Origin of the sequence: Bacillus sp. NTK074B (genome assembly GCF_017303375.1) — a bacterium.
Taxonomy (GTDB): Bacteria; Bacillota; Bacilli; order Bacillales; family Bacillaceae_B; genus Rossellomorea.
In genome coordinates this window covers 1-331395 of the sequence record NZ_JAFKOH010000004.1, presented here as the reverse complement: position 1 = coordinate 331395, position 331395 = coordinate 1, and the positions used below count along the sequence as shown (strand labels likewise).

314 protein-coding genes, 2 pseudogenes, 3 riboswitches and 4 other annotated features are annotated in these 331395 nt (G+C 45.6%); of the genes and pseudogenes, 225 read left to right on the top strand and 91 right to left on the bottom strand.

From position 1 onward, the window contains the following. Nucleotides 1–322: 322 nt before the first annotated feature. From JI667_RS09590 to JI667_RS09520, 15 genes are all read left to right on the top strand, one after another. Nucleotides 323–1009 carry a heptaprenylglyceryl phosphate synthase gene (locus tag JI667_RS09590; RefSeq protein ID WP_206852466.1) on the top strand — a complete coding sequence of 229 codons (687 nt, stop codon included), beginning with the start codon at nt 323–325 and terminating at the stop codon, nt 1007–1009. Nucleotides 1010–1092: 83 nt separating this feature from the next. Next, entirely contained in the window at nt 1093–3318 is a 2226-nt protein-coding gene (gene pcrA / locus JI667_RS09585; RefSeq protein WP_206852464.1) for a DNA helicase PcrA, read from the top strand. A 63-nt stretch (nt 3319–3381) separates the two neighbouring features. After that, nucleotides 3382–5388: an NAD-dependent DNA ligase LigA gene (ligA, locus tag JI667_RS09580; protein ID WP_206852462.1), complete on the top strand. Its 2007-nt coding sequence runs from the start codon at nt 3382–3384 to the stop codon at nt 5386–5388. A 15-nt stretch (nt 5389–5403) separates the two neighbouring features. Next, nucleotides 5404–6555, top strand: coding sequence for a CamS family sex pheromone protein (locus tag JI667_RS09575; RefSeq protein WP_206852460.1), 1152 nt, complete (start codon nt 5404–5406; stop codon nt 6553–6555). A gap of 129 nt (nt 6556–6684) precedes the next feature. Continuing rightward, nucleotides 6685–6951 (top strand): DUF3949 domain-containing protein, encoded by a 267-nt coding sequence (locus JI667_RS09570; RefSeq protein WP_206852458.1) that lies wholly within the window; start codon nt 6685–6687, stop codon nt 6949–6951. Nucleotides 6952–7302: 351 nt separating this feature from the next. Then, nucleotides 7303–8892: a malate synthase A gene (gene aceB / locus JI667_RS09565; protein ID WP_206852457.1), complete on the top strand. Its 1590-nt coding sequence runs from the start codon at nt 7303–7305 to the stop codon at nt 8890–8892. 97 nt (nt 8893–8989) lie between these two features. Then, nucleotides 8990–10270 carry an isocitrate lyase gene (aceA, locus tag JI667_RS09560; protein ID WP_206852456.1) on the top strand — a complete coding sequence of 427 codons (1281 nt, stop codon included), beginning with the start codon at nt 8990–8992 and terminating at the stop codon, nt 10268–10270. Between the two features lie 200 nt (nt 10271–10470). Continuing rightward, nucleotides 10471–11505, top strand: a complete 1035-nt coding sequence (argC, locus tag JI667_RS09555) for an N-acetyl-gamma-glutamyl-phosphate reductase (protein ID WP_206852455.1) — start codon at nt 10471–10473, stop codon at nt 11503–11505. A gap of 14 nt (nt 11506–11519) precedes the next feature. Next, nucleotides 11520–12749: a bifunctional ornithine acetyltransferase/N-acetylglutamate synthase gene (gene argJ, locus JI667_RS09550; protein WP_280515481.1), complete on the top strand. Its 1230-nt coding sequence runs from the start codon at nt 11520–11522 to the stop codon at nt 12747–12749. Further along, a complete protein-coding gene (gene argB / locus JI667_RS09545) occupies nt 12712–13518 on the top strand; it encodes an acetylglutamate kinase (protein WP_244668271.1) in 807 nt (268 codons plus the stop codon). Before argJ ends, argB begins: the two co-directional genes overlap by 38 nt. Next, nucleotides 13515–14675 carry an acetylornithine transaminase gene (locus JI667_RS09540; protein ID WP_206852454.1) on the top strand — a complete coding sequence of 387 codons (1161 nt, stop codon included), beginning with the start codon at nt 13515–13517 and terminating at the stop codon, nt 14673–14675. The genes argB and JI667_RS09540 overlap by 4 nt, the downstream gene beginning before the upstream one ends. Nucleotides 14676–14743: 68 nt before the next feature. Next, entirely contained in the window at nt 14744–15808 is a 1065-nt protein-coding gene (locus JI667_RS09535) for a carbamoyl phosphate synthase small subunit (RefSeq protein ID WP_206852453.1), read from the top strand. Next, entirely contained in the window at nt 15801–18878 is a 3078-nt protein-coding gene (locus tag JI667_RS09530) for a carbamoyl phosphate synthase large subunit (RefSeq protein WP_206852450.1), read from the top strand. The genes JI667_RS09535 and JI667_RS09530 overlap by 8 nt, the downstream gene beginning before the upstream one ends. After that, nucleotides 18878–19828 carry an ornithine carbamoyltransferase gene (gene argF, locus JI667_RS09525; RefSeq protein ID WP_206852449.1) on the top strand — a complete coding sequence of 317 codons (951 nt, stop codon included), beginning with the start codon at nt 18878–18880 and terminating at the stop codon, nt 19826–19828. The genes JI667_RS09530 and argF overlap by 1 nt, the downstream gene beginning before the upstream one ends. A gap of 148 nt (nt 19829–19976) precedes the next feature. Next, nucleotides 19977–20423 (top strand): YueI family protein, encoded by a 447-nt coding sequence (locus tag JI667_RS09520; protein ID WP_206852448.1) that lies wholly within the window; start codon nt 19977–19979, stop codon nt 20421–20423. On the opposite strand, the gene JI667_RS09515 is transcribed toward JI667_RS09520, so the two are convergent. Both JI667_RS09515 and JI667_RS09510 read right to left on the bottom strand, forming a co-directional pair. Next, nucleotides 20420–21487 (bottom strand): AbrB family transcriptional regulator, encoded by a 1068-nt coding sequence (locus tag JI667_RS09515; RefSeq protein ID WP_244668270.1) that lies wholly within the window; start codon nt 21485–21487, stop codon nt 20420–20422. The two genes, JI667_RS09520 and JI667_RS09515, sit on opposite strands and share 4 nt — an antisense overlap. Beyond that, complete coding sequence (locus tag JI667_RS09510; RefSeq protein WP_206852444.1) at nt 21484–21864, bottom strand: cupin domain-containing protein; 381 nt, start codon at nt 21862–21864, stop codon at nt 21484–21486. Before JI667_RS09510 ends, JI667_RS09515 begins: the two co-directional genes overlap by 4 nt. Nucleotides 21865–22544: 680 nt before the next feature. Here JI667_RS09510 and gatC point away from each other — a divergent pair. The 4 genes from gatC to JI667_RS09490 all read left to right on the top strand — a co-directional run bounded on the left by gatC (nt 22545) and on the right by JI667_RS09490 (nt 27687). Further along, complete coding sequence (gene gatC / locus JI667_RS09505; RefSeq protein ID WP_206852442.1) at nt 22545–22835, top strand: Asp-tRNA(Asn)/Glu-tRNA(Gln) amidotransferase subunit GatC; 291 nt, start codon at nt 22545–22547, stop codon at nt 22833–22835. A gap of 12 nt (nt 22836–22847) precedes the next feature. Continuing rightward, nucleotides 22848–24308, top strand: a complete 1461-nt coding sequence (gatA, locus tag JI667_RS09500) for an Asp-tRNA(Asn)/Glu-tRNA(Gln) amidotransferase subunit GatA (RefSeq protein WP_206852440.1) — start codon at nt 22848–22850, stop codon at nt 24306–24308. Nucleotides 24309–24320: 12 nt separating this feature from the next. Next, nucleotides 24321–25751, top strand: a complete 1431-nt coding sequence (gatB, locus tag JI667_RS09495) for an Asp-tRNA(Asn)/Glu-tRNA(Gln) amidotransferase subunit GatB (RefSeq protein WP_206852438.1) — start codon at nt 24321–24323, stop codon at nt 25749–25751. A 307-nt stretch (nt 25752–26058) separates the two neighbouring features. Then, a complete protein-coding gene (locus JI667_RS09490) occupies nt 26059–27687 on the top strand; it encodes a M4 family metallopeptidase (RefSeq protein ID WP_206852505.1) in 1629 nt (542 codons plus the stop codon). Between the two features lie 66 nt (nt 27688–27753). Here the strand turns inward: JI667_RS09490 and JI667_RS09485 are convergent, their stop codons facing one another. After that, nucleotides 27754–27909, bottom strand: a complete 156-nt coding sequence (locus tag JI667_RS09485) for a hypothetical protein (protein ID WP_206852436.1) — start codon at nt 27907–27909, stop codon at nt 27754–27756. A 101-nt stretch (nt 27910–28010) separates the two neighbouring features. Here JI667_RS09485 and JI667_RS09480 point away from each other — a divergent pair, with 101 nt between their 5' ends. The 7 genes from JI667_RS09480 to JI667_RS09450 all read left to right on the top strand — a co-directional run bounded on the left by JI667_RS09480 (nt 28011) and on the right by JI667_RS09450 (nt 33356). Next, entirely contained in the window at nt 28011–28439 is a 429-nt protein-coding gene (locus JI667_RS09480; protein ID WP_206852434.1) for a DUF4257 domain-containing protein, read from the top strand. Next, on the top strand, nt 28405–28569 hold the full coding sequence (locus JI667_RS09475) for a hypothetical protein (RefSeq protein ID WP_179884839.1): 165 nt from the start codon (nt 28405–28407) through the stop codon (nt 28567–28569). Before JI667_RS09480 ends, JI667_RS09475 begins: the two co-directional genes overlap by 35 nt. 408 nt (nt 28570–28977) lie before the next feature. Then, on the top strand, nt 28978–29544 hold the full coding sequence (locus JI667_RS09470) for a thioredoxin family protein (RefSeq protein ID WP_206852433.1): 567 nt from the start codon (nt 28978–28980) through the stop codon (nt 29542–29544). Nucleotides 29545–29726: 182 nt separating this feature from the next. Further along, nucleotides 29727–30107 carry a helix-turn-helix domain-containing protein gene (locus JI667_RS09465; protein ID WP_206852432.1) on the top strand — a complete coding sequence of 127 codons (381 nt, stop codon included), beginning with the start codon at nt 29727–29729 and terminating at the stop codon, nt 30105–30107. 376 nt (nt 30108–30483) lie between these two features. Then, entirely contained in the window at nt 30484–31263 is a 780-nt protein-coding gene (locus JI667_RS09460) for a class I SAM-dependent methyltransferase (protein ID WP_206852430.1), read from the top strand. 50 nt (nt 31264–31313) lie between these two features. Continuing rightward, the gene (locus tag JI667_RS09455; RefSeq protein ID WP_206852504.1) at nt 31314–32075 is read left to right on the top strand and encodes an arylamine N-acetyltransferase; all 762 of its coding nucleotides are present in this window, start codon (nt 31314–31316) and stop codon (nt 32073–32075) included. Nucleotides 32076–32441: 366 nt separating this feature from the next. After that, entirely contained in the window at nt 32442–33356 is a 915-nt protein-coding gene (locus JI667_RS09450; protein WP_206852428.1) for a diacylglycerol kinase, read from the top strand. Nucleotides 33357–33415: 59 nt separating this feature from the next. On the opposite strand, the gene JI667_RS09445 is transcribed toward JI667_RS09450, so the two are convergent. Next, complete coding sequence (locus JI667_RS09445) at nt 33416–33766, bottom strand: hypothetical protein (protein WP_206852426.1); 351 nt, start codon at nt 33764–33766, stop codon at nt 33416–33418. Nucleotides 33767–34023: 257 nt separating this feature from the next. Between JI667_RS09445 and JI667_RS09440 the strand changes: the two genes are divergently transcribed. The 6 genes from JI667_RS09440 to JI667_RS09415 all read left to right on the top strand — a co-directional run bounded on the left by JI667_RS09440 (nt 34024) and on the right by JI667_RS09415 (nt 37074). Further along, the gene (locus JI667_RS09440) at nt 34024–34329 is read left to right on the top strand and encodes an antibiotic biosynthesis monooxygenase family protein (protein WP_206852424.1); all 306 of its coding nucleotides are present in this window, start codon (nt 34024–34026) and stop codon (nt 34327–34329) included. Further along, on the top strand, nt 34329–34694 hold the full coding sequence (locus JI667_RS09435; protein ID WP_206852423.1) for a hypothetical protein: 366 nt from the start codon (nt 34329–34331) through the stop codon (nt 34692–34694). Before JI667_RS09440 ends, JI667_RS09435 begins: the two co-directional genes overlap by 1 nt. Nucleotides 34695–34837: 143 nt before the next feature. After that, nucleotides 34838–36211, top strand: a complete 1374-nt coding sequence (rlmD, locus tag JI667_RS09430; RefSeq protein WP_206852421.1) for a 23S rRNA (uracil(1939)-C(5))-methyltransferase RlmD — start codon at nt 34838–34840, stop codon at nt 36209–36211. 19 nt (nt 36212–36230) lie between these two features. Next, complete coding sequence (locus JI667_RS09425) at nt 36231–36461, top strand: excisionase family DNA-binding protein (protein ID WP_206852420.1); 231 nt, start codon at nt 36231–36233, stop codon at nt 36459–36461. A gap of 44 nt (nt 36462–36505) precedes the next feature. Beyond that, the gene (locus tag JI667_RS09420) at nt 36506–36703 is read left to right on the top strand and encodes a YwbE family protein (protein ID WP_206852419.1); all 198 of its coding nucleotides are present in this window, start codon (nt 36506–36508) and stop codon (nt 36701–36703) included. A 164-nt stretch (nt 36704–36867) separates the two neighbouring features. Continuing rightward, nucleotides 36868–37074, top strand: a complete 207-nt coding sequence (locus tag JI667_RS09415; protein WP_206852418.1) for a hypothetical protein — start codon at nt 36868–36870, stop codon at nt 37072–37074. A gap of 45 nt (nt 37075–37119) precedes the next feature. Here the strand turns inward: JI667_RS09415 and JI667_RS09410 are convergent, their stop codons facing one another. The 3 genes from JI667_RS09410 to pxpB form a co-directional block, all read right to left on the bottom strand. Then, complete coding sequence (locus tag JI667_RS09410; RefSeq protein ID WP_206852500.1) at nt 37120–38262, bottom strand: NRAMP family divalent metal transporter; 1143 nt, start codon at nt 38260–38262, stop codon at nt 37120–37122. Between the two features lie 78 nt (nt 38263–38340). Next, nucleotides 38341–39345 carry a biotin-dependent carboxyltransferase family protein gene (locus tag JI667_RS09405; RefSeq protein ID WP_211201257.1) on the bottom strand — a complete coding sequence of 335 codons (1005 nt, stop codon included), beginning with the start codon at nt 39343–39345 and terminating at the stop codon, nt 38341–38343. Then, nucleotides 39342–40061 carry a 5-oxoprolinase subunit PxpB gene (gene pxpB / locus JI667_RS09400; RefSeq protein WP_206852417.1) on the bottom strand — a complete coding sequence of 240 codons (720 nt, stop codon included), beginning with the start codon at nt 40059–40061 and terminating at the stop codon, nt 39342–39344. The genes JI667_RS09405 and pxpB overlap by 4 nt, the downstream gene beginning before the upstream one ends. 485 nt (nt 40062–40546) lie before the next feature. Here pxpB and JI667_RS09395 point away from each other — a divergent pair, with 485 nt between their 5' ends. Both JI667_RS09395 and JI667_RS09390 read left to right on the top strand, forming a co-directional pair. Then, nucleotides 40547–41737, top strand: coding sequence for an MFS transporter (locus JI667_RS09395; RefSeq protein WP_206852413.1), 1191 nt, complete (start codon nt 40547–40549; stop codon nt 41735–41737). 247 nt (nt 41738–41984) lie between these two features. Beyond that, nucleotides 41985–44732 (top strand): GTP-binding protein, encoded by a 2748-nt coding sequence (locus JI667_RS09390; RefSeq protein ID WP_206852412.1) that lies wholly within the window; start codon nt 41985–41987, stop codon nt 44730–44732. 60 nt (nt 44733–44792) lie between these two features. Here the strand turns inward: JI667_RS09390 and JI667_RS09385 are convergent, their stop codons facing one another. The 5 genes from JI667_RS09385 to JI667_RS09365 all read right to left on the bottom strand — a co-directional run bounded on the left by JI667_RS09385 (nt 44793) and on the right by JI667_RS09365 (nt 49920). Beyond that, complete coding sequence (locus JI667_RS09385; RefSeq protein ID WP_244668268.1) at nt 44793–45677, bottom strand: STAS domain-containing protein; 885 nt, start codon at nt 45675–45677, stop codon at nt 44793–44795. A gap of 477 nt (nt 45678–46154) precedes the next feature. Beyond that, complete coding sequence (locus JI667_RS09380; RefSeq protein WP_206852411.1) at nt 46155–46685, bottom strand: RNA polymerase sigma factor; 531 nt, start codon at nt 46683–46685, stop codon at nt 46155–46157. A gap of 17 nt (nt 46686–46702) precedes the next feature. After that, the gene (locus JI667_RS09375) at nt 46703–48664 is read right to left on the bottom strand and encodes a DUF6449 domain-containing protein (protein ID WP_206852410.1); all 1962 of its coding nucleotides are present in this window, start codon (nt 48662–48664) and stop codon (nt 46703–46705) included. Then, on the bottom strand, nt 48636–49538 hold the full coding sequence (locus tag JI667_RS09370; RefSeq protein ID WP_206852408.1) for an ABC transporter ATP-binding protein: 903 nt from the start codon (nt 49536–49538) through the stop codon (nt 48636–48638). The genes JI667_RS09375 and JI667_RS09370 overlap by 29 nt, the downstream gene beginning before the upstream one ends. Next, nucleotides 49525–49920 carry a GntR family transcriptional regulator gene (locus JI667_RS09365; RefSeq protein WP_206852405.1) on the bottom strand — a complete coding sequence of 132 codons (396 nt, stop codon included), beginning with the start codon at nt 49918–49920 and terminating at the stop codon, nt 49525–49527. The genes JI667_RS09370 and JI667_RS09365 overlap by 14 nt, the downstream gene beginning before the upstream one ends. 342 nt (nt 49921–50262) lie before the next feature. Between JI667_RS09365 and JI667_RS09360 the strand changes: the two genes are divergently transcribed. The 12 genes from JI667_RS09360 (at nt 50263) to JI667_RS09305 (ending at nt 60637) form a co-directional block, all read left to right on the top strand. Beyond that, nucleotides 50263–51078: a ZIP family metal transporter gene (locus JI667_RS09360; RefSeq protein WP_206852401.1), complete on the top strand. Its 816-nt coding sequence runs from the start codon at nt 50263–50265 to the stop codon at nt 51076–51078. A gap of 79 nt (nt 51079–51157) precedes the next feature. Beyond that, the gene (locus JI667_RS09355; protein ID WP_206852400.1) at nt 51158–51700 is read left to right on the top strand and encodes a histidine phosphatase family protein; all 543 of its coding nucleotides are present in this window, start codon (nt 51158–51160) and stop codon (nt 51698–51700) included. A gap of 32 nt (nt 51701–51732) precedes the next feature. After that, a complete protein-coding gene (locus tag JI667_RS09350) occupies nt 51733–52059 on the top strand; it encodes a thioredoxin family protein (protein ID WP_206852398.1) in 327 nt (108 codons plus the stop codon). Between the two features lie 213 nt (nt 52060–52272). Further along, nucleotides 52273–52815 carry an RNA polymerase sigma factor gene (locus JI667_RS09345; RefSeq protein ID WP_211201255.1) on the top strand — a complete coding sequence of 181 codons (543 nt, stop codon included), beginning with the start codon at nt 52273–52275 and terminating at the stop codon, nt 52813–52815. Continuing rightward, nucleotides 52796–53956 carry a DL-endopeptidase inhibitor IseA family protein gene (locus JI667_RS09340; protein WP_206852396.1) on the top strand — a complete coding sequence of 387 codons (1161 nt, stop codon included), beginning with the start codon at nt 52796–52798 and terminating at the stop codon, nt 53954–53956. The genes JI667_RS09345 and JI667_RS09340 overlap by 20 nt, the downstream gene beginning before the upstream one ends. A 187-nt stretch (nt 53957–54143) precedes the next feature. After that, nucleotides 54144–54443: a hypothetical protein gene (locus JI667_RS09335; protein ID WP_206852394.1), complete on the top strand. Its 300-nt coding sequence runs from the start codon at nt 54144–54146 to the stop codon at nt 54441–54443. 68 nt (nt 54444–54511) lie between these two features. After that, nucleotides 54512–54610, top strand: a riboswitch (TPP riboswitch). A gap of 72 nt (nt 54611–54682) precedes the next feature. Next, a complete protein-coding gene (gene thiT, locus JI667_RS09330; protein WP_206852392.1) occupies nt 54683–55279 on the top strand; it encodes an energy-coupled thiamine transporter ThiT in 597 nt (198 codons plus the stop codon). Nucleotides 55280–55427: 148 nt separating this feature from the next. After that, a complete protein-coding gene (locus JI667_RS09325; protein ID WP_206852384.1) occupies nt 55428–56189 on the top strand; it encodes a threonine/serine exporter family protein in 762 nt (253 codons plus the stop codon). A 36-nt stretch (nt 56190–56225) separates the two neighbouring features. Then, nucleotides 56226–56681 carry a threonine/serine exporter family protein gene (locus tag JI667_RS09320; RefSeq protein ID WP_098351258.1) on the top strand — a complete coding sequence of 152 codons (456 nt, stop codon included), beginning with the start codon at nt 56226–56228 and terminating at the stop codon, nt 56679–56681. Nucleotides 56682–56715: 34 nt separating this feature from the next. Then, nucleotides 56716–56979, top strand: coding sequence for a beta-propeller domain-containing protein (locus JI667_RS09315; protein WP_206852381.1), 264 nt, complete (start codon nt 56716–56718; stop codon nt 56977–56979). Between the two features lie 195 nt (nt 56980–57174). Next, a complete protein-coding gene (locus JI667_RS09310; protein ID WP_244668279.1) occupies nt 57175–58863 on the top strand; it encodes an ABC transporter ATP-binding protein in 1689 nt (562 codons plus the stop codon). Continuing rightward, the gene (locus JI667_RS09305; protein WP_206852377.1) at nt 58856–60637 is read left to right on the top strand and encodes an ABC transporter ATP-binding protein; all 1782 of its coding nucleotides are present in this window, start codon (nt 58856–58858) and stop codon (nt 60635–60637) included. Before JI667_RS09310 ends, JI667_RS09305 begins: the two co-directional genes overlap by 8 nt. A 532-nt stretch (nt 60638–61169) precedes the next feature. On the opposite strand, the gene JI667_RS09300 is transcribed toward JI667_RS09305, so the two are convergent. Continuing rightward, nucleotides 61170–61601, bottom strand: a complete 432-nt coding sequence (locus JI667_RS09300) for a pyridoxamine 5'-phosphate oxidase family protein (RefSeq protein ID WP_211201254.1) — start codon at nt 61599–61601, stop codon at nt 61170–61172. A gap of 121 nt (nt 61602–61722) precedes the next feature. Here JI667_RS09300 and JI667_RS09295 point away from each other — a divergent pair, with 121 nt between their 5' ends. Together JI667_RS09295 and JI667_RS09290 are read left to right on the top strand one after the other, a co-directional pair. Next, complete coding sequence (locus tag JI667_RS09295; protein ID WP_414635228.1) at nt 61723–62361, top strand: uracil-DNA glycosylase; 639 nt, start codon at nt 61723–61725, stop codon at nt 62359–62361. A 74-nt stretch (nt 62362–62435) separates the two neighbouring features. Then, nucleotides 62436–62951, top strand: coding sequence for a DUF421 domain-containing protein (locus tag JI667_RS09290; RefSeq protein ID WP_206852373.1), 516 nt, complete (start codon nt 62436–62438; stop codon nt 62949–62951). A gap of 65 nt (nt 62952–63016) precedes the next feature. On the opposite strand, the gene JI667_RS09285 is transcribed toward JI667_RS09290, so the two are convergent. Further along, a complete protein-coding gene (locus JI667_RS09285) occupies nt 63017–63265 on the bottom strand; it encodes a small, acid-soluble spore protein, alpha/beta type (RefSeq protein WP_206852372.1) in 249 nt (82 codons plus the stop codon). 228 nt (nt 63266–63493) lie between these two features. Between JI667_RS09285 and JI667_RS09280 the strand changes: the two genes are divergently transcribed. Then, entirely contained in the window at nt 63494–64903 is a 1410-nt protein-coding gene (locus tag JI667_RS09280) for an alanine/glycine:cation symporter family protein (protein ID WP_211201268.1), read from the top strand. Nucleotides 64904–64955: 52 nt separating this feature from the next. Here the strand turns inward: JI667_RS09280 and JI667_RS09275 are convergent, their stop codons facing one another. Next, nucleotides 64956–65474, bottom strand: a complete 519-nt coding sequence (locus tag JI667_RS09275; RefSeq protein WP_206852368.1) for a hypothetical protein — start codon at nt 65472–65474, stop codon at nt 64956–64958. A 181-nt stretch (nt 65475–65655) separates the two neighbouring features. Here JI667_RS09275 and JI667_RS09270 point away from each other — a divergent pair, with 181 nt between their 5' ends. Next, the gene (locus tag JI667_RS09270; protein ID WP_368077893.1) at nt 65656–66816 is read left to right on the top strand and encodes an acyl-CoA dehydrogenase family protein; all 1161 of its coding nucleotides are present in this window, start codon (nt 65656–65658) and stop codon (nt 66814–66816) included. A gap of 55 nt (nt 66817–66871) precedes the next feature. Here JI667_RS09270 and JI667_RS09265 read toward each other — a convergent pair whose 3' ends face one another. From JI667_RS09265 to JI667_RS09255, 3 genes are all read right to left on the bottom strand, one after another. Then, nucleotides 66872–67945 carry an aromatic acid exporter family protein gene (locus JI667_RS09265; RefSeq protein ID WP_206852365.1) on the bottom strand — a complete coding sequence of 358 codons (1074 nt, stop codon included), beginning with the start codon at nt 67943–67945 and terminating at the stop codon, nt 66872–66874. Between the two features lie 119 nt (nt 67946–68064). Beyond that, nucleotides 68065–68391 carry a cyclic-phosphate processing receiver domain-containing protein gene (locus JI667_RS09260; protein ID WP_206852363.1) on the bottom strand — a complete coding sequence of 109 codons (327 nt, stop codon included), beginning with the start codon at nt 68389–68391 and terminating at the stop codon, nt 68065–68067. 299 nt (nt 68392–68690) lie between these two features. Then, a complete protein-coding gene (locus tag JI667_RS09255; RefSeq protein ID WP_206852361.1) occupies nt 68691–69632 on the bottom strand; it encodes a glycerophosphodiester phosphodiesterase in 942 nt (313 codons plus the stop codon). Nucleotides 69633–69857: 225 nt separating this feature from the next. Here JI667_RS09255 and JI667_RS09250 point away from each other — a divergent pair, with 225 nt between their 5' ends. After that, nucleotides 69858–70907 (top strand): hypothetical protein, encoded by a 1050-nt coding sequence (locus JI667_RS09250; RefSeq protein ID WP_206852359.1) that lies wholly within the window; start codon nt 69858–69860, stop codon nt 70905–70907. 386 nt (nt 70908–71293) lie between these two features. Then, nucleotides 71294–72604: an ATP-binding protein gene (locus JI667_RS09245; protein ID WP_206852357.1), complete on the top strand. Its 1311-nt coding sequence runs from the start codon at nt 71294–71296 to the stop codon at nt 72602–72604. A 37-nt stretch (nt 72605–72641) separates the two neighbouring features. Here JI667_RS09245 and JI667_RS09240 read toward each other — a convergent pair whose 3' ends face one another. Further along, nucleotides 72642–73241, bottom strand: a complete 600-nt coding sequence (locus JI667_RS09240) for a YczE/YyaS/YitT family protein (RefSeq protein WP_206852347.1) — start codon at nt 73239–73241, stop codon at nt 72642–72644. A gap of 100 nt (nt 73242–73341) precedes the next feature. Here JI667_RS09240 and JI667_RS09235 point away from each other — a divergent pair, with 100 nt between their 5' ends. Next, complete coding sequence (locus JI667_RS09235) at nt 73342–75615, top strand: helicase C-terminal domain-containing protein (protein WP_206852344.1); 2274 nt, start codon at nt 73342–73344, stop codon at nt 75613–75615. Between the two features lie 32 nt (nt 75616–75647). On the opposite strand, the gene JI667_RS09230 is transcribed toward JI667_RS09235, so the two are convergent. Further along, nucleotides 75648–76085 (bottom strand): ferritin-like domain-containing protein, encoded by a 438-nt coding sequence (locus JI667_RS09230; protein ID WP_206852343.1) that lies wholly within the window; start codon nt 76083–76085, stop codon nt 75648–75650. 149 nt (nt 76086–76234) lie between these two features. On the opposite strand from JI667_RS09230, the gene JI667_RS09225 reads away from it, so the two are divergent. Together JI667_RS09225 and JI667_RS09220 are read left to right on the top strand one after the other, a co-directional pair. Continuing rightward, entirely contained in the window at nt 76235–76390 is a 156-nt protein-coding gene (locus tag JI667_RS09225; RefSeq protein WP_206852340.1) for a hypothetical protein, read from the top strand. A gap of 61 nt (nt 76391–76451) precedes the next feature. Beyond that, nucleotides 76452–76691 carry a YkuS family protein gene (locus tag JI667_RS09220; RefSeq protein ID WP_206852339.1) on the top strand — a complete coding sequence of 80 codons (240 nt, stop codon included), beginning with the start codon at nt 76452–76454 and terminating at the stop codon, nt 76689–76691. A 155-nt stretch (nt 76692–76846) separates the two neighbouring features. Here JI667_RS09220 and JI667_RS09215 read toward each other — a convergent pair whose 3' ends face one another. Further along, complete coding sequence (locus JI667_RS09215; protein ID WP_206852336.1) at nt 76847–77809, bottom strand: S8 family peptidase; 963 nt, start codon at nt 77807–77809, stop codon at nt 76847–76849. Between the two features lie 371 nt (nt 77810–78180). On the opposite strand from JI667_RS09215, the gene JI667_RS09210 reads away from it, so the two are divergent. Then, complete coding sequence (locus tag JI667_RS09210) at nt 78181–78699, top strand: superoxide dismutase family protein (protein WP_206852335.1); 519 nt, start codon at nt 78181–78183, stop codon at nt 78697–78699. Nucleotides 78700–78764: 65 nt separating this feature from the next. On the opposite strand, the gene JI667_RS09205 is transcribed toward JI667_RS09210, so the two are convergent. Further along, complete coding sequence (locus tag JI667_RS09205; RefSeq protein WP_206852333.1) at nt 78765–80108, bottom strand: sodium-dependent transporter; 1344 nt, start codon at nt 80106–80108, stop codon at nt 78765–78767. A 75-nt stretch (nt 80109–80183) separates the two neighbouring features. Beyond that, nucleotides 80184–80393: a binding site (T-box leader), on the bottom strand. Between the two features lie 76 nt (nt 80394–80469). On the opposite strand from JI667_RS09205, the gene JI667_RS09200 reads away from it, so the two are divergent. The 3 genes from JI667_RS09200 (at nt 80470) to JI667_RS09190 (ending at nt 83407) form a co-directional block, all read left to right on the top strand. Continuing rightward, the gene (locus JI667_RS09200; protein ID WP_206852331.1) at nt 80470–80607 is read left to right on the top strand and encodes a hypothetical protein; all 138 of its coding nucleotides are present in this window, start codon (nt 80470–80472) and stop codon (nt 80605–80607) included. Between the two features lie 33 nt (nt 80608–80640). Next, nucleotides 80641–81756: an NAD(P)/FAD-dependent oxidoreductase gene (locus JI667_RS09195; RefSeq protein ID WP_206852330.1), complete on the top strand. Its 1116-nt coding sequence runs from the start codon at nt 80641–80643 to the stop codon at nt 81754–81756. 94 nt (nt 81757–81850) lie between these two features. Next, entirely contained in the window at nt 81851–83407 is a 1557-nt protein-coding gene (locus tag JI667_RS09190) for an ABC-F family ATP-binding cassette domain-containing protein (RefSeq protein ID WP_206852329.1), read from the top strand. Between the two features lie 482 nt (nt 83408–83889). On the opposite strand, the gene JI667_RS09185 is transcribed toward JI667_RS09190, so the two are convergent. Together JI667_RS09185 and JI667_RS09180 are read right to left on the bottom strand one after the other, a co-directional pair. Beyond that, nucleotides 83890–84579: a GntR family transcriptional regulator gene (locus JI667_RS09185; protein ID WP_206852328.1), complete on the bottom strand. Its 690-nt coding sequence runs from the start codon at nt 84577–84579 to the stop codon at nt 83890–83892. 111 nt (nt 84580–84690) lie between these two features. Beyond that, a complete protein-coding gene (locus JI667_RS09180; RefSeq protein ID WP_244668266.1) occupies nt 84691–85533 on the bottom strand; it encodes a YitT family protein in 843 nt (280 codons plus the stop codon). Between the two features lie 249 nt (nt 85534–85782). Here JI667_RS09180 and JI667_RS09175 point away from each other — a divergent pair, with 249 nt between their 5' ends. Together JI667_RS09175 and JI667_RS09170 are read left to right on the top strand one after the other, a co-directional pair. Next, nucleotides 85783–86238 (top strand): MarR family winged helix-turn-helix transcriptional regulator, encoded by a 456-nt coding sequence (locus JI667_RS09175; RefSeq protein WP_244668265.1) that lies wholly within the window; start codon nt 85783–85785, stop codon nt 86236–86238. A gap of 12 nt (nt 86239–86250) precedes the next feature. Further along, the gene (locus JI667_RS09170; protein ID WP_206852327.1) at nt 86251–87849 is read left to right on the top strand and encodes an MDR family MFS transporter; all 1599 of its coding nucleotides are present in this window, start codon (nt 86251–86253) and stop codon (nt 87847–87849) included. 45 nt (nt 87850–87894) lie between these two features. On the opposite strand, the gene JI667_RS09165 is transcribed toward JI667_RS09170, so the two are convergent. Further along, nucleotides 87895–88803, bottom strand: coding sequence for a DUF899 family protein (locus tag JI667_RS09165; RefSeq protein WP_206852326.1), 909 nt, complete (start codon nt 88801–88803; stop codon nt 87895–87897). 312 nt (nt 88804–89115) lie between these two features. On the opposite strand from JI667_RS09165, the gene JI667_RS09160 reads away from it, so the two are divergent. From JI667_RS09160 to JI667_RS09105, 12 genes are all read left to right on the top strand, one after another. Beyond that, nucleotides 89116–90441 (top strand): phenylacetate--CoA ligase family protein, encoded by a 1326-nt coding sequence (locus JI667_RS09160; protein WP_206852325.1) that lies wholly within the window; start codon nt 89116–89118, stop codon nt 90439–90441. A 73-nt stretch (nt 90442–90514) separates the two neighbouring features. Next, nucleotides 90515–91483 carry a 1,2-phenylacetyl-CoA epoxidase subunit PaaA gene (gene paaA / locus JI667_RS09155; protein WP_206852321.1) on the top strand — a complete coding sequence of 323 codons (969 nt, stop codon included), beginning with the start codon at nt 90515–90517 and terminating at the stop codon, nt 91481–91483. 16 nt (nt 91484–91499) lie between these two features. Next, the gene (paaB, locus tag JI667_RS09150) at nt 91500–91856 is read left to right on the top strand and encodes a 1,2-phenylacetyl-CoA epoxidase subunit PaaB (protein ID WP_206852320.1); all 357 of its coding nucleotides are present in this window, start codon (nt 91500–91502) and stop codon (nt 91854–91856) included. Then, the gene (gene paaC, locus JI667_RS09145) at nt 91853–92671 is read left to right on the top strand and encodes a 1,2-phenylacetyl-CoA epoxidase subunit PaaC (RefSeq protein WP_206852319.1); all 819 of its coding nucleotides are present in this window, start codon (nt 91853–91855) and stop codon (nt 92669–92671) included. The genes paaB and paaC overlap by 4 nt, the downstream gene beginning before the upstream one ends. Before the next feature lie 13 nt (nt 92672–92684). Next, on the top strand, nt 92685–93164 hold the full coding sequence (gene paaD / locus JI667_RS09140; RefSeq protein WP_206852315.1) for a 1,2-phenylacetyl-CoA epoxidase subunit PaaD: 480 nt from the start codon (nt 92685–92687) through the stop codon (nt 93162–93164). A 41-nt stretch (nt 93165–93205) separates the two neighbouring features. Next, on the top strand, nt 93206–93514 hold the full coding sequence (locus JI667_RS09135) for an EthD family reductase (RefSeq protein WP_034760972.1): 309 nt from the start codon (nt 93206–93208) through the stop codon (nt 93512–93514). Beyond that, nucleotides 93507–94286, top strand: a complete 780-nt coding sequence (locus JI667_RS09130; RefSeq protein WP_206852310.1) for an enoyl-CoA hydratase/isomerase family protein — start codon at nt 93507–93509, stop codon at nt 94284–94286. The genes JI667_RS09135 and JI667_RS09130 overlap by 8 nt, the downstream gene beginning before the upstream one ends. A 12-nt stretch (nt 94287–94298) precedes the next feature. Next, nucleotides 94299–95072 carry an enoyl-CoA hydratase-related protein gene (locus JI667_RS09125; RefSeq protein ID WP_206852308.1) on the top strand — a complete coding sequence of 258 codons (774 nt, stop codon included), beginning with the start codon at nt 94299–94301 and terminating at the stop codon, nt 95070–95072. A 24-nt stretch (nt 95073–95096) separates the two neighbouring features. Further along, nucleotides 95097–96614 carry an aldehyde dehydrogenase family protein gene (locus JI667_RS09120; RefSeq protein WP_206852306.1) on the top strand — a complete coding sequence of 506 codons (1518 nt, stop codon included), beginning with the start codon at nt 95097–95099 and terminating at the stop codon, nt 96612–96614. A 70-nt stretch (nt 96615–96684) separates the two neighbouring features. Next, the gene (locus JI667_RS09115; RefSeq protein WP_206852304.1) at nt 96685–97560 is read left to right on the top strand and encodes a 3-hydroxyacyl-CoA dehydrogenase; all 876 of its coding nucleotides are present in this window, start codon (nt 96685–96687) and stop codon (nt 97558–97560) included. After that, nucleotides 97557–98762 carry a thiolase family protein gene (locus JI667_RS09110; protein WP_206852303.1) on the top strand — a complete coding sequence of 402 codons (1206 nt, stop codon included), beginning with the start codon at nt 97557–97559 and terminating at the stop codon, nt 98760–98762. The genes JI667_RS09115 and JI667_RS09110 overlap by 4 nt, the downstream gene beginning before the upstream one ends. A gap of 74 nt (nt 98763–98836) precedes the next feature. Then, nucleotides 98837–99058, top strand: coding sequence for a hypothetical protein (locus tag JI667_RS09105; RefSeq protein ID WP_206852301.1), 222 nt, complete (start codon nt 98837–98839; stop codon nt 99056–99058). 51 nt (nt 99059–99109) lie between these two features. Here JI667_RS09105 and JI667_RS09100 read toward each other — a convergent pair whose 3' ends face one another. After that, nucleotides 99110–100018 (bottom strand): hypothetical protein, encoded by a 909-nt coding sequence (locus JI667_RS09100; protein ID WP_206852299.1) that lies wholly within the window; start codon nt 100016–100018, stop codon nt 99110–99112. A 172-nt stretch (nt 100019–100190) separates the two neighbouring features. Between JI667_RS09100 and paaX the strand changes: the two genes are divergently transcribed. The 30 genes from paaX (at nt 100191) to thrB (ending at nt 134597) form a co-directional block, all read left to right on the top strand. Beyond that, entirely contained in the window at nt 100191–101066 is an 876-nt protein-coding gene (paaX, locus tag JI667_RS09095; protein WP_206852297.1) for a phenylacetic acid degradation operon negative regulatory protein PaaX, read from the top strand. Nucleotides 101067–101745: 679 nt separating this feature from the next. Next, a complete protein-coding gene (locus tag JI667_RS09090) occupies nt 101746–102702 on the top strand; it encodes an NAD(P)H-dependent flavin oxidoreductase (RefSeq protein ID WP_206852294.1) in 957 nt (318 codons plus the stop codon). A 552-nt stretch (nt 102703–103254) separates the two neighbouring features. Then, complete coding sequence (locus tag JI667_RS09085) at nt 103255–104226, top strand: ABC transporter substrate-binding protein (RefSeq protein WP_206852489.1); 972 nt, start codon at nt 103255–103257, stop codon at nt 104224–104226. 16 nt (nt 104227–104242) lie between these two features. Further along, nucleotides 104243–105271 (top strand): ABC transporter permease, encoded by a 1029-nt coding sequence (locus tag JI667_RS09080; protein WP_206852292.1) that lies wholly within the window; start codon nt 104243–104245, stop codon nt 105269–105271. Next, the gene (locus JI667_RS09075; protein WP_206852290.1) at nt 105246–106040 is read left to right on the top strand and encodes an ABC transporter ATP-binding protein; all 795 of its coding nucleotides are present in this window, start codon (nt 105246–105248) and stop codon (nt 106038–106040) included. The genes JI667_RS09080 and JI667_RS09075 overlap by 26 nt, the downstream gene beginning before the upstream one ends. 248 nt (nt 106041–106288) lie before the next feature. Continuing rightward, nucleotides 106289–106687, top strand: a complete 399-nt coding sequence (locus tag JI667_RS09070) for a thioesterase family protein (RefSeq protein ID WP_206852288.1) — start codon at nt 106289–106291, stop codon at nt 106685–106687. A 100-nt stretch (nt 106688–106787) separates the two neighbouring features. Then, complete coding sequence (locus JI667_RS09065; protein ID WP_206852488.1) at nt 106788–107894, top strand: Leu/Phe/Val dehydrogenase; 1107 nt, start codon at nt 106788–106790, stop codon at nt 107892–107894. Nucleotides 107895–107918: 24 nt separating this feature from the next. Beyond that, on the top strand, nt 107919–108044 hold the full coding sequence (locus tag JI667_RS22905) for a hypothetical protein (RefSeq protein ID WP_280515480.1): 126 nt from the start codon (nt 107919–107921) through the stop codon (nt 108042–108044). 123 nt (nt 108045–108167) lie between these two features. Beyond that, nucleotides 108168–109232 (top strand): pyruvate dehydrogenase (acetyl-transferring) E1 component subunit alpha, encoded by a 1065-nt coding sequence (gene pdhA / locus JI667_RS09060; protein WP_206852286.1) that lies wholly within the window; start codon nt 108168–108170, stop codon nt 109230–109232. A 1-nt stretch (nt 109233) separates the two neighbouring features. Continuing rightward, the gene (locus JI667_RS09055) at nt 109234–110229 is read left to right on the top strand and encodes an alpha-ketoacid dehydrogenase subunit beta (RefSeq protein WP_280515479.1); all 996 of its coding nucleotides are present in this window, start codon (nt 109234–109236) and stop codon (nt 110227–110229) included. Nucleotides 110230–110244: 15 nt separating this feature from the next. Then, nucleotides 110245–111429: a dihydrolipoamide acetyltransferase family protein gene (locus JI667_RS09050; protein ID WP_206852284.1), complete on the top strand. Its 1185-nt coding sequence runs from the start codon at nt 110245–110247 to the stop codon at nt 111427–111429. Next, on the top strand, nt 111430–112857 hold the full coding sequence (locus tag JI667_RS09045; RefSeq protein ID WP_206852281.1) for a dihydrolipoyl dehydrogenase family protein: 1428 nt from the start codon (nt 111430–111432) through the stop codon (nt 112855–112857). 119 nt (nt 112858–112976) lie between these two features. Further along, on the top strand, nt 112977–114092 hold the full coding sequence (hppD, locus tag JI667_RS09040; RefSeq protein ID WP_206852276.1) for a 4-hydroxyphenylpyruvate dioxygenase: 1116 nt from the start codon (nt 112977–112979) through the stop codon (nt 114090–114092). A gap of 65 nt (nt 114093–114157) precedes the next feature. Continuing rightward, the gene (hisC, locus tag JI667_RS09035) at nt 114158–115390 is read left to right on the top strand and encodes a histidinol-phosphate transaminase (protein ID WP_306465450.1); all 1233 of its coding nucleotides are present in this window, start codon (nt 114158–114160) and stop codon (nt 115388–115390) included. Continuing rightward, the gene (locus JI667_RS09030) at nt 115391–116002 is read left to right on the top strand and encodes a flavin reductase family protein (protein WP_206852274.1); all 612 of its coding nucleotides are present in this window, start codon (nt 115391–115393) and stop codon (nt 116000–116002) included. It abuts the gene before it with no gap. A gap of 6 nt (nt 116003–116008) precedes the next feature. After that, nucleotides 116009–116974 (top strand): fumarylacetoacetate hydrolase family protein, encoded by a 966-nt coding sequence (locus JI667_RS09025; RefSeq protein ID WP_206852272.1) that lies wholly within the window; start codon nt 116009–116011, stop codon nt 116972–116974. After that, nucleotides 116940–118085, top strand: coding sequence for a homogentisate 1,2-dioxygenase (locus JI667_RS09020; protein WP_206852270.1), 1146 nt, complete (start codon nt 116940–116942; stop codon nt 118083–118085). The genes JI667_RS09025 and JI667_RS09020 overlap by 35 nt, the downstream gene beginning before the upstream one ends. Nucleotides 118086–118772: 687 nt before the next feature. Next, nucleotides 118773–119672, top strand: a complete 900-nt coding sequence (gene ilvE / locus JI667_RS09015; protein WP_206852267.1) for a branched-chain-amino-acid transaminase — start codon at nt 118773–118775, stop codon at nt 119670–119672. A gap of 15 nt (nt 119673–119687) precedes the next feature. After that, complete coding sequence (ilvD, locus tag JI667_RS09010) at nt 119688–121355, top strand: dihydroxy-acid dehydratase (protein ID WP_206852266.1); 1668 nt, start codon at nt 119688–119690, stop codon at nt 121353–121355. After that, nucleotides 121356–121614 (top strand) — a binding site (T-box leader). A 116-nt stretch (nt 121615–121730) separates the two neighbouring features. Further along, nucleotides 121731–123452: an acetolactate synthase large subunit gene (gene ilvB, locus JI667_RS09005; RefSeq protein WP_206852263.1), complete on the top strand. Its 1722-nt coding sequence runs from the start codon at nt 121731–121733 to the stop codon at nt 123450–123452. Continuing rightward, nucleotides 123449–123973, top strand: a complete 525-nt coding sequence (ilvN, locus tag JI667_RS09000) for an acetolactate synthase small subunit (RefSeq protein ID WP_044339131.1) — start codon at nt 123449–123451, stop codon at nt 123971–123973. Before ilvB ends, ilvN begins: the two co-directional genes overlap by 4 nt. Nucleotides 123974–124027: 54 nt before the next feature. Next, on the top strand, nt 124028–125059 hold the full coding sequence (ilvC, locus tag JI667_RS08995) for a ketol-acid reductoisomerase (RefSeq protein WP_206852260.1): 1032 nt from the start codon (nt 124028–124030) through the stop codon (nt 125057–125059). Next, nucleotides 125046–126593: a 2-isopropylmalate synthase gene (locus JI667_RS08990; protein WP_206852258.1), complete on the top strand. Its 1548-nt coding sequence runs from the start codon at nt 125046–125048 to the stop codon at nt 126591–126593. Before ilvC ends, JI667_RS08990 begins: the two co-directional genes overlap by 14 nt. A 54-nt stretch (nt 126594–126647) precedes the next feature. Continuing rightward, nucleotides 126648–127760, top strand: a complete 1113-nt coding sequence (leuB, locus tag JI667_RS08985) for a 3-isopropylmalate dehydrogenase (RefSeq protein WP_206852257.1) — start codon at nt 126648–126650, stop codon at nt 127758–127760. Nucleotides 127761–127861: 101 nt separating this feature from the next. After that, nucleotides 127862–129277 carry a 3-isopropylmalate dehydratase large subunit gene (gene leuC / locus JI667_RS08980; protein ID WP_206852255.1) on the top strand — a complete coding sequence of 472 codons (1416 nt, stop codon included), beginning with the start codon at nt 127862–127864 and terminating at the stop codon, nt 129275–129277. 12 nt (nt 129278–129289) lie between these two features. Further along, complete coding sequence (gene leuD / locus JI667_RS08975) at nt 129290–129895, top strand: 3-isopropylmalate dehydratase small subunit (RefSeq protein ID WP_206852253.1); 606 nt, start codon at nt 129290–129292, stop codon at nt 129893–129895. Further along, complete coding sequence (gene ilvA, locus JI667_RS08970; RefSeq protein ID WP_244668264.1) at nt 129895–130878, top strand: threonine ammonia-lyase; 984 nt, start codon at nt 129895–129897, stop codon at nt 130876–130878. Before leuD ends, ilvA begins: the two co-directional genes overlap by 1 nt. 436 nt (nt 130879–131314) lie before the next feature. Then, nucleotides 131315–132613 (top strand): homoserine dehydrogenase, encoded by a 1299-nt coding sequence (locus JI667_RS08965; RefSeq protein ID WP_206852252.1) that lies wholly within the window; start codon nt 131315–131317, stop codon nt 132611–132613. Beyond that, on the top strand, nt 132610–133671 hold the full coding sequence (thrC, locus tag JI667_RS08960) for a threonine synthase (protein ID WP_206852249.1): 1062 nt from the start codon (nt 132610–132612) through the stop codon (nt 133669–133671). The genes JI667_RS08965 and thrC overlap by 4 nt, the downstream gene beginning before the upstream one ends. Beyond that, nucleotides 133668–134597: a homoserine kinase gene (gene thrB / locus JI667_RS08955; RefSeq protein WP_206852248.1), complete on the top strand. Its 930-nt coding sequence runs from the start codon at nt 133668–133670 to the stop codon at nt 134595–134597. The genes thrC and thrB overlap by 4 nt, the downstream gene beginning before the upstream one ends. Nucleotides 134598–134694: 97 nt before the next feature. Here the strand turns inward: thrB and JI667_RS08950 are convergent, their stop codons facing one another. After that, a complete protein-coding gene (locus JI667_RS08950; RefSeq protein ID WP_244668263.1) occupies nt 134695–135000 on the bottom strand; it encodes an AbrB/MazE/SpoVT family DNA-binding domain-containing protein in 306 nt (101 codons plus the stop codon). Nucleotides 135001–135179: 179 nt separating this feature from the next. On the opposite strand from JI667_RS08950, the gene JI667_RS08945 reads away from it, so the two are divergent. From JI667_RS08945 to JI667_RS08935, 3 genes are all read left to right on the top strand, one after another. Continuing rightward, complete coding sequence (locus tag JI667_RS08945) at nt 135180–136352, top strand: cation:proton antiporter (RefSeq protein WP_206852246.1); 1173 nt, start codon at nt 135180–135182, stop codon at nt 136350–136352. 64 nt (nt 136353–136416) lie between these two features. Continuing rightward, a complete protein-coding gene (locus tag JI667_RS08940; RefSeq protein ID WP_206852244.1) occupies nt 136417–137739 on the top strand; it encodes an ATP-binding protein in 1323 nt (440 codons plus the stop codon). A gap of 14 nt (nt 137740–137753) precedes the next feature. Beyond that, nucleotides 137754–138887, top strand: a complete 1134-nt coding sequence (locus tag JI667_RS08935) for a DEAD/DEAH box helicase (RefSeq protein ID WP_206852242.1) — start codon at nt 137754–137756, stop codon at nt 138885–138887. A 58-nt stretch (nt 138888–138945) separates the two neighbouring features. On the opposite strand, the gene JI667_RS08930 is transcribed toward JI667_RS08935, so the two are convergent. Continuing rightward, nucleotides 138946–140553, bottom strand: a complete 1608-nt coding sequence (locus JI667_RS08930) for an amidohydrolase (RefSeq protein WP_244668262.1) — start codon at nt 140551–140553, stop codon at nt 138946–138948. 155 nt (nt 140554–140708) lie between these two features. Here JI667_RS08930 and JI667_RS08925 point away from each other — a divergent pair, with 155 nt between their 5' ends. Next, nucleotides 140709–141254, top strand: a complete 546-nt coding sequence (locus JI667_RS08925; RefSeq protein WP_206852238.1) for a GNAT family N-acetyltransferase — start codon at nt 140709–140711, stop codon at nt 141252–141254. Between the two features lie 1119 nt (nt 141255–142373). Here JI667_RS08925 and JI667_RS08920 read toward each other — a convergent pair. Continuing rightward, nucleotides 142374–142607: a hypothetical protein gene (locus JI667_RS08920; RefSeq protein WP_206852236.1), complete on the bottom strand. Its 234-nt coding sequence runs from the start codon at nt 142605–142607 to the stop codon at nt 142374–142376. A 258-nt stretch (nt 142608–142865) separates the two neighbouring features. Between JI667_RS08920 and JI667_RS08915 the strand changes: the two genes are divergently transcribed. Beyond that, nucleotides 142866–145118: a UvrD-helicase domain-containing protein gene (locus tag JI667_RS08915; RefSeq protein WP_244668261.1), complete on the top strand. Its 2253-nt coding sequence runs from the start codon at nt 142866–142868 to the stop codon at nt 145116–145118. A 73-nt stretch (nt 145119–145191) separates the two neighbouring features. Here the strand turns inward: JI667_RS08915 and JI667_RS08910 are convergent, their stop codons facing one another. The 3 genes from JI667_RS08910 to kynU form a co-directional block, all read right to left on the bottom strand. Further along, the gene (locus tag JI667_RS08910; protein ID WP_206852233.1) at nt 145192–145329 is read right to left on the bottom strand and encodes a hypothetical protein; all 138 of its coding nucleotides are present in this window, start codon (nt 145327–145329) and stop codon (nt 145192–145194) included. Between the two features lie 109 nt (nt 145330–145438). Further along, nucleotides 145439–146062 carry an arylformamidase gene (gene kynB / locus JI667_RS08905; protein WP_206852232.1) on the bottom strand — a complete coding sequence of 208 codons (624 nt, stop codon included), beginning with the start codon at nt 146060–146062 and terminating at the stop codon, nt 145439–145441. Nucleotides 146063–146083: 21 nt separating this feature from the next. Further along, nucleotides 146084–147367 (bottom strand): kynureninase, encoded by a 1284-nt coding sequence (kynU, locus tag JI667_RS08900; RefSeq protein ID WP_206852229.1) that lies wholly within the window; start codon nt 147365–147367, stop codon nt 146084–146086. 213 nt (nt 147368–147580) lie between these two features. Between kynU and JI667_RS08895 the strand changes: the two genes are divergently transcribed. From JI667_RS08895 to JI667_RS08885, 3 genes are all read left to right on the top strand, one after another. Beyond that, nucleotides 147581–148960 (top strand): sigma-54 interaction domain-containing protein, encoded by a 1380-nt coding sequence (locus JI667_RS08895; protein ID WP_206852228.1) that lies wholly within the window; start codon nt 147581–147583, stop codon nt 148958–148960. Between the two features lie 116 nt (nt 148961–149076). Continuing rightward, on the top strand, nt 149077–150459 hold the full coding sequence (locus tag JI667_RS08890) for a YjiH family protein (RefSeq protein WP_206852224.1): 1383 nt from the start codon (nt 149077–149079) through the stop codon (nt 150457–150459). A gap of 43 nt (nt 150460–150502) precedes the next feature. Next, nucleotides 150503–151825, top strand: a complete 1323-nt coding sequence (locus tag JI667_RS08885; protein ID WP_206852223.1) for an aspartate aminotransferase family protein — start codon at nt 150503–150505, stop codon at nt 151823–151825. A 41-nt stretch (nt 151826–151866) separates the two neighbouring features. Here JI667_RS08885 and JI667_RS08880 read toward each other — a convergent pair whose 3' ends face one another. Then, entirely contained in the window at nt 151867–152718 is an 852-nt protein-coding gene (locus tag JI667_RS08880) for a MurR/RpiR family transcriptional regulator (protein WP_206852221.1), read from the bottom strand. Between the two features lie 301 nt (nt 152719–153019). Between JI667_RS08880 and JI667_RS08875 the strand changes: the two genes are divergently transcribed. The 9 genes from JI667_RS08875 (at nt 153020) to JI667_RS08835 (ending at nt 162216) form a co-directional block, all read left to right on the top strand. After that, entirely contained in the window at nt 153020–154363 is a 1344-nt protein-coding gene (locus JI667_RS08875) for a GntP family permease (RefSeq protein ID WP_206852220.1), read from the top strand. A gap of 90 nt (nt 154364–154453) precedes the next feature. Then, entirely contained in the window at nt 154454–155965 is a 1512-nt protein-coding gene (gntK, locus tag JI667_RS08870) for a gluconokinase (protein WP_206852476.1), read from the top strand. A gap of 403 nt (nt 155966–156368) precedes the next feature. Further along, nucleotides 156369–157088 carry a YebC/PmpR family DNA-binding transcriptional regulator gene (locus JI667_RS08865; protein ID WP_206852216.1) on the top strand — a complete coding sequence of 240 codons (720 nt, stop codon included), beginning with the start codon at nt 156369–156371 and terminating at the stop codon, nt 157086–157088. A 126-nt stretch (nt 157089–157214) separates the two neighbouring features. Beyond that, nucleotides 157215–157802, top strand: coding sequence for a hypothetical protein (locus JI667_RS08860; protein ID WP_206852215.1), 588 nt, complete (start codon nt 157215–157217; stop codon nt 157800–157802). A 461-nt stretch (nt 157803–158263) separates the two neighbouring features. Next, nucleotides 158264–159529 carry an ATP-grasp domain-containing protein gene (locus JI667_RS08855; protein WP_206852214.1) on the top strand — a complete coding sequence of 422 codons (1266 nt, stop codon included), beginning with the start codon at nt 158264–158266 and terminating at the stop codon, nt 159527–159529. A 65-nt stretch (nt 159530–159594) separates the two neighbouring features. Next, nucleotides 159595–161559, top strand: a complete 1965-nt coding sequence (locus JI667_RS08850) for a hypothetical protein (RefSeq protein ID WP_206852213.1) — start codon at nt 159595–159597, stop codon at nt 161557–161559. Nucleotides 161560–161654: 95 nt separating this feature from the next. Next, nucleotides 161655–161840, top strand: coding sequence for a hypothetical protein (locus tag JI667_RS08845; protein WP_206852212.1), 186 nt, complete (start codon nt 161655–161657; stop codon nt 161838–161840). Nucleotides 161841–161867: 27 nt separating this feature from the next. Then, the gene (locus JI667_RS08840) at nt 161868–162023 is read left to right on the top strand and encodes a hypothetical protein (RefSeq protein WP_206852210.1); all 156 of its coding nucleotides are present in this window, start codon (nt 161868–161870) and stop codon (nt 162021–162023) included. Continuing rightward, nucleotides 162016–162216: a hypothetical protein gene (locus tag JI667_RS08835; protein ID WP_206852209.1), complete on the top strand. Its 201-nt coding sequence runs from the start codon at nt 162016–162018 to the stop codon at nt 162214–162216. The genes JI667_RS08840 and JI667_RS08835 overlap by 8 nt, the downstream gene beginning before the upstream one ends. Before the next feature lie 50 nt (nt 162217–162266). Here the strand turns inward: JI667_RS08835 and JI667_RS08830 are convergent, their stop codons facing one another. Beyond that, complete coding sequence (locus JI667_RS08830) at nt 162267–163793, bottom strand: BCCT family transporter (protein ID WP_206852200.1); 1527 nt, start codon at nt 163791–163793, stop codon at nt 162267–162269. Between the two features lie 187 nt (nt 163794–163980). Beyond that, nucleotides 163981–164062, top strand: a riboswitch (cyclic di-GMP riboswitch). Nucleotides 164063–164104: 42 nt separating this feature from the next. Between JI667_RS08830 and JI667_RS08825 the strand changes: the two genes are divergently transcribed. Both JI667_RS08825 and JI667_RS08820 read left to right on the top strand, forming a co-directional pair. Next, the gene (locus JI667_RS08825) at nt 164105–164992 is read left to right on the top strand and encodes an amidase (RefSeq protein ID WP_206852199.1); all 888 of its coding nucleotides are present in this window, start codon (nt 164105–164107) and stop codon (nt 164990–164992) included. A gap of 22 nt (nt 164993–165014) precedes the next feature. After that, nucleotides 165015–165668 carry an NAD-dependent epimerase/dehydratase family protein gene (locus JI667_RS08820; protein WP_206852198.1) on the top strand — a complete coding sequence of 218 codons (654 nt, stop codon included), beginning with the start codon at nt 165015–165017 and terminating at the stop codon, nt 165666–165668. A gap of 47 nt (nt 165669–165715) precedes the next feature. Here JI667_RS08820 and JI667_RS08815 read toward each other — a convergent pair whose 3' ends face one another. Next, entirely contained in the window at nt 165716–166573 is an 858-nt protein-coding gene (locus JI667_RS08815) for a TetR/AcrR family transcriptional regulator (protein ID WP_206852196.1), read from the bottom strand. Between the two features lie 163 nt (nt 166574–166736). Between JI667_RS08815 and JI667_RS08810 the strand changes: the two genes are divergently transcribed. Beyond that, the gene (locus JI667_RS08810; protein ID WP_206852193.1) at nt 166737–169883 is read left to right on the top strand and encodes an efflux RND transporter permease subunit; all 3147 of its coding nucleotides are present in this window, start codon (nt 166737–166739) and stop codon (nt 169881–169883) included. A gap of 94 nt (nt 169884–169977) precedes the next feature. On the opposite strand, the gene JI667_RS08805 is transcribed toward JI667_RS08810, so the two are convergent. Next, nucleotides 169978–170133, bottom strand: coding sequence for a hypothetical protein (locus JI667_RS08805; protein WP_206852191.1), 156 nt, complete (start codon nt 170131–170133; stop codon nt 169978–169980). A gap of 122 nt (nt 170134–170255) precedes the next feature. On the opposite strand from JI667_RS08805, the gene JI667_RS08800 reads away from it, so the two are divergent. From JI667_RS08800 to JI667_RS08765, 8 genes are all read left to right on the top strand, one after another. Further along, nucleotides 170256–171281 carry a LacI family DNA-binding transcriptional regulator gene (locus JI667_RS08800; RefSeq protein ID WP_206852189.1) on the top strand — a complete coding sequence of 342 codons (1026 nt, stop codon included), beginning with the start codon at nt 170256–170258 and terminating at the stop codon, nt 171279–171281. A gap of 105 nt (nt 171282–171386) precedes the next feature. Further along, complete coding sequence (locus JI667_RS08795) at nt 171387–172703, top strand: ABC transporter substrate-binding protein (RefSeq protein WP_206852187.1); 1317 nt, start codon at nt 171387–171389, stop codon at nt 172701–172703. Nucleotides 172704–172784: 81 nt separating this feature from the next. Beyond that, nucleotides 172785–173684, top strand: coding sequence for a carbohydrate ABC transporter permease (locus JI667_RS08790; protein WP_206852185.1), 900 nt, complete (start codon nt 172785–172787; stop codon nt 173682–173684). 144 nt (nt 173685–173828) lie between these two features. Then, the gene (locus JI667_RS08785; protein WP_244668276.1) at nt 173829–174605 is read left to right on the top strand and encodes a carbohydrate ABC transporter permease; all 777 of its coding nucleotides are present in this window, start codon (nt 173829–173831) and stop codon (nt 174603–174605) included. A 15-nt stretch (nt 174606–174620) separates the two neighbouring features. Next, nucleotides 174621–175988 (top strand): GH1 family beta-glucosidase, encoded by a 1368-nt coding sequence (locus tag JI667_RS08780; protein WP_206852180.1) that lies wholly within the window; start codon nt 174621–174623, stop codon nt 175986–175988. After that, nucleotides 175985–177313, top strand: a complete 1329-nt coding sequence (locus JI667_RS08775; RefSeq protein WP_206852177.1) for a glycoside hydrolase family 30 protein — start codon at nt 175985–175987, stop codon at nt 177311–177313. The genes JI667_RS08780 and JI667_RS08775 overlap by 4 nt, the downstream gene beginning before the upstream one ends. A 206-nt stretch (nt 177314–177519) precedes the next feature. Then, nucleotides 177520–178836: an oligosaccharide flippase family protein gene (locus tag JI667_RS08770; protein ID WP_206852175.1), complete on the top strand. Its 1317-nt coding sequence runs from the start codon at nt 177520–177522 to the stop codon at nt 178834–178836. A 141-nt stretch (nt 178837–178977) separates the two neighbouring features. Then, nucleotides 178978–180870 carry a cation:proton antiporter gene (locus JI667_RS08765; RefSeq protein ID WP_206852166.1) on the top strand — a complete coding sequence of 631 codons (1893 nt, stop codon included), beginning with the start codon at nt 178978–178980 and terminating at the stop codon, nt 180868–180870. Nucleotides 180871–180884: 14 nt separating this feature from the next. Here JI667_RS08765 and JI667_RS22900 read toward each other — a convergent pair whose 3' ends face one another. Continuing rightward, nucleotides 180885–181019, bottom strand: coding sequence for a hypothetical protein (locus JI667_RS22900; protein WP_280515478.1), 135 nt, complete (start codon nt 181017–181019; stop codon nt 180885–180887). Between the two features lie 92 nt (nt 181020–181111). After that, nucleotides 181112–181831: a TspO/MBR family protein gene (locus tag JI667_RS08760; protein ID WP_206852164.1), complete on the bottom strand. Its 720-nt coding sequence runs from the start codon at nt 181829–181831 to the stop codon at nt 181112–181114. Nucleotides 181832–182020: 189 nt separating this feature from the next. On the opposite strand from JI667_RS08760, the gene JI667_RS08755 reads away from it, so the two are divergent. The 11 genes from JI667_RS08755 (at nt 182021) to JI667_RS08705 (ending at nt 192873) form a co-directional block, all read left to right on the top strand. Next, nucleotides 182021–183808 (top strand): M3 family oligoendopeptidase, encoded by a 1788-nt coding sequence (locus JI667_RS08755; RefSeq protein WP_206852162.1) that lies wholly within the window; start codon nt 182021–182023, stop codon nt 183806–183808. Nucleotides 183809–184053: 245 nt separating this feature from the next. Further along, nucleotides 184054–184398 (top strand): flagellar basal body rod protein, encoded by a 345-nt coding sequence (locus JI667_RS08750; protein WP_206852160.1) that lies wholly within the window; start codon nt 184054–184056, stop codon nt 184396–184398. Nucleotides 184399–184413: 15 nt separating this feature from the next. Then, nucleotides 184414–185067: a PspA/IM30 family protein gene (locus tag JI667_RS08745; RefSeq protein WP_206852158.1), complete on the top strand. Its 654-nt coding sequence runs from the start codon at nt 184414–184416 to the stop codon at nt 185065–185067. 146 nt (nt 185068–185213) lie between these two features. Continuing rightward, on the top strand, nt 185214–185945 hold the full coding sequence (liaF, locus tag JI667_RS08740) for a cell wall-active antibiotics response protein LiaF (protein ID WP_206852156.1): 732 nt from the start codon (nt 185214–185216) through the stop codon (nt 185943–185945). Next, the gene (locus JI667_RS08735) at nt 185942–186991 is read left to right on the top strand and encodes a sensor histidine kinase (RefSeq protein ID WP_206852153.1); all 1050 of its coding nucleotides are present in this window, start codon (nt 185942–185944) and stop codon (nt 186989–186991) included. Before liaF ends, JI667_RS08735 begins: the two co-directional genes overlap by 4 nt. Then, the gene (locus JI667_RS08730; RefSeq protein WP_206852151.1) at nt 186984–187616 is read left to right on the top strand and encodes a response regulator; all 633 of its coding nucleotides are present in this window, start codon (nt 186984–186986) and stop codon (nt 187614–187616) included. The genes JI667_RS08735 and JI667_RS08730 overlap by 8 nt, the downstream gene beginning before the upstream one ends. A 235-nt stretch (nt 187617–187851) precedes the next feature. Continuing rightward, nucleotides 187852–188778, top strand: coding sequence for a hypothetical protein (locus JI667_RS08725; RefSeq protein ID WP_206852149.1), 927 nt, complete (start codon nt 187852–187854; stop codon nt 188776–188778). A gap of 66 nt (nt 188779–188844) precedes the next feature. Then, complete coding sequence (locus JI667_RS08720; RefSeq protein WP_244668260.1) at nt 188845–189471, top strand: DUF4129 domain-containing protein; 627 nt, start codon at nt 188845–188847, stop codon at nt 189469–189471. A 36-nt stretch (nt 189472–189507) separates the two neighbouring features. Beyond that, nucleotides 189508–190638, top strand: a complete 1131-nt coding sequence (locus JI667_RS08715) for a DUF4350 domain-containing protein (RefSeq protein WP_206852145.1) — start codon at nt 189508–189510, stop codon at nt 190636–190638. Continuing rightward, nucleotides 190635–191564, top strand: coding sequence for an AAA family ATPase (locus JI667_RS08710; protein ID WP_206852142.1), 930 nt, complete (start codon nt 190635–190637; stop codon nt 191562–191564). Before JI667_RS08715 ends, JI667_RS08710 begins: the two co-directional genes overlap by 4 nt. Further along, nucleotides 191515–192873 (top strand): DUF58 domain-containing protein, encoded by a 1359-nt coding sequence (locus tag JI667_RS08705; protein WP_244668259.1) that lies wholly within the window; start codon nt 191515–191517, stop codon nt 192871–192873. Before JI667_RS08710 ends, JI667_RS08705 begins: the two co-directional genes overlap by 50 nt. On the opposite strand, the gene JI667_RS08700 is transcribed toward JI667_RS08705, so the two are convergent. Continuing rightward, nucleotides 192865–193827, bottom strand: a complete 963-nt coding sequence (locus JI667_RS08700) for a stage II sporulation protein M (protein WP_206852140.1) — start codon at nt 193825–193827, stop codon at nt 192865–192867. The two genes, JI667_RS08705 and JI667_RS08700, sit on opposite strands and share 9 nt — an antisense overlap. A 103-nt stretch (nt 193828–193930) precedes the next feature. Here JI667_RS08700 and JI667_RS08695 point away from each other — a divergent pair, with 103 nt between their 5' ends. Together JI667_RS08695 and JI667_RS08690 are read left to right on the top strand one after the other, a co-directional pair. Continuing rightward, a complete protein-coding gene (locus JI667_RS08695) occupies nt 193931–194740 on the top strand; it encodes an RDD family protein (protein WP_206852138.1) in 810 nt (269 codons plus the stop codon). A 283-nt stretch (nt 194741–195023) separates the two neighbouring features. Next, nucleotides 195024–196985 (top strand): phospholipase D-like domain-containing protein, encoded by a 1962-nt coding sequence (locus tag JI667_RS08690; protein WP_244668258.1) that lies wholly within the window; start codon nt 195024–195026, stop codon nt 196983–196985. Nucleotides 196986–197034: 49 nt separating this feature from the next. On the opposite strand, the gene JI667_RS08685 is transcribed toward JI667_RS08690, so the two are convergent. Then, nucleotides 197035–197322 carry a hypothetical protein gene (locus JI667_RS08685; RefSeq protein ID WP_206852136.1) on the bottom strand — a complete coding sequence of 96 codons (288 nt, stop codon included), beginning with the start codon at nt 197320–197322 and terminating at the stop codon, nt 197035–197037. A 243-nt stretch (nt 197323–197565) separates the two neighbouring features. Next, complete coding sequence (locus tag JI667_RS08680; RefSeq protein WP_206852134.1) at nt 197566–198366, bottom strand: VLRF1 family aeRF1-type release factor; 801 nt, start codon at nt 198364–198366, stop codon at nt 197566–197568. 133 nt (nt 198367–198499) lie between these two features. Here JI667_RS08680 and JI667_RS08675 point away from each other — a divergent pair, with 133 nt between their 5' ends. After that, nucleotides 198500–198916: a GNAT family N-acetyltransferase gene (locus tag JI667_RS08675; RefSeq protein WP_206852132.1), complete on the top strand. Its 417-nt coding sequence runs from the start codon at nt 198500–198502 to the stop codon at nt 198914–198916. A gap of 24 nt (nt 198917–198940) precedes the next feature. On the opposite strand, the gene JI667_RS08670 is transcribed toward JI667_RS08675, so the two are convergent. Further along, nucleotides 198941–199375: an RDD family protein gene (locus tag JI667_RS08670; RefSeq protein WP_206852131.1), complete on the bottom strand. Its 435-nt coding sequence runs from the start codon at nt 199373–199375 to the stop codon at nt 198941–198943. A gap of 156 nt (nt 199376–199531) precedes the next feature. Between JI667_RS08670 and JI667_RS08665 the strand changes: the two genes are divergently transcribed. Further along, nucleotides 199532–199768 carry a hypothetical protein gene (locus tag JI667_RS08665; protein ID WP_206852129.1) on the top strand — a complete coding sequence of 79 codons (237 nt, stop codon included), beginning with the start codon at nt 199532–199534 and terminating at the stop codon, nt 199766–199768. Beyond that, nucleotides 199762–199884, top strand: coding sequence for a hypothetical protein (locus tag JI667_RS22895; protein ID WP_280515477.1), 123 nt, complete (start codon nt 199762–199764; stop codon nt 199882–199884). The genes JI667_RS08665 and JI667_RS22895 overlap by 7 nt, the downstream gene beginning before the upstream one ends. An 88-nt stretch (nt 199885–199972) precedes the next feature. Here JI667_RS22895 and aldA read toward each other — a convergent pair whose 3' ends face one another. Both aldA and JI667_RS08655 read right to left on the bottom strand, forming a co-directional pair. Next, nucleotides 199973–201421 (bottom strand): aldehyde dehydrogenase, encoded by a 1449-nt coding sequence (aldA, locus tag JI667_RS08660; RefSeq protein WP_206852127.1) that lies wholly within the window; start codon nt 201419–201421, stop codon nt 199973–199975. A gap of 173 nt (nt 201422–201594) precedes the next feature. Beyond that, complete coding sequence (locus tag JI667_RS08655) at nt 201595–202617, bottom strand: NADP-dependent oxidoreductase (protein ID WP_206852125.1); 1023 nt, start codon at nt 202615–202617, stop codon at nt 201595–201597. Between the two features lie 110 nt (nt 202618–202727). Here JI667_RS08655 and JI667_RS08650 point away from each other — a divergent pair, with 110 nt between their 5' ends. After that, complete coding sequence (locus JI667_RS08650; protein WP_206852122.1) at nt 202728–203639, top strand: phosphotransferase; 912 nt, start codon at nt 202728–202730, stop codon at nt 203637–203639. 43 nt (nt 203640–203682) lie between these two features. Here JI667_RS08650 and JI667_RS08645 read toward each other — a convergent pair whose 3' ends face one another. Further along, nucleotides 203683–204186: a peroxiredoxin family protein gene (locus tag JI667_RS08645; protein WP_206852114.1), complete on the bottom strand. Its 504-nt coding sequence runs from the start codon at nt 204184–204186 to the stop codon at nt 203683–203685. Between the two features lie 172 nt (nt 204187–204358). Here JI667_RS08645 and JI667_RS22675 point away from each other — a divergent pair, with 172 nt between their 5' ends. Then, nucleotides 204359–204673: a phospholipase gene (locus JI667_RS22675; protein WP_244668257.1), complete on the top strand. Its 315-nt coding sequence runs from the start codon at nt 204359–204361 to the stop codon at nt 204671–204673. 38 nt (nt 204674–204711) lie between these two features. Here JI667_RS22675 and JI667_RS08640 read toward each other — a convergent pair whose 3' ends face one another. Beyond that, a complete protein-coding gene (locus JI667_RS08640; RefSeq protein ID WP_206852113.1) occupies nt 204712–205155 on the bottom strand; it encodes a GNAT family N-acetyltransferase in 444 nt (147 codons plus the stop codon). Nucleotides 205156–205447: 292 nt separating this feature from the next. On the opposite strand from JI667_RS08640, the gene JI667_RS08635 reads away from it, so the two are divergent. Then, entirely contained in the window at nt 205448–206170 is a 723-nt protein-coding gene (locus tag JI667_RS08635) for a 5-formyltetrahydrofolate cyclo-ligase (RefSeq protein WP_206852111.1), read from the top strand. Nucleotides 206171–206634: 464 nt separating this feature from the next. On the opposite strand, the gene JI667_RS08630 is transcribed toward JI667_RS08635, so the two are convergent. The 3 genes from JI667_RS08630 to JI667_RS08620 all read right to left on the bottom strand — a co-directional run bounded on the left by JI667_RS08630 (nt 206635) and on the right by JI667_RS08620 (nt 208486). Beyond that, nucleotides 206635–207192 carry a beta-class carbonic anhydrase gene (locus JI667_RS08630; RefSeq protein ID WP_206852109.1) on the bottom strand — a complete coding sequence of 186 codons (558 nt, stop codon included), beginning with the start codon at nt 207190–207192 and terminating at the stop codon, nt 206635–206637. Between the two features lie 23 nt (nt 207193–207215). Further along, nucleotides 207216–207602, bottom strand: coding sequence for a hypothetical protein (locus tag JI667_RS08625; protein ID WP_206852107.1), 387 nt, complete (start codon nt 207600–207602; stop codon nt 207216–207218). A gap of 233 nt (nt 207603–207835) precedes the next feature. Continuing rightward, the gene (locus JI667_RS08620; protein ID WP_206852099.1) at nt 207836–208486 is read right to left on the bottom strand and encodes a cobalamin B12-binding domain-containing protein; all 651 of its coding nucleotides are present in this window, start codon (nt 208484–208486) and stop codon (nt 207836–207838) included. 332 nt (nt 208487–208818) lie between these two features. Here JI667_RS08620 and queF point away from each other — a divergent pair, with 332 nt between their 5' ends. The 8 genes from queF (at nt 208819) to JI667_RS08585 (ending at nt 217524) form a co-directional block, all read left to right on the top strand. Next, the gene (gene queF, locus JI667_RS08615; RefSeq protein WP_206852090.1) at nt 208819–209316 is read left to right on the top strand and encodes a preQ(1) synthase; all 498 of its coding nucleotides are present in this window, start codon (nt 208819–208821) and stop codon (nt 209314–209316) included. A gap of 458 nt (nt 209317–209774) precedes the next feature. Next, entirely contained in the window at nt 209775–210623 is an 849-nt protein-coding gene (locus tag JI667_RS08610; RefSeq protein WP_206852087.1) for a YitT family protein, read from the top strand. A gap of 124 nt (nt 210624–210747) precedes the next feature. After that, nucleotides 210748–212388: a DUF2339 domain-containing protein gene (locus tag JI667_RS08605; protein ID WP_206852085.1), complete on the top strand. Its 1641-nt coding sequence runs from the start codon at nt 210748–210750 to the stop codon at nt 212386–212388. An 80-nt stretch (nt 212389–212468) separates the two neighbouring features. Beyond that, entirely contained in the window at nt 212469–212582 is a 114-nt protein-coding gene (locus JI667_RS22890) for an RAxF-45 family protein (protein WP_280515476.1), read from the top strand. A gap of 228 nt (nt 212583–212810) precedes the next feature. After that, a complete protein-coding gene (abc-f, locus tag JI667_RS08600; RefSeq protein ID WP_206852082.1) occupies nt 212811–214691 on the top strand; it encodes a ribosomal protection-like ABC-F family protein in 1881 nt (626 codons plus the stop codon). Nucleotides 214692–214778: 87 nt separating this feature from the next. Continuing rightward, a complete protein-coding gene (locus tag JI667_RS08595) occupies nt 214779–215744 on the top strand; it encodes an NAD(P)/FAD-dependent oxidoreductase (protein ID WP_206852081.1) in 966 nt (321 codons plus the stop codon). Between the two features lie 79 nt (nt 215745–215823). Next, nucleotides 215824–216342, top strand: coding sequence for a GNAT family N-acetyltransferase (locus JI667_RS08590; protein WP_206852072.1), 519 nt, complete (start codon nt 215824–215826; stop codon nt 216340–216342). Between the two features lie 114 nt (nt 216343–216456). Further along, nucleotides 216457–217524, top strand: coding sequence for a nitric oxide synthase oxygenase (locus JI667_RS08585; protein WP_206852471.1), 1068 nt, complete (start codon nt 216457–216459; stop codon nt 217522–217524). Between the two features lie 50 nt (nt 217525–217574). Here the strand turns inward: JI667_RS08585 and JI667_RS08580 are convergent, their stop codons facing one another. From JI667_RS08580 to JI667_RS08535, 10 genes are all read right to left on the bottom strand, one after another. Continuing rightward, nucleotides 217575–217802 carry a hypothetical protein gene (locus JI667_RS08580; protein ID WP_206852070.1) on the bottom strand — a complete coding sequence of 76 codons (228 nt, stop codon included), beginning with the start codon at nt 217800–217802 and terminating at the stop codon, nt 217575–217577. Between the two features lie 88 nt (nt 217803–217890). Further along, nucleotides 217891–218529: a class F sortase gene (locus JI667_RS08575; RefSeq protein WP_206852068.1), complete on the bottom strand. Its 639-nt coding sequence runs from the start codon at nt 218527–218529 to the stop codon at nt 217891–217893. A 74-nt stretch (nt 218530–218603) separates the two neighbouring features. Continuing rightward, a complete protein-coding gene (locus tag JI667_RS08570) occupies nt 218604–219956 on the bottom strand; it encodes a copper amine oxidase (protein WP_206852066.1) in 1353 nt (450 codons plus the stop codon). A 562-nt stretch (nt 219957–220518) separates the two neighbouring features. Then, nucleotides 220519–221235 carry an anti-sigma factor gene (locus JI667_RS08565; RefSeq protein WP_206852064.1) on the bottom strand — a complete coding sequence of 239 codons (717 nt, stop codon included), beginning with the start codon at nt 221233–221235 and terminating at the stop codon, nt 220519–220521. Next, nucleotides 221232–221795 (bottom strand): RNA polymerase sigma factor, encoded by a 564-nt coding sequence (locus JI667_RS08560; protein ID WP_206852062.1) that lies wholly within the window; start codon nt 221793–221795, stop codon nt 221232–221234. Before JI667_RS08560 ends, JI667_RS08565 begins: the two co-directional genes overlap by 4 nt. Nucleotides 221796–221988: 193 nt before the next feature. Further along, nucleotides 221989–222993: a rod-share determining protein MreBH gene (gene mreBH, locus JI667_RS08555; protein WP_206852060.1), complete on the bottom strand. Its 1005-nt coding sequence runs from the start codon at nt 222991–222993 to the stop codon at nt 221989–221991. A 499-nt stretch (nt 222994–223492) separates the two neighbouring features. Next, nucleotides 223493–225151: a methyl-accepting chemotaxis protein gene (locus tag JI667_RS08550; RefSeq protein WP_206852059.1), complete on the bottom strand. Its 1659-nt coding sequence runs from the start codon at nt 225149–225151 to the stop codon at nt 223493–223495. Between the two features lie 25 nt (nt 225152–225176). Next, nucleotides 225177–226154 (bottom strand): BMP family lipoprotein, encoded by a 978-nt coding sequence (locus JI667_RS08545; RefSeq protein ID WP_206852057.1) that lies wholly within the window; start codon nt 226152–226154, stop codon nt 225177–225179. Between the two features lie 387 nt (nt 226155–226541). Beyond that, nucleotides 226542–227045, bottom strand: coding sequence for an acyl-CoA thioesterase (locus JI667_RS08540; protein ID WP_206852055.1), 504 nt, complete (start codon nt 227043–227045; stop codon nt 226542–226544). A gap of 92 nt (nt 227046–227137) precedes the next feature. After that, nucleotides 227138–228331 carry a NupC/NupG family nucleoside CNT transporter gene (locus JI667_RS08535; protein ID WP_206852053.1) on the bottom strand — a complete coding sequence of 398 codons (1194 nt, stop codon included), beginning with the start codon at nt 228329–228331 and terminating at the stop codon, nt 227138–227140. Between the two features lie 142 nt (nt 228332–228473). Continuing rightward, a riboswitch (purine riboswitch) is annotated at nt 228474–228575 on the bottom strand. Between the two features lie 191 nt (nt 228576–228766). On the opposite strand from JI667_RS08535, the gene JI667_RS08530 reads away from it, so the two are divergent. Further along, the gene (locus tag JI667_RS08530) at nt 228767–230593 is read left to right on the top strand and encodes a solute:sodium symporter family transporter (RefSeq protein WP_206852051.1); all 1827 of its coding nucleotides are present in this window, start codon (nt 228767–228769) and stop codon (nt 230591–230593) included. A gap of 64 nt (nt 230594–230657) precedes the next feature. Here the strand turns inward: JI667_RS08530 and JI667_RS08525 are convergent, their stop codons facing one another. Both JI667_RS08525 and JI667_RS08520 read right to left on the bottom strand, forming a co-directional pair. Continuing rightward, nucleotides 230658–230786 (bottom strand): YflJ family protein, encoded by a 129-nt coding sequence (locus JI667_RS08525; RefSeq protein WP_082386245.1) that lies wholly within the window; start codon nt 230784–230786, stop codon nt 230658–230660. A gap of 526 nt (nt 230787–231312) precedes the next feature. Next, on the bottom strand, nt 231313–232602 hold the full coding sequence (locus JI667_RS08520; RefSeq protein ID WP_206852048.1) for an MDR family MFS transporter: 1290 nt from the start codon (nt 232600–232602) through the stop codon (nt 231313–231315). A gap of 186 nt (nt 232603–232788) precedes the next feature. On the opposite strand from JI667_RS08520, the gene JI667_RS08515 reads away from it, so the two are divergent. Beyond that, nucleotides 232789–233370 (top strand): DUF6944 family repetitive protein, encoded by a 582-nt coding sequence (locus JI667_RS08515; RefSeq protein WP_206852047.1) that lies wholly within the window; start codon nt 232789–232791, stop codon nt 233368–233370. A gap of 279 nt (nt 233371–233649) precedes the next feature. Here JI667_RS08515 and JI667_RS08510 read toward each other — a convergent pair whose 3' ends face one another. Beyond that, entirely contained in the window at nt 233650–234882 is a 1233-nt protein-coding gene (locus tag JI667_RS08510) for an aminopeptidase (protein ID WP_206852045.1), read from the bottom strand. A gap of 237 nt (nt 234883–235119) precedes the next feature. Between JI667_RS08510 and JI667_RS08505 the strand changes: the two genes are divergently transcribed. Continuing rightward, nucleotides 235120–235512, top strand: a complete 393-nt coding sequence (locus tag JI667_RS08505) for a hypothetical protein (protein ID WP_206852043.1) — start codon at nt 235120–235122, stop codon at nt 235510–235512. A gap of 109 nt (nt 235513–235621) precedes the next feature. Here JI667_RS08505 and JI667_RS08500 read toward each other — a convergent pair whose 3' ends face one another. Beyond that, entirely contained in the window at nt 235622–236080 is a 459-nt protein-coding gene (locus tag JI667_RS08500; protein WP_206852041.1) for an RrF2 family transcriptional regulator, read from the bottom strand. Between the two features lie 162 nt (nt 236081–236242). Between JI667_RS08500 and hmpA the strand changes: the two are divergent. Continuing rightward, a pseudogene (gene hmpA / locus JI667_RS08495) lies at nt 236243–237435 on the top strand (NO-inducible flavohemoprotein). Nucleotides 237436–237538: 103 nt separating this feature from the next. Here the strand turns inward: hmpA and JI667_RS08490 are convergent. Continuing rightward, on the bottom strand, nt 237539–237706 hold the full coding sequence (locus JI667_RS08490) for a hypothetical protein (RefSeq protein ID WP_206852040.1): 168 nt from the start codon (nt 237704–237706) through the stop codon (nt 237539–237541). A gap of 185 nt (nt 237707–237891) precedes the next feature. Between JI667_RS08490 and JI667_RS08485 the strand changes: the two genes are divergently transcribed. Then, nucleotides 237892–238269 carry a DUF1992 domain-containing protein gene (locus tag JI667_RS08485; RefSeq protein WP_206852039.1) on the top strand — a complete coding sequence of 126 codons (378 nt, stop codon included), beginning with the start codon at nt 237892–237894 and terminating at the stop codon, nt 238267–238269. 37 nt (nt 238270–238306) lie between these two features. On the opposite strand, the gene JI667_RS08480 is transcribed toward JI667_RS08485, so the two are convergent. After that, nucleotides 238307–238492 carry a histidine kinase gene (locus tag JI667_RS08480; protein ID WP_244668256.1) on the bottom strand — a complete coding sequence of 62 codons (186 nt, stop codon included), beginning with the start codon at nt 238490–238492 and terminating at the stop codon, nt 238307–238309. Between the two features lie 44 nt (nt 238493–238536). Next, complete coding sequence (locus JI667_RS24020; RefSeq protein ID WP_414635229.1) at nt 238537–239175, bottom strand: methyl-accepting chemotaxis protein; 639 nt, start codon at nt 239173–239175, stop codon at nt 238537–238539. Nucleotides 239176–240194: 1019 nt separating this feature from the next. On the opposite strand from JI667_RS24020, the gene motA reads away from it, so the two are divergent. The 10 genes from motA (at nt 240195) to JI667_RS08425 (ending at nt 252856) form a co-directional block, all read left to right on the top strand. Continuing rightward, nucleotides 240195–240986: a flagellar motor stator protein MotA gene (gene motA / locus JI667_RS08470; protein WP_206852037.1), complete on the top strand. Its 792-nt coding sequence runs from the start codon at nt 240195–240197 to the stop codon at nt 240984–240986. Further along, complete coding sequence (gene motB / locus JI667_RS08465; protein WP_206852036.1) at nt 240973–241764, top strand: flagellar motor protein MotB; 792 nt, start codon at nt 240973–240975, stop codon at nt 241762–241764. The genes motA and motB overlap by 14 nt, the downstream gene beginning before the upstream one ends. 306 nt (nt 241765–242070) lie before the next feature. After that, complete coding sequence (locus JI667_RS08460; RefSeq protein WP_206852031.1) at nt 242071–243462, top strand: alanine/glycine:cation symporter family protein; 1392 nt, start codon at nt 242071–242073, stop codon at nt 243460–243462. Nucleotides 243463–243592: 130 nt separating this feature from the next. After that, the gene (locus JI667_RS08455; RefSeq protein ID WP_206852029.1) at nt 243593–244687 is read left to right on the top strand and encodes a carbohydrate kinase; all 1095 of its coding nucleotides are present in this window, start codon (nt 243593–243595) and stop codon (nt 244685–244687) included. Nucleotides 244688–244700: 13 nt separating this feature from the next. Continuing rightward, nucleotides 244701–245636 (top strand): pseudouridine-5'-phosphate glycosidase, encoded by a 936-nt coding sequence (locus JI667_RS08450; protein WP_368077892.1) that lies wholly within the window; start codon nt 244701–244703, stop codon nt 245634–245636. Between the two features lie 96 nt (nt 245637–245732). Beyond that, entirely contained in the window at nt 245733–248195 is a 2463-nt protein-coding gene (locus JI667_RS08445) for a PAS domain-containing protein (RefSeq protein ID WP_206852025.1), read from the top strand. A gap of 262 nt (nt 248196–248457) precedes the next feature. Then, a complete protein-coding gene (locus tag JI667_RS08440; RefSeq protein WP_206852023.1) occupies nt 248458–249774 on the top strand; it encodes an FAD-dependent oxidoreductase in 1317 nt (438 codons plus the stop codon). Then, on the top strand, nt 249771–250760 hold the full coding sequence (locus JI667_RS08435; protein ID WP_206852021.1) for a class I SAM-dependent methyltransferase: 990 nt from the start codon (nt 249771–249773) through the stop codon (nt 250758–250760). The genes JI667_RS08440 and JI667_RS08435 overlap by 4 nt, the downstream gene beginning before the upstream one ends. A 195-nt stretch (nt 250761–250955) precedes the next feature. After that, nucleotides 250956–252260: a lysine N(6)-hydroxylase/L-ornithine N(5)-oxygenase family protein gene (locus JI667_RS08430; protein WP_306465448.1), complete on the top strand. Its 1305-nt coding sequence runs from the start codon at nt 250956–250958 to the stop codon at nt 252258–252260. 80 nt (nt 252261–252340) lie between these two features. Then, nucleotides 252341–252856, top strand: a complete 516-nt coding sequence (locus tag JI667_RS08425) for a type 1 glutamine amidotransferase domain-containing protein (RefSeq protein WP_206852019.1) — start codon at nt 252341–252343, stop codon at nt 252854–252856. A gap of 81 nt (nt 252857–252937) precedes the next feature. On the opposite strand, the gene JI667_RS08420 is transcribed toward JI667_RS08425, so the two are convergent. Beyond that, nucleotides 252938–253165 (bottom strand): DUF1128 domain-containing protein, encoded by a 228-nt coding sequence (locus JI667_RS08420; RefSeq protein WP_206852017.1) that lies wholly within the window; start codon nt 253163–253165, stop codon nt 252938–252940. A gap of 178 nt (nt 253166–253343) precedes the next feature. Between JI667_RS08420 and JI667_RS08415 the strand changes: the two genes are divergently transcribed. The 14 genes from JI667_RS08415 (at nt 253344) to JI667_RS08350 (ending at nt 266619) form a co-directional block, all read left to right on the top strand. Further along, nucleotides 253344–253835 carry a low molecular weight protein-tyrosine-phosphatase gene (locus JI667_RS08415; protein WP_206852015.1) on the top strand — a complete coding sequence of 164 codons (492 nt, stop codon included), beginning with the start codon at nt 253344–253346 and terminating at the stop codon, nt 253833–253835. Further along, on the top strand, nt 253825–254244 hold the full coding sequence (locus JI667_RS08410; protein ID WP_206852013.1) for a hypothetical protein: 420 nt from the start codon (nt 253825–253827) through the stop codon (nt 254242–254244). The genes JI667_RS08415 and JI667_RS08410 overlap by 11 nt, the downstream gene beginning before the upstream one ends. A gap of 17 nt (nt 254245–254261) precedes the next feature. Then, nucleotides 254262–255104 carry a YihY/virulence factor BrkB family protein gene (locus JI667_RS08405; RefSeq protein WP_206852011.1) on the top strand — a complete coding sequence of 281 codons (843 nt, stop codon included), beginning with the start codon at nt 254262–254264 and terminating at the stop codon, nt 255102–255104. Nucleotides 255105–255216: 112 nt separating this feature from the next. After that, on the top strand, nt 255217–256956 hold the full coding sequence (locus JI667_RS08400; protein ID WP_206852009.1) for a LytS/YhcK type 5TM receptor domain-containing protein: 1740 nt from the start codon (nt 255217–255219) through the stop codon (nt 256954–256956). After that, on the top strand, nt 256953–257672 hold the full coding sequence (locus tag JI667_RS08395; RefSeq protein ID WP_206852006.1) for a LytR/AlgR family response regulator transcription factor: 720 nt from the start codon (nt 256953–256955) through the stop codon (nt 257670–257672). The genes JI667_RS08400 and JI667_RS08395 overlap by 4 nt, the downstream gene beginning before the upstream one ends. Before the next feature lie 249 nt (nt 257673–257921). After that, entirely contained in the window at nt 257922–259370 is a 1449-nt protein-coding gene (locus JI667_RS08390) for a carbon starvation CstA family protein (protein ID WP_206852004.1), read from the top strand. A gap of 322 nt (nt 259371–259692) precedes the next feature. Continuing rightward, entirely contained in the window at nt 259693–259893 is a 201-nt protein-coding gene (locus JI667_RS08385; RefSeq protein ID WP_206852003.1) for a hypothetical protein, read from the top strand. Nucleotides 259894–260070: 177 nt separating this feature from the next. After that, nucleotides 260071–260322: a binding site (T-box leader), on the top strand. A gap of 62 nt (nt 260323–260384) precedes the next feature. Next, complete coding sequence (locus JI667_RS08380) at nt 260385–261707, top strand: MFS transporter (protein WP_206852001.1); 1323 nt, start codon at nt 260385–260387, stop codon at nt 261705–261707. Then, nucleotides 261637–262662 carry a hypothetical protein gene (locus tag JI667_RS08375; protein ID WP_206851999.1) on the top strand — a complete coding sequence of 342 codons (1026 nt, stop codon included), beginning with the start codon at nt 261637–261639 and terminating at the stop codon, nt 262660–262662. The genes JI667_RS08380 and JI667_RS08375 overlap by 71 nt, the downstream gene beginning before the upstream one ends. A 19-nt stretch (nt 262663–262681) precedes the next feature. After that, a complete protein-coding gene (locus tag JI667_RS08370; protein WP_206851998.1) occupies nt 262682–263173 on the top strand; it encodes a hypothetical protein in 492 nt (163 codons plus the stop codon). 47 nt (nt 263174–263220) lie between these two features. Further along, nucleotides 263221–263425: a binding site (T-box leader), on the top strand. Nucleotides 263426–263578: 153 nt separating this feature from the next. Next, nucleotides 263579–265009, top strand: a complete 1431-nt coding sequence (proS, locus tag JI667_RS08365; RefSeq protein ID WP_206851997.1) for a proline--tRNA ligase — start codon at nt 263579–263581, stop codon at nt 265007–265009. A 108-nt stretch (nt 265010–265117) separates the two neighbouring features. Further along, on the top strand, nt 265118–265291 hold the full coding sequence (locus JI667_RS08360; protein WP_206851996.1) for a hypothetical protein: 174 nt from the start codon (nt 265118–265120) through the stop codon (nt 265289–265291). Between the two features lie 113 nt (nt 265292–265404). Then, entirely contained in the window at nt 265405–265962 is a 558-nt protein-coding gene (locus tag JI667_RS08355) for a GNAT family N-acetyltransferase (RefSeq protein WP_206851995.1), read from the top strand. A 93-nt stretch (nt 265963–266055) separates the two neighbouring features. Further along, the gene (locus tag JI667_RS08350) at nt 266056–266619 is read left to right on the top strand and encodes a glutathione peroxidase (protein ID WP_206851994.1); all 564 of its coding nucleotides are present in this window, start codon (nt 266056–266058) and stop codon (nt 266617–266619) included. Nucleotides 266620–266657: 38 nt separating this feature from the next. On the opposite strand, the gene JI667_RS08345 is transcribed toward JI667_RS08350, so the two are convergent. The 7 genes from JI667_RS08345 to JI667_RS08315 form a co-directional block, all read right to left on the bottom strand. Continuing rightward, nucleotides 266658–268343, bottom strand: coding sequence for a hypothetical protein (locus tag JI667_RS08345; RefSeq protein ID WP_206851991.1), 1686 nt, complete (start codon nt 268341–268343; stop codon nt 266658–266660). 220 nt (nt 268344–268563) lie between these two features. Further along, complete coding sequence (locus JI667_RS08340) at nt 268564–270144, bottom strand: FMN-binding glutamate synthase family protein (protein WP_206851990.1); 1581 nt, start codon at nt 270142–270144, stop codon at nt 268564–268566. Between the two features lie 52 nt (nt 270145–270196). Next, nucleotides 270197–271918 carry a pyruvate oxidase gene (locus tag JI667_RS08335; RefSeq protein ID WP_206851988.1) on the bottom strand — a complete coding sequence of 574 codons (1722 nt, stop codon included), beginning with the start codon at nt 271916–271918 and terminating at the stop codon, nt 270197–270199. Between the two features lie 208 nt (nt 271919–272126). Next, nucleotides 272127–272924, bottom strand: coding sequence for an endonuclease/exonuclease/phosphatase family protein (locus JI667_RS08330; RefSeq protein ID WP_206851986.1), 798 nt, complete (start codon nt 272922–272924; stop codon nt 272127–272129). Nucleotides 272925–272927: 3 nt separating this feature from the next. Beyond that, entirely contained in the window at nt 272928–274562 is a 1635-nt protein-coding gene (locus tag JI667_RS08325; RefSeq protein WP_206851983.1) for a PTS transporter subunit IIBC, read from the bottom strand. A 453-nt stretch (nt 274563–275015) separates the two neighbouring features. Continuing rightward, nucleotides 275016–276932, bottom strand: coding sequence for a heavy metal translocating P-type ATPase (locus JI667_RS08320; RefSeq protein WP_206851982.1), 1917 nt, complete (start codon nt 276930–276932; stop codon nt 275016–275018). 213 nt (nt 276933–277145) lie between these two features. Continuing rightward, on the bottom strand, nt 277146–278330 hold the full coding sequence (locus JI667_RS08315; RefSeq protein ID WP_206851980.1) for an MFS transporter: 1185 nt from the start codon (nt 278328–278330) through the stop codon (nt 277146–277148). Nucleotides 278331–278459: 129 nt separating this feature from the next. Between JI667_RS08315 and JI667_RS08310 the strand changes: the two genes are divergently transcribed. Further along, a complete protein-coding gene (locus tag JI667_RS08310) occupies nt 278460–278843 on the top strand; it encodes an OsmC family protein (RefSeq protein WP_206851978.1) in 384 nt (127 codons plus the stop codon). A gap of 227 nt (nt 278844–279070) precedes the next feature. On the opposite strand, the gene JI667_RS08305 is transcribed toward JI667_RS08310, so the two are convergent. Next, the gene (locus JI667_RS08305; protein WP_206851976.1) at nt 279071–279484 is read right to left on the bottom strand and encodes a pyridoxamine 5'-phosphate oxidase family protein; all 414 of its coding nucleotides are present in this window, start codon (nt 279482–279484) and stop codon (nt 279071–279073) included. Between the two features lie 87 nt (nt 279485–279571). Between JI667_RS08305 and cax the strand changes: the two genes are divergently transcribed. The 4 genes from cax (at nt 279572) to JI667_RS08290 (ending at nt 282216) form a co-directional block, all read left to right on the top strand. Continuing rightward, a complete protein-coding gene (gene cax / locus JI667_RS08300) occupies nt 279572–280627 on the top strand; it encodes a calcium/proton exchanger (RefSeq protein ID WP_206851975.1) in 1056 nt (351 codons plus the stop codon). A gap of 118 nt (nt 280628–280745) precedes the next feature. Then, the gene (locus tag JI667_RS22885) at nt 280746–280877 is read left to right on the top strand and encodes a hypothetical protein (protein ID WP_280515474.1); all 132 of its coding nucleotides are present in this window, start codon (nt 280746–280748) and stop codon (nt 280875–280877) included. A 218-nt stretch (nt 280878–281095) separates the two neighbouring features. Next, nucleotides 281096–281938 (top strand): YfkD famly protein, encoded by an 843-nt coding sequence (locus tag JI667_RS08295; RefSeq protein ID WP_206851972.1) that lies wholly within the window; start codon nt 281096–281098, stop codon nt 281936–281938. A 104-nt stretch (nt 281939–282042) separates the two neighbouring features. Continuing rightward, a complete protein-coding gene (locus tag JI667_RS08290; RefSeq protein WP_206851970.1) occupies nt 282043–282216 on the top strand; it encodes a hypothetical protein in 174 nt (57 codons plus the stop codon). Nucleotides 282217–282510: 294 nt separating this feature from the next. Here the strand turns inward: JI667_RS08290 and yfkAB are convergent, their stop codons facing one another. Continuing rightward, nucleotides 282511–283638, bottom strand: coding sequence for a radical SAM/CxCxxxxC motif protein YfkAB (yfkAB, locus tag JI667_RS08285; protein WP_244668255.1), 1128 nt, complete (start codon nt 283636–283638; stop codon nt 282511–282513). A 115-nt stretch (nt 283639–283753) separates the two neighbouring features. Here yfkAB and JI667_RS08280 point away from each other — a divergent pair, with 115 nt between their 5' ends. The 7 genes from JI667_RS08280 (at nt 283754) to rlmD (JI667_RS08250) (ending at nt 290409) form a co-directional block, all read left to right on the top strand. Then, nucleotides 283754–283936, top strand: a complete 183-nt coding sequence (locus tag JI667_RS08280) for an SE1561 family protein (protein WP_034761313.1) — start codon at nt 283754–283756, stop codon at nt 283934–283936. 219 nt (nt 283937–284155) lie between these two features. Further along, on the top strand, nt 284156–284602 hold the full coding sequence (locus JI667_RS08275) for a GNAT family N-acetyltransferase (protein WP_206851966.1): 447 nt from the start codon (nt 284156–284158) through the stop codon (nt 284600–284602). An 84-nt stretch (nt 284603–284686) separates the two neighbouring features. Beyond that, the gene (locus tag JI667_RS08270; protein ID WP_206851964.1) at nt 284687–286243 is read left to right on the top strand and encodes a fumarate hydratase; all 1557 of its coding nucleotides are present in this window, start codon (nt 284687–284689) and stop codon (nt 286241–286243) included. A gap of 133 nt (nt 286244–286376) precedes the next feature. Then, nucleotides 286377–286949, top strand: coding sequence for a DUF4825 domain-containing protein (locus JI667_RS08265; RefSeq protein WP_206851962.1), 573 nt, complete (start codon nt 286377–286379; stop codon nt 286947–286949). A 234-nt stretch (nt 286950–287183) separates the two neighbouring features. Next, complete coding sequence (pdaA, locus tag JI667_RS08260) at nt 287184–287957, top strand: delta-lactam-biosynthetic de-N-acetylase (protein ID WP_206851960.1); 774 nt, start codon at nt 287184–287186, stop codon at nt 287955–287957. Nucleotides 287958–288123: 166 nt separating this feature from the next. After that, the gene (locus tag JI667_RS08255) at nt 288124–288993 is read left to right on the top strand and encodes a DNA-3-methyladenine glycosylase family protein (protein WP_206851958.1); all 870 of its coding nucleotides are present in this window, start codon (nt 288124–288126) and stop codon (nt 288991–288993) included. A 15-nt stretch (nt 288994–289008) separates the two neighbouring features. Beyond that, nucleotides 289009–290409 (top strand): 23S rRNA (uracil(1939)-C(5))-methyltransferase RlmD, encoded by a 1401-nt coding sequence (gene rlmD, locus JI667_RS08250; protein ID WP_206851956.1) that lies wholly within the window; start codon nt 289009–289011, stop codon nt 290407–290409. Between the two features lie 370 nt (nt 290410–290779). On the opposite strand, the gene JI667_RS08245 is transcribed toward rlmD (JI667_RS08250), so the two are convergent. Continuing rightward, nucleotides 290780–292630, bottom strand: coding sequence for a cation:proton antiporter (locus JI667_RS08245; RefSeq protein WP_206851954.1), 1851 nt, complete (start codon nt 292628–292630; stop codon nt 290780–290782). A gap of 323 nt (nt 292631–292953) precedes the next feature. Between JI667_RS08245 and JI667_RS08240 the strand changes: the two genes are divergently transcribed. Beyond that, the gene (locus tag JI667_RS08240; protein ID WP_206851953.1) at nt 292954–294075 is read left to right on the top strand and encodes an NADH-dependent flavin oxidoreductase; all 1122 of its coding nucleotides are present in this window, start codon (nt 292954–292956) and stop codon (nt 294073–294075) included. A 45-nt stretch (nt 294076–294120) separates the two neighbouring features. Here JI667_RS08240 and JI667_RS08235 read toward each other — a convergent pair whose 3' ends face one another. Next, nucleotides 294121–294894, bottom strand: coding sequence for a TerC family protein (locus tag JI667_RS08235; RefSeq protein ID WP_206851952.1), 774 nt, complete (start codon nt 294892–294894; stop codon nt 294121–294123). A gap of 364 nt (nt 294895–295258) precedes the next feature. On the opposite strand from JI667_RS08235, the gene abc-f (JI667_RS08230) reads away from it, so the two are divergent. The 6 genes from abc-f (JI667_RS08230) to JI667_RS08205 all read left to right on the top strand — a co-directional run bounded on the left by abc-f (JI667_RS08230) (nt 295259) and on the right by JI667_RS08205 (nt 302188). Continuing rightward, a complete protein-coding gene (gene abc-f / locus JI667_RS08230) occupies nt 295259–296890 on the top strand; it encodes a ribosomal protection-like ABC-F family protein (RefSeq protein ID WP_206851951.1) in 1632 nt (543 codons plus the stop codon). A gap of 138 nt (nt 296891–297028) precedes the next feature. Further along, nucleotides 297029–297472 (top strand): hypothetical protein, encoded by a 444-nt coding sequence (locus tag JI667_RS08225; RefSeq protein ID WP_206851950.1) that lies wholly within the window; start codon nt 297029–297031, stop codon nt 297470–297472. A 515-nt stretch (nt 297473–297987) separates the two neighbouring features. Then, entirely contained in the window at nt 297988–299550 is a 1563-nt protein-coding gene (locus JI667_RS23060; protein ID WP_306465452.1) for a methyl-accepting chemotaxis protein, read from the top strand. 134 nt (nt 299551–299684) lie between these two features. Then, the gene (locus JI667_RS08215) at nt 299685–300113 is read left to right on the top strand and encodes a DUF6526 family protein (protein ID WP_206851948.1); all 429 of its coding nucleotides are present in this window, start codon (nt 299685–299687) and stop codon (nt 300111–300113) included. A gap of 60 nt (nt 300114–300173) precedes the next feature. After that, nucleotides 300174–301100, top strand: coding sequence for an ABC transporter ATP-binding protein (locus tag JI667_RS08210; RefSeq protein ID WP_206851947.1), 927 nt, complete (start codon nt 300174–300176; stop codon nt 301098–301100). Next, the gene (locus tag JI667_RS08205; RefSeq protein WP_206851945.1) at nt 301097–302188 is read left to right on the top strand and encodes an ABC transporter permease; all 1092 of its coding nucleotides are present in this window, start codon (nt 301097–301099) and stop codon (nt 302186–302188) included. The genes JI667_RS08210 and JI667_RS08205 overlap by 4 nt, the downstream gene beginning before the upstream one ends. A 42-nt stretch (nt 302189–302230) precedes the next feature. On the opposite strand, the gene JI667_RS08200 is transcribed toward JI667_RS08205, so the two are convergent. Both JI667_RS08200 and JI667_RS08195 read right to left on the bottom strand, forming a co-directional pair. Further along, entirely contained in the window at nt 302231–302848 is a 618-nt protein-coding gene (locus JI667_RS08200) for a sterol desaturase family protein (protein WP_206851944.1), read from the bottom strand. Further along, a complete protein-coding gene (locus JI667_RS08195; protein ID WP_206851935.1) occupies nt 302845–303537 on the bottom strand; it encodes a GntR family transcriptional regulator in 693 nt (230 codons plus the stop codon). The genes JI667_RS08200 and JI667_RS08195 overlap by 4 nt, the downstream gene beginning before the upstream one ends. Before the next feature lie 320 nt (nt 303538–303857). Between JI667_RS08195 and JI667_RS08190 the strand changes: the two genes are divergently transcribed. From JI667_RS08190 to JI667_RS08155, 8 genes are all read left to right on the top strand, one after another. Beyond that, nucleotides 303858–304016 (top strand): hypothetical protein, encoded by a 159-nt coding sequence (locus tag JI667_RS08190; protein ID WP_206851933.1) that lies wholly within the window; start codon nt 303858–303860, stop codon nt 304014–304016. Between the two features lie 136 nt (nt 304017–304152). Next, entirely contained in the window at nt 304153–304605 is a 453-nt protein-coding gene (locus JI667_RS08185; protein ID WP_206851931.1) for a MarR family winged helix-turn-helix transcriptional regulator, read from the top strand. Further along, complete coding sequence (locus tag JI667_RS08180; protein ID WP_206851929.1) at nt 304602–307010, top strand: MMPL family transporter; 2409 nt, start codon at nt 304602–304604, stop codon at nt 307008–307010. The genes JI667_RS08185 and JI667_RS08180 overlap by 4 nt, the downstream gene beginning before the upstream one ends. Before the next feature lie 451 nt (nt 307011–307461). Beyond that, the gene (locus tag JI667_RS08175; RefSeq protein WP_206851927.1) at nt 307462–308961 is read left to right on the top strand and encodes a malate:quinone oxidoreductase; all 1500 of its coding nucleotides are present in this window, start codon (nt 307462–307464) and stop codon (nt 308959–308961) included. Between the two features lie 64 nt (nt 308962–309025). Continuing rightward, the gene (locus tag JI667_RS08170) at nt 309026–309877 is read left to right on the top strand and encodes a hypothetical protein (RefSeq protein WP_206851926.1); all 852 of its coding nucleotides are present in this window, start codon (nt 309026–309028) and stop codon (nt 309875–309877) included. Then, nucleotides 309859–310035: a hypothetical protein gene (locus JI667_RS08165; protein ID WP_206851925.1), complete on the top strand. Its 177-nt coding sequence runs from the start codon at nt 309859–309861 to the stop codon at nt 310033–310035. The genes JI667_RS08170 and JI667_RS08165 overlap by 19 nt, the downstream gene beginning before the upstream one ends. Before the next feature lie 55 nt (nt 310036–310090). Then, nucleotides 310091–310822 (top strand): DUF5694 domain-containing protein, encoded by a 732-nt coding sequence (locus tag JI667_RS08160; RefSeq protein ID WP_206851924.1) that lies wholly within the window; start codon nt 310091–310093, stop codon nt 310820–310822. A 57-nt stretch (nt 310823–310879) separates the two neighbouring features. Beyond that, nucleotides 310880–311632, top strand: a complete 753-nt coding sequence (locus JI667_RS08155) for an alpha/beta fold hydrolase (RefSeq protein WP_206851923.1) — start codon at nt 310880–310882, stop codon at nt 311630–311632. A gap of 24 nt (nt 311633–311656) precedes the next feature. Here JI667_RS08155 and amyS read toward each other — a convergent pair whose 3' ends face one another. Continuing rightward, nucleotides 311657–313195 carry an alpha-amylase gene (gene amyS, locus JI667_RS08150; protein WP_206851922.1) on the bottom strand — a complete coding sequence of 513 codons (1539 nt, stop codon included), beginning with the start codon at nt 313193–313195 and terminating at the stop codon, nt 311657–311659. Nucleotides 313196–313361: 166 nt separating this feature from the next. Between amyS and JI667_RS08145 the strand changes: the two genes are divergently transcribed. Further along, a complete protein-coding gene (locus JI667_RS08145; RefSeq protein WP_206851921.1) occupies nt 313362–313547 on the top strand; it encodes a DUF4177 domain-containing protein in 186 nt (61 codons plus the stop codon). Nucleotides 313548–313594: 47 nt separating this feature from the next. On the opposite strand, the gene nagZ is transcribed toward JI667_RS08145, so the two are convergent. The 3 genes from nagZ to JI667_RS08130 form a co-directional block, all read right to left on the bottom strand. Continuing rightward, a complete protein-coding gene (nagZ, locus tag JI667_RS08140; RefSeq protein WP_206851919.1) occupies nt 313595–314791 on the bottom strand; it encodes a beta-N-acetylhexosaminidase in 1197 nt (398 codons plus the stop codon). Nucleotides 314792–315051: 260 nt separating this feature from the next. Beyond that, nucleotides 315052–315744, bottom strand: a complete 693-nt coding sequence (locus JI667_RS08135) for an LrgB family protein (RefSeq protein ID WP_206851917.1) — start codon at nt 315742–315744, stop codon at nt 315052–315054. After that, a complete protein-coding gene (locus JI667_RS08130) occupies nt 315729–316112 on the bottom strand; it encodes a CidA/LrgA family holin-like protein (protein ID WP_206851916.1) in 384 nt (127 codons plus the stop codon). Before JI667_RS08130 ends, JI667_RS08135 begins: the two co-directional genes overlap by 16 nt. Nucleotides 316113–316257: 145 nt before the next feature. Here JI667_RS08130 and JI667_RS08125 point away from each other — a divergent pair, with 145 nt between their 5' ends. The 3 genes from JI667_RS08125 (at nt 316258) to JI667_RS08115 (ending at nt 318701) form a co-directional block, all read left to right on the top strand. Further along, nucleotides 316258–316683 carry a MarR family winged helix-turn-helix transcriptional regulator gene (locus JI667_RS08125; protein WP_206851915.1) on the top strand — a complete coding sequence of 142 codons (426 nt, stop codon included), beginning with the start codon at nt 316258–316260 and terminating at the stop codon, nt 316681–316683. A 138-nt stretch (nt 316684–316821) separates the two neighbouring features. Beyond that, nucleotides 316822–317430, top strand: a complete 609-nt coding sequence (locus JI667_RS08120) for a TetR/AcrR family transcriptional regulator (protein ID WP_206851914.1) — start codon at nt 316822–316824, stop codon at nt 317428–317430. After that, nucleotides 317427–318701: an MFS transporter gene (locus JI667_RS08115; protein WP_206851913.1), complete on the top strand. Its 1275-nt coding sequence runs from the start codon at nt 317427–317429 to the stop codon at nt 318699–318701. The genes JI667_RS08120 and JI667_RS08115 overlap by 4 nt, the downstream gene beginning before the upstream one ends. A gap of 33 nt (nt 318702–318734) precedes the next feature. Here the strand turns inward: JI667_RS08115 and JI667_RS08110 are convergent, their stop codons facing one another. The 4 genes from JI667_RS08110 to JI667_RS08095 all read right to left on the bottom strand — a co-directional run bounded on the left by JI667_RS08110 (nt 318735) and on the right by JI667_RS08095 (nt 321995). Continuing rightward, nucleotides 318735–319496, bottom strand: a complete 762-nt coding sequence (locus JI667_RS08110; protein ID WP_206851912.1) for a DUF3891 family protein — start codon at nt 319494–319496, stop codon at nt 318735–318737. Nucleotides 319497–319596: 100 nt separating this feature from the next. Next, the gene (locus tag JI667_RS08105; protein ID WP_206851911.1) at nt 319597–320061 is read right to left on the bottom strand and encodes a FixH family protein; all 465 of its coding nucleotides are present in this window, start codon (nt 320059–320061) and stop codon (nt 319597–319599) included. 16 nt (nt 320062–320077) lie between these two features. Continuing rightward, complete coding sequence (locus JI667_RS08100; RefSeq protein ID WP_206851910.1) at nt 320078–321409, bottom strand: PepSY-associated TM helix domain-containing protein; 1332 nt, start codon at nt 321407–321409, stop codon at nt 320078–320080. A gap of 16 nt (nt 321410–321425) precedes the next feature. Further along, complete coding sequence (locus tag JI667_RS08095; protein ID WP_206851909.1) at nt 321426–321995, bottom strand: DeoR family transcriptional regulator; 570 nt, start codon at nt 321993–321995, stop codon at nt 321426–321428. Nucleotides 321996–322357: 362 nt separating this feature from the next. Here JI667_RS08095 and JI667_RS08090 point away from each other — a divergent pair, with 362 nt between their 5' ends. The 5 genes from JI667_RS08090 to JI667_RS08070 all read left to right on the top strand — a co-directional run bounded on the left by JI667_RS08090 (nt 322358) and on the right by JI667_RS08070 (nt 326607). After that, entirely contained in the window at nt 322358–323125 is a 768-nt protein-coding gene (locus tag JI667_RS08090; protein ID WP_206851907.1) for a 3-hydroxyacyl-CoA dehydrogenase, read from the top strand. A gap of 293 nt (nt 323126–323418) precedes the next feature. Further along, on the top strand, nt 323419–324564 hold the full coding sequence (locus JI667_RS08085; RefSeq protein ID WP_206851904.1) for an acyl-CoA dehydrogenase family protein: 1146 nt from the start codon (nt 323419–323421) through the stop codon (nt 324562–324564). 30 nt (nt 324565–324594) lie between these two features. Further along, nucleotides 324595–325749 carry a thiolase family protein gene (locus JI667_RS08080; protein WP_206851903.1) on the top strand — a complete coding sequence of 385 codons (1155 nt, stop codon included), beginning with the start codon at nt 324595–324597 and terminating at the stop codon, nt 325747–325749. A gap of 152 nt (nt 325750–325901) precedes the next feature. Further along, nucleotides 325902–326297 (top strand): VOC family protein, encoded by a 396-nt coding sequence (locus JI667_RS08075; protein ID WP_206851901.1) that lies wholly within the window; start codon nt 325902–325904, stop codon nt 326295–326297. A gap of 76 nt (nt 326298–326373) precedes the next feature. Continuing rightward, nucleotides 326374–326607: a DUF3953 domain-containing protein gene (locus JI667_RS08070; RefSeq protein ID WP_206851900.1), complete on the top strand. Its 234-nt coding sequence runs from the start codon at nt 326374–326376 to the stop codon at nt 326605–326607. Nucleotides 326608–326645: 38 nt separating this feature from the next. Here JI667_RS08070 and JI667_RS08065 read toward each other — a convergent pair whose 3' ends face one another. Together JI667_RS08065 and JI667_RS08060 are read right to left on the bottom strand one after the other, a co-directional pair. Next, the gene (locus JI667_RS08065) at nt 326646–327581 is read right to left on the bottom strand and encodes a nucleoside hydrolase (RefSeq protein ID WP_206851895.1); all 936 of its coding nucleotides are present in this window, start codon (nt 327579–327581) and stop codon (nt 326646–326648) included. A 53-nt stretch (nt 327582–327634) separates the two neighbouring features. Further along, nucleotides 327635–328603 (bottom strand): annotated as a pseudogene (locus tag JI667_RS08060) (helix-turn-helix transcriptional regulator). Between the two features lie 110 nt (nt 328604–328713). On the opposite strand from JI667_RS08060, the gene JI667_RS08055 reads away from it, so the two are divergent. Together JI667_RS08055 and JI667_RS08050 are read left to right on the top strand one after the other, a co-directional pair. Further along, on the top strand, nt 328714–329547 hold the full coding sequence (locus JI667_RS08055; RefSeq protein ID WP_206851894.1) for an SDR family NAD(P)-dependent oxidoreductase: 834 nt from the start codon (nt 328714–328716) through the stop codon (nt 329545–329547). A 162-nt stretch (nt 329548–329709) separates the two neighbouring features. Then, nucleotides 329710–330150, top strand: coding sequence for a hypothetical protein (locus JI667_RS08050; RefSeq protein ID WP_206851893.1), 441 nt, complete (start codon nt 329710–329712; stop codon nt 330148–330150). Nucleotides 330151–330190: 40 nt separating this feature from the next. Here JI667_RS08050 and JI667_RS08045 read toward each other — a convergent pair whose 3' ends face one another. Continuing rightward, nucleotides 330191–330652, bottom strand: a complete 462-nt coding sequence (locus tag JI667_RS08045) for a GNAT family N-acetyltransferase (protein ID WP_206851892.1) — start codon at nt 330650–330652, stop codon at nt 330191–330193. Nucleotides 330653–331395: the final 743 nt, after the last annotated feature.

Sequence of the window (331395 nt, the reverse complement as noted above, 5' to 3'; positions counted from 1 at the left end):
GGTGTCATCCAGCTCCGGCGGCTAGAGGCTCGAGGTCATAAGCTAAACCTGCCAAAAAGGCAAAGAACGCCTTTCCGGCAGGTCCATCTTATGCTTGTCGCCTCTGGGCGAGCCGCCTCCGCTTTTGGTGTCATCCAGCTCCGGCGGCTAGAGGCTCGAGGTCATAAGCTAAACCTGCCAAAAAGGCAAAGAACGCCTTTCCGGCAGGTCCATCTTATGCTTGTCGCCTCTGGGCGAGCCGCCTCCGCTTTTGTAGGTGATGCGACTCCCACCCACAAATGATATAATACGTTAGATGGATGTATGAATGGAGGAACAGTGCATGTATGATGTCCAAGAGTGGCGCCATGTGTTTAAACTAGATCCGAATAAGACAATAGATGATGAAGATTTAGAAGCAGTATGTGAATCAGGAACAGACGCGATCATCGTAGGGGGAACGGACGGTGTAACCCTTGAAAAGGTTCTTGATTTGATGGCACGAGTGAGACGATATACGGTTCCTTGTATTCTGGAAGTATCAAATCTGGAGTCGATCACTCCGGGGTTCGATCTGTATTTTATACCAATGGTGATGAATAGCTCGGATATGAACTGGGTGACGGGTTTGCATCACCAGGCGGTCAAGGAATATGGAGAAATTATGAATTGGGATGAAATCCTTGTAGAAGGATATTGTATATTGAACCGTGACTGCAAAGCAGCCCAGGTAACGAAAGCAAACACAGATATTTCAAGTGAAGACGCGGCAGCTTATGCCATGATGGCCGAAAGGATGTTCAACCTGCCGATTTTTTACCTTGAGTACAGTGGTACATATGGGGACGTCGAAACAGTTAAAGAAGTGAAAGATTCGTTGGAAAACACGACCTTATTCTATGGTGGGGGCATCAAATCCGCACAGCAGGCGAAGGAGATGGCCGAGGTTTCAGATGTGGTTGTCGTTGGGAATGCTGTGTATGAGAATATGAAAGAGGCGTTAAAAACGGTAAAAGCAGTAAAGGGGTAAAGATCCTACTGGAGGTCGGTCCCTGAATAAGATATAATGGAAACACAAAATAGAACAAATGTTCGTTATGGTGGTGAGAGAGTATGCAATTTTTGACTGATCGATTGTTGAATGGAATGAATCCCGAGCAGGCGGAAGCTGTGAAGGCAACGGAGGGACCTTTGCTGATCATGGCAGGGGCAGGCTCAGGGAAGACGAGAGTATTGACGCACCGGATTGCGTATTTAATGGTGGAAAAAGGGGTCAATCCTTACAATGTTTTAGCAATTACCTTTACAAATAAAGCGGCGAGAGAAATGAAAGATCGTATCCATAACATCCTTGGCGGAGCATCTGACAACATCTGGATCTCAACCTTCCACAGCATGTGCGTAAGGATCCTCCGCCGTGATATCGACCGGATCGGAATGAACCGGAATTTCACGATCCTGGATTCGACGGACCAGCAGTCTGTCATCAAATCCATTTTAAAAGAAAAAAATATTGATCCGAAGAAATTTGATCCACGTTCCCTTCTTGGATCCATCAGTTCTGCGAAGAATGAGCTGACCACACCTGAAGAATTATCCAAACAGGTAGGGGGATATTACGACCAGGTCGTTTCGGATATTTACAGTGAATATCAAAAGCGGTTACGAAAGAATCAGGCCCTGGATTTCGATGACCTGATCATGACGACGATTCAATTGTTTCAACGTGTACCTGAAGTGCTGGAATTCTATCAGCGTAAGTTCCAGTATATTCATGTGGATGAGTATCAGGATACGAATAGGGCGCAGTATATGCTCGTGAAACTGCTCGCATCCCGCTTCCAGAACCTATGTGTCGTAGGGGATTCGGATCAGTCGATATACAAATGGCGCGGTGCGGACATTGCCAATATCCTTTCTTTCGAGAAGGATTACCCAAGAGCTACCGTCATTTTCCTTGAACAGAATTATCGTTCAACGAAGAGGATCCTCCAAGCGGCGAATGAAGTCATCCAAAAGAATTCCAATCGTAAACCGAAGAATCTGTGGACGGAAAATCATGACGGGGAGAAGATCTCCTATTTCAGGGCGGATACCGAGCAGACCGAAGCCCAATTCGTCACGGGTAAAATTAAAGAAATGATGGAGGGCGGCAAGAGAAAGTATTCTGATTTTGCCATCCTGTACCGTACAAATGCCCAGTCCCGTGTCATGGAGGAAGTTCTGCTTAAATCGAATATCGAATACTCCATCGTCGGCGGCATCAAGTTCTACGACCGTAAAGAGATCAAGGATATTTTAGCCTACTTAAGGCTTATTTCAAATCCGGACGATGACATCAGCCTGCAGCGTGTCATCAATGTGCCCAAAAGGGGTGTCGGGGCGACATCGATTGATAAGATCGCCCGTTACGCACAGGATCATGATATTTCCATGTTCAAGGCCCTCGCAGAAGCCGATTTCATCGGGCTCAGCCCTAAAATCACCAAGGCTGTGATTGAATTCATGGAAATGGTGAAAGGCTATACGAACATGCAGGAGTATCTGTCTGTCACGGAACTGGTAGAAGAAATCCTCGAGAAATCAGGGTATACCGATATGCTGAAAGCGGAAAAGTCCATTGAATCCCAATCTAGACTGGAGAACTTGGACGAGTTCCTCTCTGTAACGAAGAGCTTCGAGCAATCCAACGACGATAAGAGCCTCGTGGCATTCCTGACAGACCTTGCCCTGGTTGCCGACATCGATAAGCTTGATGAAGATGACCAGCCGAAAGATACCGTCATCTTAATGACCCTGCACGCAGCCAAAGGTCTTGAATTTCCTGTCGTATTCCTTATGGGGATGGAGGAAGGGGTATTCCCTCACAGCCGTTCCCTGATGGAAGAGGATGAAATGGAAGAAGAGCGCCGTTTGGCGTACGTGGGGATCACCCGTGCAGAAGAGCAACTCTTCCTGACCAATGCCCAGATGAGGACGCTCTTCGGGCAAACGAAGATGAATCCTGTTTCCCGATTCATTAATGAAATTCCTGCAGACTTGTTGGATGATGTGATGGCTGAGAAGAAGAGTGCCTTCACGCCTTTCGGGAAATCAGCGGCGAAGTCACCGGCACGTCCCGCCCCCCGTAAGCCGGTTGCACGTCCAGTCCAGACCACTACGGGCGGAGAATCCGTTGCCTGGCAGGTTGGGGATAAAGCCCAGCATAAGAAGTGGGGGACGGGAACGGTTGTCAGTGTGAAAGGATCCGGAGACAGTGTCGAACTCGATATTGCCTTCCCTAGTCCAATGGGAATCAAGCGTCTCCTGGCTAAATTTGCCCCAATCGAAAAAGCATGACGTATCGGGAAGGGGAGTCCCTTCCGAACTGACTGAATATCTAAGCAAGAAAGGGTTGTGGAAATGGATCGACAATCAGCCGAAAAGCGTATCAATGAACTGCACGAACTGTTAAATCAATATAACTATGAATACCATGTTCTCGACAAGCCTTCTGTACCGGATTCGGAGTATGATCAGCTTCTTCGGGAACTGATTGAACTCGAAGACCAATTTCCGGAATTGAAATCTGCGGATTCTCCCTCCCAACGCGTAGGGGGCACCATTCTCGAGTCCTTTAATAAAGTAGAGCATAGAACTCCGATGTTGAGTCTTGGAAATGCCTTCAATGAAGAAGATCTTCGTGACTTTGATCGCCGTGTCCGTCAAGCAGTAGGGGATGAGTTTTCCTATGTTTGCGAGCTGAAGATTGATGGATTGGCCGTCTCCCTCAGATATGAAGATGGGGCGTTCGTCCAGGGGGCAACAAGGGGGGATGGTGAAATAGGTGAAGATATCACGTCGAATCTGAAGACGATCCGTTCCATTCCGTTAAAAATCTCAGAAAAGATGTCCTTCGAGGTACGGGGGGAAGCCTTCATGCCGAAAGGATCCTTCGAAGCACTGAATAGAATCAAAGAAGAAAAAGCAGAAGAGCCCTTTGCCAATCCGCGTAATGCGGCTGCGGGTTCACTGCGTCAGCTTGATCCGAAGATTGCAGCATCAAGGAACCTTGATATTTTCCTATATGCGTTAGCTGATATAGGAGACACAGGGATTCACTCTCATAGTGAGGGACTGGATACGTTGGACAAACTCGGTTTTAAAACGAATCCTGAGCGTAAACGTTGTGAGACGATCGAAGAAGTCCTTGATTTTGTCGGGAATTGGACGGAAGAACGCCCCAACCTATCATATGACATAGACGGTATCGTCATAAAAGTCGACTCCCTTGATCAGCAAGAGGAACTGGGAACGACAGCCAAAAGCCCGAGGTGGGCCATTGCCTTCAAGTTCCCGGCGGAAGAAGTAGTCACGGTTCTTAAGGAAATTGAATTGAGTGTAGGTCGTACAGGCGTCGTCACGCCAACGGCCATTCTGGAACCGGTTCGAGTAGCAGGAACGACCGTACAACGCGCCTCCCTTCACAATGAGGACCTTATACGTGAAAAAGACATCAAAATCGGTGACCATGTCGTCATCAAAAAAGCGGGAGACATCATCCCTGAAGTGGTCAACGTACTGGAAGATAAGAGAACCGGTGACGAACAGGAATTCCTGATGCCGACCCATTGTCCGGAATGTGAAAGTGAGCTTGTGAGACTCGAAGGGGAAGTGGCCCTTCGCTGTATCAACCCGAAATGTCCTGCGCAAATCCGGGAAGGCCTCATACACTTTGTATCCAGGAATGCCATGAACATCGATGGACTTGGTGAAAAAGTGATCAGCCAGTTATTCAGGGAGAAACTGATCCAAGATGTTGCCGACTTATACAGACTAGAGCGGGATCAGCTTCTTCAGCTGGAACGGATGGGTGAGAAATCCGTTGATAACCTTCTGGAAGCCATTCAAACGTCGAAAGCGAATTCCTTGGAGAAACTGTTATTCGGTCTCGGTATCCGTCACGTCGGAGCCAAAGCGGCGAAGACCCTCGCACAGGAATTCGGAACCATGGACAAGCTGATGGAACTGGGGAAAGAAGAGCTGACGAACGTCAATGAGATCGGGGATAAAATGGCCGATGCCATCGTAGCTTACTTTGAAAATGATGAAGTGAAGGAACTCATTCAAGAACTGAAGGACGCCGGTGTGAACCTTGAATATAAAGGACCGAAGCCTGTAGCTGCTAGTGACGTCGACTCGTATTTTGCGGGAAAGACCATTGTCCTTACAGGGAAAATCGAACGCCTGAGCCGGAATGAAGCGAAAGAAAAGATTGAGATGCTCGGCGGGAAAGTAACAGGCAGTGTCAGTAAGAAGACCGATCTTGTCATCGCAGGGGAAGAGGCAGGTTCGAAGCTTGTGAAAGCTAACGAGTTAAATATAGAAGTCTGGGATGAGGATAAGCTGATGGAAGAACTTAACCGATAAGAGGTGTAACGAGGAATGAAAAAAGGGATTTCGGTCGCTCTCTCCGCATTGTTGTTATTAGGAGGCTGTGCTCCGACATTTGAGAAACAGGATCAGGTCGTTCAGGAAAATCAGGATAGCGAAGCAAAGAAAGCCATCATACCAAGCTTCCAAATATCGAAAGAATACTACAAGACGATGCTTCCGTATGAAACGAGCGATACCCGGGGGGTCGTCGTGAATGATCTGGGATCAAGATACGATATCAATGAAATCGAAAAGGGTTTATTAAGAGTGGCTCAAAATCGGTTTTCAACCGAAGATTATTTCTTCAAAGAAGGACAATTTTTAAACAAGAAAACGGTGGACAGCTGGCTGCAACGAAAGTATACAAGCGAACAGCTGAAAGAAAAAGGCCTTCAGGAGTCTCAGAATGTGGGTCTGAATCCCGTGCAGTCAAGTGGTGAAAATGCACCGATTTACTTGGCCCATGTGATTGAACATAATTACTTGATGAAGAAAGAAGACAACAAAGTGCGCCTGGGTGGAGTGGCCATCGCCCTATCCCTGAATTCTGTTCAGTATGAAACCAATATGTCGAATGGGACAAGAACAGTAAAGAAGATCAGCAATGAGGTGTTGAAAGAACAAGGAGCTAAAATTGCCGGTGAAGTCTTGAACCGTCTGCGCCAGAAAAAAGAACTCCAAAACGTTCCGATTATGATCTCCCTTTATAAACAGGCTCCGAAAGATCAAGTCGTGCCTGGGCACTTCTTTGCCTATACGACGGTGGAGCCTGACGAGAACGGCATTCAGGACTGGAAAGGAATCAATGAAGAGTATTATCTATTCCCTTCCCCTGAAGCCCAGGAGAACCATCCGAACGATTATAAAGTCTTTAATGAATTAAAAACAGATATCGAAAAGTATTTCCCAGTCTACACAGGACTGACAGGACAGGCACTCTATCAAGATCAGAAACTGTCCAAAATGGAATTCGAAGTGGCCCTTTCCTTCCAGGGAAAAGCCGAAACCATCGGGTTCGCCCAGCATCTTACCAACATGATCGGGAACCAGGCCCCGGAAAGCTGGGACGTAGAACTCCTCGTCTCCTCTTCCTACGGTCCCGAAGCCCTGATCGTGAAGAAAAAGGGCAGTAAAGAAACCTACTTACACATCTACGAATAAACAGGAAAGAACTAATCCGCACAGGGGTTAGTTCTTTTTTTGAGGGACGGACCTTCCTTTTCCAGAAAAATGAAACCATCAGGCTGATCCATACGTAGAACAGGTAAAGACCAATTGAGGTGAAACGGTATGAACGGATTTTATCTATTTGGACTCATCGTTGCTCTTGTTTTATTCGTTGTCACGCTCATCATGATCCCGATACAGTATCGGTATATTAAAGCGATGGATGAGGAAAGAAGAAAGAATGTGTCCCAGGGGAAGATGTTTGAAGATATGCCTGTCCAGGAACAGGTGTTGCATCACAATGCCCAGTCCAATCCTCTCATCATCCCTGCCAACATCATCGCTCATATCCTATACAAAATGAGAAACAAGGGAGATGGAAAAGGATGATGAGCTTTATTGCCCTTATCGTGGCTGGAACGTCCCTGACCTTTGCTGCCTTAGTCCTTGAACAGAACAAAAAGTTAGAGAAAAGAATCAGCGAATTGGAGCACAAACGTTAACCGACTCTGGTTCCATTATTAAATTAAAGGTCCGTCCCTCACCGCTTTAACGCGATGAGGGACGGACCTTCGTTTTTTATTTAGGGAGCGGTTTAGGGGATTTGCGAAAATTGTCGAATGAAAATTCTGAAAAAAGTGTTCCAAAACAGGTCCATCTGTTATACAATACAAACATGTTAAATAATCTGTATTATAACAATAAGATTTGTTTAATACACATAAGGAGTGAATAGGTTCTATGTCTACTCAGATGGTTGGTATCAAGGTAACCGGGGAAATCAGACCGGGCTTTGCTGACATTTTATCTCCGGAAGCTTTACAGTTTTTAGAGCAGTTGGAACGGAGATTCGGCGACAAACGCAAGGAGCTGTTACACAACCGGGACGAAAAGCAGGAACGGATCAACGGCGGAGAGCTTCCCCGTTTCTTACCAGAAACGGAGTCGATTCGACAAAGTGATTGGAAGGTACGCCCGATACCAAAAGCTTTACAGGATCGAAGGGTGGAAATCACAGGCCCTGTCGATCGAAAGATGGTCATCAATGCTCTGAACTCCGGAGCTAAATGTTTCATGGCATGTTTTGAAGATGCCACTTCACCTACATGGACGAACCTCATAGATGGACAGATTAACCTCAGAGATGCTGTACACCACACGATAGACTTCGAGACAAACGGGAAACGTTATGAATTAAAAGAAGAACATGCCGTACTCATCGTGCGACCAAGGGGGCTTCATCTGGAAGAGAAACATATCGAACTGGATGGAAAACCATTATCGGGAAGCCTTGTGGACTTTGGCTTATTCTTTTTCCATAATGCCACTCATTTAACTTCTGCAGATAAAGGCCCTTATTTTTACTTACCTAAATTAGAATGTCACCAGGAAGCACGGTTTTGGAATGATGTATTCGTCTTTGCACAAGAGTATGTCGGGATCCCAAAAGGGACGATCAAAGCGACGGTACTAATTGAAACGATTACGGCTGCGTTTGAAATGGATGAAATCCTTTATGAGTTAAAAGACCATTCAGCTGGATTGAATTGCGGGAGATGGGATTATATTTTCAGTTATATTAAAAAGCTGCGTGAACAGGATGATGTAATTCTTCCGGATCGTTCGTCGGTCACGATGACAGCGCCATTCATGAGAGCGTATTCACTGCTCACGATCAAGACGTGTCACAGAAGGGGAGCCCCTGCGATAGGCGGGATGGCGGCACAGATTCCTGTAAAGAACGATCCTGTAAAGAATGAAGAAGCGTTCAATAAAGTGAAAACAGACAAAGAAAGAGAAGCGCGTGATGGTCATGACGGGACATGGGTCGCGCATCCCGGATTAGTCCCGGTTGCCATGGACGTATTCAATCATGAAATGAAAATGTCCAATCAGATTGATGTGAAAACATTGGATAGTCTTGAAGTGTCGGAACGGGATCTCCTTGAAGTTCCTCAAGGAGTGATAACGGAAGAGGGTGTCCGCTTGAACATCAATGTGGGCATTCAATATATTTCCTCCTGGCTGAGCGGCCAGGGAGCGGCTCCGATCCACAACCTGATGGAAGATGTGGCAACAGCAGAAATCTCCCGTGCCCAGCTGTGGCAGTGGATCCGCCATCCGAAGGGGATCCTTGATGATGGCCGGAATATCACCATGGAACTCTATGATGGGTTGAAACAGGAAGAACTGACAAAACTCAAAAGCCAACTGGGTGAAGAGCGATACAAAGAACGTCGATTCGTGGAAGCCGTGGAACTATTCGACCAGCTCATCCAAAACGACCAGTTCACAGATTTCCTCACCATCCCGGGCTACGAAATCCTATAAAAAAATATTCAGAGGGACGGACCTCAAGCACATAACCCAAGGCAATAATTGATCGAACATATGAAAATTCAAAAACCAAAAAAGGGAGAGATTTAACATGGTAAAAGCGAATAACGAACGTGTAACGTCACTACAGGAAAACTGGGAAATGGATCAACGCTGGAAGGGTATTGAGCGCCCGTACTCAGCTGAAGACGTTATTCGTCTAAGAGGGTCCATCGACATTGAGCACACTCTGGCCCGCAGGGGTTCTGAAAAGCTGTGGAATCTCCTTCACGAAGAAGCCTATATCAATGCCCTTGGCGCATTGACTGGAAACCAGGCCGTCCAACAGGTAAGAGCCGGTCTGAAAGCCATTTATCTAAGCGGATGGCAGGTCGCAGCGGATGCTAACCTTTCAGGACATATGTATCCCGATCAAAGTCTGTACCCGGCTAACTCCGTCCCATCTGTCGTAAAGCGGATCAACCAGGCCCTGCAACGTGCCGATCAGGTTCATTATGTGGAAGGGGACGAATCCATTGATTGGTTCGTGCCGATCGTGGCCGATGCCGAAGCTGGATTCGGAGGCCAGTTGAACGTGTTCGAATTAATGAAGGGGATGATTGAAGCAGGGGCTTCTGCCGTCCACTTCGAAGACCAGCTTTCTTCTGAGAAGAAGTGCGGTCATTTAGGAGGGAAAGTACTTCTTCCTACCCAAACGGCAGTTAAGAACCTTATCTCTGCCCGTCTTGCTTCGGATGTAATGGGCGTACCGACATTGATCGTTGCACGTACGGATGCGAATGCGGCGGATTTGATCACGAGTGATGTAGATCCGTATGATGCGCCGTTCATTTCGGGCGACCGCACGCCGGAAGGGTTTTTCCGCACAAATGCCGGACTTGACCAGGCAATCGCAAGAGGGCTTGCATATGCTCCTTATGCTGATCTTGTATGGTGTGAAACGTCTGAACCGAATCTTGAAGAAGCACGACGATTTGCTGAGGCGATCCATGCTGAACATCCAGGTAAATTACTGGCATATAACTGTTCGCCATCCTTTAACTGGAAGAAAAAATTGGATGATGAAACAATCGCCAAATTCCAAGTGGAGCTTGGAAAAATGGGCTATAAATTCCAGTTCGTCACACTTGCAGGTTTCCACGCATTGAACCACAGTATGTTCGAGCTTGCAAGAGGGTACAAAGATCGCGGTATGGCTGCTTATTCACAGCTTCAGGAAGCAGAATTTGCAAGCGAGAAGCACGGATATTCCGCTACTAGACATCAGCGTGAAGTCGGAACAGGTTATTTTGACGAAGTATCCATGGTGATTTCAGGCGGCACTTCCTCCACAACCGCTCTGAAAGGTTCGACGGAGGCAGCACAATTCTAAAACAGTATTAAAATACTCATAAAGGTCCGTCCCTCACCAGCGAGGGACGGACCTTTATTTGTGTTTGCATGTAGTACGATCGAAGTGATTGTGTGAATAGAGTAACTTTGATGAAAAATTTATAAATATACTATTGATTTTATTAATATACACTCATATAATTAGACCTAATTTAAATTTATTGTCTGGAGTGATTGGTATTGAATGTTGGTATTGTTGGCAGTACTGGGTACGGAGGTGTGGAATTGTATCGTCTTTTATCAAATCACCCGGATGTGAATGAATGCATTTTGTATTCATCATCGTTAGATGGGACTTCCTATGCGGAGGAGTATCCGCATTTATCTGGGCTATCCCGGGAAAAGGTGAAGCCGATCGTGACGGAGGAGATGCACCAGCTTGATTTCGTTTTTCTCGCGGCCCCTTCTGGCGTTTCAAAGACGCTTACTCAGAAACTCATCGGGAAAAAGGCCAAAGTGATCGATCTTTCAGGAGACCTTCGATTGAAGGACCCCGGTGAATATGAAAAATGGTATAAAGGTGAATCGGCACCGAAACACATCCTGGACAAAGCCGTTTACGGACTGACTGAACTCAATCGCGAAGCCATCAGGGACGCAGTTCTGATTGCGAACCCCGGGTGCTTTCCGACGGCAACACTGTTAGGTCTTGCCCCACTATTTCATCACAATCCCATAAAGCCCAACTCCCTGATTATCGATGCGAAAACGGGATTATCCGGAGCGGGGAGAAAAGCGACTCAGTCCAGCCACTTCTCGGAGACACAGGAAAATCTACGAATCTATAAAGTCCATGAGCACCAGCATACTCCGGAAATCGAACAGCAGTTAAAGATATGGGACAGTGAAACGGGACCGATCACGTTCTCCACCCATCTTATTCCCATGACCAGGGGGATCATGGTGACGATGTACGCAGAATTAAAGGACACCTCTATCACAGGGGAGTTACACAGCCTCTATCACAGCTTTTTTGAAAGGAGTCCTTTCATCCGGGTGCGCCAGATAGGTCAGTTCCCAAGTACAAAAGAAGTGTTCGGTACCAACTTCTGTGATGTATCCATCAAAGCCGATCCACGGACAAACCGGGTAACGATTGTGTCAGCGATTGATAACCTGGTCAAGGGGGCGGCAGGTCAAGCGGTGCAGAATATGAATGTGATGCTCGGAATAGACGAAACGACGGGACTTCATCATTATCCAATTTATCCATAAGAGGGGGAGAATCCATGAAACTGGTTAAAGAAAAGGGTGTTCGACGGATTGAGGGAGGAACGATTCTGTCGCCACTTGGGTATAAGGCGGGCGGAATCCACGCGGGACTTCGATATTCAAAAAAGGATTTCGGGGTCATTTACAGCGAGAAACCCGCTCACTGCGGAGCGGTCTATACCCAAAGTCACTTTCAAGCGGCACCCCTTAAAGTCACACAGGAAAGCATCTCTCAATCTCATAAACTGCAGGCGATCGTCGTGAACAGTGCGATTGCCAATGCATGTACAGGTGAACAAGGGCTGAAAGATGCGTATCAAACAAGGGAATGGATTGCCGGGCGGTTCCAAATTCCTGAAGAGTATGTGGCTGTGGCATCAACCGGGGTCATCGGCGAATGGCTTCCGATGGAAAAGATGAAAAGGGGCTGCATGGAAATCCGGGTCGCCGGGAGTTTGGAAGATGCCCGGTCGTTCCAGAAGGCGATCCTCACCACGGATACCATCGAGAAAACGTCCTGCTGTCAGGTACTGATCGGCGGGGAAACGGTGACCATAGGAGGGTGTGCGAAAGGTTCGGGAATGATCCATCCGAATATGGCGACGATGCTCGGTTTCATCACAACGGATGCCAACATCCCATCGGACGTGTTACAAACCGCCCTCAAAACCGCCATCGACCAATCCTTTAATCAAATTACCGTAGACGGGGAAACGTCCACCAATGACATGGTCATCAGCATGGCAAACGGGATGGTAGAACATGATGTCCTGGGGGAAACTCATCCTGATTGGCATCACTTTCAAGCAGGATTGAACACGGTATGTGAAGATCTGGCCAAACAAATCGCGAGGGACGGGGAAGGAGCAACCAAACTGGTGGAAGTGGGTGTCACAGGGGCGAACTCCCATCAAGAGGCCAATATCATAGCAAAGAAGATTGTCGGATCCAACTTAGTGAAGACGGCCATCTTCGGCGGGGATCCCAACTGGGGAAGGATCGTTGGAGCCATGGGACACAGCGGAGTAGCTCTCAACCCTCATCAATGTGATATCTCGATCGGGGACATCCTCGTATTTTCAGATGGAACGCCTCAACCATTCAATGAGGAAGAAGTGAGCCGGTATATGCAGGCTGAACAAGTGAGGATTAGCGTCTTCCTGTACGGCGGCGAAGGACAAGGAAAAGCGTGGGGGTGCGATCTTACGTATGATTACGTCAAAATCAATGCAAGTTACCGAACATAAGAACGTTTTGGTGGTGAAGCTGGGTGGCAGCATCCTTTCCAAGGTTTCAGCCTCTTTCTATCAAAGTATAAGAGACCTGCAGCGGAGCCATCATGTCATCATCGTTCACGGTGGGGGGCCGGACATCACGGCTACACTCGGGGTGCTTGGAATACAGTCCACATTCATTGACGGGCAGCGAAAGACCACGGATGATGTTTTCGCCATTGCTGAACAAGTTTTAAAAGGCAAGGTGAATAGCGAACTCGTCCATCGACTCAACCATGCAGGAGTCAATGCCATTGGATTGAGCGGGTACGATGCCCAGTTGTTAAAGGCGAGTTTCATAGATGAAGAGTCTCTCGGATATGTCGGAAAAATAGAAGAGGTGAACCTCACACTGCTTCACAACTTACTGTCATTGAACTATTTGCCCGTCATTGCCCCCCTTGCATCAACCGCCGGAGGGCAACGGGTGAATATCAATGCAGACCTGGCCGCTTCAGCTGTCGCCAAGGCTCTGAATGCAGAAAAAATGGTGTTTGTCACGGATGTTCCGGGTATTCTGAAAGATGGTGAACTTGTTTCACGTGTAACAATGGAGGACATTAATCAGTATATCGACTCCGGGGTGATCTATGGAGGGATGATCCCAAAGGTACAGGCCGCTTTATCCGTTCTGCATGAAAACATACACGAGGTGATGATTGTCGGTTGTCAGGACTCTATCATTCAGGACGGAAAAATGATTGGAACACAGATAACGGGTGGAAAAGAGGTAGTAGTATGAGTTATGTATTTCCTACGTATAATCGGTTAGACATAGAATTGGTATCGGGCAACGGCACAAAGGTGCAGGACCGGAATGGGAAAACGTATTTGGATTTCATTTCGGGGATCGCGGTTTGTAATTTGGGTCATTCTCCTTCAGGTGTCAAAGAGGCGGTGAAAAAACAGATGGATGAACTTTGGCATGTGTCGAACCTGTTTCCGATCTCGATGCAGGAAGAGGCAGCTGCGCTTCTCGCTTCTGCAAGCGGTCTGGATGCCGTTTTCTTCTGTAACAGCGGGGCGGAAGCCAATGAAGCGGCTATCAAATTGGCGAAAAAGCATACGGGCAAAACGAAGATCCTCACCTTCAAGCAGTCCTTCCACGGCCGCACCTTTGCGACAATGAGCGCAACAGGACAAGAAAAGATTCATAGAGGCTTCGGGCCGTTACTACCGACATTTGAGTATCTTCCATATAACGATGAAGAGGCACTGTCGGATGTGGAGGATGGGGATGTAGCGGCCATCATGCTGGAAGTGATTCAAGGAGAAGGGGGAGTCAATCCGGGTACCACATCATTTTTGCAGGCGGTAGAAGCCAAGTGCAGGGAACTGGATGCATTACTAATCATCGATGAAGTCCAGACAGGTGCAGGACGGACGGGTAAACCATTTGCGTATCAGCATTATTCCCTGGATCCGGATATCGTCACGGTTGCAAAAGGGATCGGAAGCGGATTCCCTGTTGGAGCTATGATCGGGAAGGAAGCACTCATTTCATCCTTTTCACCAGGCACTCACGGATCGACTTTCGGAGGAAATCCGTTAGCTATGGCAGCAGCGAAGTCGACAATGGAAACGATCTTTCATGAGGCCTTTTTGCAGGATGTTCAGCGTAAGTCTGAATACTTTATGAATGAACTGAACGACCAGCTGAATGAGTGTACCATTGTAAAAGAGGTGAAGGGAATCGGTTTTATGATGGGGATTTCATTCCATCATGAGGTGAAAGACATCATCACGGAACTGCGGAAAAATGGGTTATTGACTCTTCCTGCCGGCACACAGGTCATCAGGCTTTTGCCACCGTTGACAGTTACTTATAAGGAACTCGATCGGGCTATTCATATTTTAGTCAGTACGATCAAACAGCATCAATCAGCCGGAGTATACTAATTTTTTTAACTATTAATGTATAAAAATACTTAATTATAAATATTTATTCATATTGAGGAGTGCATCTCATGACAGGTTATTTATGTTTGGAAAACGGAAGCATCTTTAAAGGGGAAATCATCATGGATGAGATTGACCCCGTTCAGGGTGAAATTGTCTTTTTTACGGGGATGACCGGCTATCAGGAAGTGTTGACGGACCCTTCGTACAAAGATCAGATCGTCGTCTTCACTTATCCTCTCATCGGCCAGTACGGAGTGAATGAGGATGATTTCGAAAGCGGAGAGCCCCAGGTCAAAGGGGTCATCATGCTCAATTCGCCAGACGCCTACTCCCACTATTATGCCACTTCTTCATTGAAGGACTATCTCGTGAAGTGGAAAATTCCGTTCATGACAGGGGTGGACACAAGAGAGGTTGTCAAGACGATCCGTGATGGAGGGAGTCAAAATGCCTGTATTGCGTATACGGAAATACTCCCGGGGAAGGAAAGGCTGACAGGTCAAATCGAAAAAGTAGCGCTCACGGAGATTCGTCAGGTGGGAAGTGGGAGCAAGCATATTGCCGTCGTCGATTTCGGCGTGAAGAAATCGATTGTAAGCAGTTTGCTCAAAATGGACTGTCTCGTTACGGTCATCCCGTTTCACCAATTGGAGTTGTTGGACCAGTTGAGCATCGATGGCCTGGTGTTATCCAACGGCCCCGGGGACCCGAAGGAAATGATAGCATTCCTGCCCCGACTGAAAGAGAACATCATGGGGACCCCGACCCTTGGCATCTGCCTGGGCCATCAATTGATCGCCCTTGCCCTTGGAGGGGACACGGAACGATTATTGTTTGGGCACAGAGGAGCGAATCATCCCGTCATGGATCATCAAACGGGTGAGGTTTTCATCACCTCGCAAAATCATAATTATGTGGTGAACAAGGAAAGCCTGGTCGGTACCGGCCTTGAGCCACGTTTTATCAACGTGAATGATGGTTCAATTGAAGGACTTCAGCATAAGGATAAACCGATCCTGTCCGCTCAATTCCATCCTGAAGCGCGTCCGGGACCTGAAGATGCGTCGTGGATATTCCATCAATTCTATCAATCGATTAAACAACCAGGGAGAGAGAAATTATATGCCTAAAGATTCCAGTATACAGAAAATCCTGATCATCGGGTCGGGCCCCATCATCATCGGGCAGGCCGCTGAATTTGATTACTCCGGTACACAGGGGTGCCTTGCCCTGAAGGAAGAGGGCTATGAGGTGATCCTTGTAAACCATAATCCCGCCACCATCATGACGGATACGGCTTACGCCGATAAAGTGTATTGTGAGCCCCTTTCCATCAAGTCTGTGACGGCCATCATCGAAAAAGAACGACCCCATGGATTGGTGGCAGGCCTCGGCGGGCAGACCGCCTTGAATCTTGCCGTCAAACTGGATGAGAAAAGGATTCTTGCCAAGTACGGCGTAAAGCTTCTCGGTACCTCCGTAGATTCCATTCAAAAGGGGGAGGATCGAGAGAAGTTCCGTTCGTTAATGGAGGAGCTTGGCCATCCGACGGCTGAAAGCAGCATCGTTCATGACTTGGAAGGTGCGCTGACTTTCTCTGGAACGATCGCATTCCCGATCATCGTTCGTCCTGCTTATACGTTAGGGGGAAGAGGCGGCGGGATCGCTTCTACGATGGAGGAATACAGAAAGCTCATTTTATCGGGAATGAAGGCGAGTCCCATCCATCAAGTCCTCGTGGAAAAGAGCATCGCCGGCTTCAAAGAGATCGAGTATGAAGTGATGAGAGATTCGAAAGGAAATTGTATATCGGTCTGTAATATGGAAAACTTTGATCCGGTTGGGGTCCATACAGGGGATTCTATCGTGGTCGCTCCGTCCCAGACCCTGACAGATCAAGAATTCCAAATGCTCCGTACAGCGGCATTTGAAATTATCAGTGCCCTTAAGGTAGTGGGAGGATGCAATATCCAATTTGCTTTAGACCCTAACAGCAAACAGTACTATGTAATAGAAGTGAACCCCCGTGTGAGCAGATCTTCTGCCCTTGCATCAAAGGCAACGGGCTATCCCATTGCCAAGATCGCGGTGAAGCTTGCTGTTGGTTACGCATTGAATGAAATCATCAATCCGCTGACGAGGACGACCTATGCAAGCTTTGAGCCTGCCCTTGACTATACGGTGGTGAAGTTTCCGAGATGGCCGTTCGACAAGTTTCCTGAAGCGAACCGGGTTCTTGGGACAAAGATGAAGGCAACGGGTGAAGTGATGGCGATTGAGCGCTCACTTGAGGCCGCTTTTCAAAAGGCCATCCAATCATTGGATATGTCTGTAGAGAACATCTATAGAGGACTGACGGGTGTGTCGGCTCAAGACTTGAAAGAAAAGATTGAGGTGCCTACGGATACACGATTCTTTGAACTGATGGAGCTGTTAAGAAGAGGCCATGCGGTTGCCGATCTTCATGAGAAGACTGGAATCGATGAGCTGTTCCTGTCGGTTATGAGGAATCTGGTGTCTATGGAAAAAAAGCTTCAGAGCATGCCGCTTACCCCGAAACTTTTGAAAAAAGCAAAAGAATTCAGATTTGAGGATAAAATCATTGCCGGATTCACGGGGAAATCAGAAGCGGATATCACCACGATAAGAGTGGAGGACGGGCTCGTCCCTGCGTTCAAAATGGTGGATACATGCGCCGGAGAATTTGAAGCCATCACGAACTATGCGTATTCCACCTACTATGGTTCAAATGAGATAAAGCCCTTGGCGGGTGAGAAGAAAGTGATGATCATCGGGGCGGGACCGATCCGGATCGGTCAGGGTGTCGAATTCGATTACAGTGCCGTCAAGGCGATCCAGCGCCTGAAAGAGCATGGATACACCACGATCATGGTGAACAATAATCCCGAGACCGTCAGCACCGATTATGAGACGGCGGACCGATTATATTTTGAACCGATTACGATGGAATCTGTCCTTTCGATCATTGATCATGAAAAAGTGGATTCGGTCCTTGTCCAATTTGGCGGACAGACGGCGTTGAATCTGGCCGGGAAACTGGAAGAAGCGGGTGTGAAGTTACTTGGGACGTCTAACGATTCGATCGATCGGGTGGAAAACCGGGAACGATTTTATCAGTTATTGGATGACGAAGGGATTGCACGGGTGAATGGAGAGATCTGTCATAACAGGGAAGAGGCATTGCAGGTGGCGCGTCATTTAGCTTTCCCACTTCTTTGCCGCCCTTCCTACGTCATTGGCGGCAAAGGCATGGTGAAGGTGAAGACACCGGAAGAAATGCAATGTTTCATTCAGGAAGCAGAGAAAGAGTATTTCCCTATTTTAGTAGATGAATTCAAGGAGGGACAGGAAGTGGAAATCGATCTTGTAGGGGACGGTACCCACGCATATGTGCCAGGAGTGATGGAGCATATTGAACGGGCAGGCGTCCACTCGGGAGACAGCATGTCCATCTTCCCTTCTGAGTCCCTCTCTGAGGAAATAATAGAGACCATCGAAGGCTATGCATGTAAGATAGTCACCACCCTTCAGTATGAAGGACTCATGAATATTCAATTCCTGCTGAAGGATCAACAGGTATACGTGCTGGAAGTGAACCCACGGGCCAGCCGTACCGTCCCGATTGTCAGTAAGATCCTTGGCTTTTCATTGATGGATATGGCCATCGATTTAATATGCGGGGAGGACCTGACGATCGATGCTTTTGATACTCCTTCCCAGGTGGATGGGGTCGGAGTGAAGTATCCTGTATTTTCATCCCACGCCCTGCCGGAAATCGATCAAACGCTGGGTGCAAATATGAAGTCGACGGGAGAAGGGTTGTGTCTCGGTGAAACCGTCGAAGAAGCTTTGTATAAAGTGTTTGAAGAGATACATGCGGGAGTGGAAGCCGGCGGGACGATTTACGTCGACAGCCCACACCCGGAAATAAGTCAGTATCAGACAGCCCCGGAGGATATATTCAGTGATTGGATCGAAACAGACACTGCCTGTATCTATTACAGTGATGAGGAATCGGAAGCAATGAAGAAGAGAAGGATCGCTGCTTTAGAGGCAGGAATCACCGTCATGACCGAGGCGGAAACCTTGTACGCCTTCATTCGGAGTAAGAGCGCACTCAATGTGAAACCGAAGCCTTTAGTCCATTCGAAAATCTTGCAGGGAGTGAACGGAGTATAATGAAATCAACCATCGCATCGATACCATATAAGCTGTCTTTAAAAGGAAGAGATCTTGTCACTTGGCTGGATTACACGGACGAAGAAGTACATGAGCTTTTGAATGTTGCACAGTACTTGAAGAAGTACCCACGATCCAAGAGTCTGGAAGGGAAGATCCTCGGAATGATCTTTGAGAAGTCATCTACGAGAACTCGAGTGTCATTTGAAGCGGGGATGCTCCAACTGGGAGGGCATGCCATCTATCTGAACTCCCGTGACATCCAGCTGGGAAGAGGGGAATCGATTGAGGATACGGCACGTGTCCTGTCTTCCTATGTGGATGGAATCATGATCCGGACGTTCGGGACCGGGAAGGTCACACAGCTGGCCGAATACGCCGGCGTTCCCGTTATCAACGGTCTTTGCGATACGTATCATCCCTGTCAGGCATTGGCGGATGTCCTGACGATCCTTGAAATTAAAGGAACATTAAAAGGCCTGAAGGTGGTATACATCGGGGACGGGAACAATGTGGCGCACTCCTTCATGATCCTGTGTGCAAAGCTTGGGATGGACGTTGTCGTTTCTTGCCCGGAAGGTTACGAACCGAAAGAGGAGATCATCGAAAAGACGATGGATCTGGCTTTGGATAGCGGAGGGAGTTTTGCGCTTACGTATGACCCGATAGAGGCGGTAACTGCCGCTGACGTTGTTTACACCGACGTCTGGGCAAGTATGGGACAAGAAGAAGAAGCACTCATGCGTCTTGAAGACTTTAAAGGGTATCAAGTCAATGAAGGGTTGCTTGCACACGCTGCACCTGACGTGACGTTCCTCCATTGCCTTCCTGCCCATCGTGAAGAAGAAGTGACGGCGGCCGTCATCGACGGACCGCATTCAGCAGTGTTTCAACAGGCGGAGAATCGACTGCATGTCCAGAAAGCGATCTTGCAATCTCTATTTTTATAAAAACAAAGGGTTCGCTCACTTTGAAGAGCGGACCCTTTTAGTTGCCTGAACTATCCCCTTAAGAGAAAATGGGACAGAACCAAATGGACACATGTAAACATATAGTGTAGGGGAAACTGTAATAAGACGTTTTGGAGGTGCAGTGTTTTTGAGTAAACCAAGTATAGATGATTATTTGGAAAACGGAATGTACGGTCAAAAGCAAACCAAGCCTGATGAAAGAAGGAAGTTTCTCGGAAGCCTCAGGGAGCGGATCGTCATCGCTCTGACCCAAAGTCAGGTGAGGGAAGAGGGAGTATATAAAGAAGTTCAGGATCGAATGAAGAAACATCCTGATGCAAAGCTTTTATTGAACGGAAACATGAGCTACACCTTTTTATCAAAATACATCAAGCTTGCCGATGCACATCATATTAAGTTTTCCATGGTGACCAATAAGGATATCGAAACGGAAATCGGCCTTGTTCTCGCCTATGATCATGCCATCGATCTAGAAGAAATCTATGTGCAGAAGCAAAGTGAAAAAGTCGGTGAACCCAAGCCGAAACAAAAGAAAAGCCTATTTTCAACGATAAAAAATAAGCTTTTCTACTAATGTCTGCCCTTTTGGAAAATGGAAAAGTTGAATAGCACTTTCAACAAGACCGGGATGACGAAAAGAATGAACAGGATACGGAACAAATGATAACCCGTAATGATGGAAAGGTCGGCATCGACTGCTTGTCCCACCAGTGCCATCTCGGCCATGCCTCCGGGGGCCAGGCTGATAAAGGCGGTCAGGAAGGTGATGTCATGCCAGCGGCTTAATAGAACGCTGAGACCTGTGCAACATAAAAGCAGGCAAAGGGAAGTAAATAACGACCATATGATAAACTTGCCCATCCCTTCCGATGATGAGAAATTCATCATGAAGCTAAAGTATATGCCTAAAGATAGCTGTGCCAGAATAATGAGAAGACCTGGCATATGGGGAACCGGCCATTCAGCTACCATGAAGCCGCCGATCACTAAGATCGGTCCAAGTAGGCCAGGGGTGGGCAAGTGGATTTTTTCAGCTAAAAAGCCTGCTGTGATCGCGATCGTGAAAAAAAGGACAAACCCCCATTGAATGCCGGGCAGCTCAAGAGACTGTGCGGCCACTCCCGAATCCGTTCTTTCACCGGCTAAAAGGGGACTGAAAACAAGGAACGGAACCACAAAGATAACGGATAAAAGCCGGATGACTTGAAGGATCGTGACGACCGTCAAGTCGATAGTCTTCATCTCCTCCCCAAGAGCCACCATTTGTGAAAGTCCGCCGGGAATGCTTCCTGTAATGGTTGAAGGCAGACCAATCCCTGTCATTTCAGATGTAATATAAGCAAGTATCATGCTGAAAACGATAAGAGTGACCGTTGTCGTCAGCATGGACGGAAGCTGAGTGAAGATTTCAATCATGGTCTTTCGACTGAACGATTGCCCAATCGTATAGCCGACGATGATTAAGCCGAGATCCCGGAGATAGGACGGCCAGGCGAGCTCAAAATTCGTCCATTTATTGATGAGAAAGACCGAAACCATGGAACAGAGCAGCCATGAAAGAGGAAGATGGAGGAGAGTGAAGACCCCACCTCCGATGATCCCTGCTATAAAGGCTACTAGAATAGGATATCCTCTCAATTTATGTACAGACGGGATGCTGAGTCGATCTTGAGATACCGCTCTGGATCGAGCCTGCTTCCCTCTGCGACAATCGCCGTCATGCCTTCCTCTGAGCCGGATTCATGCATCTCACCCTCCTGCCAAAAGACGGCCATGCCCGCTGCGACCAGAATTTTCTCTTCTCCTTCGATCCTAACCCATCCAGTTCCCGACGTAATCATCAGAAGCTGATCGCACATGGCAGGATGCATTCCGAGTACGCTGTTGGCTTCTAGATATAAGTATCCAACCTGAAACGGCTCGTCAGGCTTTAATAAAGGATGGATGGTCACGTTTTGACTGTTGAATCGTTGAATGGATTTTCCGGTATTTTGATTGAAGCTATATATCTTCATTGGAATCACCTCTTTAGTATAGGTTCGATATGAGATTGGGAAATCCTTTAAATGTGGAGGAGAGAAGGCTGGCTTTTCTATTTTATGGTAAAAGGCGCGATTATTGAGATAATGACGCAATTAAGGGTGAAAATGACGCAATAAATAAAAAAACGACGCAATTATCCTGAAAATGACGCAATCACGGCCTGAAATGACGCAATCCTCCGGGTACAGCCCCAAATTGACAGACTGTCCTCCATCATATTTCGCTCCTCATAAGAGATTTGATACAAAAAACACCGGAGTAACCAAAAGATACGCATCACCCTGATGCTTTAGTCCGTAGTTTAGCAATAAATGCATACCTTTTTATAAGAAAATCTGATATCCCGTGTGATTTCACCACGAAAAGGTTCCGAATCACGGGACCAGCCCATCTAAATCGACTGATCATGAGTTTGTACGTAGAAAAGGCCCCTTCAAGCGTGTCCGGCCAACGCATCTCATCCACTATATCTTAAAACCAATTCAGATACTTCCCACTCAAGGTCCGTCCCTCACAAAATCACACCCGTCACCGATTTCGTGGTAAAATGGAGGGAAGTATGGACAACCAGTATCATAGTTGCTTTAATGAAGCGAATTTTGGTATTATCAATAGTATTGTGAGTGTTCGAACATATTCGGAGGTGAAGAAGATGTCTAGAATTTCTGAAGATCAGGTGAAGCACGTTGCGCACCTTGCACGACTAGCCATCACAGAGGATGAAGCAAAGAAGTTTACGACTCAGCTGGATGCGATTATCGGGTTTGCCGAGCAGCTGAATGAATTGGATACATCAAATGTGGAAGCGACCAGTCATGTACTGGATATGAAGAACGTGATGCGTGAAGATAAGCCTGTTGAAGGACTGCCACGTGAAGAAGTGTTGAAGAACGCACCAGACAAACAAGATGGACAAGTTCGCGTTCCATCGATCTTGGACTAAGGAGGGGATCTCATGTCATTATTTGACCATAAATTATCAGAGCTTCATGAGCTTTTACATAAGAAAGAAGTTTCTGTGACAGATTTGGTAGACGAGTCGTACAAACGAATCGATGCCGTTGAAGATAAAGTGAAGGCATTTTTAACACTGGATGAAGAGAATGCCCGGAGCAAAGCGAAGGAAATGGATGCAAAGCTCGGGACGGATGAAAGTAAAGGTCTTCTGTTCGGAATGCCGATCGGAATCAAAGATAATATCGTTACAAAAGGTCTTCGTACAACCTGTGCAAGTAAAATCCTTGAAAACTTCAATCCGATTTATGATGCGACGGTGATCAATAAATTACATAGTGCCGATACAATTACGATTGGTAAATTGAATATGGATGAGTTTGCAATGGGTTCTTCTACTGAAAATTCCGGTTTCCAGAAGACAAGCAACCCATGGAATTTTGAAACGGTCCCAGGTGGTTCTTCAGGTGGATCGGCAGCTTCCGTTGCAGCTGGAGAAGTACCTTTCTCTCTAGGCTCAGATACAGGCGGTTCCATCCGTCAACCGGCAGCATTCACGGGTACTGTCGGATTAAAGCCGACATACGGACGTGTATCCCGTTTCGGTCTTGTGGCATTTGCTTCATCTCTTGACCAAATCGGACCGATTACTCGTAACGTTGAGGATAACGCGTACTTGCTGCAAGCCATCGCTGGACTTGATCCGAATGATTCAACGTCTGCCAACGTGGAGGTTCCAAATTATGCAGAAGCTCTTACTGGCGAAGTAAAAGGGCTTAAGATTGCTGTGCCGAAAGAATACTTAGGTGAAGGTGTCGGGGAAGAAGCCCGTCAAGCTGTGCTTGCTTCACTGAAAGTGTTGGAAGGCATGGGAGCGACATGGGAAGAAGTTTCTCTTCCTCACTCTAAATTCGGTGTGTCAACGTACTACTTGTTAGCTTCTTCTGAGGCTTCTGCCAACCTTGCCCGTTTCGATGGTGTTCGTTACGGCTACCGTACTCCGAACGCAGAGAACCTTCTTGATCTATACAAGAAGACACGTGCAGAAGGTTTCGGGGACGAAGTGAAGCGTCGGATCATGCTTGGAACGTTTGCCTTAAGTTCCGGTTACTATGATGCTTACTATAAGAAAGCCCAGCAGGCCCGTACATTGATCAAGAAAGATTTTGAAGATGTATTTGCGAAATACGACGTCATCATCGGACCGACGACACCGACTCCTGCATTTAAAATCGGTGAAAAAATCGATGATCCATTAACGATGTATGCAAACGATATTTTAACGATTCCAGTAAACCTTGCAGGTGTACCGGGAATTTCTGTTCCATGTGGGTTCTCTTCAACAGGACTTCCCCTTGGACTGCAAATCATCGGAAAGCATTTTGACGAAAGCACGATTTATCGCGTAGCTCATGCATTTGAGCAAGCGACAGATTTCCATACAAAAAGACCACAACTGTAAGGGGTGAAATCAATGAACTTTGAACCAGTAATCGGACTAGAAGTCCACGTAGAATTAAAAACGGACAGTAAGATGTTCTCTCCTGCACCGAACCATTTCGGAGCAGAGCCGAATACAAATACGAACGTGATCGACCTTGGATACCCTGGTGTTCTTCCGGTCGTAAACAAACGTGCCATTGAGTTCGGGATGAAAGCGGCCATCGCATTGAATTGCGAAATAGCAACGGATACGAAGTTTGACCGTAAAAACTATTTCTATCCGGATAATCCGAAAGCGTACCAAATTTCTCAATTCGACAAGCCGATCGGTGAGAATGGCTGGATCGAGATCGAAGTGAATGGTGAGAAGAAACGCATCGGGATCACTCGTCTTCACTTAGAAGAAGATGCAGGGAAACTGACTCACTCAGGTGACGGCTATTCCCTTGTCGACTATAACCGTCAGGGAACACCTCTGATTGAGATCGTATCTGAGCCGGACATCCGTACGCCGGAAGAGGCGTATGCGTATCTTGAAAAGTTGAAATCCATCATTCAATATACAGGTGTTTCCGACTGTAAGATGGAAGAAGGGTCGCTTCGCTGCGACGCAAATATTTCCCTCCGTCCAATCGGCCAGGAGAAATTTGGAACAAAAGCCGAACTGAAGAACCTGAACTCCTTTAACTTTGTGAAAAAAGGGTTGGAGTATGAAATTGTGCGTCAGGAGAAAGTCCTTTTATCTGGAGGATTGATTCAACAGGAAACCCTTCGTTTCGATGAGTCAACGGGGAAAACGATCCTTATGCGTGTTAAAGAAGGATCGGATGACTACCGTTACTTCCCTGAACCGGATTTGTTGCATCTTCACATCGACCAAGAATGGATGGATCGCATTCGTGCTGAGATCCCTGAGCTTCCGGATGAGCGTAAAAAACGCTATGTTGAAGAGATGGGATTACCTGCATATGATGCCATGGTTCTGACGTTGACGAAGGAAATGTCTGATTTCTTCGAAGAAACGGTAGGAGCAGGTGCAGATTCGAAGCTTGCGTCCAACTGGCTGATGGGTGAGGTTTCTGCTTACTTAAATGCACAGCAGAAGGAGCTTGAAGAGGTTAAGCTGACACCTCAAGGGTTAGCCGGAATGATCAAGCTGATTGAAAAAGGCACGATTTCTTCCAAGATCGCGAAGAAAGTGTTCAAAGAATTGGTGGAAAACGGTGGAGATCCGGAACAAATCGTGAAAGATAAAGGTCTTGTTCAAATCTCTGATGAAGGTGCATTATTGAAGATCGTGACGGAAACTTTGGATGCCAATCCTCAATCCATCGAAGACTTCAAGAATGGGAAAGACCGTGCCATCGGATTCCTTGTCGGTCAAATCATGAAAGCGACAAAAGGACAGGCCAACCCGCCTCTTGTCAATAAACTATTGCTTCAAGAAATTCAAAAGCGTTAATGTTGAATAGCAAAGCCCTCTGAGAACCATGTGCTCTCGGGGGGCTTTTTTTAGGGACGGACCTTGAAATTTTCAAGGTCCGTCCCTCTTTTTGTTCAAGTTTTCCTAATTTGAGTGATTTTTGCCGGTTTTGTATAGGACGTTTAGCATGAGGTTGAAGAATGGATAGGGTAGGTCTTTAGGCTCGTTCGCAATGAGGGAGGCATATATTATAGTATGTTTAATGTTTAAATAGTTAGAAAATTCTTATAAAGAGGTGTTGTAATTGAAGAAAAAAGTCGTTGCATTAGGATTAACAGCAGGATTAATGATGAGTCCGGTATTAGGGCAAGAAGCATTTGGCGCTTCGGGTGTCAGTGAGAAAGTGAATTTCAATTCACAGATGGGGACTCCTCAATTTATTTCGGGTCAATTAACAAAGGCGTCTTCAAAGGCTCCTGAAACGGTTGTATTTGATTACTTAACAGAAAAGCAAAAGACGTTTAAGTTTAAAGGGAATTCAACATTATCTTTCAAAGTAATAGATAAGCAGAAAGATGATGTAGGATTTACATACCTTCGTATCCAGCAGGTGTATAAGGGAACTCCGGTTTATGGATCTGTTCTGACTGCCCACGTAAATGAAGAAGGAGTTCTCACAGCATTATCGGGAGCACCTGCAGCGAACCTGGATGAGAAACAAAACCTGAAACAAACGAAGAAACTATCAAAAAAAGAAGCTGTTTCAACAGCTGAAAAGGATTTGATTAAGGCAGTAGGCAGTAAGCCTGATTATGAATATGCTCCTAAATCTGATTCAGTGATCTATGTGAAAGACGGGGAAGCTCATTATGCCTATCTCGTAAACTATAATTTCCTTGCACCCGAGCCAGGAAACTGGAACTATTTCGTGGATGCTGTCACAGGAGATATCCTTGGCAAAGTGAATGAAATCCATGAAGCCAACAACGGAGCCGGTAAGCCGGGCGGCGGTGGGGGAGCCGTCGGAGGGACGGACACTGTCGGTTCGGGTAAGGGAGTGCTGGGAGATACGAAATCCCTCAATACGTACCTTTCTTCTTCCACCTATTATTTACAGGATCGCACAAGAGGGAATGGCATCTTCACGTATGACGCGTCAAACCGCACTCGTCTTCCAGGTTCACTGTGGGCAGACAGCGATAATGTGTTCAACGCAAGCTACGACGCAGCAGCTGTCGATGCACATTATTATGCCGGAACCACGTACGATTATTATAAGAATACCCATAATCGAAATAGCTATGACGGAAATGGTGCAGCGTTGAAGTCGACTGTCCATTATGGAAGAAACTATAATAACGCATTTTGGAACGGGCAGCAGATGGTATACGGTGATGGAGATGGATCTACATTCGTATCATTATCAGGTGGACTTGATGTCATTGCCCATGAGCTGACCCATGCGGTAACCGATACGACGGCCGATCTGATTTATCAAAATGAGTCAGGTGCCATCAATGAATCCATGTCCGATATTTTTGGGACATTGGTAGAATTCGATGCTAATAATAATCCTGATTGGGAAATCGGAGAAGACATCTATACCCCGAATAAAAGTGGAGATGCGCTTCGCTCCATGTCTGATCCGGCGAAATACGGAGATCCGGACCACTATTCTGTTAGATACACAGGAACACAGGATAACGGGGGAGTTCACATCAACAGCGGAATCGGGAATAAGGCCGCTTATCTGTTAAGTCAAGGTGGCACACATTACGGTGTGAAGGTGACGGGAATCGGAACGGATAAGACAGGGAAGATTTATTACCGTGCCCTGACTCAATATTTAACACCATCATCAAACTTCAGCCAGCTTCGTTCGGCGGCAGTGCAAGCGGCTACAGATTTATATGGAGCGGGAAGTGCCGAGGTGGCAAGCGTGAATGCTGCATATAGTGCGGTAGGTGTCAACTAAATATAGCGGGACGAAGAAGAGCTGCAAGGGCTCTTCTTTTTCTATGCATAAATCTAGATCCCGATGTCACACTTGCTTCCTTTTTGCCTTCTCCAGGATCTGTTTCGCTAATCGATAATACGTATCGGCTTCAACTTTTGATTCAGCCCTTTTTAACTGCATCATATAATTTTGGAATCGAAGTTTGTCGACTGACGAGACTTTCATCACAATTTTTCTCATAATGGCGCTCCTTTAGTGGACAAAATTGCGTCCAATTATCTATTCTGAATTTTCTGTAAATAATATATAATATTAGTAAATGATTCCAGAGGGTGGATAGAATGTCCTTATTCGAAGTGATCTTGTTGCCAATGTTGATGGGTGGTATTGGAGGCTTAGGACATATTCTGGTTTTCAAAAATGGTCATTTCACTTTTCCAAGAAAATTTATCGACGATCAGGGTGAAAAGCATTATCTTTTTGGCTCAACGAAGGATATTATCATAGGGGTCCTGGCAGGGTATCTGTCCGTGTTACCGGTAGTTGATTCAGTACCGATCTGGTATGTGATCTACATTAGTTTATTATCAGGAATCGGGGGAAGTTCCGTTATCACAAGAAAAATCGAACAGAATTTAGCAAGTACCAAAGCATCCTATATTCAAGAGCTATCTCATTATCAGCTCGAACCGACCTCTAAGGGAGGATCTACAAACCATAATGAGGTGAAACCTGTTGGCGAAGTGGAAGAAAAAAAGAATCAAGGTTGAACTGCCACCAGAAGACTATGAAAAAGCGAACCACTATCTAAAGAGACTGAAGGAGGCAGATAGCCTAGTTGAGCTGAACTACTACTACAATAAAGTGGCAAAAATAATTGAGAAATCACAGGATGTCTAAGATGGTTCAATGGAAAGAGTCGTCCTATATCCATTTAATGTAACCACAAAATGAGAGGATGAAACTGACAATTGAGTCAGCTTTTTTTCTGTCAAAAAAAGATGTATAAAAGATATATCTCTTATTCATACTTACCTATTTCCGCCCCCTCTGGAATATAGGTGTAGGAGTAGCGTAACGCAGCTATTCCTTTTTTCTTGGAGGAGTTTCGTCAGGGAGCAGTTCATTGGCACCTGTTCACAGAGTTCCTTTTCTTATATTATATTCCTACAGGCATAATCGTACAATTGAAATTTTAAGCGAATTTCACTTGTGTATTAAAAGAAATATGAATATGCTGGAAAGAGAATTTCCGAGAATAGTGGACAGGGATTCACCGTTATGTGAACCTCTGGAGGAGGAAGAAGAATGAATTTGGAACAATGGTTCGAAAAAGGTATGACAACAAGTGAATACATAAATAATATGAATATGCATAAGGAAAATACAGAGACCATCCGGAAGGGATTTAAAATTCCCGAAGAGGATGTAGAAGTGTTGAATCGACTCGGAGGGCACTCATTGCGTGTCATTGTGATAACAGAGGATTGGTGTGGTGATGCCATGGTGAATATTCCGATCCTGCTTAATATGGCTGAGGCTGCAAATCTGGACGTTCGAATGGTTTTGCGGGACGAAAATCTCGAATTGATGGATCAGTATTTGACCAACGGAACATCCAGGGCGATTCCGATCTTCATTTTTATCGATCAAGAAGGAAATGAAAAGCTTGTATGGGGACCGAGAGCGCCCATGGTGAAGAAAATTGTCGATGATGAGCGGGCAAAGCTTCCACCGAAGGATCATGAGCTTTTCCCAGAAAAGCAGAAAGAAATGATTCAACGCCTGACATCCCAATACTGTAAGGATAGAGGGGTATGGCAGGAAGTGTACGATAGTTTGAAGACGAGTCTGGTTCAAAGCGTGTTGATGTAAAGCGTTTGAAGTAAAGGAAGGCTGCGGAAGTTTCCGCGCCTTCTTTTTTTTCAGGAAGAAGGTGTTTCATTTCTGTACTCAAAATGAAATGGTAATAAATACCCGTTAGCATGGTATTTATTGCCGGTTCACGAATGACTATATTCACGTTACTATGGTATAGGATGAGGAGTTGAAGCATCATGATACACCAAAAGACAAATACGATAGTAATAGAAGCGCTAAGTAAATTCCCACATAAAATCCACATTAAATTGGGAGAGATCCTGCGCGAAAGAGGATTGACTCAAGGCGATCTCCATCGCTTAACCGGATTAAGGGTAGCGACGATCAATGAGCTAGTGAATTTCAAGAAGAAATCCTTAACGGTCGCTCATCTTGTATCGATCATGATCGCCCTTAGAATTACAGACATTCGTGATCTTATTGAAATAGAATTTGACCAGGAAGTACAAGACTACTTCAATGAAGAAAATCAGCGGATGAAAAACGGATTCACTCCAGACCTGACCAAAACCGCCGAACAAAACGTAAAGCGGATCGCCGCAGGCTCAAACAACTAAAGCACACCACATACCAAACGGTCATCTCAAACGGTCATCAGAGATGACCGTTTTTTTTTAGGGACGGACCTCTGTTTCACAGCTTTTCCCCCGGATTAAATGATCGAAATATAATATCCAACAAGGTTTACTACCGTGCGAAATAGGATAATTTCATATAGTAAACGCTAATTTAATAGAAGCAATATTATGACGATATAAAGAGCATCAAGGTCCGTCCCTCCCCTCTGTTCAGGAATTTCTCACTGGGATACAGAATGTAGTAGGTATGCATGGCAATGAGACCGCTGTGTGGCAGGCGGGGTTGTGATGGAGTTGACATGAAATCGTAACGTTCAGTAGAGTGAAAATCAATTATGATAGGGGAAGAGAGTGAATGGAAGTGAATTTTGGTAATGTGACCTCCCGTTACGCTGCGTCTTGTGATGATATTCCACACCGTTTCTTTGATACGTTGAAGGTAAGGGGAATTGTGTGGGAAGGTAGGAAAGTGGCTGAAATCGGTTCGGGTACCGGCAGCCTGACCAGAAAGCTTCATAAGCGTGGAGCAGAGGTGATAGGTGTCGAACCTTCGATTGAAATGAGGGAAGCAGCCAAGACGTTGGAAAGCAAACTTTACTTGGAAATTCCTTATCTGACGGGGACGGCAGAATCGACAAATTTGCCGGACCACTATTATGATATCACGATGGCCCACAGAAGCTGGGATTTATTCGATCGCCCGAAAGCAATCAATGAAATCAAGCGGATTTTGAAAGAGAAAGGGACGTTCATTGTAAGCGATTCAAGTTTCCGTATGACCCATGAAGTCGTGCAGGACACGATGACGTTTTTAAATGAAAATATCGATAGGACACTCCCGGATGCAAAAGCGGATCCTGCGGGTCAGGTGAATGGATTTCCCGTGGAGTGGTTGTTAGAATGGCAGCAGGCTGACCTTACGATTAAGGATTTTTATACCTTTAACTATATGGTCGGTTTCACCCTGAAGTCCTGGTGCGATCGCGTGGGATGCCTTTCCCGGCTTTCTCACTTGGATGATACGGAGAAAGAAGGATTACTGCCATCATTACATACCTTCTTGTCCAGGCGTTACGATTCCCTCCAGGAGTTTACTCTTCAGCACCAGTTTACAGTCTGCATGATGAAAAAGTAGAAAGAGTGATCGGATTGGAAGCAGTAAAGAAATATGTAGATTACTTAAATATGGACATTGAGACCCCCAGTTTAAACTATTTGCAGCGGCTGATCCAACAGCATTTAATACGGATTCCCTATGAAACGTTCAGTAAGTTTTATTATTTTTCCCAGGGGGAACCCTACGTGCCCTCGTTAGAGACATTCGCCGACAATCTCCACCTCAAAGGATGGGGGGGCACGTGCTTTACGTTAAACATCAACTTCGGCAGGCTGTTGAAAGAGTTAGGCTTTCACTGTCAATTTGTCAGAGTGAGTCCTGGTCATCTGGGATTGATGATATCGATTGATAACCGGAAGCTGTATGTGGATGTGGGATATGGTTCTCCCATTATGAAGCCTGTCGAGCTTGAAACAAGGCAGAGGCATCTTCTTCACGGGTTTGGGGAGGAGATCATTTTCACCCAGAAGGATATCCGGGAATTTGAAGTCGATCGCCGTTCAAACGGCAAGACGTTTGTAAAAAAGACCATCGAGTGGGTTCCGCTGGAGGAAGACGAATTGGAATCGGATATTCAAGCTTCTTATATGGATTCAGATGATAATATCACCATGAGAAGGATCACCGCCGTCCGTTTTCAGGGCAATCAGTGCTACTTTCTGCGCAACCAGACGTTAAAGGTGATGACATACCGGAATATCCGGGAATATCACATGAAGGATATAGAGAAGTGGAAGGATGTCATCGGGGAAGTCTATCATTTTGATATGCGTTCTCTAGAGGAATCCATCCAGTTTTTACAAAAGCGGAATATTAAGCTATTTCCATAGCCGTACAGAATATCTGGATGATATTCTGTACGGCTTTTTGGTTGTGGACATGTTTGAGGCGATAGAATGACTCTATTTAAGGTTTCCTGAATATAAAAGGGTAACCACCACGGGAATATCGCCCTGTTTTCATTTATGTATTCTTTCTGACAATCATCTGAGAAAAGTCCATTATCTGGTTGGGGAATTTCATATTTCATTAGATTTTTCCACTGAAAAGAGGTATGATATTGACCGGTGGACGATTTAAAAAATCCTGCCTTTACAACACACTTTGCATGAATAATTTCATTTGGTATATGATGATAAAAGATGGTATATAAATGGACGAGTTTTTCTGAATTAATACAGATTAGGATGATGGGTATGAAACGAGCACGAATTATATACAATCCTACTTCGGGGCGGGAGCTTTTCAAAAAGCATCTGGCTGAAGTATTAATCAAGCTGGAGCAGGCAGGTTATGAAACCTCCGTACACGCGACCATATGTGAAGGGGATGCGACCGAAGCGGCACGAATAGCTGTTGAACGCCAATATGATATCGTCGTGGCTGCCGGTGGGGACGGTACGTTAAATGAAGTCGTCAACGGATTGGCTGAACAAGACTACCGACCGAAGCTCGGAATCGTTCCGATGGGGACAACCAATGACTTCGCCCGGGCCCTGCACATCCCAAAGGATATCAGCGCTGCCATAGACGTGATCACTAAAGGTGAGACGATCCCTGTCGATATCGGACGGATGAATGAACGTTATTTCATCAATATCGCCGGTGGTGGAAGAATCACGGAATTGACCTATGAAGTGCCGAGTAAGCTGAAGACGATGATGGGACAGCTTGCTTATTACTTAAAAGGGATTGAGATGCTGCCTTCCATTAAACCGACCGACGTATCAATTGAATATGACGGAAAACTGTTTGAAGGAGAAGCCATGCTTTTCCTCATCGGCCTGACGAACTCGGTGGGAGGGTTCGAGAAACTGGCTCCTGATGCCTCGATCAATGACGGCTTATTTTCTCTCCTGATTCTGAAGAAGACGAATCTGGCAGAATTTATCCGCATCGCGTCCCTGGCAGTACGCGGCGAACACGTAAATGATCCCAACGTCATTTACACCCAGGCCAACCGAATCAAAATCAAGGCGAAAGAAAAGGTACAGCTCAATGTAGATGGTGAGCTTGGTGGAGTCCTCCCTGCAGAATTCGAGAACCTCTATCGTCATCTTCAAGTATTCGTTCCACTTGATAAGATCCGCCCGGAAGATAAAGCTGAATAATGATGAAAAAGGAATGCCATGGTGGCATTCCTTTTATTATGTGTATTGAGTTTTAGTTTCTAGTGGATTAACAAAAACACGAAAAAGGTCAAAGGGAATCCAATCAAAAAGCCCCATCCAATTTGCTGCTTATGACGGAAAGGAACCTTCCTGACAACCCAAGATAAGATGTGGGCGATGATCACAAAGGCAAAGGCCCAAATCAATTGCCCCACTACAAATACGAATAAATAAGCTAGAATCGATTCTTTATTAAGCAAAAGGGATAGTCCGAATCCAAAAGTCAAAGTCAAAAAGGTGAGTCCAATTAATATATAGGGAAGCCACCATCTTCTCGACTTGAGAGCAAATAAAACTCCAAGGAAGACATTTCCCACGAGGATCAGGTTCACTAGGATGTCTGGGTTCATATTTATCTACCTTCTCTTTCTGGAATTGTTGCACATACCATTGTACCCTTTGTAGATCGGATGAAACGCGGTAAGTTTTAACATCCTATCTAGTAAAATGAAAAATTACATGAATCTGTTTAATCCCTGAATCCATTGTCTTATAAAGGGAGAATCAGCAGAATCCTGTTAAATTTTGTATTCACTGGCACGGAAGGATTATGTTAAAGTGAATAAAAAACATAGCGGACAATGTGCCACTAAGAAGGGTGAATTCAATGTATATCGTGCACTCAACATTTGTAGTTCCCGATGAAAAGGCGGAAGAAGTGATTTCAATCTATCATTCCCGTTCAGGTCTGGTAGATGAGGCAGAAGGATTTCAGAGATTCCTGCTCCTGCAAAATGAAAAAAAACCGGGAGAGATCACGGTCCATATGGAATGGGATGTGAAGGAGCACTTTATGGCCTGGATGAAGAGTGAAGACTATAAACGCATTCATGATCTTGAAAAGAATTACCCTGATCAGGAACTGGCATCTATTATTCCATCGATTGATCGTTACAAGGTGGTGGCGTACTGATGGACAATAAGTATAATAGTGTCATAGATCAAGCAGTTGAAAAGTTGTACGAACGCTATCCTGAATTGGACGAAAAGTTCGGGGAAGCCGGAAGAAAGAAGTGCTACGAGGATAATGTCCATCACTTCAATTATCTGGAGTCCGCTGCTGATGTAGGGGACTCGAAGGTATTTTCCGATTATGCCCTTTGGCTGAACAGCATATTGGTCAGCAGAGGGATGAAATCAGATCACCTCATTGATAATTTCAACTGTATCATGGAAGCCCTCGACGGGAAAGGTGTTGAAAAGGGAGAAACCTTCGAGCTTTATCTGAAACAGGCCATCGAATCCATACGTACTGCAGACAGAGAAAATCTCCTTTAAACATGAAACCGGAAGCATCGGACCCCTGTGTTCGATGCTTTTTTTTCACAGAGAGGGACGGACCTCCAACCATTTCATTCTCCTTCCCCATTTATGGTACAATCAGTAGAGTCTTAAAAAGGAATTCGTAAAGGAAGATATACGTGAGTAAAAAAGCACCCGTTCAAAAAAATGATTATATAGATGAAGCCATATTTGAAGATCTGACCCACGACGGGAATGGTGTGACGAAGGTGGATGGTTATCCGTTATTCGTTCCAAATGCCCTTCCAGGGGAAGAAGGTCAGGTCAAGGTCGTGAAAACGAGTAAAGGATATGGATTCGGGAGACTGACAGAACGAACGAAGGAAAGTCCGTTTCGTCAAGACCCCCCATGTCCGATATACAATGAATGCGGAGGATGCCAGATCCAGCATATGACCTATGAAGGCCAACTGAAAGCGAAGGAAAAGAGTGTCCGTGACGTCATGCAGCGTATAGGGAAACTTCATGTCAGCGTGCATCCGGTCCTTGGAATGGAGGATCCGTGGCGCTACCGTAACAAAGCCCAGGTCCCTGTAGGAGAAAAGGACGGGCGGTTTATAGCCGGATTCTATCAAAAGCGCAGTCATGAAATCATCGATATGGATAAGTGCCTCATTCAATATGAAAAAAACGATGAAGTGATTCAGCATGTGAAGGATATTTGCGAGAAGCTCGAGGTCCGTCCCTATGATGAAAAGGGCCATAAAGGGACGCTTCGTCATATTATGACCCGGACGGCGTACACGACGGGTGAAGTCATGGTGGTATTGGTCACGCGAACGCCTGAGCTTCCCCATAAGAAGGCCATCATTGAAGCTCTTATTCAAAATATTGATGGATTGAAATCAATCGTTCATAATGTGAATCCTAAAAGGACCAACGTGATCATGGGAGACAGCACCACTGTTCTATGGGGAGAAGACGTGATCCACGATTATATCGGGGATGTTAAGTTTGCGATCTCCGCAAGGTCTTTCTATCAGGTGAATCCGGAACAAACGAAGGTGCTATATGATAAAGCGTTGGAGTACGCTGATTTACAAGGAGAAGAAACGGTCATCGATGCGTATTGCGGAATAGGGACGATCTCCTTATTCCTTGCTCAAAAGGCCAAGAAGGTGTACGGGGTCGAAATTGTCCCTCAGGCGATAGAAGATGCGAAGCAAAATGCTGTGTTGAATGATATGACGAATGTGGAATTCAAAGCGGGTCCTGCGGAAGTGGTGATCCCCGACTGGTATAAAGAAGGGATTAGAGCGGACGTCCTTGTCGTGGATCCTCCACGAAAGGGCTGTGATGAAGCACTTCTGAATACAATCCTTGCCATGAAGCCGAAGCGCGTAGTGTATGTATCCTGTAACCCTGCCACCCTTGCCCGTGATCTTAGAATCCTTGAAGATGGGGGATATAAAACAACAGAGGTTCAACCTGTTGATATGTTCCCACAGACGATGCACTGTGAAGCCGTTGCGAAGATCGAGTTAGTCGAATAACAAAGTGAGGAATCAGACAATGTATCTCACCATTAAAGAAACAGCCGAATATTTGTCCCTGCCAGAATCGTATATTGAATACCTTGTGCAGCAAAGGAAAATCCGGGCCGTCCATGATGGGGAACAATATTTACTATACCGGGATCAATTCAACCAGCATCTCGAGCAAGTGGAAAAAATGAAGCGGCAGCTCGCAGAATATCTAAGTGAACCGATCCCTGAAGATATCGATGTGAAGGATGAAGATTAAACCAGAGCGATTCAAGAAATCAACTGAAGAAATGGAGAATCCAAATGAGCGGACAACAGCGTTCCAATATTAAACCGGGTCTTGAAGTGGACATCGTCCTCAAGAAAGACCAGCGAACAGATAAACTGACACGTGGGATTGTGAAAGATATTTTAACCAATTCACCGAATCATCCACACGGGATCAAAGTCCGATTAACAGATGGACAGGTTGGCCGTGTGAAACATATTATCCAGAAATAAGAGGCCTTTGGGGTCTCTTTTTTTCTCTGTAATGTCCGATTTAATAAAGGAAGAAAAAATGTAACGTGTACAAGAAAACACACTCCAATGTTTTATCATTACTCGAAAGGGAAATAAACCCATTGAAGAACGATCGGAGAACTTATTTCAAGGAGGAGATTAAAGTGGCACAATTCTATGTGAACCAAAACCAACAGTCAGGCGGGGAACATGAAGTTCATATGGAGGGCTGTGATTTCATGCCCTTTGAAAAAAACCTGTTGGAGCTTGGAGGTCATTCAAGCTGCTCAAGCGCAATTGAAAAGGCAAAGGAAACCTACGATCATGTCAATGGATGCAGACATTGTACGCCGGATTGTCATACTAGCTGACCAGCAATAAGACCTCGATCCCGAAACAGGGATCGAGGTCTTTTTTTAACTGAATAACTTTGGAATACCTTGAATCAACGAGTACACACCCATGTAGGACATGGCTACGACAATCAATACACCGAATATAGTCATCCAAATGGGATGCTTGTAGTCACCGACGATTTTCGTTTTATGAGCGGCAATCAACATGACGCCAAGGGCGATCGGCAGGATCAAACCATTAAGAGAACCGACCAGGATCAAGATGGCGACCGGTTTACCAACCACCACGAACACAAGGGTAGATATTGTGATGAACCCGACAATCAACCATTTATGGTACTTTTCCAAAAGAGGACTGAATGTCCTGATAAAGGATACCGATGTATAGGCTGCGCCTACGACGGAAGAAACAGCGGCAGACCACATGACTATTCCGAACATTTTGTACCCTATATCTCCTGCGGCCAGCTGGAATACAGAAGCAGGAGGATTGGATGGATCCAATGTGAATCCTTGTGCCACGATTCCCAGTGCGGCAAGGAATAGGAAGATCCGCATGATGGAAGCAATTCCGATAGCTGAAACGGAGCTTTTCGTGATTTCAGGAAGTGCTTGTTTCCCCGTTATCCCCGCCTCTAATAATCGATGTCCCCCTGCGAATGTAATATATCCCCCAACGGTCCCGCCGACCAGTGTGATAATGGCAAGAAAATCAATGGTATCGGGAGCAAATGTTTTCGTTACCGCCTCTCCGACAGGTGGATTCGCAGTGAACATAACGTATACCGTAAGAATGATCATCAAGAATCCAAGGATCTGGGCAAAACGATCCATCAATTTGCCAGCTTCCTTCACAAGGAAGATCCCGACAGCGACGATTCCACTGAACAATGCACCCATTTCAGGAGAAATGCCAAACAGGACGTTCGTGCCGAGGCCCGCCCCCGCAATATTTCCGATGTTGAAAGCCAAGCCGCCGGCGACAATGAGAATGGCAAGGAAGTAGCCTAATCCCGGCAGAACATCATTGGCGATATCCTGTGCCCTTTTTTCAGAAATGGCAATGATGCGCCAAATATTCAGCTGAGCACCGATATCTATGAGAATGGATACTAAGATGACAAAGCCGAAGCTTGCGGCAAGTTGTTCGGTAAAAACGGTTGTTTGAGTCAGGAAACCCGGCCCGATGGCGGATGTTGCCATGAGGAAGGCTGCTCCTAATAAAAGACTGAAATTCGATTTTTTCTTCAATTGATTCGCTCCTTTGCTGTCTGGGTCCTATTAAGAGTTGAATTTCAAAGCGATACCTTGCTTTAAATGGCTTAATTGGCGTTCGCGATCTATGTACAGTTCCTGAGCCTCTTCATGGGATACCATTGTGAAGGTGATCTCTTCCCCAGGCTTTGTTTGAGCAATGAGGGGAAGGTCCACCGAAGCAATATACCCGATTCTCGGATAACCGCCTGTCGTTTGACGATCCGCCAACAGAATGATCGGCTTCCCATCCGACGGAACCTGGATCGTCCCAAAGACCACCGCTTCCGATATGACATCGAATTCCTCTTGAAGCTTTAGGGACGGACCTTCCAGACGGTATCCCATACGGTCTGATTGAGAAGAAACCTTAAAGGGTTCGTTGTAAAAGCGTTCGCGGCTTTCCTCTGAAAACAAATCATATTCCGTTCCCGGGATCACTCGAATGACTTTTTTCTGCTGATAGGACGAGATGAATTCAGATGAAATCGACCAATCGATCTCTGTGAAGCCACTGTGTTTTAAATAAGGAAGTAAATAGTCGATTATATTGACGGATTCTTTGGTAAGGGTTCCTGCTTCCAGGGTATCGCCTGCCTGAAGGGAACGACCATTTAACCCTCCGATCCCGGCTCTTATATAGGTGGATTTGCTGTTCATGACGGTGTCAACGTTAAAGCCGCCTGCTACCGCCAGGTAACTGCGGCATCCATTTGTACATGCCCCGAACTTGAGGACACTGCCAGCTTTGATCAACAGTGATTTCCTTAAGGGAACGGGTTTCCCATCAATGGTCGGAGTAAGATCTCCTCCACAGATTGAAATCAGTGTGGTTTCTTCGAATTCAAGGACTGGGCCCATCAGTGTAATTTCAAGGACCGCTTCGTCCACTTCATTGCCCACAAGAAGATTCGAGATTTTTTGAGCAAGTGGATCCATGCTTCCGCTTACGATGACACCATATTTTTGATAGCCGAACCTTCCCGAGTCCTGGATGGTGGATAGGAGGCCGGGTTTGATGACTTGAATCATTGTTCCTCCTCCAATGCTTTATATTCTTCAAGTGAGATTGGCTTGAAACGGATCCGGTCTCCCGCATTGAGTAGGCTTGGGGAGTCGTCATGATCAGGTCTGAATAGGTTTAAGGGTGTACGTCCGATCAGCTGCCATCCACCAGGTGTTTCAATGGGATATACCCCGGTTTGTTCCCCTGCGATTCCCACTGAGCCAGCCGGTATATTCAGGCGTGGTGATTTCTTTCGTGGGGTGGCGATTTCTTGTGACATGCCACCGATATAAGGGAAGCCTGGAGCGAAGCCGATCATGTAGACAAGATAGTCACCGTGACTGTGTTTTTCAATGACTTCCTCAACAGATATATGGTGGTGGTTGGCTACTTCTTCAAGGTCCGGTCCAAAGTCTCCACCATAACAGACAGGAATGTCGATGATTTGGGCATCAACTTGTTCTGCCGGCGTCAAGTGAGAAAGCATGTGTTCGATTTTTGAGCAGACGACTGTATAGGGTGGAGTATTCTGAAAGGGTTTTTGAGATTCAACGATTTTTATCGGGTCATAATAGAGTGTGACAGTCGTAAAGGCAGGGACGTATTCCACAAGCCAGTCGGGTGTTTGGTTTTCGAATAGGTTTGTTAACGCCTTCACTTGTTCGTGAGTTTCCTGCTGTATTGAGCTTCCTAATTGGATCACGACTGCGTGGTCGCCTAATGGCCGTATTGTATAATTCAAAGGACTACCTCCATTCTGTTTTGTATGATTATTAATGATTGGAAATAATTATGTATGAACGGCCGAGTAAATAAGATTATTCAGAAATTTTGGCCATGTTGTTATTATAGTATAATTCTTGGTGTTTTCAATAATGGGTTGGGAAATAGCAGATGGATTGGATGGAATTTAAGACTTTAAACCTAATGTGACTGTAGTCGTTTTTTGGCTCATTCGTGTAAAACATATGTTTTACACGCCTTTCAGCTTAAGCTGAAAGGACGGGGAGAGAAGCCAAAAAACGGTTAAGAATAAATTTCCTGATAAGTAGTGATATTAATCGGATTGATTCTAAGAAAATAGCTTCTCGATTTTTGTCAGAAACTTACATCATTCCGTTGTTTTAAATCGTATCGCAAATGTGTTTTGTGTGCTATTATTTAGTAATCCGAAATAATAACTTCATTAAATAATGTTATGTGATAGATAGGAAGGGAGGTTTTTTCATGAAGGTGAAGGATCCTTTATGGACGAGGTCTTTTATTATGTTGATGGTGGGGAATTTGTTTGTGTTTATGTCGTTTCAGATGTTGATTCCGACGCTCCCGCCTTATATTAAGTCGATTGGGGCTTCGGGGCTTGAGATTGGACTTGTGACGACGCTGTTTTCGATCGGTGCTGTGCTAAGCCGGCCGTTTATCGGTTTTATGTTGGAATACAGGGACAGGAAGCCCCTCGTATTAATTGGGGTTATTTCCTTATTGGCGATCACTGTGATCTATCCATTATCCAGTGTGGTTGTTATCTTCCTGTTATTCAGGTTCGTCCACGGACTTGCCTGGGGATGGTCGACAACGGTCAATGGAACGGCAGCGGTGGATGTAGTGCCTAAATCCCGTTTGGGTGAAGGAATGGGGTATTATGGCTTGTCGATTACGATCGGGATGATCATTGCTCCCAGTCTCGGAATCTATTTATTCCAGGTTACGACCTTTACGAATTTGATCATCACTTCCAGTGTGCTTGGAGTCATTGCCATCATTTTGCTGGGCATTGTGCATTACCAGACACCTCAAATGGTCAAAGAAACGAAAAAGGAAGACTTGAAATTTTCTTATCTCGGTTCATTAGTCGAAAAATCAAGCTGGTTTCCGGCATTCATTACCATCATGGTGACGTTTGGGTATGGGTCGATCGTGACCTTCATCGTCATCTTTGGGGAAGAGCGCGGCATTCAGCATATCTTCTTGTTCTATTTGTGTAACGCAATCATGGCCTCCTTATCAAGGCCGATTGCCGGAAAATGGTTTGATGAACGTGGACCTATGGGGCTTGTACTATTCTGCATTGCAGTAACTTTCATGGGGATGTGGGCGCTATCCTATGCTCATTCTGATTTCCTGATCGTCGTATCCGGCACTTTGTTTGGGGTTGGATTCGGTTCATTGATTCCCACTCTTCAATCGTGGACATTATCCATGACCCCCGATCATAGACGAGGGGTCGCCAACGGAATGTTTTTCTCTGCCATCGATCTTGGTATCGGATTGAGCGGATTAGTATTCGGTGTCTTGGCTCAGTATGTCGAGACTGGCGTATTATTCCAAATTTCAAGCTTTTTCTTACTGATTGCCATGGCAGTGGCCATACTCGAAGGGCGTAAACACAAAAAGTTCTCTCACCAGACCTCCTCTTAGTTTGAGTGCGCCTGAAAGGTGGTAAGTATAAAGGACTATCTGTTTTGAATGGGCAGCAAAGCCTTTCGTAATGGATGGTCCTTTCTTCTGTAATGGAAGTGATTCTATTGAATCACAGTAGAAAGTAACAATCGGAATTTGAAAAGGAAATGAAATTTTATCCACGTGAATTTCTGTTAGAATGATAGCAATAGACAAGTCTGTGAGGTTTCTGGAAATGAAGGACCCACATATAACGGAGGCCATTATGACAGAAGAAAAATTACTGATGGAGAAGTCATTTTATCGAACTTTCTTAGTAGATGAGAATACGAACCGTCACCCAATTGAAGTACTTGGAGGAGCATTTGTAGAAGAACAGCAAAATGAACCATATGATTTAACGTTCATCCGCTATGCACAAGGGGAGGTTTACTTTCACAGCAGGGACTATGAAGCGGCCATCTTCAAATGGGAAAGCATCCTGAATGAATTGGAGCCATGGGCGAAGAAGAACATTGCGGATTCATACTATGAGCTGGGAATGCTGTCTTCAGCTGAGGATGTTTATATTGCCATTCAAGGGGAAAGTACCATTCTGACGATGGAGGTTTCCCTTCAACTGTTTTCCTTGTACATTGAGCGGAACAAGATAGAATCCGCGTATCGTACAATTGAAAAAGCCTTATCGATCGAACCGGATTATCCGAACGTCACTGAACTTGCCAGGGCTTTTTATGAAGATCAGCAGGATTGGAATAAAGCAGTGGAGCTGGCGGTTCAGGAATCCATCCGCACCCAGGAGCCTCTATGGTACATGATTTTGAAGGAATATGGGGATCTCCGCTATACGAATTCATTTGCCCCTACTTATTTCTACGATTTGATGATAGCGGTGTATGAAAAGGACCGTAAACAATTCAAGGATTTAATAGCAGCCCTGTGGTCAAGTTATAGGAGCCAATCTGCTGCACAACTGATTGAATGGATGCAGACAGTCAACAGAATCTTTGAATATGTGGAAGTCCTTCCGAACGAATCATGGCAGGACATCCTTACCCAGTTCCAGGAGACTTACATCGGGTTCCTGGAAGACGATTACCTGGTGAAAGATCTGGAAGGGTTTATGCCAAATATGCTGACCAATTGGCTTAAAATAAGCCGTGACCATCAGCCTCTATTCCCTGCAGCCGCCGTTTTAGCCTGGGACGACGTCTTCTCTTACAGCATGGAACCGACGGTGAAGGAAGAAGCCGAAATGCTTCTGTTAGAAGGTGAATCCTATCAGGCGCGCTTCGAAGATATCATCCTGTTTCTGAATAAAATCATCCAGTGGTCCGGACGAAACGAGTCGCCGGTTGGTTACAAAACCCAATGGATTGCAGAACAATTGATGGATCTAAGTGACCATCATCTATTAATTACCGGAAGCGGCTCAAGCGGGAAATCTTCCTTCGTCCAATCCGTCCTGGGTGAGAGTGTGGGAGAAGCCGAAGATTCAACGATCATTTACAGCTATCATGATCAGCAGGTAGAAGTGAAGGAGATTCACGATCAAGGCGTTCATCAAGTCGAAAGCATCGCTGATTTTGAAGAATTGATGCAAAGGGAAGCATTTGTCGAGTATAAGCTTCCGTCTGAATTTCTTAAAAAGAATGGAACGTCCATCATTGATGTTCAAACAGGTAAGAGAAAGCTGGATGATCTGACGGCCTTTTATCCTGCAGCCGATGGCCTTCTCTATGTGCTGAATGCAGATGCCCCATTTAATGCAGAAGACCGTCAAACCTTACGGAAATTAACGGAAATCGGCCAGCCTGTGAACGTTCATTTCCTGCTGAATAAAATGGATAAAGTATCCCACACAGAACGCACAGAGGAAATCATTGAATCGGCAAGGGAAAAAGCCCGAGAGTGGTTTCCGGATGCAGAGGTCTTGCCATATTCATCCCTGGAAGCTGTCCATCTGCAGCGAAAAGATGTAGAAACATTCATCAAGGAGCAGTATAAGGTGAGCAGCAGTGCCCTTAAAAACGAACGGGGGAGCAAACTGTTCTATTTAGTGAGAAAAACGTTAAGGGATTTATATTCCAATCGAAAGAATCGAGAAAAAGAATTAAAAGAGAACATAGAGAAGAATGAAGATATTCTTACACGTCTGAACGGATTTGAGAACTATTTGGGAGATATACAAAGCGAAAAAGTGTCTATCATCAAGGATTCTTTCCATAAAAAGAAGGAAGCGATGAAGAAGGAAGTCTATGAGAAAATCCCATCCATCCTTAGCGGCTGTTCAGAATTGATCAGCGAAGAGAGTGACTTCAAACAGATTCATATGGAATTAAACGATGCGATGAATACAAGGATACAAGAGTATATCCAAGAGGACCTCATGCCTCGTTATGTCACATCCCTAGAGGACTGGCTTCTGTTCTCCAAGCAGGAGCTGCAAGACAGTCAGAACTATCTGGTCGAAATGAGTGAAACGTTTAACGGACTATTCGGGAAAGACAAAGTCGTTTTAGAATGTGATTTCCAGGTGATCGATGACTGGAGACGGGATGTCAACAGGATGGGGACAAGGGCACAAATCGATAAGGAAAACATCCTTATGCGGTTTAAACCAGCTCAATTCCTGTTGAAAAGCGCTGGAAAGCTTCTCGGTGTCCTGCCCCAGAATAAGACATTATTATTCAATCAGTACAAACGTTATTTAGAGAACGAAGACTATCAGGATATTACCGAATCCGTCGTGAATAAGTTCTTCCTTCAGTTTGATTTGTTTGAGAAATCACTGCAACAGGACGTTCATTCATTCTTCCAGGAGCCATTCGCGCAATTGGAAGTAACTATTAAAGATACAGAAATCGAGATTGCTGCCGACCAGGATTCATTGGCGAAAATGAAAGCAAACCCGGAACAATACTTCGATCCAATCACCTTATTCGAAGTGAAACTGCTTCAGCATGAATATATGGCGAAAGCAAGCTATAAAGCATCACATCATTATTCATAAGGAAAAAGACTGATTCTTGGGGAACGATCTCCCTTTAGAATCAGTCTTTTTTTAGATTGCTTACACGTTCATGGTTACTGTGTTTTCCTGAATGACTCTTGCAATGATCCGCTCCAGGGAATTTTCCGTTTGAATCTTTGAAAAATCCAGTCCCAGATGGATGGCCGTTTGGGCCACTTCTGGACGGATTCCGGTGATGACGGATTTCACCCCCAATAAGTTCAAGGCATCGATCAGTCGGAAGATTTGCTGAGCCACCATGGTGTCCACCAGGATCACCCCCGACAGGTCGATGATCAGCATGGATAAATGGGAGTCGGCGCTTTGCTGTAATGTAGTTTCTACGATCAATCGTGCCCTGTCCGTATCGATATCCCCAATGATTGGAAGCAATCCCACATCAGAAGTTAAAGAAATGACGGGTGCGCTTAATTCCTTGATCAAAGTAGACTGGGCCTGCAGCCTGTTCATGAGGATGGAAAGAAACCTGGATGTAAATGTCTCCAGTATATAATCCAATGCGAAGTTAATCTTCCGTTCCCAATCGAACACCTCTCTCAATTGAATGTTCAACTCGGTTTTTTCTTCTGTGAACTTTTCTACATAAGACCAATAAACCCTACGAAACACACCTCCATTGCGAACCACCTCATCCAATGTTGTGCTTGATTTACTTCGGTCGATAGCGGTTTCCTTCGTCCACTTGTAGATCATTTCCATTGAATCCTCTTTCGAAAGCAACAGACACTGTGCAATGATCTTCACATAATTGGAATTTTGCTCTTTGATTTTGTTCAAGACCTCAGGTGGAGAATCAGGAGAATAATGCGATCCCGTTTTAATATCCTGTAACTTGAGCCAGTCTTCTGTAAATTCTTTAGCATGGTCAACTAAGTATTCATATAAATGAGACGAATGAGTATTCATAAACGCTCCCTTTGTCATTGGCTTATTCTTCTATTTTGTAACCTTTATGGGAGAGTGTCAATAATTATAGTGAGAAAGGATGGCTTGGCTTTGGACCTTATCAGCTGAAATACGAGTAAAAACGGGGTTGATTGAGAAGTGAAAATCTACCAAAATCCAATTTCTATAAGAAAAGAGGATGGGACAAAAGGGTTTAGGCTAAAGAAAAATCCGAACGAGTGATTGGATAAAAATCAAACTCATTCGGATTTTTAATTATTTGTGCTAAAGCTTAATCCATGTATTAAGCAGGTTCTAGCTGTTAATTGGAGTGTAAGACGAAGACTCCCTCGAAAAAAGGGACAGGTGAGACCCCGCAGGAGCGAAAGCTGTGAGGAGGCTTGCCTTCCGCCCGCGGAAAGCGAAGTCTTGCACGGAAATCATCAGCGGTGGAATACGTGATCTCATTGTTCATCTTTAGAGTGTGTAGATTTAGTTATGTCCCAGCCCACTTTCTTATGCAGATTCTTTAGTATAAATAACTGAATACAATTGCTTCCTTCCGCGGTGAAAGCGAGTTTTGACTGTGGAAGCGGGCAGATTCAGTTTGCTCGCAATTTCACTGTCACTCAGGTCTTCTGTCACTTTCAACGCCATCACCTCCTGCTGGGTCGAGGGCAGGCTTTTAATGCTATCCTGTATAACGCTCTTGAGGAAACGAACTTCGATCTCACTCTCGAGAGACTGGTGATCCTCTAATGAATGGAGTACTTCATGCTCTTCCATAAGGATTTCATGGCATTTAACCCGTTTCCGTAAGAAATCGATCGCCGTACACCTTGCAATCGATGTGAGCCATGACTTCGTTTTGGTCACATCGAGTAATGTATCTATCTTTAAATATGCTTTCAGGAAGGTTTCCTGGACGATATCCTGGGATAAATGGATGTCCTTCGTTACGTTGTAAGCAATGTGATAGATCAGCTTATGGAATTGTTCATACATCTCTTCATAGGTGAGAGGAGATGGTGATGCTAACGTATTCATATGGTCACCCCGTTTTTCTATTCTTCAAATTTTTCTTTGATGAAGGAAGGTGCCTCTTCCTTCGATAAGCCATATGTCTCGATTCTTCCTTCGTTTTGAAACTTGATCAAGACGGTGTAAGTACTCGAATCATATACGACCTGATTCATAATGGATTCGGCAACTTCAGCATCTTTGACTTCAATGCCATTGCTTTCTTCTTTGAACGTTGCTATGGTTTGTTCCATATTCAGACCAGATCCGTCATCGTATGGATTTTGATCTGTTACAAGCATCCATTCCATATCGGCTTCCGTCACTTTCAATTCCTCAAAATACCCTTTTTTCTTGAGCCAGGATATGAACTTTTTGTTTTGAGGGTTCATATCCGCATGTGCCCACCGATCATCAGACAGAAGAAGCTCAACGTTATAAAGGTTGACACGGCGACGGTCTTCAAATGACTCATCGTAGGTTTCTTCTTTCAGGATGCCAATGGCTTCATGGATTTCATCCGGATTAGAAAGGGTGATGCTTTGGTTAGGGACCATTTCGTTATAAATAGTCAAACGATTAACCTCACTTGGGTCAACACCGAGAATTTGTTCATTTATTTCCTTATAACTCTTCATGTTGTAAAGAGCAGCATAATATGGTTCTACATCTTCTGCATTCACCCAGTAATTTCGCACAATCTTCCTTCCGTTTTCCAGTTTATAATATAGAAAGATCTGAATCCTCTTGTCTGGCATGGTCGTTTTATAGTGAATTTGATGGTTCAGTATTTCTTCATGAAGGTTCAAAGCAGCCCTAATCGTTTTTGGATCATTTGTAAATGAATTCTGGATGAGGTTTTCAGGATTATCTGTAAGGGAGTAGTAAGTATCACTTACGTGGACACTTTCTACATCCGCCGCGTCAGGGACCCTCTTTTCATAGTTTAGAAGATCGAACTGTATGACAACCCCAAGAAGAACCATACATAAGAAAAACCCTGCATATCCCCTCCAGTGTCGGAAGACTCTCCAGTGCTTCTCTAATATCATTTGTCCTATATAGTAACCGACAAGTGATCCGAAGAAATATCCGAAGAAGGTCCATCCCTGTGAATGGTACACTCCATCAAAGTACATCCCCCCTAAGAGAGTGAAGCAGAATGCGACACCGTACTTGAACAATGGCCTGAGGATGGGATGAACGATTGCCTGAGAAGCAACCTCCACTTTCCTTGATCGGTAGAGAAGGTAGGATAAGCCATAGAATACGAGGGTCATCAATGTGAACAATAAAACGTCTTTACGGGAAAGTAAATCGCTATTCAAAAATACAGCCTTAATAAGGGGCGAATATTCCCCAATTTGGATATTGAAGAAATAGTCTTCAGGAAATCCAAATAAAAAGTTTCTTAAGCTGTAGCATATGAGTACAAACATCCCCGCCGGCAATAACAACAGGATGTAAGATAGGGCACCTTGAACGGCAGTCAGTCCCGTGATCATGGCGACAAGGGTAGAGAACGTGAATAGCAGCAAGTTCACGAGGAGAGTCGTGCCGCACCAGATGAATATATCATTGACCTCAATGTATTGATTAAGGTCTGTGAGTGAATAAAGCGAGAGCAAGATGCCCGTGTTAAACAGAATAGGAATGATCAATAGACCGAATCCAGTACCTGTAAAATGAGAAAATAGCTTTCTGCGATGAAGCGGGAGGCTGTGGATGAAATCCCCGGCTTGTTTCACATGCAGGTAGCGGAATAAGAATAAAGACAGAATAATAGGAATAAACAGCATCAAACCTATTTGTATCGGATATTGGATAGTAAATAGATTGTCACTGATTGTAACGGGATAGGATGGTTCGTCATTGGACAACCTCCCGATGATAGCGACCGGTAACGAAAAAAGTAGTCCAATGAAATAGACAATCCCCACCCAACCTGCATTCCTTAAACTTAATGTGATGACTTCCTTATTGATCCATGATGTTTTGGATGGCATATCCGACGTCCTCCATTTCATAAACAAAGATTTCTTCCAACGTCAGCGGCAGCATATCGAAGATGACCGGGTGATAAGGCTGAATGATGCCTCTCACTTGATCTTCTCCGCCGCGGACGATGCAGAGGGTAACACTTCCTCGGGTCTCTGAATGCAAGAGCTCGAGCTTATTGAAGAAATTCTCCGGGATTTCCCCTTTGAATGCCAGCTGCACTTTATGAATGCCGGACTTCAAGTCATCGAGTTCCTTCTCCAATATGAATTCCCCTTGATGCAAGATCCCGATATGATCACAAATGTCCTCCACTTCCCGTAGATTGTGAGAAGAAATCATGATGGTCATTTCCCTGTTTGCTACTTCCGATATCAGCACGTTCTTGACTTTCTTTCTTACAACTGGGTCAAGGCCGTCCATGGGTTCATCTAGAATCAGTACGTCCGGCTGAGTGGCTAAGCCGAGAATGAAGGCCGCCTGCCGCTGAACCCCTTTGGAGAATTTATGAAGTTTTTTATGGGGATCAATCCGGAAGACGCTGCTTAAAGAATTGTATTGATCCTCATTCCATCTGGAATAGGTGTTTTGATAAAAGCGGGCCATTTGATCCAGCGTATAATGAGCTAAGAAAAACGGTTGATCCGGTATGAAAAACAGCGTTTCTTTCGTCGGGATATTTTCATAAACAGGCTGCGAATCAATCAATATCTCTCCGCTATCGGGCTTAAGTACTCCTGATATGGTCTTCAGTAACGTGGTTTTTCCAGCACCATTGGATCCCAGCAGGCCATAAATCGAGCCCTTTTGAATAGTGAAAGAAGTGTCATGGATGATTTTCGTGCCTTCAAAAGCTTTCTTTACGGACTTAATTTCTATCATCAGGACCATTCCCCCCTACTGATGACTCAATTTCTGCAATCATCTCCTTTAAATCTTCAGATGTGATCCCTAAATAAAGGGCTTCAGACAAAAGTTTCGACAACTCTTCTTTTACTTTCATGATTTTCTCCGCGTTTTGAATGTGACTTGAAGGATTAACAAAGCTACCCCGTCCTTTCACCGAATAGATAAACCCTTGGGTTTCCAGTTCCCTGTAGGCTTTTTGGATTGTGTTTGGATTTATGGTCAGCTGCTGCGCCAGGGCACGAACGGAAGGTAATTGTTCGTCAGGCTTCAGCACTTCATTGATGATGAATTCTTTCAGCTTCTCCACTAATTGTTCATATATAGGCTTACGGCTTCTTAAATCAAGCTCAAACATATCCACCCTCCCGACTGTATATAGTGTACTAGGCGTCTTAATACAGTTAAAGTATATAACAAGTTCTGCCAGTTTGGAAAGGGGTAAATGAAAAAATTATAAAATCCTTACAATCTGCGAATATTCCATGTGCTACTGACCATAAAATGGGATTTGTTGGTATACACTTTGTGGAAGTATGGAAGAATAACGATACAAACACATTTTGAATCGGATGACATATATATAGAAAAATAATGGCCCATGGTAAATAGGTCGTATAGCATTTCCTTTGACAAAGAAAGTTTCCTTGATGCAAGATGAATAGTATTCAACCTGTTTAATCGGAGGAGAGTGGTTCATATGTTCATAGATTGGTTAAGTGGATTTAATCCCACTGTACAGGCGCTATTCGGGGGTCTTGTCACATGGGGATTGACTGCACTTGGAGCTGCCACGGTTTTTTTCTTCACTAAAATTGAGAAGCATACGTTGAATATGATGCTCGGGTTTGCTGCAGGTGTCATGATTGCTGCGTCATTTTGGTCCCTGTTGGCCCCTTCGATAGAGTTCAGTGAACAGAACGGTCAGATTCCATGGCTGGCACCTGCCATTGGATTTTTACTAGGCGGCTTTTTTATTAGACTTTTAGACTTTGTAGTACCGCATTTGCATTTGGGGAATGAATCGGAAAATGCCGAAGGACCTCCAACCAAATTTAAGAAGTCGACTTTGTTATTCCTTGCGATCACGCTTCATAACATTCCCGAGGGTCTTGCCATCGGAGTTGCTTTTGGGGCCGCATCCCTTGGCCTTGGAGATGCGACGTTAGTGGGAGCCATCGGGCTTGCGATCGGTATCGGCATTCAGAACATGCCTGAAGGTGCCGCTCTTTCAATACCGCTCAGGGGAGAAGGGATGTCCCGTCTGAAATCATTCCATTATGGCCAGCTTTCAGCCATTGTCGAACCGATAGCAGCCGTCATTGGAGCTGCAGCCGTCTTGATGGTGCAGCCGCTACTGCCTTATGCACTTGCATTCGCAGCCGGTGCCATGATATTTGTGGTCGTGGAAGAGTTGATCCCGGAGTCCCAATCTTCAGGAAGTACGGACCTGGCTACGCTAGGATTAATGCTTGGTTTCGTCGTGATGATGATTCTGGATGTTTCTTTAGGTTAATATGATAGCTGTAAGCATGCGCACTAAACGCATGCTTATTCTTTTCCTAAAACTTGTATAATGAATGTGGGGGATGTGTATGAAGGTTGGTCTCATAAGGCATTTTAAAGTAACGAGGGGATATCCGGCTTCGTTTGTCACAAGTGAAGAGCTGATGAAGTGGGTGGAGGAATATGATGCGTCAGATGTGGAAGAGAACCTTATTGATCTTCATGACATTGTTTGGAAGGGCTGTTATTCCAGCGATTTATCAAGAGCGCGGGTTACAGCTGAAGCAGTATATGGTGAAGATATCTCCTATCTTGAGGAGCTGAGGGAAATCAGGTTATCTCCGCTCTTCAAGTCTAAGAGGAGGCTTCCACTTTTTCTACATTTGACATTCATCCGGTTAGCCTGGTGGTTCAATCATCGTTCCCAGCCGGAAAGTAAAAGGGAAGTCAAGGAGAGAATCAGTGGCGTGGTCGATCGGATCATTCGTGAAGGAGAAGATGTACTCATTGTGGGTCATGGGGGAATCATGATGTATATGAGAAAAGAATTGCGTAAACGTGGATTTACCGGACCGTCCTTCAGAAAACCTTCTAACGGAACGTTGTATGTGTACCAAGACAGGACAGGATGATCCATTTATACACAAAGAAAGGAGAGAGGAAAGTGGAAGATATCCATTCTTTAGAAGCCATCAAGAGAGTGCTGGAATCTGAAAAGCTTGTATTGCTATACATATCAAGACCGAATTGCTCGGTCTGTCATGCACTCCTCCCGCAGGTTGAAAGGGTGTTGGAGGATTTTAAATCGGTGGTATCCATTCATGCCGATGCAGAAGAAATCCCGGAAATCGCAGGAGAATTCTCCATCTTCACCGTACCCGTCCTGATTATGTTTGTAGAGGGGAAAGAAATGTTCAGAAAAGCACGCTTCGTGCCAATCGACGAACTCCAAAGCCAAATGTCCCGTCTCACGAAGATGTTAGACAACTAAACAAACGTTTGATTAAGAGAGGAAAGGATTGAATTGACAGGCGTAAAAGGGCTAAACGGTCGTTTAATAATCAAAAAAATAATACATTATTTAAAGTAAGAGCCGAAGTAATCATGAGGGCTCTTTTTCTTTTTGAGTACAGATTTTTAGAAGTTATTGAAACCATTTAAGCACCAGTAACGACTAATAGATACAGTAAAGGGGGGACGCCCATTGAAAGAAGATCACGATCAACTGGAAGAGTTATATGAAACATATTTCCATGATGTATACCAGTACTTATTTTATTTCACGAACAATTCATCCGAAGCAGAGGATTTAACCCAGGATACATTTATGAGAGTCTTCAAAAGTTATCACAGCTTCAAGCATCAATCTTCAAAGAAAACTTGGATCATCTCCATTGCACGAAGAACAGCCATTGATCATTACCGAAAGAGGAAGCTTATCTCCCTTCTTCCCGACGTCCTTTTGAATTTACGGAAAAGTGAGGAGGGCCTGCCGGAAGAAGAGATGGAGAAGAATGAAGAGTGGGAAATGGTTCAGGCTGCCCTTTCAAAGCTGAAGCCTGATTATCGAAATGTGGTCATTTTAAGGGGGTTAAGAGAATACCCCGTCAAAGAAACAGCTAAAATCCTCGATTGCAAGCCTTCTAAAGTAAAAGTAGATTATCACAGGGGTATGAATCTGTTGAAAAAATTAGTGGGAAATTCCAATGAAAAGGCGGTGCTGGTAAATGAACGAAAAATTCAATGATGATTTATTACATTCTTTGAAAAACCGACCAGGTCTTTCGCCGCGGGAAGAGTTTAAGAGAGAATTGAAAACGAAATTATTCGAGGAAACAAACAGTCAAAAAAAGAGTAGAAGGAAGATGGGGAGGCTGGTTCCCAATGTATTGGCGGCCATTTTTATTTTGGCAGGGGTATTTCTGACCTTTGAACTGATTGGGGTCGGAGGGGATGATCAAAACGCTTCACTGGAGCAAGAAAGCATTAGACAGGTAGATCCAATTTCACAGGATCAGGAACAGACTGAGCTGGATGCACCCGAAAAATTGATTGGAAAAGCGTTCACTCGATATGATCACATCATTAATGATGAAGGGACGGGCGAACCCTTTATATATGAAGGGGAATCCTACCGATATATGAGTGAAGGATTGGATTCAAAAGAAAAAGTGATCCGCTACTTATCACAAAGCTTTACGCGAGATGGAGCTGAGAAGATGATCGGGAACCATCCCTTCATTGTTTTCAAAGGGAAATTGGCGCAACCGGATGTATCGTATGAAGCTGATTATCTATGGACCGACACTACGGTTATTAAAGTGAGGACTTCAGAGATGATGAGTGATGTAACATATGAAATACCGGTTTCAGTAGGTTCACGTAGGGCAAATATTCTAAGTTTCAGGCTGGTTTACGAGGATGGATGGAAGTTCAGTGTGGTCATGCCATTCTCATTCAGTAAAGTAGAGGAAGAGCGCAAAGAGTGGAATTTCTCTTTGACACCAGAAGAAGAGATTGTCTACCGTGAATTTTCCAAAGACCCGACGGAAGAACATCTTCACGGGTTATCCCCCATCAGCATAGCAAAGTTGTATGTCCAGGCATCACTGGACGAACGACACGACCTTGTCTATGAAATGTACACAGACAGACCGGATTATATTCGGTGGACAAAGGAAGAGGACGAGAAGTTTTCCCGAGCGGACAGGGTGACGAAGGAAAGTATATTACGTGTCTTTAAAGGAATCGATAACGGTAAATTTATTCAAACAAGCGATATGGATGGATATATTAAGTATGATAATGGTGGTGAGGGAGGTATGGGCTTTCAGATGGTGAAGGATGAAGATGGATATTGGAGTGTAGCATTCATGCCAACTCAGTAGATATTTCAAGAGGACTCCTTCTTGAAAGAAAAAGAAAAAAGGAAATAATAAAAATAGAGCTACTGAAAATGGGTATTTTGACACATGCCTATTAGAGTAGCTCTTTTGTCATGGTTCAGTGAATAGGTATATAATAGAGAGTATGCGAGTATAGTAGTTAAGAAGAAATAAAAGGGGGCTAGAATGAATGATCAGATTGTCCAGTACAAAGAAAGTCATGTTACTCGGTATCGCAATCATCCTCATAATAGTAGCCAACCGGATATCCACTGTACAGCACTTGACCGCAAGAATCGCCACCAAATTATATGTGAGCCTTAAATATCAGGATCTTGATCTTGAATACCAAGACGTCGAATTCTCACCCCAATTTGGAGATTATTCTGTAGCGTATAAGGACAAGGATGGAAAAATTTACGGATTCATGGTCACCCCTAAGTCAATGCCTGTCATTATCCTTCATGATCCTCTCAGAGAGACACCTTAAAGAAAAGAATCTTTCATACTTTCTTTCTATCAATCTTCATGTATAATGAATCGTAACAACTTTATAAACGTTACCACAAGGGGAGCGAAAGCTGAGAGTGAACAATCTGTTCTGACCCTCTGAACCTGTTAGTTAGGACTAGCGTAGGGATGTGGATAATAAGCCTGGATATGCTTATTTCAATTCATGTATTCACCCTCCTTATGGTTTCGTTTCATTACCTGAGGGGGATTTTTTTTATGAAACACACTCGACTTATTGTATTGCTCGAAGCGTCATTGATGGCGGCTTTCGCCGTCATTCTTGATATGCTGCCTTCTATTAAGCTGTCACCGAGTATCTCTATTTCAATTGCCATGGTTCCAATCTTTCTCTTATCCTACCGACGTGGATGGAGAGCAGGACTGATGGGGGGGTTTCTATGGGGAATATTGCAGATTGCCCTTGGAGATGCCTGGATTGCGACACCGGTTCAAATGGTGATTGAGTACTTCATCGCCTTTGCCTTCATTGGTTTTGCCGGTGTTTTTGCAGGGAAGATACAGGAAGCATTAGGAAACAGCAAACGATCCAAAGCAATTGTTTGGGTAGTGATTGCGACATTTATGGGAAGCCTCGCCCGCTATATCTGGCATTTCATCGCAGGGTTTGTGTTCTTTGCCGAATATGCCCCTGATGATATGTCGCCGCTGCTTTTCTCTTTCATAGCGAACGGCATCACGATGCTGGGATCGGCTGTATTGTGTTCCATTGTATTGGTGATCATGGCCAACATGGCGCCAAGACTGATCAAAGTACGGACGCCCCAGCAGGCAATCAGCCGAAAGGCATCATAACATTTTACTAGGACCGGTCCTATACATGGCCGGTCTTCTTTCTGCCCTTCAGATTAAATCTACGTAAAATCCTCCTCTTACGCATTGCTTACCCAACTGCTTTCCTATACACTAGACCTATTCAAAAAAGCACGTGTGGAGAGATCGTATGGAAGCAAAAATGATAAGAAGATATGACATTATGGAGGTCAGCCTGCTGGCGGGTAAGATCATGTTGCAAAGCGGGGCGGAGACGTACCGGGTGGAAGATACGATGATGCGGATCGCTGCTTCGTATGGGATATCAGAGTCCCACAGCTACGTGACGCCTACGGGGATCATCTTCTCGATTGAAACCTCAGAACCGACGAAAACAAAGCTGATCCGGATTAATGAGAGGTCAACGGATCTTGAGAAAGTGACTCTCGTCAACAGCATCTCGAGGCAGATCAGTCAAGGTCATCTGACCCTTGAAGAAGCCTACAATGCCCTTGAGAAGTTGGATCAGTCCGATCTATCTTATTCTTTCCTGATTCAAGTGTTGGCAGCCTCAATCGCCAGTGGATGCTTTCTCATCATGTTCCAGGGGATGTGGGAGGATTTCATTCCTGCTTTGATCACTGGCGGTGTCGGCTTTTCGAGTGTGATCTATTTACATCGCCTCGTACCGATCAAGTTCTTCGCCGAGTTTCTTGCCTCCTTCATCATTGGTATGGTGTCCTTCGGGTTTGTCCATCTCGGTGTGGGACAGGAGTTGGACAAAATCATCATTGGATCCGTCATGCCCCTTGTTCCCGGCCTCCTGATCACCAACGCCGTCAGGGATCTAATGGCAGGTCATTTGGTGTCGGGGTTGTCAAAGGGAGCGGAAGCCTTTTTAACGGCGTTTGCCATCGGGACGGGCATTGCCGTTGTGTTTACTTTAACGTAACGTGACTGGCTTATAAAATCGATAGGGGGGAAAGGGATGCTCATCATCGAACAATTAGTGACCAGCTTCATTTCAGCCGCTGCATTCGGGATCATCTTCAATGCTCCGAAGCAGTCCCTTTTCAAATGCGGAATAGTCGGAATGCTGGGCTGGATCATTTATATACTTATGAGTTTAAATGAAGCAGACACCGTACTTGCCACGTTACTTGCCTCCTTTGTCGTGGCGGTGGTCAGTCAGGTGTTTGCCAAAATGTACAAAACCCCGGTCATCATCTTCTCTGTTGCCGGGATCATCCCGCTCGTACCAGGGGGACTCGCATACGATGCCATGAGAAACTTCGTGCAAAACGATTACAATGCCGCTATCAATCTGGCCGCCAAAGCCTTCATGATCTCAGGCTCCATCGCCATTGGACTCATCTTCTCCGAAGTCATCAACCAGGTCATCCGGAACGCACGCCTGAACGCCAGTGCGAGACGGATGAGATAGAGGGACGGACCTTGCTTTTGTAAGGTCTTTTTTTATGCCTGTAACCATTCAGAACCATGAACTGGACTTCGACTATCAAGGTGCCCTTCTTTATGAAATGACCCCTGAAAAAGGGATCGTGTTGAAATCGAAACTCCCGGATGAAGCAAGCAAAGACAAAGAATACTATGAACAGGGGGAAGATCAGATTCAAAGACTGATCTATATTGATGATCTGGTCTATGCCGTTTCGAATCTCTCTATTACTTCTTACTCTTTGGAAGATTTTAAAAAGACCGACTCCGTAGATCTCAACTAAAGCATTGTTAGAGGAGACCTCGAAATTTCGTGGTCTCCTCTTTGGATACATGGTTTCAGAGTGGGACGGAGGGCACTTCCAACTACCACCCAGAATAAAAAAGCGATATGATGATACATATAAATAATGGCAGATAAAGTTAAGAGGGGTGTTCGTTTGAAGGTCATACGTTTCTTAAAGCCTTACCGGGCTGCCATGGCCCTGGCATGGAGTTTAATGCTGGTAGAGCTTGCCGTAGAGTTATTGAATCCGTTGTTTATGGCACGGATCATTGATGAAGGGATCCTGAATAAAGATTTGGACGTCGTGTTGAAGTGGGGCTTCATTATGGTAGGGATGTCCCTCTTGGCCTTTGTTGCAGGTGTGACGAATTCCTTTTTTGCCGCACATACGAGTCAGGGATTCGGTTATGACGTGCGGGAAAGCTTGTATAAAAAGGTCCAGTCGTTTTCATTTGCAAGTTTCAGTGAGCTTCCCGCATCTTCTCTCATCACGAGGATGACGAATGATGTAAGGCAGCTGCAAAACACCATCTTCATGAGTCTCCGGATCATGCTCAGGGCTCCACTGCTTGTCGTGGGATCAACCATTATGGCACTGATTGTCGATGTCCGGCTTGCTCTTGTTTTAGTCTTCGTCATTCCCGTGTTGTGGCTATTCCTGATATGGGTTCTGAAACGGGGATGGAACCTGTTTGAACGAGTCCAGTCAAGGCTCGATAAGGTGAATGAGGTCATGAAGGAAAACCTTTCGGGAATGAGATTGATTAAAGCGTATACGAGAAGCAAATATGAAGAAAGTCGTTTTCATGGTGCGAATGAGGATTTGAAGGATCGAACGGCCGCTGCCCTTCGGGTCATGGAAATCATCATGCCTCTGTTGATGCTTGTGATGAACCTTGCCCTTCTCTCTGTTTTATGGTTTGGAAGCATTGATGTTGCCTCGGGCGGGGCGAAGGTCGGGGAAGTCGTGGCCATCGTCACGTATGTAACAAGAATCTCTTCTGTTTTCTCCATTTTCTCCTTTATCATCACCAGTTTCTCAAGAGCGAGGGCTTCTGCTGAGCGGGTAGAGGAAGTGCTTGCAACGGAAGTCGATTTGAAGGATGGAGAGGAAGTAAATCACAACAACAAAGTGACCGGTGGGGAGATCATGTTTCAAGATGTCTCGTTCCACTATCCATCCACAAGTGAAAAGGTGCTCCAACATCTATCCTTTCATGTGGTGGCGGGCCAAACCGTTTCCTTGCTGGGAGCTACGGGATCGGGTAAAACCTCTCTGTTTCAGCTCATTCCCCGTCTTTACGATGCAACGGAAGGGACAGTGGAACTGGACGGACACCCCATCAGGTTGATTCCTCTCGATGAAATCAGACAAAATATCGGATACGTGCCTCAGGAGGTCATTCTGTTTTCCGGGTCGGTTGCTGAAAATCTCCTCTGGGGGAAGGAAGATGCCACGAGGGAAGAAATGATCCAGGCGGCCAAAGATGCCCAAATCCATGAATCGATCCTGAAGCTTTCAGATGGATATGACACGGTCCTCGGTCAAAAGGGGGTCAACCTTTCAGGAGGTCAGAAGCAACGGCTTTCCATTGCCAGGGCTCTTATTCGGAGACCGAAGATCCTGCTTTTGGATGACAGTACAAGTGCCCTGGATTTGAAAACAGAATCAAAACTCCTTCAAGCCTTGAAGCGATATGAGTGCACAACCATGATCATCACTCAAAAAGTCAGTACGGCGATGGAATCCCATCGTATCTTGCTATTAGAAGATGGGGTATTGATCGGCCAGGGCACCCATCAGTCCTTATTGGAAGATTCCAGCCTTTATCAACACATCTACCAATCCCAATTCGGAGAGGGGGAAATCCACCATGTCTAGGCATGTACGAAAGAAGTTGGGGAAAAGCGACAAGGCGAAAGATGCAAAAGGAACGTTGAGCCGCCTCTGGAGCTATCTTTCTGAAATAAAGATGATATTGTATCTCGTTATTTTAATGGTATTCATCAGTTCCGCCGCAGCCCTTCTTGGGCCGTTCCTTGTCGGAAAGGCAATCGATGAGTATATCGTAACAAAGGAAGCGTCAGGATTGGGTGGCTTGGTCATGGGCCTGATAGCCATCTATATCCTCCATTCCCTGTCCATATGGTTTCAGAATTATTGGATGATCGGTGTAGCCCAGGATACGGTCTATCGTCTGCGGAAAGACCTCTTCCATCAATTGCACCAGCTCTCCATCCCTTTCTTCGACAAGCGGAAGCACGGGGAGCTGATGAGCAGGGTGACCAATGATATTGATAACGTGAGTGCGACGTTGAATAGTTCATTCATTCAAATCATCTCAAGTGTCCTTACCTTGGTGGGGACGGTCTCGATCATGCTTTGGCTGAGCCCACTCCTTACTCTCATCACCCTGATCATTGTTCCCCTCATGGTCTTCGGCATGAAGTGGATCACCAAACGGACAGGTCGATTGTTTAAAGAGTATCAGCAGAATATCGGTGAATTAAACGGCTATATAGAGGAGACGATCTCTGGCCACAGTATCATTAAGACCTTTTCACGTGAAGAAACGGCGATCAAGGATTTTGGTGAAAAAAATCAGAGGCTGAGAACGGCTGCGTATTGGGCGGATACCTACTCGGGATTCATTCCGAAGCTTATGAATGTATTGAATAATCTCAGCTTTGCCGTCATTGCCGGGGTCGGAGGGATTTTTGCCCTTAATGGAATGATTACGATCGGTGTCATCGTCATTTTCGCTGAGTATGCAAGGCAGTTTACACGTCCGTTGAATGAACTTGCCAATCAATATAATACGCTTCTGTCAGCGATTGCGGGTGCTGAGCGTGTGTTTCAAATCCTGGATGAAGAGGAGGAAGCGAAGGATGAAGGAGGTGCTGTGGAAATCGCTTCGGTAAAGGGGAAGGTCGAGTTTCAACATGTTTCGTTTTCATATGGAAAAGGAGAGCGAACGCTTGAGGATGTATCCTTTTCCATCCAGCCGGGTGAGACGGTTGCTCTGGTTGGACCGACAGGAGCGGGGAAAACGACGATCACCAATCTCCTCTCCCGTTTTTATGAGCTGAACGAAGGCAGTATTGAGATCGACGGCCGTGATATCCGCACCATTAAGCGGCAAAGTTTACGGCAACAAATGGGCTTTGTTCTGCAGGATAGCTTCCTGTTCCAGGGGACGATTGCAGACAACATCCGCTACGGAAGGCTTGATGCCGGAAATGAAGAGGTAAAGAATGCGGCGAAACTCGCCAATGCCCATTCCTTCATCGAAAAGATGCCCGAGGGCTATGATACTATGCTGAGGGCTGATGGAAACGGGATCAGCCAGGGGCAAAAGCAGTTATTGTCCATTGCCAGGGCAATCCTTTCCGATCCTTCCATCCTGATACTTGATGAAGCGACGAGCAGCATCGATACGATTACGGAACTAAGGATTCAAGAAGCCCTCAAGCGGTTGATGGAGGGACGGACGAGCGTAGTGGTGGCTCACCGTCTTAACACCATCCGCCAGGCGGATCAGATCCTGGTCCTGGATCAGGGCAGGATCATTGAACGGGGATCTCACGATGAACTTCTTAAGCAGAAAGGGTTTTATCATGGATTGTATCACAGTCAGTTGAGGGAAAGTATTTGAAGTGGATTGGGGAGATTGGTGATGTGAATGTAAATGCGGGGAAATAAAGATTTTGAAAATAAAAGTCCGCGATTTTGAAAATAAAATGGACAATGACCGTGTAAACGGCAGCTGAATAGGAGCTAATCCATCCAGGACATAAAAAAACACCTCAACAGTCATTCCTTTTGAGGTGTTTTCCTATTTAAAGGGGCTAATCATCCCGTTAGCAATCCCTTTGGTGTTGCCCTAATCGGATAAAGGCAACTCTGTAACTTGCAACATCACAAGTAATATATTTATATCTTGAACGTTGTTTGCAGATAATAAACAGCCGCGGGCAATTCCTTTGTGTCGTTTGATATACCTAAACGACGTAAGCCCTACCTCTCTTACATCCTAACGGCTCCGAAGCCGATCCAGTGTGAATAAGTTGTTAAATCAAAACAGAATAGAATTACGAATTATCTTTTCTATCGTTTCAATGTATGTTACAAGATTACAATAACTAAATATACCACTTATCTTATAACTTGTCAAGGAAACGTCTCAATTATAATTCAAGCGACTGTGGCGAATCTTCTTCATCGTTCATCAGACGAATGGCTGTAGGCTGGATTTTCAAGACGATATAATTTGGATCGTCAGGGCCTTCAAACCATCTCTTCATATGGTCATTCCATAATTTTTCTTTATAGTGGGCGGAGTCTTCAATGGAAGCGCGTCCTTCCACTTCGACGAAAGTATCCCCGTAGCCTTCCCCTTCATAGCCAAGAAGGATATGAACATTGGGGTTATCCTCTATTTCATCCGTTTTATGCGTCTCACTGCTCGTCGGTGTGTATAGCGTCAAGTCGTCGTGGAAGTACGTCATATAACGGGAATGGGGCTTGTTCCTTTTCACGGTGGCCAATGTACCCACCTTACTTTCATCAAGAACCTTTTGTATTTGTTTCTTCAATTCAGCTTGTGACACACAATCCATCTCCTTTGTTGATTCTTTTATCCATACTATTCCTTTTCTAAGGACGAAATAAACATGGGGATGTGTAATTCATGGGTTCATCGGGAATAACGACATTAAGAATGAACGAAGGATGATGAGTATGATACCGGAAACACTGGTTGATCTTTGCAAGAAGAGGATGGAACCCTATAACTGTGAGGGATTTGTTTATGGAAGGGGACCGATGACCCCTGAAATCATGATTGTGGGAGAGGCCCCCGGGGAGACGGAGATTCATAATGGCATGCCTTTTAGCGGAAGAGCGGGAAAGGTGTTGGATGAGTTCTTCAATTATATAGGCGTACCAAGGGAAGATATTTACTTCACCTCTGCAGTCAGAAGCAGACCTTTCAAAATCGTGCATAAGAAATCCATGGGGGATGAAATGATTGTAAAGAAATACAACAGAGCGCCGACAATGAAAGAACAGCTGGCTCATGCACCCATCCTTGATTATGAATTGAAGCATGTAAAACCGAAACAACTTGTAACCCTAGGGAATATAGGGTTGCAGCGACTGGTGGGGAAGGACTACAAAATCTCAGAAGTGCATGGGGAATTGATCCACTCTCGGGTCAGGCAACTAAGGAACCAAGAGACAAATGAATGGATCTGGAGTAAGGAGCCATATCGTATCTTTCCAACCTTTCACCCTGCCTCCATCTTCTACAACCGTTCACTGGAAAAAGAGATTTACAAAGACCTTGATAAGCTGAAAGAACTTCTTGGAAAAAAATAAGGGGCCGTGGCATGTTTTAGTTGCTATTTGAATGGGAAACGTAAGAAAAAAGCGTAAACAAAGGTGTGAAACAGATGTTTTTTGGAACGTGGTATGGAATCTACCGAATAATAATAGTAGGGATCCTTGCCTATTTATCCCTCATCATCCTATTGAGGGTATCTGGGAAAAGGACTCTATCCAAGATGAACGCCTTTGACTTGATTGTGACTGTTGGGATCGGTTCGGTACTTGGTATCATTCTGCTGAATAAGAAGGTGCCACTCATGGAAGGGATTACTGCCTATCTGGTCCTGGTCGGAATGCAATATGTGGTTGCCTGGCTCTCGGTTCGATCGCATACGATCGATCAGTTGGTGAAATCCTCACCGACCCTTTTGTATTATCGAAATCAATTTGTAGAGGAAAGAATGAAGAAGGAACGAATCGCTGAGATGGATGTGTTTCAAGCTGTCAGGGATAAAGGATTTGGGTCATTGAAAGACGTGAATATGGTCATTCTTGAAGCGGATGGAGGTTTTTCGGTCATAGGGAAGTCGAAAGAGGCAGATGAGGAGGTCATGAAGCATGTCAGAGGTTATGTTGAATGAAAAGGGATGGCATTCTGGAGGAATGCCATCTTTTTTTTGAGTTCACTCCTATTGATGAGTGGAACCTATTGTTTTGTTAAATTCTCCTGAGCCATCCTTACAAGCTCCTTCACCATATTCCCGCCGATCGCACCGCCGACTTTTCCTGCTTGTTCAGATGTTAATTTTCCATTATATCCACGCTGCAGAGGGATACCTTGTTCCCTTGCCACTTCATATTTTGCTTCCTTTGGATCATGAGTACCGGACACGCTCGCCTTCAATTGATCCAGAGCTCTTCGTGATTCAGGTACAAGTAGTTTCCTTTTCGACATATTTTTCACCCCTTTCACTAGGATACCCCAAAATTTTTTTGTCACGATGAAGACTTGTCATATAAGGCTTTCTCAACGTTTAGGAAAAAATCGTCATAAAAAAAGATTGTCTATATTGTGTCAAATAAAATATAATTCTTAATAGTTAGAAAATTTTATACAGAAAAAGGGGGAAATGCCGTGGAAGAATTCGTTGGCAAGTTGGTGGGGATCCTTTGGTCTCCTGTCATGATTTACTTTTGTTTAGGCGTAGGCTTACTATTTTCTATTTTAACGAAGTTTTTACAGGTACGGTTGATTAAAGATATGGTGGTTCAAATGTTCAAAGGTGGAAGCTCCAGTGCTGGGGTATCTTCATTCCAAGCTTTGGCTCTTTCATTATCGGGACGTGTCGGAACGGGTAATATCGCCGGTACGGCTACGGCGATTGCTTTCGGTGGTCCGGGAGCCGTATTCTGGATGTGGACGATTGCCTTCATCGGTGCAAGCAGTGCCTTTATTGAATCGACGCTTGCCCAGATTTATAAAGTGAAGCAGGACGGGGAATACCGTGGAGGTCCTGCGTATTACATCGAAAAGGGGATCGGCTGGAAGTGGTATGCCGTATTGTTCTCATTTGCGACATTATTGGCGATGAGTATATTAATGCCAGGCATTCAGTCGAATTCGATTGCGTTGGGACTTGAGAATGCATTTGGCCTTAATACGACGGTTACGGGAATTGGTCTTGTCGTGCTAATCGGGGTCATCATCTTCGGCGGGGTTAAACGTATTGCCGGAGTGGCTTCGTACGTAGTACCTTTCATGGCTATCGCATATATTCTTCTATCACTTATCATTGTCGGAATGAACATTGCTGAAATCCCGGCAGTCTTTGCCCTTATTTTCAAAAGTGCCTTCGGTGCCGATTCTGTATTCGGTGGAATCATCGGTATGGCTGTATCATGGGGAGTGAAACGCGGAATCTATTCCAACGAAGCCGGTCAAGGTACAGGGCCCCATGCCGCAGCTGCTGCAGAGGTTTCACATCCAGCTAAGCAGGGATTGGTTCAGGCGTTTTCAGTGTATATCGATACCCTTCTTGTATGTACGGCAACGGCATTCATGATCCTGTTTACGGGCTCCTTCAATACAGAAGCACCAGACGGGTCGATGCTTGCGAACAATTTAAATGGAATCGAAGCGGGACCTGGTTATACCCAGGCTGCCATTGAGTCTGTCATCCCCGGATTTGGAGCGTCATTCGTTGCCATCGCTCTGTTCTTCTTTGCTTTCACAACCATCATGGCTTACTATTACATGGCAGAAACAAATGTAGCATATTTACTGAGAGGCAAGAACTCAAAGATAGCGATGGTGGTTCTGAAGGTGGTCCTTCTTGGTGCCACATTCTACGGTGCAGTGAGGGAAGCGGCACTGGCCTGGGCCCTTGGAGATATCGGTCTTGGCCTCATGGTTTGGCTGAACCTGATTGCAATCCTGATTCTCGCTAAGCCTGCCCTTAAAGCATTGAAAGACTATGAGGAACAGAAGAAGCAGGGGCTGGATCCAGTCTTTAACTCTAAAAAACTCGGCATTAAAAATGCAGAGTTCTGGGAGCAGGAATATAAAGTGGAAGACAAGGAAAATGCATCCTAATCTGTAAAAAAGTAAACCTGTTGCCGTAGTGGCAGCAGGTTTTTTTACTTTCTTAATATGTAGCAGGGGATCCCTTTGTCTTCAGCGGTTGAGTTTTTGAAGACAGCTTGGAATAGATCCGGTCCCCGATATATTTTTGAAAAGCATACATAAGCAAAGATTTAACGAAAAACAGAGCGGATAACTGATATTGCTTCAAATGAGCCAATCTCCACACACCGAACTTTTTGAACAGGGAATAAAAGGGGTATGTAAAGAAAGTATCAACGAGAATATTGACGAATACATAAAGGTATATATTTTTGTATGTGAATTTCAGGATCCATACTGAACCTGTCAGAAAAACTCCGAGGACAAAGGGCATGATGCCATTCACATGGGAGAAGATCTTTGTAGAAATGGTCCACCATTTGATCCTTTCTGCCAGCACATTTTCACAATAAACAAGTAAGGACATGAACATGGAAGCGGGTAGGTATTTTTTTAACGTTTCTTTTCCTGCCAATAAGAGAAATACCCATGAAAGGAGCATCAATATCAAAATGAATCGTTTACTTCTTTTTGGGCTCAAGGCTTATTTCCCCCTTAATGAATGATCTTATTTATAGAATGGTTCATGAAAAAATAATTATACAGCTAAAGGTAATATTGTAATCCGATCAGAATAGTAAACAATATCTTTGAGTCGGACGTCAGAATTGATTATGATAAACGAAGGAGATAGTCTTTCAATTATGGGAGGTGCTGTTGGAGTGGATTTATATAAACCGTATGTTCAAAATGAACGCCAAAGAAGGTTGGTTGATGCAGCGGGGGAACTCGCTGATGCATTTTCTGAGCGAGGAGAGAAATATGACAGGGAAGATCAATTCCCGTACCAGAATTTTGAAGAACTCAAACAAAGTGGATATGGTTCTCTTACCCTACCTAAGGAGTATGGGGGAGATGAGATCACCCTGTATGAACTGGTGATGATTCAGGAGAGGCTCGCTACCGGTGATGCCGCAACGGCTTTATCCATCGGCTGGCATCTGGGAGGGTTGATGGAGCTTACGGAGACACGGGCTTGGGAGGAACATATCTTCAAAGATCTTTGCAGAAAGATCGTGGATGAGAAAGCCCTGATCAATCGTGCAGCTACAGAGCCCGCAACCGGGAGTCCCACGCGTGGAGGGCTTCCTCAGACCAAGGCCGTCAAGAAAGAAGGGGGCTTTAGCTTAACGGGCAGGAAATCCTTTACGTCCATGGCGAAAGTCCTCGACTATTCCTTAGTATCGGCAACGATCGATGATACAGACGAGAAAGGTTTCTTTCTTGTGGATCATGACCTTAAAGGAGTAAGCATCGAAGAGACGTGGGATACGATTTCGATGAAGGGAACGGGAAGTGACGATCTCGTCCTTACGGATGTCCGTTTGCCGGCCTCTTCGCTTGTTGAAAGGGATAGCAAAGCGGTGGGGAATGACATCCCGAAAGCTTGGCTGCTTCATATCCCGGCCTGCTATATCGGAGTGGCAATTGCAGCACGCAATTATGCCATCCAATTTGCGAAGGACTATTCCCCAACCAGTCTGCCCGGTCCAATCAAGGATGTTCCTGAAGTGAAGAGGAAAATCGGTGAAATGGAGTTGGAGCTGTTTAAGGCGAGACAGATATTATATTCAGTGGCGGATAAGTGGGTGAAGGAACCGTCCAAAAGGATAGACATGGCTTCTGAACTTGGTTCAGTCAAGCATGTGGTGACGAACAGCGCCTTTCAAATTGTCGATACGGCCATGAGGATTGTGGGTGCCAGGGGACTTTTCCGAAGTAATCCCATGCAGAGGTTTTATCGTGATGTGCGAGCGGGGCTTCATAATCCGCCGATGGATGATATGGTCATTGGGATGCTGGCGAAGAGAGCATTGGAATGAAAAGGGAGAAGGTACAGACTTTGATTGTCTGTACCTTTATTTGTGTATGAAATCCTCATTGAGGATGTAATGTCTTTTCTAATACATTTTGATGCTGTGTCTCCAGTATATGGACTTCATTCAATTCTTCTATAAGATCGTGAATGGATAATAATTCATAAAGCATGACGGTTTCACATGAAAAGTGATGCTTCATGGATTGAAAAGGCTTCATATGATGCCCTTCGTTATCTTCCCAGAATTCTTCCAATAGATTTTTCATAAGGGTGAAATGGTGATCCGGTATATGGAACGATGGATGATGCATGATTCCTTTTAAGCTTAGGGTGGCGTCCATGATCCGTTCCTTTTCATCTTCATTGAATGCAGATTGAACCGGTAAATAAATCAGGTTTCCGACATGGAAAAGGATTTGCCTTAATAGGTTCAGCTTTTTATATTCATAATTAAAGCACCGCATTTCCTGGCGGTTGGAGCGATGAAGCTTCCACTCTTCTTTCTGGTACTCGCAAAGGGTATCCGTCGTTTCAATTTCTCTTAGAATATCATTGAATATCAGCTTCGTCTCCCTGTGGAGTGAGTGATTCTGAAGGACTTCTGATCCCCGTTTCTCTAATAAGTTCCCCGTTTTGAAATAGAGGTTATGGATATTGGTTGAGATCGTGTTGGCGTACTTTGGAGGAAGTATCCACAGATTCACTAATGTTGATACAATCAAGCCGATGGTAGTCGTGCCCAGGCGTATGAAAAATGTCGCTACATAATGGTCGTGTATCGTCGGAATCATGGCTATTCCGGTCAATGTTGCAACCAAGATCCCGGCGCCGAGATGAAGTTTATGGCAGGTAACGATCGTCAGGAGTGCGACCAGTGCATACGTAATGGCGTGGTCTCCTAAGGTATGGGTGATGATCACGGCAAATAATGCTCCGATGGCCGAAGCTGGAAAACGGATGAATGCTTTTTTTATTGAATTTGCAGCAGTCGGTTCTATCGTCACAATGGCTGTAATGACAGCGAAGGTCGCCGGCCAGTTCATCAATTCACATACAAAGGCAGTAAGGAAAACGGCAAGTCCCGTTTTAGCAATTCTTCCCCCGACAAATTGAAACTTTTTCAAAAAATCCATAGTTTAAAACCTCTTTAATCAAATTCTCTATTCTCCATTATAAAGTAAGAAAAAACCAAATTAAATAAATTGACAAAAAAAGAACTGTTCAGGGAACAGTTCTTTATATATATGATAACTCATCTTAGAGGTAAGGGCCGCAAAAGAATTTGAATTGAACGAGGCATCTTTTGGTCATCCTGAGCCTCTTTCAAATACTTGTACATTCTTTTTCCGGCAACAGAGTTTGCGGAGTGAATCGTGATTCTCTCGGCAAATAACTGTTTTTCCACCATGTAGTGGACGAGCATTAAGCCATTACGAGTCTTACTCTCTAAGTCGTGATCCAATGAAAGGTGAGCGATAGAAAAATTAAGAAGCAGGTCAATACATTCATCGATGTCTTTCGCGAGAATGTACCCTTGGGGACAGTGTCGATAATCATCTAAAAATACATTTACTGTCATATTTATTCTTCTTTCGTCATTTGACTTAATTTAAGCCTAACAGAGATTGACAAATAGATATATAGGTCAATAGTATGAACTTTACAAATATATTTGTAATTTTTTTGTAGGTTTTTGGTGAGTAATCTTTATAAACTGCTTCTTTCTTAGAGAAAAAAGTAATGGTTGAATCAAGCCACAGGGTGACCCCATCAAACCTATACCGTTTCTTTCCTCTCCAGGGACTCTCTATATTTATAGCAAAAGAATAGTCTTTAAAGTATGTCATAGATTTTGTTGATATTATACTGATCATATTCTTATTTTCTCTCCAGTATGTTCAGTAATAAATCGGGTCTGTCTGTAATGATTCCGTCTGCCCCTAAATTTATGAGTCTTTCCATGGTTTCCGGGTCGTTAATGGTCCAATAATGGACATGCAGTCCGATGCGATGGGCTCCGGAGATCAAAACAGGCTGTGTCAGGTCAATATTTCCCTCCTGGATTGGCAGTTGAAAGGCATCGACATTGGATTTATACAGATTCCTTAAGAGCAACTTGTGAAGGATGACGAATTTTTTTGCTTCCTGCTTCCCGCCTTGAGTGGCAACCCTCCCGTTTGAATAGGACTCGAACAAATCAATGATGGTTTGATCAAATGAAGCGATGAGGACCTTATCCTCCATATCGTATTCGTCAATCAGTTCCATTAATTTCTGCACGATTTCCTCTGTCCGCTCTTCGGGATTGTCGTCTTTCACTTCAATGTTAATCCTCATGTCTGGAAAACGCTGAAATACTTCTTCAAGGGTTGGGACATAAACATGTTTTCCCCGAAAGGAGTAATGCCCTTCAAGGTCTTGAAAATAGTATGCCGCATCAAATCGCTGAAGTTCTTTCAACGTAAAGTCCTTTACAAATCCGCTTCCATTCGTTGTTGCGTCCACCGTAGGATCATGAATGGTGACCAACTGGCCGTCTTTGGTGATATGTATGTCCGTTTCGATCACGTCTGCTCCGATATCGACGGCGTGTTGGAAGGCTTCAATTGTGTTCCCGGGTGCAAGATGCTTACCACCCTGATGAGCGATGACAAGGGGGCGTTCATTTTCTTTCTGTAAAAATGGTGGTGGGGAGGCTTTTTTTATAGGCATCCAGTAGACGATAATGGAAAACGAGACAAAGAAAGCAATCATCGCTGCCAAAATAATTAAGCGCTGCTTTTTAGAAGGTTCAGGTATTTTGAGATTCGTATTTTTCATCCACTTTCATCCTTTTAACAATAGATTCTTATCTTTTATTATAAGTACGACCTTGTGAATTTAGGACAATAAAATAGGATGATTTTACATGAATCTAAAAAGAGGAGCGATGAAAGTTTTGGTTGGATTTACTATTTGAAGTAAAAAAATTACGTTTTAATAAAAAATAATTGCTTTTTGAACGTAATATGATTTACCTTATAAAGTAAGGAGGGGGTATATTCCATGAAAGATCATTTGAAGCTGAATGTTTCATTATTGCGTAAACGTGTGCCGAATCTGACAACGGCAGCTAAATCGGTGGGATTGAGGCCGGCGACGGTTTCAAACTTATGTACAGGTAAGATATCGGTCGGTCGTGCAGAAGTAAAAACAATCGTCACCCTTGCAAATCTGGCTAATTGCACGTTGGATGAACTGATTATTCAGGGAGGAAAACGAAGGATGATTGAAACGGGAATTAAAACACTTGATGTATTCGCACCAATTGTTCAGGGAGGTACCAACGGATTCGTCGCGAGAGCTCAGGTTGGCCAATTTGTCGTACTGGCTGAATTGACGCAAGCGTTGAAGAAGAAAGGGTACCACGCCATACTCTTGACACCTGATAAACCATACCCCGGTTTAAGTGATCTTGAAGGGTTTGTTCATGCTAAATGCCATAGTATAGAGGATGCTTTTGCAGAAGTTTCCATGGTCGAAGACAAAGAAAGCATTCTCATGTATGTGGATCGCTCGTATATTGTGTCGGGAGCATTGTATGAATTAAGGGAGCGCTTCGAAACAGAAAATTATACTGATCTCACGACACTATTGTTTGATCCGAGTGGGGAAGCAGTCGATGAAGACGACCCATTTGGTCCACTTGATTCACTCTGTTATTTCGATATTGATTTGGCAACCCGTGGGATCTATCCTGCCATTCACCCCGTTCAGTCCACGTCTGTTCTCTTAGAAGATGAAACGGTGGATTCCAGCCACTCGTCGACACACAAAAAGGCAAAAAAATTATTAAGACGTTATAAAGAAATCCGCGTCCTGATGAACACGATCGGGAAGGAGAAAATTCCAGAAGCAGACCTCGGGATTTTTCAAATAGGCGAAAGACTTGAAGCATATTTAAGCCAGCCCTTCTTTGTTGCAGAGGAATTCACAAAAGTTCAAGGCCAAATCGTACAGGTCCAGCAAACCATCACAGATATCCAAAAAATACTCAAAGGCGACTGTAACCACCTTGATCCTAAAGACCTTACCTATAAAGGGCAACTGAGCTGACTTTTGAGGGACGGATCTAGGGTGTTGGTTTCATCCAGCTCCGGCGGCTAGCCCCTCGAGGTCATAAGCTAAATGGCCCAAGAAGGCAAAAGAACGCCTTCTCAGCCCATTCATCTTATGCTTGTCGGGGCTGGGCGAGCCGCCTCCGCTTTTGGTTTCATCCAGCTCCGGCGGCTAGAGGCTCGAGGTCATAAGTCAAACAGGCCAAAAAGGCAAAGGACGCCTTTTCAGCCTGTTCGTCTTATGCTTGTCGCCTCTGGGCGAGCCGCCTCCGCTTTTGGTTTCATCTATGACTTTTTTCGTGATTTTATGGCAGGTGAAAGAGGATTTAACAGAATTTTGTCGTATGTGTAATGTAATACTTTTTTATACTGGGAGACATTCCGATGCTGATTGAGAAATTATTATTACATGTACTGATTATTTTGGCTCCTGTCCTCATCCAAACCTCGCTTCTTGAAAACCACAGGTTGGGGAAATCGCCTGTTTTCATAGGGGTTTTACATGGAATCGCAGCGTTCACGTGTTTGATTTTTGCTTATGAAAGCTTTGGACTATACTGGGATTTCAGGTATATTCCATTGGTTCTTTCCATGTTATATGGTGGGAGAAAGGCTGGGGTTATCGTATTTGTTTTCATTCTGTCGGCACGGATCATCAATGGAGGTGATGCGATTGCTTTCGGATTCATCAGTGCGTTCTTAGCCGGCCTTCTTCCATTTTTGATTTCCAACCGATTCTGGTCATTTTCTCCAAAGAAGAGAGTGACATTTGCTGTGCTCCTTGGTTTTTGGCCGGCGCTGGTCATGCTCGGCATTCTGCTATCCTTTGCTTTTATAACGGGCGTACCTGTATCAGGAAACCGGGAAATGGGGATGTATGTTCTCATATTCGGTGGAATCCAGGTACTTGGGGTGGGACTTGCAGCTCAACTAAATGAATGGATGATCGAAAAGAAGTTACTGCGTGAAGAAATCATGAAATCCGAGAAGCTGAATACACTTGGTGAACTGGCAGCTTCCATCGCTCATGAGGTACGAAACCCCCTCACTGTAGTGAAGGGATTCCTTCAGTTGATGAAGAAGCAGGTGACCGGAGATCACGATGAATACCTGAAGATTGTATTGAGTGAGTTGGGGAGGGCAGAGGAAATCATCAATGATTATCTTAGTTTTGCCAAGCCTGAGTTTGAAAAGGTCGAGAAGATCAACGTCAGGGAAGTTCTTTCAGATGTCACTGTACTCCTCAACGCCTATGCCCTGAAAGAAGGGGTTTTCCTTGAAGCTCATTTACAAGAAAATGCCCATCTGTTAACGGACCGGAATAAATTGAAACAAGCTTTCGTGAATATTATAAAAAATGCGATAGAAGCGACTCCGCCCCAGGGCAACGTCACCGTGAATCTTGAGGTCACCCATACCCATGCGGTCATTACGGTCACCGATACAGGTAAGGGGATGACCAAGGAACAGGTTGCAAGGATAGGGACGTTATTCTTTACTACAAAAGACCAGGGGACGGGCCTTGGTACATCGGTGTCCATGCGCATCATTGGGGCCATGGGGGGGCATGTTCATTATTCAAGCACAGTGAATAAGGGGACAGCCGCTACGATAAGCCTTCCGTTGAACAGTGAAAGGCAAGGTAAATACGAAGCAAATCCATCCAATACATATAGGAACAATTTAAACGCTTAGGAGAAGAACTAAGTGTTTTTTTATTCTGGTAAATGCCTTAACTCCATTTCCCGTACATACGTTCCATGATAGGATAGAAGATATGAATGATGAAGCCTAAAGTGCAGGCGACCATGACGGTTCCGATTCCCACTGCACCATGAAACAGCATGGCAAGCGTAATGGCAATGGCTTCATTTAATAAACGTGAATTGCGTAAGTTCAATCCGAAACGCCTGTGAATGGCCACCATAAATGTATCCATCGGACTTGAAGGGAGTTTGGCCTGAAGGTATATCGAAATGCCAATCCCGAGGAGCAGGATGCCTGCAGTGACCAGGGAGACCTGCTGAGGAAATCCCACAGGTTCCAGAAAGGTAAGACCCGTCGAAATCCAGTAATCAACCATCATCCCAATGATGAATATCGATAAGGCCGCTAACCATTGAATGCCTTCTTTCAGTAATAGGGCATTTATACAAATGAGAATGCATCCATTCATGAAGATGCATGTCCCGATTGAGAGATGAAAGAGGTTGGATTCCCCCACGGCCAGCGCATCCCAGGGAGCAGCCCCCAGCTCTCCTTTTATAATGAGAGAAACACCTAATGAAAGAGCGAGTAAACCAATACAATAAAAGCCGAATCTTGCCTTCATTCCCCGAATCCTCCGTTCCAAAATGCTTGTCTAATGTATATGTTCATTGAGAAACGGATAGAATCAACATTTTCTTATGAAAGATTGAGGTGAACCGTCCGTGAAGAAAACGATTAAAATATCCATCAGAGAATTGGTGGAGTTTGTCTATAAAGAAGGAAGCATCGATCTCAGGTTCCAGGCACGCTCCTCCATGACCATCGGTACAAGGCTTCATCAAAAGGTGCAAAGAGCATATAAAGAAGGCGATGAGAAGGAAGTCTTCCTGAAGGGGGAACTGGCATATGAGGATATACTTTATCAATTGGAGGGGCGCTGTGACGGGATTCACTATGATGAAGGTAAAGTCACCATTGAAGAAATCAAGTCGACGGCGAAACGGTTAGATTTGATTGAAGAAGGGTCCCGAGTCCACTGGGCTCAGGGAGAATGTTACGCCTATTTATTGGCAAAGGAGAAACAACTTTCCGGGATTGATGTTCAACTAACCTACATCGAGGTAGAATCTGAACAAACGAAGTCCTTCCATCACACCTATTCCACTGAAGAGCTTGAAAAGATCGTAACCGATATCCTGGTGGCCTATACCCCTTTTGCCATTTTGTTATTGAACAATGAAGTAAATAAAATGGGAAGTATAGAAAACCTCAGCTTTCCATTTCCTTCATACAGGAGGGGTCAAAAGAAACTGGCGGGTGCCGTATACAAAACCGTTGCCGAGTCAAAATCCCTGTATGCAAATGCACCTACAGGGACAGGTAAAACCATTTCCACTTTATTTCCCGCTATAAAAGCCATGGGCAAGGAAAATTCTAAATGGATTTATGTAACGGCCAAAACCATCACCCGTACTGTGGCGGAAGAGGCGTTGCATCTTCTTGAAGGAGAGGGATTGTCCCATAGGACTGTTACGATCACGGCGAGGGATAAAATCTGCTTTAAGGAAGAAACCATATGTCAAAAAGAGTATTGTGAGTTCGCCAATGGGTATTATGACCGTGTAAATGGGGCACTGACCGATATCTTGACAAATGAGACGATCATTACCCGGCCGATCATTGAAACATACGCCAGAGATCATAAAGTCTGTCCCTTTGAGTTCTCAATTGACCTTTCCTATTTGGTGGACGGAGTCATATGCGACTATAACTACATCTTCGATCCGAAGGTTTCCTTTAAAAGAATGAGCGATGATGGCAAGAAAAAGACGACTCTGTTAGTGGATGAAGCTCATAATCTTGTCGGCAGGGGAAGGGAAATGTATACAGCCTCACTGAAGAAATCGGATTTTTCTCGGATCAAAAATCTGTATCCCGGGCACGAAGAGTTGAGTCAGGGTTTAACGACTGTAAATAAGCAATTCCTCCGCCTGAAAAAAGAAGAAAGCTCTGATATTCGGAATGAGCTGGACGTTGAATTTATAGAGTCCGTTATGGGTTTCATCGAGATAGCTGAAAAGAGTCTGGGGGAAGCGGGCAAAGAGTGGTCAGAAGATTTCATGCAATTGTACTTTGATTCGTTAAGTTTTGTTCGGATTTCCAACCTATTCTCGAAGGAACATCGTTTTGTGATTGGTCGGAGCTCAGAAGACTTAGAAGTGAAGCTCTTTTGCATCGATCCATCTAAACTCATCAAGCAGGTTGCAAAACCCTTTCATTCCTCCATCTTTTTCTCTGCCACCCTCCACCCGTTTTCTTACTATTTTCAACAATTGGGTGGCGGGGAAGATGATTATCGTTTCTTGATGCCTTCCCCGTTTCAACAAGAACAATGGCAGGTTGGGATTCATCCTATCTCGACCAGGTTCAAGGACAGGGAACGAACGCTTCCCGCCATTACGAAGTCTATTGAAGAAACCTTCAATCAATATAAAGGAAATTATCTCATTTTCTTTTCATCCTATGCGTATATGGAGGAAGCATATGAAAGGTTGAACAAAGAATCGATGGTGAAGGCGGATACCATCATACAGGAACCAAATATGAATGAAGGGGAAAGAGAAGCGTTTCTCCAGCAGTTTCACAGTGATAGGGAGAATCCTGTTATCGGTTTTGCCGTCCTTGGAGGGATATTCTCAGAAGGGATCGACCTGAAAGGAGATCGGTTGAAAGGTGTGATCGTGGTTGGTGTCGGGCTACCACAGCCGTCGGTGGAACAGGAGATCATCAAAGATCATTTCAATTCCTTGGGGATGAACGGGTACGATTATGCCTATGTATACCCCGGACTGAACAAAGTGTTTCAATCAGGGGGGAGACTCATTCGTTCAGAGGAGGACAGTGGCGTCCTGAAGCTGGTCGATGACCGCTATTTGACTCCTGAATACCGGTCCTTATTGCTTGAGGAATGGAGGGATTACCGAGTCATAACGTAATAAAAGACCGCTGGGTAGCGGTCTTTTGTGTATTAATTGAAAGAAGGATCCTTTAATAGGCGATCGAACTCTTCAAGATGATGGGTTTCATCAGCGATCATATCATCGAGCTTGATGCTAAGTTCGACAAGACCTAATTCGTCAGCCTGTTCTTTACGTTTCTTGTAACGCTCGATTGTATCTGCTTCGGCTTTTCGTCCTTCTTCAAGCATTTCCTTCACATTATCCGTTTGCTTTACGGCTGCAGGCGTCGTTGTCGGATCTCCACCCAATGTTTTAATCTTTTCAGCCAGGTACAATGCGTGGCCCTGCTCATCTGGAATTTCCTCTTCGAAGAAAGGCTTTAAAATTTGACGATATAGGCCGCTCACAACAGCAGCGTAGTTTGTGTACAGAATAACTGCAGCATATTCATTTGCCAAATCTTCATTTAATCCATCAATTAATTCATTTAACTTTTCTTGATCCATGTAAATACCACCCTTTTTTATTTGTTGTATATAAACTATTTACCCGGGTTAGTGAAGAAATAAACATACCCGTTGGAATTGCATGCCCTTCAAATATTTTGTCTTGAAATGGGGATTCTAATTCTATAAAAGTCAGAGGAGGGATGAAAATGTCTAAACAGGGAAAGAAAAGTATGGACCAACCATCAGAACAATTGGCGAAGCAAAAAGCGAAGAATGACGTAGAATTTGCCTCTGATACCCAGATGGGAAATAGTGAGAGTCAAAGTCAGAAAAAAAGCGGTACACAAGTAAATAAAAAATAAATGACGAATATCTTTTTCATTGTAAGAAAATCCTATATGTAGAAACAGGAGGTGTAAAGGCATGAGAATTGGTGTTGAACAATCCTTAACAAACGTTGTAGAAGCCTTACGTGCACAGGGCCATGAGGTAGTGGAGCTGAAGCAGGAGTCAGATGCAAACGGATGTGACTGCTGTGTCGTAACAGGAATGGATACGGATGTAATGGGAATCCAGAATGTAGCGACTCAAGGTCCCGTCATCGAAGCAAGCGGACTGAGTGCAGATCAAATCTGTCAGGAAGTACAAAGCAGACTTCAATAGTTTACAGTAAAAAAACAGTCAGGGATGGCTGTTTTTTTACTGTAAACTATATAGTATGCGATTTTTGGCTCATTTTCAGCAAAGCTGAAAGGCGATTGAAACATACATTCAATCGAATGAGCCAAAAATCAACTAGATAAGGATTCGAAAAACGATCATCCAATCTGTGCAAGTGGCTGATTTCTCAAGTGCTCCCGCAGAAGGTCAGGAGCCGTTAAAAAGATCAGTCCATTCCCTTCCAGTGTTTTCGGAAAGCCGAGTGGGACCGTACGCTTAATGAGCTGGGCATATACTTCACATTCAGACAGCTTGCGGTCAAAGGAGACTTGTTCGAACTCTTTGATCAGGGCCAGGGCTCCTGAGACGTGTGGCGCAGACATGGAGGTGCCGCTGAGCTTAGCGTATTTCTCACCAGGAATGGTGGATAAGATTTGTTCACCGGGTGCCACTAAGTCAACTTCATTGTTGGAATTGGTGAAGTAGGAAGACTTTCTCTGGAGATCAATGGCTCCAACCGAAATGACTTCGTTGTAACAGGCAGGGTATGAGAATTCATCGGTACTGCTATTTGAGTCGCCCTCGTTGCCGGCAGCACAGACCACCAGGATATTGGAATCCACCGCTTTTTGAATCGCTTTATGAAGAGGCTCATAGTCAGTAGGACCACCCAAAGACATGGAAATGATGTCCACCTTTTGCTCAATCGCATACAGAATACCGTTTACGATCCAATCGTACTTTCCGCTTCCACGGCTGCCGGCAAGAACTTTAATAACCATCAGGTCAGCCTGTGGAGCCACTCCGATGACACCATCCCCGTTTTCACTTGCAGCAATCGTTCCCGCCACATGGGTACCGTGCCCGCTGTAATCCGTCACGTTATCTTCTGCGCCGTCATCATCGTCGGTGAAATTCCGGAATTTTTTCACCTTCCCCGCAAGATCCGGGTGGTTCATATCGCAACCTGTATCGAGGATGGCGATGGTTACACCTTTCCCTTTATAGCCATTCTTCCACATGCTAGGAGCTTGGATTAAATCAACGCCTTTAGGAATTTCATTTGCATCAACAATCATTTCTTCCATGAAATATGGAATTAACCTAATTTCACCTTGCATATCAATCCCTCCTAAAATAGTGTTGCATTGTAGAACGGAAATCAGAAGTTTCTGAAAATATAACATTTCTGGGACGAATTGAAAAGGGATAATAGTAATAGGAAAATAAAACCAATCATATCTTCTTACTCCAATGCATATAGGGATCTGGGAGAGAACAACTATAGGAATGATCCAAGGAAAGATCAGGGACGGTTTCAATCTGAAGGGATAAAAAATTTAAACAAACGTTTGATTAGTGGCTCGAACCCTTGATGAGAAAAGGGTTTCCCAGGTTAAACAAACGCTTGGTTAAAAAGGATGCTCCGGTTTTTTCATCATGTCATCGCCGGTTCCTTCATAAAATTGAATGAAGGAAGGGGGATGACGAGATGAATTATTATCAGTACGGCTATCCGGCTTATTCCTATTATCGAAATGCTCCCAATATGGCATATGCTCAAATCCAGGGAGGCCCGCTTGCTCCGGGGCTGCAAGGGTATGTTTTTTTTCGGGAAGTTCAAAATGGAGTGGAAGTATTTGCAGAGGTGACAGGTTTACCGTCCTATAAAAAAGGAAAAGGCGATCAAAAACCCATCGGACCCCACGGATTTCACCTCCATGAGAAGGGAGTCTGTGAAATAGGGGATCCGAAAGAACCTTTCACTTCTGCAGGGGGACATTGGAATCCAAACAACCAGCCTCACGGCAATCATGCAGGAGATTTTCCTGTTTTGTTTTCCAATGATGGATATGCCAAAATGTCCTTCTTTACGAATAAATTCAAAGTGGGTGACGTGATCGGTAAGGGAGTCATTATCCATCAGAATCCGGATGACTTCAGATCACAGCCTTCAGGTGATGCAGGTAAGAGGCTTGCGTGCGGAGTGATCATGGGGTATGGAATATAACAAAGAAAAGGGTTGACCCATAAATCGGGTCAACCCTTTTATAGAAGAGGTCTTAAAATAAGGTCTTAAAATACACCCAAGACATCCAGCATTACAAAAAGAATCAATACGGGCGCTACAAAACGGATCAAGAAGAACCATGTTTCAAATAATCCTCGCTTCAACCCGCTTCCTTGCTTCAACTCTTCATAAAGTGACGTTTTCTTCATTTTCATAGGGACGAAGAGTGCGATGAGCAATGACCCGATTGGAAGCAATACATTACTGACGGCAAAATCAGCCAGGTCGAAGATGGTTTTGTCGAACAGCGTGATGTCCCCTAGAATTCCAAAAGACAATGCCGATGGAATGCCGCAAACGAAAATGGCAAGTCCGATGATCCACGACCACTTTTTCCGCTTTACAAGGTCTCCCTTTGAAATGACGGATACGATGATTTCAAGCATCGAAAAGGCAGAAGTCAAGGCTGCGAATAAGAACAGCACTAGGAATGCGATGAAGAAGAGCATCCCGAAAGGAAGCTGACTGAACACGGTAGGCAGTACATTGAACAGCAGCACAGGACCGGCACCCGGTTCTAAATCAAAAGCAAAGACTGCAGGGAAAATCGCAAGTCCGGCCAGCAATACGATGAAGATATTCATCGCCACAATCGAAATGGCCGAACGTGGCAGACTCTGGTTTTTTGGGAGGTATGAGCTGTACGTCACCATGACCGATACTCCGACACTTAATGTAAAGAACGATTGCCCCATTGCTTCTAAAATCGTCTGAGACGTCACTTTAGAAAAGTCCGGCTGAAGCAGGAATGTAATTCCTTCACCCGCCCCGTCAAGGGTTACCGCGCGGATCACAAGCAAAATGAAAAGAATAAATAATGCCGGCATCATAATTTTACTTGCCAGCTCAATTCCTTTTTCAATCCCTTTAGCTACGACGATGATGGTCATCAATATGAAAAGAAATTGGACAAATACACTGGTTAAGGGATTTGAAATCGTCGTCCCGAATACTTCGGCATATTGATCTGAAGAAAGTCCATTTAATTGTCCAGTAACGGCTTTGAATAAATAAACGACGATCCAACCACCGATCACACTGTAGAAAGAAAGCAGAATGAAGGAGGTAATCATCCCGAGAATACCGACCCAGTGCCATTTAGTCCCGGGAGCGATCTTTCGGTATGAGTCCACGGCATTGCTCCCGGATGTTCGTCCAATCGAGAATTCTGCTAATAGTAATGGAAGACCGAGTAGTAAAGTAAATAGAATAAAGATCAGGAAGAATGCTCCGCCTCCATTTTCACCGGCGATATAAGGGAATTTCCATATGGCCCCCAATCCGATGGCAGACCCTGCTGCCGCTAAGATAAAGCCGATTTTTGATGACCATTGTTCACGCTGACTCATTCTCATTCTCCTTTCTGTTTTTATTGAGGTGAGGAAGGGGATTATCGCCCAAATAAAAAAATCGCCCCTACATATCGTAGGGACGATTTGGATATCGCGGTACCACCCTAGTTATGAGAAATATCTTCTCATCACTCTTCACACATAACGGCCATAGCCGTCTTTTGATCTCCTCAAAAGAAGCTCCGGAATCGAAATTCGCATAATTTTTGTACCGGTTCACACCAACCACCGGCTCTCTTTAACAGGGAAATGTCCGCTACTTGTTTCCTTCAAAGCTTTTTCAATATTAGGTTATACAATTTTTATCATGAATCAAAACGACTTGTCAATCTATTTCGGGAAAAGGAGTGAGATTGGGATGGGGTCGGTGGTGATGCGGAATGGTGCCCGGCACCGAACACTTGAAGAGTACCAGGCACCGAAAGTACCAATTGTACCTGGCACACACGCCATCCAGAAGCCTGCTTCCATTGAGTTCATCCTTCCACTGAAGTAAAATGAAAGAAAAATAGGTGAAAAGGTGTTTTGCATGAAATCATATATTATCGTTGGTGCCGGCATTCTGGGTGCTTCAACTGCGTATCATCTTGCGAAGGCAGGAGCGGATGTCACCATTGTAGACCGCAAAGAGACCGGGCAGGCAACCGATGCAGCAGCAGGGATCGTCTGTCCATGGCTCTCTCAGCGGAGGAATAAAGTGTGGTATCGTCTGGCAAAGAGTGGAGCCGGATATTATCCGAGCATCATAAAACAGCTTGAAGCTGATGGGGAAAGAGACACAGGCTATAAACGCGTAGGTGCCATCAGTCTCCATACGGATGACCAGAAGCTGCATAAGATGGTGGAAAGAGCGGAGAAGCGAAGGGAAGATGCACCGGAAATAGGTGAACTCACCGTGCTGACGGCAGAAGAAACAAGGCAGCGTTTCCCGCTACTTTCTGAGGAGTATCAGTCTGTTCATGTCAGTGGCGCAGCCAGGGTGGATGGAAGAGCGATGAGGAATGCCCTTTTAAATGGGGCTGAAAAGCACGGAGCCACACGACGAGAAGGGGATGCCACGTTGTTAAACGAAGACAATCGGATCATTGGTGTCAAAATAGGGGACGAAGTACTTTGCGCGGACGGAGTGATCGTGACGGCCGGGGCCTGGGCGAACGAGCTTTTCCACCCTCTTGGGATCAACTTTCTTGTATCCTCCCAAAAAGCGCAGATTCTCCATCTGCAAGCAGGGGGGCAGGAGACCGACGGATGGCCGGTCGTTATGCCGCCAAATGATCAATACCTTCTAGCCTTTCCGGAGGGAAGAGTTGTGGCAGGAGCCACACACGAAAATGAGGCCGGTTTTGATCAACGGGTAACCGCTCTTGGACTGCACGAAATTCTTCATAAAGCATTGGACATTGCACCGGGAATTGGTGACAGTGCACTCCTTGAGACGAGAGTGGGATTTCGCCCGTTCACACCTGGTTTCCTTCCCGTTTATGGTGCCATGCCGGGATTGGATGGTGTCTGGGTGGCCAATGGACTTGGGGCATCGGGCTTAACGGTGGGGCCATATCTTGGTTCGGAGCTTGCAAAACTTGCTCTCGGTGAACCGACAGAACTTGATCCCGATGACTATGATGTAGCGGGGGCCATCGAGTAAAAGAAGAAAAAAGCACTCCCCCTATCTTCTATAGGGAATGACCCTTATAATAGAGGGAGCGAAATTTAGTTTAGGAAGAAAAGGTGTTTACGATATGAGTTTATTGACAGTCAAAAACTTAACACATGGTTTCGGTGACCGTGCGATTTTTAACGATGTATCTTTCCGTTTGTTGAAGGGTGAACATATCGGCTTGATCGGTGCCAACGGAGAAGGAAAGTCTACGTTTATGAATATCATTACAGGAAAGCTTGAGCCTGATGAAGGGAAAGTGGAATGGGCAAAGCGGATCCGTATCGGGTACCTGGATCAGCATGCGAAGCTTAAGCAGGGTATGACAATCCGGGACGTATTGAAGACAGCCTTCCAATACCTGTTTGATATGGAAACAGAAATGAATGAGCTTTTTGCCAAGATGGGGGAAGCCACTCCTGAAGAATTGGAAGAATTACTGGAGGAAACCGGTACCCTTCAGGATGCGTTGACGAATAATGATTTCTATATCATTGATGCCAAAGTGGAAGAAATCGGCCGCGGCCTTGGGTTGGATGATATCGGATTGGATAAAGATGTCCACGATCTGAGCGGGGGACAGCGGACGAAAGTTCTGCTCGCCAAGCTATTACTCGAAAAACCGGACATTCTGTTACTCGATGAGCCTACCAACTATCTTGATGAGCAGCATATCAACTGGTTGAGACGCTATCTGCAGGAATATGAAAATGCATTCATCCTGATCTCACATGATATCCCATTTTTAAACAGTGTCATTAATTTGATCTATCATATGGAAAATCAAGAGCTGAATCGGTATGCAGGAGATTACCATGAATTCAAGCGAGTTCATGAAATGAAGAAACAGCAGCTGGAGTCAGCATTCAAGAGGCAGCAGCAGGAAATCTCGGAGCTGAAGGACTTCGTGGCCCGCAATAAGGCACGGGTATCCACCCGGAACATGGCCATGTCCCGTCAGAAGAAGCTCGATAAGATGGATATGATTGAACTCGCTGCAGAAAAGCCGAAGCCGGAATTCAACTTTAAACTAGCGAGAACCGCCGGCAGGGTCATCTTTGAAACGAAGGATCTTGTGATCGGCTATGATGAACCGTTATCAAAGCCTCTCAATCTCAAGATGGAGCGTGGTCAGAAGATTGCTCTATCAGGAGCCAACGGCATCGGGAAGACGACTCTATTGCGGAGCATCTTAGGTGAAATCAAACCGATTTCCGGTTCGGTGGATCTGGGTGATTATCTTCATATCGGATATTTTGAACAGGAAATCAAATCAAAAAACCATAACACGTGCATCGAAGAGGTGTGGAATGAGTTTCCTTCCATGAACCAGGCAGAAGTGCGATCAGCCCTTGCTAAATGCGGTTTGACGACGAAGCATATCGAAAGCAAGGTGGAAGTGCTGAGCGGTGGGGAGAAAGCCAAGGTACGCCTATGCAAGCTGATGAACAAAGAATCGAATGTCCTTGTATTCGATGAACCGACGAACCACTTGGACGTCGAGGCGAAAGAAGAATTGAAGCGGGCATTGAAGGAATATAAAGGTACCGTGCTTTTGATCAGTCACGAACCTGATTTCTATCAGGATGTAGCGACAGAGGTATGGAACTGTGAAGATTGGACAACGAAATTGTTTTAATAAAAAGCTGATTCCCTCAAATAATAAAAAGAGTAGAACTCGCCGTAGTAATGTTGGCGAGTTTCTATATTAGGAATACAAAAACTTCAAGTAAATAATTGTGATGCAATTCTATGTCTTGTTATTTTTGTAGAAAAATCAAGAAAAGTAAAATAAGCGGAGATTTTCCGGTTACGTTCAGAATGGAACTTGTTTTTTGAGTAAATAGGCGGAATTTTTCCGCTTATGCACAGAAAAATCACCCATATTGGTATGTTTTGAGTAAATAGGCGGAATCTTTCCGTCTATTTCAGCGTTAATATATATTCATTACTACTTAGGCGGAATTTTTCCGCCTATTTACCAGCTCTGGTGCTTTACCTGATCTCCTAACCGTTATGTGGAGTTTTGTCCCACCCAGTCCTGTTTCTATGAAGAACTACACCTGAAAGCGGCCCCCTTTACCCTTTATCAAATAACGGGATTCTCCTTTTTGTATGTTATTAAAATGATTCTTCCAATACGGACTCCAACGAAGAATACCCATTCTCCTCTAACCGGAGATCATCGAAGCTGTGCTTCATATGAAGGTCGATCAGTTCAAGGAGTGTCTGCTGATCCTTGTTTTCAATGGCCTTCACCATTTCCTCATGTTCACGGAAACGGACGTTTTCTCCCGGCTCTACATGATAAAACACATCAAATAAAAACAAATATACATTGGATTGGGTAAGCATTTCATCCATATAGCGAATCAGGAATTTATTCCCGCTTATTTCTGCCAGGAACAAATGAAATTGCTTATTAAGCTCGACGTATTTTAACAGGTCCTTTTGTGTATACGTTTCCTGTTCCTCTTCAAGAAACGAATAAAGCTTGGACATATCGGATTTTCTAACTTTAGGCAAGCCGTACTTTACAGTTAGACATTCGATTTCTTTCCTTAGTTCAAAAAAAGAAATGATCTCTTCCCTGGTAGGGTGGACGACGAATGCGCCTCGGTTTGGGATGAGCTGAACCAGGCCTTCTGCTTCCAGCCGTTTCAACGCATGGCGGATAGGGGTCCTGCTTACAGCCATCTTCTGAGAGATGATTTGCTCCACCAGCTGTGTGCCGGGTGCGATTTTCCTCGCCAATAATGCGTCCTTCAGATGGCTATACACTTTTAGTTCTGTGGTCTGTCTTTTCTTCACGGTCATCATCCATTCAATCGAATATTTCCTTTTCCTATCATATATGAAAAAGAGACCGAACCAAAATCAGGTGCCTTCTATCCAAAGACACCTGACTTACGAACCAGCCATTTAAGCGAATGATTTAAAGTTATTTCCCCAGATTTCGTTCATGCTGTGAACCGTAATGAAAGCTTTCTCATCGGTCGATTGGATATATGATTTCAACTTGGAGAAGTCCTTGCGTCCTACAATGGTCGTGATGACTTCTTTCTGGTCATCGGAAAAGGCTCCCTTGGCTGAATGTACGGTGGCTCCCCTTTCCAAATCTCCAACGATAAACCCCTTGATATCTTCACTATGTTCGCTGATGATGACGACTTCTTTGCTTTCATTGAAAAATTGAAGGGTCCGGTCTATCATCATTCCCTTGAGCAACAAACCAAAGAATGCATAAAGTCCGACCTGCAGTCCGAAAAACCAGGCAGACGCAAGGACAATCAGAACATCCGAAGCAAGAACGGCACGTCCCAGTTCAAGTCCGGTAAATTTGTGGATGATTTTTGCCAGTACTCCTGTACCTCCGGCGGAAGCACCCTGATTAAATATCATGGCGACTCCGATAGCTCCGATCAGGGTCCCTATGACAATTTGGATCAGGATGTCATGTCCGATCGGGTTCTGAAGAGGATGGAATACCTCTAATCCCCAAACCATTCCACTGAGGGAAAGACTGGCGAAAACCGATTTCAGTCCAAAACCCGGACCGATCAATATCAAGCCGAGAATGAATAATAACATATCCAGTGTAAACATGATGACGCCGACAGGCAGGTCCACAAATTGAGCAAGCACGATGCCGGCTCCACTCGTCCCGCCTGTCCCCACTTTATTGGGGGAAAGGAAAAAGTGTATATTCAATGCGATTAAAAACGCACCAAGAGATAGGTTCAATAAAGATTGAACTTGTTTCATAATGGAGCACGCTCCTTTTAAGTAACGGTAATTTGAAAAACAATCAACCCGATTATAAAGAGTGTATAACCCCATGTAAATGATAAATTCTTATGTAAGCATTTACGCATAAAAGTTTTTATAATGCCTGTTTTCTGACATTTTCAGTCTCGAAAATAGGGGAGAAAAATTGATTGACTTTTTTACATAAGGTGATTAATATTTAAATAGGTTAAATATTAAATGGATGAATAGAAATGGAGGGTGAACTTGTACCCGGACCAAATCCAGCAATCATATATAGATCGTTTGTTAACAGCATTTCACGTAGCGAATCGTCATATTCAGCAGGAAATGTCACTTGCATTGAAAGAGATGAATTTAACAGGTCCTCAGTTTTTCATCCTGTATCTTTTGTCGACTTCAGAAGATATGAAATCCACAGAACTTGCGGAGAAGTTAGATGTTAAGCCCAGTGCGATCACGGTCATGATCGATCGATTGCTGAAGAACGATTTTGTATCGAGGCATAGAGACGAAAACGACCGCCGGATTGTAAAGTTACAGCTTACGACAGGCGGGCGAGAGGTTTTCGAGATGGCGAAAAAGGTAAGGAGGGGAATCTTCTCCCAATACCTGTCCTATCTTGAAGAAGAAGATGTGGAACAACTTGTCACCATCTATGAAAAGTTGGCTGCAGCCGTTGAGAATGATACAGAAGAATAAGGAGAGAAACATATGTCAGTACAACCAGGGATAAATAAACGATTAGTTTTGACCGGTCTGATCATCGGGATGTTCTTTAGTGCCCTTGAACAAACGGTGGTCGGGACCGCGATGCCGACGATCATCGCCGAACTGAACGGCTTTTCCATCTTTGCGTGGGTAACCACGGCTTATCTGATCACTTCCACAACGGTGACACCGATCGTTGGAAAGTTATCGGATTTATACGGCCGAAGATTATTATATTTAATCGGGGTCATCATCTTTATCATCGGGTCAGGCTTATGTGCCACGGCCACTTCCATGGAGCAACTTGTGTTATACCGTGGTCTTCAAGGAATTGGTGGAGGGATGATCATGCCATTATCCCAAACCATCATCGGAGATATCTTCACGGCTGAACAACGGGCGAAATGGCAGGGAGTATTTGGTGCTTTATTCGGTCTGAGCTCTGTGATCGGTCCATTCATCGGAGGCTTCATCGTCGATACGATCAGCTGGCACTGGATATTCTTGATTAACGTACCGTTTGGCTTATTATCAGCCCTTCTATTATTCGTCGGCCTGAAATATGAGAATGTCGGTCGCCCGACGGATAAGGTAAGCATTGATTACCTGGGAATCATTACCCTGATCCCTGCATTGGTCCTCTTATTGCTTGGACTGAATTTCGGTGGGGATAAATTCGAGTGGGTGTCAGGAACGAGCTTCATGCTCTTTGGCGGATCCATCGTCTTGCTTCTGGTCTTTGGATTCATTGAAAACAAAGCGAAGGAACCGATCCTTGATTTAAGCCTGTTTAAAAATCGGGTGTTTGCCACCACAAATGCCCTTGGATTTCTTCTCGGATTAGGAATGTTCGGAGCGATCATGTTTGTACCGATGTTCATGCAGGGGATCCTCGGGGTCACACCGACTCAAGCAGGGTCCACCATGACACCGATGATGATCGCGTTGATCGCGGCAAGTATCATCGGCGGTAGATTATTATTAAGGCTGCGATACCGTACCGTGCTGACGGCCGGTATGCTGATCACCGTGGTTGGCTTCTTCTTGATGAGCACGATGGGTCCTGAATCGAAGGAATATACAGCGTATATGTACATGATCGTGATGGGATTCGGAATGGGGCTTGTCATGCCGACCCTTATGATCGCAGTTCAAAACGAATTTCCTAAATCGAGACTGGGAGCCGTCACATCCTCCGCAACGTTCTTCCGTTCCATCGGGGGGACGATTGGGATCACGGTACTAAATGCTGTGATGAATCAATCTCTTCAGGAGAACATGAAAGATGTAGGGGCACAGCAGGATAATCCTGCTGCCAGTCAGATTCTTAGCGGGTTAAGCGAAAAAACGGATGCACTATTCGGACTCCTCGTGACCCCGGGATTACTGGAAGTACCGAAAGAAATCGGAAGCATCGTGATTGCTTCAATTGAAACCGCCTGGTCCGATGCATTCACCACCGTCTTCTTAACAGGCCTGATTTTCATTGCCATCGGCGTGGGAGTGGCCCTGTCGGTTGGGAACGGGAAGATTAAACGGGATAAAGAATTACAGGAACAAGCGGAAAAGGAAGAGACAATCCTTAAACCGGCTACTGAATAATAGGGAAAGAGCCTGCCTTGGAGAAATTCATGGCAGGCTTTTTATTTAATTGGTTTTACGGATCTCATACAAATGAAACTTCAATGCAAACGGATCAGATATCATTTCACTTTTCGAATGATAGACGTGATTCACCCTGCAACCGCTGTCCAGGAGCTTTTGCTTACTTCTTTCAAAATCATCCACAGCGAACTCGAAATGCACGGAGTTATGATCACTATCTTCAATGAAGAAATTCCGACCATTCATCGAGAACTTTGTTTCCTTTTGTCCCTGCCTTTCAACCTTCATTCCAATGATATTCGTGTAAAATTGGATTGCTTCATTGTAATGCTTCACTCCAACTGCAACATTATGGGTGAGCTGAAAGGGCGAACGATAATGATGCTTCAACTGAGGGACAAAATCTTCTGATGGAGCATGTAATAAATCCAGTAAAGAATAAATGACGCAATATTCGTCTCCGGGCCCGAAGTAAGCAGAGCTGCAATGATAAATCATCCCTTCTTCACTTTTTTTGAAAGTGGATACGCCAGGCATGGAGGTTTTCTCGTTTTTAAACCCGAGATCTTGTGAAAAAGTGTTTTCTTTCGATGATACAAGTGGAAAGGACCACCCTTTTGAAGCTGCAAAGTCTTCTTGAACGTCCGGGTCGTCTGGAGAGGATAGAACAAGTTCACAACGGCTTAACAAATGATGATACACCCCATTAAAGCCATCCCCCCACATGGAACAATAGCGACAATTCCTCCCCATATTATGGATGATGATAAGCTCATCCTTGTCCTTGAAAAGCTCCTCCAGTGTAACGGTTTGTTGATCTGTTGTTAAAAAGAAGTAGTTTTCAACCTTTTGTGGCGCTTGTTCTTTGCGTAGCTGTGCAAGCTGCCTTTTCTTTTCCATGATTTCCAACTCTAATGCCTTAATTTCCTTTGTTCCTTCAAATGTGGTCATTTTATGGCCTCCCTTTAGAACTTGTCCTATGTAAGATTTCTGTATTGGTGTGAGATGTCCTTCTTTTTAAAAATGGGGAGGAGAATTGCGGCTGTTCATGATGTTGCACTCCAGCTCTGAATTTCTCCATTACTACTACAGTCGGGTCCCTTATGACATAAAAGATACTTTAATTAAATTTTCTGAAAATATATTGACAATCTTCAGCAGACACGTTATCTTTTGAGTAGTTCAATATAACACATATTTAAGTAAACGAATTATTAACGTTATATAAATATATTTTTAAATCATGACAGGGAGGCCGATACATTGATTTTGCATGAGATTGAAACTGCCAGTCGATCGCAAATGGAGCGCCTTCAACTTGAGAGACTGCAACATGTTGCTTCAGTCGTTTATGAGAAAGTTCCCTTTTACCGGGAGCAGTTTGAGAGAAGGGGCATCAAGCCTGAAGATATAAAGTCTTTGGCAGACTTAAAAATGTTACCGCTTACAATTAAGAAAGACCTTCGTGATCATTACCCGTTCGGACTGTTTGCCGTAGAGCGTGAGGAAATGGTAAGGGTCCATGCTTCAAGCGGTACGAGCGGGAAACCTACAGTCGTAGGCTATACCCAGAATGATATTGAGATGTGGGGCGGAATTGTGGCACGGGCAATCAGCATGGCAGGCGGGAAACCGGGGGATGTCCTGCATAACGCATATGGATATGGTTTATTTACCGGCGGACTGGGCCTTCATTATGGAAGTGAGAAGCTCGGGATGATCACGGTTCCGGTGTCAGGAGGGAACATGTCCAGGCAGATCACATTATTGGAAGACTTCAAGCCGTCCATCATCTGCGGTACGCCTTCTTACGTTCTCAATCTAGCCGAATCAATGGAGGCACAAGGAAAGGATCCGGCTTCCCTTTCTGTAAAATATGGAATCTTCGGGGCTGAGCCATGGTCGGATTCAATGAGGAAGACGCTGGAGCGGAAGATGGATATTAAAGCATGCGACATTTACGGGTTAAGTGAAGTCATCGGACCCGGGGTTGCCATGGAATGTCATGAAGCAAGGGACGGACTTCATATTGCAGAGGATCATTTCCTCGTTGAAGTCATTAACCCTGATACATTAGAGACCCTGCCGGAAGGGGAAATCGGGGAGCTTGTGTTTACGAGCTTAACGAAGGAAGCCTTTCCGATCATCCGGTATAGAACCGGGGATATCGCTTCAATTCAGCATGGAACATGCTCATGTGGACGAACAACGGTGAAGATGTCCAGGGTGAAAGGAAGAGTCGATGATATGCTCATCATCAGGGGCGTGAACGTGTTTCCATCCGAAATGGAGCACTTTCTGCTTCAGATTAATGAACTCGCACCACATTATCAAGTTCACTTAAAGAAAAAAGGGGCACTGGATTTGGTGGAGCTGCAGGTCGAGGTGACGGATGAATGTTTTAATGGGGTGTCGAACGACTTACACCATAACCGTCTAAGTGAACTGGAAAGAAAAGTGAAGAGCCTGATGAAAGATCGTTGCTATGTTTCCATGGATGTCAAAGTGAGAGCTCCCAGGGAAATACCCCGCTCGAAAGGTAAAGCCATCCGGATTGTCGATCTTAGGGGAGAAGCTATGCTTCAATAAATTTTTTTGATGAAAATATCTATCACACGATTTCAGTATAACGTGGTAATGGTGTGATGAAGGAGGGCCTGCAATGAGTGACGTATTGACAAATCAACCATTGACGGAAGATGAGCGTATGGCTCATTTTATGAAAAAGATCGAAAATGACGAAAAGATAGAGGCCGATGATTGGATGCCGGATGAATACCGGAATGCGCTGATCAAGCTGATATCCATGCACGGGATCAGTGAAATCATGGGGGCACTTCCTGAGAAGGAGTGGGTCCCGAAAGCACCGACCCTCAGAAGGAAACTGGGGATCATGGCAAAGGTACAGGATGAGATGGGCCACGGACAGCTGCTACTTCGTGTAGCGGAAGATCTGATGAAGCCTTATGGGAAAACGAGAGAGCATATCATGAGGGATTTATTTTCCGGAGATTTGAAGTTTCATAACGTCTTTCATATGGAGGCACCGACCTGGGGAGACGCGGGATTGATTGGCTGGCTTGTGGATGGCGCAGCGATCATTACACAAACGAATATGCTTCATGCTTCGTATGGGCCATATGCGCGTGCCTTGAAACGGATTTGCGCGGAAGAAGTATTCCACGCTCAGCATGGCGAGGCGATCATCATGGCCCTCGCAGAAGGAACCCCGGACCAGCAGGCATTGGTCCAGGACGCGGTGGATCGCTGGTGGGAGTCGCTCCTCATGTTCTTTGGACCGGGTGATGCGAAGACGACTGGTTCTTCAAAGCAGGATATCACCATCAAATACAACATCCGGACGAAAACAAATGAACAGTTGCGGCAGGACTTCTTCACGAAATATGTTCCGAGAATGCTTTCGTTGGGGCTCACCCTTCCGGATGAAACGATGTACTTCGATGAAGAAAAGGATGTATGGATCTACAAGCAGCCCGACTGGAGCCGCTTCAAGGAAATCATCCGCAATAACGGGCCAAAATCGAAGGACCGCCTCCGTTTGAGGGAGTTATCCTATGATAACAATGCATGGGTCCGGGAAGCATTAAGCCCTGGTGACCAAGTAAGTTAGAAGGGAATGAGACAGGATGTCAGATAAGGGGCAGAATTTTTATCAGGAATTTGAAGTGTTTAGTAAAAGGACGGACGGGGCCCAGATGCAGCATCAGTTCAGTCTGCTTGCGCCCAATCATGAACTAGCCATGGTCATGGCCCAGGAGAATTTCATGCGAAGAGAGCCTGTTTCGGATATATGGGTAGTGAAACGGTCGGATGTCCGGATGATGACGCCCGAAGAAAGAGAGAGCGTCTCCCGTCTTGATAATAAAGATTACCGTAACGCCAAGGGCTACGGCTATTTGAAAAAGAAGTGGAGACAGTACGAACAGGAAATGCTTGATGAGAAAGAAATCATGTCATGGGGAGAGTTGGTGAAGAAGAAATGAACGTGAAACGTCCACAGGACATTCCGAATGCAGACTACAAGGAAGCCCTTTTGAGGTTACTTTATCAGCTGGCTGATGACGATTTTATCCTCGCATACCGGGGATCTGAATGGCTGGGGCTCGCTCCCCATATCGAGGAAGATGTTGCGTTTTCTTCCATCAACCAGGACACAATGGGGCATGCGACCATGTTTTATCAGCTTCTTGAAGAGTTGGGAGAAGGCGATCAGGACCATCTCGCCCATGGTCGGACAGCGGCAGAAAGAAGAAATGCCATTCTCCTTGAAGAAGTGAACGGACCAGGAAACTACATGGAGGAACCACGCTATGATTGGGCCTTTGCTGTGGTAAGGCATTATTTTTACAGTGTAGCGAAAAAAGTGCGGATCGATGCGCTTAAGAATTCTTCCTATGAACCACTTGCCGAGATGGCCGTCAAGATTAATACAGAATTGTACTATCACCTGCTTCACTGGAAAACCTGGTTCATTCAGTTGATGAATGCAGGCGGGGAAGCAAGGGAGCGTATGAATATGGCAATGGAAAGAGTGCTGGAAGAATTCGCGGGAGTCCTGACCCTGGGGCCAAGAGGGAAAGAAATGTCCCAAATGGCTTTGATCGAAGGGGAAGAAAGTTTAACAAAACGTTGGGAGATAGCGCTCGAGCCGGTCTTCCAGTCCTGTCAACTTTCCTTTCCACCGATGGCAGGCATGAAAAAGGGGAATGGACGCTTAGGTGAACACACCCCTGAACTGGACTCGGCACTGTCGACCTTAAGCGAAGTCTATCAAACAAACCCGGCTGCAAGCTGGTAAAGGATGAAGGAAAATGACTGCAACCGTTTTAGATGTTCTTCAAACAGTGAAAGATCCTGAAATCGATTCCATCAGCATTGTTGATCTCGGAATGGTCAATCGCGTCGATCAACAGGAAGGAAATCTTGTGATCGAGCTTCTTCCGACTTTTGTAGGCTGTCCTGCACTGGACATCATTAAAGGCAATGTGGAGAGGGCGTGCAGGGAACAACTGGACGTCCGATCCGTACAGGTGGAGTTCGTCTATTCTCCGCCATGGACGTCGGACCGACTGACGGTGAATGGACGGGAGCGGCTGAAGGAATTCGGCATTGCGCCGCCGCCAGAACATTTTACAGGGGAAGAAGATTGGGAGATTCACTGCCCTTACTGTGATTCCCCCTATACATCCATGGAGAACCTGTTCGGGCCCACCGCCTGCAGGAGCATCCTCTACTGCAAACAGTGCCGGAACCCGTTCGAAGCCATGAAACCTATATCCACGATGATGTGAAAAACTATTAAACTACTGAAAATCAAAGGAGAGATTCCATTATGGTAAAACTGATTGCATTATACAAACACCCTGAAAACAAAGAGAAATTTGATGAGCATTACTTCAATACACACGGTCCGATCACGGCGAAGATCCCTGGACTGAAGAAGATGGATGTCACACGAATCGTCGGTTCACCTATGGGCGGTGAAGGCAAATATTATTTAATGTGTGAAATGTATTACGAGAGCCATGAAGCACTGAAGGCAGCCATGAAATCCGATGAAGGAAAAGCTTCCGGGAAGGACCTTATGGGCTTTGCCGCAGATCTTGTCACCCTCATGATCGGCGAAGAAGTGAATGAGTAAAGAGTACGAATATATTGTGGTGAGCGAGAGGGACGGACTTGGCTTCATTGAATTGAACAGACCGAATGTCCTGAACGCCATCAATCGTCCCATGGTATCTGAGATCGTTCATGCTATCGAGGCATTTGACCGGAATGACCGTGTGAAAGTGATGGTGTTATCCGGTAAAGGAAGAGCGTTTGCTGCAGGGGCTGACATCGACGAGATGGCAGAGGACGGAGCAATCGATTTGGAGTTATTGAATCAGTTCACCGAATGGGACCGCCTTGCCTGGATCAAGAAACCGATCATCGGTGCGGTACAGGGGTTTGCCCTTGGCGGGGGATTCGAGCTTGCTCTTTGCTGTGATTTATTATTTGCTGCTGAGGATGCGAGTTTCGGTTTTCCGGAAGTGAATCTCGGGGTCATGCCCGGAGCAGGGGGAACACAGAGGCTGACGAAGCTGATGGGGAAATCCCGTGCCATGGAATGGCTATTATCAGGAGACATGTTCACAGCGACTCAAGCACTCCAATGGGGAATCATCAACCGGACGGTTCCGAAAGAATTATTAATAGAAGAAACCGAGAGATTTGCGAGGAAATTAGCTGCAAAACCACCACTTTCCCTTCGCCTGATCAAGGAGTCTGTCCATAAAGCCGTGGATTCCTCAATTTATGAAGGAATGCAATATGAGCGTAAGAATTTTTATCTTCTTTTTGCCTCTGAAGATCAGAAAGAAGGCATGAAGGCTTTCGTGGAAAAACGCAAACCTGATTTCAAAGGAAAATAAGGAGGCTGCAGCATGTTCGAAACGATTAAGTATGAAGTGAAAAATAACGTAGCCTGGATTACCCTGAATCGTCCCGATAAGCTGAACGCATTCATCCGTCAACTGAATCACGAAATTCATAAGGCGGTAAAAGAGTCTTCGCGAAATGAAGAGGTTCGGGCCATCGTCATCACGGGGGAAGGCAGGGCCTTTTGCTCGGGACAGGATCTGAGTGAAGTGGATGAAAGCATGGATCACGGTGAAGTACTCCGAAATAACTACGGACCGATGGTGAAAGAAATTGAGCAATGCGAGAAACCGGTGATCGCCGCGGTCAATGGAGTTGCGGCAGGCGCGGGATTCAGTCTGGCACTGGCTTGTGATTTCAGGTTGATATCAGAGAGAGCAAGTTTCGTGCAGGCATTTGTCCATGTGGGATTGGTCCCTGATTCAGGGAATCTGTATTACTTATCTCAAATAGTTGGATACGCAAAGGCATTGGAGCTGGCCGTGTTTGGAGAAAAAATAAAAGCGGATGAAGCAGAAAGATTGGGCCTTGTCACGAAAATCATCTCACTTGACGAGTGGCAGGAAGAGACGGCAGCCTTTGCCGAAAGGATCGCCTCCATGCCGACCAAGGCAATCGGTTTGATGAAGCGCTTATTAAAGGGAAGCAGAGATCTCCCCTTCAATGAATACTTAGAAAAAGAAGCCTGTGCCCAGCGGGTCGCAGGCCTGACAGAGGATCATCGCGAAGGTGTGACAGCCTTTATGGAGAAGAGAAGACCAGCCTTTCACGGAAAATAATTCAATCAAAAAGGAGATGGAGTTATGTCTACAGTAAAAGAGCAAAGCTTTGAAGTCCTTGAAATGAAAAGAGAGCATTATTCATTGGTGATCAATGGTCAACGTATGGAAAGCACGTCGGGAGATACGTTCACGACGTACAACCCGGCAACAGGTGAAGCCATTGCCACCGTTTCTCTTGCATCAGTGGAAGATGCTGAAAAAGCCGTTGAATCAGCCAGAAATGCATTCGATCATGGTAAGTGGAAGAAGTTCCCGATCAATAAGCGTTCACGGGTCCTTAACAAAATTGCAGGCATTATGAGATCCCGTTTCAATGAGCTTGTTTCCCTTGAAATCATGGACAGCGGAAAATCGCTATCCGCGGCACAGGGTCAAGTCATGCAGGCAATCGAAGACTTTGAATTCTATGCAGGTGCAATCGTAGGTCACCGTGGGACGGTCAATAACGTACCGGGTCAATTCACGAATGTTGCAGAGAAAGAACCAGTCGGAGTATGTGCCCAGATCATCCCGTGGAATTATCCACTTATGATGGCAGCGTGGAAGATAGCTCCAGCGATTGCAGCAGGATGTTCGGTTGTGGTAAAGCCAGCAACCCTTACACCACTTACAGCTATTGTATTAGGTGAAATCTGCATTGAAGCCGGAGTCCCTGAAGGGGTCGTCAACATTATCCCGGGTGCAGGTTCTTCTGTCGGTAATTACTTAGTGGAGCATGAAAAGGTGGATAAGGTGGCCTTCACTGGTTCCACTCCTATTGGTAAAAACATTATGGAAAAAGCGTCTCAAACGTTAAAAAGAGTCACACTCGAATTAGGGGGGAAATCTCCTAATATCGTATTTGATGATGCTGATGTGGATGCAGCTGTGGATGGATCCCTATTCGGAATCTTTTATAATACGGGTCAATCCTGTGAAGCCCGTTCAAGGTTATATGTGCATGAAGATATTTACGACGAGTTCATGGAAAAGTTCGTTGAGAAGACGAAGAAGCTGAAACTTGCCGACCCACATGATAAAGGCACTCACATCGGGGCCATCATCAACCAGGGTCAGCTGGATACGATCGATGGATATGTTCAATCTGCCAAAGAAGAAGGAGCAACGATCTTAGCCGGAGGAAGTCCTGCCAAAGTGGAAGGATTCGAAAATGGCTACTGGTATGAGCCAACCATCATCACCGATGTAAATCATGATATGAAGGTTGTGAAAGAAGAGATCTTCGGACCGGTCGTGGTCGTAATGAAGTTCAAAGATGAAAAAGAAGCAATCAAACTGGCAAACGACAGCGAATATGGACTGGGATCTGCCGTTTGGACTCAAAACCATGGACGTGCAACAAGAGTATCGAAAGCGATCCAGGCTGGAATCGTCATGGTGAACTGTCCGTTCTCTGCTTTCCCTGGTACTCCGTTCGGGGGCTACAAGCAATCCGGATTCGGCCGGGAGCTCTGCGTGGAGACGCTGGATCTGTATACAGAAACGAAGAGTATCATTTCGTACTTCGGAAACCGTCCGTTAAATCCATTTGGCGTGTAAGAAATCATCATCAAGCAAGGGGTTGCCCAATCAGGGTCAACCCCTTATTGCGAGAAAGGGGAAACCAGACATGACACAGCATATCGTGGTAGTAGGCTCCGGTGTAATGGGAAGAGGGATCGCCTATGTAAGTGCTACAGGAGGCTTCCGTACGACACTGGTTGATATCAAACAAGAACAGTTGGATCATGCGGGAAATGAGATTGAGCTCATTTTCCAAAAAGGAGTCGAACGGAACAAGCTCAGTCAGCAGGAGTATGTAGAAGCAAAAGAGTTGATGAGCTATTCAACGAATCTGTCCATTGCCGTAAGGGATGCCGATGTGGTCATCGAAGCCGTTCCGGAAAAAACAGACATCAAGCGTGGCGTATTCGAGGTGCTGGATGCTCATGCCCCGGAACATTGCTATTTGGCTACGAATACTTCTACCATGAGTCCGACTGAAATCGGCTCCTTTACAAAACGACCAGACAAAGTGATTGCCATGCACTTTTTCAATCCTGTACATAAGATGCCCCTTGTTGAAATCGTGAAAGGATTGGAAACAAGCGATGAAACGACGGAGGTCATCGAGGGGGTAGCCCGCATGATGGGGAAAGAAACGGTGGTCATTAATGAATTCCCGGGTTTTGTCACGAGCAGAATATCGGCCCTCGTTGGGAATGAAGCCTTCTATATGCTCCAGGAAGGACTAGGATCTCCTGAAGAAATCGATAAAGCCATCAAGCTCGGCCTGAACTATCCAATGGGCCCGTTTGAACTCGGTGATCTAGTCGGCTTGGATACACGATTGAATAATTTAAAGTATCTTCACGAAAAGCTCGGGGAGAAATATCGTCCTGCCCCACTGTTAGAGAAATACGTAAAAGCCGGACGCCTGGGAAGAAAATCAGGCAAAGGGGTCTATGATTATTCAGAAACGAAGGAAAAGGAGCATCAATCATGAGAGAGGTTGTCATTGTCGATGCCGTCCGGACTCCGATCGGAAGATATAAAGGGTCATTAAAGGAAGTGCGTCCAGATGACCTGGGTGCTCATGTCATAAAAGCCCTGGTGGAACGAAATCCTCTCGTCCCGGTAGATACCATTGAAGAAGTAGTCCTTGGAAATGCAAACGGTGCGGGGGAGGATAACCGCAATGTCGCACGGATGTCGACTCTCCTTGCGGGTCTTCCTGTCGAAGTCGGTGCGACGACCATCAATCGTCTGTGCGGCTCGGGACTGGACGCTGTAAACTATGCAGCAAGGGCCATTTTAGCAGGAGAAGGAGAGGTCTTCATTGCAGGTGGAACCGAAAGCATGACGCGTGCACCGTACGTCATGGCGAAGCCTTCAAAGGATTTCCCAAGAGGAAATATGGAAATGTTCGATACGACGATTGGCTGGCGCTTCGTCAATTCCCGTCTGAAGGATAAATACGGGACCGACTCCATGCCGGAAACGGCTGAAAATGTGGCGAAACAGTTCCGCATATCACGGGAAGAGCAGGATCATTTTGCTTATTGGAGCCAAATGAAAGCGAAACGTGCCATGGATGAAGAGCGTTTTAAAGAAGAGATCGTCCCGGTGGAATTGAAGGATCGTAAAGGCAATGTCTCTACCTTTATGATGGATGAACACCCAAGGCCAGAAACCAATAGTGAAAAGCTGCAAAAATTAAAGCCATTATTTCAAGGGGGAACCGTCACAGCGGGTAATGCTTCAGGCGTCAATGACGGAGCAGCGGCCCTGTTACTTATGAGCAGGGAGAAAGCGGAAGAACTAGGCGTCACCGCCCTTGCCCGCTATGTGACGTCTGCCACTGCCGGCCTTGAACCATCTGTCATGGGACTGGGTCCGATTTATGCTACACAGAAGGTCCTGAAACGTTCAGGCCTCGCACTTGATCAGATCGGCTTAGTCGAATTGAACGAAGCCTTTGCTGCACAATCTCTTGCCTGTATCCGTGAGCTTGGGATGAACGAAGAAATCGTCAACGTCAATGGAGGGGCCATCGCTTTCGGTCATCCACTCGGAGCCAGCGGAGCCCGCATCCTTACCACCCTTCTCTATGAAATGAAGAAAAGGAAAGTTCGCTACGGTCTCTCTACCATGTGTATCGGAGTGGGCCAGGGGATTGCGACACTGGTTGAAAACATAGAATCGTAAATGCCCTGTTATTGCAGGGCTTTTTGTGATTAAGACGTTTCTTTTTTAGAAAGGATAGACGTGAGGTGATAAAGATGGAATTTGAAATCAGGACAGTCGAAAGTGAGATCCCGTGTCTTGTCGTCGCAGATGAGGATAACGGCCGATTTATGATCAGAAAAGCCGACACAAGCGGGGAAGTATTCAATAGCCAGGAGGAGCTTGTGAATTGGATCGAGGCGAACTGGTCCAAGGAAAAGGTTGTGAACACATATGATTTTGTGAAGATGCTGGAGATGTTGAGGGTGTATCATTGAGAATCAGGCTCTTATAGAAGAGCCTGATTTATTTAATGTATCACCGATCTTTTATTCTTTTTTGCAATCGGAATCCTGCTGAGAAAGAATAATCCGTTCAGGGAGGACGGCGAATGTCATGACGTTTCCATAAAGAGCGAAGAACATGTCATTCGGTACAGGTGTATATAGCCTTGCGCACAGCAATCCACCGAACCAAGGTAATCCTAAGAGGAATGTATCCACTAGTGAACGGTAGACAGGGGTAGTATCCCACACATAACTGCCAAACATATATATCAGGGGGATGATTGAAAAGTAAAGGGTCGTAATGTAAGAGAAAGAACCTTCTCCATCAAGACTCCAAAAGGGCACCCAGAATAAAGCAACGAAGAAATGACAGAGAAATAAAAAGAATGTCAGTTTCTTTATCCGTCCACTCCGAATGGTTCGTTTATTCTCCTGTCTCTTATGAAAAGAGGGTGGTTGCCAAACAGGGTGTTCCCGATGATCGTTTGTCGTATCAAAGACGTTCGGTAACTGTGTCTCGTCCATATAAGGCTCTTTCTCAATCGTTTCATAATGGGAACGATAGTCTACTTGAGGGACTTGATAAAGGTCCCATACCGTTACAAAGGCGGGTGCATTCATTTTCTGTATTCGCTGCAGCCAATTTGCCAGATCTTCCTTTGTCTCCGATAAAAATAAGAGATAGTCACTCTCCTCTTCCCTTCCAGTGTACCGTATGACCAGTTGGGCAGCGATTCTATAGATATCGGGTGAAGACCGCAACCTATCAGGATTCGGGAGTGGAATCAGGGAGTGGCCGATCAGAACTTCTTCCATATTTTCAAAGGGAATCAGATGTTCTTCACATTTCTTATCTGATTTATGGTAGATTTCCTGAACGTATCCTTCTTCCGACCACCACGTTTTCTTGACCACTCTGTTGTCAGTCGATTGATATTTCTGTAAGTCCATGTGGTACTCCTTCCGTTGATTTCTTATGTCCCATTTTAAACCATTTGTGGATGCCTTTCACGCTGTAATAAGAATATTCATTTATTTTCACAGAGTGGTTGTGATATTATATTAACTAATCGTAAAATTAACGTTATAAAAAGAACGCGATAGAACAGAAGGAGAGGCAGCCATGAATACAAGATCAATGATCTTTACACTATATGGAGATTATATACGACATTACGGCAATAAAATTTGGATCGGGAGTTTGATTCGGCTCCTGAATGAGTTTGGTCATAACGATCAAGCCGTCCGTGCCGCGATTTCCCGGATGAATAAACAGGGCTGGGTCCAGGCGGAGAAACAGGGGAACAAAAGCTACTACTCCTTGACCGAACGCGGTGAGATCCGAATGGAAGAAGCGGCAAACAGGATTTTCAAGCTGAAGCCTGAGCAATGGGACGGTAAATGGAGGATCCTGATGTATTCAATTCCCGAAGAAATCAGGAGCATAAGGGATGAGCTGAGAAAGGAACTCGTATGGAGCGGATTCGGAACCCTCTCTACGAGTACATGGATTTCCCCTAACAACCTGGAGAAGCAAGTGCAGTCCCTGATTGGCAAATATAATATTAAAGAATACGTCGATTTCTTCATCGCGGAATATAAAGGCCCCAATGAAAATCAGCGGTTGATTGAAAAGAGCTGGGATCTGAACGAGATCAATGACCGTTATCAGGAATTCATCTCTCACTACAGTCAGCAATATATGATTGATAAGAGCAAAATCGGGAAAGGGCAAATGAGTGATGCCGAATGCTTCGTGGAAAGAACAAAGCTCGTCCACGAATACCGGAAATTCCTTTTCGTCGATCCGGGTCTGCCGGAAGAGCTTCTCCCGGAAAAATGGATGGGAGCACACGCAGCCAATCTATTCGCTGATTACTACAAAGAGCTTGCAGAACCGGCATCCCGATTCTTCGAAAGTGTATTCGAAGACGGCAACGAACTCAAAAACAAGGACCGGAGCTATAATGTGATGACTCATCCGTTATTGCTGGATTGATTGATATCACCTGACGATTGCATTTTTATTAATAGACACAAGAGGGGAAAACTTCTGTGATTGGCAAAGCCGTTTTGATTTTATTGATTTATATAAGCTTGTGAATAAAAAGCTGAAGATTACAGCGCCTAGGTAGGTTCAAGAGAAGACGCATTTATCGTTGGAGAATTTAGGTTTTTCACCCAGCTGATAAATAGACGGAAAAATTCCGCTTAATTCGTCATGACGAGTAAAAAAGGATGAAATAGACGGAAAGATTCCGCCTATTGACCCGGAGAATATAAAAATGGTTGATTTATCTATGCATAAGCGGAAAACCTCCGCTTATTTACCTCAAATAATCTTCCATTCTGAAAAGAACCGGAAAATCTCCGCTTATTTTCCTTTTGCTGGTTCTCCTAAAAAGGCAAGACATCTTAGTTAAAAGAACGTATCGCAAGTATAATCCTAAAAAAACTCGCCCAATTTACTGCGGCGAGTTTTCCTCTTTTATATACCCTAACGTTGCTACTACAACTGTCATTTCGGCCCATCGCCTTTAAAAAATCACCTCAAAATGAAGCGGTTTACGTTGAATTTGGCAGGAGTTTTTTTTGAGGGACGGACCTCAAGAATATGAAAAGTCACTTGTCGAACAATTCCAAACAGTATAACATTAATTTAACGAAGGGGGATTTCTGTGAATAACTTAACGAACGTCTTACATATAAAGTATCCAATCATCCAGGGCGGTATGGGAAACATCAGCAATGCACCGTTGACGGCTGCAATCTCTGAGGCTGGCGCACTTGGGACGGTAGGGGTCGGAACCATGTGTGTGGAGGAAGTCGAAGCAATCATCCTGGAAACGAAAAAAAGAACCAGCAAACCTTTTGCCCTGAACATTCCGGTTTCCATCACTCCTCACTTAAAGGATATGATGAGGCTCGTCGTAAAATACGGGATACCGACCGTTTCCTTATCTGCAGGAAATCCAGCGCCGCTCATTCCTTATTTCCATGAACACAACGTAAAGGTGATTTGCGTCGTTGCATCGAAAAGGCAGGGGAAGAAAGCGGAAGATGCAGGAGCTGATGTGATTGTGGCGGAAGGATATGAAGCTGCCGGCATTAATTCAAATCTTGAAACGACCACATTGGCGCTCATTCCTCAGCTCGTTGATACGGTGAAGATTCCAGTAGTGGCAGCGGGGGGGATCGGTGATGGCCGTGGACTTGCTTCCATGCTTGCCCTTGGAGCCAGCGGAGTGCAGATGGGAACACGGTTCATCGCGACACAGGAAGCCCCTTTTCATGAAAACTATAAATCTACTCTTGTAAATGCAAAGGATGATAGCACCGTCATCGTGGGCCGCTCTGTCGGAAGGGTGAGACGGGTGATGAAGACGCCATACGCTGCAGGATTGCTTCAAAGAGAGCAGGAGGGAGTGGCTCTTGAAGACTTCAGTGTGATGACTTCAGAGGATTATCATCGGATCGGGGCGCTTGAAGGGAAACTGGATCAGGGCTTTATCAACGGAGGGCAAGTGTCCGGGCTTGTTTCCGATATTCCGACTGTAGAAGAGCTACTGCAGAGAATGATGAGGGAAGCAAAAGGGATCTTTAGAGAGCTTTCCAGTAATGAAATGAAATTTTAATAGATGCAGGTTTCTTAAGCGCTGCTCCTGGAGGGGAGAGCGCTTTTTTGAGTTGAATTCACAAAGTGGCACAAGTTCAGGCGGGACCGGGACAAGTTGAGTAAGAAGTGGCACAAGTTCAACCATTTCCTTCACAAATCCTGCGCTTCTGTCCAAAAGCTATAGCACAAAACTTTCAAATAAGCCGGAATCGTAAATAGTTGGCCACCTCGTGAAAGGTCGGGCAATCATAGTTGCCACTGCAAAAGCGATTGGACAATGCCAGCTAAAAGCAATGATGCCACACCAACATCCATTCCACTACCATAAAATTTCCCTCAACTTCCTCTAGATATTCCTCTCCGAACCGACTATACTAGTATTAATTTTTAAATTTTCCGAATATTATTGACTATTTTGTGACAGGAGTGATACTATAACGTTGTATTTACGTTCGCTCATATTTTTATCATACATGGATTTGCTAGTCTAGTAGACTACTGATCATATATCAGGAAGAGAAAAAGGGGGATTTCTGTGAAGAAGAAGAGTTTATTACTTGTTGTGATCTCTATGTTATTTGGAATGGTTATTCTATCAGGATGTGGTAGTGATAAGAGCTCCGGTGATGGAGATGGTGAGAAGCAATATGTGATCGGTGTGACCCAGATTGTGGAACACCCGTCTTTAGATGCAGCGTTTGAAGGTTTTAAGAAGGCTTTGACTGAAAACGGTTTCAAAGAAGGGGAAAACGTTAAGTACGATGTTCAAATCGCTCAAGGGGATCAAAGTAACTCACAAAGTATCGCAAAGAACTTTGTCGGGGACGGTGTGGACCTCATCTTTGCAAACTCGACCCCGAGTGCACAGACTGCTCTGAATGCAACGAAAGATATCCCGATCGTTTTTACATCTGTTACGGATCCTGTTGGGGCTGAACTGGTGAAGTCCTTTGATGAACCTGGTGACAACATTACCGGGACGACGGATACACATCCGGAAGCCATTTCAAAAACACTCCACTTCATTACGGATGAAATGAAAGCGAAAAAGATCGGGGTTGTGTATAATTCCGGCGAACAAAACGCTGTTGTTCAAGTAGCTGAAGTGAATAAGCTTGCTAAAGAAGCAGGTGTCGAAGTGGCAGAGGCAACAGTATCAACGTCTGCTGATGTTAAACAGGCGACAGAATCCCTTGTTGGAAGAGTCGATGCCATTTACATCCCAAAAGATAATACAGTTGTGTCAGCACTTGAGTCCGTCATCACAGTAGCGAATGAAAAAGATATCCCACTTTTTGTCGGGGAACTCGATTCATTGAAAAAAGGCGCAATTGCAGCGAGTGGATTCAACTATGAAGATCTTGGTTACCAAACAGGGTTAATGGCAGTGAAGATTTTAAAGGGTGAGAAAAAGCCTTCTGAAATCCCTGTGCAGGCCCCGGAAAACTTCGAGTTGATGTTCAACAAAGCAGCAGCTGAAGAACAAGGTGTGGAAGTACAGGAAGCCTGGTCAGATCTTGGGAAGTTCTTAGAAGAAAATTAGGAAGGGATGATGATTCGTGCCAACAGCTATATTTGCATCCTTTGAATCTGGAATCATTTACGCTATTATGGCCCTCGGAGTCTACTTGTCCTTTCGGATTTTGGATTTTCCTGATTTAACAGTCGATGGCAGCTTCGTAACCGGAGCCGCTGTCGCTGCCACCATGATTGTCAGTGGCGTAAACCCCGTTATCGCAACTCTTACAGCGATAGTGATTGGATTTTTAGCAGGATGTATAACAGGATTACTTCATACATTTGGTAAGATCAATGCCTTATTATCAGGTATTTTAATGATGATTGCCCTCTATTCCATCAATCTCAGGATCATGGGGAGATCCAATGTCCCCCTGCTTAGTCAGGACACTGCGTTTACTGGAGTGGAAGGATTTTGGTCCCCCCTTGGAATCGATGCCGCCCTTAATAAATTGTGGGTTGCCGTCGGTCTGGGAGAACCTGTTCCTGGAACGTGGAGCATATTATTCATCATGACAATCATCACGCTTGTGATCAAGTTTTTGACAGACGCATTTCTGAAAACGGAAATCGGATTGGCTCTTAGGGCGACTGGGGATAATCAGCGGATGATTCGCAGCTTCTCTGCCAATACCAACCTGATGATCATTCTTGGCTTGGGAATATCGAATGGGATGGTCGCACTATCCGGTGCTTTGATTGCCCAGTACAGCCGGTTTGCAGATGTCGGGATGGGGATCGGGATGATCATCATCGGACTTGCTTCTGTCATCATCGGTGAGGCGTTATTCGGAACGAAGTCCATCGCCCGCACGACATTAGCCGTTATAGGGGGAGCGATTATCTACCGGTTAGTCGTATCCATGGCGCTCAGGGTGGATTTCCTCGAAACAGGGGATATGAAGCTGATCACAGCGACCATCGTCATTCTGGCCCTTGTCATGCCTAAAGTGATGGAGCGCTATAAGGATAAGAAACGAAAAGCACAGCGAATGACAGAACGGGTAACGAAAGCCACGATATCGGAAAGAAAGGGTGATGGCGGTGTTACAGTTAAATCGAATTCATAAGGTATTCAATGAAGGGACACCCGATGAAAAAATCGCCCTCGATGATATCCAGCTCTCTCTGAAGCCAGGGGATTTCGTCACTGTCATCGGCAGTAACGGTGCGGGGAAATCGACACTGATGAATATCGTTTCAGGTGTCCTCCTTCCTGATATCGGAAATGTCCTGATTGATGATCACGATGTATCAAGGGTTTCTGAGTACAAACGCTCAAAGCTGATCGGCCGCGTTTTCCAGGATCCCATGGCGGGGACGGCACCTTCCATGACCATCGAGGAAAATCTGGCCATGGCGTATTCCCGTAATCGGACCCGGACCTTTAAGATGGGGGTCACCAAGAAACGGAAGCTCTTCTTTAAAGAAGTACTTGAATCCCTCCACCTGGGACTTGAGAATCGCTTGAACGCCAAGGTGGGTTTGTTATCAGGTGGTGAGAGGCAGGCCCTCTCCCTGTTGATGGCGACCTTCACAGAGCCGTCAATCTTACTTCTGGATGAACATACGGCAGCGCTGGACCCAGCCAGAGCGGACCTTATTACGAACCTGACGAAGGAGATTGTCGAGAAGTATAAGCTTACAACATTGATGGTTACCCATAATATGCAGCAGGCATTGGATCTTGGTAACCGCTTGATCATGATGGATAAAGGACAGATCATATTGGAAGTGAATGAAGACGAGAAGAAGCACCTCACCGTCGAGGGACTTCTCCACGAATTCCAGCGGATCCGCGGCAGTAAGTTGGCAAGTGACCGCGCGCTTCTTTCCTAGGGTAAGAGGAAAATACAACCTTCTACAAAAAAGTAACGGGACTATCTCCCGTTACTTTTTTGCGTTAAAGGAGAGAGGGACGGACCTTCAGCTTCACTGAAGGTCCGTCCCTCTGCATAACTTATATTAATATAATATTTTAAATATTTTAACAATTTATTGACTATTTATAAAACAAAATGTTATTATATCGTTGAATTAACGTTATATAAAAATGTATTATTCGTTGGTTTAAAGGGGGGAAAGCAATGAAGTCTGGATTAGCAGTTGGACACACCGCCGTTGTATCGGCAGTAGTAACCCCCGGCATGTATGCCCGGTTCGAAGGAAACGTGGTCCACCCTGTGTATTCAACGGTTTCCATGGTGTATCACATGGAATGGGCGTCCAGGAAGATCATTCTGCCCTATTTGGAAGATCATGAGGAAGGGATGGGAGCAAAGGTGAACGTGGAGCATATGGCTCCGGCGAAGTCAGGTTCCTCTCTTGAAATTAAAGCGAACGTCATAACATATGAACGCAATATCATCCTGACCGAAGTGACTGTCATAGATAAAGAGAATGGCAAAGTCATTGGTGAAGGTGAAGTGAAACAAGTGGTGCTACCCAAAGAGAAGATCAAAGAAAGAATACAAGAAAAGTATTGATCCACTTTTTGATCAATTAGGAGAAGGAGGAAAATCAGTGACACAAGTATCGACAAAAGTGAAAGCGGTTACAAATAGAGGGATTACAGGGGGAAATGACATGGATATGTTCCAAAAGATACAAAACCATGAACAGGTTGTATTCTGTAATGATGAAGAAACCGGCCTTAAAGCGATCATCGCCATACATAACACCACTCTTGGACCAGCACTTGGCGGATGTCGGATGAGACCGTATGCCTCGGTGGATGAAGCCCTTGAGGATGTCCTCCGTCTTTCAAAAGGGATGACCTACAAATGTGCGGCAGCCGATGTGGACTTCGGCGGGGGAAAGGCCGTCATAATCGGTGATCCTGAAAAAGACAGACACCCCGAACTGTTCCGTGCCTTCGGTCAATTTGTTGAATCCCTTAACGGACGATTTTATACAGGGACAGACATGGGAACCACCCCGGAGGACTTTGTATTCGCTTTGAAAGAAACGAATTGTATTGTAGGAGTCAATGAAGAGTACGGAGGAAGCGGCGATTCATCCATCCCGACTGCCATGGGGGTCATCTATGGTTTGCAGGCGACCAACCAGAACGTATGGGGTTCAAAAGATCTTCACGGGAAAAGCTATGCGATTCAGGGTCTTGGGAAAGTAGGATTTAAAGTAGCTGAGCGTCTGTTGGAAGAGGGAGCAGACCTTTATGTAACGGATATCAGCCAAAGGTCCATCGATCAGCTGGTTGCAAGAGCAAAAACCATGGGAGCGGCCCTAAAGGTCGTATCAGGCGAAGAGATCTACTCTGTCGATGCTGATGTCTTCGTCCCTTGCGCCATTGGTGGAATCATCAATGATCACACGGTGGATCAACTGAAAGTCAAAGCAGTAGTAGGGTCAGCCAATAACCAGCTATTGGATCTGTCCCATGGGATGAAGCTTCATGAAAAAGGGATCCTCTACGCTCCTGATTACATCGTCAATGCTGGAGGGTTGATCCAGGTAGCCGACGAATTATACGAACCGAACAAAGAACGTGTACTGCAAAAGACAAGTGCCATCTATAACAGCCTTCAATATATATATCTGCAATCAGAAAATGAACATATGACCACGGTGGAAGCGGCCAACCGTTTCTGCGAGGACCGGATCCATGCGCGTACGAGAAGAAACAGCTTCTTCTCTCATGCGAAACGTCCGAAGTGGTCGGTTAGAACGTAATATCAACATAGGGGTGTTCACAATTTGGCACAACAAACAGTCAAAGTGGCACAAGTTTTCTCGGAAGTGGCACAAGTTTCATGGAAAGTGGCACAAGTTACTCTACAGAATAATCAAAAGCACAATAATGCAGGCATTTTTCATTCTTAAAGAGCTCTGGTGGCACTACCCATACAATTTCACTTCTGAATTGCCTCAGGAAAAGCTAAATCCAGTTATTTTTTAATAAGAATATCAATGCACCACCAATAAAGCACCACAAGAGGTGATGAAATGATCGAGAAATTTCAACTGGTCCAGGTCATGGACCAACAAGGACGACTCATTCAAAGCGAGTATGAAAAAGACATTTCAGAAGACTTGGCCCGCAAGATGTACCGGCATCTCATCAGAATCCGCACCTTTGATCGTAAAGCGGTAAGTTTGCAAAGGCAGGGACGCATCGGAACGTACGCGCCCTATGAAGGACAGGAGGCCTCCCAGGTGGGAAGTGCACTTGCCCTACAGGAGAAAGACTGGCTGTTCCCGTCCTATCGTGATCATGGCGCCACCATGACGTTCGGTCATTCCCTTCTCCATATTCTTCTTTTCTGGAAAGGTCGGAATGAAGGATGCGTGCCTCCTGAAGGAAAGAATATCTTCACACCAGGCATCCCGATTGCCACTCAGCTTCCACACGCTGTAGGGGCGGCGTATGCGGAGAAGAGGAAAGGGACCCGAAATGCGGCGATCGTCTATTTTGGTGATGGGGCTACTTCTGAAGGGGATTTTCATGAAGGATTGAATCTGGCAAGCGTTTGGGGAGCTCCTGTAGTCTTTTTCAATCAAAATAATCAATACGCCATTTCCGTTCCCATTCAGAAGCAAATGAAAACGAAAACCATAGCCCAGAAAGCACTGGCCTATGACATTCCAAGCGTACGCATCGACGGCAATGATGTTTTTGCTGTTTATTTTGAAACATTGAAAGCATTGGAGAGAGCGAGAAACGGGGACGGACCTACCTTGATTGAATCCGTGACGTGGAGATATGGGGCCCATACGACTGCCGATGATCCGGCGAAATATCGTGATCAAAAGGAAAGCGAGAGCCGTCGAAAGGATAACGATCCCCTTGACCGTTTATCGAACTTCATGAAAGAAAGAGGATGGGTCGACGAGGAATGGATGAACTCGGTTCAAACGGAATATGCGAAGGAAGTGGACCTGGCTGTCGGGGAGCTGGAAGCCTATCCGCCAGCAGATCCGAGTGTGATCTTCGATTATGTGTTTGCCACTCCAACCTGGACGATTCAGGAACAAAAAGAAAAGCTCCTTGAGCAATTGAGAGGTGAATAGAATGAGCACCTTAACGAAAATGAAGACATTGACGATGGTTCAGGCCATTACGGAAGCGATGAGAGTGATGCTTCAGGAAAACGAAGAGGTCCTGTTGATGGGTGAGGACATCGGTACGAATGGCGGCGTATTCCGGGCGACTGACGGCCTGCAACAGGAATTTGGTGAAGACCGGGTTCTTGATACACCCTTAAGTGAAGCAGGCTTTATCGGAGCGGCCATCGGAATGGGATTGAACGGCTTCCGTCCCGTGACAGAGGTCCAATTTTTAGGGTTCATTTATCCTGCATACGAACAAATCATGACGCATGCATCGAGAATCCGTGCCCGTACCCTTGGGCATTTCAGCTGTCCACTTGTGATCAGGGCTCCTTATGGGGCCGGAGTCCGTGCGCCCGAGATTCATTCTGATAGTACAGAAGCCCTTTTCACCCACATGCCGGGAATCAAGGTGGTCTGCCCGTCATCACCATACGACGCAAAGGGGCTCTTGATTGCCGCCATCGAAGATCCGGATCCGGTTCTCTTCCTGGAACCGATGAGATGTTACCGGTCGTCTAAAGAAGAAGTGCCGGAAGAGAAGTACACTGTGGAAATCGGGAAGGGCAAAGTGGTCACGGAGGGTGAAGACGTCACGATCATTGCATGGGGTGCAATGGTGAAAGTAGCGGAGGATGCAGCCAGGGAAGCGGCGGACAAAGGGATTTCCTGCGAGGTGCTTGACCTTAGGACACTCTATCCCCTTGATAAGGACCTCATTTCAAGCTCTGTCCAGAAGACGGGAAGAACGGTGGTTGTCCATGAAGCCCACGCAACTGGCGGAGTGGGGAATGATGTGCTTGCGATTATCAATGACACATCCTTTTTATATCAGAAAGCGCCGACTGAGCGCGTGACAGGGTTCGATACGCCGGTTCCTTATTTCGGATTTGAAGATTTCTATTTACCTGACAGTAAACGAGTGCTTGCTGCAGTGGAAAAAGTGGCACGTTATTAGACAAGGAGGGAGTTCATGGAAGTTAAGCTTCACGATATTGGGGAAGGAATGACCGAAGCCAATATCAATCACTTTCTTGTGAAAGTGGGGGATATCGTCAAAGCGGATCAACCACTGGTAGAGGTTCAAACAGATAAAATGACGGCGGAGATCCCTGCGCCATTTTCAGGTGTGATCAAGAAGTTTACGGTAAATGAAGGGGAGACGATCCCGGTTGGATCGACGGTCCTGTTGATGGAAAAAGAACAGGCTCTTCCCACCGGCAGCCGGCGGAATGTTCCGGAAACCACTCATATAGTAACCAAAAAAAGGATCCTTGCTTCACCGTATACAAGGAAAATCGCCAGGGAAAATGGCGTCAATATAGAAGAAGTGAGGGGTTCAGGAGCCGGGGGGAGAATCGTTGATGAGGATGTACTCCTCTATATGAAAGGGGAAAGGGCGACAGCTTCCGAGGAGGTAGAAGAACGTGCACTTGTAGCGCCTGGGGCCGCAGTTGTAATGGAAGCGAAGACCATCCCTTTCCGTGGCAGACGCAAACAAATCGCGTCCAAGATGTCGCAGTCTCTCAGAACGATTCCTCACTGTACCCATTTTGAAGAAATCGACGTGACGAATCTATTAACCTGGAAAGATACGATGAAAGCGGGGGGCGGGTCCATCTCCATGGGAGCTTACTTTATCAAAGCTATTTCTGTTTGTTTAAAAGAGTTCCCAATCTTCAATGCCCGCCTCAATGAAGAGGGGGAGTGCGTCGAGCTTCAGCCTCATCATCATATTGGGATTGCAGTCGACACAGAGGAGGGACTGATCGTTCCTGTCATCAAGCAAGTCGAAAGGAAAACGATGAAGGACATTCACGATGAAATGAAGGATCTGACCATCAAAGCTCAAGATGGCAAGTTAACCATGAAAGAGATCAAAGGTGGTACCTTTACGGTCAGTAATGTAGGCCCGTTGAACGGATCGATCGGTGCGACTCCGATCATTAACGAGCCGGAAGTGGCCCTGCTTGCATTTCATAAAACGAAGAAGCGTCCAATGGTGAATGATAAGGACGAAATTGTCGTCCGCTCCATGATGAATGTCTCCATGTCCTTTGATCATAGAGTGGTGGACGGTGGGACGGCCGTGAAATTTACAAATCGATTAAGCGATCTGATTGAACACCCTCAATCCATGCTTCTGGAGTTGATGTAAATGGTAGTGGGAGAGATTACGGAAGACAAAGATGTTGTCGTTATCGGTGGAGGTCCCGGGGGTTATCACGCAGCCATAAGGGCTGCTTGCCTCGGTAGACAGGTGACATTGATCGAGCGGGAGGATCTCGGTGGAACCTGTTTGAATAAAGGATGTATCCCGTCAAAGGTATTCACACATTTTGCCCAGGAATTCAAAAAAACGAAGCATCTGAAGGAAATGGGAATGGAATTTGGAGAATTGGCAGCGAATCTTTCTTCTCTTCAGGTCTATAAAAATAAAAAAATATCCCAGCTTCGAACAGGTGTGGAGTCATTGTGCAAAGCGAATAAGGTTGAGGTTGTCAAAGGGGCGGCTTCCTTCCTGTCTGAATCCCGTATCGGGGTTGAAAACGGTCATGAGTTTACCCTCTTCAATTTTAAAGCGGCCATTGTGGCAACAGGCGGTGATTTTTATTATCCAGAAGGCATCAAGTTTGTTGCCGACCGGATTCTGAAGGAAAGGGAGATGTTTCAATTAGAGGAAATCCCCGAAGAACTGATCATTTATGGGGCCGATTATATTTCACTGGAAACTGCTTCTGTTTTCTCCACATTGGGAAGCCGTGTCACCCTTGTATTCAATGGGGAGTTTTCATTTGACTCCGCCATCACAAAAGAACTGTCCAGGCAGCTGAAAAAACAGAAAATCAATGTAATCAAAGATTCCCTGCTGCGAGCGGTCAATGAGAGGGACGGACACGTCATCGTAGAATTGGTCAAAGAAAATGGAGAGACGGTGTCCATTGAAGGCTCTCACTTTGTCGTTAGTGGAAAAGTAAAGCCAAACCTGGCGGAACTCGGCCTCGACCGTCTCCGCATGGAAACAACGGAGCAGGGGTATATCCGGACAGATCGGGAGGGACGGACCTCCATTCCGCATATTTGGGCGATTGGGGATGCGACGGAAGGTCCGTCCCTCGCAGTGAAGGCAATCAAGCAGGGGAAGGTAGCAGCGGAGGCAATGGCGGGGGGGAAAGTGGAAGTGGACCTTCAGTTTGTGCCGACGGTGGTGCAGATGAGTACGCCGATTGCGTGTGTGGGACTTACCGAGGAGGAAGCACGGAAGCAAGGCTATTCGGTCACGGTGAGTGAAAATCCGGTCAGAGGAAATGGGTACGCACAACTCACAGGGGAGAAGGATGGATTCGTGAAAGTCGTGTCAGACAGTGAAACGGATGTAATCCTTGGTATTCATATGATGGGCATGGGAGCAGTCGAGATGATCACTTCCGGTGTGCTCGGACTTGAAATGGCAGCACGGGATGAAGACTATCGTTTTCCACTTTATCCCCATCCGAGTATGAATGAAAGTCTACTTGAAGCAGTCGAGGGATTAAAAGATGATGCCGTGCACATGCCTCCCCGAAAAAAAGAACCGGTCAGGTAAAAAAGGGACGGACTTCATTACAGAGAAGCGTTTAAGCTTTACTAGCCGCTCTTGAGAAGTTCTGTGAAACTATTTAATATAATATTCAGAATATACAAACGTTTAATGGAGGGATTAGCATGCAAGAAAATGTAGCAAAAAAAGAGGTAAAAGTAGAAGATGTATTTCCGGTAAGAGATGTTGACTATTTAGAGTACTATACAGGAAATGCGAAACAGGCGGCTCATTTCTTCTGTACGGCTTTCGGCTTTAAGACGGTTGCCTATTCAGGTCTGGAAACGGGGAACCGCGACACAGTATCCTATGTACTGCAACAAAATAAAGTCCGTTTGGTAATTACAGGAAGCCTGCACGAAGGAAGCCGTGTGTCCCAATTCGTGAAGCATCACGGAGACGGAATCAAAGACATCGCCCTTGTAGTGGATGATGTTGAAAAGGCTTACACAGGAGCTGTTTCCAGAGGCGCCATTGAAATCATGCCTCCATCCACCCTTGAAGATGATAATGGAAAAGTGAAAAAAGCCATCATTGGTACATACGGGGATACGATTCATACCCTTGTGGAGCGGAAAGATTATAAAGGGGTCTTCATGCCTGGATTTGAAAAGTATGATTCAGCCCTTAAACACGAAGATGCCGGTATCATCGCTGTCGATCACGTAGTTGGAAACGTGGAAAGCATGGAAGAGTGGGTTGAGTATTACGAAAAAGTGATGGGCTTCAAGGAAATGCGTCATTTCACCAACGAAGACATTACAACCGAATATTCAGCGCTTATGTCCAAGGTCATGCATAATGGCGGACGCATCAAATTCCCGATCAATGAGCCGGCTGAAGGAAAACGCAAATCACAAATCCAGGAATATCTTGAATTCTACGGTGGTCCGGGAGTTCAGCATATTGCGATCTTAACGGAAGATATCGTGAAAACAGTCGGTATCCTGAAAGAAAATGGCGTGGAGTTCCTCAATACTCCTGATTCCTACTACGAAATGCTTTCAGAGCGTGTCGGGGAAATAGATGAAGAGATTTCGAAAATCAAAGAGTTGAATATTTTAGTTGACCGCGATGACGAAGGATACCTGCTTCAAATTTTCACGAAGCCTATCGTGGATCGTCCTACTTTATTCATTGAAGTGATTCAGCGCAAAGGGGCAAGGGGATTCGGGGAAGGAAACTTCAAAGCACTTTTCGAATCCATCGAACGCGAGCAGGAACGCAGAGGAAATCTATAAATCATAAAAATAGATAGATAGAGAATAGATAACGGGGGTCAAAGGACCGGTCAGGGGGTTAACTCATGGAGAGATTAGCTGCTTCTACGCTTAATATCGTCCATATTACAGGTGCGATATTAAAAATGGAAGACAAGCTAACACGTGAGTCGACCCCCTTCATCCATGAGGAAAGCGGGGATCCATGTATGACGTTAAAATTCAAAACGAGAGAAGCGGTCACGCATATCGCTCCATATGTGCTGGGAAAGACGCTTGGGGATTTACAGAAGGAGCATAACTTAAGCTCGATCAGAAAACTGTCTGAAAATGAAAATATATATGGGTGCTCCCCGAAAGTGAAGCAGTGGTTCAAAGAGAACGGAAGCGACCTGTTTTTGTATCCGGACGGGGCGGCGGTCGATCTTGGTCATAAAGTTTCAGCGTTCCTGGGAGTCCCGACAGAACAGCTGGTATTCGGTAATGGCTCGGATGAAGTGATCCGTCTGTTGACCAGGACTTATGTAAGCCCTGGTGAGGAAGCCATCATGGCTGATGTTACGTTTCCGAGGTATCAGACGAATGTGTTGTTGGAAGGCGGTACTGCTGTCATTGTCCCTCTAGTGAATGGAACACATGATTTACAGGGTATGCATGACCATATCACTTCTAACACGAAGCTGATCTTTGTGTGTAACCCGAACAATCCGACAGGAACGATTGTTGGAAAAAAAGAGCTCCTGCAATTTATCGAAAGTGTACCTTCACATATATTAGTGGTGGTGGATGAAGCTTATATGGAATATGTGACAACCGATGACTACCTTGAAACCCTGCCTCTTCTGGCCTCGTTCGAAAATCTGATCGTCCTGAGGACATTTTCGAAAATATATGGCCTTGCCGGACTAAGGGTCGGGTTCGGTGTCATGAATGAAGAAATAGCTGAACAACTCCGTAAAGTGAAGGATGTCTTCAATGTGAATGCGGTAGCCCAGAAATCGGCGATCATTGCACTGGAAGATCAAGGGTTCATTAGGGAGTGTACTCATAAGAATGAACAAGGACGTCTATATTTGGAATCTGAATTTAACCGTTTGGGCGTTTCCTATTTCCCTTCCCAATCGAACTTTATCATGGTCGACACGGGGCTGAATGGAGACATCGTTTCCTATGAGTTGGTGAAAAGGGGACTCGTCGTCCGTTCTGGAACACTTCTCGGGTATCCGACAACGGTCCGGGTGACGATTGGAACGGAAGAGGATAATAAAAGGTTCATTCATGCGCTGGAAACCATTTTACAAAATGAAGGGGTGAACTGAATGGATATCAAACCAGAGACACTCGAGTGGCAGTCAGCCTATAAATTGATGATCGGCTCGATTTTGCCACGGCCGATCGCCTTTGTTTCGTCCCTTGATAAACAAGGCCATGCCAATCTTGCACCTTACAGTTTCTTTACGGCGATCTGTGCAGAGCCTATGCTCGTCTGCTTCTCTCCCATGAGACGGGGAAAGGATGGAAGCAAAAAGGATACCCTTGAAAATATCGAAAGCACGAAGGAATTTGTCATCAATATCGTCAGTGAAGAGTTTGTAGAGGAAATGAACAACTGTGCCATAGAATTTGATCCGGGCATTGACGAATTCGTGCAAGCAGGGCTTACGAAGAAAGAATCCATCACCGTTAAGCCTCCTGGAGTATCTGAAAGCAAGGTCCAATTAGAATGCGTTCTTCATGAGGTCCTTCACTTCGGCGATCATCCTGGTGCAGGAAGTCTTGTCATCGGGAAAGTAGAATGTGTGAGGATCAATGATGATCTTTATTACGACGGAAAAATAGATTCAGAGAAACTCAAACCGGTAGGAAGGCTTGCCGGTCAGATGTATACCAAACCATTATCCGATTCATTTGAATTGATTCGAAAAAGGTGATGACGCATGAAATTGGTTAGCTTTGAGAAAGAAGGAGAAGCACGGGCAGGAATGGTTCAGGGTGAAGTGGTCGCAGACATTCATGTTGTTAGTGGAGGCTCTCTTCCTAAAGATTTGTTATCCATCATCAATCTTGGTGATGAAGGCCTGAAAGGAATGAAAGAGCTAGGCGCTTTTTCAACCGTGAACGAGGGAGTGTATTCATTACGTGAAGTCACACTGAAGTCACCGATTCCAAGACCTGTCAGCATCAGAGATTTCTATGCATTTGAAGAGCATGTGAAAACAGCCAGAAAGCGAAGGGGACTGGATGTGGTGCCGGAGTGGTATGACATCCCTGTCTTCTATTTCACAAATCATTTGGCTGTAAAGGGCCCTCTCGATTCCATCGAAATACCTTCAGGCTGCGAGTGGCTTGATTACGAACTGGAAATCGCCTGTGTCATCGGGAAAGAAGGCAGGAACATTTCAAGAGACAAGGCAGAAGACCATATCTTTGGATATGTCATCATGAATGACTGGAGTGCCAGAGACCTTCAGAAGCATGAAATGAAAGTCGGACTTGGTCCAGCGAAGGGGAAGGATTTTGCCACATCGATCGGCCCGTATCTAGTGACAAAGGATGAACTGGAAGTTTATCGCAACGGTGACCGTTACGACTTGGCCATGACGGCGAAGGTGAATGGGAAGCTCCTATCCGAGGGAAATTACGAGGATATCCATTATACATTTAGAGACATGATCGAGCGCGCATCGAAAGACGTCACCCTGTACCCAGGTGAGATCATCGGATCCGGTACTGTAGGTACAGGATGTATCTTAGAACTCGGGCCTGAAACACATCCGTGGTTGAAGCCGGGGGATATAGTGGAATTGGAAATTACGGGACTGGGAGTTTTGCGGAATACGATTGCCATGAGAAGAGAGGAGGAAGAGCATGTACTATCGTCAACTGGGGAATATACCTCATAAACGTCACACCATGTTTAAAAAGGATGATGGCACGCTCTACAGGGAGCAGGTCATGGGAACAAAAGGTTTTTCAGGGACTCAGTCCATTTTGTATCATCATCATTTGCCGACGGCTGTGGCGAAAACAGAGTATCTGGGGAGTTATATGCCGGAATTTGAAGAAGAGGGTGCTTTGCGTCACCGACATTTCTTTACAGACAAAGTCGAGAAAAAAGGATGTGCGTTAAAGAGTCGGGAGTATTTACTGGGGAATTCGGATCTGTTGATCGGAACGGCTTATGTTACGGAAGAGATGACAAGCTTTTACCGGAATGGTGATGGGGATGAAATGCTTTATATCCATTTCGGGAAAGGAAAAGTGGAGACCATGTTCGGAACGATCACGTATGGAAAAGGGGATTACGTGGTGATTCCGATTGGCACCATCTACCGCGTCGTTCCTGAAGAAGAGACGAAGATGCTCATTGTCGAGTCCTTCAGTCAAATCACCACGCCTCGCCGTTATCGCAATGAGTATGGACAGCTACTCGAGCACAGTCCGTTTTGTGAACGGGACTTACGAGGGCCTGAGACCCTTGCAACCATGGATGAAAAGGGAGAGTTCGAGGTGATCACTAAATCCAGGGGAGCACTTCATTCCCATGTATTGAATCATCATCCTCTGGACGTAGTCGGATGGGATGGATACTTGTATCCATGGGTTTTCAACATTGAGGATTTCGAGCCGATCACTGGCCGTGTCCATCAGCCGCCGCCTGTTCACCAAACGTTTGAAGGGCATAATTTTGTCGTATGTTCTTTTGTACCGAGATTATACGATTACCATCCGGAGTCAATCCCTGCTCCCTATAATCATAGCAATGTGAACAGTGATGAGCTTCTGTACTATGTGGAAGGAAACTTCATGAGCCGAAAGGGAATCAAGGAAGGATCGATCACCCTTCATCCGAGCGGTATTCCACACGGCCCTCATCCAGGAACGACGGAAGCGAGCATCGGGAAAAAGGAAACGTTGGAGCTCGCTGTCATGATCGATACGTTCAAGCCGCTGAAGATCGTAAAGAAAGCAAAGGATGTCGAAGATCCAAAGTATATGTTTACGTGGGTGTAGGAAAAGAATCAATCCAAAGATTTTGGATTGATTCTTTTTTATTTGTACAGAGTTTAAAAAAGAAGGATGTCTAAAGTGGGAAAATATCTTTCTGTGCGGAAGATTATCCAAGACAAAAGGGAATATACAATCGCAGTTAGATGCTGAAAAGATGGTGAAAATATAATCTATTGTCATACCGTAAATGAAGGAGTTCATCCTATTTTAAATGAATAATCATACATACACTCTCTTAAATAGAAAGTGTTATTCTCATCTGGGATTTTTCAATGAGAATATCCTCTACCTTTACACAGGTGTCTAAACTCCCCGAACCCCCATTCCCATAGGATTTTGTCGAAAAATATAGGTCATGCATCCATGCCTGATTTGGAGCTTGCTTTTCCTCCGAAAATAAAAAAATCTCAAAAAAGTTTTTTATGTAACAAACTCTATTAGGACAAAGATGTAAGCGTTTACTTATAATCAGACTAATCTAAATAGTCAAATAATTTACCAAAAGCCTGTTGACCTACCCGGAAAACGGGAGTAATATTGTCCTCAATAAAAAAATCTTGAGCCACCAGGAAGCGGCAGTGAAATCCGAATCAAGCCGCACGCCAGGCTTTCTTTAGTCAACGCACTTCCGTTGCATGAGTAAATTTCTGAATAATCAAATAAATAACAGGCTGGAAAGGAATGATGAACATGAACGAACAGTGGATCTACTTAGACGGACAATTTGTAAAAAAGGAAGACGCAGTTGTATCTGTGTACGACCATGGTTTTCTATATGGAGATGGAGTGTTCGAAGGGATTCGAATGTACGATGGAAACGTATTCCGTCTGGAAGAACATGTTGATCGCCTTTACGACTCTGCGAAATCCATCATGCTGCATATCGAGGTGTCCAAAGAAGAAATGAGTGACATCATCGTCGATACATTGAAAAAAAATCAGCTGGAAAATGCCTACATACGTGTGGTCATTTCTAGAGGTGTTGGAAACCTGGGATTGGATCCATTTACTTGTAGAAAGCCACAAATCATCGTCATTGCAGAACAATTAGCCCTATTCCCTAAAAGCTTATACGAAACGGGCATAGATATCGTGACAGTAGCAAGCCGTCGAAATCGTGCGGATGTTCTTTCACCAAAGGTTAAATCCTTAAACTATTTAAATAACATTCTCGTTAAGATCGAAGCGAACCTGGCCGGTGTAAGCGAAGCACTGATGTTGAACGATCAAGGATACGTAGCTGAGGGTTCGGCGGACAATATCTTCATTGTCAAAAAAGGAAAGATCCTCACGCCGCCTGGATATGTAGGGGCCCTTGAAGGGATTACCCGCAACGCCATCATTGAAATTGCCGGAAAATTAGGATTCGAGATGAAAGAGGAAGTGTTTACCCGTCATGATGTGTACACAGCAGATGAGGTGTTCCTGACAGGAACCGCCGCCGAGGTCATTGCCGTTGTGAAAGTGGACGGACGGGTAATCGGAGAAGGTAAGCCTGGAAAGTATACAACCCAATTATTACAGGAGTTCAGAAACACTGTCACGCAGGATGGAAGAAAAGTTTACAAACAAAATGCTCAAGTCGGCTAAGTTGGAGGTGATGACGTGCGAAGTGACATGATCAAGAAAGGAATTGACAGAGCTCCCCACCGCAGTTTGCTGTATGCAACGGGAGTAAAACTCGAAGACCTGGAAAAACCGTTTATCGGAGTATGTAACTCCTACATTGATATCATCCCGGGTCATATGCATTTAAATGGATTTGCCCAGGTTGTGAAAGAAGCGATCCGGGAAGCAGGAGGAATCCCGTTCGAATTCAACACAATCGGTGTGGATGACGGGATCGCAATGGGACATATCGGAATGAGGTACTCATTACCAAGTCGCGAATTGATCGCTGACTCAGCAGAAACCGTCATCAATGCCCACTGGTTTGACGGGGTATTCTACATCCCGAATTGTGACAAGATCACTCCGGGGATGCTCATGGCATCAGTCAGAACCAATGTCCCTTCCGTTTTCGTATCGGGAGGACCGATGGAAGCAGGGGTATCAAGTGAAGGAAAACCATTATCACTCGTATCTGTATTTGAAGGGGTAGGTGCCCATCAGTCAGGAAGGATGACAGCAGAACAGCTTCTTGATATCGAGGCCAATGCATGTCCGACATGCGGATCGTGCTCAGGAATGTTCACAGCGAATTCCATGAATTCCCTGATGGAGATGCTCGGAATGGCTCCTCCGGGAAATGGGACGATTGTAGCGACTTCTGAAGAACGGCATCAGTTGATTAAGGACGCAGCTAAATATCTTGTGGAAATGGTGAAAAAAGATATTAAGCCAAGAGATATCATAACAGAAGACACCATTGATGATGCATTCGCCTTAGACATGGCCATGGGAGGTTCAACGAATACCGTCCTTCACACATTAGCGATTGCCAATGAGGCGGAAATCGACTATGACATCAACCGGATCAATAAAGTGGCAGAACGGGTTCCGTACCTATCCAAGATAAGTCCAGCTTCCGATTACTCCATGCAGGATGTCCATAATGCCGGTGGGGTCAGCGCCATCATTAAAGAGCTTTGTGAAATGGAAGCCGTACACAAGGATCGCATCACGGTAACAGGAAAGTCACTCTATGAAAATGTAAAGGAGGCCCATATTCAAAATGATGATGTCATCCGTCGCAGGGAGAATGCCCACAGTCCAGTCGGAGGATTATCCGTCCTCTTCGGGAATATCGCTCCAAACGGCGGGGTCATCAAAGTAGGGGCAGTCGACCCATCCATTAAAACATTCATGGGAGAAGCGATTGTCTATGAATCTCAGGATGGTGCCCTTGCCGGAATCGAAAGTGGAGAAGTGAAAGAAGGGCATGTCGTGGTCATCAGGTATGAAGGGCCAAAGGGCGGTCCAGGGATGCCTGAAATGCTCGCACCAACAGCAGCCATTGCCGGAAGGGGCCTCGAAAAAAAGGTCGCCCTCATAACAGACGGCAGATTCTCAGGTGCCTCGCGGGGCATTTCAATCGGTCACGTCTCACCGGAAGCGGCTGAAGGAGGACCAATCGGCATCGTGGAAAATGGAGACCCTATTTTCATAGATCTGACGAATCGAACGATTTCCTTGATGGTATCAGAAGAAGAGTTGACGTTCAGACAACAGGAGTGGACACAGCCATCTCCGAAAATCAAAAAAGGATACTTGGCACGATATGCCAAGCTTGTCACATCAGCAAGCACAGGCGGGATTTTGAAAACGGAATAGAGTAAAGCGTTGAAGAGGTAAAAGGATTGGACATCGTATTTTCAGAGAGCTGGTGGTGCTGCGAACCAGTAATACAACCAATACCGACATCCCCTCTGAGTATCGTTCTGAACCTCTCAAGTAGGAACGATCGAGTAGATGATACTCGTTACAAAAACAAAGGCTGGTGAAACCGATCAGCCTGTAAAGGGAGATGCTATCAGGCGTCTCTGAATGAGGGTGGTACCGTGGAAAGGATAAAGACCTTTTCGCCCCTGCGAAAGATGAACTCTGTCGTAGTGGGTGGAAAGGTCTTTTTTGTTTGAATGAATTGGATGAAAAATGCTCAGGGAAAAACCAATCATAGTAATGAAAAAAGGAGAGGAGAGATAGGCGATGAGAGCGAAGGTAGAGGCGGAACCGGCTTTACAGACACGAACAGAAAACGTCAACGGTGCAGATATGCTCATGAAGGCTTTAAAGGAGGAAAAGGTTGAGATTCTGTTTGGGTATCCAGGGGGGGCGGTCTTGCCGATTTACGATGCTCTTTACAAAGCCCCGATCAGGCATGTACTCGCCCGTCATGAGCAAGGGGCCATCCACGCTGCGGAAGGATATGCCCGTGTATCAGGAAAACCGGGTGTCGTCATTGCCACATCGGGACCGGGAGCGACGAATCTTGTGACAGGGATTGCCGATGCCATGATGGATTCCCTTCCACTGGTCATCTTTACAGGGCAGGTGGCGTCAGGGGTCATCGGGACGGACGCATTTCAGGAAGCGGACGTAGTTGGCATCACGATGCCGATCACAAAGCATAATTATCAGGTTCGGGATATCAAGGATTTACCGAGAATCGTAAAGGAAGCTTTTCACATTGCTTCAACTGGAAGGCCAGGACCGGTACTTGTCGATATTCCGAAAGATCTGACCCTGCAGCAAGCCATCCTCGTACATGAAGTGGAAATGGACTTACCGGGGTATCAGCCTAATTTCTTCCCGAATCCCCTCCAGATCAAGAAGCTGGTGGATGCCATCAAGGTTTCGAAACAGCCCGTCATTTTAGCGGGAGCGGGAGTCCTGCACGGAAAGGCAACAGAGGAATTGAAAGCATTCGCAGAACAATATGACATCCCGGTGATCCACACCCTCCTCGGTTTAGGCGGATTCCCGGCAGATCATACGCTGTTTCTGGGGATGGCCGGTATGCACGGATGCTATGCGAGCAATATGGCCCTTCATGAATGCGACTTGCTTATCAATATCGGTGCACGATTCGATGACAGGTTGACCGGGAATCTCGCTACCTTTGCGCCACGGGCAAAAGTGGTCCACATTGATATCGACCCGGCTGAAATAGGGAAGAACGTTGAAACACAGATCCCGATTGTAGCCGATGCCAGGCAGGCTCTCGCAAAACTTCTGCAGCATGAAGCAGAAAAACCTGATTTTGATGCCTGGCACCATCATCTCCGGTCTTATAAAAGGGAATATCCTTTCTGGTATAACCAGGCTCATGATGTGCTATCTCCCCAACGCCTCATTGAGCAGGTATATGAAATGACAAACGGGGACGCGGTCGTCACTACAGATGTCGGGCAGCATCAAATGTGGGCAGCACAATACTATTCATTTAAAAAGCCGAATCATTGGGTCACATCCGGAGGGCTTGGCACCATGGGATTCGGATTCCCGGCAGCGATCGGAGCCCAGTTAGCGAACCCATCGGGTACGGTGGTTGCCTTTGTGGGGGATGGTGGATTCCAGATGACTCTTCAGGAGCTTGTTCTCCTGAAGGAGCTGAACCTTCCCGTTAAAGTGGTCCTCCTCAATAACGGGACGCTTGGCATGGTGAGGCAGTGGCAGGAAACATTTTTCGAAGAAAGATATTCGCAGTCGGTCTTCTCCACCCAGCCTGACTTTGTGAAACTGGCTGAATCTTACGGAATCAAGGGATATAAAGTGCAAACCCAGGAGGAAGTCGATTCGGTTTTAAAAGAAGCGTTAACGAGTGATGAACCGGTGCTCATCGATTGCTGGGTGAACCCGAAGGAAAATGTCTACCCGATGGTGGCTCCAGGAAAAGGATTACACGAAATGTTAGGAGTGAAACCATGAGGAAACGGATTGTAACGGCCCTTGTTCATAACCGGAGCGGTGTCTTGAATCGGGTGACCGGATTGTTTACAAAGCGTCAGTTTAATATCGAAAGTATTTCCGTCGGTTATACAGAAGTCGAAGGGATTTCGCGGATGACCTTTGTCGTCAATGTAGAAGACGATCGAAAAATCGAGCAGCTCTTAAAGCAGCTCCATAAACAGATTGATGTCCTCAAGGTGTCCGACATTACCGATCAAGGAGTGGTCGCCAGGGAGCTCGCCCTCATCAAGGTCCTGAGTACCGGTCAGACCCGATCCGAAATCAATGGTATCGTCGAACCGTTCAGGGCCGCCATCATTGATGTGGCAAGGGACAGTGTAACGGTTCAGGTAACAGGAGAAACATCTAAAATAGAAGCCATCATCGATCTTTTAAGACCTTATGGTATAAAGGAAATCGCCCGCACAGGCATCACGGCCTTTGCAAGGGGGAATGGGAAGTCGGTCACGGATCTGAAGCAATATTCAATTGTGAATTAGGAGCTACACACTTATAAAAAACCAATTATTCAAAAAACGGGGAGGATGAGGGAAATGGTAAAGGTATATTATAACGGAGATGTAAGTGAAGAGGTTCTAAAAGGGAAGAAGGTAGCGGTTGTCGGTTATGGTTCACAAGGTCACGCACATGCGCAGAACCTGAAGGAGAGCGGCTTTGACGTTGTTGTGGGATTACGGAAAGGGAAGTCATGGGACCAGGCGGCGAAAGACGGCTTTGATGTTTACTCCGTACGGGAAGCAAGCGAACAGGCCGATGTCATCATGGTGCTCCTGCCGGATGAGCATCAGCCGAAAGTATATGAAGCGGAAATCAAGCCGGCCCTTACTGCAGGGAAAGCACTGGCATTTGCACATGGATTCAACATCCATTTCCATCAAGTCGTTCCGCCGGAAGACGTAGACGTTTTCCTTGTAGCACCGAAAGGGCCGGGGCATCTCGTAAGAAGGACGTTTGAAGAAGGAGCCGGGGTACCTGCACTCTTCGGAGTGTATCAAGATGCTACAGGGCAGGCGGCTGAATTGGCCCTAGCTTATGCAAAAGGTGTAGGGGCAGGACGCGCAGGGATCCTTGAGACATCCTTCCAGGAAGAAACGGAAACCGACCTATTCGGGGAACAGGCAGTCCTATGCGGAGGTGTCACATCCTTAGTGAAAGCAGGATTCGAAACCCTTGTGGAAGCCGGTTATCAAAAAGAGGTTGCCTATTTCGAATGTTTACACGAATTGAAGCTGATCGTTGACCTGATGTATGAGCAAGGATTGGAAGGAATGCGCTATTCAATTTCCGATACTGCTCAGTGGGGGGACTTCGTGTCAGGTCCACGGGTTGTGAACGAAGAGACGAAGGCACGCATGAAGGAAGTACTGACAGATATCCAAACAGGAAAATTTGCGAAGGGATGGATCCTGGAAAATCAGGCAAATCGTCCGGAATTCAACGCCATCAATCAACGGGAGAGCCAGCATCCGATTGAAGTCGTAGGAAGAGAGCTTCGTAAAATGATGCCATTTGTACAGAAACCTTCTACTAAAGAAAAGGAAGTGGTAGCGAGTGCGAACCATTGAGATCTTTGATACGACTCTGCGGGACGGTGAACAGTCAGCCGGTGTCAATCTGAATACGATTGAAAAAATCGAGGTAGCGAAACAGCTTGAAAGGCTGGGTGTCGACGTCATTGAAGCTGGGTTTCCTGCTGCTTCAAAAGGAGACTTCGATGCTGTACAGAGGATCGGTTCCACCATTAAAAACAGCTCTGTGACAGGTTTGGCGCGGGCTCAACAGCGGGACATCGATGCCGTATGGGAATCTCTTAAAGGAACGGCGGAACCAAGGCTCCATGTCTTTCTTGCCACTTCCCCCATTCACATGACTCATAAACTGAAGATGACACCGGATCAGGTCATCGATACGGCCGTCCAGGCCGTACAATATGCGAAGAAATTTTTCCCGGTCGTTCAGTGGTCGGCGGAAGATGCGTGCCGGTCGGATTTGAACTTCTTAGTTAAGATCATGGAAAGGGTCATTGAAGCAGGAGCTTCCGTAATCAATCTTCCTGACACGGTAGGGTACATCACCCCGCATAAATACGGTGAACTTTTTCGATACGTAAGAGAAAATGTTCCAACTATTGAAGGGGTGAAGCTATCTGCACACTGCCATGATGACCTTGGTATGGCGACTGCGAACTCCCTGGCTGCCATTGAAAACGGAGCCGATCAAATTGAGGGGACGATCAATGGAATCGGCGAACGTGCCGGAAATGCAGCCCTTGAGGAAGTGGCAGTCGCCCTTCGGATCCGTGAAGATTTCTACGGAGCGACCACCCGCTTGAAACTGGATGAAATCAAGAAAACCAGTTCACTTGTCAGTAAGCTGACGGGAATGAGGGTACCTGCCAATAAAGCAGTCGTCGGTGACAACGCCTTTGCCCATGAATCAGGGATCCATCAGGATGGAGTATTGAAAGAAAAAACAACATACGAAATCATCACTCCGGAACTGATCGGAGTAAACTCCAATCGTCTGGTACTCGGGAAACATTCAGGCCGCCACGCCTTCAAAAATAAAGCCGTCGAACTGGGCTTTGAACTGAGTGATGAAAAGCTGAATGAAGCATTTCATACATTCAAAGATTTGGCAGACAAGAAAAAGGAAATCGTCGATGAAGATCTCTTCAGCATCCTGACCAATAAGCAGACGGAAATGGCCGAAGCGGTCGGTTTTACATTAGAACGAATGCAGGTTCAATATGGCATGGACAATATACCCACAGCCACGATCGAGTTGAAGTTCGAGGACGGAAGCGTAACAAGGCTCGCTTCAACGGGATCAGGAAGTGTAGAAGCCATCTACAATACGATCGAAAAAATCCTCCCGGAATCTTCAAGATTACTGGATTACAAAATCAACTCAGTCGGCGGGGGCCGGGATGCCCTGGCAGAAGTGTATGTAAGACTTGAATATGACGGAGAAAATACAAGCGGTCGGGGAACGGCCCAGGATGTACTGGAAGCATCGGCCCGGGCGTACTTAAACGCAGTGAACCGACTGTCTCAAAGGAAATCTCAACAAAGGGAAAGAGTAGAGGCCAGTTTGTAAGATCAAGGTCCCTGAAGTGCCTTTCCAAAAACCAATAAACAGGAGGTAATTCTAATGAAGAAAAAAATCGCTGTACTACCAGGAGACGGTATCGGTCAAGAGATTATGGACGGGGCATTAGAAGTACTGAAGGCAGTGGGTGATTGGTTCGGCCATGAATTCGAAGTGGAGATGGGATACATCGGCGGCTCTGCTGTTGATCGCTTCGGTACACCATTACCTCCTGAAACGATCAAGCTCTGTAAAGCGAGCGATGCGGTTCTGTTAGGTGCTGTCGGAGGACCGAAATGGGAGCATTTGCCGAAAGAGATCCGTCCTGAAAAAGGACTCCTCTCCATCCGCAAAGATTTCGACCTGTTCGCGAATCTGCGTCCGGTGAAAGCATTTGAGAGCCTGCTCGGTGCCTCTCCTTTGAAGCGTGAAATCGTGGAAGAGGTAGACTTAGTGATCGTCCGCGAACTGACAGGAGGACTATACTTCGGCCAGCCATCAGGGCGTCAGGGAAAACAGGAAGAAGTGGCCGTTGATACCCTTGTTTATGAAAAAAGTGAAATTGAACGGATCGTTCACAAAGCCTTCAAGCTGGCTCAGAAACGAAAGAAGAAATTAACCTCCGTCGATAAGGCCAACGTTCTGGAAACGAGTCGAATGTGGCGGGAAGTCGTGAATGAAGTGGCAGTTGAGTATCCGGATGTAGTAGTGGAGCACATGCTGGTTGATGTAGCGGCCATGAAGCTGATGTATCAGCCGAAACAATTCGACGTGCTGGTGACGGAGAATATGTTCGGCGATATCCTGAGCGATGAAGCCTCCATGATCACAGGCTCACTGGGCATGCTGCCATCCGCAAGCCTGAGGGGAGACTCGTTTGGCCTGTATGAACCGGTTCACGGGTCAGCCCCTGATATTGCCGGAAAAGGAAAAGCCAATCCTCTTGCCATGATTCTGTCAGTGGCCATGATGCTCCGTTATTCCTTCGGTCTAAAAGAAGAAGCGGAAATGATTGAAATGGCCGTCCAGGAAGTCCTGAATGCAGGATACCGTACAGGAGACCTTTGGACAATGGGGCGTGGAACCGTTATCGGAACACGTGCCATGAGCCAGATGGTGGTGGAGAGACTGGAAGCCGATCACGCCCTGTCTTCGATCTTGGCGGCTTATTTGTAAGAATCCATTTAGCGTGGAGATTTAATATGGGAAGGATATTGAAACAACTCGGAAACTATTCGATCATCGAATAAATATTTCACAAAACCAGGAGGGAGTCCATGGCAGGGAAAAATATCATTGAAAAGATATGGGAAAAACATATTGTGCACAGGGAAAAAGGAAAGCCGGATTTGCTTTATATTGATTTACACCTTGTACATGAAGTAACGTCTCCCCAAGCATTTGAAGGACTTCGCTTGAAAGACCGCAGTGTGCGGAGACCGGATTTAACCTATGCAACCATGGATCACAATGTTCCGACAAGGGAGCGTCATATCGTCAGGGATGAAGTCGCCAGACTGCAAATGGACACGTTGAAGAAAAATTGCGCAGAGTTTGGAGTCACCCTGGCTGATATCCATCACCCCGATCAGGGGATTGTCCATGTCATCGGACCCGAACTGGGTCTGACCCAGCCGGGGAAAACGATTGTATGCGGGGACAGCCACACTTCTACCCACGGAGCGTTCGGGGCCCTTGCATTTGGGATCGGGACGAGTGAGGTGGAACATGTACTTGCGACCCAGACCCTCTGGCAATCGAAACCGAAAACCCTCCAAGTGGAAGTATCCGGGGAACTTGGATTCGGTGTTACGGCTAAAGATGTGATTCTTCATATTATTTCGACTTATGGAGTAGGATTCGGCACAGGATATGTCATCGAATTCACCGGGGATGTGATCCGGAATCTGTCCATGGAGGAAAGAATGACGGTTTGTAATATGAGCATTGAGGCAGGGGCAAAGGCGGGCTTGATCAGCCCCGATGAAACGACCTTCGATTATTTAGAAGGAAGAGAATATTTGCCAAAGGATTGCTCTTTCCAACGATGCAAGGAAGAGTGGAGATCTTTGACGAGTGACAGTGATGCCACCTATGATCACAGAATTGTGGTGAAGGGTGAAGAAATCGAACCCCATGTGACCTGGGGAACGAATCCGGGCATGGGGGCCGGGATTTCGAGGTCCGTCCCTCATCCGGTAGAGTATGGGGATTCTTCTGAGAGAGAGGGGGTCGAAAGGGCTCTTCATTACATGGGCCTCGAAGCGGGTATGAGAATCGAGGACATTGGGATTGATTATGTGTTCATTGGGTCCTGTACGAATTCCCGGTTAAGTGACCTGAGAGCGGCGGCCGAGGTGGTGAAGGGTCACAGTGTCAAGCCGGGCGTTACGGCTTTGGTTGTTCCGGGATCGTATAAGGTGAAGAAAAAGGCCGAAGATGAAGGATTGGATACAATCTTTAAAGATGCAGGCTTTGAGTGGAGAGAGGCAGGCTGCAGTATGTGCCTGGCTATGAATGATGACATCGTTCCACCTGGCAAGCGCTGTGCATCGACCTCGAACCGGAACTTTGAAGGGCGGCAGGGAAATGGATCGAGAACCCACCTGCTAAGTCCGTCCATGGCGGCAGCGGCTGCCGTAACCGGGAAATTGACAGATGTACGTAAACTTGAGAAACTGCCGATTTCATAGGAGGTGAACCCCATGGCAATCAATCATGTGGAAGGCAAGGTTTTTCCTCTCAGGCGAGACAATGTAGATACGGATCAAATCATCCCGAAGCAATTCCTGAAAAGGATCGAACGTAAGGGCTTCGGACAGTATTTATTTTATCATTGGCGGTTTGAAGATGATGGAGAATCCTTAAGGAAGGACTTCTTATTGGATTCACCACGATATCAGGATGCCGAGATTCTCATTGGTGGAAAGAATATCGGATGCGGCTCCTCAAGGGAGCACGCACCGTGGGCTCTTCAGGACTACGGGTTTCAAGTGATCATTGCAAAAAGCTTCGCTGATATTTTTTATAACAATTGTTTGAAAAATGGGATCCTGCCCATTCAGCTGGAAGAAGCAACAGTGGATTCACTTCTGAAAAATGAGAGTCAGGTAGATTTATACAAAATCGAGGTGTCCCTTGAGCATCAGACGATCTGTGATTCAGAGGGACTGAGGGTCACGTTTGATGTCGATCCTTACTGGAAGACGATGCTATTAAAGGGACTGGATGAAATCGATCTGACACTGGATTACGGAAACCATATCGAAGACTATGAAAAAAAATATGAGGTGAGTGACTTGGGAATTTAATGGATAACACTGAAGTTGTAGAGGCGATGGAAAGAATCAGTCATCAGGTGCATCGAACACCGTTAAAGCAATCATCAACGCTGAATGCGTTCACAGGTGGAGAGGTCTATTTAAAAATGGAGAATCTGCAGCGGACAGGATCATTCAAAGTTAGGGGAGCCATGAATAAAATCTTGTCATTGTCTGACGCGGAAGCGGAGAGAGGCATCATTGCCGCATCGGCAGGGAATCATGCCCAGGGAGTGGCACTGGCCGCCTCTAAGCGAGGGATCCCGTCTAAAATCTTCATGCCGAAGCGGACACCTTCTACAAAAGTTGCGGCAACGAAACATTACGGAGCTGAAATCGTTTTGACAGGAGACACCTATCAAGAAGCCTACGGGGCAGCACTAGAAGAGAAAGTCAAAAAAGGCTCAACGTATGTTCATGCATTTGATGATCATAAGGTGATGGCTGGACAAGGAACAGTCGCACTGGAAATGCTTCAACAACTCAGTGATCTGGACATGATCCTCGTCCCCGTAGGCGGAGGGGGCTTGCTTGCAGGGATGGCACTGGCCGTGAAGGCCTTTAACCCACGGGTGCAAATTGTGGGAGTGCAGGCACTGGGAGCACCTGCCACGTATAACTTTTTCACAGGAAGAAATAAAGGGACCCTGGAGCATGTTCACACCATTGCAGATGGCATTCTCGTCAAGAAGCCCGGGGAACTCACATTTCCGATTATCCAGAAATATGTAGACGACATGGTCACGGTGACGGATGAAGAAATCTCTTACAGCATCATGTTCATGCTGCAAAGAGAGAAGACCCTGGTGGAAGGAGCAGGAGCCGCGTCCCTTGCGGCAGCCATGTGTCAGAAGGTACAGGTGAAGGGCAGGAAAGTGGGCTGCGTCATCAGTGGAGGGAATGCTGATCCAAGCAAAATCCCTGTGTATCGGGATTTATCCAAAATGGCCAGACAGCTTCATCATATCGTGTAAAGGAGGGGCGGCTCTTAACTATGGAAGTAGTTGGGGGTGGTCCTCTGTTTTTAGCCATTTGGTGCGGGGGTTTGTGGGGTTCCTATAAATGGTAAATGACGCAATCACTATGTGAATTGACGCAATGGCTCACTAAAATGACGTAATTCTCTACAAGCTGGGATAGGGAGTGCTCGGAGGAAATGAAGAAAATGCCGCAACAAGCCAAAAAGAGACCAACAAATCATAGGTGATCCTTAAAAAGACAAATCCAGCATATGTTTTTCATGGAAATAACTAGAATAATTGAGAAATATCACAATCAATTAAACTTGAAAGCTCTTACATTTCTGAAAATACGCAAAAACCTATTGTAATAGGTAATTTTTTCAACTATAATGTCCACTATATAAGAACAAATGTACACCAGAAATAAACAAACGGAGGTTTTCGGCTTATGGAATCAATTTCAATTGGACTTTTAGGACTCGGCACGGTGGGAGCGGGAGTGGTGAAGATTATAGAGAATCATCAGGATAAATTATCCCATCAAATCGGCTGCCCGGTGACGGTGAGAAAAGCCCTTGTACAGGATTTAGAGAAAGATAGAGGACTCGATATTGAAAACAGCATACTAACCTTAAATCCTGAGGAAGTCCTGTTTGATCCTGAAATTGATATTGTGGTCGAGGTCATGGGTGGAATTGAAGCCACGAAGGAACATCTCCTCCATGCTTTAAACGAGGGAAAGCATGTCGTGACGGCAAATAAGGACCTCATGGCTCTCCACGGACCGGAATTATTGAGAGCTGCATCGGAAAACGGCTGTGATTTATTCTACGAAGCAAGTGTCGCAGGAGGCATCCCGATTTTAAGGAGTTTAGTAGACGGCCTGGCTTCGGATCGCATCACTAAAATGATGGGAATCGTAAACGGAACGACGAACTTCATTTTGACAAAAATGACCAAAGAGGGACGGACCTTCGATGATGTCCTGAAGGAAGCCCAGTATCTTGGCTACGCTGAAGCAGATCCGACGGCGGATGTGGGCGGGCTGGATGCAGCGAGAAAGATGGCCATCCTGTCTACATTAGGATTCTCCATGAACGTGGACCTTGCCGATGTGAAGGTGAAGGGCATCACGGAAGTAACGGGTGATGACATTCAATATGCCGAGCAGTTCGGTTATACGATGAAGCTCATCGGATACGCCCACAGGGAAGGGGAGAAGGTTGAGGTAAGTGTGGAACCGACCCTCCTTCAAAATGAACATCCCCTCGCCTCCGTACACGACGAATACAACGCCGTTTACGTTTACGGGGAAGCAGTGGGGGAAACGATGTTCTACGGTCCCGGGGCTGGCAGTCTCCCAACGGCAACAGCCGTCGTATCCGATATGGTGGGGATCATGAAGAATATGAGACTGGGGGTCAACGGTAAGAGTGCCGTTAATCCTCAATTCCCGAAAAAGTTGAAAGAACGGAATGAAATTCATTCAAAATACTTCCTGCGCCTGCATGTACAGGATGAAGTGGGCGTATTAGCCAAACTGACATCCATCTTTTCAAATCATGGAGTCAGTTTCGAGAAGATCCTGCAGAATCCTCTGGAAAGTGATGAGTTTGCCGAGATCGTCCTGGTGACACACAAAGCATCACTGGATCATTATGAGGATATATTGATGGAGTTGAAGGATTATGAAGCGGTTCATTCGATCGAAAGTTCATATCGTGTAGAAGGAGGAGAAAAAGGATGAGATGGAAAGGGCTACTGGAGCAGTATAAAGAACATCTTCCATTAAATGCGGATACTCCCCTATTAAGCTTGAATGAAGGAAACACTCCGCTGATCGAGCTGAAGTCCCTGTCCCGGGAATGGGGCATCGAGCTTTATGCCAAGGTGGAGGGAGCGAATCCGACAGGCTCCTTTAAGGACAGGGGAATGGTCCTCGCGGTTGCGAAAGCAGTGGAAGCCGGCAGCTCGACGGTCATTTGTGCTTCAACCGGCAATACAAGTGCTTCCGCTGCGGCTTATGCTGCAAGGGCAGGAATCAATTGTATCGTAGTCATACCCGAGGGGAAAATCGCTCAAGGGAAATTGGCCCAGGCCGTCATGTACGGAGCAGAAATCATTTCAATCGAAGGGAATTTTGATGAAGCTCTTGAAATTGTTCGTGAGTTAGGTCAAACGGAATCCGTCACCCTGGTGAATTCAGTGAATCCATATCGGCTGGAAGGGCAGAAGACGGCGGCATTTGAGGTCATCGAAGGGTTGGGGAAAGCCCCTGATGTGCTGGCAATCCCAGTTGGGAATGCCGGTAATATTTCAGCCTACTGGAAAGGGTTTAAAGAATATTCGGCTCAAAATAACTCTACCCTGCCGAGAATGTTTGGCTTTGAGGCTTCAGGAGCCGCAGCTCTCGTTCATGACCGGGTATTCCCGCAGCCTGAGACGGTTGCGACTGCCATCCGGATCGGAAACCCGGCAAGCTGGACGTTGGCCGTCGACGCTCTGAAGGAATCAAATGGTCATATCGACGAGGTGACGGATGATGAAATATTGGAGGCGTATCAGTTGATGGCGAGGAAAGAAGGAATTTTCGCAGAACCGGCATCCTGCGCATCCATTGCGGGAATCAAGAAATCGTTAGAGAAAGGTTTGCTGGAAAAAGGATCGAAGGTAGTCGCGGTATTGACGGGAAATGGCTTGAAAGATCCGGTTACGGCCATGGAGTGCAGCCCGGTCACACCGGTGAAATTACCGAATGATCGTGAAATGGTGAAGGATTACATTAAGGGAACAATCGGGGTATGAAGGGGGGACGCTCTTGGAAAATCGTCGTCCCGGGAAGTACGGCTAATTTAGGTGCCGGTTTTGACTCGCTGGGATTGGCGTTGGACCTGTATTTAACCGTTGAGGCACACGAAGCTGATGAATGGAGGGTGATCCCCCTGTCAGCTGCCCTCGAAGTGTTTCCTTCTGATGAGTCCCATTTCATTGTAGATGTAGTGAAGGAAGTATGTAATCAATATGGAGTGAAACCTGCTCCGTGCCAATTGTATATTTCAAGTGAAATACCGTTGACAAGGGGGCTGGGTTCCAGCGCAGCGGCCGTCGTGGCTGGAGTGGAGCTCGCTAATGCCTTGTGCGACCTGAACTTAAAACAGGAGAAAAAGCTTTCCATTGCGAATCAGTTTGAAGGTCATCCTGATAATGTGGGGGCGTCACTTTATGGGGGATTCATTGTTAGCTGTCAGCATGAAAAGGGAGTCAACATCATAACGGTACCTGACATTCCGATTGACATAGTATGCGTCATCCCGAAAGCGGAGCTGAAAACATCCGATTCAAGAAATGTCCTTCCGTCCACTCATTCATTTGCAGAATCCGTGGGGGCTGGAGCCATTTCGAATGTACTTGTGGCAGCGTTTTTGACCGGCGATTGGGATATGGTCGGGAAAATGATGAAGCGTGATCGATACCATCAACCGCACAGGAGAAAGTTGCTCCCCCACTACGATGTCGTAGAAGAAGTGGCGGGACGATTCGGTGCTTTCGGTGTCGCCCTGAGCGGTGCCGGCCCGACGATTGCCTGCTTCGTGGAACGGGAAGCAGGCGAATGGCTTCACCGCCAGCTTGAACAAATCTTCCCCTCCATGGATGTCCGGAAACTATCCATCTCCCAATCCGGCAGCAGCATCACCCTCCAACAACCAAAGGTCCGTCCCTCATCGCTTTAAAGGAGTGAGGGACGGACCTTGCTTTTTATTGCTTTCTGCTCATGGAAGGACATAGTAACAACGTGGAAGTTCTAGCTCGAGACAGTCTTGGCTTTCGCTATTTCTCCCTGGTGATTATAAAGCAATTTTCTTTTTCATTTATGTGGAGGCAGTAGGATGATTGATCAGACATTCCCATTTCTTCCCGGAGTTCCTTTGGGATATGGACAGTTCCTTTTTCTGAGATGTAACGCTTGTTATGAGTGGAATCTTTCACAGCTCGTTTAATATAGAGGCATTTGTTTTGATAGACGAGTTCTGCAAGCATGCCCGGGAATAGCCCAAACTGCTGTCTCCATTTGTGGGGAAGGGTAATCGTGCCACTTTTACTGAATGGTTTGCTTCCATACATCAAGCTCAACATGATGCTCCACCTGCTTTCCATTTCCTTGCTTCTCTTTTTACCATTTACATGGAAATTAAACACAATTTTGAAAAAATAGGAAGAAGGTTAGGGGGGAGTTTAGTAAAATATAATGAGTGGAAATAAACTTGTAACTGGAGGTGTGAACCATCGAACCTATACATATTTTATTATTGCTTATGATTGGTTATAGTGTGTTTACCTTTGACAAAAAGAAGAAAAACATACCTGTGCCTGTCGTATTACTTCTCATCGGAATAGCTCTCTCGTTTGTTCCAACGTTTTCAGGTGTCACCCTGACAAAGGATATTATTTTCCAGTGGTTTCTCCCTGCTCTTTTATTTATATCCGCGTATCAATTTCCGGCAAAGTCCTTAAAGAAGCATGCTGGAATCATCACTCTGCTAAGTACGGTCGGTATTGTCATCACGACGTTATTGATGAGCCTTCTCACGTATTACGGTTTGCATCAATGGATCCCTATGACCTACGGAGAAGCTTTGCTGATTGCAGCGATCTTGACACCAACGGATCCCGTTTCTGTGGTCTCGGTTTTGAAAGAGTCTTCTAATAGAGACGACATAGCCGATGTAGTGGAAGGGGAATCGATGATCAATGATGGCACAAGCATCGTTCTCTTTACGGTGGTGGCCGGAATCTACTTTGGAGGAGAAACATTTTCCGTCTCATCTTTCATGGGGGAATTTCTATTGGTTTCCGTCGGAGGAATCGTGTTGGGTGTGGCACTCGGATGGATGGCGAGTAAAGCGATTCATTTCACGACAGATTCGAGATACCAGATCATGCTGAGTATCATCCTTGCTTACGGAACCTTTTACGTGGGGGAAGAATTGGGTGTATCAGGTGTCCTTGCCACTGTATCCTCTGGAATCATGCTTTCTTATGAATACGGAAAAACGATAAAGGAAAATCACTTCAGGAAGGATCTGGATGGATTTTGGACTGTTATTGAACCTACCATTCTAACCTTTTTGTTCTTATTGATCGGGATCCAAACGACACGATATTTATCCCTCTCCTTAACCGGGTGGATCTTCTTCCTTTTTGTCCTATCATTATTTGTTCGCTATGTTATTATTATTGGTGTTGTAAAAATGAAAGAAACGTGGAGAAAGGCGTATGGATGGAAGGAAGTATTTATTCTAACCTGGTCGGGGATTAAAGGCACGATGTCGGTTGCTTTATTATTAGGTTTAGATGATCAGGGTCCCTTTCTTCTGCACTCCTTAACATTCGGAGTCATCATGCTTTCTCTCGTAATACAGAGCGTGGGAATCTATCCCTTATCGACCTTGTTACTGAAAGGGGAAGGTAAGGGGAAAGATTATTGATAAATTGGTAAGAATTGTGAAACCATAGGAGAAAGATTATCTGAATGTAGGTGACCATCCTGGAATGAAACAAGCAAAAGACATTGCCGTAAAAATTACCATCACCTATGTACTGTTAGGAATTCTATGGATTATTTTATCCGATTATTTTTCTATGACTCTTGCCCATGAAAACCTTACTATGTATATCTACTTTCAACGATATAAAGGCTGGTTCTTTATATTAGTGACGGGCGTGATCCTCTTTTTATTGGTCTACCGGAGGACGTATGAACTCGTTGAATCGACTGAGAAATTGACGGATAAAGAGAGACAGCTGCAGATTAAAAATCAACACTATCACTCTTTATTCGAACAGAACCCCGATGCAGTCTTTGAATTGAGTCTGGACGGTGATGTCATGTCTGTCAACGGAGAGGCTGAAGGATTACTTGAATCGACATATGAAGAATTGAAAGAAGTCAACTTCAGCAAATTCCTGCATGGGGAAGAAATGAAACGTGTCACAGACTATTTTTTCGAAGCGTTCAAAGGATTCGCCTCTACATTTGAAACCGCTATTCATTTGCCCAACAGTAAAAGGAAGATTCTGCGCTGCTCCCTTGTTCCGATCATCGTGAATAAGAACGTTACAGGGATCTTTGCAATCACCCGGGATATTACCCATATTAAAGAAAATGAAGAGATGGTTGTCGCATCTGAAAAGCTCTCGGTCATAGGGCAATTAGCAGCCGCTGTGGCCCATGAAATTCGCAATCCGCTTACATCCCTTAAGGGGTTCATTCAACTTATGCAGAGCACGAATACCATTAACCACAATCATCTGGATATCATGCTGTCAGAGGTAGATCGAATTGATTTAATTTCAGGTGAGATGCTGATCCTGGGAAAACAGCAAGAAATCCATTTCCTTTATGAAAGGCTGGATGATATCCTAAGGCAAGTATTAGTGTTGATGGAAGCCCAGGCCCATCTTGATAATGTGTCCATTTCTTATGAGAATTTATCTGAAGAACCACTCTATGTATTGGGGGAATCCAATCAGCTGAAACAAGTTTTCATCAACATTATCAAAAATGCAGTGGAGTCCATCCCTGAAGGCAGAAGTGGAGAGGTCTCAATCACATTGGTCCGCAATGGAACGGACGCTCATGTGATTGTAAAGGATAATGGTGTGGGAATGGAACCGGAAAGAATCGAGCACCTGGGGGAACCCTTTTACTCTACGAAGGAAAAAGGGACGGGTCTTGGTCTCGCTGTTTGTCAAAAAATCATCGAACGACATAAAGGACATATACACTTTAAAAGTGAAAAACGAAAAGGAACGGCAGTGGAGATCACCTTACCTGTCAAGGAAAGTAATACTCCATCCAACTTTGCCGATTAGAAAGGACGAATTGAATGAATTCAATATCAGATAGTATACATTCCCCGTCACTACAGAAAAACTGGGAAGAATCAGGGTTTACTTCCTTTACTCCTGTACAGGAAAAAGTTGTGCCGGTCATCATGGAAGGGAAGGATGTCGTATGCGAATCGCCGACAGGGACCGGGAAAACTCTTGCCTATTTGCTGCCGATTATCCAGGCCATTGATCCGTCGAGAAAACAGGCGCAGGCCGTCATCCTTGCTCCATCAAGAGAACTGGTCATGCAGATCAACCAGGAAATCCAGAAATGGGCGAAGGGGACAGACGTAACGAGTGCTGCCTTCATTGGTGGAGCAAATATTAAAAAGCAGGTAGAGAAACTGAAGAAAAAGCCGCATATCGTGGTCGGAACTACCGGACGTATGATCGAACTGATGAAAATGAAAAAGCTGAAAATGCATGAAGTGAAAACGATCGTCGTGGACGAATTCGACTTGATGATCTCAGCAGAACATATCCGGGAAGTGAAGGATATCATTAAATCGACTCTGAAAGAACGTCAGGTTCTATTCTTCTCTGCAACATTATCAGATGAAACAGAACAGGTAGCACAGTCTCTGCTACAGAACCATGAAATCATTAAAATGGAAGCGAATCTGGATAATCCGAAAGTGGACCACGTGTTTGTGTATAGTGAATTGCGGGATAAAATGGAAGCCCTCAGAAGCATATCTTACTTCAAAGGGATCAAGGCACTTGTATTCTTCAATCAACTGGAGAAACTCTCTGAAATGGAAGAGAAACTTAAATATAAGGGAGTCGAGCTCGAAGTACTGGCAGGGGAATCCAACAAGATGGAGCGTAAACAATCACTGGACCGCTTCCGCTCTGATAAAGTGTCCATGCTTCTCACAACAGATGTCGCCGCACGTGGTCTGGATATCACAGACGTTACACATGTCATCCATTTCGACTTCCCGAGTGACACAAAGCAGTATATCCATCGTTCAGGAAGGACCGGACGGATGGGGGCAGAAGGAACCGTCATCTGTCTCGTCTCAAAGCGCGAGCTGAGCTTCCTTGAGAAGCTAAGCAACGAACTCAACCTCCCATTCAAGGAAAAGACGATACGAGGCGGGGGCCTGCAGGACCCGGAAACAAAATAGCATACGTTAAAGGTCCGTCCCTCATATATGAGGGACGGACCTTTATTGTGTTACGTAGCTACTTTCCAAACACGATCTCACCGTCCATCATGGTCAACCACACATTTGTCTCAAGGATAGACTCTGCCTCCCCTTCGAATGGATTTCGGTCCAACACGACCAAATCTGCTTTCTTTCCCTCTTCGATTGTTCCTAAATCATTCTCTCTGAAGTTTCCATAAGCAGCCGATTTCGTGTAATGAATCAGGGCATGCGCCAATGAGATTTTCTCTTTTGGATTCCATCCGCCGTAAGGAGTACCATCTTCATGCTTACGGGTGACAGCCCTGTAAAGGCCCAGCATAGGATTCAAATCCACAATCGGATAATCCGTGCCGAACGCGATGCTTGCGTTATGCTGCTGCAAGGATCCGATTGGCCATGTGAACCTTGCCCGTTCTTTTCCGAGTCGGTCCAGATAGGCATGAGTGTCCATTGATCCCGACGTAAGGTGCTCAGGTTGGATGGAAGCGATGACCCCGAGTTTCTGAAACCGTTCAAAGTCATCCGGACTGCAAACCTCAATATGTTCAATCGTATGCCGGGAATCCCGTACTCCATTCACATGCTGCACATGCTCATACAGATCCAGCCCCATCCGTACTGCCGCATCCCCGCAAGCGTGAAGGCGGATCCGGATTCCTTCCCGGTCAGCGTCCTCTATCAACTGGCGGTACACTTCGGGCTCATAAATGGTACCACCGGTTTCTGCAGGGCGGTCAGCATATGGCTGCAGCAAATACCCGGTATAGGTAAGGGGGACCCCATCCAAGAATTGTTTCACTCCTGAAAATTGAAGCTTATCTGAATGATACTTATCCCTGTAATCGATGCTTCGTTCAAGATCTCCGTCCATCACATCCAGAAAATGAATGCGTGTCGTGAGCTTCCCTTTTTCCTCAAACTGCCTATAGAAAGAGGGATCACCCAACGTATAGCCGGGAAGGGGCAGCATGTCGGAAACGGAAGTGACCCCGAAGGAAGAAGCCTTCTTCAGCATCCCATCCATCAATCTGAGTTTCACTTTCTCGTCAAAGTTGAAGGCTTTCACCACGTATTTAACAGCTGTCTCGTACAAAAAACCTGTAGGATCCCCGTTCTTATCTTTTTCAATCTTCCCAAAGGGAGGCTCGGGTGAATCCCGGTGAATCCCTAATTTCTCCAGGGCGGCCGTATTCAGCCACGCGCTATGAGCTTCTTCATTCAGGAGAACGACGGGTCGGTGTGGGACATATTGGTCCAATGAATGACGGGTGGGGAGCACCTGTCCCGGCCAGCGTACATGATGCCAACCGAACCCGAGCACCCATTCCTCATCGGGGTGCTTTCCTGCATAGTCTGCCACCATTTTTGCCGTCAAATCTTCTGTAGAACCGAAAGTCAATTGGCAAAATCCTTCAAACATTGCACCTAAAAACCAATGAAGATGAAAGTCATGAAATCCCGGCGCTACGAGTCGGCTTCCGACATCCCATACGTCAGTACCAGGTCCTTTAAGAACCTCCATCTCAGAACGGGGGCCAACCCCTATGATCATATCCCGTTTGACAGCGGCAAACCCATCTATAGGGAAAGCTGCATTTCCGGTAAATAAAGCAGTACTTACAATGATTTTATCGGCTTTCATCGCCATTCCCATCCTTTTTTATCTGTTATATCGATTGTAACCAGATAAAGGAAAGAACACAAATTGTGTTTTTATGAAACTTTCCCGATTAAGAAGGCATTGTAAAATCCCGTGTTGAATTAATAAGTAGAACAATAAGAAAAGGAGAATGAACTATGCTGACACGAACTTTTCCGGTCTTGGAAACAGATAGATTCCGTTTACGACAGATGCAAGAGGGAGATGCTCCCAATGTTTTTGACTATTTTTCTAAAGATGAAGTAACACGCTATTATGATTTGGAATCTTTCCAAGAGGAAAAGCAGGCACGGGACATCATCGATAAATGGAACGGAAAGTTTCATGTTAATGAAGGCATCAGGTGGGGGATTGCTTTAAAAGGCTCCAACGAGATCATCGGCAGCTGCGGTTTTCATCAATGGGAAAAAGAACATTTTAAAGCGGAGGTGGGATTTGAGGTTCATCCAGCTTATTGGAGGCAAGGGATAATCACTGAAGTATTGCAGCCCATCCTCCGATACGGATTTGAGGAAATGGCCCTTAATCGCATAGAAGCGTACTACGATCCGGAAAATACGGCATCCAAGAGAAGTCTGGAGAAAGCAGGCTTTACGTTTGAAGGGGTCTTAAGGAAAGCGGCATTTGAAAAAGGCGTCTTTTGCGATGCGGCCGTCTGCTCTTTATTAAAAGAAGAATTTTGACACAAATTTAAGACGCTGCTTATGCCTATACCACATAAACAGCGTCTTAACTTAAGTAAACCTTATTCAATTAACTTTACTATCCTTTCTTACTAATACACATACGTAACATTCATTTAACATTTAAATTAATGGTCTTGCATGGTTTATTAGTTTATTTTCCTCTTCCGCTGATTTTCCCACACGCCCACATGTTACGAAGATAGTTTTCACGGGCTATCTTCTTGCGTACCATGATGTTAGCATGCTTCGCTTACACTCTTCATTGGAATCATCTCCTGAAATAAGATTGCGCATTCCCGCATATCCACACATCTTGAAATCAGTTTTCACGGGCCGATCTCAAAGGCTAGATGTGATGCTGATATGCTTTGCTAGCTCACTTCATTGGAATCACGCCTTCCTTTAAAGTTTGTGTTTGTAAATCATTTATTAATTATATATTAACAAATTATAAAATTAATGCAAATGTTCAGAATAATCAATATAGTGTGGTTTTGGGTGTTTTTAGAATTGGAATAGGTGTTTATCTCGGTTTATCTTATTTTTTCTTGGTTTTTTAAAATCTTATCTGAAATGATTTGGGGATGGTCGTTGAATGAGTGGTCTATTTATATGTGGACCGTTCCTTTTCGCTGCAGGTGCTCGCTTTCCGCGGGGCTGGCGTTGAGCCTCCTCAGCCTGTGGGATCTCACCTGTCCAGCTCCGGCGGCTAGCCCCTCGAGGTCATAAGATGAATGGGCTAAGAAGGCAAAAGAACGCCTTCTTAGCCCATTCATCTTATGCTTGTCGGGGCTGAGCAAGCCGCCTCCGCTTTTCGTGCTGTCCAGCTCCGGCGGCTAGCCCCTCGAGGTCATAAGCTAAATGGTCCAAGAAGGCAAAAGAACGCCTTCTTAGCCCATTCATCTTATGCTTGTCGGGGCTGAACGAGCCGCCTCCGCTTTTCGTTGTTTCCCGAGGGAGTCGAGCACCTTCCGCTACAATCCACTCTATGCTTCTGCAAAGTATCATTAATTAGGAGTGGATAATCCAAACACCAAATTCTTTTTAACAAAAGTTTTGAGGGTAACTTTAAATCTCTTAATTTTAAATTAATTCATGACACGAGTAAAACACTCATCAATCCAATCTCCTCCTAAGATAATTCTCCTCCAGATCCATCTCCCGGTTGACTAAGAGTTCCATTTGTTCAAGATGATGGGTTTCGACGACGGGATCGAGGTGGGACCAGTGGATTTTGTTGATGAAGTAGTAGTTTCTGATTTTCCTGAGGATGACAAGGGAGTGGGGGAAGTGATCGAATTCTGCTTTTATGCTGTTGAAACGGGTAAAGCCCCATTTTGTTAGTTTCATCGTTTATCACCTAATGTTTTATTACCTTTTTTTACAATATGTTAATCCCCTGGGAGCATATCCAATTTAAACAAACGTTTGTTTAGTACTTCAAAACATTTATTCTACTAGGGTTCAGTGGATTAAACAATCGTTTAACAGTATTTACATATCCAGTAGTCCATCCCTTCCACCATGAGATTGTCATTGCTATTCACAAAGGGCTCTTGTTATGATGAGAAGGTTATGAATCGTAAAGAAAAGCTAGGAGAATGAGCTTTGAATAAAGTATTGACCAACTATTCTATTTATCCATATGAAGCGGAAAAGAAAGAAATCCCCGTGGCGCCACTCCATAAAGGGGAGACCACGAATCATCTGATATCCTCCCATGAAGAGGATGCTTTTTTCTTTCGGACGTTGGAAGAAGCGGGCATCCACTTGAATGCATCCCAAATGGAAGCGGTACGGCATGTGAAAGGTCCATGCCTGACCCTGGCAGGTGCAGGGACAGGGAAGACAACGGTGCTTGTCTGCAGGGCAGGATACCTGATGAAGGTAAAGGATATTCATCCCAGAAATATTTTACTCGTCACGTTCACGAAAAAAGCGTCGGAAGAAATGAAGCAGAGGATCTCAAACCTGCCAGGTACGGAAAATGGGGGACAGGTTCATGCCAGCACTTTCCATGCTTTGTTTTTATATCTATTAAGATCCCGTCATTATACACAGGAAGTGATCGGGAATGAGAGATATAAACAAATCATCTTGAAGCAGATTCAGAGAGAAATGAATATCTATGATCCTTATGATGCCGAGACGCTCCTTGCAAAGCTCTCTCATTATAAATTGAATCAAAAAAATATCAGGGAACTTCCGCAGAAATCCAAGTCAGAAAAAGAAGTGCGTGACATTCTATTGAAATATGAAGAGTGGAAGCGTATGAATCATAAAATGGATTTTGATGATATCTTGACTGAGGCGTATCAATTATTACTGGGTAACCCAAACCTGCTGACTTCTCTTCAGCATCGTTTTCAGTATGTCATGGTCGATGAATTCCAGGATACGAATCTTGTACAATACGAGCTTATCAAATTGATTGCGGCTCACCGGAACTTGTTTGTGGTGGGGGATGACGATCAAACGATCTATACCTTCAACGGGGCCCGAAATGAATTCATTTTGGACTTTGATGAAGAGTTTCCTGATGCGAAAGTCGTGACACTAAAAGAAAACTACCGTTCAGATGCCTATATTATCGGGTTGGGAAATGAAGTGATCGGGCGGAATGAACAAAGACGGAAAAAAGAATTGATTGCTACCAAAATCGAAGGTCAAAAGCCTTTATATTCAAGACCCGCAACGGCAGATGAAGAAGCCGTCTGGATTACGGAAGAAATTCAAAGACTGATAGATGAAGGATACACGTACAGGGACATGACGGTTCTTCACCGCACCATGAGCAGCGGCCGTGCCGTGTTCGAGCAGTTGCTTCTAAAGGAAATTCCCTTCACTCCTTATAATCAGAAGGATTCCCTTTTCTATGAAAACTGGACGGTGAAACCGGTTGTGGATTACTTACGATTATCGATTGTTCCGAGGAATTTCTCATCGATGGAATCCATCCTGCCCACGCTTTTCATTAGAAGGGATCGAGGGATGGCTCACATTTTGGAAGAAGAACAGAAAGAGAGAAAGAAGTATCCCCTCATTCACTTGACGACTTTATCAGGGCTTAAGCCTTTCCAGGTGAAAAATATCAAGGAGCGGATGAAGTTTCTGAAGGCGATCGGTGAACAATCACCGGAAACAGCCATCAAACGTATCCGGAAGGAATTCTACCATCAATACATCGATGCCCAGGAATCTCATGTCGTAACCGAACAAAAGGAACTCATCAAAGAAATGCTGGACGAGCTTGAAGGTTCGGCAAAGCGCTTTGAAACGATTTCGAGCTTCATTACGTTCATAGATGAGATGAAAGCAAAATATGAGGAAATCTATTCGAATCAAAGAGGCAATAAGGATACCGACAGCGTTTCCCTTATGACGATTCACAGGTCAAAGGGGCTGGAGTTCCCTGTCGTGTTTTTAATCGGGGCCATCGAAGGGAATCTCCCCCACAGTTCAGCCCTCAACGCCAATAAGCTGGAGGATAAGGTCTACAAGGATCCGAATCAAAAAGAGAAGGCCTCCGGTGCAGTGGAAGAAGAAAGGCGCCTTGCTTATGTGGCAATCACAAGGGCGAAAGAGAGATTATTCATTTCTTCCCCTGCTTATTATCAAGGGGAACAGCGGAAGTCCTCGCGGTTTATCGCGGATTTATTCAAACAGATCCCCCATGTGGACCAACAGAAGACATCTAAAAAGGCGAGAAGCGGTAAGATAAGTAAGATTCTGGCATGGATTTGCACAAGCCCTGGGTGCATCGCATGGCAGAGGCCGGAAACCCATGAAGACACGGATTCCAAGGTTTGTCCCCTTTGTTCAAGCTCCATGAAGCTTGGGGAGAAGGAGATTACGGAATAAAAAAAGCCCCGGCGTCCTTGAAACACAGGATACCGGGGCTATTTAGCGGTTTTTATCTACTTTTATAAGTCCCTCACTGCGAAAAATCATCATCACGCGAATCAACCTTTTTGGAATCATTCGAATCCAATGCCTGCCGTAAGAAATAAATAAGTATACTCATAATGATTCCAAGTATGACGATAAAACCGATGGTGATCGTAATTCCCATAAACCCCACTCCTTTTTCTAGCTATCAACGTCTACTATTAGTCTATGAAAAAGGAGTGGAGATATATTCGACTTCAAGGACAAAAACCATTCAGTCAGAAGAAAATGTTTTACTTTCGATCGATTAAAACGGCGCGAACCGGTGATCCGTCCCCTTCTTTAAGGGGAAGGGGCAGGGCCACAAGTTCGTATACCCCGGGGTTCACATGGGAAAGGTCGATCCCTTCCAAAATCCCGATGTCATGCTCCCGAAGAGAATGATGGGCATGTAAGTCCTTACTATCCAAGGGATCTACGGAAGGAAGATCCACCCCAATCAGATCAATCCCCTTTTCCTTTAAAAAAGGGGCAAGTTCTTTATGGATAGGAGGGATATGCTTGGGGAATCGAGCGGGCTCCTTCCATGCATCGGTTTTGAAAAGTACTTTCTTTACAGAGGTAAAGTCGACCTTCATCACCTGCTCAGGACCGATTTCCGACATATCCTCTACTGAAACCACGATAGCCGGTCCCATGAATCGCTCAAGTGGCATGTCGAGGATCCGTTTCCCATCACTGTCAAAGTGGAAAGGAGCATCAACATGGGTCCCTGTATGCGAACTCATCGTCAGCTGACCGACGTTTACGGATCCGGTTTCCTCCTTCGTCCAATTCAATGAGAAGGAAAATGCCGTGTCACCGGGCCAGACGGGTGTTCCGTTGTAGAGCGGTCTAGATATATCCATGATCTTCATGATTGCACCATCCTTCCTGCGTTACGCAACAACATTCCGCGTATTTTCAAACTGCTTATATTCTTCATTTTCCATGATTCCCTTCAGAATTTGAACGGTTACCCATACATCTTCGTAGGACGAATAGAGGGCGACAGGAGCCAAACGGATCACGTTAGGTGAACGGAAATCAGGCGTCACCCTGTTTGCTTTCAAAGCTTTACAAATTCTTGCTGCCTCCTCATGCTTTAAACTGATATGACCACCCCGGCGATCATCTTCAAGAGGGTTGCAAAGGGTGAATCCAAATCCGGAAAGCTCCTGTTGGAATACGTCCATCATGAATCTTGTAAGAGAAAGGGATTTTCTTCTCAGATTCCGAATCCCGGCTTCCTCAAACAACTGGAGGGAACCGAGTAAGGGGGCACTGCTCAGGATATGGGGCGTGCCAATTTGAAAAGCCCCGGCTGATTCAGCGTGCGTCAAGTGGTGATCCATATCAAACTGTGCCTCCTTACGGGAACTGAACCATCCGGACAGACCTGGCTTTTTCCCTCTATGCCGGTTATGGACGAATAATCCCCCTACACCACCTGGTCCGCTGTTTAAGTATTTGTAATTGCACCAAACCGCAAAGTCCACCCCGTCTTCATGCAGCTGGTGGGGAAGGGCACCGATGGAATGGGCAAGGTCGAATCCGATGACGATACCACGTTTGTGGGCTTCAGCCGTCAATAGCTTGATATTCAGCAGCTGTCCACTTCGATAGAGAACGGACGGTAATAGAATAAGAGCCATTTCATCCGTCATAAGCCCGATAATGTCCTCTTCTCTTAATGTATAACCGTCTGTGCTTTTCACTTGTATTAAATGGTCGTCTGGGGAATATCCCTTTAATTCCAGCTGGCTTTGAATTGCATAGATATCCGAGGGGAAAGTCAGCTCATCTGCCAGAATCTTGGTGCGTTTTCCAGCAGGTTGATAGAATGTGGCGAGTAATTGATGAAGATTCGTCGTGATGGAACCTGTCACAATGACCTCTTCCTCTTCTGCTCCCACTAGAGGGGCAGTCATCTCCCCAAGTTTCTCGGAATAATAGAACCACGGCTCCTGACCGTCCATCCACCCATCGATACCATGTTCTTTCCAATCATTCAAAGAGGTCAGCAATGCCTCCTCAGCCCGCTTCGAAAGCAGTCCTAAAGAATTCCCGTCCATATAATAGTGATTTTCCTTTAAATAGAATTCGTTGCGGAATGGAGCAAGTGAGTCCTGTTTGTCCAGCTCACGGGCATGTTCCAGGGTTAATTCATCTTTATGTACCATTCAAATCCCACCTTCAACAGTCTTACCCAAATGATAATCGAAATGATTTGAATAGTAAAATAATTATTGGATAGAAAATATTCATTTATGAATAAATTATTCAGAAGTGTATAAATAATCAAAAAAGTCTGGTATAAATGGATTAATATAATAAAATTTGTGAAGATTATTCATCATTGAATAATTTCAATACTAATTAAAGGGGTGACTTGGATGACTGAAGCGAAAAAAGTTTGGAATGAAAACGAAGCGATTCTTCATTCCCTGCAGGATGATATTTTAGTGACGAATACAGACGGGATCATTCTGAAAGTCAGTGAGGCAACCGGTGGTATCTACAATGTGAAGTCGGAAGATATGATCGGTAAATCCGTTTATGATCTTGAAAAAGAAGGAATCTTCACACCTTTATTGACTCCGTTGGTTTTAAAGGAGAAGAAGAAAGTCACGCTGGTTCAAACAAGTAAAGAAGGCAAGAAACTCCTTGTTACAGGCATTCCAGTCTTTCATGAAGATGGACAATTAGTGCGGGTCGTAAGCTATTCACATGATGTAACCGAATTATTGAATATGAAAAAATATTTAATGGATATGGAAGACGAGATGGAAAGGGTGAAAAGCGAGCTGGAAATTCTCAGGAGCCGTCATTATTATTCTGAAGGAATCACTGCAACAAGCGATGAAATGAAAAGGGTGCTTCAGGTCGCGCTTCAAGTGGCGGATGTAGATGTGAACGTTCTGCTCCTGGGGGAATCAGGTGTTGGAAAGTCCCATATCGCCAAATTCATTCATAACAAAAGTCAAAGAAAGATGGGGCCTTTCATAGAGGTCAATTGCGGGGCTATACCAGAGTCCTTATTTGAAGCTGAATTCTTCGGGTATGAGCCCGGTTCTTTCACTGGAGCGGATCGTAAAGGGAAGGTAGGATTAGCCGAACTTGCAGAAGGAGGGACTCTTTTTCTTGATGAAATCGGTGAACTATCTCAATCAAATCAAGTGAAAATCCTGAAGTTCGTACAGGAGAAACAATTTTACCGGGTTGGTGGAACGAAGCAAAGGAAGGTGGACTTTCGGGTCCTGGCAGCGACGAACAGGGATTTGGAGGTGGCGATAGAGAAGAGGGAGTTCAGGCAGGATTTGTTCTTTCGTCTGAATGTAGTGCCCATTACCATTCCGCCTCTTAGGGAGAGGACATCGGATATTATTACGTTGATCGATTACTTTGTGAACTATTTTTGTGAGAAATATCAAAGGCAGAGGACGGTGGATGAAGCAGTGGTTCACCAGCTGTTGATTCAGGAGTGGAAAGGGAATGTGAGGGAGTTAATGAATGTGATTGAGAGGCTCATTGTAACCTCTTCTAAGCAGTTAATCGAAATGGAAAATCTGCCGGGTCAATACATACAACAGAGTGGTCATTTGTCAGGACTTGCCCATGAAGGTCAATCGTTAACAGACATCTTAGAAGCGGTAGAAGAACAGGTGCTGAAGAAAGCGAGGGACAAGCATAAGACAACAACTCAAATGGCGCAAAGTTTAGGGATCAGTCAACCTTCTGTCGTCAGAAAACTTAAAAAATACAAAATAAAATAAAAATTGGCATGATACTTGCAAGTATTAAGGTGAATCGACTTAGAAACGTATAAAGGGGGAGCGGGCCGTTTCAGCTTCACAGTCATTGGATAAAAATTTCAAAGGGGTGTGTGACAATGGAAGTAGGAAAACCGAATGTAAGTGAGTTGCAAACTCAGTCTAGACCGCTAAAAGAAGCGATGAAGTTTATCATTCCTTCCTTCATAGGGGTGTTGTTGTTTTTGATCCCTGTTACCTATGAAGGGAATATGACCATCGGGGTCGGAATATTCGCTTCTTATTTTCAAGGGATGTTCGAAGGTATATTGCCATTATTCATGACAGTCATTTTTGGTCTATCGGCTTTGATGGCCATTTATACGAAAATGTTTAAACCTCAATGGATTGTGAAGCAATCATTCTTAAAAGGATTATTCGATGTAGGTTATTTCTGGATTGCCACACGTGTCATCGGTACTGTTTTTGCCGTGATGACCGTCAATGGAATCGGTCCGGAGTGGATTATATCAGACTATACGGGTGGAACGGTCCTGTATTCGTTAGTTCCCGTCTTGACGACCTGGTTCCTGTTTGCGGGGCTCTTGATGCCATTGCTTTTAGACTTTGGCCTGATGGATTTCTTCGGGACGCTGCTTCAAAAGATCATGAAGCCTTTATTCCAGCTGCCGGGCAGATCGTCCATCGATGCCCTTGCCTCCTGGATGGGAAGCGGGACGGTTGGTGTTCTCATTACAACGAAACAATTTGAAGAGGGGTACTATACAAAACGCGAAGCGGCAGTGATTGCAACGAACTTCTCGGTTGCATCCATTGCCTTTAGTCTCGTGATTGTCAGTTTCATAGGATTGGAATCAATGTTTGTTCAGTTATACGGTACGGTCGTGATCGCCGGCATCGCAGCCGCCGTGATCTGTCCGAGGATTCCACCTCTTTCACGCAAAAAAGACACGTATTATGAGCCTGTGGGCATGCAGATTTCTGAAACGGTGCCTGATGATGTTTCCCGCCTTCAGTGGGGCTTTGAAAAAGCTGTAGAAAAAGCATCCGAAGTGAAAAGTGTCGGGGAAGTGACCAAAAAAGGATTGCAGAACGTATTGGATATCTGGTTCGGTCTCATTCCCCTTGTGATGGCCCTTGGAACACTGGCCTTGGTCGTTGCTGAATATACACCGGTATTCAATATCATGGCCTATCCAGTCGTTCCATTCCTCGAGCTCCTGCAAATCCCGCAGGCTGCGGATGCTGCCCCTGCGATGATCGTCGGGTTTGCCGATATGTTCCTGCCAGCTGTGGTAGGGAGCGGCATTGAGAGTGAGTTAACGAGATTCGTGATTGCTGCTATGTCTCTTACTCAATTAATCTACATGTCCGAGATCGGGATACTATTGATCAAATCTAAAATTCCCATCAGCTTCCTGGATCTGTTTATCATCTTTATCCAGCGTACGATCATTACGTTGCCGATCGTAGCGTTACTGGCGCATTTCTTCTTTATGTAAAGCCTCGACGATTTATACAAAAAAGGATATGGGGGTACTAAAAATGGAACGAACGTTTGAACAGCTTATAGAGCGCATGCCGGACCGTTTGGCACCAAGTATGGCTAAGGATCATCCGAATTTACCCGTAGTGAAAGAAGAGGGCTGTTACTACTACGGACTTGACGGAAGGAAGTATCTTGATTTTACATCTGGAATCGCCGTGACGAATGTGGGGCATCGCCACCCGAAAATCGTACAGGCGATCAAAGATGCAGCTGACGGGTTAATGCATGGGCCTTCCGGGGTCATCATGTATGAATCGATTCTTCGGCTGGCGGATGAATTGGCGGAGATCCTTCCAGGGGACCTGGACAGCTTCTTCTTTGCCAATAGTGGAACGGAAGCCATCGAGGGAGCTATCAAGCTCGCAAAATACGTGACAAAACGTCCTTATGTCATTTCCTTTACCGGATGTTTTCACGGTCGCTCATTGGGTGCCCTCAGTGTTACGACTTCGAAAAGCAAGTACCGAAAGTTTATGCAGCCTTCAGGATTAACGTATCAGATTCCATATGCAAACGAACGGGAGTGCCGGGAGGGAGAGGACTCGGCCCGGTATGTTGTCGAAAAGCTTGAAAAGGATTTTGAAACGCTTTTTAATCATCAGGTAACCCCTGAAGAAGTGGCCTGTGTCATTTTAGAACCCGTACTGGGGGAAGGCGGATATATTGTCCCTCCGAAGGTGTGGCTTAAGAAGGTAAGGGAGATTTGTGATCGCCACGGTATTTTATTGATTTTTGATGAAGTTCAAACTGGATTCGGCCGTACCGGGAATTGGTTTGCCGCACAAACCTTCGAGGTGACGCCTGATATCATGGCGATTGCAAAAGGTATTGCCTCGGGGCTCCCCCTGAGTGCAACGGTCGCATCCAATAAACTGATGAAACAATGGCCTCTTGGAAGTCATGGAACCACTTTTGGAGGGAATCCGATTGCCTGCTCTGCCGGTCTTGCCACCTTAGAAGTCATGAAAGAGGAAAACCTCCTGGATAATACGAAGACGATGGGGGCTTACGCCGTTTCGAAGCTCGAGCATTTGCAGGAGAAACACCCTGTGATTGGAAGCATCCGGGCGGTGGGGTTGATGATCGGAATCGAAATCGTTCATCCCCAAACAGGGGGACCGAATCAGGAGGGACTGATGGACATCCTTGACCGGGCTCTGGAAAAAGGGGTTTTATTTTACCTATGCGGAAACCACTCCGAAGTGATCCGGATGATTCCTCCTCTTACCGTTACAAAAGATCAAATTGACGCCGGTCTTCAAATGCTGGACGAAGCGTTGACGGAGTATGGAGCATCGCTGATGAGTCATCTTGATTAAAGTGAAAAAGGTTGATCAGTTCACACTGGTCAACCTTTTTTTTACAGCCTTTTAACCGAAATGGCCTTCCTCATCTTTCTAAGCGCATCCTGTCCTTCCGCTTCCCGTCTCATCATTAAATTGACATATAGGGCATCAATCAATGTTAACTGGGCAATGCGGGAAGATAAGGCCTCTGAGCGATAATCGGTTTCTTCGGAAACGGTGAAGAGTGACGTATCGACTCTTTGACTTAATGGGGACTTGGCGAAATTGGTAATACAGATGGTCTTTGCCCCGGTTTCTTTGACGATGTCGAGAACCTGCAGGATATCCTTCGTCGAACCTGAGTGGGATATGAACACAGCACAATCGTCACTCGTCATCTGGGAAGCCGTCATAAGCTGAATGTGACTGTCGCTTGCGGCATGAACACGTAATCCGGTCCGGATGAACTTATGATAAGCGTCAAGGGCGATGACACCGGATCCGCCACTGCCGAAGAATTCAATGGAACGGGCGCCATTCATCATATCTACAGCTTTCAAAAGCTTCTTCTCATCAACCACCATTAATGTGTCTTCTATCGTTTTAACATTGGATCTGAAGACTTTGGTGGCAATTGTCTGTGCTGTATCACCTTCATTGATCCGTTCGTGGATATCTTTAAGTCCAGTGACGATTTCTGAAGCAAGGGCAATTTTCATTGCCTGATATCCTTTGAAACCGATGCGTTTACAAAAACGGAAAACAGTAGAGTCGGCAACTCCCAAGTCTTCGGCCAGTCCATTAATCGTGGAATGGATGATCTCATTTGGATTTTCAAGGATATAATCGGCAATTTTTTTCTCCGTCACACTGAATTGGGGATAGTGGGAACGGATACTTGCTAAACAATGTTGATGTTGACTCATAGACACCACTCCTGTAAGGGTTTTCGTAGTTTTATTATACAAGATTTATAGAAAAATAAAAATAATTTCTGAAAACGGTTGCAAAAGGAAAAATATTTTTTATAATAGAGTTAGGTAGAAAATAATTTTCCTGATGGTTTTGATTGAAAAAAGGCGATTCTCTTCAATTATTTAGAGAGTCGTAGATACATAGAGTGTTTTGTAAACGCTTTACTATTTACCCTCTACAGGAAGTCAGGATCAACCGTTATAAAAAATGGGCAGCAGGGCTGCCGTGACGAAAGAAAGGTAGGGATACACAATGTCAGATCAAATGCTTATTTTAGTGGCACTTGCCGGAATTTTTCTTCTTTTATTTTTAGTAATTAAAACAAAGCTTCACGCTTTTGTTGCCCTATTATTAGTGAGTTTAATCGTAGGGATCGCCGCTGGAATGCCTTTGCAGGAAGTGGTTGCCTCGATTCAGAGCGGTATGGGCGGGACCCTCGGATTTGTCGCCGTTGTCGTTGGATTAGGCGCGATGTTCGGTCGTATGCTTGAAGTGTCAGGAGGAGCGGAACGACTTGCCCAGACGCTGATTAATAAATTTGGGGAAGATAAAGCACAATGGTCCCTTGGTATTACAGGTTTCCTAGTCGCCATTCCCGTATTCTTTGATGTAGGATTCATCATTCTTGTACCAATCGTGTATGGGTTGGCACGTAAAACTGGAAAGTCACTGCTATACTACGGAATTCCGTTGCTTGCAGGTCTTGCCGTTACACACAGTTTCATCCCTCCGACTCCGGGGCCGATTGCGGTTGCGGACTTGATCGGGGCAGACCTTGGATGGGTCATCCTGTTTGGTGCCATCGCGGGGGTTCCTTCCATGATCATCGCAGGTCCACTTTTTGCAAAATGGATTTCGAAACGAATTCACGCAGTGGTACCGGAATATATGCAGGCGGAAGAAATGGAGTACGACAAAGAGCTTCCAAGTTTCGCTCTGATTGCTTCTCTTATTTCGATCCCATTAGTATTGATCTTATTGAATACGCTTTCGGGTGTTATCCTGGATGAAGGAAACATGGTTCGTTCCATCCTGACTTTCTTAGGACATCCATTCGTAGCCTTAACGATTGCAACATTGTTGACGTTCGTTCTATTAGGAACGAAGCGCGGATATTCCCGCCAGGAAGTACAGGAAATTGCAACGAAAGCACTTGAGCCTGCTGGGATCATCATCCTAGTTACAGGTGCCGGTGGAGTATTCAAGCAAGTATTGATCGACTCAGGTGTTGGGGAAGTACTAGGAAATATGATGGCTGGTTCCAGCCTGCCGCCGATCGCCCTTGCCTTCTTGATTGCCATGGTTGTTCGTGTCGCTCAAGGATCAGCGACTGTTTCTATGGTTACAGCAGCAGGATTGATGAGCCCGCTTATTGAAACATTGGGCATGGAGGGACCTGTTCTTGGACTGATGGTTATCGCCATTGCATCTGGAGCGACGGTCTTCTCCCATGTGAATGACAGCGGATTCTGGTTAGTGAACCGTTACTTTGGATTAGATGTGAAAGATACGTTAAAATCATGGACAGTGATGGAAACGCTTATCGGATTCGTAGGATTCGGAGTGGTGTTCATTTTAGGAATATTCATTGGCTAAAATAGGATAGAATAATAGCAGAAGAGGGAAGAGCCATGTCGCTTCTTCCTTTTCTCTATTTATTTAGGAGGAACGAAGATGTCAGAATTCATGATTGGTGTCGATATCGGAACCACAAGTACTAAAGCGGTACTTTTTAATAAACAAGGAAAAGCGATCCATCGTCATGGGATCGAATATCCATTACATACACCGACGCCGGGGACGGCTGAACAGGACCCTGAGGAAATCTTTCAGGCGGTCATGAAGTGCATCAAGGAAGTGGCTGTGAGTACGAAAGAAACGATCTCGTTTGTGTCATTCAGCTCTGCTATGCACAGTTTGATCCTTGTGGATGAGAATGATCAACCTTTGACCCCTTCCATTACCTGGGCGGATAACCGCAGTGCTGCATGGGCGGAAAAAATAAAGAGAGAAATGAACGGATTAGAAATCTATAGAAGAACCGGCACCCCGATCCATCCGATGTCACCTCTTGTGAAGCTTGCCTGGCTGAAGGATGAGAAACCGGAATTGTTTGGGAAAGCTGCAAAATTCATTTCGATTAAGGAGTTTGTCTTCCATCGCTTGTTCGGTAAATATGTCATCGATTACTCCATCGCGTCTGCAACAGGGATGTTCCATTTGGAAAACCTGGAATGGGATGAAGAAGCCCTGAAAGTGGCAGGTGTAGCGAAGGATCAGCTTTCGATTCCGGTTTCTACAACTGAAAGGCTGGTAGGGTTAAAGTCCGAATATACAGAAATGCTAGGATTGCCTGCTGATATACCATTTGTTGTTGGAGCAAGTGACGGAGTTCTATCAAATCTTGGCGTGAATGCCATAGAACCTGGCGTGGTGGCTGTGACGATCGGGACGAGTGGGGCGATCCGAGCCGTGACCGACCGTCCAGTGACAGATCCGAAAGGCCGTATATTCTGCTATGCCTTGACGGATCATCATTGGGTGATCGGAGGACCTGTGAACAATGGCGGAATGATCTTCAGGTGGGTCCGTGACGAACTTGCTTCAGGAGAAGTCGAAGTGGCGAAGCGATTAGGGAAGGATCCTTATGAAGTGCTCACGGACATTGCTTCCAAAGTGGAGCCGGGATCTGAAGGACTTCTCTTCCACCCTTATATGGCGGGAGAACGTGCTCCCCTCTGGAACGCGAAAGCGCGGGGATCATTCTTCGGGCTTGGAATGCATCACAAAAAAGAGCATATGATACGTGCGGTCCTTGAAGGGATCGTCATGAACTTATACAGTGTGCTCCTCGCCCTGGAGGAATTAATCGGCACGCCGAAACGGGTACAGGCAACCGGTGGATTTGCCCGTTCTAAACTGTGGCGCCAGATGCTTGCCGACGTATTCGATCAAGAAGTGGAAGTGCCGGAAAGCTTCGAAAGCTCTTGTCTTGGAGCCGTGGTTCTTGGTATGTATGGAAACGGTATGATCGATTCTCTTGAAGAAGTGAAAGAGATGGTAGGATCCGTTCATTCTCATCAGCCGGATCCCAAAGCGACGGAAGCCTATACGAAGCTGATGCCGATCTTCATCCGTGTTCCGCGTTTACTGGAAGAGGAATACGAAGCAATCAGTTCATACCAGGAAGAAAGCTGACTCGATTGAGTCGGCTTTTTTTTTCGGAGGAATTTATCCTCATGTTTGTTCGTTGTCTAATGTTTTAATTTTTTTGAGGACGTATAAATACAAGAGTTGCTTTTCCATCCCCTTCTTTAAGAGATTTTTCTAGATAGAGGGGCTGGCCGCCGTAGCTGGACAGGTGAGACCCCACAGGCGAGGAGGCTCACCTCAAGCCCCGCGGAAAGCGAGGATCCTGTAGCGGAAATCAACTCCAACATACTATTCTAAGGTGTGGAATCAAATTTACTAAAAGAGCTTTTAGATAGAACCATGGAAGGGAATCACTTAGCCAAAAAGTGCCCTTTTCATGTATAATAGAAACGAATATACCTTTATGATCAGAAACTATCCATAGATAAATGAAAGAGAGTGAAACAAAATGGGACGTAAATGGAATAACATTAAAGAAAAGAAAGCGTCAAAGGATGCCAATACTAGCCGCATATATGCAAAATTCGGCCGCGAGATATACGTTGCGGCGAAACAGGGAGAACCGGATCCCGAACTGAATCAGACGCTGAAATTCGTTCTTGAGCGTGCGAAAACATACAGTGTGCCGAAACATATCGTGGACCGTGCCATCGAAAAGGCAAAGGGCGGATCTGAAGAGAACTACGACGAATTACGCTATGAGGGCTTCGGACCGAATGGTTCCATGGTCATTGTCGATGCTCTGACAAACAACGTAAACCGTACAGCTTCCGAGGTCCGTGCTGCATTCGGTAAGAACGGCGGAAACATGGGCGTGAGTGGATCTGTAGCGTATATGTTTGATGCTACGGCCGTGATCGGGATTGAAGGGAAATCGGAAGAAGAAGCTATGGAGATCCTGATGGAAGCAGATGTTGACGCCCGTGACATCATCGAGGAAGAGGATGCCGTGATTATTTATGCTGAGCCGGATCAATTCCATGCTGTACAAGAAGCATTTAAAGGTGCCGGTATCACTGAGTTTACAGTGGCGGAACTTACGATGCTTGCTCAGAATGATGTTGAACTTTCAGAAGACGATCAGTCTCAATTCGAAAAAATGATTGATGCGATTGAAGATCTGGAAGATGTTCAACAGGTTTATCATAATGTCGATTTAAGTGAATAACATTTCGATGAAGCCCCTTGCGCGTAGTGCGCCAAGGGGCTTTCTTTATGAACGGAATAAGAAACTTCAGATAATCTTAATTAAAGTGGTAAAACTACTGATATCCATTTTAATAGAGGTGATCATATGAAGAAAATGACGTTAAGATTTTTGGTGGTCATGATCATTCTATACATGGGCATCTGCTCAAACGGATCTGCCCATCCTGATCAGGAAAGTGACAAAGTCGACGTAAGCGATGTGAAGTATATTCAATCAGAAACGGTACCTGATCCAAAGCTCGAGGAAGCATTTAGTAAAGCATTAGACCTGAAACGTGGGGAAGATCGTGTCCAATACTATTATAATCATGTCGACCTAAACGAAGATCAACAGCCGGAAACATTTGTATATGTAATTGGTTTCCCTGTGTGCGGAAGCGGGGGATGCAGCGGCGTCCTATTCACAAAGGAGAACAATGACTATAAGCTCATCACGGTGTTTTCATTGGTCAGGAGTCCTATTATAATTCAAGATGAGAAAACAAACGGGTGGAAAAATATCATTATGTATGTTTCCGGTGGAGGGATCAAAGGAGGGTATAAACAATTACGCTTCGATGGGAAGACGTATCCTTCCAATCCGTCCGTTCAACCGGATGTTCAACCGGGGAAAATCAGTGGAGTGGTAATCATCAATGATGACATCTCGAAGAAAGAAGGCATTTCTTTTTAATATTTACTTATGAAGATAACTAGGCACATTCCCGATTTGGGAATGTGCCTTTCTTATTTAGGCTGTTTTCGCAAAGATTGTTGCTATTCGCATACCAACCAAGATTTACGATGCTCTGTCATTTAAGTTGTGGTGCAAGAGGGTGAAGGGAACAGTCCCGCTTTCCACGGACGTTCGGCCGAGCCTCCTCAGTAAAGCCCGAGGAGGCTCAACTCACGCCCCGCGGAAAGCGAGCACCTGTAGCGGAAATCAACCGCCACTCGTTACATCCAAAAGCAACAATGTTTACGAAAACAGCCCTTATTTACAATAACCTTAGTGTAAGTGGTGTCAGGTAAAGTCGCATTAACACTTTATTTGTCGAAAAGATTGAAAATTCAGCAAAATCCTTCATTATCAACGAGTGCTTTGTTATGCTAAAGGTGAATCTGAATAAATACGCGAAAAAGGGAGAGGAAGATATGGGACTAGATCAACTTGAAATGCAGCAGGCAAAGCAGAATGTGAAAGAAAAAACCAAACCCTATTTAACGGCACTGATCGGTTGGAGCCTGCCGGCCATCGAGGCGTGTACAAAGCTTGAAAGACCCTTCGTTGTTGTGGGTCCGCCTGACTTCGAGGGTTACGCAGAAAAACATGACATTGCCTTTATCGGTTGGGACTTCGATCGATTGAATGAAGGCTCAGATCATCTATATAAACAACTGAAGGCCCTGGGTGCAGAAGTTGCGATTCCCTTATATGAAGAATGCGTGGAGTGGGCAGGGGCGTTGAACTCCCGTTTCCGCAGTGAACCACGCGTCTTTAACCGTTCTCTCCTATTAAGGGATAAAGGGATGATGAAGCGTAAAGCTCAAATTGCTGGAATCAAAGTGGGTGTATTTGAAGAAGCAAGGGATAAAGAAGATGTGAGGCGCTTTTTGAAACGTGTGAATGAGGCACTTTTGAAAGTGGAGGGGGATAAGAACGACCCCATCCACGTTAAGCCTCTTGATAAAGCAGGCTCCGTCGGACACCGGGCCATCGAGAATCCGGAAGATATCGATGCCCTCACTGAATCTGAATTTCCCTTGTTGATGGAGAGTCATTTAGACGGTCAGGAATTCTCTTGTGAAGCATTCATTCATAAAGGAAAGATCCAGTTTTTAAATATAACAGAGTATGTGCGATTGGGTTATTCCAATTTCGTACCTGCCTCTCCAACTCTTGAAGAGAAACGTCCAATCATCCGTGAGGCGATACAACAGCTCATCGATGCGTTCGAGATAGAATACGGCGTCATCCATCCTGAGTATTTCATCACGTCCGATGGAACCCTTCATTTTGGTGAAGTTGCGGCCAGGGTGCCAGGAGGGCATATTTTTGACCTGATTGAGCGGGCGTACGGATTCAACGCCTATCAAGCGCAGATTCTTTGTGGCGATCCGAATACGACAGAAGAGGAACTTCGTGAATTTTTCCCTTCAACTGGAGAAAAGGCAAAGGCTCATGCAGGTTGTTTAATGGTCCATCCTCATGTGAACTATGTGGAGAAGCTTGAGGTACCCGATGAACTGGAGAACCATCCTTATTTCGAAAAGCATGATATGTTCAGTCCGGCGCAGGGGAAAGTGGCCCAGCGTATCGGTTTCGGGAACCATTATGGAACGATCTTCTTCTTCGGTGAAGATAGCGAAGTCATGAGGGATTTATTGAAAGAATACGAACAATTTAATTTTTATATTTAATGGTAGACCGTGCACCCTTCAGAGAACAGCCTATCCGATAATCTGAACGATAAAGGAGTTTTGAAATGGCATTTGAATTAACGTCAAAGCTGGAAGATCGATTTTTGCAAGCGTTGGGCGAATTGGAAAGCGCGGCTTCATTTGCGAAATCAATGTATCAAACAGACGTTTACCAGGAAGCCCAGAGGTTACTGGATACAGATAAAGGGCTTGAAATCTTATACCAAAGCGCCAGCCGCTTTGAGAAAGCGGGGGTATTCCAGGACGGTCCATGGGAAAAAGCATCCAAGCTTCAACCCCCTCTTGTAGCCGGATCCCTTCAGGCAAAAGGATTACCATCCATCATCGAGATCCTGAGCGAACTAAGAATGCTCTCGATTGCAGAAGCTCAATATGAGCATCCTGATGTCAGTGATGAAATGGCGCAGGATTTCCTGAACGAAGTCATGGTCCTGAATCTGAACCTGCTGTTCCCTGAAGCGACGGAAGCAGCTCGTATCGAAGGAGGGGAGCAAAGTGAAAGGGCAACGGAATTATTTCACTTCCTATCCGATAAGCTGTCTTACCAAGCCCTTACGACCACACTGATCAAAGAAATCGAACGTTTGACCGCTCAGCGGCCGATTATGGTGAAACGGACCGTTTCCATGATCGAAACGGCAAAGAAAATGCTCCACTCTGATCTTAGCGTCGCGGAACGACTGGTGCTGGAGAAGTATGTTTCCGCTATTGAAGGTCCGTCCCCGGTGAGTAAAACGATCATGCAGCCGGGAGAATATCGCAAGAAGCTGATGGAACTTTCTCACGAGGAATTGGAGAGGGAAGCGACAGCCTTCGCACGGTCCATGCGCGAAACGGGATTGGTTGCACCTCAGCATGCGATTCTCCTGAGGTTCTTGAGCAGAAAGGCGCAGAACCTGGTTCCGGCTGCCCTTCAATTAAATGACAAAGGAAAGGCGAACCTCGATGAACATGCAGAGCTGGTATTCCAGTTGATAAAAGTGGCGGTTTATCCTGCCACAAAGCAATCGGTCTACGGGCTTGCCCTCATGCTTGAACGTGGGGTGCTTTCTTCATCCCCTGTGTCACCGGGATTGAAAAGGCTGATCGAGCTTGATATCAGAGCGGAAGTAAGGAAAACCCTCCTTAATTCATGTAGGGCGGGTGACGGGATTACAGCCAATTCCGTGCTGCTTGCAGGTGTGATCAGTGTCCTGGGTCAGCCGATAGGAATCGGACAAGGATTGAATCCGACCTGTCAAACGGCCCGTGGGATCAGTCTCTGGGCCCAGCATGCCCCTGGGTATTTACTTGAACTCATTCCAAGGGCGGCGAGAGACGGGGATATCGATATCATGTTTGAAGGAACGCCTGTGCATTCCAAGGACTTAAGCGGGGGGCTTGCACCTGAGCTGCATCAGGAGCTTGACCCGGTTTCACTGGTTCTCGTCCCTCATCTTGACAGGATTTACAGTGAGATGATGCGACGGGTCTCCCTTAGAGGGGAAGATGGGCACCGCTGGGTGAATCCGGAATTTTACGGGGATTGGGTCCAAAAGGGATTCAGTACGGTGATAGATCCTTTAACCGGACTCATATCCGATTACCCCGGTTTTGTGAGGCTGTTTTATGCCACTCATCATCCGGAATATAATGATGATTACGGTTTGATTTACCCGAATCCGGTGGGAATTTTCATTACCAATGTCCATGGGAAGCTCCTTGGATTCCACGCCGTGTCGATTCTGCGGATCACTCAAGATCCCGTGGGTGAATACCGGATCTATTTCTACAACCCGAACAACGACGGTTCGCAAAACTGGGGGCAGGGGATCGAGCCTTCTGTTATGGAAAACGGAGAGCTGGAAGGCGAATGCTCGCTCCCATTTCATGAATTTGTCTCACGACTGTATGCTTTTCACTACAACCCGTACGAACAGGGTGATGCTTTCGCAGTGGAAAATGAGATTGTTGATGAGATCAAGGACCTAGCCAGGGAGAGTTGGGGAAGGGATTATACGTGGGTTTGAATATGGAAAGCGTTTGGGCAACGATGCCCAGACGCTTTTTTTGCGTGGGATGATTCTATTGACACCAGCCATACTAATGGATGGAGGTGTTGCAAATGAGAAGTGACGGGAAATTAGACGCGAAATGGATGGAAGCTCCCCTAAAACCGGAATTCACGATGAATGACCGGCGCCGTAATCCGAGCCAGGTATACGTACCAGGTGAATCAATGGAAGAACATCATGCCATTGAGGAAGGAAACGGTGTCATCGAGAGAGAAAGTGATCGGACAAGCAAATGAGAATGGATAAGAGAGGAAGTAATGGATATGAAGGATTTTTCTGTAGCGAAGCTGTCTGAAGATGCCTTGGATAAAGTGAAGAGTGTGGAAAGTGAACTCCGCCAGCAAACAGCGGATGACATCGTCTTAATCGCCTATAAAAATACGGAAAGCAACCCCGAAGGAGAGAGCCGGAATGGATAAAGGAAACAAAGAAATGCCGGACTTTAAAGAGCTGAATGACCGGATCATTGCAGAAGAACCGAAAGGACCGTTTTTCGCCATCAAAACAAATATCGATACGCAAGGCGTAAAAGATAATCCTTATGCGACAGAGAAAGCGAGTCCTGAACAAGAGGAGAAATTACAGCAGTTTTTTGAAGATGAAGAGTTATAAAGGATTACATAAAGAAGCGCCCATCTTCCATGATGGACGCTTCTTTAACTTTATTTAGTACGAGATTGCTCCTCAAGTAATTCACGGGACACTTTAGGGGCTACCCAGAGCATGGGAAGTAATAGTAGAGAAACGGGAACAGCGGTGACCACGATAAAGTTTTGGAGTGCACTTACACTACCGTCTCCTATATATAAAAGGATCGCTGCGATGGATCCCATCAGGATGGACCAAAAGACACGCAGTGATACCTTTGGGTTTCCTTCACCAGAAACGGCCATGGCAATCGTATAAGACATGGAGTCTCCTGTTGTGACAACGAAAAGAATCGTCAATAATAAAAATAGGGGTGAAATAATCCCGGAAAGTGGCAGTTGATTGGTAATGGCAATCATAGCTGCAGGCATTCCGCCACTCGTTAATTCCTGTGATACACTTCCTGGATTCTGCAGTTCATAAAAGATACCGGAACCACCGACAACAGTAAACCAGAAGGTAGTCACGATTGGGGCGATAATCGCAATGGCCAGGATGATCTGGCGGATGGTCCTGCCTCGCGATATACGGCTGACAAGGATCGCCATCATTGGACCATACCCAATGAACCATCCCCAGAAGAACACAGTCCAACTTCCCAACCAGCTCTTATCTGACCGGAATGTGCTGACCTGGATAAAGTGATCTACATAAAATCCGAAAGAAGAGATGAATGAATCAACAATGAATCCTCCAGGACCGAAAATTAGAACAAATAGAATTAATCCCAAGGCCAATCGTACATTGAAATTACTCAGGATTTGGATCCCTTTATGCAGGCCGGTCGCAGCCGAAATGGTCGACACGACCACTAAACAGATAATGATTGCAAGCTGGGTTGAGAATTGATCTGGGATCCCGAAAAGAGCAGACAGACCGTAACTTGCCTGTAAACCGAGGAATCCAATTGGTCCGATTGTACCTGCTGCGACTGCAATAATGGCAAAAGCATCGATAAGGGTCCCAATGATGCTGTTTTTAAGTTTTTCCCCAAAAATAGGATACAGAAGGGTACGGGGTTTCATCGGCATCCCCCTGTGATAATGGCCATACATCATGACGACGGCACTCAATGTACCCAGGATGGCCCAGGCAAGAAAACCCCAGTGCATGAAGCTTTGGGACAATGCCGGCATGATGGCGCCGGCGGTCATGGGATCGACTCCTTTATGCATCGGTGGAACCGTCATAAAGTGGTACATAGGTTCTGCGGCAGCCCAGAACACTCCGCCACCGGCAAGCAGGGTAGCCATGATGATCGACAACCATTTAAATGTTCCGATCTCCGGTTTTTCCATATAACCTAACCGGACCCCTCCGTACTTAGAGAATGCAAGATACAGTGCTACGATGAAATGAACGAGCATTAACACTTGCCAGAAGGCCCCGAAGTATGTCGAAGACCAGGTGAAGCCTTTGTTTACAAAGGCAGTGACGCGATCGAGACGAATAAAAGCCGCGACAACGAAAAGAATGAGTAAACCGCCACTGATGGCAAATACGGGCCAATCAATCTTGGATGTATGATGCTTATTAGACATATAGTATAAATGCTCCTTTAATATTCATTGAAAAACACAAGGTCCTACTATCTCACAGGGGGAAAAGAGTTGTAAAGGAAACGGAAAGAATTCATAAAAGACAATTTTTGTCACGGATTAAATTTGGAAAATTACATCTTTTCAACGGTGAAAAAAGGACTATACTAAAGAGGAAGAATAAAACAAAAACTGAAAAAGGCAAACTTGCTGAAAAGCAAGGACGCAAAGCTATGGGCCTAATCGATTCGAATGGTTGCCAGGCTGCCAGGCTCCTCATAAGAGCCCCGGCTCAGGAAAGAGGAGAATGAAAGATGAACAAAATGTTCAAGTGGATGGGTATTTGTCTGGTATTGGTTAGTTTTATGTTTTTCCCATCAAAGGAAAAGGCAGCTGGTGAAGGCATGGGAAAAAGTACGTGGCTTTGGAATACGGTTGAAATCATAGAAAATAAAGAAGAAATCATTAATTTTCTAAAAACCCGTGGAGTGGATGAAGTGTATCTGCAGGTGAACCCGGCTGTTGGGAAGGAGCACTATCAGCAATTTATTTCGATGGCGGATGTTGAGGGTATAGAGGTGTATGCACTTGACGGAGCACCTGACTGGGTTACCCTGAAGGGGCATTCTTCCTTTCTCGCATTTTTTGATTGGTTGGAAGGATACCAGCTCGAAGCAAGTGAAAGTCAACGATTTTCGGGTGTTCATTTGGATGTGGAGCCTTACCTTTTATCGGGATGGACAAGCGCCTATGGCAAGACGGTATTGAATTATCAGAAGATGGTGATGGAAGCAGTCGATCGTTCGAATTCACTTCAGCTTCCATTGGGAATGGATATACCATTTTGGTTTGATGAGAAATCGTACAATAATGAATTTGGGAAAGGCAAGCTTGCTCACTGGATCATTCGTACAACCGATGAAGTAGGGGTAATGGCTTACCGGGACCAGGCATTTGGATCGAATGGGATCATTGGACTCATCAGGAACGAAATGGATTACGCCTTTTCTGCGGGTAAAAAAGTGAAAGTGGGGGTAGAAACCGCCCCTTCTGCAGAAGGGGATTTCCTGACATTCCACGAAGAGGGGGAAGGGTTCATGAATGAGGAGCTGGCAAGGGTCGATGCCGAGTATGGCACATATTCTTCATATAAAGGAATCGCTGTCCACCACTACGGAAGCTGGAAAGTTCTGTCTGAATAGATATAGAAATGAGGGATGATAGATGCCAAGAATAGCCTTGGTTGCAGGGGCGACCGGCCTGGTCGGTTCCAACCTGGTGGAAATACTTCTAAAGAGTCCTGAATACACAAAAGTGATTTCTTTTGTGAGAAGGGATAGCGGGGTGAAGCATGAGAAGCTTGATGAACGAATCATTTCGTTCGATGGGATGAAGCTTCTGCCCCATGAGGAAATTGATGATGTGTTTTGTTGCCTCGGAACCACGATTAAGAAAGCCAAGACGAAACATGCCTTTAAGAAAGTGGACTACGAGTATCCCATTCAACTTGGGAAGCTCGGGAGATCACACGGAGCCAAGCAGTACCTTGTGATTTCCTCAATTGGTGCGAATCCGGGGTCTCGGTTCTTTTATAGTCAGGTGAAAGGGAACTTAGAAAACGAATTGAAGGAACTTCATTTTCCTTCCCTTCATATATTCAGGCCATCCCTTTTAATGGGGGAGAGGAAGGAATTTCGATTTGGTGAAAAAGCGGGGGAAATCTTCTCGAGAGCGGTCCGCCCTGTCATGGTAGGCAGGTTGAAACGATACAGAAGCATTCCAGGCAAACAGGTTGCCTATGGCATGTACCGGACAGCAGTGGGAGAATCCAAAGAAGAAGTAATCATACATGAATCGGAGCAAATTCAGGAGTTTTAGGGAATAAGGGAAATGGTGAAAGGCCCGCGTCGGAAGCGGGTCTTTCATCATTGTATTTGATAAAACTGTCTCAAAGCATTCATAAGATGCTTTATGGAAGGATCTTCAGCCAGATTCACAAGCATTCCTTTAATGACGACGGGGCGGGTTTCGTCTTTTTGTATTTCTTCTCTAATAACTTCCAGGGAAATCCGGATATTCTCTTCCTCCACCACCTCCAGTGCATCCTGGATCATATGAACGAGTGTCGATTCATTGATTCTGATCGAAGAGGTGAAATCCTTAACCAGGTCATCCATTTTTTCAAAGGATAGCACCGGACTATCTCCACTTTTAAGCAAACCATCCACAAGGTCATCTGTTCGTCTCAATATAAAATGGGATAGGTATGAAAAGTCCAAATTGATTTTATCCAGCATCACAAGTTCTAAATAAGAATGGAAAAAACCTTGGATCATCATAGTGATGTCCCAGAAATAGGGCTCGATCTTCTTTCCGTATATCCCGAACAATCTTCTTCTATAATACCGGTGAGTGTTCATCTTCATCTCGCTTAGTAGATCATGAATTTCATCATTGAACGGCATGGCGTTCTCCCTGATCTGCATGATGATGAACTCTTTATGTTTGCAGATTTCAATCAGCTGGCATTCTAATTGCTTCTGAAATTTCTCATATGGAGGCAAATCCTCGTTTTCAATTTCGTTCACTTTATCCGTGATCATTTTGAAATAATAATTCATGATGGCGAGCAGCAGGGCTTCCTTAGATTTGAAATATAAATAAAAAGCCCCCTTAGATATATCACATTCGTTCACGATTTCTTGAACGGAGGTAGCGTTAAACCCTTTGGTGGCAAAAAGTTTAATGGATGTTTCAATGATTAATTTTTCTTTTTCCTTCATGCTTTCCTCTCCTTGATAAGCTCCTTACGTATATTATGACCGATTGGTCACAAAAAATAAACCCTTTCTTTTATAAGTATATTGACTTATGACTGTTTGGTCAGTTATATTAGATTGTGTTATGACTAGTCGGTCAGATTAAGAGAGAAGGGATGAATACAACGTGAACAGTATTATTAATTTCGTACTTAAGAATAAGTTTGCTGTTTGGCTGATGACGATCATCGTCATTGTGGCAGGCTTATATTCAGGATTTAATATGAAGCTCGAAACCCTGCCGAACATCAACACCCCGATTGTCAGTGTGACAACCGTGTATCCTGGCGCCACGCCGGAAGATGTAGCAGCCGAGGTTTCAGAACCAATTGAAAAACGCTTGAAGAATTTAGATGGGGTAAATGTCGTCAGCTCTACCTCTTACCAGAATGCTTCTGCCGTTCAGATAGAATACAAGTTTTCAAAGGATATGGATGAAGCCAAGACCGAAGTGGAAGAGGCACTTTCCGATCTTCCTTTTCCGGATGGAGTCAATGAGCCGGACGTTTCCAGACTCAACTTTAACGCCTTTCCGGTCATCGCTCTCAGTGTAGCAAATGAGGACCAATCATTGGCACAATTGACATCTACAGTAGAAGATACGATTGTTCCGGAACTCGAGGGAGTGGACGGGGTAGCTTCTGTACAGGCTTCAGGTCAGCAAGTACAAGAGGCCCGGCTTGTCTTTGACGAGGATAAGCTTCAAGAATATGGACTTACTGAAGAAACGGTACAAAATATGATCAAAGGCTCGGACGTGACGGCCCCATTGGGATTGTACACGTTCAAAGATAGCCAGAAATCCGTCGTGGTCGACGGGAACATCACCACGATCGATGATTTAAGAGAAATGAAGATTCCTGTGACTCCAAGCACTGGTGGAGCCTCGGCACAAGGGCAGCAACAGCCTTCTGCACAGGGACAAACGCCACAAGCACCTCCTGCTGGAGCAGCACCTGCAGGCATGAAGATCCCAACTATTCAACTTTCAGATCTTGCTGATATTGAACTCGTTGGTAAAGCAGAATCCATTTCCAGGACAAACGGAAAGGAATCCATCGGACTTCAGGTGGTGAAAACGGCAGACGCCAATACGGTGGATGTTGTCAATGCCGTCAAAGATAAAGTCAAAACGTTTGAAAAAGACATGGATGGTGTAGAAATCATTTCTACCTTTGACCAGGGAGAACCGATCGAAGAATCTGTCAGCACCATGCTGAATAAAGCTTTATTCGGTGCCGTATTCGCAGTCATCATCATCCTCCTGTTTTTACGGGATATCAAATCGACGCTCATTTCCGTCGTATCGATTCCGTTATCTTTATTAATCGCGATTTTACTTCTGAAACAGATGGACATTACCTTGAATATCATGACCCTTGGGGCAATGACGGTCGCCATAGGTCGTGTCATTGATGACTCTATTGTAGTAGTGGAGAATATCTATCGGAGGATGTCCCTGAAAGGTGAAATGCTGAAAGGAAAAGACCTGATCCGGGAAGCAACGAAAGAAATGTTCGTTCCGATTGCGTCTTCTACGATTGTCACGATTGCCGTGTTCCTTCCATTAGGGCTGGTTCAGGGAATGATCGGGGAATTATTCCTTCCATTTGCCTTAACGATTGTGTTTGCCCTACTGGCGTCCTTGCTTGTAGCCGTTACGATTGTACCGATGCTTGCTCATTCTATGTTTAAAAAGGGCGTAGGCAAGAAACATGTAGAGAAGAAAAGCCGTTTAGCGAACTGGTATAAGGGCGTATTGAATTGGACGTTGAACCATAAGATCATTACATCGATCCTTGCCATTGCCATGTTGGCCGGAAGTTTATTCCTGGTACCGTTCATTGGAGTCAGTTTCCTTCCATCAGATGAAGAGAAAATGATCATGGCGACGTACAAACCGGACCCTGGTCAAACGGAAGAAGATGTTCAAAGCATTGCTCAGGATGCAGAAGAGTACTTCCAAGATCGCAAAGGGGCTGAAACCATTCAGTACTCTGTCGGCGGTGAAAACCCGATGAGTCCGGGGAGCAGCAATAATGCGATCTTCTACGTTCAATATAAAGACGATACAGAGAATTTCTCCGAAGAAAAAGAAAAGGTCATCAAAGACCTGCAAAAAGCAACAGACAAAGGGGAATGGGCTTCACAGGACTTCTCTGCAAGTGCCGGAAGCAATGAGATTGTCGTGTTCGTGTACGGGGAAACCCTGAAAGACATCGAACCTGTTGTCAACGATCTTCAAGACATGATGGAAGACAAGAAGGATTTCAAAAAAGTCGGATCAAGCATTTCTGAATCCTATGATGAGTACTCGTTCATCGCCGATCAGGAAAAGCTGAGCGAACTGGGCCTCTCAGCAGGTCAAATCGCCATGGAGCTCGGTCAAACACGTCAGCGCCCGGTCCTCACGACCATTGAAAAAGATGGAGAAGAAGTGAATGTCTATCTGGATGTCGAGAAAGAAAAATATGAAAGCATCAACGACTTAACAGATAAGACCATCCAGTCACCGCTGGGTGTGGAGGTTCCAATTAAAGAGGTTGTTGAAGTCCAGGAAGGTAAAACGTCCGATACTGTTTCACGTCGGGACGGAAAAGTCTTTGCTCAGGTGAGTGGAGAACTGAAAACCGACGATGTCTCGAAGGCATCCCAGGATATCCAAAAAGAAATCAAGGAAATGGATGTCCCATCCGGTATAGACGTGAATATGGGTGGGGTAACGGAAGACATCAAAGAATCCTTTACCCAATTAGGATTAGCGATGCTTGCAGCGATTGCGATTGTCTACCTGATCCTTGTCATCACATTCGGCGGGGGTCTTGCGCCATTCGCCATCCTGTTCTCACTGCCATTCACGATTATCGGAGCATTGGTAGCGTTATTGATCGCGGGTGAAACAATCAGTATTTCTTCAATGATCGGAGCACTTATGCTGATTGGTATCGTGGTCACCAATGCGATTGTTTTAATCGATCGTGTGATTCATAAAGAAAACGAAGGTCTATCCACACGTGAAGCCTTGCTAGAAGCCGGTTCCACCCGACTTCGCCCGATCCTTATGACGGCCATTGCCACAATCGGAGCACTGTTCCCACTGGCACTCGGACTTGAAGGAAGCGGATTGATTTCGAAAGGTCTCGGGGTAACCGTTATCGGCGGATTGACCAGCTCGACGCTCTTGACGCTTGTCATCGTGCCGATCGTCTACGAAATCCTGATGAAAATCAAAGGGAAGATCGGTGGACGTAAGCGCAAGGCAGTGAAAGAATAAATGGAAAGAAAAGCGGTCCTGTTGTGGGACTGCTTTTTTTTATGGGTGTGCGGAGGAATGGTTTTTCTATTATTTGTCTATTGGCTGGATTTTTTCATATTCCGGCTGGATTCGGTCCGATATCGGCCGAATTCTTTCTCATACCAGCTGGTTTTTTAGCAAGAACCGCCGGAATCCAACGAATTTCCGCTGGATTCCACTCCACAAGCGGCACAATCACCAGCAAGAGTCCCATAAGACAGTCTTTCACGGGTACTTCCAAAAAGAACCAACAAATTTTTAAAAGTTTTCTAAAAATTAGTATTGATTCCCTTAAAAGTCTGGACTATAATAAAAATTAACGAAAGCGCTTTCGATGAAGAGGAGACAGCAATGGTTACAATCTATGACTTGGCAAAACGCACTGGTTTCTCCAGTACGACAGTTTCTAAGGCTCTTAACAATTATACAGATGTGAGTCAAAAAACGAAGAAAAAAATCCTCGATGCAGCGGCTGAAATGGGGTATTTACCCAATGCCCATGCCCAGTCCCTTTCGACCAAGAAATCCTGGACGATTGGAGTCATGTTTGCAGAGGATAATGAGGTCGGGTTGAAGCATCCTTTCTTCAGTGCCCTGATTGAGAGCTTCCGAAAGTATGTGGAACGGGAAGGATATGACCTGATTTTTGCATCACGGAACCTTCGGAATCGGGATACAAGTTATCTTGAGCATTTCCTTTACCGGGCAGTGGATGGCATCGTCGTCATATGCTCAGATCCAAGCGATCCCCAAGTACAGGATATGATCAACAGTCATGTGCCGATTGTCGTGATCGATATGAGCAATCAGAACTGCAGCGTCGTCTATTCCGATAATGTCGAGGGTGGAAGGTTGGCTGTAAGTCATCTATATTCATTGGGCCATACCAGAATCGCTCATATTTCAGGGGATCCGTCCATCGATGCTGGAGCTCAGCGGATCAAAGGATTCACTAAGGGTATGGAGGAGCTGAATCTACCAATTCATCAAGGATACCTGGTCAATGGCGGGATGTTCTCGATTGAAGAAGGGAAAGCTGCGATGGAAACGCTCCTCGAACTGGATATGGTACCAACCGCTGTTTTTGTGGCCGGCGATCATATGGCCATCGGTGCCATGGAAGCCATCAAGGAGCAGGGATTAAGAATACCTGAAGATATCTCTATCATCGGGTATGATGACATTGAAATGTCTTCCTACCTCACGCCAAAGCTGACCACCGTCAGACAGGATACGGACCGAATCGGTGCACGGGCCGGACACCTGCTTATGAAGCAAATTATTCAAAAGAAGAAGCTGTTGACGACAGAAGTCATTCCTGTGGAACTTATGATCAGGGAATCTTGTACATTCGTAAAAAAAGAAAAAAAGAAATAATCTTATATTTTTTAAAGGATTTCGAAACCGGTTTCGAAATTTTTAATTGAAGTAAAACGAAACCGCTTTCGTTTCTATAGTTATAAAAGAAAAAGGGGGATTAAGATGAAAAAAGTACTAGCTTTATTCATGACATTTGTACTGGTAGCAGGGGTCCTCTCCGCATGTTCGGGAGATTCCAAGTCATCGGGCAGTTCTAAATCAGATAAGGACGTTGATTTGAAAGTATGGTCATTCACGGATGAATTGAAGAAACCGATCACGAAATTTGAAGAAAAGAACGGTGTGAAAGTAGAATTGACGATCGTTCCGATTGCCGATTATCCGACAAAATTAAAGCCCGTCCTTGAAAGTGGCGTAGGGGCACCGGATGTATTCACGGGGGAAATCGCCTTCCTTAAACAATGGGTAGACGCAGGCTACTGGGAAAACTTATCTGAAGATCCGTACAATGCTGATGAGATCAAAGACAAATATGTTCCTTATGTATTTGACTTAGGTAAAGATAAAGACGGAAATGTAAGGGCTTTATCATGGCAGACAACACCAGGTGGAATCTATTACAAGAGAAGTATTGCAAAAGAAGTGCTTGGTACAGATGATCCAGCAGAAGTTGGAAACATGATGAACTCCATGGACAATGTATTCAAAGTAGCTGAAAAGATGAAAGAAAAAGGTTACAGCATGTTCCCGGATGAAGGATCAATCCGCTGGTTTTCACAAGGAGATAATCCGCAACCTTGGGTGAATGATAAGAATGAGCTGCAACTGACAGATGAAAAGATTGAATATATGGAATCAGCAAAGAAACTTCGTGAAAATAACTATACAGCACTTGCTGCTGAATGGTCTCCATCATGGTTCGAAGCGATGGATAAGCCAATCAAAATGAAAGAAAACGGGAAAGAAAAAGAGACACAAGTCTTCTCCTATGTTCTTCCTACCTGGGGACTTCACAGCGTTCTGAAAACGAATGTAAAGGAAACAGCAGGTGACTGGGCCGTAACAAGCGGACCTAGCCCATACTTCTGGGGTGGCACATGGTTAGGGGTTTACAACAAATCAGAAAACAAAGAACTTGCTTATGACTTTGTGAAAATGATGACGCAGGATGATGAATTCCTGACAGAGTGGGCGAAAGAAACGGGTGATGTCCTTGCCTACAATCCGGTCACAAATGCAATCAAGGATGACTTTAGCAGTGAATTCCTTGGAGGTCAGAACAACTATCAATTCTTCCTTGAGCAGGCGAAAGAAATCGAGCCGGGTATCGTAACGAAATATGACCAACAGCTCGATACGTTCTATGGAAATGCCGTTCAACAATACGTGGACGGGAAGAAATCCAAAGATGATGCGATTAAAGAATTCTATAAAAAAGTTCAGAATGCGTATCCGGACATAAAAGTACCAAAAAACTAAAAAAAGTGAAAATCGGTGGGCAGGCGGCGTGGCTTCATGTCTCCTGCCGATCATCTATTAAACAACTGGGGGGGCTGGGGAATGAAGAAAGTAGATCGATATGGTTATCTATTTATTGCCCCATTTTGGATCATCTTTTTAATATTCAGTATTTATCCCGTGGCGCTGACATTCTATTACAGTTTTACGAACTATTCAGGCAGCGGTACTGCAGAAGTCGTCGGTCTTGCAAACTACACCCGTTTACTCACGGACAGCTACTTTGTAGAAGCATTTTTTAACACCTGGAAGATATGGGGGATCAACTTTGCCCTGCAAATCGGTCTGGCCCTTGTACTCGCGTTAATCTTCTCTGATATGAGAATGAAATTAAAAGGTTTGGCATTTTTCAGATCGATCTTTTATTTACCTAATTTAATCACAATAAGCTCAGTCGCTCTTCTGTTCGGTATCTTATTGGACTGGCAGCACGGATCATTAAATATGATTCTATTAAATATAGGTCTTATATCAGAACCGATTAATTGGCTGAACGAGCCTGCGACTGCACAGCTTTCCGTATCCCTGATCCTTACCTGGATGTGGTTCGGCCACTCGTTCATCGTTGTAATGGCAGGGGTTTCCGGAATATCAAAGGACTACTATGAGGCCGCTTTGATTGATGGAGCAAACAGATGGCAGACGTTTACGAAAATCACGGTCCCTTTATTAAAACCGATCTTACTTTATATCATGATCACGTCCCTGATCGGAGGCCTTCAATTGTTTGATCTGCCAATGCTTCTGACAGACGGAATTGGTTCTCCAGATGGATCACTGAATACCATGGTACTGTATCTGTACAATCAGGCATTCAAATTTAATAACTATGGATACGCTTCAGCTGTCGCATATGGATTGTTCGTCATTACCTTGATCTTCTCGGCGATTGTCTTCAAAGGGATGTATGGAAATGAACGCAAACAAGCAAGGAAGGTGTAAAGCATGTTGGGAAAAACAGCCGTTGAAAAAGAAGTACCGACTCAGAAAATAGAGAAGACAAAGCCTGACCTTCTACCTCATGAGTCAAAACTCAAGACCAGAAATACGATTGTGAAGAGCATCATCTATATCCTGCTTGTATTGATGGCGATTGTCTGCTTCATCCCGTTCCTTATGATGCTTGTCAATGCTACAAGATCAAATGAAGCGATACTGTCAGGTTTCACCTTGATTCCCGGAAGTGCCTTAATTGAAAACTATGCGACGATGATGGAGTACGTAAACATTTGGTCAGGATTCAAGAATAGTCTGATCATCGCTGTCCTCACGACGGTTTTGTCAGGATATTTTTCTGCTTTGACTGCTTATGGATTCGCGTTTTATACATTCAAGGGAAAGAACTTCCTGTTCGTCTTCATGCTTGTGATGATGATGGTTCCAGGGCAATTGGGATTGATCGGTTTTTATGAACTGAGCAAGAACCTGGGGATCCTCGATTCTTTCATTCCCCTGATCGTACCGACCATTGCCAGTCCCTTTGTCGTCTTCTTCCTAAGACAGTACATCCAGACGACGCTTCATCCAAGTCTGATTGAAGCGGCCCGTATTGATGGGGCGAGTGAATTCAAGATTTTTCACACGGTAGCCATCCCGATCATGATGCCGGCTGTCGCGACGATGTCGATCTTTACATTCATCGGCTCATGGAATAACTACATCATGCCGCTCGTCATCCTGTTCTCACCTGAGAAATATACGCTGCCGGTCTTAATGGGATTCTTAAAAGGATCACAAGTAGCCCAAAATTTAGGATCAATGTATTTAGGGATTGCGATTTCCGTTGTGCCGATCATGATTGCCTTCCTATTCCTATCTAAATATATCGTCAACAGCATTTCAGCAGGATCAATCAAAGAATAGAGGAGAGAATGACCTATGAAATTTGATCAAACATTTACCTTCGGAACCGCTACATCTTCCTATCAAATAGAGGGAGCACATAATGAAGGGGGTAGAACACCATCCATCTGGGATATGTTCTGTGACATCCCTGGGAAAGTCTACAAGCAGCATAATGGTGACGTTGCTTGTGATCACTACCACCGATTCGAAGAGGATATTCAGCATATCAAGCGTTTAGGGGTGGACACCTATCGATTCTCCATTGCCTGGCCGCGCATCTTTCCTGAGAAGGGTAAGTACAACCAGGAAGGGATGGACTTTTATAAAAAATTAGCGGCAAGACTCCAAGAAGAAGGAATCAAGCCTGCCGTAACGTTGTATCACTGGGATCTTCCAATGTGGGCCCACGAAGAAGGCGGATGGGTGAATCGTGAATCCGTGGAGTGGTTCCTTGATTACGCAAAGGCATGCTTCACTGAGCTTGATGCAGTCGTTGACTCATGGATTACGCATAATGAGCCATGGTGCGCAGGGTTCCTCGGGTATCATCAAGGAGTGCATGCTCCAGGTCATACCAATATGGATGAAGCAGTTAGAGCCGTTCACCATATGTTGTTGTCACATGGAAAAGCGGTTGAACTGCTGAAAAAGGAATTTAAATCCAAGACGGATATCGGCATTACGCTGAACCTGTCACCGGTTTATCCAAACACGGATTCAGTGAACGATGCCCTTGCTGCCAACAATGCGGACGGTTATTCGAATCGCTGGTTCCTGGATCCCGTCTTCAAAGGGGAATACCCGAAAGACATGATGAACTTGTTCTCGAAATATGTTCATACGTATGACTTCATTAAAGAAGGTGATATGGAACTGATTTCAACGGAATGTGATTTCTTCGGCATCAATTATTACAGTCGTGGAATTGTTGAGTTCAGTGCCGCCAATGACTTTATGCATAAGGGAGCTTACTCAGATTATGAGAAAACAGGCATGGGCTGGGACATCGCTCCAAATGAGTTCAAGGACCTCATCCGCCGTCTGAGACTGGAATATACAGATCTGCCAATCTACATCACAGAAAATGGTGCGGCATATGACGATGTGTTGGAAAATGGACGAGTACATGATCACGATCGGGTTAACTACTTGAATCTTCATCTTCAAGCAGTCTCGGATCTGAATGAAGAAGGTATGGATATACAAGGATACTATTTATGGTCCCTGATGGATAATTTTGAGTGGAGCTTCGGTTATGATAAGCGTTTCGGCATCCTTTATATCGATTTCGATACTCAGGAGCGGATCTGGAAAGACAGTGCTTTCCGCTACGCTGAGATCATCCGGGATCATAAAGACAAGCACGGGCTCACGTCCAATGCTGAGGAAATGGCCCAATGAATATGAAAGTGATTTTGACAGCCAAAGAAACGGGGGATCGGTTCTCTGAACAAGAGCCGGTTTCTTTTTCATCAGGTCGTGCTTCTACGCACATCAATCTTGATCCCACACAGAAATATCAGAGGATGTTAGGATTTGGCGGAGCATTCACTGAAGCGGCGGCTCACAGTCTGTCCCTCATCAGTCCTGAAAAACGGGAAGAAATCATTCACATGTATTTTGATCCGGAAGAAGGACTGGGGTATCGGTTTGGACGGACACATATCAATAGCTGTGATTTTTCATTAGAGAACTATACATATGTGGAGGATGGAGATGATTCGTTGGAAAGCTTCTCCATTGAACGTGAGAAGAAATTTGTGATTCCTCTTATCAAGGAAGCGATGGAAGTGGCCGGCCGGGAACTGTCCATCGTTGCTTCCCCGTGGAGTCCTCCATCATGGATGAAAACGAATGGTGAAATGAACAACGGTGGGAAACTATTACCGCAGTTTGAATCCGTCTGGGCAGATTATTACTCGAAATATATAGATGCTATGGAAGAAGAGGGGATCAGAATCTGGGGATTGACGATCCAGAATGAGCCGGAAGCGAAGCAGGTCTGGGATTCATGCCTGTATACGGGAGAAGAAGAACGGGACTTCATCAAACATCATCTAGGTCCGTCCCTCCATAAACATGGCCACGGGGATGTGAAGGTCATTATTTGGGATCATAATCGGGATGTGATTTATGAGCGTGCAAAGACAGTCCTATCTGATCCCGAAGCCGCGAAGTATGTTTGGGGGACAGGGGTGCACTGGTACGTTTCAGAGGAATTTGAAAATCTCTCTAAAGTACATCAGGAATTCCCCGATAAGCATTTGATTTTCACGGAAGGATGCATTGAAGGCGGGGTCAGACCCGGTTCCTGGGAGACAGGAGAACGGTATGGGCGAAACATCATGGGTGATTTGAACAATTACCTTGAAGCCTGGATCGATTGGAATATGGTGCTGAACGAAGAAGGTGGACCTAACCATGTGGGGAATTATTGTGATGCCCCGGTCATCGCTGATACTGTAAAGGACGATGTCCGCTACAACAGTTCGTATTACTATATCGGGCATTTCAGTAAATATATCAAAGCGGGAGCAAGTCGCATCGGATGTGAGGTTTCAGGTGAGCCGTTACTGACCACCGCCTTTGAAAATCCGGATGGGGAGATTGTAGTGGTTGTGATGAATGCGAGTGACCATGAGGAACGAATTTCGTTAGCGTGTGGTGACGGAAGTTTCAGCACGACCCTTCCATTGCATTCCATTGCAACTTTCATTATTCGGTAGTTGGAGAGCAGTCCTTGCGGGGGCTGCTTATTTTTTGTTTGAGTTGATTCATCTGCAGTTTGCCACAAGTTATCCGGACTAAAGTCCATGCTTTCAAATCATCCCTCTATAGCTCAGCCCGGCACCGGATCAAAGACACCCCATCACATATTCGCCGGACAACCATCATAGAATAGACCATCTAAAACAAAGGCAGGGTACAAAATATGAGTCTGTTTTTAAGGGGAACATTGGTGTTGGTGGTGACGGCTTTCCTGGGTGAATGTTTGGAATTTGTGATCAATATGATTTTGGCCCGGGAGCTTGGTGAATCCGGGCTTGGGACATACATGTCGATTCTCCCTACCGTGTTTCTGATTGTCATTTTATCCAGTATGGAGCTGCCAATCAGTCTTTCTAAGTTCTTTGCCGAGAGGGAGGAACAGTATCACCGGGGTATGCTCCATTATGCTTTCAGGTTTGCGGTCATCACGACGTGCATCCTGTTATTGATCATGGTATTGGTATACGCCTGGACTCCTTTATTTCAAGGGTATCATCCAGGGATACGCTGGCTCATTCTGATCGTGATCCCGATTGTGGCCTTCACATCCATCACGAGAGGATATTTCATGGGAATACAGCAGATGGGGAAGATCGCTGCAGCGAATTTCCTTCGTAAAGGCATCCAACTGTTTTTATTAGTGTCCATCTATCAATTTTTATCCTTTGGCATTGATACGTCCATCTTCATTGCGCTCGGAACATTGATTGCAAGTGAAGCGGTCGTATTTGTTTATTTAGTCCATGCTTACGTTCTTGAAATTAAGGGTAAAAGAAAGAACAGCCACTCCTCCTTATCAAGGGAGGAGATGAGAAATTCGGTGCTGTCTGTTTCTATTCCCACCACTGTCCTGCGCATCTTCCATGCCCTTACCCATGCCATTCAGCCATTTTTGATCAAATGGGCATTGGTTCTTTCGGGTCTCGGGGCAGCAGAAGCGAATGAACATTTCGGGATGCTTGCAGGTATTGCCCTTACCATCGGATTCTTTCCTTCGTTCATTGCCTTTTCGATGCTGATCGTCCTGATCCCGACCGTGTCGGAAAAAGTATCAACGAATGATTTTGAAGGAATCTTGATGCATCTTAAACAGGTGATGTGGATTACATTGGGTTACGGGGTGCCGGCTGTGTGTATTTACTATTCCTTCGGGGACTATATAACTGAAACATTTTTTCACTCGGTTTCTTCAGCATATTACTTGAAACTGCTCTGGCCGTACTTTCTATTCCATTTCCTTGTATTCCCTCTTCAGGCATTTTTAATTGGATTGGGACTTGTAAAGGATGCTCTTCTTCATACTATATGGTCGAGCATTTTCTCGTTTTCACTCATATATTTGCTGGGATCCCGTTTTGGAATGGAAGGAGTCATTCTCGGCATGAATGGAGGGGCCGTTCTGATCACCATGCTCCACTACGTCACCATCTGCCGAAGACTGGAAACGACTCTATGGTTAAAAACAGCCATAAAAATGTAAACTATACAAAACAAATGTGCTGACTCGAGGCATTTGTTTTGCATTATGAGGGACGGACCTTTTATCCTAATTGTAACCAAAAAACACGTACATACCATCTGCTGCTATAATGGCCGATTCAAACCCTCAAAGGAGAAAGCTATGATCGATTCTATTTTATTCAACATCATGTTAGTCGGAGTACTGGGAATTGCTTCTCAGTGGGTCGCCTGGAGATTCAGGCTTCCTGCCATCGTCATCATGTCGATTGTCGGACTGCTCGTAGGACCGATTTTCGGTCTGATCAATCCAAAGGACGATTTCGGGGAAGTATTTAAACCCATTATATCGATGGCAGTCGCCATCATCTTATTTGAAGGAAGCTTGAACCTGGATTTTCGTGAAGTGAGGGGACTGGGGAAACCTGTGTTCAGGATCGTCACAATCGGTGCCATGCTTGCATGGATCCTCGGTTCACTGGGGGCCCATTATGTGGCCGGGTTATCATGGGCCGTTGCCTTCGTAATCGGTGGGCTTTTCATCGTAACGGGTCCTACGGTCATCCTTCCCCTCTTAAGGCAGGCGAAGCTCAAGCCGAGGCCGGCGGCGATATTGAAATGGGAAGGAATCGTCGTCGATCCGTTCGGGGCACTTATCGCCGTATTTGCCTTTGAAATCATCAACTTTTTGATCAGTGACGATGTAACGGGGTTATCATTACTGTTATTCTTCGCCGCTTCCCTGTTTGCCGTCGTCTTTGGCTGGGCACTTGGGAAGTTCACAGGCTTTATCTTTGAAAATGGGCATGTTCCAGAGTTCCTGAAATCACCTGTTGTGTTTGCCCTGGTGCTGGCCTGTTTCACGATTTCAGATCACATCACCCATGAAACAGGACTTCTTGCCGTAACGGCCATGGGGATGACGCTGGCGAATATGCATATTTCGTCCATTGACGACATGCGTCACTTTAAAGAAAACATCTCGGTGCTGCTCATTTCCACTATATTTGTCATGCTGACAGCATCCTTAACCCTAGAAACCCTATTCCAGATCTTCAATTGGAACATCGTGGCATTCGTCCTCCTCATGCTCTTTATCGTACGACCGCTTTCCATCTGGCTGTCTACGATAGGGACGGACCTCTCCGTCAGGGAAAAAATCCTTGTCGGATGGATTGCACCGAGGGGGATCGTCGCCTTAACCGTTTCGGGTTATTTTGCCTCAGTACTATTGGACAAAGGCTTTGAAGATGCAAAAATCTTGACGTCCATCACCTTTGCCCTGGTGTTCTCTACAGTGTGCGCCCATGGCTTTTCGATTAAATGGCTGGCCAAGAAGCTGGATCTTGCCATCAGTGACCAGCCGGGTGTCGTCATTGTAGGGGGAAGTAAATTCAGTACAGAATTTGCCAAAACCCTTCAGGATATGAAGATTCCCGTCCTGATTACGGATTCATCCTGGCAACGCTTGTTTTCGGTCAGAAAAGCCGGGGTACCATTTTACAGGGGAGAGATCCTGTCAGAACAAACCGAGTATTATCTGGACATGACTCCATATGAGTACATGATTGCGGCAACGGAGCTTGATTCCTATAATGCCCTTGTATGTACGACATTCGTGCCTGAAATCGGCAGGAATAACCTGTTCCAGCTAAGCCTCAGAAGTAAGAATGATGATGACCTGGAGGACATGGTCCATACGATTGGAGGACGTATCCTCTTCCAAAATCATGTGACGTGGGAAGAGCTGAATAAACGTGTCGAACGAGGGGACGTCTTCAGGAAAACGAATATTACGGAGAAATATACTTTTGAAGAGTATCTGAAAGAACGGGATGACAATACCCTATTGTTATTTGCTCATAAACCAACTGGGAGAATCGAGTTCTTTACAGAAGGTTCTTCGCCGAAGATCGAGCAGGGAGATGTCATTGTCAGCCTGACCCAGCCATGTAAAGAGTTGAACAAGATCCAGGAAAAGCTGACCGTTCAGCGGGAAACGAAAGCAAAGGAAGACAAAAAGAAAGCAGATAAAGAGAAAGAAAGCGCCGATTGAGTCGGCGCTTTCTTTTACTTTTTCCCGGTATACTGCTCTCCAAGCATTTGCTTCACCTGATTGTACGTGAGGCCTGAATGGGCGTTCTGTCGTTTGACTTCATCAATATCCGTCCCTGTCTTCGTTACCTTTTTGTTCGGCTGATTCATGCTGACACCCCCTGTACTTAATGTCAGTCAGGGGAGGTCATTCTATGCAAGAATAAAGGTCCGTCCCTCGGTTTGAGGGACGGACCTTCGAATCATTTACGTGTTCGCTTGTATACAAGAGCAAAGATCAGGATGATGGCTGCAAGGGCATAGGCGGTATACGAATAAGTGGAGTGCTCTGCCATGTTCTTCACTCCGATTCCGATGAAGGCCCACACAAAGACCAATGGATAAAGAAGATCATGCTGCGTGATCCGGAACCAGAAGGCGAGTAAGGTAGCAGCGATCAATCCAAGATATGCCCACACGAGCTCAGGAATGCCAAATCCGTTCCAGCCGATATCCGTCAAATAATACGTGATGTTCACAATCGTCGCAATCGAAATCCAGCCAAGGTAAATGGAGAAGGGGGCTGAATCCAGGAGGGAGGGACCTGTGCTTCTGATCCTTTTATAAAGGGCGATCAGGGTGAGTAAGAGCCCGATCATGACAAAGACCGATAGTAGAAAGTAATTATAGTGCCACACAAGGATCCAAGCGGAGTTCAACAGACAGCTCAAGACGAATAATCCGCTTGTTTCCTGATAAAGTGGGAGATTTCGCCTGTCTTTAGGAAATTGCCTGATGATCCAGATTGCCAGGAGAAGATAAATCAGGCTCCAGATCGAGAAGACGTAGCCGGCGGGTGTGATCATGATATCGAGTCTGTTACTGATTTGTTCCGTTGATTGATTATTCAAAGGCAAGGTGACAGCAAGTGTATTCATCACGATCACCAGTGCGAAAGCTAAAATATTCAATAATAATTTCATCGTGTATCCCCCTTTTGAAAGTATGGATGTAGTGCTGTGCTATATACTATTCCACTTTTCCCCATTTAAAAACCAAATGAAGAGAGTTTAGGTAGAAGGAATCGTAAAAGATCATGGAGGATTTCAAGGATTTATCGAGAATTTAAAAGAGGATAGGGACAATGTACACAATTCATTTAGGGGGACAATATGGACCATACAACACATACATATTCAAACGTTTGGGATTTAGATGCTTTTTTCAAAGGCGGAAGTGATTCTCAGGAGTTCAGACAACATCTTGATACGTTAGAAAAGAAGAAAGAGGATTTCGCAGAAAACGCACTTGCTTTCCATCCGCCTCAATCGGAGAATGATGCTGAGCTCGTGTGGAATCTGATTGAAGAAGCGAAGGAAGTGATGATGTTTCTCCGTCAGGCCGGTGCTTTCGTCAGCTGTCTGGAAGCTCAGAACATGCATGACCGGAAGGCTGACTCCCTAAGAGGTGAGGTCACATCCTTGAGTGCCGACTTTTCTTCTACATTTACAAAGTTTCAGCAGCAGCTGTCCGATTGTCCGGAACAGATCTGGAACGATTTGCTTCAGCATGACCGGCTCAGTGAAATCGAGTTTGTTCTGAATGAGTGGAGACAAAAAGCGAAAGATAAGCTTACAAGCACGGAAGAATCGTTGATTCAAGCATTGGCGGTCGACGGCTACCATGGATGGGGCCAAATGTATGATACCATCGTCGGGGCGATGAATATCACTCATGACGGGAAGGATCTGTCGGTTGGGCAAGCCAATAACCTCCTTTCAAGTCCGGATCCAAAGACCCGCAAAGAGGTTTTTGATAAGTTGGAGGATGCATGGGAAGGGAATGAGGAACTTATTGCCCGTACTCTCAATCATCTTGGCGGATTCCGTTTGAATGTCTATAAAAAGCGGGGCTGGGACGAATTGATGAAGGAGCCCCTTGAGTACAACCGGATGAAACAGGAGACCCTCGATGCCATGTGGGGTGCCATTACAAAAAATAAAAAGCCTTTCGTACAGTATCTGGATCGCAAAGCGAAACTCCTCGGTAAAGAGAAGTTGGATTGGTATGACTTAGATGCGCCCGTGGCAGAGTCAACGAGCACCATGTCTTATGACGAAGGCGCGAAGTTCATCCTGAAGCAATTCTCCCGTTTTGGCAGTGAAATGGCTGAATTTGCGAAGGGAGCATTTGAGGATCAGTGGATTGAAGCGGAAGATCGTGCCGGAAAACGGCCAGGCGGTTTCTGTACATCGTTTCCATTAAGTGATCAATCCAGGATATTTATGACCTATTCAGGGTCGATGTCGAATGTATCGACACTCGCTCACGAGTTGGGACACGCATTCCATTCGTATGCGTTAAAGCCGATGCATACATTGAATCGTAATTACGCCATGAACGTGGCAGAAACCGCATCTACTTTTGCAGAAATGATCGTGGCAGATGCGGCCGTGAAGGAAGCCGAAAACAAGGAAGAGAAGATTGCCCTCGTCGAGGATAAACTTCAGAGAAGCGTCGCATTCTTCATGAACATCCACGCGCGTTTCTTATTCGAGACCCGTTTCTATGAAGCGCGAAAAAAAGGGATCGTTTCCGTGGAAACACTGAACGAGCTGATGGTGGAAGCTCAGAAGGAAGCGTTCGCCGATTCCCTTGGAGAGGTTCACCCCCGATTCTGGGCATCGAAGCTCCATTTTTATATTACGGGAGTGCCGTTCTATAACTTCCCGTACACGTTCGGCTACCTGTTCTCACTGAGCATCTACGCCAAGGCACTGGAATCGGGCGAGGGGTATGAAGAGAAATATATGGCATTGCTGCGGGATACCGCCGTCATGAACGTAGAAGAGCTCGCCATGAAGCACTTGGGAGAAGACATCACCAAAGAAGCCTTCTGGGAAAAAGGCATCAACCTTTGCAAGGCAGACGTAGAAGAATTCCTTGAATTGACAAACTAAATAAGAAATAGATTGAGGTCCGTCCCTGGATTTGAGGGACGGACCTTTGTCTTGATTGGAGTTACCGACCGCTCTTCAAAGTGAGACAAAACGCGGCAACCTCACCATTGCCTTCATCCTGGTATACTTCCGGTCCTACCATTCCTAAGCCTCAAGTCTGATATGAAAATAAAGCTCCGGCTCGTTATGGAGAATCCGGAAAATAGGTAGGATAGAGACATGAAGAAGAAAGGAGGCAACAACAAATGAAGAAATTCGGTTTGCTTTTAGCTGGAGGGATTGCGGCGATTGTGCTGCTTGCCAATTTAGGACCGATTGTGGGGCTCGCGATCTCGTTAGTGATCATGTACTACAGCTTTAAAGGATTTATTCAAACAGACTCGACAGGGAAAAAGATCCTTTGGGCCCTGATTGGTCTTGCCGCATTCAGTGCAACGGTGTCAAACTTCCCGGCCATTATCGGGTTAGCTGCTCTGTACGTACTGTATGTGATTTATAAAAATTGGAAAAAAGAAGATGTCATCTTAGAAGAAAAATCACCTGACCCTTTCACGAACTTCGAAAGAGAATGGTCACAATTAAAAAACTAAAGGAGAGAACATACAATGGCAAACTTATTTCACCGATTGAAAAATACCGTCATGTCCGACCTTCACGAAGCAATCGATAAAAAGGAGAAGAAAAATCCCATAGCCGTCCTGAACCATTATTTAAGACAATGTGAACAGGAAGTGGAAAAAGTAAGAAAGCTTGTAGAAAGACAGCATCTACTAAAAGAAGAGTTCCAAAAAGAGTATCAGCAGGCTTCGGTTCTGGCTGACAAACGAAAGTATCAGGCAGAGGTAGCATCCAAAGCGAATGAAGAAGGCTTGTATGAATTTGCCCTGCAGGAACAAAAATACTATGAAGAGCGTGCGGTCCGTATTCAGGAATCCAAGCTGCAAGCGACTAAAGAGCTTGAAGAGCTTGAACGGAAATACGGAGAGATGAAACACAAGCTGAAAGATATGTACATCAAGCGCATGGAGCTGATGGGCAGGGAAAATATCGCACGTGCCCATAATAAAATGAATTCTGTCCTGGAATCATCTTCAGGGTATAACAATCAGGCATTTTCTAAGTTTGATGAAATTGAGACATACTTAGATCAACTGGAGCATGGCGTGAATTCTTCGTATTACCGAAACACGATCGATGCGAAAATCGCCAAGTTAGAAAAAGATATGAAATATGAGGAAACGGAAGCCATTCCTTCCTGAAACATGGTATTCTAGGTTAGTAAATACTTGATAACGTAAAAACAGGGGGAACTCATAATGGGTTCACCCCGTTTTAACCTCAGATCCCAACACACATTCAACTATATGAGCAAAGAATCTACATAATCAGGAAGGAGGAACCCCTCGTGTTCAATCGTCTACGCTCCGACGGAATCAGCTGGATCATTTTAATCGGTACACTTTTGATACTGCTGGAAGTCTCTTTTTATGATGGGGGGGTTCTCGTCTTTCTATCCATAGCCGCCTTCTGTATTTATATCGGACGCAAAAAGCTGCCCAGAACGTCGGGGAAAATTCTGTTGTGGTTTGGAATCATCAGTCTCGCCATCAATATCTTCAATACGGTGGCTTTTAAATTTTTATTATTCGGGATTCTTCTTTTTATTATCCTGAGGTTTGCCGATTCCAAGAAACATCCTAAGTACATTTCACCCACCATTAAAGAAACCTTTACCCAAACACATGAGCCACTGATGATGAAGAAGTCCGCCCTTCAAAATGAATGGTTCGGTCCAAAGAGGACGCCGGATAACGTATATGAATGGAACGATATCAACATCCAGGGCGTGATCGGCGATTCAGTCATCGATGTCGGGAATACGGTGCTGCCGAAAGGGACTTCAGTGGTCTCGATCCGAAATATACTCGGGAATATCGAGATACTCATCCCGTATGATGTAGAAGTGAGTATACATCACTCCGTCCTTGCAGGGTCCATCGAGATATTTGATGAAGTGGAACCGAAAGCAATCAATCAGTCTCTTTATTATCAGACACCGGGTTACGATGAGGCCGTTCAGCGGGTGAAGATCATCACCTCCATGTGGATCGGGGATTTAGAGGTGAAGAGAATATGAGTACGGTCAGTAAGCAGGTTGTTGCAGGCATTCTCTTTTCCCTTGTCATGGTGCTGTTTTTATCTTCCTCCTATCTTTATTTATATCCGTTACAGGATTGGTCCCTCTTATGGGAAGTAGAGATTATGGATATCCCGGGGGCGGGATTCATACTGGTCGTCAGCCTTCTGATCGGGATCGTCTTTGGGATCAGAACGGGTTTAAAGGATAAGCGCCAGCTTAGAGAAATGGAAGATGCCCTCCATCAGGTGGAGCAGGGACGGGCGATTTCGATCCCGGAAACGGCGACTTCAGAGGTGCAGCAGGTGTGGAAAAAAGTAGACGCATTAGGGAAGCACCTTACCGATCAAGCCCGCTACTCACAAAAGCTCGCCAATGAAAAAGCCGAGGAACAGGAAAAAAGGATCCAGGAAATCGTTTCACAGGAGCGGAACCGGTTGGCAAGGGAGCTGCACGACTCGGTCAGCCAGCAGCTGTTCGCCGCCTCGATGCTCATGTCAGCGATCACAGAGACGCCATCCCCTCACAGAACCCCACATGAAGAAAAGCAGCTAAGTATGGTCGAGCAGATGATTCACCAGTCACAGCTCGAAATGAGGGCGCTGCTCCTCCACCTTCGCCCTGTGGCGTTAAAAGGCAAGAATCTGCAAGAAGGAATGAAGGAGTTATTGGTCGAATTAGCTCAGAAGGTCCCCCTCGAAATCGAATGGAAGATTGAAGACATGACATTGGATAAAGGCATTGAAGATCATCTGTTCCGGATCTTGCAGGAATCTGTATCCAATACGCTTCGGCATGCCAAGGCGACTTCCCTGGACATCCGTCTCATTAAGAGGGAATCCATCATCATATTGAGGGTGGTGGACGATGGCAAAGGGTTTGACGTGAATGAATCAAAGGTGACAAGCTCCTATGGGCTTCAAAATATGAGGGAACGGGCCATTGAAATCGGTGGAACGTTTAAAATCATCAGTGTACCGAATAAGGGGACCCGCTTGGAAGTGAAGGTTCCCGTTGTGGAGAATGAAGGTGATAAGAATGATTAAAGTAGTATTTGTCGATGATCACGAGATGGTGCGGATCGGGGTGTCGTCTTATCTGTCGGCCCAGGCGGATATCGATGTAGTAGGTGAAGCATCCGACGGTAAGGAAGGCGTCCAGCTGGCCCTTGAACTTCGTCCGGATATTATCCTGATGGACCTTGTGATGAAAGAAATGGATGGCATCCAGGCGACGAAGGAAATCATCCAGGAATGGCCGGACGCGAAGATCATCATCGTCACAAGCTTCCTTGATGATGATAAGGTGTATCCTGCCCTTGAAGCGGGGGCCGTCAGTTATATGCTGAAAACCTCGAAAGCAAGTGAAATCGCTGAAGCGGTTCGCAAAACCCATAAAGGACAGTCGATCCTTGAGCCCGAAGTGACGGGAAAGATGATGACCCGCATGAGACAGAAGACCGTTTCCCACCCACATGAGGAACTGACGAACAGGGAACTCGAAATCCTTCTTCTCATGACCCAGGGCAAAACCAATCAGGAAATCGCTGATGAGCTGTTCATCGCCTTGAAAACAGTGAAGACCCACGTGAGCAATATTCTCTCAAAGCTTGACGTACAGGACCGTACTCAGGCTGTCATCTACGCTTTTAAACATGATCTAGCTGAATAATCAAAGAAAGTGACCCAAAACGAAAACTTTTGGGTCACTTTTTCGTATAGAAAGGTGACAAAAGGTTTTGAGACAGGCATCAAATGGAAAAAAGTCCATACGGAGCTAAAGAAGATGCAGTCAGGAAACAAGTTAGAGAAATAACAAAATGTTCATCAACTGAAGGAGGAATAATGTTAAAATAAGCGATATATTGTCAAATATTGAAAAAAGAGATTAGTAGGGGGATCAGAACATGAACGCACAATTCAGCAAACCAAAAAGATTCGGTGAAATTCTGGATCACACATTTCGATTAAGCAAGAACCACTTTAAAGATTTTTTCCTTGTTTTTCTTGTATTGCTGGGACCCGTATATCTGCTCCAGGCACTCATTGAACTGGCGGCAGGTGTCGGCTTCTTTAGAACCGCCAGTGCAGGCGAAACCTGGTTCGATGGCATCATCAACAGCTTTTCGGGGGAGTTTACCGCTGAACCCGGGCAGGAAGTGAACTTGGGGGCGGAAATGGGAACGGGTCTGATAGGGCTGATCACCATGATCCTTACGCCGATTGCTCAAGCCGCTATATTATTCAGCCTGAATCATATGAGGAAAAATGAAAATTATTCAGTGAAGCATGTCCTTAAGGAAGCATTTTCAAGGTTTTGGCCAATCATCGGAAGCAGCATTCTATTCTATCTAATCGTCTTCGGATTGATATTTATTCCGGTTGTTTCAGGTATATTTGCGGGAGTATTAGGTGCTGCATTTCTTGAACCGGGTGTTGGAATTATTATCACCACATTCATCCTGTTTTTAGCATTGGCTCTCATCATCGCTTATTTATTGACACGTTGGAGCTTCTACCTGGGAGCAGCCGCCATCGAGCAGGATGCCCCTGGACTCGGAAGAAGCTGGAGATTGACGAAGAAGCGTGTATTTACCATCATTGGCTTATATATTGTATTCGGATTGATTATCGGTATTGTCAATATGGCATTCGAGTTTACGTTTGGCCTCGTATTGGGGAACAGTGTCCTCTACGGGATGATCATCAACGTGGTGGCATTATTTACGACGATGCTTGGTGCTGTCGCGTTCGGAGTGATCTTCTTTGACCTTAAAACAAGACATGACGCAGATGATCTAAATGAAATGATCGATGACTATACGACGATTTAACCAGGGAAGTAACCAGTCTGGCCCGGGGTTCCGGGCTTTTGATCTGAAAGCTAGGTGAAGAAATTGTTGGATGAAAAAAGAGCAAGGGATGGAATAGAGGAAATCCTGGATGGAGAAGAGTATCAGGCATATCTCAGGGAGAACCAGGGGGTGCTCGCCGGCTGGTGGGAGAAGGCAAAGGAATGGATCCAGGAGATGCTTGGGAACATTAATCCGGCTCTTGAACCGACAGGCGGCGGTGCTTCGGGGATTCTGATCACGCTGATCGTAATGGCCGTGGGGGCTCTCCTTTTCTTTGCATTTCATGCGGTCCGGAATGGCTTGAGAAGGCGCAAATTCCGTTTGAACAAGCCCATGCAATCCATGGATGAAATGGAATGGTCCTATTCGACTCATTTGGAGGAAGCCCACAGGCACGAGGCAATCGGAGATTATTCAAAAGCGATTCGCCACATGTTCCTGGCACTGCTTCTTTATTTCCATGAAAGGGAATATCTGGAGGCCAGGATGTGGAAGACGAACTGGGAGTATTACGACGAACTGCGTAAAGTGAATCAAAAGTGGGCGGATCGTTTTTTTGAGCTTGCCCTCCTATTTGATGAGGTGGCATATGGAGAGCGACAGGTTAGTGAAAGGGAGTATGCCCGCTATAAGCAGGAAGCCTTTCGCTGGCTGGATAATGGAGATTCATAGACGCGCAGTTTAAGAGAAAGGAGGTAGGATTGAGCATTGAAGTCAACGATCAAAGCGTGGATTTGGCTCTTCGGTATTCTTGGTTTATTCATTGCACTCGGGGTCTTTCTGTCACCGGAGAAGTTAAAGGAGTATCCATCTTATGTATCGGAGTCACCTTCCCCTACGGGAACGAAAGCCCTTTACACCTATTTAGAAAACGAGGGAGAGTCAGTCGGGCGCTGGACTCATTCGCCTGACCGGTTAACGAAAACGGAGTCCGGTCAACTCTTGATTATGGCTGAGCCGTTCACGATTCCTGATAAGGAAGAAATGGAAGAGTACGAGGAATTCATGATGAGAGGAAATACGATCCTCCTATTAAAAGATAATCCAAAAGGAATGTTCGGTACGAAGGCTGTCCCGAGAGGAGAAGGGATAGGAAGTTCCGTCATCCGTGATGGAGAAGGTCATACATATCAAGCCGATATTTTATCGGACGTCCGTTTGGAAGAGAGGGACGGTGATACGGTCTTACTGGACGATGTGTTCGGAACGATTGCCTACAAGTCTGAAATAGGGGAAGGTCACTTGATTATTTCCACCACCCCGGCATGGATGGCAAATGGGAATATTCTTAAGAAGGATCATCTATCCATGATTCTCCTTCTGTTAAAAAACGGGGGAGCGAGTGATGGAACCATCCTGATTGATGAATATCTCCACGGTGGAGAAAGCGGGGCAACCCTTACGACCCTTTATCCTGCATGGCTTTTGTTTCTCCTCCTTCAACTGGCGATCTTCATCCTTCTGGCGCTGTGGATGCAAGGGAAAAGATTTGGAAGCATCCATGTGCCCCGGGAAGAGATGGTCCGTTTCAGTGATGAACGAATCAAAGCCCTTTCAGCCTGGTACTTGAAAGGGAAACAGTACAAGGCATCCCTGTTGATTCAGTCGGATTATGTAAGAGTTCTGTTCCAGGAACGCTGGGGAATCCCGACAAGCAAAGAGTGGTCAGAATTGAAAGGGCCATTGGAACGGAGATTGCCTGCTTTTTCAGGCAAGGAAATCGATGCTTTCTTATCAGGGATGAAAAGTCTGTTAAATAGAGAACGAATCAGTAAGCAGGAATACGTATTATGGTCGAAGAAGATTGAGATATTCAGGAAAGAGGTGGAGGATCGTTGAAACCAGAAATCACATCCTTAATGGAGAAATTTGAAGAGCGCATCATCGGGCAGGGGACGAATCTTAAACTCCTACTGTCTTCCATTCTGGCAGGGGGACATGTATTGATTGAAGGTGTGCCCGGTACCGGAAAGACCCAGATGGTGAAGACCCTGTCCCGATTACTGGGTGGAAGCTTTAACCGGATCCAGTTCACCCCGGATCTGTTACCGAGCGATATAACGGGCAGTACCATTTATAACATGAAGGATAATAGCTTCCAAACGATCAAAGGGCCGATTTTCACCAATGTCCTTTTGGCGGATGAAATCAACCGGACCCCGGCGAAGACCCAGGCGGCACTACTTGAAGCCATGGAAGAAAAGCAGGTGACGATCCAGGGGACGACGTATCCTCTTGAAGAGGTATTCTTTGTCGTGGCAACCCAGAATCCGATTGAATTCGAAGGGACGTATCCACTTCCGGAAGCCCAGCAGGACCGGTTCCTGTTCAAGCTCGATATTGATTTTCCTTCATTTGAAGAAGAAAAATCTGTCTTAAAACAAGTGATCGAGAATCACGCTGACAGGAGCGAAGTGGAACCGGTTCTCGACATTGACACGTTTTTAACCATCAGAAAAGAAATCGAGGACGTCACCTTGAGTGATGCCGTGTTGGATTATATTATGCAAATCGTAAGAAAGACCCGGGAAACGGAGTCGATTCGCTTCGGGGCGAGCACAAGGGCGGCGATTTCAATCGGGAAAGCAGGAAGGGCGTGGGCCTATCTGTCAGGACGGGACTACGTCACACCGGATGATATCAAAATGGTGGCAAGACCCGCCCTTAGACATCGCGTACAGCTATCCCCGCACGTAGAATTGGAGGGACTGACCATTGACCAAGTCATCCAGGAGCTTATTGGATCGATTACTGTTCCAAGATAAGGGGATCCTTCCGACATCCAGGCTTTTAATGGTGTACGCGGGCTTTTCTGCTCTCCTCTTAGTTGGGACATTGATTGGATTGTCATGGACGTGGATTTTTATATCGAATGCTTTGTTTATTGGATTGAGTCTAGTTGATCTCCTGTTTTCTCCTTCCAAAAAGGAGATCGATGTGAATCGTGGAATCCCCGACCAAATGGAGAGGGGCCTCACGTACAAGGTTTCCCTAGAAATAACGAACAACTCTCCCCGTGATCTGACGTTTCGCCTACTGGACGGGACACCTCAAAGTTTTCAAACGTCCCTACCTCTGAAAGGCCCCCTTCATGGCCATTCGGTCGGGAGCGGATCCTATGAAGTGATCACACCGGTCAGAGGAGACTACGTATTGAACAGATTATACTTCCGTTATCGAAGTCCCCTCGGCTTATGGGAGAAGCAAAAAACGGTGGAAAGTCCTGATACTGTGAAAGTCATTCCGGATTTGGCCGAAACGAGAAAGGTTCTGGAAGACGCCCAGCGTTTTTTATTGCATGAAGGCGTCAAAATCAGGAAGCGGCAGAGTGGCGCAGGGGAGTTCTCGAAGATCAGGAACTATGTCGTCGGGGATGACCCGAGAAAGATCAACTGGCGACAAACAGCAAAGCTCAGGGAAGTGATGACGAATGAATACGAGCCTGAACATGGAAAGTATATTACGATTCTCATTGATTGTGGGAGAATGATGGGGGCAGAGCTAAAGAAAGGAAACCGGTTGGAAAAATCTCTTGAAGCCGCCTTGACCGTTGCAGCAGCTGCCCTTCAAAATGGGGACTATGTGTCGGTTCTTGCCTTTAGTAAGAAAGTGAAGGTTTATATTCCACCTGCCAAAGGGATGGCTCATCTGCAGACGATCCTCAACCGCATCTATAATCTTGAGGTGGACGCTGCGGAATCCAATTATGCTGCAGTCCTGCATTATGTTCAGACTGTGCAGAAGAAGAGGAGCCTGCTTCTGTTATTCAGTGACATTCACACATTCCTCCATGAAGATAACGCTCTTTATTATCTCCAGAGGTTAAGAAGGCAGCATCTCTTTTTCATGATCGGGATAGAAGATGACATGTTGATGAATCAAATCAAGTCGGAGCCAGTTGATGACATCAGGGCAATGATGAAAAGCATGGCCCAGAAACAGATGCTTGTCAAGAAGAGGGAGAAAGCCAAGTGGGAGGGTCAGGGCCTCCTGATGGTAGAGGCCCGTGAAGAGAAACTGGCAAGTACCGCCGTCTCGCATTATATCGATATGATGAACCGGGGGTTAGTTTAGGACTGCCTTGTTCAGTCGGAGCTTACCGATGATCATATACAGGATCAAGCCGATGACCGTCAATAATGCCACCATATATTTTGCACCCAGCGGGATGGCGGCCGGTGTGATGAAGCCTTCAATGATTCCTGCGATCACAAACAGCGGAATCGTACCCAGGAGGAGCTGGACGGAACGTTTCGCCTGTTCCTTCAGTTGATATCCCCGTGTGAAGCGGCCTGGAACAAAGAGCTTATAGCCCATCAGCAATCCTGCACCGCCGGCTATGAAGATGGCCGTAAGCTCGATCATCCCATGGGGAACGATATAAGCCCAGAATTCGTAACTCATGCCTTGATGCCAGAAAACAGCTGCTAGTGCGCCGACGATGATTCCGTTATACACCAGCATATAGACCGTTAATATACCAAATGTGACACCGCCTGCAAATGCCAGGAATGCTACTTTGATATTATTGGTCATGATGCCTGCGGACATGATGGAAGAATCCACCTGACCGTCCCTTTTACCCAGGTTGCCCGGATCCACTCCCTGTGACATTTCAGGTGGCAGAATGGAATAGAGATGCAGGGGGTCATTCACAACGGAAAGAAAGGCACCGATAGCACCAACCGCAAATAACAGCATGGCGATGATCACGAATTTCCACTGCCCGAGAAGCAGTCCGATAAACGTGGTGGAGAAAAAATGCCTGACCTGTTTTCCACTGGAGATTTGATCTTTGTATAATAGATTATGAGATTTCGACACGAGTCCGTTCAAATAATCCGTCACTTCCTCATCGGGAAAATACGTCTGGCTGTACGACAGATTTTGAGCAGCCTTTTGATAGAGCCGATTGAATTGATCGATGGAATTCCCCTTCATGTTCTTCTTTTTGCGAAGGGTTCCAAGGAGATCTTCAAGGGCCTTCCATTCGTCCCGGTGCTGTTTGACAAATTGTTTCACATTCATTGTGACACCTACTTGTTCTTTTGATTTCTTATCTATTATTATAGTAAGTTTAGAAAAAAATAGAAACCGCTAAAGGTAAATTCAACCAAAAGGAGGGATGACCATGCAAGAAGGACAAGTCGATATCAGGACCCCCGAATATGTATCCCTGCAATTCCAGCCGGCTGGATTAGGAAGCCGGGCAGCCGCACTTATGATTGATCAAATCATCTTAGGCATCCTCAATATTCTGATTGTGGTGATCCTCTTTTTCGCCACGACGGGTAATAACGGTCCGTTTGGCTTGTATATGTTCGAAATCAACTCAACACTGTGGGGATTCGCCATCATTGCCCTTTTTGTCCTGAACTGGGGATACTTCTTAGCCTTGGAATATTTCTGGGGAGGGAAAACGGTAGGTAAACACCTGCTCGGGATCCGTGTGATGCAGGAGAACGGTCATAGTGTGACACTCCTATCCTGCTTCATCCGCAATTTATTAAGAATCATCGATTTGCTGCCGGCCGCGTATTTCCTTGGAATGATTATGATTTTCCTTCATTCCAGGCATAAGCGCGTGGGGGATATCGTAGCGGGAACCATCGTGGTTCATGAGCGGCGGATCAAAGGGAAAAGAAAAGAGAAAGCCATTGAAAAAGAAGTTCGCCTACGTGGTCTTCAAAAGGAAGATCTGTCAGTGGAAGAGTGGACTCTCAAGCAGCTCGGTGCCAAAGAATGGAGGCTGGTCAAAACGTATGCCAACAGGTTCGGGCAGCTGCCACGCTCGGAACGGAACCATCTGAGCAAAAAGTTAGCTGATATCTTATTCCCCAAACTCGGGATCGATATGGAAGGCAAGACATATGAAGAGCTGGAAAATACGCTTCTTCTGTTATATCTGGCAATGAAGGAAGAATGGGAAATCGAATTATAAAAGCAAAGTCTGTGTAGGGCTTTGTTTTTTTGTTATGGGAGTCTTTTGAACTATAAAAGATTCTTTCCTATTAAATAAACGTTTCTTTCTGGATGACGAGAAAATAGTAGAAAATATAGTAAAATTAGTGGGGATATAGTTTTGTTCGTTTACACAGAGTCTACAATATTTACAAAATTATTAGAAAAGTCATGTCTATTCTCCCCTTACATTACAAAATGCGACAAAATATACTAGTACTGTAATCATTCTTATCTATTTGTATTTTGAAAGGGGAAAGGACATGAGGGCAAAAAAAGTATCAATATCGATTATCAGTATGCTATTTTTACTGACTGGAGGCATGATTCAGCCTCAGGGTGATTGGAACAAAGGTGTGGAAGCAGCGACTCAGTCCGCTGTTATTAACGAAGTGGCCTGGATGGGTACAACGGGCTCTTATAACAATGAATGGATCGAATTACATAATCCAACTTCAGCTGATCTGTCCTTGGATGGATGGGTGCTTGAAGCGCAGGATGGATCACCGAGCATTGCCTTAAGTGGAACGGTCCCGGCACAGGATTATTTTTTACTGGAAAGAACAAGCGACAGCACGATTTCGAACGTAGCAGCCGATCAGATTTATACAGGAAGCCTCGGAAATTCCAATGAAGTCCTGTACTTAAAAGACGCATCAGGCACTGTGATTGATGAAGTGAACAGCTGGTATGCAGGGGATAATACGACAAAAGCTGCGATGGCACGAATCGACTCCTCCGTCAGCGGGACGGTTTCAACAAACTGGAATACGGCCACTACTGCTTATGAAGGTGGTTTTGGAACGCCGAAAGCTGCCAACTCTTCTGCTCCTTCAGGTGGGGGCACTGAATCCCTTACCAATGTGAGTGAGGAGCTTGGTGCGATCAATGTATACTTCAACAAGAGTGCTTCGATTCAATATGCCATGCCTGGTAACGAAGCGAATTACAATGTCAATTTGGAGGATCGCTTACTGAAGCGTTTAAACGCTGCAACGACATCCATTGATTTGGCCACATATGAAATTAACTTGCCACGAGTGATCGATTCGTTGATAAGTAAAGCAGCCCAAGGGGTAGACGTGCGGATTCTTGCCGATGCAAAGGACGCAACGGATCCTCATTATACAGAGCGTTATGAAACGATGCGCTTATATTTAGAAAAGCTCGTCCGAGGCCAGGATGGTGTAGTCGGCACAGGAGATGATGCCCATATTTTATCCGATTCTCCAATGTTTGTCGTAGAAGATGCAGCGAAACGGGCGGCATACGATCTGCCGGCAAGCTTCACAGACTTTCCGCAACGAAACGTGACTGTCGGAAGCACAGCGACAACAGGCTATATGTTCGTGGAAGGGGAATGGAAAGGCACAGACAGCTACTATTCTCCCGGAAATCAAATGCATAATAAATTTGCCGTAATCGATGGGAAATGGGTCTTCACAGGCAGCTGGAACTATACCGTAACAGGACTCTACGGCTCAGAAGAAAACATGAATCAGGGAATTCTGGACGGAAATCAACAGCATGTGGTTGAAGTCCACTCGCCGGAATTAGCAGAAATTTACAAAACGGAATTTGACGAAATGTGGGGGAGCGGGACGACAACCCCTGATAATACCGTTTCAAATTTCAGCACCCGTAAAATCGATAACACACCTCATTCTCTTACAATCGGTGGGGATAAGGTGGAAATCTACTTCTCTTCTGGTGATGACGCTGTCGGGCGCATGACGGAACTTGTGAAAACGGAAGCGGACGAGAATGCATACTTCACCATTTTCGCCTGGAGTGATCAGGCATTGGTGGATGAATTGAAGAACAAATGGGAAGGAAGCTATGTAGATAACCAGGGGACATTGACAGGCTTTGATGTAAGAGGCGTATTCGACCCGGGCTTCTGGAATCAATGGTGGTCGGCAAGTATCGAAATGACAGGAAGAACGGCCACGCAAACGAGTACGAATAACCCCAACACACGCTGGGCAAATCCGGCACCAGTGTATGCAGCGAACGAAAGCCGCAAGCTGCATGCCAAAACGATGCTGATCGATGCAGATACAAACAGTGATCCGACCGTCATTGTAGGATCGACCAACTGGAGTGAAAACGGCAATAACGTGAACGATGAAAATATGCTCATCATTCATGACGATGCCATCACGAATCAATTCCTTCAGGAGTTTAATGCTAGGTACGTGAATGCCGGCGGAGTTGTGCAGTAAGAAAGAATAAAAGGATGATTCTCAATTTCGGAGAATCATCCTTTTTGTTTCACTCCATCCCGGGAGCCTTCTGTATTTCAAAAATAAGGACAATTGCAGTGATTGCATGGGCAATCAATCGGATGACCGGGAAGAAGTTCAGGAAGGAAGCAAGTATTCCAAGGATACTGCCAAGGATCGGCTGATCTTCCGACCTTGAAATATACAGAACGCTCGCATGCCACAGAGCTATTAAGCAGAGGAGAAAAGGAATGGATTCTCCGGCGATATTACCGAATATTGGGACAGCAAGAAATAATTCAATCGAAAACGATAACCATTTTATACGTGAAAGCACGGACACACACCTCCTTATGTTAGTGTATGAATGAAAGAGGGGCATGTGCCTGTTTAGAGGAAAATGTTTTAGAGGTATGATTGATAGGGCCGGATGATGGTGGAGTGTGTTGAATTCCGTGGAGTGACAGTTAAAATGAACGTGAGGCAGATAAATGTGAACAACGGCGTGTGAATCTTCAAAACGACAGATATTCTCCTCATATAAAAATCCACCGTCCGGACGAAAGACGGTGGATAATGATTATGCCAGTAGTTTCTCTACCACTTTATGCTCATTCTCATTCAGTAAGTTTTTCCCAATGGTTTCATGAACTTCTTTATTCATGCTTTCTTCCAAGACAGCGGCTTCTTCCTTATCCCCGACGAGAACGATCCGTTCCCATTTTTCATCAGCCGCCTTTTTGTCAAGGATACTGCCAAGGCTCTTCCACCAGCGTTGTTGATTGGCTTTCAAGCGGCTTTCGAATTCTTCCTGCTGATTGGCTTTCCCACCACCGCTTCCCATGCTGACATCTGCATGATGGGGTCCTTCATGTTTCCGCCAGTCATCGGTTTCCAAATCGAATTCCATGAACTCGCTGGTCTGGATTTCACCGAAAGAAGAGGTGAGGATCTTGATTTGATTTTGCTGAAGAAGGATAAGCCCCGTTAAAGGATATTCCTGATGAAGGGACTTCAGCTGATCGAGTTGAGGATTCTCCTCCCAGTAGAAGTTCGTTTCAACCGGGACCTGAAGCTCGAATGTCTCCCAGATGCCGCTGTCTGCTGAAGCGAAGATGATAAAGCTTCGTGGCAGTTCGCGCTCCAGGCTGTGCACGTGGTTTTCCACTTTCGGCCGGATCGTTTGAAGACGTTCTTGTTCTTCGGGTGCACTTTCGAGATATTCTTCAAGCCGGTTGAACCCGTTCTTAAGGGCAATCTTCCATTCGCCGCCCTGCTGATCAGGGTCGCTCCGGTCCGTGTTTAAGTAGACTGTCAGTAATTTATCCGGTTTTTGTAAGTACAGATTTTCCAGTACATTTAGCGTTTTGTTTAAAGACATGGAACTCCTCCTTATGAATTTCTTACTTTTCATATAAACGGTTGAGGAGGTGTTTAAACATCATTTTGGCAAAAAAGGGAATTGACTGGGAGTGGATGTTCAGGAAAAATAGAGTGATAGAGGAGGAATGAAGATGGAAATCAAGAAGCAGTGGGTTCAAGAAGACAGTGATTACATACGGCAAAAGTTGATTGAATACAATATGAACCTGATCGATGAAGAAACGAAAACGCCACTTGAAAACATCAGTTTTATCATGAGAAACGATGAGGGTGAAATCGTTGGTGGTGTGACCGGTCAGATGTTCTGGCATCATCTCCATGTGGATTTTCTTTGGGTGTCGAAGGATTACAGAAAAGGTGGATATGGGGCGAAATTACTTCACCGGGCAGAAGAGTATGCGAGGGAAAAAGGTTGCCGTCTCGTTATGCTGGACACGTTCAGCTTTCAGGCACCGACGTTTTATAAAAAAATGGGGTATAAGGAGTTTGGTGTCCTGAAGGATTTTCCGAAGGGACAGAGTCAGCATTTCATGGAGAAGAGACTATAACAACCAGCCGCGGCTGGTTGTTTTTTAATTCTCCAAGTGCAAAGACATTTCCTTGGGAGATGTCTTTGTTACATACGTTCCGGCTATCAAGTCATGGATTGCACGCTTATCATCACGGAATATAACGAAAAATGCGCTTAGAATGGCACCGACACCAAAAGTGATGAGATAAAATATTCCGGCAACCACATTTCGCATCAACATGTTTCCGATATGTACGTTTCCTTCATCTTTCTTCACGATTCGTATACCCATTGTCTTTTTCCCTACATCGTACCCCTTCCAAAAGACGGGTGTCAGTAGAAAGTAAAGAAACATAATGAACGAAACAATTGGATCATCCGGGTTAAACTGGTCCGTCACAATAGCGAAAAGGACAAGTAGAGGAAGATTAATAAAGAACCCGTTGGCAATTCCCGCACCTACCCGCATCCAAAACCCTGCTGGTTGACTGATCATATCGCCGCCTCCTTTCAACATTCTTTGATTATTGTAGCATAGAGAGGCTACGGCAATGTTCTGCACAATCATTTTCTCCAAGAAATCAGATAAATCACGTTTTATGTTCTCTACATCGGGTAAATATGTACTAAATAACATTCGACGGGAGAGAATATGATGAGCTATATTAACCAGGGAAGAGAGAGAATTCAATTTGACCGCAAAGGAAAGGAAAAGGATTTACATATACTGGAGTGTACGCGTTGTGAGAACGAATTCCGTTCCACGATGAATGTCAATCAAATCGAGTGCTCCAACTGCTCCACATCAGACAATCCAAAATTGGACCTGTCCCTATTTAAAGTCATTGGATTTATTGAAAATCTTCAAGGGAGTGAAGTCCGTTGCTAAAGAAGGATAAACTGGCTGATATGAAGATGGATTTTCAGGATATTCTTTGGATGAGTTCAGGTGTTGCCATCATTCTATTATTACTTGCTCTTGCAAACTTCTTCATCATTTCATAATCGTTTTTAAAGTTCTCCCACTCAGGAGGGCTTTTTTTGTTGGGGATAAAGAGGAAAAGCCTGACCGTCTATGGTCAGGCTATCTGTTCTATCCATTATAGTTTTCATCGTACTCGAGATATACAACATGTGTTTCGAGGTACTCATTCAATCCGTGTTTACCGTCGGCTCCGCCGATTCCAGATTGACCGCGTCCCGCATGGAACCCGTTGATGGCTTCGAAGTTCTCCCGGTTGACGAAGGTTTCTCCGTATTGGAGCTCATTTGCAGCTCTCATGATTTCGTGGAGATTTTCACTGAAGATCGATGAAGAAAGGCCGTAATCCGTATCATTGGCTAGCTTGATCACTTCATCAAAATCCTTGTACGTCATGATTGGGAGGACGGGACCGAAGATTTCTTCCTGGATGATGTCCATCTCCTGCTCCACATCAACAAGGACGGTAGGTTCGAAATAGAATCCCTTGTCTATATTAACCGGTTTTCCACCAGTCAGGATTCTCGCGCCGTTTTCTACAGCAGTGTTGACCATTTCAGTTACGGTTTCAAGGCGGTCTTTATTGACGAGAGGCCCGATATCATTATCACGATTTGTGGGATCACCCACTGTTGTATTTTTCATTGCATCAGTCATCTTGCTGATAAATTCTTCCGCCACATCCTCATGCACATAGACGCGTTCCGCGTTCGTACACGCCTGACCAGTATTTGTGATTCTGGACGTTTTGATTTTTTCGACGGCAAGGTCAATATTGGCATGCTTCGTGACGATGGCCGGTGCTTTACCGCCCAGCTCCAGGTTTACTTTCGTAATGGACTTGGAAGCTGCCTCCATTACTTTCGAGCCTGCCGGGTAGCTTCCCGTCATGGACACCATGCGTACTTTGGGGTGGCTGGACATTGGGTTCCCGATATCGGAGCCTTTTCCTGTTACAAGATTGAAGACCCCTTTAGGCAGTTTCACTTCATCTACGATCTTAGCAAATTCACACGCCGTATTTGGTGTGTACTGGCTTGGTTTCAGAACGATTGTACATCCTGTCACAAGTGCAGGCGCCACTTTTCTTGCCAGGATGAACATCGGGAAGTTCCAAGGAACGATCCCGGATACAACTCCGATCGGTTTCTTATACACGAGTATGTTCTCGTTCGATCGCTCGCTTTCAAGGATCTCTCCTTCATAGCGGAGCGCCCAGCCCGCCATATAACGGAAATATTCGATGGCAAGATCGATTTCCCCTTCAGAAGCCGCAAGGGTCTTTCCGTTTTCATTTGTCAGCATTTGAACGAATTGGTCCCTGCGTTCCTCCAGCTTATCAGCAATTTTATATAAATACGATGCCCGCTCTTTTGAAGGAACCTTGCTCCACGAAAGGAAAGCCGTATGGGCAACATCCACTGCGTGATTGACATCTTCCTCCGTACCGAGCTGAATCGATGAAATCGTCTCCTCATTCGCCGGATTGATGACATCCCACGTCTCTTTCGATACACTATCCACAAACTCTCCATTAATATACATCTGGTACTTCTCCACTATATTTCCTCCTCAATAACTGTTTTCTCACATATCTCTTCCTTTTCCCGCCCAATGGGGAGGAGTAAACATAGGGATGTGCGAAAAAGAGGGACGGACACCCATCCCGCCTACCCGATTGTTGATATATCAGGGTTTATGGTGAGAAAATGGAGGTCCGTCCCTCAAATTCATTATTTTTTTGGGTCGGCGATTTTGACGAGTTGTTTGCCGATGTTTTTTCCTTGGAAGAGTCCGAGGAAGGCGTCGGTTACGTTGTCGAGGCCTTCTGTGATGGTTTCTTCGTATTGAAGTTTTCCTTGTGACAGCCATTGGCCGAGTTGAGTTGCGCCTTCTTTGAAGCGGTCATTGTAGTCGTTGACGACATAGCCTTTCATGAGTGCGCTTGATTTGATCAGTCTTGATTGTACACGCGGTCCAAGGTCACGATCGGTTTTATTATAGGAAGAAATCGCTCCGCATACTGGTATACGAGCATGTTTGTTTAGTAAACTAAGGGCAGCGTCTCCGATTTCACCACCAACGTTTTCAAAGTACACGTCGATCCCATCGGGACATGCTTCTTTTAAAGATGCGTAAATATTATCCGTTGTTTTATAGTTGATACCAACGTCAAATCCTAAAGTATCCGTCAGGTAGCTGACTTTTTCATCAGATCCTGCAATCCCGACGACACGGGCACCTTGGATCTTCGCGATCTGCCCGACGACGGATCCGACTGCACCTGCAGCACCGGACACGACGACGGTTTCTCCTTCTTTCGGCTGACCGATGTCCATCAGACCGAAATACGCAGTAAGTCCTGTCATACCAAGGATGCTTAAGTAAGTAGAAATTGGTGCGACATCCGGATCGATGGTGCGGACCTCTTTCTCATTCGCAACGGAATACTCCTGCCAAGGAAGCATGCCGACTATGAAGTCCCCTTTTTGGAAGCGTGCAGATTTTGATTCCACGATCTCTCCTACCACTCCGCCGGCCAATGCCTCGTTTAGCTTGAAAGGTTCAACATACGATTTGGCATCAGACATTCTCCCACGCATATAAGGGTCCACGGAAAGGTAAATCGTCTTGACAAGCACTTCCCCATTGGAAGGCTGTGGCACATCGATTTCTTTATAAAGGAAATCTTCTTTTACAGGCATTCCTTCAGGACGGGAGACTAATTGAATTTGCTGCTGTTTTTCAGGTAACATAACAATTCCTCCTTAGAATTTGACTCTATACATTTTTTCCGATTACTTGAAACTTATCACAAGGAGTTCGGTTTCTACAAAGAATAACACTTGAGAAAGGTGTGGTAACGATGCCAAACGTATGGGATGCAGAGGTGGCTGTCACCATTAGTCAGGCTCGAAAGCTGATTGAGTCTCAGTTCCCGGAATTGATTCCGACGGACCTCGAGATCATTGATTATGGTTTTGATAATACGGTGATAAAGGTGAATGCCGAATGGGTTTTCCGCTTCCCCCGGCGGGAAATAGCTGTCAGGCTCTTGGAGACAGAAGGGAGGTTATTGTCCCTGTTTAAAGAGGAAAAGCTGGGCCTTCAGGTTCCTGTCCCCGTTTATTACGGCAAACCTTCATCCGGATACATGTGGCCCTTTCTGGGATACCAATTTGTCGAGGGCACAATTCCTTCCCGGGCAGAAACGGTATGGAGGGAAGGGGTGTCAGCCATCAGGCTCGCACAGTTCCTGAAAAGGCTTCATAAGACGGATGTGAAAGAGGCAGAAAGACAAGGAGTCCCGTATGATGAAATGGACCGGCTGGATGTTGAGAAGCGTACGTCTATTTTCGAAAAAAACATAAGTGAATTGAAGGATCTCAAACTGTTCCGTCATATGGAATTGTTAGAGGATTACCTTGAGCGTCTACCGATGAAATCAATGCCGGAAATCCCGACTCTTGTTCATGGGGACCTTCATTTTAAAAACATCGTCGTGAACGGGGAAGGGGTTTTATCAGGGGTGATTGATTGGGGAGACGTTCATCTCGGTCACAGAGCCATCGATTTAAATCTTGTGTACAGCTTCCTCTCTCTGAAAGGTCGTGAGCTGTTTTTTCAGGAATACGGACAGGTGGGGGACATTGAATTGGAATATGCACGATTCAAAGCCATTTATACAAATGTGGTTTTGCTCCTATATGGTTATCATGAGGAGCAGCCTCATACAGTCAGGGAAGCACAGAAAAGCCTGGAGCTTGCGCTGACATGAAGAAAGCCTGGTCGATGGGATCCATCGACCAGGCTTTATCGATTTATTTTACGTTCTTTTGAATATATTTCACGATTTTTCGTAGTTCATTGGCATGCGGACGTCCGAACGGGCTTGTTTGTCGTTGCTGGTACATGGCCTGTCCTTTTTCGTTCACAAGGAAGTAAGCCGGTTCACCATGCTGTCCGTGATCCTCGTAAGGAGCATCTTCCCCATGGTAGAAAACATCGTAAGCCTTGATGGCTTCTAATTTTTCATCTGCCAATACTGGGAAAGTCAAGTCTTCTTTATTCGCAAATTCCTGCAAGTCTTCCATTTTGTCGCTGGAGATCGTCAGCAGGTGGACATTATGTTTTTCGAAGTATTCTTTATTAGCCTGCAGCTCCCTTAATTCTTCCTGACATACCGGGCACCATGATCCTCTGAAGAAGACGATAAGATGCCAGCTTTGATGATTTTTCCGGTGTTCTTCAAACGAGAATGTCTCGCCTGAAACCGCCGGGAGTGTAAAATTAGGTACCGTATCATTTAATTGAAAAGTTGCCATTATTCATTCCTCCTAGATTTTCTTTTTCGTTCAAATAGGCATAAGGACAAACCTGACCAGATTGATATACATACAGTATAGTACTTGTATTTTCTTACATAGAATGTAATTCCCTTTATGTAAGAAATAAAACGTATCAATGTTCAGAAGATGAGCGGAAAGGAAGAAATCGATGAGAAAAAACGTGTCGCCAAAACTATGTATCTTCCCTGAGTATAAATGGTGTGGACCGGGGTGCAGCGGTCCGGGTGCGCCCATTAATTCAGTGGATGCAGCTTGTAGAGCCCATGATTTGTGCTATGACCGGTACGGACCGACCTGTGAGTGTGACCGCATGTTCATGAAGAAACTTGAGAGAGAAATCAATCAAGGTTCAAGGGAAGGAAGACATGCTTTTCTTTTCTACCAGTATATGAAATTGCAGACAAGTGTGAAGTGCCGGGGAGACAGATGTAAAAGAGACCGGTGCAGGGGATCTTGGATATAACGCGGAAGAAGGTCCGTCCCTCATGAGGGACGGACCTTCTACTTGAGTGTAAGGGTGTAATGATAAACCGATTCATCCCTTTTATAGCCATTCCTTTCATACAATGCCTGTGCCTGTACATTGTCCAAGTCCGTTTCAAGAATAAGTGACTTCGCATTGGTTTGTTCAGCATGCTGTCTCGCTGCGTCCAACAGCATCTGACCTACACCTCTGTTCCGTGCCTTCGAGGATACATAAAGGTCATTCAGCTTCCAAATCCGTTCCATATAAACGGAAGAGTAAGAAGGATACAGCTGGGTGAATCCGATATACTCGTCATCCAGAATGGCGACAAAGATGACGGATTCATCATGGGACAAGCGATCTTCGAGGAAATGCCCGGCCCCGGTTTTATCTGACATTTGATGATAAAACATACGATAACCATTAAATAGTTCCACAAGTCCTTCCAAGTCTGAAAGGCGCGCACGAGATATTTTCATGGAATCCCTCCTTACACAATTAATTTTATGTAGGAAATAAAAGAACATGACTCGGATGAGGGATTGATAAGGGATGTGTTTGGGTTTGAATGCTACTTAAAGAAAAAATGCTTTAAGGGGAGTCGGGTTTGATTCGTATTGATTGAATCTGATTGATTAGAAAGGTGAAATGAAGAAGGAAGTAGAGTAGAATGATAATTGCGTCATTTTTACTTCTCAAAGCGTCGTTTTCTGACTCATTGCGTCATTATCCAATTAATGTAAAACAATACTGCATTCTGGAGGTGGGAAAATGAGCAACAAAGATGAAATCAGGCATAAAGTATGGAATCGTCTGACAGAAGAGAAGCTTGGAAGGTTTCCTTTTCCATTGATGGGAAGGATCCCGAATTTCAAAGGGGCAGAGCTTGCTGCTTCACATGTTCAGAGTATGGATATTTATAAGTCTGCCAGTGTAGTGAAAGTGAATCCCGATGCCCCTCAGCTTCCACTCCGTGCAGCGATACTGAAAGACGGGAAAACCCTGCTCATACCGACACCGCGCTTGAAAGATGGATTCGTCATGATCAAGCCTGAATGGGTTCCGGGGGGAGAAGAGAGAAAAGCAGCGAGCATCAAGCATATGAATACATATGGGCAGGTAGTCCCTCTAGCTGATGTCCCAAGCATCGATCTCATCGTTGTGGGGTCCGTTGCCATTCATGCCGACGGAAGAAGGCTTGGGAAGGGAGAGGGGTATGCCGATCGTGAATACGCCATACTCCGGGAAATCGGGAACAAGCCCGTTCCGGTCATCACAACGATCAACAGTGAACAGCTGGTAGAAGACGACATCCCGATAGATTCCTTCGACCTGGCAGTCGACTGGATCATAACAGAACAAGGCATTAAAGAAACCCACACCCCATACCCCAAGCCACAAGGAATCCAATGGGAACACGTAACCGAAGAAGAAATGGAAAAAATGCCAATCCTGAAAGAATTAAAGGAATATCCCAGAGGGACGGACCTCTGATTTAAACCTATAAACGTTGGTGTGATGGGATTTATACTGTGAATAGTGCTGATTTTGGAGGTCCGTCCCTTTGAATACCGCTTTTGGTTGATCCAGCTCCGGCGGCTAGAGGCTCGAGGTCATAAGTTAAACCTACCAAAAAGGCAAAGAGCGCCTTTCCGGTAGGTTCACCTTATGCTTGTCGCCTCTGAACGAGCCGCCTCCGCTTTTGGTTGATCCAGCTCCGGCGGCTAGCCCCTCGAGGTCATAACTGAAAAATCCCCAAAGGCAGAAAACGCCTTCAGGGATTTTTCAGTTATGCTTGTCGGGGCTGCTCGAGCCGCCTCCGCTTTTCTCGTTGTCCAGCTCCAGGGGCTAGAGGCTCGAGGTCATAAGCCAAGTCACCCAAAAAGGCAAAAAACGCCTTTCCGGGTGACTCGTCTTATGCTTGTCGCCCCAGAGCAAGCCCCTTCCGCTTTTCGTTTTTAATACCCTTCTACAACAAGATCCAATTTCCCTGTTTCTGGACTGATGACAAGGCCGTGGACAGGGATCTTTTTATCCATCAGTGGATGGTTCTTGATCATGTCGACACTGTGGGCGACGCTTTCCTGTACGGAGTTGAAGCCTTTCAGCCAGTCGTGAAGGTCGATTCCTGAGTAGTTGACGGTGTCGAGTGTTTCTTCGGGAATCCCGCGGTCCTTCATTTTGCTCAGGATCTGGTCGCTGTTGATGGCGCTCATGCCGCAGTCGTGGTGACCGATTACAATCACTTCGTCTGCCTGCAGTTCGTAGACTGCCACGAGCAGGCTGCGCATGATGCTTCCGAACGGGTGGCTTACGATGGCCCCTGCATTTTTGACGACTTTTACATCACCATTTTTCATGTTCATGGACTTAGGTAATAGCTCTACTAAACGAGTATCCATACAAGTAAGAATCACTAGGCGCTTGTCCGGGAACTTGGTGGTCCGGTACTCCTCATACGAATGTTCTTCTACAAATTGTTTGTTGTAATCAAGTATGTTCGTTAATAAAGTCATATTGTCTCTCCTCTAAAATAAAGTTATTTCACATTTTGTTGAATGTGATGTTCTATCTCTTTTATTTTATCCATAACTTCTTGCCGATTCCAATCAGATGTGTTGACAAGTTTTAAATATAATGAAGAAATTTTCGCAAGTACTTCTGTGAGATTCGGTTCTTTTCGTGGGAAAGTGGACTTACCCATAAGGTCAAACAAGCCGTTCATTTGCTCTGACACCTTCTTATACTGGTTGTCCTTTGCCATTATGGCTACATGAAAATACTGTTGCAGATCTGAAAATTGAAAGAAGAGCTCGAAAAGCTCAAACGAATCGTTTTTCTTCAAATTCAGTTCCATTTCACCCTGAGTTTGTTTATGAATGATCCGGGCGAACTTCGGTGAACTTTCTTCTTCTACGATTGACATGAAATTTTCACCGGGTTTTAAAAAATCATAGCCTGAATTAGAGGCATCTATTAGATTAAATTGCCTATCCAGCAATAAATAGGGGATAGGGCATAAGTGTAAATTTTCCACATGATCACTCCTTTGTGTCAGGTCCCGGACGTCATTGCCCTATGTCGCCACAAATGGCAATGATATCACGTGGGTTAACATTCCGTAGAACCTCATTTGTCCGGCTGCCTATAGGTAAGAAGTTAGCCCTTCAGGGAAACAAGCCCGTCGGACATATCGGTCAGATATTCATTCAACTCCAACAAATCGTGGAAGCTGGACACCTTTGATCCCTTCAGGAAATCAAGGGAATAGTTGGAAATGAGTCTGCCGCCTACCATTATTTCAACTTCTTTATGAAGAGATCTGATTTCTTCGATGCACTCTTTTAACCTGGTCAGCTCTGTCGTCATACCGATGGAGATAGCAACGGCATGAGGTTCCCATGCACTGATGAAGGCCAGGGCGTCCTTAACAGGGACATTGGAACCCAGATAGCGGGTATTCCATTTCTTCTCCTTGAATACTTCATTCGCAAGCTCGAGCCCCAGACTGTGATGTTCACCCTCTATACAAAATAAAAGGGCTTTTGGTTGGTTTTCAAAAGCCTCCTGATGGGTAAAAACAGTAGCAAGCAAATATTTAAGGGTTGCAGTGGCCAGATGCTCATCTGCAACGGTAATTTGATTTTTCTCCCAAAGGTCACCTATTCTATACATAGAAGGTTTAATGACTTTCTCGTAAAAAGTAAAGTTATCTATCTTTGAGTGAATGGAAGAGGAATGCAATTCCATTAATGAATGCACGTCTCCCTCGAGAATAGACTTGGTGAAATCCTTTACCAGTTGATTCATTAACGATCACTCCTAGCAAAAATACCGTTTAATAAATTCTATTGATTTAAACTAAAATCCTGCTGAACGCGGATTGACTTTCCCAAAATTCTTCTTTAATATTACCTCTATAACACCAAGTATCACTAGGCTAACTGAGAGAGGTTCATAGCATTAACCCTCTATAAAAAACTATGGTTCTATGAATCTGACTTGGACAAATCCTTGCCAAGTTATCCTTTTAGCGTAACAGGATTCCATATATATTGCAATTTTACTGCCTGTTCCGTTGATTCTTAGGCTAATGCTATGTCCTCCTTCATTCGGGTCACTATGAAGAGGAGGATTTTTACATGTCTGGACGTAAAGACGAAGATTTAACAGATTTATCATTATTAGGGAATCAAGGGACAAATTACTTGTTCGAGTATGCGCCTCATATCCTGGAGTCATTCGACAATAAGCACCCGAATCGGGACTATTTCGTGAAATTCAATTGCCCGGAATTCACAAGTCTGTGTCCGAAGACCGGTCAGCCGGATTTTGCCACTATCTATATCAGCTATATACCAGGTGAGAAGATGGTGGAAAGCAAATCACTCAAACTGTACCTGTTCAGCTTCCGTAATCACGGGGATTTTCACGAAGACTGCATGAACATCATCATGAATGATCTCATCGAATTAATGGATCCGCGCTATATCGAAGTATGGGGAAAATTCACCCCCCGTGGCGGAATCAGCATCGATCCGTACTGCAACTATGGAAAGCCCGGTACGAAATACGAAACGATGGCAGATCATCGTTTGATGAATCATGATTTGTATCCGGAGAAAATTGATAACCGATAAGGTGAGTGGACGATTCTGTTTGGGGAATCGTCCTTTTTTAATGGAATTAGACGTGAAGGATCTTTCCATTCCTGTGTGAGTTGGAATTGCAATTGCCAGTTCATATATGGAAAGAATTTGGTTGAAACGAAGCTCGCTTCTATGGTGAAGGGGGCTTTTTTTATTGAACGAGAAGTTATTCACCCTTTCTGTGGAAATATCAACGGGATTTTCAGGATATCGACCATGCTATAAAAACACGGCATTTTTTCCATACCTTCCCATTTCCGTGGAGACTACTCAAAAATTCAAAACCCCATTCTCATCCCATCTGAAAACCCTTCCAATTTTCACAATTATTAAACCTTATTTTTTTAGCCGGATTCCCTTTACAAAGGGTCTTGGTGGGCTTTATAATCCCGTTGTTCAACTATTTACGGAAAACCAAAAAAATCTTAAAGAAAAAGGAGGTTGCGGTGATGCGACAAAGAATACTTTCCTTCTTAATGATGAATCTGGGTGCATTTTTAGTTTCAGTGAATGTCCATTTTTTCTTATCGCCTAATAATTTAGCGACAGGGGGAGTCAGTGGGTTGTCGATCATCATGAACGATCTGTTTCCGGGAATGTCTCTTGGTTTGTTCATGATAATCATCAATATCATTCTGTTTATCGTCGGTGTGATCTTTCTCGGCTTTAATTTCGGTGCGAAAACCATCTACGCGAGTTTTGCCCTTTCGTTTTATGTCTGGTTACTAGAGAGATTTGCTCCAATGAGCGCACCACTAAGCAATGATATCTTGATTCAATTGATTATCGGTCAATGCATTGCCGCAACCGGTATGGCCATCGTGTTCAACCAGCAGGCATCAACGGGTGGAACGGATATCATCGCCTTGATCTTTAATAAATATTTCAATATAGATGTGGGACGAGGCGTGCTGTTGGCGGATCTATCCATCGCTCTGTCATCGGCAGTCCTGTTCGGTCCTCAAGTCGGAATGTATGCTTTCTTCGGTGTCATCCTGAATGGACTCGTCATCGATTATGCTTTGCAACAATTCAATTCGAATAAGGAGATTGTCATCATCAGCCGTTACAGTGATGAAATCAAATCCTATATCGTTCATGAACTTGGAAAAGGTGCGACGATCCATACAGCAACCGGGGCGTTCACGTCCGATGAGAAGGAAGTCATCACGACGATCCTGGGGCGCAAGGACTTCTCCAAGCTGAAAGGTTTCATCACGCAGGTGGATAACCGTGCATTCATCACGGTTCACACCATGAATGAAATTCTTGGTCAAAACTTTAAACGATTAGCTTAGAAGCAAGACTCCATCTTTCATAAGGTGGAGTCTTTTTATGTCAAAAAAATCGCCATTCCCTTCCAGAAAATAAAGGAAATAATCCCAGCCTTCCTGTATAAATAGAAGTAAGGGGGTGTGGATATTGGAAAAAGAAGAATTTGAACGACTGGAGAAAAAAATCAGCTTTCTGGAAAAAGAATTGTATCTCGTCAAAAGGCAGTTGATTGTGGCAAAGAGTGTAAACGAATCACATGTCATACCAAATGCAGAGAACGACACCGAGCCGCAAGAAAAGCAGGTGCTTGCCAAAGAAACGGAGCTATCTATAGAAAAGGACCCATTTGATTTTTCAGTGGAGCGCTGGCTTCCAAAAGTATTCTTATTCGTCCTTTTAATAGGCAGTATCTGGGGGTTCATGGCGGCTTCCCAAAACGGCTGGGTCACGCCGGGGTTAAGGGTGCTGAGCGGTGCCCTGATCAGCATTGTGATGTATCTACTAGGAGAAAAATACAACCGGGATCAGCGTAAGCTATCCATCACTCTTCTTTCAGGAAGTATTGTCCTTGCGATCATAACATTATTTTCAGCTAACATCCTATACGGTTATATAGGAGGACTCACTACTAATCTATTTTTAATCGCCATCATATCCGTCGGGTTGTGGGCATCTCATAAGCACGATTCTCAGTTGATCCTTTGTTTGATCGGGGCCGGTGCATATCTGTTTCCGTTCATCTTTGCAGGGGACGAACGGAATGAGTGGCTGTTTTACGGCTATGAGCTTGTACTGTTCTTTGTGTTGATGACGTTCAGCACGTGGAAGAGGTATCGGATTGCCTGGAATATTCATTATTATTTACTTTATTTCTCCCTGTTCTTCTTTACAGCCTTTGGAGTAGGGGAGGTCACATTGACCGTCCTTATCCCGTTTGCGATTCAGCACCTGTACATTTTGTTGCTGATTATCCTTAATCGGGATGAACGTGTGAGCGCCGAGATGATTCCGGCTCTCGTGACGGGCTGCTTTATCCTTCTTGGGTTGTTGAATGATGTCTATGCAGAAATTCCACTTTACTACTATATGGCGTTTGCTGCTGTGTATATCGGGGTGTCTTTCATAGAGCCGAAGGAGAAGAAGAGGACGAAAGATGTCTTGCTTGTTCTTGGATTCCTGCATGTGCTGCTCTTGCTATTTGAATGGTTTGAATACGATTGGCGATTCGTACTGGTGGCCATACAGGCGAATGCCCTGTTGTGGCTCGCTGGGAGAAGGGAGAGCTATGTCGGCCTTGCAGGTTCGCTCCTTTTAATGTTGTATTCTTTCTTGGGAATGATGACCAGTGCAACGGAGGATTTCTTCAGTGTTGAGCTGCCGATTTTCATCCTGGCATTTCTGTATGTTTATTTGATTTCCGGAATCAATAAGGGGGAATCTTCGTTCCTGAATTTTACCACCACTGCGGTGAAAGTCGTGCTGACCGGTCTCGTCATGTTCTTTGTCCTGCGATTGACGGGTTTCATCGTCATCGGCTGGGAGTACACACCGCGGACGACGGCCTTCACCGTTGCGATTGCAGCACTGTCCATCGGCTATCTCATTTATGGGGAAAGCAGAAAGGATGTGTTCTACCGCTGGGTGGGAATCAGCTTCCTGGCCCTTGCCTTAGTGAAATTTTTTCTTGCCGACCTTGTGTTCCTGGACTTCACGATCCGTGCCATGATCCTGATTCCAATCGGAGTCATCGGCCTGGTGTTATCAAGGATTTTGTATAAAAAGGAATAAACAGATTGCAAAAGCTTTCTGAATAATTGTATAATAGATTTATAAAATTTCGTGTAAGGATAGAAGGAGGTGGAATTGAGATGAATCGTTCTGTAGGATTGCGTGGAAAGTATTTAGATTTTATTTACTTTTGCCGTGCAATTTTTCATGCATTTGCGTTCAAGGGGACACGTATGCCCTTTTTCAGCAAATGAATATGAATACTGAACGGTAAGAGGTCTCAATTCCAATCACTTTTCTATGAAAGAATCGGAAAAAGGGGGCGTTTTCGCTCTCTTTTTTTATCTGTTCTTTTATAAAAAAACGGAGTGCGGTGTATTTAAACCGCATTTCCATCGGCCATGGGGGAGCCTTCTGCTTCTCCATGGCTTTTTTGTTGAACCTCTTACCTCTATATAAAGATACTCGAAAGGAAGAGGAAAATGATTATATGCAGCGCACAGGAATTGAGCAAGATGTTTGGTGGAAATCTCATATTTGAGGATTTATCCTTTGAAATACCCGAAGGATCCCGGATCGGACTCGTCGGTCGGAACGGGACAGGAAAGACGACGATATTTAAGCTCCTTTCAGGGGTGGAAACACCGGATAAAGGACTTATCCATTTGAAAAAGGGGGCGAAGGTAGGCTACCTTGCGCAAATCCCTCAGTACGGAGAGGGTACGAAGGGGATAGACGTCCTGCGGTCCGCGTTTTCTGATTTAATCGAAACAGGTGAACGGTTAAAAGAGCTTGAGAGTTCAATGGGAACAGAAAAGGATCCTGACACGCTCAACCGTTTATTAGCCGAGTACGGGAAGCTGCAGGATCAATTCGCCCTTTCAGGGGGATATGAGATAGAATCCAATATTGGGAAGATCGTGAACGGCCTCAGTATAGAAGAACTCGTGGATAAAGACTTTAATGCCTGCAGCGGTGGGGAGCAGACGAAGCTTTGCCTCGGGCTGATCCTCCTGCAAAGGCCGGACTTATTGCTTCTGGACGAACCGACGAACCATCTGGATATCGGGGCAGTCGAATGGCTGGAGGACTTTCTGAAAGAGTATGAAGGGACCGTGATGTGCATTTCCCATGACCGTTATTTCCTCGATCACGTCATTACGAAGGTATATGACTTAGAGGACGGTGAGTTGACGGTCTATCATGAGAACTACTCCGGATTCGTGAAAGAAAAGGAAGAACGTTTGATGATCGAGTTCCAGGCCTATCAGGAGCAGCAGAAGAAAATCAAGAAAATGAGAGAGGCTATTAAAAGACTGAAAGAATGGGCGAATCAGGCCAATCCCCCGAATGAAGCCCTTCACAAACGGGCACGTAATATGGAAAGGGCCTTAGAGCGGATGGAGAAAATGAAGAAGCCGATCCTTGACCGCAAAAAGATGGGGTTGGAATTTGACGAAAGTGATCGAAGTGGGAAAATCGTGTTTTCCATGGAAGATGTTTCGAAAGCCTATGGGGAGAAGATCTTATTTGAAGATGCCGGTCTTCACGTCCATTTCAAGGACCGTACAGCCATCGTCGGTCAGAACGGAACGGGGAAATCGACGATCATCAAGATGCTCCTCGGGCAGGAAACAGCGGATAACGGTATAGTGAAGATCGGAAGCAATGTGAAGCTCGGGTATCTATCGCAGCACTTTACAGTGGCAGATCCCGCGGTCAGGTTGATTGATGCCTTCAGGGAAGAAGTACCTGTAACAGAGGGGGATGCCCGGCATATTCTCGCCAAGTTCCTGTTTTACGGACCGAGTGTGTTCAGAAAGGTCGGTCAATTGAGCGGAGGGGAAAAGATGAGGCTCAGACTTGCCCAGCTCATGCATCAGGACATCAATTTCCTTGTCCTCGATGAGCCGACGAACCATTTGGACATCGATTCGAGAGAAGTGCTGGAGGACGCACTGGAGGATTTCAGGGGCACGATCCTTGCCGTATCCCATGACCGCTACTTTTTAAATAAGCTGTTTCATAAAACGTATTGGATTCATGGGGGGGGACTTTACTTCTTTGATGGACCCTACAGCTGGGCGAAAGAGAAGCTTGCTGAAATGGCACCTGAAGAGCCTGTCGTGAAAGCTGTGAAGGGACCGGAACCTAAAGCAGTTCAGGAGAAACTGAAACCATCCCGAAAGATAGAGGAAATCGAAGCGGATCTTGAGCGGGTGGAAGCGGAGATCTTCGCCATCGATGAGAGGCTTCTCTCAATGGATGATCTGGACGTCCTACAAGACCTGTACAAGGAAAAAGAGCAAAAAGAACAGGAACGAAACCGGATGTATCAAGAGTTAGAGGAATGCTTGGCATAATGAAAGGGAGATGACGACAGGAGTCATCTCCCTTCCATTTTTTCAGATGAAATTCGTATAATGAAAGCAAAGAGAGGATGAGAGAACATGACGACCAAAGAAGTGATCATTATCGGGGGCGGCCTGTCGGGAATTATGGCAGCAAGGACCTTGTTGGAAAAAGGAATAGAAGATATTCTCATAGTAGAGAAGAGCAGGAGTGTCGGAGGGAGACTTGCCACGAGGCGAATGGGGGAAGGGAAGGCCGACCACGGAGCACAGTTCTTCACCGTCCGGTCCAGAGAGCTCCAAGAAGATGTAGATAAATGGCTCGGGGAAGGGCGTGTAAAACGATGGTTTGGAAACCCCTATCCCCGGTACACATCCGTGAATGGAATGAATGCCCTTGCCAAACAACTGGCAGAAACCATTCCCGTCAAACTGAACACGAAAGTATCTTCCATTCGTGAGGAGAGGGACGGACCTCTTGAAATAGAACTGGAAAGCGGAGAAAACATCTTCGCGAATCAATGTATCGTAACGGCTCCAGTCCCCCAGGCACTGTCGCTGCTTTCGGGAGTGACTGAACCAAGCCTTTCTACTATCTCATTTGCCCCTTGTTTTGTTGGCATGTTCACGTTCAATGGATCAAGCAGCATTCCCTCACCAGGACATGTGGATGAGAATCTCCCTGAAGGGGTTGAGAGGGTGGTGGACCACCATAAGAAAGGGATTTCCCCGTCAGTCACTGTAAGTGTCTATATGACAGGGGAGTGGTCGAAGAAAAATGAAAGCCGCAAGGACAACGAGATACGTACAGAAATCCAAAGAGTGGCAGAACGCCACCTTGCAGAGGGAACTGAAGTTGCAGGAGCAGAGTTGAAGCGTTGGAGATATGCTGAGGCAGAGAAGGTGATGCGCAGCCCGTATGTGGAAGTCGGGGCAAGTAAAAGGATCATTGTCTGTGGAGATGCGTTTCTCCGTGAAGATGACGAAGCTTCGAGGACGCGCTTTGAAAGTGCTTACTTATCCGGGATTTCAGCAGGGGAAAGGGTTGCCAGCAAGGGAAAGTGAATTTGAACTGTCCGCATAACGGCCCTTCTCAGGACAAAGACTATAAAGGATACATAAATCAATGGATAGCAGGAGATAAATGATGAATATACAATTAATCAGGGCATCCCGAGAGCAGCTCGATACCATCATGGACGTTTATATCAGATGCAAAAAGGATCTGGATGAGAATGGCCTTCTTCAATGGAACGATGAGTACCCAAGCAGGGAGTATTTTGAAGAAGTGGTGGATAACGGGAACCTCTATGTGCTCATGGTGGAGGGGGAAGTGGCAGGGTCAGCCACTCTCAATGAATGGCAGTCACCTGAATGGTCGGAAATCCCTTGGCAGCTTGATGATGAATGGGTGATTCATACCCTGTTTCTTGATCCCCTTCAGCAAGGGAAGGGACTCGGGAAGACGTTCATGGGAAAATGTGAGGAACTTGCCGGAGAAAAAGGCTACAGAAGTATTCGGCTGGATGCATACTCCAGAAACACGGGAGCCAACTCTCTCTATGAAAAAATGGGGTATGAGTATCGAGGCTCTGTTTATTTCACCTCTAAACCGGAGGGACATCAGGAATACAGATGTTATGAGAAAGCCGTAACCTCTTAGAATTCAACGGTTGTTCAAATGTACCAAGGAAAAAGATATGGGAAAAATGGTATACTTGAAGGTACAGTATGCGCTGAATAAGATAGTAGGGAAGCGATTATATTGACACCGATTATGGATGAAGCGAAAGCCTTCATTGAGCAAGCGTTTAAGGAACTGGATAAAAGCGAAGCAGACATCGCGCTTCGTTTACAACAAATAGAAGAGGAAATTGCTGCAGAGGGAACCTATACCCATACAAACGAAGAGCTTGTCTTAGGTGCCAAGATGGCCTGGAGGAACAGTAATCGTTGCATTGGCCGTCTGTTCTGGAATTCGTTGAACGTATTTGACGAACGGGAAGCTGAAACCGAGGAGGACGTGTTCCGTGCGTTAGAGCGTCATTTGGAATTTGCTTCAAACGGAGGGAGGATACGTCCCACGATCACGGTTTTCAGACCGTCGCAGCCTGATAAGCCTGACATTAGGCTATGGAACCATCAACTGATCCGGTATGCGGGATATAAAGAAAATGGCCACTTCAGAGGGGATCCCCATTCCATCGAGTTCACGGATAAATGCCAGGAACTTGGCTGGAAGGGAGAGGGGACGGACTTTGATGTTCTTCCTTTCGTCGTGCAAATCGGGGACGAGCTTCCGCGAATGAGACATATTGATCCTCATCTTACACTGGAAGTACCTCTCCGTCACCCGGAATTCGATTGGTTCCGGGATCTCCGATTGAAGTGGTACGGCGTCCCGATCATTTCTGACATGGAGTTGAAAATCGGTGGGATCTCCTATAAGACGGCCCCGTTCAACGGATGGTATATGGAAACGGAAATTGGAGCGCGTAATCTCGCTGATGAAAACCGCTACAACCTGATCCCGAAAGTAGCCAGCTGCATGGGACTGGATACTTCGAGAGCAGCAACCCTTTGGAAGGATAAGGCGCTGATCGAATTGAATATCGCTGTGCTACATTCTTTCAAAGAAGATGGGGTAAGCATTGTCGATCATCATACGGCTGCCCAGCAGTTCCGCCTGTTTGAAGAGAACGAGCAAAAGGCCGACCGTGATGTAACAGGGGACTGGACGTGGTTGATCCCGCCTGTTTCACCGGCGACGACTCATATTTTCCACAAAAAGTTTGACAACACGTGGCATTCCACCAATTACTTTTATCAAAGTAAACCTTACTAAAAAAAGCTGTTTTCTGTTCTATGCAGAAGACAGCTTTTTACTGTTGTCACTTACATTGTAAACGGCGGCCGTTTCGATACTTCAAAATATTGGAACCAAAACCTGAACTCATCGAACAATACAGTACGATCGAATTGAAAATTCTCTAAGAAATCCTCGAGTAATTCGGCGTCGGCGTCGTCCATGATTCCGGTGACATAAAGGGGAGTCTTGAATCTCTTGTATAAATCCTCATATCCATAGAAGCCAAACAGGTCTTCCAATTGATCCTCGTTCATGGTATCACCTTCCTTACTGTTAGGATTTCTATTTCTTCTCAAAATATCCATAAAAAAACAGCATCGGAGGGATTCCGTGCTGCTTTCATCAGGATTTCAATTCAGTGTAGACGACCAGGCGCTTGCTGTAATTCCTTGCAGAATGGTCAAAGTCACCTGTACAGGTGATAAGATTTAGGGAGCTTGCCGGGGAATAACCAAAGATTGATTTTAAAGGTGCGTCGTCCCACGGGTATTCTTTCTTGTCTATCACCACAAATGTCCTCTCTTCACCTTCTTTATTTTTTACGGTGATTTCATCACCCTTTGAAAGCTTGTTCAGCTTATAAAAAACCGCTGGACCATTCCGGCTGTCCACATGACCGCCAATCACGCTATTTCCTGGTTCACCCGGCTTGTATCCGTCCTGATACCATGCAGTCGTTTCAAAGCTTTCTGTTACGGCCATTTCACCGTTTTCCTTCAATCCAACAGCTTCTATGGATGTGGAGACACCAATGGCAGGGATTTCAATTGCAGCGGGAACGATTCCGCTTCTTTCATCCTTAATAATGGTATCTGCATATGGAGAAGGAGAGGTGGTGGTACTGGCCATCTGAGTGGTCGGTTTTTCCTGCTTATGGGGGGGCTTCGCCTGTTGTTCTGTAGAATTTGAACTCATTCCAGCAGAACATGCGGAAATGGGCATTAGTACAAGCACAAGCAGTACAACCCTCATAGTATACATTATGTGAAGCCACTCCTTTCATCTTCACACTGGGGGACGGACCTATAATAGGTCCGTCCCTCTCATGTTAAAGATTATTGCTTGTGTGAAGCGTATTTTTTCATTCCGAGTGTTGTTCCACCAGCAATGATCAGAAGGGCTGCAAGAAGGAATTCGAATGGGAATTCGTTTCCGTCAGCGGTTCCACCCATACCCGTGTTAGGCATTTCAGAAGGCATGTTCGCTTTGAATTTGTCTGGGAATTGATCAGCGAAAGCTCCTGATAAACCTTTTGCCGGGTTTAACATATGCTCATACGCCATACGGATTTCATCCCATGCTTTTTCATAGTCACCGGCTACATAGCTGTCGAATGCGCCTGTCAGCTGTTCAACGTGCATTTGAAGACCGTCTGCCAGGGCATTGGATTTCAAGCGTCCGTCTGTTGCTGTTTCAAGGAATTTAGAGAATTCAGCGCGGTATCCATCAAGGTTTTTGATTGCTTCTTGTTTAGCTGCTTCATCTTCGGCTCCCGTTGCCTTTACATAGTCCACGAAGAATCCGATATGTTTTGACCACATGTCTTTAAATTGGTTACCGGCATCTTCTCCATATACGGATGCGATGGCTGCTGAAAGGTCTTCCGTGTTGGCATTCAGGGCATTGACGGAAGCGTCAAAGTCTTCTGAACCGTCGATTCCGTTTTGCATGGCCATTGTCGCTAAGGCAGCATGCTCGGTTAACAGATGGTTAAGAGTCGAGCGTAGGTCCGTTGCCGGAGTCACCGCCATCGTATTTTCAAATTTGTCCGGATATTGGTCCGTAATCGCACTTGATAGTCCTTTTGCTACCATGCCCATATGACCGATTGCTTCACGCTCATATTCGTATGCCTTTTCATAGTCTCCGGCAACATAACTGTCAAATGCACCGATTAACTGGTTGATGTGCATTTGAAGTCCTTCTGCCAGACTATCAGATTTCAAACGTTCACCAGTAGCAGTCTCAAGGAAATTCGAGAACTCTTCTTTGTATCCTGCCAGATTGCCTAAGGCTTCATCTTTGGCAGCCTGGTCATTCGCACCTGTTGCTTTTACATAATCCACGAAGAATCCGATGTGATTCGTCCAGATCGTGTTGAACTGGTTACCGGCTTCTTCACCGTACACAGAAGCGATGGCTCCTTTTAAGTCGGCTGCGTTATCATTTAAAGCTCCTGCTGCCGCCTCGAAATCTTCTGCGCCTTCAGCTCCGCGTCTCATTGCTTCAACGGCTAAGTAGGCATGTTCAGTAAGTAAATGATCTAATGTCGTTCTTAATTCCCCTGCCGGCGTATCTACTTTCGTCATAGAATGATCTTCACCGTTATGTGCTGATACTGCACCCGCAGTCGGAATCAGTAGTGTCATACTTAATGGGACGGCTAAATAACTTTTTTTCATTTTCATGAGTAAATCTCTCCTTTTGATTTTTTATTTTCATAGAGCTAACGACAGAAGTTGAAACATGGATCACTTTTTAAAAAACTTTTTTTTCAATTCTTTTGGAAAGGCTGTTTTCGCAAAGATTGTTGCTATTTGCATCCAAACTTAGATTGACGATGCTCTGTCATTTAGGTTGTGGTGCAGGAGGGTGAAGGGAACTGCTCCGCTTTCCACGGACGTTCGGCCGAGCCTCCTCAGCAAAAACCGCTTCCGGGGTCTCGACACGCCCGTTTTCCGTAGGAGTCTACGCAGTTCCCTTCACCCCCTAACGTAGTAAGTAGGTGACTAGCAAAATGGTTTGTGACCATCCGTTTAAAAAGAGTAAAGAGTCCTAACTAACCGCCCTTAAAAGAAGTGAAATATTTGTTCAATATTTGTATAACATTTGTTTCATAGGACTATGTTCCCTGGTGCGAATTTCTCAAACATTTAAATAGGCGAATTGCTTCAATTAATAGAGAAGGGAAATGAAAAAATGCCCGTCAGTAAAGGACTGACGGGCAAAACATGATGGGTAAAACTTTTTTTAGATGTCGGACGCTAACACGATGTCTCCCTGGGGAAGCTGACTATCAGCATCGGGTTCAAGGGTGATGGCCACCGTATCCCAATCCTTCTTCGTGAATTCTTCATTGAACTTGAATACGACGGAGCCTTTTCCATCCTTACTGGTGACGAACGTTCCGGCTCGTTCTGGCTTTTCATCTTTAATGAGCCATACCTGATACACTTCTTCATCTGAAAGAGCCTCAAGTTCAGATGCCTGGACCACCATGCTCGTTTGTGTTCCTTGCTTGATGATGCTGGCAGTTCCCTTAGCGTTGCCATTGACGGCGGCGAGATCGACATATTGGACGACTTGATCGATCGTTGCTTGTTCGACTACTTCGTTCTGTTCCTCAAGCTGGGTAAACAAGTAGGCATTTCCGATAAGGGAAAGGGCTAATGCTGCGGCAACAGAAGGCAGGAACCATCTCCTGTTCTTCTTCGCTTTCCTGATTGGTTCAACGCCTGCCGGTTTCTCATCACCCAGAATATGAGCGAAAACACGGTCTTCCAGGTCTTTGGGAGGTTCAACAACGTCAGATGCGAAAGGCATATATTCCGATAACTGTTCCAGTTCATGAAGTTCTTCCTGACACTGGTCACAGCTTTTTAAATGTTTCTCAAATTGAGCTTTCTCAAGTTCAGTTAAATGACCGTTGTAGTAATCCAATAATTGATCGCATGGTTGTATCGTCATTCGAATGTACCTCCTTTCCCTTTTAGACACGTGTGTAAATGTTTCAAGGCTAAACGGATTCTTCCTTTGACTGTACCAAGTGGAGTATCGGTTGATTCAGCAATGGATTGTTGAGTCAATCCTTTAAAATAGAACAATTGCACGATTTTTTGCTGGTCATCCTTCAATGATTGGATACAATCTCTGATCGCAGTTCCTTTTTCTTTCCACTCTAATTGATCGGCGGGAGTTTCATAGGTTACCTGGAGGGAGTCCTTCTCAATATATTCAACAGACTCATGTTTTTTGCGTCTGCGTAATGCATCAAGGCATGTGTTTCTCGTCATTGTTAACAGCCATGATGAGAATCTTCCTTTGCTGTGATCGTAAGGAGAGTGCTTCTTCCAGAGTTTCAAGAAAACCTCCTGGATTACTTCCTCTGCTATCTCACGGTCTCCAGTCATTTTATATGAGAATGAATAAATCAGTTTTTCGTATTGCTGATAAAGCTGTCGTAATGCAGTCGAATCTTTTGCCAAAACTTGTTGATACAGTTCTATTTCCTGACGATCATTGGGCATAATACGCTCCTTATCTTTGACATATTTAAAATAAGGATACTAAACAACGGAGAGGAACTCAATTTTAATAAGCTAACGAGGGGAATAAGAATCTGGATCACAAACGTTTGAAAAAAATGTAAATGGGGTAAACAGTTGGGTTTGATGCTGGGCATAAAAAATATCCCCCAATCGAATGGGGGATAGAATCTTCTTATTTTACTTTTTGTAATTTATGGATCACGGATAGGGAGCGTCCTGTTCCGATGGCTACTGATTCAAGCGGGTTTGGGGCAAGGTGAACCGGCACAACGATTTCCTGGCTCAACCAATCCTGAAGTCCGTTCAGAAGGGCTCCGCCACCTGTTAGGATGACTCCGCGGTCCACGATGTCCCCACTCAGTTCAGGAGGGCAATTTTCTAATGTGGCACGGATTGTTTCCAAGATGTGTAGAAGAGACTCTTTCAATGCATCCTGAATTTCGTTTGATGAAAGTTCAATGGTTTTCGGAAGACCTGTCACAAGGTCACGTCCACGGATATCCATTGTTCTTTCTTCGTGGTCGATCAGTGCGTGACCGACTTCGATTTTCACTAATTCAGCCGTTCTTTCTCCAATGAGGAGATTGTAACGTTTACGCACATATTGAACGATATCTTCATCCATTTGGTCTCCACCGATACGGATGGTATTACATGAGACGACGCCACCGTAAGAGATGATCGCCACTTCCGTCGTTCCTCCGCCAATATCAACGATGACGTTGGCAACAGGCTCACCTACAGGCAGGTCAGCACCAATTGCAGCAGCGACAGGCTCCTCGATAAGGGTCACGGATTTCGCGCCGCTTCCTCTCACCGCATCCTGAATCGCTCTTCTTTCGACACTTGTCGCACCGGAAGGAGTACATACAACAACAGTAGGCTTGCGGATAGAGAATCCAAGTTTTTTGCTCGCTTTTTTCATCACTTGCTTTAACATTTCAGTAGTCACGTCAAAGTCGGCAATCACACCATCTTTTAGAGGGCGTACAGCCACGATCTTTCCAGGTGTTTTCCCGATCATGCTCTTCGCTTCGGTTCCAACAGCCAAGACCGTTTTGTTTTCAGTGTCGATGGCCACAACAGATGGCTCGTTAAGTATAATTCCTTTATTTTTACTATAAACAAGTATATTTGCAGTTCCTAAATCGATCCCAATTTCAGAGTTTGATAACATCAGTATTCCTCCAACTATAAGAATTCTAGACAGTATAACCTTCTATACAGTATAGGAGATTTTCGGGGGTTGTGTAGGTGGAGATATTTACCACCGACAAATTGTTACAAAGTATGACAGAAGTGAAAGCGCTAAACAAAAAACAAAAGGTCTTCATATAAGCTTTTTGTATACCCGCACATGTATGTAGGGACGGACCTCTATTTTTTGTTCGTTAAAAAAATTTAAACGTTCTGTAATAAAGATAGGGGGTGATTTAAACTAGTCGTTAAGGACCGGGGGAAGGGAGTCGTGGGGGAATGGTGTGAGGTGATTGTCATCATATGGGGTGGGGATGTATGGCAGATGCAGGGAGTGGGTATCAGCAAAATATATTTTCACCAGCGGGACTTCCAATATATCCACGAACCCCTATTTAATCAGTGACACGCCCAATAACCACGGCTTCTCCAAATGTAAAATAAGAGAATGCCCCATCATGGGACATTCTCACAGTCTATTAAAGCGTAAACCTCTCCAACTGCTTCTTCATTTCAATTGTCATCTTATTCAACTCTGCTACCTGTTCATTCATTCGTTCAAAGTAGCGGAGCTGTTCCTCTGTCGATGAAGAAATTTCTTCCGTACCCGCAGCGGTTTCTTCCGTGATGGCGGAAATGTTCTCTATGGCGGCGATTACCTGGTTGGTCCGCTCGGAAGATGCAAGCATCCCTGTCTCAAGCTGGGTAAGATTATCATATATCGTAGAGACATTGCCGGAAATCTCTTCAAAAGCCTGTTCCGTTATGTTCATGGAATCCACCTGCCTGGTAGAAAGGGTCTTTCCTTTGTGGGAAGCATCCATGATGGTTTGAATACCGTGTTTAATATTCCCGACCATGCTGCCGATGCGTTCTGTTGCAATGGAAGAGTCCTCCGCTAGCTTTCGCACTTCCTGGGCCACGACGGCGAAACCCTTCCCGGCATCGCCGGCACGTGCGGCTTCAATGGCGGCATTCAACGCAAGAAGGTTGGTTTGATCGGCAATTTCCCTGACCGCCCGTGCAGCGTCTTCAATTTCTCCCGTGTATTGAGCGAAGGATTCAACGGAATCCATGATGGAGGTCGAAGAATCGGCGATCATCTTGGCGAATTCCTGCTGCTTCGTTAAGGAAGTTCTTCCGTTTCCTACAGATGATAATGCGACTTTACTGCTCTTGGAAGATTGTGCACTTTGCTCGACATTATGAGTGAAATCATCCCCCATCACAGCCATAAGGGCAGCGGTCGATTGGATATCCTCAGAAATCGATTGACTTCCTTTGGCCAGTTCCTCCGTGGAAAGGGCCACCTGGTTGCTGCTTTCCGTCAGACTTGTCATCTGCATACTCACATCTTGTGTGAATGTTTCCACTCTGATACCGATGTCATGGACGGATTGAACCGTACTCCTCAGGTTTTCTACCATATGATGAAAGGCAGTTTGAAGCTTATCGACCTCAAATCGGCTATTTTTCTCTTTGCCCGGATCGATGGTGATCGTTAAATCCCCATTGGCCATCTTTTCAGCATGATCCACCATCCGGTTCAAAGGTTTGACAATTCTTCTCGTGAGAAGGTTGGATGCTGTAAGAGAAAGGAAAATGGTAAGAATAAACCCGATGATCGACGCCCAGACGATAAATTGGATTTGACTCTTATTCTCTTTCAATAAATTTTCATACCACTCGTTTGTTTGTTTATTCAGTAGATACATATCATTCAGGACCCCGGAAATCCGGATCGATTGCCGTTTGATTTCCGCTTTATTCATTTCGCTGAGAGCGGCATCCGTTGCCGATTTCAAATCGGTGAATTTGGTTTCTATAGAGGAAAGGGTCTCCTTTTGATTTTTCACTGAAATGAGTTTGTTCAATTCGGATATCTGAGCGGAGGTTTGTTTCAACAGACTTTCTACCATCTGCTTATTCTCCTCTGTTGAGTTGACAGAGTAATTCGAAAGGGCTTGTTTTGTCACAATGAGATCCCCTCTCAAGGTTTCGGTCTCCAGAAGCACCTGCACATCTTCCTTTGCTGAATTCTGCAGTAAAATCAATTGTGAGACAATATACCCTATGATAATGGTAGAAAGGAAGAGGGGGATCAGCCCCAAAATCAGTAAACGTTTTTTTAATGCCATGAGATCGATTGCTCCTTAGGTAGAATTATTGCATGTTAACCGTGATATCTCCTGAGATGATGTTATTTTTAGCATCCTCCAGTTTTTTCGTTTCTTCCGGTGACAGATTCACGACCCGGATCGGTGCAAGCCCGACACCATCTTCTTTAAGCCCCAGTTCATAGGAATGCTGGGAAATACTGTGATCGGTCATGAGTTCTTCCGTTATGTTAAAAACAGCGTTGTCGACTTTTTTCACCATGGAAGTGACAACGGATTTTTCTGCAATGAAATATTGATCCGAATCGACACCCCCCGATAAGACACCTGCTTTCTGTGCAGCCTGGATGGCCCCGACGCCTGTGAAACCGGCAGCGGGATAAAGGAAATCCGCCCCTTGCTTCATCTGTTTCTCTGCAATGGTCTTCCCTAATTCGGCGTCCCCAAAATTGTTTGCCGTATCTTTAATGATCTTGATGGAGGGATTGATATATTTAGCACCCTGTTCATACCCTTTTTCGAAGCGCTGTATGACGGGAACATCTGCCCCACTGATGAACCCCACCTTGCCGGTTTTCGATTTCATTGCGGCCACCATACCGAGAAGGAAGCTTCCTTCATGTTCTTTGAACGTAATCGATGTAATATTGTCGAGTTCTGAAAACCCATCGATCAATAGGAACTGTTGATCTGGATTTTCGCTTGCCACCTTTTCAAAGGCATCCTGGATCGAAAACCCGAGTCCAATGACAAGTTCATGATCCTGATTGACAAGTTCCTGCAGGGCTCCTTCGAAATCCCCATCCGGCGCTTCTCTATAATCAAATAAAATCCCCAATTCCTCACGGGCACGTTCAAGCCCCCTGAAGGCGGAATCATTAAAGGAACCATCCCCAAGACCTGTATCAGAGAGAAGGATACCGATATTTTGTTGTTTTTCTTTACTGGTTTCTTTCGTCATAGGCGTAGAACACCCTGCGACTAAAAGCATGACAAAAAGAAACATACTGACTACTTTTTTCAAACCGTAACCTCCAAAAATGAAAATAATAAGACATTTCACATGTCCGTACCTCTGTATTATCGGAGGGACGGACCTATTTTGAAGGGGTAGGGGAAAAAATGGTATGGGGAATCATAATTAATTGCCGAATATCTCAGTCATTTGATGACAAATAGCAATGAATATGTTTCAAGTGGACCGGTGAGGGGGAACGGCAGGGAATTAGAACCGGTGTATGACGGATAACGGCGAAATCTTCAGTTTATCGGCGAAAATTTTAATATAACGGCGAAATCTCCAATTTATCGGCGAAAATATCAATATAACGGCGAAATCTCCAATTTATCGTCGAACGCCCACCCATTCCGACAAAAAAAGGAGATGCTCTTAACAAGCATCTCCTTGAAACTAATACGCTTTACGGAAAAATTCCGCCAGCTCTTCACTATGTTTTTTGCGTGCTTTACGGTGTTCGGCCCGATTTTGGGCTGTTTCGTTCAGCCATTTCTCTTCTTCTGTTTCCGGCACGACTTCAGGAATGATCGCCGGCTTGTTTCCTTCCAGTGCCACAAAGGTTAAGAAGGATATCGCAGCCACATTGGTTTCTCCTGTCAGCAGGACCTCCGAGGTCACTTTCACGCAAATTTCCATGGAACTGCGCCCGGTATAAGTGACCATCGCTTCTAATGTAACGGCGTCACCGACTTTGATGGGTTGAAGAAAGTCGACGGAATCCGTGGAAGCCGTTACGACGGGCTTGCGGGCATGACGGGTGGCGGCTATGGATGCTACGTCGTCTATATAGGCCATCAGTTTTCCACCGAACAGCGTACCGTGATGGTTCGTATCAGGTGGAAGAACGTGGGTCGTTTTACTGGTTTTCGTTTCTTTCATGGTCTTTGTTTCTCTCAATGGATTCACCTTCCGTTGTCAATGTGAAAAAAGATTACTACCTTATACTATTCACTAAATGGTTCGGGAAGAAACATAAAACACGCAAAAAGTTATAGAAATATACTAATGATGATGGCTGTGATAAAGCTTGCGAGTGTTCCTGCAAGGATGGCTTTCAAGCTTAGTTTAGATACCATCGGTCGTTGCGTCGGTTCCAATGAACCCAGTCCGACAATCAACTGTCCAATGGAAGACAGGTTGGCGAAATTACAAAGGGCAACCGAAAGGATCGCCACGGTCTTGGGTGATAGCTCGCTCATCATTCCAGATAGCTCTTTGTAGGCCACGAACTCGTTCACAGAAAGCTTCGTCCCGATGATCGACGCGGCACGGAATGCTTCATCCACCGGGATGCCGACGAGGAGAGCCAGCGGATAAAATACGTAGCCAAATACGGTTGACAGGCTCGTATCCACTAATCCGAGCAGCCCATTCACGGCGGCCAGGATCCCGATAAATGCGATCAATAGCCCACCAATATTAATCGCCAATTGAGTTCCGCTCAGTGCGCCTTCGGAAATTGCTTCAAATACGTTTGTATGAGTGGTTTTTCCTAACGAAATATCTCCGTTTGTCAGGGATTCTTCGGTTTCCGGCTCGATGATCTTCGAGATGACAAGGGATACGATGGGAACACTGAATACTGATAGAAGAAGGAATTTCATATCGATCCCCATCAGTGAGTATCCAATCAGGATGGCCCCGCTGGCTGAAGCCGTTCCCCCTACCATGACGGCAAACAGTTCAGAGCGGGTCAACTTCACCAGGTAAGGCTTGATGAGTAAGGGAGCTTCCGCCAAACCGAGAAACGAATTCCCGATCGCATTAAACGACTCAACCTTCGTGGTGCCAAGGATCTTCCCTAATCCAATCCCGATGTATTTTACAAAGAACGGAATGATGCGCAAATAGTAAAGAGCTGAGATCAGGGCCGAAATAAAGATGATGGCACCTAACACGTTGATGGCGAAAACAAAGGAGATATTCGTCCCTTTTTCAAAGAATCCCCCGAACACAAACATGATCCCTTCATTGCTGTAATCAATGACTTTCTGGACACCGAGTGCCGCTTTCTTCAGGACCGTTTGGCCAAATGGAACCTTCAATACGAAAAGAACAAGCAGAAATTCAAGGCAGATCCCGATGATGATCGTCCGCCATTGAATGGCCGAGCGGTTGCTGCTCAACAACCACGCAAGAAATAAAACGCCAAGTAAAGATAAGATGCCATACACTAAACTCACAGTACCAATCCTCCAAAAATGATTTCTTCATTGAATCCTCAAAGCTTATGTCGTATGATGTCAGACTTCTTAAAAAAACAAATAAAAAAGTGCATGAAGACATTCTCTAATAAACATAGGGAAAGTCTCCATACACGTAGCATATAGAAAAGACTTTCCTTATAGTCTAGCAATTTACGGCTGCCAGGTAGAGACTTATGGTCCATATCACCATAGATATATAAGGAATTCGTATGAAGTTATTTTTAAAATATGTTCTTTACTTTATCACAGGATGAAAGGCCTCCACAACCGTTTTTTTAAAAGTATTTAATGGAAAAACGTGGTGGTTCCTTATGACTATTTTTAATAAAATTCCAAAAATAATAGTTTACTAGTATAACTTTTGGGGAACTTTCTCAAACACATGTAATAAATATGAAGGGAAGAGATTCAATGTTTGAGAGTGGTTTACTGTTTACACTAGTATCTTGTGTCTTTTTTATGGGATTGGTTGCGTGGGTTTCATACATAAAAACGAAGGGATCCCTGAATGACTCCACAGGTTATTTTTTGGCAGGGAGGGGGCTGACAGGAACCTTTATTGCCGGGTCGCTCCTACTCACCAATTTATCGGCAGAACAATTGGTGGGATTGAACGGACAGGCATTCCGGGCGAACCTGTCGAACATGGCGTGGGAAGTGACGGCCGCATTTGCTATCATCATCATGGCCCTGTATTTGCTCCCGAAATACTTGGGGAGGAGTTTCACCACATTACCCGAGTTTCTGAATCAACGATATGATAAGGGCGTACGCCAATATACGACCATTCTCTTTATGCTTGGTTATGTGTTTGTGACCATTCCTTCAATGCTCTATTCAGGAGCGCTTGCTGTTTTGAAGTTATTTGATGTCCCTGAACTTCTTGGGATTTCCTATACGCAATCGATTTGGGTGATTGTGTGGACGATCGGTATCATCGGCAGTATCTATGCCATTTTCGGTGGACTGAAGGCTGTTGCGATTTCGGATACATTAAATGGAGTGGGACTCTTGATCATTGGAATCCTTGTACCGATCTTAGGATTTTATGCACTCGGAGATGGGAATATCTTCTCCGGCGTGAAGGAGATTGCGACGAAGAATCCAGAGAAGCTTAATTCCATAGGCTCTGCGTCAGATTCCGTCCCATTTTCGACGATCTTTACCGGACTGCTCTTTGCCAATCTATTCTACTGGGCTTCCAATCAATATGTGATCCAGCGTACCTTAGGTGCAAAGAATCTGGCGGAAGGGCAGAAAGGTGTCATCATTTCGGGCTTCTATAAATTGCTTGTCCCGTTTATGATGATGCTTCCGGGAGTCATTGCCTTCCATTTGTATGGAGATTCTTTGAAAAGCGTGGACTTGGCCTATCCTGCCTTGATCAACGCCGTGCTTCCTTCATATTTGACAGGCTTCTTCCTGGCTGTATTGCTTGGAGCGGTGCTAAGCTCCTTTAACTCATTGTTAAACAGTGCAGCGACACTATTCGCCCTTGATATTTACAAGCCCCAATTCAATCCGGAAGTGAGCGATCAGAAGTTGATCACCATCAGTAAATGGTTCGGTGCACTGCTGGCCGTTGTGTCTATGTGTGTATCCCCGTTACTGATTAATGCGACGGACGGGTTATGGGACTTGATCAGACGATTCACAGGATTCTTCAATATTCCGATCATTGTGGTCCTGCTCGTCGGTGTGTTCTCAAAACGCATTCCGGCAGTGGCTGCGAAAACGGTCATCATCCTTCATGTCATCACGTATTACATGCTCGTATGGGGGACGGGACAACTATTCGGATTCAGTATCGACATCAACTTCATTCACATCTATGGCATCCTGTTTGTGGCAGAAGTGTTCTTGATGCTTGCGATCGGCTGGTGGAAACCGTTGGCAAAACCATATGAATACCGCTATAATCCAAAGGTGAACATGATGCCATGGAAATACAGCATCCCACTTTCCATTGTACTGATGGCTTCGGTCGTACTTACGTATTTCCTTTTCTCACCGATTGGACTGGCGTACGAGTCAGGTGTCATCTCACCTTATTTCTGGCCGGCCACTGCAGGACTGGTGCTTGCTACTGCAGGACTCATTCTCTGGTCACTGAAAAGCTGGAACCAAAAATACAAAGCATACCTGCTCAAAAACAAAACATACAAACTCAACCGCACCAAAAAATATACCATGCAACAAAACCTGAACCCAATCTACTCTTCCAAACTACTGAAATAAAAAAAGGGACGGACCTTCATTCCTATGACCTGGTCATAGGAATCGAGGTCCGTCCCTCTTATTTTTATTTTGTACGTTCTAGTAGGTTTGCAAGAACGTGTTTTTTGTATGACTCGACATAGCGTTCTTCGTAGTGTCGTACTCCCGCTTTTTTTAGTTCTTGTACGTACCAGCCTTTGCTTCCGATATGCATTGAAATCAACATCCTTTCTTTGCGTAGTATTGAGTGGAATCTCCGACTAACTCTCAAGAGAGTTACGTTAAGATTGCTTACGGTTTTACATTGTAACATCTCACTTTTTATGGGGAAAGGGGGTAAACGGAATTTTTCGGATTCATTCTTTTCTGAAAATTTCCCGCTAGATAATTAAATTTCTGTCATGAATAGAAAAGGACGTGGCTGGAACATAACTAAATCTATACACTCTAAAGACAAACAGTGAGATCTCGTATTCCACCGCCGATGATTTCCGTGCAGGACTTCGCTTTCCGCGTGAGGAAGGCAAGACTCCTCACAGCTTTCGCTCCTGCGGGGTCTCACCTATTCCGCTTTTCCCGCAGGAGTCTTTGTCTTGCACTCCAATCAACAGCCAGAACCTACTTAATACATGGAGTAAGCTTTAGCACAAAAAATGAAAAATCCGAACGAGTTAGATTTTTATCCAATCACTCGTTCGGATTATTCTTTCGCCTAAACCCTTTTGTCCCAGGCTCTTTTTTTAATGAACAGCTTTCTTCAGTTCCATCTCTTCTTTTTCAAAGCGCTCGAACATGATGAAGAAGAGTCCGGCACTGACAAGAGCAAGAATCGAAAGGATGATGAACGTCCAATCATACCCTGCATAAAGAGACAGGGTGATGGACAGAGGCGCAATCGTCCTTGCAATCGTGAAACGCAGACTGGCTGCGGCAAAGTACTGCCCCCTCATATGTTCCGGTGCAAGCTTCGATACGAAGCTTTGCTGAATACCGGCTGTCATCAATTCCGCAAAAGTGAACACCGCCATGCTGATCACAAACATCCACACAGAACTCGTTTGACCAAACATAAAGATCGAAACCGCATAGATGAGAGAAGACAGTATGAACACATTACGCTCGCGGAATTTAGTGATCCATCGTGTAATGACCACTGTCAGAAGGGCCACCAGAAATCCATTTTCGGAAAGGATCAAACCGAATACCTGCTCACTTACGAGAGTCAAGGACCAATCCCCGAAGCTGAACAGCGTGGCTTTATCCACTACATCTTTAATATATACAGGGATAAGAAGGTCCAATTGCATGAACGTCTGACCTACCAAGACCCCGGCTAAAATAAACAATAAAAATGTTCTGTCTTTAAATATGATACTATAATCCTTAAATTGATCAGACAATACACTATGCCATGCTTTCTTCTTTCCTTCTGTGACGAGAAGCTTATTCTTATCGGCGGGTGCCGTTTCCCTCGTCATTTTAGATAGAAGAAGAGCTAAAAGCATACAAATGAGTGCGGCTGCAATCAATAATTGAAAGCGGTAATGGACGTAGAAAATGCCCCCTAATATCGGTCCCACAACGACAGCGATATTGATGGACGTGTAAAAGACGGCAAACACATGGCTCCGGTCTTTCTCATCCACGACATCTGCGACCATTGCCTGACTGGCCGGCCAATAAAATGAGCCGAATACACCTACTAAACTGAAACAGATAAATCCGATCATGGCAGAATCCAGCCATGGTGAGCTGGCAAGTCCGAAGATCAAAAAAGCAAAGCCTTGTCCAAAGGCAGATATGACCATCATTCGCTTACGCCCGAAGCGGTCGGCACAATACCCTCCCATCAAGTTAGCAACCACTGCGAAAACCTGTGAAAGGACCAATAATAACCCCGCCGTCTGCTTTCCGAACGACTCAGTAAAATAAATCGTCAGAAACGGAAAGAACATCCAGAAGGTAATATTAATCGCTGCTTCCCCGAACAGCCGGACCTTCAAATTACGGTCCCAATCCCGAATTCTCATCTATATTCCTCCCCTTATGAAACTCTAGATGAACTAGATTATCATAGCCTGATGTGACAAATTAAACAAGACTCATTTACTGTTATTTGTAATAATACAACCATGATGGTCCCGGTTCCAAAGATACCAATTTCAATTCTATGAATACATTGATCGTATGAAGGATGAAAGGATTGGTGGATGGAGGTGATTGATAGACTAATTCTCATTACGGGAGTGTGGACTCAGGTGATCGGGACGGTGATTGCCGCCATTGGAGAAACCATGATTATTAGGGAAGTACGCTTGAATCAGGAGCCAGTCGGATTTCGGCTCGTCTCCATCGGAAATGGATTCGAGGCAGCGGGAAACTCCATGCAGGCTGTCGGTGCCGAAAAATTGTCGGATGGATCAATCGGGGAGACCTACCGGATCATCGGTGACTGGATCCAAGCGTCGGGAAACGCAACGAATGTCTACGCGGCGGAACTCCAATTTTCAGGAAAAGAGCTGGAAGGATTGAATCTGGATGTCTTCGGCGATTCCGTTCAATCCGTGGGTGCGGCACTTGAGGCATACGGAGCTACTTTAAGTACTCGTGCCTTTTCACAGCTCCTTGCTTATGGTAATACGCTCCAATCCCTGGGTGCCGCCCTTGAAGCGGTGGGGGAAGTATATATTTTAAAGGATATGAAGGATATCGGACTTCAGATCTCGACTTTCGGGAGCTATGCCCAGGCTGCAGGGGCTACCATTGCTGCGATAGCATTGACGAAACAATTTGGATAATGATGACTTGGGACTGATATTGGCTGGATGCCTGACTATATAGCAGGTGGAAGGGGAATCAAATGGGGTAGGAAACGGGAATTGCGTCATTTTGTTAGTTGATTGCGTCAAAATTAAATTAATTGCGTCATTGTGTATTGGGATTGCGTCAAACGTATGGTTAATTGCGTCTTTTTACAAATTTACCCATTCGAATGAGCGCTCAGTCAAACCGCCGCCCGTAAAAAAAACCCCCAAAAAGCAGCCAAGCCACTTCCCGGGGATTTCTCCATACATAGATTAAAACGCCCAACCGCCATCACGGAATACTGCTTCAGTTGTGCCATCTTCTTTCACTCCATCGATGTTCATCTTATCTGAACCGATCATGAAGTCAACGTGCGTGATACTGTTGTTCAAGCCGTTTTTCTCAAGCTCTTCTTCACTCATTTTCTTTCCGCCTTCGATACAGAATGCATAGGCATTTCCAATCGCAAGGTGGTTTGATGCGTTCTCATCAAATAATGTGTTGTAGAATAACACGTTCGATTGAGAGATTGGAGATTGATGAGGCACAAGTGCGATTTCTCCTAAGTAATGAGATCCTTCATCCGTATCGACAAGACGTTTCAGAATTTCTTCGCCTTCTTCCGCCTTTACGTCTACGATGCGTCCATTCTCGAATGTGATCGTGAAGTTGTCGATGACGTTACCACCGTAGCTAAGTGGTTTCGTGCTTGATACTTTACCGTTTACGCCGGTCTTAAGTGGAACTGTGAATACTTCTTCCGTCGGCATGTTTGCCATGAAAGTGGTTCCTTCTTCGTTCACGCTTCCAGCTCCAACCCATAGGTGACCTTTCGGAAGTTCGATGGTAAGGTCCGTCCCCGGTGCTGTGTAATGAAGTTTTTGGTAGTTCTTTTCATTCAGGTATTCGACTTTTTCGTGAAGGTTTGCGTCGTGATCTTTCCATGCCTGAACAGGATCTGCCTGGTCAGCGCGTACGGCTTTGAAGATGGCATCCCATAATAGGTCCTCTTGCTTTTCCGCAGACGCATCCGGGAATACTTTGGCAGCCCAGTCTTTCGAAGGAGCGGCCAGTACACACCAGCTGACTTTGTCCGATTGAATGAACTGACGGTACTTGGACATGGCTTTACCGGCAACCTTCTGGAAGTTCGAGATGCGGTCAGGGTTTACGCCTTTTAACAGATCGGGGCTTGAAGAAACGATGCTCATGAATGCAGCTCCGCCTTCAGCAAGCGTTTCTACTTCACGTGCTTTCCACTCAGGGAACTCCTGGAATGCTTCGTCAGGGGCAAGGTCGTATTTCGTACGGTTGACGGTATCGTCACTCCAGTTTACGTATACGTGCTTGGCGCCTGCTTCATAGGCTTTCTTTACTACTAAGCGAACAAATTCTGCCGAGTCGATTGAAGTGTTGATGACAAGGGTCTGACCCTTCTGGACATTCACTCCGACTTCTACAGCAAGACTTGCGTACTTCTCGAGATTCTGTTGGAAATTAGTCATTATGTATTCTCCTTTTTTCAGAATGTTCTATTACATTCTTATTGTATCAGTGCCGGCACCGTTTGCAAGTGTTTACACCTATCTTTGTATCCTGTGTAAAGATGCCGGGAATTATTTGCGAATCCCGGAGAGTTTATGAACGTTCTATGGCATTGGACGAAGAATCATAGCCTCGTTTCAGACAACTATACTATAATGATGAGAGCACATTTTTTTATAAAAAGGGGGAGTACAAAAATGCGGTGGAACGTCCTTTTATTACGAATGGCTGCCATCTATGGGTTTATCGGAGCATTTCTCGGGTCTCATATGGCAGGGGCAGGATCATATGCATTCAAGCCGATTCACGCACATATTTTAGTTGTGGGCTGGTTGAGTTTATTTGCGTATTCTTCTTATTACCGTTCCTATCAGGTGCCGAAATCTTCTAAACTGGCATTTGCCCATGTCTGGTCCGCGATCATCGGGTCGATTGGATTGACCGTGGGGATGTGGATGTATAATTTAAATCCATTCAACCTGCCGTCAAGCTTTACAACGGTTTTCTACATTGTCGGGGGAAGCACATTATTACTTAGCTTTTTCTTATTTATGTTAATGACGTTTACATATAGTGAGAGCAGAAAGTGAAGCGTTCAGCTGCTGATTATTTACGTTTATTCAGCAGCTGTACTCCTTGATCAAGCGTTCCCCTATACATGCCAAAAAACTTCCCACCCTCTGCAGGTGAGAAGTTTCTTCAGGTTGACGTTTCATCCCGCTTCTGTTCCTGAAAGAGGAACCGGTAATCCATCGGGTTCTGAATCAAATCGGCCAGGCTATATTCATCGAGTACGGAGAGGTAGGCATTCAAGGCTTTGCCGAGTACATGCTTCAATCCGCATACAGGTGTAATGATGCAGGAGTTAGTTTGGGCATCAAAGCATTCGACAAGATGAAAATCCTCTTCTGTGATCCGGACGAGTGTACCAATATTTATTTCTTCAGGGGATTGTGCGAGTTTGATACCGCCGTTTCTGCCACGGATCGTTTCAATCATTCCCATTTTTCCCAGTTCGTACGTCACTTTCATCAGGTGATTCTTTGAGATGCTGTAGGCATCAGCAATTTCTTTTATATTAGAGAGTTCGTGCTTCGGTTTGGTAGCCAGGAAAATCAGGACTCTCAGTGAGTAGTCAGTGTATAAAGTTAGTCTCATGTATCTCACCTTTCCGTTCCGTTCCTCTCATTATACAGAAGGAAGTAAGTTTGTGTCTAAATGTGACTGTTTTGTTAAAGCTGTATTTTGTATATTGCTTTAAGTGAAGAAGAGGAGTAACTTAAAGATGTATTCAAAATATATCTTTTAGGAGTGACCAATATGCTATCTCAAAAAACCATTGAAATCGTGAAATCAACGGCTCCTGTCTTAGAAATCAAAGGAACGGAAATTACGTCGACCTTTTATAAAAATTTATTTAACAGCCATCCGGAGCTTTTGAATATCTTTAATCATGTCAATCAAAAAAAGGGAAGACAGCAGACGGCCTTAGCCAATACGGTTTATGCAGCGGCTCAAAATATTGATAAGCTTGAGGGCATTCTTCCCGTTGTAAAGCAGATTGCCCACAAGCATCGAAGTTTGGGTGTCAAACCGGAGCATTATCCGATTGTGGGAGAGCATTTACTTCAGGCGATCAGGGAAGTTCTAGGAGAGGCAGCGACAGATGAGATCATTGAAGCATGGGGAGAAGCATATGGGGTCATCGCAGGAGTATTCATCAATGTTGAAGAAAACATGTACCAGAATGCTGGTTACAGAGATTTCAAACCGTTCTTCGTTGCAAAAAGAGTAGTGGAAAGCGATTGCGTCACTTCTTTCTATCTTCAACCAATAGAAGGAGGGAATGTACCGGGTTATAAGCCTGGACAATATATTTCAGTTCGGGTGAGAATCCCTGGTGAAGAGTTCACCCATATCCGTCAGTACAGTCTTTCAAGCGCACCGATGGAGAAGCATTTCAGGATCTCGGTGAAAAAAGAAACAGAACATGATCCAAACGGGAAAGTATCTACCTTCTTACATGACCAGGTGACCGAAGGAAGCACGATTGAAGTCAGTGCACCTGCAGGGGATTTCTATTTAGAAGAGGGTGTTCGCCTGTAGCCTTTATTAGCGGGGGTGTAGGCATCACACCTATGATGAGTATGCTTGAATGGGTGGCGAGATACGCGCCCGGCCGCAAAACGGCGTTTATTCATGCCAGCAGAAATGAAGGGGTGCACGCATTTAAAGAAGAGGTCGGGAAATTCATGAACGAACTTGAAAGCGGGGAAGCCTGCTATGTATATGAAAATCCACATAATGAATCTCTGTCCCCTTTTACTGGCTACGTAAACAAGGACATTCTGAAGCAACACGTTGATGCAGGCACAGAGTGCTATGTATGCGGTCCGGCACCGTTTATGAAGGCGGTTATTGAAATGCTTAAGGAAATGGGAGTATCAAAAGTACGATATGAATTCTTTGGTCCGGCGATGGATCTATCGAAGAAGGAAAGTACCCCAGTTTAACCTTTTGAAGATAAAAGAATGGCGGAGCTTAACCACATCCAGATTCCTCGTCATTTCAGCAGGGGAAGAAGAAAAACGCTAGGAATCCTAGCGTTTTTCTTCTTTAATACCGATGTTCATCCTGATCTTCCCGATTTTTAAATGCTTCCTGTGTCACAATCAGCTCTTCATCTCCCGGTGCATCTTCAGAATGTTTTCGAGCCGTGCTATTTTGAGGGAGATTCCCTGGATGCCCCTTTTTCTTTGATTCGAATGATTTACCACGTGCCATGTGTGCCACTCCTTTTCGTTTGTGATATAGGTAGTTTTTCCAGGAGGGCTAAAAATATGTGAGAAGGAATTGTCAGAAAATAGACGCATCTTCTGCACTCAGAAAACGTGCAAATTGGATATAATAAGAGGAACGAGTTACTTGCTGCCAAGAATCAACTGATTCCAATGAATGGAGGGGTATAGTTGGATTTTTCCATGATTGTATCAGAGCAACGGATCAAGAAAGCATACGAGGACGGAGATTTCAGTCATTTGCCCGGATATGGCAAACCACTGAATCTGGACGATGATTTAGGTGTCCCCGAGGAATTGAAGATGGCCCACCGGATGATGAAGAACGCAGGGTACACGATGGACGAAATGAATGTGAAAAAAGAAATGATGCGGATCGAAGACATGATCAGGGCCTGTGAAGATGAAGGGGAGAAGCATGGACTCCAGCAGAGCCTGAATGAGAAAATGTTGAAATACAACAGCATGCTCTCAAAGAAGCGGGTCAATACAAATAGCTCGCTATTCAAGAATTATGAGCATAAGCTTGAAACCAAACTACTCAAGTAAAAGGAAAAGACCACTTTCATCCAAAGTGGTCTTTTCCTTATTTCGGCTCCTTGTCTTCTTTAAATAAGAAGAAGGAAATCACACCCGAGAGGACCGTGCCCCCGATGATGAGCATGACCTTAGAGCCAAGCTCGATCTCGGAATAGTATTTGCCTAGCATCCAATAAGAAGCAACGGCTACAAGGATCATGATGGGAATGATCATGGTGAATCGTTTATCCAAAAGTGCCACATCCTTTAAATCTGCTTCCTTTAGTTTACCATAGATTATGCGTTGACACTGTTCTGAATCCGCTCTGCACTTGTGGAAGTATCTTGGACATATTGAGCGATCGTCCGGTTGTCACCATGAAGGGTTTCGATGGTGGCACTGATTTCTTCAAGGCCGGCAGATGTCTGTTGGATGACGGCGGCCAGTTCCTTCGTTGACAGCTCTGCTTCTTCCGTCTGCCCCCTTACTTCTGAAGCGGTGGACGTAAGGTGTTGAAACTCGTTTGAGAGGGCATCAAGCTTCTCCCGAAGTGTGGTGAAATACGATGTCACTTCTCCTGTTGCGCCTACGTTTTCATTGAGCTTTTCAGAGCTTAGATTCATAATTTCAACGGCAGAGGAGTTCACGGCGTTAACGGAAGCCAGGTTGTCGTTGATGCGTGTCGCTGTGTTACGCGTAATTTCAGCCAATTTCCGGATTTCATCGGCCACGATACTGAATCCGCGCCCTGCATCGCCTGCACGTGCTGCCTCGATGGATGCGTTAAGAGCCAGTAGATTGGTTTGATCAGTAATATCCTGAATGCTCCCGATAAAGGTATTGGTTTCTTCAATTTTACTGGTGAGCTCTTTAAATGTTTGATGAAGACCTTCGATGATATTTTTCAGCTCGATCATGTTTTCCTGAAGATCCATGACGCGTTCGCTCCCTGTAACGGCAATGGCATTCGCATCAGTGGAGTGGGAGGTCAGATCCTCCGAAAGCCTTGCTACTTCTTCCATTTTACTCATCGTCGTTTCGGTCACAAGAGCGATGTTATTGATCTGATCGCTTTGAGTGACACTTCCCGCAGAAATTTCATTCACAGCCGTTTTCATTTCATCGTGGGAAACGAGGTGGGTTTGGACCTGTTCGTTGATTTGGCTGATACTCGATGAGATGGTCGCTAATTCTTTTTGTAAGAAGTTTCGCTGATCTTCTTTTTTCCTGCCTTCCCTTTCAGTCATGTGAATAAATTCTTGAAGCTGGTTGAATTGAGAGCGATTTAAGTGAATGACGACTCCAAGGACCACGCCGATCAAGACGTAAACCAAAAGGGCAGGAACATATAACTCGGCATAGATGATATCGCCTTTAGGCGCAAGCACCCCATTCATGATAATCAATACCAGACCGGACAGATAACCGATTCCAAAGATCACCGGATTGAAATGAATTGCGCTGACGACTGCTAAAAAGAGCAGTGTGACTAAATCGGTAGGATTGGCTCCTTCTAAAAACAACCAGACTCCCATAAGGGCATACACTGTCGGAATGCTGAAGTAAACATATGAATGAGGTTTCTTTAAGACCAACTGCAGCACAACGAAATATCCTGCAAGAAAAGCGATTTGCAGGGAAAAGATGGTGACAGTGATCGTTCCCGACTCATGGAGGATCGAATACGAGAGGGCAGCTGCAAGGCTGATTCCGTATGTGATCAAGAGCAGAAGGTTCTTTCGTTTACTATCTATTTCTTTCAATTGCTTGGGGGTCATGACTTTCTCTCCTTTTAATAAAATCCCGTATAGTCCATATATCGACAAAAACGTTTGCGCTTACATAGGCCTTTACAGTGATTTGAAAGAAAATTTCGAATCGAACTTCCTCTCAATAATCAGCGGTTCCATCCGATATTAGTAATAGACTACGATGAGTAAGGTGGAGCGATCAGATGGATAAGACGTCTTTAATAGGAGTCATTTTAGGATTGATAGCAGTTGGAGTGGGGATGGTATTCAAGGGTGTAAGTCCTGTTGCCTTATTGAACCCTGCTGCCATTTTAATTATTGTACTGGGTACGGTTGCCGCCGTGACCATTGCCTTCCCGACACACGAGATTAAAAAAGTACCGAAGCTTTTCGGCATACTGTTTAAAGAACAAAAATTGCAGGACCCGAAACAAACGATCCAATTCTTCTCACAAATAGCCGATCTCGCCAGGAAAGAAGGTTTACTGGCACTCGAAGCGAAGACACACGAAGTGGACGATCCGTTCCTGAGGGACGGACTGTCATTAGCGGTGGATGGACAAAGTGCCGACTACATAAGGGATGTCCTGCATGAAGAAATCGACGCAATGGAAGAGCGTCACTCAGCTGGAGCACTCATCTTTACACAGGCAGGAACGTATGCTCCTACACTTGGGGTTTTGGGAGCGGTCATTGGATTGATTGCGGCCCTCAGCCATATGGACAATACGGAAGAACTTGGACATGCAATTTCAGCGGCATTCGTTGCGACACTCCTGGGGATTTTCACGGGATACGTTCTGTGGCACCCTTTTGCCAATAAGTTAAAAAGGAAATCGAAAGTGGAGGTCCAGATGAAAATGATGATGGTGGAGGGGATCCTGTCCATCATCGAGGGAGAATCTCCCCGTGTCATTGAACAGAAGCTGGCATCCTATTTACCTGCAAGCGAACGGATCATGTTACTAAAGGGGGATGAGGATGAGGCGGCGTAAAAAGAAACATGACGACGATCATATGGATGAATCGTGGCTGATTCCATATGCCGACTTACTTACCCTGTTGCTGGCTCTGTTTATTGTCCTTTACGCATCGAGCTCGGTGGATGCCCAAAAGTTCAAGGAGCTTTCCCAGGTGTTCAGTGAAATCTTCACCGGGGGCACGGGTATGATGGAGTATCCAAGCCCTGTGGCACCCCAGCAATCGAGTGATCAGGCAGAGAAACAAGCGGCATCACCAGGGAAAGAAGAGGGGAAAGAGAAAGAATTAGCTAAAGAAGAGCTCGATAAGCAGGCATTCCTGAAGGATCAGGAAGAGTTGAAGGAAATTCAGGGAAAAATCAATGAATATATTAAAACGAATAATCTTGAGGCCCAATTCATCACCAAGTTGACAGATGAAGGCCTGCTCCTGACCATTCGGGATAACGTATTATTTGATTCAGGCTCTGCCACAGTCCAGGGAAGTGACCTGAGCGTGGCAAGTGAGTTATCACAACTCCTCGTCATGAATCCGCCGCGTAACATCATCATCAGCGGACATACAGATAATGTTCCCATCAGGAATGCGGAGTTTGACTCGAACTGGGAGCTCAGCGTTATGAGGGCGGTCAACTTCATGAAAATCATTTTGGATAACCCTAATCTAGATCCCCAATGGTTCAGTGCGAAAGGCTTTGGTGAGTTCGAACCCATCGCCGATAACGGGACAGCCGAGGGACGAGGACAAAATCGCCGTGTGGAAGTGCTGATATTGCCACGGGTGACCGAATAGGGAGAGGATCTGCAGTCGTTTGTCGGCTGCAGATTTTTTTGTATTTGGAGGTATTTCCGGGGAAATGGAGAGATATTGTCGAAGAATCGTACAGGTTCGATTATCATTCATATACTCCAGCTTCGTCTCGAAATTTATCCCTATATGTTTCACTGTTCCTATTTTAGGGAAAAGTCTGGAAAAGCATTTAGAAGCAGTGGCTAATTTTTCTGGACTTGGGGTTTCTCGACTTTATACATACATAGACATTTCCCCCCTGTTTCAATCCAAACGTTAGCCAATGCCTCTAGCAAAGGAGGAGCATTATTGGATACGTTTTTCGACATCATAGGTAAAATCTCGGCATGGTTATGGGGTCCACCGTTAATCATTGTCTTGGGTGCAACGGGTTTGTACTTAACATTTTTATTGAAATTCGTACAGTTCAGATACCCTCTGTACATTTTCAAGCAAACGATAGGAAGTGTGTTTAAAAAGCCGAAGGGAGAAGGAACCGTCACTCCCCTGCAGGCCTTGACGTCGGCACTGTCGTCCACAATCGGGGCGGCGAACATCGTCGGTGTCCCGGCTGCGATCATGTTTGGTGGCCCTGGAGCCGTTTTCTGGATGTGGGTGATTGCCCTGATCGGGATGGCCCTTAAGTTTTCAGAAAGTGTCCTTGCGGTACGATACCGTGAGAAGAATGAAAATGGGGAGTACGTGGGCGGTCCCATGTACTACATGACAAAGGGATTGAACATGAGATGGCTAGGCGTCTGGTTCGCTTTTGCCCTCATGATTGAACTGATTCCAAGTGTGATGGTGCAGGGGAATGCCGTTGCCTCTACTGTGGAAGAAACGTTTAATGTGAATGGTTGGATTACGGGTGTGATTGTGGCGCTCATTGTCGTGCTGATCGTATTTGGAGGAATTAAGCGTATAGGTAAGGTAACAGAGGTCTTCGTACCGTTCATGGCTTTGATTTATGTGGGGAGCGCTCTAGTGATTTTGTTTATGAATATAGGTGCAGTGCCTGAATTCTTCCGATTAATCCTGTCTCACGCCTTTCAGCCCATGTCTGCCATGGGAGGTTTTGCAGGGGTGGCCATCGCAGAGACGATTCGCTGGGGGTTTGCCCGTGGCCTATATTCCAATGAGGCAGGTCTCGGAACGGCTCCGATCGCCCATGCAGCTGCTCAAACGGATCACCCTGTCAGGCAGGGACTATGGGCTATTATCGGCATTGTAATCGATACGATTATCGTCTGTACAGCCACGGCGTTTGTCGTTTTATCTTCGGGGGTATGGACTGCAGAAAATGCACTGGACGATCCTTCCGCTCTGACAACAGAAGCCTTCACGAAATATTTCGGTGAATTCGGAGGGATTCTCGTTACGGTTTCATTAATCTTCTTCGTCCTTTCAACGATCATCGTCATCGTCTTTTATGGTGCCAAGCAGGCTGAATTCCTATTTGGCTTGAAGGCGGCACAGGGAATCAAAGTGGTTTACACGGTTGCGATCGTCCTTGGATCCGTTGGAGCGGCAAAGGTCATTTGGCAGTTCCTTGACTTAGCCCTTGCAGCCATCCTGATCCCGAATATCATTGCAGTCCTGCTGTTAAGCAAAGAAGTGAAGAGGCTCACAAATGAGTTCTTTACGTCCGATGAATATTACTTGAAGGACACAGGAAAAGTGAAAGATAAGAAAGTATCCTAAACAGAGAGACTTGTTTTCCTACTCAGGAGAACAAGTCTTTTTTTGGTTTTTAAACTTCCAACTTGTGTAAACACAAACAAAAGTTTAGAATATTAACAAAAGTTACTTTTCTTTATAGGGGTGGGAGAAAATGAACGAAAAAGAAACGCTTTTATTGTCATACATTGAAGAGAATCCATTTATGACACAGCAGGAATTATCAGAGAGAAGCGGGATTTCGCGCTCGGCCGTGGCCGGGTATATTTCTAATCTGGTGAAGCAGGGGAAGATTTTAGGAAGAGCGTATGTGATGCCGAAGAAAAACGGGATCACTTGCATAGGGGGCGCCAATATCGACCGTAAGATGCGGCTTGAAGACAGGTTGATTCCTGAAACATCCAATCCTGCAAAGACTGAGCAAACGAGCGGTGGAGTAGCCCGTAATATTGCCGAGAACCTAGGGAGATTGGGTAGAGAAGCAAATTTGATCACCGTGGTGGGGGAAGACACAGAAGGGAGCTGGCTTCTGCAGCAGACGAAATCATTCGCCGACGTCTCGGGTTCCCAGAGGGTAATGAATGAAAGTACAGGAGCATACTCGGCTATATTGGATGAACGCGGTGAGATGATGTTCGCCATTGCTGATATGAATATTTATGAAAGCGTTGACATTGGGTTCATCGAGAAAAAGTGGGGGATGATATCCTCTTCAGAGATGGTGTTGCTGGACACGAACTTTCCTGAAGAAGTGCTCACTTACATTATCCGCAGGTGCCAGTCCGAAGGGATTCCATTGACGGTCATACCGGTGTCTGCTCCTAAGGTGAAGAAATTACCTCATTCATTAGAGGGGGTTTCCTGGTTCATATGCAACAAAGGGGAAGCAGAAATGTATCTTGATATGAAGATCGAAACAGAGGGGGATTACTTTAAAGCAGCCAAGGAGCTGACATTAAGGGGGGCTGAGCGGGCGGTCATCACCCGTGGAGATCAGGGGCTGATCTATTACACCACCTATAAAGAGGCGACGGCCATCCTGCCTCCAAGAGTAGAGGTCGAGGACGTGACAGGAGCCGGGGATGCTCTTGTCGCCGGGATATTATTTGGTTATTTGAAAGGATCAGATACAGACGGAGCCTGCCGAATCGGTGTGATCTGCTCGTCGATCACTCTTCAGTCAAGATACACAGTGGCGCCGTCTTTGAATACAAGCAAACTTCAACAGGAATTCAGTCTTTATTATTAAGGGGGCAATGTGCGTGAATCTAGAGGCATATGTAGAATATTCAGAAGAGGTAAAAGAAGCGAAGAAAAAAGGGTTTCCCATCGTGGCATTAGAGTCCACGATCATTTCACACGGAATGCCATATCCGCAAAATGTCAGGACGGCAAGGGAAGTGGAGGATATTATTCGTTCCAGGGGGGCCATACCTGCAACGATCGCGATACTGAATGGAAAGATTAAAATCGGTCTATCTCCTGAAGAGCTGGAGTATTTAGGCCAGGCGAGCGGAGTCATCAAGGCGAGCCGCCGTGATATTCCATATATCCTTGCCTCCAAGAAAGACGGGGCGACAACGGTTGCGGCAACGATGATTTGTGCAGAGATCTCCGGCATCCCTGTGTTTGTGACAGGGGGCATCGGGGGTGTGCACAGGAATGCAGAGGTGACCATGGATATTTCAGCGGACCTAGAGGAGCTTTCCATCACAAGTGTGGCTGTCGTTTGTGCAGGAGCCAAGTCCATCCTCGATATCGGATTGACAATGGAATACCTGGAGACAAAGGGTGTACCCGTAATAGGATATGGAACAGACACACTGCCGGCTTTTTATACGAGGACCAGTCCTTACTCCGTAAACTATAGAGTCGATTCAGCAAATGAGATGGCGAGTATGTTAAAAGCGAAGTGGGCTCTTGGCCTAAAAGGCGGGGTAGTAATCGCAAATCCGATCCCTGAAGAAGATGCCCTGGATGAAAGTGAAATGACCTCCATCATAGAACACGCTCTGAGGGAAGCGGATGAACAAGGGATCAGAGGGAAAGAAGCAACGCCTTTTTTGCTCGGGAAAGTGAAAGAGTTGACCGATGGGAAAAGCTTGACGGCGAATATTGCCCTGGTGAAGCATAATGCCCACGTCGGTGCAGATATTGCGGTTCGTTATTCAGAGATGAATAGAGTGGAAGCATTTTAATTTAAATGATTGGTAGTAACCCGGGCAGAAGGTAATGTCCGGGTTTTTGATGTGAATTGATATTCACCATTTATATGTTGGTGGAGGTAGGGTAAAATGATGGTAAATAACGTTACGAAAAAGGAAGGTACTATGGCTGAAATGCACCCCTATCATCCATTGAATGTTGATTCAATTCCCGTCCCTGCAGCAATCATCGATGGGAACAACCCATCGTATATAGAAGAAAATGAAGAGTGGAGAGGAATCATCCTGAAAGAAGACGATCTTCTATCGAAGATTATAGAGGATGAGGACTATTCCATCCGTTTGAATCATCAACCTTACGGGTTCAAACGGAAGCGGTTGGATGAATCAAAGGTATTAGTCATGATGATTCCTAAAGGAATGAAGCGTGAAGATTCAACCGATTCCCAATCCGCAGTGTATGAATCCCTCATCCACAATACTCCGACTTGTGTGTGTATCATTGATAAAAAAGGAAAGGTCCTGGAAATGAATCATTCATTCCAGAAACTGTTTCACATTTCCAATGCCGTTCTGGGCGAGTCCTTGTGTAAGCAGCAGCCCCTGGAGAATCAATCTTTTAAAACCATCGTCATGAATGGATTGAAAGGATTGAATACGACTGGGGAAGAAGTGACCTTCGATATGGAGAATCAGCGTAATATCACATGCAATATTACCATTTCCCCTGCGAATTATAAGAGTGATGGAACCGTCGACAGTGTGGGGATCATCCTCCATGATATTACGGAGAAGAAGGAGTATGAAAAAGAATTAATGTCTCTGAAAGTCGAACTTGAAAATACACTCCGCCTTCAGAAGACGATCACATATAAAATCAAGAAAAGCAATCATGACTTCGTGATTGAAATGGCAGCAGGAGAGCTTTTGAAGAAGCTGCACCTGACCCCTTCCAAAGTCATCGGGAAAACGATTCAGGAAGTGTTCGATTCCCATCATTTAGGGAAGATACAACCGAAATTAAAGCGGATCTGGGAAACAGGGGACGAATTGACGTATGAAGATGAATACAAGGAATTAGAGTATTTGGCATCCATTGTCCCGGTACTGAGACATGGTACAGTGGTGGAAATCATCGTTTCCATTTCGGATATTTCCCTAATCAAGGATATTCAGAGAAAGTTGATCGAAAGTGAGCAAAAATATAAGTCGATTGTCAAATACAGCCCGGATAATATTTATATGGTGGACATCAATGGGATCATACAAGAAGTGAACCCTGCTGTGAAAACGCAGTGGGATCATATTTCACCCCATATGATCGGCAGTCATTTCAGTGAATTCATCGCACAGGGAAGCAAAGAAACGGCCATCAAACAATTCGAAGTCGCCCTCAGGGGAGAAGCATCAAGGTTTGTGACCACCTTCGAAAATGGGGAAGGTGGGAAAAGTCATGTAGCGGTGACCAATATCCCCATCCGTGTTAAAAATGAGGTCATCGGCATCTACGGGTTCGGCCAGGACATCACAGAAAAACTGCAGATGGAAGAAGAGCTGAAAGAAGCGAAAGAGTTGCTTGAAGCCTACTTTGAACATGCTGGTGACGGAATCGCCCTTCTTGATCCGGAAGGAAATGTATTAAAGGTAAATCAACAATTTGAGTCCATGTTCGGCTGGTCGAAGGATGAAATCACAGGAGAGGTGATCACTTTCCTTCACCAGGAAGATCAGGTCGGACAGTTCAAACAGAATCTCGCCACGGTGAAAGCCGGTAGGCGGATCAAGGATTATGAAACGGTCCGTTACCGGAAAGACCGCTCCCCGGTGGAGATCTCCTTTAATATGAATCCAATTTTAAACGACAATGGACGCTTGATCGGGATTTCAGCCATCATTCGTGATTTATCAGAGAAGAAGCGGAATGAAGACTTACTTAAGAAGTCGGAGCAGCTGGCGATGATAGGCCAGCTTGCAGCGGGTGTGGCCCATGAAATCAGAAATCCTTTGACTACACTGAAAGGCTTCCTTCAGCTCATGAAAGAAAATGCAGAAGATGATTTTCACCTTAGTGTCATCCAGGGTGAGCTTGATCGCATCGAAATCATCACCAATGAATTTCTGGCTCTGGCGAAACCAAGGGCCGTCAAATTCTCCCTCACATCTCTGACGACCCTCCTCACAAGCTCGGTCGAGTTCATCAAGATGGAGTGCCTCAAGCAGGGAGTGGACGTGAGATTCTCAGTGGAAGAAGCCGAAATCTACTGCGATTCCCATCAAATGAAACAGGTCATTTTGAACGTGATGAAAAATGCCCTCGAAGCCATGCCTTCAGGCGGACTTCTCAGTGTTCATCTTGAGAAAGAGGAAGACTGCGGCAAAATCACCATTCAGGATAATGGAAGCGGAATACCGCCTGAGCGGATGAAGCATCTGGGCGAACCGTTTTACAGCACGAAAGAGAAAGGGACGGGCCTCGGATTAATGATCTGTCAGAAAATCATCAAAGAGCATCATGGCTCACTATCGATCGAAAGCAACGTAACCGAAGGGACCACTGTCACAATCCTGCTGCCAATTGCAAAAGGGAAATAAAGCGTACTCTACGATGAGAGATGAATCTTGTCGTAGAGTTTTTTTGTTTAAACGGATTTTGTCGATAATTCAAAGAAGATATTCCGACAAAAATAGCATTTCATCTCACTGAAAACGCTGATATTTTCCGGGAAATAGTGCGTTCTGCGAAATTCTTCACGGGGAAAAATGGGGCTGAAACTTGTCACATCATGGAAAGAGCACATCGGCAAGTTTCAACATCCTGGAAATGGGATAAAGAATTGGAAAGAGGTGAAAAGAGATGAAGACGAACGTCTTTATAAGCGGTGGAGGGATTGGCGGACTGACCCTCGGGTTGAAGCTTGCCAGGTGTAATATTGATGTAACCGTCGTCGAACGGTTAAGGGGGCCGGGTTCCGTCTACAAAGGCGAACTACTCCAGCCGAAAAGCTTGGAAATATTCGATTCTCTGGGAGTCATAGATGCCGTCCTTCGCAATGGCCATCGCATATCTGATCTGGAATTGATCGAATTGAAGCAGACAAAATCCAAAACGGATCATTCAACCATGAGCTATTCGATCCTCCCCACCCCTTACCCGTTCTCTCTTATGATCCACCACGAAACGCTGAAGGATATCCTGAGGAAGAAAGGGGAGGAATATCCAACCTTCCATTATCGTCCGAATACCGTCTGTAAGAAAATCAATGAGCATACGGTGACCATAGAGGACCGAGAGACGAAGGTGGAACAAGAGATTCATAGTGACTTCATTATCGGGGCAGAGGGAAGGAGCTCCGTCACCCGCGACTATATGGAGGTGGAGGTGAAGGAGAAAAAGTACAATCATCATTTCCTGACCGTTACATTCCCGCGCCCACAAGAAATGACAAAGGGCCGGATCATTTCTACATATCAATCATTCTTAGGTTTGTTTCCCCTGCCGGACAATGAAGTGAGATCCGTTTATCTCATCCCGGCAGGTGAGTACAAAACCCTCCGTAAAAAGCCGGTATCGGAGTTTCATAAACTGTATATCGAGATGTGCCCGGATCTTGCCGGGTATGTGGATCAAATTGAAGATTGGAAGAAAATCCAGCTCATGGTCCCTCTGAAATATCATGCGGAAACCTATGTAAAAGATCATCTAGCCCTCATCGGGGACGCAGCCCATACAGTGCATCCCATGGCAGGGGAAGGGATGAATATGGCGATCCAGGATGGAAGCATCCTTGGAGAGTTGCTGTGCGACATGTATGCAGTTGGAAAGATGAATCCCATTAATCTTGAATGGTATCCAAAGGTCAGAAAGAGAAGGGTTGCACACCAAATGCATCTCAGCCATTTATCCGCCCTCGTCTACTCCTACCCTTATCGCCCGGTCGGCTGGCTGAGAAATAAGAGCCTTCAGAGAATGGAGAAGGATTCGATTTCCCAATACAAACAGATGCTGAACATTTCGGGTCTCGGCATGTGGCGGGAATCCATTTACGACAGGTTGGTTCAGGGGGGGATGCTTCCGATCAGGCACGACTCGTTAACCGAAGAAAAGAAAACATCGACTACATTTACCAGAGACCAAGATTACCCTTGGAAAGGAAAGGAGGCATTACAGTGATTGGAGAAATAGTGAAAGTATGGAGGGCGCGAACCTGGATGAAGAAGAATGTCCCGTTCCTTTACAGCTGGCATGCTTATGTCGGATATGAGATGGACCTGTTCGACAGTTTCACAGAGCCTGCGTCCATCCAGGAAGTGGCCCTCTCGAGAAACATTGAAATGGACCTCCTTGAGCAATGGGTGGAGGTAGGCATCACCATCAAGCATCTTAAACGGGTGGAAGCTGAGAAAATTACGACGAGAAATAGATGGAAGCTTCCGACTTCAAAGAAAGATCCCCATTCTTCAGGGATCCTTCTGAAAGAGATGATGGAGCTGCATATACCGGCCCTGTTATCTTACCCTCAGTTACTGAGGAACCAGACGAAACAGCACTTTAATTCAGATCTCCATGGCGCAACCGTCGCGAAGACGTCGATCCTGTTGGAACGCTTTGCCTTCCCAAAGGTACAGAAGGCGATAAAAAAATACAACGTGGATTCCATCCTGGACTTAGGGTGTGGTGAAGGGGGATATGTGAAAAGAATTGGGGACCGTTATCCTGATAAGAGAATGGTCGGAATCGAGATCCATGAAGCCGTCGCCAAGGCAGCTGAAGAGTCCCTTCAAGATTTTCGAAATGTGGAGATCCTTTGTAAGGACTTGCATGAATATGAACCCGGGCAGCGTTTTGATATGATCATGGCCAATAATCTTTTTCACTATATCGATCCATCGGAGCGGCTGCAGTTCTTTGAGAAAGCCTCAACGTGGCTCGCGGAGGAAGGATTGTTCTTCGTCCTCACCCCGATGCAGAAATCCAAGCATGGGAAGCAATTCTCCAGTGCCTTCAACAGCTTCTTCATGTCATTCCAGAACCTTTACCCGATCCCGTCGCAGAAGGAGATGGAGACCCTTGCGGCGAAAACCGACTTTAAAGTCGAGTCCGTGGACCCAATCGTAAAAGAAGGCGGATGGTATGTGATGATTTTCAGGAAAAACTGATCCTTGTGAGGGGATTGGTTTTTTGTTTGGGGTAAGTTCAGCTGCTATCGCTGAAAATCACCTTTCAAAATCAATAAAGAATTCAGAAGATGAATCCCCCACCCATCCAAAAAATTAATTTCCCAAAACAGGATAGCCTCCCATCATTTTAGGGTAAGAATAAAAAAGTAGATTCTGAATGTGGAGGAGAGCCAATTGAGTAGACAAGACATGCATGATTGTATCGGGATTGGGATCGGGCCGTATAACTTAAGCCTGGCTGCCCTGATGGAAGAAAAAACGGATTTAAAGGTGAAGTTCTTCGATCGGACACCTGAGTTTCAATGGCATCCCGGGATGCTGATCAACCTGACGGATCTGCAAGTACCGTTCATAGCAGATCTCGTGACGTTCGCGAATCCTCAGAGCCGGTACAGTTATTTGAATTATTTACATACCCATAATCGTTTATATAAATTTTTCTTTTTCCAAAAATTCGAAATGCCCCGGCAGGAGTATAATGACTATGCCCGCTGGGTCGCAAGTCAGCTCAGCTCCTGTCAATTTCACAGTGAAGTGATAGGGGTCACGGATAGCGGGGACTGCTACAAAGTGGTGGTGGATAACCGGTTGACGGATAAGCGTGAAATACATTATGCCAAGCATGTGGTGCTCGGGACCGGGAGTAAGCCTCTTGTCCTGGATGGAATGGAAGGTCTTCCGGATGAAGACGTCCATCATACGAGCAAATACCTCTTTCATAAGAAGTCGACGATGGGGGGCTCCACCATCACCATAGTGGGATCCGGTCAAAGCGCTGCCGAGGTATTCTTTGATTTATTGAAGGAGCAGGAAAATCATTCGTATCAGCTGACATGGCTGACGCGGTCCGAAGGAATCCTTCAGCTTGAATCGTCAAAGCTCGGTCAGGAATTCTTCGCCCCTGACTATGTGGATTACTTCCACGGTTTGACGTTCGAAAAGCGTGAGAAAGCTCTGGAAACATTGGATCAGCTCCGTAATGGGATCGATCCGGATACCCTCAATAACATATATAATATCCTTTATAATCATTCGGTCAGCGCTCAATCGCCGAGCATTACCATACAGCCCCTGACGGAAGTAAACAAAATCCATCAAGAAGGTGAACATTATGTGTTGGACTGTCGTCAATGGCAGGAGGACCATGATTTTTCCTATCAAAGTGACAAGGTGATCCTGGCAACAGGGTATAAACCAAATATACCCGACTGGTTTATGGAAGAATTCGAGGAAAGAATTGTCTGGGAAGACAAGATGAAATTTAAGGTATCGCGAAACTATAAGATTCAGTTCAAAGAAAACCAGGACCGTCATCATCATTTTTACACGGTGACGAACCTGGAGCATTCCCACGGTGCAGGGGCCACGAATCTCGGGCTCGCCGTTGACCGCAACATTCAAATCATTAATGATATCGTAGGTGAAGAAGTATATGAAGTGCAGAGGGATACAATCTTTTCTCAATTTACGATGGATTAAAAAGGGTTTTAATTTCTGCCTGCAGGGTAAAGTACAAGTGTGATAAAAAATTAAAACTAGTATAGGGAGTGTTTCATTGTATGGCTAAGATTGCAACGTTAATGACTGACATGTTTGAAGACGTGGAATTTACAGATCCTGAAAAAGCGTATAAAGAAGCAGGCCACGAAGTTGTGACGATTGAAAAGGAAAAAGGCAAATCAGTCAAGGGTAAGCAGGGAGATGCGACGGTGACGATCGATGAAAGCATCGACAATGTTAATCCATCAGACTTTGATGCCCTGTTTTTACCGGGTGGATTCTCTCCGGATCAGCTCCGCGCAGATGACCGTTTCGTGAAATTCGCGAAACATTTTATGGATGAGAAGAAGCCTGTTTTCGCGATTTGCCACGGTCCTCAATTATTAATCACGGCAAAGGCGCTGGAAGGAAGAAAAGCAACGGGATTCAAGTCCATTAAAGTGGATATGGAATATGCAGGTGTGACATATGAGGATAAGGAAGTCGTCGTTTGCGGCAATCAACTCGTAACAAGCAGAACTCCAGATGATATCCCGGCATTCAACCGTGAATCACTTGCGCTTCTTTCTAAATAGGACAAGTTAATGAAAGGGGACATTCCCCAAGGTATTTTATACCTTAGTGGGAATGTCCCCTTTTTTATAGAAGCAGCCGGCTTACGCTTTTCTTCTAAGGTTCCCCATTTCTTCGATAATCGCATTCATTTCACTCGGGCTGAAGTGATCTTTGCGATTCACCATTACATATAAGTCGTGAAGGTCCTCGTACATTTCTTCATTAAAGTCTTCCGGTTTTACAGCACCTGCGTTCACCATTCTAAGTTTTTCTTTGATGGCAGTGACCATGAATTCGATGTTTTCAGTCGTGTTTTGAGATAAGTCCATTTCTGAATCGTCCTTTCTGACGTACCTTTACTACCATTAATCTTTCCATGATTCCTTCATCCTGTCAATAACCCCCGAAAATGAGTGACTCTTGGAGGATTTTTTTCGAAGAATGTTTTACACTATTAAGGAATGGGAAATGAGTAGGTAAGCTAAAACGTTAGGAGAGGCTTGTAACATGGTATCTGTGTTATTTGTGTGTTTAGGAAATATTTGCAGGTCACCGATGGCAGAGGCGATTTTCAGGGCCAAGGTAGAGGAAGAAAATCTTGATGAAACGATCGAGGTAGATTCAGCAGGTACAGGAGACTGGCACGTAGGTAAGAAACCTCATGAAGGAACTTTAGCCATTCTTAGAGAACATAATATAAAGAGCGATGGTCTCGTCGCAAGGCAATTTCATGTTGAAGACAAGAAATATGATTATATCGTAGCCATGGACGCTTCGAATGAACAGAATATGAAGGACATCCTGGACCTTGATGATCACGGTAAGGTATTCAAGCTTCTGGACTTCGTGGACGATAGCCCGGATAAAGATGTCCCTGATCCATACTACACGGGTAACTTTCAGGAAGTGTATGAACTGGTGGAATCCGGCTGCAGCCGATTATTGAATACAATAAAAAAAGACAACCATTTGAAGGAGGGTAATACATATGGGAAGTAATAAATTTTTCAAAGGGGTTTTGTTAGGTGCTGTTACAGGGGGGCTTCTCTCTCTCTTAGACAGATCCACCCGTCAGGAAGTGGGTTCCACTTTAAAGAATAGCGGACAATATATCTCCACTTATTCAAAAAATCCTCAGAAGCTTGTCGAGTCCTCCAGGGAAGTGTATGAAAAATTGCGTACGACCGCTGATCAGGTCTCAAGGGACATTCAATTCATCAGTGACAAAGTCGATGAAATCAAAGGGATGACACCTCAGGTAAAAGAAATCATCGAAGAGACGAAAGAAACATTCGAAGACTCATCAGAAGCATATAAAGAAACGTTTTCCGACCGGGAAACATCCAACGAACTAACTGCTCAGGATGAAGAAAGTCAGCCGATTGCTTCTTCCTTTAAGGGGTATTAATGAAATGAGGTGAAAGCATGACGGATGAAACGGTCAAAGGAGGATGGAAAGGCTTTTCAAAAAGTCTTTTCTCAAATATCAGTTCCAATGATGTAACGGGGCTTGCCGCTCAAATTGCCTATTACTTTCTTTTATCACTTTTTCCATTGCTGATCTTTATCGTAACCCTTCTCCCATATCTTCCGGTCCAACAGGCTGATATCCTGGGACTGGTCAGGGATTTTGCTCCGGGTGAAACGATGTCGATGATCCAGGAAACGCTACAAGATGTCATGTCCAACCGCAATTCGGGTTTACTGTCTGTCAGTATTATCGCCACGATCTGGTCGGCATCCAACGGGATGAATGCCATTGTGAAAAGCTTAAACCGCGCATATGATGTAGAGGAAACCAGGTCGTTCATAGCGACACGTCTAATGTCGATCCTTTTGACACTTGGCATGATCCTGGTATTCGTCATAGCTCTCTTACTACCGGTATTCGGAAAACAAATTGGCCTTTTCTTATTTTCTCAATTTGGATTTTCAGATCAATTTCTGACCATATGGAATGGAATTCGCTGGGCGATCAGCCCCATCATTCTCTTTATCATATTTGTCGGATTGTACTATTTCGCTCCGAGTAAACGAATCAAGTGTTTAAGTGCATTTCCGGGAGCGATCTTCGCGACCCTCGGATGGGTCCTGGCATCCCTTGCATTTTCCTATTATGTAGGAAGCTTTGGGAACTACTCTGCCACATACGGGAGTATCGGGGGAATCATCGTTCTCATGATCTGGTTCTATCTGACGGGGATCATCATCATGATCGGTGGGGAAATCAATGCCCTCGTTACAATCAAGGACCATGATTCATGTTAAAATAGGGGAAAAGTACTCCCCTGACATAGCAAAAGAGTAAAAAGGGGAAGATTCTATTAAACGATCCGTTTAGTGAATCTTCTTTTTTTGTGTAAACGAAAGGAGGGAGCGTATGCTGATTGCAGCCATGGTGGAAAGGCTTGGAATCATCGTGACGATTGCCTTTGTGATGACGAGGATCAGCTTCTTCCGTCATTTGATCGAGAAGCGGACCCATGTGAAGAAATCCCAAACCCTTCTCTTTATCCTGCTGTTTGGTTTCTTTGGGATCGTTGGTACATATACAGGATTGATCGTAAATCCTTTTCAGGAAGAATACACGAAGTGGCAGTGGCATCTTCAGCAAAATGAAGCAATTGCGAATTCCAGGGTCATCGGGGTCGTGGTAGCGGGACTCCTTGGTGGTCCGTGGATCGGTCTCGGCTCCGGATTGGTTGCAGGAGTCCATCGTTACTTTCTTGGTGGGTTTACGGCCTTCTCTTGCGGGATTTCAACAGTTTTAGCCGGGTTGCTCGCAGGGTGGATTGGAAAGAGGGAAAAGAAGAACAGGCTCGTCTCGCCTCAGAAAGCCTTTCTTGTCGGGTTCGCGGCGGAAGGGATGCAAATGTTACTCATCCTTCTTTTGTCTAAACCGTTTGACGATGCCTCCTTACTTGTATCGGATATCGGCTGGCCGATGATCCTGGCGAATGGTATCGGAACGGGAATCTTCCTTCTTATCATCAAAAGTGTTTTCTATGAAGAAGAACGGATGGGGGCGGCACAGTCCCAAAAGGCGCTGCGCCTGGCTGACAGTACCGTGAAATATATGCGGAAGGGGCTGAATGCGACCTCAGCCCAGGCAACATGTGAAATCCTCATGAGGGACGTGAATGCCCTTGCCGTATCGATCACAAATACGTCCCATATCCTTGCTCATGTTGGTCTCGCATCAGATCATCATCATGAAGGCAGGCCGATTCAAACCGAAGCCACGAAGCGGGTCATCGAAACCGGGGAGATGAAGAAGGTCGGACGGGAGGATATCCAGTGTGACCGGAATGGATGTCCCCTCGGAGCGGCCATCATGGCGCCTCTGTTAAATGGCGACACCATCGTGGGTACCCTTAAATTTTATTTTCATTCGGAAAAGGAGATTTCCCCTATCCTCATGGAATTAACAAAAGGGATCGCCACACTCCTCAGCCATCAATTGGAGCTGGCGGAGATTGATACCCACAAAGAGCTGGCCAAACAATCGGAAGTAAAGGCACTGCAGGCGCAGATCAATCCCCATTTCCTGTTCAATACGATCAACGTGATTGTGTCACTGACGAGAATCAATCCTGACAAAGCCAGGACCCTGCTGATTTCCCTTTCCCAATTCGTCAGGCAGAACTTAACGGGGAGCACAAAGTCCACGTCCACCCTTAAAGAAGAAGTACAACATGTGAGAGCATATCTCGCCATTGAAGAAGCCAGATTCTTTGACAGGCTTGAAGTGGTGTACCACATTGATGAAGAGGCACTGTCGGTAAAGGTTCCATCCATCACTCTGCAGCCCCTTGTGGAAAATGCGATCAAGCATGGTATGAGGAATATGGAAGAAGGATTTATATTGAAAATCTCCATCGCAGGGGGAGGGGATGAAGTGACCGTCCAGATCGATGATAACGGGGCAGGTATCCCTGAAGAGAAAGTGAATACCCTTTTAGCGGAGACTGTTGAATCCGATTTGGGTACCGGCATAGGTCTATATAATGTGAATAAGCGCCTGGAAATGATGATGGGAAAAGGAGCCGGTCTGCACATCTCCTCATCAACAGGCAACGGAACCGTCGTAGAATTTACCGTAAGGAGTGAGAGGGAATGAAAGTCGCGATCATCGATGATGAACCATACAGCCGTGAGGAAATGAAGCATCTTCTGAGCGGGTATCCATGGGTAGAAGTCGTCGGAGAAGCAAGTTCAGCAGAAAAAGGGCTGGAGGTCATATTAACAAAGGAACCTGACGTTCTATTTCTGGATATAGAGATGCCCGGAATGAGCGGAGTGGACCTGGCTGAAACCCTTCAGAAAATGAAGAGTAAGCCGCAAATCGTGTTCGCGACAGCGTATCCTGACTATGCCCTTAAAGCATTCCGGGTAGAAGCAGTGGACTATTTGTTGAAGCCTTTTGAAGAAAGTCAGCTTGCACAAACGATGGAGAGGCTAAAATCCTTTTTGAAGATAAATGCAGATACCCGTGAAGGTTCCTCCATGGGGAAACTCGCCGTGCAGGATGAGGACAAAATTGTGTTCATCAGTCCTCAAGACATTCTTTATATTTTCCGTGAAGAGCGGGAAACGTTCATCTGTACGGATAAAAAGAAGTATACGTGCCGTTTGCCAATCAAAGACCTCGAAGCGAAGCTCGCCACCTTTCCTTTCTTCCGGGTCCACAAGAGCTATCTCGTTCAGCTGCCGTTTGTGGAAGAGCTGATCCCATGGGGGAGCGGTGTGTATCAGCTGAAGGTCCATGGAGCGGACGAAGCGATACCCGTGAGCCGGAATTATGTGAAGGAGCTTCGGGAGCGCCTGGAGTTGTAAGGTGGGGATGGGTGCCAGGCACAGTGAGTGGGAATGGTGCCAGGCACGTTTTTAGGTCTTGGTGCCAGGCACAAAACAAGTGATTTGTACCTGGCACCTCCCCTCAATGACCAAACCTTCTGCACGTCAATCACCTCATGCCACACGTCAACCCCGATTTTCGACATCTTGAACGGAATGTGACGAAACTGTGAATCAGATTGCTATAATGAAAGCGTATTCATAACTGAACGAAAGGGGATCATATACATGGTCACATTTCTGGTCTCGATTGTTGTCTTAATCATAGGTTACTTCACATATGGAAAATTAATTGAAAAGATTTTTGGTATTAATGAAACACGTTCAACGCCTGCCTATGCAAAGGCGGATGGAGTGGACTATGTGCCAATGGACACAAAGCGGAACTCCATGATCCAACTATTAAACATCGCCGGTGTCGGCCCGATTTTCGGTCCGATCATGGGAGCGTTATACGGACCGGTTGCTTTCCTTTGGATCGTACTTGGGGCGATTTTTGCCGGAGCGGTTCATGATTACTTGACAGGAATGATTTCGATCCGTAACGGAGGAGCTCATTTACCGGAGCTTGCAGGACGTTTTCTTGGGAAAACGATGAAGCATGTAGTTAACGCATTCTCAATTTTGTTACTTGTATTGGTTGGTACGGTGTTCGTCACAGCGCCTGCGGCACTGATTGCGAACTTAACACCAGCTTGGATTTCACTTGGTGTGATTATCGCAGCGATTTTCATTTACTACATTGTCGCAACATTACTGCCGATTGATAAGATCATCGGTAAAGTGTACCCGCTATTCGGAGCACTTCTTCTGATCAGTGCGGTAGGGATCGGAGCAGGATTAGTGATCACGGGAGCGGATATCCCTGAGGTTTCCTTAACGAATATGCACCCTGATTCTGTCGCTATTTTTCCTTTATTATTCTTGACGATTTCATGTGGTGCCCTTTCAGGTTTTCATGCCACACAATCACCGATCATCTCAAGAACGACTCAAAACGAAAAGAACGGACGAAAAATTTTCTACGGAATGATGATCTTGGAAGCGATCATTGCCATGATCTGGGCAGCGGCAGCGATGAGCCTGTTCGAGCCTGGTGAACTGAATACGATCTTAAAAGAAGGCGGACCGGCAGCAGTCGTAAGCGAAGTGTCTGTTCTGATGCTTGGTTCCATTGGTGGCACTCTTGCCATCCTTGGTGTGATCATTCTTCCCATCACTTCAGGTGATACGTCATTCAGAAGTGCACGCATGATCATTGCCGACTACATCAAAGTAGGACAAGTGAAAATGTCCAGCCGTCTTTGGATTGCAATTCCCCTGTTTGTGATTTCAGTCGTACTCACCCGCATGGACTTCAATCTGTTATGGAGATACTTCTCTTGGGCAAACCAATCGACAGCGATGATCGCCCTTTGGGTTGGCGCCATGTATCTAGGTCTTCAGAAGAAACCGCACTGGGTCGCAACGATCCCTGCGATCTTTATGACGATGGTGACGTTCACATATATCCTGAGCGCACCGATCGGATTCGGACTTTCGATGGGGACAGCTTACATGGGTGCATCCGTTGTGACGATTGTAGCCATTCTGGCCTTTATCTACACATTAAGAAAGCGCTTAAACGGTGGTTCGGTCATCCAGGTCGACGAAGAGGCACCCCAGCCAGCAGCGTAAATGGAGAGTTTTCCGGTTATTTCCGGGAAACTCTTTTTGTTTTCTGCACAAAATAAAGAGGATTCACAAACTATGATGTAGGAGTGATTCAGAATGACAAAGAAAACGAAAAAAGACGGCGGCACCAAGCAAAATCAAAACGCAAAGCCAAAACATAAAACATCCGGTTCTGCCAACGGACAGAATGGATATCACTAGAAATTCAAGGCCAATTCTTCACGGGTTGGCTTTTTATTTGTAGAGCAGATGTCTTTATTCTGAAGGATGTATTATAATGGTGATAGTTTCAAAAATTTAGTAGTCTCAAAAAGGAGATCCCATTATGCCAGATACTAATGATCAACAAATACAGCCAGAAAAGAAAAAAATCAGCCTTCAGGAAGCGATGAAGCAGCAGCTTGCGAAGAAGAAAGAAGCTCAGGCAGGCGGTAAGCAGGCAACAGGCGGCTTAGCTTCGAACCAACGCATGCAAAGTCAGCAGACAAAGAAGCCTAGTAACACCCGCCGGAAGATGGGGAGCTAACATAGTGGGAGAGGAGCACTCGGGATTTGGGAGTGCTCTTTTTTTTTATGGGATTTTGCCAGGCGGCTTCGGGGTGCGGAATTTGTCGGTTATTGGCGAGTGGTCGATAAAATCAGCGCGAATGAAATTCCTATTTACACTTCCACCCCATTCATGCTACCATTATTAAAATTTCAACTAAATGCCATGAAGAGAAGAGTAGGTATCAAAGACTTCTTTAAAGAGAGCCCCGGCAGCTGAAAAGGGGCAGGAAGGACGGTATTGAACCAAGACTCTGAGCAGTGCATCGGAACCCGGTGGGGGATGGTGTGACGGGTGCTCCCGTTATCGAGCTAGGGTATATGCCAATGAGCCGTACCTGAAAAGGCCGGTATGGTGACATATTCGGCGAACTGGGGTGGCACCGCGATTCATAATCTCGCCCCCAAGATGAATGTCTTGGGGGTGGGATTTTTTTGTTTCACAAACATAATCGCGGGGAGGAATAGTGTATGAAAAAATGGAAGGATCCTTTATTGCTTTTGCTTGGAATCGGAGTTTCGAATATCGGCGGATGGATTTATCTTATCGCCCTTAATTTAATAGTATTGGATGAGTGGGAATCGCCTATGGCCGTCGTCATGTTGTATGTATTGAAGCCCGGGGCGGCCCTTTTAACGAATGGATGGGCCGGAAGTGTGATTGACCGGGTGAATAAGCGTAATCTGATGGCATTTCTGGATTTCTTCAGGGCAGTCTTGATTGCTGGGTTGCCGTTTCTTTCAACAGGATGGTGGATGTATGCAGTGGTGCTTTTCATCAATATGGGAAGTGCGATTTTTTATCCGGCATCCATGACATATATTACGAACTTGATCCCCGCGGGTAACAGGCAGAGGTTCAATGCTCTAAGGGGACTGATCGGATCAGGGGCGTTTTTGATCGGGCCCGGGGTTGCGGGTTTGATGTTCATGATGGGAACCCCGACGATAGCCCTTTACCTGAATGCCCTGGCACTTCTTTTATCAGGAGTGATTACCCTCTTTCTACCGAAGCTTGAGGAAGGGGAGCGGACTTACACGAGCGGTACCAAATGGGAAGTGGTCAAGAGTGATTGGATGGTGGTATGGAGCTTTAGCCGCCGGAGAGCGTATGTAATGGTCCTTTACGTCCTGTTCACTGCGATGCTTGTTATGACAGCTGTGATCGATTCCCTTGAAGCTGCTTTTTCAAAGGAAGTCCTGTACCTTTCCGATAGCACGTACGGTTATCTTGTGAGCATTGCAGGGGGAGGATTCGTCCTTGGGTCACTTCTGAACACGGCATTTTCTCACAAGCTCAAGCATATGACTCTTATGGGCGCTGGCTCTGTGGTCGTTTCACTTGGGTATATCGTCTATGCCTGTTCATATGACTTCGTGACGATTGCAATCGGGTTCGCGCTATTATCCTTCGCCCTCGCCTTTGCGACGACAGGATTCGAGACCTTCTATCAAGAACATATTCCAGTTGATATCATGGGTCGTGTGGGCAGCCTTTATGGATTGCTGGAAGGTGTATTAGTCATTTTATTAACGGTGGTGATCGGAATCGGGGCAGAGGCCTGGTCGATCCGGGGAGCCGTGGCGGGAGGTTCGATTCTCATGCTTTTGCTTACATTGGTTTTATATTTCTGCCTGAAGAAGAATTCTTGGGAAAAACAGTTAAAAAACATTCAGAATGTTATAATAAATAAAAAACATACTCACACAAGGGGGTTCGAGGATGAAGTTGACAGTGGATCAGTATTGGGACAAATGGGAAGAACTGATGAACAGGGGAGAAGCGAGCTTTGATAAGTGGAGCGGCCTGGAGGATCTATTGTTCATTGCCCAGAAAGAAAGGGATCTCTATAAGGAGTTCTGCTGCCGGTTCGGGATCATCGGTACCGTCAACTATCTTGGGGAGTATGAGGAATTATTTGATCATTTTGAGTGGTGCAGCGGCTTCTTCTTTGACAATGAAGAGAATCTGGAGGATTGGGTGGAAGACCTGCTGTGGATGTATAAATGGATGGCGGAGCATCTAGTGAAGATGCCCGGCATTGAAAGGGAGCTTCTGGATGCCTTTTTCCTGGATTTTCAGGAGATATACGACCGCTATGGATACAGTCTTCGCCCTTTTTATCAGCACCAGCATAAACGGGCACTGAAGACAGGTGAAGCTGGGGACGTCCACGATTATTTTACAAAATGGATGGCAGCCGAGCGTGATTCCCTTTCGGATTGTGAAGCGTGTGAATATCAAACGCAGCTGGAGTATTTTTATTTTACAGGGGAAAAGGATAAAGCGGCTCCCATCGAAAAGCTTTTACTGTCAAAGGAAGTGAGCTGTGGTGAAATCCCTCATCTCACCTACAGTAAGCTGCTCCTTCCTTACTATGAGGATGGACGGGTGGAGGAGGCCCGCCGATACCAGTCCGAGGGATATTTTTTCATCTATGATAAACCTCATTATTTGGTGGAGGCTTCGGAACATATCCGTTTCCTTGCGTTAGCCGAACCGCTGAGGGGAATCAAGGTGCTGGAGCGTCACATTGAATACGCCGACAGCGGGAAGGATCCGTATGGGATGTTTTATTTTTATATGAGCTGCATTGTCCTTCACCGAAAGCTTCTGGAAGCGGGGCATCGACCTGGCTTCTCGGTGGATGTGATGAGTGAGGTGGCCGAGGAGATCGCGGCGGATTTTGATGATAGGAATGGAAATGATTATTTTGAGAGGGAGATGGGGAGGTTTTATGCTTTGTAAGTGTGGTAGGCAATATGCCGTGATCATACTAAGCATTCTTTCACTGTGGGCCTGCAGCAACCAGGATTCCAGGGAATGGTTTGAGACGGAGGAAGAGGCCATTCAATATGGATTACGCTCGGAAGATTTTGAAGGGAGTCCTCCAAAAATACTTTCTGCGAAAGAGTACCGTGGGGAAACCCTCGTATTCTTTGACTTGGCAGGTGATTTTGGCGCGGCCAGTATATCCAGGAGTGAAAAAGGATATAGCTGGTATCGGTCGACTCCTCATTTCGGATTTGAAGGAGGCGGTGATTACTCTACGGGAGGATTTGAACTTTCAACGGAGAGTGGGGTCAAAATTCCGATTATATGTGGGAAAGCGTTTGATTCCAGCATTGAAAAGAAGGTGTTATCGGGGGACGGACCTCAAAAGGATTTGACATTCACCAATGGCTCCCGGCTGTATTATAGCATTCATGAAGCAGACTATAATGCGTTAGAGGTATCCCCTGTAAGAGCGGGTGAATAAAATGAAATTGACACCTCCATCAAATCTCTATATAATCATCTAAAATAACTGAAACATTGAAGAGGATCAGTAAAGGGATTTTGTCTTTTCAGAGAGGGAGCGGTTTGGTGAGAAGCTTCCATTGATGAACCTTTGAACCTGCCTCCAAGTTCTGTATCGAATGAAGATATCAGCGGTTCGAAACCGTTATCATGGAATGAGTGTAAAGCTTTGCTTTGAATCAGGGTGGTACCGCCAGAAATGGTCCCTGATGAGAAGCAGAGCTTTTTCTGTTTCTGGGGAGCGTTTCGCCGATAAAAAGAAAATTTCGCCGATAAATCCGGGATTTCGCCGATAAAAAGAAAATTTCGCCGATAAATCCACAACATCGCCGATAAAACCAATCCAAACAATGAGGTGCTCAAAATGGCTAAAGAATTTGTAAAAGATGTAACGGGCATGGAGGAAGACTTTGCCCAGTGGTACACCGATGTCGTCAAGAAGGCGGAGCTGATTGATTATTCCAGTGTCAGGGGCTCGATGATCATCAGACCTTACGGGTATGCAATTTGGGAAAACATCAAGGATGCCCTTGATGCAAAAATCAAGGAAACCGGGCATGAAAATGTATATATGCCTCTTTTCATACCTGAAAGCCTGCTGCAAAAAGAGAAGGATCACATCGAAGGATTTGCTCCGGAAGTAGCGTGGGTGACCCACGGGGGGGACGAGGAATTAGCGGAGAGACTCTGCGTGCGTCCCACGTCCGAAGTATTATTCGGTGAGCATTATAAGAATATCATTCATTCTTATCGGGATTTGCCTAAGCTTTATAATCAGTGGGCGAATGTCGTCCGCTGGGAGAAGACGACACGTCCGTTCCTAAGGACGCTGGAATTCCTGTGGCAGGAAGGGCATACATGTCATGAAACGGATCAGGATGCACATGACGAAACGGTGAAAATGCTCGAAGTATACGCAGAGATTTGTGAGGAGATGCTGGCGATACCGGTCATCAAAGGTCAGAAAACGGAGAAGGAGAAGTTTGCCGGTGCCAAATATACGTACACGATCGAGAGTCTGATGCATGATGGAAAAGCCTTGCAATCAGGTACATCCCATCACCTGGGAGACGGGTTTGCGAAATCATTCGACATTCAATTCACAGACCGTGATGGCAAGCTCCAATATGTACAGCAAACATCGTGGGGACTCACCACCCGCATCATCGGGGCCATGATCATGGTCCATGGGGACGACCGGGGGCTTGTGGTGCCGCCAAGGATCGCTCCAACACAGCTGATGATCGTACCGATTGCCCAGCACAAAGAAGGCGTCCTTGACTTTGCTTATAACCTGAAAAGTCAGCTGACTGATGTTGCCCGTGTGAAGATCGATGCGAGTGACAAAAAGCCCGGCTGGAAGTTCAATGAGTATGAAATGAAGGGGATCCCACTCCGTCTGGAAGTCGGGCCAAGGGACATCGAGAATGGCCAGGTAGTGCTGGCCAGACGCGATACCGGTGAGAAAATCACCGTGAAGATGGAGGAGCTGGAGGGGAAAGTCGCTGAGCTTTTGGAAGAGATCCAGCGCAACCTCCTGGAAAAAGCAAGAGCTCATCGTGAAGAAAAAACGACAGTAGCCAAGGATTTTGACGAATTCAAAACCGTCCTAAATGACAAGGGAGGATTCATTAAAGCGATGTGGTGCGGAGACCGTGCCTGCGAAGATAAGATCAAGGAAGAAACGGGTGCCACATCACGCTGTATGCCGTTTGAGCAGGAGAAGGTAACGGATACATGTGTATGCTGTGATAAAGATGGGGAACATTTGGTGTATTGGGCAAAGGCATATTAAGCTCCAGCTCATCAGGGGACTTTCGCACCTTTTCCCTTCTTTTTCTTACTAAATCCTTCTTTTTCCTATGTTTCGTTAATAAATATAGGTAAAGGAGGGGTCGATTATATGGATGTGGGACTCATCATCATATTTTTCATGGTATTCGTGGTAATCAGCCTTTGGACCGTGCATTCCAAGCTCAACCGTATCACCGAACATGTACAGCAGCTGGATGAGGAGTATCTATCAGACGAACAGATCGAGAAGGAATTAGAGGAAGAGTGGAGTAAAGATAAGTGACGATGAAGGCGTTTCTCGGATTGAGGAGCGCCTTCCTTTTGTTGAAAAAGAGCTACCATTCTACTAGGGCAGTTGGTACTATTAACGTAATACATACAAGGGGGGCGCAGTAGATGAAGCATAAGGACTTGACCATTGAAACGCCGCGACTGGTGATCAGACCTTTCGTGAACAATGATTATGAAAACTGGTTAAGGGAACATCTGAACAGGCTCCCTTCACAGCATAAATATGATGTGGGTTACCAGGATATGAACGAGTGCACGGAGTACTGGTTCCGGGAGATGCTCAAGAAGCATGACGAAATGATTGATGGGGATCAGGTCTATATTCTCGGGATCTTCCTGAAGGGAAATGGAGCCAATATCGGGACCATCGATTTCTCTACTCTCATGAGATACAACTTTAATTGGGGAAGAGTGGGCTATACCTTGCATAACCGCTACTGGAATCGGGGATTTGGGAAAGAAGCGGTGAAAGCGGCTCTTCACCTTTCTTTCGTGAAATTGAATTATCATCGGATCGAAGCCCATATCAATCTGGATAATACACCGTCGATCCGGCTCGCAGAGAGTGTCGGGATGCAGTATGAGTGTACGAGGAAAGGCTTCATTTATGAGTTCGGGAAGTGGACGGATAATCTGGTGTACTACGTGAATGCCGGAGAGTAGGGAGAGAGTTATCATTGTTCAAAACCATTGTACACTGGTATATTGATAGGTACAAAGAATTAGTTCTAATATACTATAAGGTGGCGAAAGAACATGGGAGTGTATGGCTTTTCAGCTAAAGCAATCAATGGACAGGAAATAAATCTTGAGGAATACAAAGGAAAGGTTGTCCTTATAGTCAATACAGCGGGAAAATGTGGGTTTACATATCAATATGAAGATTTACAAAAGCTGTATGATCGATATAAAGATAAAGGTTTTGTGATTCTGGGCTTCCCCTGCAATCAATTCGACAACCAAGAACCGGATTCAAATGATAGGATACAAACGAACTGTCTCCTTAACTATGGAGTTTCATTTCCGTTATTTCAAAAAATAGACGTTCGTGATGGGGGAGCTACTCCATTATTCCGTTATCTTTCGTCTCAGAAGCCATTTGAAGGCTTCAACCCTTTCCACCCGGTAGCAAAAATTCTTATTCCTTTACTGAATGATAAACATCCTGAATATTTAAGTGATGATTATTCAATCAAGTGGAATTTTACAAAGTTTTTAATTGATGCCGATGGGGAAGTAGTCAAACGATTTGAGTGTACGACTGATCCAATTGATATGGAAAATGATATTGAAAAATTGTTGGAAGCTGTTTCTGTATAGAGAAAAGGCCGGAATCCTCAGTGATTCCGGCCTTTTCTTTATTGTTGCAGTCCTTCGATCGTCATGTCTTTTACAGGGAGGAATGCTTCTCCTGTATCCATATACGTAACGTTCACTTTGTCATTTTCCTTCAGATAGATCGCGAGTAAGCTGTTTTCTGAAGAGACGATATAATTTTTCCCATTGTCGAGAAGGAAAGATACCACGGTGTAGTCACCGGATTTTTCTTTGTATACACGGACGACTTTACCGGTTGCTTGTTTCTCCTCCGCTTTTGAGCTGCCGTCGACACTTCCGCCGCCTCGTTGAAGAGCTGTTTTATAGGCTTTCAATGCCTGGTTCGGCGTGTTCGCATAAGCAGAGATTTCCGGGTTGGCAGCTGAGACGATGAAGTAGTTCTGTAAGAAACCATTCGCATCTAGGACAGGTGTCAGCCAGCTCGCTTCTCCGTAGAAGTTATACAGTACCGGCATTTCGCCGTCCCATTTCTTCTCGATGAATTTCTTCTGGATAATTTGCAGGGCCCCTTGTGAATCCATATAGGATTCTTCAAGGTTACCAGTGTAGAATGTTGCTTCACCGGTCCGTGAATTCGTCAGGGAATAACCCAACATGGAATCGACGCCTTCTTTCGGCGACGTGAAATCGGTGAAGTAGTACATGTAGCCATTTTCGTCAAAAATTGGGCTCACATTTGCTTCCGTCCCTTCATCAGAAGGCAGTTTCACATCAGATTTACCAAAGCGGCTGTTCCAGAATCCTTTGACATAGTTACCGAAATAGCTGTTCTGGAGACTCACCGTTTCAGGGGAAACCGCGCCGTCGATGAACGCAGGAACATCTTTGATAGCATAGGATTCGGTATCACCTGTTAGGGGATCAACCATGACAATCCCTTTCACTTCAAATCCGTTACGGGCAGAGATAAAGCTCCCGTAAGTCTGGATATAGAATGGTTTTCCTTCATCGTCGATTTCAAGTTGCACGTCTCCGTTGAAGATTTCTTTCGGATAGTTCAAGCGGATGTGACGCTCGATTTTTTTGTTGAAATAAGCGGAAGGAGTATACACCATCTCTTCTTTGATGAATTTAGGGTTGGCGTTTGAATCCGTCGCACTCAGCTTGAAGTACCCAGGAGTCTCGTCTCCCTTGAACCATTTGAAGAAACCGGAGAACTCAACGGGAGCGATGTACACATACTCTCCGTCCACCTTCTGGATCTGCAGGCTGCCCAGCTCATAATAACTCGTATTCGGCACCTGACCGAAGGCTTTCTTCATTTTATTCCGGGCAAATTGTGGAGGGACGCTTGCCGGCGTTTCCTTTTCATCAAATGCTTGAATTTCGGTTTTGACCTCCATTTTCGCCGATTGGAATTTTTCATCGGCATTGAAGACAAAAGCTGTCATGAAGTAAGCACCGACGAAGAGTGTGGCAAGGAACAGAACACCTTTCACCATTCGTTCTTTCCCCGTTGCGAGTGTTGCGCCAAATCCTGAAGCAATGATTAACAGGATCCACATGCTTGTGAAGTTCTGATCGAGGTTCGTCAGGTAATAGAAGACGAATACGACAAGAGATGTGATGATGAGAGTGGCTCCAAACAGGGCCGGGAAGGATGGATATCCCTCTTTTTTATGTTGTTTTTTCATGATGGCCATCGGTACGAGCAAGAGTGCCATGACCAATCCGACAATCAGTGAAAATAGTAAGATGTTTCCCATAATGTTCCCCTTTCAAGGTTGTGATTCTGTTTATAGTGTATATACGGATGAGGGGGGTGGCAGGTTTCATTTGTTTTTTGGGCAGAGTTCATGGTGGACTGTGCGCCCGGTCTAGATAGGAACGGTTTTTGTCAAAAAGGTTAGAACGGTCGATATCTAATCCCGCCCACACCCTCCAATAATAAAGAAGCAGCCGACACCAATCGGCTGCTTCTTTCAATTAGGACATCGCTTTCTCAGGTTTTATCGGATACAATCGTCCATCCTCATCCCGGAATACGATGTGTTCCCGTCCGAATTTCGTCGGTGTATCGATTCCTGCGGCGGCGGCCAGGTTATAGAGGCCTTCACGCAGAGAGATGATGTAGTTGCAGACGCGGAACGATTTTTCCTCCACGATCAGAGCGCGTTGCAGCTTCTTATCGGTGGTGGCAACTCCGACGGGGCAGTTGTTCGTATGGCAGACTTGTGCCTGGATGCAGCCTACGGAGAACATCAATCCCCGGGCGATGTTAACGAAGTCTGCTCCGAGGGCGAGTGCAAAAGCGATCTTATCCGGCGTTAACAGTTTCCCCGATGCGAAGATTTTGACTTTGTTCCGGACCCCATATTTCACCAGTGTATCGTGGAGAAAGGGAAGGGCTGATTTGATCGGGACTCCGGCAGATGCCGCCAGTTCCTGATATGATGCACCTGTGCCGCCTTCTCCTCCGTCCACGGTGATGAAGTCGGGATGCTTGCCGGAAGTGGCCATATAGGAGGCGAGGCTTTCAATATCATCAGTGTTTCCAACGACCAGTTTGATTCCGACGGGTTTGCCGCCTACTTCCCGGAGCTCTTCGATGAAATCCAGCATCTCTTCGTTATTGCTGAATTCCTTGAACCGGTTTGGGCTGTCGATGGATTTCCAAGGCTCCACGTTGCGGATGCTGGCAATCTCCTCGGTTACCTTTTTTCCATCAACGTGACCTCCCCGGGTTTTGGCCCCTTGTGCGAGTTTCAATTCAAAGGCCTTTATTTCTTTAAGTTCACTTTTTTTCTTGAATTCTTCCCACGAGAATTCGCCATCCTTTGTCCGGACACCGAATAGGCCTGGGCCGATTTGGCAGATGATGTCGACGCCGCCTTTCAGATGATGCTTGGATAATCCACCTTCCCCGGTGTTCATCCATGATCCGGAAGCGAGATTCAAGCCGGTGGAAAGAGCCGTGATGGCCTGCTCACCGAGTGACCCGTAACTCATGGCGGACTGGCCGACGAGTCCTTTCACTTTAAAAGGGTACTTACAAGTATACTCGCCGATGACGGGGGAATCCTCGTCTTTCAGGAGAAAGGGATCTGCTTCTGTTTCTTCACGGTGTTCCCGTCGGCTCAGTAAATTGTCTTTGTCCAGTTTATATACTTTGGTTTTCACCTTGGTAGTCTGATCGATCCTGAGTTCGTCCCTCTGTACAGGGAACAGGGTGTTACGAATATAATAGCCCTCTCTTTCGAAGTCCCGTTCGGATCCGAATCCGAGCATTCGGGACTTATATTTTCCCGCCATAACGGTATTGGTGTATTCAAGTCTTGAGAAGGGTTTCCCTTCGTTGTCATTATGGAAGAGATACTGCCTCAGTTCCGGACCGATTTTCTCCAGGATGTATCTCATTTTTCCGAGAACGGGGAAATTCCTTAACACCGCATGCTCCTTTTGTTTTTCATCGGTCATCCATACATAAAGAATAAGTCCGATAGGGATAAGAAGTGCTAGAACGATGACCGTAAGGAGAATCCATTGAATTAGGGATATGCTGTTCATATTCATTCCTCCAATAGGGAAAGAGAGCCCTTTTTACAGGCTCACCCTCTTTTTAAAATAATCTCTTCAATGCTTTTCGTAACGGTGGCATTTCGGCTTCATGCTTCTTGAAGAATTTCTTCATGACGTGTTTAGAGTAGCCTGATGCCTGTTCGAAATTGATCTTTCCTGGCAGGGGAGGCTGGTCTTCGATCACACAGTCGATGATGACCGGCTTATTGGATTTGGCCGCCATGTCAAAGGCAGGCTGCAGGTCCTCATGCTTAATGACGCGATAACCTTCTCCTCCACAGGCTTTGGCAAATTGGGCAAAATCAATGTCCTGGAGGTCGGTTTCATATTCCAGATGACCGATGGACTCCTGCTCATATTTGATCATGCCGATCTTCCGGTTATTCATGATCACGACGATGATCGGGAGCTTGTATTTTACGGCGGTGACGAAATCATGCATCACCATGGTAAAGCCTCCGTCTCCGCACACGGCAATCGCCTGGCGGTCCGGCTCGGCAATACCGCTTGCGATGGCACCAGGGAGGCCGCAGCCCATTGTCGCCATCCAGCTCGAGACAATCATTTTCTGATTGGTCATTTTGAAGTGGCGGGCCGTCCATACGGTCACATTGCCCACATCGACGGACAGTATCGCATCATCGTCTGCAATCCTCTGAAGGGCAGCGATGACTTGAGGGGGCTTTATGGGTGCCGTCACTTCGACTTCATCTTTTTCTACATGCTTCCACCAGTTCTTCATATTGGTCTGGCATTCTTCCAAAAAGGTGCGGTCCTCTTTGTCGGGTAAGTGCTGGTTCCATTGTTTCAGGACCAGGTTCGAGTCGCCTACGATCCCGACAGAGACGGGATACCTTTTCCCGATTTGAGTTGGGTCCGCATCAATCTGGACGGCGGGTGTATCATCAGGAAGGAAATCGCGATAAGGGAATGAGGTCCCGATCATGATAAGTAAATCTGCTTCTTCCATGGCTTCATATGCTGGCTTCGTCCCGATTTGACCGAGCTGTCCGAGATTATGGGGATGCTTGTCAGGGAATATGCCTTTTGCCGGGAGTGTAAAAATGACGGGAGCTGCGATTTTTTTTGCAAATCTCTCCAGTTCACGTGCTGCATGTTTGGAGCCGGTTCCCGCAAGGATGACCGGACGTTTCGATGTATGTAGATAGTCCAAACCGGTCTTCACGTCTTGTTCCAGTGGTGCGGGGATGGATCGTGCCGGGATACTGGATGTGTCTTTCACACCGTCCTTGATTTTTTGTCCGGGAATATCGTCGGGGATGATCAATACGGATACACCCTTTTTGGCGTAAGCAGTCCGGATCGCCTGATTCATCAAGTCTGGAAGGGACTCTGGTGATGACACCCGTTCACAGTAAACGGAGACATCTGCAAATACGCGGTCCAGATGTATTTCCTGGAATGAATCCATTCCGAGTTCTTCCGTTGCCACCTGACCGGCCAGGACCAATACCGGTGCTCCGTCGGCTTTGGCATCATAAAGACCGTTTAATAAGTGGATGGCGCCGGGCCCTCCAATGGATAAACAGACACCGATGTTTCCTGTCAGCTTAGCATAAGATGATGCGGCGAGTGCCCCGACTTCTTCATGTCGGACCTGTATGAACTCGATTTCTTCTTCCTCACTTCGAAGTACATCGACGAAGTGGTTGATTGAATCGCCTGGAAGACCGAATACATGCTTGATTTTCCATTGTTCCATAATATCTGCTGCTAGTTGCCCTGCGAGTTTGTGTCCCATAGTCAAACCTCCTAATCTTGTATAGTGATTTTTACCACTATGGGGGGATTGTTAAACGTAGGGGGAGGGGGATGACCCGGGGATTTGCAGAATTTGTCGAAAGTGGTATAACGGACGATATACCATCGGTTTCTGATGATAAATGAACATAACGGTCGATAACCTCCCAGGAAATCATTCCGAACACAAAAAAGCAACCGATCCAGGATCAGTTGCTTTCTCTGAGCACCACTTCCACTCCGAAATGGTCCGAGACAATAGGTTTATTCTCATTATTAAAGATAACCCGGGATGATTTCACCGGCATTTTATCACTGGAAAGGATAAGATCAATCCGCAAATCTACTTTATTCCCGTCCCATCCGGCAATGTTTCCTTGAACAGTGACACCGCTGTCCTGTTCGACAGCTTCATTGAATGTGTCCACAAGCCCTTTGGAAAGAAGATGATCGTAGCCTTCCCCACGGATCAGGGCATTGTTATTGAAATCCCCCATCAAGAAAAACGGGGATTCAGGGGTGACCTGTTCCAACAAGTTGTCGACCTGGAACTTGAATGGCTCTTCATCATCCGTCCACCAGCCGAGGTGACAGGAATAGAAGGTGAGAGGCTTACCTTTATATGTAATCGTCGCTCCAACGATTTTTCGGGTTTTCCAGTAGGATCTGTCGTGGCTTTTTGAAATGAAGAAGCGGTGCTCTTCCACAACAGGGTGCTTCGTCAGGATGGCGACTCCTTCTTCATACATGTCGTATCCGATATGAGCGAAGTCCCAAACGAGGGTGTAATCTGTCACACCACGCTTCTCAAGTTCTGCGAGGGTGACCAGTGCGTAATTGCCTTCTTTGACTAATCCCTGGACTGGCGTGCTTTCAATCAGCTGACTGACTTCCTGCAGGGCGATGACATCGTAGGATTTCTCTGCGATGTCATCAGCCAGTATCGAGATTTTTTCATGTTGGTTGTCTTCCTGCCAGGAGTGACAATTAAGCGTCAGTAATTTCATGGATTACGCGCCTAACAAATCTTGAATATCCGATTTGATGACGTCTGCTTTTGGACCATAGATGGCCTGGACGCCTTTGTCTTTCAGGATGAGTCCGAGTGCCCCGTTTTTCTTCCACTCTTGTTCCGTACCGACAAGTGCAGTGTCTCTTACCGTTACGCGAAGGCGTGTCATACAGGCATCTACGTCTACAATGTTTTCTTTCCCGCCAAGCATGGCAACGACTTTTGGAGCAATGGAATCGGCACTCACCGTACCGCCGCCTGTTGATGCTTCATCCTCAATGTAGTTTCCGTTACGACCCGGTGTCGGGAAGTTGAACTTTTTGATCAGGAAGTTGGCAACCGTAAAGTTCAGACCAAAGAATACGACGCAGGCAATGACAAAGTTTACAAGATCCACCCACAGACCTGCTTTGATGATCATCGGTACGCGGGTAAGAAGCTCGATGGATCCGAATGAGTGGACGCGGATATGAACGATATCCACAATCGCAAAGGCAAGTCCCGTCATGATGGCATACACCACATATAGAAGCGGGGCAGCGAACATGAACATGAATTCAATCGGCTCGGTAACACCTGTTAAAAATACAGCTAAACCAGCTGATAAGAACATGGATTTGTATTTTTTCTTCTTATCTTTATCCACATTACGGTACATGGCATAGGCGATACCGATCAGGGCAGCTGTGGATAAAATCATTTGACCGACTTTGAAACGGGCAGGTGTCACATCATTTAATAGTTGTTTGTAGCTTGCCGTGTCCCCTGCAGCCAGGAAGTTGTTCAAGTCGGCGATCCAGGCAAGCCATAATGGATCTTGACCTGCAACCGTTGATCCTGCACTCGAACCTGTCAGGATCGTGTATGTCCCGCCAAGTTCTGTATAGTTGATCGGAACCGTTAACATGTGATGCAGACCGAATGGCAATAATAGACGTTCTAAAGCACCGAATACGAATGGCGCGATGATGGGCGCCGTGTTACGTGATGTGGCGATCCATTGACCGAAGTCATTCAGTAACCCTTGAATGAAAGGCCATACAACCGACATGATGACGGCGATGATGACCGATCCACCGATCACTACGAATGGTACAAAACGTTTTCCATTAAAGAAGGAAAGGGCGTCAGGCAGTTTACTGTAGTTATAATATTTGTTGAAAAGATTCGCTCCTAGGAACCCGGAAATGATTCCCACGAATACACCCATGTTAAGGGCAGGGGCACCGAGGACCGATGTGAAATAATCTGAAACGACCAGCGTTTGGCCGAAAAGGGAAGAGACTGTTGCCTCCGGATCTAAAAGCATATCTCCGCTCACTCCGAAGATGGCTCCTGTAATACGGTTGATCAGTATGAATGCAATCAGGGCAGCGAATGCTCCGCCCGCACGTTCCTTCGCCCACGAACCACCAATGGCTACGGCGAAGAGGATGTGAAGATTCGTGATGACTCCCCACCCGATATCCTCCATTACTCTTGCAATCGTTTGCACTAACGTGATGTCTCCACCCATCATGGCAATTAACTTACCGAGGGAAATCATGATTCCTGCAGCTGGCATGACAGCCACGACCACAAGCAATGCTTTCCCGAATTTCTGCCAAAAATCAAATGACAATAAATTCTTCATAAACCTATTTCCTCCTTTAATATCAATCTATTGGACTATTTTTCTTACATTGGATAACATGAGTGCGTTTACATTTCAGGATAAAAAGAAACATATCTCGCAGTGTCTTCATCGTAACGCGCTATGTAACAAGAAAGGTTGCAATATAGATGCAACCGTTTGCACTAACATAAACACATTTTATGATATCCCTTTCAAGAAAGCAATAACAAATTATTATTTTAGTAAAATATTAGTGTGTGGAGGGACGGACCTTGGTTGGAGTGGATGGGGAACAGTGGAGTTAGGCAATCGGTATAGTGGATAAGTCGGGGGTGAGAGGCTGTGGATAATAATTCTAGGAGAAAAGATATTCACATGTGGATAAGCTGGATTTAAAGGATACGATTATCTATTTAACCATAACGTTAAATGAAAAAGCATCCAACCTTTCAGATTGGATGCTTCAATACGCTACTTCAGCAAGCGCAGACCGTTCAGGATGACCAAAATCGTACTTCCTTCATGACCGATGACCCCAAATGGAAGGTCAAGGATCTGCAGGAAGTTAGACGCAATCAACAGCATAATGACAGCGATGGAGAAGATGACGTTTTGCTGGACGATGCTCTTCATTTTTTTCGATAATTTGATGGCTTCGGCAATTCGGGTCAGGTCGTTTTTCATCAGCACGACATCGGCGGTTTCCAGGGCGACGTCGGTTCCTTCACCCATGGCAATCCCTACGTTGGCCGTTGCAAGGGCAGGGGCGTCGTTGATACCGTCACCGACCATCCCGACGGTCCCGAATTGGTGCTTTAATTTCTTCAATTCATCCACTTTCGTTTCAGGAAGGCATTCGGCAATGTAACTTGCGACATTTGCTTCCTCTGCAATGGCGCGGGCTGTTTTCTCGTTGTCACCCGTCAACATGATCGTTTGGACACCTTCCTTCTCAAGGAGCTTCAAGGCTTCGACGGTTTCCTTTCGTACCACGTCTTTTAAAGCGATCAGGGCTACAATTTTATTTTCTTTTGCCACAAATACGGTTGTTTTTCCTTCTGAGGCAATTCTTTCGTATGCTCCGTTCATAAACCGTTCTGCTACCATTTTATCCACAAAGTCCGCTTTCCCGATTTTCCATTCAGACCCTTTCATAAGGGCTTTGACTCCCCAGCCGGAGACGTCTTCAAGGGAATCGGGCTGGGTAAGCTCCACGTTAAGCTCCCGGGTTGAGTGACCGACGATGGCTTGTGCGAGTGGGTGATTCGATTGGTTCTCAATGGAAGCAACTATACCCATTATCTCATGTTCTTCCTCATTGTCAGCAAGCAAAATATCGGTTACTACAGGCTTCCCTTTCGTTAAGGTCCCTGTTTTATCGAAGGCTATGGCTTTGATGTTACTCAAGTTTTCAAGATGGGCTCCGCCTTTGAAAAGAATTCCGTGGCGGGCACCGTTTGAAATAGCCGAAAGACTCGCCGGCATGATGGCTGCGACCAGGGCGCAGGGTGAAGCGACAACGAGCAGAACCATGGCCCGGTAGAATGTCTCCGTCCAGCTCCATCCGAGAACGAAGTGAGGGAGGAACATCATCAGAAACACGATGGCAAGAACGATTTTGACATAGGTCCCTTCGAAGCGTTCAATGAACTGTTGGGAAGGGGATTTTTCGCTTTGCGCTGACTGGACAAGGTCAATGATCTTTTGGAAAAGGGTTTCGCTGCTCGGTTTGGTCATTTCCACCGTGATGGCACCGTTGATGTTGACCGTGCCGGCGAACACCTCATCCCGCTGTCCCTTAGTCACGGGAACGGCTTCACCGGAAATCGCCGCTTCATCAATGGAGGTTGTGCCTTTTACGACGACACCATCCGTTGGCACTCGTTCACCGGGTTTGATCAGGATATGATCACCGATTTCGAGGCTTGCAACACTTACTTTCTTTTCCCCGGAACTGGTGACGAGCCAGGCTTCCTCCGGCTGGAGCTGCATAAGGGCCGAAATTTCTTTTTGGCTTTTATTCATTGTGTAGGTTTCCAGTGCACCGCTGACAGCGAAGATGAAGATCAGGATCGCTCCTTCCGTCCAGTACCCAATGATGGCGGAACCGACAGCGGCAAAGATCATCAGCATTTCCACATTCAGCTCTTTATTTTCGATGGTTTCTTCAATTCCTTCTTTTGCTTTGGCGAAGCCTCCGATGGCGAAGGCAAGGAGGTAGAAGATGATGCTCATGCTTGAATCATCATTTGATGTTAGCCATCCAAGTAGTATAAAGACGCCACTGATGAGGGCGGCTATCAATTCTCCATGAGGCTTTATTTTTTCAAGGAAGTGGATTTTATCATTCGGTGTCCCCATGGTTAGTGCTTTGGATTGCGAGCTCATAGTATATTCCTCCTTTGATTAATTGAAAATGTGAGATTCTTATTGAGAATAATAATCAACGTCATTACCCCTATAAAACGACGAAAGCTGCCACCAGTGAAAGGTGACAGCAAAACGACACGTGCTCTTAGCTGAAAATATATGAAGTTAGTAATTTGTAATTATTATAATCTAATCCTACCACAAGTATATGAGGATGGAAAGGGTTTTGTGCTAGTTATTCTGGGTTATTTCTCCATGTCGGTTTTGAGATGAAAAGACAAGGAGGCTCACAAAGATCATCAGCATCATGCCGGCAATCAAATAGAAGAAGCTTGATCCTTTTAGCCAATCAATCGTGATTCCACCGATGAAAGGGCCGATCATGCTGCCGAAACTGAAGAAAATTCCGCACATGATGTTGCCGGCTGGCAGTAATTCCCTTGGGAGAAGATCAGTCATATAGCTGATGCCGAGGGAAAACGTCGAACCCACGGCCATCCCGGCAAGGGTGAAGCAAATGAATAGGCCGATTGTCGATTGGGATACGATTCCGGCAGCCGAGAAACAGAGGAATCCGATCATCATGACGATGAGGAGGACATTCTGTCTACCGTATTTGTCGCTCAAAATGCCAAGGGGGACCTGTGAGATAATGCTTCCCACCGCAAATGCAGGAAGGAGGATCGCCACGGCTTCAATGGCCAATCCGTTTCGCAGGGCGAAAACAGGGAAATTTCCGTTTAAGGAAGCTTCGAGGAACCCATATCCGAGAGGCGGCAGCAGGGCGACCCATGCGTATTTGAGAACCTTCCCGAAACGCTGGAACGAACCCAGGAATGAGGCACTCCCGATGTTCTGCTGCTCAGGGTATTCATTTTGTAATTTAAACACAAACATCCAAACGGTTAAGCTTAATAAAGATGAGATGATGAACGGCAATGCCTGATGAATCGTGATGAGCTGCGTCATCATCGGGCCGACGGCGAATCCGATCCCAAAGGAGACCCCGTAAATGGAGATGTTCCGTCCGCGGTGCTCTTTCGGTGAAAACGATGTGATCCACGTCTGGGTAGAGAAGTGAAGCATATGGTCACCGATTCCGATCAGAAGGCGGAGGATGAACCAGAACCAGAAAGACTTCCACACCGGAAACAATAAGAGTGATGCTGCGACGACGATCCCGCCGATGATGATCATCGGTTTATAGCCGATCTTCTGCAGTGGTCTTTCCATTAAAGGGGAGGCCAGCAGGATCCCGATGTAAAGGGCTGTTGCGTTTAATCCGTTCAGGGAGGAGGACAGGCCGTCCTGCTCAAATATGATGGCAATGAGGGGCAGGAGCATACCCTGCGAGAAGCCTGAAATGGCAACGATCCCGACAAGGACCTTGAAACGGAAGGATAATGTTTGATTCATTTGTCAAAACTCCCAATCGTAGTAAATATCTTCTTTGATGGTACCCTCAATTGCAATGTTTGGCAATACGGGGGGAATAGAGTAAAATCAAAACATCTACTAACACAATAAGGAAGGAATGAAGAAGAAATGGAATATAAAATGCAAGAAGGCGGTTTTTACACAGATTTAGGGTTTGGCAAACTGGAGGTATCGGGTAACGAAGAATATGGATTCCGTCCGTTCCAACTACTCGTTTCATCCGTTGCCGTCTGCAGTGGGGGCGTGCTTCGTAAAGTACTGGAAAAGATGCGCATTCCATTTGAAGACATCCACATCAAAGCCGACGTCACCCGCAACGAAGACGAAGCCAACCGCGTCGAAGCCATCTCCCTCCACTTCACGATTAGAGGGACGGACCTTGACGAAGCGAAGATTGAAAAGGCTATGAAGCTTACACGAAAGAACTGCTCCATGGTGCAATCGGTGCAGGACAGCATTAAGATTGAAGAAACATTTGAATTGGTGGGATAAGGAGTTTGGAGGGACGGACCTCTATCTGGTGATGGGGACGAGAGGTTTATCGTTGTGTGGAGGTCCGTCCCTAATGAAACAGGAATTCGTCTGAAGTGAGTGGATAGATGAGGGACGGACCTTCGAATGGATAGAAACCCTTGTACGTCTCTACCCATTCGAAGGTCCGTCCCCTGAAAGAACAACAACTCTATTTTATCTCTTCTATTTTGAGGTCCGTCCCTCTTCTACAGCTCCTGGGGTTCGCTTCCAGGTTTTTCGAAGTAGAGGATGGTTTTGGGGGTGAGTTTGAGGAGCAGGTATTCGGGATCGTCGGGACTTGCGATCCAGTGTTTGAGCTTTTCATTCCAGAATTTCGCTTTGAGCTCGGGTGATTCTTCTACCGATGCCTCAGCCTCGATTTCTACATAATGTTCGTGATTGGAATCACGGTCATAGCCTAGAAGGATATGAACATGAGGGTTCTGTGCGATATCTTCTGCCTTATGGGCATGTTCGTTGGTTGCCGTGTAAAGAGTAAGATCGTCATGATCGAACATCATAAACCGTGAGTACGGTTTGTTGTCACGGATCGTGGCAAGGGTGCCGATCTGATGATGGGAAAACAGTTCTACAATTTTATCTTTCAAGGATTGTGCCATTACTATTCCTCCTAAATGGGTTCTATCTATAATGTGTCTAAACAGGACTGTTTTAACCAAATTTCTGCAAAAGGAAGGATCGTTAACGTGAATAAAGTATTTACTCTGCTCGTATTCGCAGGTGTCCCGGTTTCGGTGATCGGCTCCCTGCTTCATTGGCCAAGTGTCATCATGTTCGTCGTTTACTGTGTCACCATTATCGCATTGGCAGCCTTTATGGGAAGGGCGACGGAAAGTTTGGCCGTTGTGTCGGGGCCCCGCATCGGTGGACTACTCAATGCCACATTCGGAAACGCTGTCGAACTGATCATTTCCATCTTTGCACTTAAAGCCGGTTTGATCGGAGTCGTTTTGGCTTCCCTGACAGGATCTGTCCTTGGAAATCTCCTTCTGGTTGCGGGACTTTCCTTCTTCGTGGGGGGCGTGAAATTTAAACGCCAGAAGTTCAACGTGTTCGATGCCCGTCATAATTCCGGTCTCCTCATGTTCGCCATCATCGTGGCATTCGTCATTCCGGAAGTATTCTCCATGGAGATGAATGAAGGGAAGACCATGAATCTATCCATCGGAATCTCGGTCATTCTGATCCTCCTTTATCTATTTGCCCTCTTCTTCAAACTTGTCACTCACCGCGGAGTGTATCAGAGTGAAGGGGGAGAAACTCACGATCATGATGAAGAACCGGAGTGGAGTAAGGGGAAGGCGTTGCTTATCCTGGCTTTATCGACGCTTGCCGTTGCCTATGTTTCCGAACGACTTGTCCATACCTTTGAAGAGGTAGGGGAAGCCTTCGGCTGGAGTGAGCTCTTCATCGGGGTCATCATCGTCGCCATCGTCGGGAATGCAGCTGAGCATGCTTCGGCTGTGATCATGGCGTATAAGAACAAGATGGATGTCGCTGTTGAGATTGCCGTCGGTTCAACCCTGCAGGTCGCTATGTTTGTGGCACCTGTACTTGTGCTGATTTCGTTATTCTTTGAAAAGAGCATGTCCCTTGTGTTTACGCTGCCTGAACTTGTGGCGATGGTGTCTGCCGTGTTGCTTACCGTCATTATTTCCAATGACGGGGAAACCAACTGGTTTGAAGGCTTGACCCTTCTTGCTGCATATTTCATAATGGGAATTGGATTTTATTTACTCTGAACACAAGCCCCGGAGGTTCTTCGCCGGGGCTTTTTTCTATTGGGCTACACTTTGTGAGGACCGCCTGTACGCTTTTGAATAGTATATAGAAATAATGTGTGCATAGGGGTGAATCAATGTGAAAAAGAAGAAGAGTGAGTGCTCAGTCGATTTACTGCCTAAAGGATGTCCGGGCATCTATCCCTACAAGGGCTGTACAAATCCGGTCCCCCGGTTGGAGCAGTTTGGAGCACGATTAAAAAAGCAGTGAAACCCAATAACGGATTCCACTGCTTTTTTAGGGAATGTAGGAATGATTGAGAACGCCTGCTTTGTAGGAGAAGCTCTGGCGTTCCCTCTTCATTGATAGTATAAGATATAATTTGAATGTTGTAAATATTCTTTCAAGTAAAGTTTTTGGGATAAGGTAATGGTTCTAGGAAAAACTAACGGCAAACCCTTAAGCTAAGATTGAAAGGAGTCACAATCATGAAACTAATGCGCACTGCTCTTATGGTCATTCTCGCATTTTTCGTTGCCACTACTGGGATTCATGCTGCAAATAGTCCCAAAAAAGAAAGTAAACCAAAAACGGAGAAAACTCCACAGTCAGTGGAGGATACCTCTATAAAGGTCCCGAACTCAGTATTGAATATCGCCAAGGAAAATACGTATCCGAACTCCACACAGGATCAGCCGTATCTTCAACCGAGCGAATGGAGTCAGGAATTAATCGAAACCTCTAATGTGAGAATCGAAAATCCGAATCTGATCCGCATGTTGAACGAATCCACCGTCAATAAAGCACCGACGATCGGACTTCGTGCCACGATCTATCTCGGGGAATGGCCGCTGAACTATGCATCAACGGAAACATCTCCAAACTGGGAGTATCAAAAGGTGAATACGAATTACTTTGATAACCGCGGAGGAAAGAATAATTACCAAATTCACTACGTCCAGGAAGCACAGAAGGTTGTAAAAGGTGGACTAACGGCAAAGGTTCCACATGCTGATGATGTAGAAAAAATGATGCTCATCAAAGCCATGGATAAATCCAAGCTGCCTCTTGCTTTCCAAACCATCGTCGGGGCAGGGACGAAGAAGGATCAGGTATACAATATCTCACCTAAACGACTTGGTTACTTATATGCTTACGCCCCGGCCATCAATGAAAAAGGAAAAGTGACGTACGGGGAAGTCTACCTCGTCATGAAAGGAACCAAACGCTCCATCATCGTCAAAAACGTTACGTCTCAAGGAGTCGGCGCCTGGATTCCAGTTCAGGATCACGTCCATTTTGGCTTCATGGCCAGTGAGACACCAAGATAAAGGTTTAAAGAAGAGTGAAATGGGGTAAAACTTATTTCACTCTTTTATTATTTTCTTCAATATGTTATAATAATTAGAATATTCAGAATTAAAGGAGAGATACAATGAATTATTTACTTATTTTTGGAGGTCTATTAATCGCTTTCATCACATTACGTGTATGGTTCGGAGCGAGAAGAGCCAAGATCTATGCTGAAATCAAAAAACAAAAATACAATGTCATGGATCCGGCAATGGAAAAAATCACCACCAAACAAGACCGCGAACCCATCGGATAAAAAACACCTCGGATGGACATCCGTGGTGTTTTTTATGAGGAGATAGAGTTGAGGGACGGACCTTAATTTTAGAGGTGGAAAGCCTGAAGAATAAGGGTTTAAAGATGTATTTAGAGGGACGGACCTCCCGTAGAGATAGTGTGGAACCGGGACCAGGTTTATCATTTGGCACGAGTTTGGTTGCAAGAGGCACAAGTTCCCTGAAGGAAAGAGAAATTGTTCTCCAAGGGTACGACCGTACCTCAGCTATCAAAAAAGCCCAAATCTACTACAGATTTGAGCCTCCACCTTCCTTTACCGAGAAATCTTCGCTTCACGCTTCGAAAAGTCTACATCCTGATAATACATCGACTTTACAAGCACGTTTGGTCCAAGGCAGCGGGCCATTGGACAGTGGCAGTTCAGTTCTTTCGCTAAGGGCTGCTCCTTCCATTTTTCAAAAATGTCCGGTAGCGTATCGTTTATGATATTTCCAAGTGGCGGGGTGTCGCCAAAGTCCGTGACGATGACGTCTCCGGTAAAGATGTTAACGTTCAGACGGGAACGGCCGTCCGGGTCATTTCGTACGCTCACCTTCTTTGCCGAATATAGTTCCTTCAGAAAATCCAGATCTTCTCGTGAAGAGCTGCACGGATAGAAAGGTAGAGTCCCGAACAGCATCCACACATTCTCATCGCGAAACGCAAGAATATCACGGATGGCTTCACGTGTTTCCTCCAACGTAAGGGTTTCCAGGCTCGAAGCAAAGTCCGATGGATACATCGGGTGAATTTCATGACGACCGCAATTCATTTCGTCGACTACCTGCCGGTGGATTTTTTCCAGGTACGGCAGAGTGTTTTTATTTAACATGGTTTCCGCTGAAACAAGCACTCCGCGTTCGGACAATGCACGGCTGTTGTCAATCATGCGGTCAAATAGTTTCCTGCGCTGATCCCTCGTTGGTTTCCGCTCCATATTGGCAAATCCGACATCGATGAATTCATCGATCGTTCCCCAGTTATGGGAGATGTGCAGAACATCGAGGTACGGGGCGATCATCAAATAGCGGTCAAGGTCCAGGGTCAAGTTCGAATTGATCTGGGTATGTACGCCCCTGGAATGTGCATACTTGAGTAAGGGAAGTACATAATGTTCTACGGATTTCTTGGACATCATCGGCTCCCCGCCGGTAATACTAAGGGAACGGAGCGTCTTGATATCATCAAGTTTTCCAAGGATCAGTTCAATGGGCAGGGCACTCGGGTCCTTCGGTGACAGGGTGTAACCGACGGCGCAGTGCTCGCATCTCATATTGCAGAGCGTGGTGGTGGTGAATTCGATATTGGAAAGGGTGATATCACCATGCTCATCCACGTCTAAGTAAGCCTCCCAAGGATCATGGTCGATGGACATTTTCTTGGAGAGAGGTTCAGTTTTCATTCGTAAAAGCTCCTTTATGATTAAGTCACTCATCCATTATTGAGAAAGGGCCAGCCCTTGTCAATCGCAAAGTTATTGGTTACCATAGTAAACGTATTGAAAGGAGAGAGAACTGTTGGGTAAAGCTATCAATGATAAAGACTCACAAGTAAGCTATCTGAAACAACGCCTGAATCTGTTCGTCGACGTTCTGGACTCTATCGACCCCGAACAAGCGGACATTGACGATATCGATCGCCTGATCGCCATGATCGATGATATAGAAGTGAAATGCGAGCAATTTAAGAAGAGTGAGTAGGAGTCCTTTCTGGGGCTCTTATTTTTTTGAGGGACGGACCTTGGTGTGGGAAGTCAGTATTTCTCGTTTTTAGCAGAATGGTCGATAAATCCCCAAAACGGTCGATCCCCCCTATCTTCCATCCTATTCACCACCAAAGGCAGGAATGCACAAGCAGGATTTCCCCATCATTATGTCTAACTTTTAATACAACACTATTTATTAAAGGAGCGACACCCCATGATCATCACACCCATCGAAAAACATCAAAGCGAGCAGGCGAAACATGTGATCCTCTCAGGATTTCTCGAACGTTTTGGATTCATCGATCACACCCTTAATCCCGATATACATGATATTTCACTCGAATATGACGGCACGCAGCATCATTTTTTTGTAGGAAAAGAGAAGAACAAGATCATCTGTACAGGTGCGATCAGAAAAGAGTCACATCACACCTATCAAATCGTCCGGATGTCTGTTCTATCCTCCTACAGAAAACGTGGACTCGGCCGTATCATGCTCCAGCATCTCGAAGACAAAGCACGATTTCTTGGCGCTCACAGACTCATTCTCGAAACAAACAAACAGTGGGCGGACGCCATCCAATTTTATAAAAATAACGGGTTTACTTATATGGAAGAAGACGAGATTTCTTGTTATTTCGAGAAGGAAATTCCATTGTGAAATCCCTTTCAATCTCATTCTTATAGGAGTATAATGATGAATGAAAATTACGACTGTTATTGAGATCTTTAGAGGGGGAGAACGATGAATAAAGAGACATTACAGCAAAGTATGTATGATTTGATTGTGGAAACGTCCACGAACCTGCCAAGGGATGTACGACGTGCAATCCGCTCGGCGAAAGCCCGTGAGAACGCAGGAACCCGTTCAGCGATGAGTCTGGACACCATTTCAAACAACGTAAAGATGGCGGATGACAATGTATCGCCGATTTGTCAGGATACAGGTCTTCCTACTTTTAAAATAAAAACACCGGTCGGCGTAAATCAGCTTGAAATGAAAGAAGCGATTTATGCCGCCATGGTACAAGCAACGAAAGACGGAAAGCTCCGTCCGAACTCTGTAGATTCACTAACTGGTGCGAACTCAGGGGACAATCTTGGTCTTGGGACGCCTGTCATCAAGTTCGAACAGTGGGATAAGGATTATATCGATGCGCGCCTGATCTTAAAAGGCGGCGGTTGTGAAAATAAAAACATTCAGTACAGCCTTCCGTGTGAGCTTGAAGGACTGGGCCGTGCAGGACGTGACCTTGATGGGATTCGTAAATGCGTGATGCATTCGGTGTATCAGGCACAGGGACAGGGCTGCAGCGCCGGGTTCATCGGCGTTGGAATCGGTGGAGATCGTTCTTCCGGATATGATCTGGCAAAAGAACAACTATTCCGTTCCGTTGAGGATGTGAATCCGAACGAAGATCTTCGTAAACTGGAAGAGTATGTGATGGAAAATGCCAACGAGCTTGGAATCGGAACAATGGGATTCGGTGGTGAAACGACGCTGCTGGGCTGTAAGGTCGGAGTCATGAATCGTATCCCAGCAAGCTTCTTCGTATCCGTCGCGTATAACTGCTGGGCGTTCCGTCGTTTAGGCGTGAAGTTGGATGTGACATCAGGCGGCATCGACGAGTGGTTCTATCAGGAAGGCGACAAGATCGACCTGACTCAAGGTTCAGTTGCTGAGCTCGAAACGGCAGCGGCAAGTTCTGGTGAACAGCCAAATGTAGTGGTTCTTGAAGCACCGATTACGGAAGAAAAAATCCGTGAACTGAAAGTGGGAGACGTCGTTCATATCAACGGCCGCATGTATACTGGCCGTGACGCGATCCACAAGCATCTGAGTGAAAATGACGCTCCCGTTGATCTGGACGGACAAATCATTTACCATTGCGGACCGGTTATGCTGAAGGACGATAAAGGAAACTGGCATGTGAAGGCAGCGGGCCCGACGACGTCCATTCGTGAGGAACCTTATCAAGGCGATATCATGAAGCGTTTCGGCATCCGCGCCGTCATCGGAAAAGGCGGTATGGGACCGAAAACCCTTGCTGCTTTGAAAGATCACGGCGGTGTTTATCTGAATGCCATCGGTGGAGCAGCTCAGTATTACGCTGATTGTATCAAAGGTGTAGACGGAGTTGACCTGATGCAATTCGGTATTCCGGAAGCGATGTGGCACCTGAATGTAGAAGGATTTACGGCTGTTGTGACGATGGATTCTCATGGCAACAGCCTTCATGAAGAAGTCGATAAATCTTCTTTGGAAAAACTGGCTCAGTTTAAGGAAAAAGTGTTTAAATAAGTTGAAAGTACCACCTCGTACAGGCTGCGGGGTGGTTTTTCTTATGGGTGATTATGTTAATATAGGTGGAGAAATGAAACTTGAAAGGACGTTCATCCGTATAACATACAAACAGAAGAGCTGGAGGATTAGTATGATATTCAATAAACTATTTGGCATGTTGATTCTAACCTTGATGATCTTATTGACCGGGTGTGCCGCGAATCCTGAAAAAGATGCGGATATCACTTCCATTGACGATGTAAAACTGGATATTTTAAAAGAAAATAGCGGAACCTATGTAGGAGATAACTCCAAAGTACAGGCCATTCTGCAAGAGCTTCCCGGTGGCGAGACAATCAAGGAGATCGACCTTTCCGGTGAAATGGTGAAGGTAACATACGGCTATGAGAAAGAAGGGAAGCTATCTGAAAGCGATGTGAATGAGTACTGGTTCGATGGCACCAACGTCAATCGGAAAAATTTCTACTACAACGCAATTTATCTGACCCTTCTCGTTCCCAATGCAAAAGAATATCACTTCACCGTGGACGAATCCATGGTATCCGTGTCCAGGGACAAAATGGTCGCAGGTATGTCCAAACAATTCAGCGACTTTCCAAAGGGGGAAAACATCTGGGACAAAAAAGCTGTCTCCACCTTCATCGACGAACATGAAGGCAAACTGACCGAAATGGCCACGAAATATCAAACGTTTTTTGAATAGAGGGACGGACCTTCAATGGTGGAAGAAAGAGAAAGTGCCGCAACGACCGTTAATATTGCCGCCACAAACACTAAAAGTACAGGGACAAACGATTAAACTGCCTCAACCGGCGAGAAAACCATCATTCATGAACAGAATTTTCATACGCCATCCCATTTATGGATACTATTAGTACACATGAATCCTTCGACTTCTCAAAAACTATAGGAAACGGAAGTGAAAGAAGGGTTCAACTTGCGAAAATCACTAAAAGTGTTCATAATAGCGGCAATCTTAGTATTGCTCATACCGGCCGAGGCTTATGCAGTATCCAATAATCCGATCGGCTGGGGATTCAAAAAGAGTCAAAATGAAGAACAGCCGGAAGCGGGAGCAGCATATGACCAGCTCCTTGAGAAGTACGATGCCTTTTATAAAGGCTCACCGGATAAAAAAGTACTTTATGTCACATTCGACAACGGGTATGAAAATGGCTATACGGGAAAGATCCTCAATGTCCTGAAACAGGAAAAAGTACCAGCCACGTTCTTCGTGACCGGGCATTATCTGCTGAGTGCCGAGGACCTCGTCAAGCGGATGGTGAAAGAAGGACATATCATCGGAAACCATTCCTGGCATCACCCGGACTTCACGGCAAGCTCTGATCAGAAGATCCGGGAAGAGCTTGAAAAAGTGAAAGTGAAAACGAAAGAATTGACTGGACAGAAAGAAATGAAGTATCTGCGTCCGCCAAGAGGCGTATTCTCTGAACGCACGCTCCAGATTGCCAAAGAAGAAGGCTACACACACGTCTTCTGGTCACTCGCGTTCATCGACTGGAAGACCGATCAGCAAAAAGGATGGCAGTACTCCTATGACAATATCATGGCCCAGGCCCATCCCGGTGCCATCATCCTCTTGCACTCCGTCTCAAAAGACAACGCGGACGCACTGGAGAAAGCCATACAGGACCTTAAAAAACGGGGCTACATATTCAAAAGCCTCGACGAGCATCCAATGATGAAATAAGAGGGACGGACCTGCATTCCTAGGACTTGGTCCTAGGAATCGAGGTCCGTCCCTAAAATATATTCGTTTCAAATGAGGGGGGGATCTTTTAAAGGTCCGTCCCTCTTCTGTTAAAGGAGTATGTGCTATAATACACATACAAGTTTTGTGCGGGGGGTTGAGGTTAATGGCAGTTAGGAATGTTAAGATTGAGGGTCCGTATGATTTTGACCGGGTTCTGGAGCGGTTGGCGCTGGATCCGTTGAATGCTGTGGACCAGGCTGACAGAAGTGTGAAGGTGCCGTATTATCTTCCAAGTGGGAAGGGTGAGGTCATCGGGGTACAGGCAACAGGTACGACGGATGAGCCTGAGTTCAGCATCACTTTTGAAAACGAAGAGAATCTGAATGAGAAGCATAAGCGTATTTCTGACATATTCCAATGGCAAACCGGTCTCCACGATATGCACACGCATTTTCTTGAAACCGACCTGAAGCCGATTTTTGAGGAGCATGTGGGAACACCGCTGGTTCTGGAGTTCGATCCCTTTGCCACCATCATCAAAAGCATCATCCATCAGCAGCTGAACCTGAAGTTCGCTTTTACTCTGACCCATCGTTTTGTCACGACCTATGGCTGGGAAAAGGACGGAGTCTGGTTCTACCCATCTCCGGAGGATCTATCAGCCCTCACTGTGGAGGAACTGCGGGAACTGCAGTTCAGTCAGCGAAAAGCGGAGTATGTGATAGGAGTCGGGGAAAAGGTGTCGAGTGGAGAACTCGATTTAGCTAAGATCGCCAAGCAAACGGATGAAGAAGTCATCAAAGAACTCACAAAAATCCGCGGGATCGGACCATGGACGGCCCAAAGCTTTCTGTTATTCGGACTCGGCCGCCCAAACCTATTCCCGAAAGCGGACATCGGCATCCAGAACGCCATCAAGAAATTATTTCAGATGGAAGAGAAACCGACCATGGACGAGCTGGACGAATTCAGCGCATCCTGGCATCCTTATTTAAGCTATGCATCCCTGTATTTATGGAGAAGTATCGAATAGAACGGACGTGAATCAATGAAAAAGCAATACGTAAAAAAAACACAACACAATGAAGTGAAAATCGAGCTGAAACAGCAGTTTCCTCTGACCATAAAGAAAATCGGCATCAACGGGGAAGGAGTCGGGTTCTTTAAGCGAAAAATCGTTTTCGTACCGGGAGCCCTCACAGGGGAAGAAGTGGTCGTCGAAGTGACCAAAGTCCATCCGAAATTCACCGAAGCCCGTATCAAAAAGATCCGGAAGAAGTCACCAGAGCGCGTGAAAGCGCCATGTCCTGTCTATGAACAATGCGGAGGCTGCCAACTTCAGCATCTATCCTATGAAGGACAGCTTGACGCGAAACGTGACATCCTTCTTCAATCCCTTGAGCGCCACACGAAGCTCAATCTAGAAGACTTGGATATCCGACCGACAATTGGCATGGACAACCCATGGCATTACCGGAACAAAAGCCAGTTCCAGGTGGGAACGCAAAACGGTAAAGCCATCGCAGGTTTATACAGCATGAATTCCAACAAACTTATCGACATTGATGAGTGTATCGTCCAGCACCCGCTCACAAACAAAGTGACAACGGAGATTAAGCGCATCATCAACGATTTCAACATCCCGGTCTTCGATGATAAAAAGAAGAAGCCGATCCTGAAAACGATTGTAACACGTGTCGGATTCGAAACGGGGGAAGTACAGGTGGTACTCGTCACCTCTGAAAAGAAAATCCCACGCAAGGAATTGCTGATCAATGAGATCCAGAAACGTCTTCCCGAAGTCGTTTCCATTGCTCAAAACATCAATCCGAAGAAAACGGCCCTTGTATTTGGGGACGAAACGGTCCACCTGTCAGGTAAAGAAAGCATTGAAGAACGTCTGGACGAATTCACGTACGAGCTATCCGCCCGTGCCTTCTTCCAGCTGAACCCGATCCAGACGAGTAAGCTCTACAATGAAGCGAAAAAAGCAGCTGCCCTTACAGGTGAAGAAAAAGTCGTCGATGCCTACTGTGGTGTCGGTACCATCGGGTTATGGCTTGCAGACGGAGCGAAAGAAATCCGCGGAATGGACGTCATCAAAGAAGGAATCAATGATGCGAAAAAAAATGCGGAGAAATTCGGTGTGAGTCATGCCGAATACTTCGTCGGGGGTGCCGAGACTCTCATGCCAAAATGGAAAAACGAAGGCTGGCGTCCGGACGTCGTCGTGGTCGATCCACCGAGGACGGGGTGCGACCACAAGCTTCTCGATACGTTGAAAGAAGTGAAACCTAAGACATTCGTATATGTATCGTGCAACCCGTCGACGCTTGCGAAAGACATTGATTATCTGAAGAAGCAGTATCGTGTAAAGTACTTGCAGCCGGTGGATATGTTCCCGCAGACGGCACATGTCGAGTGCGTGGCGTTGATGGAGTTGAAATAGCGGGGTTTCAATGGGTTTAGTGGATTTTGATGAATACTGAAGTATGTTTAATGTTCCCTCGGACTTTTGGTTCGGGGGATTTTTTTGACCCCCGAGGAGACCCATGGATGAGCCTGCGAAAAGCATAGCACCTGGAGCTCGAATCAATAGCCTGGTTTACCATAGCTTTAATTTTAAAAGGGAAGCCATGTCTATTGTCATACAATTTGAAAACATTATAAGCTGTGATTTTATTTGTCGAGGCATTTTTAATTGAGGAAATATGGTTTCAATTCATGTTGAAGGGAGCTCCATCGAAATCTATGATTTAGTTGGATAGATTTACAGTCATTTCAACAAATTCTGCAATCATTAAGAGAGTGTTGGTGGATTAATCCACCAACACCACAAGCTGATCCCCCTCTTCAAGATTGAGTTTTCCTTTTAGTGTGATAAAAAAGATGTTCCCATTTTTGTTTTTGATACATAGTGGTGTTCCTTTAAATGATTGTTCTTTATGGGGGAAGGTTTCCTTCTTTTGAATTTCAATGGTTTGAATGGTATGTCCAATATTCACTTTTTTATTTAATTTTGGAAACGTTGCGTCTTCTTGAAATAGCAAATGGTTTTTCACAAAAGGCGGAAATTCTCTATTTTCCAGTACACTTTTTTCGATAGGTAATGTAAATGTATTATTATAGCCGAATTTAGGGATATAGGATTGACATACAAGTGCATTATAAGCAGCGTCACCCGTCATCGCTAAAATCGTTTGATAAGGAGTAGTGTCGATATCGAAGTCGCTTTGCTCAGAGAGGATTTCACCATGGTATGTAGCGATTCCTAATTTCTTTGCTTGGTTTAAACGATCTTCGGATGTATCTGTTAGTAGGACTGATGTCCCCATTTGTTTCAGATGATTGGCAAAGGCAATGCAAAAGCTACTGGCTCCGACTATTAATACACCCGAAGAGTTGGCATTGGCTAATCCCATTTTTCGTGCCAGTGGTCCTATTGAAAAACCATGAGCACAAACTGTAATAAATACTAACGCTAAAGTAAGAGATGTTAAAATAGTAGCATGTTGATAACCATCTGCAATTAATAGCTCCGCAAAATATCCAGAAACCGTTAAGGCAACAATTCCTCTTGGGGCAATCCATCCGACAAGTGCTTTTTCTTGTAACGTAAGCTCGGTTCCAATGGTTGAAATTCCAATGGATAATGGACGGATAAACAATAGCATGACTAGTACAAAGCTGATAATGGGCCAAGTGAAAATCTCGAAAACGGTCTCTCTCGTTAAAGAAGCTGTAAGCAAAATAAAAACAGTTGAAGTTAGCATAACTGAAATATTCTCCATAAAATGACCGATACTACCAATGGAGTGGACATATTTTTTGGTGCGTGCTAACGAAAGCCCCATTACGGTTACAGCAAGCATCCCCGTTTCATGCATTATGACTTCACCGATCATAAAACAGATTAACACAAAACAAAGGACAATAGGTGATTTAAGATATTCTGGAATCAATCCTTTGCCCACAAGAACACTGACTAATATTCCAATGACGTATCCAATGATAATGGCTAAAAGCGAGTCGACAAAGAAAGGAATAAAATCAGTAAAATGGAAGGAATCCTGAGAAGTAATTTGTATAATCTCATAAGCAAATAACGCAAGCAATGGACCGACGGGGTCCACGATAATTCCTTCCCATTTCAACACCGAAGAGACTCGTGGCTTTAATTTCGCTTGTCGTAACATAGGAATAATAACGGTAGGTCCTGTTACAACAAAAAGTCCGCCGATGATAAAAGAAATTTCGAGACTGAGTCCTGCAATGAAATGAGCGGCCAATGAACCACCAATCCAAGCTATAAAAGCACCAACCGTTACGATTCGAAAAACCGATTTTGAAATTCCTTTTAGTTCACGGATATCCAGGCTTGTACTACCCTCAAATAAAATCATTGCAACAGCAAGAGAGATGATGGGACTATAGAAACTTCCAAGTGCTGCTTGTGGGTTAATAACTCTTGAAATAGGACCAATCAGTAGTCCCGCTATCGACATAATGACAATGGACGGCCACTGAATTCGCCACGCCAGCCACTGTGAGAAAATACCGAGTGCAATGACTATTACAATACTAAAAAGAGCAAATTCCTGTTCGATCACGTTCACCTTCTTTAATCTTTGTATATACCATTTTTTATAAACTTGAAAATGTATATGCATACAGTATATCAATTATATAAGAAACAACCCAAATTCCAGAACAGCAGAAAAGGTTAAACGTATTACTGAACATCTTTGTGGGAATGTTGGTTTCTTCTTTTGCTACTCTCTTTAGTTACCTGTTTAACGAACGAATGGAAATTGGTATAAGAATAAAGATCGGTGGTCGAATTGAAATTATTAATGGATGCAAACTGGGGCTCCCTCGAAAATCGAGGGAGGCCCATTTTAGATTTTGCGGACACATCCTCCAAGCAGATGTCTGTTCAAATAGCTAAACATCTATTAAGATTTCCTTTGAACAACTACAAGGAGGCAAAATCATGAACAATAAATATAAAGAGTTATTAACACCATATACATTTAAAAACGGAGTCGAGTTAAAAAACCGCATCATCATGGCACCGATGACGAATTTTTCATCGGATGAGAAAGGCAATGTCACGGATGCAGAAGTTGCCTACTATGAGAGGCGTTCAAAAGATGTGAGCATGGTAATCACCGCCTGCACCTATGTCACGCCTGACGGAAAAGGATTCCCGGGTGAGTTTGGCGGAGATACGGATGAAATGATCCCGAGCCTTGAACGTTTGGCAAAGGGAATCAAGGATCAGGGTGCAAAAGCCGTCCTCCAGATTTTCCACGGAGGAGTTCAATGCCCACCTGATCTTGTTCCAGACGGAGACGTTGTGAGCGCAAGTGATGTAATGGGTGAAAATGACGAGAAGAAAGCCAGAGCCTTAACAGAAGAAGAGATCGAGAATATCATAGGTGCGTTCGGTGAGACGACCCGCCGTGCGATTGAAGCGGGTTATGACGGCGTGGAGATTCATGGAGCGAATGGATATCTGATCCATCAATTCTTTTCACCGATGACGAATCAGAGAGAAGACCGTTTCGGCGGCAATCTTGAGAACCGTATGACCTTCCCCCTTGCCATCGTGGATAAGGTGAAGAGCGTGGTCGCCGAGCATGCCGATCCATCTTTCCTCGTTGGATATCGTTTCTCACCAGAAGAACCTGAAGAGGATGGATTCACGATGGGGGAGACCCTGACTCTCGTGGATGCCCTTGCAGATAAAGACTTAGATTATCTTCATGTCTCCTTGTTCGACTTCTTCTCGAAGCCAAGAAAAGGCGTGGATGACCTGGAGAAAGCGAGGATCGACTATCTGCTGGAAACCATCGGTGACCGTACACCTCTCATCGGGGTAGGTTCAATTTATTCTGCGGATGATGCCGTTCAAGCATTCGGGTCAGGCGTTCCTTTACTCGCCCTCGGCCGCGAACTGATCATCGATCCTGATTGGCTCAAGAAGATCAAAGAAGGAAGAGAAGATGAAATCGTGACGGAGCTTGACAAAGGGAATCAGGAAGAATTGGTCGTCCCGGATCCGTTATGGAATGCGATCATGAACGCCCCGGGCTGGTTCCCGGGAGTATAAAGACATAAAGAAGCGTCCTGTGATTTGTTCACAGGACGTTTTCTTTTAAACCGAACTTTGCTTGGATCCTTTATTACCAGGAGCAAACCAACCCAACAGGGCGATCCCGACAAGAACACCGTAGAAAATCAGGGTCCATACGGTACTGTGTGGGAAATCATGATCAAGAACTCCGATATCCTCATGGGCAAGAGTGATGACGGCAAGTTTCACTCCGACCCAGGCAACAATGGCATAAGCCGTCGTTTCCAGTGCAGGTCGCTTTTCGAGCAGCTGGACGAACCAGGTTGCCGCATATTTAATCAGGATCAGTCCTGCAATTCCGCCAAGAACGACCACGATGAATTGTCCACCGTCCATACCTCCGAAATCCCCCAGTGGAGAGTCGGGCAGACCGAGGGCAAGGGCGACAGCGGCGAGGATGGAATCGATGGCAAAGGCAAGGTCTGCCAGGGCGATTTTCCCAACCGTCGGCCAGAATCCTTTACCCGCTGCTTCTTCTTCCGTTTCTTCCTGATTATTCTTATTTTCTTTTCCGAACTTCGCTTTGATGACATGTTTGAGACCGAGATACAGCAGGTAAGCTGCACCGATCGCCTGGATCTGCCAGACATTTGCGATGAACGAAATGGCAAAAAGGGCCACAAATCTGAAGGCGAATGCCAGGAAGATTCCATACTTTATGGCTTTCTTCTTTTCATCCTCTGATAAATGTTTTGCAATCACGGCAAGGACAAGGGCATTGTCAGCCGATAACAAGCCCTCCAGGCCGATGAGGACTAATAATGTCCATCCATATTCCAACCAAATCGAATCCACTTGCAACTCTCCCATCTACCATATAGGCAAAATTAGTTCTTACGCTTATCTTACCACTTATTTTCCATATGATACGATTCAAAAAGGGCTTTGCATCCCCCTAGAGTTTCATGATATAGTAAATTTACTAAATATGACAGGAGTGATGGGTGGACGATGAAGAACTAATCTTATTTTCGAGACGTTTGAAATTCCATATTTCAAATTAACTTAAAATAGGATTAGTCTGCCCATTTTTATATGCGTTTTTAGCTATTGAACGATTGATAGCTTTCTTTGTGTACGTGACCGGTACGGCTAATCCTTCCAGAACCAATGGGAGGATTTTTTTGTTCTCCCTTTTTCAAAGAGAGGGGAAGATACGATGAAAGAAATATTGAAATTATTGAATGTACGGTATGAATTAATGGACCATACCATATTTGAAAAGGTGAATGGCAGGGTGCAGGAGGGGGACGTCATCGGGATCATCGGGAATAACGGTGCCGGAAAGTCGACCTTACTGCAATTAATCGCAGGTGAACGGACACCAATGGAAGGACAGATCCAATGGCTTCACTCTGATGTGACGATCACCATGGTAGAGCAGGAAACCGAAACCCATTCCTCAGAAGGAATGAATCCAACCCAAGCTGCTTTGATGGAAAAATGGCAAGTTCCCAGTCAAGAATTTCAGCAGTTGAGCGGCGGAGAAAAACTGAAAGCGAGGCTTGCCAAGGGTTTCTCAGAGAGAGCGGACCTTCTCTTATTGGATGAACCGACGAATCACCTGGATCGACAGAGTCTGGAGCTACTGACTAGACAGATTAAAGAGTATAAAGGCACCATTCTCCTTGTCTCACATGACCGATATTTCCTCGATGAAGCTGTGACGAAAATATGGTCCATCGAAGGGAAGAAGTTGATTGAGCATAAAGGTAATTATTCCAGCTACATGGAAGCGCGCAAAGAGCGCAGGTTGACTCAACAACGGGAGTATGAAAAACAGCAGAAAATGGTGGAGCGAATTGAGAACCAGATGAAAGAACTCTCATCCTGGTCCGCAAAAGCCCACGCCCAGTCCACGAAACAGGAAGGGTATAAGGAACATTACCGTGTCAAAGCAAAACGTACGGACAGCCAGGTCAAATCCAAGCAAAAACGTCTGGAAAGAGAACTGGAAAAAACAAAAGTAGAAGCAGTCGAAAAGGAACACAGCGTCCGCTTCTCCATCCAATCCACCCATAAAACGGGGAAACGGTTCCTTGAAGTAAAGACACTGAAGAAATCATTCGAGGGACGGACCTTATTTGAAAACGCAAATTTCACCATCCAGCATGGTGAAAAGGTATCAATCCTTGGACCGAACGGAAGCGGAAAAACGACACTGCTGAAGATCATCATGGGAATAGAACCCACAGAAGGCGACGTATGGATGTCACCATCCGCCAATATCGGTTACCTGACCCAGGAAGTGTTCGATCTGCCACTAGACCAGACGCCGGGAGAGCTCTTCCATAAAGAAACCTATGAAGAGCGAGGGAAGGTTCAGACACTCATGAACCATCTCGGATTCCAGACGTCTCATTGGCATTCCCCGATCCGAAACATGAGCATGGGGGAACGGGTGAAGGTCAAACTGATGAAGTACATTCTCGAAGAAAGGGACGTATTGATCCTCGATGAACCGACTAACCACCTGGATCTCGCTTCCCGGGAGCAGCTGGAGGAAACCCTGTCCGATTACAACGGAACCTTGATCCTCGTATCCCATGACCGTTATTTTCTTGAAAAAACGACGGGGATCAAGCTTGTCATGGAAAAAGGCACCATAGAGAAACAGCTGGATGAGCCGCTAGCAAAACGGGATGACAAGGAAGAGGAGCGGATGAAGCTCGAGACGGACAGACAGGAAGTATTGGGGCGACTGAGTTTCATGATGCCGGGTGATGAAGGCTATGCAGAGCTTGACGGAAAGTTTAGCGAATTAACTAAACGAATCAATGAACTGAAGTAGCAAAAATGACAAATAAGCATCCAATCAACATCGGATGCAATGTCTAAAACGAATATTCGATACGAAAAGTGTTTTCAAATTATTTCCAATTCCACTATACTGAAGAAGTACACGAATATGATAGGAGATGAGGATATAGTGAGGAAAATGACTTTTATGTTTATTGCCGGCTCTCTACTCTTTACCGGTTGTTCTAATACAGAACAGGCCGATGCGTACACCATGGAAGTAGCGACGGATAACGGAGACACGCTGGTGGATGAAGAAGGCGAGGTATCGAACCTCGAACAACTGCTGCGATTCGTAGACGGAGTGGAGGAAAAGAAAGAATCCGACGTAACGGTATCGAACTTTTTCAACAATCAGGTCAGTATCAATGAAATGTCATTCGATGGAAATGAAGTCCACTATGTGTTAAAGACCGGGACCGGGGAAGAAAAGAGTCAGGCGGTATGCGAAGGAATTGAAGAAAAGAGTGGGTTCATCTCGTTGCAGGGGTGTGACGGGGAAGAGAACGCCATCGGGATCGTTCAAGTATCGGAATACCAGATAAATAAAGCCAGGGCTTTAATGAAAGACTAAAAAGCCCAGCAACGGTGCTTCTTGAATGTTTCTCTACCTTCTTGATTTTTCAGAGAAACTATAAAGGGGATTTAGTTAAACCAACTCAAGAAGGAAAAGAGATCGCCTGTGAATTCGTCCATAACGGAATGAAAGGATCCCGCCAAAGGATAATGATATGAAACCTGGTGCAGAAGGCGCACGTCCACATTAAAAATAGGAATAAATATCTCCTCCAATCTCTAAAAAATAGAGATTGATCACCGATAATATAGTTAATGAATAGTGTCCAGGGCATCTATGCTGAGATCATCTGCAGGAGCTGTTCATCATTTATGGGGGGATAAACGGTGAATATAAAAAAAGGACGGATAAATACATTAAGAGCTTTCTTGACTTCGGTATTCGTTATCGTGATCGGGGTATTATCGATCATAAGTGGTGTATTAATCTATTTGACTTCTAATCAATCGGTTTATGAGACCATTAGTCAGAATACGATTCTTGATGCAGAGAGAATCACCGCAGAAATAGATATGGAGAAGTATGAACGGTTCCTGAATAATCCTGTGAAAGATGATACTTATACAGAACTTCGGGAATTACTGAACGAGTATCGTGAAAAAACCGGGGCCATGTATGTGTATACTCTTCAGGTCAATGAAAAAAAGGTAGAGATTATGGTGGATGGGTTGTCATCAAATGAAGAGGCGGTTCCTGTCGGAGAACCGACAACGGCCACCACATATGAAGATGTAGCTCCTGCTCTTGAAGGGGGAGTGAATAGTACAGATATCGTTCGAGATCCTGAGTACGGTGATTATCTGTCAACTTTTGTTCCCATTAAAGGGAGTGACGGGAAGGTGATCGGTGTCCTTGGCGTAGACATGGATGCCAAGGAAGTGGGAGCAATCAATCAAGAAGTCTTGTCTTCATCACTCCCATTATTTCTCGGAATCTTCCTAGTGGTGTTCATGCTGGTAGTAATAGGCATCTACTATTATTTAGGTAAGCGGCTGAAGCCCCTTTCACAATTGAGTCAGGTGGCATTGTCCATTAAAGAGGGGAATGTGACTCAAGCGAAACAACAGTTAAAGGGAATAGATAATAAGTATAAGGATGAAATTGTAGGATTGACCCAATCCATGGATAAGATGACGGAATCTCTCGGCGAAGTGCTAAATGGAATCCGAGTTGCTTCGACGAATGTAGGCCGGCAGGGGGAAGTGTTAAGAACGACATCAGATGAAGTGTCCGAAGGCTCTTCCCAAATTGCTGTCACCATGGAAGAAATGGCATCTGGTGCAGAATCCCAAGCTCAGCTATCAACAGACATGTTAGTGGATATGGAAGAATTCACGTTCTTGATCAACGAGTCAAGAAACAAGGGAGAGCATCTAATGGACGCTTCTTTAAAAGTGGAGAAAAACACTCAAATGGGAGCCCGGCTCATGAAAAATTCAATCGATCAAATGGAACATATTTATGAAGTCGTAAACAACTCGGTGAATAAGGTTCAAACCCTCGAATCACAAACCAATGAAGTCACGTCTCTGGTCACATTGATCAGTCAGATCGCGGATCAAACGAACTTGCTGGCATTGAATGCAGCCATTGAAGCAGCGAGGGCGGGAGAACAGGGTAAAGGCTTTGCGGTGGTGGCCGATGAGGTTCGGAAGCTGGCTGAAAGCGTTTCGAAATCTGTCAAGAGCATACATGATATCGTGAACAATGTGAGGAGCAATTCAAATGAAATGGCTCATATTCTCTTAAATGGATTGGAAGTGGTGGAGAACGGCCGCAGGAATTTAAATGAAACGGGTGTCGCATTCGGGGATATATCCATGACCCTCTCGGATATGAACGGACTTGTGGAAACGGTGAGCATCCAACTGGAGAAGGTACAGTCAAAACAAGTCAGCATGAAGGAGTCCATTGAACAAATAGCTGCCATCTCAGAGGAGAATGCGGCAGGTATAGAGCAGGTTTCGGCTTCCACCCAACAAATGAGCGGTTCTACAGAAGAAATGAATCGTTTCGTTGAAGAGTTGGTCAAGATGTCGGAAGAACTGAGGGGCTTGAATAATAAGTTTAACTGACAGAATCACCCGTAAAAGATTGCATAAAAGAACACACTCCTGAATATCCTTTCAAGGTGTGTTCTTTTAGTTCCGTCCCACTATTTAATGATGTTCTGTTATATAATAAATCAATAACCCCCCAGGAGGTACACATGAAACAGCAAAACTATGAAAATCACAGCAAGGTTGATCCCGTCTTCCATGTAGGGATTGCCCTGTCTGCCCTTATCACTCTCATTTTGACAATCACGTTTTTCGTAAAGAATGTGGGAGACGAAACCCTGCTCAGCTTTTTAGTTCTCGTGGCGGTGATCACCATCATCCTCATCGGAGTGAGGCTCCGCACGTATGCCCTTCAGGTTCAGGACCGCGTCATCCGTGCAGAAGAGAATTTCCGTTATTACCGTTTAACGGGGAATGAGCTGGATAGCAATCTATCTCTGAAGCAGATCATCGCTCTCCGGTTCGCGCCGGATGAAGAGTTGACAACCTTAGTCGAAAAGACATTGACGGAAAGCTTATCGCCTAGTGACATTAAAAAAGCTGTACAAAATTGGCGTGCAGATCATCATCGAGTATAAACAACAGGAATTGGACCGCTCATTCATGGGCGGTTACGTTTTTTTAAAAGGAGGCTCGTTATGCCGAATGAAGTCATGGTAGATGTTAAAGATTTAGTGAAAAGATATGGTTCCTTTACGGCGGTGAAGGGAGTCCGCTTTCAGGTGGAGAAGGGGGAGATCTTCGGTTTGCTTGGACCCAATGGGGCAGGAAAGACGACGACGATCGAGATGCTCGTCGGGCTCCGGAAGCCTGACGCGGGGACGGCAAGCTTAGCGGGCTTTGACGTACGGAAAGATGTGAATAAAGTGAAGGAAGTGATTGGGGTTCAGCTTCAGTCGACTTCGCTGTTTGAACTCCTCAAGGTGGAGGAGATCCTCCATTTGTATGCGAGCTTTTATCCGAAGAATGTGGATATCGATGAATTGATCGAGGATATGCTGCTGACCGAAAAAAGGAAGGACCGGATCAAGGGATTGTCCGGCGGGCAGAAGCAGCGTCTGGCAATTGCCCTCGCACTGATCCATGATCCGAATATCGTCTTTCTCGATGAACCGACGACGGGACTGGATCCACAGGCACGAAGGACGCTGTGGGATATTGTTCTCAGACTGAAGGAGCGGGGGAAGACGGTCATCCTGTCGACTCACTACATGGATGAAGCCCACGTGCTTTGTGACCGGATCGGCATTATGGATCAGGGGGAGCTGATTGCCCTTGATACGCCGACGAATCTTGTGAAAACATTGCAGTCAACGAGTACGATCGAGTTTCATCTGGACAATCCTCCTGAACAGGAGTGGTTTATGAAAATGGATGGGGTGGAGGACGTGGCCATCAAGGATACCTTCGTCCAGTTGTATACAGATGAGTTACAAATAGCGTTGACCTCACTCATCACTCTGTCGACTGAGCACGTCTTGAAAATCGAGGACCTTCAGACCCGTCAGGCAACACTCGAGGATGTCTTCATTCATATGACAGGAAGGAGGCTGCGGGAATCATGAAAGCGTATTGGCAGCTGACACTGGCACAGTTACGGATTTTTGCACGAAACAAGCAAGTTATATTCTTTACCCTGCTCTTCCCGGTGATCCTCATGGTAGCGCTGGGTTCATTCGCTGGAGGGGGGGATTCCGTTTCACTTACTGTCGGGATGATCGATAGCGATCAAACGGATGCCTCAAATGAATTAAAGAACGTATTTAATGAGAATGAAGGATTCAACACATCTTCATTCGATAACGTCAAAGCCGGGAAGCAAGCCGTGAAAAATGGCGATATCCAGCTTCTGATCGAAATCCCGGCAGGATACGGTGAAAACGTGAAAGCAAGGGAAGAGCCGTTTTCGATTCCCGTATACTATAACGAAAAGAACCTGGCCACCGCGGAGCTAGGGATTACGGTTGTGAATGGGATCATCGATCAATACAGTAAGGACCTTGTCGATTACAAGCCTGTCGTGACGGTGGAAAAAGTCGGGATCGAAGCGTTGAACATTCGCTATGTGGATTTCCTTGTTCCCGGTATCGTCGCCATGATGATCATGAGCAACAATATGAACGGGGTGGCCGGTCAGATCTCCGCATGGCGGGAACGCGGGATCCTCCGCCGCATGCAGGGGACGAGACTGAAGGCATCTACCTTCATCGCGGCCCAGATCACGGCGCGCCTGATGCTGAACGGGACGCAGGCACTCCTTGTCGTACTGATTGCCGATCTCATTTTTGACATCAATGTAGCGGGCTCGTGGCTTGCGATGATCTTCTTTATCATCCTTGGGACCCTGGCGTTCATGTCTCTCGGCTTCATCATTGCCGGGATGGCGAAGAACCCGGAAAGTGCGGGACCGATTGCAGGTTTCGTGACGTTCCCAATGCTGTTTCTCGGCGGGGTGTTCTTCCCGATCAACGATATGCCGGACATCATCCAGCCCATTGTGAAAGTGCTGCCGATTGCTCACCTCAGTTCAGCGCTCCGGGAGACGATGAATCTCGAGACGCCGTTTTGGGAGCTTGGAACAGAGACGCTGATTCTTGGAGCGTGGCTCGTCGGCGGGTTTGCCATTGCCAGTTATGTGTTTAAGTGGGAATAGAAGAAAAAGGTCCGATCGGTTCAAACCCGATTGGGCTTTTTTCTATGCCCTCTTCTCCAAATCCTTTGCCGTCTCGCTCATCTCCACGTCATCCCCTTCTTTGTAGGTCCCGAACAACACATCAACAAATGGAGTGGACACTCCGTACCAATAATTCTCATTTTTATAATGATGAAGAATATGCGTCTTTTTGAGCCAGCGGCCGAACCGTGTTTTCGGCTTCATTGGCCGGTGAGCGATATAGTGCTTCCATTCGTATACAAAGAACATGAAGAGGACCCCGGTGGTGAACGCAAGGGTAAAGGACATCGAGCCGGTTTTGAAGTAAAACAACAGGCACAGGACAAACAGGTTGGGTGCACTGTACCAGATCGGCAGAAAGAGGAGCTTCAGGTCATTCGGTTTTTTGTGATGATCATAATGCAGGCGTTTAATTAAATTCAGTAAAAAAGGGTTCTTCGGTGACTTGATGTGGAAGAGAAAGCGGTGGGTGAGGTATTCGCTGAACATGTAGGTGACAATCCCTGCGGCAAAAAATAATAGACTGAACAGGGAAAGCTCCATCGTGAACAAAAAGCCAAGTACCACAAGAAAAATGCCCATCATGATCAAAATGTCTAAGTGTAAAAAGAAATCCCGATACAATCGATTCTCCTTCATTTCTCCATGCCTCCATCCATTTTTTGTTTCCATAGCCTAATGCTTGTTTCCATCATGTCCCGGATGGTTTGCCCGGCTTGTTGGATGTCACCGGCCAATATCCAATCCAGAAGTCTGTGGTAATAGTCACGTGAAGCAGTCCTATGTTCAGGTTCCGAGAAGTATTTCTCTGCCATCCTGATATAAATATCCTTAAAGCTGTTCAGGATCAAGAGGTAAATGGGGTTCGGCGACAGCATGGCAACCCCGTGCTGGATCTGCCAGTCGAATTCCGCATAGGCATTGGTTTCGTCCGGTATGTCCTCGAACGGGGCAAAGAGGGAAACGACTTTCAGCCTGCCGTTCTCCAAGGCATCCATGAAATAAGCCGGGGTAATCGAGATCCGCAGCTGTAGCATATGGATGATGAATTCATCTGGAATCTCCTCTTCGTGTTGAAGGATCGTGACGATCGTCATCAAGTTCCCCTGCTTCCAGTAATCATTCACGACAGCGGGCATCCCCTTGCGGCTGGTGATCCAGCCGTCACGTTCCAGGCGCTGGAGGGCTTCTCTGATGGTGGGGCGACCGACTTTATAATGGGCAGCGAGATCCCTTTCCGATTGAAGGGAGTCATGGATCTCAAGAGCTCCTGCCAAAATGGATCGGGTAATGTCCCGTGCGATGAGATCCGAAGAGCGTTCTTTCATTTTGATACCTCCTGATTGGTAATACCAATTTTAATTATGGTAATACCATTATATGATTCCGATCAATATATTTGTCAATAAATTCTGGAAAATAGTGCGTTCCTTTTTAACATTAGAGATAATGAGGGAAAAGCGTGGAGGGAGCCGATGAGAAAGGTCATAATGGCTATAGCCATCATATGTGTATCCATGAGCGGTTGTGGTCAGGGGGATGATCAAGACGCAAATCCCGTAATCAAAACTGCTTATGATTCTCTTTCACGGTCAGAAAAGCATGAAATAAAAGGGGACTGGAAAATGCGACCCTGAAAGAGGGGACTGTGAATCACCAAATGGGTGTCTTAAAGGATCATCATTATGATGGGAAACAAACGTATATCATCGTTTTCTATACGGGAAACAATCATTCACTGGGAGATATTGATGTGTACGTTTCAAAAGACAAACTGAAAGTGATCGGGAAAGGATACCGGGACTAAAAGAACCTTGGGCTGCGGAGAAGTGAACGACAGTCCGAGGTTTTTTTATTTGTACATTTTCATCTTATTACTTGACTCCGTATAGTTGCCCCCCTAAACTATAAAATAGCGATATTTAGTTTAGGGGGTCAACTAGTTGGATAAGCGGTTAATCGAAGCAGTCGAGCTGTTCGAGGATGTCATGGTATTCGGGACAGAGCGGGTGCTGAAGAATGTAAAGGCAGAGGTGTGGCAGGAGTATTCACCGGAGCAGATCCAGATGCTGAAGCTAGTCAGTAAGAATGGACCGATTCCTGCCGGGATGATCGCAGAGCTTCAGTGTGTTCATAAGAGTGCGGTTTCCAACCGTCTGAAGAAGCTCGAGGAGAAGAATCTGATTGAAATCGTCAAGGCTGAAGGGGATCAGCGTTCCAAACTCGTCTGTCTGACCGATGAAGGTCATAAGGTCGTGGCGGAGTCGGATCAAGCGGTCTATACCTATATTGAAGCTTTATTCGCCGATCAGGTGAAGGATGAAGAGTTGGATCAATTCCTCACCATGTTCCGGAAAATCAAAACCATTTTAAAATTGGAGGGTGAAAAAGGATGAAATCCATTATCAAATTCAAGTGGCCGATTACGATTGGTCTGCTCATCATAACGGCATTATTATTTGTCATCTCACCGAACCTCACAAAACAGGCAGAGGAAGCGGGTACGTTCCAGCTTCCGGATGATGCAGCATCGAAGAAAGCGATGGAAATGCTGAATGATGCCGGTGCCGGGGATGAAACGATCTCCGTGGTGTACTCACTGGATGAAACATTGACGGATTCGGCGAAGAAAGACATTGCGTCGAATGTAGAGGAAATGAAGAAGCTTGGAGATCCGGTCAGTTCGGTCCTCGATCCGTTTGAAAGCGAGGAACTGGAAAACCAGCTCGTCTCGGAAGACAGAAAGACTGTCCTCGTGCCCATCACGGTCGATGGGTCACAGGAGGAAGTCGTAGATTTGGCGGACTCTATAAAATCAGATATTCTCAAAGGAGAGTCATCTGTGTACTTGACGGGGGAAGCCATCATCAATAACGATGTGAATCTGAGCGCACAGGAAGGATTGAAGCGGACGGAAATCATTACGGTCGTGCTGATTTTTGCTCTCTTGCTCGCCGTGTTCCGTTCCATCGTGACACCTCTGATTCCCCTTGTAGCGGTAGGGATCACGTATTTGCTGAGTCAATCGATCGTGGCCTTTTTCATTGACTGGTTCGGTTTTCCTGTTTCGAACTACACTCAAATCTTCCTTGTCGCCATCCTGTTCGGGATCGGGACGGATTATTGCATCCTGCTGTTGAGCCGTTTCAAGGAAGAACTGGGAGCGGGTCAGCCCATCAATGAGGCGATTATCCGTACGTATAAGACAGCGGGGCGGACACTTTACATAAGCGGGCTCGCCGTGTTCATCGGGTTCTTTGCCATCGGGTTTGCCGATTTCCCAATCTTTAAATCAGCCGTGGCCGTAGCGGTCGGAATTGCGGTCCTCCTTCTGGTCTTGAGCACGGTTATGCCGTTCTTCATGGCCACATTGAAGGAAAAGCTTTTCTGGCCTTCAAAAAAATCCGTTTCTCACAATGACAGTAAATTATGGGCGTGGATGGGCAAGCTTTCCGTCAATCGACCCCTGCTGTCCATGGCAGTAGTGGCGATCATCACAGTTCCATTGTTGTTCACCTATGACGATGCCCTTTCATTCAACACGGTAGATGAAATAGGAGACAGCTATGATTCAGTCAAAGGTCTTCAAGCGATTGAAGACGGATTTGGTCAAGGGGATTCCCTGCCGGTGCAGGTCCTGCTTTCAAGCGATGAGAAGCTTGTGACCGAGGATACGGTCCCTTATGTTGAAAAGTTGAGCCGAGAGCTTGCGAAAGTCGACGGCGTGAAGAGCGTCCGCTCCATCACACGACCTGCCGGGGACGCGATTGAAGAATTCAATGCGGACTATCAGCTCGGAAAGATTGCTGAAGGGGTCGATCAGGCGGCAAATGGTCTCGACCAGGCTGTAAAAGGACTAAGCCAGCAAGCAGCCATGGCCGGGCAGGGTCAGGCACCTCAATCAGGGGCGCCGAATCCATTGGATGGCCTGAACCAGATCACAGATGGATTGAACCAGGCAGGTGATCAGCTCCAGGGGATGAGCGACAGTCAAACCATCCGGGATACGGGCTTGTATCTCCCACCCGGTACTCTAGATAATAAAGACTTTGCCCAAGTGATCGACCGTTACTCTTTTAAAGACGAACAAGGGATGAAGCTCGAGGTCATCCTGTCCGATAATCCGTATTCACCGGAAGCCATCGACACCGTTGAGCGCATCAATGAAACAACCGAACGTGTGATCAAGGATTCGCCACTCGAAGATAGTGAAGTTGCCATCGGAGGGGTCTCGAGCATCAACCGCGACCTGAGTGAAATCTCAACGAGTGATTTCACCCAAACCGTGACGATCATGCTCATCAGTCTGTTCGTCGTCCTGGCAATCCTGTTCCGTTCTTTCATCATGCCGCTTTACATGATCGGATCCCTGCTTCTGACATACTTCACGTCTGTGGCCGTAGCCGAGTGGATCTTCGTGGAGGGGCTTGGATATGACGGCATCAGCTGGGCCGTGCCGTTCTTCGGATTCGTCATGCTTGTGGCCCTTGGGGTCGACTACTCGATCTTCCTCATGGATCGTTTCCGTGAACAATCGGCAGAAGGGATGACGGTGACAGACGCCATCAAAGCATCCATGGCGAAGATGGGAACGGTCATCATCACCGCAGCCATCATCCTCGCAGGAACATTCGGGGCCATGGTGCCATCGGGGGTTCTGAGTCTTGTGCAGATCGCGACGATTGTCATCACAGGGCTGCTCCTGTACGGACTGATCGTACTGCCGTTGCTGATCCCGGCGATGACGGTATCATTCGGCAATGGGGTCTGGTGGCCGTTCAGAGCAAAGAGAGAGAAGTAGATTAGTAGAAGCCCGCTCTGATGGATGGAGCGGGCTTCCTTTAGAAAAGCTCATTTGTACTTTGACGAAGAGTCTAATAGAATAAAAAAATGTGAAATTTGAAGTACCTAGTGAACGAACCATTAATAGGCGGAATTATCAGAATCATAGACGGGCTCATACCCGAAAAATATTTTTCTGAAAAACTAATAATGGATCTCTACTGATTTAGTCGGATTTGCCTTTGGGGCGCTAGGGTTCAGAGGGGAAAAGGTTCTGCTAAACCTTTATCACCACGTGTTCTTGACACTATTTTCACTTTTGTTTTTTCGTAAAATAGTTTATAATAATCAGATAATACTAGATATTTTACCCTATGAATCATTATAATAAAAGACGGTATGATTTTTTTTGACACATGAAGGTGCTGGATTGGAAGCGCCTGCAAATATAGTGGATGAGGAAGGTTATAATGAGCAGCTTACAGAAGAAAACAGATGTTATCTTAATTGGTGCTGGTGTCATGAGTGCGACTTTAGGAGTAATGCTGAAAGAGTTGGCGCCGGAATGGGAAATCACAGTGTTTGAAAAGCTCGCGAAGCCCGGGGAAGAAAGCTCGAACGAATGGAATAATGCCGGAACCGGACATTCTGCACTATGCGAGCTCAACTATACGTCCGAAAAGCCTGATGGATCTATAGACATTACGAAAGCAATCAAGGTTAATGAACAGTTCCAACTATCAAGACAATTCTGGTCGTATCTCGTCAAACGCAATCTCATTGGTAAACCAGAGGACTTCATCATGCCGATCCCGCATATGAGCATGGTTCAAGGTGAAGAGAATGTGGAATTTCTGAAAAAACGTTTGGAAGCGCTGTCAGCGAGTCCTCTTTTCGAAGGAATGGAATTCTCCGATAATCCGGAGAAATTGAAGGAATGGATCCCTCTGATCATGGATGGCCGCGAGTCGGATGAACCAATCGGAGCGACGAAGATCGATTCAGGAACCGACGTCAACTTCGGGGCATTGACCCGCAAGTTGTTCGACCACCTGAGTGATAAAGGCGTGGAAATCAACTACAACCACAGTGTGGAAGATATTAAACGAAAATCTGACGGTTCATGGGAAGTAAAGGTCCATGACATCGACGGCATCAAGATGGAATACCATACAGCGAAGTTCGTCTTCATCGGCGGAGGAGGCGGAAGTCTTCCCTTACTTCAAAAAACCGGCATCCCTGAGTCCAAGCAGATCGGCGGATTCCCGGTATCCGGCCTCTTCATGGTATGCAACAACCCTGAAGTCATTGAAAAGCATCACGGGAAAGTGTACGGAAAAGCCAAGGTCGGTGCTCCACCGATGTCTGTTCCGCATCTTGATACCCGTTACATCGATAACAAGAAATCACTGTTGTTCGGACCATTTGCCGGCTTCTCACCGAAGTTCCTGAAGACGGGGTCGAATATGGATCTGATCACATCCGTGAAACCGAATAATCTCTTCACGATGCTTGCAGCCGGAGTAAAGGAAATGGGACTAACCAAATACCTGATCCAACAGGTGCTTCTGTCCAATGAGAAGCGCATGGAAGAATTGCGCGAATTCATCCCGAACGCTAAGAGCGAAGATTGGGATATCGTCGTAGCCGGCCAGCGTGTTCAGGTCATCAAGGACACCGAGGCAGGCAAGGGAACCCTTCAGTTCGGTACAGAAGTGGTGAGCGCGGCCGATGGTTCCGTAGCTGCATTACTGGGTGCGTCACCGGGTGCCTCTACAGCCGTTCACGTCATGCTTGAAGTACTGGATAAATGCTTCCCGCAGCACATGAAAGAGTGGGAGCCGAAGATTAAGGAAATGATCCCTTCCTATGGAGTGGCATTAGGAGAAAACCCTGAGCTTTTCAGGGAAATCCATACGTCGACTGCGAAGGCATTGGGTTTGAGGGATAAAGAGGTAGCGTATAGCTAAGTGAATAAGGAGGAATGCCCTGTGGATCCAGGGCATTTTTTATATACAGAATGGGGGGATTGGGGTGAATACCAATCTTATTATCGTCGAGGGTATACCTGGTTCAGGTAAGTCGACAACGGCTAACTTTATGAAAGAGCATTTGGAGAAAGAAGGGATCAAGGTTAAGCTCTATCAGGAAGGAGACAGCAGTCATCCTGCTGATTATGAATCGACCGCTTGTCTAAATGAAGAGCAGTTTCACGATATTCTTGCAAGGTTTCCAGAAAGTCGGGACGCCATTCAAGAATATACGGTGAAAAGAGAGAGTCGGTTCTTTATACAATATCGAAACCTTACTAACGCGGACTCCTCACTTATTGAAAACTTAGCTGCTCATGATGTCTATGAATTAGATCTGGACAAGTATGAAGACGTCTCTTACAACTATTGGAGAGAGTTCATCGAACATACGAATTTCTCTGATGAAGTATACATATTTGAATGCTGTTTCCTGCAAAATCCGTTTACCAAATTTATCGCCATGCACAATGCAGCGCCGTTTAGGCTCGAAAGCCACATAAAGAAAATCAGCTCGTTGATCTCACCTGTGAATCCTCTGCTGATCTATCTTTACCAGGAAAACGTCGATCAATCGTTCAACCATGTCTATGAAGAGCGCAGTCAGGAGTGGCGTCAGTTCTTCACGGATTATCATGTGAAGCAAGGCTACGGAAAAGCGAATGGGCTCGAGGGATACCAAGGGCTTGTGAAGTTTCTTAAGATGCGCAGGGATCTGGAGATGGGGATTCTTGAGGACTTGCCGGTTAAGCATCTGCTGATTGAGAATGGGGAAAAAGACTGGGAAGTATATTATGAAAAAATGAAGGAAGCGATCAGATATTCGGAGGGAAAGAATTGTTTTTATTATTTCTAATCATCACAGCCTCCATCATTGGATTTTTATTGATCCCATTACATGTATTCGGCCTGGCCATCGGTTTTGGGATCATTACGGGTTGTTTGGTGAGAGGGTTATACCTTTTGCATGAGATTAATAGGAAGTTAGATAAACAGAACAGTGAAGGACAGTAGGCGGCTCGGGTGGGGTCGTCAAAAAAAGAATCGTGAAGGGATGGGGTTCGTCAAAATGGATTCAAAACCGAAAGTGATGGTCCTGGGAACATTTCATATGCGCTATACACCAGATCTTCACCGTGTGGAGCTTGATGATGTTTTGTTACATGATAGACAAAGAGAAATCAAGGAAGTCGTGAACAGTTTGAAAGAGTTCAATCCTACTAAGATCGCATTGGAAGTGGAGAAGGACAAGAATGAATGCCTTAATGAAGAGTTCCGCAAATATCTAAACGAAGACTTGGCATTGGAAGTGGATGAAATTCATCAGATTGGATTTCGACTGGCATCTGAGCTGAATCATAATAAACTATTTGCCGTTGATTGGATGGACAATGTAGGCAATCTTGGATTGGGGCAGGTCATGGAGTGGGCGAAGGAAGAGCAGCCGCAAATGTATCAACACATCGATGATACATATCGTAAGAAGTTACAATTAAATATGGCACCCAATATTTATGAAATGGTCAAACAAAGTAATTCGAAGGCGAGAATCAAACTCGATCACGAAATGTATATGGCAATAGCCCGTATTGGCAGGGAAACCAGCTATATTGGAATCGATTGGGTGAGATGGTGGTACCAACGGAATTTAATCATCTACTCGAACCTCGCTGAAATCAGTACGTTGCCTGATGACCGCACACTGTTGATTATCGGGTCGGGACATGTGCACCTGGTAACCCAGTTTCTGAAGGAGAGTGGGTTGGTGGACGTGGTTTCGCCAAATGAGTATTTTCGATAAAGAGGTATACTTCCAGAATTTAAAAAAGATAAAAAGCGAAGAGAGGACTCAGGAAAAATGACGAAAGAAGCACTTGTACCGGTGAACGATTTCAAATTATACGCCAAACGGATAGGGAAGAAAAACGGTAAACCCACTGTGGTGATGGATGCCGGATACGGCGATTATTCCAAAGCGTGGAATCCGGTGATCGGGGAGTTATCGGTAATATCAGAAGTACTGGTATATGACCGCGCCGGACTAGGGAAAAGCGGGAAGAGTCCAAATCGGAGGACGAGCCGCGAGATGGTAAGAGAGCTGAAGGAATTGTTGTGTGGCTTGAATATCAAGCCTCCTTACATATTGGTCGGTCACTCTTTCGGAGGAGTGAATGTGAGTGTATACGCTCATGAATATCCGGAAGAGGTCGCGGGTTTGGTGCTGGTTGACTCAACTCCGGTGGATTATAGGGAACGTTTCCTTCCTACGATGCCAAGCGATTTCCAGAAAGCCTATCACAGGCAATTTGTTCGTGAAGGCAATTACGATGAATTCATGGAAAGCCTGGGGCAGTTAAAAGAATATAGGGAGACTCTAAGTATGCCGGTAATCGTGCTATCCGCTGGTAAAAAAGATCATTATTCTGAAGTGTCCCAGAATTTGTGGAATGATATGCAGAGGGAGCTGGCACTGATTTCTTCTAGGGGTGAATATGTGCCTGCGAAGAATAGTGCGCATTATATACAAAGGGATGAACCAAATGTGGTGATAAGGGTAGTTGCAAGATTGCTTGAGCTTTATCAGGTTGAAACCACAAAAGAACATCACTAGCAATGTTCTCTTGTGGATAGTGCGCTACTGTTGCACGTAAACAGAAACAGAACCGCCATTTACACTGAAATTACCCCACCCGTCATGATTGATCGTCACTTTGGAAGTCGAGTTGCCGGTAAGATCATACCACGTTTCTCCCGAGTTTTTGGTACCTACATACATCCATTTGTTTCCACCCTGACCGTCGGTGATGAGGGTAGCAAGACCGGATTTCATGTGCTCACTATCTCCTTCCCTTGTCCAGCCTATGATATCGGGATGGTCGATGTAGTCTTTTTGTGTTCCATAAGCATAGTCTTTTCTGGCTCGGAGAAGCGGATCCAATTTTGACTTTTGCGGCGGGATTTCATAAGTAGAGTTTCCTTTAGTGCCGTAATAATCTCCGTAGAATAGTGTAGGGTACCCACTGGATCTAGTCAGGATAAATGCATAGGCAAGTGGCTTAAACCAATCCATTACGGTTGACTCCAATGCCTGTCCCGGCTGTGAATCATGATTGTCCACGATAGTGACGGCTTTAGTAGGATTAGAAGCGACCAATGTTCCGTTCAGGATGGTTCTCATATCGAAGTACCCGCCACCTTTTGAGGCATCGTAGAAATTGTAGTGGAGTGGGACATCGAAAGCAGATTGAGAATACCCTGTTTTGGAAAGATAGTTTTGAATAGCCCCTAAATCATCCTTCCAGAATTCTGCAACGGTGAACATTTCTTTATTCGTATTACTTCTAACACTTGAAATCCAATCCTGAAGAAAAGAGTATTTGATATGCTTAACGGCATCGAGACGGAATCCGTCCAGGTTTAATTCATTCGCATACCATGTTCCCCAGGTTTTCATTTCCTGAACAACCTCTGGATGATTGTAGTCAACATCAGCATACATTAAATAGTCATAATTTCCATTCTCGGATGAAACCTCCCAATCCCATGTTTTACCGTCGCCTCTAAACTTATAGATTCTGCTCAGACTACGGGACTGATCCCAATCTGTCCCATCAAAGTGGTACCATTGCCATTTAAAGTTGGAATACATATTGTTGCGCCCCGGAAAGTTAAAGCCGGTCCATGCCTGGATTTGATACTCACCTGATGTTTCGTTATTCCGATTGTTAGGATCGACTTCTACTGCCGTAACATTTTGAGTATAATCTGCACCGCCTTTATGATTCATCACCACGTCCCCATAAACCTGGATATCGTTTTGATGAAGGGAACTGATCGCATTTTTTAACTGTTGCTTTGTACCATATTTAGTACGTACGGTTCCCTTTTGATTGAATTCCCCGAGATCATATAGATCGTAAGCTCCGTATCCGACATCATTCTGGGAAGTCCCCTTATATGCGGGTGGAATCCAGACGGCGGTAATTCCAGCATTTTTTAAACTTCCAGCATCCGTATTGAGCTTGTTCCAATGATTCCCGTCATTTGGCAGGTACCACTCGAAATACTGCATCATGGTCCCATTTGTGTAAGCGTTTGCACTAACGTTCAAAAAGGGGCCACATACTAACATCAGCGCAAGTACCGTGGACGTGACTTTCATCGTTAATTTCATTTAATCATTCTCCTTCCTTAATATGAAAACGTTTGCATTCATAAATATAGCAAAAATAGAATTTTCTGAAAATAGTTCTTTAGTTATAAAATTCAATACAGCAAAGATAAATGAAACTACCGGGGTGGCATGATCGTATAGTAAGTAAACACACGGAGGTGCAACCATGTATGAATATACATACGTCCAAACCAGTTTAGGCGGTTTTTTCACCGAGCCGAAGCACAGGGAAATCATCGAGGAGTATGCTGCTGAAGGATGGCGGCTCGTCCAGGTGCTTCCCCTCAAGTACAACGGGCACGGAAAGCCGACAGATTATGAGATCATCTTTGAAAGACTGCTGTCTGAATGAACAGATAAAGCGGATTTCTTCAAAAGAGAAATCCGCTTTGTTTTTTATTATTGGAGCTTTTTATTCACTGATTCAATCTCTTGATTCAGTTCCGTGAGGTCGACCTCATCAATTTGGGTATCTTCCAGATGGTAGGTTTGTTTCAATTGAATGATTCTCTTGACGCTTTCGTCAATTCGTTCTTCGGATATTTCTCCTTTTTTCACTGCTGATTTCAGCGCCACAATCGCCGCTTCGGCTTTACGGGCGTCATGGGCGATGAGGACCAGGTCGCTGCCGGCTTTGACGGTTTGCACTGCTGCTTCTCCCATTCCGTAGTTGTCCGTAATGGCTTTCATCGTCATATCATCGGTGATGACGACCCCATGATAGTTTAGTTTTTTTCGTAAAAGACCGGTCACGATTGCCTTCGATAAGGAGGACGGATACGTGTCATCAAACTTGGGAAGCAGAATATGTGCCACCATGATAAGGTCGGCTCCATCATTGATGGCTCGCTTGAATGGAACCAGTTCCATGGATTCCAGTTCCTGAAGGCTCTTGTTGACAACGGGAAGGGCAAGATGTGAATCCACGGAAGTATCACCGTGACCAGGGAAATGCTTAATTGATGACAGAATGTTTTCTGATTGAATCCCTTTCATTGTCTGAACCCCTAATTCGCTGACGATATCAGGATCCGGGCTGAAGGACCGGTCGCCGATGATCGGATTATCAGGGTTGCTGTTTACGTCAAGCACTGGGGCGAAGTTCAGATTGAATCCGAACTCTTTCAGTTCCTTACCGAGAAGGGTCCCCACTTCGTAGGACACGTCAGGATTATTCGTCTCTCCGATTTTTTGATTGGTAGGGAAGTCCGAGAGTCCTCCAGGCAGCCTAGTTACATTCCCACCTTCCTGGTCTACGCTCAAAAGGAGAGGAAGGGGATTTTCTTTGTTGGCTTCCTTCATGTCATTCAGGAATTGAATGGTTTGATCGGGTTCCTGCAAATGATCAGTGAAGAAGATGAATCCCCCGACTTTATGCTTCTGGATTAAATTCTTCGTCGGTTCATCCATTTGGGTGCCATTGACGCCGGCTACAAGCATCTGACCAATTTTTTCGTCGAGGGTCATGTCGGAAATCAGGGAATGGGCGTCACCTTCCCGGTTTTTACCCCCGATCGGATTGATGGTGAAATACGACAGAATGATTACTAAGATCATAATGATCAAAAGGGAATAGCCAATTTTGATTTTTGACATATCGTTGGTCCTTTCAATGTTTGATACTTGGTATCATTCTGTTCGTTACTGCTGTTGCGTAAACGGAAAAGTACAAAAAGACCCGTGTGGGTCTTTTTGTACGATTGGGTGTATGGATTATTGTTTCCATACATGTGAACCTCTTATAGGAGATGTTTTTCTTCCTTTATGATCCGGATATCCATTATTTAATTCTCATTTCAGGTATTTCATCCGGTTTGTCCAACAACCTTTACGCGCGTCTACTCGTAGCATCATCCTCAAACGTGAAATACCCACACCACAATCGGACCAACCACTGAACCAAGAAGGGCGCTCAACGTCATGGACACCGAGCTCATCGAGACGGTCAATTCCCCGTATTCCATCGCTTTCGAGGTACCAAGGGCGTGGGATGCGCTGCCGAGGGCAATTCCCTGGCCGAGTGAGCTGTGGATGCGACCCATCTTTAAGATCAGCGGCCCCAGAATAACGCCGGAGAAGCCGGCGATCATGACGAAGATCACGGTCATGGAAGGGATGCCTCCAAGACCCGATGCAATCTGAATGGCTACAGGCGTGGTGATGGACTTTGGCACAATGGACAGAATCAGGTCACGGTCGATGCCGAGTAACCGTGCAAATAAGAGTCCGCTTATCATTCCCGTCAAGAGTCCCGCGATCACACCGCCGATAATGGGGAAACGATACTTCATCAGGATCGTCCGCTGCTTATACAAGGGGTAGGCAAGGGCGACGACTGCCGGACCAAGCAGTGAGTGGATCCACTGACCGCCGATCATATAATCATCATATGAAAGATGCATACTCGCCAAAAGTCCGATAATCACAATCGTTGTGGTCAGGACAGGGATCAGCATCGGATAGGAAAATCGCTGATACACCTTCACCATGGCAAAATAAAGGAGTGAGGTGAGGGAGATAATCACGATGGCGATCAGTGCTTGCTGCATGCTTGTTCCCTTCTTTCAGATCGTTTTTCTAAATGCTGACCGGCAAAACCGGATACAGCCATGGTCACAATGGTGCTTATCACTACAATGAGAAAGAGGATGGCACCGTTCCCGGATAGAAGAGACGGGTAGTTCATGACCCCCGTCATGGCCGGGATGAATAACAACGGCAGGATGGCGAGTAAAAAGCTTGCTCCATCCTCCACGATGATCACAGGGACAATCTTTAGGGATAAGCCAATAAGAAGCAGAATCAGTCCAATGATGCTTCCGGGTACCGGGATATGAAGGAGCTGCTCAATGACGCTGCCTATAAAGGAAAAGGCATATAATATGCCGATTTGGATGAGTATACGAATGATTTTCATAAAACAGGCTCTTCTGATAAGAAGACCTTTTTTCCCACCTTTCAATGAAAACGCTTTACATCCCCCTGTATTACTTGTATGATACAACTATATACTTGTATTATACAAGTACTTGGTTCGTTGTCAATGATAAGGAGGGACATCTGTGTCCAAAGAGATCAAACGGATTGAATATGAATTGACCAGTCTTATTAGAAAGGCGGTTTTCAGGGATCAATCTGAACGGAAAATCGGGATATTGGAGCGGTCGGCTTATTTGTTGATGAGGCAGCTCGATGAACATGGGCCCTCACGATTAAAGGAACTTGCACAAGCGTTTCAACTAGATATTTCGACGTTATCAAGACAAGCGGCCGCCCTTGAATCGAAGAAGCTCATCCAGCGGTTTTCCGATCCAAGTGACGGACGCGTAAGCTTATTTGATCTGACGGTGCTCGGGAAAGAAAAGCTTGCCGACGATAGCCGGATGAGGCTCCAGTGGTATGAGGGACTGCTGGAAGGCTGGTCAGATGAGGAGAAGGAAATGTTCGGGGAACTTCTGGTCCGAATGAACGGGGCGTTTGATGAATGAAAAGGTTTGCTTTCTCGTGTCTGGGTACATGAGAAAGCAACCCTTTTTTTGTCGAAAAATAATCATTAACCATGGAAATATCTAACAGTAAAATAAAGATTGATTAATCAATCAATTTTAAAAAAGGGGGGGAACATCATGTCTCGTGAGGAAAAGATGATGAAAAAGAGAGCGGCCATCCTTGGAGCAGCCGTCAAACTATACAGCGAAAATGGATTTGCCGAGACGACCATTTCGGCCATTGCGAAGGAAGCGGGGGTCAGCTTCGGATCCGTGTTCACATACTTTGCTACAAAAGAGATCCTCTTTGAAGCAGCAATTATTGAGCCACTGGAGGAGATCAAGCCTTATTTCATTGAGATTGAGGAACGATATAGTGGCACCCCCATGGAGATGGTCAGTGAAATGATTGACTGCCAGCTGGATGTATTTGCAAGGAAAAAGGATTTCCTGCGCCTCTCCCAGCAGGTATTGGCGAGGCCGGACAGGTATCCCGTGCTGTTTGCGGAGCTGAGTGCCTTTGTCGATGTGTTTACAGAACGCATTTATCCTGTTATTGAAAGAGGACAGAAGGAGGGATGCTTCTATGGAGGGTCGCCGGTGCTGATGGCTCAATCGTATATTTCCTTATTGAATGGGTTGCGACTGACCTTCATCGACGAACATACGAATCTGATCTGGAGTAATATGAAACTACAGGCCCTGCGGCTATTCGGTCCTGTGACGGAAGGGTGGGATGTGTCATGAGAATCCGCGATATTCATCCCAACCTGAAGCTGCGGCTTGCCATGCAGTTCCTCGGTGGACTTGTATCCATGGCCGTCATTCCGTTCATGGCCATCTATTTCGCCCAGAAGATCGGGGCCACCCAAACCGGGATCATCTTAGTCCTGATTGTCATCAGCGGAATCATCGGCGGCTTTATTGGAGGTCATATTTCCGATAAAATCGGTCGCCGGAAGATTATGATTCTGGCTGAACTCGGCATCATGGGAACATACTTCTGCATTGCCTTTTGCAATTCACCGTGGTTCGATTTGCCATATGTAACTGCGGCGTTCTTCGTCCTTAATATGTTTGCCGGCGGAATGTTCCAGCCTGCGGCACAAGCGATGATCATCGATGTGACGGATTCAGATTCACGAAAACTCGTTTTCACCGTCAGCTACTGGCTCGGAAACCTTGCGACGGCCATCGGGGGCATCATCGGAGCGTTTCTATTTAAAGCCTATCTGTTTGAGCTGTTTCTAGGGATCACAGGAATCACCCTCCTGTCCGTCCTGATCACCATCTTCTTCATCTCAGAAACCTACACACCTGAACCTGCCGCCACTGAAACCAATTCTTCATCCAACAGAATGGTTCAAAGCTATTCAACCGTATTAAAGGATAAATTATTTATGATGTATATCCTCGGTGCCGTTTTCATTTTCACCCTGGAGCAATCCCTGACCAATTATGTGGGGATTCGTCTCGAGAGGGATATCCCTGAGCAGCAGGTTTCTCTCTTAGGCTTTGACTTCATGCTTGACGGTACGCGGATGCTCGGATTCCTGAGAACGGAGAATACGATCATCGTCGTGCTCTTATCCGCCGTCGTTTTATTTCTGTTCAAAAAGTGGAGTGACCGCTGGACGCTTGTGACGGGAATGTTCATCTTTTCCGTTTGTTTCAGCGCCTTTGCTTTCACGAGTAATATTGTATTCCTCTTTATCCTTGGTTTTGTCGGAACGTTCGGGGAGCTCATGTATGTGCCGATCAAGCAGGCGATGATCGGGGACCTGGCTCCGTCCAACGCCCGCAGTACGTATATGGCCTTCTACAGCCTGACCTTTTATGGAGCCATGATCATTGCATCCCTTCTTATCATCGTAGGGGAATGGGTGAGTCCAATGATGATGGGAGGCATCCTGTTGGTCCTCGGGATGACAGGGACTATCATGTATCATATGATTATGAAAACATTGGAAGCGAAAGCGGTGCCGGAAGTGGAAGTGAAGGCATCGGTTTCTTCTTGATAACGAGTGAAGACCCTGATGGCAGGGTCTTCTTTATTTTCTGATGAAAATCGTATGTTTCTCCAATCGGCTCTCCTTATAGGCCTCTGCGATGCCCATCTTCCGGATCGCCGTCTTGTCCACTATTTTATAAGGCAGGGTTACTTGAAAATCCGTTTCAAAAGGATAATCCTCCAACGTCACCTCATGCTCATTCACCCATCTGGCTTTTAGCTTTTGATTCCCGGAATGAAAGCCTTCCGTATTCTTAAATCCGTCCTTGAACCACGGGTGCTCGTTTTCTTTCTCCAATCCCGGCTCGTTCAGGCAAAAGTAGAGTGATAGATTATCTGAAAGTTGAAGGAGCTGAAAGTGCTGGATGAGCAGTTCTTCATCGAGCTCCGGCAGATGTTTTCGGATAGTCTTCTGCCTTGATGCTTCATCTTGCAAAAATTGCAGGCAGTGCGGATCCTTCGATTTGGCAAAAAAGGAGCAGAAATGGAGACTGCACAGGAGTGCCGCATAGAGATTGATCGCCTCGATTTCATCCACACCCATTTTATAGAATGCAAGTTTCGGGAGAAGGGGATAATCTGAGAAGGTGAAGGGTATCTGCTTTTCGTCGTTCCAGATTGGCGTGTGGTCGAGTCCGATCCAGCTCCGGTCATGCTGATGGGCTGCGTATACGACATCATCGAAGAGGTCATCTGCTTTTAATAGATTCTTATTGACATGTTTGATCGTTTCGCCGGATACATAGGCGTGGTCATGTTGTTTGATCATAAGGAAAGAGTCTTTGGTTTCTCGGATAATCATAGAAATTACATCCCCTTTTTATGACCATTATAGCAAACTGGACATCTCCTATTCTGTCCAAAAAAGATCGAAAGCAGCGTGGGCTTTCGATCTTTAAACATTAATGGTGCTGACTGTGCTCTTCACTTTCAGCCGGAGCTTGATCATTCAAGGCTTCGACGTCTGCTTTGGATAATTTCCCTACTGCAAAGGGCAAGGTCGGCATAATGGCTGAACCGTTGTTTGCCGCGTGGACTTTAATGTAATACAAGCCATCTTCACTCAAATTCTTATGGAACGTGTAGACTCCATCTCCTGCATTGTCGGCTTCTTCCATATCATCGTGGAAGGAACCGTCCCCTTTCCAGATTTCCACATGAACATAGTCGGCATCAGCGACTTTCTTGTTGTCCTGTGTGATTTGGATCTTGATTGGATCATGTCCGGAAAAATTGTCAGGCATCGTAATATCCGCCTGAAGAGGCGCTTCCCGATGGTACAATTCCGCTGCATCTTCCTTCGGGGCGCAGGCACCGAGTAGCGTGCAAAAAATGAGGATACTACCATATTTTAAGATTGTTTTCATATCGCATCGTCCTTTCTTATGCCGCACCGAAGAATTTTTTCGTAGCAGGGATTTTTTTGATCAACAACCGGTCAAGAAAGAGAACGACAATCAAGGAAGCCCCGACAAGTGGGAAAAGGATCCCGAGTGCAATCATGACGAGCAGGAAGTACTTCATCTTCAGGATGCCTGGTGATTTCGGTGCCCCCATTTCTTTTTTTGGTTTCCGTTTAAGCCACAGATAGAATCCGCTTACTGCCACAAGCATGATGCCAAGGCAGATGAGCAGGCTGATCAGCTGATTGATGAACCCGAACTGTGTACCTGTATGGAGGGTGATCCCCATGGCGACGATTTTCCCGCCGATCCCGTAGTGATTGAATCGGTAATCAGCAAGTACGGCTCCTGTATACTGATCGATGTGCATCGTGACTTCATTCTGAGCTTTCGCAGGGAAAGCGGATAATGTATAGACTCCGTTTTTATCCTGTGGGATGTAGACTTTATAGCTCGGATCGATGCCTTCTCTTTCAGCAATGTTGACGATATCGTTCAATGATAGTGGTGTATACCCTTCAAGGGCCGATACAGGGACTTCGAGGTTCTCCGCTGCCCAAGGGACGTCGGCGATTTCCTTTGTTTGGACGACGGACTGTGGAGCTTCCCCACTCCAGATGGACGGGGGATATCCGGCTCCTGCGTTCGTCATGAGATTCTGGAAATTGGCTCCCCAGAAGCCGGACCAAGGCAGACCTGTCATGATCAGGAACAGCATTCCCGCTGTGACCCAGAAAGCCGGTACGGCGTGAAGATCCCTTCTGAAGATCTTCTTTCCTTTATTGAAGCGGGGAAGGAACACGCCTGATAGCTTGTCTTTCTTACGGGGGAACCATAGGAATAATCCTGTGATAATCAGGACGACAGCCCAGCAGGCGACAAGTTCGACAATGCGGTCGCCGATGGTACCTGCCATCAGCTCCCCGTGGATTTCTTCGACTTTATTCATGATCCGGTCCTCAGGCTTCAATTCACCCAGTGACTTTCCTGTGTAAGGATTCAAGAAGACCGTCCTAGAACCTTCATCTGTACTGATGCCGATTTCACTGGAACGGTCGGCACTTTCCCCGGGGCGGAAGCTTGTGATCTGTGCATTAGGATGAAGCGTTTTCACTTTGTCGATGAGTTCGGTTGCTGGAAGCTTTTCACCCTGTGGATTGACTTCGTAGTATTTTTGATAGAGATTCTGTTCGATCTGGGGCTTGAAAAGGTAAATCGATCCCGTTACAGCGAGGATCAATAGAAACGGGGCGATAATGAGGCCCGCATAGAAGTGCCATCTCCAAATCGTTTGATATGATTTCTTTTCCATCGTTTTTCCTCTTTTCTTAGTCGTGGCAGCAGCCCGATCCTTGCATGTCTTTAGAGATCGCCGTGATGGCTTGTTGAAGATTGTGGAGTTTCCCTCCGAATCCGGTCTGGAATTGTTCGCCCTGCTTTCTGGATTCAAAGGCGATGACCTGTGGCTGACAGCAGTTCAAGTTCAGGTCTGCATCAATCAGGTAAGTGGCCGTCTTTCCGCTGATGGTCATATCCGTCAGGAAATCCCGGCAGAGGATCTGCATGACTTCTTCCTGGATGTCTTCGTAACGAAGTAATCCACAGTGCGGACAGCAGGTAAGTTCAATGGTGTGATCCTTCTTTATAAGTTGAACGGATCTTCTGGAGGTCGTCGGTTTCAGACAATACATACAGGAATCAGCTGGGAGGCTGTGAGATTCCATCGTCGAAATACCGTTGGAAGTCTTGCAGATTTTATTGGCATCCATCAGAGGTTTTAGATCCCGATAGATGGTCATTTCCGATACATCAAGGCGGGAGCTGATATCAGATACACGAAGTGTTCCTTCTTCCTTCAGCCAAGTTAAAATCTGTTCTTGTCGATCAATCGGCAGCATCGTAATCACCCTTTCCGCTTTCGTTTACCAACTAAATAATAGATAAGCATGGGGCAACGTTCAATAGATTGCTTGTGAAAAAAAGTGAAAAAATGATGATATGTAACACAATGTACAAAGAAACTTCTCAATTTCCACACAATTAGCATGTGAATCTTTGTGGAAATTGAGAAAGAATCAGTCAGTTAACGGGATGATTGCCTAGTTGGATCACGTGGGTTCCAATTTTTTTATCATCCTTAGATGTTCAGTATCTTCTTTTACGGTCTAAGATGGTACTCTACTAGTAAAGGCTGTTTTAAATAGGCCTACTAGGCTTCTTAGATGGATAAAGTGAATAGAGTAAAAGGGAGGGCATGAAAATGAAAATCAATGAGTCCATTGCCATTGTAACAGGTGGCGCTTCAGGCTTGGGGGAAGCGACAGTGAAGAAGATCATCCAGGGAGGAGGAAAAGCGGCTATATTGGATGTATCGGATGAAAGAGGCAGGTTCCTTGTGGATGAGCTGGGGGATCAAAGTATGTTTATCCACACGGATGTCACAGAAGAGGAGGACGTGACCAATGCCATTCAAAAAGCAGTGGGAGGTTTCGGCTCGATCAATACTGTCGTCAATTGTGCAGGCATCGGACCAGCCTCCAAACTGCTATCCAGGAAGGGAATTCATTCCCTCGACATGTTTTCCAAGGTGATCTCCATTAACCTGATCGGTACATTCAATGTCATTCGTTTGGCCACGGAACACATGGCAACCAACGAACCGAACGAGTTAGGGGAGAGAGGTGTCATCATCAATACGGCATCAATAGCGGCATTTGAAGGCCAGATTGGACAGGCAGCCTACAGTGCTTCAAAAGGTGGCATCGTTGGGATGACCCTCCCGATCGCAAGGGAGCTTGCATCGTACGGCATCCGGATGATGACGATTGCACCCGGTTTGTTCCATACGCCGATGTTTGAATCGTTACCTGAGGAAGCGGTTGAATCGCTTGGGAAAATGGTTCCATTCCCTAAGCGACTTGGACACCCTGATGAATATGCCCAGCTGGTGGGAATGATCCTGACGAACCCGATGCTGAACGGAGAAACGATCCGACTTGATGGGGGAATCCGCATGCAGCCGAGGTAGGGGGAAGATACCTCACTCCTTAATGTGATCTAAAATAAGTGAAAAATCGATTCCGTCAGGTCAAAGAGGAAGTGACCCGGGATTCCGAATAGATTATAATGGGAATACAAGACTGAATTTTCAGAATCAACACAGTGTGGGGTTTGTAACTGGGAGTAAATCAGATACAGTACTTATATGCAAATACCTAACTATGAACACCTTTCTTTAAATAAAGTTTTATTACAGGAAGCTATGCCAAGAATGGGTGTCTCCTAAAATCAACATGCACGATTCATAGAGGAGAGGGTACGATGAAACATCTTTATTTAACAGATGATCATGACATGTTCAGGAGGTCATTACGGAAGTTTTTAGAAAAGGTTGCGTATCCCCGCTATGATCAGTGGGAGGAGGATCGAATGATTCCCCGTTCCTTCTGGAGGGAAATGGGGAAGCAGGGCTATCTCTGTCCGGATATTGAAGAACGATATGGTGGGAGCGGTGTAGACTGGGGATTCTCTGTCATCATCAATGAAGAGATTGAGAGAGTCGGATCAGGGCTTGTGGGCATCGGACTTCATAATGATATTGTAGTGCCTTATATCACTGCCTATGGAACGGAAGAGCAGAAGAAACGCTGGCTTCCTAAATGTGCCACGGGCGAAATCATTACGGCCATTGCCATGACGGAGCCTGGAACAGGGTCGGATCTTGCGAATATCAAGACGACAGCGGTCCTTGATGGTGATCACTACATTGTCAATGGTGCGAAGACGTTCATTACGAATGGAATCCATTCAGATCTCATCGTGGTTGCCTGTAAAACGGACCCCAAAGCGAATCCGAAGCATAAAGGTGTCAGTCTTCTTGTAATTGAACGCGATGCTCCCGGCTTTTCACGGGGAAGGAAGCTGAAGAAAGTGGGACTGCACTGCCAGGATACGGCGGAACTCATCTTTGAAGACTGTCGCGTCCCGAAAGAAAACCTCCTCGGAGAAGAAGGCAAAGGGTTCGTTTATTTAATGGAAAAGCTGCAGCAGGAACGACTGCTCGTCGCGATTGGTGCCCAGACGGCATCGGAAGTAATACTCGAACAGACCATTGACTATGTGAAAAGCCGTGAAGCATTCGGGAAACCAGTGAGCAAATTCCAGAATACACAGTTCAAAATTGCGGAAATGGCAACAGAAATCGAAATGGGCAGGGCATTCCTTGATCAATTGATCGCCGAGCATATGGCGGGGGAGGATATCGTGACAAAGGTGTCCATGGCCAAGTGGAAGCTAACGGACAGTGCGAAGAAGATTGCGGCGGAATGCCTGCAGCTCCACGGGGGATATGGATATATGGAAGAGTACGAGATTGCGAGGAGATTCAGGGATATTCCGGTCGCGAGTATTTACGCAGGAACCAATGAAATCATGAAGACGATCATTGCGAAGAACTTAGGTTTATAGATTTTTCACTAACAGAAAGGGAGATGGAATATGCGTGAAGTGGTCATTGTAGAAGGAGTGAGAACACCCGTCGGAAGAAGGAAGGGGTTATTGAAGGATATCCGTCCTGATGATCTTGCTGCAAAGGTGCTTGAAGAGGTGGTCAAACGAGCCGGGATCGACCCTGGGCTTGTGGAGGACGTCATTCTTGGCTGCGTCTCACAATCCGGGGAACAGGCAGGGGATGTCGCCCGTGTCGCTGCCCTGATTGCAGGCTTTCCCGTTGAAGTGCCCGGTACGACCATCGACCGCCAGTGCGGGTCGAGCCAGCAGGCCGTCCATTTCGCCTCACAGGCCATATTAGCAGGGGACATGGATGTCGTGATCGCAGGGGGCGTTGAGAATATGTCAAGAGTACCAATGGGCTCCAACTATGGGGAAGCCGAGCCTTTCAGTCCGAAACTGAAAGGACGCTACGAAATTATCCACCAGGGCTTATCAGCGGAACGGATTGCCGAGAAGTATGGGTTTGGCCGCAGGGAGCTTGACGAATATTCCGCAGAAAGTCATCGCCGTGCATTGCAGGCCCAGGGGGAAGGACGTTTTAAACAGGAAATCATGCCGCTTCAAGTCACTGATGAAAATGGGGAAACCATAACGGTGACCGAGGATTCCGGTCCGAGGGAAGGGACGACTCCAGATGTTTTGGCCGGCTTGAAGACGGTCTTTAAGGAAAATGGTGTCATCCATGCAGGAAACGCGAGCCAAATCAGTGACGGGGCAGCTGTCCTTTTGTTGATGAGCCGTGATAAGGCAGAGGAACTGGGGTTGAAACCACGCTTCAAGGTTCATACCCGGGTAGTGGTCGGCTCTGACCCTACCCTGATGTTGACAGGGCCCATCCCGGCAACTGAAAAAGTGCTGAAGAAATCAGGATTGACCCTTCAGGATATCGATGTATTCGAGGTCAACGAAGCCTTTGCGTCCGTCCCGATGGCCTGGCTCAAGGAAACAGGGGCAGACCCTGAGAAACTGAATCCGAATGGGGGCGCCATCGCCCTTGGTCATCCCCTGGGCGCAAGCGGGGCACGTCTGATGCTGACCATGATGAGCGAGCTTGAACGAACGGGTGGGCGTTATGGGCTGCAGACGATGTGCGAAGGTCACGGAATGGCGAACGCGACCATCATAGAGCGTCTTCGGTAAATAGTTATAGAGGGAAGAGGAATCCGTCATGTTGAATGGAGTTTAAACGAATCGCATAATGGGCTTTTCTATGAAAAAGGAAAAAAGAAGGTTTGCTTCCCTAAACACCGAAATCTTATAATGAATGATAATTTTTTCAGGGGGTATGAACAATGGGGAGAATGGTACATTTCGAAGTACATGTGGATGATATGGAACGGGCAAAGACGTTTTATGGGGAAGTATTCGGATGGAAATTCGAGGACTGGAGTGAATACGCCGGAATGCCTTACGTCGGGGCGGTGACAGGGGATGAGAATGAAATGGGGATCAACGGTGCCTTGATGCAGCGTCAAAGTCCACCACCTGAACCGAATCAGCCGATGAACGGGTATTCCTGTACAATGGGTGTAGGAAACTATGATGAAACAGAAAAGCTCATTCTCGAACACGGCGGTAAGGTCGCCATGCCGAAGTATGCCTTACCAGGGATGGCTTGGCAGGGGTATTACATAGACACAGAAGGCAATGTGTTCGGGATTCATCAGCCGGATAAGGACGCGAAGTAGATAAAGATGTGTCTGACCTGAAATAGGGGGTCAGGCACTTTTTTTAATAGGGAACTTTAGAATTGCGGAATCAACCATGTTAGAAATAATGAGAAAAACGATCAGTATCATTGTGGCGGCAGTAGCGATCTATGGTTTGTTTTCGGACAATAACGATTTCCTTCCATTTACGATGGCGGGGTTGGCGGCTCTCATGGTGATTATGGGAGTAGAAGAATACCAGAAGAATCGGAAGTCGTATAAAGGCTATCTGTTAGTTGCTGTATCCATCTTTATGTTGTTTGTCTTTATCCAAGTTCTGATGTATTAATCACATATCTTAAAGAAAGGGATGAGGCACCCATCGCCTCATCCCTTTTTCCTTGTCATGACCTGAATGAAATCCTCTATGAATTTCTGATAATCGAGCTCAAGGTAAATGTTAATATTCTTTTCAGCCGGTTTTGAGCTGACCCTGAAATCGGCGATGGATGTACCCTGACCCAGTCCTGAGGTGAGTACTTCGACGTCCCTTCTGATGGTTTTCCCCATGTCGGGGTTCGCCATCAGGGAAAGGGTGACGACATCATGGAGGGGGGCACCGTTTATGCCGGGTATCAGCTTCTTGTAGGCGTCGATATAATAGGTCATGACGTCATCAATGATCTGGACAAGGGGGTTACCGTTCATCTCCTGGATGGTCTTGATATGTTCAAGAGTGACGATTGCCTTATTTGTTACGTTCAGAGGGGCGATATACAGATTGTCAAGATCCTTGACCACTAGCTGTGATGCAATCGGATCTCCGTAGAAGTTGGCTTCCGCTGAAGGCGTCACATTCCCAGGGACGAAAAAAGCCCCTCCCATAATATAAAATTCTTTTACATCCTTGGCGATATCTTCTCCTAACACATAAAGGGCAGCGAGTGATGTGTTCCTTCCGACATCGACGATTGTGACGTCTTCGTTTTCCTTAATAATCTTGTAGATGGTGGAAAAGTTGGTGAGTTCTCCGGCGAAGTTTTCCGGAGGCCGGATTGGTCCCAAACCGTCCTTTCCGTGGATTTCAGGGTAATAGGTCGGGATTTTTCCGGATGACGGGCTGTTGGAACCTCCGATGATCGGGATATCCGTCCTATCGGCAAGCTTGAGCAAGTAAGCGATGTTATCCGTTGCCTGTTTCTTCCCGACATTACCGTAGCTGGATACGATGCCGAGGACCTTAATATCCGGATTCAACAGGGCATATATGATGGCGACGGAATCATCAATGCCTGGATCCGCAAATAAAATGATGTTTTTCATGGGGAATTCTCCTTGATAAACGTTTCTTAAAACATATCGAAGAAAAGGGAGAATTATTCCATTCGGCGATAAAATGAAAGTATTGCCTCAGCCATTTCCAGGATCTTTTCCTTTAGGTCAGCAGGCTCCGTCACTTTCACCCCATCGGCAAACCCGAGGAGATACCCTTTCGCCTCTTCTTCCGTATCAAAGGAGAGCGTCACTGGTATCCACTCCCCACCTCTTCGTTCCCCGACTTCGAGGACCCGGGCAAACCTTCCGGTGAATGTGAGTCTGGATAATAGATGGGGCGCCACCTGGACTTTCACTTCATAAGAGGGCAGTCTTTAGATGAAGGATTGGGTGGAGGACGACCAATACTGGGCTAGATCGAAGTCTCGTGGTCTTTGGAACGCCTCGTCCAAAGTGTCTGTGTGGCGAATACGTGATACCCTGTAATTCCGAATTTCTCCGCTTTCCTTGGCAGCGATGAGGTACCAGAGATCGCCTTTGGCTACGAGGCCTAGTGGTTCCACTATTCGTTCATCCCTTTCACCGTCGGCCCGTTCGTAGGTGATCCTCAATTTGATCTCTTGAAAGACAGCCTCTTTGATGATTTGGAGGGAAGCCGTCTTGTTTTTCTGTTTTCGCCACGAGCTTGTATCGATATGGATTCGGTTCCAGACATCCTTCCCGCTCTCGCGATATGTGGATGGGAGGGAGGCCATCAGTTTATTCCTTGCTTCTTCTGTTGTATTCGTCAGACCCAGGTCCTCCAGGAGATGAACAGAAGGGGATACGAACAATGCCCGGATTTCCGATTCCTTAAGCCCTGTCAGGTCCGTGCGGTAGTCCTCAAGAAGCGACCATCCGCCTTTTTGGCCACGTTCCGCCACCACGGGAATCCCGGTCCCGCTCAGGGCATTCATATCCCGATGGATGGTCCGCTCGGAAACCTCCAGCTTCTCTGAAAGCTCCTTTGCCGTCATCCGGCCATGTGTTTGAAGGAGTAATAGAATGGATATCAAACGATCGCCTCTCATAGATCTCACCTTTTTTCTTGGATTTTCTTTTATTTAATGAAATATGACAAAGGATGTCAAGAATGTAATCGTATAATGGGGTTATCTTAGATGAAGAAAGGAATGGTTAAATGAAATCACTGACAGGAAAAGTAGCACTCGTAACGGGAGGAAGCCGGGGAGCGGGGCGTGGGATTGCCATTGAACTCGGGAAAGCAGGAGCAACCGTGTATGTGACTGGGCGCAGTACGAGAGGGAATTCGACTCAGAACTTTCCAGGTACCATTGATGACACGGCAGCCCAGATTGATGAAGCCGGTGGTACAGGGATCGCGGTACGCTGTAATCATACGGTCGATGCCGAAACGAAAGCAGTCATCGAGCAAATCCGTGAAGAGCAGGGGAAGCTTGATATTCTCATCAATAACGTATGGGGCGCACATGATATCGGCGTGAATCCAGGAGCTTTCTGGGAACAGTCTCTTGAGAATTGGGATACGATGTTCACAGCAGGCGTAAGGGCACAGCTCGCGACCAATCATTTCGCCATCCCCCTACTCCGGGAAAATAAAGGGGCACTCATCATTCATACGACTTTCTGGGATGAAGGCAGGTACACGGGACAGTTCTATTATGACTTGGCGAAAAACGCCCTCGTCCGCATGGCATACGGACTTTCCAAAGAGCTGAAAGAAGACGGGATCGCCGTCATGGCCGTATCCCCGGGATTCATGAGGACGGAGCTTGTTCTCAAGCATATGGGTGTAACGGAGGAAAACTGGCAGGAATCCGAAGACTTGAAGGTATCTGAAACCCCTCATTATGTGGGACGTGCCATCACGGCACTTGCCTTGGATCAAGCCGTGATGGAGAAGACGGGACGTGCGTTGAGGGCAGGAGATTTAGCGAAGGAATATGATTTTACGGATGTGGACGGGAGATTTGTTCCGCCGTTTACGTTATAGGAAAGTCCCTTGGGGTGGTTAAACCCAAAAGTCAGTTTTCTACTCTAACTTTTGGGGGCCATACCTGGAGGGACTTTTTTATAAGTTGGCATTCTTAATCAACCTCTATGCTGAATAAACTATTCAGGATAACTATTTTTAAAAAAGAGGGGGGAGGATGGTGTGAGAAAGGTACTGGCCATTAGCAATATCATGGCTGCAATGGCAATCCTTCTGTTTATCATCCAGCCGTTCCGTACAGCTCCGCCGACACCGAAAGTGACAACAGGGGGAGTCTCCATACCGACAACAGAAGGTTCCTACTGCTGGGACGGACTCTTTTCAAGTCAGTGTGTAGATAAGGCGTATTCAAGTGAGGCAGCAATGGCAGGAGAAAAGAAGCGAACCGTCGTGTCCCCTGGTGAGAAAATCATAGTGAAATTTCAAAAGAAACCTGAAAAGATCAATGCAGAGCGATGGATCGGAAATGAGCAGGGAGAAAGCGTGAAAGTGCAGAATCATATGATCGTCGTTCCAAAGGAAAAAGGGATTTTTGTCTATCATCTCGTCGCCCACTGGAAGCAGGGAGACGGGAGTTATTCGTTTTTGGTAGAAGTAAAGTAATGCCCAAAAACGCTTGGTTCCCCAAGCGTTTTGTCATGCCTTACAGCTTAAGCTTCAATCCTTCATGGGTTGGCTTAAAGCCCAGTCTCTCATAAAATCTCAATGCATCCGGCCTTTGTTTATCCGTCGTCAATTGAATAAGGTGGCATCCGCGTTTTTCAGCACGGGCAATCGCCCACTGGATCATCTTAGTCCCCACGCCTTCCCCTCTGACAGAAGCAGAAGTCCTGACACCTTCAATTGTCGCTCTCCAACCGCCTTGATGAGTGAGGTATGGAGTGAACGTGATTTGCTGCACCCCGACTACTTCATCTCCGGCACAAGCGACGACCAACTCATTATTGGGGTCCATATCAATCGCTTTGAATGCCTGTAGGTAGCTTTGGGAAAGGGGCTGTTCATAGCGCTCGCGCTGCTTTCCAAGTACATCATCAGCAAGCATTTCAACAATACAATCTACATCTTTTTCAGTAGCTTCCCTCAAGTGCAATTGTTTCTCCAAATGAATCCTCCTCGTAATGAAAACGTTCTTTATAGCTTCTATGCTAGCTGAAATCATTTAATAAGTTAATAACGATTATGTTATGTAAATCTATAAGGTTATCTTATGAAACTTCAAAGAGGCTGGGACATTACTATATCTATATATTCTAAAGACGAACAATAAGATCAAGTGTTACACCGCTGCCCGATTTCCGTGCAAGACTTCGCTTTCCGGGCGGAAGGCAAGTCTCCTCGTCGTTCACGCTCCTGCTCCTGCGGGGTCTTACCTATTCCGTTTTTCCGCGTCTTCGTCTTGCACTCCAATCAACAGCTAGAACCTGCTTAATGTATGGATTAAACTTTAGCACTAAAATTAAAAATCAGAACGAGTTGGATTTTTATCAAATCACTCGATCGAATTTTTCTTAATCTGAACCCCTTTTGTCCCGGCCTTCTTCCGTTTATAACCTTTCACCCCAAGGTATCCAGTTTTGATCCCCGTCATTATATAAAGGGTGAGGGTCAATGGGTGTTGAAGTGGAAGGGAGTGAAAAACATTATAACTATGAACTAACTTAATTGAAACAGGGTTTTTCACCTGAGAGGTGCCCCTCCATTTCCTATGCCCAAAACGAAGTGAATCACCAATGGAACTAGCGTGAAAACAGACTTTAGATCTTTAAAGAAGGCTGTTTTCGTAAACATTGTTGCTCCTGGATGTAGCGAGTGGCGGTTGATTTCCGCTACAGGTGCTCGCTTTCC

Bases quoted from the DNA above. Each gene is read 5' to 3' on its own strand.
- JI667_RS08455 (WP_206852029.1), top strand. From the start codon at position 243,593: ATGAACGAAAAAGAAACGCTTTTATTGTCATACATTGAAGAGAATCCA.
- JI667_RS08755 (WP_206852162.1), top strand. From the start codon at position 182,021: ATGGACCATACAACACATACATATTCAAACGTTTGGGATTTAGATGCT.
- JI667_RS08945 (WP_206852246.1), top strand. From the start codon at position 135,180: ATGATTGGTTATAGTGTGTTTACCTTTGACAAAAAGAAGAAAAACATA.
- argJ (WP_280515481.1), top strand. From the start codon at position 11,520: ATGAAACTGGTTAAAGAAAAGGGTGTTCGACGGATTGAGGGAGGAACG.
- JI667_RS08765 (WP_206852166.1), top strand. From the start codon at position 178,978: ATGATCGATTCTATTTTATTCAACATCATGTTAGTCGGAGTACTGGGA.
- JI667_RS08675 (WP_206852132.1), top strand. From the start codon at position 198,500: ATGGAAATCAAGAAGCAGTGGGTTCAAGAAGACAGTGATTACATACGG.
- JI667_RS08325 (WP_206851983.1), bottom strand. From the start codon at position 274,562: ATGAAGAATTTATTGTCATTTGATTTTTGGCAGAAATTCGGGAAAGCA.
- JI667_RS08965 (WP_206852252.1), top strand. From the start codon at position 131,315: ATGGAATCAATTTCAATTGGACTTTTAGGACTCGGCACGGTGGGAGCG.
- JI667_RS08780 (WP_206852180.1), top strand. From the start codon at position 174,621: ATGAAATTTGATCAAACATTTACCTTCGGAACCGCTACATCTTCCTAT.
- JI667_RS08385 (WP_206852003.1), top strand. From the start codon at position 259,693: ATGCCAGATACTAATGATCAACAAATACAGCCAGAAAAGAAAAAAATC.
- JI667_RS09210 (WP_206852335.1), top strand. From the start codon at position 78,181: ATGAATTATTATCAGTACGGCTATCCGGCTTATTCCTATTATCGAAAT.
- motA (WP_206852037.1), top strand. From the start codon at position 240,195: ATGGATAAGACGTCTTTAATAGGAGTCATTTTAGGATTGATAGCAGTT.
- JI667_RS08530 (WP_206852051.1), top strand. From the start codon at position 228,767: ATGTTTGAGAGTGGTTTACTGTTTACACTAGTATCTTGTGTCTTTTTT.
- rlmD (WP_206851956.1), top strand. From the start codon at position 289,009: ATGAAAAAGCAATACGTAAAAAAAACACAACACAATGAAGTGAAAATC.
- JI667_RS08785 (WP_244668276.1), top strand. From the start codon at position 173,829: ATGGCGATTGTCTGCTTCATCCCGTTCCTTATGATGCTTGTCAATGCT.
- JI667_RS08725 (WP_206852149.1), top strand. From the start codon at position 187,852: ATGAACGCACAATTCAGCAAACCAAAAAGATTCGGTGAAATTCTGGAT.
- JI667_RS09100 (WP_206852299.1), bottom strand. From the start codon at position 100,018: ATGGACTTACAGAAATATCAATCGACTGACAACAGAGTGGTCAAGAAA.
- pcrA (WP_206852464.1), top strand. From the start codon at position 1,093: ATGCAATTTTTGACTGATCGATTGTTGAATGGAATGAATCCCGAGCAG.
- JI667_RS08645 (WP_206852114.1), bottom strand. From the start codon at position 204,186: ATGGCAACTTTTCAATTAAATGATACGGTACCTAATTTTACACTCCCG.
- JI667_RS08065 (WP_206851895.1), bottom strand. From the start codon at position 327,581: ATGAAAAACATCATTTTATTTGCGGATCCAGGCATTGATGATTCCGTC.
- JI667_RS08090 (WP_206851907.1), top strand. From the start codon at position 322,358: ATGAAAATCAATGAGTCCATTGCCATTGTAACAGGTGGCGCTTCAGGC.
- JI667_RS08345 (WP_206851991.1), bottom strand. From the start codon at position 268,343: ATGGGAAACATCTTACTATTTTCACTGATTGTCGGATTGGTCATGGCA.
- JI667_RS08310 (WP_206851978.1), top strand. From the start codon at position 278,460: ATGGAATATAAAATGCAAGAAGGCGGTTTTTACACAGATTTAGGGTTT.
- kynB (WP_206852232.1), bottom strand. From the start codon at position 146,062: ATGAAGATCATGGATATATCTAGACCGCTCTACAACGGAACACCCGTC.
- JI667_RS08400 (WP_206852009.1), top strand. From the start codon at position 255,217: ATGCTGATTGCAGCCATGGTGGAAAGGCTTGGAATCATCGTGACGATT.
- paaD (WP_206852315.1), top strand. From the start codon at position 92,685: ATGACTGCAACCGTTTTAGATGTTCTTCAAACAGTGAAAGATCCTGAA.
- JI667_RS08110 (WP_206851912.1), bottom strand. From the start codon at position 319,496: ATGATTATCCGAGAAACCAAAGACTCTTTCCTTATGATCAAACAACAT.
- JI667_RS09260 (WP_206852363.1), bottom strand. From the start codon at position 68,391: ATGACAGTAAATGTATTTTTAGATGATTATCGACACTGTCCCCAAGGG.
- JI667_RS08680 (WP_206852134.1), bottom strand. From the start codon at position 198,366: ATGTCTTTAAACAAAACGCTAAATGTACTGGAAAATCTGTACTTACAA.
- JI667_RS08920 (WP_206852236.1), bottom strand. From the start codon at position 142,607: ATGAAACTAACAAAATGGGGCTTTACCCGTTTCAACAGCATAAAAGCA.
- paaC (WP_206852319.1), top strand. From the start codon at position 91,853: ATGAACGTGAAACGTCCACAGGACATTCCGAATGCAGACTACAAGGAA.
- JI667_RS08255 (WP_206851958.1), top strand. From the start codon at position 288,124: ATGGCAGTTAGGAATGTTAAGATTGAGGGTCCGTATGATTTTGACCGG.
- amyS (WP_206851922.1), bottom strand. From the start codon at position 313,195: ATGAAATTAACGATGAAAGTCACGTCCACGGTACTTGCGCTGATGTTA.
- argF (WP_206852449.1), top strand. From the start codon at position 18,878: ATGAAATCAACCATCGCATCGATACCATATAAGCTGTCTTTAAAAGGA.
- JI667_RS22675 (WP_244668257.1), top strand. From the start codon at position 204,359: ATGAGAAAAAACGTGTCGCCAAAACTATGTATCTTCCCTGAGTATAAA.
- JI667_RS09490 (WP_206852505.1), top strand. From the start codon at position 26,059: ATGATGAGTCCGGTATTAGGGCAAGAAGCATTTGGCGCTTCGGGTGTC.
- JI667_RS23060 (WP_306465452.1), top strand. From the start codon at position 297,988: ATGGAGAAGTATGAACGGTTCCTGAATAATCCTGTGAAAGATGATACT.
- JI667_RS08640 (WP_206852113.1), bottom strand. From the start codon at position 205,155: ATGAAAATATCTCGTGCGCGCCTTTCAGACTTGGAAGGACTTGTGGAA.
- JI667_RS08380 (WP_206852001.1), top strand. From the start codon at position 260,385: ATGAAAAAATGGAAGGATCCTTTATTGCTTTTGCTTGGAATCGGAGTT.
- JI667_RS09070 (WP_206852288.1), top strand. From the start codon at position 106,289: ATGAAGTCTGGATTAGCAGTTGGACACACCGCCGTTGTATCGGCAGTA.
- JI667_RS08520 (WP_206852048.1), bottom strand. From the start codon at position 232,602: ATGAGAATTCGGGATTGGGACCGTAATTTGAAGGTCCGGCTGTTCGGG.
- JI667_RS09130 (WP_206852310.1), top strand. From the start codon at position 93,507: ATGAGTAAAGAGTACGAATATATTGTGGTGAGCGAGAGGGACGGACTT.
- JI667_RS09290 (WP_206852373.1), top strand. From the start codon at position 62,436: ATGTTTTTTGGAACGTGGTATGGAATCTACCGAATAATAATAGTAGGG.
- JI667_RS08560 (WP_206852062.1), bottom strand. From the start codon at position 221,795: ATGCCCAATGATCGTCAGGAAATAGAACTGTATCAACAAGTTTTGGCA.
- mreBH (WP_206852060.1), bottom strand. From the start codon at position 222,993: ATGTTATCAAACTCTGAAATTGGGATCGATTTAGGAACTGCAAATATA.
- JI667_RS08875 (WP_206852220.1), top strand. From the start codon at position 153,020: ATGTCAGATCAAATGCTTATTTTAGTGGCACTTGCCGGAATTTTTCTT.
- JI667_RS08200 (WP_206851944.1), bottom strand. From the start codon at position 302,848: ATGAAGGAGAATCGATTGTATCGGGATTTCTTTTTACACTTAGACATT.
- JI667_RS09265 (WP_206852365.1), bottom strand. From the start codon at position 67,945: ATGGATTTTTTGAAAAAGTTTCAATTTGTCGGGGGAAGAATTGCTAAA.
- JI667_RS08885 (WP_206852223.1), top strand. From the start codon at position 150,503: ATGGAACGAACGTTTGAACAGCTTATAGAGCGCATGCCGGACCGTTTG.
- thrB (WP_206852248.1), top strand. From the start codon at position 133,668: ATGAAGGGGGGACGCTCTTGGAAAATCGTCGTCCCGGGAAGTACGGCT.
- JI667_RS09405 (WP_211201257.1), bottom strand. From the start codon at position 39,345: ATGATTCAAGTCATCAAACCCGGCCTCCTATCCACCATCCAGGACTCG.
- JI667_RS09280 (WP_211201268.1), top strand. From the start codon at position 63,494: ATGATTTACTTTTGTTTAGGCGTAGGCTTACTATTTTCTATTTTAACG.
- JI667_RS08930 (WP_244668262.1), bottom strand. From the start codon at position 140,553: ATGAAAGCCGATAAAATCATTGTAAGTACTGCTTTATTTACCGGAAAT.
- abc-f (WP_206851951.1), top strand. From the start codon at position 295,259: ATGAAAGAAATATTGAAATTATTGAATGTACGGTATGAATTAATGGAC.
- JI667_RS08860 (WP_206852215.1), top strand. From the start codon at position 157,215: ATGAAGAAAATGACGTTAAGATTTTTGGTGGTCATGATCATTCTATAC.
- JI667_RS09365 (WP_206852405.1), bottom strand. From the start codon at position 49,920: ATGTTTGAGCTTGATTTAAGAAGCCGTAAGCCTATATATGAACAATTA.
- proS (WP_206851997.1), top strand. From the start codon at position 263,579: ATGGCTAAAGAATTTGTAAAAGATGTAACGGGCATGGAGGAAGACTTT.
- JI667_RS08655 (WP_206852125.1), bottom strand. From the start codon at position 202,617: ATGTTACCTGAAAAACAGCAGCAAATTCAATTAGTCTCCCGTCCTGAA.
- gntK (WP_206852476.1), top strand. From the start codon at position 154,454: ATGATTGGTGTCGATATCGGAACCACAAGTACTAAAGCGGTACTTTTT.
- JI667_RS09325 (WP_206852384.1), top strand. From the start codon at position 55,428: ATGGAAGCAAAAATGATAAGAAGATATGACATTATGGAGGTCAGCCTG.
- JI667_RS09025 (WP_206852272.1), top strand. From the start codon at position 116,009: ATGAAATTGGTTAGCTTTGAGAAAGAAGGAGAAGCACGGGCAGGAATG.
- JI667_RS09120 (WP_206852306.1), top strand. From the start codon at position 95,097: ATGTCTACAGTAAAAGAGCAAAGCTTTGAAGTCCTTGAAATGAAAAGA.
- JI667_RS08500 (WP_206852041.1), bottom strand. From the start codon at position 236,080: ATGAGACTAACTTTATACACTGACTACTCACTGAGAGTCCTGATTTTC.
- JI667_RS22890 (WP_280515476.1), top strand. From the start codon at position 212,469: ATGAATCGTTCTGTAGGATTGCGTGGAAAGTATTTAGATTTTATTTAC.
- JI667_RS08840 (WP_206852210.1), top strand. From the start codon at position 161,868: ATGAAGGATTTTTCTGTAGCGAAGCTGTCTGAAGATGCCTTGGATAAA.
- JI667_RS08700 (WP_206852140.1), bottom strand. From the start codon at position 193,827: ATGAATGTGAAACAATTTGTCAAACAGCACCGGGACGAATGGAAGGCC.
- JI667_RS08240 (WP_206851953.1), top strand. From the start codon at position 292,954: ATGAACAATAAATATAAAGAGTTATTAACACCATATACATTTAAAAAC.
- hisC (WP_306465450.1), top strand. From the start codon at position 114,158: ATGGAGAGATTAGCTGCTTCTACGCTTAATATCGTCCATATTACAGGT.
- JI667_RS08290 (WP_206851970.1), top strand. From the start codon at position 282,043: ATGAATTATTTACTTATTTTTGGAGGTCTATTAATCGCTTTCATCACA.
- JI667_RS08295 (WP_206851972.1), top strand. From the start codon at position 281,096: ATGAAACTAATGCGCACTGCTCTTATGGTCATTCTCGCATTTTTCGTT.
- JI667_RS09485 (WP_206852436.1), bottom strand. From the start codon at position 27,909: ATGAGAAAAATTGTGATGAAAGTCTCGTCAGTCGACAAACTTCGATTC.
- thiT (WP_206852392.1), top strand. From the start codon at position 54,683: ATGAAACACACTCGACTTATTGTATTGCTCGAAGCGTCATTGATGGCG.
- JI667_RS08145 (WP_206851921.1), top strand. From the start codon at position 313,362: ATGTATGAATATACATACGTCCAAACCAGTTTAGGCGGTTTTTTCACC.
- JI667_RS08390 (WP_206852004.1), top strand. From the start codon at position 257,922: ATGGTCACATTTCTGGTCTCGATTGTTGTCTTAATCATAGGTTACTTC.
- hppD (WP_206852276.1), top strand. From the start codon at position 112,977: ATGCAAGAAAATGTAGCAAAAAAAGAGGTAAAAGTAGAAGATGTATTT.
- JI667_RS09085 (WP_206852489.1), top strand. From the start codon at position 103,255: ATGTTATTTGGAATGGTTATTCTATCAGGATGTGGTAGTGATAAGAGC.
- JI667_RS08180 (WP_206851929.1), top strand. From the start codon at position 304,602: ATGAAATCCATTATCAAATTCAAGTGGCCGATTACGATTGGTCTGCTC.
- JI667_RS08625 (WP_206852107.1), bottom strand. From the start codon at position 207,602: ATGTCAATCGTAGAAGAAGAAAGTTCACCGAAGTTCGCCCGGATCATT.
- JI667_RS08580 (WP_206852070.1), bottom strand. From the start codon at position 217,802: ATGAACGAGGATCAATTGGAAGACCTGTTTGGCTTCTATGGATATGAG.
- JI667_RS09300 (WP_211201254.1), bottom strand. From the start codon at position 61,601: ATGGATTGTGTGTCACAAGCTGAATTGAAGAAACAAATACAAAAGGTT.
- JI667_RS08215 (WP_206851948.1), top strand. From the start codon at position 299,685: ATGAAACAGCAAAACTATGAAAATCACAGCAAGGTTGATCCCGTCTTC.
- JI667_RS09220 (WP_206852339.1), top strand. From the start codon at position 76,452: ATGAGAATTGGTGTTGAACAATCCTTAACAAACGTTGTAGAAGCCTTA.
- JI667_RS08265 (WP_206851962.1), top strand. From the start codon at position 286,377: ATGATATTCAATAAACTATTTGGCATGTTGATTCTAACCTTGATGATC.
- JI667_RS08650 (WP_206852122.1), top strand. From the start codon at position 202,728: ATGCCAAACGTATGGGATGCAGAGGTGGCTGTCACCATTAGTCAGGCT.
- JI667_RS08445 (WP_206852025.1), top strand. From the start codon at position 245,733: ATGATGGTAAATAACGTTACGAAAAAGGAAGGTACTATGGCTGAAATG.
- JI667_RS09370 (WP_206852408.1), bottom strand. From the start codon at position 49,538: ATGATAGAAATTAAGTCCGTAAAGAAAGCTTTTGAAGGCACGAAAATC.
- JI667_RS08320 (WP_206851982.1), bottom strand. From the start codon at position 276,932: ATGAGCTCGCAATCCAAAGCACTAACCATGGGGACACCGAATGATAAA.
- JI667_RS08845 (WP_206852212.1), top strand. From the start codon at position 161,655: ATGAGAAGTGACGGGAAATTAGACGCGAAATGGATGGAAGCTCCCCTA.
- JI667_RS08245 (WP_206851954.1), bottom strand. From the start codon at position 292,630: ATGCATATACATTTTCAAGTTTATAAAAAATGGTATATACAAAGATTA.
- JI667_RS09530 (WP_206852450.1), top strand. From the start codon at position 15,801: ATGCCTAAAGATTCCAGTATACAGAAAATCCTGATCATCGGGTCGGGC.
- paaA (WP_206852321.1), top strand. From the start codon at position 90,515: ATGAGTGACGTATTGACAAATCAACCATTGACGGAAGATGAGCGTATG.
- JI667_RS08760 (WP_206852164.1), bottom strand. From the start codon at position 181,831: ATGAAATTATTATTGAATATTTTAGCTTTCGCACTGGTGATCGTGATG.
- JI667_RS08075 (WP_206851901.1), top strand. From the start codon at position 325,902: ATGGGGAGAATGGTACATTTCGAAGTACATGTGGATGATATGGAACGG.
- JI667_RS09385 (WP_244668268.1), bottom strand. From the start codon at position 45,677: ATGACAAAGGGAGCGTTTATGAATACTCATTCGTCTCATTTATATGAA.
- JI667_RS08375 (WP_206851999.1), top strand. From the start codon at position 261,637: ATGAAGTTGACAGTGGATCAGTATTGGGACAAATGGGAAGAACTGATG.
- JI667_RS08195 (WP_206851935.1), bottom strand. From the start codon at position 303,537: ATGAAAGAACGCTCTTCGGATCTCATCGCACGGGACATTACCCGATCC.
- JI667_RS08815 (WP_206852196.1), bottom strand. From the start codon at position 166,573: ATGAAGGAAAAAGAAAAATTAATCATTGAAACATCCATTAAACTTTTT.
- leuD (WP_206852253.1), top strand. From the start codon at position 129,290: ATGGCAATCAATCATGTGGAAGGCAAGGTTTTTCCTCTCAGGCGAGAC.
- JI667_RS09045 (WP_206852281.1), top strand. From the start codon at position 111,430: ATGGTAGTGGGAGAGATTACGGAAGACAAAGATGTTGTCGTTATCGGT.
- JI667_RS09195 (WP_206852330.1), top strand. From the start codon at position 80,641: ATGAAATCATATATTATCGTTGGTGCCGGCATTCTGGGTGCTTCAACT.
- JI667_RS09435 (WP_206852423.1), top strand. From the start codon at position 34,329: ATGGACAATAAGTATAATAGTGTCATAGATCAAGCAGTTGAAAAGTTG.
- JI667_RS08735 (WP_206852153.1), top strand. From the start codon at position 185,942: ATGAGTACGGTCAGTAAGCAGGTTGTTGCAGGCATTCTCTTTTCCCTT.
- JI667_RS09305 (WP_206852377.1), top strand. From the start codon at position 58,856: ATGTCTAGGCATGTACGAAAGAAGTTGGGGAAAAGCGACAAGGCGAAA.
- JI667_RS08120 (WP_206851914.1), top strand. From the start codon at position 316,822: ATGTCTCGTGAGGAAAAGATGATGAAAAAGAGAGCGGCCATCCTTGGA.
- JI667_RS09245 (WP_206852357.1), top strand. From the start codon at position 71,294: ATGCTGATTGAGAAATTATTATTACATGTACTGATTATTTTGGCTCCT.
- JI667_RS08420 (WP_206852017.1), bottom strand. From the start codon at position 253,165: ATGGACTTATCTCAAAACACGACTGAAAACATCGAATTCATGGTCACT.
- JI667_RS08505 (WP_206852043.1), top strand. From the start codon at position 235,120: ATGCGGTGGAACGTCCTTTTATTACGAATGGCTGCCATCTATGGGTTT.
- JI667_RS08305 (WP_206851976.1), bottom strand. From the start codon at position 279,484: ATGGCACAATCCTTGAAAGATAAAATTGTAGAACTGTTTTCCCATCAT.
- JI667_RS09230 (WP_206852343.1), bottom strand. From the start codon at position 76,085: ATGGATCAAGAAAAGTTAAATGAATTAATTGATGGATTAAATGAAGAT.
- JI667_RS08105 (WP_206851911.1), bottom strand. From the start codon at position 320,061: ATGAAAACAATCTTAAAATATGGTAGTATCCTCATTTTTTGCACGCTA.
- JI667_RS09205 (WP_206852333.1), bottom strand. From the start codon at position 80,108: ATGAGTCAGCGTGAACAATGGTCATCAAAAATCGGCTTTATCTTAGCG.
- JI667_RS09535 (WP_206852453.1), top strand. From the start codon at position 14,744: ATGACAGGTTATTTATGTTTGGAAAACGGAAGCATCTTTAAAGGGGAA.
- JI667_RS09375 (WP_206852410.1), bottom strand. From the start codon at position 48,664: ATGCCATCCAAAACATCATGGATCAATAAGGAAGTCATCACATTAAGT.
- yfkAB (WP_244668255.1), bottom strand. From the start codon at position 283,638: ATGAAAACTGAACCTCTCTCCAAGAAAATGTCCATCGACCATGATCCT.
- JI667_RS08130 (WP_206851916.1), bottom strand. From the start codon at position 316,112: ATGAAAATCATTCGTATACTCATCCAAATCGGCATATTATATGCCTTT.
- JI667_RS08085 (WP_206851904.1), top strand. From the start codon at position 323,419: ATGAAACATCTTTATTTAACAGATGATCATGACATGTTCAGGAGGTCA.
- JI667_RS09030 (WP_206852274.1), top strand. From the start codon at position 115,391: ATGGATATCAAACCAGAGACACTCGAGTGGCAGTCAGCCTATAAATTG.
- pdhA (WP_206852286.1), top strand. From the start codon at position 108,168: ATGATCGAGAAATTTCAACTGGTCCAGGTCATGGACCAACAAGGACGA.
- JI667_RS09135 (WP_034760972.1), top strand. From the start codon at position 93,206: ATGGTAAAACTGATTGCATTATACAAACACCCTGAAAACAAAGAGAAA.
- JI667_RS08115 (WP_206851913.1), top strand. From the start codon at position 317,427: ATGAGAATCCGCGATATTCATCCCAACCTGAAGCTGCGGCTTGCCATG.
- JI667_RS08270 (WP_206851964.1), top strand. From the start codon at position 284,687: ATGAATAAAGAGACATTACAGCAAAGTATGTATGATTTGATTGTGGAA.
- JI667_RS09450 (WP_206852428.1), top strand. From the start codon at position 32,442: ATGAAACGAGCACGAATTATATACAATCCTACTTCGGGGCGGGAGCTT.
- JI667_RS09425 (WP_206852420.1), top strand. From the start codon at position 36,231: ATGTATCTCACCATTAAAGAAACAGCCGAATATTTGTCCCTGCCAGAA.
- JI667_RS09190 (WP_206852329.1), top strand. From the start codon at position 81,851: ATGAGTTTATTGACAGTCAAAAACTTAACACATGGTTTCGGTGACCGT.
- JI667_RS08095 (WP_206851909.1), bottom strand. From the start codon at position 321,995: ATGCTGCCGATTGATCGACAAGAACAGATTTTAACTTGGCTGAAGGAA.
- JI667_RS08160 (WP_206851924.1), top strand. From the start codon at position 310,091: ATGGATTCAAAACCGAAAGTGATGGTCCTGGGAACATTTCATATGCGC.
- JI667_RS09315 (WP_206852381.1), top strand. From the start codon at position 56,716: ATGCCTGTAACCATTCAGAACCATGAACTGGACTTCGACTATCAAGGT.
- JI667_RS08410 (WP_206852013.1), top strand. From the start codon at position 253,825: ATGGGAAGTAATAAATTTTTCAAAGGGGTTTTGTTAGGTGCTGTTACA.
- JI667_RS08800 (WP_206852189.1), top strand. From the start codon at position 170,256: ATGGTTACAATCTATGACTTGGCAAAACGCACTGGTTTCTCCAGTACG.
- JI667_RS08910 (WP_206852233.1), bottom strand. From the start codon at position 145,329: ATGGGAATTACGATCACCATCGGTTTTATCGTCATACTTGGAATCATT.
- JI667_RS08620 (WP_206852099.1), bottom strand. From the start codon at position 208,486: ATGAATCAACTGGTAAAGGATTTCACCAAGTCTATTCTCGAGGGAGAC.
- JI667_RS08570 (WP_206852066.1), bottom strand. From the start codon at position 219,956: ATGAAAATGAAAAAAAGTTATTTAGCCGTCCCATTAAGTATGACACTA.
- JI667_RS08850 (WP_206852213.1), top strand. From the start codon at position 159,595: ATGGCATTTGAATTAACGTCAAAGCTGGAAGATCGATTTTTGCAAGCG.
- JI667_RS09110 (WP_206852303.1), top strand. From the start codon at position 97,557: ATGAGAGAGGTTGTCATTGTCGATGCCGTCCGGACTCCGATCGGAAGA.
- JI667_RS08550 (WP_206852059.1), bottom strand. From the start codon at position 225,151: ATGGCATTAAAAAAACGTTTACTGATTTTGGGGCTGATCCCCCTCTTC.
- JI667_RS08925 (WP_206852238.1), top strand. From the start codon at position 140,709: ATGCTGACACGAACTTTTCCGGTCTTGGAAACAGATAGATTCCGTTTA.
- JI667_RS09445 (WP_206852426.1), bottom strand. From the start codon at position 33,766: ATGAACCCAGACATCCTAGTGAACCTGATCCTCGTGGGAAATGTCTTC.
- JI667_RS09570 (WP_206852458.1), top strand. From the start codon at position 6,685: ATGAACGGATTTTATCTATTTGGACTCATCGTTGCTCTTGTTTTATTC.
- ilvE (WP_206852267.1), top strand. From the start codon at position 118,773: ATGAACGAACAGTGGATCTACTTAGACGGACAATTTGTAAAAAAGGAA.
- JI667_RS08750 (WP_206852160.1), top strand. From the start codon at position 184,054: ATGAAGAAATTCGGTTTGCTTTTAGCTGGAGGGATTGCGGCGATTGTG.
- gatB (WP_206852438.1), top strand. From the start codon at position 24,321: ATGAACTTTGAACCAGTAATCGGACTAGAAGTCCACGTAGAATTAAAA.
- JI667_RS08895 (WP_206852228.1), top strand. From the start codon at position 147,581: ATGACTGAAGCGAAAAAAGTTTGGAATGAAAACGAAGCGATTCTTCAT.
- JI667_RS08820 (WP_206852198.1), top strand. From the start codon at position 165,015: ATGCCAAGAATAGCCTTGGTTGCAGGGGCGACCGGCCTGGTCGGTTCC.
- JI667_RS08055 (WP_206851894.1), top strand. From the start codon at position 328,714: ATGAAATCACTGACAGGAAAAGTAGCACTCGTAACGGGAGGAAGCCGG.
- JI667_RS09470 (WP_206852433.1), top strand. From the start codon at position 28,978: ATGAATTTGGAACAATGGTTCGAAAAAGGTATGACAACAAGTGAATAC.
- JI667_RS08135 (WP_206851917.1), bottom strand. From the start codon at position 315,744: ATGCAGCAAGCACTGATCGCCATCGTGATTATCTCCCTCACCTCACTC.
- JI667_RS09440 (WP_206852424.1), top strand. From the start codon at position 34,024: ATGTATATCGTGCACTCAACATTTGTAGTTCCCGATGAAAAGGCGGAA.
- JI667_RS08355 (WP_206851995.1), top strand. From the start codon at position 265,405: ATGAAGCATAAGGACTTGACCATTGAAACGCCGCGACTGGTGATCAGA.
- JI667_RS09320 (WP_098351258.1), top strand. From the start codon at position 56,226: ATGCTCATCATCGAACAATTAGTGACCAGCTTCATTTCAGCCGCTGCA.
- JI667_RS09115 (WP_206852304.1), top strand. From the start codon at position 96,685: ATGACACAGCATATCGTGGTAGTAGGCTCCGGTGTAATGGGAAGAGGG.
- JI667_RS09340 (WP_206852396.1), top strand. From the start codon at position 52,796: ATGAACGAAAAATTCAATGATGATTTATTACATTCTTTGAAAAACCGA.
- JI667_RS08950 (WP_244668263.1), bottom strand. From the start codon at position 135,000: ATGTTGAGCTTGATGTATGGAAGCAAACCATTCAGTAAAAGTGGCACG.
- JI667_RS08080 (WP_206851903.1), top strand. From the start codon at position 324,595: ATGCGTGAAGTGGTCATTGTAGAAGGAGTGAGAACACCCGTCGGAAGA.
- JI667_RS08330 (WP_206851986.1), bottom strand. From the start codon at position 272,924: ATGAAATTACTGACGCTTAATTGTCACTCCTGGCAGGAAGACAACCAA.
- JI667_RS08730 (WP_206852151.1), top strand. From the start codon at position 186,984: ATGATTAAAGTAGTATTTGTCGATGATCACGAGATGGTGCGGATCGGG.
- JI667_RS09215 (WP_206852336.1), bottom strand. From the start codon at position 77,809: ATGCAAGGTGAAATTAGGTTAATTCCATATTTCATGGAAGAAATGATT.
- JI667_RS09165 (WP_206852326.1), bottom strand. From the start codon at position 88,803: ATGACCACATTTGAAGGAACAAAGGAAATTAAGGCATTAGAGTTGGAA.
- JI667_RS08790 (WP_206852185.1), top strand. From the start codon at position 172,785: ATGAAGAAAGTAGATCGATATGGTTATCTATTTATTGCCCCATTTTGG.
- kynU (WP_206852229.1), bottom strand. From the start codon at position 147,367: ATGGTACATAAAGATGAATTAACCCTGGAACATGCCCGTGAGCTGGAC.
- JI667_RS08565 (WP_206852064.1), bottom strand. From the start codon at position 221,235: ATGACGATACAACCATGCGATCAATTATTGGATTACTACAACGGTCAT.
- JI667_RS09480 (WP_206852434.1), top strand. From the start codon at position 28,011: ATGTCCTTATTCGAAGTGATCTTGTTGCCAATGTTGATGGGTGGTATT.
- JI667_RS08775 (WP_206852177.1), top strand. From the start codon at position 175,985: ATGAATATGAAAGTGATTTTGACAGCCAAAGAAACGGGGGATCGGTTC.
- JI667_RS09335 (WP_206852394.1), top strand. From the start codon at position 54,144: ATGATCAGATTGTCCAGTACAAAGAAAGTCATGTTACTCGGTATCGCA.
- JI667_RS09420 (WP_206852419.1), top strand. From the start codon at position 36,506: ATGAGCGGACAACAGCGTTCCAATATTAAACCGGGTCTTGAAGTGGAC.
- JI667_RS09395 (WP_206852413.1), top strand. From the start codon at position 40,547: ATGAAGGTGAAGGATCCTTTATGGACGAGGTCTTTTATTATGTTGATG.
- JI667_RS08865 (WP_206852216.1), top strand. From the start codon at position 156,369: ATGGGACGTAAATGGAATAACATTAAAGAAAAGAAAGCGTCAAAGGAT.
- JI667_RS09355 (WP_206852400.1), top strand. From the start codon at position 51,158: ATGAAGGTTGGTCTCATAAGGCATTTTAAAGTAACGAGGGGATATCCG.
- JI667_RS09065 (WP_206852488.1), top strand. From the start codon at position 106,788: ATGGATATGTTCCAAAAGATACAAAACCATGAACAGGTTGTATTCTGT.
- JI667_RS09540 (WP_206852454.1), top strand. From the start codon at position 13,515: ATGAGTTATGTATTTCCTACGTATAATCGGTTAGACATAGAATTGGTA.
- JI667_RS09410 (WP_206852500.1), bottom strand. From the start codon at position 38,262: ATGGCAACATCCGCCATCGGGCCGGGTTTCCTGACTCAAACAACCGTT.
- JI667_RS09125 (WP_206852308.1), top strand. From the start codon at position 94,299: ATGTTCGAAACGATTAAGTATGAAGTGAAAAATAACGTAGCCTGGATT.
- JI667_RS09255 (WP_206852361.1), bottom strand. From the start codon at position 69,632: ATGAAAAATACGAATCTCAAAATACCTGAACCTTCTAAAAAGCAGCGC.
- JI667_RS08350 (WP_206851994.1), top strand. From the start codon at position 266,056: ATGGGAGTGTATGGCTTTTCAGCTAAAGCAATCAATGGACAGGAAATA.
- JI667_RS09050 (WP_206852284.1), top strand. From the start codon at position 110,245: ATGGAAGTTAAGCTTCACGATATTGGGGAAGGAATGACCGAAGCCAAT.
- JI667_RS08415 (WP_206852015.1), top strand. From the start codon at position 253,344: ATGGTATCTGTGTTATTTGTGTGTTTAGGAAATATTTGCAGGTCACCG.
- JI667_RS09380 (WP_206852411.1), bottom strand. From the start codon at position 46,685: ATGAATACGTTAGCATCACCATCTCCTCTCACCTATGAAGAGATGTAT.
- JI667_RS09295 (WP_414635228.1), top strand. From the start codon at position 61,723: ATGATACCGGAAACACTGGTTGATCTTTGCAAGAAGAGGATGGAACCC.
- JI667_RS09020 (WP_206852270.1), top strand. From the start codon at position 116,940: ATGTACTATCGTCAACTGGGGAATATACCTCATAAACGTCACACCATG.
- JI667_RS24020 (WP_414635229.1), bottom strand. From the start codon at position 239,175: ATGGATCTTCAGGAAAACATGATCGAGCTGAAAAATATCATCGAAGGT.
- abc-f (WP_206852082.1), top strand. From the start codon at position 212,811: ATGATTATATGCAGCGCACAGGAATTGAGCAAGATGTTTGGTGGAAAT.
- argB (WP_244668271.1), top strand. From the start codon at position 12,712: ATGATTACGTCAAAATCAATGCAAGTTACCGAACATAAGAACGTTTTG.
- motB (WP_206852036.1), top strand. From the start codon at position 240,973: ATGAGGCGGCGTAAAAAGAAACATGACGACGATCATATGGATGAATCG.
- JI667_RS09310 (WP_244668279.1), top strand. From the start codon at position 57,175: ATGGCCCTGGCATGGAGTTTAATGCTGGTAGAGCTTGCCGTAGAGTTA.
- JI667_RS08855 (WP_206852214.1), top strand. From the start codon at position 158,264: ATGGGACTAGATCAACTTGAAATGCAGCAGGCAAAGCAGAATGTGAAA.
- JI667_RS09250 (WP_206852359.1), top strand. From the start codon at position 69,858: ATGAAAGATCATTTGAAGCTGAATGTTTCATTATTGCGTAAACGTGTG.
- JI667_RS08590 (WP_206852072.1), top strand. From the start codon at position 215,824: ATGATGAATATACAATTAATCAGGGCATCCCGAGAGCAGCTCGATACC.
- JI667_RS08890 (WP_206852224.1), top strand. From the start codon at position 149,077: ATGGAAGTAGGAAAACCGAATGTAAGTGAGTTGCAAACTCAGTCTAGA.
- leuC (WP_206852255.1), top strand. From the start codon at position 127,862: ATGGCAGGGAAAAATATCATTGAAAAGATATGGGAAAAACATATTGTG.
- JI667_RS08070 (WP_206851900.1), top strand. From the start codon at position 326,374: ATGTTAGAAATAATGAGAAAAACGATCAGTATCATTGTGGCGGCAGTA.
- JI667_RS09465 (WP_206852432.1), top strand. From the start codon at position 29,727: ATGATACACCAAAAGACAAATACGATAGTAATAGAAGCGCTAAGTAAA.
- JI667_RS08155 (WP_206851923.1), top strand. From the start codon at position 310,880: ATGACGAAAGAAGCACTTGTACCGGTGAACGATTTCAAATTATACGCC.
- JI667_RS09055 (WP_280515479.1), top strand. From the start codon at position 109,234: ATGAGCACCTTAACGAAAATGAAGACATTGACGATGGTTCAGGCCATT.
- JI667_RS08830 (WP_206852200.1), bottom strand. From the start codon at position 163,793: ATGTCTAATAAGCATCATACATCCAAGATTGATTGGCCCGTATTTGCC.
- JI667_RS08670 (WP_206852131.1), bottom strand. From the start codon at position 199,375: ATGATCAGTCAACCAGCAGGGTTTTGGATGCGGGTAGGTGCGGGAATT.
- JI667_RS09180 (WP_244668266.1), bottom strand. From the start codon at position 85,533: ATGAAACAAGTTCAATCTTTATTGAACCTATCTCTTGGTGCGTTTTTA.
- JI667_RS08525 (WP_082386245.1), bottom strand. From the start codon at position 230,786: ATGCATATCGGAAGCAAAGGCTGGTACGTACAAGAACTAAAAAAAGCG.
- JI667_RS08940 (WP_206852244.1), top strand. From the start codon at position 136,417: ATGAAACAAGCAAAAGACATTGCCGTAAAAATTACCATCACCTATGTA.
- JI667_RS08745 (WP_206852158.1), top strand. From the start codon at position 184,414: ATGGCAAACTTATTTCACCGATTGAAAAATACCGTCATGTCCGACCTT.
- JI667_RS08425 (WP_206852019.1), top strand. From the start codon at position 252,341: ATGGCTAAGATTGCAACGTTAATGACTGACATGTTTGAAGACGTGGAA.
- JI667_RS09460 (WP_206852430.1), top strand. From the start codon at position 30,484: ATGGAAGTGAATTTTGGTAATGTGACCTCCCGTTACGCTGCGTCTTGT.
- JI667_RS08835 (WP_206852209.1), top strand. From the start codon at position 162,016: ATGGATAAAGGAAACAAAGAAATGCCGGACTTTAAAGAGCTGAATGAC.
- ligA (WP_206852462.1), top strand. From the start codon at position 3,382: ATGGATCGACAATCAGCCGAAAAGCGTATCAATGAACTGCACGAACTG.
- leuB (WP_206852257.1), top strand. From the start codon at position 126,648: ATGAAGAAAAAAATCGCTGTACTACCAGGAGACGGTATCGGTCAAGAG.
- JI667_RS08440 (WP_206852023.1), top strand. From the start codon at position 248,458: ATGAAGACGAACGTCTTTATAAGCGGTGGAGGGATTGGCGGACTGACC.
- ilvN (WP_044339131.1), top strand. From the start codon at position 123,449: ATGAGGAAACGGATTGTAACGGCCCTTGTTCATAACCGGAGCGGTGTC.
- JI667_RS08630 (WP_206852109.1), bottom strand. From the start codon at position 207,192: ATGACTTTATTAACGAACATACTTGATTACAACAAACAATTTGTAGAA.
- JI667_RS09510 (WP_206852444.1), bottom strand. From the start codon at position 21,864: ATGAAGATATATAGCTTCAATCAAAATACCGGAAAATCCATTCAACGA.
- JI667_RS08175 (WP_206851927.1), top strand. From the start codon at position 307,462: ATGAGCAGCTTACAGAAGAAAACAGATGTTATCTTAATTGGTGCTGGT.
- thrC (WP_206852249.1), top strand. From the start codon at position 132,610: ATGAGATGGAAAGGGCTACTGGAGCAGTATAAAGAACATCTTCCATTA.
- JI667_RS08575 (WP_206852068.1), bottom strand. From the start codon at position 218,529: ATGTATACTATGAGGGTTGTACTGCTTGTGCTTGTACTAATGCCCATT.
- JI667_RS08770 (WP_206852175.1), top strand. From the start codon at position 177,520: ATGAGTCTGTTTTTAAGGGGAACATTGGTGTTGGTGGTGACGGCTTTC.
- JI667_RS08335 (WP_206851988.1), bottom strand. From the start codon at position 271,918: ATGGGACACAAACTCGCAGGGCAACTAGCAGCAGATATTATGGAACAA.
- JI667_RS22900 (WP_280515478.1), bottom strand. From the start codon at position 181,019: ATGAATCAGCCGAACAAAAAGGTAACGAAGACAGGGACGGATATTGAT.
- JI667_RS08490 (WP_206852040.1), bottom strand. From the start codon at position 237,706: ATGGCACGTGGTAAATCATTCGAATCAAAGAAAAAGGGGCATCCAGGG.
- JI667_RS09360 (WP_206852401.1), top strand. From the start codon at position 50,263: ATGTTCATAGATTGGTTAAGTGGATTTAATCCCACTGTACAGGCGCTA.
- JI667_RS08795 (WP_206852187.1), top strand. From the start codon at position 171,387: ATGAAAAAAGTACTAGCTTTATTCATGACATTTGTACTGGTAGCAGGG.
- JI667_RS08275 (WP_206851966.1), top strand. From the start codon at position 284,156: ATGATCATCACACCCATCGAAAAACATCAAAGCGAGCAGGCGAAACAT.
- gatC (WP_206852442.1), top strand. From the start codon at position 22,545: ATGTCTAGAATTTCTGAAGATCAGGTGAAGCACGTTGCGCACCTTGCA.
- ilvB (WP_206852263.1), top strand. From the start codon at position 121,731: ATGAGAGCGAAGGTAGAGGCGGAACCGGCTTTACAGACACGAACAGAA.
- JI667_RS08210 (WP_206851947.1), top strand. From the start codon at position 300,174: ATGCCGAATGAAGTCATGGTAGATGTTAAAGATTTAGTGAAAAGATAT.
- ilvC (WP_206852260.1), top strand. From the start codon at position 124,028: ATGGTAAAGGTATATTATAACGGAGATGTAAGTGAAGAGGTTCTAAAA.
- ilvA (WP_244668264.1), top strand. From the start codon at position 129,895: ATGGATAACACTGAAGTTGTAGAGGCGATGGAAAGAATCAGTCATCAG.
- queF (WP_206852090.1), top strand. From the start codon at position 208,819: ATGTCTGGACGTAAAGACGAAGATTTAACAGATTTATCATTATTAGGG.
- JI667_RS09590 (WP_206852466.1), top strand. From the start codon at position 323: ATGTATGATGTCCAAGAGTGGCGCCATGTGTTTAAACTAGATCCGAAT.
- paaB (WP_206852320.1), top strand. From the start codon at position 91,500: ATGTCAGATAAGGGGCAGAATTTTTATCAGGAATTTGAAGTGTTTAGT.
- JI667_RS09455 (WP_206852504.1), top strand. From the start codon at position 31,314: ATGGACATTGAGACCCCCAGTTTAAACTATTTGCAGCGGCTGATCCAA.
- JI667_RS08205 (WP_206851945.1), top strand. From the start codon at position 301,097: ATGAAAGCGTATTGGCAGCTGACACTGGCACAGTTACGGATTTTTGCA.
- JI667_RS09105 (WP_206852301.1), top strand. From the start codon at position 98,837: ATGGAATTTGAAATCAGGACAGTCGAAAGTGAGATCCCGTGTCTTGTC.
- JI667_RS09285 (WP_206852372.1), bottom strand. From the start codon at position 63,265: ATGTCGAAAAGGAAACTACTTGTACCTGAATCACGAAGAGCTCTGGAT.
- JI667_RS08610 (WP_206852087.1), top strand. From the start codon at position 209,775: ATGCGACAAAGAATACTTTCCTTCTTAATGATGAATCTGGGTGCATTT.
- JI667_RS09225 (WP_206852340.1), top strand. From the start codon at position 76,235: ATGTCTAAACAGGGAAAGAAAAGTATGGACCAACCATCAGAACAATTG.
- JI667_RS08340 (WP_206851990.1), bottom strand. From the start codon at position 270,144: ATGAACAGCATATCCCTAATTCAATGGATTCTCCTTACGGTCATCGTT.
- JI667_RS08360 (WP_206851996.1), top strand. From the start codon at position 265,118: ATGGATGTGGGACTCATCATCATATTTTTCATGGTATTCGTGGTAATC.
- JI667_RS08935 (WP_206852242.1), top strand. From the start codon at position 137,754: ATGAATTCAATATCAGATAGTATACATTCCCCGTCACTACAGAAAAAC.
- gatA (WP_206852440.1), top strand. From the start codon at position 22,848: ATGTCATTATTTGACCATAAATTATCAGAGCTTCATGAGCTTTTACAT.
- JI667_RS08695 (WP_206852138.1), top strand. From the start codon at position 193,931: ATGCAAGAAGGACAAGTCGATATCAGGACCCCCGAATATGTATCCCTG.
- JI667_RS08395 (WP_206852006.1), top strand. From the start codon at position 256,953: ATGAAAGTCGCGATCATCGATGATGAACCATACAGCCGTGAGGAAATG.
- JI667_RS08315 (WP_206851980.1), bottom strand. From the start codon at position 278,330: ATGAATCAAACATTATCCTTCCGTTTCAAGGTCCTTGTCGGGATCGTT.
- JI667_RS09170 (WP_206852327.1), top strand. From the start codon at position 86,251: ATGTCAGTACAACCAGGGATAAATAAACGATTAGTTTTGACCGGTCTG.
- JI667_RS08405 (WP_206852011.1), top strand. From the start codon at position 254,262: ATGACGGATGAAACGGTCAAAGGAGGATGGAAAGGCTTTTCAAAAAGT.
- JI667_RS08635 (WP_206852111.1), top strand. From the start codon at position 205,448: ATGAGCAACAAAGATGAAATCAGGCATAAAGTATGGAATCGTCTGACA.
- JI667_RS08825 (WP_206852199.1), top strand. From the start codon at position 164,105: ATGAACAAAATGTTCAAGTGGATGGGTATTTGTCTGGTATTGGTTAGT.
- JI667_RS08595 (WP_206852081.1), top strand. From the start codon at position 214,779: ATGACGACCAAAGAAGTGATCATTATCGGGGGCGGCCTGTCGGGAATT.
- aceB (WP_206852457.1), top strand. From the start codon at position 7,303: ATGTCTACTCAGATGGTTGGTATCAAGGTAACCGGGGAAATCAGACCG.
- nagZ (WP_206851919.1), bottom strand. From the start codon at position 314,791: ATGTCAAAAATCAAAATTGGCTATTCCCTTTTGATCATTATGATCTTA.
- JI667_RS08690 (WP_244668258.1), top strand. From the start codon at position 195,024: ATGAGGGCAAAAAAAGTATCAATATCGATTATCAGTATGCTATTTTTA.
- JI667_RS08100 (WP_206851910.1), bottom strand. From the start codon at position 321,409: ATGGAAAAGAAATCATATCAAACGATTTGGAGATGGCACTTCTATGCG.
- paaX (WP_206852297.1), top strand. From the start codon at position 100,191: ATGAATACAAGATCAATGATCTTTACACTATATGGAGATTATATACGA.
- JI667_RS08510 (WP_206852045.1), bottom strand. From the start codon at position 234,882: ATGACTAATTTCCAACAGAATCTCGAGAAGTACGCAAGTCTTGCTGTA.
- JI667_RS09200 (WP_206852331.1), top strand. From the start codon at position 80,470: ATGGGGTCGGTGGTGATGCGGAATGGTGCCCGGCACCGAACACTTGAA.
- JI667_RS09390 (WP_206852412.1), top strand. From the start codon at position 41,985: ATGACAGAAGAAAAATTACTGATGGAGAAGTCATTTTATCGAACTTTC.
- JI667_RS09575 (WP_206852460.1), top strand. From the start codon at position 5,404: ATGAAAAAAGGGATTTCGGTCGCTCTCTCCGCATTGTTGTTATTAGGA.
- JI667_RS08880 (WP_206852221.1), bottom strand. From the start codon at position 152,718: ATGAGTCAACATCAACATTGTTTAGCAAGTATCCGTTCCCACTATCCC.
- JI667_RS08665 (WP_206852129.1), top strand. From the start codon at position 199,532: ATGATGAGCTATATTAACCAGGGAAGAGAGAGAATTCAATTTGACCGC.
- JI667_RS08585 (WP_206852471.1), top strand. From the start codon at position 216,457: ATGGATGAAGCGAAAGCCTTCATTGAGCAAGCGTTTAAGGAACTGGAT.
- JI667_RS09240 (WP_206852347.1), bottom strand. From the start codon at position 73,241: ATGAAGGCAAGATTCGGCTTTTATTGTATTGGTTTACTCGCTCTTTCA.
- aceA (WP_206852456.1), top strand. From the start codon at position 8,990: ATGGTAAAAGCGAATAACGAACGTGTAACGTCACTACAGGAAAACTGG.